The 461,373-nt window shown below is 45.3% G+C and carries 394 protein-coding genes, 16 tRNA genes, 9 rRNA genes, 1 other RNA gene, 30 pseudogenes and 5 riboswitches (2 of these 455 running past the window's edge); of the genes and pseudogenes, 52 read left to right on the top strand and 398 right to left on the bottom strand.

The features are described from left to right. The 6 genes and pseudogenes from OIT45_RS12570 to OIT45_RS09520 form a co-directional block, all read right to left on the bottom strand. On the bottom strand, positions 1-329 hold the 5' portion of the coding sequence (locus OIT45_RS12570) for a gamma-glutamyl-gamma-aminobutyrate hydrolase family protein (RefSeq protein ID WP_319606975.1). It extends 100 nt beyond the left edge of the window; the window shows 329 of its 429 coding nt (coding positions 1-329); its start codon is at positions 327-329; its stop codon lies off the left edge, out of view. A gap of 144 nt (positions 330-473) precedes the next feature. Continuing rightward, positions 474-2,160, bottom strand: a pseudogene (argS, locus tag OIT45_RS09540) (arginine--tRNA ligase). A 3-nt stretch (positions 2,161-2,163) separates the two neighbouring features. Further along, the gene (locus OIT45_RS09535) at positions 2,164-2,508 is read right to left on the bottom strand and encodes a hypothetical protein (RefSeq protein ID WP_071707534.1); all 345 of its coding nucleotides are present in this window, start codon (positions 2,506-2,508) and stop codon (positions 2,164-2,166) included. Positions 2,509-2,625: 117 nt separating this feature from the next. Further along, on the bottom strand, positions 2,626-4,152 hold the full coding sequence (locus OIT45_RS09530; RefSeq protein WP_199403666.1) for a UDP-N-acetylmuramoyl-L-alanyl-D-glutamate--2,6-diaminopimelate ligase: 1,527 nt from the start codon (positions 4,150-4,152) through the stop codon (positions 2,626-2,628). Positions 4,153-4,187: 35 nt separating this feature from the next. Beyond that, positions 4,188-4,793, bottom strand: a complete 606-nt coding sequence (locus OIT45_RS09525; RefSeq protein WP_199403667.1) for a non-canonical purine NTP pyrophosphatase — start codon at positions 4,791-4,793, stop codon at positions 4,188-4,190. A 3-nt stretch (positions 4,794-4,796) separates the two neighbouring features. Beyond that, positions 4,797-6,092, bottom strand: a complete 1,296-nt coding sequence (locus tag OIT45_RS09520; RefSeq protein WP_199403668.1) for a bifunctional folylpolyglutamate synthase/dihydrofolate synthase — start codon at positions 6,090-6,092, stop codon at positions 4,797-4,799. A 322-nt stretch (positions 6,093-6,414) separates the two neighbouring features. On the opposite strand from OIT45_RS09520, the gene OIT45_RS09515 reads away from it, so the two are divergent. From OIT45_RS09515 to OIT45_RS09505, 3 genes are read left to right on the top strand one after another with little or no spacing between them, the layout of a single operon-like run. Further along, on the top strand, positions 6,415-7,164 hold the full coding sequence (locus tag OIT45_RS09515) for a metal ABC transporter ATP-binding protein (RefSeq protein ID WP_264340010.1): 750 nt from the start codon (positions 6,415-6,417) through the stop codon (positions 7,162-7,164). 1 nt (position 7,165) lies between these two features. Further along, positions 7,166-8,014, top strand: a complete 849-nt coding sequence (locus OIT45_RS09510; protein ID WP_199403670.1) for a metal ABC transporter permease — start codon at positions 7,166-7,168, stop codon at positions 8,012-8,014. A gap of 10 nt (positions 8,015-8,024) precedes the next feature. Beyond that, on the top strand, positions 8,025-8,975 hold the full coding sequence (locus OIT45_RS09505; RefSeq protein ID WP_242458242.1) for a metal ABC transporter solute-binding protein, Zn/Mn family: 951 nt from the start codon (positions 8,025-8,027) through the stop codon (positions 8,973-8,975). A 124-nt stretch (positions 8,976-9,099) separates the two neighbouring features. On the opposite strand, the gene OIT45_RS09500 is transcribed toward OIT45_RS09505, so the two are convergent. The 21 genes and pseudogenes from OIT45_RS09500 to OIT45_RS09400 all read right to left on the bottom strand — a co-directional run bounded on the left by OIT45_RS09500 (position 9,100) and on the right by OIT45_RS09400 (position 31,802). Then, a complete protein-coding gene (locus tag OIT45_RS09500) occupies positions 9,100-9,489 on the bottom strand; it encodes an MmcQ/YjbR family DNA-binding protein (protein WP_087045866.1) in 390 nt (129 codons plus the stop codon). A gap of 137 nt (positions 9,490-9,626) precedes the next feature. Beyond that, positions 9,627-10,073, bottom strand: a complete 447-nt coding sequence (locus OIT45_RS09495) for a hypothetical protein (RefSeq protein WP_264330137.1) — start codon at positions 10,071-10,073, stop codon at positions 9,627-9,629. A gap of 49 nt (positions 10,074-10,122) precedes the next feature. Beyond that, on the bottom strand, positions 10,123-11,076 hold the full coding sequence (locus OIT45_RS09490; RefSeq protein WP_135798092.1) for a diacylglycerol kinase: 954 nt from the start codon (positions 11,074-11,076) through the stop codon (positions 10,123-10,125). A 213-nt stretch (positions 11,077-11,289) separates the two neighbouring features. Next, a complete protein-coding gene (gene gatB, locus OIT45_RS09485; protein WP_135798093.1) occupies positions 11,290-12,735 on the bottom strand; it encodes an Asp-tRNA(Asn)/Glu-tRNA(Gln) amidotransferase subunit GatB in 1,446 nt (481 codons plus the stop codon). Further along, positions 12,735-14,192, bottom strand: a complete 1,458-nt coding sequence (gene gatA / locus OIT45_RS09480; RefSeq protein ID WP_199403673.1) for an Asp-tRNA(Asn)/Glu-tRNA(Gln) amidotransferase subunit GatA — start codon at positions 14,190-14,192, stop codon at positions 12,735-12,737. The genes gatB and gatA overlap by 1 nt, the downstream gene beginning before the upstream one ends. Next, positions 14,192-14,503: an Asp-tRNA(Asn)/Glu-tRNA(Gln) amidotransferase subunit GatC gene (gene gatC, locus OIT45_RS09475; protein WP_003609638.1), complete on the bottom strand. Its 312-nt coding sequence runs from the start codon at positions 14,501-14,503 to the stop codon at positions 14,192-14,194. The genes gatA and gatC overlap by 1 nt, the downstream gene beginning before the upstream one ends. Before the next feature lie 51 nt (positions 14,504-14,554). Beyond that, positions 14,555-15,958, bottom strand: a complete 1,404-nt coding sequence (locus OIT45_RS09470) for an RsmF rRNA methyltransferase first C-terminal domain-containing protein (protein WP_199403674.1) — start codon at positions 15,956-15,958, stop codon at positions 14,555-14,557. A 573-nt stretch (positions 15,959-16,531) separates the two neighbouring features. After that, positions 16,532-17,362 carry a Cof-type HAD-IIB family hydrolase gene (locus tag OIT45_RS09465; RefSeq protein WP_003609642.1) on the bottom strand — a complete coding sequence of 277 codons (831 nt, stop codon included), beginning with the start codon at positions 17,360-17,362 and terminating at the stop codon, positions 16,532-16,534. Positions 17,363-17,423: 61 nt separating this feature from the next. Continuing rightward, a complete protein-coding gene (locus OIT45_RS09460) occupies positions 17,424-19,454 on the bottom strand; it encodes a cation:proton antiporter (RefSeq protein ID WP_199403675.1) in 2,031 nt (676 codons plus the stop codon). 62 nt (positions 19,455-19,516) lie between these two features. Beyond that, positions 19,517-21,876 (bottom strand): annotated as a pseudogene (locus tag OIT45_RS09455) (Xaa-Pro dipeptidyl-peptidase). 102 nt (positions 21,877-21,978) lie between these two features. Then, positions 21,979-23,340, bottom strand: coding sequence for a gluconate:H+ symporter (locus OIT45_RS09450; RefSeq protein ID WP_135798098.1), 1,362 nt, complete (start codon positions 23,338-23,340; stop codon positions 21,979-21,981). A 168-nt stretch (positions 23,341-23,508) separates the two neighbouring features. Beyond that, positions 23,509-24,327, bottom strand: a complete 819-nt coding sequence (locus tag OIT45_RS09445) for a DUF4097 family beta strand repeat-containing protein (RefSeq protein WP_199403676.1) — start codon at positions 24,325-24,327, stop codon at positions 23,509-23,511. A 4-nt stretch (positions 24,328-24,331) separates the two neighbouring features. After that, positions 24,332-24,958 (bottom strand): DUF1700 domain-containing protein, encoded by a 627-nt coding sequence (locus OIT45_RS09440; RefSeq protein WP_135798100.1) that lies wholly within the window; start codon positions 24,956-24,958, stop codon positions 24,332-24,334. Further along, positions 24,958-25,266: a PadR family transcriptional regulator gene (locus OIT45_RS09435; RefSeq protein ID WP_004560367.1), complete on the bottom strand. Its 309-nt coding sequence runs from the start codon at positions 25,264-25,266 to the stop codon at positions 24,958-24,960. Before OIT45_RS09435 ends, OIT45_RS09440 begins: the two co-directional genes overlap by 1 nt. Positions 25,267-25,400: 134 nt before the next feature. Continuing rightward, positions 25,401-26,790 (bottom strand): annotated as a pseudogene (locus OIT45_RS09430) (Nramp family divalent metal transporter). Between the two features lie 306 nt (positions 26,791-27,096). Next, positions 27,097-27,582 (bottom strand): GNAT family N-acetyltransferase, encoded by a 486-nt coding sequence (locus tag OIT45_RS09425; RefSeq protein WP_199403678.1) that lies wholly within the window; start codon positions 27,580-27,582, stop codon positions 27,097-27,099. 57 nt (positions 27,583-27,639) lie between these two features. After that, entirely contained in the window at positions 27,640-28,125 is a 486-nt protein-coding gene (locus tag OIT45_RS09420; protein ID WP_004560371.1) for a universal stress protein, read from the bottom strand. Positions 28,126-28,216: 91 nt separating this feature from the next. Continuing rightward, positions 28,217-28,729 (bottom strand): DUF1456 family protein, encoded by a 513-nt coding sequence (locus OIT45_RS09415; protein ID WP_199403679.1) that lies wholly within the window; start codon positions 28,727-28,729, stop codon positions 28,217-28,219. Positions 28,730-28,787: 58 nt separating this feature from the next. After that, on the bottom strand, positions 28,788-29,708 hold the full coding sequence (gene rbsK, locus OIT45_RS09410; RefSeq protein WP_135798105.1) for a ribokinase: 921 nt from the start codon (positions 29,706-29,708) through the stop codon (positions 28,788-28,790). Between the two features lie 83 nt (positions 29,709-29,791). Then, positions 29,792-30,784, bottom strand: coding sequence for an aldo/keto reductase (locus OIT45_RS09405; protein WP_199403680.1), 993 nt, complete (start codon positions 30,782-30,784; stop codon positions 29,792-29,794). Between the two features lie 46 nt (positions 30,785-30,830). Continuing rightward, entirely contained in the window at positions 30,831-31,802 is a 972-nt protein-coding gene (locus OIT45_RS09400) for a ribose-phosphate diphosphokinase (RefSeq protein WP_199403681.1), read from the bottom strand. Positions 31,803-32,021: 219 nt separating this feature from the next. Here OIT45_RS09400 and OIT45_RS09395 point away from each other — a divergent pair, with 219 nt between their 5' ends. The 5 genes and pseudogenes from OIT45_RS09395 to OIT45_RS09375 all read left to right on the top strand — a co-directional run bounded on the left by OIT45_RS09395 (position 32,022) and on the right by OIT45_RS09375 (position 35,817). Continuing rightward, the gene (locus OIT45_RS09395) at positions 32,022-32,957 is read left to right on the top strand and encodes a dihydroorotate oxidase (RefSeq protein ID WP_199403682.1); all 936 of its coding nucleotides are present in this window, start codon (positions 32,022-32,024) and stop codon (positions 32,955-32,957) included. A gap of 23 nt (positions 32,958-32,980) precedes the next feature. Further along, positions 32,981-33,070: riboswitch (TPP riboswitch) on the top strand. A gap of 108 nt (positions 33,071-33,178) precedes the next feature. Beyond that, the gene (locus OIT45_RS09390) at positions 33,179-33,742 is read left to right on the top strand and encodes an ECF transporter S component (protein WP_135798109.1); all 564 of its coding nucleotides are present in this window, start codon (positions 33,179-33,181) and stop codon (positions 33,740-33,742) included. A 2-nt stretch (positions 33,743-33,744) separates the two neighbouring features. Next, positions 33,745-34,199 (top strand): annotated as a pseudogene (locus OIT45_RS09385) (ATP-binding cassette domain-containing protein); the annotation flags it as partial. A 21-nt stretch (positions 34,200-34,220) separates the two neighbouring features. After that, on the top strand, positions 34,221-35,156 hold the full coding sequence (locus OIT45_RS09380) for an ATP-binding cassette domain-containing protein (protein WP_413743296.1): 936 nt from the start codon (positions 34,221-34,223) through the stop codon (positions 35,154-35,156). Beyond that, positions 35,149-35,817, top strand: coding sequence for an energy-coupling factor transporter transmembrane component T family protein (locus OIT45_RS09375; RefSeq protein WP_199403684.1), 669 nt, complete (start codon positions 35,149-35,151; stop codon positions 35,815-35,817). The genes OIT45_RS09380 and OIT45_RS09375 overlap by 8 nt, the downstream gene beginning before the upstream one ends. Positions 35,818-35,912: 95 nt before the next feature. Here OIT45_RS09375 and xylA read toward each other — a convergent pair whose 3' ends face one another. The 12 genes from xylA to OIT45_RS09315 form a co-directional block, all read right to left on the bottom strand. Next, complete coding sequence (xylA, locus tag OIT45_RS09370; protein WP_199403685.1) at positions 35,913-37,298, bottom strand: xylose isomerase; 1,386 nt, start codon at positions 37,296-37,298, stop codon at positions 35,913-35,915. Positions 37,299-37,554: 256 nt separating this feature from the next. Then, complete coding sequence (gene aroD / locus OIT45_RS09365; RefSeq protein WP_199403686.1) at positions 37,555-38,268, bottom strand: type I 3-dehydroquinate dehydratase; 714 nt, start codon at positions 38,266-38,268, stop codon at positions 37,555-37,557. A gap of 1 nt (position 38,269) precedes the next feature. Beyond that, positions 38,270-38,773: a shikimate kinase gene (locus tag OIT45_RS09360; protein WP_199403687.1), complete on the bottom strand. Its 504-nt coding sequence runs from the start codon at positions 38,771-38,773 to the stop codon at positions 38,270-38,272. Beyond that, positions 38,773-40,068, bottom strand: a complete 1,296-nt coding sequence (aroA, locus tag OIT45_RS09355) for a 3-phosphoshikimate 1-carboxyvinyltransferase (protein WP_264340007.1) — start codon at positions 40,066-40,068, stop codon at positions 38,773-38,775. The genes OIT45_RS09360 and aroA overlap by 1 nt, the downstream gene beginning before the upstream one ends. A gap of 21 nt (positions 40,069-40,089) precedes the next feature. Continuing rightward, positions 40,090-41,268 (bottom strand): chorismate synthase, encoded by a 1,179-nt coding sequence (gene aroC, locus OIT45_RS09350; RefSeq protein WP_056973592.1) that lies wholly within the window; start codon positions 41,266-41,268, stop codon positions 40,090-40,092. Then, on the bottom strand, positions 41,268-42,335 hold the full coding sequence (aroB, locus tag OIT45_RS09345) for a 3-dehydroquinate synthase (protein WP_199403689.1): 1,068 nt from the start codon (positions 42,333-42,335) through the stop codon (positions 41,268-41,270). Before aroB ends, aroC begins: the two co-directional genes overlap by 1 nt. 1 nt (position 42,336) lies before the next feature. Then, positions 42,337-43,326, bottom strand: a complete 990-nt coding sequence (gene aroF, locus OIT45_RS09340) for a 3-deoxy-7-phosphoheptulonate synthase (protein WP_199403690.1) — start codon at positions 43,324-43,326, stop codon at positions 42,337-42,339. Between the two features lie 2 nt (positions 43,327-43,328). Then, complete coding sequence (gene aroE / locus OIT45_RS09335) at positions 43,329-44,150, bottom strand: shikimate dehydrogenase (protein ID WP_199403691.1); 822 nt, start codon at positions 44,148-44,150, stop codon at positions 43,329-43,331. A gap of 113 nt (positions 44,151-44,263) precedes the next feature. Further along, positions 44,264-44,950, bottom strand: coding sequence for a VIT family protein (locus OIT45_RS09330; RefSeq protein ID WP_071707569.1), 687 nt, complete (start codon positions 44,948-44,950; stop codon positions 44,264-44,266). 13 nt (positions 44,951-44,963) lie between these two features. Further along, positions 44,964-45,653, bottom strand: coding sequence for a VIT family protein (locus tag OIT45_RS09325; protein WP_199403692.1), 690 nt, complete (start codon positions 45,651-45,653; stop codon positions 44,964-44,966). Positions 45,654-45,790: 137 nt separating this feature from the next. Continuing rightward, positions 45,791-46,726 carry a nitronate monooxygenase gene (locus OIT45_RS09320; protein ID WP_118703976.1) on the bottom strand — a complete coding sequence of 312 codons (936 nt, stop codon included), beginning with the start codon at positions 46,724-46,726 and terminating at the stop codon, positions 45,791-45,793. A 34-nt stretch (positions 46,727-46,760) separates the two neighbouring features. Further along, positions 46,761-48,320: an acyl CoA:acetate/3-ketoacid CoA transferase gene (locus OIT45_RS09315; protein ID WP_199403693.1), complete on the bottom strand. Its 1,560-nt coding sequence runs from the start codon at positions 48,318-48,320 to the stop codon at positions 46,761-46,763. A gap of 159 nt (positions 48,321-48,479) precedes the next feature. On the opposite strand from OIT45_RS09315, the gene OIT45_RS09310 reads away from it, so the two are divergent. Continuing rightward, positions 48,480-49,370 (top strand): LysR family transcriptional regulator, encoded by an 891-nt coding sequence (locus tag OIT45_RS09310; RefSeq protein ID WP_199403694.1) that lies wholly within the window; start codon positions 48,480-48,482, stop codon positions 49,368-49,370. 55 nt (positions 49,371-49,425) lie between these two features. Here OIT45_RS09310 and OIT45_RS09305 read toward each other — a convergent pair whose 3' ends face one another. The 13 genes and pseudogenes from OIT45_RS09305 to OIT45_RS09250 all read right to left on the bottom strand — a co-directional run bounded on the left by OIT45_RS09305 (position 49,426) and on the right by OIT45_RS09250 (position 76,906). Continuing rightward, positions 49,426-49,773, bottom strand: a complete 348-nt coding sequence (locus OIT45_RS09305; RefSeq protein ID WP_199403695.1) for a hypothetical protein — start codon at positions 49,771-49,773, stop codon at positions 49,426-49,428. Between the two features lie 381 nt (positions 49,774-50,154). Next, entirely contained in the window at positions 50,155-50,769 is a 615-nt protein-coding gene (locus OIT45_RS09300) for a hypothetical protein (protein WP_199403696.1), read from the bottom strand. Next, positions 50,750-52,111, bottom strand: coding sequence for a glycosyltransferase (locus tag OIT45_RS09295; protein WP_199403697.1), 1,362 nt, complete (start codon positions 52,109-52,111; stop codon positions 50,750-50,752). Before OIT45_RS09295 ends, OIT45_RS09300 begins: the two co-directional genes overlap by 20 nt. A 118-nt stretch (positions 52,112-52,229) precedes the next feature. Beyond that, positions 52,230-52,685 (bottom strand): LPXTG cell wall anchor domain-containing protein, encoded by a 456-nt coding sequence (locus OIT45_RS12565; RefSeq protein ID WP_319606980.1) that lies wholly within the window; start codon positions 52,683-52,685, stop codon positions 52,230-52,232. Next, positions 52,674-53,720: pseudogene (locus OIT45_RS09290) on the bottom strand (mucin-binding protein); the annotation flags it as partial. The gene OIT45_RS12565 and the pseudogene OIT45_RS09290, both read right to left, overlap by 12 nt. Before the next feature lie 12 nt (positions 53,721-53,732). Continuing rightward, positions 53,733-59,591: a mucin-binding protein gene (locus tag OIT45_RS09285; RefSeq protein ID WP_242458245.1), complete on the bottom strand. Its 5,859-nt coding sequence runs from the start codon at positions 59,589-59,591 to the stop codon at positions 53,733-53,735. Beyond that, positions 59,584-63,777: a mucin-binding protein gene (locus tag OIT45_RS09280; protein WP_264330133.1), complete on the bottom strand. Its 4,194-nt coding sequence runs from the start codon at positions 63,775-63,777 to the stop codon at positions 59,584-59,586. Before OIT45_RS09280 ends, OIT45_RS09285 begins: the two co-directional genes overlap by 8 nt. Then, positions 63,690-69,758: a mucin-binding protein gene (locus OIT45_RS09275; RefSeq protein WP_264340006.1), complete on the bottom strand. Its 6,069-nt coding sequence runs from the start codon at positions 69,756-69,758 to the stop codon at positions 63,690-63,692. The genes OIT45_RS09280 and OIT45_RS09275 overlap by 88 nt, the downstream gene beginning before the upstream one ends. Positions 69,759-70,020: 262 nt before the next feature. Continuing rightward, positions 70,021-70,641: an ECF transporter S component gene (locus OIT45_RS09270; protein WP_199403698.1), complete on the bottom strand. Its 621-nt coding sequence runs from the start codon at positions 70,639-70,641 to the stop codon at positions 70,021-70,023. 166 nt (positions 70,642-70,807) lie between these two features. Further along, entirely contained in the window at positions 70,808-71,479 is a 672-nt protein-coding gene (pgmB, locus tag OIT45_RS09265) for a beta-phosphoglucomutase (protein WP_199403699.1), read from the bottom strand. 1 nt (position 71,480) lies between these two features. Next, positions 71,481-73,742, bottom strand: a complete 2,262-nt coding sequence (locus OIT45_RS09260) for a glycoside hydrolase family 65 protein (protein ID WP_264330131.1) — start codon at positions 73,740-73,742, stop codon at positions 71,481-71,483. 18 nt (positions 73,743-73,760) lie between these two features. Beyond that, on the bottom strand, positions 73,761-75,527 hold the full coding sequence (locus OIT45_RS09255; protein WP_199403701.1) for a glycoside hydrolase family 13 protein: 1,767 nt from the start codon (positions 75,525-75,527) through the stop codon (positions 73,761-73,763). Between the two features lie 20 nt (positions 75,528-75,547). Next, on the bottom strand, positions 75,548-76,906 hold the full coding sequence (locus tag OIT45_RS09250; RefSeq protein WP_199403702.1) for an SLC45 family MFS transporter: 1,359 nt from the start codon (positions 76,904-76,906) through the stop codon (positions 75,548-75,550). A 213-nt stretch (positions 76,907-77,119) separates the two neighbouring features. On the opposite strand from OIT45_RS09250, the gene OIT45_RS09245 reads away from it, so the two are divergent. Next, positions 77,120-78,049: a LacI family DNA-binding transcriptional regulator gene (locus OIT45_RS09245; RefSeq protein WP_199403703.1), complete on the top strand. Its 930-nt coding sequence runs from the start codon at positions 77,120-77,122 to the stop codon at positions 78,047-78,049. A gap of 90 nt (positions 78,050-78,139) precedes the next feature. Here the strand turns inward: OIT45_RS09245 and OIT45_RS09240 are convergent, their stop codons facing one another. The 10 genes from OIT45_RS09240 to OIT45_RS09195 all read right to left on the bottom strand — a co-directional run bounded on the left by OIT45_RS09240 (position 78,140) and on the right by OIT45_RS09195 (position 84,588). Beyond that, positions 78,140-79,336, bottom strand: coding sequence for an ABC transporter permease (locus OIT45_RS09240; RefSeq protein ID WP_199403704.1), 1,197 nt, complete (start codon positions 79,334-79,336; stop codon positions 78,140-78,142). Further along, positions 79,336-80,010, bottom strand: coding sequence for an ABC transporter ATP-binding protein (locus tag OIT45_RS09235; RefSeq protein WP_199403705.1), 675 nt, complete (start codon positions 80,008-80,010; stop codon positions 79,336-79,338). Before OIT45_RS09235 ends, OIT45_RS09240 begins: the two co-directional genes overlap by 1 nt. Beyond that, positions 79,979-80,674 (bottom strand): efflux RND transporter periplasmic adaptor subunit, encoded by a 696-nt coding sequence (locus tag OIT45_RS09230; protein WP_264330129.1) that lies wholly within the window; start codon positions 80,672-80,674, stop codon positions 79,979-79,981. Before OIT45_RS09230 ends, OIT45_RS09235 begins: the two co-directional genes overlap by 32 nt. A gap of 42 nt (positions 80,675-80,716) precedes the next feature. Beyond that, positions 80,717-80,905 carry a biotin/lipoyl-binding protein gene (locus tag OIT45_RS09225; RefSeq protein WP_199403707.1) on the bottom strand — a complete coding sequence of 63 codons (189 nt, stop codon included), beginning with the start codon at positions 80,903-80,905 and terminating at the stop codon, positions 80,717-80,719. Positions 80,906-81,106: 201 nt separating this feature from the next. Next, positions 81,107-81,835: a hypothetical protein gene (locus tag OIT45_RS09220; RefSeq protein ID WP_199403708.1), complete on the bottom strand. Its 729-nt coding sequence runs from the start codon at positions 81,833-81,835 to the stop codon at positions 81,107-81,109. Beyond that, positions 81,832-82,413, bottom strand: a complete 582-nt coding sequence (locus OIT45_RS09215) for an ATP-binding cassette domain-containing protein (protein ID WP_242458247.1) — start codon at positions 82,411-82,413, stop codon at positions 81,832-81,834. The genes OIT45_RS09220 and OIT45_RS09215 overlap by 4 nt, the downstream gene beginning before the upstream one ends. Further along, complete coding sequence (locus OIT45_RS09210; RefSeq protein ID WP_242458248.1) at positions 82,401-82,541, bottom strand: hypothetical protein; 141 nt, start codon at positions 82,539-82,541, stop codon at positions 82,401-82,403. The genes OIT45_RS09215 and OIT45_RS09210 overlap by 13 nt, the downstream gene beginning before the upstream one ends. 6 nt (positions 82,542-82,547) lie before the next feature. Further along, on the bottom strand, positions 82,548-82,913 hold the full coding sequence (locus OIT45_RS09205) for a GntR family transcriptional regulator (protein ID WP_199403709.1): 366 nt from the start codon (positions 82,911-82,913) through the stop codon (positions 82,548-82,550). Between the two features lie 71 nt (positions 82,914-82,984). Beyond that, positions 82,985-83,251: a hypothetical protein gene (locus OIT45_RS09200; RefSeq protein WP_199403710.1), complete on the bottom strand. Its 267-nt coding sequence runs from the start codon at positions 83,249-83,251 to the stop codon at positions 82,985-82,987. Between the two features lie 149 nt (positions 83,252-83,400). Next, positions 83,401-84,588 (bottom strand): aminotransferase class I/II-fold pyridoxal phosphate-dependent enzyme, encoded by a 1,188-nt coding sequence (locus OIT45_RS09195; protein WP_199403711.1) that lies wholly within the window; start codon positions 84,586-84,588, stop codon positions 83,401-83,403. Between the two features lie 127 nt (positions 84,589-84,715). Between OIT45_RS09195 and OIT45_RS09190 the strand changes: the two genes are divergently transcribed. Next, entirely contained in the window at positions 84,716-85,444 is a 729-nt protein-coding gene (locus OIT45_RS09190) for a M15 family metallopeptidase (protein WP_199403712.1), read from the top strand. A gap of 42 nt (positions 85,445-85,486) precedes the next feature. Here OIT45_RS09190 and OIT45_RS09185 read toward each other — a convergent pair whose 3' ends face one another. The 11 genes and pseudogenes from OIT45_RS09185 to alr form a co-directional block, all read right to left on the bottom strand. Continuing rightward, a complete protein-coding gene (locus OIT45_RS09185) occupies positions 85,487-86,404 on the bottom strand; it encodes a proline iminopeptidase-family hydrolase (RefSeq protein ID WP_199403713.1) in 918 nt (305 codons plus the stop codon). Positions 86,405-86,415: 11 nt separating this feature from the next. Continuing rightward, positions 86,416-88,038 carry a peptide ABC transporter substrate-binding protein gene (locus OIT45_RS09180; RefSeq protein WP_161690892.1) on the bottom strand — a complete coding sequence of 541 codons (1,623 nt, stop codon included), beginning with the start codon at positions 88,036-88,038 and terminating at the stop codon, positions 86,416-86,418. Between the two features lie 986 nt (positions 88,039-89,024). Further along, on the bottom strand, positions 89,025-89,402 hold the full coding sequence (locus OIT45_RS09175; protein ID WP_199403714.1) for a hypothetical protein: 378 nt from the start codon (positions 89,400-89,402) through the stop codon (positions 89,025-89,027). Between the two features lie 121 nt (positions 89,403-89,523). Continuing rightward, positions 89,524-90,618: pseudogene (locus OIT45_RS09170) on the bottom strand (aspartate-semialdehyde dehydrogenase). Between the two features lie 108 nt (positions 90,619-90,726). Continuing rightward, the gene (locus OIT45_RS09165; RefSeq protein WP_199403715.1) at positions 90,727-91,908 is read right to left on the bottom strand and encodes an aminotransferase class I/II-fold pyridoxal phosphate-dependent enzyme; all 1,182 of its coding nucleotides are present in this window, start codon (positions 91,906-91,908) and stop codon (positions 90,727-90,729) included. A gap of 63 nt (positions 91,909-91,971) precedes the next feature. Beyond that, a pseudogene (dapB, locus tag OIT45_RS09160) lies at positions 91,972-92,710 on the bottom strand (4-hydroxy-tetrahydrodipicolinate reductase). Between the two features lie 2 nt (positions 92,711-92,712). Continuing rightward, positions 92,713-93,591 (bottom strand): 4-hydroxy-tetrahydrodipicolinate synthase, encoded by an 879-nt coding sequence (dapA, locus tag OIT45_RS09155; RefSeq protein ID WP_199403716.1) that lies wholly within the window; start codon positions 93,589-93,591, stop codon positions 92,713-92,715. Between the two features lie 10 nt (positions 93,592-93,601). Continuing rightward, a complete protein-coding gene (locus OIT45_RS09150) occupies positions 93,602-94,747 on the bottom strand; it encodes an N-acetyldiaminopimelate deacetylase (protein WP_199403717.1) in 1,146 nt (381 codons plus the stop codon). A 17-nt stretch (positions 94,748-94,764) separates the two neighbouring features. Beyond that, positions 94,765-95,478: a 2,3,4,5-tetrahydropyridine-2,6-dicarboxylate N-acetyltransferase gene (gene dapD / locus OIT45_RS09145; RefSeq protein ID WP_199403718.1), complete on the bottom strand. Its 714-nt coding sequence runs from the start codon at positions 95,476-95,478 to the stop codon at positions 94,765-94,767. Between the two features lie 18 nt (positions 95,479-95,496). Beyond that, on the bottom strand, positions 95,497-96,783 hold the full coding sequence (lysA, locus tag OIT45_RS09140) for a diaminopimelate decarboxylase (RefSeq protein WP_199403719.1): 1,287 nt from the start codon (positions 96,781-96,783) through the stop codon (positions 95,497-95,499). Between the two features lie 12 nt (positions 96,784-96,795). Next, positions 96,796-97,911, bottom strand: a complete 1,116-nt coding sequence (gene alr, locus OIT45_RS09135; RefSeq protein WP_199403720.1) for an alanine racemase — start codon at positions 97,909-97,911, stop codon at positions 96,796-96,798. A gap of 106 nt (positions 97,912-98,017) precedes the next feature. Next, positions 98,018-98,187: riboswitch (Lysine riboswitch) on the bottom strand. Positions 98,188-98,295: 108 nt separating this feature from the next. Between alr and OIT45_RS09130 the strand changes: the two genes are divergently transcribed. Next, complete coding sequence (locus tag OIT45_RS09130) at positions 98,296-99,651, top strand: aspartate kinase (protein ID WP_199403721.1); 1,356 nt, start codon at positions 98,296-98,298, stop codon at positions 99,649-99,651. Positions 99,652-99,707: 56 nt separating this feature from the next. On the opposite strand, the gene OIT45_RS09125 is transcribed toward OIT45_RS09130, so the two are convergent. The 3 genes from OIT45_RS09125 to OIT45_RS09115 are packed head-to-tail and all read right to left on the bottom strand — an operon-like array spanning position 99,708 to position 102,620. Then, positions 99,708-100,724: a DUF3114 domain-containing protein gene (locus OIT45_RS09125; protein WP_199403722.1), complete on the bottom strand. Its 1,017-nt coding sequence runs from the start codon at positions 100,722-100,724 to the stop codon at positions 99,708-99,710. A gap of 33 nt (positions 100,725-100,757) precedes the next feature. Further along, positions 100,758-101,750 (bottom strand): ribose utilization transcriptional repressor RbsR, encoded by a 993-nt coding sequence (gene rbsR / locus OIT45_RS09120; RefSeq protein WP_264330128.1) that lies wholly within the window; start codon positions 101,748-101,750, stop codon positions 100,758-100,760. Between the two features lie 15 nt (positions 101,751-101,765). Beyond that, positions 101,766-102,620, bottom strand: coding sequence for a homoserine kinase (locus OIT45_RS09115; protein WP_199403724.1), 855 nt, complete (start codon positions 102,618-102,620; stop codon positions 101,766-101,768). 266 nt (positions 102,621-102,886) lie between these two features. Beyond that, a riboswitch (THF riboswitch) is annotated at positions 102,887-102,985 on the top strand. Between the two features lie 42 nt (positions 102,986-103,027). Here OIT45_RS09115 and OIT45_RS09110 point away from each other — a divergent pair. Then, positions 103,028-103,576: a folate family ECF transporter S component gene (locus OIT45_RS09110; protein WP_199403725.1), complete on the top strand. Its 549-nt coding sequence runs from the start codon at positions 103,028-103,030 to the stop codon at positions 103,574-103,576. Positions 103,577-103,623: 47 nt separating this feature from the next. Here OIT45_RS09110 and OIT45_RS09105 read toward each other — a convergent pair whose 3' ends face one another. Next, a complete protein-coding gene (locus tag OIT45_RS09105) occupies positions 103,624-103,938 on the bottom strand; it encodes a hypothetical protein (protein WP_199403726.1) in 315 nt (104 codons plus the stop codon). 186 nt (positions 103,939-104,124) lie between these two features. On the opposite strand from OIT45_RS09105, the gene OIT45_RS09100 reads away from it, so the two are divergent. Beyond that, complete coding sequence (locus OIT45_RS09100; protein WP_135520002.1) at positions 104,125-104,781, top strand: metal-dependent transcriptional regulator; 657 nt, start codon at positions 104,125-104,127, stop codon at positions 104,779-104,781. Between the two features lie 52 nt (positions 104,782-104,833). Here OIT45_RS09100 and OIT45_RS09095 read toward each other — a convergent pair whose 3' ends face one another. The 14 genes and pseudogenes from OIT45_RS09095 to OIT45_RS09035 all read right to left on the bottom strand — a co-directional run bounded on the left by OIT45_RS09095 (position 104,834) and on the right by OIT45_RS09035 (position 116,881). After that, on the bottom strand, positions 104,834-105,559 hold the full coding sequence (locus tag OIT45_RS09095; protein WP_199403727.1) for a class A sortase: 726 nt from the start codon (positions 105,557-105,559) through the stop codon (positions 104,834-104,836). A gap of 299 nt (positions 105,560-105,858) precedes the next feature. Then, positions 105,859-106,503 carry a redox-sensing transcriptional repressor Rex gene (locus OIT45_RS09090; protein WP_135520006.1) on the bottom strand — a complete coding sequence of 215 codons (645 nt, stop codon included), beginning with the start codon at positions 106,501-106,503 and terminating at the stop codon, positions 105,859-105,861. A gap of 188 nt (positions 106,504-106,691) precedes the next feature. Beyond that, positions 106,692-107,990 carry a DEAD/DEAH box helicase gene (locus tag OIT45_RS09085; protein ID WP_199403728.1) on the bottom strand — a complete coding sequence of 433 codons (1,299 nt, stop codon included), beginning with the start codon at positions 107,988-107,990 and terminating at the stop codon, positions 106,692-106,694. A gap of 90 nt (positions 107,991-108,080) precedes the next feature. Continuing rightward, on the bottom strand, positions 108,081-109,073 hold the full coding sequence (locus OIT45_RS09080) for a Gfo/Idh/MocA family protein (RefSeq protein WP_199403729.1): 993 nt from the start codon (positions 109,071-109,073) through the stop codon (positions 108,081-108,083). A 130-nt stretch (positions 109,074-109,203) separates the two neighbouring features. Then, complete coding sequence (gene rlmD / locus OIT45_RS09075) at positions 109,204-110,571, bottom strand: 23S rRNA (uracil(1939)-C(5))-methyltransferase RlmD (protein ID WP_003609814.1); 1,368 nt, start codon at positions 110,569-110,571, stop codon at positions 109,204-109,206. 145 nt (positions 110,572-110,716) lie between these two features. After that, entirely contained in the window at positions 110,717-111,610 is an 894-nt protein-coding gene (gene htpX / locus OIT45_RS09070; RefSeq protein WP_003609812.1) for a zinc metalloprotease HtpX, read from the bottom strand. Positions 111,611-111,627: 17 nt separating this feature from the next. Further along, positions 111,628-112,196, bottom strand: a pseudogene (locus tag OIT45_RS09065) (LemA family protein). Positions 112,197-112,282: 86 nt separating this feature from the next. Next, entirely contained in the window at positions 112,283-113,317 is a 1,035-nt protein-coding gene (locus OIT45_RS09060) for a serine hydrolase domain-containing protein (protein WP_199403730.1), read from the bottom strand. 13 nt (positions 113,318-113,330) lie between these two features. Beyond that, positions 113,331-113,489: pseudogene (locus OIT45_RS12560) on the bottom strand (type II toxin-antitoxin system YoeB family toxin); the annotation flags it as partial. A 15-nt stretch (positions 113,490-113,504) separates the two neighbouring features. Next, a complete protein-coding gene (locus OIT45_RS12555) occupies positions 113,505-113,651 on the bottom strand; it encodes a type II toxin-antitoxin system YoeB family toxin (protein WP_319606974.1) in 147 nt (48 codons plus the stop codon). Between the two features lie 110 nt (positions 113,652-113,761). Next, positions 113,762-115,486, bottom strand: coding sequence for a phospho-sugar mutase (locus tag OIT45_RS09050; RefSeq protein WP_264340005.1), 1,725 nt, complete (start codon positions 115,484-115,486; stop codon positions 113,762-113,764). Positions 115,487-115,583: 97 nt separating this feature from the next. Next, positions 115,584-116,282 (bottom strand): ribose-5-phosphate isomerase RpiA, encoded by a 699-nt coding sequence (gene rpiA, locus OIT45_RS09045; RefSeq protein ID WP_199403732.1) that lies wholly within the window; start codon positions 116,280-116,282, stop codon positions 115,584-115,586. Between the two features lie 234 nt (positions 116,283-116,516). Beyond that, positions 116,517-116,729 carry a hypothetical protein gene (locus OIT45_RS09040; protein ID WP_264340028.1) on the bottom strand — a complete coding sequence of 71 codons (213 nt, stop codon included), beginning with the start codon at positions 116,727-116,729 and terminating at the stop codon, positions 116,517-116,519. Positions 116,730-116,758: 29 nt separating this feature from the next. Then, complete coding sequence (locus OIT45_RS09035; RefSeq protein WP_264330126.1) at positions 116,759-116,881, bottom strand: hypothetical protein; 123 nt, start codon at positions 116,879-116,881, stop codon at positions 116,759-116,761. A gap of 89 nt (positions 116,882-116,970) precedes the next feature. Here OIT45_RS09035 and OIT45_RS09030 point away from each other — a divergent pair, with 89 nt between their 5' ends. After that, positions 116,971-117,477: a 2'-5' RNA ligase family protein gene (locus tag OIT45_RS09030; protein WP_199403733.1), complete on the top strand. Its 507-nt coding sequence runs from the start codon at positions 116,971-116,973 to the stop codon at positions 117,475-117,477. Between the two features lie 63 nt (positions 117,478-117,540). On the opposite strand, the pseudogene accA reads toward OIT45_RS09030, so the two are convergent. The 15 genes and pseudogenes from accA to OIT45_RS08955 all read right to left on the bottom strand — a co-directional run bounded on the left by accA (position 117,541) and on the right by OIT45_RS08955 (position 131,016). After that, positions 117,541-119,171 (bottom strand): annotated as a pseudogene (gene accA / locus OIT45_RS09025) (carboxyltransferase subunit alpha). An 11-nt stretch (positions 119,172-119,182) separates the two neighbouring features. Beyond that, a pseudogene (accC, locus tag OIT45_RS09020) lies at positions 119,183-120,560 on the bottom strand (acetyl-CoA carboxylase biotin carboxylase subunit). A gap of 1 nt (position 120,561) precedes the next feature. Then, positions 120,562-120,993, bottom strand: coding sequence for a 3-hydroxyacyl-ACP dehydratase FabZ (gene fabZ, locus OIT45_RS09015; protein ID WP_161690619.1), 432 nt, complete (start codon positions 120,991-120,993; stop codon positions 120,562-120,564). 12 nt (positions 120,994-121,005) lie between these two features. Next, positions 121,006-121,476: an acetyl-CoA carboxylase biotin carboxyl carrier protein gene (accB, locus tag OIT45_RS09010; RefSeq protein ID WP_135798168.1), complete on the bottom strand. Its 471-nt coding sequence runs from the start codon at positions 121,474-121,476 to the stop codon at positions 121,006-121,008. Further along, positions 121,476-122,709: pseudogene (gene fabF / locus OIT45_RS09005) on the bottom strand (beta-ketoacyl-ACP synthase II). Before fabF ends, accB begins: the two are co-directional and overlap by 1 nt. A gap of 90 nt (positions 122,710-122,799) precedes the next feature. Then, positions 122,800-123,522 (bottom strand): 3-oxoacyl-ACP reductase FabG, encoded by a 723-nt coding sequence (gene fabG / locus OIT45_RS09000; RefSeq protein WP_199403736.1) that lies wholly within the window; start codon positions 123,520-123,522, stop codon positions 122,800-122,802. Then, positions 123,522-124,466: an ACP S-malonyltransferase gene (locus tag OIT45_RS08995; RefSeq protein WP_199403737.1), complete on the bottom strand. Its 945-nt coding sequence runs from the start codon at positions 124,464-124,466 to the stop codon at positions 123,522-123,524. Before OIT45_RS08995 ends, fabG begins: the two co-directional genes overlap by 1 nt. Positions 124,467-124,487: 21 nt before the next feature. Then, a pseudogene (locus OIT45_RS08990) lies at positions 124,488-125,434 on the bottom strand (nitronate monooxygenase). Positions 125,435-125,467: 33 nt separating this feature from the next. Next, positions 125,468-125,707 (bottom strand): acyl carrier protein, encoded by a 240-nt coding sequence (locus OIT45_RS08985; RefSeq protein WP_003609785.1) that lies wholly within the window; start codon positions 125,705-125,707, stop codon positions 125,468-125,470. Between the two features lie 84 nt (positions 125,708-125,791). Beyond that, positions 125,792-126,763, bottom strand: coding sequence for a beta-ketoacyl-ACP synthase III (locus OIT45_RS08980; RefSeq protein ID WP_264330125.1), 972 nt, complete (start codon positions 126,761-126,763; stop codon positions 125,792-125,794). A gap of 11 nt (positions 126,764-126,774) precedes the next feature. Next, positions 126,775-127,233, bottom strand: a complete 459-nt coding sequence (locus OIT45_RS08975) for a MarR family winged helix-turn-helix transcriptional regulator (protein ID WP_199403740.1) — start codon at positions 127,231-127,233, stop codon at positions 126,775-126,777. A 2-nt stretch (positions 127,234-127,235) separates the two neighbouring features. After that, positions 127,236-127,709 carry a 3-hydroxyacyl-ACP dehydratase FabZ gene (gene fabZ / locus OIT45_RS08970; protein WP_003609779.1) on the bottom strand — a complete coding sequence of 158 codons (474 nt, stop codon included), beginning with the start codon at positions 127,707-127,709 and terminating at the stop codon, positions 127,236-127,238. Between the two features lie 278 nt (positions 127,710-127,987). Continuing rightward, on the bottom strand, positions 127,988-128,206 hold the full coding sequence (locus OIT45_RS08965) for a CsbD family protein (protein ID WP_135798175.1): 219 nt from the start codon (positions 128,204-128,206) through the stop codon (positions 127,988-127,990). A 77-nt stretch (positions 128,207-128,283) separates the two neighbouring features. Further along, positions 128,284-129,582, bottom strand: a complete 1,299-nt coding sequence (gene purB, locus OIT45_RS08960; protein WP_199403741.1) for an adenylosuccinate lyase — start codon at positions 129,580-129,582, stop codon at positions 128,284-128,286. Positions 129,583-130,248: 666 nt separating this feature from the next. Then, a complete protein-coding gene (locus OIT45_RS08955; RefSeq protein ID WP_199403742.1) occupies positions 130,249-131,016 on the bottom strand; it encodes a tyrosine-protein phosphatase in 768 nt (255 codons plus the stop codon). 107 nt (positions 131,017-131,123) lie between these two features. On the opposite strand from OIT45_RS08955, the gene OIT45_RS08950 reads away from it, so the two are divergent. Then, the gene (locus OIT45_RS08950) at positions 131,124-132,011 is read left to right on the top strand and encodes an LCP family protein (protein ID WP_199403782.1); all 888 of its coding nucleotides are present in this window, start codon (positions 131,124-131,126) and stop codon (positions 132,009-132,011) included. A 103-nt stretch (positions 132,012-132,114) separates the two neighbouring features. Here the strand turns inward: OIT45_RS08950 and OIT45_RS08945 are convergent, their stop codons facing one another. The 19 genes from OIT45_RS08945 to OIT45_RS08855 form a co-directional block, all read right to left on the bottom strand. Next, a complete protein-coding gene (locus tag OIT45_RS08945) occupies positions 132,115-133,626 on the bottom strand; it encodes a lipopolysaccharide biosynthesis protein (protein WP_264340004.1) in 1,512 nt (503 codons plus the stop codon). Next, positions 133,619-134,788: a glycosyltransferase gene (locus OIT45_RS08940; RefSeq protein ID WP_199403744.1), complete on the bottom strand. Its 1,170-nt coding sequence runs from the start codon at positions 134,786-134,788 to the stop codon at positions 133,619-133,621. Before OIT45_RS08940 ends, OIT45_RS08945 begins: the two co-directional genes overlap by 8 nt. Next, on the bottom strand, positions 134,778-135,539 hold the full coding sequence (locus OIT45_RS08935; RefSeq protein WP_199403745.1) for a glycosyltransferase family 32 protein: 762 nt from the start codon (positions 135,537-135,539) through the stop codon (positions 134,778-134,780). Before OIT45_RS08935 ends, OIT45_RS08940 begins: the two co-directional genes overlap by 11 nt. Beyond that, positions 135,536-136,291 (bottom strand): glycosyltransferase family 2 protein, encoded by a 756-nt coding sequence (locus tag OIT45_RS08930; protein ID WP_199403746.1) that lies wholly within the window; start codon positions 136,289-136,291, stop codon positions 135,536-135,538. The genes OIT45_RS08935 and OIT45_RS08930 overlap by 4 nt, the downstream gene beginning before the upstream one ends. A 21-nt stretch (positions 136,292-136,312) precedes the next feature. Continuing rightward, positions 136,313-137,284: a glycosyltransferase family 2 protein gene (locus OIT45_RS08925; protein ID WP_264330119.1), complete on the bottom strand. Its 972-nt coding sequence runs from the start codon at positions 137,282-137,284 to the stop codon at positions 136,313-136,315. Beyond that, positions 137,247-138,227, bottom strand: a complete 981-nt coding sequence (locus OIT45_RS08920) for a Stealth CR1 domain-containing protein (RefSeq protein WP_199403783.1) — start codon at positions 138,225-138,227, stop codon at positions 137,247-137,249. Before OIT45_RS08920 ends, OIT45_RS08925 begins: the two co-directional genes overlap by 38 nt. 4 nt (positions 138,228-138,231) lie before the next feature. After that, positions 138,232-139,431: a hypothetical protein gene (locus tag OIT45_RS08915; protein ID WP_199403748.1), complete on the bottom strand. Its 1,200-nt coding sequence runs from the start codon at positions 139,429-139,431 to the stop codon at positions 138,232-138,234. A gap of 60 nt (positions 139,432-139,491) precedes the next feature. Next, a complete protein-coding gene (locus OIT45_RS08910; RefSeq protein ID WP_199403749.1) occupies positions 139,492-140,133 on the bottom strand; it encodes a sugar transferase in 642 nt (213 codons plus the stop codon). A gap of 3 nt (positions 140,134-140,136) precedes the next feature. After that, entirely contained in the window at positions 140,137-141,069 is a 933-nt protein-coding gene (locus OIT45_RS08905) for an NAD-dependent epimerase/dehydratase family protein (RefSeq protein WP_199403784.1), read from the bottom strand. A 19-nt stretch (positions 141,070-141,088) separates the two neighbouring features. Continuing rightward, positions 141,089-141,838: a CpsD/CapB family tyrosine-protein kinase gene (locus OIT45_RS08900; protein WP_199403750.1), complete on the bottom strand. Its 750-nt coding sequence runs from the start codon at positions 141,836-141,838 to the stop codon at positions 141,089-141,091. 13 nt (positions 141,839-141,851) lie between these two features. Further along, positions 141,852-142,742 carry a YveK family protein gene (locus tag OIT45_RS08895; protein ID WP_264340003.1) on the bottom strand — a complete coding sequence of 297 codons (891 nt, stop codon included), beginning with the start codon at positions 142,740-142,742 and terminating at the stop codon, positions 141,852-141,854. A 379-nt stretch (positions 142,743-143,121) separates the two neighbouring features. After that, complete coding sequence (locus OIT45_RS08890) at positions 143,122-143,313, bottom strand: hypothetical protein (protein ID WP_199403752.1); 192 nt, start codon at positions 143,311-143,313, stop codon at positions 143,122-143,124. 221 nt (positions 143,314-143,534) lie between these two features. After that, positions 143,535-144,554 carry a peptidylprolyl isomerase gene (locus tag OIT45_RS08885; protein ID WP_264340002.1) on the bottom strand — a complete coding sequence of 340 codons (1,020 nt, stop codon included), beginning with the start codon at positions 144,552-144,554 and terminating at the stop codon, positions 143,535-143,537. A gap of 66 nt (positions 144,555-144,620) precedes the next feature. After that, complete coding sequence (locus OIT45_RS08880) at positions 144,621-145,976, bottom strand: hypothetical protein (protein ID WP_264340027.1); 1,356 nt, start codon at positions 145,974-145,976, stop codon at positions 144,621-144,623. Beyond that, complete coding sequence (locus OIT45_RS08875) at positions 145,930-147,090, bottom strand: ATP-grasp domain-containing protein (protein ID WP_264340001.1); 1,161 nt, start codon at positions 147,088-147,090, stop codon at positions 145,930-145,932. Before OIT45_RS08875 ends, OIT45_RS08880 begins: the two co-directional genes overlap by 47 nt. Further along, a complete protein-coding gene (locus tag OIT45_RS08870) occupies positions 147,087-148,172 on the bottom strand; it encodes a carbamoyl phosphate synthase small subunit (RefSeq protein WP_135798670.1) in 1,086 nt (361 codons plus the stop codon). Before OIT45_RS08870 ends, OIT45_RS08875 begins: the two co-directional genes overlap by 4 nt. A gap of 59 nt (positions 148,173-148,231) precedes the next feature. Next, a complete protein-coding gene (gene pyrR / locus OIT45_RS08865) occupies positions 148,232-148,741 on the bottom strand; it encodes a bifunctional pyr operon transcriptional regulator/uracil phosphoribosyltransferase PyrR (RefSeq protein WP_161690636.1) in 510 nt (169 codons plus the stop codon). A 158-nt stretch (positions 148,742-148,899) separates the two neighbouring features. After that, positions 148,900-149,817, bottom strand: coding sequence for an RluA family pseudouridine synthase (locus OIT45_RS08860; protein ID WP_003609764.1), 918 nt, complete (start codon positions 149,815-149,817; stop codon positions 148,900-148,902). Positions 149,818-149,826: 9 nt separating this feature from the next. Further along, positions 149,827-150,195, bottom strand: a complete 369-nt coding sequence (locus tag OIT45_RS08855; RefSeq protein WP_135520104.1) for an EbsA family protein — start codon at positions 150,193-150,195, stop codon at positions 149,827-149,829. 62 nt (positions 150,196-150,257) lie between these two features. On the opposite strand from OIT45_RS08855, the gene OIT45_RS08850 reads away from it, so the two are divergent. Further along, entirely contained in the window at positions 150,258-150,641 is a 384-nt protein-coding gene (locus OIT45_RS08850; protein WP_199403755.1) for a ribonuclease HI family protein, read from the top strand. 38 nt (positions 150,642-150,679) lie between these two features. Here OIT45_RS08850 and OIT45_RS08845 read toward each other — a convergent pair whose 3' ends face one another. The 20 genes and pseudogenes from OIT45_RS08845 to OIT45_RS08750 all read right to left on the bottom strand — a co-directional run bounded on the left by OIT45_RS08845 (position 150,680) and on the right by OIT45_RS08750 (position 172,748). Next, entirely contained in the window at positions 150,680-152,032 is a 1,353-nt protein-coding gene (locus OIT45_RS08845; RefSeq protein WP_199403756.1) for a Na+/H+ antiporter NhaC family protein, read from the bottom strand. 378 nt (positions 152,033-152,410) lie between these two features. Continuing rightward, the gene (locus OIT45_RS08840) at positions 152,411-153,097 is read right to left on the bottom strand and encodes a DUF4956 domain-containing protein (RefSeq protein WP_199403757.1); all 687 of its coding nucleotides are present in this window, start codon (positions 153,095-153,097) and stop codon (positions 152,411-152,413) included. Beyond that, positions 153,090-153,836, bottom strand: a complete 747-nt coding sequence (locus tag OIT45_RS08835) for a polyphosphate polymerase domain-containing protein (protein ID WP_199403758.1) — start codon at positions 153,834-153,836, stop codon at positions 153,090-153,092. The genes OIT45_RS08840 and OIT45_RS08835 overlap by 8 nt, the downstream gene beginning before the upstream one ends. Positions 153,837-153,853: 17 nt before the next feature. After that, positions 153,854-155,305: a carbohydrate-binding domain-containing protein gene (locus OIT45_RS08830; protein WP_264330112.1), complete on the bottom strand. Its 1,452-nt coding sequence runs from the start codon at positions 155,303-155,305 to the stop codon at positions 153,854-153,856. A gap of 129 nt (positions 155,306-155,434) precedes the next feature. Beyond that, positions 155,435-155,803, bottom strand: coding sequence for a hypothetical protein (locus OIT45_RS08825; RefSeq protein WP_199403760.1), 369 nt, complete (start codon positions 155,801-155,803; stop codon positions 155,435-155,437). 9 nt (positions 155,804-155,812) lie between these two features. Beyond that, a complete protein-coding gene (locus OIT45_RS08820) occupies positions 155,813-156,706 on the bottom strand; it encodes a phosphodiester glycosidase family protein (protein WP_199403761.1) in 894 nt (297 codons plus the stop codon). Continuing rightward, positions 156,696-157,772, bottom strand: a complete 1,077-nt coding sequence (locus OIT45_RS08815) for a bifunctional glycosyltransferase family 2/GtrA family protein (protein ID WP_264340000.1) — start codon at positions 157,770-157,772, stop codon at positions 156,696-156,698. The genes OIT45_RS08820 and OIT45_RS08815 overlap by 11 nt, the downstream gene beginning before the upstream one ends. Positions 157,773-157,920: 148 nt before the next feature. Further along, complete coding sequence (locus OIT45_RS08810; protein WP_199403763.1) at positions 157,921-159,429, bottom strand: carboxypeptidase M32; 1,509 nt, start codon at positions 159,427-159,429, stop codon at positions 157,921-157,923. Between the two features lie 104 nt (positions 159,430-159,533). Further along, positions 159,534-160,910 (bottom strand): amino acid permease, encoded by a 1,377-nt coding sequence (locus OIT45_RS08805; protein WP_199403764.1) that lies wholly within the window; start codon positions 160,908-160,910, stop codon positions 159,534-159,536. A 280-nt stretch (positions 160,911-161,190) separates the two neighbouring features. Further along, complete coding sequence (locus OIT45_RS08800) at positions 161,191-161,904, bottom strand: SDR family NAD(P)-dependent oxidoreductase (RefSeq protein WP_199403765.1); 714 nt, start codon at positions 161,902-161,904, stop codon at positions 161,191-161,193. A 121-nt stretch (positions 161,905-162,025) separates the two neighbouring features. Next, a complete protein-coding gene (locus tag OIT45_RS08795) occupies positions 162,026-162,559 on the bottom strand; it encodes a hypothetical protein (RefSeq protein ID WP_199403766.1) in 534 nt (177 codons plus the stop codon). A 19-nt stretch (positions 162,560-162,578) separates the two neighbouring features. Further along, positions 162,579-163,067: a prolyl-tRNA synthetase associated domain-containing protein gene (locus OIT45_RS08790; protein ID WP_199403767.1), complete on the bottom strand. Its 489-nt coding sequence runs from the start codon at positions 163,065-163,067 to the stop codon at positions 162,579-162,581. Positions 163,068-163,214: 147 nt separating this feature from the next. Beyond that, positions 163,215-163,457, bottom strand: a complete 243-nt coding sequence (locus OIT45_RS08785) for a type B 50S ribosomal protein L31 (protein ID WP_003610245.1) — start codon at positions 163,455-163,457, stop codon at positions 163,215-163,217. Between the two features lie 125 nt (positions 163,458-163,582). Beyond that, positions 163,583-165,419 (bottom strand): annotated as a pseudogene (lepA, locus tag OIT45_RS08780) (translation elongation factor 4). Between the two features lie 128 nt (positions 165,420-165,547). After that, a complete protein-coding gene (locus OIT45_RS08775; RefSeq protein ID WP_003610241.1) occupies positions 165,548-165,682 on the bottom strand; it encodes a hypothetical protein in 135 nt (44 codons plus the stop codon). 10 nt (positions 165,683-165,692) lie between these two features. Beyond that, positions 165,693-166,547 carry an aldo/keto reductase gene (locus OIT45_RS08770; protein WP_199403768.1) on the bottom strand — a complete coding sequence of 285 codons (855 nt, stop codon included), beginning with the start codon at positions 166,545-166,547 and terminating at the stop codon, positions 165,693-165,695. Between the two features lie 84 nt (positions 166,548-166,631). Then, the gene (gene cls / locus OIT45_RS08765; protein WP_199403769.1) at positions 166,632-168,077 is read right to left on the bottom strand and encodes a cardiolipin synthase; all 1,446 of its coding nucleotides are present in this window, start codon (positions 168,075-168,077) and stop codon (positions 166,632-166,634) included. Positions 168,078-168,195: 118 nt separating this feature from the next. After that, positions 168,196-170,034: pseudogene (locus OIT45_RS08760) on the bottom strand (ABC transporter ATP-binding protein). Beyond that, positions 170,027-171,771: pseudogene (locus OIT45_RS08755) on the bottom strand (ABC transporter ATP-binding protein). Before OIT45_RS08755 ends, OIT45_RS08760 begins: the two co-directional pseudogenes overlap by 8 nt. A 98-nt stretch (positions 171,772-171,869) precedes the next feature. Further along, positions 171,870-172,748 (bottom strand): LysR family transcriptional regulator, encoded by an 879-nt coding sequence (locus tag OIT45_RS08750; protein WP_264339999.1) that lies wholly within the window; start codon positions 172,746-172,748, stop codon positions 171,870-171,872. Between the two features lie 244 nt (positions 172,749-172,992). Here OIT45_RS08750 and OIT45_RS08745 point away from each other — a divergent pair, with 244 nt between their 5' ends. Then, positions 172,993-173,724 (top strand): DUF554 domain-containing protein, encoded by a 732-nt coding sequence (locus tag OIT45_RS08745; protein ID WP_003610226.1) that lies wholly within the window; start codon positions 172,993-172,995, stop codon positions 173,722-173,724. Positions 173,725-173,880: 156 nt separating this feature from the next. On the opposite strand, the gene OIT45_RS08740 is transcribed toward OIT45_RS08745, so the two are convergent. The 7 genes and pseudogenes from OIT45_RS08740 to OIT45_RS08710 form a co-directional block, all read right to left on the bottom strand. Continuing rightward, positions 173,881-175,104: a phosphoglycerate kinase gene (locus OIT45_RS08740; protein WP_071707639.1), complete on the bottom strand. Its 1,224-nt coding sequence runs from the start codon at positions 175,102-175,104 to the stop codon at positions 173,881-173,883. Between the two features lie 126 nt (positions 175,105-175,230). After that, a pseudogene (gap, locus tag OIT45_RS08735) lies at positions 175,231-176,242 on the bottom strand (type I glyceraldehyde-3-phosphate dehydrogenase). Between the two features lie 269 nt (positions 176,243-176,511). After that, positions 176,512-177,243, bottom strand: coding sequence for a hypothetical protein (locus tag OIT45_RS08730; protein ID WP_242458250.1), 732 nt, complete (start codon positions 177,241-177,243; stop codon positions 176,512-176,514). 166 nt (positions 177,244-177,409) lie between these two features. Next, positions 177,410-177,622 (bottom strand): hypothetical protein, encoded by a 213-nt coding sequence (locus tag OIT45_RS08725; RefSeq protein ID WP_135798210.1) that lies wholly within the window; start codon positions 177,620-177,622, stop codon positions 177,410-177,412. Positions 177,623-177,752: 130 nt separating this feature from the next. Continuing rightward, positions 177,753-177,932, bottom strand: coding sequence for a hypothetical protein (locus OIT45_RS08720; protein ID WP_003610218.1), 180 nt, complete (start codon positions 177,930-177,932; stop codon positions 177,753-177,755). Positions 177,933-177,955: 23 nt separating this feature from the next. Continuing rightward, entirely contained in the window at positions 177,956-178,414 is a 459-nt protein-coding gene (locus OIT45_RS08715; protein ID WP_135798212.1) for a hypothetical protein, read from the bottom strand. Beyond that, on the bottom strand, positions 178,404-178,787 hold the full coding sequence (locus OIT45_RS08710; RefSeq protein ID WP_003610213.1) for a helix-turn-helix domain-containing protein: 384 nt from the start codon (positions 178,785-178,787) through the stop codon (positions 178,404-178,406). Before OIT45_RS08710 ends, OIT45_RS08715 begins: the two co-directional genes overlap by 11 nt. Positions 178,788-178,942: 155 nt before the next feature. Here OIT45_RS08710 and OIT45_RS08705 point away from each other — a divergent pair. Next, a tRNA-Arg gene (locus OIT45_RS08705) sits at positions 178,943-179,014 on the top strand. Between the two features lie 53 nt (positions 179,015-179,067). Here the strand turns inward: OIT45_RS08705 and OIT45_RS08700 are convergent. After that, entirely contained in the window at positions 179,068-179,919 is an 852-nt protein-coding gene (locus OIT45_RS08700) for a DNA/RNA non-specific endonuclease (protein WP_264330110.1), read from the bottom strand. A gap of 138 nt (positions 179,920-180,057) precedes the next feature. Here OIT45_RS08700 and OIT45_RS08695 point away from each other — a divergent pair, with 138 nt between their 5' ends. Further along, positions 180,058-180,450, top strand: coding sequence for a hypothetical protein (locus OIT45_RS08695; protein WP_135798214.1), 393 nt, complete (start codon positions 180,058-180,060; stop codon positions 180,448-180,450). A gap of 43 nt (positions 180,451-180,493) precedes the next feature. Here the strand turns inward: OIT45_RS08695 and OIT45_RS08690 are convergent, their stop codons facing one another. The 13 genes and pseudogenes from OIT45_RS08690 to OIT45_RS08630 form a co-directional block, all read right to left on the bottom strand. Then, the gene (locus tag OIT45_RS08690) at positions 180,494-181,336 is read right to left on the bottom strand and encodes an alpha/beta hydrolase (protein WP_135798215.1); all 843 of its coding nucleotides are present in this window, start codon (positions 181,334-181,336) and stop codon (positions 180,494-180,496) included. Next, positions 181,329-182,471 carry a hypothetical protein gene (locus OIT45_RS08685; RefSeq protein WP_199403772.1) on the bottom strand — a complete coding sequence of 381 codons (1,143 nt, stop codon included), beginning with the start codon at positions 182,469-182,471 and terminating at the stop codon, positions 181,329-181,331. Before OIT45_RS08685 ends, OIT45_RS08690 begins: the two co-directional genes overlap by 8 nt. A 112-nt stretch (positions 182,472-182,583) precedes the next feature. Further along, positions 182,584-183,846, bottom strand: a complete 1,263-nt coding sequence (dltD, locus tag OIT45_RS08680) for a D-alanyl-lipoteichoic acid biosynthesis protein DltD (protein WP_199403773.1) — start codon at positions 183,844-183,846, stop codon at positions 182,584-182,586. Further along, positions 183,839-184,078 carry a D-alanine--poly(phosphoribitol) ligase subunit DltC gene (dltC, locus tag OIT45_RS08675; RefSeq protein WP_003610201.1) on the bottom strand — a complete coding sequence of 80 codons (240 nt, stop codon included), beginning with the start codon at positions 184,076-184,078 and terminating at the stop codon, positions 183,839-183,841. The genes dltD and dltC overlap by 8 nt, the downstream gene beginning before the upstream one ends. Positions 184,079-184,112: 34 nt before the next feature. Then, the gene (dltB, locus tag OIT45_RS08670) at positions 184,113-185,339 is read right to left on the bottom strand and encodes a D-alanyl-lipoteichoic acid biosynthesis protein DltB (protein ID WP_135798218.1); all 1,227 of its coding nucleotides are present in this window, start codon (positions 185,337-185,339) and stop codon (positions 184,113-184,115) included. Then, positions 185,336-186,877 (bottom strand): D-alanine--poly(phosphoribitol) ligase subunit DltA, encoded by a 1,542-nt coding sequence (gene dltA / locus OIT45_RS08665; protein WP_199403774.1) that lies wholly within the window; start codon positions 186,875-186,877, stop codon positions 185,336-185,338. The genes dltB and dltA overlap by 4 nt, the downstream gene beginning before the upstream one ends. Positions 186,878-186,907: 30 nt before the next feature. Continuing rightward, positions 186,908-187,057, bottom strand: coding sequence for a teichoic acid D-Ala incorporation-associated protein DltX (locus OIT45_RS08660; RefSeq protein WP_135798220.1), 150 nt, complete (start codon positions 187,055-187,057; stop codon positions 186,908-186,910). A 193-nt stretch (positions 187,058-187,250) separates the two neighbouring features. After that, positions 187,251-187,919: a histidine phosphatase family protein gene (locus tag OIT45_RS08655; RefSeq protein WP_199403775.1), complete on the bottom strand. Its 669-nt coding sequence runs from the start codon at positions 187,917-187,919 to the stop codon at positions 187,251-187,253. Between the two features lie 35 nt (positions 187,920-187,954). Then, positions 187,955-188,299 carry a DUF956 family protein gene (locus OIT45_RS08650; RefSeq protein ID WP_199403776.1) on the bottom strand — a complete coding sequence of 115 codons (345 nt, stop codon included), beginning with the start codon at positions 188,297-188,299 and terminating at the stop codon, positions 187,955-187,957. A 693-nt stretch (positions 188,300-188,992) separates the two neighbouring features. Beyond that, a complete protein-coding gene (locus OIT45_RS08645) occupies positions 188,993-189,940 on the bottom strand; it encodes a PTS system mannose/fructose/sorbose family transporter subunit IID (RefSeq protein WP_135798223.1) in 948 nt (315 codons plus the stop codon). A 19-nt stretch (positions 189,941-189,959) separates the two neighbouring features. Further along, positions 189,960-190,770, bottom strand: a pseudogene (locus tag OIT45_RS08640) (PTS mannose/fructose/sorbose transporter subunit IIC). 49 nt (positions 190,771-190,819) lie between these two features. Beyond that, positions 190,820-191,800, bottom strand: a complete 981-nt coding sequence (locus OIT45_RS08635) for a mannose/fructose/sorbose PTS transporter subunit IIB (protein ID WP_135798224.1) — start codon at positions 191,798-191,800, stop codon at positions 190,820-190,822. A 182-nt stretch (positions 191,801-191,982) separates the two neighbouring features. Further along, positions 191,983-193,413, bottom strand: a complete 1,431-nt coding sequence (locus OIT45_RS08630; RefSeq protein ID WP_199403778.1) for an aspartate ammonia-lyase — start codon at positions 193,411-193,413, stop codon at positions 191,983-191,985. A 169-nt stretch (positions 193,414-193,582) separates the two neighbouring features. Between OIT45_RS08630 and OIT45_RS08625 the strand changes: the two genes are divergently transcribed. Continuing rightward, on the top strand, positions 193,583-196,372 hold the full coding sequence (locus OIT45_RS08625) for a YfhO family protein (RefSeq protein ID WP_264339998.1): 2,790 nt from the start codon (positions 193,583-193,585) through the stop codon (positions 196,370-196,372). A gap of 51 nt (positions 196,373-196,423) precedes the next feature. Here OIT45_RS08625 and OIT45_RS08620 read toward each other — a convergent pair whose 3' ends face one another. From OIT45_RS08620 to OIT45_RS08430, 39 genes and pseudogenes are all read right to left on the bottom strand, one after another. Then, a complete protein-coding gene (locus OIT45_RS08620) occupies positions 196,424-196,693 on the bottom strand; it encodes an ADP-ribosylglycohydrolase family protein (protein ID WP_264330107.1) in 270 nt (89 codons plus the stop codon). Positions 196,694-196,743: 50 nt separating this feature from the next. Further along, the gene (locus tag OIT45_RS08615) at positions 196,744-197,373 is read right to left on the bottom strand and encodes an ADP-ribosylglycohydrolase family protein (RefSeq protein ID WP_264330106.1); all 630 of its coding nucleotides are present in this window, start codon (positions 197,371-197,373) and stop codon (positions 196,744-196,746) included. A gap of 15 nt (positions 197,374-197,388) precedes the next feature. Continuing rightward, positions 197,389-197,691, bottom strand: a complete 303-nt coding sequence (locus OIT45_RS08610) for a hypothetical protein (RefSeq protein WP_135798228.1) — start codon at positions 197,689-197,691, stop codon at positions 197,389-197,391. Positions 197,692-197,792: 101 nt separating this feature from the next. Continuing rightward, positions 197,793-197,866 (bottom strand) — tRNA-Pro (locus OIT45_RS08605). 52 nt (positions 197,867-197,918) lie between these two features. Continuing rightward, positions 197,919-198,002 (bottom strand) — tRNA-Leu (locus OIT45_RS08600). 22 nt (positions 198,003-198,024) lie between these two features. Beyond that, positions 198,025-198,097: transfer RNA gene (locus OIT45_RS08595), tRNA-His, on the bottom strand. 2 nt (positions 198,098-198,099) lie between these two features. After that, a tRNA-Trp gene (locus OIT45_RS08590) sits at positions 198,100-198,173 on the bottom strand. Positions 198,174-198,200: 27 nt separating this feature from the next. Next, positions 198,201-198,274 (bottom strand) — tRNA-Asp (locus tag OIT45_RS08585). 2 nt (positions 198,275-198,276) lie between these two features. Then, positions 198,277-198,349, bottom strand: a tRNA-Val gene (locus tag OIT45_RS08580). A gap of 4 nt (positions 198,350-198,353) precedes the next feature. Beyond that, a 5S ribosomal RNA gene (gene rrf / locus OIT45_RS08575) occupies positions 198,354-198,470 on the bottom strand. Between the two features lie 91 nt (positions 198,471-198,561). Then, positions 198,562-201,475: ribosomal RNA gene (locus tag OIT45_RS08570) — 23S ribosomal RNA — on the bottom strand. Between the two features lie 201 nt (positions 201,476-201,676). Beyond that, positions 201,677-201,749, bottom strand: a tRNA-Ala gene (locus OIT45_RS08565). Positions 201,750-201,828: 79 nt separating this feature from the next. After that, positions 201,829-203,405 (bottom strand): 16S ribosomal RNA (locus OIT45_RS08560). Together the 16S, 23S and 5S rRNA genes with 7 tRNA genes alongside form the textbook arrangement of a ribosomal RNA operon. A gap of 486 nt (positions 203,406-203,891) precedes the next feature. Next, positions 203,892-206,056 (bottom strand): annotated as a pseudogene (locus tag OIT45_RS08555) (LTA synthase family protein). 122 nt (positions 206,057-206,178) lie between these two features. Further along, positions 206,179-206,433, bottom strand: coding sequence for a DUF1797 family protein (locus OIT45_RS08550; RefSeq protein ID WP_135520182.1), 255 nt, complete (start codon positions 206,431-206,433; stop codon positions 206,179-206,181). 2 nt (positions 206,434-206,435) lie between these two features. Beyond that, positions 206,436-207,446 carry a lysylphosphatidylglycerol synthase transmembrane domain-containing protein gene (locus OIT45_RS08545; protein ID WP_199404209.1) on the bottom strand — a complete coding sequence of 337 codons (1,011 nt, stop codon included), beginning with the start codon at positions 207,444-207,446 and terminating at the stop codon, positions 206,436-206,438. A 4-nt stretch (positions 207,447-207,450) separates the two neighbouring features. Next, a complete protein-coding gene (locus OIT45_RS08540; protein WP_199404210.1) occupies positions 207,451-208,482 on the bottom strand; it encodes a glycosyltransferase family 4 protein in 1,032 nt (343 codons plus the stop codon). Further along, the gene (locus OIT45_RS08535) at positions 208,482-209,726 is read right to left on the bottom strand and encodes a glycosyltransferase (RefSeq protein ID WP_199404211.1); all 1,245 of its coding nucleotides are present in this window, start codon (positions 209,724-209,726) and stop codon (positions 208,482-208,484) included. Before OIT45_RS08535 ends, OIT45_RS08540 begins: the two co-directional genes overlap by 1 nt. 1,191 nt (positions 209,727-210,917) lie before the next feature. Further along, positions 210,918-211,559, bottom strand: coding sequence for an orotate phosphoribosyltransferase (gene pyrE, locus OIT45_RS08530; RefSeq protein ID WP_199404212.1), 642 nt, complete (start codon positions 211,557-211,559; stop codon positions 210,918-210,920). Between the two features lie 14 nt (positions 211,560-211,573). Further along, positions 211,574-212,287 carry an orotidine-5'-phosphate decarboxylase gene (gene pyrF, locus OIT45_RS08525; protein WP_199404213.1) on the bottom strand — a complete coding sequence of 238 codons (714 nt, stop codon included), beginning with the start codon at positions 212,285-212,287 and terminating at the stop codon, positions 211,574-211,576. Positions 212,288-212,290: 3 nt separating this feature from the next. Next, positions 212,291-213,262, bottom strand: a complete 972-nt coding sequence (locus tag OIT45_RS08520; RefSeq protein ID WP_199404214.1) for a dihydroorotate dehydrogenase — start codon at positions 213,260-213,262, stop codon at positions 212,291-212,293. Between the two features lie 57 nt (positions 213,263-213,319). Then, positions 213,320-216,499, bottom strand: coding sequence for a carbamoyl-phosphate synthase large subunit (gene carB / locus OIT45_RS08515; protein WP_199404215.1), 3,180 nt, complete (start codon positions 216,497-216,499; stop codon positions 213,320-213,322). Beyond that, complete coding sequence (locus OIT45_RS08510) at positions 216,492-217,574, bottom strand: carbamoyl phosphate synthase small subunit (RefSeq protein WP_199404216.1); 1,083 nt, start codon at positions 217,572-217,574, stop codon at positions 216,492-216,494. Before OIT45_RS08510 ends, carB begins: the two co-directional genes overlap by 8 nt. Before the next feature lie 10 nt (positions 217,575-217,584). Next, entirely contained in the window at positions 217,585-218,862 is a 1,278-nt protein-coding gene (locus OIT45_RS08505; protein WP_264330104.1) for a dihydroorotase, read from the bottom strand. 1 nt (position 218,863) lies between these two features. After that, positions 218,864-219,766: an aspartate carbamoyltransferase catalytic subunit gene (locus OIT45_RS08500; protein WP_199404218.1), complete on the bottom strand. Its 903-nt coding sequence runs from the start codon at positions 219,764-219,766 to the stop codon at positions 218,864-218,866. A 928-nt stretch (positions 219,767-220,694) separates the two neighbouring features. Continuing rightward, positions 220,695-220,997, bottom strand: coding sequence for a hypothetical protein (locus tag OIT45_RS08495; RefSeq protein WP_135798240.1), 303 nt, complete (start codon positions 220,995-220,997; stop codon positions 220,695-220,697). 247 nt (positions 220,998-221,244) lie between these two features. After that, on the bottom strand, positions 221,245-223,107 hold the full coding sequence (locus OIT45_RS08490; RefSeq protein WP_199404219.1) for a helix-turn-helix domain-containing protein: 1,863 nt from the start codon (positions 223,105-223,107) through the stop codon (positions 221,245-221,247). Between the two features lie 289 nt (positions 223,108-223,396). Continuing rightward, entirely contained in the window at positions 223,397-225,220 is a 1,824-nt protein-coding gene (locus OIT45_RS08485) for a hypothetical protein (RefSeq protein ID WP_199404220.1), read from the bottom strand. An 89-nt stretch (positions 225,221-225,309) separates the two neighbouring features. Beyond that, on the bottom strand, positions 225,310-225,624 hold the full coding sequence (locus tag OIT45_RS08480; RefSeq protein WP_135520210.1) for a hypothetical protein: 315 nt from the start codon (positions 225,622-225,624) through the stop codon (positions 225,310-225,312). 2 nt (positions 225,625-225,626) lie between these two features. Beyond that, the gene (glmM, locus tag OIT45_RS08475) at positions 225,627-226,985 is read right to left on the bottom strand and encodes a phosphoglucosamine mutase (protein ID WP_135798243.1); all 1,359 of its coding nucleotides are present in this window, start codon (positions 226,983-226,985) and stop codon (positions 225,627-225,629) included. 3 nt (positions 226,986-226,988) lie between these two features. After that, complete coding sequence (locus OIT45_RS08470; protein ID WP_135798244.1) at positions 226,989-227,969, bottom strand: YbbR-like domain-containing protein; 981 nt, start codon at positions 227,967-227,969, stop codon at positions 226,989-226,991. Between the two features lies 1 nt (position 227,970). Further along, positions 227,971-228,804, bottom strand: coding sequence for a diadenylate cyclase CdaA (gene cdaA, locus OIT45_RS08465; RefSeq protein ID WP_003608049.1), 834 nt, complete (start codon positions 228,802-228,804; stop codon positions 227,971-227,973). Between the two features lie 9 nt (positions 228,805-228,813). Continuing rightward, positions 228,814-230,871, bottom strand: coding sequence for a Na+/H+ antiporter (locus OIT45_RS08460; RefSeq protein ID WP_199404221.1), 2,058 nt, complete (start codon positions 230,869-230,871; stop codon positions 228,814-228,816). A gap of 26 nt (positions 230,872-230,897) precedes the next feature. After that, positions 230,898-231,795 (bottom strand): annotated as a pseudogene (gene murB, locus OIT45_RS08455) (UDP-N-acetylmuramate dehydrogenase). Positions 231,796-231,805: 10 nt separating this feature from the next. Beyond that, positions 231,806-232,339: a 3'-5' exonuclease gene (locus tag OIT45_RS08450; RefSeq protein WP_003608052.1), complete on the bottom strand. Its 534-nt coding sequence runs from the start codon at positions 232,337-232,339 to the stop codon at positions 231,806-231,808. A 19-nt stretch (positions 232,340-232,358) separates the two neighbouring features. Continuing rightward, positions 232,359-232,871, bottom strand: a complete 513-nt coding sequence (locus tag OIT45_RS08445) for a GNAT family N-acetyltransferase (RefSeq protein WP_199404222.1) — start codon at positions 232,869-232,871, stop codon at positions 232,359-232,361. Beyond that, a complete protein-coding gene (gene tsaE / locus OIT45_RS08440) occupies positions 232,871-233,344 on the bottom strand; it encodes a tRNA (adenosine(37)-N6)-threonylcarbamoyltransferase complex ATPase subunit type 1 TsaE (RefSeq protein WP_199404223.1) in 474 nt (157 codons plus the stop codon). The genes OIT45_RS08445 and tsaE overlap by 1 nt, the downstream gene beginning before the upstream one ends. A gap of 155 nt (positions 233,345-233,499) precedes the next feature. Further along, a complete protein-coding gene (pta, locus tag OIT45_RS08435) occupies positions 233,500-234,477 on the bottom strand; it encodes a phosphate acetyltransferase (protein WP_199404224.1) in 978 nt (325 codons plus the stop codon). Positions 234,478-234,587: 110 nt separating this feature from the next. Next, a complete protein-coding gene (locus OIT45_RS08430) occupies positions 234,588-235,253 on the bottom strand; it encodes a uracil-DNA glycosylase (protein WP_199404225.1) in 666 nt (221 codons plus the stop codon). A 58-nt stretch (positions 235,254-235,311) separates the two neighbouring features. Between OIT45_RS08430 and OIT45_RS08425 the strand changes: the two genes are divergently transcribed. From OIT45_RS08425 to OIT45_RS08410, 4 genes are all read left to right on the top strand, one after another. Further along, the gene (locus tag OIT45_RS08425) at positions 235,312-235,587 is read left to right on the top strand and encodes a hypothetical protein (RefSeq protein WP_264339997.1); all 276 of its coding nucleotides are present in this window, start codon (positions 235,312-235,314) and stop codon (positions 235,585-235,587) included. Continuing rightward, complete coding sequence (locus tag OIT45_RS08420) at positions 235,584-235,901, top strand: hypothetical protein (protein ID WP_264339995.1); 318 nt, start codon at positions 235,584-235,586, stop codon at positions 235,899-235,901. The genes OIT45_RS08425 and OIT45_RS08420 overlap by 4 nt, the downstream gene beginning before the upstream one ends. Further along, positions 235,899-235,990: riboswitch (guanidine-I (ykkC/yxkD leader) on the top strand. Its footprint overlaps the gene before it by 3 nt. A 61-nt stretch (positions 235,991-236,051) precedes the next feature. Then, positions 236,052-236,375 carry a DMT family transporter gene (locus OIT45_RS08415; RefSeq protein ID WP_135520234.1) on the top strand — a complete coding sequence of 108 codons (324 nt, stop codon included), beginning with the start codon at positions 236,052-236,054 and terminating at the stop codon, positions 236,373-236,375. Between the two features lies 1 nt (position 236,376). Further along, positions 236,377-236,691, top strand: a complete 315-nt coding sequence (locus OIT45_RS08410; RefSeq protein ID WP_056973223.1) for a DMT family transporter — start codon at positions 236,377-236,379, stop codon at positions 236,689-236,691. 575 nt (positions 236,692-237,266) lie between these two features. Here OIT45_RS08410 and OIT45_RS08405 read toward each other — a convergent pair. The 9 genes and pseudogenes from OIT45_RS08405 to eno all read right to left on the bottom strand — a co-directional run bounded on the left by OIT45_RS08405 (position 237,267) and on the right by eno (position 248,396). Beyond that, a complete protein-coding gene (locus tag OIT45_RS08405; RefSeq protein ID WP_003608062.1) occupies positions 237,267-238,004 on the bottom strand; it encodes an amino acid ABC transporter ATP-binding protein in 738 nt (245 codons plus the stop codon). Continuing rightward, a pseudogene (locus OIT45_RS08400) lies at positions 238,004-239,449 on the bottom strand (ABC transporter substrate-binding protein/permease). The gene OIT45_RS08405 and the pseudogene OIT45_RS08400 overlap by 1 nt, the downstream one beginning before the upstream one ends. Before the next feature lie 90 nt (positions 239,450-239,539). Beyond that, positions 239,540-240,955, bottom strand: coding sequence for an MFS transporter (locus tag OIT45_RS08395; RefSeq protein WP_199404228.1), 1,416 nt, complete (start codon positions 240,953-240,955; stop codon positions 239,540-239,542). Between the two features lie 2 nt (positions 240,956-240,957). After that, positions 240,958-241,749 carry an alpha/beta hydrolase gene (locus tag OIT45_RS08390; RefSeq protein ID WP_199404229.1) on the bottom strand — a complete coding sequence of 264 codons (792 nt, stop codon included), beginning with the start codon at positions 241,747-241,749 and terminating at the stop codon, positions 240,958-240,960. Positions 241,750-241,843: 94 nt separating this feature from the next. After that, the gene (gene smpB / locus OIT45_RS08385; RefSeq protein WP_003608065.1) at positions 241,844-242,311 is read right to left on the bottom strand and encodes an SsrA-binding protein SmpB; all 468 of its coding nucleotides are present in this window, start codon (positions 242,309-242,311) and stop codon (positions 241,844-241,846) included. 188 nt (positions 242,312-242,499) lie between these two features. Beyond that, entirely contained in the window at positions 242,500-244,857 is a 2,358-nt protein-coding gene (gene rnr, locus OIT45_RS08380) for a ribonuclease R (RefSeq protein ID WP_199404230.1), read from the bottom strand. Between the two features lie 73 nt (positions 244,858-244,930). After that, positions 244,931-245,167: a preprotein translocase subunit SecG gene (secG, locus tag OIT45_RS08375; protein ID WP_003608067.1), complete on the bottom strand. Its 237-nt coding sequence runs from the start codon at positions 245,165-245,167 to the stop codon at positions 244,931-244,933. A 144-nt stretch (positions 245,168-245,311) separates the two neighbouring features. Further along, positions 245,312-246,733: pseudogene (locus OIT45_RS08370) on the bottom strand (MFS transporter). A 307-nt stretch (positions 246,734-247,040) separates the two neighbouring features. After that, positions 247,041-248,396, bottom strand: coding sequence for a phosphopyruvate hydratase (eno, locus tag OIT45_RS08365; RefSeq protein ID WP_003608069.1), 1,356 nt, complete (start codon positions 248,394-248,396; stop codon positions 247,041-247,043). A gap of 262 nt (positions 248,397-248,658) precedes the next feature. Between eno and OIT45_RS08360 the strand changes: the two genes are divergently transcribed. After that, positions 248,659-249,354 carry a hypothetical protein gene (locus OIT45_RS08360; RefSeq protein WP_199404231.1) on the top strand — a complete coding sequence of 232 codons (696 nt, stop codon included), beginning with the start codon at positions 248,659-248,661 and terminating at the stop codon, positions 249,352-249,354. Here the strand turns inward: OIT45_RS08360 and OIT45_RS08355 are convergent. From OIT45_RS08355 to OIT45_RS08275, 17 genes are all read right to left on the bottom strand, one after another. Next, a complete protein-coding gene (locus OIT45_RS08355) occupies positions 249,351-249,605 on the bottom strand; it encodes a hypothetical protein (RefSeq protein ID WP_264339993.1) in 255 nt (84 codons plus the stop codon). The genes OIT45_RS08360 and OIT45_RS08355 overlap by 4 nt on opposite strands. 84 nt (positions 249,606-249,689) lie before the next feature. After that, positions 249,690-250,478 (bottom strand): triose-phosphate isomerase, encoded by a 789-nt coding sequence (gene tpiA, locus OIT45_RS08350; RefSeq protein WP_199404232.1) that lies wholly within the window; start codon positions 250,476-250,478, stop codon positions 249,690-249,692. A gap of 68 nt (positions 250,479-250,546) precedes the next feature. Continuing rightward, entirely contained in the window at positions 250,547-252,274 is a 1,728-nt protein-coding gene (ptsP, locus tag OIT45_RS08345) for a phosphoenolpyruvate--protein phosphotransferase (RefSeq protein ID WP_199404233.1), read from the bottom strand. Between the two features lie 51 nt (positions 252,275-252,325). Further along, positions 252,326-252,592 carry a phosphocarrier protein HPr gene (locus tag OIT45_RS08340; protein WP_003608075.1) on the bottom strand — a complete coding sequence of 89 codons (267 nt, stop codon included), beginning with the start codon at positions 252,590-252,592 and terminating at the stop codon, positions 252,326-252,328. Between the two features lie 192 nt (positions 252,593-252,784). Further along, complete coding sequence (locus OIT45_RS08335; protein WP_199404234.1) at positions 252,785-252,967, bottom strand: hypothetical protein; 183 nt, start codon at positions 252,965-252,967, stop codon at positions 252,785-252,787. A 132-nt stretch (positions 252,968-253,099) separates the two neighbouring features. Then, on the bottom strand, positions 253,100-254,077 hold the full coding sequence (locus OIT45_RS08330; protein ID WP_003608077.1) for a beta-ketoacyl-ACP synthase III: 978 nt from the start codon (positions 254,075-254,077) through the stop codon (positions 253,100-253,102). Positions 254,078-254,213: 136 nt separating this feature from the next. Continuing rightward, a complete protein-coding gene (gene trxB / locus OIT45_RS08325) occupies positions 254,214-255,164 on the bottom strand; it encodes a thioredoxin-disulfide reductase (protein WP_199404235.1) in 951 nt (316 codons plus the stop codon). Between the two features lie 151 nt (positions 255,165-255,315). Then, complete coding sequence (locus OIT45_RS08320; protein ID WP_199404236.1) at positions 255,316-259,545, bottom strand: hypothetical protein; 4,230 nt, start codon at positions 259,543-259,545, stop codon at positions 255,316-255,318. A 153-nt stretch (positions 259,546-259,698) separates the two neighbouring features. Continuing rightward, positions 259,699-261,966 carry a KxYKxGKxW signal peptide domain-containing protein gene (locus tag OIT45_RS08315; protein ID WP_199404237.1) on the bottom strand — a complete coding sequence of 756 codons (2,268 nt, stop codon included), beginning with the start codon at positions 261,964-261,966 and terminating at the stop codon, positions 259,699-259,701. 258 nt (positions 261,967-262,224) lie between these two features. Further along, positions 262,225-264,447 (bottom strand): hypothetical protein, encoded by a 2,223-nt coding sequence (locus OIT45_RS08310; protein ID WP_199404238.1) that lies wholly within the window; start codon positions 264,445-264,447, stop codon positions 262,225-262,227. Then, complete coding sequence (locus OIT45_RS08305; RefSeq protein ID WP_264339990.1) at positions 264,440-265,939, bottom strand: hypothetical protein; 1,500 nt, start codon at positions 265,937-265,939, stop codon at positions 264,440-264,442. The genes OIT45_RS08310 and OIT45_RS08305 overlap by 8 nt, the downstream gene beginning before the upstream one ends. Beyond that, positions 265,940-266,674 carry a KxYKxGKxW signal peptide domain-containing protein gene (locus OIT45_RS08300; RefSeq protein ID WP_264330094.1) on the bottom strand — a complete coding sequence of 245 codons (735 nt, stop codon included), beginning with the start codon at positions 266,672-266,674 and terminating at the stop codon, positions 265,940-265,942. Positions 266,675-266,908: 234 nt separating this feature from the next. After that, a complete protein-coding gene (galU, locus tag OIT45_RS08295) occupies positions 266,909-267,784 on the bottom strand; it encodes a UTP--glucose-1-phosphate uridylyltransferase GalU (protein WP_264330093.1) in 876 nt (291 codons plus the stop codon). A gap of 6 nt (positions 267,785-267,790) precedes the next feature. Then, positions 267,791-268,810 carry an NAD(P)H-dependent glycerol-3-phosphate dehydrogenase gene (locus OIT45_RS08290; protein ID WP_135798269.1) on the bottom strand — a complete coding sequence of 340 codons (1,020 nt, stop codon included), beginning with the start codon at positions 268,808-268,810 and terminating at the stop codon, positions 267,791-267,793. Positions 268,811-268,940: 130 nt separating this feature from the next. Continuing rightward, positions 268,941-269,873 carry an HPr(Ser) kinase/phosphatase gene (gene hprK / locus OIT45_RS08285; protein ID WP_199404313.1) on the bottom strand — a complete coding sequence of 311 codons (933 nt, stop codon included), beginning with the start codon at positions 269,871-269,873 and terminating at the stop codon, positions 268,941-268,943. A gap of 4 nt (positions 269,874-269,877) precedes the next feature. Further along, a complete protein-coding gene (locus OIT45_RS08280) occupies positions 269,878-270,273 on the bottom strand; it encodes a phage holin family protein (RefSeq protein WP_003608084.1) in 396 nt (131 codons plus the stop codon). Between the two features lie 113 nt (positions 270,274-270,386). Beyond that, a complete protein-coding gene (locus tag OIT45_RS08275) occupies positions 270,387-270,554 on the bottom strand; it encodes a type II toxin-antitoxin system RelB/DinJ family antitoxin (protein WP_003608085.1) in 168 nt (55 codons plus the stop codon). A gap of 563 nt (positions 270,555-271,117) precedes the next feature. Here OIT45_RS08275 and OIT45_RS08270 point away from each other — a divergent pair. Then, positions 271,118-271,567, top strand: coding sequence for a universal stress protein (locus OIT45_RS08270; protein ID WP_003608086.1), 450 nt, complete (start codon positions 271,118-271,120; stop codon positions 271,565-271,567). A gap of 183 nt (positions 271,568-271,750) precedes the next feature. Next, on the top strand, positions 271,751-272,116 hold the full coding sequence (locus tag OIT45_RS08265; RefSeq protein WP_264339988.1) for a hypothetical protein: 366 nt from the start codon (positions 271,751-271,753) through the stop codon (positions 272,114-272,116). Positions 272,117-272,160: 44 nt separating this feature from the next. Here the strand turns inward: OIT45_RS08265 and OIT45_RS08260 are convergent, their stop codons facing one another. From OIT45_RS08260 to rpsL, 9 genes are all read right to left on the bottom strand, one after another. After that, entirely contained in the window at positions 272,161-272,946 is a 786-nt protein-coding gene (locus OIT45_RS08260; RefSeq protein ID WP_199404314.1) for a peptidylprolyl isomerase, read from the bottom strand. A gap of 132 nt (positions 272,947-273,078) precedes the next feature. After that, positions 273,079-274,164 (bottom strand): ABC transporter substrate-binding protein, encoded by a 1,086-nt coding sequence (locus OIT45_RS08255; RefSeq protein ID WP_199404315.1) that lies wholly within the window; start codon positions 274,162-274,164, stop codon positions 273,079-273,081. Beyond that, positions 274,164-274,937, bottom strand: coding sequence for an ABC transporter permease (locus tag OIT45_RS08250; protein ID WP_199404345.1), 774 nt, complete (start codon positions 274,935-274,937; stop codon positions 274,164-274,166). Before OIT45_RS08250 ends, OIT45_RS08255 begins: the two co-directional genes overlap by 1 nt. 49 nt (positions 274,938-274,986) lie before the next feature. Next, complete coding sequence (locus OIT45_RS08245) at positions 274,987-275,802, bottom strand: ABC transporter permease (protein WP_039968165.1); 816 nt, start codon at positions 275,800-275,802, stop codon at positions 274,987-274,989. Continuing rightward, positions 275,792-276,910 (bottom strand): ABC transporter ATP-binding protein, encoded by a 1,119-nt coding sequence (locus OIT45_RS08240; protein WP_199404316.1) that lies wholly within the window; start codon positions 276,908-276,910, stop codon positions 275,792-275,794. The genes OIT45_RS08245 and OIT45_RS08240 overlap by 11 nt, the downstream gene beginning before the upstream one ends. 138 nt (positions 276,911-277,048) lie before the next feature. After that, the gene (locus tag OIT45_RS08235; RefSeq protein WP_199404317.1) at positions 277,049-277,933 is read right to left on the bottom strand and encodes a hypothetical protein; all 885 of its coding nucleotides are present in this window, start codon (positions 277,931-277,933) and stop codon (positions 277,049-277,051) included. Between the two features lie 132 nt (positions 277,934-278,065). After that, positions 278,066-280,189, bottom strand: coding sequence for an elongation factor G (gene fusA / locus OIT45_RS08230; RefSeq protein WP_199404318.1), 2,124 nt, complete (start codon positions 280,187-280,189; stop codon positions 278,066-278,068). 119 nt (positions 280,190-280,308) lie between these two features. After that, complete coding sequence (gene rpsG / locus OIT45_RS08225) at positions 280,309-280,779, bottom strand: 30S ribosomal protein S7 (protein ID WP_003608096.1); 471 nt, start codon at positions 280,777-280,779, stop codon at positions 280,309-280,311. Between the two features lie 19 nt (positions 280,780-280,798). Further along, positions 280,799-281,215 carry a 30S ribosomal protein S12 gene (gene rpsL, locus OIT45_RS08220; RefSeq protein WP_003608097.1) on the bottom strand — a complete coding sequence of 139 codons (417 nt, stop codon included), beginning with the start codon at positions 281,213-281,215 and terminating at the stop codon, positions 280,799-280,801. A gap of 318 nt (positions 281,216-281,533) precedes the next feature. On the opposite strand from rpsL, the gene OIT45_RS08215 reads away from it, so the two are divergent. Beyond that, complete coding sequence (locus tag OIT45_RS08215; protein WP_199404319.1) at positions 281,534-281,938, top strand: prepilin peptidase; 405 nt, start codon at positions 281,534-281,536, stop codon at positions 281,936-281,938. On the opposite strand, the gene eis is transcribed toward OIT45_RS08215, so the two are convergent. The 24 genes and pseudogenes from eis to OIT45_RS08095 form a co-directional block, all read right to left on the bottom strand. Then, a complete protein-coding gene (gene eis / locus OIT45_RS08210) occupies positions 281,900-283,072 on the bottom strand; it encodes an enhanced intracellular survival protein Eis (protein ID WP_199404320.1) in 1,173 nt (390 codons plus the stop codon). The two genes, OIT45_RS08215 and eis, sit on opposite strands and share 39 nt — an antisense overlap. A gap of 125 nt (positions 283,073-283,197) precedes the next feature. Then, positions 283,198-283,275 (bottom strand): HeH/LEM domain-containing protein, encoded by a 78-nt coding sequence (locus tag OIT45_RS08205; protein WP_223822995.1) that lies wholly within the window; start codon positions 283,273-283,275, stop codon positions 283,198-283,200. Between the two features lie 72 nt (positions 283,276-283,347). Then, positions 283,348-283,761, bottom strand: a pseudogene (rplT, locus tag OIT45_RS08200) (50S ribosomal protein L20); the annotation flags it as partial. A gap of 73 nt (positions 283,762-283,834) precedes the next feature. Continuing rightward, entirely contained in the window at positions 283,835-284,029 is a 195-nt protein-coding gene (gene rpmI, locus OIT45_RS08195; RefSeq protein ID WP_003608101.1) for a 50S ribosomal protein L35, read from the bottom strand. Positions 284,030-284,055: 26 nt separating this feature from the next. Further along, entirely contained in the window at positions 284,056-284,589 is a 534-nt protein-coding gene (gene infC / locus OIT45_RS08190; protein ID WP_050809214.1) for a translation initiation factor IF-3, read from the bottom strand. 176 nt (positions 284,590-284,765) lie between these two features. Then, on the bottom strand, positions 284,766-285,188 hold the full coding sequence (gene nusB, locus OIT45_RS08185) for a transcription antitermination factor NusB (RefSeq protein ID WP_199404321.1): 423 nt from the start codon (positions 285,186-285,188) through the stop codon (positions 284,766-284,768). Continuing rightward, the gene (locus OIT45_RS08180; RefSeq protein ID WP_135520297.1) at positions 285,188-285,625 is read right to left on the bottom strand and encodes an Asp23/Gls24 family envelope stress response protein; all 438 of its coding nucleotides are present in this window, start codon (positions 285,623-285,625) and stop codon (positions 285,188-285,190) included. The genes nusB and OIT45_RS08180 overlap by 1 nt, the downstream gene beginning before the upstream one ends. A gap of 92 nt (positions 285,626-285,717) precedes the next feature. Next, positions 285,718-286,284: an elongation factor P gene (efp, locus tag OIT45_RS08175; RefSeq protein ID WP_003608107.1), complete on the bottom strand. Its 567-nt coding sequence runs from the start codon at positions 286,282-286,284 to the stop codon at positions 285,718-285,720. Positions 286,285-287,004: 720 nt separating this feature from the next. Further along, the gene (locus OIT45_RS08170) at positions 287,005-288,348 is read right to left on the bottom strand and encodes a glucose-6-phosphate isomerase (protein WP_199404322.1); all 1,344 of its coding nucleotides are present in this window, start codon (positions 288,346-288,348) and stop codon (positions 287,005-287,007) included. A 178-nt stretch (positions 288,349-288,526) separates the two neighbouring features. Beyond that, entirely contained in the window at positions 288,527-289,555 is a 1,029-nt protein-coding gene (locus tag OIT45_RS08165; RefSeq protein ID WP_199404323.1) for an aldose epimerase family protein, read from the bottom strand. A 123-nt stretch (positions 289,556-289,678) separates the two neighbouring features. After that, the gene (locus OIT45_RS08160; RefSeq protein ID WP_135798285.1) at positions 289,679-290,584 is read right to left on the bottom strand and encodes an ROK family protein; all 906 of its coding nucleotides are present in this window, start codon (positions 290,582-290,584) and stop codon (positions 289,679-289,681) included. Between the two features lie 128 nt (positions 290,585-290,712). After that, on the bottom strand, positions 290,713-291,666 hold the full coding sequence (locus tag OIT45_RS08155; protein ID WP_003608112.1) for a GRP family sugar transporter: 954 nt from the start codon (positions 291,664-291,666) through the stop codon (positions 290,713-290,715). A gap of 274 nt (positions 291,667-291,940) precedes the next feature. After that, on the bottom strand, positions 291,941-293,389 hold the full coding sequence (locus OIT45_RS08150; RefSeq protein ID WP_199404324.1) for a sensor histidine kinase: 1,449 nt from the start codon (positions 293,387-293,389) through the stop codon (positions 291,941-291,943). Between the two features lie 77 nt (positions 293,390-293,466). Then, entirely contained in the window at positions 293,467-294,219 is a 753-nt protein-coding gene (locus tag OIT45_RS08145) for a response regulator transcription factor (protein ID WP_264330089.1), read from the bottom strand. A 366-nt stretch (positions 294,220-294,585) separates the two neighbouring features. Next, a complete protein-coding gene (locus OIT45_RS08140) occupies positions 294,586-296,304 on the bottom strand; it encodes an ATP-dependent DNA helicase (protein WP_199404326.1) in 1,719 nt (572 codons plus the stop codon). Positions 296,305-296,391: 87 nt separating this feature from the next. Further along, a pseudogene (gene codA, locus OIT45_RS08135) lies at positions 296,392-297,631 on the bottom strand (cytosine deaminase). A 55-nt stretch (positions 297,632-297,686) separates the two neighbouring features. Beyond that, entirely contained in the window at positions 297,687-299,765 is a 2,079-nt protein-coding gene (locus OIT45_RS08130; protein WP_264339986.1) for a DNA topoisomerase, read from the bottom strand. Between the two features lie 407 nt (positions 299,766-300,172). Beyond that, positions 300,173-301,522 (bottom strand): cytosine permease, encoded by a 1,350-nt coding sequence (locus OIT45_RS08125; RefSeq protein WP_199404329.1) that lies wholly within the window; start codon positions 301,520-301,522, stop codon positions 300,173-300,175. Between the two features lie 208 nt (positions 301,523-301,730). Beyond that, positions 301,731-303,065: a dihydrolipoyl dehydrogenase family protein gene (locus tag OIT45_RS08120; protein ID WP_199404330.1), complete on the bottom strand. Its 1,335-nt coding sequence runs from the start codon at positions 303,063-303,065 to the stop codon at positions 301,731-301,733. Between the two features lie 123 nt (positions 303,066-303,188). Continuing rightward, the gene (locus tag OIT45_RS08115) at positions 303,189-303,797 is read right to left on the bottom strand and encodes a hypothetical protein (RefSeq protein WP_199404331.1); all 609 of its coding nucleotides are present in this window, start codon (positions 303,795-303,797) and stop codon (positions 303,189-303,191) included. A 114-nt stretch (positions 303,798-303,911) separates the two neighbouring features. Continuing rightward, complete coding sequence (locus tag OIT45_RS08110) at positions 303,912-304,211, bottom strand: hypothetical protein (protein WP_199404332.1); 300 nt, start codon at positions 304,209-304,211, stop codon at positions 303,912-303,914. Positions 304,212-304,228: 17 nt separating this feature from the next. After that, positions 304,229-305,284, bottom strand: a complete 1,056-nt coding sequence (locus OIT45_RS08105; RefSeq protein ID WP_199404333.1) for a mechanosensitive ion channel family protein — start codon at positions 305,282-305,284, stop codon at positions 304,229-304,231. Between the two features lie 93 nt (positions 305,285-305,377). After that, the gene (locus OIT45_RS08100; protein ID WP_199404334.1) at positions 305,378-306,364 is read right to left on the bottom strand and encodes a GMP reductase; all 987 of its coding nucleotides are present in this window, start codon (positions 306,362-306,364) and stop codon (positions 305,378-305,380) included. 145 nt (positions 306,365-306,509) lie between these two features. Beyond that, positions 306,510-307,885, bottom strand: a pseudogene (locus OIT45_RS08095) (FAD-dependent oxidoreductase). 287 nt (positions 307,886-308,172) lie between these two features. Here OIT45_RS08095 and ssrA point away from each other — a divergent pair. Further along, positions 308,173-308,539: a transfer-messenger RNA gene (gene ssrA, locus OIT45_RS08090) on the top strand. Positions 308,540-308,592: 53 nt separating this feature from the next. Here the strand turns inward: ssrA and OIT45_RS08085 are convergent. The 3 genes and pseudogenes from OIT45_RS08085 to OIT45_RS08075 form a co-directional block, all read right to left on the bottom strand. Continuing rightward, positions 308,593-309,165 carry a hypothetical protein gene (locus OIT45_RS08085; protein WP_135798296.1) on the bottom strand — a complete coding sequence of 191 codons (573 nt, stop codon included), beginning with the start codon at positions 309,163-309,165 and terminating at the stop codon, positions 308,593-308,595. A 275-nt stretch (positions 309,166-309,440) separates the two neighbouring features. Continuing rightward, positions 309,441-310,207 (bottom strand): annotated as a pseudogene (locus OIT45_RS08080) ((S)-acetoin forming diacetyl reductase). 170 nt (positions 310,208-310,377) lie between these two features. Next, a complete protein-coding gene (locus OIT45_RS08075) occupies positions 310,378-311,142 on the bottom strand; it encodes a glucose 1-dehydrogenase (protein WP_056973185.1) in 765 nt (254 codons plus the stop codon). A 230-nt stretch (positions 311,143-311,372) separates the two neighbouring features. Here OIT45_RS08075 and OIT45_RS08070 point away from each other — a divergent pair, with 230 nt between their 5' ends. Next, positions 311,373-311,639, top strand: coding sequence for a type II toxin-antitoxin system RelB/DinJ family antitoxin (locus OIT45_RS08070; protein WP_264339984.1), 267 nt, complete (start codon positions 311,373-311,375; stop codon positions 311,637-311,639). After that, positions 311,626-311,937, top strand: coding sequence for a type II toxin-antitoxin system YafQ family toxin (locus tag OIT45_RS08065; protein WP_199404336.1), 312 nt, complete (start codon positions 311,626-311,628; stop codon positions 311,935-311,937). The genes OIT45_RS08070 and OIT45_RS08065 overlap by 14 nt, the downstream gene beginning before the upstream one ends. Before the next feature lie 114 nt (positions 311,938-312,051). On the opposite strand, the gene ribH is transcribed toward OIT45_RS08065, so the two are convergent. The 10 genes from ribH to OIT45_RS08020 all read right to left on the bottom strand — a co-directional run bounded on the left by ribH (position 312,052) and on the right by OIT45_RS08020 (position 321,602). Beyond that, positions 312,052-312,516: a 6,7-dimethyl-8-ribityllumazine synthase gene (ribH, locus tag OIT45_RS08060; RefSeq protein ID WP_199404337.1), complete on the bottom strand. Its 465-nt coding sequence runs from the start codon at positions 312,514-312,516 to the stop codon at positions 312,052-312,054. Positions 312,517-312,528: 12 nt separating this feature from the next. Further along, positions 312,529-313,722 (bottom strand): GTP cyclohydrolase II, encoded by a 1,194-nt coding sequence (gene ribA, locus OIT45_RS08055; RefSeq protein ID WP_206767448.1) that lies wholly within the window; start codon positions 313,720-313,722, stop codon positions 312,529-312,531. Position 313,723: 1 nt separating this feature from the next. Continuing rightward, complete coding sequence (locus OIT45_RS08050; RefSeq protein WP_199404338.1) at positions 313,724-314,317, bottom strand: riboflavin synthase; 594 nt, start codon at positions 314,315-314,317, stop codon at positions 313,724-313,726. Continuing rightward, positions 314,317-315,342: a bifunctional diaminohydroxyphosphoribosylaminopyrimidine deaminase/5-amino-6-(5-phosphoribosylamino)uracil reductase RibD gene (ribD, locus tag OIT45_RS08045; RefSeq protein ID WP_199404339.1), complete on the bottom strand. Its 1,026-nt coding sequence runs from the start codon at positions 315,340-315,342 to the stop codon at positions 314,317-314,319. The genes OIT45_RS08050 and ribD overlap by 1 nt, the downstream gene beginning before the upstream one ends. A gap of 131 nt (positions 315,343-315,473) precedes the next feature. Further along, a riboswitch (FMN riboswitch) is annotated at positions 315,474-315,617 on the bottom strand. 117 nt (positions 315,618-315,734) lie between these two features. Beyond that, positions 315,735-317,678: an SseB family protein gene (locus tag OIT45_RS08040; RefSeq protein WP_199404340.1), complete on the bottom strand. Its 1,944-nt coding sequence runs from the start codon at positions 317,676-317,678 to the stop codon at positions 315,735-315,737. A gap of 131 nt (positions 317,679-317,809) precedes the next feature. After that, positions 317,810-319,144 carry a C1 family peptidase gene (locus OIT45_RS08035; RefSeq protein ID WP_199404341.1) on the bottom strand — a complete coding sequence of 445 codons (1,335 nt, stop codon included), beginning with the start codon at positions 319,142-319,144 and terminating at the stop codon, positions 317,810-317,812. A 98-nt stretch (positions 319,145-319,242) separates the two neighbouring features. Then, the gene (locus tag OIT45_RS08030) at positions 319,243-319,443 is read right to left on the bottom strand and encodes a hypothetical protein (RefSeq protein WP_135798305.1); all 201 of its coding nucleotides are present in this window, start codon (positions 319,441-319,443) and stop codon (positions 319,243-319,245) included. A 74-nt stretch (positions 319,444-319,517) separates the two neighbouring features. Continuing rightward, complete coding sequence (locus OIT45_RS08025) at positions 319,518-320,471, bottom strand: nucleoside hydrolase (RefSeq protein ID WP_199404342.1); 954 nt, start codon at positions 320,469-320,471, stop codon at positions 319,518-319,520. A gap of 128 nt (positions 320,472-320,599) precedes the next feature. Then, a complete protein-coding gene (locus OIT45_RS12550) occupies positions 320,600-320,911 on the bottom strand; it encodes an NAD(P)-dependent oxidoreductase (RefSeq protein ID WP_319606973.1) in 312 nt (103 codons plus the stop codon). Beyond that, positions 320,853-321,602 carry an NAD(P)-dependent oxidoreductase gene (locus OIT45_RS08020; RefSeq protein WP_319606972.1) on the bottom strand — a complete coding sequence of 250 codons (750 nt, stop codon included), beginning with the start codon at positions 321,600-321,602 and terminating at the stop codon, positions 320,853-320,855. Before OIT45_RS08020 ends, OIT45_RS12550 begins: the two co-directional genes overlap by 59 nt. Positions 321,603-321,764: 162 nt before the next feature. Between OIT45_RS08020 and OIT45_RS08015 the strand changes: the two genes are divergently transcribed. Together OIT45_RS08015 and OIT45_RS08010 are read left to right on the top strand one after the other, a co-directional pair. Further along, a complete protein-coding gene (locus OIT45_RS08015) occupies positions 321,765-322,025 on the top strand; it encodes a transposase (RefSeq protein WP_264329950.1) in 261 nt (86 codons plus the stop codon). 2 nt (positions 322,026-322,027) lie between these two features. Further along, positions 322,028-322,855 (top strand): IS3 family transposase, encoded by an 828-nt coding sequence (locus OIT45_RS08010; protein WP_264330066.1) that lies wholly within the window; start codon positions 322,028-322,030, stop codon positions 322,853-322,855. Positions 322,856-323,173: 318 nt separating this feature from the next. On the opposite strand, the gene OIT45_RS08005 is transcribed toward OIT45_RS08010, so the two are convergent. The 16 genes and pseudogenes from OIT45_RS08005 to OIT45_RS07925 all read right to left on the bottom strand — a co-directional run bounded on the left by OIT45_RS08005 (position 323,174) and on the right by OIT45_RS07925 (position 338,674). Next, on the bottom strand, positions 323,174-324,136 hold the full coding sequence (locus OIT45_RS08005) for a DUF3883 domain-containing protein (protein WP_264330086.1): 963 nt from the start codon (positions 324,134-324,136) through the stop codon (positions 323,174-323,176). Positions 324,137-324,267: 131 nt separating this feature from the next. Next, positions 324,268-325,167, bottom strand: a complete 900-nt coding sequence (locus OIT45_RS08000; protein WP_199405052.1) for a restriction endonuclease — start codon at positions 325,165-325,167, stop codon at positions 324,268-324,270. A 484-nt stretch (positions 325,168-325,651) separates the two neighbouring features. Continuing rightward, a complete protein-coding gene (locus OIT45_RS07995; protein WP_264329899.1) occupies positions 325,652-326,479 on the bottom strand; it encodes an IS3 family transposase in 828 nt (275 codons plus the stop codon). 2 nt (positions 326,480-326,481) lie between these two features. After that, a complete protein-coding gene (locus tag OIT45_RS07990) occupies positions 326,482-326,742 on the bottom strand; it encodes a transposase (RefSeq protein ID WP_199404344.1) in 261 nt (86 codons plus the stop codon). Next, complete coding sequence (locus OIT45_RS07985; protein ID WP_199404378.1) at positions 326,726-328,144, bottom strand: type II restriction enzyme; 1,419 nt, start codon at positions 328,142-328,144, stop codon at positions 326,726-326,728. Before OIT45_RS07985 ends, OIT45_RS07990 begins: the two co-directional genes overlap by 17 nt. 6 nt (positions 328,145-328,150) lie before the next feature. After that, positions 328,151-328,972, bottom strand: a complete 822-nt coding sequence (locus tag OIT45_RS07980) for a DNA adenine methylase (RefSeq protein ID WP_199404381.1) — start codon at positions 328,970-328,972, stop codon at positions 328,151-328,153. A 210-nt stretch (positions 328,973-329,182) separates the two neighbouring features. Beyond that, positions 329,183-330,922 (bottom strand): DUF262 domain-containing protein, encoded by a 1,740-nt coding sequence (locus OIT45_RS07970; RefSeq protein ID WP_199404377.1) that lies wholly within the window; start codon positions 330,920-330,922, stop codon positions 329,183-329,185. A 168-nt stretch (positions 330,923-331,090) separates the two neighbouring features. Continuing rightward, positions 331,091-331,720, bottom strand: coding sequence for a CPBP family intramembrane glutamic endopeptidase (locus OIT45_RS07965; protein ID WP_199404376.1), 630 nt, complete (start codon positions 331,718-331,720; stop codon positions 331,091-331,093). A gap of 293 nt (positions 331,721-332,013) precedes the next feature. Beyond that, positions 332,014-332,184 (bottom strand): hypothetical protein, encoded by a 171-nt coding sequence (locus tag OIT45_RS07960; RefSeq protein ID WP_199404375.1) that lies wholly within the window; start codon positions 332,182-332,184, stop codon positions 332,014-332,016. A gap of 115 nt (positions 332,185-332,299) precedes the next feature. Then, a complete protein-coding gene (locus tag OIT45_RS07955; RefSeq protein WP_199404374.1) occupies positions 332,300-333,466 on the bottom strand; it encodes a metal-dependent hydrolase family protein in 1,167 nt (388 codons plus the stop codon). Positions 333,467-333,483: 17 nt separating this feature from the next. Next, the gene (locus OIT45_RS07950; RefSeq protein ID WP_199404373.1) at positions 333,484-335,103 is read right to left on the bottom strand and encodes a peptide ABC transporter substrate-binding protein; all 1,620 of its coding nucleotides are present in this window, start codon (positions 335,101-335,103) and stop codon (positions 333,484-333,486) included. A gap of 1,131 nt (positions 335,104-336,234) precedes the next feature. Continuing rightward, positions 336,235-336,483 (bottom strand): hypothetical protein, encoded by a 249-nt coding sequence (locus OIT45_RS07945; RefSeq protein WP_135798320.1) that lies wholly within the window; start codon positions 336,481-336,483, stop codon positions 336,235-336,237. A gap of 123 nt (positions 336,484-336,606) precedes the next feature. Beyond that, positions 336,607-336,837, bottom strand: coding sequence for a DUF2922 domain-containing protein (locus OIT45_RS07940; RefSeq protein ID WP_135798321.1), 231 nt, complete (start codon positions 336,835-336,837; stop codon positions 336,607-336,609). Between the two features lie 15 nt (positions 336,838-336,852). Further along, the gene (locus OIT45_RS07935; RefSeq protein ID WP_135798322.1) at positions 336,853-337,059 is read right to left on the bottom strand and encodes a hypothetical protein; all 207 of its coding nucleotides are present in this window, start codon (positions 337,057-337,059) and stop codon (positions 336,853-336,855) included. A 123-nt stretch (positions 337,060-337,182) separates the two neighbouring features. Continuing rightward, positions 337,183-337,995, bottom strand: a pseudogene (locus OIT45_RS07930) (Cof-type HAD-IIB family hydrolase). A gap of 112 nt (positions 337,996-338,107) precedes the next feature. Next, the gene (locus tag OIT45_RS07925; RefSeq protein ID WP_135798324.1) at positions 338,108-338,674 is read right to left on the bottom strand and encodes a hypothetical protein; all 567 of its coding nucleotides are present in this window, start codon (positions 338,672-338,674) and stop codon (positions 338,108-338,110) included. A 137-nt stretch (positions 338,675-338,811) separates the two neighbouring features. Between OIT45_RS07925 and OIT45_RS07920 the strand changes: the two genes are divergently transcribed. Both OIT45_RS07920 and OIT45_RS07915 read left to right on the top strand, forming a co-directional pair. Then, a complete protein-coding gene (locus OIT45_RS07920) occupies positions 338,812-339,081 on the top strand; it encodes a hypothetical protein (RefSeq protein WP_199404372.1) in 270 nt (89 codons plus the stop codon). A gap of 75 nt (positions 339,082-339,156) precedes the next feature. Beyond that, positions 339,157-339,384 carry a hypothetical protein gene (locus OIT45_RS07915; protein ID WP_003608951.1) on the top strand — a complete coding sequence of 76 codons (228 nt, stop codon included), beginning with the start codon at positions 339,157-339,159 and terminating at the stop codon, positions 339,382-339,384. A 38-nt stretch (positions 339,385-339,422) separates the two neighbouring features. Here the strand turns inward: OIT45_RS07915 and OIT45_RS07910 are convergent, their stop codons facing one another. Then, positions 339,423-339,767, bottom strand: a complete 345-nt coding sequence (locus tag OIT45_RS07910) for a hypothetical protein (RefSeq protein ID WP_199404371.1) — start codon at positions 339,765-339,767, stop codon at positions 339,423-339,425. A 153-nt stretch (positions 339,768-339,920) separates the two neighbouring features. Between OIT45_RS07910 and OIT45_RS07905 the strand changes: the two genes are divergently transcribed. Continuing rightward, positions 339,921-340,469 carry a nucleoside 2-deoxyribosyltransferase gene (locus OIT45_RS07905; RefSeq protein WP_199404370.1) on the top strand — a complete coding sequence of 183 codons (549 nt, stop codon included), beginning with the start codon at positions 339,921-339,923 and terminating at the stop codon, positions 340,467-340,469. Positions 340,470-340,505: 36 nt separating this feature from the next. Here the strand turns inward: OIT45_RS07905 and OIT45_RS07900 are convergent, their stop codons facing one another. The 28 genes and pseudogenes from OIT45_RS07900 to OIT45_RS07765 form a co-directional block, all read right to left on the bottom strand. Continuing rightward, entirely contained in the window at positions 340,506-340,703 is a 198-nt protein-coding gene (locus OIT45_RS07900; RefSeq protein ID WP_264330079.1) for an HIRAN domain-containing protein, read from the bottom strand. 78 nt (positions 340,704-340,781) lie between these two features. After that, positions 340,782-341,243 (bottom strand): hypothetical protein, encoded by a 462-nt coding sequence (locus OIT45_RS07895; RefSeq protein WP_199404368.1) that lies wholly within the window; start codon positions 341,241-341,243, stop codon positions 340,782-340,784. Between the two features lie 750 nt (positions 341,244-341,993). Next, positions 341,994-343,781, bottom strand: coding sequence for an FtsX-like permease family protein (locus OIT45_RS07890; RefSeq protein ID WP_199404367.1), 1,788 nt, complete (start codon positions 343,779-343,781; stop codon positions 341,994-341,996). A 14-nt stretch (positions 343,782-343,795) separates the two neighbouring features. Beyond that, a complete protein-coding gene (locus OIT45_RS07885) occupies positions 343,796-344,548 on the bottom strand; it encodes an ABC transporter ATP-binding protein (RefSeq protein ID WP_056973159.1) in 753 nt (250 codons plus the stop codon). Positions 344,549-344,690: 142 nt separating this feature from the next. Continuing rightward, entirely contained in the window at positions 344,691-345,722 is a 1,032-nt protein-coding gene (locus tag OIT45_RS07880; RefSeq protein WP_242458273.1) for a PTS sugar transporter subunit IIC, read from the bottom strand. Between the two features lie 14 nt (positions 345,723-345,736). Continuing rightward, a pseudogene (locus tag OIT45_RS07875) lies at positions 345,737-346,856 on the bottom strand (aminotransferase class I/II-fold pyridoxal phosphate-dependent enzyme). Positions 346,857-347,973: 1,117 nt separating this feature from the next. Next, positions 347,974-348,336: a DUF1304 domain-containing protein gene (locus OIT45_RS07870; RefSeq protein ID WP_199404364.1), complete on the bottom strand. Its 363-nt coding sequence runs from the start codon at positions 348,334-348,336 to the stop codon at positions 347,974-347,976. A gap of 116 nt (positions 348,337-348,452) precedes the next feature. Further along, positions 348,453-349,883, bottom strand: coding sequence for a 6-phospho-beta-glucosidase (gene ascB, locus OIT45_RS07865; protein WP_264339983.1), 1,431 nt, complete (start codon positions 349,881-349,883; stop codon positions 348,453-348,455). Between the two features lie 34 nt (positions 349,884-349,917). Next, a complete protein-coding gene (gene ascF / locus OIT45_RS07860; RefSeq protein WP_199404362.1) occupies positions 349,918-351,846 on the bottom strand; it encodes a PTS cellobiose/arbutin/salicin transporter subunit IIBC in 1,929 nt (642 codons plus the stop codon). Between the two features lie 960 nt (positions 351,847-352,806). Continuing rightward, positions 352,807-353,349 (bottom strand): 6-phospho-3-hexuloisomerase, encoded by a 543-nt coding sequence (gene hxlB / locus OIT45_RS07855; protein ID WP_199404361.1) that lies wholly within the window; start codon positions 353,347-353,349, stop codon positions 352,807-352,809. After that, on the bottom strand, positions 353,349-353,969 hold the full coding sequence (locus OIT45_RS07850) for an orotidine 5'-phosphate decarboxylase / HUMPS family protein (RefSeq protein ID WP_003608978.1): 621 nt from the start codon (positions 353,967-353,969) through the stop codon (positions 353,349-353,351). Before OIT45_RS07850 ends, hxlB begins: the two co-directional genes overlap by 1 nt. Next, entirely contained in the window at positions 353,969-354,934 is a 966-nt protein-coding gene (locus tag OIT45_RS07845; RefSeq protein ID WP_199404360.1) for a sugar kinase, read from the bottom strand. Before OIT45_RS07845 ends, OIT45_RS07850 begins: the two co-directional genes overlap by 1 nt. A gap of 20 nt (positions 354,935-354,954) precedes the next feature. Then, positions 354,955-356,241 carry an SLC13 family permease gene (locus OIT45_RS07840; protein WP_003608982.1) on the bottom strand — a complete coding sequence of 429 codons (1,287 nt, stop codon included), beginning with the start codon at positions 356,239-356,241 and terminating at the stop codon, positions 354,955-354,957. A 2-nt stretch (positions 356,242-356,243) separates the two neighbouring features. Beyond that, positions 356,244-356,990 (bottom strand): sugar phosphate isomerase/epimerase family protein, encoded by a 747-nt coding sequence (locus OIT45_RS07835; protein ID WP_199404359.1) that lies wholly within the window; start codon positions 356,988-356,990, stop codon positions 356,244-356,246. 231 nt (positions 356,991-357,221) lie between these two features. Further along, positions 357,222-358,205: a LacI family DNA-binding transcriptional regulator gene (locus tag OIT45_RS07830; RefSeq protein WP_199404358.1), complete on the bottom strand. Its 984-nt coding sequence runs from the start codon at positions 358,203-358,205 to the stop codon at positions 357,222-357,224. A gap of 109 nt (positions 358,206-358,314) precedes the next feature. Continuing rightward, positions 358,315-359,877 carry a ribonuclease Y gene (gene rny, locus OIT45_RS07825; RefSeq protein WP_003608988.1) on the bottom strand — a complete coding sequence of 521 codons (1,563 nt, stop codon included), beginning with the start codon at positions 359,875-359,877 and terminating at the stop codon, positions 358,315-358,317. A 198-nt stretch (positions 359,878-360,075) separates the two neighbouring features. After that, on the bottom strand, positions 360,076-361,656 hold the full coding sequence (locus OIT45_RS07820) for an ATPase P (protein ID WP_199404357.1): 1,581 nt from the start codon (positions 361,654-361,656) through the stop codon (positions 360,076-360,078). Between the two features lie 66 nt (positions 361,657-361,722). Beyond that, positions 361,723-361,812, bottom strand: a tRNA-Ser gene (locus OIT45_RS07815). A gap of 5 nt (positions 361,813-361,817) precedes the next feature. Beyond that, positions 361,818-361,891: transfer RNA gene (locus OIT45_RS07810), tRNA-Met, on the bottom strand. Between the two features lie 35 nt (positions 361,892-361,926). After that, positions 361,927-362,016 (bottom strand) — tRNA-Ser (locus OIT45_RS07805). A gap of 89 nt (positions 362,017-362,105) precedes the next feature. After that, positions 362,106-363,563: an MDR family MFS transporter gene (locus tag OIT45_RS07800; protein ID WP_199404356.1), complete on the bottom strand. Its 1,458-nt coding sequence runs from the start codon at positions 363,561-363,563 to the stop codon at positions 362,106-362,108. Between the two features lie 550 nt (positions 363,564-364,113). Beyond that, a complete protein-coding gene (locus OIT45_RS07795) occupies positions 364,114-366,222 on the bottom strand; it encodes a copper-translocating P-type ATPase (RefSeq protein WP_413743292.1) in 2,109 nt (702 codons plus the stop codon). Between the two features lie 111 nt (positions 366,223-366,333). Next, positions 366,334-366,855, bottom strand: a complete 522-nt coding sequence (locus OIT45_RS07790) for a hypothetical protein (protein ID WP_135798339.1) — start codon at positions 366,853-366,855, stop codon at positions 366,334-366,336. Positions 366,856-366,929: 74 nt separating this feature from the next. Next, the gene (locus OIT45_RS07785; protein ID WP_199404355.1) at positions 366,930-367,790 is read right to left on the bottom strand and encodes an SHOCT domain-containing protein; all 861 of its coding nucleotides are present in this window, start codon (positions 367,788-367,790) and stop codon (positions 366,930-366,932) included. 36 nt (positions 367,791-367,826) lie between these two features. Continuing rightward, positions 367,827-368,666, bottom strand: a complete 840-nt coding sequence (locus tag OIT45_RS07780; protein WP_199404354.1) for an SHOCT domain-containing protein — start codon at positions 368,664-368,666, stop codon at positions 367,827-367,829. A gap of 260 nt (positions 368,667-368,926) precedes the next feature. After that, positions 368,927-369,535 carry an SHOCT domain-containing protein gene (locus OIT45_RS07775; RefSeq protein ID WP_199404353.1) on the bottom strand — a complete coding sequence of 203 codons (609 nt, stop codon included), beginning with the start codon at positions 369,533-369,535 and terminating at the stop codon, positions 368,927-368,929. 36 nt (positions 369,536-369,571) lie between these two features. Continuing rightward, the gene (locus tag OIT45_RS07770) at positions 369,572-370,144 is read right to left on the bottom strand and encodes an SHOCT domain-containing protein (RefSeq protein ID WP_242458272.1); all 573 of its coding nucleotides are present in this window, start codon (positions 370,142-370,144) and stop codon (positions 369,572-369,574) included. Between the two features lie 145 nt (positions 370,145-370,289). Further along, on the bottom strand, positions 370,290-370,838 hold the full coding sequence (locus OIT45_RS07765; protein WP_003608999.1) for an NADPH-dependent FMN reductase: 549 nt from the start codon (positions 370,836-370,838) through the stop codon (positions 370,290-370,292). A gap of 476 nt (positions 370,839-371,314) precedes the next feature. On the opposite strand from OIT45_RS07765, the gene OIT45_RS07760 reads away from it, so the two are divergent. Further along, the gene (locus OIT45_RS07760) at positions 371,315-371,854 is read left to right on the top strand and encodes a TetR/AcrR family transcriptional regulator (RefSeq protein WP_199404352.1); all 540 of its coding nucleotides are present in this window, start codon (positions 371,315-371,317) and stop codon (positions 371,852-371,854) included. Between the two features lie 42 nt (positions 371,855-371,896). Here OIT45_RS07760 and OIT45_RS07755 read toward each other — a convergent pair whose 3' ends face one another. The 19 genes from OIT45_RS07755 to OIT45_RS07665 all read right to left on the bottom strand — a co-directional run bounded on the left by OIT45_RS07755 (position 371,897) and on the right by OIT45_RS07665 (position 393,235). Continuing rightward, positions 371,897-372,502 (bottom strand): GNAT family N-acetyltransferase, encoded by a 606-nt coding sequence (locus OIT45_RS07755; protein WP_199404351.1) that lies wholly within the window; start codon positions 372,500-372,502, stop codon positions 371,897-371,899. Positions 372,503-372,534: 32 nt separating this feature from the next. Then, positions 372,535-375,708, bottom strand: a complete 3,174-nt coding sequence (locus OIT45_RS07750) for an MMPL family transporter (protein ID WP_242458271.1) — start codon at positions 375,706-375,708, stop codon at positions 372,535-372,537. Between the two features lie 349 nt (positions 375,709-376,057). Next, positions 376,058-376,141, bottom strand: a tRNA-Leu gene (locus OIT45_RS07745). A gap of 64 nt (positions 376,142-376,205) precedes the next feature. After that, positions 376,206-376,553 carry a hypothetical protein gene (locus OIT45_RS07740; protein ID WP_135388661.1) on the bottom strand — a complete coding sequence of 116 codons (348 nt, stop codon included), beginning with the start codon at positions 376,551-376,553 and terminating at the stop codon, positions 376,206-376,208. A gap of 72 nt (positions 376,554-376,625) precedes the next feature. After that, entirely contained in the window at positions 376,626-378,812 is a 2,187-nt protein-coding gene (locus OIT45_RS07735; protein ID WP_199404349.1) for a Tex family protein, read from the bottom strand. After that, a complete protein-coding gene (locus OIT45_RS07730; RefSeq protein WP_199404348.1) occupies positions 378,812-379,255 on the bottom strand; it encodes a hypothetical protein in 444 nt (147 codons plus the stop codon). Before OIT45_RS07730 ends, OIT45_RS07735 begins: the two co-directional genes overlap by 1 nt. 78 nt (positions 379,256-379,333) lie before the next feature. Next, on the bottom strand, positions 379,334-380,626 hold the full coding sequence (locus OIT45_RS07725; RefSeq protein WP_199404347.1) for an O-acetylhomoserine aminocarboxypropyltransferase/cysteine synthase family protein: 1,293 nt from the start codon (positions 380,624-380,626) through the stop codon (positions 379,334-379,336). A gap of 30 nt (positions 380,627-380,656) precedes the next feature. Continuing rightward, positions 380,657-381,649 (bottom strand): IS30 family transposase, encoded by a 993-nt coding sequence (locus OIT45_RS07720; RefSeq protein ID WP_264330354.1) that lies wholly within the window; start codon positions 381,647-381,649, stop codon positions 380,657-380,659. Between the two features lie 563 nt (positions 381,650-382,212). Further along, positions 382,213-382,779: a ribosome hibernation-promoting factor, HPF/YfiA family gene (gene hpf, locus OIT45_RS07715; RefSeq protein ID WP_003609015.1), complete on the bottom strand. Its 567-nt coding sequence runs from the start codon at positions 382,777-382,779 to the stop codon at positions 382,213-382,215. A gap of 158 nt (positions 382,780-382,937) precedes the next feature. Beyond that, the gene (locus tag OIT45_RS07710) at positions 382,938-383,612 is read right to left on the bottom strand and encodes a ComF family protein (protein WP_199404976.1); all 675 of its coding nucleotides are present in this window, start codon (positions 383,610-383,612) and stop codon (positions 382,938-382,940) included. After that, on the bottom strand, positions 383,602-384,678 hold the full coding sequence (locus OIT45_RS07705) for a helicase-related protein (RefSeq protein WP_264339981.1): 1,077 nt from the start codon (positions 384,676-384,678) through the stop codon (positions 383,602-383,604). The genes OIT45_RS07710 and OIT45_RS07705 overlap by 11 nt, the downstream gene beginning before the upstream one ends. A gap of 305 nt (positions 384,679-384,983) precedes the next feature. Further along, positions 384,984-385,856 carry a phosphate ABC transporter substrate-binding protein PstS family protein gene (locus OIT45_RS07700; protein ID WP_264339980.1) on the bottom strand — a complete coding sequence of 291 codons (873 nt, stop codon included), beginning with the start codon at positions 385,854-385,856 and terminating at the stop codon, positions 384,984-384,986. Positions 385,857-386,088: 232 nt separating this feature from the next. Then, complete coding sequence (locus OIT45_RS07695) at positions 386,089-386,337, bottom strand: hypothetical protein (protein ID WP_135520417.1); 249 nt, start codon at positions 386,335-386,337, stop codon at positions 386,089-386,091. A 23-nt stretch (positions 386,338-386,360) separates the two neighbouring features. Next, on the bottom strand, positions 386,361-387,947 hold the full coding sequence (locus OIT45_RS07690; protein ID WP_264339979.1) for an N-acetylmuramoyl-L-alanine amidase family protein: 1,587 nt from the start codon (positions 387,945-387,947) through the stop codon (positions 386,361-386,363). Between the two features lie 147 nt (positions 387,948-388,094). Continuing rightward, positions 388,095-388,211: ribosomal RNA gene (gene rrf, locus OIT45_RS07685) — 5S ribosomal RNA — on the bottom strand. A gap of 91 nt (positions 388,212-388,302) precedes the next feature. Further along, positions 388,303-391,217: ribosomal RNA gene (locus tag OIT45_RS07680) — 23S ribosomal RNA — on the bottom strand. Between the two features lie 201 nt (positions 391,218-391,418). After that, positions 391,419-391,491 (bottom strand) — tRNA-Ala (locus tag OIT45_RS07675). A gap of 5 nt (positions 391,492-391,496) precedes the next feature. After that, a tRNA-Ile gene (locus tag OIT45_RS07670) sits at positions 391,497-391,570 on the bottom strand. 88 nt (positions 391,571-391,658) lie between these two features. Then, positions 391,659-393,235: ribosomal RNA gene (locus OIT45_RS07665) — 16S ribosomal RNA — on the bottom strand. A gap of 475 nt (positions 393,236-393,710) precedes the next feature. On the opposite strand from OIT45_RS07665, the gene OIT45_RS07660 reads away from it, so the two are divergent. The 3 genes from OIT45_RS07660 (at position 393,711) to OIT45_RS07650 (ending at position 395,698) form a co-directional block, all read left to right on the top strand. After that, complete coding sequence (locus tag OIT45_RS07660; RefSeq protein ID WP_199405037.1) at positions 393,711-394,097, top strand: hypothetical protein; 387 nt, start codon at positions 393,711-393,713, stop codon at positions 394,095-394,097. A 106-nt stretch (positions 394,098-394,203) separates the two neighbouring features. Further along, positions 394,204-395,064, top strand: coding sequence for an alpha/beta hydrolase (locus OIT45_RS07655; RefSeq protein WP_199405036.1), 861 nt, complete (start codon positions 394,204-394,206; stop codon positions 395,062-395,064). A 4-nt stretch (positions 395,065-395,068) separates the two neighbouring features. Beyond that, the gene (locus OIT45_RS07650) at positions 395,069-395,698 is read left to right on the top strand and encodes a GyrI-like domain-containing protein (protein ID WP_199405035.1); all 630 of its coding nucleotides are present in this window, start codon (positions 395,069-395,071) and stop codon (positions 395,696-395,698) included. Positions 395,699-395,745: 47 nt separating this feature from the next. Here the strand turns inward: OIT45_RS07650 and OIT45_RS07645 are convergent, their stop codons facing one another. The 12 genes and pseudogenes from OIT45_RS07645 to OIT45_RS07590 all read right to left on the bottom strand — a co-directional run bounded on the left by OIT45_RS07645 (position 395,746) and on the right by OIT45_RS07590 (position 413,095). Continuing rightward, positions 395,746-396,222 (bottom strand): ASCH domain-containing protein, encoded by a 477-nt coding sequence (locus OIT45_RS07645; protein WP_199405034.1) that lies wholly within the window; start codon positions 396,220-396,222, stop codon positions 395,746-395,748. Positions 396,223-396,309: 87 nt separating this feature from the next. Next, positions 396,310-396,915: a TrmH family RNA methyltransferase gene (locus OIT45_RS07640; RefSeq protein WP_199405033.1), complete on the bottom strand. Its 606-nt coding sequence runs from the start codon at positions 396,913-396,915 to the stop codon at positions 396,310-396,312. 92 nt (positions 396,916-397,007) lie between these two features. Next, positions 397,008-397,124 (bottom strand): 5S ribosomal RNA (gene rrf, locus OIT45_RS07635). 91 nt (positions 397,125-397,215) lie between these two features. Then, positions 397,216-400,130 (bottom strand): 23S ribosomal RNA (locus OIT45_RS07630). 201 nt (positions 400,131-400,331) lie between these two features. Then, positions 400,332-400,396: transfer RNA gene (locus OIT45_RS07625), tRNA-Ala, on the bottom strand. Between the two features lie 98 nt (positions 400,397-400,494). Beyond that, a 16S ribosomal RNA gene (locus OIT45_RS07620) occupies positions 400,495-402,071 on the bottom strand. A 392-nt stretch (positions 402,072-402,463) separates the two neighbouring features. After that, positions 402,464-406,785, bottom strand: a pseudogene (locus OIT45_RS07615) (PolC-type DNA polymerase III). Between the two features lie 524 nt (positions 406,786-407,309). Beyond that, the gene (locus tag OIT45_RS07610; protein WP_264339977.1) at positions 407,310-409,028 is read right to left on the bottom strand and encodes a proline--tRNA ligase; all 1,719 of its coding nucleotides are present in this window, start codon (positions 409,026-409,028) and stop codon (positions 407,310-407,312) included. A 143-nt stretch (positions 409,029-409,171) separates the two neighbouring features. Further along, positions 409,172-410,431: an RIP metalloprotease RseP gene (gene rseP, locus OIT45_RS07605; RefSeq protein WP_199404713.1), complete on the bottom strand. Its 1,260-nt coding sequence runs from the start codon at positions 410,429-410,431 to the stop codon at positions 409,172-409,174. 99 nt (positions 410,432-410,530) lie between these two features. Further along, positions 410,531-411,323, bottom strand: a pseudogene (locus OIT45_RS07600) (phosphatidate cytidylyltransferase). A gap of 15 nt (positions 411,324-411,338) precedes the next feature. Then, entirely contained in the window at positions 411,339-412,127 is a 789-nt protein-coding gene (locus tag OIT45_RS07595) for an isoprenyl transferase (RefSeq protein ID WP_199404712.1), read from the bottom strand. Between the two features lie 116 nt (positions 412,128-412,243). After that, a complete protein-coding gene (locus OIT45_RS07590; protein ID WP_135798359.1) occupies positions 412,244-413,095 on the bottom strand; it encodes a Cof-type HAD-IIB family hydrolase in 852 nt (283 codons plus the stop codon). 150 nt (positions 413,096-413,245) lie between these two features. Between OIT45_RS07590 and OIT45_RS07585 the strand changes: the two genes are divergently transcribed. Beyond that, a complete protein-coding gene (locus OIT45_RS07585) occupies positions 413,246-413,638 on the top strand; it encodes a hypothetical protein (protein WP_264339976.1) in 393 nt (130 codons plus the stop codon). 87 nt (positions 413,639-413,725) lie between these two features. Next, positions 413,726-414,088, top strand: a complete 363-nt coding sequence (locus tag OIT45_RS07580; protein ID WP_264339975.1) for a hypothetical protein — start codon at positions 413,726-413,728, stop codon at positions 414,086-414,088. Positions 414,089-414,126: 38 nt separating this feature from the next. Here OIT45_RS07580 and OIT45_RS07575 read toward each other — a convergent pair whose 3' ends face one another. The 7 genes from OIT45_RS07575 to OIT45_RS07545 all read right to left on the bottom strand — a co-directional run bounded on the left by OIT45_RS07575 (position 414,127) and on the right by OIT45_RS07545 (position 417,934). Beyond that, entirely contained in the window at positions 414,127-414,609 is a 483-nt protein-coding gene (locus OIT45_RS07575; RefSeq protein WP_199404710.1) for a hypothetical protein, read from the bottom strand. Between the two features lie 345 nt (positions 414,610-414,954). Continuing rightward, on the bottom strand, positions 414,955-415,323 hold the full coding sequence (locus tag OIT45_RS07570; protein ID WP_199404709.1) for a hypothetical protein: 369 nt from the start codon (positions 415,321-415,323) through the stop codon (positions 414,955-414,957). Positions 415,324-415,336: 13 nt separating this feature from the next. Beyond that, positions 415,337-415,693, bottom strand: a complete 357-nt coding sequence (locus tag OIT45_RS07565; RefSeq protein ID WP_135798362.1) for a hypothetical protein — start codon at positions 415,691-415,693, stop codon at positions 415,337-415,339. A 112-nt stretch (positions 415,694-415,805) separates the two neighbouring features. After that, positions 415,806-416,123 (bottom strand): DUF1810 domain-containing protein, encoded by a 318-nt coding sequence (locus OIT45_RS07560; RefSeq protein ID WP_264339973.1) that lies wholly within the window; start codon positions 416,121-416,123, stop codon positions 415,806-415,808. Next, positions 416,080-416,238, bottom strand: coding sequence for a hypothetical protein (locus OIT45_RS07555; protein ID WP_264339971.1), 159 nt, complete (start codon positions 416,236-416,238; stop codon positions 416,080-416,082). Before OIT45_RS07555 ends, OIT45_RS07560 begins: the two co-directional genes overlap by 44 nt. Before the next feature lie 63 nt (positions 416,239-416,301). Next, on the bottom strand, positions 416,302-417,072 hold the full coding sequence (locus OIT45_RS07550) for a matrixin family metalloprotease (RefSeq protein ID WP_264330070.1): 771 nt from the start codon (positions 417,070-417,072) through the stop codon (positions 416,302-416,304). Positions 417,073-417,151: 79 nt separating this feature from the next. After that, positions 417,152-417,934 carry a 5-bromo-4-chloroindolyl phosphate hydrolysis family protein gene (locus tag OIT45_RS07545; protein WP_199404706.1) on the bottom strand — a complete coding sequence of 261 codons (783 nt, stop codon included), beginning with the start codon at positions 417,932-417,934 and terminating at the stop codon, positions 417,152-417,154. Positions 417,935-418,018: 84 nt separating this feature from the next. On the opposite strand from OIT45_RS07545, the gene OIT45_RS07540 reads away from it, so the two are divergent. After that, positions 418,019-418,750 carry a hypothetical protein gene (locus OIT45_RS07540; protein ID WP_135798366.1) on the top strand — a complete coding sequence of 244 codons (732 nt, stop codon included), beginning with the start codon at positions 418,019-418,021 and terminating at the stop codon, positions 418,748-418,750. Between the two features lie 51 nt (positions 418,751-418,801). Here OIT45_RS07540 and OIT45_RS07535 read toward each other — a convergent pair whose 3' ends face one another. The 4 genes from OIT45_RS07535 to OIT45_RS07520 all read right to left on the bottom strand — a co-directional run bounded on the left by OIT45_RS07535 (position 418,802) and on the right by OIT45_RS07520 (position 422,641). Next, entirely contained in the window at positions 418,802-419,644 is an 843-nt protein-coding gene (locus OIT45_RS07535; protein WP_264339970.1) for an aldo/keto reductase, read from the bottom strand. A 72-nt stretch (positions 419,645-419,716) separates the two neighbouring features. Next, a complete protein-coding gene (locus OIT45_RS07530) occupies positions 419,717-420,457 on the bottom strand; it encodes a DUF4811 domain-containing protein (RefSeq protein ID WP_199404704.1) in 741 nt (246 codons plus the stop codon). Then, entirely contained in the window at positions 420,454-421,980 is a 1,527-nt protein-coding gene (locus OIT45_RS07525; protein WP_135798369.1) for an MDR family MFS transporter, read from the bottom strand. Before OIT45_RS07525 ends, OIT45_RS07530 begins: the two co-directional genes overlap by 4 nt. A gap of 142 nt (positions 421,981-422,122) precedes the next feature. Next, positions 422,123-422,641 carry an IS3 family transposase gene (locus OIT45_RS07520; protein ID WP_264330177.1) on the bottom strand — a complete coding sequence of 173 codons (519 nt, stop codon included), beginning with the start codon at positions 422,639-422,641 and terminating at the stop codon, positions 422,123-422,125. A 19-nt stretch (positions 422,642-422,660) separates the two neighbouring features. Between OIT45_RS07520 and OIT45_RS07515 the strand changes: the two genes are divergently transcribed. Both OIT45_RS07515 and OIT45_RS07510 read left to right on the top strand, forming a co-directional pair. Continuing rightward, entirely contained in the window at positions 422,661-422,921 is a 261-nt protein-coding gene (locus tag OIT45_RS07515; protein WP_199404344.1) for a transposase, read from the top strand. Positions 422,922-422,923: 2 nt separating this feature from the next. After that, positions 422,924-423,751, top strand: a complete 828-nt coding sequence (locus OIT45_RS07510) for an IS3 family transposase (protein WP_264330066.1) — start codon at positions 422,924-422,926, stop codon at positions 423,749-423,751. A gap of 319 nt (positions 423,752-424,070) precedes the next feature. Here the strand turns inward: OIT45_RS07510 and OIT45_RS12630 are convergent, their stop codons facing one another. The 9 genes from OIT45_RS12630 to OIT45_RS07470 form a co-directional block, all read right to left on the bottom strand. Continuing rightward, positions 424,071-424,385 carry an IS3 family transposase gene (locus tag OIT45_RS12630; protein WP_413743291.1) on the bottom strand — a complete coding sequence of 105 codons (315 nt, stop codon included), beginning with the start codon at positions 424,383-424,385 and terminating at the stop codon, positions 424,071-424,073. Between the two features lie 68 nt (positions 424,386-424,453). Then, entirely contained in the window at positions 424,454-424,960 is a 507-nt protein-coding gene (locus OIT45_RS07505) for a helix-turn-helix domain-containing protein (protein ID WP_264339968.1), read from the bottom strand. 71 nt (positions 424,961-425,031) lie between these two features. Then, a complete protein-coding gene (locus OIT45_RS07500; protein WP_199404559.1) occupies positions 425,032-425,718 on the bottom strand; it encodes a hypothetical protein in 687 nt (228 codons plus the stop codon). A 129-nt stretch (positions 425,719-425,847) separates the two neighbouring features. Next, the gene (locus OIT45_RS07495; RefSeq protein ID WP_003609683.1) at positions 425,848-426,387 is read right to left on the bottom strand and encodes a YagU family protein; all 540 of its coding nucleotides are present in this window, start codon (positions 426,385-426,387) and stop codon (positions 425,848-425,850) included. A gap of 143 nt (positions 426,388-426,530) precedes the next feature. Beyond that, complete coding sequence (locus OIT45_RS07490; RefSeq protein WP_199404560.1) at positions 426,531-427,187, bottom strand: TetR/AcrR family transcriptional regulator; 657 nt, start codon at positions 427,185-427,187, stop codon at positions 426,531-426,533. A 126-nt stretch (positions 427,188-427,313) separates the two neighbouring features. Further along, positions 427,314-428,162 (bottom strand): DegV family protein, encoded by an 849-nt coding sequence (locus tag OIT45_RS07485; protein WP_135798372.1) that lies wholly within the window; start codon positions 428,160-428,162, stop codon positions 427,314-427,316. Between the two features lie 170 nt (positions 428,163-428,332). Continuing rightward, positions 428,333-430,069, bottom strand: coding sequence for a hypothetical protein (locus OIT45_RS07480; protein WP_264339967.1), 1,737 nt, complete (start codon positions 430,067-430,069; stop codon positions 428,333-428,335). Beyond that, entirely contained in the window at positions 430,044-430,178 is a 135-nt protein-coding gene (locus OIT45_RS07475; RefSeq protein ID WP_264339966.1) for a hypothetical protein, read from the bottom strand. Before OIT45_RS07475 ends, OIT45_RS07480 begins: the two co-directional genes overlap by 26 nt. Positions 430,179-430,275: 97 nt before the next feature. Next, entirely contained in the window at positions 430,276-431,670 is a 1,395-nt protein-coding gene (locus tag OIT45_RS07470; RefSeq protein WP_199404562.1) for a DHA2 family efflux MFS transporter permease subunit, read from the bottom strand. Between the two features lie 183 nt (positions 431,671-431,853). Between OIT45_RS07470 and OIT45_RS07465 the strand changes: the two genes are divergently transcribed. Further along, the gene (locus OIT45_RS07465; RefSeq protein ID WP_199404563.1) at positions 431,854-432,447 is read left to right on the top strand and encodes a TetR/AcrR family transcriptional regulator; all 594 of its coding nucleotides are present in this window, start codon (positions 431,854-431,856) and stop codon (positions 432,445-432,447) included. 51 nt (positions 432,448-432,498) lie between these two features. Here OIT45_RS07465 and OIT45_RS07460 read toward each other — a convergent pair whose 3' ends face one another. The 7 genes from OIT45_RS07460 to OIT45_RS07430 form a co-directional block, all read right to left on the bottom strand. Then, positions 432,499-433,143 carry a FusB/FusC family EF-G-binding protein gene (locus tag OIT45_RS07460; RefSeq protein WP_199404564.1) on the bottom strand — a complete coding sequence of 215 codons (645 nt, stop codon included), beginning with the start codon at positions 433,141-433,143 and terminating at the stop codon, positions 432,499-432,501. Positions 433,144-433,522: 379 nt separating this feature from the next. Then, positions 433,523-434,113, bottom strand: coding sequence for a DUF1269 domain-containing protein (locus tag OIT45_RS07455; RefSeq protein ID WP_199404565.1), 591 nt, complete (start codon positions 434,111-434,113; stop codon positions 433,523-433,525). A gap of 442 nt (positions 434,114-434,555) precedes the next feature. Continuing rightward, positions 434,556-435,263: a hypothetical protein gene (locus OIT45_RS07450; RefSeq protein ID WP_199404566.1), complete on the bottom strand. Its 708-nt coding sequence runs from the start codon at positions 435,261-435,263 to the stop codon at positions 434,556-434,558. A 427-nt stretch (positions 435,264-435,690) separates the two neighbouring features. Beyond that, positions 435,691-436,269, bottom strand: a complete 579-nt coding sequence (locus tag OIT45_RS07445) for a hypothetical protein (protein ID WP_199404567.1) — start codon at positions 436,267-436,269, stop codon at positions 435,691-435,693. A 239-nt stretch (positions 436,270-436,508) separates the two neighbouring features. Continuing rightward, positions 436,509-437,045, bottom strand: coding sequence for a phosphoribosyltransferase (locus tag OIT45_RS07440; RefSeq protein WP_199404568.1), 537 nt, complete (start codon positions 437,043-437,045; stop codon positions 436,509-436,511). Positions 437,046-437,049: 4 nt separating this feature from the next. Continuing rightward, positions 437,050-438,342 carry an adenylosuccinate synthase gene (locus OIT45_RS07435; RefSeq protein WP_135520489.1) on the bottom strand — a complete coding sequence of 431 codons (1,293 nt, stop codon included), beginning with the start codon at positions 438,340-438,342 and terminating at the stop codon, positions 437,050-437,052. Positions 438,343-438,572: 230 nt separating this feature from the next. Further along, complete coding sequence (locus OIT45_RS07430; RefSeq protein WP_264339965.1) at positions 438,573-441,155, bottom strand: cation-translocating P-type ATPase; 2,583 nt, start codon at positions 441,153-441,155, stop codon at positions 438,573-438,575. 232 nt (positions 441,156-441,387) lie between these two features. Between OIT45_RS07430 and OIT45_RS07425 the strand changes: the two genes are divergently transcribed. After that, entirely contained in the window at positions 441,388-442,695 is a 1,308-nt protein-coding gene (locus OIT45_RS07425; RefSeq protein ID WP_199404570.1) for an NCS2 family permease, read from the top strand. A gap of 67 nt (positions 442,696-442,762) precedes the next feature. On the opposite strand, the gene OIT45_RS07420 is transcribed toward OIT45_RS07425, so the two are convergent. The 12 genes from OIT45_RS07420 to OIT45_RS07365 form a co-directional block, all read right to left on the bottom strand. Next, positions 442,763-443,476, bottom strand: coding sequence for a thiamine phosphate synthase (locus tag OIT45_RS07420; protein WP_199404571.1), 714 nt, complete (start codon positions 443,474-443,476; stop codon positions 442,763-442,765). A gap of 107 nt (positions 443,477-443,583) precedes the next feature. Further along, positions 443,584-444,033, bottom strand: a complete 450-nt coding sequence (locus OIT45_RS07415) for a hypothetical protein (RefSeq protein ID WP_199404572.1) — start codon at positions 444,031-444,033, stop codon at positions 443,584-443,586. A gap of 63 nt (positions 444,034-444,096) precedes the next feature. Beyond that, positions 444,097-445,830: a septation ring formation regulator EzrA gene (locus tag OIT45_RS07410; RefSeq protein WP_199404573.1), complete on the bottom strand. Its 1,734-nt coding sequence runs from the start codon at positions 445,828-445,830 to the stop codon at positions 444,097-444,099. Between the two features lie 483 nt (positions 445,831-446,313). Continuing rightward, the gene (locus OIT45_RS07405; RefSeq protein ID WP_199404574.1) at positions 446,314-447,258 is read right to left on the bottom strand and encodes a Dyp-type peroxidase; all 945 of its coding nucleotides are present in this window, start codon (positions 447,256-447,258) and stop codon (positions 446,314-446,316) included. 138 nt (positions 447,259-447,396) lie between these two features. After that, positions 447,397-448,473 carry an acyltransferase family protein gene (locus tag OIT45_RS07400; RefSeq protein ID WP_199404575.1) on the bottom strand — a complete coding sequence of 359 codons (1,077 nt, stop codon included), beginning with the start codon at positions 448,471-448,473 and terminating at the stop codon, positions 447,397-447,399. A gap of 156 nt (positions 448,474-448,629) precedes the next feature. Next, positions 448,630-449,241, bottom strand: a complete 612-nt coding sequence (rpsD, locus tag OIT45_RS07395) for a 30S ribosomal protein S4 (protein ID WP_003609715.1) — start codon at positions 449,239-449,241, stop codon at positions 448,630-448,632. 235 nt (positions 449,242-449,476) lie between these two features. Beyond that, complete coding sequence (locus tag OIT45_RS07390; protein ID WP_242458285.1) at positions 449,477-449,776, bottom strand: hypothetical protein; 300 nt, start codon at positions 449,774-449,776, stop codon at positions 449,477-449,479. After that, positions 449,773-449,976: a hypothetical protein gene (locus OIT45_RS07385; RefSeq protein WP_242458286.1), complete on the bottom strand. Its 204-nt coding sequence runs from the start codon at positions 449,974-449,976 to the stop codon at positions 449,773-449,775. The genes OIT45_RS07390 and OIT45_RS07385 overlap by 4 nt, the downstream gene beginning before the upstream one ends. A 128-nt stretch (positions 449,977-450,104) precedes the next feature. Then, a complete protein-coding gene (locus tag OIT45_RS07380; RefSeq protein WP_199404576.1) occupies positions 450,105-450,806 on the bottom strand; it encodes a GntR family transcriptional regulator in 702 nt (233 codons plus the stop codon). Position 450,807: 1 nt separating this feature from the next. Further along, positions 450,808-451,983: an N-acetylglucosamine-6-phosphate deacetylase gene (gene nagA, locus OIT45_RS07375; protein WP_199404577.1), complete on the bottom strand. Its 1,176-nt coding sequence runs from the start codon at positions 451,981-451,983 to the stop codon at positions 450,808-450,810. Positions 451,984-452,178: 195 nt separating this feature from the next. Next, positions 452,179-453,060, bottom strand: a complete 882-nt coding sequence (locus OIT45_RS07370; RefSeq protein WP_199404578.1) for a 3-hydroxyacyl-CoA dehydrogenase — start codon at positions 453,058-453,060, stop codon at positions 452,179-452,181. A gap of 126 nt (positions 453,061-453,186) precedes the next feature. Next, on the bottom strand, positions 453,187-455,166 hold the full coding sequence (locus OIT45_RS07365; protein ID WP_199404579.1) for an ABC transporter ATP-binding protein/permease: 1,980 nt from the start codon (positions 455,164-455,166) through the stop codon (positions 453,187-453,189). A 159-nt stretch (positions 455,167-455,325) separates the two neighbouring features. On the opposite strand from OIT45_RS07365, the gene OIT45_RS07360 reads away from it, so the two are divergent. Genes OIT45_RS07360 through OIT45_RS07350 form a run of 3 tightly spaced genes read left to right on the top strand, consistent with a single transcriptional unit; the run spans position 455,326 to position 457,374 of the window. Next, complete coding sequence (locus tag OIT45_RS07360) at positions 455,326-455,973, top strand: TetR/AcrR family transcriptional regulator (RefSeq protein WP_199404580.1); 648 nt, start codon at positions 455,326-455,328, stop codon at positions 455,971-455,973. 49 nt (positions 455,974-456,022) lie between these two features. Next, on the top strand, positions 456,023-456,508 hold the full coding sequence (locus OIT45_RS07355) for a helix-turn-helix domain-containing protein (RefSeq protein ID WP_264329904.1): 486 nt from the start codon (positions 456,023-456,025) through the stop codon (positions 456,506-456,508). A gap of 8 nt (positions 456,509-456,516) precedes the next feature. Continuing rightward, the gene (locus tag OIT45_RS07350; protein WP_264339964.1) at positions 456,517-457,374 is read left to right on the top strand and encodes an IS3 family transposase; all 858 of its coding nucleotides are present in this window, start codon (positions 456,517-456,519) and stop codon (positions 457,372-457,374) included. A 41-nt stretch (positions 457,375-457,415) separates the two neighbouring features. Here the strand turns inward: OIT45_RS07350 and OIT45_RS07345 are convergent, their stop codons facing one another. The 4 genes from OIT45_RS07345 to OIT45_RS07330 all read right to left on the bottom strand — a co-directional run bounded on the left by OIT45_RS07345 (position 457,416) and on the right by OIT45_RS07330 (position 459,846). Then, positions 457,416-458,225 (bottom strand): HAD hydrolase family protein, encoded by an 810-nt coding sequence (locus OIT45_RS07345; protein WP_199404544.1) that lies wholly within the window; start codon positions 458,223-458,225, stop codon positions 457,416-457,418. A 38-nt stretch (positions 458,226-458,263) separates the two neighbouring features. Further along, positions 458,264-458,743 carry a methylated-DNA--[protein]-cysteine S-methyltransferase gene (locus tag OIT45_RS07340; protein ID WP_199404543.1) on the bottom strand — a complete coding sequence of 160 codons (480 nt, stop codon included), beginning with the start codon at positions 458,741-458,743 and terminating at the stop codon, positions 458,264-458,266. Positions 458,744-458,857: 114 nt separating this feature from the next. Then, complete coding sequence (locus OIT45_RS07335) at positions 458,858-459,661, bottom strand: HAD hydrolase family protein (protein ID WP_199404542.1); 804 nt, start codon at positions 459,659-459,661, stop codon at positions 458,858-458,860. Between the two features lie 113 nt (positions 459,662-459,774). After that, positions 459,775-459,846 (bottom strand) — tRNA-Glu (locus OIT45_RS07330). Positions 459,847-459,988: 142 nt separating this feature from the next. Here OIT45_RS07330 and OIT45_RS07325 point away from each other — a divergent pair. Continuing rightward, positions 459,989-460,237, top strand: coding sequence for a hypothetical protein (locus OIT45_RS07325; protein WP_135798394.1), 249 nt, complete (start codon positions 459,989-459,991; stop codon positions 460,235-460,237). Positions 460,238-460,271: 34 nt separating this feature from the next. On the opposite strand, the gene proC is transcribed toward OIT45_RS07325, so the two are convergent. Together proC and OIT45_RS07315 are read right to left on the bottom strand one after the other, a co-directional pair. After that, complete coding sequence (gene proC / locus OIT45_RS07320; RefSeq protein ID WP_199404541.1) at positions 460,272-461,063, bottom strand: pyrroline-5-carboxylate reductase; 792 nt, start codon at positions 461,061-461,063, stop codon at positions 460,272-460,274. Positions 461,064-461,256: 193 nt separating this feature from the next. Next, a protein-coding gene (locus OIT45_RS07315) for an FtsW/RodA/SpoVE family cell cycle protein (RefSeq protein WP_135798396.1) crosses the window boundary here: on the bottom strand, positions 461,257-461,373 show its 3' end. Its footprint extends 1,080 nt past the window's final position; 117 of the gene's 1,197 nt are visible here — the last part of the coding sequence; its start codon lies beyond the right edge, outside the window; it ends in the stop codon at positions 461,257-461,259.

The following is a 461,373-nucleotide window of genomic DNA, read 5'->3' as shown; positions in this document are numbered from 1 at the left end:
CCCATCAACGGCTTTCGTTGTTTACGAGCCTCAGCGATGATGGCCAACTCAAACAAATCACGTTGGCGATCTGTTTCACCCATCTTAGGTGTTGGATCTTCACCGTAAAATAGTGGTCCAATATCTTGCCCACCAATCAACAATACCGCATCGACTGCATTTACATATTCAGCCGCTTCCTCTGGTGTTCCCATTGGAAAGACAATTGGCAAGGCCCCTGCCTCACGCAAAGCTGCCGTGTAATTCTGCTGCGTGTAATCAACGTAATTTGTTCCATGCTTTGGATTTGCATGGTTCAAGTGATTACTTGGAATACCAATAGTTGTCACGTTTCTCCCCCATATTTCATTGACAAAAGATATGTCAGAATATTAAACCCAGATGAGAATTACGTCAATTGATATTGTCATTTACTAAAACCGAATGAAAAAAGGCAGTCGACTTCGTAATGAAATCAACTGCCTTAATCGTAATTACATTTCCTTTGGCGCCTTAACACCCAACAAACGCAATGACTCAGTCAAGACTTGTGAAACAGCCGTAACCAAAGCCAAACGTGCGTTCAATTGACCGTCGTCTGCCAAAATCTTTGAGTTAGCGTAGTACTTGTTGAACGTACGAGCCAAGTTCAAAGCGTACTTTGCGATAACTGATGGTTCGCGATCACGCCATGCGCGACGAACAACATCGTTAAAGTCACCCAACAACTTTTCAGTCTCCCAAACGTTCTCATCAGTGATGACAACATCTGACAAATCAAGTTCAGGGTTACCCGCCTTACGCAAGATTGATTGTGCACGGGCATTTGCGTATTGAACGTATGGACCAGTATCACCTTCGAAACGAACCACTTCTTCCAACTTAAAGTCGAAGTTTCCGATACGTTCGTTCATCAAGTCGTGGAACACAACGGCTCCCGTTCCAACTTCGTGGGCAACCAATTCCTTGTTTGCCAAAGTTGGGTTCTTCTCTTCGATTTGCTCCAAAGCCAATTCAACAGAATCCTTCAAAACATCCTTCAACAAGATGATGCGTCCTGAACGCGTTGAAAGCTTCTTTCCATCGACAGTAATCAAACCAAATGGGATGTGCTCAACATCATCTGACCACTCGGAACCCATTTCCTTCAACACGGCCTTCATTTGCAAGAAGTGCTCACGTTGCTCGCCACCAACGACGTACAATGACTTCACGAAGTTGTAGTTCTTCTTACGGAAGATGGCAGCCGCCAAATCACGCGTCATGTACAAAGTGGCACCGTCAGTACGTTGAATCATGGCAACGTTCAAGTTGTACTTATCCAAGTTAACAACTTGCGCACCTTGAGATTCAACCAACAAGCCTTCTTCCTTCAACGTGTCGATAACGCCGTCCATCTTGTCGTTGTAGAAGGCTTCACCGTTGAATGAGTCAAACTCGATATCCAATGTCTCGTAAAGCTCCATGAATTCCTTCAATGATTTCTTCACGGAACCATTACCACAATTGACGAGCTTCCTCATCACCGTCTTCCAACTTCTTGAACCAAGCGCGACCCTCATCATCCAATGCTGGGTTTTCCTTAGCTTCTTCGTGGAAACGCACGTAGTACTTAACCAACGTGTTGATTGGGTCAGCCTTAACTTCAGCTTCTGATCCCCACATCTTGTAGGCAACCATCAACTTACCGAATTGCGTACCCCAGTCACCCAAGTGGTTAATCTTGATTGGTTGGTAACCGTTGGCCTTTGAAATTTCAGCCAATGAGTTTCCGATAACCGTTGAACGCAAGTGACCCATTGACATTGGCTTAGCAATGTTAGGTGATGACATGTCGATCGTTACGTGCCCTGCTTCACCATCCGTGTTGTGACCGTATTCTTGGTTTTCCAAGATGGCGTGCAACACATCGGCACCAAAGTTTTCTTGGTTTAAGAAGAAGTTAACGTAAGGTCCGGCAGCTTCAACTTGCTTAAAGTTTGACGCATCGATTGCCTCAGCTACTTCAGCCGCAATTTGGTTAGGTGCCATGTGGCGTTCCTTTGCCAACAAGAACGTTGGAAAGGCAAAATCACCCATTGATGAATCCTTAGGCACTTCAACCTTTGACAAAATCGTTGCTTCATCTAGTTCAGGCACAACCGCAGCAACGGCTTGAGCCACTTGATTCTTGTAGTCCATCGGTTACTCCTCTTCTTCCTCTTCTTCAGCATCGTCATCTTCAAGCTTGATGTCTTCAGGAATTTCTTCTTCGTCTTCCTCTTCAGTTTCATCAGCCTTACGTGGTGCTGGGTTGTCCGTCTTCACCAAAATCTTAGTTTCTGACATGCGGACAACGGCGCGGTGGTTGTATTCGTTAACCGTCGCTGTATCTTCTGGGTCATTTTCCGTAATCAAGACCAACAATGAGTGCTCGTAAATCTTTTCAACGATACCCTTAAAGTCGTGTTCGAAGTTGGCAAACTTCTTACCTTCAACGAAGTCACCCAAGTCGAACTCTGACGTATTTTCTGCAGGTTCCTTAGCCATGGCACTATCCCCTTTTAATCTCTGCACATTTAATGCATTTATTCACTGTTTTAAACATAAAAAATCACCGATACTATCGGCAATTCTGTATATTATACCAAATTTTATGATTAAAAACTAGGCTTCCAATTCGTTAACAACACGTTGTGCAACTGCCCAGTCGTTTTCATACGGTGTATCTACGCCACCAATCTTTTGGTATTCGTCCAATCCCTTAGCTGTCAACACAACCACGTCGTTTGGACCTGCTGCCTTAATCGCTTCGGTAATGGCGACTGTACGGTCCATTTCGCGGTTAATCATAACATCCTTGTTAGTGATGGCCGCTTGAATTTCGTCTGCAATTGCATTTGGATCTTCGAATTGCGGATCATCACTGGTTAGGTAGACCATATCGGCTCCTTCACTGACTGCTTGGCCAATACCAGGTCGACGTGACACACCCTTGTTTCCAGGTGCACCAACGACAATCGTCAACTTTTCGACCGTTTCGTTTTGACGAACAAAGTTCAACAAAGCAGCGATTGAGGCATAGTTATGCGCATAATCCACGTAAATGGTTCCGTGGTTAGCTGACGTCAACACTTGCATGCGACCAGGAATCTTAACAACTTCTAGTCCTTCACGCATGGCATCTGGGTCAGCACCCGTCAATCGGGCAGCAATCATCGCTGCGACTGCATTTCCTTGGTTGAAGTCACCCGGCATGTCCAAGTGGTATTCGCCGGCAATGCCTAGACGGTCAGCTTGTTGACCAGCTTGACGGACCGTAAACGTGCTACCTTGCAAGTCAGCTTCGACCGTTTCGTAATAAACGTCAGCCTTTGGTGAATCCTCATCTTCGCGACCGTATAACCAAATACCATCTCGTGGCACAGCCATTTCAGCATGTTCAATCAATTCGCTAAAGTGATCTGAATCGGCATTCAAAATAATCTGTTCTGAGTGATCAAACAACATCATCTTGTGTTCCAAATAATCCTCGAACGTTGGGTGTTCGTTTTCACCAACGTGATCTGGACTAATGTTCAAGAAAATACCCACGTTATAACGCAAACCGTAAACGCGTTCCATCTTGTAGGCTTGTGATGATACTTCCATCACCATGTGCGTCATACCGTTATCAACGGCTTCACGCATCCAACGGAACAGGTCTAATGACTCGGGCGTCGTCAAGTGCGCGCGATAGTGGAACTTTGGGTCTGCCCCTGTAATCACTTGCAACGTTGATGACAACGCAACCTTGTCGTTCGTTGCGACACGTAGCATTTCGTAGGCCATGTACGTTGCAGATGTCTTACCCTTGGTACCTGTGATACCAATCAAGGCAAGGTCGTTTTGTGGATAGCCGTAAAACGCCATACTCAAAATACTCATGGCCGCTGGCACATCATCAACCACCCACGTTGGTAGCGTTGTGTCGTGGACAAAAGTTTCTGGTGCGACCAACGCTTTAACACCCTTTTGGATGGCGTCAGTCAAATATTCAGCCTTAAAACGTCCCTTAATAAAGAGCAACGTTTCAGGTTCAACATCATTTGAATTATAGGCTAAATGCTTGACCTCACCATCAAAGTCCGGCGCTGAAATCAACAAATCTTGATCGGCCAACAACTCAGTAATTTGTTGTGCTGTGAGTTCCATTTATCCTATCTCTCCTCTTCATTATCTATCTATTATTATTGCCATTCACCAGCTGCTTTAAGCTGTTGCAAAATCATGATGGCAGCGCGACCACGGTGTGCATAATGAACACGCTCTGGCATGTCGATTTCTGACAACGTCATACCATTTTCTGTAACTATTAATTCATCCAAGCCGTTGCGACCACCGCGCGGTTCAGTTGCTAACGTGATACCCCCACGTGCTTGACTGAAATACGTCTCGCCTGACGGTGCAATGACGACAAAATCGGCTTGCAAATAAGCCGTTCGGTCAGCATCATCTGGCAACTGCGCTAATACATACGCGTTAATTTCCGCATCCCCACGTAATTGGTGCGCCTGAAACTCGCGCATCGTTGTCACACCAAAATGATCCGGAATCGCTGGTACAAACAACGCTGAATCATCTGCCAAAATGTATTCATCTGGCAAAATCTTATGGATTGTTTGGGCCTTTACGCGTGCGTTTTGAGCCATATCATCAGTGGTCTCATCTGGAAATGTGATTTGCTCATGTAGGTCACGATAATTAATCGCTTCAACACCCAAAACCGCCAGATAATCAACCATTTCTGCTGTCTTATGTGAATTGTTCGAGGCAATTACCAATCGCTTTAACATGTCTTACATCCCTTCAGATTCAATCGCGCGTAGTGTGTAGAATGAACCGGTAACCAGAATCAAGGCTTCTGATGATTCACGAACACGACGCGCCAACGTAATCGCGGCACTTGGATCGTCTGCGATTTCAACGTCAACGTTACTCATCATCACAATCTTAGCGGCCAGTTCATCAGCTGACATGGCACGATCAGAATCAGGCGTAACAGCAATCACCGTATCAACGTGTGGTAATAATTCTTCCAACATATCGTGGTAGTTCTTACCCTTTAGCAAGCCCAAAACAACGACCGGCTTAAATGGCAAGTGCCATGAACGAATTGACGCAACCAAACTGATAATACCGTCTGGGTTGTGCGCACCATCATACAAAATGTTGCGTTCCGCATCAAATTCCATACGGCCTTGAATCTTAACGTGGGCCAAGGCTTCAGCGACGTCCACATCCTTGATTTCAAAGCCACGACTCTTAAGGACCGTGACAATTTGCAAAACCGTACTCAAATTATTCGCTTGGTACGCACCAGTCAATGACAACTTCAAACCTTCGAATTGATCAGCATTCAAGACCAAGCCACTTGGTGACGATTGCACAATCGTAATTACTGGCTTAGGGTTTGGATTCCAAATTGCGCCCACTTCTTCTGCCTTATCGTGCAACAAGTGGTACACTTCAATATCTTGGCCTGGGTAATTGACGATACTTGCACCTGGCTTGATTGCACCAGCTTTGTCTTGCGCAATTTCAAGCAGGTCGTTACCCAACAAACCAACGTGGTCATATGAAATCTTGGTAAAGGCCACGACCAATGGCTTTTCAATCACATTGGTTGCATCACGCGCACCGCCTACGCCAGCTTCAAGAATGACGAAATCCATCTCTTTGCGGGCAAAGTAATCCAAAGCCACGAGTGTCCACCACTCAAACTTTGATAGCGTATCTTCATCCCCACCGTGTGCTGTGACTTCTTCTAGAACGCGCTTGTAGCTGCTGACAAAATCAGCTTCACTAATCATCTCGCCGTTAGTTGTGATGACTTCACGATCATTCAAAATTGCTGGCGTTGAAAAGTGCCCAACCTTGTACCCTGCTGTAACCAAAATTTTGGCCAACATCACACCAGTTGAACCCTTACCATTCGTTCCGACGATGTGAATCACACGCAGCTTGCTTTCAGGATGTCCCATCCAGCGCAAAATTTCTTGTAACATGCCAACACGATTACCCGCTTCTGGTCGAACTCGCCAGGGACCGTCCATCTTCTTTGTAATCTGTTGATAAGTCTCAGCTGTACCCATATTTCCCTGTCCTTACTATATATAGTAGCTTTTGAAGTGTACAAACACACATTACGTGTTGGCTTTCGCTATAATAATGCCAACAAACTCGCTTTTCTAATGGTTAATTCTACCATATAAAGCGACCCTCGGAACAATTGGACGAATCTTTTCTGCGATTGTCCTTTTAAACAAGCAATGTTCGGATATATAAAACATGTTATTTATTTCATATATAATATGATGACTTTTTCATTTGTCATTCCGGACAAAAACTGTTACATTGTTACTCGTTATTCTATTTTTACTTTGAATAAGTAAGTACGCATGAAAGGAATGGCATATGTTAAGCGTTGATCACTTGACGGTTGGCTATGAATATGGACCTGTTTTTACAGATTTGACCCTTTCTTTTAATCCAAATGAGCTCATCGGTATTATCGGTCCTAATGGCGCTGGTAAGTCGACACTCATTAAAGCGATTTTAGGAATTATTCAACCAACCGCCGGCACAATCACTTATGACGACTCGCCCGTTACTGGTCGCACTCGTCGCGATAAGTTTGCCTACGTTCCCCAGCGAAGCGACCTGGACTTAGATTTTCCAGTGAATGTTTTCGATTTGGTGATGATGGGCGTGCTATCGCAAATCTCCCGTTGGCATTCGGTCGGTAAGGCTGAAGAAGCAATTGTTCAAAATGCCCTCGAGAAAATGGATATTGCCCACTTGGCTAATCGTTCGCTAAATGAACTTTCCGGTGGGCAACGTCAACGTGCCTTGGTAGCCCGTGCACTTGTACAAGATGCAGATGTCTACCTATTAGATGAGCCGTTCGTTGGTATCGATGTGGCCTCTGAAGCACAAATTATGGATGCGTTGCGTGATTTACGTGATGCAGGCAAGACAATCATCATTGTGCATCATGACTTGAGTAAGGTTGCAAACTACTTTGATTTAGTCATTCTGCTCAACCACGGTCTGCTCCGTCAAGGAAAGCCCGAAGACGTGATGGATGCCGCCACTTTGTCCGAAGCCTATGGTGATCACTTAATTATCATGGATCGTCATAATCACATCGTACAGGGAGGTTAATATGTCTGCGTTTATGAATTTCTTTCACGCACTCGGCGAATATACCTTTCTCCAAAACGCGCTGATTGCCGGCGCCATGATTGGTCTAATCGCCGGTATTATCGGTGCGTTCAGCATCTTGCAAGGTACTGCTTTGATTGGTGACGCAATGTCCCACGCGGTGTTGCCTGGAATCGCCATTGCAGCATTGATGGGCATTCCCTACTACTGGGGTGCTGGTGTGTTCGGCTTACTAGCCGCATTAGTGATTAACTTCATTTCTGAACACACACCATTGAAAACGGATGCTGCAATTGGTTTAACGTTCAGTACCTTCTTTGCTTTAGGAACCATCATTATGACGGCCGGGCATTCAACAACCAAGCTAACCGATATTCTATTTGGAAATATTTTGGCCGTTTCAAGCGGTGATTTGATTTCTAGTTTGGTCATCGGCTTGATTGTCATTGCGGTTGTGACGACTTTCTATCGCGAATTGTACTTAACAACATTTGATCGTTCATACGCCCAAGCACAAGGGATTCACGCTAATCTATTCCGCAACATCTTAGTGGTCTTGATTACGTTGGTTATCATTGTTGCTTTGCGCGCGGTTGGGGTTATCTTGGTGACAGCTTTGCTCATCACCCCCGCTGCCAGCGCTCGATTGGTGGTTAAGCGATTCCAACCAATGATTTGGCTATCATCATTCTTCGGTTTGATAAGCGCCTTTGTTGGGTTGTTCCTCAGTTATACCTTTGACTGGCCATCTGGTCCAGCCATCGTTGTAACGGGTGCGGTTATTTTTATTATTTCGTTTTTGATTCACTTGGTTACGCGTCGTCGCATGCATGACCAAGCTACTAAATAGGAGTTTTATTATGAAGCGAGTTATTGGGATTATTGTTGCTATCGCTGTTATTGCTGGTGTTGTCTTTGGGTTGACGCACCGCAATTCAGCTTCTGACGGTCGTTCAAGCGACGGTCGTTTGAATGTTGTTTCTTCATTTTCAATCATTAACGAAATTAGCCAAGAAGTTGGTGGTAAGTACGTTAATGCACACACGATTACGGCGATTGGCGCTGATCAACACGATTACGACCCTACGCCTACTGACGTTAAGCGTACGCAAGACGCAGCTGTTGTCTTTGCAAACGGTTTGAACCTTGAAAAAGGTGGTTCAGGTTGGTTTGACAAGTTGATGAAGACAACTGACAAGCACTACGGTAAGCAAATTTTCAACGTGACTGACGGCATCGACACAATCAAGTTGACGACGGCCGGTGTTGCTGGTCAAGATAACCCTCACGCCTGGAACGGTATCTTGGAAGGTAAGACTTACGCTGCTAACATTGCTAAGGTGCTTGAAAAGAAGGATCCTGATCACAAGGCTTACTACGCAAAGCGCGCTGCCGCTTATGAAGCTAAGTTGCAAAAGCTTTACGAGAAGTGGGACGCTAAGTTCTCTGCCCTACCCGCTGATGATAAGAAGTTGGTAACGCAAGAAGGTGCCATGGCATACTTCGCTCGTGACTTTGGTTTGAAGCCATACTTCATTTGGGAAATTGATACCGAATCAAACGGTACGCCTTCACAAATTCGCACGCTAGTTGAGGCGTTGCAAGGTGAAAAGGTACCTGCAACCTTCGTTGAGCAAGGTGAATCAGACAAGCCAATGAAGACGGTTATTTCACAAATCGACTCACACATTGCTGGTGAGTTGTGGACGGACTCAGTTTCAAAGAAGTCTGGTGTTGTGCCAACTTACTACGATTTGTTGAACCACAATGCCGAGACAATCTACAACGGATTGACTGGTAACGATAAGTAAAAAATTAACGCCTTGGATGTCATTTTTCGACGTCCAAGGCGTTTTTAGTTTGTTTGTGGTTTGGATTTTGGGTTTGTGTCGTCGCTTGCGCGCCGAGGCATGTTAGTTTGATAGTCATTCAGGGTTATAGCTGTCCCAGATCAATTCGCAATTGCAATTCAGCCTGTTGCTTTTTGGTCATCTTCTTAACAACCAAATCATAGGAATCATGAATCAGTTTCTTGACCCCTTCATCAGGAAATTCGTTTTTATCGACAACAATACTATTCCAGTGCTGCTTGTTCATGTGGTAACCCGGAATGATGAATGGAAACTGTTCGCGCAACTCGGTATTGATGTACGGATCATTCTTCAGTGTGATGACATTGTCATGCACGATGCCGAACATCTTTCCCATGATATCGAAATAATAAGTTTCCCAGTCTTCCCGCCAATACGCCTTGGCCCCCGGCAATGAATTTGCATACGCAATGGCCATTTCTTGTAACGGTTGGAGTTTATCTGTTTTGTTCATGGCGCTTTCCCTTTCAATTAAAAAACGGCATCCCTGGTGCAGGATGCCGTTTAAGATTACGCTGTATATTTATAATAGTCCAATTCTGTGGAAAAACAACTATTTACGCTCGACGGTTGTATGTTAATTTCATGAATTTAATGCAAATCGTGCCTTGCGATCACATTATGATTTAATAAGGTCTTCAACATATCCGCTAATTTACCGGCTTGTTGCAGCTCACGAAGCTCCGCTACCAACGCTTGATCATGATTGGTTAATGAATCGCTCAATTCCAATGATTCCAGATATTCATCAGCGACTGACAACTGGTCATTCAACTTCTTCTCAAGTAATGGCACCATATCTTCAGCATCAACGTACATGGTGAACGGCGTTACCCCATTCTGTTGCTTGGCATTTGGTTGTTGCACTGAGACGTACAAACTTTGTGGTGTTAAGGCATCATTTGATTGGGCGGCAATTTGGCTAATGGCCACCTGCATATCCCAAGCACGCTTGATATGATGCGCCAACTGTTTATAATACGTTTGCTTTGAATTCGTAGGTTGCTCGACTTTTTTAGTTTTTCCAAACATCATCATCTCTCCAAAAAAAGAGCCTACCAAAATTCGGCAAGCTCTTGTCTACTAATTAATCTTCATGTAAGTACAAAGGCAAATCAATCAGGCTATTATCTGGCATTTCGTCCACATTAGCGACCATCGCAATGTGCGCCTTGTGGTCCTTAAATACAACAGGTGCATCCCCACCATATTCACCATCTAAATTAATCATGACCTTAGCATTCTCATCCAACGGCTTGATTGTGACGTTCTCTGACTTCACGTAAAGCAAGTTTGGATTATCAACGTGCTTTCCAGTCAACACTTCAGAAATCAATTGCAAGATTTCAGCAAACTTTGTCGTCTTAACAACCAATAACGTAAACTTACCATCATCCAATTGTGCATCTGGCACGATTTGTTCGAAACCACCAACTGAGTTCGTCAATGCCAAGAAGAACATTGATGAACGACCTTCAAAGACACCGTTATCGTATTCAACACGCAAGTTCATTGGTGCGACACGCGTCAACATTTCGGCACCCTTAACGACATAGGCCAAGTAACCGTACATTGACTTCAACTTTGATGGCACTGAATAAGTCAATTCTGACAAAGAACCACCAGCTGCAATGTTGATAAAGTAGGTGTCGTTAGCTTGTCCAACGTCCATTTGCGCTGCCTTCCCCTTCAAAATCACCTTAGCGGCTTCCAAAGGATCTTCACGTGGGATACGCAAAGCACGCGCGTAGTCATTAGTTGTACCAGCTGGAATAATGGCCAACATTGGACGCTTCTCCAACGGTGCAATACCGTTCACAACTTCGTTAATCGTACCGTCACCACCGGCTGCAACCAACAACTCAAAACCAGCTTCGGCAGCACGACGCGCCTCATTCAATGCAGAATTTGGTTCAGCAGTCGTCGCAAAAGCACTTGTTTCATAACCTGCCTTTTCATAGACATTCAAAATATCAACCAAGTCGCGACGAATGGCTTCGCGACCAGACGTTGGATTGTAAATGATACGCGCACGCTTCATGGTGTTCTCTCCTCAAGTTTCAATATATGTATTGCAGACACCAAGTATATCGATGTCTGCATTAATTAATCTTATAAACGCCTGGCGCAACTTTGGTCACCACTGCGCTAAGTCAAAAATTTTCCGCACGCTTTCAGCGCACTGAGAAATTTTCGTCTTAGTTCCGGGTAACCAATTTTCTTGTTTCACAAGAAAACCGTTGCTCTATGCTCTTTATTCAGGCTTACGAGCATTCAACCCAGCCATCAACAATTCGTTAACCACGTTAGGGTTGGCGTTACCCTTGGTTTCCTTCATGATCTTTCCAACCAAGAAACCAACAGCACGGTCCTTACCGTTGTGGAAGTCGATGATTGATTGCTCGTTGTCATCCAAAATGCCGTCAATAATTGGCGTCAAAATAGCTGGATCTGACAATTGCTTCAAACCGTTCGCTTCAACGTATTCGACTGGGTCTTCACCTTGCGTAATTGCTGCAAAGACCTTCTTAGCCATCTTCGTTGAGATCGTACCGTCATCAATCAACTTGATCATGCCGGCCAAGTGAGCTGGCGTCAAAGCAGTCTCTTCCAAATCAACTTGCTTCTCGTTCAAGAAGGCGTTAACGTCACCCATCAAGTAGTTAGCTGAACGCTTTGGATCAGCACCCTCAGCAACCGTTGCGTCAAAGAAGTTAGCCATGGCCAACGTTTGCGTCAACACTTCTGAGTCGTACACTTCCAAACCAAGTTCATCAACGTAACGAGCCTTACGTTCAGTTGCTGATTCTGGCAACTTAGCGCGCACTTCTTCAACCCATTCGTCCGTGATGTGAACTGGCGTCAAATCTGGCTCTGGGAAGTAACGGTAATCATCAGCCGTTTCCTTCTCACGCATCAAGACAGTCTCACCCGTTGCTTCATCGAAACGACGGGTTTGTTGCTTGATTGTGCCACCAGCCATGTAAATCTTAGCGTGACGCTCTTCTTCGAACGCCAAAGCCTTACGAACATAGTTGAATGAGTTCAAGTTCTTCAACTCGACCTTAGTTCCGTATTCCTTCGAACCAACTGGACGAATTGAGATGTTGGCGTCAACACGCATTGAACCTTCTTGCATCTTAACGTCTGAGATACCCGTAAATTGGATAGCTTGGCGCAAAGCTTCAAGGTATGCGTAGGCCTCGTCTGGTGATGAAATGTCAGGTGCACCAACGATTTCAATCAATGGCGTTCCCTGACGGTTCAAGTCAACATATGAGTAACCATCCGTCCCGTGAGTGTTCTTACCAGCGTCTTCTTCGACGTGAAGCTCAGTAATACCAACGCGCTTCTTCTCACCCTCAAACTCGATTTCCAACCAACCGTTACGGCCAATTGGCTCTTGTTGTTGCGTGATTTGGTAAGCCTTTGGGTTGTCTGGGTAGAAGTAGTTTTTACGATCCCAGTGCAAATCGCGTGTCACATCGGCATTCAAAGCCAAAGCAGCCATCATACCATATTCCAACGCACCCTTGTTAGCTTGTGGCAAAACACCAGGGTAACCCCAGTCAATAACGTTCGTGTTGGCGTTAGGCTCAGCACCGTATTGGACTGGTGAAGGTGACATTGCCTTTGAGTTGGTCTTCAACTCAACGTGGACTTCAAGTCCGATTGTCGTTTCAAAGTTAGGCACAGCCATTACTTGTTACCTCCTGGTACTTGTTCAAACAAACGTGTTGCTTGCTCGTATGCGTATGCAGCACGGTAAATCGTCTCTTCTTGGAAACGGTTTGCGATAAATTGCATACCAACTGGCAAACCATCAACGAAGCCGGCAGGTACTGACATGCCTGGCAAACCAGCCATGTTAACTGGAATCGTCAATACGTCGTTCATGTAAGTTACTTCTGGATCATCTTCGTTAGCACCGAAGTTGTAAGCAACGTTTGGTGTCGTTGGCGCGATAATCAAATCATACTTAGCAAAGACGTTTTGGAAGTCCTCGTTCATCAACGTACGAACTTGGGCAGCCTTCTTAAAGAATGCATCGTAAGTTCCAGCTGACAATGAGTACGTTCCCAACATGATACGACGCTTAACTTCGTCACCGAAGCCTTGTGAACGTGTTTGAACGTACAAGTCGTCCAAGTTCTTCACACCTTCAGGACGGAAGCCGTAACGAATACCATCGAAACGTTGCAAGTTTGATGAAGCTTCGGCAGAACCCAAGATGTAGTATGCAGCAACACCGTACTTGGTGTGTGGCAATGACACTTCTTCAACTTCAGCACCCAACTCTTCAAGCTTGGCGATACCAGCCTTGATCGTTGCCTTAACATCTTCGTTGATTCCGGCACCAAAGTATTCAGCTGGCACCGCAATCTTCATGCCCTTGATGTCGCCGTTCAAGTTAGCAGCAAAATCAGGAACCGCTTGATCTGAAGACGTTTGGTCCTTCTCATCTTGACCAGCCATAGCTGACAAAACGCGGGCGTTGTCCTTAACCGTACGTGTGAAGACACCAACTTGGTCCAATGATGACGCGAAGGCGATAACACCCCAACGTGATACACGACCGTACGTTGGCTTCATACCAACAATACCGTTGAAGGCTGCTGGTTGACGGATTGAACCACCCGTATCAGTTCCCAATGCAAATGGCACTTGACCAGCTGCAACAGCAACGGCAGATCCACCCGATGAACCACCAGGAACCTTTGTTTGGTCCCAAGCGTTCTTCGTCTTTCGGTAGTATGACGTTTCACTTGTTGAACCCATGGCAAATTCGTCCATGTTCAACTTACCAACGCCGACTGCACCATTGTCACGCAACTTTTCAACAACCGTTGCGTCATAAATTGGCTTGAAGTTTTCCAAAATCTTTGAAGCAGCTGTCGTCGTCACACCCTTGGTTACCAAGTTATCCTTGATACCGTATGGGATACCTGACAAGATGTTGTCTGGGTCGATACCAGCTTCATCAATTGCAGCAGCTTCTGCCAATGCTTCGTCCTTCATCACCGTGATGAAAGCTTCATACGTGTCGTCTGTGGCAGCAATGTTATCCAACGTTGCTTGTGCCAATTCAACAGCCGTAATTTCCTTGTTAACGAGTTGCTCGTGCAAGGTTTCCAAATCTGTGTGCAAGAAATCCATTAGCCCTCTGCTCCTTCATCAAGAATAGCTGGCACCTTAATCAAGGTATCCGTGTGTTCTGGTGCATTTGCCAACAATTCTGCTGATTGGTGTGCGTTAACCGCAACGTCATCGCGCAAAACTGTGTGCATTTCTGTCACTGAATACGTTGGCTTTACGCCCTCCGTATCAACTTCAGCCAAAGTCGTCACCACTTCGAAAATCTTCTCCAAGTGATCTGTAAACATGTCGGCTTCAGCGTCCGTCAAAGTCAACTTTGCCAAGTTAGCAACGTGTTCAACTTCTTCACGTGTAATTTGCTCGTTTGCCATGTGTATTCCTTTCAAGCTGTAATAGGTTTATTTTACCAAAAAACCGCACTATTAGTACATATCGTCAGACAATTCTTCTGTTTTATCTTCACGAACTAAGAAGCGCAATCCCTTTGGATAGAAATTCTTCATTTGGCCATCAACCAACTTACCGAAACCAGTTCCGTTGCCACCGATTTCAAGCAAGTACCAACCGTTCTTGTATTGGTCGCGATTACGGATCATGAACGTATCACCGTGAACGTATTGGGCCCACTCTTCGTCAGTCAATTCGTAACGACGCGTAAATTGGTCTGGGTGAAGTGCCAACGCCAAGGCCAAACTTGGCTCAAAGCGCTTCTTCTTCAAAGTTCCCAAGTGAACCCCAACACGCATCACTTGAAGTCCCGTCAAATCAGGCGTTCCTTCTGGGGCTGCGTAGATTTGGTCACCAAAGGAAATCAACAATTCTGGGTCGTAATCCGGCATGAAGTCTGCACGGAATGCTTGCCACAATTCGCGTTGATCCTTGGTCAAGTTAGACTTAGCCAACTTAGGTTCCTTAGAAACGTAATCTTCATCCGTTTGATTTGAAATCAACTTGGCCATAAAGTGTCCTTCACCATCTGAGTGGTGTGGGAACAAACGCGCCGTCTTCTTCAAATCAGGGTTACCATCGGCCCATTCTGGCTTTCCATCATCCATACCTTCGTACTTGTCGGCATCAACAATTTCCAAGTCAGGGCGCTCGTTAATCAACCAAGCGATGATACGGTCATCTTCTTCTGGTGCGAACGTGCAAGTTGAGTAGACCAATTGGCCCCCCGGCTTCAACATCTTTACGGCTTCTTCCAAAATTTCACGTTGGCGTGCAGCGTTTTCTTCTGGGTAGTGTTCGTGCCAGTACTTGATTGCAGCTGGGTCTTTACGGAACATACCTTCACCAGAACATGGTGCATCCAACACAATCTTGTCGAAGTATTGTGGGAACTTTGGTGACAACTCTTGTGGTGAGTGGTTCGTCACAATCGCATTTTGGATACCAAAGCGCTCCACATTTTCACTCAAAATAGCTGCACGCTTACGGAAGATTTCATTTGAGACCAACAGTCCCTTTTGTTCCATAAATGATGCCAAGTGCGTGGTCTTTCCACCAGGCGCTGCAGCCAAATCTAGCACGCGCTCGCCTGGCTTGGGGTGTGCAAGTTCACCAACCAATTGGGCTGATGGCTCTTGTGAGTAAATGACACCCGTTGTGTGATCAACAGAGTGACCCTTTACAGCACCAAAGTTTCCCCACTTACCCCATGGCACCTTGCCATCGGCCTTGGTATCGTATAGATCCATGCTGGCCTTCAAAGGGTTTTGACGGAACGCCTTCACGACAGGCTTATCGAACGATTCAATAAAAGCATCTGCCTCATCGCCAAGTAATTGACGGTATTTTTCTTCAAATCCTTCTGGTAACTCCGCCATTCGGTATCTCCTTAAATCTAAGTATTCTTATTTATTTTACACGTTTTTCATCTATTTTAAAAACCTGACCTGTTGCGGTATAAGTAGTGAATTTTTAACTCGGTTTCAAAATATTATAAGGGTTGAAAAACAAACTGCATTCCCACATACTAGTGAGTGCAGCAAGGAACGGTTTGGCCACCATTTCTTACTGTGACAGCGTGTTTAGGTTTGCATATTTGTCACTGCCTACCCTTAAATTTTCTGGGAACCGAGGTGGACAAACAAAATGCTTCCCAAGACTATCCCGAAATGGTTTGGCAATGGTTAACTTCGATGTATTCAGTCCCTGGACTGTAGCTGTCGTCGCGATAATCGTTACGCCTCGAATCATTTACATGCTAGCCGTGGCTTACGTCATGGTGAAACGTGTGAACTTCGAGACACGAAAAAAGCGCCCACCGCGTAAGCAGTAGACGCCCCATTGTCCAAACCTAGGAACCTGTCAGCCTAGCGAAGGTGCAACTTCGCTGGGCTTTTTCTATGTCTAAAGTATAACATAGTCCCTTGCATCGTGGAACTTTACTTCAATCATTACAGTGACAACTTCAACAACTTCTCAAGATAACGGGCCAAGCCGTCTTCTTCGTTGGTGTATTCTGTCATATCGTCGGCAATAGCCTTTAGTTCAGGGTTTCCGTTCTTCATCACCACACCGTGAGTTGCGTAGCCAATCATCTCGAAGTCGTTCATCTCATCCCCAAAGGCATAGATATCATCCTTCTTAATGTCGTAGGCCTTACGCAAGATGTCCAAACCGGTATCCTTTGAAACACCAGCTGGCGCCACTTCAAGAACTGGTGACTCACCACCCCACGTCTTCACGTTCACGCGATCAGCACCGTAGCGCTCCGTGACAAAGTGTTGAATTTGTGATTGATGCAAGGCATTTTCGGCGTGAATCAAGATGGCATTCACGTCCGTTTGCAAGTTCAAACGATCCAACATCTTACGGTTCGCTTCGTCTTGTGGGAAGAAAATTGCATCTTCTGTATTACGTTGTGGGCCATTACCGTTTGCCCAAACGTCATTTTTACTTTCCGCAACGACAGTATCAATACCCATCATTTGCGCATTTTCAAGCAGGTCAAACGCAATTTCACGATCGATATTAAATGAATACTCATGTTCCCAGTGTTGGCGTGGCTTGTGACCCAATGACCCGTTGAAGTTAATCATTGGTGACTTCAAGCCCAACGTGTCGTAGATATCCATCGACAAACGTACGGGACGTCCCGTAACGATTGACACAATGTGCCCGTCAGCTTGTGCAGCTTGCAGCGTACGACGGGTACGGTCTGAAACCTCACCTGCGTCATTCAATGTTGTCTTATCCAAATCAATTCCGATTAGTTTGCGTTCCATGCGTTAGACCCCTCTTTTGACTCAATTGGTACTATGTTAGCACATATCTGAATGGGCGTAACTAAAATGCCCGTCTTCCCGCACGTTTTGGATCAATCATGGTTTGTTGTGACTGCCACGCTTGTGCTTCAGCAATTTCCTGGATAAGTCGATCGCCAATTTCTTGTGAAAAACCGCCATCATACAAACGACGTAAGACATACTGCATTTCGGAGTTGAGCGCCTTCATAATGTGTTCTTTCTTAAGTGCCACGTGATTCAGCCCTCGCAACAATGATGCATGCCTAAATCGATAAATATCTAAAATGCGTTCCCACGCATCGTGGGTTTCGACATCCGCCGCTTCATTCCGACGTTCCGTTACCCAAGCCATCATGTACGTTGAATTTTCATTCGAGATACTGCGCCATTGTCGCTGTAACTCAGCAATGTTCACTGACCGTTTCTCTTCACGTTCTTGATTCGTCATGTCAGAGTGAATGCCCCCTTGTTGATAACGTTGGAAGACCCAATTTAACTCACGTCGAGAAAGAGTTGCTTTAAGCGATCGCCATGGTGCAAACGACAATTCTTCAGCTAGCATCAGGTCAATCAGATGCAAATAGGCATGTCTGATTGCCGGGTCGACAGCCGTTATCGTCTGCACATACGTACGTGACGCCTTGGCGGTATCTTGCAACAAACGATTAAACAAGCGTTGATTTTTTGAAAAACGGTTTGGTCGTACCTGTGAACTTAAATATTCCACGATTCCCAAATACAATTCCTCGGGCAACTGCTTCTGTTTGAGTTCTGTTTTAGTGGCTGCAAACATTTCCAAACGTGCCTCTTGCAAGTCGTCAACCGTTACAGACGCTTGCTTAGCCGGCAACCAAAACGGTAGAACCAGGGTTGGCACAATCAGACTCAAACCAATCACAATAGCAGCTGCCAGTATCAAACCAGGCCGAAACGGTACGTTAGTTGGAATTGAAAACGCCAATGCTAGCGTCACTGCCCCGTGAACACCCGACAGTGCAAACGTCACCGCATTATGACGTCGCTCGCTAGAACCAGCCGGACCAATCAACTCAGACCACGTTTCTTCATGCCGGTAATAAGCCAACAAGCCACGCGCGATAAGCATGGCAAAATATGACAAAACGGCCAATGCAGAAGAATGGAGAAGTTCTGATTTTGTCATGTTCTTTATTAAATCAATGACATTGAATATATTCATCCCTAGCAGGACAAAAACCGCATTATTCAACACACTTGATAGCACTTGCCAAAGACTACGACTCGTTAGGCCATCATGCACCAACGACAGACGCGTTCGCATTGTCCGCTGCACCTGGAAAATTGCTGCCACAACAACCGCCAACACACCTGAAACACCAATTGACTCGGCAATAAAGTATGCAATAAATGGTGTCATTACCATCATCGGCACAACGGAACTCATTGAATCACTAGTCTGAGAAGCAATAAAATCAATTAGCAAGTAAATCAGGTAGCCTAGAATCATACCGACCAGGACACCACCACCCGCAACTTTGATTAGTTCCCATACACCTGCTGTCAGCGACAATCGATTTGCTTCAACACCGGTCAATGCAATACTCATCAGCACAAGGCCCGTTGCATCATTAAACAATGACTCATACTCCAAGGCCGTTTTCGTTCCTTCAGGTATCGAAAAATTTTCGGTAATTGAATTGGCAGCTACAGCGTCTGTCGGCGTCACGATTGACGCAATCAGCAAAGACAACGGAATTGAATGCGCCAATCCCACCGGCACACCAATAAACGTTGTCACCAATGCCGTCAAAATCACTAGCGATCCCGCCAAGTAAATAATTGAGCGAAGATGTTTACCGACGCGATACGGATTAAAGCGTTGTGCGTCATAATACAAAATTGGCGCGATGATAAACATCATGAAAAACTCTGACTCTAATGCCACGTGTTCTCTAATATAAGGAACGAATGACAGTGCAAAACCAATCGCAATTGTTATAAATGCTTTTGGCACTTTCTTCAGTCGATTCGCAACAAGACTCGCTAGGATAACACCCAGCAATACAGCAAATATAATGATGATATCCGACATTCTCTCACCTCAAAAAAAACTTTCCGGCACAAGTATACCAAAAAGTCTTTTTTCACATAAATTTATTGTTGGAGAGGTACTAATAACTCGCTATTGACAGTATCAACTGTGTAGCGAATATCTTGATTACCACGCACCGTCATTTCAAAGTCCGTGCCATATAAAATCACACCCAATTGGTGACCCGCCTTCAAACGATAAAGCGTTGGTTGCAACGTCAAGTTAAGCGTCACATACTCATCAGCTACCAAATCATCAACTTGCCATGGCGCAGAGCGGTTTTGCAAGTTCATGTGACCGATACTAATCATCTTTTCTGTTGTTGGCTTTTGCAACTTGAACTCTACCAATGACGTTGGTTGCCATTCCGTACCGCGGTCAATTTGTTGACCAAGTGGCGTTGGCGTCGCACCCAAGCGTTGTGCTTCACCATAATCAACCAACATCGCGCTCACCAAGCCAAAGTTTTCCGATGACTTGATACGCAACTTTACTGTCACTTCACCATCAATCACGACATCGTTTTCGAATGGTGCTTCGGTGAATACCAAACGATTGACTTCAAAACGGTCATTTTCTTGCTTCAACATTTCAGTACGCCAATTATTAAAGTCGCGCTTGTAACTCTCGAAATCAGATTCAATTTGCCAATCTTCGTAGCTCATCTCATCATCCCCAGTCAGTGGCAAAACAACCGGTTCAGTTTGTCCCCAGTTTTGGCGTGTTTCCCACGTTTCAGCTTGGTCATTTGCCTGCCAGGTGACATCCGGCAACTGCGTTTCAGCTTGGTTAGCAACACCATAAAGCTTGTGTGACAACCACAAATTCATTTGATCTGAGAAATCAAGCGAACGATTGTTGTTGATGTAAATGTGTTGTCCTTGGTGCAAGTACAACTTCTTGGCAACGCCACTCGCTTGCAACGCTTGCCACAAGCGGAATACTTGGCGTGGCTTAACGTTCCAATCATTCAAGCCATGCACCATCACCACGTCAGCTTTAATTTCTGAAATATGTGGCAAATAATTGCGGGCATCCCAATATGTATTGTAGTTACCCGACTCACGTTCCATCATCTTGTCAGTTTGGACTTGGAAAGCCGTCCACTGATCCTTCGTGCGGTGCCAGTCAGCTGAATCGTGCATACGTGAATAAACCAATTCCGCCAGCACATCCATATCTTCACCTGGGAAGCCACCTGGTGCAATGACTAGCCCATTGTCACGATAGTATTGGTACCAATCTGAAATAGCTGCTTCAGAAATCACGGTCTCCAAACCAGTAACGCCAGTAGTTGCGACAGCCGTTGCCAAGGTTCCCAAATATGACTTTCCCGTCATCGCAACCTTGCCGTTTGACCAATTAGCCTTAACGGCATAACCCGAAGTACGGTCTGTGAAGGCTACGCGATTGCCAGCCAACCATTCAACAACCGCCTTCATTGAAAGCCCTTGTTCTGGCGAACCAGTATCTTGCATCCCGTCTGAATGCCGCGTACCCACACCTGAAGAGTATGCAACCGCAAAACCACGCGCCAAGAAGTAATTGTTGATGTCGACATGACTCGTTGCCTTGAAACTTTCCGTTGCTTCATCAGCTTCAGCAACAATCTCATGTTGTTCAGCATCCAGTAGCGTCACCCCTGGGAATACAATATCTTCATAGCGCACATTGTTAGGTGTCTTGTGACTTAGTGGCACATCAACCGTGTGCAATTTAGCATCATTCGCCTCGTTGTTCAATCCTTGATAGTAAGGTGACGCTGTGAATAAGACGGGTACATCAACTGACGTATCAGGTCGCAAAATTTCAACGCGAACCAAATCACGAACGCCATCTTCATCCGTATCCACATCCGTTTCGACATACACAACTTCTTTAATTAGCGCACTGGTATCAAAAGTCGCCATTGCTTTCCCGTTGAAAAACAGTGGCAAATTCGTCTTAGCAAAGTAACCACGGCTGGCCAAATCATCGATAAATTGCAACCCACCAGCTGTATGCGTCGTCAGCAAAGCATACCAAGCCGTAAGAACATCATCTACGTCCCACTTGCCAAGCTTCTCGTACAGCGGTAGTCCAATAGCATGAACTGCTTGCATTGGCTGATCAATTTGGAATCAACAGTTTCCGTGAAGCCAAGTAACTGCAATGCAACTGCGTCAAAAATCTCAGTTGTTAGTGGCGATCCACTCTGCAAAAATGTCGCAACATCACGATTGTTATCAACAGCTATCTCTCGCAATTTTGGTGTTGCGTCATGATATTCCGGAAAGGCTTGCAGCAACAATGCTTGCCAAACGGCCATTGCATCAACACCCATTGCATCAGCCACTGTTTCATCGTAAAAGCCAATTTCTGTCAGTTCGTGCACTTGTTGTTCGAACGGGGTCTCGACCACCGCATACTGATTTATTTTCATTAATCTGGACCCCCTATTTGTTACGTCTATTATACCAAAAATGAGATTATCATGAGATAGCAAAAAAGCCCCCATTTAAGAAAAATGAGGACCTTCCAGTAACTACATAAACATATTCAAAATAAGCACGATAATCAAACCAACCACCGCAATCAACGACTCTAGGACCGTCCAAATCTTCAACGTTTGCTTGACGTCCAAGTCGAAATATTCTTTAAACATCCAGAAGCCAGCGTCATTCACGTGCGATGCCGCTAATGACCCAGCCCCAATTGCCAGTACCATCAGCGCTGGATCAACGCCAGCTTGGGTCATCAAAGGTTGTACCAATCCAGCAGCAGTCAAAGCAGCAACTGTCGCTGAACCAAGGGCTACGCGCAAAATGACGGTGATGACCCACGCCAAAATAAGTGGCGAAATATGAACATTCGCAAATAGCGTGGCAACTTGATCAGAAATACCACCATCAATCAAAATCTGCTTGAATGCCGCACCACCACCAATAATCAACAACAACATTGCAATCGACTTAACTGATTCTTCAACAGTATTCGTTAATTCTTTAACCGTCTTACGCTGGTGCCAGCCCATTGACCACAAGGCAAACAATAGTGAAATAATCATTGCCCCCACCGGGTTACCAATCATTGCCACAAAGGCATCGAGTCCCTTTACCTTGGAAGCATCAAACGCCTTACCGTCGTTAACGACAATTGAATAGATAGTTGTAATTCCCATCAAAATAACTGGGAAAAGTGATGTGAGCAACGACAACCCAAATGATGGTGTTTGATTAAGTTCAAACTTCTTCATTTCCCCAAACGCCGTCAATTCAGACTTCACCGTAAATGCTTCAGGCGCATACTTTTTCGCCAATTTGGCAAACACCGGACCGGCGATAATAGCGGCCGGAATGGCAACTACCAAGCCAAGCACCAATACCTTACCAGGGTTGGCACCTAGGGCACCCGCAATTGCAGTTGGCGCTGGGTGCGGTGGCAAGAATCCGTGTGTCACTGACAACGCAGCCGCCATCGGAATTCCCAAGTATAGTAGCGGCACACCAAGTTCAAGCGCAATGGCAAAGACGATTGGAATCAACAACACCATACCAACTTCAAAGAAGAGCGCAATCCCGATAATAAACGCTGCAATCATAACCGCAATTTGCACGCGCTTGCGACCGAATAAATTAATCAGCGTATGCGAGATGCGGTATGCCCCTCCGGCATCAGCCACCAATCGCCCCAGAATGGCCCCAAAACCAAAGACAATTGCTAATTCACCTAACGATCCACCGATTCCATTTTGAATCGAAACTGGAATCTGGGCAAAATTCATCCCCAATCCCAGTCCAACCGCTACTGACGTCAAAATCAGTGCGATAAAAGTATTCATTTTGACCTTAATAATCAAAAACAACAGGAGGAAAATCCCCAACAACAATACGAGTAATGAGCTCATAACGCAAATCTCCCTGCATCTCAAAAATATCTCAAACAATAACGTGCCTTAACACGGTTACTATTATAAAGTTAGTTAAACTAAATGTAAACGCTTTCTTTGTTTAGTTTAACTAAACGGAAAATTGCGTAGTAAAAAAGTCGGGTGCTATACCCGACTTCGTTGTACTTAGTTTTCAATTGAGATGACACCGTTGGTCGTTTGAATCTTCAAAGCCTTCGTTGCATCACCAGTTTGGTAACTCTTGTCATCGTCACCGTTTTGCACATCTTCAACATGCACATAACCATTATGTGTTGATGCATCCAAACCTGGGAAATGGCTATCTTCAAGCTTGATCATGCCGTTTGTTGATGTGATGTCACTCGCATCCGTCAACGTCAAATTTTCAGCCTTGAATGCACTGTTTTGACTCTTTGAATGCACGGCATGCAAGTTCGTATCTTCAAGTGCAATCGCACCATTCGTTGTCGTAATGTTTAGCTGCTCACCTTGCAAGTTTTCAAAGCGGACACCACCGTTTGAGTTGCTTACTGTCGTGTTCTTAACATTTTGTCCTTGTACAATCATGCCACCATTCGTTGTCGTAATCTTCAAATTATCCAAGTTAGCTGAGAACGGCACCGTAACCGTGACCTTTGGATCATAATTACCAAATGAGAAAATCATGTGGTGATTGTCATCCGGTGCATCAATACGCAATGTCTTATCTTGTAAATCAGTTAACACCTTGTTTGATGTGCCAGTCGCCTTCACACCCCATTCTGTACCACGAACGATTTCCACCAGGTTATTGCCGGCATCAACTTCAAGGTTTTGCACTTGGGCATCCTTAAATGTCTTGTGTGTCGTTGAAACATTAACAATCTTCGGACCCTTGTCCCAAGCAATGTTCGTTTCCGCACCAGCACTCAAGCCCCCCACAATCATCACGCCACCAAGCACCATACCAGCAGCGCCAATAATCAAAGTTTTCTTCAAATCCATGCGCTTACACCTCCTGTGCGGGTTCGACACGATTCTTGCGAACCAACTTGCGACCAATCCACTTTGCAAAGACAATGACTTGTTCAAACAACCACTTCGTCGCGCGCCAAACTAACGGTGCGAAGAAAATTGTTGCTGCCGTTGCGACGATTCCAACCCCCATAAAGAAGATTCCCGTTGCAACTGATTGGAATAGCAAAATAATACCTGAAACAAATGCAAAAACACCCACTGCCAATGCAGCAATAATTGTTGCGTAAATCGCAAAGATGACCCCAATGAAGGCCATAAACACGCCAAACAAGACTGCGATTAGCATCAATGCAACCGGAATCAAAACTGGGGATGCAAACAATCCTAGAATGATCAACCAAATCAATGTTGCTCGATTTTTAGTACGCTTACCAGCTGGCATGTCAGTTGCTTCTGGTGCATCGTCCACTTGAATGAAGTACTCCAACTTCAACTTGCGGGCGAATTCCTTTGGCGTGCCATACTTTTCAACGATTTGCTCGGACGTTAACCCCGCGTCCATCATTTGTTCTTCATAAAACTGTAGCAGTTCTTCGCGCTCGTTTTCCGGCACCCCAGCCATATAGCTTCGCACGTCTGCCAAATACTCATTAACCATTATTGTTCCTCCAATAGCGAGTCAACTGCGCCACGGAAAGCGCCCCAACTATCTTTAATTTCTGTCAAATGTGCTTGCCCGTCAGCGGTCATTTTGTAGTAACGTCGAATGCGACCTTCGAATGGTTGGTCATACGTTTCCACATAACCATCTTTCTTCAGGCGGCGTAGCACCGGATACATCGTCGACTCACTAACGTTCAGCAAGTCTTGCATGGTTTTCGTGATGATGTAGCCGTAGGTATCTTCCTTAGCTAAAATCGCGAGAACCGAACCGTCCAATACGGTCGTCGGTACTTGAATATTCATACCCGTCTCCTTCGTGTGATATAACACTATTTGCGATATAGTATATATTATACGAGATATAATGATATGTCAAACATAAGCGCTTGAAAAAAAAGACTTCGCAGCGAACACTGCGAAGTCTTGATAAATATCTATTAGAACATGTTACGAACCGTTTCAACGATCAATTGGATGTTCAATCCAGTCAAAACGATAAATACTAGCCAAGCAATAACCGTCATCCACTTAGGGTTAACGAAGTCTTCGCCCATCACCTTCTTTGATGATGTGAACAAAATCAATGGTGCCATCGCAAATGGCAAGGCAATTGATAGGAAGACCTGTGAGTTAATCAATAGGACGTCCAACTTTGACTCGTCACCACCGTAAATCAATGTAAAGGCGATAACTGGTGCCAAGGCCAATCCACGTGTAATCACACGACGTGCCCACATTGGAATCTTCAAACGCAAGAACCCAGCCATGACAACTTCACCAGTCAACGTTCCTGTAATCGTTGAGTTTTGACCTGACGCCAACAACGCAACGGCGAACAACGTTGACAAGATTGGTGAGGCAATTGCACCAGCAACCTTGCTATCTGACAAAGCTGAGTACATTTGACCAAACGTTCCAACTGAATCAGCGTGACCGAAGAACAATGATGCTCCCAAGATCAACAACATTGAGTTAACAACGAAGGCCAACGTCAATTGAATGTTTGAAATCCCACGTCATGAAGCGAACAGCTTCCTTCAATTCAGCCTTGTTCTCACGATTAATCTTACGCGTTTGTGAAACTGATGAGTGCAAGTACAAGTTGTGCGGCATAACCGTCGCACCAACGATCCCCAACGTCATCAACAATGGTGAATCAACACCCTTTGGTGCGTGCGTGCTTACAGCTTGCAATTGTGGTACGTAGCCACCCAACATCGCAACGATGTCTGGGCTTGATGAAATTACCAAGTAACCGAAGATAACCAAAATAGTCAAAATCAATGTAATAACAATTGCTTCAATCTTACGGAAACCGAAACGCATCAACAACAATAGCAAGAATACGTCAAATGCTGTCGTCAAAACAGACGCAATCATTGACCAACCGAACAGCAAGTGCAACGCAATCGCTCCTCCAATAACTTCGGCAATATCAGTGGCAATCAACGCCAACTCAGTGATAATCCAAAGGACGAAACCACCTGACTTACTCGTACGAGCACGTGTAGCTTGGGCCAAGTCTTCGCGCTTAACCATTCCCAACTTACCAGCCATGTATTGCAACATCATTGCGATCAATGATGAGACCAATACGACTGACAAAAGCGTGTAGTGATAGTTCGCACCACCCGCAACAGACGTTACCCAGTTACCTGGATCCATATAACCCACGGCAACCAAGGCTCCAGGACCTGAAAAGGCCCACAACTTACGCCAGAATGAACCGTTCTTTGGCACCTCCACAGAACCGTTCACATCGCCCAAACTTGCGTCAGCAGTTGCATCGCCGACGAAGCCAGGCTTCTTTGTCATTTCTTCAGACATGACAAACCCTCCTACTATGTTTTAAAAACTCATAGCGAGGTTTTCCCCAGTGTACTATTAACTTTGATATTAGTTCATAGTGCTAAATAAATTTCATAAAGGATTTCGTCCAATCTTTTCAGATTGAAGGCTTATGACTTTCACTTAACCGGGGCTCCTCACCCGCAAGAGTTAGTATACAGGGTGAATGTTTTTTAAGCAATAGTATTTTTTTCACATAAGTCAAAAATTATTCATACGTATGATATTTTTTAGGTTTTCACTTTCTAAAAATAAGAAAAAGCACATGTCGCCATGTGCTTTTCATTAGTCAATGAACCAATCCATTAGATAGTCATCAACAAAATGACCGTTTAAATAAAATTCGTCTTTTAATTCACCAACCTTTTTAAATCCGGCTCGTTCATACAAGTGCATTGCTTTGGTGTTCGTTCCCAACACCCGTAAGGTGATTTTGTGCATTTTCTCTTGGCGTGCTAATTCTTGGAGCCACGTTAGCAATTGACCACCAACACCTTGACCTTGCGCAGCCGGTGCAACACCAAGACCGATGTCCCACTTATACTGATGACTTGGAAAACGTGACGAAAATTCAACGTATCCCAATACAGCATTATTCTCGTCAACCGCAACGCCGTGACGGCGTCCTTCAGCAACCATCGCGGCTTGAAATTCACCGGCATCCAGCCATTTTTGCATGGCAACGGGTGCATTTGTATCATTCCAAACGACCTCATCAATTGCCAAAATACCAGCGTAATCTGCTAATGTCTGTGCTTCTCTAATTTCCATTCTGACTTACCCCCAAATTAAAACCCCATACCAACGTGGCACAGGGCTTCATATCTATTACTTCTTAGGCTCTTCCAAATCGCAACGGGCAATCATTGATGATACCTTGGCGTGACGCGCAACGTAAACAGCTTGAGAACCCAATGATTCCCACCAGCCCTTCTTTGAGTGCGCCCCAACAATAATCATGTCAGCGTTAACACGTGGTGCGATTTCTTCTACCAGCACTTCACCGGCACGTTGACCGCTGTCAAAGACAACTTCAACATCCTTAACACCGTGTGCTTCTGCATATTCCTTGTAACGCGCCAAGTTGGCTTCCAATTGGTCTTCAACCGCTTGAACAGTTGGCAAGCTCAACACATCAACTGCTGACAACTCCCCCAATTCCAAAATTGATGCGATGATCAACTTTGCGTCGTCCTCGACAGCTTGGTGAATCGCGTTCGCCAAAGCCACGTGACCTTGTTGTGATTCATCCACACCTACCAAAATACGTTGAAAATGCATTGGTTCAATTTCCAAATTCAATTCAGCTACCATGTTAATATCCCCCATATCTATATGATGAGGCAAGTATATCAAACCAGCGGTATTTTTTCAGTGCGTAACCTGCGAAATTTATTAGAATTTTCTAATCGACAATTTCAGTCGTCTCGCCATCGCGGAAAGTGATGGCCAACCCACCAAGCAACTTACGCATAAATTGATCACCAGCAACCAAATACTTTGGGTGACCCTTACGACGCAACATGGCCCCAACTTCACCCTTTGACACCTTGAATCCAGCTGCTTCCCAGAACTCAATCAAGTCTTCATTGCTGTATGTCATCGCAATCTTCAACTTCTTAATCACGACATTGTTGATGTCGTTATCACGTTGCATGCTGTAGTCAGGTTCAACTGGTTGCCCATCTTCATCCTTCTTTACACCACGTTGTGAAATGATCAAACCATTCATAAACTTCTCCAAATCGCGACGTGACAACTTTTCATCACGAGATGTATATGGTTCTTGCTTGGTCATAATGTCTTGGTATTGCTCCTTGGTAATCGTCAAACCACCAAGTTCAAAAATCTTAATCATGTCAGCATTCTTAATATTGTAGATAAAACGAATGCGACGCACGATATCATTGTTATTCATTCTTGTTCTCCTGTTAAAAAACGCCGGACAAGCGTCCGACGTTTGCGTTCATTCTTTATTATGCACGTGAAGCGTTAACTTGGTCCAACGTTGGGATTGATGGTTGTGCACCAGCCCCTTGCACCGTAATTGCGGCAGCTGCGTTGGCAAAGCGCACGGCTTCCTCAACGTTACGCATGTCGGCGTCCAACTTAGTCGTCAATGCACCGATAAACGTGTCACCAGCAGCCGTCGTATCAACTGCCTTCACCTTCAAAGCTGGCACGAAACCATTTTCGCCATCAGCCATGTAGAAGTAAGAGCCGCGCTCACCAACTGTGATGATGACGTTCTTAGCACCCATTTCTTGCAAACGCTTGGCAGCACTTTCCATCGACAAATCATCCGTCACTGGAATGCCAGTAATGATTTCAGCTTCCGTTTCGTTTGGTACCACCAAATCAGTCACGGCAAACAACTCGGCTGGAATGTCCTTCGTTGCTGGTGCTGGATTAAGAACCGTCATCACGTCAGCTTCCTTGGCGCTCTTAAAAGCGTTCAAAGTGGCAACCATTGGCGTTTCAAATTGTGCAATCAACACATCTGATGCCTTGATGGTATCCTCAGCAGCTTCAACGTTTGATTCGTTAACTTGGCGGTTAGCCCCACCTAAAATCAAAATTGTGTTGTGTGAGTCAGCTTCCAACATGATGTAAGCTGCACCAGTTGCGACACCTTCAAGTTCAGCAACGTGGGTTGTATCAACACCATCTGCCTTAAGTGCACCCAAAAGCAATTGCCCATTTGCATCTTGGCCAACGGCACCGATAAAGTTAACATCCCCACCCATGCGCTTTGCAGCGACAGCTTGGTTAGCACCCTTACCACCAGGGGCTGTTGAGGCGTCGTCCATCGCCATCGTCTCACCTTGTTGTGGCAAATGTGGAATGTGCAGAATTGTGTCAGCGTTCAAAGAACCCAAAACTGTAATCTTCTTCATGTTGTTCGCTCCCTTACTACTTATCAACTTAGTATAACAGAAAAAGTGCCCCACTACCCGCTTGGATAATAGGACACTTTCAATTAGTTGTTCTTCAAAATTTGATCGATGGTTGCCAACTCTTCAGCTGACAAATCCATGTTATCGCGGACCTTCACGTTGTCCAACAAGTGGTCAACTGATGAAGCGCCGATAACGATTGATGGGACGCGGCGGTCACGAAGCAACCAAGCCATAGCCAATTGCGCCAACGTTTGGCCGCGGTCTGCAGCCACCTTGTTCAACGCGTTCAACTTAGCAACCGTACCTTCTGGATCTTCCTTAATGAAAGCATTCGTACGGTGCAAAGGCATGTCAGCTGGGAAGCCAGATAAGTAGCGGTCCGTCAACAGCCCTTCAGCCAAAGGACCGTAGGCAATCAAACCAGCGTGGTGCTTGTCCAATTCTGCCAACATATCCGTCGTTTCAGCTTCACGGTTAAACATGTTGTATGACATTTGGTTACCAATAAATGGCGTGTGCAATTCATCAAAAATTGCCCCAATTTCAGCAACTTGCTCTGTCGTGTAGTTTGAAACACCCACGTACAACGCCTTACCTTGGCGAACCATCAAGTCCAACGCTTCCGCCGTTTCACGCAAGTTTGTGTTTGGATCCCAACGGTGTGCGTAGAAAATGTCAACATAATCCAAGTGCATACGTTGCAATGACATATCCAATGCGGCTGTCAACGTCTTCTTACCAGAAAACTCCCCTAGTGGACCTGGCCACATGTGGTAACCAGCCTTTGTCGTAATAACCAATTCATTACGGTATGGCTTCAAGTCCTTCTCAAACACTGCACCGAATGTCTCTTCAGCAGAGCCATCTGATGGGCCGTAGTTTGATGCGTTGTCAAATGAAAAAATACCATTGTCAAACGCCTTCAACATCACTTCACGTGAGTTCGCAAGTGGCTTTTGGTCGCCCAAGTTACGCCATAGTCCGAATGACAATGCTGGCAAAATCAAACCAGAATCGGCCACGCGACGGTATGGCATCATATCATAACGATTATCTGCAGCTGCATAAACCATGTGATTACCCCTCAAGTTAATTAAAATTCATATACCTTAGTTAACATTATAACTTAGCTTCTGGATTATTGCGTGACTTCAACAAAACATCCAAAGCACGATTGTCGTGAATACGTTGGACAGCTTCAGCTAGCAACGGTGCCACTGACAACGTTGTGAACTTGGCACTTTGCTTTTCGGCTGGTAGCGTCAGCGTATCCGTGAACACAACACGAGAAATGTTGTCATCCCCGGCCAAACGTTGGGCAGCATCACCAGACAAAACGGCGTGTGTTGCCACAACAAAGACATCGGTTGCCCCGTTAGCACGCAAAGCACGGGCTGTCATTTGGACACGACGACCAGTGTCGACAATATCGTCAACGATAATCGTACGACGACCAGCCACTTCACCAACAATAGCATCAGGTGACTCTGGTGTTGTCATTGCGACGTGATCATTTACCACACCCCATGGTGAGTGCAACAAATCAGCAAACTTACGGGCACGTCCCGCACCGGTGTGGTCAGGTGATACAACTACCAAATCATCCGTCATGTTGCGACTGTAGAAGTAATCTGACAATAGTGGCGCAGCTTGCAAGTGATCAACTGGGATATCGAAGAATCCTTGCAATTGGTCAGCGTGCAAATCGATGGCAACCACGCGGTCAACACCATTCATTTCAAGCATTGAAGCAACCATCTTAGCCGTGATTGGCTCACGTGACTTTGCTTTGCGGTCTTGGCGGGCATAACCCAAATATGGAATCACCACATTAATTTGCCCAGCAGAAGCACGGCGCAACGCATCAATCACAATCATAATTTCCATGAAAGCGTCGTTCACTTCTTCAGCGATGGGTGCCACGATGTAAACATCATCGCCACGAACGCTCTCCAAAACTCGCTCATAAATTTCACCATCAGCAAAACGTTGAATATCAATTTGACTCAACGGTTGGTGCAACTCTTCGGCCACTGCACGCGCCAACTTGTTGTTAGCTGACAGACCGAATAACTTAATTTCACACTCCACGAACGAATTCCTCCATTTTTTTGCGGTAGCTTAAGCAGCTACTTTACGGTTACTTCTATTCTACCAAATATCAGTAATAAATTCGCCTGGTAACTGTATTTGAGAATTAATTCACGAGTAAAACGTTATACCCAAAAAACAGTGTAGTCATGGGCCTTGAAACCTGGTAGACTTAAAAAAATTTAATTTCACAAGAAGACTTTTGGGGGACAAAAAGCCATGACAACTTTGACTGCGAGCATTGCTGGTTTTGATTTTGACAACGTATTATTGAACGCCGCTGGCGTATACTGCCAAACGGCATCTGAATTGGACCAAATTCTAGAAGCCAGTGGCGCTGGTTCATTGGTTACGAAGAGTGCCACGCCTGCTGAACGCGACGGTAATGCCGGTATCCGTTTTGCTGAAATGCCATTGGGTTCAATCAACTCAATGGGCTTGCCAAATCTTGGCTTGGACTACTACTTGGACTACACAATTACGCACCAAGATGAAAAGCCATTGTTCCTTTCAATCGCTGGTCTGACAAAGGCTGATAACTTGGCGATGTTGCGTGACGTTCAAGCTTCTGACTTTAACGGTTTGGTCGAATTGAACTTGTCTTGCCCAAACGTGCCAGGTAAGCCACAAACGGCCTACGACTTCGACACAACGCGCGAGATTTTGACTGAGGTCTTCAGCTTCTACACGAAGCCTTTGGGTGTGAAGTTGCCACCTTACTTCGACATCGCCCACTTTGACATGATTGCTGAAATCTTGAACGACTTCCCATTGGCCTTCGTGAACACGATTAACTCAATCGGTAACGGTTTGGTAGTTGATCCTGAAACGGACACGGTTGTCATCGCGCCTAAGGGTGGCTTCGGTGGCCTTGGTGGTGAAATCGTTAAGCCAACAGCCCTTGCTAACGTGCGTGCCTTGCGTCAACGTTTGCGCCCCGAAATCAAGATTATCGGCACTGGCGGTGTGACGAACGGCCGTGATGTGTACGACCACATCCTTTGCGGCGCTGACTTGGTTTCAGTTGGGACGTCACTTTACTTCGAAGGACCCGCTATCTTCGAACGTTTGAACAACGAATTGATCGCCGTAATGGCCGAAAAAGGTTACAACCACCTCGAAGAATTCCGCGGACAGTTGCAAACCCTCGCCTAACCCCCTATACTTGTGTTAACGAATCAAACAAGCTGGGGTGCCGTTATGGCTGAGATAATACCCATGGAACCTAAGCAGGGTAATGCCTGCCGGGGAGCTTGGTTTGTTTACGATTGAAGTAAACGGACCCCAGTATCGGACTGCGTTTTGCAGTGATGCTGGGGTCCTTTTTTATTTCCATAGCTTTGGGCGATTCGGAATATTATTTGGAGGTTTGCGTCATGCAAACAGTTGTTGAAAACAAGCGTGGTTGGGCGCTTCGAGATGTTATTTTCCTAGCCATTATTGCAATTTTCTTTGGGGTTATCTACCAATTATGGGGGGCCTCATACTACTTCTTGTCAGCAACCCCACTTAAGCCATACGCCAACGATATGACCATCGGCGTTTGGTTGATGGCTGGCCCATTGGCCGGTGTGTTGTTGCAAAAGTTTGGTGCCACAACGATTGGTGAAGTCTTGGCTGCCGTTGTTGAAATGTTGCTTTTCTCAAGCTGGGGTGCCGCAACGTTGATTTACGGTTTCGTACAAGGAATCGGTTCTGAACTTGGTTTTGCCATCACAGGTTACAAGAACTGGAGCAAGCTTGGTTTGAGCCTATCAGTTGTGACGAGCACGATTGTGACATTTGCCTGGGACTTGGTTAACTCAGGTTACATGGCCTACAAGCCCGGCATGTTGATCACGTTGTTCGTGATTCGTTTGATCTCAGTCGCTTTGTTTGCCGGTGTGTTGGTCTACTTGATTAACGCCTTGGTTGCGAAGTCAGGTTTGATGAAGCGTTAATTATGACATCATTACGTGTTGTAGATTTCAGTTTCGCTTATGAAGCTGATCAGCCAAGCATTTTGAATAAGATAAATTTGGATTTGACGCCCGGCAGTTTCAACTTGATGGTTGGCCCTTCTGGCTCAGGTAAGTCAACGTTGCTTAAAGCGATGGCTGGCTTGCTACCGAAATTTGGTGGTATCGTCACGAATGGCGATGTCCTCTTGGAAGGTCAATCAATCGGTCCAATCGCACCATTTGAAAAGGCCAAGCGGGTTGCGATGCTGTTTCAAAACCCAGACCGCCAATTTGCAATGCGCACAGCCCGTGAGCAAATCACGTTGCATTGGAAAACTTGCAGTTACCTGTCGCCGACATCGAACGTCGTGTCACGGATGCGATTACGCGATTGGACTTGGACGCATTAGCTGACCAAGAACTACTAACCCTGTCTGGTGGTGAAAAGCAACGCGTAGCCTTGGCGACAATTTTCGCGATGCAAAGTGACATCATTTTGCTTGATGAACCGTTCGCCAATGTCGATCCTGCTGCCCGCCAATTGTTGTTGCAAGATCTCAAAGATTTACAACAAACAAACGGCACGACGATTTTGATTTCCGACCACGACTTGTCTGGGTATGTCGACCTCGTTGATACCCTTTACCAGCTCGATACAGCAACTGGTACGTTGCATGAAGCGAGCCGTGATATGCTAACTAACATCGCACCTACCCCAACCTTTGGTGGCACGCCAGTTGGTGATGGACCATTGCGTTGGCAAGATTTTGGTGTTGCAGTTGGCGACCGCCAATTGCTGCAAGATGCAACCTTTACCGCACCCGCTGGTCAGATTGGGCTGATTTCAGGTGCTAATGGTATTGGAAAGTCAACGTTCTTTAAGGGACTCACCCATCAACGCGCGTATGATGGCCAAATTCTTTGGGAAACCGTTGATGGTCGCAAAGTAAAACAAAAGCACTGGTCACAACGCCTTGCACTGGTCTTCCAATCAGCCATTGATCAATTCGTGACGATGACCGTTGCGAGTGAAATTGCACTATCGAAAAAGTTCAGTTTGCAAACAACTTACTGGACGGATGACCGTGTTGCGGATGCGCTCGAAAAGTTGCAATTAAGCAACTTGCAAGACCACGTCGTTTATCAACTATCTGGCGGGCAGCAAAAGAAGTTGCAACTACTGACCATGTTAATCATGGGCCAACCTGTTTTGTTGCTCGATGAACCGCTCGCTGGTTTGGATAGTACGTCCGTCAATGTGTTAATGAGCTTGCTACAAGAAACGATTCACCAGACCAATCAAACCGTTTTGATGATTTCACATCAACGCCAAGGTCTGACTGGGTTTGTCGATTATGAACTACATTTTGCCGACCAACACTTAACGCTAATCGGAGGTGCCCAACATGTTTAAGTTGAATCCGACCGTTTTGCTCGTTATCCTGATTGGGATTGGTTTTCAAACCGCCTTTAGTCAATCAATTACGTTGAATATCGTTGTTGCTGTCATCGGTCTACTATACCTACTGCTACAACGCGTTTCCGTTAAAGTCATCGTGATTATGTTGTTAGTTGCCGCCCCACTTGCCTTTGGGACGTGGTGGTCATTCATTGCATTTGGAACTGGTGATACGCATCGCATTGCGTTGGTTTATGCCTCACGTCTCTACGCCTATCTACTGCTTGGTGCGGCGCTGACATTAACCACGCACGTGAAAGATTTGCTCATCAGTTTGCACTTACATGCCAAGTTGTCATCAACCTTTACGTATGGCTTATTGGCAGCCTTCAATTTGTTACCTCGCGTGCGACGCCAAGTCCAAACGATTCGTTACGCCGCCTCATTGCGTGGCATCACCTATCACTTTTGGAACCCACAATTGTATTTCAAAGCGATTGTCAGTGCCCTGCACTGGTCTGATGACTTAGCCATGGCGATGACGTCACACGGGTTCACGGAAGGATTTCCACGAACACAAACCGCGACTGACCCTTTTCCAATCTGGCATTGGGTCGTTGCTGTCATTTTGATTGTTGGCTATGCCATCGTGGCATGGATTATCAAACCATACTAAAACAAAACGTGCCTAGCAGGTTCTCACAGGAGCCCGCTAGGCACGTTTATTTATTTTTTACAGATGATTATTTTTGAGAATGTGAGGTTTAGAAATTACTTGTTGAAAGTCGTACCCAAAACTGAGTAGATGTAGTTATTCAAAGTTGCCTTGATAGCTTCCAAACGACCAGATTGGATCGTTGCGAAGATTTCGTCGTTCGTCTTGTTCAAGATGTAATCTTCAAAGTCCTTGAAGGTTACCTTATCAGCTTCGAAGTCGGCACCGATGCCTGAATCGAATGATGAGTAACGCTCCTTGTAGATGTTCTCCAAGAAGTTATCCTCGACCATCTTCAACGCAACACGCAACCCAGCGGCGTAAACATCCATACCGGCTATGTGAGCGTAGAACAAGTCATCAGGCTTAAATGACGCACGGCGAACCTTTGAGTCAAAGTTCAAACCACCAGTTGGCAAACCACCGTTCTTAACGAACTCGTACATCACCAACGTTGCTTCATAAATGTCATTAGGGAATTCATCGATATCCCAACCGGTTTGCTTGTCACCCATGTTGGCATCCAAAGATCCCAACAAACCAGCTTCACGGGCGAAGCGAGCTTCGTGCTCGTACGTGTGGCCGGCCAAGTAAGCGTGGTTTCCTTCCAAGTTCAACTTGAAGTCGTTTTCCAAACCGTACGTCTTCAAGAAGGCAATTGTCGTTTGGACATCAGTATCATATTGGTGTGCCGTTGGCTCCTTTGGCTTTGGCTCCAACAAGAATTGACCAGTGTAGCCAATTTCATTAGCGTAATCCTTGGCCAACTTGAAGAACTTAGCGATGTGATCCAACTCACGCTTCGTATCCGTGTTCAACAATGACTCGTAACCTTCACGACCACCCCAGAATACGTATGATTCTGAGTTCAAACGCTTAGCGATTTCCAATGAGTGCTTGATTTGAGCAGCAGCATAAGCAAAGACATCAGCAAATGGTGTCGTGGCGCCGCCGGCCAAGAAACGCTTGTTCGTGAACAATGATGACGTATTCCATAGCAACTTCTTGCCAGTTTCGTGCATCTTTTGCTCGATCTTGTCGACAACCTTATCCAAGTTGGCGTTCGTCTCAGCCAATGTGTTGCCTTCTGGTGCTAAGTCACGGTCGTGGAAGGCGAAGTATTCAACGCCCAACTTGTCCATGAACTCAAACATGTAATCAACCTTCTTCAAGGCTTGCTCCATGCTCGTGACATCATCAACACCGTCAACATCCCAAGGACGTACGGCAGTTCCTTCACCAAATGGGTCAACCAAACGTTGGTCCATCGTGTGCCAGTAGGCAACTGAGAACTTCAACCAATCCTTCATTGGCTTCGTTTCTCCGTTGATTGTTACAGGCTCCTCAGGGTTATAGAAGTTATATCCCTTGGCGTCCAAAAAGTTAATCCCCTTCTTTCCGCCAAGGTACTCAACCTTAGGGAAGTCAAACAGTTCTGACATAATGCTTTCCTCCAAAATTAGAACAAAATCTGTGTTGGCAGCTAAAACTTCGTCAGCTTAGTCGGGTTGATTTTTCCGGCCAACCAACTTACAACACCCATTATAGGAGCCTAATTTTCAAATGCAAGCCCTTTCATTATTCAAAAGACAGCTTATTTTGAAACACCACAAATAACTGATAGTTAAATAGTTCTAGTCTGAAAACTTGTACACAAAAAAATAGTGCTGAACGCTTTGCCGTTCAGCACTATAAGATTTATTCAAAATGTGCTTTTAGTTGTGCCACACCAGGTTGGCCTGGCGCTGATGACTCACCAAGGCTCGCGAATGTTAATTGGGAACCATATTGGTACCCCTCAAAACGTAACCTTTGACCAAGTTCACCCATCGCCATTGTGATTAATGGCTTGGTTTGATGAGCCACTTTTGTTGCCTCCAACAATCGTTGCACATCCCCATCGTCATTTGGCATCACAGCCAGTTTCACAACATCAACCGGTGTTGCAACCATGCTTTGTAACTCAGCATCTAAATCAGCGGGCGTCGCGTCAAAATAATGACGTGACCCAATCACAGTAATACCTTGTGACTGCGCATCTTCGACCACATCCCCAACTTCTTCGAGCAGCGCAACTTCGACATCCACCGCCGCAACGCGACTTGCAATCGCCAACTGGTATACCCAGTGATAAGCCACGCTATCAAAGTCTTCTTGCCCGCCCTCAGCTACTGTGCGCCACGTGACGATTAAAGGCTTATCCGCATTAAACGCAATGGTTTGCATTTGGCTAGCCTGCAATTCGCCTGGATCAGTTAAATAATCTACCCGCCATTCGATTACATCGGCCTGACTGTCATTCGCCTGTTCCAACATCACCAGTACGTCATTCACGGTTTCACCCATGACCGGTACTGCAATCAACGGACGCTCGGGCGTCGCAACCGCTGACCCAATTTTCAAATTCGTCATCTTATTCACCTAGTAACTCGCGAATTTCAGTTGCGACTTCAACTGCTGTTTTATTATCTGTCGCAATCACATGACTGGCAGCTGCGTCATATTTCGGCAAGCGATTACGCCACAAGGCAGCTACTTCCATCAAGGTCTTTGAACGTAAAATGGGGCGCGTGTCGTCGTCCGCCAAGCGTTCCATTGTTTGTCCAAATGAACCTGATAGATAAAACACTGGTACATTCGCTTCAGACAAAAGTTGGATATTACCTGGCGTCTCGATAATGCCACCACCTGTTGCAATAATCCCCTCGTTATTAATGACTTCTTGCAACACATCATGCTCCAGCGCTCGAAAGGCTGGCTCACCCTCTGCGGCAAAAATTTCACCTGGTGTTTGTCCCGTCTTACGAATAATCATTTTATCGGTATCGGTTAGTGGCACGGCCAACATTTCAGCCAGCAAACGGCCAACCGTCGTCTTACCGGCCCCCATGAAACCAATCAAAATCGCTGTTTTCATTACGCTTCCACCAATCTTTCTAGGTCCGCAAAGAAACTTGGATATGACACGCTGACTGAATCAGCGTTTGCCAAGGCAACTTCACCTTCCGTCAACAAAGCTGCAATCGCCAACATCATGCCAATGCGGTGATCACCTGATAAATCCACTACCGTTGGCTCGTCAACATGCAACGGCGTCCCTCCGTGCACCAAGAACCCATCTTCACGGGCCTCAATGTTTGCCCCCAACTTGTTGAGTTGCGTGGTCACAGTCGCAATGCGGTCTGTTTCCTTCACGTGAAGTTCCTGGGCACCTGTAATCAAGGTGTCACCAAACGCTTGCGTCGCCGCCAACACTAACATCGGAATTTCGTCGACCGCTGTCGGAATATCTTCTGACGTAACGGCCGTTCCTTGTAAGGCTTGTGTGCGAACAATCAAATCCGCGGTTGGCTCACCTTCTGAAATCACATTATCCATTTCAATCACGGCACCCATCCGACGTAACAAACGCAGAATGCCATCACGCGTTGGGTTAATCCCGACGCCAGTCAAACGCAGTTCACTATTTGGTACCAACAATGCGGCAACAATCCAAAACGCAGCTGACGAAATATCACCAGGCACATTAATTGTTGCGCCAGTCAATGCCGTGTTTGGTGTCACAATAATGTCTTGTCCTTCACGCACAACATCTACCCCAAAATGGTGAAGCATACGTTCCGTGTGATCACGAGTTGCCAGCGGTTCGGTAATCACCGTTTCACCTTCGGCTTGCAAACCAGACAAAATCAGCGCGCTCTTCACTTGCGCAGAGGCCACTGGCAAACGGTAGTGAATCCCATGCAAGCCAAAGCCAGGCATCGTCGTCACCGGCAAACGATGATTCGTCGACACAAACCGGGCCCCCATTTTCGTTAATGGATCAATCACGCGTGCCAATGGACGGGTACTCAAACTAGCATCCCCCACAAATGTCATCGGGAATGGTTGGTTTGCCAACAAACCCATCAGCAAGCGCGTGCTAGTGCCAGAATTTCCCATATCAAGTGGTCCATCAGGCTCTGTTAACGTCGTGAGCGGACGGCCGTGCACAACGACACGGTCATCATACCAGTCGACCGTTACCCCCAACTGTTGCATGGCGCCCAATGTATTGCGGACATCATCCGAATCGAGTAGTCCGTAAATCGTCGTCTCCCCAGTTGCAATACTCCCCAACATAACCGCACGGTGTGAAATACTCTTGTCCCCCGGTACCGTTAACTGGCCATTAATGCCGGTTGCTGCAGTTTTTAATTGTCGGTTTGTCATAATTACTCCTTTCGGGGCGACTTAGAAGTTTTTAATTTCGGCACGGTACGCCGCTAATTGCTCCTTCAAACGATCCATATTATCTGTATCAAATTTATCCAAAATGGCAGTCGCCAATTCAATGGCAACCATGTGCTCCGCAATCACGGCAGCCGCGGTAACAGCCGTCGTATCAGAGCGTTCCACTGACGCACGGTGGTCTTCGTGGGTATCAATATCGACACTTTGCATTGGTCGGTAAAGCGTTGGAATTGGCTTCACAACGCCTTTCACTACCACTGGCTCACCGTTGGTCATGCCACCTTCGAACCCACCAAGGTTGTTAGACCCACGGTAGAAACCGCGTTCTTCACTCCAGTAGATTTCGTCCATCACTTCTGAGCCGAACTTTTCAGCGTTCTCAAAACCGCCACCAAATTCAACGCCCTTGAACGCATTAATGCCAATAATGGCGCGCGCAATCTTGGCATCCAACTTTGTATCAGCGGAAACGTATGAACCCAAGCCAACTGGTACGCCGGTTGCGATAACTTGAACCGTCCCACCAACTGTGTTGTAATCACGCTTCGTGTCATCCAACAACGTGCGCATCTTTTCATCCGTTTCGGCGTCCAACGTACGTGTTGGGAAACTCTCAGTCACGGCACGTAATTCGGCCAACGTCTTATACTGGGCAATTTGACCCGCATCAGCGCGGACTGGCCCGATGTTTAACACGAACCCGTGCACATCAATGCCTAATTCAGCCAACAAACGCTTCGCAACCGCCCCAACCGCAACACGCATGACCGTTTCACGGGCTGATGAACGTTCCAACACATTTCGCAAATCGGCCGAGTGGCGATACTTCATCCCCCCAACCAAATCAGCGTGCCCAGGTCGTGGACGCATCACCTTACGCTTGCTGTTTTCTTCGTCAGCTGGCGTGTTGGGATCCATGATCTTCGTCCAGTGATTATGGTCATCGTTGTGCACGTTCAACGCAATCGGTGAGCCTAATGTCACTTGGTGGCGGACCCCACCCATAATCGTGACCGTATCAGTCTCAATCACTTGGCGTTGCCCACGACCAGCTGCGTGCTGGCGTCGTGCTAGTTCCGTATTAATATCTTCTTGGGTCAAGTGCAAACCAGCTGGAATGCCCTCAATAATTGCCACTTCTTCTGGGCCGTGACTCTCACCCGCCGTCATATAACGCATTATTCTGGGTTTCCTTCCACGAATTCTTTCATTGCTGCTAATTCTTTTTTAACAATCACTGGCTTGCCCGGTGCTGCAATGGCGACCAACTGCAATGTGCCTGATTGATTTTTCTTATCATTCTTCAAATGGTCGTAAAAGTCACCTTTACCAATCAAAGGCGAAAAGACTTGTAGACCAACGGGTGCCAAACGTTCAACCAATGCATCGGTCAAACCTGGTTCTGTAATCCCGTCACGCTCAAAGCGGTCCGAAATTGCGACCATACCAGCAGCAATCGCTTCACCGTGGCGCAATGCACCGTGAGCCATCAACTCGATGGCGTGACCAAAGGTGTGACCGAAGTTCAACACCTTACGCACGCCACCCTCTTTTTCATCGGCCATCACAATATCAGCTTTATATTGCACGGATTGTTCAATCAGCCATTGTGCATTGGCCCGCACGTCGGCGACCGTCTTCATGCGACCAGTCCATTGCCAGAACTCGCCACCAGCCAAAGCTGACGTCTTGACGACTTCGGCATAACCTTCGATTAGGTCACGGTCGTCCAACGTGTCCAAATATTCTGGGTCGATGATTACCAAATCTGGTTGGTAAAAAGTTCCCATAATATTTTTTACATCATCCATGTTAATGGCGTTCTTGCCACCTACACTTGAGTCCACTTGGGCGGTCAGCGACGTTGCCACTTGAATAAAGGCAATACCGCGCATGTAAACTGACGCCACAAAACCAGCCGCGTCACCGATGACACCACCACCGAGCGCAATCACCCCATCTTGACGCGTAAAGCCATTTTCCGCCATCACGCCGACCAGGTAGTTGACCGCCTCCAAGGATTTCGTTTGTTCACCTGCCGGCAAGACCGCTGGTACAACCTCAAATCCATTCAACGTCAAATTTTGCGCCGTCACAGCCAAATAATAGGTTGCGACATTCTCATCTGAAATCAACAGTACCTTGCGTTTTGACCAGACCTTGGCAACTTGTTCGCCAATCGCATGGCGCAAACCAGCTTGAATTTCAATGCGATATTGCTTGTCAGGTAATGTTACTTGAATCATATTATCCCCTTACAATTTCGTGAATCGTGCGCGCCTTGTCGGCCAATTCAGCAAATTGTGCTGGCGTCAAAGCTTGCGCACCATCAACAAACGCTGCTTCTGGGTGATCGTGAATTTCGACCATCAACCCTTGCGCGCCAGCCGCCACCGCTGCCAAGCCAACTGATGTCACGTGATGTGCGACACCGGCTGCGTGTGATGGATCAGCCAAAACAGGATAATGCGTTAATTCTTGCAAAACCGGAATCGCGCTCACGTCCATCGTGTTACGCGTGTATTTGTTATCAAATGTGCGAATACCGCGCTCAATCAAGATAATTTGGTCATTACCTTCTGACGCAATGTATTCAGCCGCACTTAAAAGCTCATCAATCGAGGCGCTCATACCGCGCTTCAATGCGACGGGCTTACTTTGTTGTCCAAGCGCTTTTAGCAAACTGAAATTTTGCATATTGCGCGTGCCGACTTGGAAAATATCAGTGTATTGTCCAACAATTTCAACATCACGCGTATCCATAATTTCAGTAATCATGTCCATTCCCAAGGCATCAGCTGCTTGGCGGTGCATTTGCAACCCGGCCTCACCTAATCCTTGGAAACTATAGGGACTTGTACGTGGCTTGTATGACCCACCACGAAGCAAAGTTGCGCCTGCTTCTTGCACAGCTGCGCCCATCGCCAAAACGTGGTCAGCTGACTCGATCGAATCCGGCCCTGCCATCAAGACAAAGTTGTCCCCACCAATTGTTGCATGTGCTGTCGTAATCACTGTGTCAGATGGGTGGAAAAGGCGTGAACTCTTCAACGCTGCTGGGTGCTTTTCAATCACTTCAGCAACATCACCCTCATTCACAAATGGGACTTCTGCCAACGTTTTAATTGTCGCAAATCCCACGCGTTCCTCGTGTGCGTACACATTTTGCAAGCCGGCTGCTGTCGCTGTTGCGAGAGCCTGTTGCGCAGCTTGCGCATTCTTCATGACTAAAATCATGTCTACTTTTCTCCTTCTTCAGCTGGCATAATCGCCTGCTTCATGACGTTGATATCAGGTAGTTGACCAGTCCATTGCTCAAAACTCAACGCCCCCTGACCAATCAACATGGCAAGACCGTCATCTGCTTGACGTCCAGCTGCACGGGCTGCTGCCATGAATGGCGTTGGCTCTTTCTTATAGATGATATCAACCACTTGGACATCTGGTTGGGTTTCATAGAATTGTTCAGTTGATAGAATCGAGATATCTGACTGCATCCCCACATTCGTCGCATTCACAATCAAATCAGCATATGGCAAATACAACCCAATTTCAGCCAAATCATGCAATTCAACGCCTGCCAAATCATTGACCATCGCGGCTTTTTCCGGGAAACGGTCGCTTTGACGATTGAACACGTGCAACGTTACCGACTTTGGTGCCGTCGCCATAATGGCGCGGGCTGCCCCACCAGTCCCGATCAAAATTACTTGATCAGCTGGCTCACGTAAGGTCCGCCAAAAGCCAGCGCCGTCGGTTGAATCACCAATCGTTTTGCCATCGCGAATCACGACGGTGTTGACTGCTGAAAGGCGCCGAGCCAATGGCGTTAGGTCATCCAAGTACAGCATAATTGCTTCCTTAAACGGCATCGTCACATTGAAGCCCGCCACGCCGGATGCAACCAAGCTTTTAAACGTCGCCGCCAACGCATTTGGTGCGACTTCATAGGCATCGTATTGCGCATCAATGCCCGCCTGTTTAAACGCGGCATTATGCATTGCTGGTGATTTTGAATGACGGGCTGGGTAGCCCAAAAGTCCATATCGTGTCGTTGCCATATCAAGTGCGCTCCTCACTCCTGTTGTTACCTTCCAGCTTACCAAATTAAAGCCAATTAACAAAAAAGACCGAGCCTAAACTCAGTCTTACTTAATGTTTATTTTACCTAACTTTAGAAGAACATGCCAATGCCATAGTGTATAGCAATCGTTAAAAGTCCGATAACGACGTTACGCTTAATCGCTTTGATCGGAAATCCCTTCCCAATCACGGCACTTAGATACCCAGTCAACGCAACGGCAACCACCGTCGCACCAATCGTGGCCAAGAACTCCCAGCGCGGTGTGGCTAAAATCATCGCCAACAATGGGAACGCCCCACCAATGGCCGCACAAATCAAAGATGAAACGGCCGCTGACCATGGACTCACATAGTGGCCCAATTGGACATCGTACTTCGTGGCCAAAATCGTTTCCAACGGTGCCTTGGCCATCAACTCATCCGCAATCTTACCGGCAGTTTCAGTCGTTACCCCACGTGAAACGTAAAACGCGCGAATATCTTCCGCTACCCCAGCTGGGTTCACGCGCAATCGTTGCGTTTCACGATCCACAACCACCTTTTCAGCATCCGCTTGTGATGACACTGACGCATATTCGCCAGACGCCATCGACAACGCACACGCTAACAGGTCAGCCAAACCAGCAATAAAGATTGTAAATTGATTGCTCGTCGCTGCTCCAACCGAGAACAACACGCCAACAACTGTCAAAATACCGTCGTTCGAACCAAGCACACCGGCACGAATCGCATTCAAGCGTTCTTCCATCGTTTGATGGGTTTTTACCTTATTATTCATGATGCAATCCCCCTTAGTGTCCGATTAACGTTCCGATATAGTACGTCACGACCATTGTGAAAATACCCGCCACGATGTTGCGAATCGTCGCCCGCTTTTCGTTGGCCCCAGACAAATGAGCAGCTGAATACCCGGTAATCGCCAACGCAATCAGCACGGCAATACCCGTCGCAATGACACGCTCCTTTACTGGGAATAATGTAATTGCCAACATCGGCAACAACGATCCCAACGGAAAGGCAATCATCGATGCCATTGCCGCCCCAATCGCTGATACTTCATGGTGCAAACTGAAACCATAACGCTCACGCACCGTCGTCCCCAACGCATCGTTGGCCATCATTTCCTTAGTTGCTTGCGTTGCCAACTCATCAGAAATTCCTTGCGCGGCATACTTGTTCTTCACAAACTCAAATTCAGTATCATATTGCGTTTGCAAGGCCACCTCTTGCACCTTTTCGGCCTTCACTTGCGCATCGTTTTGTGAGTGAACTGATGTATATTCTCCCATTGCCATCGACACCGTTCCCGCCAATGCCCCAGCGAAACCGGCAATGAAAATTGCGAATGAATTCGTCGTCGCGCCGGCCACACCAATAACGATTCCTGATACTGACAGAATCCCATCGTTGGCTCCCATCACGGCGGCACGAATCAAATTATTACGCTGCGCCAGCGTTTGCTTATCATGTTCCTTGCTCATGTCTCCAACCCCTTCTACTTTTCACCTTTAATTAGTTTACACCGAAACAAAAGATTTTTATTTATGACTATAAGTAAGTGTGGTGAGCACGAAAAAAGGACCCTCAAGTAAGGACCCTTTTGATAACAATATTTAATTTAGTAAGTAATCTTCAAGTTGTTAACCACTTCTTCAGCTTCGTTGAACAATCCTTCGATGATATCCTTTACTGAACGCTTGCTGTTAACCATACCTGAAATTTCACCGGCCATAACTGAACCGTTTTCAACGTCACCCTCAAAGACAGCCTTTGACAATGATCCCAATGACAACTCTTCCAAGGCGTCACGTGAAGCACCTGAGTACTCAAGCTCAAGGTACTTAGCGATCATAGGGTTCTTGATTGAACGAACTGGGGCACCTGAACGACGACCCGTAACCGTCGTGGCCGTGTCATCGGCGTCCAAAACTGCTTGCTTGAAGGCATCTGGCACTGGCGTTTCGTCAGCCGTCAAGAAAATCGTACCAGCTTGGATACCTTGGGCACCCAAAGCGTAAGCAGCGGCAACACCACGTCCGTCACCGATACCACCAGCAGCAATAACTGGGATGTTAACAGCTGAAGCAACTTGTGGCACCAATGCCATCGTTGTCGTCTCTCCAACGTGACCACCTGATTCCATACCTTCAGCAACCACGGCTACGGCGCCCAAATCTTCCATCTTCTTAGCCAACTTAACTGAAGGGATAACTGGGATAACCTTAATACCAGCTTCAGTCAAAGCAGGCATGTATGGCTTTGGCGTACCCGCACCAGTCATAACGAATGGCACTTCTTCTTCGATGATAACTTCAACCATCTCGGGGATGTTCTTCATCATCAACATCAAGTTAACAGCGAATGGCTTGTCAGTTCCGGCCTTAACCTTGCGGATTTCCTCACGCAAACCTTCCTTGTCAAAACCAGCTGACGTCAAAACACCCAATCCACCGGCGTTTGATACGGCGATAACCAATTCGTGACGTGAGATACGCGCCATTGATCCTTGAATAAGTGGGTACTTCGTTCCTAGAATTTCTGCAACAGTTGCCATAATTAATAGTCCTCTTTTTCTTTCATATTTTTTCTTATTGGTTAACTAGGGCTGACAATCCGCCCCATTCTTCAGCAAACAAACCAGCGGCCATTTGCGTCAAGTTTTCACTGATAAATGGCTTGAAGTCCATGTGTGCCAAGATGTCCTTGTCCAAGTCCATACCTGGTGCAATTTCAGTCAACATCAAACCGTCAGCCGTCAATTCGAAGACGGCACGCTCAGTCACGTAAACAACCGGTTGTTGGTTGGCTGCTGCGTACTTACCTGAGAATGTGATTTGCTCAACATTGGCCACAAACTTAGGGAAACGACCTTCTTCGTCGATGACCAACTTGCCATCTTCAATGTGTTCCTTCAAACCAGCGGCTGTGAACGTTCCAGCAAAGACCAACTTCTTAGCCGTTTGTGAGATGTCGATGAAACCACCAGCACCAGCCACGCGACCGTTGAACTTTGAAACGTTAACGTTACCCGTTGCATCAGTTTGTGCCAAACCAAGTACTGATAGGTCAATTCCGCCACCATCGTAGAAGTCGAATTGGGCATCCATATCAACCGTTGCTTGTGAGTTATAGGCGTGACCAAAGTCCTTCAAACCGGCAGGAACACCACCAACTGAACCAGCTTCAGTTGTCAAAACGAAGTCGTCACTTACACCTTCTTCAGCCGCAACCGCTGACACGTTAACTGGAATACCGACACCCAAGTTTAAGATGGCACCTGAACGCAATTCCATAGCTGCACGACGAGCGATAACCTTCTTTGGATCCAAAGGCAAAGCTGGTACTGACTTCAATGGCACACGTACTTCACCAGAAAATGCTGGGTTGTACAACGTGTTTTCCGTTTGGAATTGGTTTTCAGGTTGGGCTACCACAATGTAGTCAACCAAGATACCAGGCACCTTAACCTTCTTAGGGTGCAACGTGTTGTTTTCCGTTACCGCTTCAACTTGCGCGATAACAATGCCACCTGAGTTGTGAGCTGCTTGGGCAATGGCTTGCACTTCCATGTCCAAACCTTCCTTATCAAGCGTCAAGTTACCGTTTTCGTCGGCGTACGTACCACGAATCAACGCAACATTGATTGGGAACGTTGGGTAACGCAACCACTCGTCGCCGTCCAAAGAAATCTTCTTAACGATATCTTCAGTCGTCTTGGCGTTCATCTTGGCACCTTCAAGGTCTGGATCAACGAACGTTCCCAAACCAATCTTCGTGATGACACCAGGACCCTTCGTCGCAATATCGTGGTACATACGGGTGATGACACCTTGTGGCAAGTTGTAAGCTTCCAACTCATTGTTGTTAATAGCTTCAGCGATGCGTGGAGAAGCCGCAGCAATGCCACCAATCCAACGCTTCAACAAACCAGGGGCTGCCAAGTGGCTCATCCCCTTTTGGTCACGGTTACCAACCGCACTTGAGTGCATTGCCGTCAAACCTTGTGGGTGTGACTCAGTTGCATAACGCTCCTCAAGGGCGATTAAAAGTTCCTCTGCGACACCAGCAAGTCCAAATCCACTTACTGCAAGTGTGTCGTTATCTTTAATCAAGTTTACAGCTTCACTTGCTGAAATAACCTTACTCATGGTTGTTACCTCTTTATTTTCGGTATAAAATAATCTAACTATAAGTTCCGTTTGTTACAAACATCACTTATCAACACAATTAAGTATAGACACTTGTGAATAAATGAACACAGTCAAAAAGTTTGTTATCCCAACCAAAAGTTACCCTAGGAGATTGATATGAGTCTTGAACGCCTTACCTACTTTGTCGATGCCGTTGATCTGGCAAGTTTCACCGCAGCGGCTCAAAAGAATTTCGTGTCGCAAACTGCCATCAGTAAACAAATGAAAAATCTGGAAGACGAAATCGGCACCCCGTTGTTCATCCGTCAAAAAAACCGCGTCACCGTCACGTCAGCAGGCCGTCAGTTTTACAATCACGCCAAGCAACTCGTGAACAACTACGAACAAGCTGTCCAACTCGCTTATGCAATCGGCTCAACCGATAAGCAGACCTTATCGATTGGTTTCACTACTTATTACGAAACGCAACTCATGTCACCGTTGTTGCATAAGTTTATGGCGGAACATCCTGAAATTGATATCACGATTTCGCAAGATAATTTCCGCGATAATAACCAAGCTTTGCTCTCACAGACGATTGATATTCTGTTTTCGCGAAACTACGCGCTCAATTCAATCAGTGACTTCGAGCAAATTGACACAACAACACTTGAAGAAGGCAATATGATGGTCGCTGTTGCCGAAGATGACGACATTAGTCAATATGACGTCGTCCCAAACGACACGCTCGCCAACCGCGACGTCATCTTCGTATCATCCGACGCTGGCATGACCGAGCCCCATGGCTTAACCGATAATGCCCGCCAAGATGGTTATGAATTCAATAGCATCACCCGTATTCAAAGTTTGGAATTATTGCTAATGTTGATTCGCTTGAATAAACTAATCGCCTTCTTCCCTGAAAACTCACTCTTCAGTACCAACGGCGTCGTGTTCAAGCCACTTGAAAACACCTCACACCGCTACGAAATCATGCTGGCCACAAACAACCAAAATCCAAATCCAGCCGTTAAAATTTTCACCGACTTCGTTCGTGACAATAGATAGAAAAAAACGACCACTAGGTGCACACAACTGCGTACACCTAGTGGTCGTTTTGTTTTCATCGACGCCAAACATCCACATAATCTTCTGGATGTTCAACGAGAGCAAAATATTCTTTTGTATTTGGCAAAGCAAATCTGACTTCACCTGCATTAACAGGCTGAATGACACGCATCTTAACCAGGTATTGTTGCACCTCAACGATTTCATTAAATTTCCAGTCCAACGCTTCCTGAATGTCCTTCACGTTTGCAACTTGCCCACCAGATGTCACATCTGCCATAGCTTGCAGAAACCGTACCTGTTCAGTTGTTAATCCCGACGTTACCAATCGATGAATCACCGATAACTCTTCCCCAACAGTTTCAGGTATCTTCCCAAACATCAGCTTAACTGTATTCCCCATAAGTCCCCCGCTTTATTGATTCCATCCCTCTTCATCTATCTTGTTATACTTTCAATTCGAAAGCAAGCTGACAATCATAAACAGACTAGAACATTTTGGTTGCTGGCATGGTGGGTGTGGGCGCGGGGGTTCGGAGCTCCTGCGATATTAGCCGGTGACCAAGCGAGGACAGGAGCACCAATTATCACTTAGTAGCAGTGGATTTCGAGCCGACAGGCGATGAAACACGCTGAGGCTTAGTGAGAATGGGACTCCGTCGCCACCAGCTTATATTGTAGGACGGAGAACCCCCGCACCCACACCCACCATGCCTCGTCACGTCAGTGGCGACACTAACCACAAATAAAAAACGTAGGAAAAAATCTCCCACGCTTTCTCCATCTATTGACCTGTATAACGAATGATCTCGATGTTCTGATCATCAAACACATCTTCGAAGAACGCCGTCAAGCAACTGTTCTCATCGTCAAACAACTTGCCATCATACATGAACGTCATGCTAATCGGCTGTTGGCTGTCACCTTCATAGTTGTATAACTTCTTCAACAACTTGCCGTTCGACAACTGCATGCGAATCATAATCGTGCGTTGCTTATCATCACGAATCCAACGCTTCACCACATCCGCCTTTTCACCAACCAAATCAAACTGCCAATTAACCCCACGTGCAATATACTTCACCGCACGGACGGTTTGCTTTTGCCAGTCCACCAGTTGCAACGTCGCAACTTCATTACCCATGTCAGTCACACTGATTTCACCATACTTGTTGTATGACATCGCATAATCTGGATTAAACGCCAAATCATTCAAATACGTCGCTGGCCGCAATCGAATTCCGGCAATACGATACATCAAATATTCACCCGGAAAACCATTCCGATATGACTCATTCTCCGTCATATTCACTACCTGAACATGATGATAACGACGCTTGAGGTCTTTTAACTTTGTGACGACATCAGTAGTCTTGTCATCAATCAACATGATTTTCATGCGTCGCCTCCAATTTTGTAATCAAATCTAACCACTTCGCCTGAACATGTTCCGCATCGTACTCACGCGCTTGTTCACGGCCAGCTTCACTCGCCTTTTCACGCCAACGTTTATCGGCCAACGCCATCACAATCGCATTAGCCAGTGCGTTCACATCCCCATCTGCAACCAATTTACCAGCTTTGCCAATAATTGCACGCGGACCATAATCAATGTCATATGAAATCACTGGCGTACCAGCTGCTTCGGATTCCAAAATCGTGCGACCAAAACCTTCTGTTCGTGACGTGAAAATTGTAACCTGCCCCGTTGCAAATGTGCCGATTGCATCCGTTGTGGCCCCGTTAAACGTAATATAGCCAGTTGCGTGGGCATCTGCAATTTGTTGTTGCAATTGCGTGTAATAAGCTTGGTCAGAAACCGTACCGTACAGTTGCAAATTAATATCACGATTTTGTTTGTGTGCCTTAACCACTGCTGCAATCATATCTTCTACGCGCTTAATACGGTCAAAACGGGTCACGACGACAACCGACATTGCGCGTCGATCAGCCAAATCAGTCACCGCATCCGGCACCGTCACTGAAGCCGGTGCAATATCAACCGTTTGAGCACCCCACTCTGTTCGCAAATCGATTGCTTGGGTCTGCGTTCCCGTCACAATCCAATCGAACTTCTTAGCCCGTAATAAATTACGGAAGCCAACCAAAATTTGATGATGGGCCACGTGATGATCGGCGTGAATATACGCTACCTTCACTTCGGCATTTTCGACACTACCATACGCCTGCGTCATCGTTTCCTCTAACACATCAGCATACATGATGCTTGGCTCTTCAGCGGTCAACTTATCCAAGAAATATTTCACCATTGCTTCGAACGACAATACATGGAGCATCCCGCCGTCCCACAACAAGACTTGGGTAACCTTGTTTTGAACGTACAGCAAACGCATCCGTTCCGAACCATCCCGGTTATACAAAATGGCACCACGTCGTGAAACACTCTTGTTATCGAGACCATAATAGATTTCACCCACTAGTTCATCATGTTGATTAAAGACCTTATCAACAATCGTCACCTGACGGGCATCATGCAATCGTTCAACACGGACACCGCCTGCAACGGCCTCCACTTCAAAGTAATCCATCATATTAACGTGGTGTGCCATAACATCCGGTGCAGCTTCGCGCCAAATTTCTTCATACTGCGGATTGTAGTCAAATGTGACTAGTTTGACATCTTTGTTTAAGTTCTTAAATAGACGTACACGCTCAGTCACCGCATACGAGCGACCACTCTGGCCACGCCCAAAGAACTCCATTAAAAATAAATGTTGCATTACACTCCCCCTACTAAAGGCTTTGTTTACAGTATACCAAGTAAACATGGGGAATTTTTGAACTAATCATACCATACAAAAACGCCTTCACAGGTCATTTCCCGTGAAGGCGTTTCCGTTACTTATCGTCGTGCTTCTTGCTTGTTTCTTCAGTTTCATCCTCGCGCTTACGACGCTTGAACAAACCAAGGAACAAACCAAACAACATGGCCAAACCAGTTGCCTTAGCACCTTCTTGCTCATCCGAACCAGTGTATGGCAAGACGCCTGAATGTTGGGCCGTTGCCGACTCAGCTGTGTAAGCCAACGAAGCGGCACTTTCAGGTGCAGCCGTTGCTGATTGAACTGCCGTGTAGGCCAATGAATGTGGCGTCAATACCTCAGGTACAATCGCCTGCGTCTCAGGCGTTACTGTTTGAACAGTTTGTGCCGGTCCGCCCGGTTCATTTGGCTCAACTTCAACTGCCGGTTGCTCCGGCACAATCGTGTACGTGACATACTCAGTGAAGTTTGGTGTACCGACCGGAATATCCACTCCTGGCACAACGTTGCGATCAGCCACGTAGCCCGGCATACCCGGTACAGCCACGTCCGGTACATGTGAACCATCTGGCGCCGTCCATGGGCCATACGTCACTTCGCCAGTAACCGTATCGGCCGTCGCCGTACGCGTGTACGTCACAATTTGTGTCTTCGTATCGACGATTGTTCCGTCGCTTGTGCGGAAGATAATCGTACGCGTCGTTGACGTCTTCAAGTGATCTTCATCAACACCGGCTGGCCACTTTGGACCATCTGGGTTGTTTGGATCAATTGGCGTACCTGGCACACCTGGGTTATTTGGATCAACAGTCTCTGTACCGTGCGCCAACGTGACTACAAATGTTTGGTTCAACGTTGAATCCGCATCAAATGTCATGCCACCGGCAGGATAACCATCACGCACAAGGACGTAACCTTGAGCCACGTAGTAAGCGATTTGCTCAGCCGTCGTGTATGACGACTTGCTGTAACTATCGCCAGACAACTGCTCAACATTGAGCACTTGCTTCGTGTTTTGATCAATGAAGTTGACCTTGGCGTGTTGACGATCAACCTTGTAAACAATGGTTGTATCAGTCGTTGGATCACCTGGCACAGCTGGTGGCAAGTAACCCTTGCTTGGGTTCTTTGGATCAACCGGTTGCACTGGCGTACCATCTGGACCTTGTGGCGTAAAGCCAGGTACATATGGGATAACCGGATAACCTGGTGAATTTGGATCAGCCGTCTTCGTTGGGTCATCTGGATCATTTGGATACGTCACTTCGCCTGGTGTCTTAACCCCTGGCACTTGTGGCACACTAGGTACCCAAGAACCAAGTTGACGGTAAACAACTTGTTGGATGTCATCTTCACTAGTTTCATCCATGCCAGCCACTTCTTCGACCACCAAACGGTCAGCTATGTAGCCCGGAATAACTGGTGATGTCTTGGCATCAAACTTATCATCACCGTTCACTGCCTGCCAATCAGAGTAAACAATCGCACTTGACGTTGCGGCACGTGCCAAACGTGCTCGTGGTTGTGCACTCTCTTGGGCAGCGATGACATTAATGGTAATCGTACGCGTAAAGACAACCTAATCGGTAACTGTCTTCGCCGCTGTTGAACCATCCTTCTCATAGATATAAGTGATGGTCTGGTTAACCTCTTCACGCAAGTCTTCCGCCGTTACCCCATCTGGCCAAACCGGTGGTTGTGGCCAAGTTGGTGAATCTGGATCATCCGGATCAACCGGCGTTCCTGGCTCGCCAAGTGGGTCTGGGAAGGTTGGTGAATCCGGATCGTTAGGATCAATCAAATCACCTGGTTGGTAAATCGGATCACCTGGCACCTTTGGATCATCTGACGTAACCGTGATTGTCGCACCCTTGAAGTGAACTTCAAAGGCCTGATCAACCGTTTCGTCACGGTCAAATGTAAAGTGACTTGGGTAACCATTGCTTACCAACATCATACCAGCCAACTTGTAAACCATAATGCGGTTATAAGCGGTGTACGTGCTGGTTTCAGCTGAACCACCAGTAATCGTATCAACTGCTAGAACGCTACCTGTCTCATCATTGATATACGTAATCGTAGCCGTTTGCTTATTGGCCGTGTACGTAATCGTCGTATCTTCAGTCGGCGTCTCACTAGGTGCTGGTGGCCAGTAACCTGAACTTGGGTTATCTGGATCGACTGGATCCAATGGCTCGCCATCTGGGCCTTGTGGCGTAAAGCCTGGTACATATGGCATCGTTGGATTATCAGGTGTTCCCGGTGTGGCTGGATTATCCTTATCCTCTCCCGGTGTATCCGTTGTGGTTGGATCATCTGGATTATTTGGATAATCAATTGGCGTGCTTGGCACATCCGTTACACCGCTTGGGAATGATGGTACGTACTGACCAATTGGTGAGTAAACGACCTTCTCTGTCACATCCGCTGATGTTGCCGTCAAATCATTCAACGCAGCAACCGTTTGACGGTCAGCCACGTAACCAGCAATGACTGGTGAATCAACTGCGTCCATTGACGTTACCGTCGTTGGCACCCACGCACTGTACGTGTAAGTTCCGGTTACCGTATCAAGAGTTGCCGTACGCGTAAAGTGAATGGTTTCCTTAACCGCCGTCGCCATCGTCTTGCCAGCTTGATCCACATACGTAATCGTACGCGTCACCGACTCATTCAAATCAGTTGACTTTAAACCATCTGGATACTTTGGTCCATCTGGATTATCCGGATTATCCGGATTAATTGGCGTTCCTGGCGTCTTTGGATCATTTGGATCAATCGTTTGTGAACCGTGGGTCAAGGTTACCTTATAGGCTTGCGTGACCGTCGTATCACGGTCAAACGTGAAGTCAGTTGGATATTCATCTTCGACCAACACATAACCATTAGCCAAGTAATCAGCCAAACGGTCAGCCGTCGTGTACGTACTTGATTCATCCGAACCACCGGTAATCGTATCGACAACCAAAGTATCGCCCGTCACCTCATCAATATACGTAATCGTGGCTTCTTGTTCATCCGCCTTGTACACAATTGTTGTATCGGTCGTTGGGTCACTTGGCAAGGTTGGTGGCCAGTAACCTGAACTTGGGTTACTTGGATCAACTGGGTCCAATGGCTCGCCATCTGGTCCTTGCGGCGTGAAGCCTGGTACATATGGCAACGTTGGATTGTCTGGGTCACCTGGATCATTTTCATTTTCTGGTCCCGGTGTGAGTGGTTCCGTTGGATCATCTGGATCATTTGGATACGTCATTGGGTCACTCGGAACATTTGTCGTATCGGCTGGGAACGATGGTACCCATTGTCCCATCTTGTTGTACACAACATTAACCGTCGTGTCCGCATCCTTAGCACCGATACCCGTCACCGTAGCGACTGTCTGCTTATCCGCCACGTAACCCGTGATCACTGGTGAGTCCACTGCATCAAAGGTCGTATCGCCATTAGCAGCAACCCAATCATCGTAAGTCACTGCACCCGTTACCGCATCGACAGTGGCCGTACGACTGAACGTGACCGTATCGGTCGCATCATCAGCTGCTGTTTCACCGTTAGCGTACTTGTACGTGATAGTTTGCTTAACTGATTCGTTCAAATCAGCTTCCTCCAAACCACCTGGGTACGTTGGCGTTGGTGTATCACCAGGATTAACTGGATAAGTTGGGCTGTTTGGGTCATCCGGATCAACCGGACCACCTGGCGTGAAGATTGGTGAACTTGGCGTCTTTGGATCGTTTGGATCAACTGTAATCACAGCGTGTTCCAAAACAACCTCGTACGTTTGGTCATAATCATCTTCACGATCGAAGGCAAAGTTGACACCTGGATAACCATCTGTAACCAAGACATAGCCTGCTGCCTCGTAGGCCGCAATCTTGTCAGCCGTTGTGTACGTTGATGTCTCATCAGAGTGTCCCGTAATCGTGTCCATTGCCAATTGCTTGCCAGTCGTCTTATCAATATACGTAATCGTCGCTTGCTGCTCGTTGGCAACATACGTAATCGTCGTATCTTGCGTTGGATCAGTTGGCGTTGCTGGTGGCACGTAACCCTTACTTGGGTCATTTGGATACGTAATCGGATCCGTTGGTACATCAGGCGTACCAGCTGGATATGATGGTACCCATTGTCCCATCGCCGTGTAAGTCACAACTGGGTCAGTGTCAGCATCAGTTGCCTGAATGCCCGTCACTTCAGCGACCGTTTGCTTATCCGCAACATACCCGGTAATCACTGGCGACTCAACCGCATCAAACGTGGTATCACTATTCGCTGCAATCCACTCACCATACGTTACCGCACCTGTGACCGGATCAAGCGTCGCCGTACGGCTAAACGTTACCGTGTCCGTCTTTGGATCACTTGCCTCTTGTCCATCGGCGTATACGTACGTGATGGTTTGCGTGACTGATTCATTCAAATCAGTTTCAGTCAAACCAGCTGGGTACGTAGGCGTTGCTGGCCAAGTTGGGCCACTTGGGTTATCCGGATCAATTGGGTCACCTGGATTGCCTGGTTCTTCTGGATACGTTGGGCTATCTGGGTCACTAGGATCGACCGGATCACCTAGGTTGTAAATCGGCTGACTAGGCGTCTTCGGATCACTTGGCGTAATCGTAATCGTCGAGTGCTTCAAGTGCACTTCAAACGCTTGCGTCTTACTGTCATCACGGTCAAACGTGAAGTCAGTTGGATAACCATCAGAAACGAGCGTGTAACCTTGCGCCAAGTATGCTTGAATGCGCTCAGCCGTGGTATATGGTGACGTTGCATCAGAAACACCCGTGATTGTGTCGACTGCCAAATTCGTCTTCGTTGTGTCATCGATAAACGTAATCGTGGCCGTTTGCTCATTGGCAACGTAATTAATCGTCGTGTCTTCACCAGGGTTGTCCGTCGGCGTTGCCGGTGGCACGTAACCCTTGCTTGGATCAGTCGGATCAACCGGTTGCAATGGGCCATCCGGGCCTTCCGGCGTGAAGCCTGGCACGTATGGCACCACTGGATAATCTGGCGCACCCGGTTCAAGCGGTTGCGTTGGATCATCCGGATCGTTTGGGTACGTGATTGGATCCGTTGGCACACTTAGTGTATTAGCTGGGAACGATGGTACCCATTGTCCCATTTGCTTATACGTGACCTTAACGTTTTCATCCCCACTATCCGCCGTCAAATCAGCCGTTTCATCAACTTGCGTCAAATCAGCATAGTAGCCGGTAATCACTGGTGATTCAACCGCATCAAAGGTTGTATCGCCGTTCGTCGCAACCCAATCACCGTAAGTCACCGTTCCCGTCACCACGTCATATTCGGCGGTGCGTGTGAACTGGACGTTATCCGTCACCGTTTCAGAAGCTTCGTTACCATTCTCGTAAACATACGTAATCGTACGGTCAACCGACTCATTCAAATCAGTCGTCTTCAAACCATCCGGATAAGTTGGTGTCGCTGGCCAAGTTGTGCCACTTGGGTTGTTTGGATCGATTGGCTCGCCTGGCGTACCAGGTTCAACTGGATACGTTGGGCCATCTGGGTCATCGGGATCAACCGGGTCACCTGGCGTGTAAACCGGTGAACTTGGCGTCTTCGGATCATCTGGGTCAATCGTAATCGTTGCGTGCTTCAAGTGAACCTCGAAGGCTTGCGTCGTGTCATCATCCGTGTCGAACACGAAGTCAGCTGGCCAACCATCACTCAATAGGCTGTAACCTTGCGCTTGCAAAGCCGCAATCCGGTCAGCCGTCGTGTGGGTCGTCGTGCCATCAGATTGTCCAGTAATGTCGTCCATGACAATCGTTTGTTGCGTGTTGTCATCAATATACGTAATCGTTGCATGTTGCTCGTTCGCAACGTAACGCACTTCGATTGACGTATCTGCATCTGTCGCCGCAACGCCGGTCGCTTCTGCAACTGACGCACGGTTCGCCGTATAACCAGCGATTGTTGGTGACGTTACCTCATCAAACGTCGTATCACTATCAGCTGCAATCCAATCACCATATGTGATTTCGCCACTGACCGTATCAAGTGTCGCGGTACGGGTAAACGTCAACGTTTCCGTCGCCGTCGTCGCAGCTTCTGAACCATCACGATCGTAAACATAAGTCACTTCACGCGTGACCGTTTGATTCAAATCATCATGCTCCAAACCGGCTGGATACGTCGGTGTGGCTGGCCAAGTTGGGCCACTTGGATTATCTGGATCAATTGGTTCATCTGGCGTACCAGGTTGTTCAGGATACGTTGGGCTCGATGGATCACTTGGGTCCACCGGATCACCCGGCGTAAAGATTGGTGAGCTTGGCGTCTTTGGATCATCTGGCGTAATCGTTTGCGTAATACGCTCAAGTTGTACGATATACGCTTGATCAGTTGCCGTATCACGATCAAACGTGAAGTCCGTACCTGGATAACCATCAGCAACCAAACGATAACCTTGTTGCTCATACATCGCAATGCGTTGTGCTGTGGTGTATGAACTTGTTTCATCAGAATGACCATCGATCGTATCAACCGACAAATCAGTATCAGTCGTCACATCGTGGTACGTAATCGTCGCCTTTTGTTCATCTGCAACATAAGTCACAACCGTATCACCACCTGGGTTATCGGTTGGTGTTGCTGGTGGCCAATAACCACCTTCTGGCGAACCTGGCGTTACTGGTTCAAGTGGCGTGCCATCTGGACCTTGTGGCGTAAAGCCTGGTACATATGGCATGGTTGGATTATCTGGCGTTCCTGGCACATTCGTATTTGAATCACCTGGTTCAAGTGGCGTATCGGCATGATCTGGGTCATTTGAATACGTCGTTGGATCAGATGGCACGTTTTCAGTGCCGGCCGGTAATGATGGTACCCATTGTCCCATTGGCTTGTAGACAACTTGGATGTTTTCATCCCCCGTCGTTGCCGTCAAACCAGTTGTGGCATCGACCACTTCCTTATCAGCGTAGTAGCCAGTCTTAACTGGTGAGTTCACCGCGTCGAACGTTGTGTCATTACCAGTTGCGACCCATTCACCGTACGTCACTTCACCCGTCACCGCATCAACTGTCGCCGTGCGCGTGAAGCTAACTTTGTCCGTCGCGTCATCAAAGACCGGATTACCTGCCTCATCGACATACGTAATCGTACGGTTAACCGTCTCGTTCAAGTCGGTCGTCGTCACCCCAGCTGGATACGTTGGTACCGCTGGCCAAGTTGGCCCACTTGGATTATCCGGATCAATTGGATCGCCAGGCGTACCTGGTTCCGCTGGATACGTCGGACTCGATGGGTCACTTGGATCAACTGGGTCGCCCGGTGTGTAAATTGGCGTTGATGGGTTCTTTGGATCATCTGGCGTCACAGTAATTGCAGCGTGCTTCAAGTGAACCTCGAACGTCTCAATATTGCCGTCGACACGGTCAAACGCAAAGTCGGCTGGATTAGCCATCACTGACCAACGTGTAACCTTGGGCGTAGTAAGCAGCCAAACGGTCCGCCGTCGTATACGTCGACTTCTCATCCGAAACACCATCGATATCATCAGTTGCCAATGTCGTGCCGGTCGTATCATCAATGAAGACAATTCGCGCGGTTTGTTCATTAGCAGTATAGGTAATATCTTGGCTCTGCTTAGGATCATCCGGAATAACCGGTGGCCAGTATCCCTCACTTGGATTGCTTGGGTTAACCGGCTCCAGCGGCTCACCATCCGGTCCTTGTGGCGTAAAGCCAGGCACGTATGGCAAGGTTGGATTGTCCGTCGTTCCAGGGTCGGCCGGATTGTCCGGACCAGGATCCGCTGGATTCGTTGGATCATCTGGGTTGTTTGGATAGTTGATTGGGTCACTTGGGACATCTTCAGTTCCCGGTGGGAAATGTGGTACCCATTGACCAACCGCCGTATACGTCACAACCACTGATGTTGACTCAGTTGCACCAGTGACATCTACAAATTCAACCGAAGCCTTGTCTGCCATGTAGCCGACAATCATTGGTGAATCAATTTGTTGCCAATCGACATCATCGCCGACGGCCGTCCACTCACCATATGTGACCTCACCCGTAACGGCGTTAACCGTAGCGGTACGCTCGAAGACGACATTGTCCGTCACTGTTGTCGCAGCTTCAGTACCATCTTCGTAAACATACGTAATTGTACGTGTGACCGTCTTGTTCAAATCTTCCGTTGTTACCCCAGCTGGATACGTTGGCGTTGCTGGCCACGTTGGTCCACTTGGGTTATTTGGATCAATTGGATCACCCGGCGTACCAGGTTCCTCAGGATACGTTGGGCTTGATGGATCACTTGGGTCCACCGGATCGCCCGGCGTAAAGATTGGGTCACTTGGGTTCTTTGGATCATCCGGCGTCACAACCACCGTGACTTGCTTCAACGTTACCGTGAAATCTTGTGACTTGGCTGTATCACTGTCGAACGTAAAGTCATTTGGATAGCCATCATCTACCAGTACATATCCCATCGCTTCATATTGCTTAATACGATCAGCGGTTGAATATGTGCCCGGTTCATCTGACTTACCAGCCAATGAATCGACTGATAACGTCGTACCAGTTGTCGTATCAACATACGTTACCGAACCAACTTGATCAGCTGGTACGTAGGTAATCACCGTATCCTCACCCGGATTAGTTGGGTTTGGTGGCAAGTAGCCTGAAGATGGGTTGCTTGGATCAGCCGGCGTTAGTGGCTCACCATCCGGTCCTTCTGGTGTGTAACCTGGTACGTAAGGTAACGTTGGGTTCTCTGGCGTACCTGGTTCGCTTGGATTCTCAGCCGGATTCGTTGGTACCGTTGGATCACTTGGATTATTTGGATAATCAATTGGATCCGTCGGTGCACTTGGCGTTGTGGCTGGGAACGATGGTACCCATTGTCCCAACTTCTTGTACGTCACGGTCTCAGTCACATCACCATCCTCGGCTGCAACCGTCACCGCTGTACTGTATGCCTTATCAGCATAGTAACCGTCAATGACTGGTGACTTGTAGGTATCCAACAAATCATCATCGTTAACCGCTACCCAATCTGAGTACGTCACCTCACCCGTCACTGTGTCCAGCGTTGCCGTACGCGTAAAGTGCACCGCATCCGTGTGTGGGTCGTGGGCAACCGTCGTACCATCCTCGTAAACGTAATTAACTGTCAAATTAACCGTTTGATTCAAATCTTCCGTCGTCAATCCCGCTGGGTATGTTGGCGTCTCTGGCCAAGTTGGGCCACTGGGGTTAGCCGGATCAATCGGCTCACCTGGTGTACCTGGTTCGGCTGGATACGTTGGGCTCGATGGATCACTTGGGTCCACCGGCTCACCTGGCGTAAAGATTGGGTCACTTGGCGTGCGTGGGTCATCTGGTGTAATCACCAAAACCGTGCGCTTCAAATGCACCTCAAATTTTTGTTCCGTCGCATCATCACGATCGAATTGGAACTCATCTTCTGGGAAGTCATTTGAAACCAATGTGTAGCCTTGTGCTTCGTAAGACTTGATGCGGTCAGCCGTTGTATACGTTGACGTGTCACTCGACTCACCAGCGATGGTATCAACTGCCAATTCAAGGCCAGTATCATCATCAATATACGTAATGCGAGCTGCTTGATCATTAGCCACATAGTGAATAACCGTGTCATCCCCCGGCTTATCAGTTGGCGTCTCCGGTGGCCAGTAACCCGCGCTTGGATTATCTGGATCAACCGGTGTCAACGGCGTCCCATCTGGGCCTTCTGGTGTATAACCTGGTACATATGGCAACGTTGGGTTAGCCGGCGTACCTGGATCGTTTGGATTATTCACACCCGGCTCCAATGGTTCGGTTGGATCACTTGGGTTGTTTGGATAATCAATTGGATCATCTGGTACATCCTCATCAGCAGCTGATGGTGGGAATGATGGCACCCATTGACCAAGCTTGGTATACGTGATTGCAACAGTCGTATCATCGGCCATCGCATCAACGTTCGCCTCTTCAGCGACTGTTAATTGACTAGCCACATATCCAGAAATCAACGGCGAATCAACCTTATCAAGTGTTGAATCGGTTGTCTGCCAATCCCCGTACGTCACTGCCCCGGTCACCGCATTGACTGTCGCCGTGCGACTGTACGTCAACGTTTCAGTAACCGTTTCAGATGCCTTTTCACCATTACTTGCATACGTGTAAGTAATCGTACGCGTTACCGTCTGGTTCAAATCATCCTTAGTAACACCACTTGGGTACGTGGGCGTTGCTGGCCAAGTTGGCCCACTTGGATTATCCGGATCAACCGGTGCACCTGGGTCACCTGGTGTATCAGGTACCGTTGGTCCATCTGGTTGGTCTGGATAAACTGGGTCACCCGGCGTGTATGGGCTTTCTGGATACGTTGGGCCACCTGGATCACTTGGATCGACCGGATCACCCGGCGTAAAGATATCCACGCCTGGTTCCTTTGGATCATCCGGCTCAACCGTGATTGTGACTTGCTTCAAGTGCACTGTAAATGGTTGGTCCGTATCATCAACACGGTCATAAACCACACCATCCTTTGGATAATCATCGGTAACCAACACATAACCTGCACGTTCGTACGTCGCAATGTCGGTCGCTGTGCGGTAAGCATCGGTTTCATCAGACTTACCCGTCAAATCGATAACCTTCAATGTGTCGCCCGTCGTATCGTCGATGAATGTTACAGTCGCCTTCTGCTCATTCGCCGTGTAGGTAATCGTCGTGTCACCACCCGGATTATCGGTTGGCGTTTCCGGCGGCCAGTAACCCGCACTTGGGTTATCTGGATCAACCGGCGTCAATGGCGTGCCATCTGGTCCTTCTGGTGTGAACCCAGGAACGTATGGCAAGGTTGGATTATCCGTGTCGCCTGGTGTATCCTGCGTTCCCTGACCCGGCTCCAAAGGATCACCAGGATTATCTGGGTCATTTGGATACGTAATTGGGTCACTTGGCACATTTTCAGTACCTTCTGGGAATACTGGTACGTACTGACCCATTGGGTAGTACGTCACCATGTAGCTACGGTCAAAGTCATCAGGCGAAACTGTCACTGCCAAAATATCTGAAATATCGGCGTAGTAACCATCAATCACTGGACTAGGTGTCTCAGGCCAGTCATCATCACCGGCCGTTACTTCCCAGTCCGTCGTTGAGATTTGTTCACCAGTAACGGCGTCCAACGTAATCGAACGCTCAAATGTCACCGTGCGTGTTGCATCCGGTGCTGCTTCTGAACCATTGGCGTATTGGTAATTAATCACACCATTAATCGTTCGCTTCACACCAGTTTCATCAGTGCCTTGTGGCCAAGTTGGCGTATCAGGTACGTCAGGATACATTGGATTACCTGGATCACCCGGGTTGTCCGGCGTGACCACAACTGTACCGTGGTCCAAGTAGACCTTAGCAAATTGGGTCACATTGTCTGCGTCGTCATATGTTCCAGCCGTTGCTGTTGCGTCTTGATTAACTAGGACATAACCACGCGCTGCATAATCTGACAATGTGTTCGTGTAAGCTGCATTGGTTGTTCCCGTCAAAGTTTGTTGTAGCTCAGTAACTTCGACTTCCGTTCCTGATGAAATATCAACGTAGACCACCACCAATGTTTGTGGGTGTGCCACGTAGTAAATTGGCGTATCCCCGGTACGTCTGGTGGGTAGTAGCCCTTCGTCACATCGTTTGGATCAATTTGTTCCAAAGGTGTGCTGCTACCGTCGGTCGTTGGCGTATATCCTGGGATATATGGCACTGGTACTTCAACGTAGTTTGGATCATCACGTGTCCAAACCTTTGAGGCATCGTTTGGATCATTTGGATAGACACGCGTCTTCAATTGCTCATCTTCTGGCAAATCAGGGACGTGTGGAATCCAAGAACCCAACTTCGTGTAAGTGACAGTTTCTTCACGACTTGCATCGTTGTAATCAACCGCGCCACCAGCAACAACGCCTTCACTTGCAAAGTAACCGTCAATTACCGGCGTTTGTACATCTTCAAAGTTTTGTGACTCAGTTGGCCAAACAATTGAAACCACTTCACCAGTTACCGCGTCATAAGTAACTGATGCAGTAAACGTCTTTTCTTGTACGCTATCGGGCTCAGCCGTTGAATTATCAGCTTCATAAACATAGTGAACTGTTGATGTGACGGTCGATGTATAACTGCCGTGATTTGGATCGTCTTCACGGCCACCGTCAACAACCACCGTACCGTGATCCAAATGAACCACATAAATTTGAGTTGCGGTGTCATCGCGGTCGTAAGTTCCGGCAGTTGCACCCGCTTCGGCACTAGCAAACGTATAACCAAGCTTTGCATAATCAGACAATGTGTTCGTATAGGCTTGATCAGTTTCACCCGAGAACGTTTGACGAAGTTCAGTTACTTCCGAACCAGTCGTGTCGTCGATATAACGAACAATGACTTGTTGCGTATTACGCGTGTAATTAATTGTTGTATCGCCCGTTGGATCCGTTGGAGCTGGTGGGATATAACCAGCTGATGGATTTTCTGGGTCGACCGGCTTCAATGGTGTGCCATCTGGTCCTTCCGGCGTGTAACCCGGTACATACGGAATAACCGGATCACCTGGTTCAGCAGGGTCATGTGGCGTTTCATTATCCGTTGGATTATTTGGATCGTTTGGATATTGAATCGGATCACTTGGCACGTTCTGAGTATTTGGTGGGAAGCTTGGCGTCCAACTTCCCATCGGCTTGTACGTGACTTTGTACGTTGTATCCGTATCATTGTGGTCAATTTGGTCCGCATCAACTTGCGTTACATCAGCGACGTAACCTGTAATAACCGGACTCTTAACCGCTTCAAACGTCGCCGAATCGTTAGGCCATTCAACCGAAACCGGCACGTTTAAATCTACCTTGTAGGTAACCGTTGCGATAAAGGTGTGCTTCATCACACTATCTGGGACTGGATTACCGTCCGCATCCACCATTTGCTTACCATCTTGGTCTACATACTGAATTGTGCGCGTAATCGTCTTTGTGTACTGATCCTTATCAGGATCACCGTCTTTACCACCATCATACGATTCCGTTCCGATGGCCAAAATAACGTTGTAGACCTGATCAGTATCGTCGTCAGCATCGAACGTACCGCTCTCAGCACCCGCATCCTTAGATACCAGAACATAAGATTGGTCTGGATTATTTTCATAATCCCACAGTTCGTGTGTATAAGTTGCATTCGATTTACCATCAAATGATTCGGTATGCACAACCGTACGGGTGCCATCATCCGCAACGTAAATGTAGTTAACAGTGACTGTTTGATCATTCGCATGATAAACAATTGTCGTGTCAGTCGTTGGATCTGCCGGCACATTCGGTGGCAAGTATCCACCAGTTGGGTTATCTGGATTAACCGACGTCAACGGCGTACCATCAGGTAATTCTGGCGTATATCCAGGCACATACGGTACAACTGGCACTGATGGATTCGTGCGATCAGGTTGTGTTGGATCCGTTGGGTCGTTTGGATACGTGACATCAGTTGGTGGATTATCTGGCGTCGTATCTGGGAAGCTTGGCGTCCAAGCACCCAGTGCCTTATACGTCACTCGGAATCCCACACTGGCGGAATCATAGCTAACGGTCGCTGCTCCAGCCGCTGACAAATCAGCGATGTACCCCTGAATAACAGGTGAATCAACATCCGTAAATGTGTAGCTATCCGCATCCCACTTCGTCGCTAATTCTTCGCCAGTTACCGCATCATAAGTTATGGTTGCCGTAAAGGTCGTTGAACGAACATTTGCTGTGGCGGCAACTGTTGTGCCATCTTCATAGAAGTATCGCACTGTCGACCTAACTGTCCATGTTGCATTTCCGTCCTTACCACCGACGACATCAGTCGTGTTGTGCTTCAAGTAAACGTAGTAAGTTTGGTCTGTATTGGTATCGTTATCAAAGGTTCCAGAACGCGTTCCGGCATCTTGCGCCACAACAACGTATCCAGTCGTCGACATTCCCCACGGCACATTGGTATACGTCTTACCAGTATCACCAGTGACCGTTTGTACCCAACTAGTGATTTCGGTTCCATCGGCTGCCGTCCAGCCAGTTGTTTTATCTGACGCGTTAACGTCAATATAACGCACCTTAACTGTTTGTGTGTCAGCGACCAAGGTAATCGTCATTGTTTGCAAACTACTATCAGTTGTACTCAAATTGTTATTCGTGGCGTCATACGTACCAGAAACTGTCGTACCAGATAACGTCATGGCTGGTGAGCCAGTGGTTGTCGTCTTACTTGTATCGATGTGGTATCCAGCAGGAATACTACTTGCGATGTCTTGTGACAAGGCTTCACGAGTCTTACCAGTCAAATTGATGTTTGCTGGTGCTGTCGTTCCATCGGCCATCACAAACTTAATTTGAGCTTGTTGGCTATCGATGGCATAGTACAAAACAATCGCATCCGCTGATGAGTCCGTAATCGCACCATTCGAAACGCTTGTACTTGCAGTCGCATTGTATTTCGCATTTGAATTTTCATACGGCATGGCATAAGTACCATCTGTTTTTTGAACCGATTGCAGTGCGCCGCCGTTATACGTATACCCAATGTAGGTATAACCTGGCACCTTGGTATTAATTTTCGCCCAATCATTAGCCGTGCTGCCTGTTCGAGCAACACCAATGACGGCACCCGTCACACCTTGCAAGGCAGAGTCTTTTTGACCAGACGTCTTATTGTTATAGTTTGAAACACCATCCGTATTAGTTCGGGCAGTATCCACCAACTTATACGTGCCATCTGATTGCTTTTCAGCTGTCTTCAACCCAACTGTTGCCATTTGCGGAGCAGCAACATAGTAGAAGTTAACGCCGGAAACGTTAAACTTTCCGATAATCGTGAAACTGTTTTGCTTATCACCATAACCGCCATTCTTAAAGCCGGTGAAACTACCACCATCGATTGATCCGTTGCGATCTTCGTCTAACCAATCAGGTGTTGAAACCACTATGTTAGCGTTACCGAACGCATCAGTCGCAGAAAACGTTAGCGTGCCAGTGGTCGTTTTATAGATATCACCAGTAATCTTGGCAAATGTATAACCGGCTGTTGTCGGTTGTGACGTTGCAGCAACAATTGAAGTCGCACCGGTCGACGTATTTGTTTGCAGGTAGAACGTTAGCGGAGAAGTCGGAATCGTATAGTGCTTAACTGGATTTGTTGCAGCTCCACCGCTGGCACTCGTATCAAATCGAATCGTATTCGAACCAGTATCCCAAATAATCGACGTTTGCCCGGTTTCATTACCATTAGCATCAACCACCGGCCAAGCGATTGTGACCGTATAACCGCCACTACTGTTGACGTACTTGTCGACCACCGCACCGACTGGCACCTTGCTCAGATCAAAGCCATACGCACGAACCAGCGCCAAATTAAATGGGTTGTTTGGATCAAGCACTGTACGATACATATTCGCACCAGACTTGGTCATCTGATCGTACACGTTCGTCATAAACTTTCCACGCACCGTTTGTGTCATTCCTGTGCCTGAACCAGTTGTCGTAGAAGACATTTGGCCTGAAGCATAAGTCAATGATGGCACAAGCTGATACCCGGCCAATACGTCAGACGTGATGATATATTCGTCCGGGTAAGACCCACCAGATCCACCGGTCAACGTATTAACCTTGGCATCGCCAGTTGAGCCAGCACTTGTATTTACTGGAATACGAATATCCGTCTTGGTGTACGTCCCGTCACCATTATCGATGGCATAGTAGTAGTTGGCATCGGCTAAGGTTGACTTTGTCGTGATTCCCTGCATCGTCCATGATTGCAAGCTAGTTCCTGTACTTGTGTAATAGTTACCAATATAGTAATCACCACTTCCTGCTGAGAATCGATTCGTAATCGTTGTTCCATTCAGAGTGATTGATTGTCCATTATTTATATAGTTTCGACCAATGATTGCCGATGAATTGATTTCGACAATATATAGTGTCTCACCAGGCTTGATTGTTTGTCCCCACGGATCAGTCGTACGGCCTTCACGCGCCATAAGGATAACATATTGCTTCTTGTCACTAGCACTCAAGAAGTATTGGATTGGAAAATACGTTCGCAACAAGTTAGCATCATTACGAATAACTACCGGCAAGTCTGTGTTGCTTGTATCCAAAACTTGGTCACCAGTCGGCACTGTTTGTCCCGTATCCATACGGCGCCAAGCCGCTGATGCAACTACCCAATCCAACCCATTTGTTTCAGCCCAAATACGAATGTCATCGTGGTCAACCGAATCAAATGTGGTACTTGCTTCGGTTGAATCAGGCCAGTACACAATAATCGTGCCGTTATCATTCATGACTTCGGTTGCCGACATCAAGTTAAACGAATCGCGATTAAACAAATCAAACGATGCTTGTTGTGCTTCGGTCAGACCAGTTGTTGTGTCCTTCTCTTGTTCACCTTCTTGCAAGAAGGAAATGACCATTCTGTTACGGACAGCGTATGCTTTCAACGCATCCATATCAATGCTGTTGAAGTTGTACGACGCTGGCAAGTTAATCCAGAGATACTTATCAACATACGTCACTGTAACGGTGCTACTTAGGCCATAGTCTGAACCTGTAAAACTGTCCCTATTTGGAATTTCGATTGTTGTGTCAACGGAAACTGTCACACCATCTGCCACGGTTTCTGGGACTGTTTCTTCCTCAGTCGCACTATCATCTGCTCCCAAAACCGTTGCTGATTGTGAGCTCGATGGTGCAACCGATTGCAATGAGTCTGCGCTACTCATTGCTGATTCGGCTGAAGATGACTCGGCTTCATTTTCAGGTGCCACGCTTGTGAGTGTGTCTGATTCGCTTTCAGGTGCAACACTAGTCAACGTGTCGGACTCGCTCTCGGGTGCCACGCTCACCAAACTGTCAGATGCGCTTGACTCCTCATCACTTGTCGCACTGCTTGCTTCGCTTGATGGTGCAACACTCACTAAGCTGTCAGAATCCGTTTGACCTACCTCGCTTGACGCATCAGATGAGCCAGTCGAATCAGCTGAACTTTCAGAAGCTGCAGATGTGGTCGACAAAACCACCGAACTAGCCAATGAACTCTGGCTTGTGACCGGTGATTGGACAACTGATTCACTATCACTAACTTCTGCAGTGCTTGAGGCAACACTTTCTTCAGGCAGACTGCTCGTTTCAGAACTCGCACTCTCCACTACAACTGGATCAACTGGCGTTTCGGCCACCGATTCAGTGACCAATTCTTCAGATGCCGTAGCTTCTGCGCTAGCCACGACTGACTCCGGATCACTTGGATTGGTAGGTACTGGTTCTCCAGTTTCATCGTCCAACCCATCGCCATCCTTATCACGTTCTGCAATATCTTGGTCGTCATCCTTATCAGATGAGCTCACCAAAGAAGCATCAGCATCGTCAATCGTTGGATCTTCCGCCGCTGAAACTTCACCGCCTGTATTGGCCCCCATACCAATGGCAATCAACAATGACGTCGCACCAAAACGAAGCCACTGCTTGTTCTTCTTATTACCGCCACCGGCATCTTCGAGATTAACTTCTCGCTCCTTTACACTTGTGTCTATAGATTTCATGATTTTAACTCCCCTAAAATTCAAGACTGTCAAAGTATAGACTTCGACCATTGTCGATAGTTTAGCTCACAACAGTACTAAAAAGTGGGAACTAATATCGACAAAAACACCCCTATTACATGGTCAAAATCTACTTCTGTACCTAAATTGTAACGAACTGCGGACATTAAAGCTCTTTTGACGTATCGAATTGCGAAACTATGTTTTTTTTATGAAAAACGCGCAAAAAAGGCCCGATAGCATTTGCTACCGAGCCTAAAAATTATCGTGCATTTTGTCGATTAAAGAATGTCAAAACTGGCATGCCAATCAGCGGCACTAAGATTGCCCCAACAATGATTTCAAAAACACCATTGAAGCCGGCAATTGAAACAATCAAGTAATTCGCGAGTCCTGAATCAGGAATACCAAACGCCGTTGTGTGCATGACCGTAAAGCCAATCCATGTGATACTCAACACGAAGAACGTATTCACAAAAGCTGACAAAGCGCCTAGCCCTGCTAACCAAATGGCTTGTTGTCCCATTGGACGGTTCTTAACGAAGCGCCAGTATAAGTACCCGATAATCAAACCGACCAACATACGCGGCACAATCGCTGTGATTGGGTTACGGAAAATCAACGCGCCAATACTTGGTGCTGATGTCCAAGCGTGCCAAAGTGAATAGGCACCCCAAACGAAACCTAGTAACGCACCGGCACGAGGTCCCAAGACCATCGCCCCAATTGCGACAGTAAACGTAATAATCGTTACCGCTGCCCCAATTGCGAACGCCCCAAGTGGTAATGTGCCCAGCCAAGGAACAATTGACTGTAGCAGAATAATTGCAATAAATAATGCCGTCAAAACGAGATGACGACTTGAATTAGGACGTGCTGCCATTCTAGGCCTCCTCTAATAAAAATCCAAACAAAATTATGTTTACTTAATTATAGTTTGGAAAGTACGTAATGTCATTAATTAAAAAAAGCGCCAGTATAAAACTGGCGCCTCCGCGGCAAAACTTTGATTTGAGATATTTTTTGAGATTCGTGAGAGGTTCAAATTGTTAATCGAGTTTTGCCGCGATGTTTGCTAACGTGACATCGGCAGTCGTGTCAAATCGAATATCGGCATCGTGCAAAATGTCGGCGTTACCAATTCCCAATGACACTTCACCGGCCCCATTAATTGCTTGAATACCTGACGCAGCATCTTCCAAACCGATGACTTGCTCTGGTGGCAAGTTCAATAGCTCGGCGGCACGCACATAAATTTCAGGATCCGGCTTGTTAGCAGTCAACGTACTTGGGTCAACAATACCCACAAATGAATCCGTCAATTGCAAACGGTCAAGAATAAATGGCGCGTTCTTTGAAGCTGACGCAACAATAGCCTTGTAGCCCTTCTCATTCAATTCCTTGATAAAATCTGCCATCCCCGGCAAAATATCATCCGGCGTCAAACCAGAAATCAATTCAACATAATGGTTATTCTTCCAAGATGCCAACGCCACCTTTTCGTCGTGCGTGTAGTCAGCTTGCTTGTCGCCAGCCTTCAAAATCATTTCAAGGCTGCCCATGCGGTCGATTCCCTTCAATGACTCTTGCAATTCTGGTGTCCAAGTCACATTCACTTGTTCAGCGAGTGCATGCCAAGCTTGCGTGTGAAACTTAGCAGTGTCTGTGATGACACCATCCAAGTCAAAGGCAAATCCCTTAATGTCTGAAAATTTTGTCATCTTAGGCCTCCAACGTTAGCTTCTCGCCAGCCAAATCAATCGTCAGTGGTTCACCAGACAACAATTCGACGTGTGAACCGTTTTGATCAACAGCGACTGACAACAAGCGACCGCGGAATAGGAAGCGGAAGCTGTAGCCCTGCCACTTATCAGGCAAGAATGGCTCGAAGTGCAATTGGTCATCGCGGACACGCATGCCAGCAAATCCTTGCACGATTGATAGCCAGGCACCAGTCATTGACGTGATGTGCAACCCGTCTGATGTGTCGTTGTTGTAGTTGTCCAAATCAAGACGTGCGGTACGCTCGTAGAACTCGACACTCTTATCGGCCATCTTCAAATCAGCGGCGATAATTGAGTGAACAGATGGTGACAATGATGATTCGTGCACCGTGAATGGCTCGTAGTACTCATAGTTGTCACGCTTTTGTTGTTCCGTAAAGGCATCTGGGAAGTAGTACATCGCGTGCAATGTATCTGATTGCTTGATGTATGGTGAACGCAAGATACGGTCCCATGACCAGTGTTGGTTAATTGGCAAGTTCTTTGGATCCAAATCACGGACTGGCACCAATTCCTTGTCCAAGAATGTGTCGTGCGCGACAAAGACGTGGCGTGGCACACCGTTGACGTCAGTAACATCCGCTTCAGGCAAGTACATCTTGTCGACAATTTCTTGCCAGTGCTTGCGTTCTTCAGCTGTGACGTTCAACTTCGTTTGGAACTCTGGCGCAACCGTGTCGATGTTTTCCAAAGCGTATGACAAGACCCACTTGGCCATCCAGTTGGTGTAGTAGTTGTTGTTGATGTTGTTCTCGTACTCATTTGGTCCAGTCACACCATGAATCATGTACGCATCGTTGCGTGCTGAATAGTGCACACGGTCAGCCCAGAAGCGCGCAATACCAATCAGCACTTCACTACCCTCGTTTTCAAGCCATGAACGGTCACCCGTCAAGTGCGTGTAGTTGTAGATGGCGTAGGCAATTGTTGAGTTACGGTGAATTTCTTCAAACGTAATTTCCCATTCGTTGTGTAATTCGATACCATCGAAGGTCACCATTGGGTACAATGCCCCAGCCAAACCTTGTTGCTTAGCATTGTGGTAAGCCCCTTCGATTTGTTGGTAGCGGTACTTCAACAATGACTTCACGACAGCTGGATCAGTAACCCCTAGGTAAACTGGAATGGCAAATGCTTCCGTATCCCAGTATGTGGCACCACCATACTTCTCACCGGTGAAGCCCTTTGGTCCGATGTTCAAACGGGCATCGTTACCGTAATAAGTAGCAAACAAGTGGAACAAGTTAAAGCGAATACCTTGTTGCGCTTCTGCATCCCCTTCGATTTGTACGTCTGCCTTCTCCCAACGCTTAGCCCAACCAGTTGTGTGGTCGATGACCAAATCGTTGTAAGTATTTGATGCAATGTCAGCGAACAAATCATCCGTGGCAGCCTTAACGGCATCATTCGACTCATAGTCACGTGAGGTTGTCACAATGACACGCTTTTCGATTTGCACAGGCGTTTCGGTCACGATACCAGCAAAGACGTTTCCGACTTGCTTTTCATCGTCGACTGACCCAACGGCTGGCAAATCTGAGACGAAACGTTGACGGGCAGCCACTGTAAATTGTGGCACACCAAATGGGTTGGCAATTGTGCGTGTCATGATAAAGGCTGACTCGTCATCAGCTTCCTTATCCAAGACATCCCAGAATTTCTCGTCGTAGTTTGAATCTTCATTCATGACATCGGCGTCAATCAAAGCCGTCAATTCCAATTGGTGCGTGGCCTTGTCGACTGATACAAAGGTCCAACGCAAATCCGCCAATTCCTTCTTGGCAACTGAGATAAAGCGATCAACGCTAATCTTAACGCCCTTTACGATGAATGAACGGTGCAAAATACCACCCTTCATATCCAATGACAACTCAAAATCATCAAATGGCGTCTTGGCCAAATCGATCAAGTCACCGTCAATACGGATTTCAGCCTTCACAAAATTCAAAGCGTTAATAGCCTTACCAAAATACTCTGGGTAACCATTCTTCCACCAACCAACACGGGTCTTATCTGGAAACCAGACGCCACCAATGTAGACACCTTGCAATGAGTCACCAGTATACGTTTCTTCAAACATACCGCGCATACCCATGTACTCATTTCCAAGTGATGTGATTGATTCTTGCAAACGCTTGTCAGCAGGATTCAACTCGTGCGTTGTAATCGTCCAAGGACTAACTTCAAAAATTCGTTTCATGTTACTATTCCCTCATAATTAGCGCACTGGCTCGGTCCAAATCATAAAGTCGTTTGGTGCCAGTTGCGTCTCAGATTGATTTGTTTTTAGCAAAATACTTGTTGGCTGCTCAACTGTTAAGTCGGTCGTGCCATTGTTGAATACCCCAACGATGCGCGTTTGATTGTCTTCGCGCGTCAATCGGATTTGACGTTCCCCAATCACGTCGAAGATAATTTTGTCGTCAGATAGCTTAGCAATAACTTGGCGCCTGACTTGTACTAATTTTTGCATAAAGTCATACAAATCATGGTCTTGTAACTCTGGTTGCCAAACCATCGGCTTGCGATCGTCTGGATCGTTCTCCCCGGTCATACCGTATTCTGTTCCATAGTAGATTGATGGGACACCTGGTTGCATGAAGGTAAATGCAAGGATGCTTTTCGCTAGTTGCTTATCTTCATGCGCCAAGGTCATCAAACGTGGCGTATCGTGTGAATCCAACGTGTTAAACATCATGCGATTCGTCGCATCACGGTACAACATCAATTGATAGCTCATCTTTTGAACTAATGCGTCTGCTGACTCATTTTCCAAGAAATATTGGAGAATGGCGCCGGTGTAGCTGTAGTTCATAACGGCTGTAAATTCATCGCCGACCAACCAGCTCTGCGATGTGTGCCAAATCTCACCTAGAATGTAAAAATCAGGTTTCAATGCCATCATCGCATCGTGGAATTTACGCCAGAAATGATGATCAATTTCATTGGCAACATCTAGACGCCAGGCATCGATATCAAATCCTTTGACCCAATACGTTGCAATGTTCAACAAATAATCAACCACTTCCGGATTACTTGTATTCAGCTTTGGCATGTGTGGCGTGTAGTCAAACGTGTCATACGTTGCATCAGCTGCAAATTCAAAGTTGTCGGTTGGTGTGTACGTTACTGGGAACTGATGAATGTGGAACCAGTCCGCATATGGTGATGCTTGCCCGTTCTTTAACACATCCTGCCACTGCACTGACTTGTCACCAATGTGATTGAAGACCGCATCCAACATGACGCGAATGCCACGTTCATGCGCTGCTTGAACCAGTTGCTTAAACAACTTGGCATCCCCGAAATGTGGGTCCACCGTCATATAATCTTGCGTGTCATATTTGTGATTCGATGGCGCTTGGAAGATTGGATTCAAATAGATACCTGAAACCCCAAGGTCTTGCAAGTGATCCAAATGGTCCAAAATACCCTGTAAATCACCACCGTAAAAGTCTTCACGACCAGGATGATCAGTTGAACGCCAAGGCTTCGTGCCTACCGGATCATTTGATACATCCCCATTCGCAAACCGCTCTGGAAAGATTTGATACCAAACCGTATCGGTCACCCATTCCGGGGCGTTGTACTGATCAATCGTTTGAAAAAATGGCATGCGAAAGTAAAAGTTCATATCCATTAAATCGGCATCAGCTACTTTAAAGAAGCCTTTGTCACTATAAATTTTCTGGATACCGACCATATCAGTCACTAGGAAGGCATATGCTAACCGCCGCTTCGGCTCGGTCACCGTCACCTGCCAGAAATCAGAAATCCCATCTGACATAATCTTGGTCATCTGCTTTGGCACTTGGTAGAACTTTTCATCAGTCGGCCAGCTCCGCAAACTGTAAGGATCACCTGCTAATAATTCAACGCTAACGATATCGTCTTTGGCAGTCCGCAGGCGAATATTAACGGTTTGCTCGTTCACGACGTACGCCATCTCACTGTCGGGACGGTGCATAATACCTGCTAGGTTCATAATGCTTCCCTCTCTCGTGATTAGCGCACGCTGTCGCCGTGTTCGACAGAAGTTTCCTTCACGGCCCAAACACTAATACCACCCAAAACAAACAAGACTGCTGATACCAAAATCATGTGTGGCATGTGGTTACCCAATAGTGGGTAAAGGGCGAATGATGCTACTGAGGCAACAATTTGTGGGAAGCAAATCCATGAGTTGAACAAGCCCATGTAAGTTCCGTCGTGTTGTCCGTCCAAAGCGTTCGTCAAAATCGTGAATGGTATGGCGTTCATCGTAACCCAAGCCATACCCAACATCACAAATGCAACTGCTGACATGGTCTTTGATCCAGTCGTAGCCAACAAAGCAAATCCAGCAGCCCCAACAATCAAACCAAATGTGTAAGCTGGCTTACGTGTCTTGTTGTTCAAACGTGAAATAATCAATCCCCAAACAATGGCCGTAACAGTTTCGATGGCTGACAAGACACCGAACCAGTTACCAGCAGCTTGGAAGGCTCCTGAAGCAGCGTTTGTCGTGTGCCAGATGTTACTTGCGACCGTACCCGTTCCGTACGTCCATAGGTATTGGAAACCGGCCCAGCTAAAGAATTCAACCAATCCAAGTGTCCAGAAGACCTTTGGCGCGTGCTTTAGGATTTCAAAGACGTTTTGCTTCTCGCCCTTTTGCTCATCAAGGCCGTGGTAGTTTGCGTACGTTTCAGTATCGTATTCATCAACCTTCCATACTGTGAAAGCGGCTGAAATAGCCAAAATAATTGCTCCAACATAGAATGACCACTTAACTGATGCTGGCAATTGTCCTTGAGCGGCAACGTTGGCAACACCAATTGCAGTAAAGAAGTATGGGAACAAGTTAGCGATAACACCACCAATGTTTCCCCAGATGGTTTGCCATGACCAAGCCATATCCTCTTGGCTATCGTTGACCATGTCTGAAATCATCATCTTAAATGGTTGCATTGACATGTTTGATGACAAGTCCATGAATAGAATGGCGATGGCACCAAACCACAAAGCAGTTGATGTCTTAAAACCAAATGAACCTGCGTTTGTCAACAACGCCATGACGACGATGGCAACCAAAGCTCCCAAAATCAAATATGGCAAACGACGACCAATCTTAGGCAACCAAGTACGGTCTGAGAAGTAACCGACCAATGGTTGGACAACCATTCCAGCCAATGGGGGCAAAATAAAGAAGAACCCTAGCTTCGTAGGATCAGCACCAAGCGTTTGGAAGATACGTCCCATGTTGGCACTTTGCAATGAGAACGCCATGGAAGTACCCAAATTTCCAAACGTTATCAACATCAATGTCGCGATTGTTAGCGTTGGTAGATGCTTCTTACCAACCTTGTTTTGCGATTCTGTCATGATTCAACCTCGTAATTTCAAAATAACCTATCTGTGAACTGCAAATGAGAGCGCTTTATTTACAAATTCCACTATAGTTCTCTTGATTACAAAATGAAAGCGTTTTCAGAATGTTACCGGTAACATAAAATTACATTCTTACGGCATTTGAAAGTATGCTACACTTAATATATGTTAGGCGTGTTAGCGCTTTCATCGATTAGGAGGTTTATTATGGTCTCACTTAACGACGTTGCGAAGACGGCTCATGTCTCAAAAATGACTGTTTCTCGTGTCTTAACCCATCCCGAACTCGTGTCACTAGAAATTCAGAAAGACGTGCAACAGGCGATTCTGGAACTCGGTTATGTGCAAAACCGAGCTGGCCGCGCCTTGGCAAACAAACGACATTACAATATCGCCTTTGTTCTACTAGATGATATTGCAGAAATTGAGCCGTACTATGCGCATTTATTGATACATTTAACCGATGCATTACGCCACCACGGCTATACATTAGAAGTACGTCACGACCGTGAGTTTGATTTAACGAATGTGGATGCTTTCTTAGTCAGTGGTGCACGTCGGACAGATGTTGAAGCGTTGCACCTTCCCGTTCCGGTTGTGATTTATGGCATGGAACCCGGGTTGATTTCCGTTGACAGCGACAATGCCGTCGGTACTGCAATGGCCACGGAGTATCTCATTAATCACGGCTTTGAACACATACTCTATCTTGGTTTGGCGATCAACGAACCGTTTGCGTTAAATCGCGAAACTGGTTATCGACAAACAATGTTGAGGTACGGGTTGCCAATTGAAGCTTACGAATTACCAAACAATGAAGCTGCTGCCACTGAATTAATCGGCTTAATCGCACCTAATCCGGGCACTGGGATTGTAACGGCGACCGACCGTTTAGCCCTTGGTGCACTTAGGGCCAGTCAGGCTCTTGGCCTAACATTTCCAAATGAGATTGGGATTATTGGCTTTGATGGGATTTACATCCACAAGCTATCCTCACCTACCTTGACCACCGTTCAGCAACCATTAGGCGTGATTGCGAACACCATGGTCAAGTTATTAATGGCGCAACTGAACGGCGAAACTGTTTCATCTAAACTTATTACACCAACCTTGGTGATTGGGAATTCAACGCCATAGAAAAAAGCTTCCGAAAGTAACGCTCTCGGAAGCTTTTCATTTTCTATCACAGCAGCTATTTGTCAGAAAACTCCGACATTCTCAGTCTGCTTATCTCAAAATTTCAATCAAATTCTTACGTGATGCTTGGCGCGCTGGCAACCAACCAAAGATAATTCCAATGGCGGTTGTGACACCAAAGACCATCAAGACGTTGTTCATCGTGACAACAGCGGTAATGTTTGGATTGTTCATTACAACCGTAATCAACTTACCCAAACCAGCTCCCAGGGCCAACCCGATAACACCACCTGACAAGGTCAACATGACCGCTTCAATCAAGAATTGCAGCAAAACGTGGCGTTCCGTGGCACCGACAGCCAAACGAATACCAATTTCTTGCGTACGCTCTGAAACTGAAATGTACATCATGTTCATGACACCAATACCGGCGATGAACAATGAAATACCAGCCACCGCTGACACAAACAAGGCAATCACAGACACATATTTTTGCAATGATGCCATGGTTGCGCCTTCATCTTCGAATTGATACTTACCAGAAGATGCCTGGCTACCATTCTTTTGCAAGTAGTCTGTCACCTTCTGGGCCACCTTACCTGGCTTATTCTTAGTGGCAATCGTCAGTTGCACCATTGGATAAGAAGCTGTTTGTGTGCCTAAGAAGGTATTGTACGGCAACCAGACTTCTGCTGGCATTTCCATTTGTGAATCCGCCCCCATCTTCACGACACCAACAACCGTATAGCTCAAACCACCCAGTTCGATGGATTGATTAACCGCCGCTTGTGCTGAGCCATAATACTTTTTCGCAAAATCGGATGCAAGCGTGACGTTACGTTGCGCCAGTGCATTATCTGACTTGTTTAATTTACGACCAGCAACCAACTCGACATCACCACTGCCCTTTACAACTTTGGCATTCAAGTTAGTTGCCTTTTGTTCACCAATGTAAGCATCAAAGGTCGTTGACTCGTTTTCAAGACGCTTCAACTTGATGTTCGCAATCTTGTCAGCATAAGGACTGTTCTTGATGGTATTCACATCAGATTGGTCCAACCCGTTTGAATAGTAATCATCTTGCGTGTAGTAAATGGTTTCCTTAATCATCCCCGACTTATCAGCTGAAACAAACTTGGCCATTTGCTTGTTCACTCCATTACCAATCGACAAAATCGTGATAACGGATGCGATACCAATAATAATACCTAACATCGTCAAAATTGAACGGCGCTTGTTAGAGATGAGTGACTGCCATGACGACTTAATAATTCCCCAAAGATCCATCACATACCCCCTACAATTTGACCGTCAGCCAAGCGAATCGTCCGTTGGGCCTGTTCGGCAACATGCGCATCGTGCGTCACCATCAAGATAGTGGTCCCTTCATGATTCAATGCAATAAACAAATCCAAAATTTCTTGGGCAGTGTGACTGTCCAACCCACCGGTTGGCTCGTCAGCTAGCAAGAACTTAGGCTTGGCCACGAGTGCACGGGCAATTGCCACACGCTGTTGTTGTCCTCCAGACAATTCAGACGGCTTCTTCTCGCCTTTATCACCAATACCCAATCGATCGAGCGTTTGTTGCACAGCAACCTTAATATCTGAACGACGACGGCCAGCGTAAACCAACGGCAATGCAACATTGTCAAAGACAGACATTTGTTGAATCAACTTAAAATTTTGGAAAACCCAACCAATATTGCGGTTGCGGAAGGCTGCGAAATCACGACGACTTAATGCCGTTGTGTCATCATTCGCAAAGACATACTCACCTTCAAATTCACGGTCTAGCATCCCCACGATATTGATAAAAGTTGATTTACCAGAACCTGAGGGACCCATGACCGCCACAAATTCACCATCTGAAATTTCAAGTGAGATGTCACGTAAGACGTGCAACTTCGATTCACCATTTTGGTAGGTCTTATTGATATTCGATAACTGAATTAGCACCATCAATTGCCTCCCCGTCCTTAGCTAAATCATAGTCGGTTACAACACGATCATTTTCAGCTAAGTTGGCCGTGACAATCACATTGTTATTACCAACGTGACTATCAACGACAGTCTTCACCGCCTTACCATTGACCACACGGTAAACAACTGTTTGACCATTAATCGTCTTCACGGCTGACTTAGGCACAACAATCCCTGGTTGGGCTAGTGACACCGTGACCGGTTGACCATAGCGGAAGGTATCATCAAGGCTAACCGTGAATTCATACTTTGCCAGCTTACGGTTACTATCCTTTGTTGGCACAGCACTCACTTCTAGCACACGTTGAGCTGTCTTCTTATCATGATCAGATACACCATTTACCGTCACTTTGGCATCTGGCTTCACCTTGTCGTAATCACCGTCGCTAACCGTTGTCACAACATGTTTCGTTTGTGAAAGTACTTGTAACTTTGGTGCGTCAGGATTTGTTTGGTCCAAATCAACGACACCATCAAACTTCGCAGTAACTGTCTTGGCAACCTTGCCTTGGATGTTAGTCACCTTTGCTTGCGCAGCTTGCAAATCATTTTGAGCGTCCGATAAAGCCATCTTGGCTTGCGTCACAGCATCTTGATTTAATGCTTCTTGTTGAATACCAACCTGCGCTTGTAGCTTAGTCACTTCGGCCTGGGCCTCGCTAACATCAGAATTTGCGTCCTCAGCTTACAATGTCATCAACGCATCACCGGCCTTAACAGTTTGTCCGTTTTTCACCAAGATTTGCACCGGCTTCATGCTGCCTAGTGCAACCTCTTGAATCTGCATTGGTTGCACCACACCAGACTCCTTCAAAGATGGTTGTTCCTGCACCTTGGTTGTCGCAATCACATGTTTTTCAGATGATCCACCCATTTGACTGACATTACGCCACCAACAACTAGTACTCCCACAGCACTCCCAATGACAATCTTTGTTCGCTTCTTCATTCTTCTCCCCTAACCAATTGTGTCAATTACATTTCTAAAATATTACTTATTTATCCTACATGAAAACCACTTACGATTTAATAATTCAGTGAAGTTTCTTAAACTTTTCTTGTTGCCTGTCTGTTTTTTAGTACGCGTCATTGTAATGGGCGTAGAGCCAGTAGATACCGTACACAAATAACCCAGCCGTTACGACATCAAGAGCGTGCATCATAAAATCACCTAGGCCAATGAAATCTAGCAAATACGTCTCACCTAACGAGATTGCAATAAAGACTGTCAAAAAGGCAATCATAAACACCAGCACCTTGGCGTGCTTTAGTTTTGGCATTAGGTGCGCAATACCTAGGTTAACGGCTAATCCAATCAAGTTAACAAACAGAAAGACCAAAATAATGGCACTCGATGACTCCCACAAGTTACCTAGTTGCCAGTCCATGTGTAGTGGATTTTCTGTTTTCCCCACCGATAACCAACTTCTAATCGCCAAATCAATGCCTTTATAAATTAATGAAGTGACCGCCAAATTGACGAGAATCGCAAGCAATCGCACCACCAAATTTGTCAGTACAAACCGCCACTTGGTTGTTGGCAAAAGCACCAACTTTGCATTCTGCCACGATTCAACTGACTTGGCATAGGCTAGAATGACGTAAAGCACCATGCCGAAAATTACTGGTATCCCAATGGCAATAGACAGCGAACGATATAGTTGAGTACCACCCGCGTGCCAACTATCCTTAAACGCAATTGCCAAAGCAAAAACTAATACAGCAGCCACGGTCATCAAAAATGTTTGAAAGCCAACATAACTATCCTTAGCAACTAATTTAATGAGTTTACTCATCTTCATCATAATTCAACGCCCTCCCGATTTTCTGTGACCACTTGGACGAAGTATTGTTCCAGACTCATTTGTTCAGTCGTGCGAATATCATCAATCCCGCGATTCACAATAATACGACCGTCTTGAATAACAATGGCACGATCAGTCACTGATTCAATTTCATTAATTTCATGCGTTGACATCAGTACAATGGCTTCTTCTGGAATCCAACGTAGCAAACTTTGCAGCACGCGACGTCTAGTCATCACATCAACACCTCCGAACGGCTCATCCAGCAGAATGACCGACGCCTCACGTGAAACTGTCAACGCGAAAATGACACGTTCTAGTTGTCCCTTTGACAACTTACCAATTTTAGCCTGACTATCAATCTTAAGTTCCTTGCGCAACGCTTCCCAACGTGCCGTATCAAAATCCGCATAAGCATCTTGATAAAAGGCCGCCACCGAACTAACCGTTTCACTCTTAGTTGCCCAATTCAAATTAGGAATAAACGATACCAATGCCTTCAACACATCACCTAATTGATTATCAATGCTAATTTTAGCGTCTCGATTCGGCTGAATCAGACCAGCTAATGCACGCATAAACGTTGTTTTACCAGCACCATTTTCACCAAAACGCCGACAATTTCACCGTCTTCGACTTGCAACGTCATCTCTTTTAAAATTTGACGTCGGCCGGTTCGGTAACTTAAATTATCTACTTCCAACATCCCTACTTACCCCTTCTTATATTGCGAAACCACTTGCATCAAAATATCCTGTAACTCAGCAATTGAAACAAATGCCAAACTATTTTTAACAAACGTTTCGGTCATTGCGGTGATTTTGTCGCATCGGATACGCTGTATTTTTTCTTGATCAGTTGTCACAAAATTTCCCAATCCGCGTCGTGTTTCCACTAGACCCGATTCTACAAGTCGCGTAATGGCGTTTTGAACCGTTCGACCATTAATAACGAGATCAGCTGCTAATTCACGCACGCTAGGAACTTTGCTTCCCATCTCGTACTTACCATCGAGAATTTCACTTTCCAAATAATCCGCGACCTGAATATATAAGGGTTCATTATCATTAAACTCCATTATCAGCCCTCCTGTTACAGTGTAGTATAACAGTGCAACACCTAAGATACAAGAAAATCGCAAACGATTTGTTAGTGGTTACCAGTTCGACGAGATTTCGAAACCAAACCCCTCAGCAACAAAAGTCCTGCCAAAACAATGACAACAACCGTCCCCATAACCTTATTTTGCGCGTCATTATTCGACCAAATCATGCCATTCCCGATGACTAGCGTTACCATTGGCAAAATAAAAATTGGCCAACGACCCTTCACCATTGGTAGCAAGATTGATTGTAATCCAACCAAGATAATTGATAACACCGTTGTATGCGATAAAACCTCTTTTATAACAGTCATATAAACTCCTAACAATAAACTCTAATACATAATCAATATATCTTTTTATCAAATGTTATTTATAATCATTTTTTCAAGCGAGTTAAAAATACAAAAACAACCCCAACCAAGGCATAACCTTAGCTGGGGTTCGATTTTATTTATGAAAATTAATTTTGACCACGACGCTCTGCAAAGTAAGCCTTCATGCGCTTCATTGCTTCAGCCAAATCTTCGTCTGATGCCGCATATGAAATACGGACGAATTCAGGTGTATATTCTGAGAATGCATCCCCAGGAATAATGGCAACCTTAGCCTTTTCTGCCAAATCAACGGCGAAATCAAAACCACTATTACCCATGTCTTCAGGAATCTTAGCAAAGATGTAGAAGGCCCCTTCTGGGTTAACCATTTCGAAGCCAAGTTCCTCAAGTTGCGGACGCAACCAGTCACGACGGCGCTTGTAAATGTCACGCATCTCATCAGCGACTTCAGCAGCAGTTGTCACAGCAACCAATGCTCCATCTTGCAAAACCTTTGGCAATGAGAACGTCAACGCACCGTGCACCTTTTGGGCGTAGTCGATGAAGCTCTTCTCACCAAGGATAAAGCCGATACGGTATCCCGTCATGGCGTGTGACTTCGACAATCCCGTAATCAAAATCGTTTGATCAGGAATCAACTTTGCCAAAGAAACGTGTTGTTGATCATATGTTAATTGTGAGTAGATTTCGTCTGAAATGACCCATAGGCGGTGCTTCTTGAACACTTCGGCCAAGGCAATCAATTCATCTTCTGAATACGTCACGCCCGTTGGGTTTGATGGGTAGTTAAACAAGATAGCCTTCACTGGCACCTTGGCATTCGCCATCGCTTCATCAACTTGTTCAGGCGTCAACTTGAACTTCGTTGGACGTGTGTTGATTGAAATCTTTGTACCGTGGGCCAAGTCCAATGATGCAAAGTATGGTGGGTATGCCGGTTCTGGCACGATTACACCTTCGTTGTCATTCAACAATGTCAAGAAGACAACGTTAATTGCTTCAGACACACCAATCGTCACAATCATGTTGTCTTCGCCATCGTAGTTCAAGTCGTACTTCTTGTTGAAGTATTCAACCGCTGCATTACGCAACTCACGCTCACCTTGTGACTCAGCATAGTGAGAATTATCGTCTCGAACTGATTCGATAATACGTTCCTTGATTGCATCATCAACATTAAAACCAGGCTCTCCAAACGTCAAACGAACCAAGTCTGGAATATCACGCACTGCTTTTTGAAAGTCCAACAACCCATCTGGCGCCAAATTAGTTACAATTGGGTTAAGGGGTTGGATGAAATCTTTTTTAATCATATTAATTTTTCTCACATTCTTCCCAAGTAGTAATTATTATAACAATAATCACTTACTTTTCTATCTGAATTTTTGTGAAGAAAATATGAATGTCAAATAATATCACTCACAGAGGGGGGCTGAGCTGATGCTTGAATTTACTGGAAATCCAATTGAACCGCAACGTGACACGTGGGACTGGGGCGAAATCCGGGCCATACCGCTTGACTTGTCGGATGAAAAACTAGTTTCGGTGAGCTATTTGCCTGAAAAAATGGTCGTTAGCCCACAATACTTTATCCAACAACTACCGGGTGCGAAGGCTGATATTTTTGTGCGTGAAACGATTCAACAAAAATTGAACGATGCCGCGGATATGTTGCCCTACGGCTACAAGCTGGTTATCTTTGATGCTTGGCGTGATATCGATACGCAGCAAGCCCTATTCGATCGCATGCAAAGTTTTGTGCAACGTGACCATCCCGAGTTCAATGCCGACCAAACACTGGCTGCGACATTGCGAATTGTGGCCTTGCCATCATCGAACGCGAACCGCCCTTCACCACACAATACCGGTGGTTCAGTGGACGTTTCGATTGTTGACGAACGTGGTCGCCTTTTGGAAATGGGCAGTCCATTTGATGACATTAGCGCACGCGCTAAGACAACTTATTATGAATTTGAACCGGACTCTGAAACGGTCGTGAAAATTCGTGAAAATCGCCGTTTGCTTTACCACGTGATGACGAATGCTGGTTTCACCAACTATCTCGAAGAATGGTGGCATTACGACTACGGTAATCAAAACTGGGCCTTCATGAGTGGCCACGACACTGCGTTTTACGGCGCCACGAAACCTGATTTTCCTTGGATATAGCAAAAGCGACCTCACATTTTTGGTGCGAGGTCGCTTTTTTCATTATTCTGGGACAAATTCGTCCGCTTCAACGTCTTGAATGAAATGTTTTAAGTTATAAAAGAAAATCTCTGGGTCATCCACCATGTGAACGTGCCCGGCGTTTGGCGTCACACGCAAACGAGCATTCGGCATTTTGTCCCGCATCGCACGAGCCACGTCTAATGGCATTGACTCATGCCCACCGAAAGTCAACAATGTCGGCGTCTCAATCTCATGCAAGCGATCCGCGACTGACCAGTGCGCCAACTTGCCAGTAATCACAAATTCATTGTCACCTTGGAAATGGTTGTACACCGCTGTCCCCATCGTACTAATTTGATGGTGCGGTGCATTCGGGTGACGTGTGATGTATTCACGGTCCAAATGCTCTGCATACTTCTGATACGTTGGGGTATCCCATTCGCCACGTTCTTCCACTTCGCGCATGAACGCGACGACATCGGCATCAAATTCTTTCTCGCGGATTGCATTGATGTTCGTGACATAATCGTCAATGTTATCAATCATTGAGATGATGATGAGTCCCTTCAGCACACCCGGATGACGGAGCGCATATTCTTGGGCCAATAAACCACCCCACGAGTGCCCAGCAAGATAGAATTCACCATCTTCATAACCCAACTTTTGGCGAACTTCTTCCACTTCGTTTAGGTAGTAATCGTAATTCAAATACTTCTCAACGTTGGCCGGATCATCAAAATCCGGTTGATCTGAATACCAAGCCCCAAGTTGATCATATTGCGTCACTTCAACCCCAATTGGATTCAAGAACTCTGGAAAACGTTCATACGGCTCGTGACCAGCGCCCGGACCACCATGCAACGTCAATAACTTGATTGGCTTGCCCGTTCCGTCAGTGCGTGACCACAAATGGTAGCCATTATCCAAACTCAAAATATGGGTTCCGTCTTTTGTCATACTGTTTTCTCCTAGTTCTTAACTGCGTTCTTCCAATCAAATGTGCCACCAACCGGGTTTACGAAGACGCCCTTCACCTTTGGATTCATCAAAGCGGTCATCTTTGAGTATGTCAATGGCGCTACAGCACCTTGCTTTTGCGCATACTCTTCAGCGGCTGCCAAGTCCTTAAAGCGTGCCTTCTCGTCGTTTGCATCGGTCGTCGTTGCCTTCTCATAGAGCGCATCGTACTTCTTGTCTGACCAACCAGTTAGGTTCCAAGATGCCCCCGTTACCAATGTTTGCAACATATCAACCGGATCAGTGTAATCCGCGTTCCATGTTGCCAATGACAAGTCAAACTTGCCGGCCTTTTGCAGTGAACTCGTTTGCTTAGCTGGCACTGACTTCACTGACACCGTCAAGCCCTTCAAGTTCGTTTCCAATTGTGATTGCAAGTATTGGCCAGTTTGCTTAGCTGCATCGGTATCGTTTGTTAACAACGTCAACTTCACTTGCTTTTGACCAACCTGCTTCAACCCTTGTTGCCACAACTTGGCAGCTTGTGCCTTGTCATAACTGACGTACTTCGTGTGCGCACCAACTGTGAAGTCCTTGCCCGTGTTTGGATCCTTTGCCAACCCCTTGGCGGTAAAGGTCTTAGCTGGTTCAGCCGCACCAGTCAACACATTCTTCGCTAGCTTCTCACGGTTAACCGCAAATGATAGTGCCTGACGAACCTTCACGTTTTGCAACGCCTTATTCTTTTGGTTCATCGTCATGTAGGTTGTTGCAGCGGTATCAACCACCGTGTATCCGGCCTTGTTCTTTGAGTTACGGGCTTGCGTGGCATTCAACAATGCAAAGTCCGTCTTGCCTGAGTTATATAGGTTGAAACTCGTCGTTGCATCGGCTGTTGTCGTCACATTAACCGCTGGCGTCTTAACATTGGCTGCGTCCCAGTAATTTGGGTTCTTTTCATACGTATATGATGAACTTGAACCATCCCACTTCTTTAAGACGTATGGACCACTTGAAAGAGAATCAACAGCGGTTGTGCCAAACTTTTGACCCGTTTGCTCCACGAAACTTTGCTTTTCAGGGAAGAAGTACATCATCGCCAACTCAGCCTTAAACTGTGGCAATGGACGTTCCAAAGTCACTTGCAACGTTGTATCATCGAGGGCCTTAGCACCCAATTCATTTAAATCCGTGACCTTCCCAGCTTGGATGGCATCAGCGTTCTTCACCCCACTGAAGAACATCGCTCCGATAGCCGCCGTCTTAGGATCATTCGTACGTTGCCAACTGTAGACGAAATCTTGGGCTGTTAACTTTGAACCGTCTGACCACTTCAAGTTGTCACGCAACTTAAACGTCCAAGTCAAACCATCTTGTGACACATCGGCTGACTGAGCAGCGGCCAATTCCGGTTGACCACTCTTACCAACACGGTACAAACCTTCACCAGTTGCCATAACGGCATCTTGCGATGGGATATCCGCAACATTTGAAGGGTCGGTCGTCTTTAGATCACCAGTAAGCGTCCAATTGATGGCCTTGCCTTCACTTGCTGAAACAACCGGCACCCCAGTCCCTGCGACCATAACCAATGTTGCTGACATCAAAACTGAATTCTTAACAAACTTATTCATAACCATATCTCCTAATATTCCTGTATGACCTACGAGTAAAAGTTTGAGCTCAAAAAATTTATATAAAAAAACGGCTAGTATTCTGCGCAAAATACTAGCCGTTACTCGTTTACAAAGTAATTAAATTTGGCTAGCCATGATAATCTTCCTTGGGAAGCAGTCATGGCTAGCGTTAGCATCTCAAAAAGCCAACCATCACTGCGAAATAATAATAATAATCGCAATGATAATTGGGGCAACCAACGTCATAACATTCAACTTTTCTACTGACACGTACTTCATGACGTTGTCCTCCTCTTTTCTTGATGTTCTTAAGTATACGAGGTTAATTATAAAAGTCAACACTTTTCTCTAATTTAATTTTAATCAAATGTTTTGATGTTGGGTTGTAGGTTGGTTAGTGGTGTGTGTCCGACCTCCGGTCGGAGTGCTTGGCCCCTTCTTTTGGCACGCTAACACGTACTGACCATGACCTGCAGGGAGCGCGAACCACAGCAAGCTGCGTTTCCCTTTAACTCCCGTGGCTCTAAGCGGGAAACCCGCTAAGAACCCACACCTGCGGGTCAAGGTCTGCACGTGTCTATACGCGTGGCGGGGCCAAACACAGCAACCAAGAAATACTCTATTTGTTTGATTTTCATCCACTTCGAAACTATTGGGTGAACTGTTCACTCATTTCTTTTACGGTAGATGATTATCTCAGACAGACTAGAACATCTTGGCTGCTGGCATGAGGGCTGGGGACTATCGGAGCGTTCAAAGTGGGGCAACATGCCGCATGGCCAGCGCTATTCAGATAAGCCCACACAGGACTAAAAAGGATTAGGGGGAGTTATTTGTCCCGCTGAATGGCGTCTGCGCCATTCGGTTGCCCCAGTTTGAACTTTGCCGGAGATAGTCCCCAGCCCCCATGCCTCGACGCAACGCGTCGACACTCACCACAAACAAAAAACACCCAGAATAAATCTGAGTGCTTCTTGTGTTGATTATTCAACTGTTGTGCTGATTTCGTTGATCCACTCAGTCATAACTGGGTAGTCATTGCCTTCACCTTCTGCAATACGGGCTGGCAATACTGAACCTAGATAGTGCTTTGCCAATAATTGTGACAACACCAAACCACCAATCACATCAAGAATGTACGTGTCATTCAATGTGCGGAACGTCAAAACGTTGTCCGTGTTGCGCGCAATGTGGAAACGATCAATGGCAAAATTGATTGTCTTGGCAACATCCCCAATTCCACTAACCGTTGAGCTAGCGGTATCGAAGGCGTTTAGTTCGGCTTGCAACACATCTTGCCAGTTAGCCAATGGCACTTGGCGTGGTTGCTCGCGTTGAATATCTGCTAGTGATAATGACATGTTCAGTTCCACCTAAATTTAATAATTACTACTCATTATAGCCTAGGCACTAACATTTCGTCATTAATATCCCTTATCACGGTAGCTGTTGGTCTAAAACCTCCAACATTCTCAGTCTGCTTTATGCGAACTTTTCGGCCGACCCTTCTGGCACGCGTACCAAATTCAAAGCAACCAATCGTTCCGCGATTTGCACTGCGTTCCAAGCCGCCCCCTTCAACAAGTTGTCCGAAACAACCCACATGTGGTAGCTACCATCATTTTCAAGGTCTGGACGCACGCGACCAACAAAGGTATCGCGCTTACCCTCAGCATTGATTGGTTGTGGGTAAATTTGGTTGGCTGGATCATCTTCCAACACCACCCCTGGCGCTTCTGACAAGGCTTGTTGAATCTTTGGTGTTGAAGCGCCGTCTGCGTCAGCAACTTCAAAGTAAACCGTCTCACCGTGACCAACTGGAACTGGCACACGCACTGCCGTTGCCGTCACCTTGATGTCCTTGGCGTTCTTGTCGCCCAACATAATCTTCTTCGTTTCGTGAATCATCTTGTACTCTTCGTGCGTGTATCCTTCATCTTCAAACACGTCGATTTGTGGCAACAAGTTGAAAGCCAATGGATAGTGCTTCTTGTCACCCTTTACTGGCAAGATTTCAGCGGTTTCTGGTTCACCGTTCAAGTGTTGTTGCGCTTGATCGAGCAACTCTTACCAAGCTGATTGACCAGCACCGGAAGCAGCTTGATACGTTGAGACAATGACTTGCTTCAAACCAAATTGTTGGCGAATTGGTTCAAGGGCCACTACCATTTGAATCGTTGAGCAATTTGGGTTAGCGATAATGCCGTTGTGTTCGTACAATGCTTGTTCATTCACTTCAGGAACAACCAACGGTACATTGTCGTTCATGCGCCAAAATGACGTATTGTCGACGGCAACGGCCCCACGCTTTACTGCTTCTGGCAACAAGCGAGCTGATACGGAACCACCAGCTGAGGCCAGTACCAAGTCCACCCCTTCAAATGACTCCGGTTGCGCCTCTTCAATCGTGATTGTTTCACCACGAAACTCGCGTGTTTGACCGGCTGAACGGGCTGATGCCAATAGCTTTAGTGACGCTACTGGAATTGATGACTGGGCCAATTGTTCAATTAAGCGCGACCCCACTGCGCCGGTAGCTCCCAAGATAGCAACTGTATATGATCGTTCTTCACTCATGTGTTTACTCCTCAAATTTTAATAAAACCCCGAATTTTGGGTACATTAAAAGCACAAGCCGAAATTGACCGGTTGTGCTTCCAAAAATTAAATTGTTCTCATTTTATGTTAGCCCTTCAAAGCAACGTATTGCTTCAAACGGTTAACGGCTTCCGTTAGGTCTTCAGTTGAGGCTGCGTATGACAAACGTACGTAGCCTTCGCCACCGGCACCAAAAATTGAACCTGGTGCGATACCTAGCTTCACCGTTTCTGCCAAATCAATGACAAATTCCATGTCGTTCGTGTTCAACGTCGCTGGAATCTTGGCAAAGATATAGAAGGCACCACCTGGTTGTGCGGCCGTAAAGCCAGCTTCCGCCAAGCCAGCCATGACCAAATCACGGCGTTGCTTATACGTATCACGCATATCAATGGCGTCTTGACGACCATTACGCAACGCCTCTTCAGCAGCTGCCATCATTGGACCAGGTGCCGTCGTGACCAAGAATTGGTGCATCTTGCCGACGTGAGCCATCAACGTAGCTGGACCAGCCACATACCCAATACGGTAGCCTGTCATAGCGTGAGACTTTGACAATCCGCTAATCAAAATCGTTTGATCTGGTAGCAATGATGCCATTGAAACGTGCTCACCATCGTAAACCAACTCAGCGTAAATCTCATCTGAGAAGACCAACATGTTGTGAGCCTTTAGAATTGCGGCGATTGCCTCAATTTGATCAGCTGAGTACGTCACGCCAGTTGGGTTTGATGGGTAGTTGAACAAGATAGCCGTGGCATCTGGGTTTTCAGCCAGCGTTGCTTCCAACTTTTCTGGCGTCAACACAAAATCAGGTGCCGTGTTAATGCCCACAACATCAAGACCGATAATGTCAGCAATCGCTTCATACATTGGGAATGTTGGCGTTGGGATAATAATCTTCTCCCCCGCGTTCAACAAGCCATTCATCGTTGCAAACAATGCTTCTGAGGCACCAACCGTCACGACAACTTCACCATTTGGGTTGTAGCGTGGTGCATCAAAACGCTCCACCAAGTAATCAGAAATTGCTTCACGCAAGCTCAAGTGACCATGTGGTGCGGCGTAGTGTGAATCATCAGCATCAATAGCGGCCTTCGTAGCCGCCTTAATGTGCTCAGGCACCGCAAAATCAGGCTCACCTAGCGTCAACTTGATGATGCCATCAATGGCTGAAAACTTTTGATCAATCACACGGATTGGTGATGGCAAAATCTTGGCAAGCTCCTTGTTATAACGGTTTGCAAGGGCTGGATTTACTTCTGGCATTTCAGTCTCCTTTGGCTCTCCGGCCATTCTTTTTTCTTAAGCCTCGCTGGACTTGGGCAACAATTACAATAGGTGTTCTAGACCGACTACCAGCCCATCGATTTGATGAACCTGACGAATAGCTAACGCAACGCCCCCCATAAATGATGTGCGTGTAAATGATGTGCTTCAAACGTAGCGTTTCACCTGGCGCACCAAAGATGACTTCTTCTTCGGCAACGTAGCCTGGCAAACGAACGGCGTGCACGGGCACATTATCAATGACTTCACCACGGGCCGCATCATGTTGGCGTTGTGCCACTGGTTAAGCTTCACGGGCTGCCGCAATTTTTGCAGCCGTCGCTTTGGCCGTGCCAGATGGTGCATCCAACTTATGCGGATTGTGAATTTCGATAATTTCAGCATCCGACATATACTTGGCTGCCTGCTCAGCAAATTGCATCAGCAAAACAGCCGACAATGAGAAGTTTGGCACAATAATCGCATGACGATTATACTTCTGTGCCAGGTGTCCCAATTGCGTCACGTCTTCAGCGGACAACCCACTGGTACCAACAACCAAATCATAACCATGAGACAACGCATAAGTCGCATTATCAAAGGCTGATTCAGGTTGCGTCACATCCACCCAAACATCGGCTGGCGTGTCGATCTCGTCCAGTTCAGTATACACGGAAATGGGACTTTCATGAAGCGTTGCTGAAAGAATTCCCACTAATTCTAAATCTGGTTGTTCAGCAATGAGCGACTGGATTTCCAGCCCCATTTTACCAAAGCCACCGGCTAATAAAACCGTTGTCATGTTTAATCGTCCTTTTCATTGAGTGTCGCTTGCACATCCGCCAATTCAGCGTCCGTTAATGGCAAAATTGGCAAACGTGTCGTGTTTTCGATTTCGCCACGTTGTGCCAATACTGCTTTGACTGGCGCTGGGGATGGGTAGCGGAAGAACGCGTTCATTCGTGGCGTTAACCAATGTTGCAAGCGTCCTGCTGTTTCGATATTACCGTCCGCAACCGCCACAAACAAGTCCGCCATTTCGCGACTATATACGTGAGCAGCCACTGAAATCGTTCCCGTTGCGCCGACCGCCTTGGCCGCCAACGTTTGGGCATCCTCCCCAGTGTAAACTGCAAAATCAGCTGGTGTGTGACCAACCAAGAATGCCAAATCATCAATCGTAGTTACTTGCTTAACCGCATTAATCATTGGATGTTGGGCCAACGTTACGACAGAGTCATTCGTTAGTCCCACCGCTGAGCGCCCCGGAATGTTATACAGCATTACCGGCACGCTTGATGCGTCAGCAATCGCCGTAAAGTGGGCAATCATCCCCGCCTGACTTGGCTTATTGTAATAAGGCGTCACCGCCAACAAGCCATCGACACAAGGAATGGCACTCACTTCCTTAGCCAACACCACAGAATGTGCCGTGTTGTTGTCACCAACATTAGCAACAACTACACCGCGGTCGCCGATGTGCGCTGCGAAATGCGTATACAACGCAATTTTTTCGTCATGCGTTACCGTTGGTGATTCACCAGTCGTGCCCCCAATGACAAATCCTTGGGTTCCATCATGCATCAACCGATCTGCTAGTCGGTCTAATGCCACATAATCAATTTGGTCATTCGCCGTAAATGGCGTAATAATTGCGGTAATTAATTCAATATTTTCGTACATCACTCTTCCCCTATTGCGCCATGCGCCATGTTAAGTAACCCGTTATTGCATCCACGCCCGGCTGAATTGCCGCTTCATTTGGTGATAACCCCGCTTCATGTAAACTATGCGATACATCATCGACACCAAGCCAGAACATCGTCCCTGGAATTTGGTGTAACAAATAACCAAAATCTTCTCCGGTCATAGCTGGGGCAATGTCCGTGTAATCAACGTCAGGTGCGTTGGCCATATAATCAATGAATAATTGTGTTGTGGTCGGATCATTTTCAACCGGTAGATAGCCACCTTGGATTAAGGACAAATCCGCAGTCACACCATACGTCGTTTCGATGCCGGCAACGATGTCGCGCACGCGTTGTTGCATCATTTCAATGTCTGTTTGGCGGAACGCTCTAATTGTGCCATCCAAGTGCGCCGTTTCAGCAATCACGTTACCAATCGTCCCGGCATGGAACGTCCCTATCGTCACGACGCCACCGCGAACTGGATCAACATTACGTGACACAATTGTCTGAATCGCCGATACAAACGCTGCCCCTGCCACAATCGCGTCGGTCGCTTGATGTGGAAATGCGGCGTGCCCGCCACGACCAGTAAACGTGACGTGAATTTCCGTTGTCCCAGCAAACAGCGTGCCCATGTGACTCGCAATTTGACCAGCTGGTAGGCCGGGATGATCATGCAAGCCGTAGAATTCATCAGGGCGCCAGTCTCCCGTAAAGGCACCTGTTTCATAGACTCGTCGTCCACCATAATCTGACTCTTCAGCCGGTTGGAAGAAGAAAAGTAAATTATCTTTCGGTTGATGCGTGGCAAAGTATGCCAGCACACCAAGCCCAACCGTCATATGCATATCGTGTCCGCAGGCATGCATCACACCGTCATTTGTCGAAGCGAACGGCAATCCGGTTGCTTCAGTAATTGGCAAGGCGTCGATATCGGCGCGATACCCAATGGTGCGAGTCGGATTCGTACCAGCTAAGCGCACCAACAAAGCCGTTGGTACCTCAGGTATCTCACGAATCGTCATGAAATCCGTTTTGAATGTTTCGATAACGGTTTTCAAATACGCATGCGTTGGCGTTTCGTGTAAGGCTAGTTCGGGGATTTGATGCAAATCACGTCGAATTTTGATTAAATCTAGTGTCGCCATATGCTTCCCCTGTTTCATTAATCCAAATTACGCAACGCATCAACGATCGCTGTCTTCGCACTCGTTTGGGCGTCAATTTCCTTGATGACGCGCGCTGGCACCCCAGCTACCACTGTGTTCGCAGGGACGTCCTTCGTGACAATCGCACCAGCCGCAACCACCGCGTTGTCACCTACTTGAACCCCTTCAATCACAACCGCATTCGCACCAATCAACACGTTATCGCCAATACGCACCGGTTGTGCTGAAGCTGGTTCAACCACCCCAGCCAGTACGGCACCTGCACCAACGTGACTGTGCGCCCCAACAATGGCACGGCCGCCGAGTACAGCACCCATATCAATCATCGTACCAGGTCCAATCTCAGCGCCGATGTTAATAATGGCTCCCATCATAATGACGGCGTTCGCGCCAATTTCGACTTGATCACGAATAACGGCACCCGGTTCAATACGGGCTGGCACACCATCGTAATTAAGCAACGGCACACCAGAGTTGCGAGCCAACAATTCCACGTGTTGGTTAGTGATTTGGCCGGCATGTTCCACCAATACTGGCGCAATTTCGTTATAGTCACCAATAACAGTTCCCGTGCGCGTTTCAATAAATGCTTGGACCGTTTCTGGCCAAACGATATCGGCCAAGTCGCCCGCTAACGTCACCCGCGCTGGTGTTTGCTTGGGTGCAGTTGCAATGAAATTAATGATTGATTGTGCGTCTAATTCTGCCATGCTATGACCTCTTTCTTCCTATAAGTAGTGGCGATCTAGTCGCACGATATCTTGGTAGCTTTCACGTTCAACAACCACCTTTGCTTCACCGTTTTCAACAAAGACAACAGCGGCACGTGGGTTGCGGTTATAGTTGGATGCCATCGAGTAACCATATGCCCCGGTTGCCAGAACGGCGAGGACATCCCCAGCCTTCGTCTTTGGCAACGCCTGCTCCCAAACCAGCACATCCCCTGATTCACAGTACTTACCAGCAACACGAACGACTTCTTCAGTTGGTGCATCTGGTTGGTTAACCAACACCGCTTCGTACTTGGCTTGGTACAAAGCAGGACGAATATTATCACCCATTCCACCATCAACAGACAGGTATGAACGAATGCCTGGCACATCTTTACGTGAGCCAATCGTGTACAAACTCACACCTGCTGGACCAACAATTGAACGACCTGGTTCAATCCAAACGGCTGGCATTGGCATCCCATATTCAGTCGTCTTTTCAGCAATCGTATCGATAATTGCTGCTACGAAATCAGATGCTGGAATCGGTTCGTCATCTTCGGTATAGCGAATGCCGAAACCACCACCGGTGTTAATAACCTGCGGATTGAAGCCCCATTCATGGACCAGATCAACCAACTTTGTGGCTGCCATTTGGAAACCAGTCACATCGAAGATTTGTGACCCGATGTGTGCGTGAACACCCAACACATTGAAGTGCGGATCAGCTAATGCTTCTTGCAATGCTGCTTGCGCTTGGCCACTATTCACATCAAAGCCAAACTTACTATCCGTTTGACCCGTTGAAATGTAATCGTGCGTGTGCGCCTCAACACCTGGCGTAATACGCAATAGGATGTTTTGCACACGGTCACGTTCAGCCAACAAATCATGAAGCAAATGCAGTTCAAAGAAGTTATCAACAATAATCGTGCCCAGGTTGTTTTCGATTGCCATCACAAGTTCTTCTTCAGACTTGTTATTACCATTAAAAGAAACATCGCTCATTGGAAAGTTCGCTTCGAGCGCCGTGTAAATCTCACCACCCGACACAACATCAATGTGCATCCCTTCTTGGGCAGCGACCTCATACATTGCAACTGTTGCGAAAGCCTTTGATGCGTATGAGACGGCGTAATCGACCTGGCGCTCTGTAAAGACGCGCTTGAAGTCACGCATCTGTTGGCGCATTGCTGACACATCGTAGGCATACAAAGGTGTGCCAAATCGTTCTGCTAATTCGTTTGCTTCTACACCGCCAACCGTCAAATGGCCGGCAGCATTCGTTTCATATGGTGTTGTCATCTTTTTCCCCTACTAATCTGTAATTTGACGATAAATGCGTTCTTGTAAGCCAGTTGAAATTTCCCAAGGTGCCAATCCCACATAATCAGCGACATCTTCAAGGCGGTTTTCAACATCACCTTGGCGACCGATAATCGTAACGGTCGTCCCAATTGGTAATTCACCAGGCAATGAAATCATCATCTGATCCATGGCTAGCTTCCCAACAATTGGACGATGCTCGCCATTCACAATCACTTCAAATCCTTGCATCTTACGTGGTAGACCGTCACCGTAACCAACCGGCACTGTGCCAATCCACTCGCCTTCTTCGGTGTAGTACGTGTGACCGTAGCTCACACCTTCGCCCTTGTGGCAACGCTTGACGAAGACCAACTCCGTTTCAAGTGTCATCACCGGCTCCAAATAATCATCATCACGAAGTTCACCAAGCGATGGTTCAACGCCGTACACCACCGTACCAGCCCGAATGACATCCGTGGGCATTTCGTCAGCGTGATACATGGCGGCTCCTGAGTTAGCGAGATGAACCAAAGGTGGCATTGGCAGGCCATCCGTCAACTCATGCCAGCAGTGCAATTGTTGATGGAAGTAATCTTCCTCTGTCGAATCTGCTTCAGAGAAATGCGTCATGATGCTTTGATAATCAAAAATGTCATCATGGGCCTTCAAATAGGTAATTGCCGTTTCCAACGTCGCCCGTTCACGGAAGCCGATGCGCCCCATACCGGTATCTACCGCCAAATTTACTTGCAGGCGTGGACCATCCGGACTCAAGTATTCGGCTGCCGTTTCTAACCAAGCAAGCGAACCGACCGTTGCCATCACTTGGTTATCGGCCAACAACTTCGCATATTGTGGCAACGTAATCCCCAACACCAAGATTGGTGCGGTGATACCTGCTTGGCGTAATGCCAATCCTTCATCCAAAACTGCGACAGCCAATCCATCAACGCCACCCGCTAAGGCCGCTTGACTCATGGGTACCAACCCAAAACCATAAGCATTGGCCTTCACTGCCAAAAAAACGAAACTTGCGTGGGCACTTTCACGAACCTGTTGAACATTGTGCGTGACTGCTGCTTGCGAAATATTAAGACGTGTCGGACGTGTGACTGCTACTACCATGATGCCTTCCTCTTTTTTCTTTAGTGTCCGTCGGGCAAACAAAAACGATCAACCGACGGCACTATCGCACTGTCAGTTGATCGCTCGAAAAAGCATTCAAATAGACTGTTACGATAGCTCTCCGCTGATTTCCAGCGACAGTCCAACAGCTCTTAACTGTTGTCCCAACAAATTAGTTGCGCTAATTCATTTCGGCGACCGCCCCTTTCACTTAACGTCCTTGCCGGTGCCGGCTCGGTTAAGTTACTCTTGTTGGTCGCAACCTCTATCAATAATTAAGATACGATTAGAATACTCCTTAGGATTAGGAGTGTTAAGGGTTGACTTTTGAGAACTTTTCTTTTTAAATTATCGTCAATTAGCCATTATTTGAAGGAGTTCATCATGAAAGTTGTAAAATTTGGCGGGTCCTCCCTTGCGAACGGACCCCAACTTGAAAAAGTTTTAAATATTATGCTGGCCGATACAGACCGTAAAATCCTTGTTGTATCAGCGCCAGGTAAGCGTTTCAAAGAAGACATTAAAGTCACTGATTTATTAAAGACCTACGCGCAACTGACAATTGTTGGCGAAGACACGACCGATATTCAAACGCAGATTTTACAACGTTACCGTGACATCGTTACTTATTTTGAATTAGAAGAAAATGAGATTCTATCATCCTTATCTGATCAACTTGCGCAATTGAGTCGCATTCACTACCCGTCATTTGATTACTTATATGCAGCTTTCATGGGGCATGGTGAATATTTGAATGCACAATTGGTCGCATATGTTCTCCGCGAGCTCGGTCATCCGGCGCAATTTGTGTCACCGCATGACCTTGGCTTAACCGTCTCAGGCTCACCTATGGCGGCACGTGTGAACGAAGATAGCTATGACCGCATCGCTGCGTTCACACTCCCTAGTGAAGGCTTGATTGTTGTCCCTGGTTTCCTTGCCTATACCACTGATGGTTTAATGGCGACATTCAGTCGCGGTGGTTCTGATATTACTGGTGCCATTTTGGCCCGTGGATTCCACGCAGATATGTACGAAAACTTCACTGATGTTTCAGCTATCTATGCCGTTGATCCACACATCATCAAAGCACCCGCTGCGATTGAAACCATGACCTACCGCGAGATGCGAGAACTCGCCTACGCCGGTTTCGCCGTTTTCCACGATGAAGCGATTATTCCAGTTATCGAGGCGGATATACCAATTAACGTGAAGAACACGAACGAGCCAGATGCACCTGGCACGATGATTGTGCCGGTAGATCAAGTTTCTAATCCAGCGAAAGTCACTGGCATTGCCAGCGACGACCGTTTCGCTGCTTTGTACCTTCACCGCTACTTGCTTAACAAGGAAGTTGGTTTCACGCTTCGAATTCTGCAAATCTTGGCACGCCACGGTGTAAGTTATGAGCACATGCCATCAGGTATCGATGACATGACGATTATCTTTGATAAGACCCAGCTCACCCAACCAATTCAGGATGCCATTTGCGCTGAAATTCAAGCCGAAATCGCACCGGACCATCTAGAATGGATTGATGATTTTGCGATTATCATGGTGGTTGGCGAAGGTATGCAAAACCGTGTTGGAGCTTTCTCGGAAATCGCAACACCCTTGTCTGAAGCCGGCATTACGTTGCCGATGATCAACCAGGGTGCCTCACAAATTTCATTGATGCTTGGTGTGAAAGCCAGCCAAGTCAACGACGCCGTCCGCGTTATCTACGACGCCGTCTTCTAAATAACAACAAAAAGCCGAGAACCTGTTTAAAACAGATTCTCGGCTTTTATTTGTGATTAAAATTGATTCTTCGCGTAATTACGCAACGTTGCTTCTAGACCTGCGTTGCGGGCAGCTGGGCGAACATCCAACGCTTGGTGGATTTCACCACCTTGGCCAGCATAGTTAGCTGACTCGGTGTTGGCAATCATCTGCAACTCATCAAGTGAGTAAACAGTATGATCTTGCACGAAACGTACTGACCCATCTGCAACAATCACTTGATGCGCTTCAAGTGGTTGCCACAATGACACAACCTGATCAGCTGAATCGAAGATCAATTCAACGTGATAATCAGGTGTGACCACCTTCACATTTGATTGGTCCGCTACGCCACGATTGTGCAGACTAACACCAGGGTGTAGCACCTCGTGACCCATCTCTTCAAGGACCTTTGCCTCATACATCGCACGCGTCCAGCCTTGGGCACGCACAAAATCAGACACTGGCTTGCCAAGATAGTAACGCAGTTGGTTGTCAAACGTCGCCGTCAACAATCGACTGGTTGCATAACGTGAGCGAATACCGTTCCAAGCACGGTACTTCAATCGCATCAAGTAGGCAACACGGTTAACAAACTGCCAATAGGCTTGTAGTTCATCTTCATCGTTAATTTGTAGGTAGTATAAGTTAGGCGTTGCTTCACGATCATCCCAAAGACCCAAATGTGTCATTTGCACAAAGTTGGTTTCATCTAGATATAACCCCAAAACATTGTACAACATCCCCAAACGGTCAGTTGCTGGCGCGCTACCACGGTGGAAACCGGCTACTAACATTTCTGTAAAGAGCGCTGATCCCACTCTGTGTGCTTCAAACCACTTGGCTTCCAATACGTCCATCATCGTCGCATCGTTTAGCTCAGGTGCCTTCGCAACGGCCTCAACATATGCTGCCAAAGACTTAGGTAACCAACCATCAGCCATCAATGTCTCAACTTGCCCTATCAAAGCTGCTGACATTGCTGCCTTATGGTCGGTTACTCCGGTCGGATTCGCTATTAAATCGCGTGTTCGCTTAAACAAAATTGTCATGGCGCACCTCCTCAAGGTACTAGCTTACCATAATTAAGCTAATGGTGCAGTCGACTCGCGCACAACTAAGTTTGCATCGAACGCTGAAACTTGGCGTGGTGCGTCCGATTCTGCAATCCGCTTAAGCACTAAATCCAAGGCGGCCTTGGCGATATCCCAGACCGGTTGCTCAATCGTCGTCAACGCTGGACGGAAGAACTCCGCATAATCAGTGTCGTCATAACCGATGACTGACATTTGTTCTGGCACCTTAATTCCGATTGCATTCAATCCCGAAATCACACCAATTGCTAGCTCATCATTCAACGCAAAAGCAGCTGTCGCATGCGTGACTGAGACTGCCATCGCGGCCGCACGACCAGCGTGCTTCGTCAAATTACGTGTGGCCACTTCGCTAACCTTCACACCAGCTTCGGCCATCGTTTCCTTGAAACTAGCGGTACGGTATTGCAAGTTATCCGTATAAACCTGATTACCCAACAACACCACGTGCTTGTGGCCCAATGCAATCAAGTGTTCTGCTGCCTTACGACCACCTTGCGTATCTGATGCATAAACAGCATCCGCATCTTCCAATTCATCGTGGTTTTCAAGCACGACCATGGCAATGCCACGGCGACGCAAGCTACGCGCAACGGCTGGTGGATTAGACAATTGACTTGCTACAACCAAGCCTTGTGCTCCCGCAGCTACCAATGTTTCAACTGTTTGATCAGCCGTGCTGGTTTCTGCCGTCATGATTTGCAATGACACATTTTCTGGCAACACCTCTTGCATACGTTGCACAATGTCACCAAAATATGGATTGCGCAAACTTGGCACAATCACGCCAATCATCGTCGTTGTCCCACGCTTCAAGCTACGGGCACTGGCGTTTGGCACGTAACCAACCTCGTCACGTGCAGCCAACACCTTTTGTTTCGTGGCGTCTGAGAATCGTTCTCCCTTGCCATTCAGTACTTGTGACACAGTTGCAATTGAAACCCCCGCCAAATTAGCAACGTCACGGATTGAAGCCTTCCCCATTATTCCTTCTCCTTCTTAAAACACTGTTAACCCAGTTCCTGCAATATCAACCACTTTAAATTCACCTGGCAAATCCAAATAAGCCAGCACATCTAACAAATCTTGGGTTTGGTTTGGTGCAACCAACGTCACCACCGCTGGTCCATCACCTGCAACCACTGATCCGTAGACATCAAGTGCATGTGATGCTTGGCGAATCGCGCCCAACTCTGGCACGTCATTAATCACTGCCCGTTGGATATTATCGGTTTCCAACAATTGCCCAGCCAATACCAATTGTTGTGACTGCCAGGCTGCCAACAACATATTACCGGCAGCTGCCGTTCCGGTTGCATCTGCTAGCGTGATTTCGGTTGGCTTGTCAGCCTTGTCTGTGCGTTGATAATCAGGTAAATATATTACCGCTTGATATTCAGGCGCGACCACCCCACTAGCGAAAACGTTACCGTCGTTTAAGTAGCTAGCTGTCACACCACCAAGCAACGCCGCAGTGACATTCGCTGGTTGTCCTTCCGTACGAGCGGCCAACGTCAGCTTTGTGTAGTCATCTAGACCGAGTTCGCCCAGTTGGTTCGCCAACTCGATCGCTGCCAAAAGTGCCGCCGTCGATGACCCCAAGCCTTGGCGCAACGGAATATCTGACGTCACGCGTAGTACATGTGGCGTAATATTCGGATACAACTTCTTGGCAACCGCCACAATGTAATTCGTCTCATCATAAGGAATCGTATCCCCTAGATTGTGTTCAACCACCCAAACATTGCTTGCTTCAATGATTTCGACCGTTAATGAAAGGTCTAGCGCCATGCCTAGCGACGCGACCCCAGGTCCAAAATTGCCTAATGTTGCAGGTACCTTAATTGTTATCATGATTAATCTCTTTCCGGGTTAAATACTATGTAAACATTTTACCAACTTTTGAAAGGTTTTACAGCCCCTTTTCGCGACTTATGTTCACAAATTAGCCCACAATTCGCAAATCAGTTGCCTCTATCAACTAATATTGTTCGTATTTTCCGAACGATAAAACGTTTTATCATTTTTCTTTCGTTGTTAAACATTTTACTTTGGTCGATTTAATAACTTTTTATATCCCTTTCGGCCAAGTTGTTCTACAATAGAACTCGTAACAGAAATGCAGGGTAGATTTTGATGCGTTAAGTGCTGTGGAAACGGAATGTGGGCCACAGACGAAGGACTGGTACGTTCGCGATATCATTATCACATTCACTGTAATAGGTGAAACCCTCCAAATAAAATTAGGAGGTGTTTTCGATATGAAGACATTAAGTTACGCATTGCCACGTTTGCGCACGACGCAGTTGGCATTACTAGGAATTTTGATGGCGTTGGAAATCGTCATCGGCCGTTTTACGTTTGGACCAGCTTCCGTTAAGGTTGGTTTCACGTTCATCGTTGTTGGGTTGATTGCCAAGTGGTACGGCCCTTACTGGGGAATGATTGTTGCATTCTTCAACGATTTTATTTCAACGATGATTAATGGTTACAGCTATTTCTGGGGATTCGCCCTGTCAGCTTTAGTTGGGGCTGCCATCTACGGCTTCTCATTCTATAACCGCGAGCACATCAGCTGGGCCCGCGTTATCATCACGGTTGTTCTAGTTTTGGTTATTGTAAATGCTATTATGAACACGCTATGGATTGTAATTATGGGTGGTATGGCTGATCCACACGCAATCACATCACTCCTTTGGGTACGTGGTGTGAAGCAAATCATCTTCCTACCAATTCAAGCGATTATCCTTTATTTCTTCTTGAACCACCCCGTTCTTGAGCAAATGAAGTCACGCCTAATGATGAAGTAATTAAATAAAGAGGATTCGACACCAGTCGGATCCTCTTTTTGTGTGACTTAAAAACTTTGATGAACAGCTAGCCCGTGTTCGACACAAGCTGCCTCAAATGAGTTGGCGAACTTATTGCGCTCATCAGGTGTACTGAACTTTAGCTTGAACGCGTTTTCGATTGTGTCACAACCAATATGATAGACACAACTGTCATAAACGCGTCCAACGAATACTTGTCGCTTACCGTAGCCAGATTGCTTAACGGCTGAATAAACGAATAATGCGGTTTGCTGCGGGATTTCGCGAGCACTATCTAATAGTGCCCACAGCTTTTGTTCCCCGTGTAGCTTGTTTTTTTGGTGAAACTCCTGTCCGTGCATGTCTGCCTCCAAAACTTCAAACCTGGCGGCGATACCACCAGTGCGCTATCAACAAACTAAGCATATCCTGAATTTTATTTTTCGGCAAATCACCTTTATGTTTTTTAAAGGACTTAACTTTTATATCCACGACATCATGTTATAATTAATGCACTAAACAAATTAATCGTAAAAAGGAATTTCATTATGAGCGAATCCGTATCAAAGACGCAGTATCTGCAAACGATTTTAGAGCTAAGCGGTGGTGATGACGACAGCAAGATTTCAAACAATCAAATCGCTGATCACTTGAACGTCACGCCTTCTTCAGTTTCAAACATGTTAGCGAAATTGCAAGAAGCCGGCGAAGTTGATGTGGTGCCTTATTACGGCGTTACGCTGACGGAACCTGGTCGTCAAACTGCCCTTCGTTTGATTCGTTCACACCGTTTGATTGAAACATTCGGGGCAACTAAGCTTGGCCTTTCAATTTCTGAAGCACACTTTAACGCTGACAACTTGGATCACGATGCCGACGATGAATTTGTTAACGCCCTTGAGAAGTTTTTGGATTATCCAAAATATTCACCTCATGGTTTGCTCATTCCGGACGCAAATTACAATTACGAACCAGATAAGTTGCGCACGTTACGTGAAGCAAATGATGGCGAAACCGTCACGCTTAATAGCTTTACGGAAGACTTAGAGTTGCTCCAATATGTAGAGACAGTTGGTGTAACCCTTGGTAGCACGTGGACAATCAAGGAGCGTTTGCCATTCGATGGACCGCTTGTTTTGACGGACGGACGAAACGAAATCCAGATTACCCAACACGCTGCTGATTTTATCTACATTAACAACTAACAACAAAAGCCATTGGCCCCACGGATGCGGGCCAATGGCTTTTTGCATGTCTTTACTTAATCCAACGGTTATCCGTCGTGAACGCCTTCTGGATGTGCTTTGGCGTGTCAGCCCAGCTCTTCACATCTTGCAGCTCACCACGCATCATAATACGCCCACGTTCCGCCGTGTAATCACACGTAATCAGCGTGACCAACTTCTTACCTTCAACTGGGTATACCCAATCGACATCGGTTGGCTGAATCACCTTGAAATCGACTGCTTTATAACGATAAACGGTGTTCATATCAGTCAGATAAATGGCCTGGCCCACTTTCCCCTTGTAGTAAAGTGGTGAGAACAACAAATCACGACCTGAGTCACCCGGAATAAAGTGGGATGCCAACGCGTAATTGCCTTCTCCCATCACTTCATCAGGAAACATCGTCCCGGCACCTAGTGACAAGTTCAAATCAGTTGTGCCGTTTGAAATTGGCACTGAAATGCCCACCTCAGGCACGGCGACAAACCCGATAAAATTAATCTTATCTGAATTCAAGCGTGCTTGTAGGACCTGCTGTGCGGTCAAAGCACCCACCTTCTGCCAATTGTAGTTTGCTCGCTTCTTCTCCTTCTCGCCTGCCTTGATCGACTGCTTTGTCACTTGTGGTTCGAATGACTTCAAACTGTAGTTGGCAATCTCATTATGAAAAATCAAACCTAGCGAAATTAGCAAAATCAAAAGTACAACTAGCCATTTGAACCAAGCAAATTTTTTCTTCTTTTTCTTTTCACCCATATCAACGTCACCCCTGTTAATTTACTGATATCGTACCACCAAATTAATAAAAAAATAGGCCTCCGATATGAATATATCGAGGCCCATTTTACAAACAGCCGTGGTGGTTAAGCACGCCCATTTGCGGCGTTATCATTTTAGAGGTCTTAGACAATAATAACGTTTATAACATATGAGAAACGTTAAGCATGAACTACTTAACATGTATTATTCTACCAAAACAACTTCCACAAAGTAAGCGTTATCATGTTTCAAAATGAAATAAAAAGCCACCCAATATTGGGTAGCTTATCATGTCATTATTCAGCCTCTGAAGCGCCAAAATTGTTGATAAAGTACAACAACGTTTGCAATTCGTTCGTCAAATCAACGTTTTGCACGCGGACATCACTTGGCACATCCAAACGCAATGGCGTGAAGTTCAAGATTCCGTGGACACCAGCCTTGGCCAAACGGTTAGCCAATTCTTGGGCAACTGGTGCTGGCACCGTCAAAATCGCTACGTCGATACGTTGATCAGAAATTTGCTTCTCCAAATCATCCATGCCGTATACAGGAACACCAGCTTGGATCGTGTTCACGATGTCTTCGTTGATATCAAAAGCTGCAGAGATGCGGGCGTTTGAGCTTTGGTGGAAGTTAAAGTTCAACAAAGCTTGTCCCAAGTTACCAACCCCGACAAGGGCAACTGATGCCAATGTATCTTGGTTCAAGATTTCACCGAAGAACGTCATCAATGCCTTAACGTCGTAACCGTAACCACGCTTTCCCAATGCACCAAAGTATGAGAAATCACGACGAATCGTCGCAGCGTCAAACTTTACGGCATCAGACAATTCGTTTGATGAAACGCGAGTCGTACCCGCATCCAACAAAAGCTTCAAGTAACGGTAATAAATTGGCAAACGCTTAGCGGTCGCGCGGGGGATGTCATGTTCTGCCATGTCAACCTACCTCATTTTCTAAAAAGTTTTATTTTCATGCTATTTCACAAACAAAAAACCGTTTGTGAACTCTCTATCCTTATTTATAGTAACACATACCCCGCTCTATGTGAACTAAATAACAATTTATTTTCACAAACTAAGTGCAAAAAGAAAGACCGCTATTTCCGGAATAGCGGTCTAAATGCCTAGTTTTCGCCGTTTTTACGCTTTGGCTTACCCTTGTTTTTGCTGTGCTTACGCTTAGCTTTTTTCTCTTTTGCGAAGCGATCTGTACGAGCAACGACTTCTTCAGTCTTCTTCTTTTGCACCTTACGAACCTTGGCAACTGGACGTGGCTTGTCAGCTACTTCTTTGTTTGCCCCTGGTTCTACTGTGTGACCAGCTGAACCTGAGAATGAAGTTGGCTTCGTTGCTTGACTGGCACCGTTGACCAATTGAATATCAACGGCCACCAATCGGCGCAAATCACGCAAGTCGTGATCATTTCCAAATGAAATCACCAATCCATGCTTCCCCATACGACCGGTGCGACCGGCACGGTGCGTATAAGTTTCACCATTGCGTGGCAAATCAAAGTTAATCACAGCTGGCAAGTCAGGAATATCCAAGCCGCGCGCAGCCACATCCGTCGTCAACAAGAACTTAGCCGTTCCCTTACGGAAGTTTTCCAATGACTTGGCACGGGTTGAACTTGAGTCACCACGGACCAATGTTGCCATCGCCACGTGTTCGTGCGCCAAGAAACTAGCCATCACCTTCAATTGCTTGGTTGTGTTAAAGAACACAATAGCTTGGAAGTTCTTGCGGGCTGCTAATTGACGCAAACGCTTGTTACGTTGCTCGCGGGCTGTTGGCCAAAATTCGTGGGCAATTGCCGTTGGGATTGGCACATTACGTTGATCAATACGCGTAAAGTCACGATCGAACAAACAAGCTGCAATTGTCGTGTCAACTTCAGTTGCGCCAAACAAGGCAACTTGTACGTCAGGGTCGTCAATCGCGTCCCAAACACCGTCAATTTGCTTAGCAGTGTCTTCCGTCAACAATTCGTCCGCTTCGTCCAATAGCAACGTGCGCAAACGCTTCAACTTCAACTTACCGTTGTCGACCAATTCAGCGACACGACCTGGCGTTCCCACAATCACTTCTGGGTGCTTCTTCAAGGTGTCTAGTTGGCGCTTCACGTTCGCACCACCTGTCAAAGCCAAAACCTTCAAGTCCACCAAAGTTGCCCATTCACGTACAACACGTGTCGTTTGCATGGCCAATTCTTGTGATGGTGCCAAGATTAGCAATTGCTCACCATCCCCCGGTACCAACGTTGGCAACAATGGCCACGTAAAGGCCAATGTCTTTCCAGTTCCAGTTGGTGCCAAGGCGTCGATTGATTCACCGGCAGCCAACGGTTCAGCTACGGCTTCTTGAATTGGCGTTAGCGTGGTAAACCCAACGCTCGCCAATCGTTCTTCAAAACGAGTATCCATTTTCTATCCTCATTCAATTTCTTTCATTGTCTTTCTAATTGTAACAGAAAAGCGCCCCACAAAACGTGCGACGCTTATCATTCGTTCATTTTACTTGTCGGCTGGGAAAACAATGCCGGCATCGTGACGCAAATTCGTCATCACGATGTTGACGCGTTGGCTCAACGTCAACAATTGACGGTATTCTGCATCATTATCAACTGGATCATTGATAATCTTCGCAAAGACGTTCATTTCAGCAACCATTGGGTTACCAGGAACATCCGTTGTCAAATCAGTGTCATTGCCACGACCGTCCCTGTAAGTCACCTCATGCAACTCAGCAATACTATCGATGACGATTGTATCGCGCATTCCCAAAATTTCTGATTGTAGGTAGCTGTTGGCACCCTTTCCAAATTGGACAGTCACATCAAAGTCGGCATAACGCAAAATGGCAATACCACGACCATCGGCCCCATTACGCAATGGTGTTGCATAATAGTGGCTTTCCTTTGGCATACCAAACAACGCGATTGCTGCATAAAGCGGATAAACAGCCAAGTCGGTCAACGCACCGGCACTAAACTCGCGCGTCAACACATTAGGCTCCTTTCCTGCTAGATAGTCATCAAATCGTGATGAGTACTTTTCATAAACCAACGTCGCACCAGAAATGTGGTCCATTTCTGAGACCTTCTTGGCAATCGCCTTAAAAGTTGGTTGGTGAATGTGGCGTGCTGCCTCAAACAAGCGCACATTCGGATGTTCACGAAGCAATGAGTATACCGCTTCATATTCCTTCGTGTTTGAGAAGGCTGACTTTTCAACAATCACGTGTAACTCATGCTCAATTGCTTGTACAACTTGGTCATAGTGCAAGCTGTTTGGTGAAGCAATGTAAACAACTTCAATCCCACTGTTGTAAAAATCAGCCAAGTCAGTAAACACAGGGACATCCCCGAAATCAGCGGCAAAAGCTGCCCCCGTTTCAGCACGGCGTGAGTATACGGCTGCTAGTTCATATTCATTACATTCATGTGCGGCCTCAACCAGCATCTTGGTAATCCAATTTGTACCGATTACACCTAACTTTAGTGTCATTTCCATATCCCTCGTTTCCTTAAAGCGCTTTCAATAATACATTCATTATACATTGCGCTACCAAAAAAGCCCACCAAACAGTTAGACTGTCGGTGAGCTTCTTCGGGTTATCGATTTGCTTTTTTAAATATTAGTCCTTAACGAACACAGTGATTGACTCAATGTGCGTCGTTTGTGGGAATTGGTCGATTGGTTGAACAGGTCCCTCAATGTGGTAACCGTTCTCCAAAATTTGAACCGTGTCACGTGCCAACGTTGCAGGGTTGCAGCTAATGTACACGAACTTTTCTGGTTCCATGCCAGTTGCGGCGTCGATCAATTCTGGCGTCAATCCCTTACGAGGAGGATCAACGAAGATAACGTCTGGGCGCATACCAGCATCGTGCCATTCAACCATCTTCTCTTCGGCCTTACCCAATTCGAACTTGGCATTCGTCACACCGTTGATGTCGGCGTTACGCTTAGCGTCGTCAACGGCACCTGGCACGATTTCGACACCCAAAACTGACTTAACACGGTCAGCAATCGTCAATGAAATCGTTCCGATACCTGAGTAAGCGTCGATAACTTCTTCATCACCGTTCAAGCCAGCCTTGTCAGCAGCCAATTGGTACAACGTTTCCGTCGTTTGTGGGTTAACTTGGTAGAATGAGTTTGGTCCGATGGCAAACTTCTTACCGAACAACGTGTCAGTGATGACATTCTTTCCCCAAAGGGTGTTGTTCTTCTCGCCCAAGATAACGTTTGTCTTTTCTTGGTTAACGTTTTGGATGATTGACTTCACTTCAGGCAAAGCTTCGCGAATTTCTTCAACAATCATCTCTGCACCTGGCAACTTCTTTGAACGCGTTACCAAAACAACCATCATTTCGTGGCTGTAGTAACCGCGACGCACCATGATGTTACGGATAACACCAGTGTGCTCAAATTCGTTGTAGGCTGGAATGTGGTACTTACGCAAAATATCACGAATAACCACGATAGCCTTGTCAATTTCAGGATCCTGAATGTAGAAATCCTCAATTGGCATCAAGTTGTGTGAACCACGACGGAAGAATCCAGTCGTCAATTCACCACGCAATTCACGCGTAGGAATTTGCGCCTTGTTACGGTACCCAGTTGGGTTCTCCATACCAAGTGTCTCAGAAACTTCAACATCAACGTGTTGCTTCTTGAACAATTCTTGGATTTGGTTTTGCTTGAAACGCAATTGTGCATCGTACTTCAAGTGAGCCAAAGGGGCAATTCCTGTCGTCAACGTTGCTACGTCAACATCCTTGTTGCGGTCCTCTGATTCCTTCAACGTCTTCACAACACGTCCGAATGCGTACGTTCCAGCAACCTTCGTAATGCCGACACGGATTTCTTCACCCGGAACAGCATTTGGGACGAAAATTGGGAAATCATCAACCTTAACGACTCCGTTACCTTCGTACGTTAGATCGATGACCGTTGCGTCAAATTCTTGGTTCTTCACCACTGGCGCTTTCTTTTTCATCTTAATCTCCTTTTGTTGGCCTTTTCGACGACCATGTTACTTGTCCATTGTAACACATGTAAATTGTAAGTTTCATGAGATGCCCGTGAGAGTTTTAACGAAAACACCCGCGCCATGCAGTTTTGCACGACGTGGGTGTTGTGTTTTACATATTGCGTAAAGCTTCGATACGCTTTTCCATTGGTGGGTGCGTAGCAAACAAGTTTGCCATCTTATCTCCCTTTAATGGGTTCGCGATATACAATGCTGAACTTTCTGGTGAAACGTTGGCTTCTGACATCGGTTCACTTTGTGAAATCTTCGTTAAGGCGTTAATTAGCCCTTGTGGATTACGCGTCAATTCAACTGCGCCAGCGTCGGCTAAATACTCACGGTTACGTGAAATCGCCAATTGCACCAACGTGGCTGCCAACGGCGCCAACATCAACACAAGCAATGACACAATCATGCCGATTGCGTTACCGCCACCTTCGCGATCACGACTACGGTTACCACCGAAGTACCAGAAGTGCGTTCCTAGGTTCGCCAACAACGCAATCGCTGACGTCATCGCTACAGCAATCGTTTGCAAACGGATGTCGTAGTTACGTACGTGGGTCATCTCGTGGGCCATAACACCCTCAAGTTCTTCACGGTTCAAACGTTGCAAGATACCCGTAGTGGCTGCAACCGCTGCGTGTTCTGGATTGTTTCCCGTCGCAAACGCATTCGGACTCGGATCATTGATGATAAAGACACGTGGCATCGGCACTTGCGCCACCATCGCCATGTCTTCAACGATGTGCCACAAATCAGGCGCCTCATCAGCGCTCTTGATTTCACGTGCATGGTTCATTGACATGACAACGTCGGTCGATTGTCCAACCATATAAACCGTATAAACCAATCCGACCACGAAGGCAATCACGATTCCTTGTTGCCAGTGACCATTCATCAAGAAAGTTCCCAATGCTGCACCGACAACCCCCATGAATAGGAAGAATCCAAAGAAAAGCATCACTGTTTTACGCTTGTTTTTGGCAATTTGGTCAAATAACATCTGCGTTTAAACCTCGATTACATTCCTTGATCGTCAAATGATACCTTAACAACCTGCTTCTCTTCTTCAGGTGTCTCCAAGAATTCGCTTGGTTGGAAGTGGTGAATCCCAGCGATGATGTTCGTTGGGAAAGTTTGCAACTTGGCGTTGTAGTTCGCCGTCGTTGTGTTGAACAATTGACGTGAGTATGCAATCTTGTTTTCCGTGTTCGTCAACTCATCCATCAACTTGTTGTATTGGGCTGATGCCTTCAAGTCTGGGTAAGCTTCCGCAACGGCAAAGACTGACTTCAAGCTCGTCGTCAATTGGTCAGAAATTTCCATGGCTTGTTGGTGGTACCAGATGGCACCTGCGTCAAAGCATTACGCAATGACACAACCTTCTCCAGCGTACCTTGTTCGAACTTGGCATAACCCTTAACCGTTTCCAACAAGTTCGGAATCAAATCGTTACGACGCTTCAATTGCACATCAATTTGGCTCCAAGCCTCTTGTGTGTGCATACGCGCCTTAACCAAGCCGTTGTAGATGCTGATCCAAATCAAACCAATCACGACTACAACTGCGATAATAATGATAATTGTCATGTATGTTGCCCCCTATTAATTTGTTTTAATAACATATTTTAATGCTAATTTCATTTTACCAGAAATAAGTTGGTATATCAGGTAAATCAAATTTGGGCAAAAAAAGTTTGGGTAAATTCGTAGCGGTCTTTTAGCCAGCTCGTGTTATTACGCGTTGGGTGCACACGGTTCGTCAAAACGACCATCCCCTGCATTGTGCGGTAATTCACCGCCATAATCGTGCCAGTGAAACCCGTTTGGTACAACCAATCCGTGACCACAACCGGATTATCTTCACCACCGTATGTCCAGTAGTGCCAACCAAACGTGCGAATTCCGGCTTGGTTGTCCTTCAGATAAGCGTGCATATCAGCCGGCAAATCTTCATCCGGCATCAACCACTCGTGTACGAATGACAAGGCATCTTCAGCTGTCGCAAACATGCCGGCGTGTCCACCAGCACCGCCCAGCAAGTGCGCCTTGAAATCATCGACCTCACCTTGCAAGACACCCCCACGGAATGGCACGTCCTCGGTTGGTACGAAACGATCAAGTGGCGCATCAAAACGGCCCTTGTCAGCCACGCGATAGCCCGAGTTAGCCAAATTCTTAGGTGCCAACACATTCGCCGTCACATCCAACGCCAGCGGCATGTCATCAAGCGCTTCCAATACCTTACCCAACACCATGAAGCCGACATCAGAATACTTCGTCACTGTACCAGGTTCGTTGATTGTGTCGCCAATCATCAAATCTTCTTCGAGCATCTCACGCGTCAATTTAGACACCTTGCGCACGCTACTTGGCAAACCAGAATTGTGCCAAAGCAATTGACCAAGCGTAATCTCAGCGTTGCCAAAAGCCGGCAAAATTGATTGTACCGTCGTTTCGGGCGTTACCGTCCCTGCCTTGAATAATTGCAAATAACGCATTGTCGTATAGAGCTTGGTCAAACTCGCTAAGTCATAAATGTGGTTCACTGACAAAATATCGTCTGCAAATTCACCCGTGCCGACTTGTCCAACTGAGGCGATTTCTTTTTGGTTCTTGAAATTCACCACGCCAACTGTCGCCCCGAACAAACGACCATCATCGACCATCTTTTGGGCGATATTTTCTAGGCGTTCAATTAATTCTTCCATTTTCAATATCTCCTCAAGACGTCATTGACTTCATGTAGTGGTAGCGAAGTTGGGCAATCGTCACATCCCCATTACTTTCAGGGAAATAAATCATGCGGTTCGCGCTATCAATGCGTCGTGACCAACCACCATCAAGGCCTGCTTGCAGTTCAGGCTTACCTGTCCCTTCAAACGGCGTGCGGAAGACTTACTTTAGAAGCTTGTTTATCTTTTTCGTTGTCTTTGGATCTTGCGTCAAAAAATATTGATAGTCATCGAATGCTTGTTCAGTGAAAATTAGTTTTTTACCACCGCGCATACCGTCGGCTAACTTCTTAGCTGCTTTCATCGTCATCAGCCGTCACCTCATCTCTTATATATACCGTTATCATATCATGATGAAATAACGGTCACTATGAAAAAGACCGCCACAACCCGATGAGTTGTAGCGGTCAATCATTATTATTAGTCTACATAAGTTGCAATCGTTGCTTGGATAGCAGCCAACTCTTCGTCAGCAGCTTGCGCCGTAGCACCCTTTGTTCCAACGTAGAACTTAATCTTTGGCTCAGTTCCTGAAGGGCGAACGGCTACCCATGAACCGTCAGCCAACCAGTACTTCACCACGTTTGCCTTTGGCAACGTCATTGACGTTACGGCACCCGTAGCTGTGTCCGTCTCAGTTTGCAATGAGAAGTCTTCAACCTTGGCAACCTTAACACCACCAAATTCAGCAGGCGTCTCAGCACGGAACTTGTTCATCAATGATGCAATCTTGTCGGCACCATCGATACCAGCAAACGTCAATGACTTCGTGTTTTCAACGAAGTAACCGTATTGCTCGAACAATTCTTGCAAACCGTCGTACAACGTCTTACCCAATGACTTGTAGTATGCTGCCACTTCGGCCAACAAAACAGTTGCTTGAACTGAGTCCTTGTCGCGGGCAAATGACTTTACCAAGTAACCGTATGACTCTTCAAATCCAAACAAGAATGTGTGCTCGTTCGTGTCTTCGAAGTGTTGGATTTGCTCGGCAATGTACTTGAATCCAGTCAAAACGTTAATCGTCTCAACACCGAAGCTCTTAGCGATATCAGCTGCGAATTCTGATGACACGATTGACTTAACCAAAGCACCGTTAGCTGGCAAAGTACCAGCAGCCTTCTTGGCCGTCAACAAGTAGTTCAACAAAACGGCACCGATTTGGTTACCCGTCAACAATTGGTACTCACCTGATGGTTGGCGAACCGCCGTTCCCATACGGTCAGCATCTGGGTCAACCGCGATAACGACGTCAGCACCTTGTTCCTTAGCAAAAGCAATTCCCATTGCCAAAGCTTCTGGATCTTCAGGGTTTGGCAACTTAACCGTTGGGAAGTCACCATTTGGCTCAGCTTGTTCAGGCACAATCGTCACGTTTTCAAAACCAGCGTTCTTCAATGCTTGGCCAGCAATCAAAGCACCCGTTCCGTGCAATGGTGAGTACACCAACTTCATGTCCTTACCAACCGTGTCGATCAACTCTTGGTTAACCGTCACCGTCTTCACTTCAGCCAAGTATGCGTCGTCGACATCCTTGCCAATCTTAACCAACAAACCAGCTTCGACCAACTCAGCTTCATCCTTAACTGGCACTTCAAACATGTCAGCTTCACGAATTGAGGCCGTGATGATGTCTGATTCCTTAGGCGGCATTTGACCACCATCTTCACCGTAAATCTTGTAACCGTTGTATTCCTTAGGGTTGTGTGACGCCGTAATCATGATACCTGCGTAGGCGTTCAAGTGGCGAACCGTGAATGACAACTCAGGCGTTGGACGCAACGTCTCGAAGACATAAGCCTTGATGCCGTGCGCTCCCAAAACCTTAGCAGATTCGATAGCGAATTCTGATGAGAAGTGACGTAAATCGTAAGAAATCGCAACACCTCGTCCCTTAACAGCGTCGTCCAATAAATCCATCAAACGTGCCAAACCTTCAGTCGCTTGACGAACCGTAAAGATATTCATACGGTTGATTCCAGCACCCAAAAGACCACGCATACCAGCCGTTCCAAATGAAAGTGGTTGGTAGAATGCATCTTCAGCAGCCTTTTCATCAGCTGCCAACTTCTTCATATCATCTTGCAAGTTTTGTGGCAAATCAGTACGGTCTGCCCAAATTTGGTAATTTTCTTGCCAAGTCATAAGTTTTAATTCTCCTTTTAATAAGTCCCCGAACTTACTACTATTGCTCATTATTATACCATACGCTATTTTGTGAATTTGAAAATTATGTGGATAATCAGTGATTTTCAATGTTTTCACGTTCGATGACCACTAACTTTTCACCACCAATAATCACTGCATCCGCCACATTCAAAAATAGGCCGTGTTCTACGACACCAATAGTCTGTTCCAGATAATAAGCCAGCGCTTGTGGGTGCTCAATGACTGCTAAATGTAAATCGATGATGTAATTGCCGGCGTCCGTTGTCAAACGTTGCCCATCTGGCAAACGACGGAATGTTGGCGCCATATCAGCCGCTTCAAAGCGCTTCAAGAGTTGGTGACTACCGTATGGCACCACTTCAACCGGTAATGGGAATTGACCTAATTTGTCGTGATACTTACTTTGATCAACAATCCAGATATTGCGCTTGGAATTTAGCGCAACAATCTTTTCAAAGAGCAATGCGGCGCCACCACCTTTGATACCATCCAGATTGGTGTCAACCTCATCAGCCCCGTCGATGGTTAAATCGATTGCTGGCACCTCGTCAACTGACTTAAGTTTGATTCCCCAACCTTTGGCCAATGATGACGTTTGACGTGATGTTGTCACTCCAACAATATCCAATCCTTCCCGATTGATACGCTCCGCTAATTTTTCAATGAAGAACTTAACGGTCGAGCCAGTCCCCAGACCAACTATCATGCCATCCGTGATTAACGAAGCTGCATATTCGCCAGCTTGTCGCTTTTGTTCTGTAATTCGATCCATGATTCATCCCCCATCTATCCAATTTCATTTTACGCAACCGCACAAAAAAACGCCAGATAGTAACTATCTGGCGTGGCAGCCATTAATGGGCTGATTTTCGTTAAAATGGCGCTTCTTCTTGACTTAACACATCCCAATAATCGAACCTGGTCTCTTTAGTTGAAAACACCCCATTTTTTAGATATTCAACCGCTTGCACAACAATCGGTGATGAATTTAAGTTTGAAACAGCGTCTACGCTAATAAGTTCAGCACCGAATAAATCTTGACCGGAAAATTGGGGAACTTCTCAGACAATTCACCTTCAAACGTCGTAACCTCATAAAGAACGACGATATGCTGATTCCAGTCAAAATCCTCAAATATCCAAGGATACGTAAAGCTGGTAACTCCAACCTGCGAAGCATCGCGCACATGCAGTCCAGTTTCCTCCGCTACTTCTCGTATAAGTGCATTCTGAAGAAACTCTCCAGGTTCTAAGCTTCCCCAGGTAAATCATAGCGATATTTGTATGGTCCGTCTTTCTTTTTTACGACAACCAGTTGTTGTTGCATAATCAATATGCCATATACACCAAAAGCCCGATGAAATTTTGCCATTCGTGTCCCCCTTTTTTGTCATTCTGGCGTTACAATTAATATCTAATTAAATTATCATTTGATTCTAACTCTAAAAAGGAGAATACCAGATGAATATTTCAATTATGCTTACCTTTCATGACGACCAAGCTCTGAATCAATTGAGGAAGCAATTCGATCCTCTATATAGCAAAGTTCCTCCGCACGTAACACTGGTTTTTCCGCAACATATTACGTCCGACACTATCGATGCGATTATTTCTGAAATCAACAAATATGGAACTTACCTAGAAAATTTCACACCCATCGTTTCCCATTTTCAAGGTGATTTAGAGTATCACAACATACTCGCCATTTTAAAAAACGATAACTCCGCCATTAAAGCCTTACATGACAAGTTATATGAAATCCCCGAATTCGCCGATAAACAACGTCTAGACATCCCTTACACACCACATGTGACTATCGGTAGAGACCTAAGCGCTGATGAAATAAGACAAATTGTCTTTAATTTATCAGATACTTGGCAGCCGTTTGCTTTAAGCGTCAAAAGCATTGTTTTTGAAGAAATATTACCCGACGACAGTTCAAAAATTATTTACCAATACACTTTTTAAGACATATCAAAAAAACGCCAGATAGTAACTATCTGGCGTTCGATATTGAATAATTGCAAATGTTTAAAATGCTCGGAAACGTGCGCGACGTTGCTTAACAAGTTCATCAGGTGCAAGTGATTGCAACTTCGAAATCTCATCTTGTAACTTGGCACGAACCAAATTGAAGACACGTGCATGTGAGCGACTCTCTGGGACGATATAGTCAATAATCTCGTTCGCTAAGAGATCATTAGGCGTCAATCCCATCAATTCTGCTGCTTCTGCACTACGCTTAGCATCCTTCCACAAAATAGCTGCAAATCCTTCCGGAGAGAGAATCGAATACGTTGAATTTTGGAACATCCAAACTTGGTCAGATGTCGCTAGGGCCAACGCGCCCCCTGACCCACCTTCACCGTACACAATGGCAATCATTGGTACTGGGTACGTCATACTTTGCAGAATACTTTGGGCGATTGCCTCACCTTGTCCTTGGTCTTCAGCTGACTTACCAGGAAAAGCGCCTGGCGTGTTAATAAAAGTGATGATAGGGCGACCAAACTTAGCCGCTTGGTCCATCAAACGGGTAGCCTTACGATAACCGTATGGCTCAGGAGACCCGTTACGCTTTGCCAACTTATCTTTGATGTCGGTTCCCTTGTCGATGGCAATAACCGTAACTGGCTTACCATCAAGGTTTGCTAGGCCACCGATGACACTTGCGTCATCACCAGCAAACCGGTCACCATGCAATTCAAAGAAATCAGTGAAGATACCGTCAATAATTTCGCGTGCTGAGAATCGATCCTCACGCGACTTTTTCACCACCTGAACAGGGGTTAATTCACGACGAAATAGGGCTGCCATTTACTTAACCTCCGTTGTTTGGTGAAAACGCACAAGTTGTGCAAGAATTGTTGCCATCTGCGGACGTTGCACAATCGCATCGATAAAGCCATTTTCCATGACTGTCTCGGCACGTTGGAACTCCTTCGGCAACTTTTCGTGAATCGTTTGCTCGATGACACGCTTACCAGCAAAACCAACCAATGCGTGTGGCTCTGCCAATGTAATGTCACCTTGCATGGCGAATGATGCGGTTACCCCACCCATTGTAGGGTCCGTTAGAACCACAATGTATGGTAAACCGGCATCTTGGTGCGCCGCAACTGCGCCTGACACCTTTGCCATTTGCATCAATGAGTGAATACCCTCTTGCATACGCGCACCACCTGATGCGGTAAACAAGATGACTGGCAACTTAGCTGCCGTTGCGTGCTCAAATAAGCGCGTGATTTTTTCACCTGTGATTGATCCCAATGATCCCATGATAAAGTAAGAATCCATGATACCGATAGCAACGCGCTGGTCTTCAAGGGTCGCTACTCCCGTCAAGACCGAGTCACCCAATTTCGTTTGTTGTTGGGCACGTTCCAACTTCGCCGCATACCCTGGGAAGTCTAATCTGCCAACTTCAAATCAGCATCTAGTTCTTCAAAATCATTTGTCATCAAGGCCATGCGTTCACGGGCTTGCAAACGGAAACCGTAACCACAATTTGGGCAGACACGGTGATCACCCAATTGCTTTGAATAGAGTTGTGCGCCACAGTATGGGCATGCCAAGAACAAGCCATCTGGAATACGATCATTTAGGTTCGCATCTCGCTTAATCTTGGGAGTTGAAACCGTGGTGTTATTAAATAAATCCATGCCTCTTCTCCTTAATCCGCCTTAGGCAGACTGGCTTGCCATCGTGGCAAGAACTCCTTCTCCAAGTAACGTGTGTCGAACATCCCACTGGCCACCGTTGGATCATGCAACAACGCCTTTTGGAATTCAGCGTTCGTGCTGACCCCGTGAACAACCAATTCATCCAAGATGCGATCCATCTTTGTGACTGCATCACCGCGGTTGTCAGCATGTACCAACAACTTGCCAATCATTGAATCATAGAATGGTTGAATCTTATCACCCGCATAAATGGCAGAATCGATACGAATACCAGGTCCACCAGTTGGCAAAAAGGCAAAATCAATTGTACCGGCACTTGGTGCAAAGTTCTTTGCTGGTTGTTCCGCGTTCAAACGAACTTCCAAAGCATGTCCCTTCAAGGCAATATCTGCTTGTGACACAGACAACGGCTCACCAGCGGCCACTTCAATTTGCATACGAATCAAGTCAACACCGGTCACCATTTCAGTAACTGGGTGCTCAACCTGAATACGCGTGTTCATTTCCATAAAGTAGAAATTGCCGTCGTGGTCTTGCAAGAATTCCAACGTTCCAGTGTTCTCGTACTGCAAAGCGTTAACCGCCTTCGTTGCGATTTCACCAAGGTTGTCACGCATTTCTTGTGTGACACCAAGCGCAGGGCTTTCTTCCATTACCTTTTGATTGTTACGTTGCAATGAGCAGTTACGCTCAGGGAAGTACAACACATTGCCGAAACGATCACGCATCACCTGCATCTCAATGTGACGCACGTTCTCCATAACCTTTTCAACGTACATGTGTTCATCCCCAAACGCAGCCTTCGCTTCACGTTGGGCATCATCGAACTTGTCTGCCAACTCATCAGCTGAGTATACAAAACGCATTCCCTTACCACCACCACCAGCCGCAGCCTTTAGCAATAGTGGATAACCCACGCGATCAGCCACTGCCTTGGCTTCTGTAGCATCACGAATGAAGCCTTCAGAACCAGGAATAACTGGTACACCAGCAGCTCGCATTGATTTCACGGGCGTTGGCCTTGTTACCCATCAGCTCAATCACCTTAGGCCTCGGACCAATCCACTTCAAACCAACCGCTTCTGCCATTTCAACGAACAACTCATTTTCAGATAAGAAACCATAACCTGGGTGAATCGCTTCAGCACCCGTCAACAACGCGGCACTCAAGATATTCTTCATGTTTAGGTAACTATCTTTTGACTTTGGTCCTCCAACTGAAATTGCTTCATCAGCCAACTTCACATGGAGGCTATCCGCATCAGCTGAAGAGTAAATTGCGACAGATTTAATGCCCATTTCCTTCAGTGTACGGATGACACGAACGGCGATTTCACCGCGGTTCGCGACTAACACTTTCTTGAACATTTTAGTCTCCAATAATAAACGTCAAATCAGCTGTTGTAGCCTTCTTACCGTTAACGTAAGCAACACCCTTACCTTCACCGATTGGTCCGCGCAAACGATCTAACGTCACTTCAAGACGCATTTGATCACCAGGCTTTACCATCTTACGGAAGCGTGCCTTCTTGATACCACCAAAGTAAGCCGTCTTACCCTTGAACTCAGGCATTGACAACAACGCCACTGCACCAGCTTGGGCAAGGGCCTCAATCGTCAAAGCGCCTGGGAACGTTGGGTTACCAGGGAAGTGGCCTTGGAAGACCTCTTCGTTGATTGTGATGTTCTTAATCGCAACCGTCTTCTCACCAGGCACCAATTCCTCAACCGTATCCAACATCAACATTGGGTAACGGTGTGGCAAGATCTCTTGAATTTCTTGTGTGTTTAATACTGACATGTCGAGACCTCCTTAGGCATCCAATTCGACACGGAATAGTGCGTGACCGTAGTCCACAACATCTTCTTCCTCAACCAAAATTTCAGTAATGATACCAGCAACTTCACTCTTTACCGGTGTCATCAACTTCATTGCTTCAACAATCGCAACTTGCTCACCAACGGCAACGTGGTCACCCACTTGCTTAAATGGTGCTGCATCTGGATTTGGCTTCAAGTAAACCGTACCAACCAACGGTGCGTCGATTGTTACGCCTTGCTTTTCTTCCTTATCCAATGGATGATGCTCAGCAGTTGCTACAGGCGCCTCTGCTGTCGCGACACTCGCAACAGCTGGCTGTGCAGGCGTCGTGACAACAGGTTGCGCGATTTCGTTCTTGCTCAAGTGCAAGCTGAAATCATCTGATTGCAATGAAAACTCACGCAATGAACTGTTTTCCAAATCTTGCATCAAAGCTCGAATGTCATCTAATTGCAAACCCATTAATTCTCACTCCACTTCTTGAAAATGATTGCGGCGTTGTGACCACCAATCCGTAGTTAGCTGACAAAACGTAGTTAGGGGCAACAAACTTGTTGTATCAGTAACCAACGTTACACCAGCAGTTTCAGGATCTTGTTCCGTCACACCAACGTTAACTGGCAATTGTTCACGAACCAAAGCACCAATTGCAGCGATTGCTTCAATGGCACCAGCGGCTCCCAACAAGTGACCTGTCATACCCTTAGTTGATGAAACAAGCACACCGTTCTTTCCGAATACCAACTCCATTGCCTTTGATTCGGCAGCATCGTTAGCACCAGTAGCTGTTCCGTGTGCGTTGACATAGTCAATGTCGCTAGCTTCAATACCAGCGTCTTGCAAAGCCAACTTCACTGAACCAGCAGGTCCTGATCCGTCAGGTGTTGGACTCGTCAAGTGGTAGGCATCTGAGTTAGCCCCATAACCAACCACTTCGGCGATAATCTTGGCACCGCGAGCTTGCGCATGTTCCAAAGATTCCAAAACCAAAATTCCTGACCCTTCACCCATGACGAAACCGTGACGGTTAACATCAAATGGCTTTGAAGCTTCAAGTGGGTTTGGCTCAGTTGACAAAGCAGTCAACGCAGCAAATCCTGAGATTCCCATTTCGTTAACCGTTGCTTCTGAACCACCCGTAACCATCACATCATACTTACCAGATTGGATACGCCAGAAGGCTTCACCAATCGCGTTAGTCGCACTAGCGCACGCCGTTGACAATGTGTAGTTAATTCCCTTGGCACCGTAACGCATTGACACGTTACCTGACACCATGTTTGGGATAGCGTTTGGCACGAACATTGGGCTCACACGTTGTGGTCCCTTGTCGTGCATCTTGATAACTTGTTCTTCGATTGTTGTCAAACCACCGATTCCGTTACCCATGATAACGCCGAAACGATCCGGGTTATCAACACCATCTGCCAAACCAGCGTTTTCCAAAGCTTCACCAGCTGCGTGAACAGCATATTGTGAGAACAAATCCATCTTGCGAGCTTCGCGCTTTCCAACGCGTTCTGCAGGATCGAAGCCCTTCACTTCACCGGCAACTGTGACACCCGTTTCCGTGGCGTCAAACTTTGTAATTGGGGCAATACCAACTTGACTGTTAAAGATTCCATCCAAAAAGTCATTTGCTGTATTACCAACGGGTGTAACTGCACCCAAACCTGTTACGACAACTCGTGTCATGTTGTTCTCCTCTACTTTCCTAAAGCATTAGATACGACTTATTTAAATAAGTTACGAAAGAATAAGTGCATCAAGTCGTATCTGGTTTCCTTAGATGTACAATCCACCATCGACCGTAATTGTTTGGCCAGTGATGTAATCGTTTTGAGCCAAGAACAAGGCAGTTTGTGCGATTTCAGCCGCGTTTCCAAAACGCTTCAAAGGCACAGCCTCTAGGACTTGTTCCTTAACCTTGTCAGACAAAGCATCCGTCATGTCAGAAACGATCATGCCGGGCGCGATTGCGTTAACACGAATGCCACGCATTGCACCTTCCTTTGCCAACGTCTTCGTCAAGCCGACGATTCCGGCCTTTGACGCAGCGTAGTTAGCTTGTCCAACATTACCCATCAATCCCACCACTGATGCGATGTTAATGATGTTTCCTGAACGGGCGCGCAACATCTTCTTGAAGAGTGGTTGCGTCACGTTAAACGTTCCGTTCAAGTTTGTGTTCACAACATTGGCGAATTCGCTCGGCTTCATCCCCATTGCCAACTTGTCGTCAACGATTCCAGCGTTGTTAATCAAAATGTCGATACCGTCTACTTCTTCAAGCAAACCAGTCAACGCGTCGTTAACACTGTTTTCATCAGCGATATCAGCCGTAATTGCCAATGTGTCTTCACTGAATTCAGCCATGACTTCAGGCTTTACAGCTGAACGCCCGTGCAAAATCACACGTGCGCCAGCTTCATCAAAAGCCTTAGCAATAGCCAATCCAATACCGCGTGTTGATCCTGTAATCAACACATTCTTTTCTGCAAGATCCATTATTGTACTGTCTCCTGTTCTGCAATCAACATGTCGCGAACTTCATTAAATGAAGCAAGGTCCTTTACGCAGTAGCGCTTAACGTCCTTACCAACAATCTTCTTGGCAAACTTCATCAAAGTGTCGCTTGGACCAAACTCAATCAACGTATCAACACCATCATCAACCATGGCTTGCAACGCTTGGGCAAAGTATGTTGGTGACGTGATTTGTTGCAACAAAGTTGCCTTCACATCCACAAACTTTTGACCCGTCGTGTTTGAATATACAGCGAATTCAGGCGTGTTAAACGTTTCGTCAGTTAGGCGAACTGCCAATTGATCAGCAGCCGTTTGCAACAATGGTGTGTGGAAAGCCCCTGAAACTGGCAATTCAACCATACGTGAGACACCAGCTTCAGTTAGTGCTGCCATGGCATCATTAACATCTGCTTCAATACCACCGATGACCAATTGGTTAAATGTGTTGAAGTTGGCTGGATAAACGCGCTTGCCAGCTGCTTGTAGCTTCTCAAGCGTGGCAACTACCATATCTTGTTCATCCTTCATAACGGCAACCATCTTACCTGGGTTTGCATCACCAGCCGCTTGCATGTAAGCACCGCGATCCTTGATAATGCGCATTGCTTGTTCAAACATCATTGCACCCGCAGCAGTCAAAGCACTATATTCGCCCAAACTTAGGCCCAATGCAGCGGCTGGCTTTGGCATAACGTCTGACAAAGCATTGTAGATACCCATGCTCATTGCCAAAATAGCAGGTTGTGTGTACTTCGTTTGCTTGATGTTGTCTTCACTATTTACAATAGTGGCCATAACATCGTAGCCAAGCAACTCACTCGCACGGTCAATTGTTTCTTGATATTCAGGTAAGTTCGCATACAAGTCAGCTCCCATGCCAACTTGTTGTGCGCCTTGACCACTCATCAATAGTCCTAGTTTCATGTTCTCTCCCCTGTTGTTTGGTTAGTTGAACAAGTCTTCAGCTTGTGACCAAACATCTTCTAGAATTTGTGCCACTGGCTTAATCTCAGTAATCATTCCTGAAATTGACCAGCCATGAAGGCACCGTTTTCCTTATCACCATCAAGCACAGCTCGGCGAAGTGAACCATTTTCAAGTTCTTCAATCGCATCTGCATCTGGCTTAGGCTTCGTGATTTCAATACGTTCTTGCTTAACAAAGTTCTTTGACATCTTTGTCTTCAAAACACGAGCGCGGTTACCCATCAATTCACCGGTAACCAACGTATCGATGTCCTTTGCTTTGACAACAGCGTTCTTGAAGTTTTCGTGAACTTCAGATTCTTCTGAAGCCAAGAAGCGCGTTCCCATTTGCACACCTGAGGCACCTAGCATGAAGGCCGCAGCAACGCCGCGACCATCTGCAATACCACCAGCTGCGATAACCGGAATCTTCAATGCGTCAACCACTTGTGGTACCAACGTCATCGTCGTCAACATACCAATGTGACCACCTGACTCCATACCTTCAGCGACAACCGCATCGACGCCCTTCTTTTCCATCATCTTAGCAAGTCCAACTGATGGTACAACTGGAATTACCAAAATGTCGTGGCTGTGCAATTCTTCGATAAATGGTGATGGATCACCAGCACCGGTTGCGACAACCTTAACACCTTCTTCAATGATGACATCGAAAACTTCGCGAATGTGACGTGACAACAACATCACGTTGACACCGAATGGCTTATCAGTAACTTCACGGGCACGGCGAATTTCTTCTCGCACCTTATCAGCCTTCCAATAACCCGTTCCGATGATACCCAAACCACCTGCCTCAGAGACAGCACCTGCAAGATGACCAGTCCCTGCCCAGGCCATACCACCTTGGATGATAGGGTACTTCATGCCTAACTTTTCAAATAATGGATTATTTAGCTTGACGCTCATTTTGCGGTTCCCTTTCTCTTTGGGTTTGTGTGATTAGGCGTTTACTTGCTCAGAAACCTTGTTTACCAAGTCTTGAACAGTTTGAATTTCTTCAGCCACGGCCAACTTGATGTCGAAGTCGTCTTCGATACGGTTCAACACTTCAAACAAATCCAATGAATCTGCGTCGATGTCTTCAGTCAAGTTCGTTTCAGGCTTAACTTCGCCCTCTTCCAAATCAAATTGGTCTACCAAAATTTCAGTTACCTTGTTCAAAATTTCTGCTTCAGTCATGTTAATACCCTCTGTTTTCTTTAAAATTTAAAATTAGTTTGAAAATTAAAATGTATACGTCATATACAATTTTAGAAAAATAAATTACACCTTGATAATCAAGGCGCCAACCGTCAATCCGCCACCAAATCCGGCGATTGCGATTGTTTGTCCTGCATGTACCGTCCCTGCTTCACGAAGTTCGTCGAGCAAGATGCCGATACTTGCAGCACTTGTGTTACCATATGAAGCCATGTTCATTGGAAACTTTTCAATTGGTTGGCCAAAACGCTTTGCAATGCTGCTGATAATGCGTCCGTTTGCTTGGTGCAATAGGTAAACATCAATATCATCAGGTGTTAAGTCGGCTTTAGCCAACGCTTCATTCAAGACATTTGGTACTTCGCGGGTTGCAAAGCTATAAACCTCACGTCCGTCCATTTTGAAATATGGATCAGCCGTCTTCAACGTGCCAGCAAAATGATTTGCATTTTGTTGTTGACCAGCCGTTAGGAACTGTGAACGTTCACCAAACGTTTTCAATGATTTAGCTAGCAAACCAGTTGCTGCTGTTGTGCGTTCTAGCAAGACGCCCGCTGCGCCATCTCCGAAGAGCACGGCCGTTGAACGGTCTTCCCAGTTCACAAGTTTGCTCAACACTTCCGCCCCGATAACTAAGCCCCGTTCATAACGCGTTGTAAGCAATGAACTTGCCATACTCAACGTATAAACGAAACCTGAACAAGCAGCGCTTAGGTCCCAAGCGAAAGCATTGTGCGCACCGATTTCCCCCTGCACAATTTGTGCAACACTCGGTGACAATGTATCCGGTGACATCGTGCCAACTAAGATGAAATCTAGTTGATCCGCTGTCAAACCAGCTTGATGGAGGAGTTTTTCTGCGACCGTCACAGCCAAATCACTGGTATCTTCAGTGTCGACGATGTGACGTTGCCGAAGTCCAGTACGTGAACTAATCCATTCATCCGACGTGTCCATAAATGATGCTAAATCATCATTTGTAACAACTCGTGACGGGATTGCTCGCGCTGACTGGACGATGGTAAATTTTTCCATGTCGCCCTCTCTTAGAACTGGATCAACTCGTGAAGATATTCTTGCAAATTAATCACTGCTTTACGTACGGCAGCCGCTTCATCGTCGGATAGAGAGTCAAACAATGAGTGGGCCATACCGCGGTGGAAAGCCTCGTGTGCACGGAAAACCGTACGTCCCGAGTGCGTTAGTACAAGATGGACAACACGTCGATCTTCGTCATCACGACGACGCTCAACGTATCCCTTATTCACTAGCTTATCGATTACGCTCGTCATCGCACTAGGCGTCAAGTGCACCATTTCGGCGACTTGTGACGCTGTACGTGTCTCATACATCGAGATGGCTGCAATCGTGTGCATATCCTTAATCGTGATGTCATTAAACTTTGATTCACGCAATGAGGCTTCCTCAATCCAGACAACGTTGTTAAAAACGTTAACTAGGGCCTCATTAATCTGTTCGAACGATGCTTCTTCACTAGCTGCCATACTTACTTCTCCGTCTCACTCTTGGCGTCAGCCGCCTTTTTCTCGTCAGGTGAAACAACAAACATCAATTCGGCGCTAGTTGCTAACTTGCCATCAACCATAGCTTTGACGTTTACTGTTCCCATGTTCTCTCTCAGATTACCGAATTCTACGTGTAACTTCAAGACGTCGCCTGGCTTTACCATGCGCTTGAACTTGGCATTGTCAATACCCGTCATATAAGCCGTCTTACCAACAAATTGTGGTGATGACAAAATCAAGATTGATGCCGCTTGTGCAAGTGATTCAATAATCAACACACCAGGCATAACTGGGTTCCCTGGGAAGTGACCTTGGAAGAATTGTTCATTGATTGTTACGTTCTTCGTTGCGATCAATGATTCTCCTGGTGTCATCTCGTCCACGTAATCCATATAAAGAATTGGATAACGGTTGGGAATCAAATCCATGATTTCAGTCGTCGTTAAAACTGCCATAGTCTCACTCCTTCCAAAAAGTATTTCGAACATCAAACTATTCGATATTCAAATCATATTTTGTTTTAAGCGAAATGTCAACACACTTTCGCAATAAATATACGTATACCCCATTTACTATCTAGGCTTCATTTGAAGAAAACGCCTAAATTCAGGCATTTTAACAAGTTATATCTTATTCATTTAATTCATAAAAATAGTAAATTTATGCAATAACTTACTTTTTGTATACAAAAAACAGGGATGATGTTCGCTGCCATCATCCCTGTTTGATTAGTCTACTTATCAGAATCCTTGTGCATCTTGTCCTTCAAGTCTTCAACTGCGTCGGCAGCCTTTTCCTTAATATCACCCATTGCATCACGGGCCTTACCAGCAAGGTTTTGTGTCTTGCCTTCAGCTTCAACGCGCTCGTTTCCAGTCGCTGATCCAACTACTTCCTTTGTCTTCCCAGCTGCTTCGTCGTACTTTCCCTTAACGTGATCTGACATTGCCATATAAATCGTCCCCCTTTGTTTGATTGCTTTAATCATAACAAGGAACATGTGGCTTGCCATCTGCCAAACGGGCAAGCTTAGTAAGCTAGTCCGACACGCTTAAAGATATCATCGACGTGCTTCAAGTGCCAATTGTAGTCAAAGGCGTCGTCGATCTCAGTCTTCGTTAGCTTCTCGGTGATTGTTGCGTCAGCATCTACCAAATCACGGAATTGGAGTTGCTCATCCCATGAACGTGCCGTCAACGGTTGAACCGTATCGTAAGCTGCTTCACGAGACATTCCGGCATCCACCAACTTCAACAGCAAACGTTGTGAGTAAATCAAGCCATACGTACGCTTCATGTTAGCCAACATTGTTTCTGGGAAGACTTGCAAGTTCTCCAAAATTGCCGTCAAACGGTGCAACATGTAATCCAAAACTGTCGTTGCATCAGGCAAAATAATACGTTCAGCACTTGAGTGTGAGATATCACGCTCATGCCACAAAGCAACATCTTCCATAGAAGTAACTGCATAACCGCGCAAAACGCGTGACAAGCCAACGATGTTCTCTGAACCAATTGGGTTACGCTTGTGTGGCATTGCTGATGATCCCTTTTGACCACCCTTAAAGCCTTCTTCAACCTCATGAATTTCTGAACGTTGCAAACCGCGAATCTCAGTGGCAACTTCTTCCAACGTCGTTCCGATAACCGCAATCGTCGTCACGTAGTCAGCGTGCAAGTCACGTGGCAACACTTGTGAGCCAATTGCTTGTGGCGTTAGGCCAAGTTCAGCCATGGCTGCCTCTTCAACAGTTGGTGGCACATTGGCGAATGTACCAACTGCCCCTGACAACTTTCCCGTTTCAACGGCCGCTGCGACGCGTTCAAAACGCTCAAGGTCGCGGACAGCTGCTTGGTAAAAGCGCGCCATCTTCAACCCAAACGTCGTTGGTTCCGCGTGAACACCGTGTGTACGGCCCATCATCACGGTGTGCTTGTACTTACGGGCCAACGTTGCCAAGACATCCTTGTAGGCTGCCAAATCGGCCTTAATAACGTTGTTTGCTTGGCGTAGACGTAATGCTTGGGCAGTGTCTACGACGTCAGTTGACGTCAAACCATAGTGAATCCACTTACGCTCATCCCCCAATGACTCTGACACATTGCGCGTAAAGGCAACCATGTCGTGACGCGTCGTCTCTTCAATCTCTGCAATGCGATCAACATCGAATTTTGCATTTGCACGGATTGCTGCCAAATCCTCCGCCGGTACGTGCCCCTCAGCTACCCAGCCGGCTGTGACAGCAATTTCTACATCTAGCCAAGATTGGTATTGGTTCTCCAATGACCAAATATGGCGCATTTCAGGTCGTGCATAGCGATCAATCATGTTTATCCCCTTATTAAATCGTCTTAAAATACGAACAAAACTTTAATTACGTTTATTATTGTACATTATTCACGAATGTTTTTGCACTATTTATCTGAATTTTGACCAAAATAAAAGGAACAAGCGGTTATCGCTTGTTCCTTAGTTCGTAATATTTACTTTTCAGATTGGGCACCAACTGCCATAATCGCCATTCCAATGGCTCCTACAGCACAACCCAGTACAAAAGCTACAATCATGCCATTATCCTTAGCTAATCATTCAAATTATTAGTTCTTACGTCCAGCAACGACTAGGAAAGCCATTCCCATAATGCCAATAAATCCGCCGGCCATAAATGAAAGCAACATCATCATCTTGCTTCCTCCTCTTTTTCTCTATGTACTAATAGTAACCGGACTTTATGAACGGTTTATGAACATTGTTTGGATGAAAATAACATGCGCGAAAGTTGCATTTACCAGGTTTTCCAGCTAAACTCAAGTCTTAACGGGGGTATCGAAATGTATATACTTGGCTTGCTAATCGCCTTCATTTTAGGTGGTTGCGTTGGGGTTGTGGGCATGGCACTTTTTGTTGCTGGTGCTAACGCTGATCGACGAGATTCAAACAAATAATAATAACAATGGGCAACGATTCTATCACGCTAGAGTCGTTGCCCATTTTTTAATATGCTGAAAAGAAACGTTTTTTCTTAATTGGTGTTTGGTGCTGACGAGATAAACGATCACCGTTGACCAACGCCTTGGCGTTATCATCAAATTGCTTTGCTAAATCAGAGCCATATGCTGCTTTTAGTTTATCGAATGCAGCTGTCATTTCATATTTGCGACCTGGAATATGGTGTGCATCTGATGCAAACAAGTGTGCCAACCCATTAGCGATAATATCGTCACTAAAGGCCGTCACCGCTTTACCAAATGTACCAACATATGAACTAGCGGTCACTTGTGCATATGCCCCGCGTGACACCATGTCATACAACAATTGTGGTTCCTTCATTAGACGCGTGTTACGTTCTGGGTGCACAATGATTGGCACCAAACCGCGTTGTTGGATTTGGAACAACATATCCATCGTAAATGCTGGTACATCATCTGATGGGAATTCGATCAAGATGTAAGTTCCCTGCTCATCTGTTGTGAGAATGTCACCGTCATCCAACGCTGACAACAAGCCACCATTGATGCGGACCTCTTGAGATGGGAAAACCGTCAATGGAATATCCGCATTGTTCAATTCAGCTTGAAAATCAGCCGTTAGTTTGATTACATCTGATGCATGATTCACATAGCGTCCATTCATGTGGTGTGGTGTCATAAGTGCGTGCGTCACCCCATCCGCAACCGCATCACGTGCCATCTGCAACGAAACGTCAAGGTTTTCTGAACCGTCGTCAATGCCTGGTAATAAGTGACTGTGAATATCAATCATGTTCGTCTCCTTAAACCTTTTCTCTTTCTTTAACTATACCCTAATTATTCACGGATTGTTATATAATTATTCATGTTTTGAATACATTTTAAGGAGTTTTTCCCATGATTAAAAAGGTGTTACTTTGGATTTTGGGTATCGCTGTTACCCTGATTGTGATTGGTGGTGGCGTCGCTGCATTCGCGCTACACAACACGACTTCGAAGATTCACTCAATGGATAGCTCATTGAGCAAGGCATCAGATACAAAGACTTCCGCTGGCAAGCCAGTTTCCTACCTCTTGTTGGGAACTGACACCGGTGCATTGGGTCGCACGGAAAAGGGTCGTACAGATACCATGATGGTGATGACGGTTAACCCTAATACGAAGACGACGACAAAGGTTTCTTTGCAACGTGATACTAAGATTACTATTGATGGTATGACTGAAAAGCTGAACGCTGCTTATGCACTTGGGGACGCCAAACAAGCCATGACGACCGTTGAGCAATTGCTTGATATTAAGCTCGATGGGTATTTGTTGGTTAATATGAAGGGGATGGAGCAATTAGTTGATGCCGTTGGTGGCGTGACTGTTAAGTCTCCCCTCACTTTCTCATATGAAGGATACTCATTTACTGAAAACCAAGATGTCACAATGAACGGCGCGGAAGCATTGGCATTCTCTCGCATGCGTTATGATGATCCACGTGGTGACTACGGTCGTCAAATTCGTCAACAATTGGTCATCGAAGCAGTTATGAACAAGTTGAAGGCCGATCCTAAGTCAGCGCTGAACAATGACTTCCTTGATGCTGTTTCAGATAACGTTCGTTCAAACATTTCACTGACTTCAATGCGTAACTTGGCTACTAAGTACCGCGATGCAGGTGAAACAATCAACCGTGACCAAATGACTGGTACTGGTGTGATGATTGATGGCGTTTCTTACCAAGAAATGTCTCAAGATGAGATTACTCGTGTTCACAATGAAATTATAGATGCAACCAACTAATTTACCAACAATAAAAAGGCATCGCACAAGCTAACCCAAAAGTCGGCTTGTGCGATGCCTTTTTTATGTTCGTACTCAATCCGTACCCTAAAAAGTATTACGTTTAATTGAACAGACGCTTTTTTATTACCAAAAAATAGTTGCTTCGACCGAACATTATGATAATCATTGTAGCGCTTACCAAAAGCATCGTGACAACTTTTCCGATTATTGTAATTAAAGAATTACCACCCAAGTAAGTCTCGCCTAAATAACCAAGGAAAGTCTGAATACCGAAAAGCAATCCAAACTTACACAATAGTTCTGACACGCCTTGAAAATTCCCTTTCAAAGGATACTTGTAAATAACGAAGGGTTCTATCCATGATACGGTCATTGCTGTGGACAGTATCGTTCCAAGCAATACCCCATTCACCCCCAGCTTAAATGGACCAACGAACAGCAACGTTAAGAAGAGATTTACAAAAGCCTCTATGATCGACTTCCACCTCTGAACCCATTGCAAGCCAAAGGCATCAATGTATATCCAAAATGGCACACGAACTAACTGCAAAATAAGTACAATAGAAATCAAAGTTTCCGTTTGAACAGCAAATACAGATTTTTCTCCTACCCACATGCGCATAAATGGCGAAAGTACAACTAAATAAATTGCATATCCACCCGCGATTAATGTATACAAAATAAAAATTATTTCTGTTAATACAATTCTATTTTTTTCAAAATCTCTTTCAACACCTAAATGTCCAACACTCGGGGTTAATGCGCTGGAAACTTTTTGCAGAATTGTCTGTATCGCATTCGTTATTACTGAATAATTTGAATAGATACCAACAGTGGCCAGATTAGTAAATAGCGACAAAATAATATTGTCACTACCAAAAACGATTAAACTCCCTATTTTACTTGAAAACCCACCAACCGCATTTTTAAAAATTTTGGATTTTTCTGCAGAATCAAGAAGAATTCGGTCAGTATCTTTCAAAAAAGGAAACTCATGCCGCGCAATTACAGTAATAATTACATTCAAAATAATAGTTCCAATTAGTTGTATAGACACATACAAAACCGGATTTTTAAAAATCATTAAGCTAATCAGCTGAGCCAGATTTACAACTATAAAGCTAAGCGAAGTTACTCCGTTCACAATATACCCTTGCTGGTTTGCATTTAATACAGATCGATTATAACCAAGCAAATAACTTGAAACTGTATTCGCTAGAAATAAAAAGTAAATGGTATAAACATCCGGTAATTTCATGCCTGCATTCCCTATTATTTCTGGCAAGAACGCTACTAAAATTACTCCTAAAACAGATACAATAATTGCAATCCATCTAAAAGTATTCCTGTATAGTCGCATGACCGCTGTGATTTTTTTTGTATCTTTTTCTTTTAATGGCTGAAAAAGAGTGTACACAAAGACAGAATCCAATCCTAAATCAACTAGCGACAACATTGACAAAGTGCTTGTTAATACGCCATTTAATCCTAGGTAATCGTTACCTAACTTTTGAATGAACACCACACGTACAATCATCGAAAGAAACAACTGCACAAAATAAGTTATTAACGTAACCATTACATTTAATTTTGCACGTTTAGTTCTATTCATTTTTTAACGTATTCCTCTCTGCCGAAACTTTATCAATTAATAGAGTATATTCACTCAAAACTTTCGCCATTGAAAAATGACTCTGTGCGGATAGTGCTTTACTTTTTAAATCTTCTACGTTGTTTACAGCATCCAATATATTAGCAGACAACGTAGACACATCCGACGTATTTTCAATCAATTCACCGAAACGACCATCTTCCAAAATCTCTTCCGAACCGCCATTCTTTGTTGCCAAGACAGGCACACCAAGGACCAACGCCTCTCCGATTACCGTTGGATAACTCTCAACTCGAGATGAATTAACAAACAAATCCGATGACTTTACATAAGGCATTGGATTAGACTTCATCCCCAGCAGAAACACGTTACGCAAATTGTTCTTATCAACAATATTTTCCAAGGTATTGAAAAATGATCCATCCCCAATAATTGTCAAAGAAAGCGGCATCGGCGTTGATTCTGCTGCATTCTTGAAAGCTTCTATCAACAGATCAAATCTTTTTACTGGGTCTGCTCTTCCTACAGAGATAACTCTGAATGTATTATCAGTGAGTTGCAACCATTCTGAATAGTTATCGTCGGCAGTCAAACTTTTAGTTTGTATTTCCCGTGAATCAATCACATTGTGGATTATCGTCTTGTCAGTATTCACTTGTGGAAATTTAGACATAAATCCATTTTTACCACCTTCAGATACAAACACAATTTTGTCGTAACCGTTATAGATACGTTCTTGCTGAGCTATTGATCTATAGCTGGAGTCAGCCCAGGGATTAGTGCTTACATCAGTATGAATCCAAGCAATTTTGGGATTCTTCTTGTATATCGAGGCAATGTGGGTAGAGATTCCCTCCATAAAACTTATGACAACTGTTGAACGGTCAACTCGATTTGTAATCTCCAATAGCTTCGGCACATAAAATAAAATCCGCTTAAACGTTGCTCTATATATTTTCGAAAACAGACCATTCTCTTTTGGTACTAATCCTTTAATGACTACGTCACTTGGAACGTCCTTAACTAATTCACCCTCCACCGTGTGCAGAATCAAACTTACATCGTACATTTCACGATCGAAGTTTTTCAAAAAGCTGATTAGGACTTTCTCAGCCCCGCCCATCTTTAAGTTCCGCATCAAAATAACAACTTTACGCTTCATTTTCTATCTCCTTGAAGATGTTTTGAATATCTTTTTCAGTGACTTTTCTGCCATTTTCAGAGGATAAACTAGTCCAAAGAGTAGGGAAATAATTACGTAACACACTTTTTATACCGTTTCTAAATGACTGCTTATTGGCTCTCCCCCATGAATTCATAAACAAATGTTCCGCAAAATTTGCTTCTCTGTTTCTAGAAAAATATGAAAAATAATCCAACGGCAATATCAAGATTCCATCCTGGATTTCTTGTCGGACACCAGTGTTACTAAATTCAGGATATAAAGCAGAGAACAAGACCGTCATAATTGGGTTGTTTGTATATTCAAGCAACAATGGCTGCATCTTAGTAAAAGCACGATTTTCGTACACTTGTAGCATGTTATTAATAAATTCATGATTGGGTTCCGCCAGAATAATTCCGGTTGCAAGACTATTTTTGTACAAATAACCCATCACAAGCCGCTTTGCCAAAAACGGAGAAAGGCTTTTCTTCAGTTCCATATCAGTATCCAAATAAACTCCACCGTACTTGTTCAAAACGTCTAGTCTCAACACATCAGTCAAATATGCCCAGTTTTTGGTTTCATACATCTGCTTTGAAAACGAATACTGTGAGAAATCCCAATTTTCTTCATTCCAAAGCTTAAACTCCCAATCTGGTAATATTTGCTTCCAGCGTTGTACTCTCTCTTCAACCTCGATCGGAATTTTTCGTCCAAACCAAGCATAATGCACAATTTTAGGAATCATACAAGTTCCTCCGACTCTCTACCTAAAACCCTTAAAATATAGTTTGAAAATCCAATCATTAAGGACAACCCATGTAAACCACCGAAGTTTCTCAACACATTGAACGTCCAAAACATAGATTTAATTTTATTAGAAGAAAGCGAATTATGAATCCTGTATTTAGCATGCGATTCCTCAAACAAAAAGGCATATTTCACTTTTCTAATTAACATAATCCAGGCTGCGTAGTCCTCATGATGTGCATCCGGGAAAAGATTATCAGGAATCACGCTTCTTTTCACAACAACGGTCAGCAACCCTGCGGGGTTTCCCTTCAAAAAATCCTCCAAAGAGTATCTACCCGCAGGTAATTTTCTTGCCTTAAGAGGTGTTCCCTCATGATCCATCGTCTCATAGTTAGTGAACGAAAAAGCGATGCCTCTATCCATCATTTTCGAAACCTGCATTTTCAATTTATCTGGTAGCCATATATCGTCCGAGTCTAAAAAGGCGACATATTCACCGCGAGACATTGATATTCCAACATTTCTAGTCATTGCAACGCCTACGTTCTTCGAATTAAATGCGGTCCTTACTGTTCGATTACTATATTCTTTGAATTTATTGATTAATCGAACAGTATCATCGGAACTTGAATCGTCCACAATAATTATTTCTAAATCATCCAAAGTTTGATTTTCTACTGACAAAAGCGTCTCCCATAAAGTGTCAGCGCTATTGTAGGTCGGGATAATTACGGATACCAAAGTCACAACCACTCTCCCCGCTTTCTTCTAGAATGTTCGATAGTAGACGAATTTGACAAAATTTTTAAATCCCTTAAAGAGTTCGAAATATTTGCCCCGATTAGAATGTAGAGCATTATGAACACGTTTGCTTACCAAAGCAGAAGAAACATCTTTATTTAACTTAGCAATCCATAGATAGCCTACGAAGTATGTTTTAAACGCTTCGTTCACTATTCTCGAGTTGCCGGATATTTCAAACACAGCATTAAGCATTAAATCTAACGAGGTCATCTTATCCATAAGTTTAGTTTCACTGAATTGCCGTGTTATGCTGCCAGATCTACGGTAATACTTATACAAAGGCAAGTTGATAAATCTATACTTATCTGAAGCGTTTTGTCTTAGAAAATCCATAAAAAAAGCCAAATCTTCGTAGTACATCTCCCTAAAAGATAGTTCTTTTATTGCTTCGGTTCGAAAAATTTTAGTAGGTGCATATCCTGGAATAAATCCCTGTTTAATACCTAAGAGCTCAGTTAGAATATCATCCTTTCGAAGTGTAAATTCATCCATTTTCGGCTGATCTTTGCTCGTAACTGTATTTATATTGCCATCTTCAAGAATTTCATCGTAGCCAAACATAATTAAATCATCAGAACTACCATTAATCGCATTTAGTAATATTTGAGCCGCTCCTTCACCCAAAGCATCATCTAAATCAAAAAAATAAACATATCGGCCATTGGCTAAAGAATACCCAAAATTTCGAGCTGATGATAAACCACCATTTTCTTTGTGATAGACAATTACGTTGTCATAAGTCTTTTCAATGTTTTTGGCGACACTTAGACTGCCGTCAGTGGATCCATCGTCAATAATTAATATTTCAACCGCTTTATTATTTAACCAAACGCCCAACGATTCCACGCTTCGTACCACATAATCTATTACGTTATACATTGGGATAACTACCGTTAAGTCATAATTCATATTTTGACTTTTCAAAGAACTTATCATTTAAGATTTTCTCCAAATTATGTAATATTTCTTCATCTCTGACACCATCGTCGTTTATTACCAGCATCTTTACTTTTGGTCCTACTTTAACCGTTTTTTTAAAGTCGCCGACCGTCAAATAAAGCCCATTCAATTTACCAGGTACAAAATCTCCTTTTACATTTCTGTAATATCTTACGGCCCAATCGTTAATATCTGACGGTTCTCTAAAACGATTAGACCATGTATTTCTTAGTTCAAGCATTCCGATTTTCTCAAAATTTTTAAAATCAGATTTACGGTACGCGAGCGCTAGATGGGGATTGTAAAATCCAACAAATCCACCGTATGGAATCGACAATAATGTTCTCACCTGATTAAATCCATATTTGAGATTAAAAAATTTACGGAAATTATTTTTCATCACTTCTCGTTTATTAAAAATTTTATTTACAAGTGCTGTACCATTTTGAGAAATATGAAAAAAACCATCTTGGAATGGAACTACTGAATTTTCTACCAAAACATCAACAGGCAGTTCATTAATAAAATAATCCTCTGGCAAATTTCTGTTCCACAATACGAGGTCATCATTCATTAATATGAAGTTTTCAGATAGTTCGGAAATCTTATATACGCTGGTAACAATTACATTCGAATTAAATGTTGGCAATTCTCCATCAATAAATTCAGTGTGATCTACAACTTTCACTCTAGCAACATCTAACCATTTCGGAACCTGGTGATCCGTTACCAAAAAAACGTTATTAACCCAGGGCATATACATTTCAATTGATCTAAATAAATATTTAAGAGTACCATAGTCATCAAATCTGTTATTAGACTTCATTTCGTCCACAGATTCATCATTACCAGATAAATATTCATTTTTCTTTTTGTTCCAAATAGGGTCTGAACCGTCAACCCACGGAATAACCACATCAATTTTTTCTTCAATATTCATTTTCTCATCTCCAAATCGGCATAACCAACATTTTCCCGTAAGCCAACAAATCTGTAGGTGGCAAAAAGTTACCAGGGGCTGTCCAATAATACGTGAATCCAATTACCAAAGTTAAAAACACCACAGCCAAATCAATGTAGGTGAATTTATTTGTCTTCACAACACTAAATATCCAAAATACCGTCAACATGACCCATGCAAATGGATATATTCTTTGGAACAAAAAGAACGGCAGGCTTAGGCCAGTTAAAAGATAATTGAACTCGACGTTGTACAGATTAGCTTTTGAAACGTTCTGACGAATTAAATAAAATCTAGAAAACATCAACGTAACTATGATGAACCATCCTACATAAAATTTTCTCATCCATTCAAACGTCCCAGAAAAACTATCATCACTGACATAAGCAGCAAACTGATTCAAAACGTTGCCAACCAAGCTACTATGGAAAACAACTACAACACCCAAAGCCATTACTGCTAAAAACGGTAACGAACGCTTGACAAAACTATTGTTTCTAGAAGATACGATAGTGGCAAATACCTTTATTCCGAGGTAAATCCATGCCGCTGGGTGAAACAATCCAGCCACCACAGACCAGAATAATTTAGGAATGGTAATTAATTCTCTATTTAAGGCATCACTCGCCATAAGCAAAATAACAATATCGGTTGCCACATACCATCTAAAGCCACTAACAGGCAACTTCAGTGTCATCATAAAAATTAATGAAAAATAACCAAACGCTCTGATGAATATTGTTAAAGCATCTACTTTATCCGTTTCACTAACTTTAGCAATCGCAAACAATCTAACAAAAATAGAAAATACTACAGTAATGGCTGATAATAACCGGTAATCTGCCGTTTTAGAAATAATAAATAAAAGTACCGCAGACAAAGGCCAAGTTTGCCCGTTAAGCCCATACTCAGACACGGGCGTTGTACTGTATAGTTGTGATACAAAATCAGATATACCGTTAACAGATTGAATCGAGTTCATATAGGCAACGTATCTGAACATGTCGTCTGTCGGTAGATATGTATAATGCATCGCAAATCCTACAAAGCCCAGGGCTGTGCCCAGGATTGCTAGAATATTAGTTTTTTTCTCAAAGATAATCACTGCAGCACCAAAAATAATACCACCCATTGGAAATACTATACTGAGAAATATCGCCGTCAGTCCTAAAATCACACCCAAGGGATCACTCTCCATTCAAAAAAATTATGAAAAATGCGATGCATTCTCGCATCGCATTTCTTAATGCGCTCCGTGTCCAGTCACTACCACAGAAAGAGTGTGCAGAACTATGAGCAAGTCTTCTTTAAAGCTAATGTTTTCAATATACTCCAAATCATCAGCCAATTTTTCACTAGGCGTGGCATCATATCCTCCACGAATTTGCGCCAAACCACTAAGTCCCGGTGTTACTCGTAATCTTTTTTCAAATCCCGGAACTTCTTCAGAAAATTGACTCGTAAATGATGGTCGCTCTGGTCGTGGCCCAATAAAACTCATTTCACCAGAAATAACACTAAATATCTGGGGTAATTCATCAATTCTTGTCATGCGCACGAAATGTCCCATCTTTGTGATTCTAGAATCATTCTTTTTTGCCCAAACAGCGCCAGACTTTGCTTCTGCATCTGTATACATCGATCGAAGCTTAGTAACATATATGACGGAACCCATTTTACCAACACGTTCCTGTTTATAAAACATTGGCCCTGGAGTGTCTATTTTAATTAATACACCAAAAATTAAAATCACTACCGACGCAGGAATTGCAAATAGAATGGCAAAAATCAAGTCAAACACTCGCTTAACAATTAAATATCCATTCCTGACTGGTTGAACATTTTCAAGTTTTGCGAGGTAAACCTCTGAACTATTATCTTTCATATTTTACAAACTCTCCCAATATTCTGCCGCACCTGCATTGAAATCGTACATCGGAGTGTAACCCATAGAAGTTAGCTTCGAAATATCAGCTTCAGAATATTTAATATCGCCCAGACGCTCTGGTTCCTTCTTTAACGTCAGTTTCTTACCAGACGCACTCTCTAATCCCTTAATTGCATCAAGCAATGTTCTAGAGGTTCCTGTTGCAACATTGAACACTTCACCAACCATTTGATCATTTTCTTCAGCTAGCTTCAAAGCGGCAACTACATCTTTAACATACACAAAATCTCGTGTCTGAAGCCCGTCACCGAACAATCGGAAAACAGAATTTTCTTGCAACGCACTTGTAATAATACTTAGCACCCCTGAATATGGTGACTTAGGATTTTGTCGTGGTCCATAAACATTAAAGAAGCGAACCGCTACAGCTGGCAAATCATATAACGCAGAATACGTTAGAACAAAGCGTTCAGTAGCATATTTATCAATAGCATACGCAGTTGCTGGACGCACTGGCCCATCTTCTCTCTTTGGCAAGTCAGGCAAAGTACCATATGTTGCGGCAGATGAAGAAAATAGAATTCTCTGTGGTCGCAAATTGTTGATTCTCAAAGACTCCAAAATAGCGATATTTGCTTCTTGATTAACTTGATGAGATTCATACGGACGCTCAATAGTGTCGGCAACAGATGCAATTGCTGCAAGTAAGTAAATATAGTCAAAGTTGTACTTAACAAGCAAGTCATTCATAAACGTCGTGTCTGTTATGCTTTTTTCAAAAAAAGTTAAATTGTCATTTTCAGGGAGATTTGCCAACAACCCCATAGATAAATCATCAACTACAACAACGGTATTCCCTTCATTCAGATGACGTTCTACTACGTGTGATCCAATAAATCCTGCTCCACCTGTAACCAATACAGTTTTATTCATTTTGTTATCTCCATTCAAATTATTCATTTCCGTAGCCATATCCATATCCGTAGCCGTATCCATAACCATATCCTGCATCGTTTTTACCGCCACGAACACGTTGCACAATTCCCAAAATTTTCGTATCTGTTAATCGTAGCGTTTCTACTGTTCGTTCAAGATTGACTTTAAGCGTTTTACCAAAAATAGTTACCAAGATTGCACCATCCACAAGTGGCATCAATACGTGCGCGTCTGTGACTGCCATCACTGGTGGAACATCAAGTACCACAACGTCGTAGTTATTACGCATCCACTCAACCAAAGAAGCCATACGCGTTGAACTCAATAGTTCGGCTGGATTAGGTGGAACGGGGCCAGACGTAAGAACCTCTAAATTATCGACAAATGTCTTTTGAACTGTATCTTTTGGTTGTGCATTACCAGCTAAAATCGTCGTTAAGCCACGCGTGTTCAACAAATCGAACGTTGAATGTGCCGTTGGACGGCGCAAGTCTGCATCAACATAAAGCACACTTTTTCCAGCTTGCGCCCATGTAACAGCGACATTAGAAGAAACCGTTGTCTTTCCATCCGACATTTCAGCAGACGTAAACATCACAACTTGCAATTTATCCAAAGCTGCACCAGCAAATTCGATATTCGTACGCAATGTACGGAATTGCTCCGAAATAACATGCTTCGGTTCAACGAAAGTCACCAAACGCGCGCCATTATCTTGTGTCTCAGTATCTTCAACGTGCTTTTTCTTCAAAAAATTAAAACTCATATCTTATCTCCCGTTAAATGCGTTGACCCAAACGTGATGTACGCGTCTCATTATTTGCGTGCTTCTTTTCATTAGCTGCAATAACATCCTTAAAATCTCGAATTCTACCGATGTAACCTATTACACCTAAATTAGTCAGCTTCAAGTCGTTCGTTAGGAACTCCAAATCCTTAACAGTGCGATCTGTTACTTCCTTGATAAATCCCCATGCAAAACCAGCGAATACGCCAAGGATAAGTCCGGCCAAAGTAATCAGCTTAACGTTTGGTGCAACAGGCGTTGAATTTGTCGTTGCTTTTGAGACGATTGAGACATTCGAGACAGACATAATTGACGCAACTTTATCCTTGAATACTTCAGCAATCGTATTGGCGATATCCTTAGACATCGTGGCGTCTCCAGACTTAACATTCACTGAGAACACTTGTGAATTTGTTTGATTAGAAATGCTAATCATCTTAGCAACTGAATCGGAGTTCAAATCAGTATTATCGTACTTTGCAGCAACTAACTTGTACTTAGCTGGTTGTGCTGGCACCGTTTGAACTTTCTCTCCAAATTCATCCGTAGTATATTGGGCCGGAACGGCGGCTTGAATTTGCTCTTTATGTGGCTTTGTCAAATCATTCACGACCGTGTTTAAAATAATTGGTCGTGTAATAATATCCTTATATGTATTGATAATTTGTACATCAGCTTGTTGATCTGCGTACTGCACCCCTGCTTGAGCGTTGTCTTGCTTGCGGTTAACAAGCAAGGCTGCTGAAGAACTGTACTGCGGGTGAATTAAAAATTTAGACACCCCAAAAGCAACACCACCAGCAATCACCCCAAGTGCTAGCATAAACGTCCAGTTGCGACGAACAATCAACCATAGTCGACCAAGATCGATTACGTTATCCATATAAATAAACCCACCTATTCTATATTGGTAATGATACCTTCAAAAAAATTTCGTTTTTAGCAAAAGAATTGCACATAAAAAAGACACATTTAAGTCTATCACTTTTTAAGGGGGGTTATGTTAAGACATAATTGCATAAAATATCATTTTTACAGTTGTTTATCACATTCTAAGATGCGTTTTGTCTTGAAATCAGGACTTAAATTGTGTTTTTCCTTTGCAATTCTCATATTCCGGCAATAAATTACAATAATGTCAATCACATATTACGAATGATTATCAACAACGATTTTCATTTTTTGAAAATTTCGTATTTTGTAACGAACTCTAACATCAAAAAAAGGCATCGCAATAATGCAATGCCTCCATGTCATAAAATTTACAAATACTGTTCAACATCTACAATCATCAATCGTGATCCAAAGTCCGTAGACTCTTCAACAATCTCCGCAACTCGACCAGTTGTTGCCTTATATTTTTCCACCACTGTATTCACTATACCTGAATGGCGAAAATTATCTGGCACTCTAACATATCCATTATCAACCAAATCATTTAACAAAAAATCCATGCTACGCTCTCCCTAAGAATAATGCATACACTACATAAAATGTTTTTAACCCACTCTCAAAAAACAAATCTAAGTTTACCACTTTTTATATGTCACTTTTGTTAAGAACTCATTTTCGGGTGTGTAGGCCCCACTGTTATCTCGAAAATTGGTCACACAAAAAAATCCCCACAAATCAAGCCTAATTTGCGGGGACTTTTACTATTAACTATATTTATTATTCAGCTGATGAGCTCTCTTCTGATGAAGAAGATTGATGATGAGCTTGACTCAGAAGAACTTGATGACTCTGATGAGCTAGCTTCTGAAGATGAAGACTTTGATGATGACTTATCAGACTTGTTTGTCTTTTCCATCGCAGCGGCTTGCGTGTACGTTGACAAAACGTTCTTCAAGTCTGAATCCTTGATGTTAACGTCGGCCTTAGCCAATTCGTTTCCGATTACAGCTTGAACCTTCGTTGAATCTGACATTTCTTGTTCAACCAGGATATCAGTCATCTTTGACTTCATGTCCTTGAATGGCTTCTTTTCATCACGTGAATCCATCTTGATGACGAAGTAGCCTGAGTAGGTTGATGACTTAACTGGGTTCTTCGTGTATTCACCCTTCTTCAAACCAAACGCAGCCGTCTTGAAGTCATCTTCAAGCGTTGTGTTAGTTGAGTCGAAGGCTTCCATCTTTCCACCCTTGTCCTTAGTAGAAGAATCCGTTGACTTCTCCTTGGCCAAGTCCGCGAACTTCTTACCTTCATCCAATTGCTTGATGATGTCCTTGGCTTCATCTTCTGAAGAAACCAAGATAACTGATACGTTCACGTCAGGTGTGTAGCTGTCATAAGCAGCCTTCAATTCCTTGTTAGAGAACTTTGAGTTTGACTTAACGGCTTGCTTCTCCAAAGCTTGTAGGCGCAATGAGTCGCGGAACGTATCTTCCGTTATACCATTGTTAGCCAAAGCTGAGGCGAATTGTGCACCGTATTGCTTCTTAACTGAGTTGAATTGTGAGTTAACTGACTTCTCAGAAACCTTGTCACCGTAGTTCTTTTCCAAAACCTTCTCGATGATCATGTTGGCCAATTGTTGTTGACCAGCACTCGTGTTCTTCAACTTCTTGTAATAATCAGCTTGTGAGATGTTACCGTCATTAGTTGTGGCGATTGACTTAGGACCAACGCCCCAGGCTGCCAATCCCAAAGCTGCCGCAACGACAACCAAAATAGCTACTACTTTCTTCCACATGGAAAAATGCCCTCTTTCAATATTTATATATGTGTTTTAAGTTTACCATACGAAGCTTTAACTTGCTTAAAGCACTTGGTAAGTCGCACCCATCGCAAAGCGTCCGTTATCAAGCGTTTGCTGAATATTCATATGTTCCGCAAAGTCCGCATCACGATAACGCAGACGTGATGTCTTGATACGCCATGGTAGATCCTTCAAATTATCAACCATTTCTTCGTCAGCCGTCGTTTGTTTATTCAACATGTAACGAACAATCAAGCGAAGCCATGAAACGCCCGTCACCTTATCAAGGAAGGCAATATGCGTAAATGGCATTGGTCGAATATCATCAGCCGTGACTTCACGGTCTAATGGCAAGCGATCCGTCACCAACTGGTACAAGCCAGCCGTATCCAGCGTCATCTCAGGTCGTGGCAATGATTCCCACAATGAATCCGTCATAGCCGATTGATCGAAGAAAATGCCACCGTTATCTTGATGACCAACCCCAATCACGTGCAATTCAAGCCCGTCATAGAAGTAATTCACGATGGTTTGTTGACCGTCACTTAGCATACTACTTGGTAGGTACTTTTCTTTGGCGATTACTTGAACATTTACACCCATCTTACGCAAACTTGTAATCAACTTAATGCGATTACCTGGCACAAACACACGCGTTGGTTGTTCAATTTCAATGACGTTCATCACATCAGAAATTTCCAACGGCTCATAATACTGCTTGTGCGCCAGTTGCGGAATGAATGTTAGATCCGTCGGATTGTTATTCATCAAAACCGTCTTGATACCTTGGCGTGACAATTCATCGGCCACCATCGCCATTGTGTATGATGCTGCGGCACCATCCCCAAGACGAAAGGCCCCCGTTCCAATCACCAAGGCTGAATCATCCCCAAGTCGCTCACTCTCATTCTCCGTTTCAAACGTTGAATAGAATTGTGAAACTGACTCTTCGAATTCACCAGCTGACGGCTCGAACGCCTTATACGTTGGCAAAATACCGTTATCCCAACGATAACGTCGCACCGCCTCGTACTTTTCATCCCATAACTTAGCTACCAAACCATCAGACAACCCGTAATACTTGGCTTGTTGCAAGGTATCGGTATCCCATGGATGATCCTTAACGGCGCTTTCCAAATTATTAATGCGCTCTAGTTTATAGAAGTAAAACGCATTAATCTTAGTCAACTCAGCCAATTCATCAACGGTATAACCACGACGGATTGCCTCAAGCAAAACTAGAATTCGGTTATCGCGTGGGTGAATCAATTGCTCAATAATTTCATTATCAGTCAACGCGTTCATCACAGTCGGTGAGAAGTTACGGTTGTTAAAGTGGGCGGCACGAATGGCCTTTTCCAACGCCTCTTCAACACTGCGTCCCACACCAATTGTCGCCCCAACTGACTTTTGCACGGTGTCCAAACGATTTCTCGGTTTGAATACCGACTGACTCTAGTTCACCAAAGGCAAACACTGGGAAACGAATAACAATGTGATCCATTGTTGGCTCTAACAAAGCTGTGTGCTCGGCATAAATTGATGGCACGCGCACCTTATCAAGGGTCTCACCCATCATCAAGCCAGCGATAACCGGCACCAACGGATAGCCCGTAGCGGCCACTAGCATGGCAGAGGTACGGTCAAAGTATGGCGTCAAACGTGTGATGACATACTCTTCTGTGGTCGGATTAACGGCGAAGCGTACTTCCAGCAAGCCAACGACGTTAAAGCCACGTGCAACTGTAAAGGCCGCGTTACGCAATTGCTGGAACACGGGGTCCGGCAACGTTTGCACCGGCGTAATCGCAATCGAATCAGCCGAGTGAATACCAACCGGATCCATATCCTCAACACCACCAATCAACACGGTCGTATCGCGCTTATCACGCACAACCACCATGGCAATTTCTTGGTAACCGCGAATACTCTTGTCCACGTTGACTTGGTGGGTCAACGAACGGTTCAACGCCGTTTCGGCTGCCCCTTCCAGTTCTTCCACATCTTCAACTTGGAGACGAATCGTTTGTCCAACTGGTGCCACCGAACGGACAACCACTGGGAAATCAAACTCACGCGCTGCATCGAAAACTTCACTGACATTGCTTGCCAAACGCGTTTGAATGGCTGGCAACTTCAACTTGGTGAGGCGCTCTTGCAGGTACTTGGTATTTTGTGTGGCTTGCATCACTGGCAATGTCATCCCCAAAACCTTGGGCGCATTATCACCAAGCAATTCAACAATTTCCGCTGACAAACGAACGGCTGTTGAGCCACCAACACTCGCGACCATCGCCGTAATGCCTTGTTCAACAATTACCTTAACCAAATTAGGTGCAGTCAACGCGGTTTCAATCACCGTCACATCATCGCGTTCAGTCGTAAAGCCAAATGGGTTATCATCGACAATCACGATTTCATGACCACGACGACGAAGCCCCTTCACCACTTGATAGCTTGCAGCATCACTTTCAGTTTCACGACCAAAATCATTGGCAGATCCACCGATAATTAAGATTCGTTCACTCATGATAGCCACCCTCCTCGACGTGCAGTCACCATTTCCATAAATTCATCAAAGGCCTGTGTTGCCTCAATTGGTCCTGGCGCTGTATCTGGGAAAAATTGCACACTAAACGCTGGGTAATCTCGGTGACGCAATCCTTGAATAATCCCGTCCGTCATATCGATATGTGTAACAAACATATCAGTGTCACGCACAGAATCTGGATCAACACTGAACCCTTGCCCCTGTGTCGCAAACATAATGCGATTCGTGATTTGCTCACGGATTGGGTGATTCATCCCATGGTGTTCAACTGGCATTTGTTGTAGTTTGGCACCATTGGCGAGCGCAAATAATTCATGTCCCAACCCAATACCAAACATTGGCACACGTTGCTCAAATTGACGAATAATATCAAACGTTTCATCTGGGATTTGACGTGGGTCACCCGGTCCTGATGACAACACAATACCATCGGGGTCCAAGTTAGCAACTTCATCCGATGTGGCGTTGTATGGCAACACCGTAACATTGGCATCAAAGTCACTTAGCATGCGCAAAATACCATTTTTCAAACCGAAATCTAGTACCACCACGTTCGCCCCACGCCCTGGGTTAGCATAAGCCTTTGGTGTTGAAACTTGTGGCACCTGACGCGTCGTCAAAACCATCGCACGCAATTGATCGAACGCGTGGTCATCTGGCGCATCAACAATTGAGGCCTTTTGCGTTCCCGTCTTACGCAAATGACGAGCCAAAGCGCGCGTATCAATTTGTGAAATGCCGGGTACATTGTGACGCTTCAAATAGTCGTGCAAACTCATTGATTGCAAACGATTGGTTGAGATATCGGCGACTTCACGTACTACCACACCTTTAACCGTTGGCACAATTGATTCATCGGCGCGGTGATTAATCCCAGCCGCCCCAATCGTTGGTGAGGTGAACATCACAATCTGATTGTGATAAATCGGGTTGGTAATAACTTCTTGATACCCCGTCATCCCCGTGTGAAAAACAATTTCCCCAAAATTCGTCGCAGGTGATCCAAACGCTTCGCCGGCAAAAATCGTGCCATCTTGCAAAATTAAATAACGTTTTGTCATGACGTCGTGCTTACCATGCATCAAACATGGCAAGTCCTCCTTTCCGTCCTGCGTTTTAATTAACGAATTTCAACTGAATCAACACCGTCAACTTCTTCAACATTGACGTTGATGCGCTCGGCGGCCGCCGTTGGAATGTTCTTCCCAACAAAATCGGCACGGATTGGCAACTCACGGTGACCACGGTCAACCAAAACGGCCAAGTTAACTACTGCTGGGCGGCCGTTATCCATCAAGGCGTCCAAAGCCGCACGAATCGTACGACCTGTGTAAAGCACATCGTCGACCAAGATAACACGCTTGCCGTCGATATTCGTATCCAACACAGCCTTCGTACCACGATCCGTTGCATCATCACGATAAGTTGAAATATCTAGCTCAGCAACTGGGATTTCTGCATTTTCCAATTGTTGCAAACGTTCTGCAATACGTTGGGCAATATAAACACCGCGCGTCTTAATTCCCACAATCACGAGGTTATTAATACCCTTGTTCTTTTCGATAATTTCGTACGTAATACGTGTCAAAGCACGTTGCATTGCCATTGCATCTACAATTTCTTTAGCCATAATCGAATCCCTTATCTGTTTATGTATACAAAAAGGCGTCACCTAAAAAATTAGGTAACGCCAAGTTTAAAATCAACATGTCTCGTTACCTCTTGCATCTCTCTGGATAGCATTAAGAAGTAACTTCATTTTAGCACGAAAACCGCGTCGTTTGGGACTTAGTTTGCGTCAATTTCTGCATATGGGTCTAATTGATCCAACATTTCCGTAAAGTACGCTGGTAATGGCGCTTCAAACGTCATTTCTTCACCAGTCGTTGGTTGCGTCAAACCAAGCGTTGCCGCGTGCAAGTATTGACCATTACCTGGCAACGTCTTCTTTGGTCCGTACAATGGATCACCAGCCACTGGGTGACCGATATAAGCCATGTGCACACGGATTTGGTGCGTACGTCCCGTTTCAAGCGTTACTTGCAATAGCGTGTAACCAACAAAACGCTTCACGACCTTGAAGTGGGTCACTGCGTCACGACCACCGGCCACAACTGCTTGCTTCTTACGGTCAGCAGATGAACGACCCAAAGGTGCCTTGATGGTTCCTTCGTTTTCAATGAATTCACCGTGAACAAGTGCGTAGTATTGACGCAAGTTCTTCTTGTCCTTCAATTGCGCTGACAATGCTTCGTGGGCCTTGTCATTCTTGGCAACCATCAACAAACCTGACGTGTCCTTGTCGATACGGTGCACGATACCAGGACGAACCACCCCGTTAATCGTTGAAAGTGGCGTGTGGAACATCAACGCGTTAACCAACGTGCCTGATTCGTGACCCAACGCTGGGTGCACAACCATCCCTTGTGGCTTGTTGACAACCAATAGGTCATCATCTTCATACACGATGTCCAATGGGATATCTTCCGGCTTCAAATCAATCTCAACTGGTTCAGGAACCGTAAAGGTAATTTCATCCCCTGGCTTCACGCTGTACTTAGCCTTCTTCTCGGCACCATTTACCTTCAAAACGCCGTCGTTAATCCAGCCTGTCACTTGGGTACGTGTATAATCTTCAAACGCATCAGCAACGACCTTATCAAGACGGCCAGTTTGGTCCGTGATTACCAATGTCTCTTCTGTCATAAAAATTCTCTATCCTTCAATCTTCTCTTGTAGAGCTTGCAACATGCGCTGCCCCATCAAAAAGCTGTATTGCTCACCGTCATGGCTAAACATTACCGTGTGCTTGTTAAATTGTACAAATTCCATATCCTTAAAGTGGATCTTCTCGGTGTGCATCCCAATAATGTGTGGGAAACGCAACGCATCATCTTCCAATGTCACACGTCGACGCAGAATGGTTGCAGCTGCTACGACGACAAACACGAAGAATGACACATATGTCCAAACGTTAAGTGTTGTCACCTCAAGCCACATAATCATGCCGAACAAGGCAATCATTAAAATCCACGTCCACGATACCCAGCCTACTAAACCGGCGGGTTGGTAAAAACCTTTCATGTCTACGCTCCTTTCGGGAGTTCATGCTATTTTCTAGTATAATGAAGTTAGAGGTTTTTGTCATGTTAATCAAGTTATATGCTGATGCTGCGACCCAAGGAAATCCCGGTCCAAGCGGTGCCGGCGTTGTTATCTCCGCCAACGGCAAGCAAACACAACTTCACCACGCACTGGGTGAAATGAGTAATCACGAAGCTGAATTCCGGGCCGCTATTTTTGCCTTTGAGCAATTACTACCCATCGCCTCACCCGACGATACAGTCATGTTTTACATCGATTCAAAATTAGTCGCGGATAGCATTGGTAAATCCTATGCCAAGCATTATCCAGAACTAATTGACACCCTAATGGCGCTGATTGATCGGTACAAGATTGTCTTAACAACCTGGATTCCCGATCGTGAAAATCAAGGCGCTCACAAGCTGGCTTTGCAAGCCATTCATTAATAGTAAAAGCGCGCACCCTCGGATGCGCGCTTTTTGCTTTATGATGCTTTCTTAATACCAATGCCTGTCCAAGCTGACAACAATGAGAACACTGGTGACAACAAGGCAAAGACGACAAATGGTGCGAAGTTGTGAACCGGTACGCCCAATGTTTGCGCGGCAAAGCTCCCCGCCACACCCCAAGGAACCAAGTAATTCACGACCGTTCCTGAGTCTTCCAATGAACGTCCCAAGGCCAAACGCGACAAGCCAACGCGATCAAACGCTGACTTCCAAAGTTGACCTGGCAAAATCGTTGACAGGTATTGCTCACCAATCATGAAGTTGGCTGCAATTCCGGTAAAGACGGTACCGGTAATGACACCAGCCCCACTCTTAATGCGGTTTGCAATTGGTGCCATAACGGCTTGCAAAATACGTTGTTCCGTTAGTAACCCACCAAGGGCCAAGGCCAACATAATGATAATCACCGTTGGCATCATGGCTAACATACCACCACGGTTCAACAACGCTTGTAGCATGTCATTCTTAGCTGTGGTCTTGAACCCATTCAACAAAATATCGGCCAACATTGCTGGTGTGTGGTTAAGCAAGAAGAATGCACCCGTCACTGCAACGTTGATTAGTAGCGTTGGAATAGCTGGCACTTTTGCCCATGCCATCCCCACCAACAAAACTAGCGGTACAATCGTCCACCAAGTTGGTGACAACAAGTCGGCCAAGCTAGCTAATTTTGCAGTCGATGCACCAGCATGACCTCCACCGATAATGAAGAAAATAATGAAAGATACAACCAACGCTGGCACTGTCGTCCACATTAAGTTTTTGATGTGCGCGAACAAATCAGTTTCTGAAATTGATGATGCCAAATTCGTTGAGTCTGACAACGGTGAACTCTTGTCTCCAAAAATCGCACCTGACAGCACAGCTCCGGCAACCAATGCTGGTTCGAATCCCATCGCTGTACCAACACCCATCAAGGCCACCCCGACCGTTGCAAGCGTGGTGAACGCTGATCCAATCATTGAACCGACGATGGCCGTTACCAAGACAGCACTTGGCAAGAACCACGCCGCGTTCGCAATTTTAAAGCCAATCCAGAGCATCGTTGGAATCACGTTCGTCCCCATCCACAATGCAATCAGCATCCCAATCAATAGGAACAAAAACAATGGTGCCAAAGCCGTTTGCAAACCACTCAACATATCACGTTGAATATCTTCCCACGTTGCGCGGTGTAGCTTGGCAAAAACCATCGTTACCAACAAACTTAGCGTCAATGGGATGTATGGCGATAATCCAAGGCCAATAATGCTACCGGCGAAAATAATAATCAAAATAACAATAAGTGCTAACGCTTGTCCAAAGCGTGGTGTTGCTTGCTTTTCCATATGTATCTCCTCGTTCGTTACAATCTAATCAGTTCAAATTTCAGTTATAGCTGCTGTGATAACGAACAAGTCCGCCAACGCCACGTGTTACATCAAATACCCCATGGTGTAAATCCTCCAAACAAAATAAAAAAGTCCCAGTAATCTGCAAAAACAGATTACTGGGACGAATTAGCAAAAATCCGCGGTACCACCCAAATTAGTCGCATACAATCGCATGCCACTCTCTTTCAGACTATTCCGTTGTAAATAGTTCAGTCAAAACACCTGCGCCACTCACAGCAACCGTGGCTTCTCTTACGTACAATGTTATGTCCTACTGATGTGTCTCAGTTTACGGAATAGATGAGTGCTTGTCAACACTAAAATGAGGTTTTTTTAATATTCGTCGGCGATTAGGTTATATTGCATCGCAATCCCGAGATTACCATTCGCTGTACGTAGCGCATCAATAAAGGCTTTGTCGTCCATCCCCTGCTTCATGCTTAGCAAGTACTGCAACTCGAACAATGACCCTAGTTCAGTGGTTTTAATACGCTTCAGAATGAATTTTTCGGTGTATTCGGTCAAAATTGCTTCAACCTCTTGTTTGTCGTACAAATCTTCAGGCACCGTTAGCTTGAGCAATTGATCAGTTGTAGCGTGACCACCAAAGTCCACCATATTCATCAGCAACATTGCCAGTAGCAATAATGTGGCGGCAATCACAGCGTACGCAATATATCCCAGTCCTGACGCCAAACCAATCGCCATCGTAAGGAGGACATACGTAATTTCAGCTGGATCCCCCGGCGCTGAACGGAATCGGATAATTGAGAACGCACCGGCCAATGAGAAGGCACGGGCGACGTTATTACCGACCAGCATAATAATGACCGCAATCACGACTGGCAATAAGACCAATGTAAATGAGAATTTTTGCGGTGACACTCTTGAATTATAGGTTTTTAAATAAACCAACGCCGTCACGAGTCCTAGCAGCATGGCGGTTACCATTGCAATGATAAATGTTGGCAATGTGATAGCAGTGCCAGAACTACTCGTTGTAAAAATTGAATTAAGCATGTGCAATTTCCTTTTGTAAAATATCTGTGTAAGTCTCGTCGCTAGCTTGGAAGCTACGTTTTAGACCACGTTCAAATTTTGAAAAATTCGTTGGACGCAACTGGTAATCGGCAACTATTCGGCGGAGAAATGTTGGCATCCCCAACTCGGTTTTAATCTCCATTAATACCATACCAGCAGGCAACAAGGTCGCACCGATTGTTTGGTTTGAAATACTCAAATCGCGTGTCGACGTCCTAATATTGGTGTCGAATGATATCCGTAAATCGCTATCGCATGACGTCGCATGAAGCGCAACTCGTTCGTACGCTACCTTAATCACCGGTTGCAATTGTTTGCGAGCTAGCGATAGGACTTCCCGACCAATTTGGTTATCTGGTAATTCACCGGCAGTCAGGAAGCGATTCGCCGTTTCATAATCGACCGTGATGCGTCGCTTATAGGTTTTCTTCAAAAACTTCTTTTTAATCTCCAACAAAACCGGCTTTTCGGCATTCGCCGGTCCATAAGATCGCATGCGGAGTCGCTGTTTAAATTCATTGGGTTCCAATCGCAACGCCTGCTGTGAGACGGCATCCGTTACTGATGCATAATAAAGCGATTGAATGGGATATGATTCTCCCGTTTGGTTGTAACAATCTAGGCGCATCTGTTCAGCTGCAAGCAACGCCTGCAAAATGCTCTCGTACTGCGCTTGGGTAATAATATATTTCACTTCATATCGATTGAAAACTTGCATATTTTCACCAATCAGTCCTAACGCATGCCACCGGCCGGCCCACCACCAGCCATTCCTTCAGTCAAACCAGTACCAGCCGTCACTTCAGTCGTCGTCCCGTTCACCGTTACCTTGTAGGTAGAACCTGACTTAATGTCGGTTGACGCGACAGCAACCGTGTCACCATCAGCGTTAACGGTGTAGCTTGCAATCGTCTTGTTTGCATCGTCAACCACGGTTACCTTGTCACCCTGCTTAACGCCGCTTGGCAACTTCACATAGGCATTGTCAAAGGTTGCTCCAGTGCCAGTTCCACCGTATAGTATAGTTCCGCCGTTGAAGGTCAACGTGCCATCCAAATCGACTGCCTCGTTGTCTGGGGATGAGCTAATCATCGCCTCGACCGTACCGCCTGACATTGTGATGTCCCCGTTTAAATCAAGGCCGTCACCACCAGCTAGGAAGGCAAGCTTACCAGCCGTGATATTCAAGATTGGCGTCTTGTAACTACCTGATGCATTCACTGCGTCATCCGTACTGCTAATCGTCGTTTCACCACCATCGATATCAATTTCATTGGCTTGCATACCTTCATATGAACTTGTGACCACAACCTTACCGCCTGAAATCACCAGCTTACGTTCGGCAGAAATACCGTGATTACCATCTTCCGTACCCGTGGCGACTGTAACGTCTCCACCGGTAATTTCAACCAATCCCTTGTTTTCGTCATTGTCTTGATTTGATTCAATCGCATCATCACCTGCCGATACATTAACCGTACCGTCGGTAATGTGCACTAAATCGTGACCAACTAAGCCGTCTTTAATTGCCTTGGCGAACACCGTACCTGACTTGATTTTCAAATCATCCTTGGTATAAACCGCATCCTTTGAATCACCGTTAATCGCGACCACACCATCCCCCTTAAAGGTTAAGTCGTGCGTTGCATAAACCGCTGCTTTCTCCTCGTCGGTATCAGTGATTGTGCCACCGTCAATCAAATTAATTGAATTGGTTGCTGATGAAATAATGGTCTTGTCCGCGTTCTTCTCATAGATAGCTGGACCAGTCGTCGATGTTAGATTCACGCCGTTCATAATGATTGTGACTTCATCCTTGTCACCGGCATCAACGACAATTTGTGCATCACTCGCTGATCCTGTCACGTAATACGTACCACCCTTAGAAATCGTGATAGTTTTATCGGACACCTTTACACCAGATCCAGTTGCCTTCGTCTTAGACAAATCCACCGTACCATCGGCCGTCACCTTGCCAGATGCATCACCGGTTTGCGCTGCGGTTGGATAAGCTGTTACAGCGAGCTTTTTCGTGGTGGTCGTCGATGAGCTTTTGGCACTAGCCGTTTTTGCTACTTCGGTATTCGTGTCGTCAGTATCTGATTGCATCACCGCATAACTAGCACCACCTAGCGCCATTACGCCTAGCACACCAATCGTGGCGACTGCTTTTTTATTTTTCATCATTTTCTTTCACCTCGATAATTTGTACTATTACTATGCCGGTTGAACCTTAAAGCATCACTCAAGGGAGCTAATGTCAAACTTAAATTTTGTGAATAAAAAAAGACCAGCCATTTGACTGATCTATCCACGTTAGGCCGATTTAATTGTTTGAAATACGCCACCAATTAATAGCAAGGCTGAAATAACATAGTACCCAACAATATAGGTCGAGCCCGTCCCTGCAATTTCTAAGATACCAGCAACGATCAAGGCAATGATGACCGACCAAGTGGCCAAATTGCCCCACGCCCAGAACGTTTTGTATTTTGGGGATTGGGCAATTGCTGGCTTAATGGTTACCACCAATACTTGCCAAATCAACACCGCTGCAGGTACTAACCATGCCCAATTCATTTTTGGCGACTGTACCCCGTGACCGAAATAGTTGTAAATCAGGTGGAAAACAAAGATAAATCCTGTCACACCCAACCACTTAAACGCCGTTTGATATTTTGCCATGTTCCCTCCTTACTCACTGTAGCCGAAGTACAACATATCTGACACCGCCCGTTCACTAGACTGGCCAGATCCACCAACTGGATTGTTAATCACCTTGCCATTGAGCACCATGGTTGATGATCCCCCGCCGTCCAAATTGTAGGCGTAGGTTGCCCCATGACTTTTCATGACATTTGCTAATTGATACAAAGACAGACCTGTCGATTCAGACGTTCGACCATCAGAAACCACCACCACGTAATGATTTTTACCAACCTGTCCAATTGCGGTACGTGGATTAGACGCCTGTGATTGACCAACTTCAGCGTCTTCAGAGACTGTCACTTTGCCGTTTTCAACCAGCGTTGGGCCAAAACTTAGCACCTGCTGGGCACCATTTTTAAGTAGTTCACTCGCCGTTTCATCGCTCTGATTAACTGACTTCATATTGCCGTCGCTATCAATAACTAACGCATCCGTATCAGTTGCCACAGTGTCGCGATACAATGTGCCATTACGCACAACATAACCAGTATCGCGGAAACCATAATAATCACCATTAATCGCAAAAATCGCATTATGCTCGCTTGCCATCGATGACGTTTTTTCAGTGTAGTTACGACCATATGTATTATTAGCCAAGGCCGTTTGTAACAAGCTCGGATCATCGACTGTTATGTCAGCCACATAGACCGTTGTGCCATCAACCCGTTCAGTTGTGACGTTAATATTCATGTGACTATCCTCATAGGACGTGGCCGTCTTTTTGACCGTACTTGAATCTTTCTTCGCGGTTGTCTTGACGGTTTGCGTGCTCGTCGCAATTGCTGTACCACTGTGCTGTAGCATAAACGTATCGACCAGTGTAAAACTCGTATAAACCGTCAAAATTGCGGATGTCACTAACGTTAACTTACGCTTCATGCGTTCTCTCCATTCGTGATTTGAAAACCAATTTCTTTTGTACTAAATAGCTACCAACAAATATTAAGGTGTCTACCATTATTTTCACCGGCACTGGATGCGGAATAAACGTATCCACCAGCTGTAATAAACCCGCTGATAAGACCATTTGAAAGGTGAATAGTGCGACATAGCGGCGACGATCACCAGTCGTATTTTGTGACTTAAACACCCATCGTTGATTTAGGATAAAGTTAAAAATACCAGAAATGAATTGGGCTAGCACTGACGCCCCTAACAAACTCATTGCGGAAGCCCCTTTAAACAAGGTCAGTAGCAAAACTGCAAACAGCGCAATATCAACCATCGCCGAACTCACTGATGAGAAGGCAAATTTCAAGAAGCGTTTGTATACCAATAAGGAATCACGAATTGGGTGAAAATGAGTGCCTTCATTGTTGCCTTCATAAATGGTTTGAATTGGCACCAGCGCTAAGCCGATGCTCCGTTCTTTTAACTCCAGCAACATGTTCATTTCATATTCAAACCGGTCACCGCTAATCTCACTCATCGCTGACAATGTGTTGCGGGGCAATCCACGTAAGCCAGTTTGGGTATCTGGTATGACTAGCCCCGTTGCAAATTGCGTCATCTTACTCGTTAATTTGTTACCCCAGTAAGATTTGGGCGGTACAGCACCCTTTTCAAAATTACGGACACCCAGAATCAAGTCATCTGTTCCCGATTCCAACTTTTCTGCAATCCGCATGATGTCAGAAATAGCATGCTGACCATCTGAATCGGCTGTCACAATGCCGGCTGTGTTGGGAAATGCTGTTTGGACGTACTTAATACCTGTTTTAAGTGCCACACCTTTCCCGCGATTCTGGTCATGTACTAGCACAGTGGCACCTAACTCTTCGATTTGCGCAAAAATCGTTTGGTAGTGGATGCCTGATCCATCGTCCACCACCACAACCGGACGATTAGTCGCTACCTGCAGACTCATCATCACGGTAATGAAATTTTCTGTTGGTTCATAGGCCGGAATGAGAATCACGGCCGCCGAATTATTAGTCTTTGTCATAAGGATTGCCTCTCTTTCGATTGTTTGCAATCATAATGAACCGACCAAAAGCCAAACTTCAGCGAAGCACAAACTAAACATAAAAGGCCGTGAATCTCTTGAATCTGTCTCAAGAAATTCACGGCCTTAAAATATAACCTTCAGTTGTTTACTTAACGTTGTAAGCTTGCAAATAACGGTGCGTTTGCAAGTCCAACCAGTATTGTGGGTTCAGGTCTTCACCGGTAGCATCACGCAATACTTGTGATGGGGTCTTTGATGCCCCGTATTGCCAAACATGTTCCTTTCGCCAGTCGAACAACGGTTGAATATCACCGGCCTCAAGCAAGGCATCAATATCCAACGTCTTCGCCATCTCGTGACGGAATTGGGCAGCATACAAGTGCCCCAATGCATATGATGGGAAGTAACCAAAGTCGCCCCCAGCCCAGTGAATATCTTGTAGGATTCCTGTCAAATCTGACGGTGGACGAATGCCAAGATACTCTTCATACTTTGCATTCCACAACTCAGGCAACGTTTCGACACCAATGTCATCATTGAAGATGGCCTTCTCAATCTCATAACGAATAATGATGTGCAATGGATACGTCAGTGGATCAGCTTCCGTACGAATCAAACTGGCTTGTGTCTTCATCCAGCCCTTGTAGAACGTTTCAAAATCTACATCATCTAGGACACCGTGGAAGGCTGCTTGCATAATTGGGTAATCATGGCGCAAAAAGGCTTCTGAACGGCCAATGACCACTTCATTAAAGAGTGACTGTGACTCATGAATACTCATCGCAATGGCTTTGTTAAATGGTGTGTAATCCCACTTTGGCGCCACGTTTTGCGCAAACAAACCGTGCCCCGCTTCGTGCAAAATACCCAGCACTGCCATTTGGAAATCATCGGTTGCCCAACGCGTTGTAATACGAGCATCATTGCGGTTCAAGTCTTGCATAAATGGGTGAATCGTATCGTCCAAGCGTCCCTTGTTTGGATCGTACCCCAAGCGAACCGCAGCATCCCAAACATACTCACGTTGATCAGCAATCGCCACATCACGGTGAAGGAAACTGTCATCTGGCTCAGTTCCTTCAGTTGCCAAACGATCGCGCAAGGCCACTACGCCCGCCTTCACTTCGTTAAAGACTGCGTCCAACTTTTCAACCGTCAAGCCAGGCTCAAATTGATTCAGCAACACATCATATGGTGTGGCCTCATCCTTGCGCCAGTACGTGATAAACTTGCGCTTCAAAGCAATCAATTGTTGGAGGTATGGCGCGTAGATGCTGTAATCATCTTGCTCACGAGCCTCTGACCACGCGTCTTGCGCTGATGAGCTCAACTTGTTAAAGGCAATATACTCGTCAGCCGGCACAACCGCATCGCGCTCATAATCTTCCTTGAACTTCGCAAACAAAGCTTGTTCATCATCAGAAATTTCTGAAGCATGTTCGTCAAAGTAAGCCACCAACGCTTTGGCTTGGTCACCAGTTGATACGCCCAAATATTTCTCTGTTAAATAACTTTGGAGTTCCGCACGGAATTCACCTGAATCCTTAGGCATCCCCGTTAGTTGATCCCAGCTGGCCAAAGCCATGGTTTCTTCCAGCAAGGCCTGTTCTTTCAATAGCGCACGTAAATCCGCACCTGTGTATGAGTCCGTCATCTCATAACCTCCGTTTTTAGTCGTGTCTTTATTCTAATTGAATTTTAATATAAAAACAAACCAGAAAAAAACTCACCAACCAAAGTCAGTGAGTTCAATCGATTTTAAAATTTCATGCCGTACTTCTTGTGGCTGTACCAACCGTAACCAATCGTCCAGGCGATACCACCAAAGGCCGCAATCATATCTGTCTTGTCCAAGAACAATGTTCCGAAGATGAACAAGAAGAACGCGAGCGTCAACGGACTAGCAATCTTGTAGAATGGCATCTTGAAGCCGTCTTCAATGTAGTCTACACTGGCGCGGTACTTGCGGTGGGCCAACATAATCAAACTATAGATAACCAACGTAATTGCCGCTGTAGCTGATGCGAAGAAGTTAAATGCTGATTCAAAGATTGGCAATGCGTTAATAATTGGCGTCAGCATAATCAAGATTGCTGAGAATAATACCGCACGTGATGGGATTGCCTTCATTGATAGCACCTTGAAGTATGATTGCCACTTCCCTGTGTTTTCCAAAGCCAAAGCGTAAACATCTCGCCCAGCTGAGTAAATCAACGTATTCAAGGCTGACATCGCTGCTGTCAAAACCACGAAGTTCAACAACGCTGCTGCCCAGTGAATACCGATCAACTTAAAGATAAACACGAATGGGCTTTGGTTTGATGGCAAGTAATGCCAATCATAAATTGACATGATAATTGCCAAGGCACCCACGTAAAAAATCAGGATACGGAATAGCACCGTGTTGATGACCTTTGGCATCACCTCGCGTGGGTTCTTTGTTTCCGCTGACATCAAACCAACGAATTCAATTCCAACGAACGCGAAGAAAACCATTGGGAATGCTTGCATGAAACTCATCCCCCCATTTGGGAAGAACTTGAAGTTATGCGTGATGTTCGCAAATGAAACTGGGCCACCATGTGCACCTGGTGCATTGAAACCAGTTAGCATCATGATAATTCCCGTTGCGATAATGCCTAGGATGGCAATAATCTTGATTGATGAGAACCAAAACTCTGCCTCACCGAAGAAATTAACGGCGAATAGGTTAACCCCCACCAGCAATATCATGACGACAATTTCGATTAACCATGCTGGTACATTTGGTAACCAGTATTGCACGTATAACCCAATGGCCGTCAACTCCGCCATGGCTGGCAAAATCAACGTAATCCAGTATGACCACCCCACAAAGTGCCCGGCACCTGGACCTAAGTACTTTGACACAAAGGCCACGAATGAATTGTTGTCGGGATCGGCGTAAAGCAACTCACCGATCGCACGCATCATAATATATAGGAAAATTCCTGTTAGTAAGTAAACAAATAGGATTGATGGTCCTGTCAGACTGATTGAGTCTCCGGCTCCCAAGAACAATCCTGTTCCAATTGTTCCACCAATCGCGATCATCGTCACGTGACGCTTTGATAACCCGCGATTTAGCGAATCAGGCGCGGCGTTTGTGTCTGCCATGCGCTGCCCCTCCTCTGAATAAATTCGCTATGATATACAAATTTATTTTCTCTTTTATTCTCTTTTTATTCATCAGCCAAAAGGCAAACCCTTTTGGCAACGAATAATATCATAGCACACCAGTGTATTTTTTTGCACTCTTTTTTGAATATTAGTGCATGTTTTTGCGTTATATGCATTCCGTGTTGTATATATTCAGAAGAAGCATTCTCAGCTTGATTTGTTCTACAGAAAAAACATCCAACCATGCGGTGTACCCACAAAGTTGGATGTTTTCTTTTTAATGTTGTGGATTGTAATTAACAATTGAACCATCTTCATTGATAACTTGACCATTGTGGTTTTGATCATCAAAGAAGAATGACAAAATCAGTTCAGCGGCATTTTCTGTCGTCCGAACGAAGTCACCTTGGATGTGGCCGTTCAAGTCAGTAGAAACAGCACCTGGCATCACGGCAAAAATCTCAACAGGCATGCCTTGTTGCTCGAACTCAAGACCGAAGTCCTTCGTCATCACATTAAGCGGTGCCTTAGCAGCCATATAACCAAGTGGGTGCCACCACTTACCTGGCTCAATTGGTGTTGAAACGTTAATAATCGTACCATTGTTCTTTTGTAGTACTGGCAAAAGTCCCTTCGTCAACTCGTATGGTCCGATGAAATCGACCTTATAGATATCAAGCAACTCTTGTGCTTCGAACTCCCACGCCGTACGTTCCATATCACCTGAAATACCGGCATTGTTGATTAACAAATCCAATCCGTCATAGTTCACGTTGATGTTTGCTACTGCTTCATGGATGCTATCCAAGCTAGCAACATCAATCAACAACAATTCTGCATTACCAAATGCTTGCAACTCGCTCACGGCAGCCGCACCACGCTCAGCATCACGTGCGCCGATCAATACGGTGTAGCCCTTTTGTAGCAATTGCGTTGCAATCGCATAACCGATTCCCTTGTTTGCACCAGTAACCAAAGCTGTCTTAGCCATTAATAATTTTCCTTCTTTCTTTAAAGCTCCATTATTATATAGCTATCACTAACGAAAAGTAAGGTCTTGAAATTATTAAAAAACCTGCTCTGACTAGCCTATTTATTCGTCGACTAGCCCCTTAACGTCGCCCGATTTGTCCTCGCACTAGCGCGTCATCGTATGACTTTGCCAAGTTCATTGGAATCGTCATTAGGAATTCGGCCATATCAGATAGATTAACCCCTACCATGACAACACGACGCTTGCGACTTTGCAAACGGTGCTCAACAACCGTGTACAACATTTGTTCGTCATGTGTGCGTGGTGCAAGTTGGATTGCTGATGTGGTTGGAATTGATGCAATGCGTTCGTCGCCATCATCTAGTTCGTTAAAGTAGCTCGCTGTTTCAGTCAGAGCGACCGGCACCTTGAAACGCAATTCCAACTCATCCCCATTGTACGAGACTTGCACCGTGTGCAACTCAAACACCCCAGTGCCGTCTAAATCATCATTTAATTCGTCGACCAGCGGACGAATCTCAGTCATCAATTCACGATTGAAAAACTTCTCAGCGCTTTCAGTCGTCCCTTGTCCACTCATTTGGTAGCCCACATATGGATCTTCGTGCTCTGTCAAAATGTTATCGACGACGTGATTAATTTCAAACTTCATATTTCTTCTCTTTCTTAAGTTATAAAGCAACAATGCTTGGTTCAAAGCCCATTTCTTGTACGAATTTCATAGCATCGCCAGTATTGATAAACCACGTTTGTGTGTTGTCATTAGGGTGAAAAACGAGCGTTTCCGTCGACATTATTTGCTTATCAAAATAGACATGAACATCATGATCAACATTATTCAGTAACCCAAAGATAGATACACTCCCAGGTGTCACACCAAGTTTGAGCTTTAGTCGTTCTGGTGACGCCATGCTAAGTCGTGTCGACTGGACTGTTGATTGGAATTTCTTCAAATCCAGTCGCGCACTATCAGACATAACGACTAAGTAATACTCGGTTTTATTACTGTTATTAAGGAGCAACGTCTTTGTTCGCGTTCCCGCATATCCGGCAATCAATTTATCAGCTTCTTCAGTGGTGAAAACTGGCGGATGTTCAACGCTAGTGTAATCAATACCTAACGATTTAAGCTTCTGAGCAACTTGTTCAATTGGCGTCATATTGGATTCCTTTAGTTTTTGCTTGAGATGATTAGTTAGTTGGATTTTTAAATTATCCCTATTATACAGTTCTCAGTCATTAAGTAGTAAATACAAAAAAACACCCAACCAAGGTTGAGTGTTTTTTCAGTATTGAATTGCTTAAAATTAAGCCAAACCGTACTTCTTGTTGAACTTGTCGACCGCACCATCGGCAGTAGTAAACTTTTGCTTACCAGTGTAGAATGGGTGTGAATCTGACGTAACTTCAACACGGATCATTGGGTACGTAGCACCTTCGAACTCGATCGTCTCGTTTGAAGTACGAGTTGAACCAGTCAAAAGCTTGTAACCAGTAGTTGAATCAACGAAAACCACTTGGTGGTAATCTGGGTGAATATCAGCCTTCATCGTGTTTCTCCTTATCGCCCTAGTACATTGCGTACCAGAGTCAGTTTATTTAACCTGAATATAATACCATAACTTCGAAGAGAATGGTAGTCTCTCAACCAAAGAAATTTGCAGAATATTCACAATTAGTGATTAGCACCCTTTGCGAATTCTGTATCATCTTCAGCCTTAAGCACCGCCATAAAGGCTTCTTGTGGCACATCAACCGTACCGACCGCCTTCATGCGCTTCTTTCCACGCTTTTGCTTATCCAACAACTTGGCACGACGATCAGGGTCACCCGTGTGAAATCTTTGAGGTAACGTCCTTACGGTACGCCTTAATCGTTGAACGTGAGACAATCTTTGAACCGATTGCAGCTTGCACTGGAATTTCAAAGTTACGACGTGGGATGATTTGCTTCAACTTAGCCGTAATAATACGTGATCGCTCTTGGGCGAAGTCCTTGTGCACGATAAAGCTCAAGGCATCGACCTTATCACCGTTCAACAAGATATCAATCTTAACCAAGTCAGACTTGCGGTATCCTGAAATCTCGTAATCCAATGAAGCGTAACCACGTGTGTTTGACTTCAACTTATCGAAGAAGTCAAAGATGATTTCTGACAACGGAATGTAGTACTTCACATTAACACGGTTTTGGTCCAAGTAATCCATTGTATCGAATTCACCACGCTTTTGTTGTGCCAATTCCATAACAGCCCCAACGTATTCGTTAGGCACCATGATTTGTGCATGTACGTATGGCTCTTCAATCCACTTGATGGCACTAGCTTCAGGCAACTCTGATGGGTTGGCCACTTCAACCATTTCACCGTCCGTCGTGTACGCATGGTACGTTACAGATGGCGCCGTCGTGATCAGTTCCATATCGAATTCACGTTCAAGACGCTCTTGCACAACGTCCATGTGCAACAAACCTAAGAATCCAGTACGGAAACCGAATCCCAATGCTTGTGACGTTTCAGGCTCAAATTCCAATGACGCATCGTTCAATTGCAACTTTTCAAGCGCTTCACGCAAGTCGTTGTACTTTGAGTTGTCCGTTGGGTACAAACCTGAGTACACCATTGGCGTCATTGGTTGGTAACCTGGCAACGCTTCAGCCGCTGGGTTCTTAACTGACGTAATCGTATCACCAGGGCGTGCGTCACGAATGTTCTTAATTGAGGCAGCGACATAACCAATATCACCAGCCATCAAGAAGTCACGCTTCACAGGGTGTGGTGAGTTCACACCAACTTCTGTGATTTCGTATTCTGCACCTGAATTCATGAAGCGAATCTTATCACCCGGCTTCATAACCCCTTCCTTCACACGAACGGTCAAAATAACACCCTTGTATAAATCGTAGGCTGAGTCAAAAATCAACGCTTGCAATGGCGCTTCCAAGTCACCCTCTGGTGCAGGAATCTTCGCCACGATTTGCTCAAGCAATTCTGGAATACCAATTCCTTGCTTAGCTGATGCCAAAACAGCTTCAGATGCATCAATACCGATAACATCTTCAATTTCAGCACGGACAGCCTCAGGATCAGCAGCTGGCAAGTCAATCTTGTTGATCAATGGCAAGATTTCCAAGTCGTTTTCCAACGCCAAGTAAACGTTTGCCAACGTTTGGGCTTCAACACCTTGGGCGGCGTCAACAACCAAAATGGCACCATCGGCCGCAGCCAATGAACGAGACACTTCATAAGAGAAGTCCACGTGACCTGGCGTATCAACCAAGTGGAAGATGTACGTCTCGCCGTCGTTTGCCTTGTAGTGAACTTCGACCGCGTTCATCTTAATCGTGATACCACGCTCACGTTCCAAATCCATCGTGTCGAGCAATTGATTTTGCATCTCACGCTCAGTAACCGTGTGCGTCGCTTCCAAAATACGGTCTGAAATCGTCGACTTACCATGGTCAATGTGAGCCACAATACTAAAGTTACGAATGTGAGATTGGCGCGCCTTCATTTCTTGAATGTCCATTATTTATCGCGCTCCTATTCTGTCTAATTTTTCTGTCCCTACCATTATACAGGGTATTTCGGTGCCTGACGATAGTAAAAAGAGACCAATCCGCCTAGATTAGCCCTTTCGCTTTACTTCTTGGTCACGTCCTTGAATTCGCCTTCCAGGACTTGTGCCTTGTTGCGCATTTCATGGTCGTGACGTGCTTTACGTGATTGTGTGTAAACAAACAATCCGACCAGAATCAAAATAATCAAAAACCACATACTTGTTCTCCTAGTGTGTTACGGTCCAATTCAACATTTTTTGAACATGGGCAACATCAGGATCATCTGAGCCCCCAAACAATGTTTCACCCGTATTCATGGTAGCAATTTGCGCCATTTCATCAGTCGTTAGTTCAAAATCAAATACATCCAAATTAGATGCCATTCGTGCCGGCTTCATTGACTTTGGAATCGTGCTGATACCTCGTTGTAGTAGCCAACGCAAAATAACGTGGCCAACTTCTTTGCCGTGGTTCTCAGCAATCTTAGTCAAAATTGGTGAATGGAACACATCATGCATTCCTTCCGCAAACGGTGCCCACGCTTCAACCAAGATACCTTGTTCTTGGAAGTATGCCACCTTCTCCGCTTGTTGGTGGAAAGGATGGTTTTCAATTTGGTTCACCATCGGCGCGATATCGTTCAATGCCACAAATTGCGTCATCAACGCCGGTGAGAAGTTCGACACACCAATTGCACGAATACGACCGGCTTTATAATCTTCTTCTAGCGCACGCCAAGCACCCCAGATATCACCAATTGGGTGGTGCAACAACACCAAATCCAAGTAATCAGTTCCTAGCAATTCCAATGAACGTGCGACAGAAGCCTTTGCTCCCTCGTAGCTCATGTCTTGCACCCAAACCTTGGTTGTCAAAAACAAGTCACGACGGTCAACGTCACTTTCAGCAATTGCGCGACCAATATCGCCTTCATTGTCATAAATCACAGCTGTATCAATCATGCGATAACCGGCCACAATGGCATCCTTTACTGCTTGGGTAGCGTCAGCGCCTTGCACTTGCGCAACACCGTACCCAAGTACCGGCATCTTTACCCCATTTGCTAATGTTCGAAACTCCATTTTTAATTGCCTTCTTACTCTGTTAATACCCTGTATTATACGCTTCTAAAATGAAAAAACACGGCAAAATCGCCGTGCTTTTGTTTACAAAATTGGCGTCAGCAAACGTGAGAACATTTGCTTAAACTTACGCCATCTTGATTGGTTATCGAAGTATTGACGGGTCAAACGGGTTGAAACGCGCAAATCCTTTTCGAAAATCTGATTCATTTCAGCAGCCAATCGACGACTGTACATGAAGGCGTTCACTTCAAAGTTCAAAGCGAACGACCGAATATCCATGTTGGCACTACCGACCGACACAATCTTATCGTCAATCACCAATGTCTTAGCGTGCAAGAAGCCCTTGTCATACGCATAGACTTCGGCACCTGCTCGCACCATTGCTCGTGCATAATATTCCGTCGCGCGATAAACAAACGGGTGATCCGGCATGCTAGGAATCATAATTCGCACCTTCACCCCTGAACGTGCGGCCACAGACAACACATCCATAATCGCTTGGTTCGGAATAAAGTACGGTGATTGAATCGTGATACTTTCACGGGCAATTGCCAGCATGTGCAAATACCCTTGATAAATTTGCTTTGAATCCGACTCTGGCCCGGATGACACAATCTGCATCGCAACATCCCCAGCTTGCGTACTGTCTGGGAAATAATCATTACTGAACTGCAACTTTTCTTCAGTTGTCGTCGCATTCCAGTCCATGAAGAAGCGACTTTGCATCGCTAATACCGCGTCACCTTCGACACGCAAATGCGTATCACGCCAGTAACCGAACTTCTTTTTCTTGCCCAGATATTGGTCTCCCACGTTAAAGCCACCGATGTAGCCGATATTACCGTCGATAATTACCAGCTTGCGGTGATCGTGATTGTTCACGCGGAATGAAAAAGGCTGCCAATCATGAATCAAAAACGTTTCAATTTGGCCACCAGCGTCATGCAAGCGCTGGAACATCTTCTTGTGGCGACCACCTGATCCCCACATGTCATAAATGACACGAACACGCACGCCTTCAGATGCTTTCTTCGTCAACAAATCAACCAACTGATTACCGATTTCATCGTCATAAATCGTGTAGTATTCAACATTCACGTGATGCTTGGCTTGTTCGATATCTGCAAACAATTGGGCAAACTTCTCTTTACCATCCGTAATGACCGATACGTGATTTTCATTTGTGAAAATCGCTTGCTCATTATTCAGGAACAACCGAACAAACGCCTGTTCCTCTTGATAATCAGCCGTGGCAATGTGTGCCATTTGTTTCTTTTGCTTCTTAGCAATGCGGTCAATACCCATGACGCGTTGCGTTCGAATATCAAAAATGCGCTTATTTGATAACTTACGTCCAAAGAAAAAGTAAAATGCGAACCCAAAAACTGGGAACAACAACAGCACCAGCATCCAAGCCCATACCGTCGTGATATCACGATTTTTATCGCGGAAAACCGTGACAATCGCTCCTAACGTATTCGCAATCAACAAGACGATTAGCGCAATATTTATCCAATGTTCTATCATTGCTAATCCCCACTTTCCTACCTACTCACAATCGTACGTCTATTGTAGCAGTACAATCGATAAAAAAACCAGTGCAGTCACGCACTGGTTACATTTTCATCTAAATCTTAATAAGAAGTTAGCCAACATTTTCAGCAAATTGCGAATTATACAACTTTGCATAAGCACCGTTTGCAGCTAACAACTCATCGTGCTTCCCACGTTCAACGATATTACCGTGTTCCATCACCAAAATTTGGTCGGCATAACGAATCGTTGATAGACGGTGAGCAACAACGAAACTGGTACGGCCAGCCATCAAACGGGCCATCGCGTCTTGAATCATCCGTTCCGTACGCGTATCAACTGAACTCGTCGCTTCATCCAAAATCAAAATTTCCGGATCAGCAACGAATGCACGCGCGATCGTTAGCAATTGACGCTGACCTTGTGAAATGTTGGTTGCTTCTTCATTCAGCACCGTATCATAACCATCGGGTAGCGTCTTAATGAAATCGTCTGCGTGGGCCATCTTGGCTGCTTCGTAGATAAAGTCATCCGTCGCATCCAAACGACCATAACGCAAATTGTCCATAATTGTGCCTGAGAACAACCACGTTTCCTGGAGCACCATCGCAAAGTGATGACGCAAAGATTGGCGACTCATCGACTTCGTATCTAAGCCGCGCAGACGAATTGTCCCTGACGTCGTGTCATAAAAACGCTCCAACAGGTTAATCATCGTCGACTTACCTGCCCCGGTCGGCCCAACAATCGCAACCATCTCACCCGGCTTCACCGACATATTATAATCGGTCATCAGTGGCTGATCAGGCACATAACTAAAGGCCACGTTTTCAAAGGTCACCAAGTCATCCGTTTCAATCGGTTCGACTGGTTCTGGATTATCCATCTCTGGCTCATCCAGCACTTCAAAAATACGCTCAGCTGAGGCCACAGTCGCTTGAATAGTATTCGTTAAGTTAGCAATCTGGGTGATTGGCTGACTAAACTGATTCGTGTACTGCAACATCGCTTGGACATCACCCAAGCTGACCGTTCCTGACGCCACCTTAATACCACCAATTACAGCCATCGCGAGGTAATCCAAGTTATTGACGAAACGCATTGATGGGAAAATCAATGTTGAAACGAACTGGGCCTTCCAAGCTGACTTGTAATACGTCTCGTTTTGCGCATCAAAATCAACCATGACGTTCTTCTCTTGGTTAAACGTCTTCACGACGGTGTGTCCGGCAAAGGTTTCTTCAACTTGGTCATTCAGTAGACCAAGCGACGCCTGCTGACGGGCAAAGAAGCGCTGTGACAACGGCGCAATTGTTCGCACAATCAACAATGAAATTGGGACTGTCGCAAAGGCAACCAATGACAATTGCCAGCTAATTGTCAGCATAAAGTAGATAACCCCAACGAACGTTAAGGCTGATGTCACCAACTAAATCAGTGACTGATTTAGCGTTCCTGAGATATTATCCATGTCGTTAACAACACGTGACATGATGTCCCCGTTTTGGTGGGTATCATAATACGACACCGGTAACTTCGTCATTTTCACTTTGAAATCTTGACGCAATTGATAGACCGTGCGTTGCGCAATCCGGGTCATAATCCATTGCTGCGTGATTGAGAAAATCGCACTCAGTACATACAAAATCGACACGAACACCAAGATTTGGAAAACCTTATCCATGTTAATGTGAATGCCGGTATGCATTTTCACTGAGCGTGTCACGTCATTAAAGATAACGGTTGTCGCTTCACCCAAAACCTTTGGGGCACGGACTGACAACACAACTGATACCGCTGCGATAATCAACGAGAAGATAACGCCGGCACGATCCTTGCGCAAGTACTTAAACAAGCGAATGACTGTTGGCCAGAAATTAACGGCTTTTTCAACAGGTCGTCCCATGCCGCCACGGCCACCACCGCGGCCGCCACTAGTATAACTACGCATGCATCCCAACCTCCTTCAAATCCGCTTCAGACAATTGGCTCCGCATAATTTCTTGATATGCTGGGCAAGTCTTGGCTAACTCTTCGTGCGAGCCAACGCCAGCCAATTCACCATTATCTAGCACCACGATGACGTCGGCATTCATAACCGTCGCAATTCGTTGGGCAACAATTACCTTGATTGCCGGTGCCAAACGTTCGTCCGCATTAATAGCAGCCCGCAAACGGGCATCCGTGGCAAAGTCTAGCGCTGAGAACGAATCATCAAACACATAAACCTTCGCGTCTTTAATCAAAGTACGGGCAATCGCCAAACGTTGACGCTGACCTCCTGAGAAGTTAGCCCCGCCCTGCTCAACCGTCATATCCAAGCCACCTTGTTCTTGAATAAAATCATCCGCTTGCGCAATTTTCAAGGCATCCCAGATTTGTTCGTCCGTCGCATATGGCATCCCGAACGTCATGTTTGAGCGGACCGTTCCAGTGAACAATGTCGCTTTCTGTTGGGTAATTGATACCGCCTCGTGCAAATCGTGTTGGGAAAGCTTTTTGACATCAACCCCTGATAGTTCAACGTGACCACTGGTTGCATCAAGCAAACGCGGAATCAAGTTAACCAGCGTCGACTTACCTGAGCCGGTTCCACCGATAATCGCCATCGTTTGCCCCGCTGTTGCTTGCGCAGTAATATGACTCAATGCTGGTCGCTCAGCACCTTCAAATCGATATGACACATCTTCAAACGCCAACGATGCTGGCCCCTCAGGCAATGCCACCGTTTTATCAGCATCCGTAATCGTGTCAGCTGAGTCCAAGACTTCATTAATACGGTCTGCTGACGCTTGGGCACGTGGCACCATAACAATCACCATTGATAGTTGCATAAAACTCATCAAAATTTGGGTCGCGTACGTCAAAAATGCCACCAAGTTTCCCATTGGCATCAGGTCAGCACCAATCAACTTGGCCCCCAACCAGACAATCCCAACGTTAGTGAATGACAAAATAATCGTCATCACTGGCATCATCATCGCAACTGTTGTAAAGACAACACGTGCTGTGTGCGTCAAATCATAGTTGGCCTCTTTAAATTTATCAACCTCGTAGTCATCACGATCAAACGCACGGATAACGCGCACACCAGTCAGTCCCTGCTGGAAAATCAGATTGATTTTATCAACCTTCTTTTGCATCGTCTTAAAACGCGGTACCGAGATGCGCATATTGATAAACACAGCGAGGGCCAAAACTGGCAACGCCACTGCGAAAACCATCGTTAAACGATGATCCAAACGCCATGCCATGATGGAAGCACCCACAAACAAAAGTGGTGACATCAACATCATACGCAAGACCGTTTGGAACACGTTTTGAATTTGTGTGACGTCATTCGTCGTTCGCGTAATCAACGTTGCGTTTCCAAACTTATCGACGTTTTTCGCATCCATAAACGTGACCTTGCGGAATAACGCACTACGCAACTTCATCCCCAAACGTTGACTCTGAGTCGCCGCAAAGAACACATTCAACGCAGCCCCGACCATCCGGCAATGGCAATCAGCAACATGATGCCACCCATACGCCAGATGTAGTCGATATCGTTTTGGGCAATTCCTTTATTAATAATGTTCGACGTAATTGTCGGCAATGACAAATCCGCTGATACTTGAACCATTAAAAACAACACCGCCAGTATGACCGGAATGGGTTGTAAATATCGTTTTCCTATTCGAAACATAATCATTCCTCACGTTCTGTTTGACAACGTTAGTTTACTCGCCTTTTTCGGATAATAAAAGAAAAAGCTCATGGCCGCACCATGAGCTTTGATTATGTTTACTTGTTCTGACCAACAAACTCCCAGAAGAGTTCGCTCGCCTTTGAATGTTGCGCTGTATTCTTACGCATAAAGGCTAATTGACTCACATCATTGAGGTTAATCGGACGCTTGATGATATCAGGGTTAGCTGACATATCAACGCTCTTTTCCATCATGATTGAGACGCCCATGCCGTTAGCAATCATGTTCAAAATGATATCAATACGTTGCCCTTCGTAGGCCACTTTCGGCTCGAAGCCAGCCGTACGGGCCATCGTCATTACGCGGTTATAAATCGTTGTTTCACGCCCTAGCAACAAGAATTCTTCATCTTGCAAATCGCTGATTTTAACCTGGGTCGCGTCAGCCAACGGATGGTCTTTTGGTACAACGCAAACGAACTGATCCTTATCCGTCACGATTGTTTCGTACTTCTCATTAATATCCCCAAAATCACGACCAAATACGACATCCGCTTTCCCATTGTCCAATGACTGAGTAATAACGCCGTGATCAACTTCAGATAGGTGCAGTGATATTTCGGGATACTTATGATGAAATGCTGCGATTAACTCAAACCCACGATAATTGGAAACTGATGGAATCGCATAAATCGTTAGGGTATTCTCCGATTCCGCCGCGTGCTGATTAAGCGTGCGCAACATCGCATCATATTCGGACATAATTTTAGCTGCATAAATAGCAGTAATGCCCCCGGCCTCAGTTAACTTGATGGTCCGGTGGCTACGCTCAAACAGCTTTGTATCCAATTCTTTTTCTAGCGCCAAGATTTGTTTTGAGATGTTACCTTGCGTTGTAAATAAACGCTCGGCAGTCTCGGTATAACTTAGCGTTTTCGCCAAATCTAAAAATACCTCAAACTTATGGATATCCATAATACGTCCTCTTAAATATTACTCTTTGGAATAGTTTATCACATTTTTGGATTTGTTGCGTTTACTTATCAAGCGTAAGATAGAAATATCGCGTTTTATCACGGCTGCTATTGGTCTAAAACCCATGGCTTTAGCCATGAGTAAAGACCAAGGACGCCCCTGATAAGGGCGACTTGGTCACATCGGAGGTTTAAAACCTCCGATATTTCCAGTCTACTTTATGGAGGTAATAGAAAATATGAATATGCCTACTGGTATTATTATTAATGCTTTGTCCGTTTTAGCGGGCGGTATCGTCGGTGGCCTTTTCGGCAACCGTATTTCGGACAAGTTTAAAAATGAAATTAACATGATTTTCGGTGTCGCCTCAATGACAATGGGTGTCATCGCCATTGCGCCAACTAAGAACATGGCGCCAGTCATCTTTGCTTTGATTCTTGGGACATCACTTGGTTTGATTTTCCACGTTGGTCAACTGGTTAACCGTGGTGCTGGCTTTATGCAACGCCAAATCGCTCGCGTTATCCCAATGAAATCAAGTATGCCTGAAGATGAATTCATGGCAACCTTGTTGACGGTCATCGTCCTATTCACTGCCTCAGGAACTGGTATCTATGGTTCTTTGGTTAACGGTATGACGGGTGACGCGACAATTTTGATTTCTAAGTCAATTTTGGACTTCTTCACGGCTACGATTTTTGCAGCTAACCTTGGCTTTGTGGTTTCAGTAATCGCCGTACCACAATTTATTTTCTTCTTTATTCTATTCTTGCTAGCTGGGTTCATTTACCCACTGACAAACCCAGCCATGATTACAGACTTCAAAGCTGTTGGTGGTGTGCTGATGCTAGCCACTGGATTCCGCATGATTAAGGTTAAGATGTTCCCCACTGCAGATATGATTCCTTCAATGATCATCGTCATGCCACTTAGCTGGCTTTGGATGACCTACATTCTACCTGTATTAACCCACTAAACACAAAAAACCGCTTAATTCACAATGTGAATTAAGCGGTTTTATTTATTCAACTAATTAGCTGATTTGTAATCGAAGCGAGCTTCGATTACTTTTCACGCAACACCCGATTGATTCAAAGGTGGTTGCCTGATTTGTAATTTTGTCGAGACAAAATTACTTTTCAGAAATAGCTGCGATACCTGGCAAAGTCTTACCTTCCAAGTACTCCAATGAAGCACCACCACCAGTTGAGATGTGGCTCAATTGGTCAGCAACACCAAGTTGTTGAACAGCGGCAGTTGAGTCACCACCACCAACGATAGTCGTTGCACCGTTCTCCTTAGTTACCTTAACCAATTCTTCACCGATAGCCAAAGTTCCCTTAGCAAAGTTAGGCATTTCGAACACACCCATAGGTCCGTTCCAAACAACCGTCTTTGCGTCTGACAAAACTGACTTGAACAATTCGATTGACTTAGGACCAGCATCAAGACCCATGTAACCGTCCTTGATACCATCTTCAGCAATGTACGTGTCAGCATCGTTAGCAAACTTGTCAGCTGCTACGGCGTCAACAGGCAATACCAACTTGTCGCCAGCTTCTTCAATCAATTGCTTAGCCAAGGCAACCTTGTCTTCTTCAAACAATGAGTTACCGATAGCCTTACCGTTAGCTGCGTCGAACGTAAATGCCATTCCACCACCAACGATAACCTTGTCAGCCTTCTTCAACAAGTTCTCGATAATCGTGATCTTGTCTGAAACCTTAGCACCACCGATGATAGCAACGAATGGACGCTCTGGGTTTTCAACGGCACCACCCAAGAACTTGATTTCCTTTTCCATCAAGAATCCTGCAGCAGTTTGTGCGATGTTTGAAGCAATACCAACGTTTGAAGCGTGGGCACGGTGAGCCGTACCAAAGGCATCGTTAACAAAGACATCACCCAATGAAGCCCAGTACTTACCAAGCTCAGGATCGTTCTTTGACTCACGCTTAACTTCTTCACCGTTAACAACGTCTTCGAAACGCGTGTTCTCGAAGATCAAAACTTGACCATCTTCCAAACCAGCGATTGCGTCTTCCAATTCCTTACCTTCAGTAGCAGGAACAAAAGTAACAGGTTGACCCAACAAGTCAGCCAAACGTTGTGCAACAGGCTTCATTGACAAGCCCTTCTTGTCATCTTCACTCTTGATACGTCCCAAGTGTGAGAACAAGATAGCGCGTCCGCCGTTATCCAAAACGTACTTAATAGTTGGCAATGCAGCTACGATACGGTTGTCGTTTGAGACAACAACTTCACCGTTCTCTTCCTTCAAAGGAACGTTAAAGTCAACACGCATCAAAACCTTCTTACCCTTCAATTCCAAGTCTTCAACAGTCAACTTAGCCATTGCAAAAGTCCTTCTTTCTGTGTGTGATTGCTTTTAATAAAAATCAATACCTATATTATATCAAAAAACAGGTGGTTCAGAATGTCTAAACCACCTGTTTTTACTCTATCTACTAGAAACTAGCAATTAGAGAGTTGCCAAGTGCAACAACGTACGGATCATGTTTGAAGTGAAACCGTATTCGTTGTCGTACCATGCAGCAGTTTGAACCAATTGCTTGTCACCAACAGTGATGACCTTAGTCAAAGTTGGGTCAAATACAGCACCGTGCGTGTCGCCGATGATGTCTGATGAAACGATTTCGTCTTCGTTTACACCAAATGAAATCGTTGACATACTTCTTAACAGCGTTGTTAACTTCTTCGGCAGTTACAGTCTTTGACAATACAGTCGTCAACTCAGTAACAGAACCGTCAACAACACCAACACGTTGTGCGTGACCGTCCAACTTACCAGCAACAGAAGGAACAACCAAACCGATAGCCTTAGCGGCACCAGTTGAGTGAGGAATCGTGTTTGCTGAAGCAGTACGGTTTGAACGGAACTTTGATCCCTTAGGACCGTCCAAGATCATTTGCGTTGAAGTGAAGGCGTGAACCGTCGTCATCAAACCGATCTCGATACCAAATTCCTTGTCCAATGCGTTAGCCAATGGAGCCAATGATTGCGTCGTGCATGAACCAGCTGATACGATGTGATCATCTGAAGTCAAAGTGTCTTGGTTAACTCCGTAAACAACCGTTGGGATGTTTCCAGCTGGAGCTGAGATCAAGACCTTCTTTGCACCTGCATCCAAGTGAGCTTGTGACTTTTCTGCTGAAGTGTAGAATCCAGTAGACTCCAAAACGATTTCAACACCATCGTTTGCAACCCACTTCAAGTCAGCTGCGTTACGCTCAGCGTAAACGCGGATCTTCTTACCATCAACGATGATTCCTTCTTCGTCAGCTGAAACTTCAGCGTTCAAAGTACCGTGCGTTGAGTCATACTTCAACAAGTATGCCAACATAGCAGGGTTAGTCAAATCGTTAATTGCAACAACTTCGATGTCGTCCGCAGTATCCTTTAACTCAAGGATGCGACGGAAGGCCAAACGACCAATACGGCCGAAACCGTTGATACCAATCTTAACAGTCATTATTAAGATTCCTCCCAGAAATTCTTTGTAAACGTTTTTACGTTGTCTATTATACGACTTTGTATAAAGTTTCGCAAACAGTTGTAACAACGCGCTTTCAACATCGCAACAAATATGAAATTTGTTACGAACCGAGCCGATCTTTCGTCCTGAAATAAATCAGTACTCCTAACCAACCGATATATTTATTATACGCCACTAGCTTAAAAAAAGCTCACTTTTGCTTTGATTAAGAACAAAAATGCCCAGGATTCGTTCCTGGGCACTTGTTACTTTTTCATAGAATTTACAAGACGACGCTTTGTACGGCGGAATGTCGTTGACATGAAGCTCGTGTGCAATTCGATTAACGTCAAAATCACAAGTAATGTCACTGTTCCAATAACCGAGAACCAAGTCCCTGTCATATCAATCAATGAACGTTCGTCACGGCTAGCCAATGAAATTGAAGAAGCCTTAACGACTTCCTCCTCTGACAAAGCTTCGCTAATTAAATCGAAGTCTGCCATACCGATCATTTGCTGCAACGTAAATGGATCGTTCAAAGACTGGAACTCGTGTAGGTTTTCTTGTAGTTGATCTTCTTCACTCTTCAAACGATCTTCCCAACCATCGCGGTCGTTATCAAAAATCGTTAGCAAACGAATTTCGTGAATCAAGAAGATGTAGTCGGCGACGTATTGGTAAGCAGCTTGTTCTAGAGATAACAAGCCTTGCTCCATTTGTCCTTGGTGGTCGCTCAATTGATGGGTTGCCTTCTTCAAAGCATCTACGACATCAGCTTGCGCTTTAAAGCGATCACGCATACTATCGACCTTCCCCAAGGCCGTCGTATATGCCGTATACATTTCTTCATTATCGGGCGTATCCGCCATCGGCACAGCAGACGTCTGTGCTGTTGTATCAAACACTTTCGTCTCTTCCCCGTATGCTGTTACTTGCATGCCTAGTGCGACAATAAATGTCACAACTGCCATACCAACCTTTTGCCACTTTTTCATAACATTCATGCCTTCCATTTCTCTCTTGTAAAAGAATAGCAAGACATTTTAGATTTATTTGGCGTAATTTATGACGAAATTCCAGAAAATGTGAATTTTTAACGTATCGGGTCCCAAAACAAAAACGCACCTGGCCTCACTGAACCAGATGCGTTAGAAAAGTTGATTATTTTTGCAAAACAATACGGTGAGCTTGACTAGCGTTGGCACCGCTCATACGAGCTAGTGCATAACGTGCTACACGGCCTAATCCGCGCAGGACGTGCACACCTCGCAAATCCCAAATGAAATCAATCGCAGTTGCTAACGTCACTAAGCTCAACCATGCAATTGCCATCAAAAGCCCCAAAACAAATACTCCATTCCATGCTGCAATCATAACATTACCTCCCACGATTAATTTAAACCTAACTAATAGTGTTAATTAAAGTCCTAAACGTCTATCGCTTAGGACATAATTTATTATATATTAGGTTTTAACTAATTTCAATCCTAAAGTTAGGTTTTATTTAACGGTAGCTAATACGGTCCATTGGGTGGGCTGCATTAAAGGCATTAATGATTTCAAGCATGTCGCGACGGGTTGCCCCTTTTTGCGCGTACTTAACCGCTTTTTGCTTGTCCTTTGAAACATTGGAAAGCGTTGATTGAAAATGCATACCGTTACGTTGGTTAGATGGTAAAGCCATAATTGTTTCCTTCTTTCAACATGTTAGCCAGGTAATAATCCGCGACGCTGATAATAGTTAACCGTCTCATCAGCGAAGTCGCTCGGGTAACCCAAATGCTCTTCCAACATCCAAGCTGCAAAAGGTTCATCTGAGTGTTGGCGGGCAATACGCATTAACTCTTCCTCTGAAGTCATGTAGGCAATCACTTCTTCACGCGCGTTAACTTCATTATTATGGGCACGGACAGCATCATAGTCCAAGTGGTCCCCTAAATCAGAAATAGCGTGATGATACTCTTCAACTAACGTACGTGCCTTATCGAAAGTATCTAGCTCACGATCAATGAAGATGTATGCTTTGTCACCTTTCAAATAAGCAACCCCGTCTAATCCCGAATTTTCTTTTAATGGCATCGTATCTAGAATAATAGGTTCTAACCCGTGTTGTGTTAGATCATCCTCTACGCGCATTAATAGATCATCGTAATCATTACTTCGCATTGCGGTCCTCGTAGTCAGCAATCAATCCTTCAATATATGCCTTAGCACGGTCGATAACACGATGACGATCTTCGTCAGGCAAACCTGAGATATCCAAGCCCCAGTGTGCAGCCATCAAGACCGGTTCATCAGTTGCAACGGCCGTTGAGACTTTATCTGGATCTTCAACTAGGTCTGACTTTGACACGCCAAAGTATTCAGCCATTGCTTCAATCTTATCAATACGTGGATATGTCTTACCGTTTGACCAATCAGAAATTGTTGCCGTTGACACACCAACGATTTCAGCCAAACGGGCCGCTGTAATTTCTCGTTGCTTGATTAGGCGCTTAATGTTTCGCCCCATAATCTCCTTACCTTCTGATGATGCCATAATTTTCACCTTTTTCTTGTTTATGCTTTTAATGTTTATTTCAGTCTTATAGGTATTATATTAAAGGTAAACTTAACAAAATGCAAGGTTAAACCTAATCTTTTTTTATGCTATTGCACACCATAAAACAATTGGGCTATACTAAACAACGTATTGGACTTGTAGTGTAATGGATATCACGTCGGATTCCGGTTCCGGAGATGAGGGTTCGATTCCCTCCAAGTTCATCATTAATACTAAAAGGCCGAGATTTAACATCTCGGCCTTTTTTCTCTACATGTTACTTAGCTACCTTAGCATAGCCAGTGCTGTAATCAATGACAACACCTGGCTCTACGTTAGGCACGAACACATTAAACTCAATTGATCCATCCGATGACTTAGCTTCAAGGTGTGAACCAGATGGTACCAAATTATCACCGTCATAAACAGGCGTTACACGGTAGCGCACCGTTTTACGGTTATCTTGGGCGCGTCGAACTTGTGTCTCATAATAGTTTTGACCAGTGTTACTGTCATTACCATTTGACGCTTGGTTCGCCCATGCCGTTTGCGCTGTAATGTTTTGTGGGTTAGCTTCAGAAGCGTCAAAGCCGCGTACACTACCAGCCAAGGCATAACCAATTGAGTGGCCTCGGTTATAAAGCATCTTGTAGTTGCCACCAATTGACAGTTGATGCCAGCCAACCGGTTGCATTTGGCGACTATTCCCGGTTTCATCACGTGACTGATATTGGCGACTAGCCTTTGTTAGTAACGCATTGGCAACCCCGGCACGCCCTAATAAATCTTGCTTAGCTAATTGTACATATGGCGCTGAACTAACCTTGGCATTCAAATCAGTTTTATTATTGTTAAGAATGAAGGCACCGTTGCCATTAAAACGAACACTATTTGTACCCAATTGTTTAACAACATTGGCAGTCAAAACTGATGATGCCAACGACTCGTTTGGGTGTTCATCTGCTGTACTACCATAATTAACTTTTTCATCAGACTTAACACTTGATTGTGCATAATTTGTCTTCGTTACTTGCGTACCATTATTATCTTTTAGTACGGTTTGTTGTAGTGCAAAAACACCTAATGCAATCACAACACCCGCCACGGATACTTGTCGCTTGCGTCCCATGCGAATCTCCTTCTCTTCATATACCTGATGTCTTATTATATCATTAAGTTGTACCTAACATTGTCTTTGAACTGTCAAAATTAGCATGTTATCTGGTATTATTAGGTCATTCAATAAATAAAAAACGAGGATGTCATTATGACGAACACGAACTTGATTGCCAAGCAAGAATTGTCACACCCTGCCGACTGGAAGCCTGAAGCTGCCCACGCCGACGTACGTGCACAAATCGAGGATGCTATCGCTAAGCGTTTGACGGAAATCATCGCAACGGTTGCCGACTTTGGTTTCGAATCAGCAACGGTTAATCTACACGACTTGCAAGACTTCGTACGTGATGTCGTAATTGGTCACTACCAATTCCACTTCCGTAAGAACCCTGCTTTGCGTGAACAACTTGTTTTGGCAAACGAAATGCCAATTTCAGTTTTTAACACGCTCGTTCAAAGCGGTGTCGCTGACATTTTGGACAACTCAGATTTCGAATATTCATTCCACACTGACGGTGAAGTTCAAATTTTCTGGAACTAAACACACAAGGCGTGAACAAACAGTTCGTTTGTTCACGCCTTTTCTATTTCCGATTACCTGGAACGCCTTGACTCTTAGGCAAGACATACTGCTGAATCAGATCGACAATTTGTTGATTTTGCGGCAAATCAGAGTGCTGGGCGTCATCCCCAGTCACCGTAATTTCAGTAAAATGCGCCACTTGCTTTTGAAACACAAACTTTCCGGTCTGTACCGACTGCTCTGGCACAATACCATCATCGTCATAAGTTTCAGTTCCCATAATTGAATAAACCGTTAAATCACTTGGTAAGTTATCACGATCTCTTATAAAATCCTGCAACATTTGGGTTCGATTATTCGGGTTTGTTTCTTCAAAGTTGTACGGTGTCCCAATCGTCATCAAGACATTCACCTGTTGACTATCGCTGTCATAATACTTTTCCAAAAAGCGAGTCCATATCAAGCCACCATTTGAGTGGCCGATTGCTTGAAATTGACGGAAGCGATATTTCTTCTGTAGCATCTGCAAGGCCTCATTAAACCAGCTTGCCTGCTTTTTAATATTAGCATAACCATCATGATTGTTCTCAAACGCGACCACAAAATACGGTGCCAAATCACCATTGCGTACTTTACCAGTCGTAACCATAGAACTATCAGTCTTAACCGTCACCTTTACTAAACTGTGTTTGTTATTACCTTTATTAAGCTGAGCAATCAACTGATCGAATCGATTCTGTGATGCGGACGATCCTGGTATCAAGATTGTAGGTGTCATACGTGAGTTATAAATTCGTTGATTCGTCGTCGTTTTGCTTTGACTCCAACGGAGACCAAGAACAGCCATCGTAAGCAAAAGTACGCCGAGCAAACCTAAAATTAATATTAACCAGCGTTTACGCATAGGCGACCTCCCCACTCTTATGCAGTTCTTGCACAACGCGCCAGAAAATGACAACATCCAACGCTAACAAAACAACTGTCACAAGAATGTACAACCACATGCTATGCGATGCCAAACCACCAAATAGAATTGTTGGCGTTCCTGACGGCACCCAATAGACGGCTGGCGCCAGATGCATAGCTAGTAATAGTGCGCCAACGCCTAAATTAACGGTCGACGCCATTATCATCGTTCGTAAGACATGCCAATTCCACATTACCGGCAATGCGAATGCAAGTGCCCACCATTGATCAAAAAAGGTTGGAATAATCGTTAGGATTAGTAACAGTGGCAACGGCTTGTTGCGGGCTTGAATCAAGTAGGTGATTAACAATGCCAACATTAGGCCGGCACCACCAAACCAAACAAATGCAGACAGCGGATACAACGAGAACGTATGTGGAATCGTTTGATGCTGTAATGCAGCTACCAAATTTTCATTCGCTGCTGTGGATGAAATATCAGGTCGAATAACGCCAGCGACCGCATTTAACCCTAGCCAATTACCAAGCACGGCCGTTAGTAGCCATAACCAAGTTTGCCACAGGTCGGTTGATCCATCCCCAATTAACGTTACTAGCCCTTGCTGCATCAAACCAAACAAAGACATCTTTAGCCAACTATGCAACGTCACTGCATAAGCACCAATTAATAATGTTGCTAAAATTGCGACTGCATACTGATGCCTAGGCTTAACTAATTGCACTGGTGTCATAATGGCCAAGACCATTAATGGCAAAACAACTAGGTTCATGAGACTCGCAGTCGTATTCAACATTTGCCAACTCACCAATGTCACCAGCGTTAGTAAAACCGTCTGCTGGTGGCCTTGGAATTGATCATGTAAACGTTTCTGAATTGCGAGCACAATGACTAGCACCCCCATAATTTGAAAGCCTTTATCTAAAAACAATGTCACAACACGATTGACGTCACCAAAAGATGACATGATACTCCGGCCATAGCCAAGCGTGACCGCAAAATAACCATCTGGCCGTAAAAATAATTGTTGCAATATATAAAGCCACGTCAATGCCAAAACAAGCGGTAACATTTGCTGCATCGAACGCCGGACAGCTTGCATATTTTCTTTCATGCTACTCTATCCCTTCCATTCAAAAGAATGTGCCAGCAGTGGTCAAAAAATGGCGATTAGACATCATATCTAATCGCCATTATTCTACCACTACGGCTGTTAATTATGCTGATTACTTGAAATCAGCAACGTTTTTCGCCGTGGTCCAGGCATCATCAAAGAATTGATCATTCATATTGTACGTTGGCGTCTTACTTGGTGTTGTTAGGAAGTGATTAACTTTCTTATCCATCGCCAACCAACCACGCCAGCCAAGGTGAATCGTATCTTGCATGAAGTGTTCCTTCCCACCATCACGTGAGAAGTCCGCAATATTCGTAAACCCTTGTGAGGTCAACTGATAACGGATTTTAGCAACTGCATCTTGATACATGTTCATATCAAGCCCTGTATACTTAGCCCACTTTTCATTAACCGGTGGAATCACAAACAAGACATTTGTCTTCGTCTTGGCAAATTGTTGCAATGCCAATTCAAAATCACCATATTCAGGTGAACTTGTGTAATCAAATGACTTTTGTGAACCGGCCAACTGCTTCACATGCTTGGCAACACGTTGCTTGTAGAACGCGTTATCAATGCCAAATGGGTTATTCGTTGTCTGCTTCGTTGCCAACTTATCAGCTAATGAGTCAAGTTTTTGTTCATTATATGGTTGTGGCAAAATCTTCGTCTTAGGTAAAATCTTTTTTTCGTAGTTATTACCCAGTTGGAAGTCCGCAAACAAAGCATCTTGATGATTAATGAAATCCAGTCGAAGGGCAATCATGTTTCGATCCCCATCAGATAACTTTTCACCCTTTGAAATCTTCTTCAAGTAACCCGTCAATGCGCTTGAAACGTTCATTTGGAGCAAACGCTTCGCTGCATAGCGGTCAGTTGGTGTATTTCCAGCCGTTTGCAACCACGTCAACGCCTGGGCTTGACTGAAGTAATACTTGAACGCAGCCGAGTCCTCACCTTGCTTTACAAACCATTGTGGTGAAATTACATAAACAGCTTGCTTACCTTGCATTTGCTGGCTAATTTGTTGCATACCGAAGTATTGCGTCAAAGACTGCGCCCCACGCTGTCCAAGCAAAAATGGTCGATATGAACGATCATATGCTTGTGCCAAGACTGATGGGTGCAACGAATCCATACGGCTCCATTCACTTGAACCAAAAAAAGGTACGAAGCGGTGTTTTGAATCCGTTAAGGCACGTTGCTTCAACGTTTGATTTTTAAAAACCGTCGGCGTCAAGGCATTAGCAGCACGCTGCTCATCTTGAAAATTGTGCTTGTTAGTTGACACAGGTGCCAACTCAATCACCGCAACGACAAGTGCAAAAGCTAAGATGACAGGACCAAAGATTAGTCCCAATCGCTTAAGCATTACGCAACTCCTCGATACCTTCGATAATCTTGTTAGCGGTGTTCCAATCGTCACGGCCCATTTCTGATACTGGCACCTTAATGTTAAACTTCGACTCGATTTCTAGCACAAGTTCTACCGTTCCCATTGAATCCATGATACCGGCATCGAACAAATCTTCATCCATCATGTCGGAAACATCTTCCAAGAACAAGTCGTTAATCATAGCAATCAATTCTGCTTTTACATCCATTTTTATTTACCCCATTTATAAACTGTAACTGCTGTTAGTGTTGGTGGAACCAAAGTTGGTTCAAGAAACCAGAGAACAACAAGAAACTCAACATCACGACGTTGAACGTGAAGAAGATGGCAAAGGCCTCAGTAAACTTGTTGTGTGGTACCTGTCCCTTGTGACGCTTCTTGTAGCGAAGCCACCAGTCATTGATGACCAATGCAACACCGTGGAAGACACCGTATGAAATGTAGTACCAAGTCACCCCGTGCCAGAACCCCATAATCGTCATATTGATGATGTAGGCCACACCTGATGTCACATTACGGTTCTTAAATACTTTGTTACGCATCAGAACCATGACCAAACGCATGAAGATGTAGTCACGGAACCAAAAACTCAATGACATGTGCCAACGATTCCAGAAGTCCTTCAAATTCTTTGCCATAAACGGCTTATCAAAGTTAATCGGTGTCTCAATTCCCATCATGTATGAGATAGCCACGGCAAACAATGAATACCCAGCAAAATCAAAGAACAAGTCAAAGCCGTAAGCGTACATGACCCCTAGCGTTGGTAGATTAAACAATCCACCTGCTCGTAAAGCCGCGTGTTCCAATGATGGCAACAACAACGATCCGAAAACGTAGGCCAAAACGAACTTGTAAAAGAATCCTAGGAACAAGTACTTCACTGCTTTTTCAAGCATGCCTAGATACTTATCTCGGTCCGGCACGTTTTCATAATCTTCGTTAAAGCGACGGTAACGATCAATCGGTCCTGATGACAACGTTGGCATGAACAACATAAATCGCATGAACTGTGGCAATGTAAATTCTTTCAACACGCCATCACGGATTTCCATAATCATGCCGACTGAACGGAACATCAAGTATGAAATTCCCAAAAATCCCAACAAAGAATTGTGTCCGTTGTCGATAGCTGGTGTGATTTTCACAATCGCCAAGGGCAAGATATCCAACAAGACGGTACCGTAGAACACCCACTTGTTATCAGCTCGCTTACGATAAGCCGCATAACCAAACACCATAATCATCTGCCAAATAATGTAGCCAATCAGCGCGATAAACTGTTGCCAGTGTGTCCCAGCAAACATCAACACAATGAATGCCAATGACACAAGACCTTCGTACCACTTAATTCGCTTACCATACAACATGGCAATCACAATTGGCACTAACGCCAAAATTAAGTACCCAAAGTATTGTGGATCACCATATGGCTGCCAATTTGGCAATGCTTTAAGCCAATCCATCATCGATTGTTGACCTCAGCAATCAAAGCCTTGATGTTAATCTTACCGTTTGGCGTAATTGGCAAGTCATCACGGTACAAGAAGCGTGATGGCATCATGTAAGGCATCATATCGTCCTTCAAGTCTTCCTTGATAGCCTTTGTCAATTGCAAGTCCTTTTCGAATTGCTCACGGACACCTGGCTTTACAACAACGTATGCCAACAAGTTCTGAACCTTGTGTTGGTCATTGTAACGTGGCACAGCCACTGCTGACTCAACGTATTGTGACAAGTTCAAGACATGAGATACTTCTTCCAATTCAATACGGTAACCGTTGAACTTGATTTGGAAGTCCAAACGACCGCCGTAGTGCAACATGCCATCTTCATCAAAGAATCCAAGGTCACCAGTGTGATAAGCTGGTTGACCGTCCAAGTCAAAGAAGGCAGCCGCCGTCTTTTCAGGATTGTTCAAGTATCCCTTTGACACAGCTGGACCTGAGACGATGATTTCTCCTTGCTCACCAACTGGCAACTTGTTCCCCTCTTCATCCATCACAAAGGTTGGTGAATCAGGCTTTGGAAAACCGATTGGCAAACGCTCAGCTTTTTCAATCATCGCTGGCGTAATTGCAACCGCTGACAAGGCAACCGTTGCTTCCGTTGGTCCATAAGCATTCACGATGCGAGCTTCTGGGAAGCGTTCGTGCAACTTAGCCGCTGTGCTTACTGTTAGCTCTTCACCATCGAAGTAGAAGTACTTGATTTGTGGCATCTTTTCAGCCGTAAAGTCTTCAGACAACATGGCCATATCGGCAAATGATGGTGTTGATGTCCAAACTTGAATTGGCAAATCTGGCAAAACAGCAAACAACTCCTTAAAGTTCTCAGTTACGTGCTTTGGTAGCGCGTATAACGTACCACCCATTGCTAACGTTGGTGCCCAATACATCACTGACAAATCAAATGAGTATGGTGGTTGCGCCAACATTTGTGGTTGCTCTGGCACTGAGAAATCATCCGTGTTTAGCATCCAGTTCGTGTATGACAACAAGTTGTTGTGTGAAATTTGTACACCCTTTGGCAATCCAGTCGTTCCTGAAGTAAAGATGATGTAGTAATTATCATCTCCTTCAACAGCGTGTGTCATTTCGTATGAAGCGCCTGACTTGAAGGCCGTTTGTAGTTGATAGATATCAATAACTGGTACATCTGTAATCTCGATTGGCAACGGATCAACTGCAATGACCAAACTTGGCTTACCAATTGACAAAATGTTTAGCAAACGCTCATTAGCTGAGTTAACATCAACTGGCGCATAAGCGTGGCCTGACTTACTCAAACCAACAAAAGTTGCCAACATCTCATATTCTTGACCACCAAACACCATAACCAATGACTTGTCTGGTAAATCAAGTGAATCAACATAAGCCGCCAATCCATCTGAGTCGCGCTTCAAATCAGCGTATGAGTGCGTCTCACCTAGCACATTGTAGACAGCCATATCTGGTTGTGTTTGTGCGTATCCATCAATCGTCTTCAACATGTTCGTAACTTGCATGTTACTAAGCCCCCAATAAATCTCTTATCTCTAGAATTCGTTATAAATAAAGTGTCCTTGGCCTAAACCTGAATAGCCGTATAAGTAGAACAAAATCATCAATACAACTGCGTAAAACAGCGTTTGCAAAACAAATTTCACAACTGGCTGCTGACCCATTGCCACCAGCTTTTCAATCATATCTAAACCTCTCACACATATTTTTGTCTTTTTCGCAACACAAATGTCACAAAAGTTTCATTTGTTATTCTATCACGTATCCATAAACGAACCATAAAATTAACCTTTTTCCGGAGTTTAATTTTTTACCGTTTTCGGAAATTTACTAAAAAAGGACCGAAATCCTAAATTAAAGATTGTTCGGTCCCGAAGATTAATTTACTTTTTTGTTGTTATATTGCGTGATTTCAATACCAGCCTCGGACAAAGTCATGTGCGCAATCGACCCATTTTCAGGTCGTTCGTGGACTTGAATCTTCCCTTGTCCATAACGGTCGGCTAGCGAAATCAGTGTATTCCCGTGACTGATTAACAATACTGTATCACCATCTTGCAGGCGGTCGTCAGCTAAGATTTGCGCAAACCCGTCATTAACGCGTTGCCAATACTCACTTGCATTCTCAGCATCATGCCAAGGATCCGCATCTTTCAGCAAATCCTTGGTCTTATCTACTCCGTATGCGTCAACAATTTGGGCATACGTCGTCAGCCCCACTGATGCGCCGGCAGCCGTCCAGGCGACATCCATATTGCTACCCTCAAAGCTACCATAGAACTCTTCGCGGAAATGCCAAGAAGTCGTTAACGTGACATTCCCTGATACTTTGTTGGCTGCCAAAATATACTTGGCTGTATCCATAGCACGGGTGGTATCCGAACTATAAGCGGCTTTGAATGAAACATCCGCCAGAGCATCACCGACGCGTTGTGCATCAGCAATTCCAGCCTCAGTCAATGGTGAGTTCCCCCATCCTTGCAACTTGTTGTAGCAATTAAAGTACGTCTTACCATGACGCACAACGATCAAATTAATTGTCTTCATGCTAACCCCGTCCTTTCAACGCTATTATAACAAACTTACTTTTTACGTTCCAAAACACCTTTACGGCGACGGATTTGGTCAGGCTTAAGGTGATTACGGAAAATTTCAACCGCTTGCTTGGCCTTAGCACCAACGAATTCAAACTCTTGACCAGCAGTCGTCTTAACGAAGAAGCCACGGTAATAGAAGTTCAAAAAGATTTCCATACTAACTGATTCAACGGTATCCCAAGGAATTTGGATATAACCACCCCCGGCGTTAGCACGGAACTCCATGCCACGGTCACCATAGAACATACGTCCTTGTTTGATATTAACCGGTGACATCATCGCATTTGCATTACCTTCTAGATCAATTTTTGTATTAAGTGCTTGTACCATAACTTTTTCCTCTACTTATTGATATGTATCCCCGTTGTCGGGGGATTTTTTGTTTAAATTAATTGGTGGTTAGTGTCCGCCCTTACGGTCGGAGTGCTTGGCCCCTTCTTTTGGCACGCTAACACGTCCAGACCATGACCTGCAGGGAGCGGAGTCCACGCCGTTGGCGCGTACACCTTTACCTCCCGTGGCTCTAAGCGGTAAAACCGCTAAGAACCCACACCTGCGGGTCAAGTTCTGCATGTGTCTATACGCGTGGCGGGGCCAAGCACGGCAGCCAAGAGAAACTCTATTAGTTTGATTGTCATCCACCACAAAACTATAGGGTACACAATTCACCCATTTATTTCCTGGTAGATGATTATCTCAAACAGATTAGCATATCTCGTCTGCTGGCAAGGAAGTTCGGGGGTATCGGAGCGTTCAAATTGGGGCAACATGCCGCATGGCCGGCGCTATTCAGATAAGCCCACACAGGACTAAACGGATTAGGGGGAATTATTTGCCCCGCTGAATGGCGTCCGCGCCATTCGGTTGCCCCAATTTGAACTTTGCCGGAGATAGCCCCGGGCTTCCTTGCCTCGGCGCGATAGCGACGACACACATAACTACCTATCTTTCTAACACAACTAAAAATGGTAGCAGACGTTTCCGCCTCCTACCATTTTAGCAAACATTATATCGTTCGAATGATTATCCCATGATACCAAGTGCGTAAGCCAAGATACCAACGGCGAACAATCCGAAGATGATTGTGATAGCTGATACGCGCTTACGTAGCAACCACAATACCAAGAACAACAATAGCAATGGTGCCAAACCAGGAATCAATTGGTTCAACGTGTCTTGCAACGTCGTAATCTTGTAGGCACCCAAAGTTTGACCACCTTGGATTTGTTGTACGATTTCGATCAACTTTGATACTGAAACGTGACCGTCGTTGATTTGTGAAGCCAAGCTTCCCATATCAACACCAGCACCGTCTTGTACCTTAACCTTTGAAACAACCAATGGGAAGTTCATCGTTGTCCAACGAGGAACCAGCACACCCATGATAAACATACCAAGGATTGAGGCACCCATCGTAATCTTTTGCATGGCACCACCGGCCAAGTTTTGTGTGATGTTAGTTCCTTGCTTGTAACCAAGGTCTTGTGTGTACCACAAGAATCCCATACGCAAGATGTTCCAAACAACGAAGAAGATGATTGGTCCCATGATTGAGCCACCTTGTGCCATACCGGCAGCAAAGGCTCCAAGCACTGGACGAACAGTTCCCCACCAGATTGGGTCACCGACACCGGCCAAAGGTCCCATCATTCCGACCTTAACACCTTGAATCGTTTCGTCATCGATATCAGCACCGTTTGCACGTTGCTCTTCCAAAGCCATTTCAACACCCAAGATTGGTGAAGCCACGTATGGGTGTGTGTTAAAGAATTCCAAGTGACGCTTCAAAGCTGCGGCACGATCTTCCTTTGATGAGTACAACTTCTTGATTGCAGGAATCATGGCGAATGCCCAACCAACGTTTTGCATACGCTCGTAGTTCCATGAACCTTGCAAGAAGAATGAACGCCACCAAGTTGCACGAAGTTCCTTCTTAGTCAAGTGAACTTCATTCTTTACTAATTCAGACATGATGTTATTCCCCCTGCTCCTAGTAGTTGTTCAAAATGGCATCGACTGGGTCGCCACCACTTCCGCCGGCAGAACCGCCGCCGTTTGATCCACCACCATTACCGCCGTTAAACTTTGGTGACAATTGTAGGTAAATCAATGCAAGTACCAATCCGATGATACCCATAGCAATCAAGTTCAATTCAGTCACGGCTGATAGGGCGAATCCCAAGAAGAAGAATGGCCACAACTCAGCAGTTGCCATCATGTTAATAACCATGGCGTAACCAACAACCACGATAAATCCACCGGCAACAGCCAATCCCTTAGTAATCACTTCTGGGATAGCGTTCAAAGCGGCATTAACAGGTCCGGCACCAACGGCCATAACAATCGCCGTTGGAATAGCAATACGCAATCCTTGGAAGACCAAAGCCAACCAGTGAACACGCTCAACACCAGCAATATTACCCTTTTCAGCTTCACGGTCAGCGACGTGAGCCAAGGCAACGGTAATCGTACGAACACCGATCGTCAAGATTTGTCCGGCAACGGCCAAAGGAATAGCGATAGCCATACCAGTCTTGATATCAACTTGTGCAGGTCCAGTAACCAAGTAAGCTGAAACAACTGATGCCAAAGCGGCATCGGGTGATAGCGGCTCCGATGTTCATCCATCCCAAAGCCAACATTTGCAACGTTCCACCAAGGATAACACCTTCCATTAGGTGACCAGTTGCCAATCCAATCAACGTTGCAGCGACCAGTGGTTGGTGGAATTGGAACTCGTCCAAAATTCCTTCCACACCGGCCAAGAATGCGATTAGAATTACGAAAAACGCTGAAATCATGCGTTCATCCTCCCAAATAATTTCTTAGCAATAAATAGTAGTTATTCAATTATGACTTCTTCAACAAGTCGAAGATGTCCTTGCTTTGATCACTTGGCACCTTTCGAACATCGAAAGAGATACCTTGGTCACGCAAGTACTCCAACGTCTTCACGTCTTCGTCATCAACGGCAACGGCATTCGTCACCATGCGCTTACCTTCTGAGTGAGACATTGAACCGATATTAATCTTGTCCAACTTAACCCCACCCTTAACAGCTTCGGCAACATCTTGTGGTGTTTCGAACAACAACAAGGCCTTAACTGAGGCGAAACGTGGGTCATCCCAAACATCAACCAACTTTTGAATAGGTACAACGTTAACCTTTACACCAACTGGTGCGGCTTGTACCAACAACGTCTTACGCAACTCATCCTTAGCAACACCGTCAGAAACAACGATGATACGGTTTGGTTGTACTGACTTCGTCCAGGCCGTTGCAACTTGTCCGTGCAACAAACGTGAGTCAATACGAGCCAATCGAACGTCGATTTGGCGCTCACCTGAGTGCTTTACTTCATTAATATCCCCCGCAGCTACTGCTGGTACTGCTTCGTCTGATGAAGTAGCTTCAGTAGCTGGTGCCGCCTCTTCCGTTTCTGGAATTGACTTCACACCTTCCTTGGCAACTGGTACCAAGTAGTGTGCAATTTCGGCAGCCGTTTCCATTGAGAAACGAGCACCATATGCTTCTACCAACATTGGTAGGTTCAAGCCTGACACAATCGCCATGCGATCTTCGTGTTGTGCTTGAATACGAGTTGCCGCGTTAAACGGTGACCCGCCCCACAAATCCACAAGGAACAAAACTTGTCCCTCTGGCTCAAACGTTGCCAATGCATCGTCGTACTTCTTCATCAAGTCTTCTGGACCCTCGTTTGGCATAAACGTTACAACTTGTACGTTCTCTTGCTCCCCGAAGATCATTTGACCTGATTGACGGATGCCGGCAGCGAACTCGCCGTGACTAGCAATAATGAAATTCACCATAATTGCCACGCTCCTTAAATTTATTAATCCCTTAGGTACAAGACAAATTGTACCCTACATGCGTTCATATGTAAACGCTTTCAGGGAAATGCGTTACAATTTTATGAATTTTCCTGTAAAACGCATAATATCGATATTAAATATTTACTGTGTTTTATTTATGAAAAAAGTCTTGTTTTTGTTTAGCTTGTGTATCCAGCACGCTTTAGAACCAATCCATGCTCAGGTGTACGGGCATTCACGACAATTTCTTCAACCGCAAAGATGTGTGCCAATTGTTCGTCGGTAAAAATGCCAGATGCAATCGCACACTCACGCAATGGCCTGTTCGTCTTAAGTGATTCCTTTGCCAATTCTGCCGCTTTCTTGTAACCAACCATGTTCGCCATTGCCGTTGCAAATGAGGCCGACAAATCAATGTCTTTAGCAAGGCGTTCTTCATTGTGAGTAATACCAGCAATGGCATGTTCTCGGAACGTCTTCATGGCCGACGTCAAATGCGTGATTGATGCAAACATACGATAGAACAAAACTGGCTCAAAGGCGTTTAATTCAAGTTGCCCCGCTTCAACAGCGGCCGTAATCGTGGCATCGTTTCCAATTACCTCGAATGCTACCTGATTAACAACTTCCGGAATAACTGGGTTAACCTTCCCTGGCATGATTGAACTTCCCGCTTGACGCGCAGGCAAGTTGATTTCGCTTAATCCTGATCTTGGACCAGAGCTTAGCAAACGCAAGTCATTGCTCATCTTTGATAGGTTCACTGCCAATGTCTTCAAAGCACCTGATAACGTTGTAAAGACATCCAAATTTTGCGTGGCATCAAACAAGTCGACGGCTTGGAACAATTCCAGCCCGGTCACAGTTTCCAACTTTGGAATAACGTGAACCTGATAGTGGTAAGAAACGTTAATCCCAGATCCAATCGCTGACCCGCCTAGGTTTAAGGTATGCAGGGCTGCTTCGGCATCTTGCAAGCGACGCAAATCACGACGCAATGGCTTCAAATAGGCGTGGAATGAATTTCCAAGCGTCATTGGCACTGCGTCCTGCAATTGTGTACGCCCCATTTTGTACACGCGTGCGAATTCGTCAGCCTTTGACCCTAGCGTTGAAATCAATGCTTCCAACTCATCAAAAAGTGGCGCCATCAAGCGAATCATCGCCAGCTTACCTGCTGATGGGTAAACATCATTTGTACTCTGCCCACGGTTAACGTGATCATTGGGATTGATACGGGCGTAATTTCCCTTTTCATCCCCCAACAATTCTAAAGCCAGATTGGCCACAACTTCATTCACATTCATGTTCATACTTGTGCCAGCCCCACCTTGAATTGGATCAAGCGGGAACATCGTGTAATCGATTGGTTGCTGCAAAAGTTGCTTAGTTGCCGCCACAATGGCATCAGCAGTTTCGGTTGGTAAGTCGCCAGCAGCCGCATTGACTAGCGCTGCAGCTTCTTTAATTTCAACCAGTCCGCGAATTAACTCCGGGTTAACCAGTTCACCGGTAATCGGAAAATTCTCGACGGCTCGTTGGGTGTGCACCCCGTAATATGCCGTTGCTGGTACTGAAACTGTTCCTAAAGAATCGCTCTCGTGTCTCATCTTATTTAGTCACCTCTTTAATAAATTTTGACTAGTGTACCGTGTATTTATGCCTAAAGTGTGTCTTTTTGTAAGGCTTCCTAACATCTTGTAACCGTTAAACGTTTTACGAAAGCGTGCTTTTATGATGATGATATAATGAAGAGACTTCTTTACGAGGAGATTTAATATGAAACAAACCTTTCGGTGGTGGCAAAATATTTTTGTCGAATACACACTACTATTTGTATTAACCGCTGGGGCTATTTTTTTGCCCTATTATTTAACCGGAACGTCACTTATCTGGCAATCAGATGGGATTGCGCAACACTTTCCAGCGTTGGTGCAATGGCAAGCTGATTTAAAAAACTTGCTATTCAACCATGAATGGCCGAACGCCTGGCAATGGCAAATCGGTCTTGGAGCAGATTATCTCCAAACGTTCGCTTATTACACGATGGGTGATATTTTCACATACGGGGTTGCCCTGGTGAGCAAAGCACATGTGCTGGCCTATTACAACTTGAGTATTATCGTCCGTCTCTTTTTGGCAGGCTTAAGTTTTATCATCACAGCACGCCATTTCGTGCCTAAACAGCAAAATTGGCAATATTTAATCGGTACTTTCGGTTATACCTTTTTTGGATATACCGCATTCGCTGCATTTGAACATCCGTTCTTTTTAAACCCGTTAATTATTTTCCCACTGCTGATTTTGACGTTGCATCGTGCATTGATCAAACATCGCTATGCCTGGTTCACTGTATTGGTTACTTGGACCCTATGGAATAATTTTTATTTCGCCTTTATGATGGCCATCGGTGCTGTCGTCTTTTGGTTGGGCTATCAATGGTTTAATCAGAATTGGTTTAATTGGCGCCAACATTTAGCTTTGTTGGCCAATGCCATCATCGGTGCATTGTTACCCATGATTTTATTCTTTCCAAGCATCATGGCAGTCTTACAGTCCGCCCGTTCTGGTAAGTCATTAGCTAACGGTCTAATTGTCTACCCCGCTTATTACTACTTAGGCTTACCAGGTAACTTAATCGGTAATTTAACAACACCCGACTTTTGGCTGACCGGTGGCTTTAGCGCCCTCAGTGTCATGGCCATTATTTTTAGCGTTCGTCGGTGGCGAACATACAAGCCATATGCTTTAATTTGGCTAATCAGTTTCATCGGTGTTTTACTACCCGTTTTCGCTGGTCTTTTGAATGGTGGTTCGTCCCCTTCCAACCGTTGGATTTTCATGTTGGCATTACCAATTGGCTTGGTGACCATCGTCATGCTTGGACAATTAAACCAACTAACCGCTCGTGATTATCTAACATTTTCACTAGTTGGACTCTTGTCGACCGCTTCGCTGTTTATCATGAGTAGTTTCAATCTGAACATGCGCTTTGGTTTAGTCATCGCTTGGTTCTTTGGCACAGTCGCTGTATTGTGGTTCACGCAGCATCACCTGTCACGTCCAAGACTCGCCTGGTTGTTAGTTGGGATAACATTATTCAACGTGGTGTTAATTACAAGTCGCAACCACACTGATAATACCAACCCAAATCAGAGTGACATGTTATCTACTGAGTCCGTTAAAAAGTTGTTGGCTAATCAAAAAAACTACGATTTAACCTCAAATAAGTTCGAACGTAGTTTTGTCGATAACCAACTTAGCAATGCAACGGGTATTGCGCCGGCAACTAATCTGCCAATCCTAAGTCACGTTAATAACGTTGAAAGTTACTGGTCACTCCAAAATGGCGCCGTTGGTAACCTGATGACGGCTTTAGAAATTGCACCATCAAACCCCAACGATGTGACGGGTAATCTCGACAATCGTGACGTCCTAAATAACATTTTGGGTATTAAACAACGTTTTCAAAATCCTGACACACTGACACCTGCTTCATATGGGGAACAGTCAGATGTCATGGTCAATGGCCAAAATGTCCTAACATCAAGGAATGCATATCCGTTGGTATATTTGCCAAAATATACCATTGCGCAACGTGACTTTAACCAACTATCTGCAACAAGAAAGGAAGCTACATTAGCTGATAGTGTCGTTGTTCCAAGTGTGACATCCGGTGAAACTTCAGCCTTTGCTCAAAAAGTGATAACAACTAAGGTTCGTACAGACCAGACGAAACCAGCAAAGAACAGCGTGCACTTCCGTTATACGACCCATGCTTCATTGTTGCCTGAGGGTATCTTCTTACCGGCCGATAAGGCACTTAAGGGAACGGAATTGCACTTAACCTTGTCAAATATCACATTCCACCCTGCGTCGTTAGCAGAGCAACATAATCAAGCTTTGGCGCAGTATGAGTATGATTACGAGCAATCGAGTCGCAACCCACAAAATGAACCTGATTTGCGCCATAATACCGCCGCTTATTCATGGAATTGGTATCAACACAATGTAAAAAACGCGGGTAATGAAATCGGCGGTTATACGATTACGGCTGGTTATGCGAATCGAGAAATCAGTACAACGCAAACTGGTCAAACAAACCTGTCATTTTACAACCCTCGTCAAAGCGTTACGTTAAATCTTGGCCAGGCAACGAAAATCAGTCAGGAACAATTCATTCCGCTCACTTTCTCACGTCCTGGAACGTATGAATTCGACGCCTCAATTGAAGCTATTCCAACTGATAAACGATTTACCAAGGTTGCTGAGGCGACACAATCGACCGCACCTCGTGTCCAGCTGACTGATGACGCCGTGAAGACTACGGTGTCAGTTAAAACACCTCGCGTATTGGCAACAACTATTCCTTACAGTTCTGGTTGGTCGGCTAAGGGTTACGACCTTCAGAAAATCAATAATGGTTTCATTGGCATTCCCCTACACAGTGGTCAGAATACTATTCATTTAACTTACGAGACCCCAGGTTTGGCCATTGGTCGTTGGCTAAGTCTGACTGGTATAACGCTATTTGTCCTAGCGACATTAATACGCCATTATCGAAAATAAAAAAAGAGATTAACACCTCGTCTTAAATACGTAACGTGTTAATCTCTTTTTTTAGGCAAATTTTCCTGACTCATCAGCCAGCAACAATTCGCGTTCAATTTTTTCTTTAGCACCCAAATCAGCCATCCATTCGGTTGGGAAATCTGGATCGGCAAACGTCATGATAACTGCGACTAAGGCCGCAATTGTATCTGTGTCATCACCTAGTGCAGCCGCCGTCTGAACAGCCTCTGCAAAGCTTGTTGTGTGCAGCAACGTCCATAGAACCGCTTGCAACGTGTCGACAACGTAACCTGAACTAGGCACCTCATCACGCGTCATAGTCTTAAGATGATTGATAATATCAACTGATGATTGCTCGTCAGTAATCGCTAACCAAGTTCTTCTGTTTCAAGCGCGGCCGTTTCCATAGCTGTACGATTAGAACGACGAATGGCCATATCTAATGCACGTTCTACATTTTGTACACGTGGCATCATACGTAAGAAATAGATAAAGAAACGGGATGCTAGTCGTGAACGACGGTGTCCATGAGTTAGACCAGTTAGTTCGTCACTAATCTCTTCAATCGTGCGATCAGAATCAAACTCGTAAAAAGCAATCGGCCAAACACGCATCAAGGCACCATTACCGTTGTTTAGTTCATCGTCTGGTCGGAAGTAACTGGTATCACCCGTTTCCTCGTATGACTTAATTGCAGCTGCTGTACCGTTGCCAACGTCGAACACTTCACCGTATGGTGTGAAAGCCCCATTCTCTAGATAATCAACAAAATTGCCCATCACTGTCTTTAAATCAAACGGCTCAAACAAAGCATTGATTGTTGCGAGCGTTAGGCTGGTATCATCACTCCACGTTCCCTTAGGTTGTGCATGTGTTTGATAGCCAACCATTTCTGGTACGACTTCATAAGTATCACGTCCCTTAAATTCGTATGGCACACCAAACGCATCACCCATGGCGAAAGCATACATGGCTTGTCTTAAATACGTTGCTTTCATATGCTGCTCCTCTAATTAAACACGATCCATTGCAAACCAGTCAGCGATGCTCATCCATTCGCCTGTAGATTTGGCTTGAATTTGGTAGCCGGTAATATCATATAAGGTTTTACGATCCCCCTTTAGCGGTGACCAGTACGTTTCGTCAGCACGGCGAATGACATCCCAATAGTTATACACATCTTCAGCCCCGGCTTCATCACGAACATGGAAGCCCTCAGCTAAATTGAAACTCTTCTCACCGACTTGGGGACCGCCGACACCTAAATCAACTAGTAGTTGCTGATATGATTCGTTTGTAATTGGTTCGTTAGCCATATCTTATCCCTCACTTGTTCTATGCTAAATTTATTTTACAACAGAATTTACGTACTGACAGTACAAAAAAAGAGGCTTAGGAGAACCTAAACCTCTAATGATCGGGACGACAGGATTCGAACCTGCGACCCCCTGGTCCCAAACCAGGTGCTCTACCAAGCTGAGCTACGTCCCGATATTGATTTGTTCAAAATAAAAAGCCCGTTTCCGGACGTTTCATTTTGAAATGCCGTCGGTGGGGGTCGAACCCACACTCCCTTGCGGGAACTGGATTTTGAGTCCAGCGCGTCTGCCTATTCCGCCACAACGGCAATTTATTAAACATTACGTCAGGGCGGTAGATGGGAATCGAACCCACGCATGTCGGTACCACAAACCGATGTGTTAACCACTTCACCACTACCGCCATGGCAGGGGTAGAGGGAATCGAACCCCCACCAACGGTTTTGGAGACCGTCGTTCTACCGTTAAACTATACCCCTAAAATGGAGACGTAATATTTAATTATACGGTCACAACGGGATTCGAACCCGTGATCTTTCGCGTGACAGGCGAACGTCCTAACCAACTAGACCATGCGACCAATGGACGTTACAGGGATCGAACCTGTGACCCCCTGCTTGTAAGGCAGGTGCTCTCCCAGCTGAGCTAAACGTCCATGTGCATCGCGACGTCCTATCCTCGCAGGAAGCGATCCTCCAACTACTTTCGGCGCTATTGAGCTTAACTTCTGTGTTCGGTATGGGAACAGGTGTGACCTCAATGCCATCATCACGACACGCTATTTAATTGAGAAAATTTTAGCTCTCTCAAAACTGAATCATAATCTGTAAATCAAACTTCGTTTGAGCCTTACACCACGTTTTCAACTTGGTTAAGTCCTCGAACCATTAGTACTAGTCCGCTCCATGCGTCGCCGCACTTCCACTTCTAGCCTATCTACCTCATCATCTCTGAGGGGTCTTACTTCATAAAGAATGGGAAATCTCATCTCGAGGCGAGTTTCACACTTAGATGCTTTCAGCGTTTATCTCATCCGTACATAGCTACTCAGCGATGCTCCTGGCGGAACAACTGATACACCAGAGGTACGTCCACCCCGGTCCTCTCGTACTAAGGGCAGCTCCTCTCAAATTTCCTACGCCCGCGACGGATAGGGACCGAACTGTCTCACGACGTTCTGAACCCAGCTCGCGTACCGCTTTAATGGGCGAACAGCCCAACCCTTGGGACCGACTACAGCCCCAGGATGCGATGAGCCGACATCGAGGTGCCAAACCTCCCCGTCGATGTGGACTCTTGGGGGAGATAAGCCTGTTATCCCCAGGGTAGCTTTTGTCCGTTGAGCGATGGCCCTTCCATGCGGAACCACCGGATCACTAAGCCCTACTTTCGTACCTGCTCGACTGGTAAGTCTCACAGTCAAGCTCCCTTGTGCCTTTACACTCTGCGAATGATTTCCAACCATTCTGAGGGAACCTTTGGGCGCCTCCGTTACCTTTTAGGAGGCGACCGCCCCAGTCAAACTGCCTGCCAGACACTGTCTTCCACCACGCTTAGTGGTGCGAGTTAGAGTGGTCATACAACGAGGGTAGTATCCCAATGACGCCTCCACCGAAACTAGCGTCCCGGTATCTACGGCTCCTACCTATGCTGTACAAGCTGCACAAACACTCAATATCAAGCTACAGTAAAGCTCCATGGGGTCTTTCCGTCCTGTCGCGGGTAACCCGCATCTTCACGGGTATTTAAATTTCACCGAGTCTCTCGTTGAGACAGTGCCCAGATCGTTACGCCTTTCGTGCGGGTCGGAACTTACCCGACAAGGAATTTCGCTACCTTAGGACCGTTATAGTTACGGCCGCCGTTTACTGGGGCTTCAATTCGTACCTTCGCCGAAGCTAAGCACTCCTTTTAACCTTCCAGCACCGGGCAGGCGTCAGCCCCTATACGTCATCTTACGATTTTGCAGAAACCTGTGTTTTTGATAAACAGTCGCCTGGGCCTATTCACTGCGGCTCAGCTTTCGCTGAGCACCCCTTCTCCCGAAGTTACGGGGTCATTTTGCCGAGTTCCTTAACGAGAGTTCACTCGCTCACCTTAGGATGCTCTCCTCGACTACCTGTGTCGGTTTGCGGTACGGGCAGGTAAACACTAACTAGAAGCTTTTCTCGGCAGCGTGACATCACGGACTTCCCTACTTTATTTCGGTCCTCATCATAACTTGTCCTTAAAAGATAAAGCATTTAACTCGATCTAAGACTTATTATTTAACCCAGCATATCCAGCAGCTGGGATCCGTTAGCCTTCTGCGTCCCTCCATCGTTCAAACATGTTCACCTGGTACAGGAATCTCAACCTGTTATCCATCGACTACGCCTCTCGGCCTCGCCTTAGGTCCCGACTAACCCTGGGAGGACGAGCCTTCCCCAGGAAACCTTAGTCATACGGTGGACAGGATTCTCACCTGTCTTTCGCTACTCATACCGGCATTCTCACTTCTAAGCGCTCCACCAGTCCTCACGGTCTGACTTCATCGCCCTTAGAACGCTCTCCTATCGCGCCACTTACGTGGCACCCGTAGTTTCGGTGGTGTGTTTAGCCCCGGTACATTTTCGGCGCAAATCACTCGACTAGTGAGCTATTACGCACTCTTTAAATGGTGGCTGCTTCTAAGCCAACATCCTAGTTGTCTATGCAACTCCACATCCTTTTCCACTTAACACACACTTAGGGACCTTAACTGACGATCTGGGCTGTTCCCCTTTCGACAATGGATCTTATCACTCACTGTCTGACTCCCGGACATACGTGATTGGCATTCGGAGTTTATCTTAATTTGGTAACCCGAGATGGGCCCCGCACCAAAACAGTGCTCTACCTCCAACACGCTACATTCCGAGGCTAGCCCTAAAGCTATTTCGGAGAGAACCAGCTATCTCCAAGTTCGATTGGAATTTCACCGCTACCCACACCTCATCCCAGCATTTTTCAACATGCACGGGTTCGGGCCTCCAGTGCGTTTTACCGCACCTTCACCCTGGACATGGGTAGGTCACCTGGTTTCGGGTCTACAACAACATACTAATTCGCCCATTTCAGACTCGCTTTCGCTACGGCTCCGGTCTTTCCACCTTAACCTTGCATGGTATCGTAACTCGCCGGTTCATTCTACAAAAGGCACGCTATCACCCATTAACGGGCTCTAACTTCTTGTAGGCACATGGTTTCAGGAACTTTTTCACTCCCCTTCCGGGGTGCTTTTCACCTTTCCCTCACGGTACTGGTTCACTATCGGTCACTAGGGAGTATTTAGCCTTGCGAGATGGTCCTCGCGGATTCCGACCGGATTTCACGTGTCCGGCCGTACTCAGGATCCTGACGGGAGGTCAACACTTTTCGCATACGGGGCTATCACCCTGTCTCGCTCAGCTTCCCAGCTGATTCTGCTAAATGTTAACTTTGTAACTCCACAATGTCAGTCCTACAACCCCAAAGTGCAAGCACTTTGGTTTGGGCTCTACCGATTTCGCTCGCCGCTACTGACGGTATCGATTTTTCTTTCTATTCCTGTTGCTAATGAGATGTTTCAGTTCACAACGTCTACCTTCAACCTAACTATATATTCATTAGGTGATAACTTGCATAACAAGTTGGGTTCCCCCATTCGGAAATCTCCGGATCAAAGCTTACTTACAGCTCCCCGAAGCATATCGGTGTTAGTCCCGTCCTTCATCGGCTCCTAGTGCCAAGGCATCCACCATGCGCCCTTAATAACTTAACCTATCAACTGACGTTGATGATATAAGTTTGAGTATGTGGCTCAAGGCCACAAGCGATTTTAAACTAATTTAAAAAACTCAAAAAATTACGCGGTGTATTTTTTCGGCTCAATTTATATTGATTAACAATATTAAATGAATTTAAAAATTTACAATTATGATTCAGTTTTCAAAGAACTAATGTTGCAACCCACAGGTTGCAATGGAGAATATCGGGATCGAACCGATGACCCCCTGCTTGCAAAGCAGGTGCTCTCCCAGCTGAGCTAATTCCCCATGATGTATTTAATTGAGTGTAAGTCACTCAAAACTGAATATCGTTTCAACGAATGTGTAGGTTTCCGATTTTCCTTAGAAAGGAGGTGATCCAGCCGCAGGTTCTCCTACGGCTACCTTGTTACGACTTCACCCTAATCATCTGTCCCACCTTAGACGGCTGGCTCCCGAAGGTTACCCCACCGGCTTTGGGTGTTACAAACTCTCATGGTGTGACGGGCGGTGTGTACAAGACCCGGGAACGTATTCACCGCGGCGTGCTGATCCGCGATTACTAGCGATTCCGACTTCATGTAGGCGAGTTGCAGCCTACAATCCGAACTGAGACGTACTTTAAGAGATTAGCTCACCCTCGCGGGTTGGCAACTCGTTGTATACGCCATTGTAGCACGTGTGTAGCCCAGGTCATAAGGGGCATGATGATTTGACGTCATCCCCACCTTCCTCCGGTTTGTCACCGGCAGTCTCACTAGAGTGCCCAACTGAATGCTGGCAACTAGTAATAAGGGTTGCGCTCGTTGCGGGACTTAACCCAACATCTCACGACACGAGCTGACGACAACCATGCACCACCTGTCACCTTGTCCCCGAAGGGAACGCTCCATCTCTGGAGTTGTCAAGGGATGTCAAGACCTGGTAAGGTTCTTCGCGTTGCTTCGAATTAAACCACATGCTCCACCGCTTGTGCGGGTCCCCGTCAATTCCTTTGAGTTTCAACCTTGCGGTCGTACTCCCCAGGCGGAGTGCTTAATGCGTTAGCTGCGGCACTTAAGGGCGGAAACCCTCAAACACCTAGCACTCATCGTTTACGGTGTGGACTACCAGGGTATCTAATCCTGTTTGCTACCCACACTTTCGAGCCTCAACGTCAGTTACAGTCCAGAAAGCCGCCTTCGCCACTGGTGTTCTTCCATATATCTACGCATTTCACCGCTACACATGGAGTTCCACTTTCCTCTACTGCACTCAAGTCATCCAGTTTCCAAAGCAATTCCTCAGTTGAGCTGAGGGCTTTCACTTCAGACTTAAATAACCGTCTGCGCTCGCTTTACGCCCAATAAATCCGGATAACGCTTGGAACATACGTATTACCGCGGCTGCTGGCACGTATTTAGCCGTTCCTTTCTGGTAAGATACCGTCACACATTGAACAGTTACTCTCAATGTCATTCTTCTCTTACAACAGTGTTTTACGAGCCGAAACCCTTCATCACACACGCGGCGTTGCTCCATCAGGCTTTCGCCCATTGTGGAAGATTCCCTACTGCTGCCTCCCGTAGGAGTATGGGCCGTGTCTCAGTCCCATTGTGGCCGATCAGTCTCTCAACTCGGCTATGCATCATCGCCTTGGTAAGCCATTACCTTACCAACTAGCTAATGCACCGCGGGACCATCTCTTAGTGATAGCAGAACCATCTTTTAAATAACAACCATGCGGTTGTCATTGTTATACGGTATTAGCATCTGTTTCCAAATGTTATCCCCTGCTAAGAGGTAGGTTTCCCACGTGTTACTCACCCGTTCGCCACTCTTTGCAATGTCCATCGTCATATCTGAGCAAGCTCTTCAAATCAGTTGAACCACAAAGCGTTCGACTTGCATGTATTAGGCACGCCGCCAGCGTTCATCCTGAGCCAGGATCAAACTCTCAATTTGAAGTTTGAGTATAACTCAATTTTTGTTGTTTAACAGAAGTTAAACGAATTTACTAGCGAATTGACTTCGCAAATGTTTTTGCATCAAGCTTAGCTTGATGACCCTACACATTTGTTTCATCGAAACGATATTCAGTTTTCAATGACCTACGTCGTCGCCTTGACGACTTAATCTATACTACAGAAGAAAGAATGAAATGTCAACAACTAATTTCAATCAATTTTCATACGTCGTTCATAAGTATCAAATACCACGAAGCGACTTAACATATATTACAGAAGACTCAACCGATTGTCAACAACCAATTTCAACTTCTTTTTATGAATCACAACTCGTTGATTAAATACATTTTGTACCGCTCATTTGAGTGCTTAAATAATATACCCCATCCACGAACGTTCGTCAACTACTTTGTTATATCGCATTTTTCCGAACAATCCAGAGATGCAAAAAAGCACCTCAGCAATTGCTGAAGTGCTTTCATACTTATTGTTGTGCTGCGTCATCAGTTGGCGTTTCTTCACTTGAAGATTCACTGCTTGAAACAGCTTGTTGAATTGTTTGTGGTTGTCCACCTAATTCAGGCGCATCAGTCACATAGTCACTCATCGTAGACGTGTGATTGTGCTGATCAATCAAAGTCGTATCACTTTGCTTATCCATCTTCTCAAGAGAGCAAGTCCGTCGGCCTTCTTATATGAGTAGTCCTTCTTATTAACCTTCTTGAAACCTTCTGGTGTGTAGAAGCGTAGCAAATCGCCAGTTTGCACATCATCTGAGTACGTTAGCATCTTATTAACGTATGCTTGTGTCTCATCAATAATTTGCTTAGCTCGCGGATCTTCCTTTGGCTTGATCTTTGTACCTGTCGTTGTGACGTAGTAGTTTCCACCATACTTCATGTATTCGGCCGATACCCAGTCACCGTTACGGAATGGTACAACCTGCTTGCGGTTTGGCGCTAGCAAGTCTTGACCGAATTGCACGTTATTTGATGTTGAAACACCGAGCAAGTGCAAAATCGTTGGCATCACATCAATTTCACCACCATAAGTGTGGTTAATACCACCTTGCAAACCAGGTGCGTGCACAATGAATGGTACCTTTTGCCAGTTAGCCAAGTCATATGAGTTAACTGAACTCTTGCCCATCAACTTCGCAATTGCCGCTGGGTGGTTCTCTGAAATACCATAGTGATCACCGTACAAAACAATCATTGAGTTGTCATACAAACCTGACTTCTTCATCCAAGTTAGGAACTCACCAAATGCTTGATCAAGGTAGCGTGCTGTTTGTACGTAACCATCAACCGTCTTATCACCAGTGGTCGTCTTCTCAATCGAAATGTTTTGCTTATCCAGGTCATATGGATAGTGGTTCGTCACCGTAATAATCTTTGAATAGAATGGTTGTGGTAATTGTTCAAGATATTTAGCAGAGTCCTGCAAGAAAATCTTATCCTTCATACCATAACCAATGTTGTAATTTGCGTTATCCGCGTCCTTGAAATATGGCTTACTAAAGAAGTAGTCATAGCCCCATGACTTATACGTGTTGTCACGGTTCCAGAACGAAGCAACGTCACCGTGGAAAGCAGCTGTCGTATAACCTTGTTGGTCCAAGATAGCTGGCACGGCTTGGTACGTATTTGACGTACCGTAGTTAACCATGGCTGAACCAGAAGCCGTACCGAACAATCCCGTCTCCAGCATTGTTTCAGCATCGGCCGTCTTACCTTGACCGACTTCATTATAGAAGTTATCAAACGCCAACGTATTTTGATCGTGATAGAACGCATTCAAATTTGGCGTTACTTCAACGTCATTTACCTTGTAATCAATCAAGAATTGTTGGAATGACTCCAAGTGGAACATGATGACATTCTTGCCCTTCTCTTTACCGAAGTAAACAGAGTTCTCCAACGTCTTTTTACCATCAACAAACTTCTTAATCTTATCTAGGTCTGAGGCCTTAGCTTCTTTCTTAACATCCGCAGTCTGCTTCGTCTTGAAGATGTTATAGGCTGCGTACTCATTCAAACCAAGATACTTAACGATGTAGTTGTTATCAAACGTACGCGTCAAAAGACCAGAACGATCCTTAGAAGCGATACCATAACCAACAAACATCAACAGAACACCGAATACGGTTACCAAAGCAGCAAAGCGCTTTTGGACCGCCGTCTTATCAACCTTAATCACCTTCACTAGCAAAAGGACAATCAAGACAATAATATCAACAAAGACTAGGAAGTCAGATACGTGAATGATTCCCGCAATTGACTTACCTAAATTATTTTCAACTGACCCACCAGACCCCATGATGTTCAATGACAAGAAATCAGAGAACTCACGGTAGTACAACATATTGGCGAACAACCAAATTGATTGCACAAGGTTAATTAGCAACATCAACCAGTAAGCGATGCGTCCACGGAAGTACAACGCAATTCCGAGCAAAATAATTGCCGTTGGAATTGGGTTCAAGAACAACAAGAACTCTTGAAGTGTTCCTTGTACACCCAATGAAAAGTTTGTCTTATATGCCCAATACGTCTTCAACCATACCAAGAAGACCGATAGCATAAAGAAGCCTACAGTTGAGTTGAAGTCTGGCCACCATTTCTTGATGACTGAAACTACTCGTTGCATTTTATTACGCTCCATTTTCTCTCTAGGTCCATCCGACCTTAAAAATTACAATATTCAGTATACCGCTCTTCCATTAAAGAAACATAAAATCGTCTTAAATACTTGTGCGTATCTGCAACTATTTAAAAGGTTTCCTTAAAGTCTTGGAGCGCTTCGTAAATATCAATCGCGACTAAATCGGCATCATCAAATGCAAAACGTCGATTATTATCACGTAGACCTTCAACCGCAAATACCTTTGATGGTCGGTCATAGACTACTGTCACGACCGTCACCCCAAACGCGTCAAAATGACGGGTTTGGATTTCTTCACGATCATCAATCATCATGGCACGAATGCGCTGTGCAATCTGTACCAAATCACTTTCTCGACTCATGTTTATTTCCTTCTCTTCGCTGCATTCAGATTAAAGGCAACGATACCTGCAAACATCCCCAGGTAGTAGGTAATCAAACGCCAAATCATCATGGCGAATAGCAATACAGATGCAGATGGCAAGAATTGGGAGAATAAAACCGCAAATCCCGCTTCCGCTCCCCCAGTTCCGCCTGGGATTGGGAACAACGAAATCACCATCACAATCAGCACGTGTAAGGCTGTCACCAAAATAACATTAATTGGCGATACGCCTAATCCCAACAAGATAAAGTATGGAATGAGGTAGTACACCGCCATTTGGAAAAATGTGACCACAATTGCTTTGACTAACGCCGGCCAATCATGACTCATGCGGACACTTTCGCGATGAAAATTATCAATTTTCTCATCGACAACATCTTTCCACTTCTCAACAATCGCTGGTCGGAACCAGCTTATTGGTTTAAACACCAATAGGACCATTGTACGGGTCAACATTGGCCAGTACATAACCAACAAGAGCCCTACAATCACCGCTAAGTGAATCACAAAACCAAACAATACTAAGATAGCCCACGCATGTAGCTTATCAGCTATGTAGTGGTACCCAATTGTTAACGCCATCAAAAAATTAACAACAATCATGCCTTGGTAAACCACAAACTTCATCAACAAAATCGAACCCGCACGGCCAGGATCGATGCCAGCCTGTGCAAGGGTAATCATTTGCATAGGTTGTCCACCAGTAGCGAATGGCGTAATACCATTCCCTAATTGTTCAACCAGCGGCACTCGGATAGCATCACGCCAACTCAGCTTTTCATGGGCATCATCAACAAAAATCTTAACAACAACTGCCTCTAATAGTAGATAGACCACCATCGCGCCAACCGCGACAATCAACCACCACCAATTCGCGTTTTTAACCTCCGATGCAAATTGTGTCCAACTAATCTTACGGAAAGACCAGTAAAAAATCCCCAAACCAATTAGCATCATGATGGTAAAAACAATGCCATTCCGTCTCGTCATTGACTTACCCCTTGTTTTTCAAGCCCGCTTGTTCGGTATAGAATTTCTCCCAAATATCTGCCACGTAATCAGCAGAATAACGTTCAGACGCAGCTAAGGCCTGCTTTGACAATTTAGCACGCAGTTCAGGTTGATCGTGCAAAGCTGTTAATTGTGCTTGCATCGCTTCACGGTCTGAACCAGCGAGATAATAACCATCGATAATGGCACGGTACAAATCCAAATCACGCAAGACTGTTGGTGTCCCCGTGCTAAATGCCTCCAAAGCAGACATTGGGAACAACTCCGTATAACTTGGTAACAGGAAAACATCCGCCACATTGTAATAACCATTAATAACTGCACGGTCAACAATCCCTGGGAATTTTAGGTTGGCCGGTGGGTTTTTCAAAACCTTTTTTAACTCATCGTAACCAGCTGTAATTGACCCAAATGAGAATCCACCAACCCAAACAAACGTCCAATCTGGATTATCTTTTGCCATGGCAATAAAATCCCAGATACCTTTGCGTTCTTGAATTTGGCCAACGCCCAAGACGACAAAAGCATCTTGATCAATACCAAATTGCTTTCGCAACGCCATTTTTTGGTCATCTGGTAACGGATGGAATTGCGTCTTCGTGACAAAGTTTGGAATATACGTCACCTTTTCACGCTTAACCCCTAACGCCACCAGTTTATCGATGAACGTTGGGTTAACAACAACAATGTGGTCCATACGCTTATAAAACGCCATCACATACCAATAAAAAATATTCTTAACTGGCCAGTGGAGGTTAATTGACCCCTCTAGTGTCTCAGGTAAAAAGTGAACATACCCAATGCGACGACCACGGCCAGGCAAGAATGTGTTCAAATAAAACCAAAAATCAATGGTGTGGTAGTGACTAATGTCAGCTGGTGCCAAACTATTGATACGGACTTGAAACTTATCTTTAAACTGTGCCGTCAACAAATTTATCAACTCACGATATGCTGATCCGACGCCTTGACCAGGTACCGTTTCAGCTGAAGAAAACATCGTAATTCTAATCATTAATCATCTCGTCGGAATGGATTCCGAAGCAGGAATGTCTTTGAGTACTCCACATCGTTTGCTTCGGCAGCTTCCGTATCCTCCTCTTCATGATAAACAGCCAACGCTTCTGCATAGAAATCAATGACGTGTTTACCAAATGTTCGTTCGTCAATCTCATGCAACACAGCTGCCCGTGTTTCAGGATTGCCAATCATTTCACCCGTTGACTTGGCCTTCAGATACATAACCATCGGCTCAAGTAATCCAAAACTATCGTCGACCAATGTACCGATGTTTTCATCAGTAACAATGGTGTCAAGATATGGACTGTGAATAGCAACAACTGGTGTGTCGGCGGTCATTGCTTCGATGAAGGTTAGCCCTTGCGTTTCAGAAACCGAGGCCGAAACAAAGACATCGCCCATCTTGTAGTAACCGTAAACATCGTTGTGATTGACCTCTCCAGTAAAAATAACATGGTCGTCAATCTCTAGTGCTGACACGTGCTCTTGCAAAGCTGCCATTGCTGGACCACCCCCAACGATGATAAACATCGCATCTGGAACCTCTTCTAAGGCTTCAGCGAATACTGATAGCGCATCATCAAGGTTCTTTTCAAAAGCAACGCGTCCCAATGATAATACCACTGGCGTTTCTGGCTTAAGGCCTAATTTTTCACGTAGGACAACACTAGTATCTTCTGCAGGTGAATGAAGCACATTAACACCGGTTGGTATAATCTCAATCGGTGCCTTCACCTTATACTTCATCAACGTATCGTAGGTCTGACGTGATGGTGAAATAATGCCGGTCATGCCCGCCATATAGTTGCGAGCAATCACAGCCACACTACCTGGGCGAATAATCTTACCGTTGGCAATGTAGTGCAAGTAGTCTTCATAATTCGTGTGGAACGTATGTACAACCGGAATCTTCAATTGACGTGCAACAAACTTCCCCATTACGCCGAGCGAAAACTCAGTTTGTGTGTGTACGATATCAAGTTGTAGTTTTTTAGCTAATTGAACAGCCTGAATTGCACCACGATATGTAATGCGCCGATCCTTAAATCCAACGAATGGCAAACTTGCAAAACGATAGATATTTGGTTCAAGCGTCCCCTTTTTTACCTTCGGATCGGTAGACGTAAAAATATAAACCTTATGTCCGTTAGCTTCCAATTGACGTCGCAACGTTTGAATCGATGTTGCAACCCCGGAAACCTGCGGGAAATAGGTATCCGTGAATAGTCCGATATTCATGATTTGTCACCTTTCACAATTTGTCTCATGTTACATGATACCAACAATCGTCCGCTTTTGGGATAGGTAGTCGTGACAGCTTTGTGAATTTTTATCTTCTTATTGTGTGCGCAAAAAAACCGCCGGCACGTTGGCCCGCGGTCACTTCAGCTATGATTTGCGACACATAGCTAGGGAAGCGCTACTCCGCCACCCTGTATTCAATTGTAAAAGGACCACCTTAGAGAACTAATCTGCAGCTTTAGTTGTCTGTCGCTAAGGTATGGTCACAACCAAATCTATAGTCTCATCTCTACCGCATCCAAGCTATTTGAAATTTTCATCAAACCGTGTCGGGAGCAGCCTCCAATCTCTGAACAAGCTTACATCCATCACTGGATTATCGTCCGTCGTCGAAGTAACCGATGCTAATGATCGCAAGAGATGTCAAATCATGACTAATGTGTTTATCTCTTAAAAATGATACGTGTTGTTATCTTGCGTCATTACTGTGACACGCCCGCATGGATTGCGGTAGATGATGGCACTACTGTGGTTGAAATAATTGTTTCTTCCAAAGTTATCATCTACCTTTCTTCCTTTGGTACATGTTTATAATAACGCACCTTGTAAGCGGTTACAAATATAAACACTCGGAATTTCGAAAAAGGTTTGGTGTTTGTGTCCGCCCTTACGGTCGGAGTGACCTGTCCCTTCTTTAGGCTCGCTAACCCAAGTAGACCATGACCTGTGGGGAGCGGAGTCCACGCCGATGGCGCGTACACCTTTACCTCCTCGTGGCTCTAAGCGGGAAACCCGCTAAGAACCCACACCCACGGGTCAAGGTCCACTTGGGTCTATACGCTCGGCGGGGCAGGTCACGGCGGCCGAGAAATACTATAATTGTTCGATTTTCATCCACCAAAATACATCAAGGTAAACCGTTCACCCATTTGGTTTCCGGTAGATGTAAATCTCAAACAGACTAGAATATCTTGGCTGCCGTGGCTGGGGGCGCCCCGCGTATAGAACGAGGAGTGGCTAAATATGTGGCAGTAGCACTTAGCGGTTTTACCGCTTAGTGCTACAAGGGGTAAAGGTGCACCGAGCTTGCTCGGGACTCCGCCCGCCACTATTTTGACACTCCTCGTTTAGCGGGCCAAAAGAAGCCCCCAGCCACTCGACGCAACGCGTCGACACACACCGCAAACTTTATCCGCGTGCTTCACCCCACGCCTTTGGATCCTGACGCCAAGCTTGTAGCGTCTCTAAGTCAGTATCATCTACTTGGCCTGATGCAATCGCTGCATCAATCAAAGCTGAGTAAGTCGTCAACGAAGCAAATGGTGTCTCAGCTGCTGCGAAGTTTTCATCAGCCGCTGGTAGTTCGTATGAAAAGATTGAGACAACGCCTAATACATCCCCGCCTTCACGACGTGTTGCTTCAACGGCACCCAAAACTGAGCCGCCCGTTGAAATCAAATCATCGATAAGGACAACCTTTTGACCAGCCGTTAACTCACCTTCGATTTGCTTACCAGCGCCGTGATCCTTTGGCTTTGAGCGCACGTAAATCATTGGCAATTCAAGTTCAGCTGCCACCCAGGCTGCGTGTGGAATGCCGGCTGTGGCCACGCCACCGATAACTTCGACTTCTGGGTACTCGTGCTTAATCAAATTCGCCAAACCCTTTGCAATCAACTTGCGGACCTTTGGGAAAGCAATCGTCTTACGGTTATCCGTATAAATTGGGCTCTTCAAACCTGACGCCCATGTGAATGGATCGTTTGGTTGTAGCTTAATGGCCTCGATATCCAACAAGGATTGGGCAACTGATGCTTTGTAATCTGTCATAAGTTTTCTCCGTTTTAAGCGTTAAATTCTGTTTCAATAAGTTGATATGCAGCAACTGGATCCGTTGCCTGCGTAATCGAACGGCCAACCACAATACCGTCGGCGCCCATTTCGGCTGCCCGTGCTGGTGTGACAACACGGCTTTGATCACCAACCGCATCCCCAACAAGGCGGATACCAGGCGTAATTGATAAGAAGCCAGCTGGCGTGTTCGCATGAATATCTGATGATTCGAACGCTGATGAAATCGTTCCTGCTACACCAGCTTCGGCCGCTAGTTGCGCCAAGTGGATAACTGATTCACGCATTGGAACCGTCACGAGTTGAGTTGTCTGCATTTCTTCCTCAGAAAATGAAGTCAGTTGTGTGATGGCCAACAACTTTGGTGCCGTTACACCGGCCGCGTCGGCCCCTTCTTGCGCACCATTTTTAGCCGCTTGTAGCATACGCACACCACCGGCTGCGTGAACCGTCAAATAATCCACACCCAGGCGGGCAACATTTTCCGTTGCCTGTTGCACCGTATTTGGAATGTCGTAAAGCTTCAAATCCAGAAAAACGGTAAAGCCTTGCTCCTTCAAAGCGGTAACTAAGGCTGGTCCTTCACGGTAGAACAACTCCATTCCCACTTTAACCGCTGGACGGACATCCGCCGGGAATTGATCCAAAAACGTCCACATCGTTTGGGCGTCTGGGAAATCTAAGGCAATAAATACTGGCTTTGTCATCGGTTAATTGTCTCCTGGGTGATTAGCTTCCCACGCCGTTAAAGGTGCTGGGAACTTCTGTAGTGCTGTCGGAATCTCACGAACCGACGCAAAATTATATTTGTCTAAAGCCGCTGGCAGTTCATCTACTAGCTTGCTGATGAAGAGTGGGTCCTCAGCATTCATTGCGCCGATTTGCACAGCAGATGCGCCGGCCAACATCAATTCCAGGGCATCATCCATTGAGCGGACACCGCCAACCCCAATGATTGGAATATCAACAACTGACGCCGCTTCCCACACCATGCGGACGGCAATTGGATGAACTGATGCGCCCGAGATGCCACCCGTACCACGGTAAAGACGGACTTGGCGTGATGCAATGTCCAAACTCATTCCCACCACCGTGTTAATCAACACTAACCCGTCGGCACCAGCGGTTTCAACCGCCTTGGCAATTGGCTTAATGTCAGTAACGTTTGGTGATAGCTTGGCATAGAGTGGTTTATTCGTGACTTCACGAACTGCAGCCACAACTTCAGCCGCGCTATCTGGATCAACGCCAAATTCCATACCACCCTTATCAACATTTGGGCAAGACAAGTTAAGCTCCAACGCCTTAATATAATCGAATTTATCAAAGACCTTTGCCAAGGTACGATACTCGGCCACCGACTCACCGGCGATTGAAATCATCACTGGCAAGTCTGGCAATTGCGTTTCCAACTCAGGCAGAATCTCAGTTGCTACCTTATCCATCCCCGGATTAGCCAACCCAACCGAATTCATAATGCCGGCTTGGGTATTGATAATCCAAGGTTGTGGGTTACCACGACGTTCATCAACCGTTGTGGTCTTCAACACCAACGCACCCATCTTGTTCAAATCAAAATCCATCATGTGGTCAAGCCCGTAATAAAAGGAACCTGATGACGGCATGAATGGGTTCTTCAAATCCAAACCTGGTAGTTGTACTGCAAATCGATCTTCAGTCATGATAAATTCTCCCTCTTTCTATATGTATCCCAGCCGTAGCCGGGTATTTTTTATCTGTTAGTCCATTGGCGTAACAGCGAATGATTGTGATTCCAAAACGCTCAACAAGGCCGCCACCGTATCGAATGCCGTAAACAATGGCACTGCATTTTCAATGGCTGCGTTACGAATCAAACGACCATCTGACATCGTCGTTCCGTCTTGACGTGTGGTGTTCACAACGATTTGTAGCTTACCTTCACGCATCGCCGTAACGGCATTGTTATCAGTTTCGCTAATCTTATCTAACACCTCAACACGCAAACCGTTCTGCGCGAAGAAAGCGCCCGTTCCAGCCGTGGCAACCAGTTGGAACCCAAGGTCATCGAAGCGACGTGCCAAGGACAAGGCTTCACCCTTGTCTTCGTCAGCAACAGTGAACAGCACGTTACCAAACGTTGGCACCTTCACGTTTGACGCCACAAACGCCTTGTACAATGCCTTTTCAAACGTTGAATCTGATCCCATCACTTCACCAGTTGACTTCATTTCTGGTCCAAGCAATGAGTCAACATCTGGCAACTTCGTGAATGAGAAGATTGGTGCCTTTACGTGAACTGTCTTCGGCTCAGGCACGACACCCGTTTCAAAGCCCATGTCGGCCAATCGCTCACCTAACATGACGCGCGTTGCCAATTGTGCTAACTTCAAGTGCGTCACCTTTGAAATGAACGGCACTGTACGTGAGGCACGTGGATTAACTTCGATAACGTATGCTGTATCCTCGTGAATAACGAATTGGACGTTCATCAAGCCGACCGTGTTCATCGCCTTTGCCAAGTCGATTGACGCAGCCACCATTTCATCCTTCACCTTTTGTGAAAGCGTTTGGGCTGGATAAACTGACATTGAGTCACCTGAGTGCACCCCGGCACGCTCAATGTGTTCCATGACACCAGGAATAATCACCGTTTCACCATCTGACAAAACATCGACTTCCGCTTCTGAACCCATCAAATATGAGTCAATCAAAACCGGATGATCATTTGAGACTTGCACCGCACGTCCCATGTAATCCGTCAATTCGTCTGGGTTCGTCACAATTTCCATGGCGCGACCACCCAAAACGTATGATGGACGCACTAGGACTGGATAACCAACTTCATCCGCCGCAGCCAATGCGCCAGCCACAGTCGTTGCTGTCTTACCAACTGGTTGTGGCAAACCAAGTTGCTTAATAACTTGGTCAAACTCTTCACGATCTTCAGCTCGGTCTAGGTCCGCAACCGTCGTTCCCAAAATTTGCACGCCATGTTCAGCAAGTGGTGCAGCCAGGTTAATCGCCGTTTGACCACCGAATTGCACGACAACACCCTTTGGTTGTTCCAAATCAATCACGTTCATCACATCTTCCAACGTCAAAGGTTCGAAGTACAACTTATCTGAAACTGAGAAGTCAGTTGAAACCGTTTCTGGATTTGAATTCATGATAATAGCTTCGTAGCCTGCCGCTTGAATCGCCTTTACCGCGTGCACCGTCGCATAATCAAATTCAACACCTTGTCCGATACGGATTGGGCCTGATCCCAGCACGAGGACGCTTTCCTTATCCGTTACAACTGATTCATTTTGTTGTTCATAAGTTGAGTAGTAGTACGGCGTTTGTGATTCAAACTCAGCCGCCACCGTATCAACCATCTTGTAGACTGGCTGGAGTCCCATCGCTTGGCGCATTGCGCGCACTTCAGCGACTGTCTTGCCCCAGAAACCAGCAATCGTCTTATCTGCGAACCCGTTACGCTTGGCCAATTCAAGCGTGTCAGCATCCCCAACGTTTTGCTTCAACGCTTGTTCTAGCTCGACCAAGTGCAATACCTTATCCAAGAAGAAATAATCAATCTTCGTGCGGTTGTGGACATCATCAATTGACACACCGCGGCGGAACAAATCTGCAATCATGAACAAACGATCATCACGCGCTGGCATCAACGCATCTAGCAAATCCGCATCCGTCGTGTTATCAAACGTGATGTCGTTCAAGCCCGTTGCACCAATTTCTAGTGAACGAACGGCCTTGTTCATGGCTTCCTCGATGTTACGACCGATGGCCATAACTTCACCAGTTGCCTTCATTTGCGTTCCCAAACGACGGTCAGCTGTTGCAAACTTGTCGAATGGCCAGCGTGGAATCTTAACGATAACGTAGTCCAAAGCTGGTTCGAACTCAGCCATTGTCGTACCCGTTACTGGGTTAATAATTTCATCCAACGTCAATCCCACCGCAATCTTGGCTGCCATCTTGGCAATTGGATAACCCGTTGCCTTTGACGCCAAAGCAGATGAACGAGATACACGTGGGTTAACTTCGATAATGTAGTACTTAAACGATTCAGGATCCAAGGCCATTTGGATGTTAACGCCACCCTCGATTTTCAAGGCGCGGATAATCTTCAAGGCCGCATCACGCATCATTTGTAACTCGCGGTCAGCCAACGTCTGTACCGGCGCAACCACGATTGAATCACCTGTGTGAATCCCAACTGGGTCAAAGTTTTCCATCGAAGCCACAATCAAGGCGTTGTCAGCGGCATCACGCATCACCTCGAATTCAATTTCCTTGAAGCCGGCGATTGAACGTTCAATCAACACTTGCGTAACCGGTGACAATTCCAATCCATTTGCTGAAATTTCAACCAATTGTGCGTGGTCATTGGCAATACCACCACCAGTTCCACCTAGCGTGTAGGCTGGACGGACAATCACTGGGTACCCGTGCTCGTCGGCAAACGCCACGGCTTCTTCAACTGTCGTCGCAATCGTTGACTCGGGCACTGGCTCATTCAAGCGATCCATCAAGTCCTTAAACTCTTCACGATCTTCAGCTTCTTGAATGGCTGATAACTTCGTTCCCAAAAGTTCGATGTTCAACTCGTCCAAGATGCCTGCTTCAGACAAATCCTTGGCCATGTTCAAACCGGTTTGACCACCCAGCGTTGGCACGATTGCGTCAGGGCGTTCCTTGCGCAAAATACGTTCCAAGAATTCCAATGACAATGGCTCGATGTAAACCTTATCTGCCATCTCAGTGTCCGTCATGATTGTCGCTGGGTTTGAGTTAACCAAAACGACTTCATAACCTTCTTCTTTCAATGACATCGCTGCTTGCGTGCCTGAGTAGTCAAATTCAGCCGCTTGTCCAATGACAATTGGTCCTGAACCGATAACCAAAACCTTCTTAATGTCCTCGCGCTTAGGCATGTGCCGCCCCCTTCTTCTCTTCAGCAATCATATCCAAAAATTGGTCAAACAAGTATTCAGCATCGTGTGGTCCAGGCGCAGCATCTGGGTGGAATTGCACTGAGAATGCTGGGCGGTTCTTCAAACGAACGCCTTCAACGGTGTGGTCGTTAATTTCTTCGTGTGTGATTTCAAGGTTCGTCCCAACGATTGATTCAGCTGAAACAGCGTATCCGTGGTTTTGTGACGTGAAGTCAACACGACCGTTCGTGAAGTTGCGCACCGCGTGGTTAAAGCCACGGTGACCAAACTTCAACTTGTACGTTTCTGCCCCGTTAGCGAGTGAGAATAGTTGGTGACCCAAGCAAATTCCCATCAATGGCAAACGGTCTTGCAACGTACGAATGACATCTAAGACGCCTTCAACTGATTCAGGATCACCAGGTCCATTTGAAAGCAACACGCCATCTGGATTCGTATCCAAGATTGTCTTTGCGTCAACGTCAGCTGGGAATACCATGACGTTCACACCGCGCTTAGACAAAGCACGAAGAATTGAATTCTTCAAGCCAAAATCAATCATCGCAATTGAGACACCTTCAGTTGGATTCACATAAGTCGTCTTTGTCGTTACTTCGGCAACTTGTTGATTTGAAAGTTGCGTTGCTTGCAAGTCAGCAACCGTTGTCTCTGTTACTTCGTCAACGATTGTCGCCTTCATAACACCGTAATCACGAAGTTCCTTCGTCAAAGCACGCGTATCAATGCCCGTCAAACCAGGCAAATCCATTGCTTCGGCCCATTCCGCAATTGACATTTGTGATCGCCAGTTCGATGGGCGACGCGCAATTTCGTGTGTAACAATCGCCGATGCGGCGGGCTTCAATGATTCGAAATCATCACGGTTAATCCCGTAGTTACCAATCAACGGGTACGTAAACGTCAAAATTTGACCGTGATAAGACAAGTCCGTAATTGATTCTTGGTAGCCTGACATACCTGTGTTAAAAACCAATTCTCCAACAACCGGATTCAATGATCCGAACCCCTCGCCGGCATACACTGAACCATTTTCCAAAACCAGATAGCGCTTCATGTTCTTCCCCTTATGCTTCATAAACAACGTCGCCGGCAACTACCGTCAATACTGTTTGTCCGTAAATTGTTTCCCCGATAAATGGTGTGTTCACACCCTTTGATACAAATTCATCTGCCGTAATCGTGTGGGCTGTCTCTAAATCAAACAGTGCCAAGTCTGCGATTTCACCGACGGCAAGTGTCGTTGGCGCCGGCAAATTAAACGCCTTGGCTGGTTGCGTAACCATCCAGTTTAGTAACTGTTCCAAGCTCGCAATGCCCGGCTTAACCAAGTGCGTGTATAGCAATTGGAAACTCGTTTCAATGCCAGTAATACCAAACGCAGCCCCAACAAATGAACGTTCCTTCTCTTCAACGCTGTGTGGCGCGTGGTCAGTTGCAACCATATCAATCGTGCCGTCTAGCAATCCCGCGATTACAGCAGCGCGATCTTCTGGCGCACGTAGCGGTGGGTTCATCTTAAACAAGGCGTTATCACCGTCAATGTCATTTTCATCCAACAACAAGTGGTGTGGTGAAACTTCCGCTGTCACCTTCACACCCATTTGCTTACCCATTCGCACTAAGGCAACTGATTCCTTTGTTGACAAATGAGCGACGTGGTAATGCACACCAGCAGCCTTAGCCAATACCAAATCACGCGCTAGTTGTGAAGATTTAGCCAATGGGTCGATCCCAGGTAGACCAAGTTCTTCAGAACGCTTACCGAGGTTCATCACCCCACCGTTCATCAATGATTCATCTTCCAGGTGTGCCACCAATGGACGGTCAACTGATGCAGCCGCCTTCATTGCTGTTAGCATCGTTGCTGCCGTTTGAACACCCTTACCATCATTCGTGAAGGCGATTGCACCAGCATCAGCCAACGCTTGGATGTCGCTCACATCATCTGATGTCAAACCTTCTGAAATCGCAGCGTATTGTTCGATGTGTACGACACCATCACTCGCATTTTTAGCTTGGATTTGTTGGAACGCTGAAACCGTTGCTGGTACTGGATTCAAGTTTGGCATTGCTGCTACTGTCGTAAATCCGCCACGTGCTGAGGCTTTTGACCCAGTTGCGATTGTTTCCTTATATTCAAATCCCGGCTCACGGAAGTGTACGTGAATATCAACCAAACCAGGCGTTAGCAAAGCACCCTTTGCATCAATTACGCGGTCAGCTTGTGCTTCCAAAACCACATCAATTGCTGCAATTTTGCCATCTTCAACCAATACATCTTGGTTAATCAATTCATCATCATGTGACACAACTTGTGCGTTCTTAATTAGCAAACTTGCCATTTTAATTCTCCTCAGTTAAAGCGTTCAATATCGCCATGCGGGCATATACGCCGTTCGTCATTTGTTGGAAGATACGTGACTTGCTAGCCTCAACCAATTGATCCGCAATTTCTACCCCGCGGTTAACCGGTGCTGGGTGCATCACGATTGCCGAATCCTTCAAAGCGTTATAGCGTTCCTCTGTCAAACCGTATTCAAAGTGATATGTAATTGGTGAAAAGTCGGCATTTTCAACAGTCGCAATGCGTTCGTGTTGCACACGTAGTAACATCACCACGTCCAAGTCAGCTAAATCATCATCAAATGTTGTGTACGAGCCGAACTGGTCAAAATCTGCTGGATACCAGTCTTCCGGACCAGCAAATGAAACCGTCGCGCCTAGTCGTTGCAAAATTTCGGCATTTGAACGTGCCACGCGTGAGTGTGATAAGTCCCCAACAATGCGGACCTTCAATCCGTCGAACTTGCCAAACTCTTCATAGATAGTGACCAAGTCCAACAAACTTTGCGATGGGTGTTGACCATTACCGTCGCCAGCATTAACAAGCTGTGGCATGTAAGGTGTTGCTTCCTTAATCAATGGCGCATACCAGTCATTAATCTTGTGGCGCAGGACCACAACACTTACCCCAATTGCCCCCAACGTCTTAAGCGTATCGCTCAGGCTCTCACCTTTTTGTGTCGAGCTAGTTTGTGGGTCAATCATGACCTGATGCCACCCCAGGTTCGTTTCTGCTACCTGGAAGCTCGAATGCGTGCGTGTTGAGTTCTCAAAAAATAGATTGGCGACCAATCGATTTGACTGTTCAACTTCCTTTGATCCGTTCTTATAAGCCAACGCATCTTCAATCAAAGCCATAATCGTTTCGGTTGGTAAATCGTTCAAGTTAACAAAATGCCGCATGTGCCACTCCTTTTTCTGCAATAAAAAAGCCTCGTGAATCCAGTGATTCACGAGGCTGTGCTTCTGATTAGTCTGGTGGTAGTCCTTCCCCATGCGAGTGTTGAAATTCCCCTGTACCCCTAATCAACGCAACCCTTTGTAGCCTCACGGGACTAAAAATTTAAAAGGTTATTTGTTGTTGAAAATACTATAGCACGGGCATTTCATGACGTAAATATGACTTTTTACCAATCAAAATTTCATAAAACGTTTAACGTGTTGCTATGATAGCGCTCTTGCTTTTATTACAGTTTAATTACATTTTACTAATTGAGTTAAACGCTTCTTTTTGTTTAGTTAAATGGAGATGGTTGTGTGTGTCCGTCCTAACGGCCGGAGTGCTTGGCCCCTTCTAGGGCACGCTAACACGTACCGACCATGACCTGCAGGGAGCGGAGTCCACGCCGTTGGCGCGTACACCTTTACCTCCCGTGGCTCTAAGCGGGAAACCCGCTAAGATCCCACACCTGCGGGTCAAGGTCAGTACGTGTCTATACGCGTGGCGGGGCCAAGCACAGCAGCCGAGCAATACTCTGATTGTTTGATTTTCATCTACTACAAAATAATAGGTTGAACTGTTCACCCATTGGTTTTCCAGTAGATGTAAATCCATAACAGACTATCACATCTCGGCTGCTGTGGCTGGGGGCGCCCCGCGTATAGAACGAGGAGTGGCTAAATATGTGGCAGTAGCACTTAGCGGTTTTACCGCTTAGTGCTACAAGGGGTAAAGGTGTACGCGGCAAAGCCGTGGACTCCGCCCGCCACTATTTTGACACTCCTCGTTTAGCGGGCCAAAAGAAGCCCCCAGCCACTCCGGCCGACAGGACGGACACAAACCACCCACCAACGAAAAAACACCACAATCCGAAGATTGCAGTGCTTGTGATTAGCTAATTTGTGCTTCTTGTTCACGGGCCATAAAGACGTCGTCGTTGACGCGAATCATGTGTCCACGCAATTGGAACTCTTCAGCGCCCTTTGAGATAAACTTGGTCAATTGCATCTTACCAACGTGGAGGTACGCAGCTAGTTCTGCTTGCGTGCGGAAACGGTGTTCACCGTCGACTTCATAACGCCACTCGTTGGCTGCATTTTGCCATTGCTCATGTGCCCAGGCCACAACTTCAGGGTGATCCAAATCACCACCGTACTTGGCTGCGCGCTTCATCATCTCAGGAATCCAGTTCATGTCTCCACCTCTCACTTTCTATCTCTTCTTTTCTCACAGTAGCTGTTGGTCTAAAACCCATGACCTCAGTCAGGCGTAAGACCAACGACGCACCTGATAAACGCTACTTGATCACGTCGGGAGTCAAAAACCTCCGACATTCTCAGTCTGCTTTATCGTTTGCCCCTTGGCTATGATGTAAGATTAAGACATAAGTGCAGGTATCAACCCAAAAGTGCCAGAATTGACACAAATATCGCAACTTTTTTTATTCGTCAAGCGAATCGTTTTGTGTTTGATCAATTCCGTTAACCAAATTGAAGTGATGACGAAGCGTATCAGCAATGAAATTTCGTTCGTTTTTAAATAATTGATTCCCTGTTAAACGCTGATAGTCGCAGACGAAATCCTCAAAGGCTGCTAAACCAACCTCAGGATAATCGAAGAACATTTGATAAACCCGATAAACATCCAGACGCCAACGCCAGGTTGCAAACGCGAAAATGCGTGGGTCACGTTGGACTTCGCCTTCTGCGATTTTTAGAATGCGGTCAAATGCTTCGCGATTGTCTTCAAGCAAATACTTCAACAACACAAACTCAGCATTATTTAAGATTGAACTAATTGGTGCACGGAATACCTGACGATTATGCATATACTCATCTGCAATCCCGAGTCGCTTTATGATTAACTCAACATCATCTAAATCAACAAACGAATAAGTCACCAGGCGGTGTTCTGCTTCGTGCCATTCATCCAAATGTAATAAGTAGTCTGTAATGGTTTTTGCTAAATCGATTTGGATAATGCTCGTTGGATCAAAATCCGACAGTTGCTGATTCACATAGATTTGGAATTCCAACGCCGTTTCGTAATCAGCATGATTACCGGTGCGACCGTACTCAGCCAGGGCTTGTTCGGCCACAGTTTGATAGTCATACGGATTAACATCAAAGGCTGCAAAACGATTTTTCGCCTTCGAGTTCGGATTCACTTGGAAAAACACCGTTAAGTCTGCTGGTAATAATCGCAGGTACTTCATCATATCGAAAAGGTCTTCCAACCGAATCGCCACTTCCTGATGCATAATGCGGTATAACTTCGAACGCGTCACCCCGTACTGTGTTAGCTCGCTACTATTGATGTGCTTGCCTTTAATTAAGTACCGTAAGGCAACCCCGAAACTAGCAGCCATTTCAGCCTTAGGTAATTCGTCATAGGTTGTCGAAAACATGCTTGGTGCATCGTGCTTCATGTGGTGTCGCTTCATTGTGAGCGCTTGCCAAAGTCCTGGAAATGACATCGTATCATATGTCATTTTAACTTCCTGACTTCCTCGCTTAACGGCCACCGCAACCCACTCTGCAAATTGACGCTCAGCAGCTGGACTGTTTTCAATATAATAAGACTTCAGCATCTTCGCGAATTGGCGTAGCATAAACAACTCAACATTTGATGGTCGCGCTGGCTGGTTTATAATTGCATCCAACACAAACAACATCGTCGGTAACGACTTCAGCGTTGGGCGCATCAAATGTACGAGCGCGTAATAATGAATACGCAAAATGGTTAGATAAATCGGCATCGGCATGTACCCAGCGAATATCCCAATACTCTTAGTGAAAATCTCGTACATTCGATAGAATCGCTTTAGGGTCAGCTTATCCGCAATAATTGAAAACAACTGAATTTCAAAAAACGTAAATAGTTGATAATCTTTCAGCTCTTCATAGATAGCTGTCACGAACGGTTTGCAGTCTACTTCCTGTTTGTGCGCAATCAGATATTGAAACGCCAGATTGTATTGGTAATACGCCACCAGCTGCGTTCGCTGATATTTTTCCCACAAGGCTTTTTGGTAAACCTCTAGTTCAGTTAACGTCAAATCACGGGCGCGCAGTAAATTCAACGTGAACGGCGCCTGCACAACATCAGTATCTACAACTAATTCGGCAAATGAAATCGTTAGCACATCCATCAAAATCTGCAGATCACTGATTGCCAAATCACGTTCGCCACGAATAAAAGCAAAATATTTACTTTTCGAAATGCCGTTATCCACAATCGTTTGGACAGAAACATTCTTGTTCTTACGAATTTCATTAATCCGTTCGGCAATCATCTGCGTCATGGTGGCCACTCCTTTCATCATTTCCTTCATGATACCCACAAACTATGAAAAAAGCGGGCGATTTTGTCTCATTTTTGACACTTTCCGTTAAATAGGACTTTTAGCTAGCTATACTAATAGCATCAAAAGAAAAGAGATGAGGATTTTCATGAAGAATTTGATGCCAAACTGGATGTTGACACAAATGCCCGCCACTACGCGCGCAACATACGAAGCACACGTTGAGACGACTAAGAAAGCCTTGAAGAAGTAGCAAAAACGACCCACACAAATCTGTGCGGGTCGTTTTTTAGGCTAGGCCATATATGTCATTAATGTCGTTAAGCAATACTTGGTATCGAGACGTGATGAACGACTTGCCTGTTAGCATCTGGTAATCCGTAAAGAAACGTTCTAACTGTCGCATCGCTTCAACGGGATCATCAAAAAATGTCGCATACAAATTATTCACCGCCATACGCGTGCGCCAATTTGCCCACTGCATAATTTTACTGTCGCCAGCAGCAGCACGGTTCATAACGGTCAAAATCTTCTCAAAACGTGTTTGATCTCGCTTGAGTAGTGCCTGAATCAAGACCGGCTCCAAATCATGGAGCACCACATTAAGCGGCGTACGGAAGATATCGCGATTTTCCACGTGACGACTTAAAAACAGCGCCCGGTAAATAACATCTTCAATATCCTCGCAATCCAGCATTGCCCAACGCGCAACACGGTGATCAGCTTCCTGCCAAACTTGTAGACTATCAAGATAGCCTTGCACGTCGCGTGCCAGCTGGCTGGCTTCATCAGACAGTAACCATTTATCTACTAAATGTTGCCCTGCTAAGCCACGATAGGTAAAACTATTCAGCAAGTGACGCGGATTTTCAGTACGTTCATACGCATCTTCTTCTGTTTGAATCATCGTTTTAAAATCATCAGCCGTGCAAGCGGCAAACGAGTCATTCCAGTCCACGCCAGGGGTCCGAACGGTTAGCTTGGCATATACCGTGATATCAGTTGGCTCAACCCGTAAGATATGCATCATCTTAAGCATTTCCGTCAACGTCATTAATTCCGGTTGGTCAACAATCGTATCCAATCGTTGCTTAGAAATACCGAAACCCAGTAACTCATCTTTGGAAATCCCTTTCACAGCACAAATATGAGCCACGCTATCACGGATATTTTCATTCAACGAGACAAACGTTTGGTCTTCATACGACTTTGTAAACAAACTCTTGCCATCATTCTTCAAGTGACGACGCTTAGATGTGACCACTTGCCAAATGCCAGCCAAATCAAATGTCATCTCACCAAATGACATTAACGCAACCTGTCGGCGTTGTGCCGCTTCAATGAATATCCGGAACTCATTTTCCGCATGAACAGGATTGCCAAAGAAATATTCTTCTAGGAGTTCGGCATAATGAGCCAGCATGCGCAATTCCAAGTTACCTGCGTTATTCGGTTGCTTTGAAATGGCATGCAAAACAAAACGCATTGTCTCAACCGAATTCACTGAGTCATGAATCAACAACACCAAGGCACGATAATGAACGCGCAGCACAAGCTCACCGACCCGTTGTGGAATGTAACTCGTGAATTCCGGGACGCTGCGAATAAAAATTTCATACAGCGGGTAGAATTCAGACGCCCGCAACACTGGTGCGAGCTGTGAAAATACCTGCATTTCAAAATGAGTAAACATCTGATAGCGCGAAAGCTCAGCCAAAATAGCATCTAGCGGCTCACGATATGCCGCCTGCACACGTCGCTTATGCAAAACATCGAACGTCAAAGCGATTAGATGAAAGCCCTTGTAACCAGTATCACGATACTCTTGTTCTGTCTTATCCCGCTTCTGTGCCAGTTCTTCCGCCGACATTGTTTGCGCGCCATCTAGCTGTACACCGTGGGTATCATCCCATTCATCCGTGTTGATCCACAACTCCGCAAATGACATCGTCAACAAATCAAGCATCGTTGTGATTTCCCCAAGCGTAATGTTGTCATTACTATGCACAAACTGGCGATAGCGATCAGCCGAAATACCATTTAGGGCAACAGTTTCAAGCGAAACGTGCTTGGCATTTCGAACCGTATTTAATTTTTCAACAATTGTAGCCAAGTTACACCCCTCCCCAAGGTTTAAGTTCTTTAAGGATATTGTAACTATACAAAAAAAGCAACAATCGCACCGGATTGTTGCTTAGATGGTTAACTAACCTGATTTTCAGTGAGGATTTTCTGAATGACCTCATCCATCTCTGGTGTTTTCGTCCATTCAGTGTATTCCTTGATGGCTACCATCTCTGGAATTTCAAAATTCTCATTTACATACTTTTCATACTTTTCAACGTTACCTGAGTGCGGAATATTAATCTTAAGAATGCGGACACTCTTAATCATCCCCTGCTCAGCCGCGTACTCAGCTTGACCATTATGCAATAGATTTCCAATTTCTTTGTAGGTCGAGCCATCATTACGCGTAATTTCTTCGATGATATCAAGCGTTTGATACTCTGCAGCCATTATTAGTCTACCCCAACTTCTTTACGAACAACCGCAACAATACGGTCAACGTATTCACTGACAAGTTCTTCAGTTTGTGCTTCGGCCATGACACGCAACAAGTCTTGTGTACCTGAAGGACGAACTAGGACACGACCATTGTCACCCATCTCAGCTTCGACTTCGGCAATCACTTGCTTGATGGCTTCGTTTTCCAACGCGGCCTTCTTGTCTTGTACCTTAACGTTAACCAACTTTTGTGGGTAAACCGTCATCTCAGCCGCAAGCTCTGACAACTTCTTACCCGTTGACTTCATCACATGCAACAATTGCAACGCCGTCAACATACCGTCACCCGTCGTTGACCAATCCAAGAAGACCACGTGACCAGATTGCTCACCACCAAGGTTGTAACCTGACTTCAACATCTCTTCAACAACGTAACGATCACCAACGGCCGTCTTAACAGATGAGATATTGTTCTCAGCCATTGCCTTGTACATTCCGATGTTTGACATAACTGTCGTTACAATCGTGTCTTGCTTCAAGCGCCCGTGCTCTGACAAGTACTTACCAGTGATAAACATGACCTTATCACCATCAACAATGTCACCGTTTTCGTCTACGGCAATCAAACGGTCACCGTCACCGTCGAAGGCCAACCCAACTTGGGCACCATTTTCAACCGTAAACTTAGCGATTGCCTCTGGGTGCGTTGACCCCACCCCCTTGTTGATGTTCAAACCATCAGGTGATGTCGCCATCGTAACGAAGTCAGCCCCCATATCAGCAAACAAGTTTGCGACAAGGCCTGACGTTGCACCGTTGGCAGCATCAATGGCAATGTTCATACCATCCAAGTTATCAGGAATCGTCGTTTGCAAGTACTCAAGGTACTTAGCAGCACCTTCTGGGAAGTCAGAAACAGTTCCCAAACCTTCAGCAGCTGGGCGAGGCAACGTATCTTCTGGCGCGTCCAACAACGCTTCAATTTCAGCTTCCAATTCGTCTGACAACTTGAAACCATCAGCCCCGAAGAACTTGATACCATTGTCTTCAGCCGGGTTGTGTGATGCTGTGATTTGTGCACCAGCATCAGCCTTTTGTGCACGAACTAGGTACGCAACACCTGGCGTTGAAATAACGTTCAAACGCAAGATTTCAATACCAACAGAAAGCAAACCAGCAATCAAAGCATGTTCAAGCATTTGACCAGACATACGTGTATCACGTCCTACCAACACACGTGGGCGACGTCCTTCAGCGTGACGCGTCAATACCGCACCACCCATTCGTCCTAGTCGAAAAGCCAACTCAGGTGTTAGCTCCTTGTTCGCAATACCGCGAACCCCATCTGTTCCAAAGTAATGTAATTCAACCATGTCTTAATTTTGCTCCTTCGGCGTAATTGTAATTGTTACTGTCGTTGGATCAACGCTGTCTGTACCTTCTGGCGTGTTAACAGTAATGGTCTGAGATGACGCACTTGTTACGCCAGACAAATCAACAGTAACTGGAATTTCCTTTAATTTATTTAATACGTCAATCTTACCACGAACTGTGATTTCATTCACAGACCCCGTAAGATCGAAATCATCGGCATTGCCGTTCTTTGTTTTAATTGCAATCGGCACTTGCTTCGTGCCTGTTCCAGCAGAAACTGGAATCTTCACCGTCGTCACTTGTGGTGAAATCGCCACGTCAACCACGTGCCCATTCACATCAAGTGCTTGCAGATTAACTTCCTGTGAAACAGATTTCTTCGTATCACGTTGCAAATTAACCGCAGCGACAACGCTTGCAACTGAATCAATCGCACTTTGACGTCCCATCAATTGCACGTTATTCACTGAAGATGTCACCGTACCAACTGTGTAACCATCAGCAATCGCATCCTTATTGTAGTCCGTGTGGACCGTGTAATAAGCAGACGTACGCTTGTAAATGGTAATCGTTAATTTCTGCTTCGCTAGCTTATAAGTCAAATCGCGATTTAACCCTGACACTTTCAAAGCAACTGTGTGCTCACCATCAGTCAACTTCTTCAAATCAGCATAGACTTGGAAGTTCTTAGTGTTCTTAGCGGCCGTTACTAACGCTGATGAACCTGTTAGCGTCACATCAACCGTATCCGGCACCCCGTTAATGTAATAGTCATCTGTATCAATCCCCGTCAATTGCACAGGTACTGCGACAGTTTCCGTTTTAGAGGATACCATCCCCTTGAGCAACCCCGTGGTAGACTCGCTCGTCGCAGTCTTCGTACGCGTTGTCCCATTAGATTGGCCGTCCGCGTAGGCTGACATTAAGATGGCAACAAGCAAAGTCGCAACAACATAGACAATTTTGTCATATCCTTTTTTCATGTTACTTCTCACCTCGCTTACCAAATGGCATCACGCGTGACCACCATGTCTGCTTGACATCCCCATCAGCTGGCACCAACTGACGTGTTAAGTACTTGCGATAGTCTTCGCGAGACAGTGATTGCATCAATTCCGCATTACGCGTGATTGAGACATCCCCTGTTTCTTCCGACACAACAATCGTTAGGGCATCCGTTACTTCCGAAATTCCAACTGACGCACGGTGACGAGTTCCCAGTTCCTTTGGAATCGTTGGGTTATCGGACAACGGTAGATAAGCCGCTGCTGCTGCTAATCGTGCGTCCTTAATGATAACCGCACCATCGTGCAACGGTGTATTCGGAATAAACGTATTAATCAATAATTGACTTGAAACTTCAGCGTCAATTTTAATCCCAGTTTCAATGTACTCTTCCAAACCCGTTTCCATTTCAATCGAAATTAGGGCACCAATATGACGCTTTGACATGTATTGAATGGCATCATCCAATTCATTAATCAAACGTGTTTCCTGCTGGTAGGCTTGCTTTTGCTTAAACAAAGCTGAGCGCCCCAAGTGCTCCAAACCACGACGAATTTCTGGCTGGAACACAACTACCAATGCAATAACTCCCCAATTAATGATTTGATCAGTCAACCAAGAAATGGTCGTCAAACCAACGTACCAACTGATTAGCTTAACCGCGATAACGATACCAACACCACGTAGCAACGTGACGGCTTTCGTTCCGCGAATCAACATCATCAAGCGGTACAACAGCCACCAAACTATGACAATATCGATAATACGGACGACGCTAATAGTTTTTATGAGTGATTCAAAATCAATGTTCATAACGTCCCCCTATTCTTCTTCATCAGTTAACATCCCTGCCTCAGCAAAGTTAATCATTTGTCGAATCTTCAACCCCGTCTCAGCTGAGATAAAGTGCGCATCGTACAAATGTTGCGTCGCTTCACGTTGGGCATTTAATCCAGCAACTTCAAGATCCATACGGACCAACGCTTCTTGTTGTGGACCACCATGATCATGCTTCTCATGCTCAAGGCGTGAACGGTACGTAATAATCAAATTGTAAGCTGCCGTTTGATCAGTCTTCGAAGCCTGACCAGCTTCACTTTCAAGATACGCAGAAATCGCAGAAATCGCTTCCTTAGCTGCTTCGTGACGTGCAACCTTGTACTCGGCAATCAAACGATCAGATGAATCATCACTCAACCAAACACGGATTGAGCGACGCGTCATCACAACGAAACGCTTAAGCTGGCGCCATGTGCGCTTACGCTTGTCGTGCGTCACCAAATCATCCAGATCAGCTTCCATACGATCGATACGACGGTTTTCACTGGCAAAGACCAGTGGCGTAATGCGTTCTTCCACTAATAGCTTTCGCAATGCACTACGCTCAGCATCCAACGCAATTTCACGTAGGTTGATTTCAGCCTTCAAAATTGGGCTTAACTTGTCGGCCTTCATAAAGCGCATCTGCAACTGACGAATTTGCATTTGGTAACGCAAAATAATTTCGTAGGCAATTGCTTGATTTGATTCACGACGACGCGTCTCAATTTCACGAACCGCTGACTGCAAGACATAGACACGCGCACGCGCTTCAGACATGTGTTGAGCAACGACCGGATGTGCCTCTGTATCACCAGGTGGCACCTGTGTCTTTGGCTTTTCAGCCAACAATGGCAAAAAGATAACCGCGGCCAACAACGAGATGATAATCGCAATCGCTGCAATAAATAGCATCAATGAACGTTGCGGGAATGGCACACCTGAGTCTGTCATCAATGGCACAGACAACACACCGGCCATCGTCACGGCACCACGGACACCTGATAGTCCTGACAATAACGCCACACGCCAGGAAGCGGTTTCGTTCTTGTGGTTCTTCAAGCGAACCCATTGGTTAATGTACGTCCAAATCACACGCATGCCGAAGATGACCAGCCACGTAATGACAGCATATAGCAACGCCATTGGTAGTGAAACTGAATTTCCAAGGTTCGTCGCCAATGGCAATTCAATTCCTAGGATAACGAAAATATAGCCGTTCAAAAGATAACCAAATACGTTCCAGGTATTGATACCTACCACGTGCAACTCACCTGAGTAATCCGCATCATTCTGCGTATGCAAATTCTGAACAATGGCAGCCACCACGACCGCGATAACTCCTGACGTATGAAGCTCTTCCGCCAATAGGTAGACCAAGAACGGTGTGAACAGTTGTAACACCACGCGGAAAACAACATCAGTATTACCGTGAGCTGATAACCAGTCGCCCAAGGTATTCAATGCAAATCCCAATACTAATCCAACAACCGTTCCCATCAAAGAAATGTATAGGAAATTAGATGTTGCGGCAAATAGTGAGAACGTTCCCGCTGAAGCAGCTGCGACAGCAAATTTGAATCCCACCAAACCACTGGCATCGTTAATCAAACTTTCACCAGCAACCAAGTGCATGATTGATGGTGGCAATTTCGCTTGCTTAGCAATCGCTGCCACGGCCACCGGATCAGTTGGTGACAAGATAGCTGCGATGGCCAAAGCTACCGGTAATGGTAATTCCGGTACCAAAGCATAAATAATAAATCCACCTAAGATTGTGGTAATAAATACCAATAAAATGGCATTTCCGAAAATGGCTCCGCGAAGCTCCCAAAGTTCTTTCTTTGGAAAGCGCCAAGCATCGGAATACAAAAGTGGTGCTATAAACAGCAACAAGAACCATTCTGTCTCTAACTCAACGTGTAGATTAAAAAACAAAGCGGCCAGCAGACCCAAAGCGATTTGGATCAAGCTGACCGGCACACGTTTGAGGAAGTGAGACAAAATATTACTAATGACCACTAATGACGTTAACGCCACTATGGTTTGTAATAACTCCATAAATCCTCCCCTAATTCAATTACAAATTACAATCCCAAAATACGCACTTCAGTTTCCAAATCAACGCCAAACTTTTCCTTGACGACTGATTGAACGTGCTTGATTACGTTGATGTAATCTGAACCGGTTGCATCGCCACGATTAACAATGAAATCCTGCGTGTTTTGTTGATACTTGTGCACCACCGATTTGGAAGCCTTGCAAGCCAGCATCCATAATCAATTTTCCAGCAAAGTAACCTTCTGGACGCTTGAACACAGAACCGCAAGATGGGAACTCCAAAGGTTGCTTACTTGCACGCTTTTGGTTGAAATCTTCCATCTTGGCTTCAATTTCAGCACCATCTCCTGGTTCCAACTTAAACGTTGCGGCCAAGATGACATCGCCGGTTTCTTGTACCAAACTGTGACGGTAGGCAAACGCCAATTCTTCGTTTGTGTACGTCTTAATTTCACCAGTTGGTGTCATAACGTCAGCTGATTTAAGCCATTCGTCAACCTGACCACCATAAGCACCCGCGTTCATGTAAACGGCACCCCCAACAGAACCTGGGATACCTGCGGCCCATTCGATACCTGACAAGTCATGTTCACGAGCTACTTGGGTCACATCAATAATGGCAGCACCAGCATGGGCTTTAATGCGCGTACCAGATACTGCGATGTCAGTCATCTTAGTTAAGAAGATAACCAAGCCTACTAGACCAGCATCCGTAATAATCAAGTTAGACGCATTTCCAAGGACCGTCACTGGCATGTCATTGTCATTAGCGTACAACAAAACATCACGTAATTCTTCATCATCATGTGGCCAGAACGCCCATTCGGCATTTCCACCAACTCGTGTGTTTGTGTATGCTGACAAATCAACGTTTTGTTGAATTTCTAGCCCTGGAAAGGCTGTCTTTAGTTGTGTTGTCATCACTCTTTCTCCGCTAAATAACCTTTACTAATTGTTTCAATGGGTCAACCCCGAATTGTTCAGCTTGTGTCACCAAGATGCGTGCTGCTGCAACCGTATCATCCAAAGCGTTGTGGTGGTGTTCCAAATCAATATTCAACGCAGCCGCAACTGTGTTCAACTTGTGATTTGGCAGTTGTGGATACAACTTACGCGAGGTACGAACAGTATCTAATGACAAATAATGTGGTGCCGAAATACCGTAGTGTCCTAATGTCTCACGCAAAACCCCATTATCAAATGGTGCATTATGCGCAATCACCAATTGATTTGGTGTATAAAATTGCTTGATGTGATCCCATACTGCCGGAAACTTCGGTGCATCAGCAACATCCGCCTCAGTAATACCGTGTATTTTGGTGTTGCGAGCATCAAAATATGATTCCGGCTTAATTAACGTATAAAATTCATCAACGAGTACATTGTCGCGCACCACCACAAGTGCCATTGAAACGGCACTATGACGCTGTGCACTCGCTGTTTCAAAGTCCATTGCGACAAAATTCATGTTATCTATTCCTCAATTGTTAGTTTCTAATATCGAGCATCATATCAAAGGCTGCAACCGGCTGGCCTGCACCGTCAAGAACGATAGCATCAGAACCAGTCACGCGCTCAAAACCAAACTTCTCATAAATATGAATAGCTGGCGCATTATGTGCTTGCACCGTTAAGCGGATAACATCGACTGAACTGTAATCGGTTGCCCAATCCAACATTTCAGCAATCAACGCCTGGGCCAAACCAAATCCTTGATAAGCTTCAAGTACTGCGACGCCCACTTCCACTTCGCGTGGTTGGTTTGGTAACGCAGCCGCTGAAATAATGCCAAACAAGTCACCTTCGTCACTAGCTGCCAACAAAATAATATTGTTGGTTGTTGATTGCAAGTAACTGATATTATCAGACTCGGTTACATCATCAACTTTGCCCAAGTCCTGAGCCACCATGAAGGTCGTTGATTCTGATTGCAACTGATGCAACAACGCCAACATTGGCTTAGCATCTTGACCTTCAGCTGGTCTAATCATGACATCCATTACGCTTCTCCTTCGATAGCTGCTAATAGTGCCTGGCTACGAGGGCCTTTTGCACTAACCGTGATTGTGCGTTGGTTGCCTGTCGTATCCGATGAGACACGATCCAAGTAAATCGTTAACACATCCGTTGGCAATTCAGATTGGATAAACTCTGACCATTCAATCAAAGCAACACCCTCACCGCCAAAATATTCAGCTAGGCCTAATTCTTCAGCCCCACCTTCTTCACCCAAACGATAAACGTCCAAGTGGTATAGTGGGAAATTTTCTGTTTGATATTCACGTACCAATGTAAATGTCGGACTCTTCAAAGGACGCTTAATGCCAAGTGCCCTGGCAAATCCTTGGGTAAAGGTTGTTTTTCCGGCACCAAGGTCACCGTTCAATAAGATGGTGTCCCCTGGTTGAACATTGGCCGCTAGTTTAGCAGCCAATGCTTGTGTTTCTTCTACTGTATTCACTGCTAATCTCATAGGTATAAGTATACCATTTTTGACAGATAGATTACAGACGAAAAAGGAAGCCGTTTCCCATTAGTGGGACTACGTGTTTAGGCGTTTCTCTCGCCAATTTGGAAACAAAAAAACTCACGGACCAATCGATCCATGAGTTTATTTTCAATCTTTAATTAGGCCATTGCTTGTGCTGCCGTGATGATGGCTACCTTGTAGACATCTTCTTCGTTAGCACCACGTGACAAGTCTGAGATTGGCTTTGCCAAACCTTGCAAAACAGGTCCGATAGCTTCGAATCCACCCAAACGTTGTGCAATCTTGTAACCGATGTTACCTGATTGCAAGTCAGGGAATACGAAGACGTTAGCGTGACCAGCAACCTCTGATTCTGGAGCCTTAGCGGCTGCAACTGACTCAACAAAGGCGGCGTCGAATTGCAATTCACCATCAATGGCCAACTCAGGTGCAGCTGTCTTAGCCAACAACGTAGCTTCGGCAACCTTATCAACTTGTGGTGCCTTAGCTGATCCCTTCGTTGAGAAGCTCAACATTGCAACCTTAGGATCGATACCAAATACCTTAGCCGTGTTAGCTGATTGGATAGCAATTTCAGCCATCGTTTGTGCGTCAATGTCGATGTTAATAGCGGCATCGGCAAAGATGTAACGCTCGTCATCGCGTTGCATGACGAATGCACCTGAGATACGTGATGAACCTGGTGCTGTCTTAATGATTTGCAAAGCAGGGCGTACAGTATCACCAGTTGGGTGAGTTGCACCTGAAATCATACCGTCAGCAACACCAAGGTATACCAACATCGTTCCGAAGTAGTTTACGTCTTCCAACCACTTTGAAGCAGTAGCTGCGTCTGTCTTACCGTTGCGACGCTCAACCAGTGCATCAACCATCTTCTCACGGGCATCAGCTGGATACTCAGCTGGGTCCACGATTTGAACACCTGACAAGTCGAAGTTGTTTGCTGCTGCAGTTGCTTCGATTTCAGCCTTGTTACCCAACAAGATTGGCTTTACCAATTCTTCGGCAGCCAAACGAATAGCTGCGCCTTGGATACGTACGTCTTCCCCTTCAGGGAATACCAAAGTCTTACCTTGACCCTTAATTTGTGATGACAATTGTTCAAAGAGTTCCATGATGGAAAACCTCCACTTTTAAAATCGTTATTTATCTTACAAAACCTATTATTACAAATAATCAGCCCATTTACTAGTGAAAAGGGGGAAATATTGTGATTTTTTTCACATCAAACCCAATTAATTGGTTGAACGCCATTTTCACGCAGAAAATCATTCGTTTGACTAAATGGCTTTGACCCGAAAAAGCCACGATAAGCTGACAACGGACTTGGATGCGGCGCTTCTAAAATCAAATTGTGTTCACCGACAATTAGCTTGCGCTTTGCCTGCGCCTGCTTGCCCCAAAGAATAAAGACGGTCGGCTGTTTTTGCTCAGCCACCAGTGAAATGATGGCATCAGTTAGTGGTTCCCAAATTTGGCCAGCGTGCCCACCTGCTTGATGTGCCGGCACAGTGAGCACAGTATTCAACAATAAGACACCTTGTTCTGCCCAACGATGCAAATCACCATCAGCTGGCACCGCACCTTGCAGATCATCCGCCAGTTCTCGATAAATATTGATTAAGGATTTAGGCAAGGCCATTTCAGCCGGTACAGAAAAACTTAGTCCTTGCGCTTGACCCGGATTTGGATAAGGATCTTGACCAAGAATCACCACTTTTACATCAGCCAAGGGTGTCGCAACAAGTGCTGCAAAAACATTTGGCAAAGCTGGATAAACTTCACCGTGTGCATAAACATCCTTCAGAAAAATTGCGACACGCTCCCAATAGTCAGGCCCCATAGCATTTTGCAAAGGTGCCCACCAATCTGTTTTTGATAATTTCTCCATGTTAATCACCACTTTTCTTCTGTAAATTCTATATAATAGTTATAAGGAGGACTTTGGGATGCGTCAATTACGTTTAACACAGGTTACCCACGCGGCAACCGGTATGAGTCTTGTAACAGACGCTACCGGAGCCATCGCTTATTATATTACCGGAGAAATGGGTCAAAAAGGTAATACCCTTAAAATACTTAATCAAAGCGCAACGGTCTTAGCCGTGCTTGAACAAGCTTCACTGGGCTTTCTCCCCCGTTTCACAATGACAGTCAACGGGCAGCAGGTGGGTTCAATCGGCCTATCACTACAGCTACATGAAATATCATTTGGAGTGGTTTGAATTGGTTAATCCTAGGTAATCTGGATAAACAAAAATTCCAAATCACCCACCTACACCACCAATTGGCCATCATACAGCCCAATAATGACGGCCGATTAGCCATCACCATTTATGATGAACCAAATGAGCCGCAACTTGTTCTAATCGCCGCCTTCTTGGATCGTTGGCAATTCATCGCCAGCGGTCGCACAGCACCTTGGCTATCATTTTTCGCAACCCCCCAGCGGATGCTCGGGTCATCTTACGAATTACATGCCGATTTGCCAGGTCAACCCCAGTCTGATAGACTGGAGTCATCAATTAAATCGCATTAAAAAGTTTGCTAGGGTTCCGCACACGGTGGTCTGGTCCAAGAGCAAACGCGTGCTTTGCACGTACACGGAAGGACAAAAGCCTGGGAGTTAACGACAAATGTGCCGCTAACTCCCAGGCTTTTCTTATTTTAATGCGTCAAGGAGATTTATATGAAACTATCAAACCCGTGGTTAAAGGTTGCCGCAGCGGTTGTCTTGGAACCAATGTGGGTGCTTGGTATGAAGCACTCTGAGACCTGGCCAATGTACCTGCTAACGGCAGCGTCGCTAATTCTGTCATTCTTTATGATTTTGAAGGCCAGTGATGAATTGCCAGTTGGTACTGTTTACGCCATCTTCGTTGGCTTAGGGACAGCTGCCACGATTGTCGCGAATTGGATGTTCTACGGTGAAGCCATGAACGCTATTCAACTATCATTGATTGCCGTTTTGCTTTTCGGTGTTATCGGCTTGAAGCTTATGGAGGATGCCTAATATGTCTTGGTTATTTATTATTATCGCTGGACTTGGTGAAACGAGTGGTGTTGTGATGATGAACGAATGGCACCGTCGCCGTCACTGGGGCGCTATTGTGGGCTTGCTACTTAGCTTCGGCTTCAGTTTGTCATTCCTATCACTTGGAATTCGTGATATTCCCCTGGGAACTGCTTATGCTGTCTGGACAGGTATCGGAACCGTTGGTGGTACCCTAGTCGGTATGCTCTTCTACGGTGAGTCCCGCGACTGGAAGCGCATCTTGTTTATCGCTTTGATTCTAGCAGCTGCCGTTGGGTTGAAGTTGACGGAGTAAAATAAGTTAGTTTGTGGTCAGTGTCGACGCGTTGCGTCGAGTGGCTGGGGGCTTCTTTTGGCCCGCTAAACCGGACATGTCAAAACCGTGGGAGGCCTCCAGCCACAGCAGCCAAGATGTTCTAGTCTGTTGTGGATTTACATCTACCGGAAAATGAATGGGTGAACAGTTCAACCCGATGTATTGCGGTGGATGATTATCAAACAATCAGAGTATCGCTTGGTTGCTGTGACCTGCCCCGCCGAGCGTATAGACCCAAGTGGACCTTGACCCGTGGGTGTGGGTTCTTAGCGGTTTTCCCGCTTAGAGCCACGAGGAGGTAAAGGTGTACGCGCCATTGGCGTGGACTCCGCTCCCCACAGGTCATGGTCCGCTTGGGTTAGCGAAAAGGCTTGACCGGAGCGTGTCTCGACACGCGTTGGAAATCAGGCGGCTTCCTGTGAAGGAATAAGAGCCGCGTGAAAAGAAGGGGCAGGTCACTCCGGCCGTAAGGACGGACACAAACCACTTTCCCTTTTCAAAACTAAAAACCGCGTATCCACCAAAATCAGTGGATACGCGGTTTTCATTTGCACTTAAACATTCAAAACCTTGTCCAAGAATTCCTTCGTGCGGTCATCTTGTGGGTTGTTGAATACTTCCTCAGGTGTTCCTTCTTCGCGAATGTAACCATCCGCAAAGAATACAACACGATCCGCAACTTGCTTGGCAAAGCCCATTTCGTGGGTTACAACGATCATCGTCATCCCCTCTTCGGCAAGCTCCTTCATAACCCCCAAGACATCCCCAACCATTTCTGGGTCAAGGGCTGACGTTGGTTCGTCAAACAACATAATCTTAGGATTCATTGCCAACGCACGCGCAATAGCGACACGTTGCTTTTGTCCACCTGACAAAGTATTTGGCTTAACATCTGCCTTGTCTGCCAAGCCAACGCGGGCCAACAACGCACGCGCTGTTTCTTCTGCTTCAGCCTTCGTTTGACCAGCCACTTCGACCGGTGCCAACATCATGTTTTGCAAAACCGTCAAGTGTGGGAATAGGTTAAAGTGTTGGAACACCATCCCAATCGTTTCGCGGGTCTTATCAATATTGTTCTTTGGATCAACCAAGTCCCAACCATTAATCTTGATTTGACCAGAATTAATTTCTTCTAGCTTGTTTAGTGAACGCAAGAAAGTTGACTTACCTGAACCAGAAGGCCCAATCATAACGACAACTTCGCCTTCTTCAACGTCCAAACTAATGCCCTTTAGGACTTCGTTTTTGCCGTAACTCTTGTGGACATCTTTAACTTCAACAATCGCTGCCATTAGTTAATCCTCTTTTCTACCCAGTTAGATAACCACGTCAACAACGTGATGACAATCAAGTACAAAACGGCAATCATCAACCAAACCTTGAACCCTTGCAAGTTACGCGCAATGATCAATGTTCCTGTTTGCGTCAATTCGATAATACCGATTGCTGACAAGATTGACGTATCCTTCAACGTAATGATGAATTGGTTAATGAAACTTGGAATCGTCAAGCGAATTCCTTGTGGCATCACAACCTTACGCATCGCCTTACCGTATGGCATTCCCAATGAACGTGCGGCCTCCAATTGCCCAGGGTCAACTGACTTAAAGCCACCGCGTACGAACGCACCGATGTAGGCACCTTCATTCAAAATCAGCGTGATAACACCAGCCGTAAATGCTGGAATCTTTTGACCCGTCAAGTTAGGAATTCCGATGTAAATAAAGAACGCCAATACTAGCATTGGTAGACCACGGAAAATGTAAATAATCGTTGATGAGATACCACGAACCAACTTACTTGGCGCAACACCCATCACACCCAACAAAACACCCCAGATAGCAGCCAAAACGATACCAACAACTGTTAGTTGCAACGTCTTAATCAAACCATCCAACAAGGCAGCCTTGTTTTCTTGAAATCATGACCAAATTGATTGGTCGGCAGCTGACTTAGCAGCTGCGTTTTCCTTGTAGTTGTAACCACCTTCACCAAGGTAACGGTTAACAATCTTATCGTAGGTTCCGTCCTTAACAATCTTGGCATAACCTTCGTTGAACTTCTTCAACAACTCAGCGTTATCACCCTTCTTAACACCAAAACCGTACCAGTTTCCATCAGCCGGATCCGTCACGATTTTCATCTTCGTGCCTTGTTGAATGGCATAGGCCATAACCGGTTGATCTTCAAACGCCGCCACTGTGTTACCAATGATAACGTCATTGTACATCGTGTTTGAGTCATTGAAGTACGTAATCTTAAAGTCGTACTTCTTAGCCATGCGTTGCGCATACATCGCACCGGAACTACCCGTCTTAGCCGCAACCGTCTTTCCCTTCAAGTCATCCAATGAATCGACCTTAGACTTGTTAGCAACAGCCATGACAATACCACTCTTGTAGTATGGCGTTCCGAAATCAAACGTTTGCTTACGTTCATCAGTAATTGACATACCGGCCAAGATACCATCAACTTGACCAGCTTGCACCGCCTGCACACCAGCGTTGAAACTCATTGGCTTCAATGTGTAAGTGAAGTCCTCGCGCTTCGCAATTTCCTTCAGCATATCCATATCGATACCACGGTAGTCACCACCTTGAGTTTGGAACTCAAATGGCGGGAATGTCGTATCAGTTGTAATGGTGTAGTGTGATGCAGCCTGTGCGTTTGGTACCCCAGCTACTAACCCCATGATTGTCGCAGCTAGTACTACCAAACCTGTCAACCATTTATGCATGACGTATTCCTCCTAAATCACCCTAGTTCTTCTATATGCTAGTATCTTACTATCATTCCCCAAAAAGATGTTGTGTGATGTCATGTTTCCTCACATTTCCGATTTACTGGTCACTGTTCGCCATACATTTACGATAAGTGCGACAAGTGATGCAAACACTGCCACATAAAAGACAACGCGACTCGCATGCAAATAGGTTGTTCCTAATCCGCGCGTAATGTGCTTTACACCAGGAAGTTGCGCATATAAGAAATTCGTTGCAAAACTAATTCCAACAGCCATCCCGATTGTGCGGAACAAAGAATTCATTGACCCAGCAACACCGGCCAGTTTTGGCGAAACTAATCCCATTGTGATTGAATTATTCGGCGTCAATGTAAATGCCATCCCAATTCCATTCACAATAATGGGCCATAGGATGTACCCTAACCCAACTTGGCCACCGTAAAAAGCATAACCAATTTGCGACACTAGCAGCATAATCAAGCCAATCGTAACCAAATTTAGGCGCCTTGCGGGATTTGCAGCCAAGCGACCAACAAACGGTGACAGCATGAGCATTACCACTGATTGGACAGCGACAATAAGACCACTTTGGCCAGGTGAAAATGGTAAATAGTCTTGTAGGTAGAACGGCAATAAAATATTTGAAAACGAATTAACAAACATCGCTAAGAACAGCACACTAGTCGACGTTAAGAAAGTCACGTTTCGTAGCACCTGCGGAGCAATCCATGGCGATGGTGCAAAGTCATCCTGTAGGAACGACAACGCTGTGACGATACCACCACCAATGAGGAAGACCATTAGATTTGTAAATTGATCCAAGCCTGGAATTTTAATCCAGCTACTACTAAACATGAGTACAATACCGATTGAAAAAATCACTTGGCCAACCCAGTTCACGTGCGACGCTTGTTCACGAATCGCAGCAATCGATAACTTGGGGCGTGGAAAAGCATTCTTTGCCCACACCATAATCAATATGGCTACAGGAACGTTCAGCAAAAATATCCAACGCCACGACAATATCGACGTAATTAACCCACCAACGGCTGGTCCAGAAATTGATCCAACCGAAATAAACATCGAGTTATACGCGAGAGCTTTTGAACGTTCCTTATCTGAAAAATGTTCGTTAATGATACCCATTGCATTCGCCATAACCATTGCCGAGCCAATCGCTTGAACAAAACGACCAACTAACACACCCATAAAACTAGGCGCTAATCCCGTTAGTAGCGAACCGATAATAAACACCCATCCCCCGGCACGATAAACGGCATTTTTAGAAAACACGTCGCCCGCATGACCAAACATAACCAGGAAGATGACCGTCGTAATCAGCCCCACCTGCACAACTTGCGTACTCAATGTCGCACTGACATCAAACGCTTGCGCCATTCTGGGCAACGCTAGCGTAACACTGGCACCAGATAAAGCCGTCACGAAGGAAAACGCCCCTAAAGAAACCGTAATTGATTGTGTCTTTTGTCCATCTGCCATCACTAATTACCTACTTCTAGAACGCGGGTGACAAAGGCAATCGAAGCTGACAAGGCATCATCCATATAGCCTTCACCATGACGACTACCAGGTAGTACCATTGTTTCGACGCCCACTCCTAAAGTAATCAGGCGATTCATCAACGTCGCCACTTCTCCAACTGGTACAAGCTCATTCATCGAATTCGCAATAAAGACCGGCTTTGTTGCCGTCGTTAGCCGGTCATAAATTGTCGCATCGGCATATGCTACTTGACCATTCGCTGTTAAATTATCGACCAACCACTTGTAATAAGCCTGATTGTCGCCATCTTGATCAATGTCTTTTGACTTCACGTCCGCACCGATAATCAGCTGCTTGCCAACAACGTTAGGATGGTTCGCCATAAAGCCGGCCAAATCATTGAGACCAGACCAAGACACAGTCGGTACATCTAAGATTTGTGCTGCTTCAAGTGCAATATTCCCGCCTGAAGAAGCGCCCCACATGACCAATTTATCGAGTCGGAATCCAGCATTCTTAACCAACCAATTAACTGCCATCACTGCATCTTCACGTTGCGTTGGAAAAATATTCTCGGCCTTCTCACCATCCGCCAAGCGGTAGTTAATGGCCGCGACGCGAAAATTAGCTGCAACCAATCTTCCAGCTAATTCCTCTTCTTTGCGCTTATCACCTTGCCACCAGCCACCGCCGTGCACGAGCACGATATCCGCAACCGCATTATCAGGCGCATAAATATCGAGCTGTTGCATAGCGTCTGTACCATAACTCAAGTCCTTCTGAATTTTCATAATCATTTACCCCCAGATATACAGTCATTATATCCCTTCGAATACCGATTACATGCAAAAACGAGCCGATATTTGTCATATCAGCTCGTTTTCATTATCGGACCTTTAGGCTGCGACGCAAATCGCGGTCTTGATCACGCTTTTTAATTGTTTCACGCTTATCGTAGTTGTGCTTACCAGTCGCAACGCCAATCAATACCTTGGCGAAACCGTGCTTCAAGTAAACGCGCAATGGCACAATTGTTTTACCTTGTTGTGCCGTTGCTTCACCTAGCGCTTTGATTTCTTTTTTGTGCAACAACAATCGACGACTACGCAAGGGTTCGTGATTGAAACGGTTACCTTGCTCAAATGGACTAATGTGAACATTGTCCAACCAAGCTTGGCCGTCACGAATTTGAATGAACCCATCCGCAATTGTAATCTTGCTGGCACGAACTGACTTGATTTCTGTTCCTGTCAGTTCAATCCCGGCTTCATACGTTTCGCCGATAAAGTAGTTGTACTTTGCTTTATTGTTTGTTGCCAATGCACCATCTGCATTTGACTTCTTCTTGGCCATCTTTAACGACCTCCTAAAGCTTTCTTGTTGCTCTACGCTCTGTTATTAAACGCCTGGCGCAACTTCAGGCATCTCTACGATAAGCCAACAAATTTTGGCACGCTTGCAGCGCACCAAGAATTTCTTTGCTTATCTCCGGATACCTGATTTTTGGCTTTCAGCCAAAAAACGTTGCTCTATGCTCTGTTTTAATGACGTCCCTTGCGGTTAGTATTCTGGTGCTTTGATTCAGGCTTGCGGTCTGACTTTGCACCGAATGGCTTTCCACCATTGTGGGTCTTACCACCCTTGCTTGAGCGGTTGTTCTTGTCGTTGCTACGACGCTCACCACGGTTGCGACCACCAAAGGCACCGCGACGGTCCTCTGGCACCTTGATGTCAGTGATTGGGGCAGCATCTGGATCAACCAAAACGAAGTCCAAAGCTGATTGTTCCTTATCAACACGAATCAAACGTACCTTAACCGGTTGTCCGATTTGGTAGATGTGGTGGAAACGACGGCCAATCAAAGCCATGTGTGCTTCATCGTAGACATATTGGTCATCTGTAAAGTTTGATGTGTGAATCAAACCTTCAACCGTGTTCTCCAATGAAACGAACATACCGAACTTCAAGACACCGTTTACCACTGCCTCGAATTCGTCGCCAACCTTGTCCTCCATGAACTCGGCCTTCTTCATGGCATCCGTATCACGTTCAGTATCAACGGCACGACGCTCACGAACTGACGTATCCTCACCAATTTGAGCCAACTTATCACGGTACTTAGCTTGTGCCTCATCACCCAAACCGTTCTTCTCGTACCACTTAATCAAACGGTGCACCGTCAAATCAGGGTAACGACGAATTGGTGACGTAAAGTGTGTGTAGTATTCAGCACCAATACCAAAGTGTCCCAATGGTTGGTCTGAGTACTTGGCTTGCTTCATCGTGCGCAACATCATGGTTGAAACCATTTGTTCTTCTGGACGATCCAAGAAGAAGTTGTGGATGGCTTGCAAGTCAGTTGACTTGATGTTTTCTGGATCAATCTTAACCGGTGCACCAAGGGCCTTCACAAAGTCCACGAAGTTTTGAACACGGTCAGCATCTGGCGACTCGTGAATACGGTACAAGAATGGCACGTTTGCTTGATCAAAGTGCATAGCAACCGTTTCGTTGGCTGCTAACATGAATGACTCGATCATACGTTCTGACAAACCACGCTCACGCAATTCGATGTCCGTTGGCTTACCCGTCTCATCAACGATAATCTTTGCCTCAGGTGCATCAAATTCGATTGCACCACGCTCCGTACGCTTAGCGGCCAATGCGTTGTGCAATTGTTCCATTTCCTCGAACATTGGCACAAGGTCGCTGTACTCTGAACGCGTCTCTTCATCGCCGGCCAAGATAGCGTTAACTGCCTTGTACGTCATACGAGCATGTGAACGCATAACTGATGTGTGCAAACGGTGGTTTACCAAATCACCAGCTGGTGTGAATTCCATTTCGGCAGACATGGCCAAACGGTCAACGCCAGGGTTCAATGATGCGATTCCGTTAGAGATGTTACGAGGCAACATTGGAATAACACGGTCCGTCAAGTAAACTGACGTACCACGGTTATAAGCTTCCTCATCCAATGGTGTGCCTTCGACAACGTAGTGTGACACGTCGGCAATGTGAACACCCAAGTGGAAGTTTCCGTTTGGCAACTTCCAAACGACAACCGCGTCATCCAAGTCCTTAGACTCAATGGCGTCAATCGTTACAAGTGGTTGGTCCGTGATATCTTCACGACCCTCGCGCTCGAAGTCTTGCACCTCATCAGGAATCTTGTTAGCTTGTTCCAACACAGCTTCTGGAAAGACGTGTGGCACATCGTGGTTGTACACGATTTGTAGAATGTCGACACCAGGATCATCCTTGTATCCGACCTTCTCCGTAATCGCACCCGTGAAACGCTTTGGTGCAACGGCTGAAGGGTATTGGTCAATTGAGGCCACAACCACTTCGCCGTCGGTAGCTGAAACGCCACCTTCCTTAACCAAGAATTCGAATGACGCAAACTTCTTATCCGTCAAACGAATGCTTCCAACATAACCCTTGTATTCTGAACCAAGTGTAAATTCACCAACCACGTGTTCACGAGCATGGGTAATGATTTCAGCAACCTTACCTTCAGGCCCACGACCAGTGTTTGCATCACCCTTCGTCAACAACTTCACACGAACTTCGTCACCTTGAACGGCAAACATCGTGTTATCGGGATTGATAAAAACATCTTCTTCCTTGTCGTCATAGTGAACAAAGCCGAAGCCCTTGTCATTAGACTTGAAGACACCAATAATCCCTTCCTTTTCGGCGTCATATTGGAATGCGCCTTCATCATTAACCTTTACCTTACCACCGCGTTCCAAAGCAGCTAGTGCTTGAACGACCTTCGTAAAGGCGTTGGCATCATCCAAGCGCAAACCGTCAGCCAGCGTTTGTGCTGGATAAGCTTGCGTTGGATTTGCCTTCAAGAACCCAAATAATTGGTCCTGCAAATTTTGTGCGTCCATTTAAATCTCACTCTTCTTAAATAATCAAAGACCCCTCGTAACAAGTCACGAGAGGTCATAGCGCTGTTAGTGTTTAGTGTGAAGAAAGGTAAACTAGTGCCAATCCCAAAATAAACCAGATAGCTCCAAGAATAGCCGTGATTCGTTGCATCACTGCCTCGAACCCACGTGCCTTTTGCGTTGCGAACAAATCTCCGCCGCCACCTGACAAGGCTGACAAAGCATCTTGTTGCTTCGATGGTTGCATCAACACTGCCAAAATAATCAACACACCAACGACAATCATCGCTGTCAACAATACGTTGTACATGTGGGCGCCCTCCTCTTCATTTTCGTTTAAACGAATTACCCCAGCCCTGGGGTTTTATACCTAACTAGCATACCATAGGAACCGGCCACTCTCAACAAAAAACGAGATATTCGAATATCGAACATCTCGTGAATTTTTTAAAAATTACTTCGTTGCACGACGCATCAAGACACGATAGAACGTAATGATGAATGCGATGACCAACAAAACACCAGCAACTGCAAAGGCAACGTGCATTCCGAAGACAAAGACTTCAGGGTTGTGCGTTGGATACGTTGTGATTGACTTACCCAACTTCGCGCTCATGGCTGCGTACAAAACTGACGTAACCAATGTCGTACCAGTAATCATACCCAAGTTACGTGACAAAGCGTTCAATGATCCCGCCTCACCCAACTTATCTTGTGGGGCGTTTGACATAATCAACGCATTATTTGGTGATTGGAAGAAGGCCATTCCAAATCCAGAACCGGCCAATAACAAACCAATCAACAACATTGGTGACTCACCATCAACGAAGAACCAGGTGAACATCACAATCGCCAACACCGTCAAGCCAAACAAAGTCACGTACTCACGATCCATCTTGTCGGCCAACGTACCTGACAAAGCGGAGAAGACCAACATGGCAACTGGCCATAGCAACATGTACATTCCTGATGTACCAGTGCTCAAGCCACGCAAATTCTCAAGGTAGAATGGCATCAAAACATTAATAAAGAAGTTTGTGACGAACACTAGGAACGCCGTAATCAAACTGATTGTGAATAGCTTTGATGAGAAAATCGTCAAATCAAGCAACGGCTTTTCGGCATGCAATTCGTGACGAATAAACAAGACAAACAAAATGATGGCGATGACAATCAAAGCCAATGGCCAAGCTGCCAAGAATCCTTGCACCTGCGCCACGTTTAGTCCAAGGAACAAAACAGCAACAAACAAGAACAATGACACGGCACCAAACCAATCAATTTGAGGCGTTACACCCTTCTTTGATGACTTTGGTAGCAAGAACGCACCCGCCACGATAGCAATGATACCGATTGGCACGTTAATCCAGAAAATGTATGACCATGACAAGTGTTGTAGCAACAAACCACCAAGTGCTGGTCCAAGGATTGAACCAAGTGATACCCAAGCTGCGATGAATGACATCGCGCGACCACGTAGGTTTTGTGGTGCAAGTGTCGTCGTAATTCCAAATGAATTACTCATCGTCATTGATGCACCAACGGCTTGTACAAAACGGGCAAATAACAAAAATGGCAAACCTAAATCAATTCCCGCCAATACAGAACCGAGTGTGAACACAATCGTTCCAATTCTAAAAATCTTAATCTTACCGAGTTAATCACCCAAGTTACCAAACAAAGCCAACAATCCAGAAATAACAATCAAATAAATTGAGACTGTCCACGTTGCTTGATTCATTGGGATATTCATCTCTTTTGACATAACAGGCAATGCAATATTAACAATTGACGCATCCAAAGTGCTCATAAATGTGAACAAGCCGACTGCTGTCATTGATAACCATAGCTTCAAACCGTTTTGACTCTCTTGCATGACATCCTTACTTCCTTATCTTTTATCAAAAGTTAGTATAGCACCCTGACAAATCAATGGCAGAATTTAGGACTGTAAGTTTGGTGATTTGTGTCCGTCCTATCGGCCGGAGTGCTTGGCCCCTTCTAGGGCACGCTAACACGTCCAGACCATGACCTGCAGGGAGCGGAGTCCTGTGCCCTCATGCCTCGACGCAACGCGTCGACACTAACCACAAAACAAACTTCAAAACAAAAAAAAGACGAAACCAAATCTTGCGAATTGGTTTCGTCTTTAATTAATCTATCAAATTGACAGATGCTAGTGATTAGCGCACGTAGTTAACGATTGCTTCACGAGCTGACTTGTCAATGTTGTAGAAGCTGTTGATACCCTTGTATTCAGCAACCTTTTCAGTCAACAAGTCTTCGATACGCATCAATTGGTTGTACTTTGCAATACGGTCAGTACGTGACATTGAACCAGTCTTGATTTGACCTGCGTTCGTAGCAACAACCAAGTCAGCGATCGTCGTGTCTTCAGTTTCACCTGAACGGTGTGAAACGATAGCCGTGTAACCAGCTTCCTTAGCCATTTCGATAGCTTCCATCGTCTCAGTCAAAGTACCGATTTGGTTAACCTTGATCAAGATTGAGTTAGCGGCACCCTTTTCGATACCCTTAGCCAAGAACTTCGTGTTCGTAACGAAGAAGTCGTCACCAACCAATTGAACCTTCTTGCCCAAACGGTCAGTCAACTTTACCCAGTTATCCCATTGCTCTTCATCGTTCAAGTCCTCAGCTTCTGCTAGAGGGTCTTCGATTGATACAACAGGGTACTTGTTTACCAAGTTCTCCAAGTAGTCGATGAACTCGTCAGTCGTGTATTCCTTCTTATCAGGCTCACCTGCCAACGTGTAGATCTTCTTCTCGTGGTCGTAGAATTCTGATGAGGCAACGTCAAAGGCAATTGCGATGTCCTTACCAGGCTTGTAACCAGCGCGCTCGATAGCGTTCAACAAGAACTCGAATGGCTCTGCGTTTGAAGCGAAGTTAGGTGCAAATCCACCTTCGTCACCAACAGCAGTTGAGTGACCTGACTCCTTCAACAATGCTTGCAATGCGTGGAAGGTTTCTGAACCCATACGGATAGCTTCAGCAACAGTCTTTGCACCAACTGGCATAATCATGAACTCTTGGAAGTCAACAGAGTTGTCCGCGTGGGCACCACCGTTAACGACGTTCATCATTGGCGTAGGCAAAACCTTTGAGTTGAAACCACCAAGGTAGTTGTACAAAGGCGTTCCCAACTCGTCAGCAGCTGCACGAGCAGCGGCGATTGAAACACCAAGGATAGCGTTGGCACCCAACTTACCCTTGTTTGGCGTTCCGTCCAATTCGATCATCGTACGGTCCAACAAAACTTGGTCAGTTACATCCATACCAACCAACTTGTCCTTGATAACCTTGTTAACGTTTTCAACGGCCTTCAAAGTTCCCTTACCCAAGAAACGACCCTTGTCACCGTCACGCAATTCAACGGCTTCGTTAACACCAGTAGAAGCTCCTGAAGGAACAATTCCGCGACCGAAACCACCCAATTCAGTGTAAACTTCAACTTCAACAGTTGGGTTACCACGTGAGTCCAAGACTTCGCGTGCGTAAATATCAGTAATTGCAGACATGTTGTCTTCTCCTTACTTGTTTTAAAAGTATAGTTATCTGGGAATATCCCTTGTCATATATTGTAACATAATTCACACGTTATGTTGCATTTAATCGGCTTTCTCACGAATTGTTTGAACCGTCTGTGAAACGCTTACCGTTACTCAGAAGCAACTATTCCGTTTTACGTTTGTTACATGCTCGACTGTTATGTCATGCAATGTTGTGTAGACTTATATATATAAGCAACATAAGCAGGCCAACGAGGAGGAGGTTGCGTTTATGAAGAAACTAAAATTTTCAATATTAGGACTGGTCAGTTTAATCATTGCAGTGCCGATTTATCTATTTGGCGCCTCTTACGCAATGAGCTGGTTTTCGCCAGATGACAGGCCACAAAATCCAGTTCGTCAGTCCGAACGCGTTTCGGCATCATTGGCTAGCATTCAATCTTTTAACGATAAATTAATTGCTGCCGGTATTAGTCCGGTTGAGCCAGCTAGTTACATTGAAGCGATGCCAAACACAGACAACCAAACAAGCAGTCCTACAACGGCTAGAACAAGTCAGTTTGTCCGCGCGGAATCCAATGAAGAATCAAGCCTGGCGCAATCAGAAGACAGCACACCTGTTTTCGAATCTACTAGCACACCTAGCAACATCATTTCAGCGGCATCAAGCTCACAGCCAACAATTAGCTCAGGTGCAGCACAAGAACCTTCGCTAAGTTCCTCAGAACTTAGCTCAACATCAACTAGTAGCACCGATTCTGTCACAACGACAACTAGTACGTCTTCTTCAGATTCATCAGAAGTATCTTCTAGCTTATCTAGCGTAACGACTTCTGAAAGCTCAAACACTGAAGACAGTTCTGGTACGGCCAACGATTTAACGAGTTCTGAAGTTACCCCTGACACTGGAAATATCAGTATCGATTCGACCCCAGATACCGATATTTCAGTAGTCAAAAATTCCTAATCTAGTAAAAACATAAAAGCACGTCTCATTGTACCGAGACGTGCTTTTATGTTTACCAGTGTTCGCGAACAGCTGCGATTTCTGAATTCGTTCACCGCATAGCGGACCTTGCGACCACCTGCATTGTGTGATCCCAAAATCATGCCTTCTGCTTCACCGTTAATTTCATTCAAAATGAATGATTCCCCTGACGTTAGGTAAACCTTTACAAAACTACCGTCAGACAAAATCTTTTCCATGAACTTAAACATATGTCGTAATCCCCCTATTACATATACTATTATCAACTCTACACTGATAGTATATCGGGCAACTTCGACAAAACTGCGATGCTTTTATGCGTCTTTTCGCAACGTTCTTTTTGCTTGTTCGGCCAGGCTAACTAACTCAATAAACGTTGAAGCATCCAAAGCTGCATCCCCAACCAGAACGCCATCGATATCTGGTTGTGACAAAATATCGTACACATTTGTTGGTTTCACAGATCCACCGTACAAAATACGTAGATTATCCGCCACGGCTTGATTAAACATGTCTGCGACCGTTTGACGAATAATCCACAAACTCTTTTGAGCAATTTCTGGACTCATCGCCTGCCCTGACCCAATTGCAGCCGTTGGTTCATAAGCCAACATAACGTTTGCCATATCGGCTTCCGTCACACCCTTTAATGACTCAACCACTTGATTGACAATCCAATGAGCATGGTCGTTACTTGATTCCAACTGCACTGCTTCATCAATCGCAACAATTGGCATTAAGCCGTTTCGCAACACTGCCAACGTCTTCAAATTAACCATTTCATCAGTTTCTCGGAAATAGTTACGTCGCTCAGAATGGCCGATGATGACCATTTTGATACCCAAATCAGCCAACGCTGCTGGGCTGGTTTCGCCAGTATAGGCACCCCGATCTTCCCAGTACACATTTTCAGCACCAATACAGATTGGCGTGTTTCTGGCCGCGTAAACCATCGCATCCAACAAAACATCTTGTCCAGCTAGAACAGTATCAACCCCCTCGTACTGCACTAACATTGGGCCAACTTCCTTAATGTACGCTGCTGCTTCACTGGGTAATTTATTCATTTTCCAGTTTCCAACTACAATTGGTCGTCTGCTCATAGCTTCCCCCAAAAAAATTTTAATTACAAAAGGCGTGCCACCGAGCGGTCGCACGCCTTACTTATTCATTACTCAGCTGGAACAGCTTCTTGAACCAACTTGATAACTTCTTCGTTCGTCTCAGCATCCAAGGCCTTGTCAGCCAATTCAGCCATCTTCGTCGTATCCAAACGCTTCATCAATGAACGTGTTTGCAAAACTGACGTTGCAGACATTGAGAATTCATCCAATCCCATACCGACCAAAACTGGTACGGCAATAGGATCACCCGCCATTTCACCACACATCGCAGCAAACTTGCCGTACTTGTGCGCTGAATCAATCACGTTCTTGATCAAACGCAAAATTGATGGGTTGTATGGTTGGTACAAGTATGAAATCTTATCGTTTCCACGGTCAGCAGCCATTGAGTAACCAATCAAGTCGTTCGTTCCGATTGAGAAGAAGTCAACTTCTTGTGCAAACTTATCAGCCAATACAGCTGCAGCTGGCACTTCAATCATGATTCCCAACTTAATATCATCAGCTACCGGCACACCAGCTTCTTGCAACTTAGCCTTCTCTTCATTGAAGATATCGCGCGCTGCACGGAATTCTGGCAACGTTGCCACCATTGGGAACATAATCCACAAATCACCGTAAACTGATGCACGCAACAAGGCACGCAACTGTGTACGGAAGATGTCGTCACGATCCAATGAGATACGGATGGCACGGTAACCCAAGAATGGGTTTTCCTCTTCAGGAAGTGGCAAGTAAGGCAAGTACTTGTCACCACCGATATCCATCGTACGAACCGTAACTGGCTTACCATTCATACCCTCAAGGACCTTCTTGTAGGCTTCAAATTGCTCGTCTTCAGTAGGCAATTCCTTTGAATCCATGTACAAGAATTCCGTACGGTACAAACCAATTCCTTCTGAACCGTTATCAACAACACCTTCCAAGTCCTTAGGTGTACCAATGTTGGCCCCAACCAAGAACTCCTTACCGTCAGCAGATACAGACTTTTCGTTCTTCAACGTTGCCCATTCTGCCTTTTGAGCGGCATACTTGTCACCCTTAGCACGGTATGTTGTGATTTGGTCTTCAGATGGGTCAACAATTGCAACACCATCAAGACCATCCAAGATAACCATGTCACCATCTTGAATTTCTTCAGTGGCAACCTTTGAACCTACGATAGCTGGGATTTCCAACGTACGAGCCATGATAGCTGCGTGCGCTGTGCGTCCACCAACGTTGGTGATGAATCCCTTAACGTATTGACGATCCAATTGCGCTGTATCTGAAGGTGTCATGTCCTTCGCAACAATCACAACTTCTTCCTTGATCAATGCTGGGTTTGGCAATTCCTTACCCAACAAGTGACTCAAGACACGCTTCGTCACGTCACGAATATCCGCTGCACGCTCTGCCATGTATGGGTTGTCATCAGCCATTGCCTCAAACATACCAATGTACATGTCCGTCGTTTCCTTCAAGGCGGCTTCTGCGTTTACGCTATCACTGTCAATCTTGCCAGTAATACCACCCAAAAGTTCTGGATCCTCCAAAACCATGATGTGTGCTGTAAACACTTCAGCTTCTTCTTTCCCCATTGAAGTAGCTGCTTTGTCTCGAATTTGTTCCAAATCTGTCTTAGATGCTAAAAAGGCCGCTTCTACGCGGTCTTTCTCAGCTTGAACATCGTCTACTGTACGAGTATCAAAAGACAAATCAGGATCAACGAGCTTGTATGCTTTTGCAATTGCAACACCGTTTGATGCCGCAATTCCCTTAATTTCTTTTGCCATCGCCGTCTTATCCCTCAAAGTAAATGTTCAAATATTAATTATTGACTAAAATTAGTCAGTCAAACCTTCAGCTGACATCGTGTCTGCAATAGCAGCCAATGCTTCAGCTTCGTCATCACCTTCAGCTGAAATCTTAACGTCGGCGTTTTGACCAACACCCAATGACATAACACCCATGATTGACTTCAAGTTAACGTCCTTGCCTTGGTATGACAAAGTTACGTTTGATGAAAACTTTGAAGCTGCTTGTACCAACAAAGTTGCTGGACGTGCGTGGATACCAGTTTCTGCTACAATGTGAAATTCGCGTGATTCCATGGTGATAATCTCCTCTAGATTAAATAATTTCTTTAATACGGAATAGCTGAGTTAAAAACGCTTTCAAAACATCTTTCAACTAACCTTATGTAGTTAATTCTAGCAGGTATAACAAATATAAGCAAGCGCTTACATTACCTTTTTCATAAGCCTTTTGTGAACAAAATGTGAACGTTCGATTCGATGAAGAATCTACTCATTTGTGTTCTTTGCCGTGTAGGTAACAACGCCTCCACGGTCTGCAATGCCACGAATGGCGTTCTGATAAGGGTAATTGCGCCAAACTTCGTAGAACTCCTTAAAATCCTTTGCTTCAAGAACGAATTGGTCAAGCTCACCCGTACGTAACTGCTCTAGTAATTCTTCATAGTTCATGTTTGTACCCTCCTGTTCTAAATCAACTGTTACTATTTTAACAAACTTTCATGCAAACGGTGACATTTTTCAAAAACAAAAAAGAACATGTGTGTTTCACCAACGCACATGTTCCATCAATTTATATGCAAACTAGAATTCCAGCAACAGACTTCCGTATGTAAATCCGGCACCGAAGCCCGTCAACAAGACGCGCTTACCAGTCAAATCAGTTGCCTTATTCAATTCATCCAACCCGATACCAATACCAGCTGAAGACGTGTTACCGTACTTTGTAATATTCGTTGCAAACTTATCCATTGGTTGATCAATTGCCTCAGCAATCGCCTCGATAATGCGTAAGTTTGCTTGGTGGGTGATGAAGTAATCAACATCATTTGGTGTCAAATCACGATCAGCCAAGAAGTTAGTAATGTGATCCGGAATCAAGCGAACAACTTCTTCAAAGACTTGGCGCCCTTCTTGGTGGAAGGCATCTGTCTTTGGATAATTGTCAGCAGCAATGCGTGACAACGGTTGAATGCGTCCTGAATGAACGACTTCTGCATCACCAATCGTGTGCATTTCTTCGCCCTTCACGATGCCTTCGTCCTCCTCAGTCGCAACAAGGACCATTGCGGCCGCTCCGTCACCAAAGAATACGGTTGATGTACGATCCGTGAAGTCCATCATCTTAGAGTTAACTTCAGCTGAAATAACCAAAGCATTCTTATAAACCCCTGAACGAATAAACTTGTCGGCTGTACTCATACCAAAGACAAATCCTGAGCACGCAGTTGAGATGTCGTATGCCCAAGCCCCTTCGGCCTTCAAATTACGTTGCACCAACGCTGCCGTTGATGGTGCAAGACCATCTGGCGTAAACGTCGTCACAATAATCAATTCAATATCTTCAGGGTTCAAGTCGGTTTGCGCCAACGCCATGCGAGCTGCTTGCGTGGCCAAATCAGACGTATTCTCACCTTGCAATGAGATGCGTCGTTCCTTGATACCCGTGTGTGCTTGAATCCACTCGTCGTTCGTATCCATGATTGCCGCCAAGTCATCGTTCGTGATGATATCACTTGGAACGTAGTGAGATGAGGCAATAATCTTAGTTCCTTGCGTCATGTGTGGACCCCTTTCTTTCGTATCAGCAAAAACGCTCTTGTATATTTTACGCTATCTTCACGCATTTTGGTAATAAATTAGGAATTACTAATAAAGAGCCAATCACATACCGGATTGACTCTTTATAGTTATCATCTTATTCAGTTACTTCAGATGCACGCATCTTAAAGTTTTCGTTGTATGAGAAAGCGTTTTGTCCTGCAACAGCTGCATCCCCAACCGCCGTTGTGATTTGGCGTAGTTCCTTTTCACGAACATCCCCAATCGCAAAGATACCAGGTTGTGATGTTTCCATGCGGTCATTCGTCATAATCCAGCCATTGGCGTCCGTAATCCCCAAATCTTGCACTGGCTCAGAAACTGGCAATAACCCAACATAGATGAACACCCCAGCCGCATCAATCTCTGATGTTTCGTCAGTTTGATTATTACGCACACGAACACCGGTCACCTTCTTGTCGTCACCCAAAATTTCTTCGACCTCTGAGTTCCAAACAAATGAAATCTTTTCATTTGCGAAAGCACGATCTTGCAAAATTTGTTGGGCACGCAACTTGTCACGACGGTGAACAATTGTCACATGTTCAGCCAAGCCAGCCAAATATGTTGCTTCTTCAACAGCTGAGTCACCACCACCGACAACAATCACGTGTTGACCACGGAAGAACGCCCCATCACATACCGCACAGTAAGAAACACCACGACCTGCAAATGATTCTTCACCTGGTACATCGAGCTTCTTGTAGGCTGCTCCAGTCGCGACAATAACCGTGTTCGCAATGTATTCATCCATGTCCGTCACAACACGCCAGCTACCATCAGCTTGCGCTTCAACGTGGAGGACTGTTCCAAATGCGTATTCAGCACCAAATTGCGTTGATGACGCGTACATCTTCTCCGCCAGCTCTGGCCCGAGGATTGTTGGAAATCCTGGATAATTTTCAATTTCAGCCGTATTGTTCATTTGACCACCGTAAATCCCACGATCAATCATCAATACTGACATGTTCGCACGTGAAGCATACGTCGCAGCCGTCATACCACCTGGTCCGGCTCCTAAAATAATTGTGTCATATTGTTGTCCCATGATATTCCCCCCGGTCACTTTTCATCAATTTCTAATCTAACTCGTTCTTATATTTTAACTGCTTTGCGGTCGAAATAAAAGGCCACCTGGACAACTCAATACAGGATTAAGTGCCTAGATGGCCAGCAGGCTTAGAGGCGCCTACCTTTATTTACTTTTTCTTATCGTCTTGCCAATCTGACTTCAACTTTTCAACCTCGTCAAACAATTGATCGTCAGATGTCGTCGACCTTGTTGCATCTTCTTGTTCCTTACGGCGACGCGTGAACAGTGCGGCAAACAATCCCATAATAGCTGCCCCAATCGAGGCCATTACGGACGCTATCCATGACTGGTTCTCACCTGTCACCTGCTTCTGCGCAGCTGACGTTGTTTCGGCATTACCATCAGCCATATCTTGAATTTGTGCACTAGCCGCCGTGCGTTCATTGTCTTCACCACTAGTTGCTTCTGCTGTTACCGTTTCTGGTTGTACGGTAGTTGATGTCGATGCAGCTTCAACATTACCAGTGTTGGTAGCTTGGTCTTCGCCAAGTGAAACAGCACCTGTCGTTGTTTGGATTGCCTCAGCAAAGTTGCTTGACGTTCCATTCAACGTCTCCGGTACTGACAAAGATTCGCTGCCCTCCGAACCAGCACTTTGTTCCGGTGCCACAGAAGCCGTCATCGTCGAATCACTAGTTTCGCTTGAGACATTGCTATCTGATGTCTCAGCCGGCGTCATTAACGCTGGTGAACTATCAGTCGTTGTTTCATTTGACATTGTAGGCGTTTCGCCGGCCTCGCTTGATGCGCTGCCATCTGTAGCGTCAGTTGGTACCGACACATCACTTGGCGTTGTCTCGTCTGACGGCGCCGGCACTTCATTCGGCGTTACGTTAGAGGAACCACTATCAGCAGGCATCTCTGATGGCGTCGCTACTCCACCGCTTTGATCCGGTACCACAGTAGGTGTTGCCGATGATTCACCCGTCTCGCTAGACGAAACACTGTCCGATGGTTCAGACGGTGCGACTGAGGCCGTTGATTCATTTGCCGTTGTGCTGTCAGGCGTCGTAGTCGCTTCACTTGATGCTTCTGAAGAGTTGGACACACTTCCCTCTGAAGTACTATCCGAGGCTGCTGGTGCTTCACTCGGTGCTGACGGCTCTACTGAAGAATCCGGTGTTTCTGAATCAGTGCTTTGTTCTGGTACCTCTGATGGTGCAACTGACGCTTCTGAAGACGATGTCTCATCCGATGTCACTGGTGCTTCACTTGGCGCAGGCGCTTCTGAAGACACACTTCCCTCTGAAGTACTATCTGAGCTTGCTGGCGCTTCACTCGGGGCCGGTGTTTCTGATGGTGCAACTGACGCTTCTGAAGACGGTGTCTCATCCGATGTCACTGGTGCTTCACTTGGCGCAGGCGCTTCTGACGGTGCAACTGAAGAATCCGGTGTCTCTACAGGTGCATTTTCGCCTGAAGTATCAGATGCTTCTGAACCAACGCTTTGTTCTGGTGCCTCTGATGGTGAAGATGATGCTTCTGAAGACGTCGTCTCATTCGACGTCACCGGCGCTTCGCTTGGGGCCTCCGAAGCATTTGAAGACACACTTTCTTCTGAAGTACTATCTGATGTGGCGTCAGAATGCTCAGGGGCCATGCTATCTGACGGCACTGCTGATTCAACTGAGGATGAGCTTTGAGCTGCGCTTGATTGAGATGCCAAAATCGAACTGATAATACTACTCTTAATCGATACAGCAACACTCGCTTGAGACTCTGCGACAACCACCGCAGAGGATGCTTGCTTAAAGTAACTATCTGCTGCTACTGCATCTGAATTTGCCCCATTGGCCGCTGACGTCATCTGACTGCGTGCAATCGATGCAACACTCGATGTATTCAATGTCGTACCGTTTCCAAGCACCATATCTACGTAGCTCAATCCAGCATTACCCGTTGCGCTTGCCAAACTTTTGACACCATCAGCAGCTGACTTTGTTTGTTCGGTGTAACTTTGTGCAATTGAGGCAGCTTCATTTGCCTTTGCCACCGCACTCGCCAAAAATGAAGCCGCACTAGAATCAAGCATCGACGCCAAGCTACTGTTAATTTCACCAGTTTCATTCAATAGCGACTTAACCGATGTTACTAAACTCGATGCTGTAGCTGCTGAACTTTGTGCCGTTTTAGCATTACTATTCACAAATGAAATTGTATCCGCATCACTGACCATCGTTGATCCAACCGCCGCTGCACTGGCTGCGTTGCTTAATTGGGCATCTGCCGTCGATTGCGCATTGCCAGCTGACTTAATGAAATTAGCTGCCGAACTATACAAATTATCTGCGGACTCAAATAGTTCGTTTGCTGATGATAAGTTACCCGCAGCCGCATATGAATTCCCAGCTGATAATGCAGAAGAAGCCAAATCCATGTTGCTCTGCGCATTAGATAGGTAACTTGCCGCACTTGAAGCCCCACGATCAGCTAACGCTGAAGTCGTTGCCGCGGTATCCGCTTGGTAATCTGCACTTGGATCATTTGCTGCAATTGATGATGCCGCCTTTGCAGCACTCGATGCAACTGACAAGATACTTGAAAGTGCCGAACTGTATGAGCCAAAGTTCAATCCAGAATGTAGCGAACTTAGCTCGGCCGCAATTGATGCACCCTTTTTAGTAGTGGCATCCAATTCCGATTGGGCTGCTGCCGAATCTGCATCACTAGCTGCCGCACTGCCATTTGGGACAGACTCTTTTTCAGTATTATCTACCGCCTGATTATCTTCAGTAACGGTTTGTAGTGCCGTTTGCAATTTGCCACGTACTAAGTCCATTGCTGATTTCGCTTGGAAAATGGTCGAATAGTTATCCGCGTGACTTACTAACGTTGCCATGTTTGGTAGCATCTGCCATAACTGTTGTAATGACACGATGTCCGTGGCGTACTTCTGTGCCAACTTTTGGTCATCAACATTATCGGATTTGGCTAATTCAACAACTGCATCAGCAAGTTTGGTTAATTGCGCCTCAACACCTGTCTTCAGTGACGAATATTCATCCTGTAAACTCTGGGCAGTCTTTGTGACATATGCCGCACCTTCTTGACCAACAATAACGACGTCCTGGCCTCCTTCACCGATATACGATGCTCGGCCACTATTCATTGTTAAGACAAAATCAGGGTTGTCAGTCATAATTTTGTTCAACCAACTCATTTGATTATCTGATAGCGGATTATTGTCTAAATTCAACGACTGCAGTTGGTAAAACACGCTTTGCACGCCAGATGTCAAAAAGTTAATTTTGTTGTCAGCCAGATTCAAATTCAGCAAATTAGGCAAATTCGAAAGTGAACCCGATCCCAATCCTGAAATGTTGTTGTTTGCTAAATTAAGGGTCGTCAATGATGATGAACTGATATTTAACGAATTAACGTCAATTGCGCCTCCGTTATTTGATAAATCAAGAGTCGTAAGCTTCGTTAACTTCGGCAAATTCACAGCTTGCATAAACGCTGTGATAACTGACATATCTGTCACACCAGACATTAAACCGGACATGTTAAGTGACGTAATACCAGTCATTACGCTAAACAGATTTTGGAAATTGCGTAGTTCGGCCCCACTTGTTTTTCCTGGATTGTAAGTTGCGGTACCGATGTTTTGACGCATCCATTGGTTGAGCGTTTCATTACCTGCCAAATTTAAATTCGTGATGTTCTTAAGTGATGCAATCGTGACTTTACTGTAGTCATCCGGCGACGTGACATTTAATAGTTCTGCCAATGTTTGTCCGCTTGCCGTTGTCGATTGTAGAAGCGCTTCAACTAGGCCGGCTGGCAAGTCAATGTCAGTAATCGATGTCGTTAACGGCAATGAACTAGTGGTCGGATTACCATACGTTGTGCCATTGTTTGTAAAATGTGTTACGACTGGTGATGCCGTGATAACTGCCTTATATCCCGATGATTGAATATAATTTAAAACACCCAAAACCGCCGCTGTGGACGTTCCTTCGGCAATCGAAACTGCTAATTGACCATTCACCAACGCAATACCAGTTACAGCCGGATTTTCACCAAAGATAAACTCAGCGGCCGCTAAATCAGAGCGGGTTGCGCTTAGTCCGCCGGTTGTCGCTGAAACTTGATTTCCCGTCACCACTTGGGCGTACTTGCTTGCAAGTGAATTCTTATCTTGAAGCGCTTGTGTCAGCGCTAAATTCGCGGTTGATTGATTTGTATCGTCTGCTAAGACGCTACCTGTCATCTGAATAATTGGCATGATAGGCGATGAAGCCGCCAAGACCGTCGACAAAATTGCAGCGCCCTGCGTGACCCACTTCGTACTTGATTTCTTTTCGCGGGCCTTATATATTTCATTTTCTACCATAATTATCGTCCCCCATAGTTATCCCTAATTATAGCGGTTTGTCCGATTTTTCACTCTCAAGAACACTTTTGAAATTTGAAAAAAATAACAAAAACAAAGAGGCCACCTGTATATCACAGATAGCCTCTTTGTATATTATTTAAATATGTGACCTTACTTCCAAGAATCCTTCAACTTATCAACTTCACTTAGCAAAGCATCATCGTTGTTCAATCCAAGGCGCTCATTCATTTCTTCTTCCGTCTCCTTGCGACGACGCCAGAATACTAGGAACAAAGCAATCAAGGCTGCAACAAGAGATGACAAGATTGAAGCAATCAAGCCACCCTTATCTGACTTAAATTGCGTATCGTGAAGTGATGACTTCGCGTGGTTCAAGCCAAACTCACTGTCTTGAATTTGTGCAACACCGGCAGATACCGGCGTTGCAACGACCGTTCCTGATACTGGTGCAGTTGCATTACCAGCTACAGCTGTACCGGTTACCGTAGTTGCAGCATTCGTTACAGGCGCAGCAACTTGTACTCCGTTACTTCCGGTTGTACCGGTTACAACTGCATTGTTGCCAGTTACGACACCAACGTTTCCTTGGTTAGTGTTGTCGTTACCATTTGACGCATTGTCACCAGTGTTCTCCTGATCTCCATCACCTGGTATTGCAGGTACTTCTGGTGTTGCTTCGCCGTTGTTATCTCCATTATCATCGTTGTCTCCAGGTACTGTTGGTGTCTCTGGGTCTACTGGCGTTGTTGGGTTACTTGGCGTCTCGTTCTCGCCATTACCGTTATCACCGGGTTCTGATGGCGTTGCTGGCTCGCTTGGATTCGTCTCCTCGCCATTACCATTATCACCAGGCTCTGATGGCGTCACGCTTGGCGTCTCTGGCTCACTTGGGTTCGTCTCTTCACCATTCCCGTTGTCGCCAGGTACCGTTGGGTTTGATGGTTCCGCCGGTGTAGTTGGGTTACTTGGCGTTTCCGTCTCACCGTTACCGTTATCACCGGGTTCTGACGGCGTCACGCTTGGTGTCTCTGGCTCACTTGGGTTCGTCTCTTCACCATTCCCGTTATCACCAGGCTCTGATGGTGTCACACTTGGCGTCTCTGGGTCACTTGGATTCGTTTCTTCACCATTACCATTGTCACCAGGTACCGTTGGGTTTGATGGTTCCGCCGGTGTGGTTGGGTTACTTGGCGTTTCCGTCTCACCGTTACCGTTGTCGCCAGGTTCTGATGGCGTCACGCTTGGTGTCTCTGGCTCACTTGGGTTCGTTTCCTCACCATTGCCGTTATCACCAGGCTCTGATGGCGTCACGCTTGGCGTCTCTGGCTCACTTGGGTTCGTCTCTTCACCATTCCCGTTGTCACCAGGCTCTGATGGCGTCACGCTTGGTGTCTCTGGCTCGCTTGGGTTCGTCTCCTCACCATTTCCGTTGTCGCCAGGTTCTGATGGTGTCACACTTGGCGTCTCCGGGTCACTTGGATTCGTTTCTTCACCATTACCATTATCACCAGGAACCGTTGGGTTTGATGGTGCTGGTGCGGTTGGGTTACTTGGTGTTTCCGTCTCACCGTTATCACCTGGCTCTGACGGCGTCACGCTTGGTGTCTCTGGCTCACTTGGGTTCGTCTCTTCACCATTCCCGTTGTCACCTGGAACTGTTGGCGTCTCTGGTTCTGCAGGGGTACTTGGCGTCTCGTTTTCGCCATTATCAGAACCATCAGTGTTCGTAGCATTTACGAAAATACCACCCACACCATATCCTGTTTCATTGGCAGAATTGCTTTGACCATTAGTTTGAATCTTTGAAATCATCTCAGGATCATTCCCAGTAAGATTCATATTCTTAACAGTCTCATTAATCTTTCCTTGAGAAATCCACATTGTGTAGATCAAATTTGAGTCAAAGTTGTTATTTGAAATGTCCAAGTTTTCAAACGTTGATGTTGAAATACTTGAAAGGTTCATACGCCAGAACAACTCTGCGCCGTTTGATGAGTTAAGTGCATTGGCTGCTACGAACGCACCGCTCAAATTCACGGTCGTCAAGTTAGCATTGGCCGCTAGTACTGCGCCTAATTCACCTAACGCCTTAAACGCAGCTTGTTGGTAGGCATAGTTATTCCAGTTACGAACGACTGAAGCTAGCCAGTCTGAAAATTCTTGATTGTTTGATAGATCAACTACCGCATTGTCCTTGGCAGCGTCAAGAACACTCTGTGGAACACTATTAAATTGACTTGCCTCTTCAGCATGAGCCATTTCAATCGTCGCCAATTGCACACCAGTCGTCATCACTGGCGCCCCAACAATCAACGTAACCCCCATGATTGCCAATCCGCGGGTTACCCACTTCTTACCATCCTTATACATCTTGAATCGAACTGTACGTTCCGTTTCATTTTGCGTCTTCTTGAACATAAGAAAACACCCCTTTTCTCTTAAACAATTCCCTTTTAGCAAATACTGAACATCAGGCATTTCAGTAACAAGTCTATCCCTGTCCGATATTTACTAATTTATTGTAAGCCCTCCGCGAAGCTTTTGCACGTTTTTTGGGAATATGTAAAAAAACTGATAATTTTAGTTAATATATCGGATATAAAAAAACAACCACCCTTGATATTTCAAGAGTGGTCGTTAACTTCAAAATATTTAAATATCACAGAAGTCTAGTGATTATTTCCAAGAATCCTTAGTGTTTTGAACATCCTTCAACAATGCTTCATCAGCATTAGCTGCGGCATTCTCTTCATCTTGTTGCTTACGACGCTTCCAGATGAAGAGGAAGAACAAAGCTAAGACTGCAGCAACCAGTGCTGAAATCAATGACGTTAGAAGACCAGTGTGCTTGTTATTCATTTGCGTATCGTGCAATGACTTGCTTCCTTCAGCAACTGCCTTTCGATCATGAATGGCAACCTTCTTTGGTTGGCGACCATTGTCTGAATTTGCAGCTTGAGTAGCAGCGCCGTTGTTTACACTAGCAGTCGCAACTGCCGCATTTGCAATCGGCGCAACCGCACCAGCAGTTGTGTTAGCAACCGGTGCTGGCGTCCCTGCTGTTGCATTCGCACTTGCTTGGTTGCCAGCGTTAGCCACGCCACCATTTACACCACTAACTGCAGTGTTGCTTACCCCGTTCGTGTTAACTACACGAGGGGCAGTAACATTACGTGATGCTGCATTTGCAATTGCGATAGCAGCCTTATCAACTGCATCCGTCAATGAGTCCGCATCCGTTGCATTCTTAATGTTGTTGATAGCATCAACAACATTTTGATCATTAGCAACATGTTGTGCGTTGGCTTCATTGTTAGCCTCAGCAACTGCGGCTGACTTTTGGTTGTTGAAGTCGGCTACGTTTTGGTTATTCGTAGCTGCCTCTGATGCTACTGATGTAGCATAGTGTTGACCTTGCTTAGCTTCGTCGGCTGCAACTGATGAAGCAAGGGCTGAGTTAGCCAATGATTGTTCCATCGCTGCGTTTGACTCACGTCCGGCCGCATTAGCCAATGATGCAGCTTGTGATGCTGATGCACTGTTGGCCAATGATTGCTCCATCGCCGCGTTTGACTGACGAGCACTCTCGTTCGCGAATGAAGTTGCTTGTGACACTGCCGCGCTGGCTGCCAATGATGACTCCATTGCCGCATTTGAATCACGACCTGCGTTAATCATTGATTGTGCTTCTGAGTTCGCTGCTACTGAAGCTGCGACCGAAGCGCTTGATGCCTTTGCTTCATTTGCTGAAGCGTCTGAAGCCGTTGAATCCGCATTGTGTTGTCCAGCTGCCGCTGCATTTGAAACTGCGGCTGACTTCGCTGCTGATGTGGCCAATGATTGCTCCATTGCTGCATCTGACTCACGACCGGCTGCGTTTGACATCGATGCAGCTTGTGATGCTGATGCACTGGCAACCAATGATGCATTTGCTGAGGCTTCAGCTGCTACTGAATCTGCGTAGTGTTGTCCAGCTGCGTTTTCGCTTGCGATAGCGTGTTCTGCTGCTTGTGATGCTGCAATTGCTTCTGAGCGTGCTGCATCATTTGCTGCTTCCGCCTTCCCAGCGTTAATTGCATCAATCAACTTCTGCAACAAATCACCCAATTTTACCAACTCGTTACCAGCATTCTTTTCTGATGGATTTTGAGCTTCCTTAACAATATCCATGTATGGTGCCTTCTTCACTGAAGCAGGTACACCATCCTTGATTGCTTGATCATAAACTGCATCAGCCTTCTTCATGAATGATGCAATCTTATCATCGTAATTCTTCTTTGCTTCATTACGGATTTGATCTGCGTAATCATTCAACTTGTTTGCTGTTTCGCGAACATTCGTTGAGCTTGGCTTTTGTGCTTCAGCCATGGCGTGGTTGTACAAGTCATTAATCGTTGCATCACGAACACCATCTTGTACTGCCCCGTCCAATGCGTTTTGCACGTTTTGAGCGGCTGCATCAATTTGGCTTGCCTTATCAGCATTGATTGCATCGACCATCTTTTGCAACATGTCGTTCAACTTAGCAACTTCCAAACCGGCATTCTTTTCTGATGGGTTTTGTGCTTCAGCTACGATATCCATGTATGGTTGCTTCTTTACATCAGCTCGAACACCATCCTTGCGTGCTTGATCGTAAACTGCATCGACATTCTTCATAACTGCCGCAATTTTATCATCGTAATTCTTCTTTGCTTCATTACGGATTTGATCTGCATAATCATTCAACTTGTTTGCCGTTTCACGCACATTCGTTGAACTTGGCTTTTGCGCTTCAGCCATGGCGTGGTTGTACAAGTCGTTAATCGTTGCATCACGAACGCCGTCTTGTACGGCCCCATCCAATGCGTTTTGCACGTTTTGAGCGGCTGCATCAATTTGGCTTGTCTTATCAGACATTGATTGCATCGACCATCTTTTGCAACATGTCGTTCAACTTAGCAACTTCCAAACCGGCATTCTTTTCTGATGGGTTTTGTGCTTCAGCTACGATATCCATATATGGCTTCTTCTTCACATCAGCATGAACACCGTCCTTACGCGCTTGATCGTAAATTGCATCAACATTCTTCATAACTGCCGCAATCTTATCATCGTAATTCTTCTTTGCTTCATTACGGATTTGATCTGCATCGTTGTTCAACGTCTTTGCCGTTTCATGAGCGTCTGATGAAGTTTGCTTTTGTGCTTCAGCCATTGCGTGGTTGTACAAATCATTAATCTTTGAATCGCGTACACCATCTTGAACAACATCGTTCAAAGCATTTTGAACATTTTCAGCTGCGCTTGAAATCAATGCACTATCTGCCAATGAGTTATTCGTAGCTGCTTCCGCTGCTACTGATGAGGCGTAGTGATTACCTTGCTTGGCTTCCTCAGCTGCTGCTGATGATGCAATTGATGATTGTACTGCTGCATCATTCGATGCTAAATCAGCTGCTACTGATGACAAGTAGTGGTCACCTTGCTTGGCTTCCTCAGCTACTGCTGATGACGCAATTAATGATTGTACTGCTGCATCATTCGATGCTGAATCAGCTGCTACTGATGACAAATAGTGGTCACCTTGCTTGGCTTCCTCAGCTACTGCTGATGACGCAATTGATGATTGTACTGCTGCATCATTCGATGCTGAATCAGCTGCTACTGATGACAAGTAGTGGTCACCTTGCTTGGCTTCCTCAGCTACTGCTGATGACGCAATTGATGATTGTACTGCTGCATCATTCGATGCTGAATCAGCTGCTACTGATGACAAGTAGTGGTCACCTTGCTTGGCTTCCTCAGCTACTGCTGATGACGCAATTGATGATTGTACTGCTGCATCATTCGATGCTGAATCAGCTGCTACTGATGACAAGTAGTGGTCACCTTGCTTGGCTTCTTCTGCTACTGCTGATGATGCAATTGATGATTGTACTGCTGCATCATTCGATGCTGAATCAGCTGCTACTGATGACAAGTAGTGGTCACCTTGCTTGGCCTCTTCTGCCACTGCTGATGATGCAATCACATTTTGGTTGTTCTTATCAGCGTCAGCTGCTACTGACGCAGCATAGTGACTACCTTGCTTTGCTTCTTCTGCTATTACAGAAGCAGCCATTGATGCTTGCGCTGCTGAGTCAGCAGCCGCACTTTGGGCCATTGCGTTTTCTACCGCACCTTCATTTTCGGCACGTGTCTTTCCCAAATCAGACGTCGTATCAGCATCGTGTGCACTCTTTTGTTGGACCTTAGAAACTTCTGCTTGCAAAGCAGCGTCAGCCCCAAGCATATCCAACGCATCTGATGAATTGTCTTTTGATACATTATTCGCGTTGTCAATTGCCTTCGTTAAATCAGCCGTTGAACTATCTTGGTTGCTTTTCGCAACTTCGATTTCTTGGTCCAATTAATTCTTAGCAACTTGGCGTAGACCGGCCAATGCATCGCGCAACTTTAATTCTGCGTCGTTAACCTTGTCATAGTCACCAGGGTTCATTTGTTGTGTAGCAGAAAATGTCCCGTTACCAGCAGTGACAGTCTTGGTAATTTGATCCATGTTTTGCGTAAACTTGCCGGAATTAATTGCATCTTGTGCCAGCTTCAAGTCAGCTTGCAATCCCAAACGAACAGCAGTCTTGTTATCAGCTACCAAGGCATCCAAATTCGTACCGTTCAAGTCGGCCGTTACCTTAGCCAAAGCTTGGGTCAACGCAGCATCTTGTGTGTATCCCGTGTATTGCTTAACAACATCATAACCATTTTGAGCTGCGACGATTACGTTAACCAATTGTTGATTAGCGTTAGCAACTTCTCTTTCGTTCCAAAGGATTCCCAGGAAGTAGCTTGGCTTGACAGCCTTCGCATTAGCAATTGCGTTTTTAATAATCGCGTAGTTTGTTAGGTAACTATACTCACCATCCAAAGCACTCAGGTTATTTTTAATCGTCTCGTAAGCATCCCCTGTCGCCTGTCCGACCTGAACTTCACTGGCTTCAACGTTAGCTACATTCGCCACAGTCCCCAAAACAGGCCCACCGACCATCAATGAAACGGCAAACAAAGCCAACCCACGGGTTACCCATCGCTTACCGTCTTTATACATCTTAAAGTGAACCTTGGTCTGATTCTCGTTCTCTGACATCCCTTTTACCACTCTTTCTTTCCACGGCTCCCTACAAACCGATCTAAAGCACCCGAACCACCGGAATACTCCCTTATATAAAACATACTTTGTAAGTCTATCACCATATTTTTAAAATAGATAAAATATAGTGTAATTAGGAAAGGTTACAAAAAGGAAGTGTGAAAAAACGGACTTACCAGCTACAAAAAAGCGCTCTGATTGAACAATCAGAGCGCTTTTGTTTAATAGTTATTAATCCAACGTAGCTGCCAAATCCTTGATGTATTGCTTCAAGGCATCTGCAGTTTGTGGGTGTGTCAAACCGTATTCGATGTTAGTCGTCAAGAAACCAATCTTTGAACCAATGTCAAAACGCTTACCCTTAAATTCGTGGGCATAAACGTGTTGGCGCTTGTTCAATGAATCGATGGCGTCCGTCAATTGGATTTCGTTACCCTTACCAGGCTTCGTGTTCTCCAACTCTTCGAAGATTTCTGGCGTCAACAAGTAACGACCGATGATTGCCAAGTCTGAAGGTGCATCTTCTGGCTTTGGCTTCTCAACGAATGAGTTAACTTGGTGCAAACCGTCTTCAACTTCCTTTTCAGGTGCAATCACACCGTATTCAGAAACTTGCTCGTGAGGAACCTTCATAACAGCAAGCGTTGACTCACCCGTCGTGTTGTAACGGTCAATCAATTGCTTAGTCAAAGGCGTCTCGTCGGCCATCAAGTCATCACCCAACATAACAACGAATGGTTCGTCACCGATAAATGACTTAGCTGTCAAAACGGCATCACCCAATCCACGTGGGTGTGATTGACGGATGAAGTACAAGTTGATGTCAGTCGTCTCTTCAACCAACTTCAACAATTCGTCCTTACCCTTTTCCTTCAAGTTGTTTTCCAACTCAGGGTTTAAATCGAAGTGATCTTCGATTGAACGCTTTGACTTTCCATCAACGATAACGATGTCTTCGATACCTGATGCCAAAGCTTCTTCGATGATAAATTGAATCGTTGGCTTATCAACGATTGGCAACATTTCCTTGGCCAAGGCCTTAGTTGCTGGCAAAAAACGAGTTCCCAAACCTGCTGCTGGGATAATAGCCTTACGTACTGGCTTCATAGTGTGTTACTTCCCTTCTTGTGAAACTGGACGGCCCATCAATTCGTTGATGGCCTCCTTGATATCTTGACCTTCGTACAAGACACGATAAATTGTAGATGTAATTGGCATTTCAACGTGCTTCTTAAGCGCAAGTTCATGAGCAACCTTAGTTGTTGAAATTCCTTCGATGACCATCCCCATGTTTTCGACGATGTCATCAAGCTTCTTGCCTTCTCCAAGTTGTACACCTGCACGGTAATTACGTGAGTGTACTGAAGTGGCTGTGACAAACAAGTCACCGACACCAGACAAGCCCATGAAAGTTAGTGGGTTTGCACCGAATGCTTGCCCGAGGCGGCTGATTTCAGCCAAACCACGCGTAAACAATCCTGCCTTAGCGTTTGCATCGAATCCCAAGCTTTCAAGTGCACCTGCACCAATTGCAATGACGTTCTTCAACGCAGCACCAAATTCAGCACCAATCAAATCTGTATTTGTGTAAACACGGAATACGTTATTTGTAAACGCAGCTTGCACACGCTCAGCCGTAGCCAAGTTTTCGCTGACTGCAGTTACTAGCGTAGGGTCGTGCTTGATAACCCCTTCTGCGTGAGATGGACCAGAGATAATTCCCAAGCCCAAACGCTGTGAGTCAGCCACTTCTTCAGCAAGCATCTCTGATGCACGCTTGTAAGTGCCAGGCTCCAAGCCTTTCGTTGCAGCGACCAAAACAACTTGTTGGTCCAACGCTGACAACACGTCTGACAATTGATGTGCAACCTCGCGTGTCGCCTTCGTAGGCACCACACTCAAGACGATTGTCGCATCGCGTACCGCTTCGGTCATATCGGCCGTAGCAACGACACCTTCATGCAAAGGGTTATCGCCAAGATACTGACTGTTTCGGTGTTGTTCATTGATTTCTGCTACTTGAGCGGGCTTGTATGTCCAAAGACGAACATCATGTCCATTCTCAGCAGCAACATTTGCTAAGGCGGTTCCCCAAGATCCAGCACCTAGCACTGCAATTACTTCATTGCTCACAATGTTCCTCCTTGCGTTAGCTTTAGTCTCAAGCCAAAACTAACATACTCAATAATACCATATTCCCGAACTTTGAAAATGGCAAAAAGTGAAAAAGCCCAATAGGTAGGGCTCTTTCTTAATAAATTCATTAATTCTCCGAATTTTCGGCAATTAATCTATTCAAATTGTCGTTAAACGTTTCAGTAGCATCAAATCCCATCTTCTTGGCACGGAAATTCTTAGCGGCCGTTTCAATCAAAACAGCCAAGTTTCGTCCAGTTTGAACTGGCAAAACGAAACGTGGTAAATCAACACCTTGAATTTGAATCGTTTCTTCACCATTTCCCAAACGGTCAACCTTTTGGTCATCCGTCCACTTGGCCAAGTGTAAGTTAAAGGCGATTGTTGCGTGTGAACGCACGGCACCCGCACCATACAAATTCATAACGTCGATGATTCCCACACCACGTAGCTCCATCAAATTACGCAAAATGGCAGGTGGCTCACCCACCAAACGTTCTTCGTCTTGTGCATAAACATCAACACGATCATCCGCAATCAAACGGTGGCCACGTTGCACAAGTTCAAGCGCTGTTTCTGACTTACCAACACCAGAATCACCAGTAATCAAGACACCCAATCCAAAGATGTCGACCAAAACACCGTGCACAGATTGACGTTCTGCCAAACCACCACTCAAGAAGAAAGTCATGTTTGACAAGATTCGTGATGATGTTAGCTCAGTAGCCAACACTGGAATTTGTGCTTCAACGGCTGCCTGCATAAATTCTTGTGGTAATTGGCGCCCCGTTGAAACCACGAACGCTGGTGTATTAGGTTGCATCATCTTACGAGCAACCATCAACAATTCATCATGGTTCATGCGGTGGGCAAATGACGTTTCCGTAATTTCCATCAATTGCACACGTTCTGGTGCGTAGTAATTAAAGTATCCCGTCATTTCCAAACCAGGACGAGAAATATCAGCGGTCGTGATTTCACGATCGAGATATTCTTCACCGGCAACTAAGTTCAAGTGCGTGTTATCAAGCAAATCCTTGACTGTAATTTTCTTTGCCATATCGTTAATCTTCCTTATTGATGTCACTATCTCGTCGGCTGAAGTAACTTGAAATAATCAAGTTCACCAGCGACATGATGATAGCGATAAAGACTGCCCAACCAAAACTTGCAAAACGGAAGCCGTCTCCCACAATTGCTGACGCCATCCACAAAACGATGCCGTTAACGATGAGGCCAAAAATACCAAATGTTAACACCGTAAATGGCAATGCCAAAATTTGAAGTACCGGCTTCACCAAAGCATTTAGGACACCTAGAATAAGTGCCGCCAAAACTGCCGTGAACAAGTTACTGATATAGAGCCCTTGCTTAAATAAACCAGCGAGGGCTAACAACATAATGGTGTTAATCAGCAGTCGCTGCAAAAAAGAGAAACGTCGAAATGTTATTGTTTGCATATTCATCCCCCTAGTTTCTTCTGTTTTATTATAGCAAACCTATTGTACTCGCGGTATGAAGAAAAAATAAACGTCCCACGCTTTTTTGCTGGGACGTTCACTGAATTACTAAGTTATGCTTTTGGTTTAAATAGATCATGAAATGGTGACTCACCATTATTTGCGACTTGTGTTAAAAACATTTTGACCGCTTGTTGCGTGGTCAAACCTTCTTGACGAAAAACTTCGTCGGCGCCATTACGGATTTCTTCTTCAACTCGAATTTGTATCAGCTTTTCCATAATCGATATCCCCTTTTATCGAATATTAACAACATACTTATTATAGTACATCATATGTTCGTTGCGTAATATTATGTTCTGAAGATGCAAAAAACGCCGGTCCGAAGACCGACGTTTTCCGCTTGGCAATGCTAGAATTGACGTGCTCTAGCTCACGTGATGGTTACCCATCAGTCAACGTACACCAACGAGCGAACTCGAAGTTAGTCATGTGCAGAGAAGCGAGTTCCACAACTCCCTATCTCACCCTCCAGCAATGCGGCTGTTAATGAGGGCCGTTTATCAAAGATCTAACGTGATCTTCTCGACTCATCGCATAACAAGTATTATACATGGCTATCATTTGGGAAGCAAGTTAAGAGCTTGTTTTTTCACCGTTGACATAATTTAGTAACATTCAAAACAAAAACGTCATAAACTGCGGTTCGACGCTCATTATTTTCTCGATTAATCGTCTAACAGAAACCGCTTACATTCTTGTATCATTGGGTATATAATAATTTATATCAAAAGGACACATACAAATGTTGTCTAAATCGATTAAAAAAGGATGGTAAATCGCCATGGCTGCAGAAAGCATTAACTACAAGAACATTTTGGCCCCTGTCGACGGATCAAAGATTTCAGAGAAGTTGGTTGAAAAGGCCGCTGCCGTTGCCGTACGTAACGAGACTTCATTGGACTTGTTGTACGTAATCGACACAAACTCATTGTCTGGTTTGGCTGGTATGTCAATTTCTGGTGACGTTGTCTACCAATTGGTGCAAGATGCCGAAGAGAAGTTGGCTAAGTACCAAGAGCTTGCTCAAAACGAAGGTGCTAAGGATGTTAACATCCACGTCCGTTTCGGTTCACCTAAGACGGTTATCGCGCGCGATTTCCCTGCTGATCACGGTAACGAATTGATTATGCTTGGTAAGTCAGGTTTGAACACTTTGGAGCGTTTGTTGGTTGGTTCAGTTGCCTCATTCGTTGTTCAAAACGCTAAGACTGACGTTTTGATCATTCAATAATTCGATATTGCCACCAACCAAACTCGCAGGTTGGTGGCTTTCATTTTTAATACACAAAACCATCTAGTCGTATTCGATATATGGTGGTATTATAATGCTTATCAACGTTTTATTAAAATGTTATTAGAAAAGAGTAATTTTTATCATTCTAATTTATTATTCGATAAAGTCGAGGAACTCGCTATGAAGATTATTGGTAACACGTTGGAGACGATTTACAAGTTTCGTCACGAGAACGTTAGTCAACGTTTCGTTTCAGACCCATTCCTAGCTGCGAAGGCCGCCCTAGGTGCCAACCGTAACATCAAGTTGCAGTTGTTGTACCTAGATACAAATGAGACCTTCTATCTAGTTGAGAACACATCATCAATTGCGCGCAGTTTGCAATACAATGATGGTGCCATTGTTGTCAGTGAGTGGTCTACTGTTGACTTCATTGCTTTGATGCAAAGTTATGACAAGCCTGGATTTGATAACTACTTCCAATTGCTTGTTAACAACACTGCGCAAGCACATGAAGTACAAGAGGAAGAAGAAACAGCGCACTAACAAAAAGCACACGCTCATTCGGGCGTGTGCTTTTCTTTTTGGGTTTACTTGCTTGAAGCATCCTTAACCACTTCGACTGACGTTACCGTCACTGTCTCAGTTGGCTTATCGCTGTCATCAGTAGAAACTGACGCAATCTTATCGACAACGTCCATGCCTGAAATAACTTGACCAAAGACCGTGTATGAACCATCCAAAGTTGGATTTCCACCCTTCTTGTATGCTTCATAAATCTTTTCTGGGTAACGCTTAGCGCTAATCTTATTGGTTACATCATCTGAATTTTGGTTAATAAAGAATTGTGAACCATTTGTGTCAGGCCCTGCGTTAGCCATTGAAAGCGCCCCACGAATGTTGTACAAAGACGGGCTGATTTCGTTTTCGAAACCATTTCCGCTATCAATCTTAGAATCCTTACCATTCCAGATTGACTCACCACCAGTACCATCACCCTTAGGATCACCACCTTGAATCATGAAGTCCTTAATAACACGGTGGAATGTCGTGTTGTTGTAGTAACCATCCTTGGCGTGCGTCACAAAGTTCTCAACTGCCAATGGTGCGTACTTGTTGAACAACTTCATCGTGATGTCACCCATTGAGGTGTGCATCACGACTTCACTTTCGTTCTTAGCAACCTTGTCTGACAATTGTGGTAACGTCAACTTATCCAACTTTGCCTTGGGCAACGTTGAAGATGACGATGCATTTGACGAAGAGCTTGTTTGCGCATCCCCTGACTTAGCGGACATCGTTGCAAATACCATTGCCCCCGCGACGACCACCACCGCAATGACAGCAATCAACACTTCTGGTCGAAACTTTTTCATTAGACTAACTTCTCCCCTGATTTATAAATCAACTTAACTGTTCCATTATACGTGTCTTTCCTTAGAATAACTGTAAATATTTTGTGACTGCATACAAAAAGGCTGGCGCACTACTGCACCAGCCTGTACCGCTTAACGATTCGTCATCTTGAATTCCAAGAAGTAATCGTTGTATTGACCAACCCAGTATGGGCCAAGGTCTTGGTAAACTTCCAAATGTGATAGCGTCTTCGCATCTGGATACCATTGCTTATCGTTACGAAGTGACTTTGGCAACAAAGCCTTTGCCTTCTTGTTAGGCGTTGCATAACCAACATATTCAGCATTCTTTGCTGCATTTTCTGGCTTGCTCATGAAGTTAATGAACGCATAAGCTGCTTTCTTATTCTTCACTGTCTTAGGCATAACGATATTATCAAACCACATGTTTCCACCATCAGATGGCACCACATAGTGCAAGTGACTGTTTTCAGAAATCATTTCCGCCGCATCACCTGAGTAATCAACTGCCAAGGCAGCCTCATCTTGAGCCATGTACATCTTGATTTCGTCGGCAACAATCGCCTTTACGTTTGGCATCAATGTTTCAAGCTTTCCCTTAGCTGCAGCCAATTCTGGGATGCTCTTTGTGTTAACTGAATTACCACTTGAAGCCAACGTCATCCCCATGATGTCACGAGAAGAATCAATCAACATGATTGAGTTCTTAAAACGTGGGTTCCATAGGTCATTCCAGGTCTTAATTTCACCTGGCTTTACGTACTTGTCGTTGTAAACAATTCCCAATGTTCCCCAGAAGTAAGGTACCGAGTACTTGTTACCACGATCAAATGGTTGATTCATAAAGCGCGCGTCATAGTTGTTCAAACCAGTCAATTTGCTGTGATCAAGCTTGACCAACATATTGGCCTTCTTCATCTTCTGAATCATGTAATCTGACGGAACCGCCAAATCATAATGCGTTCCACCTTGCTGAATCTTCGTAAACATCGCTTCGTTTGAGTCAAATGTCTCATAGTCCACTTTGTAACCAGTTTCGTTTTGGAACTTCTTAATCAACGTTGGGTCGATGTAATCTCCCCAGTTATAAATCGTTAGGGTCTTATTAGCGCCTGACTTCAAGCCAGACTCGGCCGACTTTTGCAATGCTAGGTTGATACCAAATAACAAAGCGACTGCGGCCAGAATAATCCCGGTTAACCATGCTAATCTCTTCATTATTGATGTACCACCATTCCCGATGCACCGCCACGCTTCTTCTTACTTGACTTCATACTGTAGTTAGAAATGAAGTAGTAAATCGTGACCAAAAGCAAAGACAACAAGAACATCAAGGCTGACAAGGCATTAATTGACAAGTCAATTCCTTGACGTGCACGTGAGTAAATTTCAACTGACAACGTTGAAAAACCATTTCCAGTAACGAAGAACGTTACCGCGAAATCATCAAGTGAGTACGTGATGGCCATGAAGAACCCAGCCAAAATACCAGGCCAAGCATATGGCAAGACAACACGTGACAACACTTGATAGTTAGACGCACCCAAGTCGCGAGCAGCGTCAATCAACGCTGGGTTCATTTCGTTCAAACGTGGCAAGACCATCAACACAACAATCGGAATCGAGAATGCGATGTGTGACAACACAACTGACCCAAATCCGAGGCTCATGCCAATCATCGTGAAGAAAATCAAGAAGCTGGCACCAATGATAACGTCAGGTGAAACCATCAACACGTTATTCAATGATAGCAATAAGTTCTTTGTGCCACGGTGCTTCATGTTGTAAACACCTAAGGCACCAAACGTCCCAATTAGCGTTGCAATCACAGATGAAAGCAATGCCACGATGAACGTGTTCACCAAGATTTCCATCAAGCGAGTATCAGCGAACATGTCGCCATAGTGACGCAATGAGAAACCTTCAAAGCCACTCATGTAATCACCCTTGTTGAATGAATAGAAAATCAAATAGAAGATTGGTGCATACATCAAGATGAAGACAAACACCAAGTAAATGTATGACCACTTTTTTGGCTTATTATCCACGACGGCCTCCCTTCTTCTTACGATCACGCGTAAAGAACATCGTTGCAGCCATGGCGATAATTAAAATCACACCAATCGTTGAACCCATTCCCCAGTTTTGTGTCACCAAGAAGTGCTCTTCAATGGCAGTACCAAGCGTAATAACGCGGTTTCCACCAATCAAACGGGTAATCATGAATAGTGATAGCGTTGGAATGAAGACGGCTTGAATACCGGCCTTTACACCACCCATTGACATTGGAATAATGACCTTCGTCAACGTTTGCCATGGTGTCGCACCCAAATCACGTGCCGCGTTAATCAAACTACGATCCAACTCAACCAATGAGTTGAAAATTGGCATAATCATGAATGGAATTTCAATGTACGCCGCAACAATCATAAATGAGGCATCCGTAAACATGATTTGGTGTGGGCCGATACCAATAAAGCTTAGGAAGTTATTAACCGTTCCTGTCTTAGAAAATAGCCCAATAAATGCATATGCCTTAAGCAATAGGTTGACCCATGTAGGCAAAATTACAAGCAACAGCCACAATTGTGCGTTCTTCAAACGACTCATAATGTAAGCCATTGGGTATGAAATTAACAAGGTAATCGCCGTCACAACGAAGGCAAAGAATACCGAGTTGAACGTCATGCGAAGATACGTTCCTGAACTAAAGTAGGTCGCATAATTGTCGAACGTGAAGTGTCCATAAATGTTTCCAAATGATTGGATAACCAATAGGACAACTGGCGCAATGACAAAGAGAACGAGCCACAAGTAGTATGGAACCGTGTAGCTAATCGTTCCCTTATTCTTCATTTGCAGCCCCTTCTTCCTCTTCAGCGTCCTCGTATTGTTCCAAACGGGCATCGAAGTCTTCTTCAGATTCGTTCAAACGCATAATGTGAATATCTTCTGGGTCGAAGTACAAACCACGTCGTTCACCAATAACAGCTGGGTTTGTTGCTTGAATTTGCCATTCGTTTTGATCATCGTCGAAAGCTGTAATTTCGTAGTAGTCACCACGGAATGATTGGTCGTCAATCGTTACGACCAACTTACCTTCTTCTTCAGACACCAAGTCCAAATCTTCTGGACGCAAGACCACTTCGACTTGTTCGTTAGGACGCATACCACCGTCGACGTTTTCAAATTCCTTACCGGCAAATGAAACCAAGTAGTCTTCACGCATCACACCAGGCACGATGTTTGATTCACCAATAAAGTCCGCAACGAAGTGGTTAATTGGTTCATCGTAGATATCTACCGGCGTACCGTTTTGAACGATTTCTCCCTCATTCGTAACGAAAATCCAGTCAGACATCGCCAATGCTTCTTCTTGATCGTGGGTAACGAAGATAAACGTAATGCCCAAACGCTTTTGGATTTCACGCAATTCGTATTGCATATCCTTACGCAACTTGTAGTCCAATGCTGACAATGGCTCGTCTAGCAACAAGACTTCTGGGTCATTAGCCAACGCGCGCGCAATCGCAACACGTTGTTGTTGACCACCAGAAAGCTCTGAAATTTCACGGTCCTCGTAGCCACCCAACTTGACCATTTCAAGCATTTCAGCGACCTTCGCCTTAATTTCATTCTTTGGTTTTCCCTTAATAGACATTCCAAAGGCGACGTTCTCAAATACGTTCATATTTGGGAACAATGCGTAGTTCTGGAAAACCGTGTTTACACGGCGCTTTTCAGCTGGAACATCGTTAATACGTTCCCCTTCAAACAGGATGTCACCTGATGAGGCCTCCAAGAAGCCGGCAATCAAACGCAAAATCGTTGTCTTACCTGATCCTGAAGGGCCCAACAAGGTATAGAACTTCCCTGCTTCGATTTCTAAATCGACAGACTTCAATACGACTGTATCATCGTATTGCTTAGCCACATGCTTAAATTCAATAATGGGTTGTGCCAATTACTGAGTACCACCTTTCTTTACATAAGCTTAATTTTACCAAAAATAAGTAACTTTGTATCAATTTTCCATTCCGTTTAACCGTTCTGTAAACCCCCTGAATTAAAAAACACCAGCACAGTGCCGGTGTTTTTTTGGTTAATAATCGGAGTCAGAACCCATCTGTTGGAAAGCATATTGCATAATCACCGCAGTGATAATGTTAGTGAATTCTTTCTGGGTCTTAATTTCTTCAGAGGTTGGCATTTTGACCGTTTGATCATCCTTACGTGTCGTGGTCAATTGCGTGTTAAACGCGGCCTTTTTACCTTCAACTACCGCTTCCGATGCTACTTTGACTTGATGACCCTTATCAGCCATAGTGACCGTCAACTTAGGATTTTCCATGTCATCAATCGATGCCGTGATGTCTTCCCAAGTATCCGCTTTAACATTCATCGTCTGGGCAGTTTCCGTTTTCTTTAGCGCTCCCACAAAGCTCTTATAGTCAGCTTTGTTCAAAGTCACCTGATACCCACCATCCACCTTCTTGAACTTTTTACCATCCAAGTCCGTGAACCACTTAGTCATCGTCTGGGCATCCTTTTTGACGTCTTCAGGATTAATCTTACTATATGACTTGTTGTCCGTTTCTAGCCAGGTGTTCTCAAGCACCTTGGCCAAATCAGGAATGTCAGATGCCCCATCCATCTTCATGATATCGCCTAAGAACCCTGCCGAAACGTATGTGTGCTTGGCATTCTTCTTTAAATCATACGTCGCAGTCTGCCCATCTGAAGTCACATCTGCAGTTAATGCAATGTTGCTTGCTTTCTTAGCATCTTGCAAAACTTTACCAGAGACCCGCATGTCAGATTTATCAGCTGAATTAAGGCTGAACTTATAAACGTTATCGTCTGACTTAAACATGCTCATCATGTGCGATGCAAATTGTGATTTCGCAGTATGAGTCACACCATAACCAATTCCGCCGGCCACGGCGGCAACAGCAATGACACTTCCAACTACAATTTTCTTATTCATAGACTATGCCCCCTCATTCTTATGCTCATAGTTTACCAGCACAAAACAAAAAAGGATGAAGATAACTCTTGCGAATTATCTTCATCCTTAATTTTCATCTTAATATTGTAAGCAGTCGCTTGTAATTAAAAATTACTCTGCGTCTGAACCCTTACCGTACTTTGAGATGATGTCGTCTTGCACGTTCTTAGGAACAGCTTCGTAGTGATCGAATGCCATTTGGAACGTTCCACGTCCTTGCGTAGCTGAACGCAAAGTCGTTGCATATCCGAACATTTCTGATAGAGGAACCTTAGCGTGGATCATCATTGAGTTACCACGTTGCTCTTGTCCTTCCAACAAACCACGACGGGCTGAAACGTGACCCATTGCATCTCCCAAGTTATCCTCAGGAACAACGATGTCAACCTTCATGATTGGCTCCAAGATAACGGCACCAGCAGTCTTTGCAGCTTCCTTCAAAGCCAATGATGCAGCAATCTTAAAGGCAGCTTCTGATGAGTCGACATCGTGGTATGAACCATCGTACAACTTAGCCTTCAAGTCAACCAATGGGAATCCAGCCAAAGGACCATTGTTCAATGAGTCCTTCAAACCAGCTTCAACTGAAGGGATGTATTCACGAGGAACCACACCACCAACGATGGCATCTTCGAACTCGAATCCAGCACCTTCTTCGTTTGGTGAGAATTCAATCCAAACGTCACCGTATTGTCCCTTACCACCTGATTGGCGCTTAAAGTAACCACGGGCTTGAACAGTTTGCGTAAATGCTTCACGGTAAGCAACTTGTGGCGCACCAACAGTAGCTTCAACGTTAAATTCACGACGCAAACGGTCAACGATGATGTCCAAGTGCAACTCACCCATTCCTGAGATCAACGTGTCACCAGTTTCTGGGTTCGTCTCAGCACGGAATGATGGGTCTTCTTCAGCCAACTTTTGCAAAGCAGTCGACATCTTGTCTTGGTCAGCCTTCGTCTTTGGCTCGATAGCCAATTGGATAACTGGGTCAGGGAACTCCATTGACTCCAAGATCAATGGGTGATCCGTAGCAGTCAATGAGTCACCAGTAGTCGTATCCTTCAAACCGATCAAAGCAGCGATATCACCTGAGAACACTTCTTCGATTTCAGTACGGTTCGTAGCGTGCATTTGTAGCAAACGACCAACACGCTCACGCTTTCCCTTAGACGTGTTCAAAACGTATGAACCTGACTCCAAAGTACCAGTGTAAACACGAACGAAAGTCAAACGACCAACGAATGGGTCCGTCATAACCTTAAATGCCAAAGCCGCAAATGGCTTGTCATCGTCGGCAATCAAGTCAACTTCTTCGTCAGTATCTGGGTCCGTAGCAACATAAGGCTTAACATCCAATGGTGATGGCAAGTAGTCAACAACCGCGTCAAGCATCATTTGCACACCCTTATCCTTGTAGGCAGAACCTGCAAGAACTGGGTAGAATTGCAATGAAATCGTTGCACGACGGATAGCAGCCTTCAATTCAGCTTCAGAAATCTCTTCTCCGCCCAAGTACTTGTCCATGATGTCGTCATCAACATCAGCGATGGCTTCAACCAATTCGTTGTACTTCTCTTCTGCCAATTCAGCGTAGTCGGCAGGGATTTCGCGCTTCTCCCACTTCTCACCCAAATCGTCGATTGGGTACAAAGCAACCTTTTCGATCAAGTCGATGATGGCCTCAAAGTCATCTTCGGCACCGATTGGCCATTGAACAGCCTTTGCGTTAGCGTCCAAACGTGACTTCAATGAGTCAACTGACATTTGGAAGTCAGCACCCATCTTGTCCATCTTGTTAACAAAGACGATACGAGGTACTTCGTACGTCTCGGCTTGACGCCAAACAGTTTCAGTTTGTGGCTCAACACCGGCAGCACCGTCAAGAACGGCTACGGCTCCGTCAAGAACACGCAATGAACGCTCAACTTCGATAGTGAAGTCCACGTGTCCTGGAGTGTCGATGATGTTAACACGGAATGGTTCCTTGTCATATTGGTCGTGGAATCCACGCCAAACGGCAGTCGTGGCAGCAGATTGGATCGTGATTCCACGTTCCTTTTCTTGGTCCATGAAGTCCATTTGTGAAGCTCCGTCGTGAGTCTCACCAATCTTGTGGATCTTACCAGTGTAGTACAAAATACGCTCAGTCGTCGTCGTCTTACCGGCGTCGATGTGCGCCATGATACCAATGTTACGAGTACGTAGCAATGGGTATTCACGCTTGTTAGCCATGAGTATTTCTCCTTGAAATTCTATTACATCCAACACAATGTTAATGCGTTAGTTCTATTATACCGTAAATTCGCAAAAAATGGCTATAGTCTTCACAGACTGTAGCCATCAATTGGTTATTACCAACGGTAGTGTGCGAAGGCACGGTTGGCTTCAGCCATCTTGTGCGTGTCTTCACGCTTCTTAACAGATGCACCAGTGTTGTTGGCAGCATCCATGATTTCCTTAGCCAAACGCTCATCCATCGTGTGCTCACCGCGAGCGCGTGAGTATTGCACCAACCAGCGCAATCCCAACGTTACACGACGTTCTGGACGAACTTCGACAGGAACTTGGTAGTTAGATCCACCGATACGGCGAGCCTTAACTTCCAATACAGGCATGATGTTGTTCAAAGCTTCTTCGAACACAGCCAATGGCTCTTGACCAGTAGCTTCCTTGATACGATCAAAAGCTTCGTACAAGATAGTTGAAGCAGTTCCGCGCTTTCCATCAAGCATCAAGCGGTTGATCAAACGTGAAACAAGCTTTGAGTTGTAAATTGGATCAGGCAGAACTTCAGCCTGCTTAGTGTAACCCTTACGTGGCATTATTAATGTCCTCCCTTAATTACTTCTTCTTAGGACGCTTTGCGCCGTACTTTGAACGTGATTGCATACGACCGTCAACACCGGCAGTATCCAAAGCACCACGGATGATGTGGTAACGAACTCCAGGCAAGTCCTTTACACGTCCACCACGGATCAAAACAACTGAGTGTTCTTGCAAGTTGTGGCCGATTCCAGGAATGTATGCCGTAACTTCGATCAAGTTTGAAAGACGCACACGGGCGTACTTACGCAAAGCTGAGTTAGGCTTCTTAGGAGTCATCGTTCCGACACGAGTTGCAACACCGCGCTTTTGTGGTGAAGAAACGTTAGTCGTCTTCTTTGATTGTGAGTTGTAACCGAAGTTCAAAGCTGGTGACTTTGACTTCGTGCTCTTTGACTTACGAGGCTTACGAACCAATTGGTTAATAGTAGGCATGTCTAAGAGTCCCCTTTCAATTTTCTATATAGTGTGTAGTCCACATTTCCAGGCGTGTCATTTAATAACAAGTCTAAAAATGTAGCTGAATGGTACTTCTCGTTCACGAGTTCAGCACGTCGCGTAACACGCAAACACCCTGCTCACTAAAAGCACAAGTAATAATATAACACTGCATTGTGGATTATGCAACCCTTTTTACCAATTAAAAATGCCTATATATAGGCATTCAGTTTGCAAACAATTCCGGGCGTGTCATTTTTGGAAAATCCACTGTTTTCGCACTCTTTCTTACTATAAAACAATGGAGGTTTTCTGATGTCTATATTCGACCTGCCCTTTATTATCGCATTTTGTTCACTAACTGTTCAAGATTTAAAGCAACATCTAATTGATTCTCGCTTATTAGTTCCCGCCTTCATATTGGGTGTTACACATCATGACTCACATTCAATCGTTGCATTCTCTATCTACATTTGCGCCCTAATAATAAATCACCATTACCATGAAAAATTCATTGGCAATGGTGATTTAGATGTTATTTTTGTGGGCGCACTGTATCTATCACCCGATCAGTTACCTTTGTGGTTAACACTTAGTTGTGGCTTTCAGTTACCTTTCAGCCTTCGTTGCTCACCCAAACCAGTGCCTTTTCTCCCGGCTTTAACGGTTGGTTTTCTAAGCCTAGAAGTAATCAGCCAATACGGGGCTTTGCTGCGCTAACAGAGCATCCACCGGCTCAAAATCTTCCGGTGCATTAGTCTGTAAGTCACCCGTTAACAAGAGACTAGACAAGCGCTTATAGCCCAGCAACCATTGCGTAAATGCGTGAATGCTACCAGACAATTGCGGTGCTTCAGTTTGAACAACCCGTTCCAAAGTACCTCCACGCAGTTCAAAACGACCACCATTCCATGGTGCGGTCTCATCTTGAACGTCGAACGCAACCGTCTCCGGCACGTCCAGCTGCATCACTTTAAATAAAGCCACTAAATTCACGATACGAGCTTGCATATACGGCTTAATAACCGCTTCATATTTTGGCTCTAGCATCATTTGAACAACTGGCACTGCCGTTATATCTGCCGTGGGCGCCTCGTACGTAAATATGTCGAATGCTCCAGCGTGGCTACCAATGAAACGAGTCAGTCCTTGTAACGCTTCTGTGTTTAGCGTCACCCATTCACGAATCATAAATATCATATCGTGGAACTCATACATAACATAACCTTGGGCAACGCCTTCCGCATCCCGGTATACTGCAAACTTGGTGTCAGGTGTTTTCGTATTGAAATAATAACGCCACCACCAATCCTCACGGTCAACCGCTCCATGTTCGAAAACATTAGCTTCACGATACACAAGCTTCATTGACTCGATTGATCGGTCGAATGGCAGGCGTTCAACTGTTCCTGATGTGCGCTTACCTTGTGGAAAATCAGCAGCTTGCCACTTAATATCAGCATGATCAAATACTTGTGCATACCCGAAACGACCATAAAATCCGTAAGAAAAAGGCGCCAAGTAGCTAATAACTTCACCTGCATCATAAGCATCTTGTAATGACTGCATCATCAAGCGGGAAGCAGCCCCATTACCACGATACTCCGGATAACTCGCCACATTGCCGATACCATTGCTTGCAATGAGTTGATGACCCATTCGGGTGTTAAACGGGATACGCGTCACCTGACTAGTCAGTTGATTGTTATCATCAAACTCACCGTAAACTGTTGTTTGTTTAAAAAATTCGGCTAAGGCATCACGTCCCCCACGTGGCTCCTTATGAAATGCATATCGATAAAGCTCATAAACAGCATCAAAATACGCTGCTTCTAGAATCACTGGTTGTCCCATAAAGTATTCCCCCTATACATATTCGCCATTATCGTATCATATTCACGCGTTCAAATCTTGATTCATCCATGCAAACGAAAAAACGCACCTCGAACCCTAAAGTTCAAAGTGCGTTTTACTAAGCATTAAACCAATGCCAACAACTCAGCCTTCTTTGCAGAAGCTGGGAAGTCGATACCGTTAGCTGACAAGTAAGCCTTGATTTCAGCAACAGTGTTCTTGTCTGAAGGCTTTTCTGATGAAACAACCTTCTTAGCAGCCTTAGGAGCAGCGGCGTTAATCTTAACACCCTTTTCTGAAGTAGCTGCTGAAGCTTCGCGAACAACTTGACCGTTGTCTGCCAAAGCCTTCTTAGCTGCATCTGCCAAAGCTGAGAAAGCTTCGAAGTCAGAAACAGCCAAGTCTGCCAACATCTTACGGTTCAAAGTTGAACCCATCAATGACAAACCGTTCATGAAACGTGAGTATGACAAACCGTTCATACGTGCTGCAGCGTTAATACGTGCAATCCACAACTTACGGAAGTTGCGCTTCGTTTGCTTACGGTCACGGAATGCATAGAACCATGACTTCCAAACTTGTTGCTTAGCAACCTTGTAGTTGATGTGACGTTGACCACGGTAACCCTTGGCCAACTTGATCATCTTCTTGCGACGTGCGCGCGTAACAGTACCACCCTTAACTCGCATGGGTATTTCCTCCAGTAATTTCTATAAATTTCTAATTCAGAACCGATAAATAATTTAAAGTTAAAACTTCAAATTAACGGCTCAACATGTGAACGTAAGTCTTCAACGTCGTGTTGTTCATCATTGAAGTTCCACGTAGTTGACGGCGTTGCTTCTTAGTCTTACCGTGGAAACGGTGTGACGTAAAGGCGTTACCTGACTTCAAACCACCGTTAGCAGTCTTCTTGAAACGCTTTGCTGAAGCGCGGTGTGTCTTAAACTTAGGCATTGATATGTCCTCCAAACTTGGTTTAATTACTTAGTTTCCTTGGGTGCAAGCACCATAAACATGCTGCGCCCTTCCATCTTTGCTCTAGATTCAACTTTTGCAATCTCCTCTAGATCAGTTGCAAATCGGTCCATCACTTCACGCCCGATTTCCTTGTGCGTGATAGCACGACCACGGAAACGGATTGAAACCTTGACCTTGTTACCCTTCTCCAAGAACTTAACAGCGTTCTTCTTCTTGGTGTTAAAGTCGTTGTCATCAATCGTTGGGCTCAAGCGAACTTCCTTGATGCTGACGATTTTTTGGTTCTTACGTTGTTCGCGTTGCTTCTTTTGACTATCGAAACGGAACTTTCCGTAATCCATAATCTTAGCAACTGGTGGCTTGGCATTAGCTTGAACCAATACCAAATCCAACTCTTGCTCGTCGGCGATTGCTTGTGCTTCCGCCTTAGGCATAATTCCTTGGTCACCGTCGTCGGTGATCAAGCGAACTTCACGAGCTCGAATGCGATCATTAATTAAATCTTGTTGTTGTTGTGGTTGGCGCGCGTTTGCTATGGTCCTTACCTCCGAAAAAACTTGAAATAAAGTAAAAGCGGATTATCGCGACACACGATAACCCGCCATTCATCATCAATCAATAATGAGTGATTTACCCGATGAGGTAGACTCATCAAGGTGAACAACGGGGTCGCTGTTACTTTATTTCTCTAACAGTTAAATAGTATATAGCCTTATTCTCCAAGAGTCAAGGCTTTGTTCAAAATTCCGTTAATAAACTTTCGTGATGAATCATCCGTAAAGTCGTGAGCCAATTGTAGGGCTTCGTTAACGGCAATCTTGGCTGGCGTTTCAGTGTACTTTACTTCATACAATGCCAAACGCATCAATACGATGTCGGCCAAGTTTAGACGATCAAGCGTCCAACCATCAGCCAAGTGTTCTGAAATCGTCAAGTCGAACTCGTCTTGGTGGTCAATGATGCCATTAACCATATCCAACAAGTCCGTTGGTAGTTCATCTTCCCAAGTAATTTCTGGATCACCATCAAGTACTTGTTGGACAACTGCCTCGACTTCCGCATCAGGATTCATTGCCAATCCGAATACAGATTGAAATGTGGCTTGTCGCAATTGGTGTCGGTTCAATGTTGCCATTATGCTTCAGTTCCTTCCGTCTCGTTGTCATCACCAAACAAGTTGTTTGGATCAACAGTCAACGTTGGCTTCGTTGAAACAACACCTTGGATGTGCACGTTTACCTTTGTCACTTGCAATTCAGTCATTGCAGCAACTTGTGTCGTAACACGTTCTTGGATTGCGTGGGCAACCTTAGGTACGCTAACACCATAGTTCAAGTAAACGTAAACGTCTACTTCCAATCCATCTTCGCCTTGCTTCAATTCAACACCCTTACCGTGAACACGGCGACCGAATGCTTCTTGAGCACGCTCTGAGAATGAACCACGCAAGCGAGCAACACCCTCAACTTCTTGTGCTGCAAGCCCAGCGATGATTTCAAGAACGCGAACGTTAACACGTGTCTCGCCTGAAATATCGCTTGGGTGCGTCAATACAATGGTTTCTTCTGCCATGGAACTTTCCTCCTTCAAAATGAAAGCGCCGGCCGGCTGCCGGTCGGCGCTTTCAACAGTATATTTATTATACCTGATTTTACTTGTAAAAACTAGGCACGTGACGTGTATGATCCACCGTTGTCAGTGTTAACAACCAACTTGTCACCTTCGTTGATGAAGTCAGGAACAGTGATAACCAATCCAGTTTCCATCGTTGCAGGCTTACCACCACCGTTAGCAGTAGCACCCTTGATACCTGGTTGCGTTTCCTTAACAGTCAACTCAACAGTCTTTGGCAATTCAACGTCCAAGATTTCACCCTCGTAAGTAGTGATCTTAACGTTCATGTTTTCCAACAAGAACTTCAAAGCGTCTTGGATCTTGTCATCAGGAATTGAAACTTGTTCGTAAGTTTCGTTATCCATGAAGACGTGTTGGTCACCTTCAGCATACAAGTATTGCATTTCAGTCGTCTCGATGTTTGCAGTTTCAAACTTGTCACCAGGACGGAAAGTGATTTCGTTAACAGCACCCGTACGCAAGTTCTTCAACTTTGAACGCACAAAGGCTGCTCCCTTACCAGGCTTAACGTGTTGGAACTCCAACACACGCCAGATTGATTGGTTGTACTCGATCGTCAAACCAGTCTTCAAGTCATTCATACCAATAGTTGCCATGATTGAATTCTCCTAGATTTATGTCTTTCTGAATTATATTAGCAGAGTTTTTGTCTAAAAACTAGTATTGCGTGCTTTTTTGTTCGGAAAAATGTTGGTTTGTGGTGTGTGTCCGCCCTTACGGTCGGAGTGCTTGGCCCCTTCTTTAGGCACGCTAACACGTCCAGACCATGACCTGCAGGGAGCGCGAACCACAGCAAGCTGCGTTTCCCTTTACCTCCCGTGGCTCTAAGCGGGAAACCCGCTAAGAACCCACACCTGCGGGTCAAGGTCAGCACGTGTCTATACGCGTGGCGGGGCCAAGCACAGCAGCCGAGCAATTCTCTGATGGTTTGATTTTCATACATCATGATACTTTTGAGTGAACTATTCACCTATTTATTTTGCGGTGGATGACCATCTCAGACAGACTAGTGCATCTGGGCTGCTGGCGCGGGATTTGGTTGGGGTGGTGGTGCGGAGCTCCTGCGATATTAGCCGGTGACCAAGCAAGGACAGGAGCACCAATTATCACTTAGCAGCAGTGGATTTCAAGCCGAAAGGCGCGGAAATACGCTGAGGCTTAGGGAGAATGGGACTCCGTTGCCACCAGCTTATATTGTAGGACGGAGCGCCACCACCCCAACCAAATCCCGCGCCTCGACGCAACGCGTCGACACCCACCACCAACTAAAAAACGAAGAACCACCAAAGCAGTTCTCCGTCATTAACTTCTATATCTTACAAACGAGCCTTCAATTCAGCCGTCAACTCTTCGTATCCTGGCTTGCCCAACAAACCAAACATGTTGCGCTTGTAGGCCTCAACACCTGGTTGGTCGAATGGGTTGATACCGTTCAAGTAACCAGCAATCGCAACCGCTACCTCAAAGAAGTAGATAGCTTGTCCCAACGCGAATTCGTTTTGCTTGTCCAACTCAACAATCATGTTAGGTACACCACCGTCAACGTGGGCCAACAACGTTCCTTCTGAAGCCGTACGGTTAACGTAGCTCATCTTCTCACCTTGCAAGTAACCCAAACCGTCATCAGCGTCCATTTCTGGAATCACAACGTCCGTTACTGGCTCAGTCACGCGGAACAACGTCTCAAACAAGTTGCGACGTCCGTCTTGGATGTATTGTCCGAAACTGTGCAAGTCCGTTGAGAAGTTTCCGGTAGCTGGGAAGATACCCTTGCCGTCCTTACCTTCTGACTCACCTTGCAATTGCTTCCACCATTCACCAAATTGTACCAACGTTGGATCGTAGTTAATCAACAATTCTGTCGTATAACCCTTACGGTACAAGATGTTACGGTAAGCTGCATACTGGTAAGCTGGGTTCTTTGCCAAATCGGCATCTGCGTACTCGGCCTCACCAGCTGCTGCTCCAGCCATCAATTGCTCAATGTCGCCACCAGCAGTTGCAATTGGCAACAAACCAACGGCCGTCAAAACTGAGAATCGTCCACCAACACCATCCGGCACAACGAATTCTTCGTAGCCTTCTGTGTCAGCCAATGTCTTCAAAGCACCACGCTTTGCGTCAGTCGTTGCATAGATGCGCTCACGAGCGCCTTCAACACCATACTTTTCTTCCAACATTTGCTTGAACACACGGAATGCAATCGCAGGCTCAGTCGTCGTTCCTGACTTTGAAATCACGTTAACTGAGAAGTCGCGGTCGCCAATTACCTTAATCAAGCTATTCAAGTAAGCTGGTGCAATTGAGTTTCCAGCAAACAAAACTTGTGGGAAGTCACGTTGCTCATCAGGCAAGTAGTTGTTGAAGTACTCGTTCAAGAAATCAATTGCCGCACGAGCACCCAAGTATGAGCCCCCGATTCCAATAACAACCAAAACCTTTGAGTCTGATTGGATTTTCTTTGCTGCTGCTTGAATACGCGCAAATTCATCCTTGTCGTATTCAGTTGGCAAGTGAAGCCAGTCAGTGTAGGCTGATCCAGCCCCAGTTCCCTTACGTAGCATTTCATCCGCAACCGTAACCATTGGTTGCATCATGGCCAACTCTTGTTCCCCAACGAATTGGGCTAGCTTTGATGTATCAAACTTCAATGTCGTCATTGTAAATTACCTCATTCCCCATTAATAACTTTTGGTATAGACCAATTATACCACTTCCGAAAAAATCTTGAAAGCGGTTTCGGCAATTGTTGCCTGTTTGTTTTTGAACGATTCCCCAAATAATCGTTAGACGTAAAAAAATAACGAGCACCCGTCAAACGAATGCCCGTTATTTGGATTACAAATTCTTAAATGCGTATGTCGTTGTGTATGAACGCTTCTCGCCAGCTGGCAAGACAATGTCACCAAACTCTGGGTGGTGAATAGCGTCTGACAACGTTTGCGCTTCCAAAGCAACTGCATTGTATGGGTTAGCTTCGAACCAATCCAAATCACCTTCGTGGTCAGCCACGGCTGGGTTCGTGATGAAGAAGATAACCGCATTACGGTCAGTCGTCATTTCGATTGAACGACCTGACTTCTCGTCCGTCACGATTGCTGATGGCGTTCCTGCTGGGTAAACCAACTCGAAGGCGTCGTCAAACTTGGCATCGTATGCACCGTTCATTTCAGCAATCTTATCACCAATCTTGGCTGGTGTTTGGAAGTCGAATGGCGTACCAGCCGTCTCCAACAACTTACCCGTAGGAATTTGATCCTCACGGAATTCCAAGTGACGTGGTGACTTCAATTGCAACGTCAACTCACGTGCATCTGTATCAATCCCGGCTGGGTTGAAGTATGCGTGGCTCGTTGGGTTGTACAACGTGTCTTCGTCAGACTCGGCTGAAAAGTCCAAACGTACTTCATCGTTGTCTGTGAACGTGTACGTCAATGATGTTGGCATTGTGCCTGGGAAGTTGTCATCAGCTTCCGTCATCGTTGTCGTGAACGTTACTGAACCAGCGGCCTCATCAACTGTGAAGTCCCAGTTACGCGTAGCAAAGTTGTCTTCCCCACCGTGCAAGGCGTTCTTACCTTCGTTAGCTTTCAAGTTAACCGTCTTACCGTTCAACTCAAATGAAGCACCATCAATACGACCAGCCACACGGCCGATTGCGTTACCCAAGAAGTAAGCGTGGTCCCAGTATCCTTGTGCATCCTTGTATGCCAATACTAGTTCGTCACCAGCCTTTGTTTGCAAGAATTGCCATGAGGCCCCCCAAGAAACCAAACCAAGCTTGTGGCCGTTAGCGTTCTCAATAACCACTTGCTTTACAACTTCACCATTAGGCATTGTGCCCAAATCATTTACTGTAATTGTCATTTTACTGTTGTCCTTTTCATGATGTCGGCTCACAGTCTCAAAAACTTATCTCGTGAATATTTTAGCATACTGAACACCGACATTCCGATTAATTTTCTAATTCAAGGTCTATACCAACTGGCATTAATCCTCATGATTAACGCGCATCAACAAGTGATACAACGCACCAAACAAATTGGCATCATTACCAAATCGTGCTGGTAAAATTTCTGGCGTCGTGAAACCATCACGAACTTGTGGACGTCGCGCGACCAATTCTTCGTATGATTCACGAATAGTTTGGACCACAATTGGTTGCGCTGTAATACCGCCACCAATCACGAAACGCTCTAAGTCCACGACTGCTTGAATGTTAAGCAACATCAACGCAATGTCATCTGTATAACGTTTAAAGACATCCCACGCTGGACCGTCGTGCTTGTTAATCAACTCGAATACTGCACGACCATCCTTCTTGTCTGGCAAATTATAGATTGTTGCGATTGTTGAAACCATTTGAACCGCAGATCCAACAACACCGTATGAATCAGTGTCAAAACGGGCTTCCCCACGATGCATAAAGCTTAGTTCACCAGCTTGGAAATGCGTACCAGTGTGCAAACGACCGTTCAAAATCAAGCCACCGCCAACACCAGTCCCCAAAACAACCGCTGCCCCGTTATCAATACCATTCAAGTTACCTAACCAAAGCTCAGCAAGCGCAGCCGCCTTACCATCGTTTTCAACCGCTACTGGCATATCAAGATTAAGTTCATCAACCAAGTTCACCTTATCTAAGAATGGCAAGGCACCACCAGCATAAATCGTCTCATCTGTATGCTCCACCTTACCTGGCGCGCTGATCGCAACCCCCTTAATACGGTAACGGTACAAATCAACAATTGAGTGAACCGCGGCGACAAACTCAGCCAAACTTTCATTTGGTGTTGCCACATCGTCTTTTTCAATCAAATTTCCTGCGTGATCTAGTACGGCATACTTGATGCGCGTACCCCCAATATCAATTGCCAAATAATCATTAGCTTCCATGTTTTATTCCCCCGAATACATGTTTGCTCTAAGCATACCTGCTAGATATGGTAGAAACCGGACAAAATTGCGAAAAAAGAACCCGTCGAACGCTATGTCCGACGGGTTCTGTTACGCTTAATTTCTTATTACAAAGTCTTCAACTTGGCAATCATGATTGCACCGATGACAACCAAGATAGCTCCGATAACAACGAAGACCATTTGACGCTTTGACTTCTTCTCACCCAATAGGTAGATGGCACCGAACGTACCAACGATGATACCCGTTTGTGACAAAGTTGAAGCCGTTGCTTGACCGATGTTAGGGTTAGCCGTTGAGATAAACATGAAGACGTTACCCAAAGCCCAAACCAAACCAGTCACAATGTTCATCCAAGTTCCCTTTTGGAACATCGTCTTACCTTCCTTCATAAAGAAGATAACAATGATGAAGGCACCCAAGACTTGACCAATCGATTGAGGTCCAACGATGGCCGTCATGTAGTCCAAACCGTCGTGACGGTTGTGAACGGCGTTTGAGATGTAACCAATCTTGTTCAACAAGTTAGGGAACACGAAGTACATCATGTAACCAATCGTTGAAATCAAAACAGCAACCAAACCACCCTTAAAGTCGTGTTGTGGGTTAACTTCGGCTGGTGCCTTTGAATCTGGCAAAGCAGTGAAGATGGCACCAATCACAACAGCGGCGATGGCCAACAAACCAAACGTCCACATGCGACCAGTCGTCCACTCACCCAAGACAGCCGCAGCCATCAAAGCGTTTGAAACAATTTGTCCAGCCGTTGAAAGTGGGTTACCAACTGACACACCCAACTTCTTGAAACCAACGAATTGACCGGCCGTACCAACTGCCCAGAACAAACCTGAAACAAATCCGACAATCCAGATACGTGGGTTAAAGGCAAATTCCATACCAGCTTGTGGGACAACAAACAATCCCAACGTCAACATTCCAAAGACGAAGGCACCAAACGTCATTCCCAAAGTTCCTTGTGCGGCAGTACCACCCATCTTAGTCGTAACAAGTCCCGTTGACCCCCAGGCCAACGCAGGAATAAGTGCAATCAAAATAGACATAGCAAAATTTCCTTCACAATCTTAAATATTTTTAGCTTATTTATCAACGAGATTTAGAATAACATAATGAAAACGTTTACACAATACTTTTTACTAACTTTTTTGAAACGCTTTCAAAAAATGTAACCGCTACCATCTAAACTATAGCTAGATTCCAGTCTCCGAGAGACTTCACAGCTATCTCGCTATCAACCTAACAAATTATAAGACAATCGTTTTGAAGTACAACAAAAAAGTCCCCGTTACCGGAGACTTTTAGACTTAATCATGAAGATTAGTCGGTTTTCTTTTGCTCATCTGGAATGATGACGTGGAATGATGTGCCAACACCTGGTTGTGATTCAACCGAAATTTGACCATCGTGCACTTCGATCAATTGACGAATAATCGCCATTCCCAAACCTGACTCACCCTTCTTCGTACGTGAAGGATCAGCCTTGTAGTAACGCTCCCAAATCTTGTTGACTTGTTCCTCAGTCATTCCGATACCCGTATCAGAAATCTTGAAGTGCGCTTCACCGGCTTCACGCCAAGCATCAATTGTAATCAAACCATTCTCAGTAAACTGGATGGCATTGTTTACAATATTAAAGATGATTTGAATAAAGCGGTCTTGATCAGCGAATACTGGCACTGCTGTCTTAGCGTGCAACTTAATTTCATCCCCGGCCAAATCAGACTTACCAGACAACTGGTCAATCAAGTTTGAAATGACAGGCACTGAATCAAATTCCTTCTTCTTCAAGACAACCTTGTTCTGACGCAAACGCTCATAGTCCAAGTTATCCTTAACCAAACGCGTCAAACGGTCAGCTTCGGCCTTAATCAAGTCATATGAATGCATCTTCTCATCTTCAGGAATAACCCCATACTGCAATCCTTCGACGATACCTGAAATGGTCGTCAACGGCGTACGCATCTCGTGAGATGCGTTGGCCATGAATTCCTTACGGCGTTCTTCTTGCTCTTCAATTTCCCGCTCTTGTTCAGCCAATGACTTGGTCATGACGTTAACGTCTTCGGCCAAGGCGCCGATTTCATCGTGACGATGCATGTTAACGGCAGCCGTATAATCACCACCCGCGACACGACGCGTTACCAATTGAATCAAACGAAGACGGTTAACAATCAATTGCGACAAAATGAAACTCAACATAACTGCGACGACAACTGATACCAAGAAGGCAATCAGCAAGTTCTTGCGCAGCATGTCCATATTGTCTGCCACAGTCGAGACATTCGCACGGGTAACCACCACCGCAATCAGCTTATTCTGATTATCGAAGAACGGCTTCATCACATCCATCGTATTCGCAGCTGAGTTATCAGCCGGGTTAGCTTGTTTGGCCCCACGCTTTTGAATGATTTTGTGTTGCTTCAATTGTGCCCACTCTGCGTCGGTAACGTTAGCGGTCTCCTTGGCTTGCGTCTCGGGATAGACCAACTTACGGTCATCGTTGTAAAGCGTAAAACTAATATTTTGTTGTTCTAGCAATGACGCATCTGTTTCCAGCCCCTTCGTATCAAAGTAAGCAAAGGAACCGTCGTCAGCTTTGAAGCGCATTGCCTCTTCAGCCACGGCAACCGCATAACGATTTAATTGATGATAGGTATTATCCTCAATCATCTTCGTCGTAAACTGCGTAAACAAAATGCCGACAATTACCAGAGTAGCCATGATGACCGTAAAGAAGGCCAACATTTGCTGGTACATCATTTTCATGTTGTTTTACCAAAAAACCACGCCGGGATGACGTGGTGATCTTTCGTTAATCTCTCTTTTATTCTCTTCAAACTAGCTTAGGCCTTAGCAGAAGCTTCTGCCTCTTCATCAGCCGCAACGTTTAAATCGTCGAACTTGTATCCAACACCCCAAACGGTTTGGATAACTTGAGGACCAACCTTTTCGATCTTTTGACGCAACTTCTTAACGTGCGCATCAACCGTACGCTCATCACCGAAGTACTCGTAGTCCCATACCAATTGCAACAATTGCTCACGTGAGAATACTTGACGTTGCTTCTTAGCCAAGACACGCAACAAGTCGAATTCCTTTGGCGTCAAATCTTGAATCAAGTGACCGTTCAAGTAAGCTTCACGCGTGTTTGAGTTCAACTTGAACGTACGTGTTTGTACGTCAAAGTCTTCGTGAACAGCTGGTTCTGAAGACGTTGGTTGACCTGCCGTCTCTGAACGACGGTGCAAAGCCTTGATACGCGCAATCAAAGTGATTGGGCTGAATGGCTTCGTTACGTAGTCGTCAGCTCCCATTTCCAAACCAAGCACTTGGTCTGATTCTGAGTCACGCGCCGTCAACATAATGATTGGCACATACTTTGACACTTCACGAATATTAACTGCAACTTGCATACCGTCCAAACCAGGCAAGTTCAAATCCAAGATAACCATGTCCCATGACTCTGGATCTTCATTGAACATTGTCACAGCATCGTTACCATCGTATGCGTAGTGAACGTCCCAGTTTTCCTTCTTAAAGAACATGCCCATCATTTCTGAAACGGACGTGTTATCCTCGACCATCAAAAGTTTCATATTCTTATTCCCCGTCTTAATAGTTTTTACAAAATCAATTCTTTATTTGTACACCTAACACAATAACAAAAGAAAAGCGATTATTGGGCGTTTTTCACAGAACGTCTACAAAATCTGGCGACTATTCTAAAAAACTTCACATCTTTTAAACCACTTCTGCGCGGATAGCTATTTTTTCATCACAGCCGTCCACAATCCTTTATACCGTATATTATACAACGTAAATACGGAATGCTTCACTCTTACTTAAAAAAAGCGGTGCAAATACGGTACGCTCCGATGTTTCGGATATACAATTCACATTAACTGAAGAAAGGGCGTGTTTTCTATGATGAACACGCCCTTTCAATGAATGTTGTTATTTAACTATGATAATTGTGCCTGAGATGTTTCTGCTATCAATTTTTGAACACGGCGCATTGCTTGCCGGTCATGGCCAACATGATTATCCAATGTTTGCTGTAATTCGTTCGCAAACGCCACAATTGCCAAGTGATTTGCGGCGCGCGTGACAGCTGAATAAATCAAATTCGTCGTAATGAATTTTGAAATCATCGGCAAGACAACAATCACATTGTCGAGCGTAAAGCCTTGAATTTTATGAATCGTCGTCGCGTACCCGAGGTCTAAGTTTTCACGGACACTGACTAACTTAGGCCCATACGAGAATGGATTAAACCCGGTCTGACTGGTTTCATTTAAATCCACCAAAATCGGATCAGCCGTATCAACAGTCTGGACCAACACCATGTCATAATCCGGCATCACATCAACCACCGTAATCCGGTCACCACCACGCATGCGTACTTTTTCATGTGCGCCACTCGCTTGGTTCGTGACATAAACCGTTTGCATCACTTGCACACGGTCACCTGGGTACAATGTCAAATCATCGCGTACCCACAACCCAACTTCCGTACGTAATACAGGCGTCTCCACCAAAGCATTTTGCACCGCCGCATTAATCAAACGACGTAGCTCATTTGTCGGCACCAGGACAACCGTTTCGTTTTCCGGTTCGGCAATCAACGCCCGTTTTACCGTCTCAACCACCTGCAGCAACGCTGTTTCGCTCATTGGTGCAAACGTATAAGGTCGCGTCAAAAAGACATCTGGCAATACCTCAGCAGGCATCAACTCATCCGGTGCAACAATCGTACTTGAATCACCATCCAGAATGGCATTGGCGACCGTTGCAATAATCGGCGAATTGGCACGCTTGATTTGTTGTAGGACGGGTGTGCGGTTAGCCATTCCAGCCAGCACTAGCGCATTCAGCATCGGTACCGGATCATTTTCGACAGATGGCAACTGATTCGGGTCACCCACCAATAAAATTTGTGAACCAGTTGCTAGGCCGTACAAAATCGCATCAATCAGCGCTCGAACATTCGATGCAAAGGCTTCATCCACAATCATTAAATCGTACGTTGGATAACGAGCCGCCCGTTCCGGGTCATCGAAAAAATGCCCCAAGCGCGCAATTTCCGTCATTGCCTCATGATTGCGGTATGTAAAACTGGTGGCCGTCGCAATTGTCACGTGATCAACCGGCTTCAACAGATATTCCGGTTCATGTTCGTCCAGCAGATCACCAATCGCGTGCTCAACTAGCCCACGCGCATTCGTCGCAGCCGCGTGGGTTGGTGTAATCAGGATGGTATTCACATCCCCTTGTTGCGCCAAACGAATCAAACGGGCCATCATGTACGACTTACCTGCCCCAGCGCGACCAGTCACAATTTGAATCGGTGTCGGGGTATCCGCAATATTCTGCCAAACGTCATGTTGTCCTGCCGTCAACGTTTCATCAGCCAGCATTCCTGCAATCAATTGTTGCATCACTGCAGGAACATCATGCGGTTGTTGCAACATTTCAAGTAACGCTAACAGCCATTGATCATAATCTTGTTGATTTTGTAACTCAGGTGGCAACTTCTCGAATATCTCGTGGGCGAACGCCTTCATCTCTGATTCTGGGGTGTGCGCCATCAAATTCGCAAAACTATTTTTCTCATAAATTTGTTCCGGTAACTTATGTCGCCAGAAATACATTTCCGTTTGTTCTTCTGGAAAACGTGCCATGACCCACACCCCTTTCGTCTTCATTCTTACTAATTATACGCAAATGCACAAAAAAGCGAGTGAAACAAGTTCACTCGCTTTTCCATATTATTCTGGTAAATTAATCGTTGCTTCCGCTGGCTTCGTCTCAACCAAGACCTCACCATTGTGAATTGAGTACAACATTTCGGCACGTTCATTCAACGCGTCAAACCAGTTCGTCGCATTGAAAATCAAGAAGTTCGCTGGCTTGCCAACTTCAATGCCGTATGAATCTTGTACGTACATCGTACGGGCACCGTTCTTCGTAATGAAACGGTATGAATTCATGATTTCTGAATAGCCCATAATTTGCGTCGCGTGCAAGCCCATGTGCAAGGCATCAACCATGTTTCCATTTCCCATTGGGTACCATGGATCCTTGATGTCATCTTCACCGAACGCCACATTGATACCTTCAGCGTCCAATTCCTTCACACGTGTCAAACCACGGCGCTTTGGATACGTATCAAAACGACCACCCAAGTACATGTTAATCAATGGGTTAGCCACAAAGTTAATGTCTGACATCTTTAGCAAACGCATCAACTTGTAAACATAGGCATCATTGTATGACCCCATCGCCGTCGTGTGTGAAGCGGTAACCTTTTCCTTCAACCCTGTTTCAAGGGCCAACGTTGCCATTGTCTCCAACCCGCGTGAGGCTGGATCATCAATTTCATCCGTGTGGGCATCAATCAACAAGTTGTACTTTTGTGCGACTTCAAAGGCAAAGTGCAATGACTCAACTGAGTACTCACGTGTGAACTCAAAGTGCGGAATTGCGCCAATCGCATCAACGCCAAGTTCGGCGGCCTTGATCATCAATTCCTTACCACCTGGGAATGACAAGATTCCCTCTTGTGGAAAGGCAACCAATTGGAGCGTCATCCAAGGCTTAACTTCTTCACGCACCTCAATCAGTGCCTTCAAAGCAACCAAATCAGGGTCCGTAATATCCACGTGTGAACGAACGAACTGTAAACCGTGAGTAGCTTGAATCTTCAACGCTTGAATGGCACGTTGCTTCACATCTTCATGAGACAACGTCTTCTTGCGCTCTGACCAAATACGGATACCGTCAAACAACGTTCCCGTTTCGTTCCACTCCGGATCACCAGCCGTCATCGTCGAGTCCAAGTGAACGTGAGGATCCACGAATGGTGGAATCATCAACTTGTTAGTGGCGTCGATAACTTGTTCACCTGCCTCGGGTGCCAAGTTATCTGCAATTTCTGCAAACTTGCCATCAACGACGAACATCCTTTGGCTCAGTTGCATTTTCAATTAACACTTGCTTGATTAGCATTTCTTTCTCTCCCTGGAAAAAATTAATGTTGTGAACTGTTAATCGAGTATACCACTTATTTCCTGTCTTTTGGATTTAATTTAAAGCCGTAGAAAGTACTCCCCTTGAAGGTTTGTTTAGCCATTTTACCAACTGCGGTGTAGTCTTTACCGCGCTTTGACTTGGCTGGGAAACTGATTTCTTCGCCTGCCAACAGCTTGGTGATTTCCTCGTCCGTAAATTTGTGCCCACTCCATTCTTTAGCAAAGGTAATCTCTTCACCCTTGAATGTCCCAGTCGTTTTCTCACTCACCTTACGAACCGGCTTAGGCTTGGGTGCACCCAATGTTGCCTGTAGCGCTTCAGCATTCGCGACCATGATTGGCATGTCATGTTCAACCACTTGCGTCACGGATTCAAGCAACTTCGGCACCGTCATCTTAAACTCACCGACTTCATCCATCATTTCAAATAGACGCTTAGTGATCTTCGGCGAGGCAATCCACGTGCCCTTTACCATCACCGCTGAGACATTACCGGTTTCCGTCAACGTTAGCTTACCCTTCGCCTCACGTAGCATCGCCTTTTGGCCTTTGCCCATCTCAGACAAGGTAGAAACACGCGTTGCACCAGTCCCAACATTATGCTTTTCCAAATAAGCCATAATCCACTTCGTTGACGGATGTTGTGGCTTCTTATTCGCACCTTCATGCAAATAAGGGTCAGCCATTGGTCCAAGCGCACCTGCTTGGCCATCCTCATCATCGTCATCCACACGCGTTGCCGCATATAAATCGTAGACCAACTTAAAGTTCAATTTAATAGGTAGATTGAAGGCCGTTTTAAAGTTGGGGTAATCCTGCAATTCAGCTGTGACGTGGTCATACACGTAATCTTCCGCCAACATAGCCAAATAGTTCTTTGCCAACACTTCGTAAATCGCCATGGCACTGTCGCCGTACTTCTTTAGACTCTGCACATCAGCTGGCACGTTGGTACCCGGACGGTTCGCACCGTGGGCACCTTGCGCCTTAACGTGGGTTGGTCGTGGTTGACGATGCGTTAATAAGCTCTTATCCACACCAACCAAATCAGCGATGCGATCAACCAATGGTAACAACTCATTGAATTGTTCCGGCGTCACCGTCTTGTCTTCCGTACGTGGGTATGACACCACTTGCGCTTCATACATCTTTTGATACGTGGCCAAGACTTCTTTTGACGCATACCCGCGCGGTGCCAACACAGCCGCCAAACCAGCCAAATCAAGCAATCGACCAGGGGCTTGTGTACGCGTCTGGTGCTTTTCGTTCACCACCGCACTGCTGTGATATTGTGCCATATCAGCTTGTCCTTCATCCTTGGTCGCAAAGCGCCACGGAATCACATCACCGTCCTTGGTCACGCGGCCAAACACATGCCCAGCTGGGTCCTTAAACTTCACTTCATAGTAAGGTGTGCGGACGTAGTTTTTAATCGCTTCAAGTTGCTCATAAATCTTCCAAACAATCACTGACTTCAAACGGCCTTCACGCGCCACCACCTTGTAGCCCGCTTTCTTCGCTGAAGTCGTCGCAATACGAGTTAATTGCATTGACGCGCAATCCCAACGATTACGGCTTTCACCCTTCAGGTAGGCACCGTGTTGATTTTTATCCGTGACATCAGTCAGATCACGCATGGCTGCCTTGATACTCTTCGGTGATTCATCCATGAAATTAGCGCGTAGCACTTGGCCTTTCCAGCCAATCGCATCAATCGCTTCCCATGCCAACAAATCTCCTTCACCAGACGGATCCGTATCAGTCGCGATGACCAACGCATCGTAGCCTTTCTTACTTTCTGCTTTTAGTTCATCAAGTAATTTCTTTGAGGATTCAGACTTACCGGTGCGCAGATTACGACTACGAATATAAGTTCGTTGCCACTTAAAATCGGCCAAGTTCCATGGCATATACTTCAGCGTCCATGACTTGTAGGCCTTCTGCAAATCCGGCGCCACCATTTCTTCCGGCTCCTTGAGCGTCATCACGTGACCACGTAGGTTCGTGATGTTGAAGTTATTGCCTTCAAAGCTACCAACTTTACCACCCAACGCTTTCACGAAGTTCTGCGCCGCTGATGGCTTTTCCGTAATAATCAAATAATTCGCCATACCGACCTCCTCTTGTTTTGCATGAGTTCTATTATACGTGATAAAAAGTTAGTTTTAAATTAATTTTGTAGTTTGTGGTCGTCACTTGCGTGCCGAGGCATGGTGGGTGATCAACCAAAACAGACTAGAAACGCTCGGCTGCTGCAAATGGGGCGGGTCGCTTCCGGAGCGTTCAGAAAAGGGCAACATGCCGCATGGCCGGCGCTATTCAGATAAGCCCATTCAGGACTAGAAGGATTAGGGAGAATTATTTGTCCCGCTGAATGGCGTCCGCGCCATTCGGTTTCCCTTTTCTGAACTTTGTCGGAGGAAGCGACCCGCCCCATTTGCTTCGTACGCCAGTACGAACATTCACCACAAACTAAAAAGCACCAGAACCCAAATACGAGTTCCAGTGCTCAAAATTTTTACTTCTTAATTAGCTTAGTTGCAACGTAGTAAATCAATCCCGTCAATGCCATCGCTACGAAAGTTACACCAATCGTTTGGCTGATAATGTTCACTGACTTCAAACCGAAGTACAATCCAATTCCAACTGCCCATGAGGCAATCGCAATCCAGTTCAAACCACCGTTGTACCAGTACTTACCATCCACCTTCGTGAATTGGTCAAGTGCGTATTGCCCCTTGCGGATGAAGAAGAAATCAACCAAGAAGACGGCGATTTCTGGTCCCAGGAACATCCCGATGTAGTCCAAGAACAAGATGAAGGCATCCAAGAATGTAGCGAACCACAATGGAATGAATGACACAAGCGTTGCGGCAATCGTTACGATCCACAAGGCTGGCGTTAGCTTTACCTTGTGCCACATGTTTGTCAAAGCAGATCCGGCGGCCATCAAGTTAACCGCGTTGGCCGTCGTTGATGTAATCACGATAACCAACAAAGCGATGATTCCCAAGCCCAACTTTGAGGCAATCGTTGATGGGTCTGAGTCGTTTGGATCAAAGGCATTATTCATCAATGCCGTGGCAATCGTGGCAGTCAAACCGATGAAGGCGAACCAGAACAATCCGATGTTCGCACCCAAGAATGACCAACCAGTTGCACCTGACTTACGCTTCGTGAAACGTGAGAAGTCTGATGAGGCCGTTACCCAGGCCAAGTTGAAGGCGGCCAAGATATCAACGGCTGCACCTGATGAGATGCGGACCTTTGCTGGTGGGTTCCAAGCGAAAATGTCAGCCAATGAAACGTGTTGGAACACCACGATTGATTCCCAAAGCACGAAGATGAAAACCAACACGATTCCGATACGCTCAATCATACGAACTGAACGCTCACCCAATGAGATTGATGCCAAGTGCAACAATGACATGATGATGATTCCGATAACCAAACCAGCCTTACCACCGGCTGTGTAGGCTTGCCAACCGAACAAGTCCTTGAAGATAACCGAAATCGAAATCGCGGCGATAAATGTGTTTGCGGCGGCCCAACCAATAAATTGCACAATGTTAATGATTGATGGAATAAATGAACCACGCAAACCAAATGACGCACGCGTTAATGCCATCATTGGCAATCCCGTCTTGTAACCCATGAATGATGCCAATGCCAACAAGGCATATGAGACCAAACCAGAAATAATCAATGTCGTTGACGCTGTGTACATACCTGCGGCGGCAATCACACCACCGATGTACCACGTTCCGTTATTGGCATTTGCGCCCACCCATGTGGCAAACATATCCCAATTTGACATCGTACGCTTGTCGGCTGAAATCACTTCAACGCGACCGAACTGCTTTTCCATATTCCCCTCCTTGCACCTTGGTTAACCGTTTTATTAAAAAAGGGCCACTCCGTAACAAAAAATGTACAGAGCGGCCCGTTAAAGTCTACAGTTATCCTTAGTGACGCGCTCTTTGGCCAGCTCTCGGCTGACAGTTAAAAGAACTATTCAAAATTTTCAACTTCGTCTACTATACGGGGTCATATAGGCCATGTCAACAGGTCATCTATTAGATTTGTTCCCAAGTGATTGACTCCAACGATGGGAAAATGTGAATCATGCGTTCAACTTGTTCTGAATCCAATCCAAGTTCAATCGCCGGTAGCAATGTGCCGATTACTTGCTCAGCATAGTCGCTCATTTCCGTTGCACCGACCAAATAATGCTGATCATCAAAAATCAATTCGTTTTCACCAAATTGCTCATTCATAACATTGCGGTACCAGTTCTTTAAGACATCATGAGTTTCAATCTGATACTTATCCGGAGCTGTAATTTGATCTGCTTGCAAGCCTACTTTCGCGATTCGTGGTGACGTGAAAACGACCGACGGAATAACCGGATAATCTATTGGCGCCGTTGTATCGCCCGCAAACAAGTGCATCAAATACTTCGATTCAAAAATAGCGGTTGGCGTGAGCTTAGGTTGCGTCTTATCAATCACATCCCCCGCCGCATAAATATTATCGACCGTCGTTTGCAAATGGTCATTCACCACAATTCCGTTTTTGTTGTATGCGACTCCGACCACGTCGAGCCCAAATCCTTCAACGTTTGGAATACGCCCTGTCGCGTCCAACACCCAGTCAGCCGTAACCTGAACATCAGCGACATCAGTGACGACAACTTGATTACCAATCTTTTCAGCCTTCTTCAAGCTAACGTTGCGCAAGAACGTCACCCCACGCTTGGTTAAATCAGCGATGATTTGCTCAACATATGATTGCTTAAAGCCTTTCAACGCTTGGTCACCATGCATAATCACTGTCACCTTGGCACCAGCTGCATTTGCTTGCGTCGCAAATTCCATGCCGATGTAACCCGCACCAATCACAATGACTGATGCCGGCATTTCTTCTAACGCCAAGAAGTCTTTTGAGACATGGAATAACTCCGTCCCCTCGATTGGTAAGTGATGCGAACGCAAACCGGTCGCCACCACAATCTTGTCCGTTGATAGCTGGCGATCACCCACTCGCACTGTATGGCGATCTTGCAAGATACCATAACCATTAATAATCTCAATTCCGACAGCCTCCATGCGACTAACCTTCAAGTCTGGAATACCGCCAATCACCGCCTGCTTATGCTTTTGGTTAGCTGCCCAATTAATGTGCGCATCTTTCACTGGCAATACATCCCGCATATTCTCCAATGAGCGGAGCATTGCGACTGGTGCATCTAATGTAATCTTCGGATTGCACCCATAGTTTGAACACGTCCCCCCGATGGTGCCATCCTCAATCACCGCAATGCGCTTGCCTCGCTTGGCTAGTGGTATCACGCCATCAAATGTCCCGTGACCAGTCCCCAAATACACAACGTCATAATCGTATTCTGCCATTTAATCGTCCCCCAAATTAAACAATTAGCATCTCTTAAACGACTACATCGTACCGCGTTTAACCCCTAAATACCAACAAAAGGCCAAGCACGCAAAACGTACTTAGCCTTTGTCATATTTTTATTAATCCACAACCGGACGCCATTGGTGATCAATTGGCATTTCAGTTGACCAACCAATGTATTCAACATCACCACTACCTCGTAGCCATGCCAAAATTTCATCAACAGAATGGAACGTGATGGTGCCATTGCCAGCCCCAGTTGAAAGGAATTCTTTCTTGTAACCGTCCCAAATCACAACGTGACCAACGCTGCCGTGTGCTTGATCTGCAAAATGGAAGAACACTGGCACGTAGACGTTTTCTGGGAAATCTTGATTGTTGTACATTACGGGCGCATCGTCAGCGGCCATTGCAGCCGTTTCATAACCCGAGGCGCCACCAAAAGCACCTGCAACGTATGCTAAGCACATCCAAGCTTCAGCCGGCGCATCAAGATTTGGCTGAATAACCTGCTTGTATGTCTTTGTCGTCTGTTGGCTTGGTGCCGTGGTACCAGGCACGTAGTTAATCTGCTTAATCTTCATGGTCTTACCCCCGACCGAAGCAGCTACCGCCTTATTTACTGCTGCTGATGAGACAGCATTTGTTTTTGCGTCAGATGCCGTGACCGTCACGCCACCCAACGAACTTAAAGTTGCAACTAAAAGCGCAACCGCAACCTGATTCATCCTTAATCCCTGTTTACTCATAGTACTTACTATACGTCATTCACAGTTCAATACAATATCAATCAGATTTTAAGTTTTTTACAAATTTACAACAAAGTAAATCGAAGTGGTTGACTAAATGCCACCTTTCAAAATACCCATCACCGCCAACAACATCACAACAAAGGTTGCGACTGAGCCAAGTAATGCCAACCAGGTAATGACACGGGCCACCGTCCAAACACGGTACCCTTCATAGCCGGATGTTTCCTTACGACCTTGGTACGTAAAGAACACAATCACAGCAAAGATCGACAACACCGCTTGTCCAATGACGCTCAACCATTGAACAAAGCCTTGTGGCAATACGGAAAACAGCATGTAGTTACCCAAGGCTGCTAGCCCAACTACGATTGCTAAAAGTACAGATGCCATAACACTTTCTCTCTTTCTTAAGAATTAGCCGTTGGCGTATCCACGCCAGCTGATAGTTGAATATCGTGTTCTGCTAAGATACGAATAATCTTCATATTGATGTCAGCACGTGTACCAGCCCAGTCTGCACCGTCAACCATCTTAAATTGGGCCGTAGCCATAAATTCGTGACCACGTGTCGTCACTTGATTGATATACGCCTTTTCACTACCCGTTTCAAAGCGATCATCTTCGGCCAACATAGCTTCAACATCCGTCATTGCTGCCATCATGTCCTTCGTCTTAGTCGTAATGTCCAAGTAGAATGTCAACGCTAGCTTACGTGTATCCATGCGTGACCAATTTGTAATTGGTTCGTTTGACAACGTGGCATTTGGCACAATCACCAAGGCCCCATCAAACGTACGGACCAACGTTGAACGGAACGTAATGTCCTCAGCGATTCCTTCAACAGATGGTGACTTAATCCAATCACCAATTTGAAATGGCTTCTCGGTAATGATAATGATACCGCCAAGCAAGTTCTTAATTGGATCTTGGGCCGCCATTGAAATAGCCAATCCAGCCAACCCCAGTCCGGCGAATACACCGTTCACGTTAATGCCCCAGTCAGACAAAATCATCGTAACCGTTAATGCCATCACAACGAATTGCAAACTACGCGTCAAGAATGGCATCACAATTGAATCGAGTTCAAAATTAATACGTGATCCCAAGTGGCCCAAAAGCACCGTCAATGAGCCCATCAACTTGTACAAACCATAGCCAATACTGAACATCAGCACTGAACGGTAAATGGCGTGCGCAAAATGCGTTACCAATTGTGGGGCGTGCGCTGTGTGCAAAGCAATGAGCAACCCCGTAAACAAAACAATCACACGAGCCGGATTTTCAAATGCCATCAAAACATCTGTCCAACCAGCAAAACGGTCAGGAATGCGCTTCTCAATTTGGTGGAAAATTCCGCGCACAATACCGTTAACCAAAATAATTGAAATCACAACAATCAACAAGGCCAATCCCAGTGATTGCCAGTCAAAGCTATACTGTAGCCAATGGTCAAATAATTTCACGATAATCTCCTAAAAATATCTATCATTATCTCTCATTTACAAAAAACAAGTATATCAAAAAAGCCGGCACAGTGCCGGCTTTCTGGACAAATATTAATATGAATCACCGTTAACAATTGAGTTCTTAACGATTACGTAGTCAACGTAACGCAAGTCCATCAACTCACGACCACCAGCGTAAGAAATCGCTGATTGCAAATCTTGTTCCATTTCATTCAACGTATCGTCGATGTAGCCACGGTATGGTACTAATAGCTTCTTACCTTCAACGTTCTTGTATTCACCCTTTTGGAATTGAGAGGCTGAACCGAAGTAGGTCTTGTACTTTGCGCCGTCCATCTCAATGATTTCACCCGGCGTTTCCGCGTGACCGGCAAACAATGAGCCGACCATCACCATCGTTGCCCCAAAGCGAATCGACTTGGCAATATCCCCGTTATAACGGATACCACCGTCAGCGATGATTGGCTTCTTAGCAGCCTTCGCGCACAAACGCAATGCAGCCAGTTGCCATCCCCCAGTTCCAAAGCCCGTCTTCAACTTTGTAATGCAGGCCTTACCTGGCCCAACGCCCAACTTAGTCGCATCGGCACCAGCGTTTTCCAAATCACGCACAGCTTCCGGTGTCGCAACGTTACCCGCAATCACAAAGGCAGCTGGCAAGTTTAACTTGATGTATTGAATCATCTTAATCACGGCATCTGAGTGCCCGTGCGCAATATCAATTGTGATGTATTCAGGCGTCAAACCTTCTGCCTGCAATTGATCAATAAAATCGTACTCTTCTTGCTTAATACCAACTGAAATTGATGCAAATGCACCAGCAGCTTGAAAACGGCGAACAAAATCCAAGCGCGTTTCCGGTGCAAAACGGTGCATCACATAAAAGTAGCCTTCCTTAGCCAACTTCATGGCCAAGTCATCATTGATAACCGTGGCCATATTTGCAGGCACTACCGGAATCTTAAACCGACGCCCACCAAGTTCAACCGAAGTATCCGCTTCTGAGCGGCTTTCGATGATGCACTTGTTTGGAATGAGCTGAATATCCTCGTAATCAAATACAGTTGAAAAGTCCATTTTATTATCCCCTCGATAAAACAATGTTCGGAATTTGGTTTATTTACCGGTAGTTTCCTTACCCAAGAAATAATTATAACCGAACTTATTCGTAAATCAAGTTGATAATTGTTAACGTTTTATGACTTAGTTCGGCTTTAGCAGCCTACTTGGTAAATTCACCGTACCCAAGGGCCTTTTGGGCAGCCAAATTCAATGATGACCATTGACGATCAAAGCCCGGTTGGAAGAAGAAATCAGCTTCCGCCAAATCAGTCAGTGTCAAACGTTGGGCAATTGCCAAGGCCAACGTATTACCATGTGCCGTCACATCGTAATGCTTTGCCATCACCGCCCCACCAACAATCGTTTGCGTTTCTGGTGTGTAAGCCAAGCGCACAATAATCTCACCATTCCCGCTTACGTCAGGTACAAATGCCGGACGACGAGTATCAACAAGGGTAACGGATGCAATCTCAACGCCAGACCGTTGGGCAGTAACCTCATTCAACCCTGCACTAGCAAAGCTGTACTCAAATACTGATAACGCTGAAGCTCCAACCACACCTTTGAATGGTGCCTTGGCTTCGCCGTTAATAATGGTGTGCGCAACATATTGGGCTTCACGGCGCGCTGTTGATGCCATCGCCACGGGTTGTTGCTTACCAGTTGGAATATAAAACGGCTTAATTGCATCCCCAATCGCATAAACGTTTGGTAAATTCGTGCGCAGGTAACGGTCAGTTTCAATCCAGCCACGTTGATCAAGTTGCAAAACATCCGCAAACTCGCTTGTATTGGCCTTTACCCCGATTCCTTCAATCACAACATCGGCTGGATATTCACCAGCATCCGTCACGACAGCAGTTACACGCCCGTTTTCATCGCCCTTGTAACTCTTAATGGCTTCACCGACGTGCACAGCGACACCATGTTCAATCAATGTGTCAGTGATGCGCGTCGTCATGTCGGCATCGAGATAGGCCCCTAATACTCGTGGCAACAAATCCAATACCGTTACATGCTTACCAGCCTCAACCATCGCTTCAACCGCTTCAATACCGATGTAACCTGCCCCAATCACCGCAATATTTTCCACACTATCATCATCGATGTAGGCTTTCAGTTGCTTTGCTGATTCATAACCACGCATCGGCACAATATTGGCGTTTTCTGATCCTGGCAGCGCCAAACGGGCCGGAGTCACCCCGACACTCAAAATCAATTTATCGTAAGCAAATTGCGTCTTAGAATCCCCGTTTAATGTCAGCATTTGCTTATCCGCATCAATTCCCGTCACCTTCGTGTTATTTAAAACGTGCCACCAAGCGATTCAATATCAGCTGACTTAAAGTTTCGAACTGCCTCAGCTTCCGGCACCCGACCCGTTAAATATAACGTCATCCCACATGACATAAATGACACGAAGTCCCCCGCCTCAAAAATCGTCACTTCAAAGTTATCCGATTGTGTCAGCAACTCCAACGCAGCTTCGTGACCACCGTGTGATGCCCCAATAATCGCTACTTTTTCCTTCGTCATAATATCCCCCTTCTGTGTCCTTATACGGTAGGACACGCTCACCAACAGTTTCAGACCCCATGTTCGTGTTGTTTTTCACTCAAAAAAGTCACAGTAAACACTGTGTTTCTTTTATCGGAAACACGATATATGTGAAGTCCGTAATTTAACCCTACCATTTATGAAATGTCCTTAACTATTCATCTTTTGAAATGATTTCAAATATCATTAGCGTTGCTCTTTAGCCCCCTGATGGATTGTGCATCGCCCTTGTTATTGCTATACTAAACACTGTTAGTAAAACTTTCGGGGTCGTTACGGAATCGACTGGCATTGTTCGTGCTAGCACTGCGTTTAGGGGTTGTGGCCCTATAATCCACTCAGAAGAATTAACTGCAAACAATTCACAAAACACTTACGCAGTAGCTGCCTAAAAACCAGCCTGCGTTGCCTATGCACAGCTTTGATTACGGGTTGCGCTAGGTTTTAAAACTAAGTAATCTGCGCCAACTGTTCGCCACCTGAGGGTAGTTGGAAGAGGATAATCAGGCTGGTCTAGTTGATCGCCGCGCGGAATGGCGTGCACTAGATGAGACTCAAATTATTCAGCTATGAACGTAGACGTGTTAGTAACGAGATGGTAGGACAGGGGTTCAACTCCCCTCGGCTCCATAGAAAAAACGCATGACATCAAGCAGTCGCTTGGTATCATGCGTTTTCTTTTTGCTTTACAAAGCTGCCATCATTTCGCGCAACATTGATTGGCGGTAGATTGGGCGGTTGTTGAACTTGCGACGTTCTACTTCTACTTCCTTCTCCGCACGGTCAGAAGCCGCCTTGGCAATGGCTTGTGTTTCAGTTGGGCCAACTTCACCTTGCGCTTGTTGCATTTGCGTGAACAACGCAATAAAGGCGTAGTAAGCACCCAAGAACCAACCATTGAAGTATGGCATCACCACATTGGCTTGACCAATCTTGTCGTGATTGTGGTGCGTAATCTCGTGATATTCTTCAGACAACATGCTCTTAATTTGCGCATACAAATCAGAACTGTTCTTGCGAGCCACCTTGTCCAAGGTACCAAAGTTGTCCAATGCAAACTTCTCCGCACGGTCAACCCATTCTGCCGTTTGCTCTTCTGGATTGATGTTCTCAACTTCAGCAAACACTTCCAAGTGAGCATCCACATACCCGCGCTTCATGCCGGCCAACAAAACCGGCTTCAAGATGTCATCAACCTTGGCCAAATTCAAGTTGTCATTCAACTTAGCAACCGCTTGCTCAAAATCTTCTTCAATCATATCTCGGCATCTCCCAAAACTTAAAAATCATGTACCCAACTATACCATAGAAAATTAAAACGCTGCTACGAACAAACGTAACAGCGTTTCTTGTTATTCATGGCTTGGCGGTCCGCCTCTCCAGGCGATCGCGATTATATGAGATAGGTGTGTGAGTATTATATTGTGAGAGATGCCAAACCACGCGCCGAACTTACTATTCATAAGTTCGTGATAACTGTATTTTAGACTAAAACTACCCCATTTTCAATGTGATGGTTTTAACAAGTGTTCTACTAGTGGAACACAATTCCTCCGTCGACTACCAACGTTTGACCCGTCATGTAGTTTGAGTCCTTACCAGCCAAGAAGGCAACCGCTGATGCGACTTCTTCTGGCTCTGACAAACGACCCAAAGCGATACCGTTTGTGCCATTCCCCAATCGTCATCCTTACCAGCATTTTGACCAACTTCGTGAGCAATATCAAACATCATTGGCGTCTTAACAATTCCAGGTGCAAAGGCGTTAACCGTGATGCCCAATGGTGCCAACTCCTTGGCTGTCGTTTGCGTAATACCACGGATCGCAAACTTTGAAGCGCCATAAACCGTCAAATCTGGATTTCCTTCCACACCAGCTTGTGATGTGGCGTTAATAATCTTACCCCCGTGGCCAGCCTTCTTAAAGGCTTCCACCGCAGCTTGCGTTCCCCACACTGTACCGTTGATGTTCGTATCAAATGTCCAGCGCATTGTCTCTTCGTCAACTTCCATGATTGGCGTTGTTGGTGCAACACCTGCGTTGTTAATCACAACTGTTAAGTCCCCAAAATGATCAACCGTCTTTTGTACACCAGCAAATACGTCATCGCGCTTTGCGACATCTGCAGCGACTGCCAACGCAGCATCAGGGTGAACAGCGTTAATCTCATTCGCAACACGTTCTACCTTTGACAAAGTGCGACCCACTACCGCAACCTTGAAACCATCATCTGCCAAACGCTTAGCAATTGCCTCGCCGATTCCTTGTCCTGCTCCCGTGATAAATGCAACATCAGCCATGATATTTACCTCTCAATTAATTTTATTTATTATCTCTTGCTCACTTCTACACAAATTAGTTTACTTCTTTTTCGAAAGTTTGTAAATGTGATTTTATTCACATTTAGTTCTATGAGCGAAACAAAAGACGAGACGACCCTAATTTAAGTCATCTCGTCCTTGTCATAAAATTATTGAGCTGTGTATCCACCGTCGATGACGAACTCTGCACCAGTGGCGAACTTTGATTCGTCTGATGCCAAGTATACGCAGATCCAAGCGATGTCATCAGGCTCACCCATGCGTCCCATTGGCGTCTTCAAACGTTGCGTAACGTATGGTGCCACTGAGTCACCCTCACCTGATCCATCAGTCATTGGCGTTGCGATGTAACCAGGGTGCACTGTGTTAACACGAATGTTCAAGTCGTTTTGTGCTGCATAAACAGCAGCTGACTTTGAGAACAAACGCACGGCACCCTTTGAGGCGTTGTATGAAGCCGTCATCGTATCACCAACCAAGCCAAGGATTGATGACATGTTGATGATTGAGCCACCGCCGTGCTCCTTCATAGCACGGAAGCCGTATTGCGTACCCAAGTACATACCATCAGCGTTGATGCTCATCAACTTGCGGTATGCTTCGAACGTGTCGTGCTCAATATCATTCGTTGCACCAATTCCGGCGTTGTTTACCAACACATTTAGTGGTCCAAATGCTTCTTCAGTATAAGCAATCAAGTCCTTCCAACCTTGCTCATCAGCTGAGTCATGTTGTTGGAAACGAATCACATCGTCCCCACCAAGCTCAGCAGCTGTTGCTTCACCGACGTTTGCGCGACGTCCAGTAATGACAACCTTTGCGCCTTCATCAATAAAGCGTTGTGCAATAGCCTTTCCCAAACCAGTAGTTCCACCAGTAACGATAGCAACCTTGCCCTTCAAACGATCTACCATGATAAGTAATACCTCACTATTATTTTTTCTTTGATTACTTAGGATGGTACGTATCAAATATGAAGATTTTTAACATGAGCACTTGGATTCAGAATTGTTCGATTTTCGGTCATAATTGCAATCATAAAATACAAGTCATTAGCCATCGTACAGAAAAAGCTGTATAATGCTGGTATAGATTGGAGGTGTTAGTATGAGCTCAACAAAGAAAAATATCACTATCAAAGTCGATGAAATCATTGAAGCATGAAGCTGAAGACATTCTTGATGATATGGGCCTCAACATGACTACCCTATTCACAATGACCTTAAAAAGAGTTGTTCATGATCGTCAACTTCCGTTCACACCATCAGCACAACCCGCCCCACTAGATGAAGTAACAAAGCGAGCTGTAATAGAAAGTTACGCTAAAGAAATCGGTTTAATCCCCGATGATGATATCACTATGACACCTGAGGAATTCCGAAAGCGTTATACAGACAATGTACGAGATTAAATTTTCAAAGCGTTTTTTAAAAGATATTGATAACTTACAGTTCGATTTCAATCTATCCAAGCAAGAAATCAGAATGGCTAAAAACGAAATATTTGATGCAGTAGACATGCTAGCAGAAAATGGCACGTTGCCCGCAGAATATTTTGACCACGAATTAAAGGAACGGCCATGGGTCGGATTCAATGAATTCCACGTATTCTCTGATTTACTAGTTGTCTATTTTCGAATCGATGCCAAGCAGCGAATTCGAATGGTTCGCATTCGAAACCACTCTAATCTCCGTCAAGGAGAAGAATAACGACTACCTAAATTTGTATACTTAGCAACAAGGCTACTGTGTTTCTACAACGAAACACAGTAGCCTCTTTTTAGCTTATCCGTTTACATTCAACACTTAACGTTAAACATGCAGCTAAATGACATCCACCACACTCAATAATTCCAGCAACGCGGTAGCTACTTCGCCACCCTTGTTTCCTGCTTTTCCACCAGCACGGTGTTGGGCTTGTTCCAAAGAATCGGCCGTCAACACACCGAATACGGTCGGTACGCCAGTTTTCAAACCAACTTGTGCAATCCCAGACATTGACCCATTAATCACTAAATCATAGTGGTCAGTCTCGCCACGAATCACTGCACCCAAAGTAACAATGCCATCATACTTTTGCGTCAAGGCAACCTTTTCAGCTACCAATGGGATTTCAAACGCACCTGGCACGTAATAAACATCAATATTAGTCTCTACGACGCCATGCATCATTAAAGCTTCCTTTGCACCGGCTAGCAAAGCATCCGTAATCAACGTATTGAAACGACTCATCACAATTGCAATGTGACGTTGCTCATGGTTGGTCAATGTTCCTGCATAAATTGTCATGTTATTCTCCTTTTAAATCATGTGTGCAAACTTATCGCGCTTTGTGTCCATGTACCCTTGATTCACGTTATTCACACCCGTAATGAGTGGCACCCGTTCGACAACTTCAATGCCGTGGGCCTCGAGTTGGGCAATCTTGGCTGGATTATTTGTCAACAAACGTACCTTATCGTATCCCGCGTCCTTCAGAATTTGGGCAGCATGCGCGTAATCGCGTTCATCAGGTTGGTGTCCCAGGTGAACATTAGCCTGGTACGTATCGTACCCATTTTCTTGCAACACGTAGGTACGGAGCTTTTCAGCCAGTCCGATGCCGCGACCTTCTTGACGTAGATAAACTACTGCCCCACCTTGGGCATCAATTTGACGCAATGCCTCGTGAAGCTGTGGTCCACACTCACAACGAAATGACCCCAGTACTTCACCGGTCAGACATTCCGAATGCAAGCGAACCAATGGTACCGTTCCTCCAGACGTGGCTTTTTCAACCAGCAAATCCGGTTCGCGATTTTCCGACAGATAATCCGTTACCGCAAACGTCCCATATGCACTTGGCAATTTAATAGTTGGACCCACTGTGTAATCACGCGCCATTTGCGTCTCACGATACGCGATTAACTCCGCAATCGTTAACGTCGCTAACCCTTCACGTTCAGCAATCTCAGCCAACGCCGTTTCGCGCGCCATTCGGCCATCTTCTGCCAAAATCTCGATAATGTAAGCCACCGGTGACACGCCCGCCAGCTTCGCTAAATCAACCGCTGCTTCTGTGTGACCTGGTCGTGCCAACACGCCATCGGCTTCAGCGACTAATGGGAAAATATGCCCTGGTCGATCAAAATCAGTTGCGTCTGCGGACAAATTCGCTAGTTCTCGAATGGTGAATGCCCGTTCCACGGCTGATACTCCCGTGGTATTCTCACGGTGATCAACACTAACCGTGAACTTGGTACCAAATTTTTCAGTATTATGCGCAACCATTTGGGTTAAGGACAACGCCTCTGCCCGTTCAGCGGCCATTGGTGCACACAACACACCGCGACCAATTCGCAACGCAGCATTCACGCTTGCCGTTGTCGCAAACGAAGCCAAGCCAACCAAGTCACCTTCATGCTCGCGTTGGCTGTCATCACTCAAAATGATAAGTTCACCTCGCTTCAAGGCTTGTAGCGCCTTTTCAACACGTTCTCGAATTTCCTGGTTCATCTTATGCACGCTCCTTTGCTAAATACTTGGCCAGAATGTCGGTCTCTAAATTAACGTCATCCCCAACTTGCACATCCTGCAACATCGTATGCGTCAATGTATGTGGAATCAGTCCCACTGTGAACGTCGTGGCTGTCGTTTCAATCACCGTCAGACTCACGCCATTCATTGCAATCGAACCCTTCGGTACAATTTGTTTCATCAAGGCTTGGTTCTTTGGTTGCACCGTAAAGTAGACCGTTTCGTCAACCAGATGTCCGTCTGTTACCTGCCCCGTTCCATCCACATGCCCTAAAACAAAGTGACCATCAAACCGATCAGTGGCCAGCATGGCTTTCTCCAAATTGACGCGAGTGCCCGATTGATACTGACCTATTTTCGTCGTCATCACAGTTGGCACCATCACATCAAACGTCGCCTCCGTGGCAGTCTTCGTGGTAATTGTTAAGCACACCCCATCAATCATGATGCTGTCGCCTAACTTGGCATCTGCGAAATAATTTGTTGGCGTCGTAACTGTCAGACGACGCTCTTGTTCATGTCGTTGGGCAAGCTCAGTCACTTGCCCAACAGTCGATACAATTCCTGTAAACATTATTTTCTCTCCCGGTAATAAATATGATGCATCGCGTTACCGATACGCTCTGAAACGGTCGCCCTGGTTGTTGGCACCTGAATACCAGCCACCCCCGTCCCAAAGACCGTTGTGGTTTGGTAAATATCCAACCGCTGCCACAAATCCGCGGCTAAGAACGCCCGTAGCACAGCCCCACCGCCTTCAACTAGAACTGATTGCACACCTCGCTGGCCAAGGTCATTCAGCACCGACTGCAAACGACCATCAAATAAAATGGCCTGTTCGGCCGTCGCTGCAAACGCCTCATTCATGGTGTAAATTAATGTGCGGTCATCGACGAATTGGGATTCGCTTTGCAGTCGTCCACGTCGGTCAAGGATCACACGCAATGGCTGGGGATGTGTTATCGATGTATGGCGCACCGTCAAACTTGGCGTGTCCGTTAATGCTGTTTCACTACCAACAATAATCGCGCCAACTTCTGCACGTTGTTCATGCGTTACAACATCCGTACTGGCATCCGTAATTTTCGTCGATTGCCCCACCGCCTTGGTGATGAACCCATCCGCGCTCTGCGCCACTTTCAACATGACGTATGGTTGCCCAGTTTCGAAAAAGTGATGAAAACCAGGGTTCAACTTCTCGCTCACCGGTTGGTTTAGCACATCAACGATAATGCCAGCCGCGCGCAACTTGCGAATGCCTTGACCATGCACCAACGGATTCGGATCACCTTGGCCAACGACAACCCGACCAATCCCAGCAGCCACTATCGCATCAGCACATGCACCAACTTTGCCAACGTGAGCACATGGTTCGAGCGTGACGTACATCGTGGCGTTATTTAAATCAGCTGGGTTATCCACCTGTTGCATGGCATCCACTTCTGCATGCGCTTGACCAAATTGGTGATGATAGCCTGTCGCTAACACCGCACCATTTTTGACAATCACCGCGCCAACCCGCGGATTGGTCCAGGTCTCCTTTGGGGCAGCTTTTTCAGCTGCTGCTACCGCCACTTGCATCATTGTTAAATCATCCATATCTTCCCCTAACTACTCCGGGAATAAAAAAACGGCATGATGTTGACCATCATACCGGAGCGTAGTTATTGTTTGAGGTATCGCAAAAAACGTACTAGGCCACTGAAAAAAGCGTGCACTAATACAAAGATTGATATCTTCTCCCATCCAGACTTTACTGTCGGTTGCAGATTCACACTGCATCAACCGCATCGCTAAACTAGCTTTGCGGGTCACGGACTGAGGCATACGCCATCACCGTCGGTCGGGAATTTCACCCTGCCCCGAAGATTTATTCATGATTTATTTAACAAGGTCAGTCTAACGTTATGTCGTCAGCTTTGTAAATCTCAATTCTTTAACAAACCGGCAAAAAATAAAAACATCTCAGTTTTGCACCGAGATGTTTCGTTCTAGTATTTATTGTATTTTTGCACGTGGAAAGTCCCAATGATAATCAAGACAAATGCCATAACCGCAACGGCTACCATTTCATACATGTAAGTTTCTAAGCCGATTTTATTCGGTGAAATCATGTAATTAATTGGCACATAATAGTTGACTGCTAATGCAATAAATAACAACCATTGCCAAGCCGGCAAATGAATATTGACTCGTGGCGCATTTTTAAACAAATGCTTCTTGCGGTAGTTGTTGATATCAATTGCGTATAGGCCATAGAAACCTGCCGCGCCAAGCAAATAATACGACAACTGTTGACCTGGATGATAGGCATTAGCGTACATTAGCCATGCATCAATGGCAAATGCCACCAACATCAGTAATGAATACCCAAACCAATCAACGTTAACCTTTGCTAGTCCAGCAATTCGCTTAGGCTTTTTTACTGGCTTCATCGGTTGATTCCTAGTAGTTGCTGCTGGGCGTTTGTCTCTTGGTGTGGTAACCTGTGGCTTTTTGTTCACCAATTTTTGTGCCACCGGTTCTTCATCTACCATCAGATAGTTTGTTGGCACCTTACGCAGATATTCAGTTTCCAAGTACAACTTATCGAATTCAGTGCGCTTAATCGCGATTCTTTTTATCGACGTATCGAACACGATACCTTTTAGGTCTGAAAACTGACTGAACATGTTATTGATATAATCCAATCGCTTAATCATTAGCAATGGATGCTGATCTTTAATCGCATCCCTGGTTCGCAGGTATATATGCAAATATTCTTGGCCTTTGTAGGGGATTGTTTCACTCACACGTGTATTGTCATCAGCCAGATATGGTCGTCCAACGATATCTCGGGCAACTTGGTGGTCGGTCGTGAAAATGGGTTGGACGTATAATGCCGTTTCGAACAATGGCGATAACGTCTCAATTATCCTCATACGATCTGCCGGTTTCGTAACATAAGTTAACTGGTTCAGTCCTTGAATAAGTTCTTCGTTAAGTACATCCTGATTCACATAAAACAAATCAGCATTATCATCCCCAACGTCACCTAGTTTGTTGTCAGACGCCTTTTCGTCAAATGATATGCGATAAATATCATCCTCCACCGCAATCATACGAACCAAGGCACGTTCCTTTTCATAAACACGGACCTTTGCTCGTTGACGGTTAGTGGCACTGACGGGGATGATGCGACCGATTATAATCGCCAGCAAAATCAGAATTGCGGTCGGCAACAAGCCTCGTCGACCAAGCACTGGCACCGCCATGAGTGCCAAAATAACTAGCGTAATAACGGCCACGAAATTCCAAGTTTGTCGGGCATACCGATCAATCCGTCGGTCGTTCTTTGTCCGCATCGTTTCTAGGTTTTCATGGAGCCGATTAAGTTCATTCAAACGTAGCTCAATCGCGACAACACCGACCGGCGCTGCCACCTGTTCTGGCGCCTGAATTGGCAAATCATCTGCAACCGTACCTGTAACGGCACCGATATCACGGCCATCCAATTCGTCCAATAACAATGACTTAGGTAACGTCACATCATCCGTGCCTGGATTCAGAATAATCCCATCAATACGTTCATCAGTCGCCAACCGGTTTAACAAATATGGCATCTGTACCTGCATCGTATCCGGTTCGCGTTGACCGGCACGGCTCTTAGCCAAGTCAGTATAGGTGACTAAATATGTGCGTTCATCACGGATCGTATAGCTTAATTTCGAATGGACATCCGGTTCGCCAACGACGTAACTGTACCCCGATACTGATGTGTGGCGCATTTTCGCATCAACTAACACCGGTACCAACAACGTCACATCCGTTAATGCACGGGCTAGCACGCGTAAATCACGCACCTGTCCACGAACTGTTTGCTGCTTCAGATACCGCCTAATTTTGTGATTTAATTCTCGATTCGTCTGGTTAATATTTAAAAAGACGCGTTCCATACTGCTCCCTCTTTTGCATTCTCTTCATTCCATAATAGGCCGAATACAAAATCGGTGCTTTGTTTTGGTTTTGGAATCACTGACAAATGAAAAACGATACCCATCACAGGTACCGTTCCTATCGTTATTGATTATGCCAAGGCACCCATTGGATCCCATGGTGCCAATTCATATGGCGTTGTGTTCTCGTAAATATCGCGCAACTCAGCTGGCAAGTGCTCCTTCTTAATCACAACTTGGTACGTAAATTCGTCGAACCATTCGTCTGACATCGTGAAGTAACCCTTGTGGCCGTTCTTGTCGCCCCATGAGTTTTCGACCTTCCACTTCGTTGGCTTACCATCAACCAAATCTACACCCGTCAAAACCATGGCGTGGGTCATCAATGAATCACCGAACTCCAAACGCTCAGCCTTCGTCATGCTGAAATCAACATCGAACAAGTCATCTTCGTTGTACAACTTCGTATCCATCAAACCAGCCGTGCGGTCCAACTTAGGTCCCATGTCGACACCAAACCAAACGTTTTCACCGGCCAACAATTGCTTAACGGCCAAATCCTTGAACGTTGGCAAATCCAAGTTCAAGTGCTTCACTTCGCGTCCGCCGACAACTGAACCAAGCATCTTCACACCGTAAGTTTGGTTGAATGGCTTGTCAGCTGTTGGAGCGTTAATGATTGAAACATATTCGCTCAAATCCCAACCAATGTACTTCGCATAGAAATCCTTTGGTGAAATGTTGGCATCACTGTGGAAGTTGTTGTCCTTGTCACGGTATGAGAAGTTGAACGTTACTGGTGGCTCACCGAACGTCAATGACAAGATGTGGTAGTTCTCACGACCAAGTTGGGCAACTTGTTGTTCGATTTGCTCTTCAGTTGCGTGCTCCGTTACCATGCGACGCAACGTGATGGCGTCCTTACGCAACTTTGCGTTGTACAAACGGTTGAAGTCGGCTGAGTGTGATGATGCTTGTGATTCTGGGTAAGCTGATTGTGGTACGACACCGTACTTTTCAATCAAGCCGACCATCATATCCCATTGCCCACCATCTTGCTGTGGCATTTGTAACAGGAAGGCGACTTCACGATCAGTCGTTGGTTGCTCAGCCGTAGCCACGATGTTGTTGTAGAAGTAGTTTGCCTTCTCCAACTTGTCCCAGAAGAACGTGTAGCTTTGTGACAACTCAAAGTCCCCAGGCAAACCGTACAACGCCTTCATATCGTGACGCATCGTGTTCAATGCCGCGAACATCCAGCAACGACCAGATTGTAATTGGTTCGCAACTGGTGAGTTCTCTAGGTCAACGCTGAAGACGGGCGTCAATTCACCGGCACGACGGTTATCGCGCGCCGCTTGCAAAATACCGTTCGTCGTTACCGCGTTACGAAGTGCGTCAGCCTTTGGACTAACCGCCACGGCTTCTTTGAAATACGCCAATTGTTCTTGTGTGATTTCACTCATATCATTTTCACCTTTTTCTAATTTAAGTCTAGTTTAGCCTTTTAGATAGCGGTTTACAATGGTAAAAAATAAGCACCCAGCAGATGCTAGATGCTCTTCTAATCCTTATCAATATCAATGTATCGTCGCATGATTGTTACGCCAATCAACGTTACTACCCCAAGAAACAATCCAATACCGCCCCAAACAAAGCGGGCTGTTTGATTATCAATGAACATCAAGAATACTATTGTCGTCACAAATATCAACCAAGGCAATGCCACTAAATCACGTGGTCGTAGAAAAACTGGCACATACATATCGCTGCCCTCCACATTTTTATTGCCCCCATACTAACACAAAAAGCCGAGTCGGTTGACTCGGCGGTTACAGATTAGTAGTGCTTCATTGCCATCATCGTCTCTTCAAAGAACGTGAAGAAAGCGTCATGGTTAACGTGGTACACAAATTCAATTTCGCGACCTTCTGGTGTTTCGAACGTACGGCCACGGCTTTGGCCAGTTGGAATCACGTCGACGTTCATCATTTTCGTTTCCACCAACTCAGGCTTTTGTGAATAAGCTGTCGTCAAAACATCCCACAAGAAGTACGTTGAGTTCGTCTCAAAGTGCGTCAATACTGGCACCGTCGCGTAGGCTTGGCCGACGAAGTCCATCACTGGGTGTGAACGCAACTTTGCCCAACGCAAACGGTCAGCTGGTGTCAAAGGTACTTCGTGCGTACTCTCCAACCCAACCATTTGAATCTTGATGTCTGAATCAAAGACAATCTTGAAGGCTTGTGGATCCCAGAAGACGTTCCATTCGGCCGTACCGTCCTGCTCCGGTTCAGCAATGTTACCAATACCAAACGTACCAGCCATCACTACCAAACGATCAATCTTCGTTGACAAACTTGGGTCGCGTTGGAGGACAGTTCCCAAGTCACTCACTGGACCGGTAAAGACCAACGTGATTGGTTCTGTTGCTTCCGCCAAGATTGATGCCAAATCATCGGCAGCTGTGTTATATGACAACTCAGTGTCCCCTTCACCAAATTCATTCAAGATTGGCAATGCGTCAACCGTAAATGAATCCATGCGCCACTCCTTTGGGAATGGATCGCTCGACTTGGCATCAGATGCACTCACCAACAAATCATGGTGCGTTGAGAAACGGTTGATAATCTTGCGTGTCGCTGCAACAGCAGGTTCCAAGTATGAATCAGCTGGCACAACCCCCACACCTACTAGTTCAATCAAGCCTTGCTCCTCGTATGACAACAGCATCAACAAAGATGCCAAATCATCAACACCACCATCATGGCTAAAGTACACTTTTTCAGTCATTTCATTCTCCCCTCAACAAATAACGTTCGTCTTTTAATTCGTTTTGTCTATATTAACATAGCTAAACTATGATTAAAACGAACAAAAAGTAAAAGCAGGCCCAAAACGGAACCTGCTTTCTGTCGTTATTAAACTTCAACCAAATTTCGCGACGTACCAGTTGTTAGGACATCGTTAAAGTTCTCGAAGCTAATGGCAATCATGTCCATCAATGCTCCTTCTGTATATGAGCCCATGTGTGGTGTCACGATGACTTGCGGGTATAAAGCCATCATCTTATCAACCGTCGCATTGCCGGTTGATTCACCATGGAAGTCTTTACCAAAGTAGTGACGCTCATCCGCAATTACGTCAGTCGCAAAGCCACGCAACTTGCCAGCTTCAACGGCAGCCAGGATTGCATCCTGATTGGTGATTTCTGCACGCGCCGTGTTGACCAACACAGCGCCGTCCTTCATCTTCGCAACGTATGCTGCGTTGAAGTATGAAATCGTTCTTACCTGGGAAATGTGGCACGTGAAGTGAGACAATGTCGGACTTCACTAATAGCTCATCCTCAGACACATACGTTAGCAACTCCTTGGCCTTGTCGTTTTGATAAACATCATAGCCAAGTACTGTTGCGCCAACCCCACGCCACAATTCAGCTTCAGCTTGCCCGATACGGCCAGTACCGATAATACCAACCGTCAAGTTGTGTAGCTCTGTCGCAAACATTTGTGGCAGCACTTGGAATTGCCCCTTGGCTGCATTTGCAACAGCTAATGTGGTTTGACGTTGTTGCATCAAAGCTAACGTAAATGCCAACTCAGCCACCGCATATGGTGAGTAGCTAGGCACGTACGCCACCGTCAGGCCGTATTCCTTAGCGAAATGTAAATCAATGTGACTGTGTCCGACTGTTCGTGTGAAGACATACTTGATGCCGTGCGCTGACAGCTTTTGCAACATGTCAGCATGCAACGCACAGTTTGCACGCGCTAACACAGCATCATGCCCGTCCACCTTATCCACGTTAGCCAAAGACAGATTCTCCGGCACCAACGTTAGGTCATAGTTGTACTTGTTTAAGTCATGGAAGTACGGCACCTCATTGTCGCGCACCCCAAATACGGCAATCTTAAAAGCCATGCTAGCTCCCCCGAGTTAGTTTTCTTGATACCGCAGTATACAGAAGGTGGTCGGGGTGGTCAATGTTGGAAAGTAAGTGAACCCTATTTGATGCTCTTATGATGAGATTCCGGACTAGTTTTTCTAGTTTGGTAAAATATCATCATAGGAGTATTTTTATTTATGGTTACACGTTATGAAGAGGACTTTAAAAAGTCCATCGTGGAGATGGTTAAAGCGGGCCGTCGGCCCGATGAATTATCCAAGGAATACGGTCCTTCAGCCGATTTAATTCGGAATTGGGTCAAAAAATATGCGCCTGTAGAAGTGAATGGCGAATCAATATCAGCTGATGAATTGAAGAAGTTGCGTAAGGAAAACGCAATTTTGAAAGAAGAGCTCGAAATTTTAAAACGTGCGGCGGTGTTGCTGGCAAAACATTAGTTTTGCGCGGTAGAAGTGTTGTTTTACCAATTATCCACAAAAATTTGGTACAGGGGCACCGCATCACACGCGTTCTGAGTGCTTTGAAAATTCCAATGTCCACTTACTCTGACTGGATCCATTGGGAGCCGAGCGCACAAGAAATACAACACAACAAATTGAGAATTGCCGTCGAATCAATTTACACAGCCAATAAAGGCATTTATGGTTATCGACGAATTGCTAAAACCATGCGCGACTTATTCAAACTAGCAATCAGCGACCGCTTTGTATGGCAATTGATGAGTGAAGCTGGCTTGAAATCGCGTATGCAAAAGCGATATAACAAGCCTACAACAGTCAATGACAAAGATCAGATGCCAAATCTCATTATCAATCTGGATGACCTAAGTGGCGTAATTACAACTGACATTACGTATATCCAGTTGACCGATAAGACATGGGTTTACATGGCTAGTGCATATGATCCGGAAGACCGTAAGGTGCTGTCGTATCGAATTGCAGATACGATGACAGCTCAACTAGCAACCTCAGTAATCGTTAAGGCGCTAAGACGAGGTGAAAAAACACTGTATGTGCATAGCGATATGGGAAGCCAGTATACCAGCGAATTGTTTGAAAATACACTGGAGTCCATAGGTATTAGGCACTCTTACTCCCGTAAAGGGCACCCTTACGATAATGCCCGCATCGAAAGTTTTCACTCGTTACTCAAGAGGGAGCTGATCTACCAACAGGATTTCGAGAGTATCGCTGATGTGCAAGCCGCTGTTGGATGGTACGTCAACTGGTATAACAACAATCGTATATCACTCCGTGATGCCGCCTAGACCAATTTCTAGATGACATAAACGCGATTATACAAATTTGCCTATACACCGGCGTTTACAAGCACTGACTTTGTGAAGTCCAAAAATCACTCTGACAAGTGCTTATTTGCTATACCCTCAGACTTGTGAAATTCAACAAAATCCAAACTAGACCACCGTAACTCCATAGCCTCCGGCAGGCACAGGGGCAAAACCCCTGGACCCCATTAAAAAATGACCCAAAATCTGTACGAAATCAGGTCATTTTGAAAAATTTTCGTGGTACGAGCCCTAGCGGGCTCTAAAAAGAGGTCCGGAGTCTTGACATCAGAGCCTGATTTAGTTAATAAACGCTTTGTAAGAATTCACTTCTAATCTCAAATCGTTTACGCTTAACTTTTGGACATCCCCTGAAAGAGTATCTTTGTTTAATTTTGAAATTCGCAGAATAAAGTAGTTTTGCTTCTCTTCATTTTCCAATTTCAAAGCAGTTTTATATTCATTTTCAGACAGATAGAACATATCCGACTTACCTGTAGTAGTCTTTACATCAATAAACCATTTCTCTTGATTATTAAATCTAACCTCAATGTCATAGCCCAAAGAATCATCACCGTTTTTACTATCAAGATTCAGCGAACGCCCTTTAACCTTTGCATCAGGGTATTTTGCCTTTAAGTATTTCACAGCGGCATGTTCGCCAATAAACCCAATGATAGCTTTAGCATCGTTGTTATAATCAGGCAAATCATTAGCGGATAATTCATCTACATCAAAGCTCGCTTGTTCATTTAGCGAGAAATCAGTCTCCTTCAGTTCCCGCCACGAGCCTCTTTCTTCTACTTCCTGATTATCCAAAACACGTTTTAATTGAGGAATTTTTTGCTTGAAAAAATCAAGCAAGCCTTCCCCAACTACACTTAGATACCGTTGATTCAATTGACCGTTCTTTTGAAATACTTGGCTGTCATCTTTACCATAATAATCTCGATCGTTTCGAAGTGAAAAATCAACCGGAATCATCGACACATCCACACGCCAACCATCAGGATTCCATTTTTCATCTAAATCAAACCCTAAAAAATCAGGTCGGTCGGCAGAGTAAACATCGTCCACAGCAACACTTACTCCCTTTATCGCCTGATCAAAGGAGTGCAAAATCACATCTCCTTTTCTGACTTGCTTCATATTTTCATATCCCAGGTTACGTCCACCGGTCTTGTTAAACTTTGGTGACCACAAAAAGTTGTACTCATTTTCAATTTCATGACTAGAATTCTGCGCAACTAGATATACGTTCATTTATAATTCTCCCCAAATAAAAATGTTAACACCGTTAATATAACACCACTATATACAATTAACGTATCAAACCTTTTATTAGAGCATGAAAAAACAGCGAACCAAACAGGTCCGCTGTCATTAAAGTTGAACTACACCTCCATAAAGAACGATTCGTCTAAACTAACCTTTTCCACTCTGATAACTTCTGTTGAAACTCCCAATTGATATTCTTTCAATAATCCAACTAGTTCTTCACCATCAATTAACTGTATCGCATTTTCTTCCTGACTAGCCGCCCTTATAGCTTCAGCAGAAAAAGTAGCTGTTGTTACAAAAATACCTCTAGGAATTCTTGCAGTGCGCAATGCGCCTAAAAATGATTGAATTTCAGGTCGTCCAACCTTGCGTTCCAGAGCATATCGTTTTGCTTGGAATGCTATCTTTTCTTTTAAAACACCACCGATAGAAAAAGAACCAATCCCATCAAGTCCATAATCATTACTGGCCTGGGTTTTCTGCATATCAACAGACATTTTCCGTAATAAAGCTGTTACTATACGCTCAAATTTATCATCCAATGCCCTATTATAAGTTGCGTCATCAGTCCTAGTAGTCAACAGCTTTAGCAGCTTAGCTTCCCATTTATCAAGAGAAGCTTCATCATTTTCATCTACACCACTAACTACTGATTCTATACGTGGTTCAATTAGATCATTCGGTCCCACATTGTCTACTGCAATACCTTTACGCAAAATATGACTCGATAACTTTGTAATATCCAGTCTTTTCCCTAACTCTGTTAATTCCCAAAGTCCCTTTGGAGAGTCATCTTTTACCAAATGATTTTTCACAAGAATTAGTCTAGCAAAACGAATCCTATTCTTATACAAAAGTTCGCCACTTTTAGTAGTTTCCGCTAAGGATTCATCATCCAACTTCATCAAGTCAACCACTTGCCCGTAAATTGCTGATAATTTAGCAGATCCGCCCATGTCTCTAAGAGCCTGCAATGTTGGTATAAAAAAATTATCTGCTCCAGGTAACGACATAACTAAACCAGCCTTCTAGTGTTTTCTTAAATTAGATCACACTTAGATCCAGCGGTCAATTTATATATAGTATGTCCTTAACTAGTGTTCTATTCGTGTAATAAACCAATTCATAATCGAGTTTACAGAACTAGCTCGACGTGGAACTGTGCTACCGCCAATGTCAGGTCGGCTCTGATGTCAAGACTCCGGACCTCTTTTTAGAGCCCGCTAGGGCTCGTACCACGAAAATTTTTCAAAATGACCTGATTTCGTACAGATTTTGGGTCATTTTTTAATGGGGTCCAGGGGTTTTGCCCCTGTGCCTGCCGGAGGCTATGGAGTTACGGTGGTCTAGTTTGGATTTTGTTGAATTTCACAAGTCTGAGGGTATAGCAAATAAGCACTTGTCAGAGTGATTTTTGGACTTCACAAAGTCAGTGCTTGTAAACGCCGGTGTATAGGCAAATTTGTATAATCGCGTTTATGTCATCTAGAAATTGGTCTAGGCGGCATCACGGAGTGATATACGATTGTTGTTATACCAGTTGACGTACCATCCAACAGCGGCTTGCACATCAGCGATACTCTCGAAATCCTGTTGGTAGATCAGCTCCCTCTTGAGTAACGAGTGAAAACTTTCGATGCGGGCATTATCGTAAGGGTGCCCTTTACGGGAGTAAGAGTGCCTAATACCTATGGACTCCAGTGTATTTTCAAACAATTCGCTGGTATACTGGCTTCCCATATCGCTATGCACATACAGTGGTTTTTCACCTCGTCTTAGCGCCTTAACGATTACTGAGGTTGCTAGTTGAGCTGTCATCGTATCTGCGATTCGATACGACAGCACCTTACGGTCTTCCGGATCATATGCACTAGCCATGTAAACCCATGTCTTATCGGTCAACTGGATATACGTAATGTCAGTTGTAATTACGCCACTTAGGTCATCCAGATTGATAATGAGATTTGGCATCTGATCTTTGTCATTGACTGTTGTAGGCTTGTTATATCGCTTTTGCATACGCGATTTCAAGCCAGCTTCACTCATCAATTGCCATACAAAGCGGTCGCTGATTGCTAGTTTGAATAAGTCGCGCATGGTTTTAGCAATTCGTCGATAACCATAAATGCCTTTATTGGCTGTGTAAATTGATTCGACGGCAATTCTCAATTTGTTGTGTTGTATTTCTTGTGCGCTCGGCTCCCAATGGATCCAGTCAGAGTAAGTGGACATTGGAATTTTCAAAGCACTCAGAACGCGTGTGATGCGGTGCCCCTGTACCAAATTTTTGTGGATAATTGGTAAAACAACACTTCTACCGCGCAAAACTAATGTTTTGCCAGCAACACCGCCGCACGTTTTAAAATTTCGAGCTCTTCTTTCAAAATTGCGTTTTCCTTACGCAACTTCTTCAATTCATCAGCTGATATTGATTCGCCATTCACTTCTACAGGCGCATATTTTTTGACCCAATTCCGAATTGAATCGGCTGAAGGACCGTATTCCTTGGATAATTCATCGGGCCGACGGCCCGCTTTAACCATCTCCACGATGGACTTTTTAAAGTCCTCTTCATAACGTGTAACCATAAATAAAAATACTCCTATGATGATATTTTACCAAACTAGAAAAACTAGTCCGGAATCTCATCATAAGAGCAGGTCGATGTAATCGGATCAAATCTTCAACAATATTCTTTTCAGGCAAGCGTCCTGTTGCAATCCACACTTCAATCATCGCCCGGAATATTGGTCGCTGAATCAATTGCTTTGCAAACAACCCCAGCTTTGTATTGTAATCGCACTTGATAAACATGGTACCCAATTCAGAAACTTTGAAATAGCCATCTTTCTTCTGCGCCAATCCGAAGTACTCCGCTGCGTTGGCATAATAATCAGACTGCCGAATATCGAACTTAAACGATTCTGCCAAATACTCTTTCGTTCCAACAGAAAAGACATCGCCTTGCTCGCTTTGAATCGACTTGCCACTCAATACAACCGGGATTTCAAATATCTTTTCCGGATCGTTAGCCTGAATGAAAGGCACTAACTCACCGTCTTCTCGCCTTGGTTCCTTCGAATTAGGCTCCTGTGCTAATAACATTTTCAACGTTTCGCGCGTAACTGGCTTCGATTCTTCCTCAAACACAAATTCATATTCTCGAATTTTCTTAAGTGAGTTGAAGTCGTTGATATCAGAAAATTGATAAACGTGGAACGAAAACACATCATCTGTGTAAGTGAAATATGCCGAATATATCTCCTTCGGGAACTTCATTTGATCATGATAAATCCGAGTCGGAATATACAACTGACGAATATTGAAATCCTCTGGTCGCTTCTTCTTCGATTCGATAATCAACACTCGACTGGGCGATTCATACACGCCATCGATCTCAGATTGCCAGCCATCGATCACAAATTTAGTTTTCCCATCCCTAAAATGACTAATCTGGAAGTCGATCAATCCGGTTCCCTTTTTACCACTAAGTGTTGCAACAACATCAGCATCCAAATCATTCATGACATACTTCAACATGCCACTCATTTCAGCAACTGATTGTGCAACCGCCTCACCATTTATTGTTTCTGGACTCTCTGGACGAATGCCAGAAATCCATTTAGGAAATGTCATGCGCACTGGTTCGAGCACTTCATATTTCAAATTTTCAAAAGTCTTGAAGTCTGAAATCTCATAACGATCCTTCCCCATAGGCATCAATGAGAATTGAGCTTTCTTACCAAACACTTCCTTATTAACCGACTCTTTAAACACCTCTGGTAAATCGCTGCTGAAGTCAAACTTCAACAAATTCCGTGCATCCGGCGCGTTATCAGGCCGATTGGCGTAATACTCTCGCACGTACTTATTGATATCGCTACTCGTAATTTCAAATCCGCCATTTTTTTCAATTTTGTCAGGAATGTCAAAACGGTCAAATAAATATTGCCATGCGATATCTTGCTTTCTACTTCTTACTTTGGCCATGATCGTTTACCCCCAACTACGTACCAGCACCTCAGAAACTTTTGCACGACTACTTGCTTTCGCGGCCACAAATCGGTGCGCTTCAACGGTTTCAATTACGCCGACTCCTTCATAAAGTTCATGAAGTAATGGCACGTCATTGTTAGACAGCAGCACGTACACGCCACGATCCTTCAATTCCTTAAACAAGTCACGTAGACGCACCTGTTCGTTGTAACCAAATTCACTTGAGTAACTTGTAAAACTAGCCGTATCGCTTGCTGGGATATATGGCGGATCAAAGTACACAAAATCCCCAGTCTGCGCTTTTTCAACTGCCTTCTCAAAATCTCCCGTCAAAATATCGATATCTGCATTATTCAAATATTCCGAAACACGGTGAATTGTCGCCTCGTCAGCGATCTTCGGATTCTTATATTTACCGTATGGGACGTTGTTTTGCCCCTTACTGTTAACACGCCACAAGCCGTTGAACCCGACCTTAATCATGTAGATGAAACGCGCTGCTCGCTCGATTTCCGTCATCTTTTCCAAACGGCCATCACGATCCGTTAGTCGCAAATCAAGATAATATTCCTTAGAATTGTTAGCTTGATGTTCAACTAGCTTAGTTAACAATTCCTCCGGTTGATCACGCACCACACGCCATACGTTCGCCAATTCAGGATTAAAATCATTAACAACCGCTTTATTTGGTTCTAAAGACAGCAAAAAGGCACCCCCACCCAGAAACGGCTCAAAGTATGTTCCAAAATTTTTGGGAACATACTTGGCCAATTCCGGAAGGAGCTGCCTTTTTCCACCGACCCACTTAATAAATGGGCGGATCTCACCTAGTTGGTTGGTTGGTTGGTTGGTTGGTTGGTTGGTTGGTTGGTTGGTTGGTTGGTTGGTTGGTTGGTTGGTTAAGCATGATCTAGATCCATTTCCGTCAAATACAATTTTGGATCTTAATTGTTGATCAAGTTACCTTATAGATCAAACGAATTAAATTTTAGATTCTACTATTCCAATTATCTCTCTGCCAACCTTTACCACTTACTGCCAAATCACAACAACATTGTCGCTCATTTTGTTCTGTCGAGCGTCCACAGCATCATTATTCCAGCCTTGTTTAACTTGCTCAGCTAAGACGTCGTTACCTGGGAACAGTGAGCCGTGTAATGCCTGGTACTTTCCATCTGCATCACGCTCGTCAAACTTATACGCTTTCTCGATAAGCGTCCAATTTCCAATTCGAGATTCATGATCTGTATCTACGTCATCAGTCATATCGTTTAACTCAGCGATACGGACTAGTTCATACTTATCTTCTCGGAATACATCTTCATAGTAATCTTCTTCGTTATCGGCATATGCGAGCTCGCTCAACAAATAAGTAAGTGCCCATTTTTTCTGTCCGCGCTGTCCGCCGTCCTTTGAGAGAACAGAAAAGGCAGCGAGTACATCTGCATCAGAATGAAGCATAACAGGCCGCTTCAAATCCGTGTTGATATCATTAACACTTGTTAACTCACCTCGATAAATCTTATTCGCAGTTGTTGCGAATCCGCTTTCCAAAGTGTTGGTTCCATTGTTCAAAATGGTGCGGTGTCGTACAAAGATCGAAATTACCTGATGAAGCACTTGGGCAATTTGTTGTTCATCAAAACGTTGCTTCCGCATTGATAAGAATATTGGATAGTACAACTTTACACTCATCTTGTCCAAAATATCTATTTCAGCGTGCAACATACGATTCTTAAATAGATCTCGGTTTGCAACTGGACTCCACGGGTTTTCTAGCACATCATACGCATGTACAAGTTCAACCAAGTCATCCAAAAAGTCCTTGCCTTCTGACTTAGAATTCAACTCTTGGCTTAAAGAGCGATACAATGCGCCTTCTGTTACTAACCTGCGCGTAGCCGTCCAATAAGAACGAATATACGAAGTAATTCGATCACTATCTGCGTTCAACTGATCAGAAACCTTTGCCCAAAGCAAATTAGTATTTTCCAAATCATCTTCCAACAAGAACATAATGTGATTCTTGATAATATCAGATGGCTTTAGGTCTGCACCACGACTATTTAGTGTTTCAAAAATAATGAATGCATCCCTTTGCGTTGGTGCTGAGATCATGACAACGTAGAATTTTTCAATGAACGTTCTCAAAGTTCGGTCAAGCAAGTTGATACGTTCACCCAATGTCTTCTTCTGCGAAAGCGACTTATCAATTCCCCGCTGAAATTCCAAGTACGCTGCATCCATGTTTTTCATGGGTTCAGTCTTTTGACTATTATCCAAATAATTCACGTCTTGTGAATGTGTCCGCTTGTAAAAATAATCTTGCAACTCTCTATCAGATTCAGAGGATACTTGTAACTTCAACGTAGCCTGCTCTCCATTTTCACCACGAATCAATCGTTGGTTGATATCTCGCATGATATCACGGAGCGTATCTCTTGAATCTTGAGTTAGTTGATCTGCTTCATCCGTCAGCATCTTCTGAGCTGTGTCTCGAATAACTGCCAAAAAAATCGTACTAGTAGTCATTCGTTGTTGTCCATCAATTAAATCTTGAATATTGTCATGATTAAATGTAACCACCTGACCAAAAAAGTGGTTATTGCGTCGTTCTTCGATTAGATCTTCTAAATCTCTCCAGAAATCCAAAACTTCATTTTGTTTCCATGAATAATTTCGTTGATATACCGGAACAGAAAAAACGTTTTGTTGAAAAAGCATCTCCATCGTTAGTCCAGCCGGCTGTGGAATTTTAATTGGAACACCCATAATTACATATACCCCCATCACTGTTAACTATAATAATTAGATCATTATTTAGATCTAGAGGCAAACAAATTCTCCGTTTTCTCACTCACTAGATAAAGTACATTCAAACTTTCTTTCAACACAAAAACACCACCAATCAAGACGATCAGTGGCGTTTCAAAAATAATATTAAAGAATAATAGCGTATGCGTTGTTCAAGATATGCAGGGCAATTGAGTCACCCAAATTATTGCGACGTCTGTAGACATATGCAAGTACGGCCCCAATTACAAAATATACTAGTGTCACGACATTCAAATCAGTTGAATGAACTACCATGAACAAAATACCATTCAGGATAATGCCAACCCATTTACTCATGAACTCACCAAAGTACTCAAAAAACTTAAATCGAAAAATAATTTCTTCCATTATTGGTGCCATCACAATATCAATAAAAGCCGCCAAATAATATGTTTTACGAAGTTCATCCATGATTAACTTTTGATTCTCATTCGTTGGGATATGCCATAGATCAGCCAATACTCCAAATAAAACTTGAAAAGCCAGAATAATCAGAAATGCAACGCCCACTGCTTTCCAATCAATATTCTTTAATGACGGCCACAATTGTTTTGGCCACGAATAATGAATAAATAAAGCACTAAATAATATCGTGAGACCAACTCCAATTAGAATACCGGTCATTGTTTTGGCTTCATCAGACGCAATAAACGATGGTATCGTGGCTAATTGTTCTAACAAGAATATCCCAAACAACAATAGCAATCGCTTAACTATCTTACTAACACTTCTCATAAATACCTCCTCATATATAATCAGTCTACTATTCAAAAAAACGACATTCATATTTATTTTTCATTCAAAACAAAAACACCACCAATCAAAATGATTAGTGGTGTCTTCGGATCAAGCCGGCTGGGTTACCGGCGATCTACATTTTAAGGAGTAGAGTGTTTGAGTTGGGAGTCTCAAACGGGAATATGAGTCATTCTTTGGGATTGTCTTTAGGGGTTATCCCCCTTTCGACATGATTAATAATAAGGTTGCTACCTTAACGCACCAATAACCAGGGCTGAAAGTTACCTTAATTAGTACGCACTGACGATGTTCATCACGCCGTAGTACCCATTCATGTTGGCATAATTTTGAGCATCCCATTCACTGTAAAACTGACGGGCACCGAACTTGCCAAAGACAAATCGTGGCATGCCGTTACTGATGTCTTGTACGTACTGACCATTAATTTCAATGATATACATCACCGTCCACCTCTTCATTCATTCTCACATTAATTTTACGCGTAATCCCCAAAACATGCTGATTTCCAGCTCACACAAAAACGCCGCTAGTCCCCTAACCAGCGGCGTTTCTTGTTTAATTCAAACTGCCAGTCACAACCTGACCACGCTTGATAACACGTGGCGCGTCCGTCAACACGGCCAAATCTTCCAATGGATTACGGTCCAAAATCAACATGTCCGCATCCTTGCCTGGCGCCAATTCACCAACACGGTCAGCAACGCCCAACAATTCTGCCCCACGAACTGTTGATGCGAGCAACACTTGTTCCGGTGTCATCCCCACGCTCGCCAACAAGCGAATTTCCACACCAGGTCCAGACTTGAAATCGTTATAACTTGTACCAGCATCTGTCCCCATCACAACATTCACACCAGCGGCAGCTGCATCACGAATACTTTGTTGGTGCGCCTCCCACAACGCTGAAGCCTTATCGTACATATAAGCTGGAATATCATCCTTGTGTTGCAACATCTGCCAAGGTGCCGCCATTGTTGGCACAATCGCCGTATTTGTATCCAATAACATTTGGATGGTTTCGTCATCCAAATACACCGCGTGTTCAACTGAATCAACACCGGCCAAGATGGCATTCTTAATGCCCTGCGTTCCTTGTGCGTGAGCCATCGCTGGCTTGCCCTTGTGGTGTGCTTCAAGCACTGCTGCCGTCAACTCTTCCACTGATAGTTGCTCATCCGTTGGTTGCTCACCATCCAAGCTCACGCCACCGGTTGCCATCAGCTTAATTGTTTGCGCTCCGTGCTTAAGATTCCAACGGGCTGCCTTGCGCACTTCGTCAACACCATCGACTTCCATACCAATTTTTGACCCGTGACCACCCGTCATCGTCAACGCTGCGCCACTACCGATGATGTCTGGCAATTGTAGACGTTGTTGGCGAATCTTGCTTGCCAACTTCAAATCGATATTATCCGTTGAACCAGCGTCACGAATTGTCGTTACCCCACTCGCAATCGCATCCTGCAAATTCTGCAACGCAACCAATGTATCCAACGTCACGTCCTGACCGGCACGTTCACGGCCGTCAGCTGCCATCACAATGTGCGTATGGGCATTAATCAGCCCTGGCACTAGATACTTGCCTTGCACATCAACCGTTTGATCAGCCTCGCGGACGGTCTCAACCACCTGACCAGATTCCGTATCAACTGACACTGTTTGTGACATGAACCCCTCGTTTGTCACATACACATTTCCACCAACATAATTAACAATTGTCATATCATTTTCCCCACGTATTATTTCTTAACCGCTTTTGTAAAGTCGAATGTTGCACCGACTGTATTAATTTGAACCCCAGTTACCTTAGGGTTAATCATCACTGAATTTGTCACATCGAATAGCGTCGTTGCTGGCACCTGCGTTTGATAAATCTTCTCGGCGCGTCCCAAGTCGGCCATGCGAGCTTCATTATCCATCGCGTCTATTGTTTGGGCTGCGGTCAACGCAGCGTCATAGTTCTCATCAGTCCAGTTACCAAAGTTGGCTGTTGCACCCGTTTGCCAGTTCGCCAAGAATGCTAGTGGATCGGCGTAATCACCATTCCAGCCCACCAAAACCATCTCGAATTGTGATGACAACATCGCCTTCACACGGGCTGTTTTGGGTTGCGTCTTCACTGTCACTTGCAAGCCTGGCAAATGGCTTTCGAGTTGTGACTGCAAGAATTGGGCTTGGTTCTTAGATGAATCATCATTGTCAGCCAACAAAGTTAGTGACGTCTTTTTAAGTCCTTCTTGCTTCATCGCTTTTTGCCAAAGGCGCTTAGCTTCCTTAGTGCTGTAACCTGTGTTCTTAACTGCATTCACCTTCGCGAAATCGCTCTTCGTCTTCGGATCCGTCACAATGCCAACTGGCGTAAACGTCTTGCTCATCGTGGCTGAATCAGACATGACGTTCTTCACCATCGCCGCCTTGTTGATGGCCCGTTGAATCGCTTGGCGGGCCGTTTGGTTAGACAAAATGCCCGTCTTCACGTTGAAGGCCAAGTATTGCGTACGCGCTTGCTTGATTTGGTGATAACCTGGCTTACTCTTCACACCCTTGATTTGGGTTGCTGACAACTCGGTGTAATCGACCTTGTTTGATTGGTACAAGTTGTAACCCGTTGATGAGTCCGTCACCGTTTGGAAGTGAACTTCCTTAGGCTTCACCTGCTTGGCATCGATGTAGTATTTGTTCTTCACCAAGCGGTATGACTTGTTTGACCCATTCCAACCCACGACCTTGAACGGACCGTTATAGAGCGTGTCTTTTGCCGTTGACCCGTACTTGTCACCCACCTTGTTTTCGAAAGCTTGGTTTTGTGGATAAAAGCCCTTTTCCGTTAGAATCTTGGCCATCATCGGTTCAGGTGCAATCAGCGAAATCTGCAACGTCTTATCATCAAGGGCCTTGATACCTAGCGCTGACAAATCAGTTTGTTCGCCGGTATTGAGTGCCTTGGCGTTTTTGATGTTGTACATCAAGTTAGCTGATGTTGAAGCGTTCTTGGGGTCGATTGTCCGTTGCCAACCGTAAACGTAATCTTGCGCCGTCACAGGGTCACCGTTCGACCACTTCAAGTTGTCGCGCAAGGTAATCGTCCAAGTCTTACCATCTTCAGATACGTCGACCTTCTCGGCATCCGCCAACTTTGGTTCGTTGTTCTTGCCAGATCGATACAAGCCTTGCCCCGACTGGTCAATAATTTGTGATGAGGCTACATCTGGCGCACGAGATGGATCAAGTGTGCTCAAATCAGCCGATTGCGTCCAATTAATAATCTTGTCTGATGCTGCAACCTCCCCCGCTGGTGTAACCATACATCCAAGCGTTGCCGTTGCAAGTGTCATCAATGCTAGTGTCTTCGTGTTCATGTCGTAACTCCTCATGGTTTGGCGAGTTACTAAAGCGCTTTAGTCAAAATAAAAAACGACCAGTATCCATCCGGAAGATACTAGTCGTTACTCGTGTGTAATATCGAATAATCCACTAGCCTTCACCCATCGCGGTGAAAGCTAGCTTGCTTAAAAGCCATCATTCACCGCTTCTTAAAAAAGAAAAACGCGAATGACGTAAAGGCATTAACTGAATATGCTGTTGTGTGACCTGAATTGTTCATGATAATGCCTCATGCTTTATTTGATGTGTTAAGAATAGCGGACCTAAATGATAATGTCAACACCGTTTTCTAATTTAATTTTAATTAAACGTTTTACGGAAAACAAAAATGCCACTAGGTGGGAAATCTAGTGGCATTTTCGGATCAAGCCGATTGGGATGTCGGCGATCTATTTGTTATTTTTAAGGAGTAGGATTGTCTGCGATGGGATTCACAGACAAGGGAGTATGAGATATGTTGATTGCTATGGGTTTCACGTCTTAAGGGTTATCCCCTTTCGACATGATTAATAATAAAGCCGAAACCTTAACTCAGAAATAACTGTGGCTGAAAGTTAGCTTAATTTTGGGTATTGTCCGTACGCAAAGTGCTTCTCAACTTGGTTGCAAACAAAAACACCACTAGCTGGGATACTAGTGGCGTTTTCGGATCGAGCTGATTGGGCAATCAGCGATCTGTTCGTTATTTTAAGGAGTAGGAGTTCAAGATGTCATACTTGAACAGGAGTATGTTTTCATTGCTATGGGTTTCGCGTCGTAAGGGTTATCCCCTTTCGACATGATTAATAATATAGCCGGAACCTTAAAGAATTAATAACGTTGCCTGAACTGAGACTTAAATTTCGATTCTCCGTTTTGCCCAACAGAAAACGCCACCGGACGGGCAGTCCAGTGGCGTTTGACATCAGCAGATGGGCGTCTGCTAATTGTTTAAGGAGTAGGGTTTGTTCAAGGTGGGGCCTTGAACAGCATGAGTAGTTATTTGCTATGGGTTCGTTGAGGAGGTTCCCCCTCTCAACACCTGCCATATTAAGGCGTCAAACTTAAACGAGGTATAAGATTAGTCGCTTTTGTCGCCAAAAATTTTCATTCATTCAAATCACGCGTTAAGCAGTCGCTGCACCAACTTGCTCTGGGTAGACACCACCGTTTTCATCACGCCGTTCAAACAGTGCTGTCAGCGCTGTCTTAAGATAGGTTTCATCCCCATCATTCACCGCACGCCAAGTTGCCATACCACCATTCGACTTCATGACAATGTGGCCAGTATCTTCGTAAACGTCATGGTGGGCTTCGATGAAATAATCAAACGCCATCACTTCTGCGTCTTCATAACGCTTAATTACAGTTACCATCTTGAGCCCCTCTCGTAAGTTTTACTTTCATAAAGTAAATTATACCGTTTTTAACCCGCCTCTGCCTAGTTTTACACCCTATACGAAAAGAGCCGGTCTATTCAAACCGGCCCCTTTTAACAATTATGCAACTAATTCTTCCGTCGTGGTTTCAATCACATTAGCACCCAATGGCTTGCCGTAGATTGGCACACCATTAGTATCAACCAAGAAATCAAATGATGCCAACTCCGCCATCGCCGCCTTAACGCGGTCCGGCGTCAAATCCGGATCAAGGTTCACCATCTTCAAATGCACCTTCGCACCAGCAACCTTTGCAAACTTCCCCTCAAATACCAAATCCAACTTCTTCATGTTCACTACCTCCGATTACTCTGCCAAACCTGCATCATACGCATTCACTTCCGTTGCCGAAATTGACACGATTTCCGTTTCAACACCAAGGTTCACGATAACCTGACCAAGTTGACGCAGTTGTTCGTCCGTCGTGCCAACCTTTACATTGAACGTGCGGACGTATTCAGCTCCCGTCTCCGTTGCCTTCGTCACATATCGTACCTTCATTTGTCCCGTCATTTCGTCATTCCTCCAAATTCATTTAGGTGGCCACCTGTTTTTGTCGACACCTATACTAACGAAATGAGTGAGCCGTTTTGTCGCAAGAAAAAAGGACGACTTTTTCAAGCCGTCCAATTATGGTTATTGCCATGTCCCGATTGTGTCCAAAACACCATCATGATTATTATCTGAAACCGTTGGTGGGAACTCATCCAACAACGGCTGCGCTGCGTTGGTCATCGCAAATGGGTGGCCAACAAGGCGTAGCATCTCGATGTCATTACCACCATCCCCAAACGCTGCCATCTCTGCTGGTTCGATACCATAATAGGCACCAAGTTCCTGCAGGCCAACTGCCTTGTTGATGTTTGGCGCCACGATATCAATCATGCCGAAGCCTGACGTAGTCACGTGCGCGGTTCCAGCTAGCTCACGGTTCAGCTGAGCCATAAAGGCTTCCGCGTGTTCTTCTGGCCAGTTCACAATGATTTTCAAAACCGGTTCGGTAATTTCATCCAAACTGTCGATGAACATCAAATTAGGAAATTCGATCTCCATGTAGTGATAAAGCTCACCTTGTCCCTTATCAGAACGCATCATGTAGCCGTTGTTTGCGGTACTATAAACGTTTCCGTGGCCTGGTGATAATGGCGACTCAGCCACCGCTTTCATCGCGATTTCCATGTGTTCACGTGACAAACTGTGCAACGCCAGTTCCTTGTTATCCTTCGTGACAACTTGGCCCCCGTTTTACACGACGTAATCAAAGCGGCCTACGAACGGCGCCAAAAAATTATCCACCGTTGTACGACCATTACCCGTCGCTGCTACAAAATGATAATCGCGTTCATCCAAGTAATCCAGTAGCTTCGTAAATTTGTGTGCATTCACTTGTTGGTGCTTATCAAAGAAAGTGCCATCCAAGTCAACTGCAATTAGTTTTGGAAATGCCATCAAAAGTCCCCCAGTCTTTCTATGCTTTCCTCCGCTCCCTCAGTACTAGTATGACAAGAATGTTTGAATGATACAAGAAAGGGATACGCCGATTTGGCATATCCCTCAATCATTAACCCACGAAGACGTTCTTTCCCAAACTCAACATGTGTAGGTATTCTTCTGATTCACTTCCGATAATGAACGCTGCGTTACCTGACAAGATGGTCAACTTGCCTTCTTCTGAACGTTGGTAAACGCGATCAAAGATTTCTTCTTGTAGCTTAGGCTTATCACCAGCCAATTGCTCAAGGTTTTCAATAACCAATACTTCGTAACCGTCGTATGTGTCCTTGAACTTTTGCGTACCAACTTGACCACCACGCAAACCAGCCTCGTAGTCTTCTACAAATTGTTCAACGCCAGTCACATGAACTTGTGCATCCAACGCTTCCTTAATCATGCGCTCACGCATCTCGTAGCTTTCACCACGGACCAAAATCATGTTCAAGTGATCAGTGCCAGCAACCGCTGCCGCTGCGCGCTTGATTTGACCTGGCACATCGTGGATATCAACATCTTCTGTCTTCATTTCAAGCAAGTTAGACAAGGCTTCAATTTGTTGGTTCAAACCAGCCACCTGGGCCTTCAAATTCAAAATAACTTGCTCAATCGCTTCTTGGTGTGCAACATCAACCATAATTATTTCCTCCGTAGTCACGTTCTTTTGTACTTACATTTTACCATGCAAGCGCTTAATCTCTGAAGATTTAGCTCCTTTGTACAAAGTGGGCTATAATAACGTTACTAACTAAAAATCAGACGGATGGTAACCGCATGACTTATACCTACCTTTATGAACGTGAGCCCTTGTTCACCGATAATGATATCGATGGTTTCCTTGGCGCTGTCGAGTTGGATGCTGATATTCGCGACATCCCCTTCGACTTGGAGAAAACGCAACAATTAATTCGTGACCTGACCGCCCAATTGTCAGATGACACGCCAACTGCAATTGGGTTCTTTGCCACCTACCCAACTTATGGCCACTATGATGCCTTGGGTCGTGAAATTGACGTCACACTAGAAATCGCAGTTTCACGCTAAGACACCAGCCACCCTTTTTGTCACCGGAATTTGTATAATGAAGGCAACAATTAGGAAGAAAGGTGGTCCACGACTATGGGACTTTTCGGAAACAAAGATTTTTCATTGCCAATGACAGTCGGCGATATTCCAGCCGGGTTTGAAGCAATTCAAATCGTCACATCAATCGCTATGTCACCCACTGGCGCATTAGCTGATTTGGCCAAGGAAGCTGACAAGCTTGGCGCTGATGAAGTATTGAACGTTCGCTTGATGGGCGATGAAAATTACACCGCTTACGGCGATGCAGTTAAGAAAAATTAGTGATTTGTACACCTCAATCTTGGGGTGTATTTTTTTATTTACACGTACATACGATTGTCACGCGCGCGCCAGTTACCATTGGCAGCACTCACCCCGATTTTCTTAGCTAATCCCGCCCAGAAACGGATATCCGACAATGACGCAGCCCCCAGCACACTAGCCTCCGCATCATAAAAATCACTCATATCCAGTCCGTGATCACGAATAATCGGCAACACAAAATCACGTTGCATCGTCTTAAACGCCAACACTAGAATCAATCCGCTTGCAACTTTGGCATCAAATTCATTAAACGCGTCATATCTAATATCTTCAATTTCCCCTTCTAACATAGATGACAATCGTCCGTGCCAAATACGATATTCAGTCTGCTTATCTGCCATATGCATCTACCTCTTGGTGATTAAGTTAAACTTAATATAACACGGTTAGACTTAACTTTCAAACATGACATAATGCATCATTCTACATTTTCATAAAATCGTCACGGAAATTTGGTATCCTGGTTACAAACGAAGAAACACGGGGAATTTCTAATGCTTACTGAACACCAATTGATTGCTGAGCTTGCTCAAATTGCTGAAGCTAGTGAAAAGGTTGGCCAACGCACGCGCAACATTTACTTGGGTGCTGGTTGGTTCAATGAAGAACAACAAAACATCTTGATGCAAGGATACCAAGCATTGAAGGCTAACCCTACGATTAACGATATCTACGTGCCATTGTTGAACCAATACGGTGGTCAAGTTATCGAAGCGGATGGTGATTTCGAGCCGGACTTCGAATGGGGAACGATGACGTACAAGGCTGACATCACGGCAATGAACAACGCTGACTTGATTGTTGCCTTCATCGACGCTGCCGACCCTGATTCAGGTACGGCCTTCGAAATCGGCTACATGACGGCGTCAAACAAGCCTGCTATCTTGGTAACAGTTGGCGATCGCAACGAACACCCAGTTAACTTGATGTTGTCATACGGTGCCGTTTCAAACGTTGATTTGGAAACTGAAGGCTTTGAAGCTTTGGAAAAGTTCGACTTCACTAACATCTCAATGAAGAAGTGGGTTGGATCAATCTTGTAAGAACACGAAAACCAGAGGACCGCAATCCTCTGGTTTTTACTTTGCCAACGCAATTGAGACCCAAACTTTTTCGTCATCAATATTTGGCTTCACTTCTGCTTGTAATTTAACGCCACCGTCCATCAAGCGTGCCAAAATTTTGTTGTTATTCTTAGGCAAGTACCCTAGCTTTGTACCTTTATACAAAACCAAAATGGCATTTTCATCGTACACATTCGTTGGCTCACGAACCAAATCAACTTGGGGCGCTGCATCATCAACAATGCCATCTACAACGAGGCCATCGTAAATTGTCCGCTCTTTGTAGTTTAGTTATGCATAGCCAACAACCGGTAGCGTACGCAAATGAACTGTGTCTTCATAGATAACATCAATTGGCTTGTAGACAACATCCCCTAGCTCAATGCCAAATCCTGCCAACCACAGTTCCAACCACTTTTTAAAGTGGGCATACCCTTCCTGTTTTTCACCGCCACGCATATTTTGACTCTTGTCACCATCGTGAATCATCACGCGCCACCAAACATCGGCGTCGAATGCCCACGGCACTGATTGCCACTCAGCAACATTAGCCGGCAAATACACGTAGTTAATAAAATCTAGATACTGTTCTTCGGTCAAAACAACCGTACGCTCACTATACGGCCCGACAAAGCGTAGTAGCCCCTCACCAAGCACCGTTCTGAACAAACTAATTGTCGTTTCATCCCCATACTCACTGAACGTAATATCAATACCCTGAATCGTCGCATCAATTTCTGTCTCAAGTCTCATCTAAACACCCCCGAACACTACTGTTTTCGCAATCATACCATGGAACGCCCCTTTGCTGTAGTGCTTTACTTGCGTCATGAAAAAAACGCATGGGTTTTTATTTGCACTTTAATTGCTAAAAAAAAGCCCGCACGTTATAATAACCGTACAAGGCACATCCTAACCAGGAGGCCGGCATAATGAGTAAACTAGTCACCCGTGGATTTCCGGCAAGAAACTAACACGGGTTTTAGTTTACGCTATTTTCTGTCGTTGTGGTTTTGGTCGTAGAACCATAACGCAATAGTCCATGCTATTGCGAAAACTTGTAACCACTCAGAAACAGTCAAACTTCGGCGCCTCCTTTCTCACTGGATAAATTGTACGTCGCCATACGCATCACCACCTCTCGATCAAAGTCGCCGACCGTGCCCCAATTAAGTTAAAATTATTGTACCAACCGAAATCTAACTTTTATACACGGTTAAACATTTCTCATCATACAGATAAAACCTAGGCGTGACATAATCCCGCATTGCGAATGACATTCACTATTTTTTAAATTCAAGATCACTTAAATCACCAGACAAGTTCTGGTGATTTTTTACTTTTTTGCACAGAAAAAGGCGGCTACCTTGCGCGTTTAGGTAGCCGCCTTTTAGGTGTCGTAGATGTCTCAATAAAATGTTTTTATTGTCATTTACTCCACAGCATTTTGAATACTTATATTATACCTTATCCACCGTCAAAATAACATGAACATTTTTAGAACTAGGCCTTAATCAAGCGACGATAAATCACAACCGTCAAGAAATAATACGCTAAGTACAAGGCCAAAATGCCAATTAATGATGGCACGAAGCCAACGTATGGATCACTCAAAATTGCCTTGAACATATTCAATCCAAATACAACGTCGAGCAGTCCAATGATTAATGGAATAAAGAACAAGGTTCCCAAGTCCTTCGCAACCGTCATTGTCACTTGACGTTCGCTCGTTCCAATCATCGTTAGAATACGGTAACGACGCTTATCATCAGCAACACCAGACAACACCTTGAACATCAAAGTTGATGCCAACATTGCTAAGAAACCAATTCCCAAGAAAATTCCCATAAACTCAAAGCCGCCAAAGTAACTCTTTGCCAATGCGTAGAAACCGTATGATCCTGACAACTTTTGTACCGTTGAACCCAACGCCTTCGCTTCACGTTCAGCGTTCTTGACCAACACCGTTTCATTCTCGTGCAAGTCAGCGACCTTAACCAGTTCAGCCGACTTAACCGTTCCCTTCTCTGCTAACTCAGCCGCATTCGCAAGGACCACAGCCTTTGAATCGAATTGCACACCGTTGATTTGGTTTGCCAAGCCAATCAAGGTATCCGTCGTTGTGTCAGGGTTTTGAATCATCGCATCCCCAGACATCCACTTAACCTTTGGTGTGCTGTTCGGTACATTGTCATAAATCATCGTTGGGATGTGGTGCGCATTAATCTCATCCCCATCAAAATAAACAACTTTGTCAGCGCCCTTAACGTAGTGATAAGTTGCTTGCCACTTGACGTTCTTCAAATTCTTCACATCAGCGTTCGTTGTATAAGCTGCTGTGTAAGGCTGGCTAGATTGTGCTTGCTCTGGCAATGCACGATAGAAGCCTTGACCAACTGACATTGCCCCAAGTGCCAAACCGAAGATAACTGACAACACAGTCAACAAGCGTTGGTAATCAGGCAAGCGGAACATCAATTGCCCATTCAAGAATGAGCGCAACCCGCGACTGTTAAAGCGTGAGCCACGCAAGGCGTACGTCAACATCTTCAATGAACGACTCACAAAGAAGAACGTTCCCAAGACATTGATAATCAAAATCAAGATAAAGCCTGTGATACCCAAGCTCAACACATTTGGCATCATGGCATAACCGCCAATCAACAAGGCCAAACCAATTAAACCAAATAGCGGATCCAAAATCTTGCGACGCTTTGGTTGCTTAACCTGCTTGTCAGCCGTCAACAACGTCAACGTATCTTGGCGACTCAAACGGGCACTGTTGTAAAGGCCGTTCAAGAAGAACAAAGCCACAAAGAATGCTAACGTCACCAAGATGGCATGGAATGAGAAGCCTGTCCAGTGAGCAAGTTGCAAGCCCAACAAATCCATCAAGAATTGACCGCTGAATGATGTCAAACCGATTCCAGCCACAATTCCAATTACCGTTGAAATAATTCCTAATGCCAGTGTTTCTTGCATCAACATCATGCCAATTTGCTTACGCTTTGCCCCAAGCATTGACATCAACCCGTATTCAGCCTGACGCAGACGAAGCAAGAAGCCATTCGCAAAATTCAAATAGACAAACGTAATCAGTCCGAGTAAAAATTCACCAATCGTAAACACAAGGACGATAATGCCGGTTGTTGAGTTAGCTAGCAAAAATTCCTTGTTCAACGCAATCGCACTAAACATGTAGAAGATGGCTGCTGACACCATTAGGCCGACAAATAGTACGAGATAGTCACGCCACTTTGAGCGGAGTGACTTCATTGCAATAGAAAACATGGTTGTCCGCCCCCTTATTCAAAGTTACCTAGTTCAGACAACACGTAGTTGTAGAAGTCTTCGCGTGAACGATCATCGCGCGTCAACGTCTTGGTGATTTGTCCATCAGTCAAGAATAGAATGCGTGATGCGAATGATGCTGAGAACGGATCGTGCGTTACCATCACGATTGAAATATCACGTTCGTCATTAATCTTTGTTAGGTAGTTCATCATTTCGCGGGCATTTTCAGAATCAAGTGCGCCAGTTGGCTCGTCTCCAAAAATCAAGGCTGGCTCGTGAACCAAGGCACGGGCCGCCCCAACACGTTGTTGTTGTCCACCTGACAACTCAGCTGGGTACTTATTCAAGTACTCGCTGATGTGAAGCAAATCGGCCACCTTTTGGACCGCTGCCTTGATTTGGGCAGGCTTCGTCTTTTGCAAAGTTAGTGGTAACGCAATGTTTTCGCTGACCGTCAAACTTTCAATCAAGTTATAGCTTTGGAAAATGAATCCCATATCGCGCCCACGGAAGTTTGCGATTTCATCATCTGTCATGTGCAAAATATCTTTGTTGTTAATCATGACTTCACCAGTGGTTGGCTTCATCAAAGTAGAAAGCACGTTTAGCAACGTTGACTTTCCTGATCCTGAAGGTCCCATAATAGCCACGAATTCCCCCTGTGGCACCGTAAGTGACAAATCCTTAAGGACGTGCTGATCGACACCAGCCGCACTGGTATAAGTCTTGTTCAACTTGTTTGCAATTAATACCGGTTCTGTCATGTTATTAGCTCCCAATCTCATGTTTCATTCATGTTACAAACAATACTATACAACGTACAATATAAGATGTCAAAACAATATGTCAATTTCGATAAATTTCTCCAGTAAAAAAGACGTCGATCACTCGACGTCTCCTTGGTTTTTAGACTTCTGGCAACTTCAATTCTTCTGCCTTAATCAATTGCGTCTTTTGGATAAAGATCAACTTCATCAAGAAGGCAGCTGCTAGTGGTACTACAACAAAGGCAACTAACACGCGAACTGCCAAGGCACTACCAGTTGACTCTGTCATCGCTGTCAAAGGTCCGATAAAACCAGCCATACCAAATCCGGCTGAGAATGCCGTTCCTTCGACCATCATCAATGAAGCTACCCCACCTGAGATGGCTGCAGCAATCACGACTGGCAAGAAAAGCTTTGGTCGTGACAACAAGTTGGCCATTTGAATCTTAGGTGATCCCATGAAGTGCGCGATTGTCGCACCCCATGAGTTAACTGAGGCACCCATGACCGCCAACGTCAAACCAGCTGCTACGATACCAGCGTTGGCAGCGCCTGAACCGATACCAACCAAGCCGATGGCCGTTGCGATACCAACTGAAGACATTGGTGACACAATCAACAAGGCAAAGATGACCCCGAGCAAGATACCCATCACCAATGGCGCAGCGGCTGTCGCTGAGGCAACAACTTGACCAACGGCTGCTTGGACAGCAACCATGCCTGGCAACGTCATCAATCCAATCCCACCAGCAACAACCAAGACAATCAACGGCTCAAACACAACTCGCAATTGGCCAAGGACCTTGGTTGCCCCCATCGCAACCAAACCAGCCACCGCCGTTGTTAGCATCACGTTCAAGATAACACCTGATCCAGCCAAAGTGAAGGCACCGTCCTTAAACGTCGTGACCCCTGATCCAGCCAACGTAGCCAAGGCCATTGATGCCGTCTCCATCATCCCCAACTTCAACATCGTTCCTACGGCAAACGCCGCAATTAACGGCAATGCACTTTGCGCCAACGTGACCATCATCGCCAATGATGTGACTACCCCATTTTGTGGCAAGGCACCCAACAATTGGTTCACCAACGCAGCTGGTACCAAGGCAACCATAATTGCCAACGCATTACCGTTCAAAACGGCAAGCATGTATTGTTTCACATTATTCATAAGCATCCCCATCCTTATTCACTGACTTCTTGCACTTGTTGCATGTAATTCTGAATACGCGTCATCGCTTCTTGCAACTGCGCGTCGCTCGTTGCATAGCTCAAACGAATGTAGCCTTCCCCACCAGGTCCAAAGATAGAACCGGGAATCACCGCTACTGCTGCGTTTTCAGCCAAAGCCAACGCAAATTCACGGTCGTTTGTGTTATGCGTTGTTGGAATACCAGCGTAGACATAGAAGGCCCCATCTGGAACCGCCACATTAAAGCCGGCACGACGCATTTCGGCAACCACGTAATCACGACGCTTGCGATAAACTGACTTCATTTCCAATGTTGCGCGACGGCCAGCCTCGGTACCCAACGCCACCGTAGCAGCGGCCATTGCCGGGTTAGATGGTGTCGTCACCGTCATTTGGTGCACCATACCTACCGTACGCATTAACTCAGCTGGTCCAGCAATAAAGCCGATACGGTAACCCGTCATTGCGTGTGACTTTGATACCCCATTCAAGACCAACGTTTGTTCTGGCAAGTACGTGGCGATTGAGCGGTGCTCACTGTCATAAGCCAACTCTGAATAAATTTCATCAGCAATCACAATAATGTCGGTGTCAGCCAAAACGGCAGCCAACTCAAGCAATTGCTTAGATGAGTAGGCCACCCCAGTTGGATTACCAGGGTAGTTTAGGATAATCGCCTTAATCGCATCACCGTGCTCGGCAATCGCAGCTGACAACATCTCTGGTGTCAAAACGAAGTCCGTGGCACTTGTATCCAAGTGGACCGGCTCACCACCGTTCATCAATGTGATGGGGTCATACAATGGGAACGTTGGTGTTGGAATCAAAACCTTATCACCCGGGTTCAAGACGGCCGTCAATGAAGCATAGATGGCTTCCGTTGCCCCAACCGTCACGGCAATTTCTGTCATCGCATCGTATTGCAAGTCATATCGATCTGACAAGAAATGCGCTGCTGCTTGGCGTACGGCCACTGTCCCATTACCCGGTGCGTAGTGTGAAATCATTGTTGGCGATACTATCAATCGCTGCTTGCTTCACAACTTCAGGTGTATCAAAATCAGGCTCCCCCAACGTCAACTTGATGATGTCAGGAATTTGACTAACTTGCATATCAAATGCACGAATTTCATTTGGTTAAATCTTCTTCAAATCTTGATTCAAGCGATTAGCTAGTGTTGCTTTCATGTTTGGCATACCGAACTCCTTAAAATAAAAAACTGGGCGATTTCATTTCGAAACCACCCAGTAACCTCATAACCGATTGTTGTCCTAACAATTCAGGTTGTGTATTTGGTCCTGGGAAGTTTACCGCTATCCGAGAACCATGCAAAAATGCTTTTGGTTTGATTCGGATAGCTATCCAAAAAACCAAAAGTAATATGAGTTTGCAATTGTTGTCTTTGCACTAATCATCATTTTTGCTTCCCCTTACTTGTTATTGTTTATTATTCTAATGTATTTCTAATCTAAGTCAATAAAGAATTTAATTTAAGATGTGAACGGTGTGTGAAGAACGATGTTAGTGGTGTGTGTCGTCGCTATCGCGCCGAGTGCTTGGCCCCTTCTAGGGCACGCTAACACGCACTGACCATGACCAGCAGGGAGCGGAGTCCACGCCGTTGGCGCGTGCTCCTTTACCTCCCGTGGCTCTAAGCGGCAAACCCGCTAAGAGCCACACCTGCGGGTCAAGGTCAGTACGTGTCTATACGCGTGGCGGGGCCAAGCACAGCAGCCAAGCAATACTCTAATTGTTTGATTCTCATCCACCTTGAAACCACTGGGTCAACTGTTCACCCATTTATTTTGCGGTGGATGATTATCTCAGATAGACTAGAACATCTCGGTTGCTGGCATGAGGGCTGGGGACTATCGGAGCGTTCAAAATGGGGCAACATGCCGCATGGCCAGCGCTATTCAGATAAGCCCACACAGGACTAAAAGGATTAGGGGGAATTATTTGCCCCGCTGAATGGCGTCTGCGCCATTCGGTTGCCCCAGTTTGAACTTTGCCGGAGATAGTCCCCAGCCCTCATGACTCGACGCAACGCGTCGACACAAACCAAAAACTAAAATAACTGCATTAAAAAACGCGCCGTATATCTACGGCGCGCTGTACAACTGGTTGTACAAGATAGTCATTAGCGTAACTACCACGGGGAATAACTATAGTATATAGACACCCTTTTTATTTTGCTAATAATATGTCTCGAAACCAGGATTTAATTTTCTAGATGTTCAATGCCAAGGCAATCAAGGCCAACAATGCTGGCAATCCCTGTACAAAAATAATCTTGCGTGCTGCCGTCAAACTACCATACGCGGCCACAATCACAATGTACATCATCTCCAACTTCAACATGATGTCTTGTGCTGATCCGTGAATGACTACCAACGTCAACAAAATCAACACACCAAACATCCCGTTGTAAATTCCTTGGTTACCCAACAATGAGCGTACTTCAGGCATCTTCGTGATGTTTTCGTCTAGTTCAAATGTCTCGGCTTGCTTTGCTGGCTTACCAAACATTTCCAATCCCATAATGTACAAGGCTTCAAGAGCGACAAGTACCGTCAAAATCGTTCCTACCATCGTATAAATCTCCCAATAAATCTATTCCATATAATCTCACTAGTTCAATAGTCTATCATGTTGTGTCGCAAATGAAAAACGCAGTGCCCCATATGTGAGACACTGCGTTCAGTTTATTAAAGATTTACACCGTTAGATGCGATAACTTGCTTGTACCAGTCGAATGACTTCTTCTTTGAACGGTTAAACGTTCCTGATCCATCGTTGTTCTTATCAACGTAAATCATACCGTAACGCTTCGTCATTTGACCCGTTGAAGCGGCAACCAAGTCGATAACACCCCAGGCAATGAAGCCCATTAGTGGCACACCGTCAGCGATTTCGTCGGCCATTGCGTTGATGTGGTCACGGAAATAGTCGATGCGGTAATCGTCATTGATTGACCCGTCAGCTTCAACAATGTCTTCAGCACCCAAACCGTTTTCAACCAAGAACAACGGCTTTTGGTAGCGGTCATACAATTGGTTCATCGTGATACGCAAACCAAGTGGGTCGATTACCCAACCCCACTTGCTTGTTGGCAAGTATGGGTTCTTGGCTGACTTAACCACGTTTCCTTCGTTTGCCACCAACTCATCCAAGTTGTGAGCTGATGTACGTGATGCGTAGTAACTGAATGACACGAAATCAACCGTGTTCTTCAAGATTTCTTCGTCACCCTCAGCCATTTCGATTGCGTCAACGCCCTTAGACTTCAACAAGCTCTTCATGTATGAAGGGTAGTAACCACGCGCTTGCACGTCGATGAAGAACGTGTTGTCGTGATCATCAAGCATTGATTGCCAAACATCTTCTGGCTTACTTGTGTATGGGTAGAAGCTTCCGCCGGCAATCATGCAACCAACTTGTGCTTCAGGCAACATTTCGTGAATCATCTTAACCGTCAATGCGCTGGCAACCAACACGTGGTGGGCAGCTTGGTACGTCACTTGCTTTTGGTTTTCACCCTCTTGGAAGGCCAACCCAGCACCAGAGAATGGGCTGTGCAAGATGATGTTGATTTCGTTAAATGTAATCCAGTACTTAACCAAGTCACCGAACTCTTCGAAACATGTCTTGGCATAACGCGTGAAGAACGTAATCATGTCGCGGCTGCGCCATGAACCGTAGCCTTCCACCAAGCCCATTGGCACATCGAAGTGCGCCAACGTTACCAAGACTTCCATTCCGTGCTCACGGCAAGTTTCAAACAATGAACGGTAGAATGCAATTCCTTCAGCGTTAGGTGTCGTTTCGTCACCATTTGGATACAAACGGCTCCATGAAATTGAAGTACGGAAGACCTTCAATCCCATCTCGGCCAACATGGCGATGTCTTCCTTGTAGCGGTGGTAAAAATCGATACCGGTGTGACTTGGGTAGTAAAGCGTGTCATCCAATTCAGGATGCGCAACTTGTCCCAACTTTACTGGCATACGCTTTTCGCCGATTGGCAACATGTCAATGTTACTTGTGCCACGGCCACCTTCGTGCCAAGCACCTTCAGTTTGGTTGGCTGCAATTGCGCCACCCCACAAAAAGTTTTCTGGAAATACATTCTTAGTCATCTAACCAGTTCCCCTTAATTCTCTTAATCTCTCTTTATGCCAATGATGCGTCAGCTGCAACAGCAGTTTGTGCATCGTCTTCCTTCTCGTGGTGGAAGACTTCCATGACATGATCCTTGAATGAAACGTTACCAGGTTCTACTGGTGTAACATCCTTAAATTCGTCTGTGTTCGTAATAACAACAACCGTCGTCGTAGGCATACCGGCAGCCTTGATAGCGTCCAAGTCAGCTTGCAACAATTCAGTTCCAACTTCAACACGGTCACCAGCTGCAACCAATGCTTCAAATGGCTCACCGTTTAGTGAAACCGTATCCAAACCAACGTGAATCAAAACTTCCATACCGTGATCATCAGTCAAACCGATAGCGTGCTTCGTTGGGAAGACCGTCGTAACCGTTCCAGCAATTGGTGAAACAACCTTACCGTCAACTGGCTCGATTGCCATACCCTTACCTAGCAAGCCCTTTGAGAAGACCTCATCAGCAACATCATGCAAGCCCATAACAGCACCCTTCATAGGAGCCATCAACTTAACGCTAGCTGGCGTAACCATATCAGCTTCATCATCCTCAACTGGGATATCTTCGAAGCCAAGAATCAACGTCAATGCGAATGACACAACAACTGAGATTGCCATAACTGCTGCAATCCACAAAATGCTTGTTGGGTTGTCCTTATCAATAAATTGAACTGACGTGAACAAACCAGGTGCAGCCATTGAGTGTGATGCCAAGCCGGCCAAGCCAGCCACGGCACCTGCGATAAATCCAGTAATAACTGAAGCAATCATTGGTCGCTTCAAACGAATTGCCACACCGTACAAAGCTGGCTCAGTGATACCAGCAATCAAAGCTGATGAAGCAGCTGCCAAGGCAGTTTGACGCAATTCGCGGTTCTTTGTCTTAAAGGCAACGGCCAATGAGACACCACCAAGTGACATGTTGGCACCGATTTCAGAAGGCATAACCATGGCTTCTGAACCAGTCTCAGCAATCGTCGTCACAATCGTTGGCGTGAACACACGGTGCATTCCCGTCATAACCAACAAAGGCCAGATAGCACCAACAATCGCAACAGCCAACCAACCTAGCTTACCGTGGATACCGTAAACAACAGCTGAGATACCGTTACCAAGCCAAACACCAGCAGGTCCGACGATTGAGATTGCGATGACCGCACCAACCAACAAGATCAACATTGGCTTCAAGAAGTTCTTCGTTACAAGTGGTGTGATGCGATCAACACCAGCTTCGATGTAACGTAGCAACCATGACATAACGATGGCTGGAATAATCGTGTACGTGTACTTAACTGACGTGATTGGCAACATTGCCAACGTTACGGCTTGCCCTTCAGCAGCCTTAGCCATCAAGTCCATGAACACTGGGTGCACCATCAAACCAGCGATGGCAACAGCCAAGTACGTGTTCGTACCAAACTTCTTTGATGCTGAAACAGCAACCAAGATTGGCAAGAAGAAGAATGCCGCATCACCAATCGTGTTCAACAAAACGTACGTTGAGTTCGTTTCACCAACAACACCCGTCATTAGCAACAACATTGCCAACAACTTAACCATTGATCCACCGATGATGGCTGGAATCAAAGGCGTCATTGTTCCGATAATGGCATCCAAAATCGTCATACCGACGCGCTTCAACGTCCACTTTTGCTTTGGTTGTTCGCTGGCATCGACCGTAGCCCCACCATCAACACCAAGTGCCAAAATCTCCTTGTAAGCAGCAGCCACGTTGTTACCAATAATGATTTGGTATTGACCACCTTGCTTAACCAATCCCATAACACCTGGGATGTTCTTTACAGTTTCATCACTAGCCTTTGCTTCATCTTTCAAAATAAAGCGCAAACGCGTCATGCAGTGCGTTAGATTAGTAACGTTTCCTACGCCGCCGACAGCATCAACCACGCTGCTAGCAAGCTTCTTAAAATCTTGAGCCATTAGCTTTCACCTCAAATATATCCTTAAACATCTTTATTACTTAACTAATGTTAGCGTTTACATTTAGTCAAATTTAGGGCTAAATATGACCAAAATATGAAACCGCTTACTATTGACTAGGATTTATTTCTGTGCTTTCAATGAACTTGCAGGTTTGTGTTATGTAACTGTCATGAAAAGGTTGGTAGTGGTTAGTGTCTGGTAGATAATCATCTTAGGCAGGCTAGAACATCTCGACTGCTGGCATGAGGACTGGGGACTATCGGAGCGTTCAAACTGGGGCAACATGCCGCATGGCCGGCGCTATTCAGACAAGCCCTCACAGAATCAGAAGGATTAGGGGGAATTATTTGCCCCGCTGAATGGCGTCCGCGCCATTCGGTTGCCCCAGTTTGAACTTTGACGGAGATAGTCCCCAGTCCCCAGTCCTCATGCCTCGACGCAACGCGTCGACACTAACCACAAACTAATTAACGACATAAATAAAAGCCATACTGCGTATCCGCAATATGGCTTTAGGTTATGGTTGACGACCCACAAAATATTTTTGATTGTGAAAGCGTTGATGTTGATAAAGAGTCGTCGCATCACCCTCTTGCTGCTCGAAGTTTCTGAAGAGAAATTATATCGTTCTAGTGTTTTCTGAAGGAGAAGAGTTTTCAGCTAGTTTTAGATATTGAACGATGTTTTCAAGCAGCAAGAGTGAGATATGACGGCGTGATACCAACTAGGGCCCCATCCCTACTTCGCTTTTAAATTAATGTCTACCAAATGTTACGTTCCCCCGTGTCTTTAACACATTTATTATTGTAAGCGGTTTCAAAGCAAATGTAAACCCTTTCATTAGATTTAATTTTTCAATTCACGACAAAAAAACAGCAAATCTCGTAAAAACGAGACTTGCTGTTTAAGATGATTATTTCAGTGAGATTTGATTTGAAAGTCTAATTTAATGGTGTACTATTCCATGTTAGAGTGCGTTGACTTGGCCGTATCGTTTGAGACGTGGTCGCGGCGGCTAATCATCAACGTCAAAATATCCAACGTTACGTGAACACTTTGATCAAACAACGTGCTCAACAATTGGATTGACTTCACACCGTCCCCAGCCTTGGTTGCACCAGGGACGATGATTGCGGCTTCACCCAACGTAGCCAATGGTGACGTTGGGTTAGACGTTACACCGATAACGTGAACGCCGTTGTCGGCTGCCTTTTGGGCAGGGCCAACAACTGAACCCGTCGTTCCTGAACCAGAAACGGCAACCAAGACATCCCCTTCAGCGATTGATGGCGTAATCGTTTCACCGATGACGAACACCGTGTAACCGATGTGCATCAAGCGCATTGCGAATCCCTTCGCCATCAAGCCTGAACGGCCGGCACCCAAAACAAAGATACGCTTGTCCTTCGTGACAATCTTTTCAGCCGCAACCAATTGGCTTTCGTCAACTTGCGTCATCACTTCTTGAATTTCTGACAATACTTCATTTACCAAAGACATTATAGAGCCTCCTTAAATTCACGACCGGCTGCAACTGGATCAGCTGCACCGGCAATCTTACCCCCAACGATTGCAATTTCTGCAATACCGTCAGCTGACAACTTCTTCACTTGATCCAAGTCAATCCCACCGGCAACCGCAATGCGCTTAGCAGCTGGGAATTGCTCGTGGAAGTGCTTAACTGAACCAGCAGCATCAAAGTTTGATGCGTTATCGTGTGAGTGGTGCAAGCCAAAGATAGCGTGTTCGAACGTCATCAATGGGGCGATTTCTTCGTCCGTCATGTTCAACAAATCGATTAACATCGTCTTGCCAGCCTTTTCAGTGACGTCATAAACAGCACTGATTGTAGACAAGTCAGCTGAACCCATAACCGTCAAAATGTCGGCATTGGCTTCAAAGCCCTTGTTAAACTCGTAAACACCTTCGTCGATGGCCTTCAAGTCCATCAACAATTCTGATTGCTTAATTTCTGCCTTGATATCTGACAAAGCAATCAAACCGTAGTCCTTTACCAAAGACGTTCCCAACTCAATCACATCAGCAATGCCATCCAGGTCCTTTGCCAACGTGATAGCGTGTGCCAATGACACACGATCAATTGCGACTTGTAACTTCATTAGTCTTCACTCACTCCTTCTGCTTCATAAAACGCCTTAAGTTGCTCAGGCGTTGGGTAACCATCATTGTCACCTGGTGTTTGCACTTGCAATGCACCAACGGCGTTACCGCGCATCGCTGCTGAACGCAATGACTTGTCTTCCAACAAAGCCGTAATAACACCGAGTGCGAACCCGTCACCAGCACCCACTGTATCAACAACATTGTTGACCTTAAAACCAGGTACCATGAAGCCTTCTGCATCACGCGTTTGAACATATGCACCAGCAGGCCCAACCTTCACGATGACAACCTTCGTACGGTCGCTTTGGTTCAAGTAGAAGTCCGCAATATCCTTAGGGTCTTCACTACCCATTAAGATCTTACCTTCATTCATACCTGGCAAAATAATGTCGGCTGACTTAGCAAACTCGTTGATTTCACGAATCATGCGGGCATCGTCATTCCATAGGGCTGGACGCAAATTAGGATCAAACGTAATCAACTTGTCAGCCGCTACCAAACGGTCCATCAAATGACGGAAAGCTTGGTTTGATGTTTCTGACAAAGCTGGGAAGATACCTGACATGTGGGCAATTTTCACATCGTCCAACTTAACGTCATCCAACACATCAGCTGACAAATGAGCAGCGGCTGAACCCGTTCGGTAGTTAAACGTTTGTGGGTCACCAGTCGTCACCATTTGCTTCAATTGGAAACCGGTCCAGTTGTCAGCGTCTTCTGTAACGAACGTCGTCCCAACACCGTGTTCCAAGATTTGCTTCTTGGCGTAACCACCTAGTGGATCGGCACCCAAACGGCTCACGTATTCCGTCGTGTGGCCCAAACGTTGCACACCGATGGCAACATTAAGTTCTGCTCCACCCAACAACTTAAAGTAGTTAATTGTGTCAACCAAGCTGGCGTCCGCGTCCTTAGACATGAACGTTACCACTGGCTCACCAATCGTTAGAAATTCACTCATGATTATAATCCCTTATTTTCTTACTTAATGATCAAAACGGCCAAAATAACGTTAATGATTGAAACAATCCACATTACTGGTACACCTTGCTTCAACAATTCACGGCTGTCGACCTTCATGTACTTCAAGGCCCAAACGTTCCATGATTGCGTCAAGTCAGTAGACACAGCCATCAAACTTGGCACGTACATCAAAGGCAACAACAATGAATCTGGGAAAATGTGGGCACCTGCCAAAACGGCAGCTGTCGCAGCACCGGCACCCCAAACGTGCAAAGGTCCACGGAACAATGCCAATGGTGCGGCAATTCCCAAAGCCAAGGCCAACACCCAAATGTTAGAAGGCAAAATTGACGTCAACAACGTTTGGAAACGAGCAGCGTTAATTTGCGCAGCACCTGAGAACATGATCAAGGCCATCAAGAACATGATCAAACCGGCAATATCAGAAATAGCGGTTTGAATCGTATCGTTCAAGAAATCAATAAATGACTTCCAGTGACGCATCTTTCCCGTCAACAACATGGCAAGCAACGTTGCCAAAATCAATGATGGTACCGCATCCCACTTGAAGGCCAAGTTCATAAACACTGGCACAACCGGTACGATAAAGGCAATCCATGGAATCTTAACTTCTTCAGTTGATTCCTCGGCACCCACCAATTCCAAGTTTTCGTTAGCCTTGGCTGGGTCAAATGACTTACGGTGCAAGAAAAGGTAAATGATAACGGCCAACAATTGCACGGCCATCGCAGCAATACCGAAAACCAAGTACTTACCACCATATTCAGCCTTTGGGAAGAATGCCTTAATTTGGTTAAATAACACCAAGTTTAAGTACATTGGCGCACCAACTGACATCAAGAATGCTGGCAACGCAATCTTACGTGGAATACCAAGTGACAACATAATTGGCAACAAGATAACTCCGATGGCGATAACTGACCCAACACCGTAAGCACTGATGAAAATCAAGGCCGTGACCAAGACCACCAAAATGGCTGCCAACATCACGTTCTTTTTACCAGCCTTCGCGGTGCGTTGTGAAATGGCTGGCGCAATGCCTGAATCAACCAAGACACGACCGAACCAAGATCCAAACGCAATGTAGATAATCGTTGGTCCGTAATTCAAAGCTGGTTCAGCAAAGACCTTCTTGATTGCCACATCAAATGGTACCAATCCAATCACGGCCCACAAGATGGCCATCACGAAGAAACCAACCATCAAGTTTCCACCCTTAAAGATGTAGAAGATGAAACCGACGAACGTCAACAACAATAGAATTGCAATAATCGTATTAACCATGATTAGCGTACCTCCATTGCGCGACGAAGCATCGTGACTTGCGCGGCGATTTGCTCATCCGTCATCATTGGGAATTCAAGTGCGACATCAACGTCAGCGTTGAACGCTTGGTAAATCTTTTCCCAATCAAATAGCCCCTCAGCCAAATCATCAGTGACAACCAGACCGTTATCAGTTTCGGCCGCGTTTTTGAAGTGAACGTAATCTGTGTAAGGTGCCAACATTTCAGCACTCTTAACCGCATCACCCTTTGTAAATGCCCAGTTACCAAGGTCGTAAACGTAACCAATGTTTACACCCGCATCTTTGGCATCACGCAAGAATTCGTGAATTGGCTCTAGGTGACCGCTTAGTTCAGTTTGATCATTTTCAATATTGATTTGAATATCAGCAGGCCATGCTTGAAAAGCTGCTACCAAATCACCATCGAAATGTGCGTAATCACCTAGATTAAACTTTGCTTTTTGCGCTCCTAGTGCTTGAAGCTCCGCAATATATTGCGGTAACTTCTCGTTTACCGCCCCATTTACAAACAGTTCATCTGGAATACTCAACGCTAATGTTAACTTGCTAGCTTCCGCCGCATCACGTACAGCCGTTAGCTCAGTTGCCAAATCCTTGAAGTACTCACGACGAACTTCAATACCGTCCGCACCTAGACGTGCAGCTTGCGCGACAAGGTCAGCTTGTGGTCGCCCTTGCTTGACCGCATCCTCAAAAATCCATGTGTTCAAAAATAGTTTTGCCATGTCATTCCCCTGTGAACAATCGCACCATTTCGTCAAATCGTTTAATTGATCAGCTCATCCATCAATATCATGTGTCTTTTTTAGGTTAAGCGCTTAACCAATGTCTAAAAATATATGGGCGTAATGCCCACCGGTTCAAGTCACTCCCTAATCTAACCCGTGGGTAAAAGTTAGGTAAGCGCTTAACCTTACGTGAAAAGAATAACACCCATTACAGGTGTTGTAAACCACTTATTCATACGTCGCTGCAATCACCACTTTTTCAGTGTGTTGCATTATCGTCTTTTTATCGAGTCGGCGTAGCAGCAACTCAGCCGCCGTAGCCCCCATCAGAAAGGGATTTTGCTGGATTAACTTCACGTTCGGGTTCAAGTCACGTGCTAGCTTCGTGTCTGAAAAACCGGTCACTTGGCGTTGTTCATTTAACACATTTTCACGAATCATGTGTGGTAATATTTCGAGCATCAAGCGTTCCTTGAAGAAGAAAATAACCGTTGGTTCATCCCCTTGCAACTGGTGCATCATTTCGTTTAATACTTCTTCACCAACAATGCCTGAACGTGGCACCTCTACCATTGTTGCATTTGGATATACAGCTTGTACGCCACGCCAACGCGCAGTACGAGTTGAGACACTAGCGATTGGTTCAGTCACAACAATCAAACGTGTAAAGCCAGCATCATGATAGTGCTGCGCTGCACGCTTAGCTGCTTGTTCATTATCCGTCACCACCATGTCGTAGTTACCACCCATCGTTTCACGGTCAACAAGCACAACTGGCAGTCCTTTCTTGATGTGCTTTTCCAGCAAACTATCATCATCTGAAATCGGCTGAATAATCACACCGTCAAAGTTTTGCTGGCTCACACGATCAAGTAGAGATGCTTCCCGGGCCACTGATGAATTCGTATCAAATAGTACGCCCGTGTATTGTTCTGCTTCAAGGATTGAAGATGCACCCTTAAAAAATTCCGTTGAAAAATAGTCGTCAACATCTGCAGCCACAACTGCAATCAAACCGCTACGTTGCGTCATCAATTGAACAGCCGACGCATTAGGCACATAGCCCGTCTCTTCGATAATTTGCTTAATCCGATTCGCTGTTTTGTCGGACATTTTTTCTAATCGACCATGCAAATATCTGGACACAGTCGCAATACTGACACCATCGCGTTCTGCAATGTCATTGATATTTAATTTCTCTTCATTTGCCATTGAAGAACTCTCCATTTCAGATTGTGTTATTCAAAGTATAGCATTTTATAGATATGTGGCAAAATACACAAAAACAGCGAACCGCCGAGGCAGTTCGCTGTTTTCGTTATTATTTCGCATATTCCACTGAACGTGATTCGCGGATAACCGTAACCTTGATGTGGCCTGGGTAATCCAAATCGTGTTCAATTTGGTTCTTGATGTCGCGGGCCAAAACCGTTGCTTCCAAATCAGAAACAGCAGCTGGCTCAACGATAACACGAACCTCACGACCCGCTTGGATCGCGAATGACTTTTCAACACCGCTGAAGTCATTTGCAATGGCTTCAAGTTGTTGTAGTCGTTGAACGTAGTTTTCAAGTGACTCTGAACGCGCTCCTGGTCGTGCAGCTGAAATCGAATCAGCGGCTGCAACCAAGACGGCGATAACAGACTCAGCTTCCACGTCACCGTGGTGTGAGGCAATGGCATTAATCACAACTGGACGTTCCTTGTACTTCTTGGCCAACTCTGCACCAAGCTCTACGTGAGAACCGTCAACTTCATGATCGATTGCCTTACCAATATCGTGTAATAATCCTGCGCGCTTGGCAAGCGTAACGTCTTCACCTAACTCAGCAGCCAACATGCCCGTTAGTTTAGCGACTTCAATTGAGTGTACGAGCACGTTTTGTCCATAACTCGTACGGTAGTTCATGCGACCGATTGTCTTAATCAAATCAGGGTGCATGTTGTGAATGCCCAAATCAAAGATTGTTTGTTCACCAACTTCACGGATGTGCTCATCCATTTCCTTACGGGCCTTTTCAACCATCTCTTCAATGCGAGCTGGGTGAATGCGACCGTCGGCAATCAACTTCTCCAAAGCATTCTTCGCAATTTCACGACGAACCGGATCAAATCCACTCAATACGACTGCTTCTGGCGTATCATCGATAATCAAATCAATACCAGTAACCGTCTCGATGGCACGAATGTTTCGACCTTCACGACCGATAATTCGTCCCTTCATGTCATCGTTAGGCAACGTCACAACTGATACCGTTGTTTCGGCAACCATGTCTGCAGCAGAACGTTGAATGGCGCTAACCACCAAGTTCTTAGCCCGCTTTTCAGCTTCGGCTGCAGCTTGCTCTTCGCTTTCCTTAATCATAACGGCACGTTCAGAAACCAAGGCATCCTTCGTCTCTGACAAGATTTGCTCACGAGCGTCATCGCGACTCAAGTTTGCAATCTCAACCAACTTTGCTTCACGTTCTGTAATCAATTCTTCAGCACGCTTTTGCTTATCGTTGACACTTTGTCGTTGGTGATCAAGTTTCGTTTCCTTTTCCGAAATGACTTCTTCACGCTTTTGCAATGAAGCATCCTTTCGGTCCAATACAGATTCACGACTTACCAAACGCTCTTCTTGTGACTTCACTTCCGCACGGCGGTCTTGAAGTTCACGTTCAATGCGTTCTTGGTAACGTTGGCTTTCATCTCGCGCTTCGACGATGGCAGTCTTTTTCATCTGCTCAGCATCGTTAGCGGCTTGACTCGTAATATCTGATGCGGTTTGGCGTGCAATGGTTAGCGAGTGATTAATGCGAGTCTTCGCAACTTGATAACCAATCGCAACGCCAATTACGATTGCGACAAGCGACAGCAGGATGATCATTGCAATGTTCATCTTGTATCTCCTGTCTATAGAGTTGACTTTCATGTCAAATCAATAGTGTTTTTTTGCGCTTTATTAACACATGTTTCATTTTAGGCTTTTCCACAACATAAGTCAATTTATATCGGAATTGCTGTAGGTTACAAAAAGCCCGTCATATCAACCTTTCGGGGACATGACGGGCCATATGTTTCACGTTGTAATCGTTTCTTAATTTTCGGGTGCAACCACGGCACGCAAAGTGAATGACAAGACCAAACGAATGATTGTGGCGACGATTGGTGCCACGAACAACCAAGGTGTGATAAAGATGCCAAGGCCAGCAGCAATCAACACAATTAGCAAAACAACCACACTAGTCCAGAGCAAAACCTTCGTGTCAGCCCCCAACAAAGCGTCGGTTGTATCCCACAACTTTGGCAAGTCAGTCATCGTTTCAACGTGGACGTCAGCAATCATATCTTCCTTGTCAACGGCCACCGTCAACAATGGCGTCACATTTTCTGGGACAACTTGGTTCGTAATCAACATTGATTCACCATCGTTCACCCATTCGGCTTGCTTGGCCGCCTTTTCATCAGGCGTCAAGTCAGTCGCTGGTTCCGATAACGTCCCCATTAGCTTCGTCAATTGTTGGACTGATCCAGATGTATCAGCCGTTGCAATGTATGTTGTGATGCCACGTTCACGGAAGAAACGGTCAATTGGCAAGACCGCCTTACTCATTGACGTCCCAAACGTCATGACACCGACAACTTGCATGCTATCAACAACGTAGCTGACCGAATTGCCAAGCTCCTTATACGTTGCCAAAACGTCTTGATCTACCGTGTAATCATTTGCTAAGACGAACGCTGCTGAGACAATCGCAAAGTGTTCATTCAAAATCACACCTTGGATACCAGCATTCGGAATAAGTTCCACCTCACTGGCGCTTGAAGGATAAACACCATGTTCTTCAGCAAACGCCAAAATATTCTTAGAAAGCACCCCGTTAACTGGTTCAACCAAGCCAGTCACAATGCCTAGGATGTCAAAATCACTGTAACGATCATCCAAAGACATCACAGAAGTCACCGTCACGTCGTCGCCGGTCAACAAACCAGTCTTTTCAACAACGGCATGGTTCACATCACGTACTTCATCAAGTGCGTGTGGATTTTGGAAGGTCACCCCTTCCTTAGCTAGCGCACGCAAAATGCGGAAGCGACGCCACCCCGCCCAGAAAGCTGGCCAACGTGGATCAACGACTAGCAAGACTGACGTTGCGACCGTCAAACCAGATTGCCAGTTCAACGTTAGGCCAAAGAAGATTAAGGCGTAGATGGCCAATACGACAACTACCCACGTCAAACGGCGTGTTGCCTGCTTCATGACATCATCTAGCGGAATCGCACGTTCACGACGTTGCAACAAACCAAACGTTAGTAGCAAAATTGTCAATCCGCCTAGCATGACTGGCAACGTCATCGTCTTCAAGAAGTCACCGTCAATCGGTTGCTTGTAAATCCAAGCCGTCGTCGCCAACCAAAGTGTTTGACCAATAATCGGCACCCACAAAGTCGTTAGTCCCTCTTCTTGGCGTTGGCGCCACGCTTGCATCCCCATGCGCACGTCAACCACAATCACAAACACAGTCGCGATTGCAAAGGCTGCCATCATCCGGTGTGGGACTGACAAATCCAAAAACGGACTCATGCCTAGTAACACTGGCATTATCAGCGCCGTCAAAACTGTCAAAGCCACCCCAACAATTGCATATCTGAGATAACGAAGCTGTAATGTTAACATAAATTCATACCCCTCAATATTTTAGAATAAAAAAATAACCGCGCCCAATGGACACGGTTATCAGTAAGGAGAATGTGGGATTCGAACCCACGCGCCGCTTTCACGACCTGACGGTTTTCAAGACCGTTCCCTTCAGCCAGACTTGGGTAATTCTCCATAAATTGCGGGAGCAGGATTTGAACCTACGACCTTCGGGTTATGGGCCCGACGAGCTACCAGACTGCTCCATCCCGCGATAATAAAATTAAATTGTGACACCAGAGATGCCAAAGGAGGATGTGGGATTCGAACCCACGCGCCGCTTTCACGACCTGACGGTTTTCAAGACCGTTCCCTTCAGCCAGACTTGGGTAATCCTCCAAAACATGTAAGTTACTTATCGCAACCACATGTAATATAATAGGCATTTGCCTATTAAATGTCAACACTTTTGTTGAAGCAATTTAATTTTACTTTTTCAACTGACGCGTTGCCCAGACATTCGTCAAGACAGCCCCCAACATCAACAAGGCACCAACCCAGTAAATGTTGTGCAAACCAAACGTCATAATGTCGCGCAATGGCGCAATGTGACTAGCTGGCAAGTTCTTTGCTGTGTTTGGATCAATTAATTGATTCAACTCGGCGAAGTGCAAGTTGTGGTGTGACTGCAAAGCAATCGACATTGACACATTAAGGACAACACCATAAACAGTTGTCATCATCGTTTGAACCATAGCACGGGCCAAGTTGTTAAATGATGTGGCCATACCAATTTGGCTTGGCTCAACTGTTTGTTGGGCCATCACCGTTGAGGCCGTAATCGTTGATCCCATCGTCAAACCGAAAATCAATCCAGTAGCTAGGAACAAAACGAATGGCGCATCCCCTGGCATCACAGCCAACATGATGGCATAAAGCATACCAACAAACAAACTAAACTTAAAGAGGTATTGGGCACTGTGCTTAGCCAAAACGCGACCAGCAATCACGGCACCAAACATCCAAACAACAGAACTTGGCGTCACAACAAATCCAGCGACTGATGGCTTCATACCACCAAGTGCTTGCATCCACGTTGGCAAGTAAATGTTGTAAGCGATGATGAATCCAGCAGTCAAACCAGCGATTGTATTGGCAGCTGTGAAGTCAACTGACTTAAACATCTTCAAATCAATCAATGGCTCTGGCGCCTTGCGCTCACGCTTGATGAACAAAATCAAACCAAGTACTGAGGCGACGAAGAAAATTACCATCAACAACCAGTTTGCTTCTGAAATCATTTGCAAACCAAGCAACAAACCAACGATAAATACTGACATCCAAAGGACACCTGGATAGTCAATAATGGCTTGGCGCTTTTCGAAGGTATCTTTATAGAAGAAAATTAAAATAGCAATCGTGATAATACCAATTGGCAAATTAATAAAGAATACCCAGTGCCATGACAAGTTTTGAACCAAATAACCACCAACTAGTGGTCCAACCATCGAGGCGACACCCCACGCAGTTGAATTCAAGCCCATGATTGAGGCACGCTTTTCGATTGGATAAAGGTCAGCCAAAATCGTAAAGGCAACTGGCATAATACCACCGGCACCAATACCTTGAATAGCACGCCAGAAAATCAACGTCGCCATGCTATCAGAAACACCACTCATCATTGAGCCAATCAAGAAAATGATTAATCCAGACAGCATCGCCGGCTTGCGGCCAATTAAATCTGATAACTTACCGTAGATTGGTGTTGCCACGGCAGTCATCAACATGTAAATACTGAATACCCAGCTCATCAACTTGATGCCGTGCAACGATCCAATGATTGTTGGCATAGCTGTTGAGATAACAGTTCCCTCAATAGCTGACATAAAGGTTGATAGCAGGATGGCCGCTGTAATCAATCCGACGTACTTTGGCTTTGCTTCCATCTTGTTCACCTGCTTTCGTTTTGTTCGACTTATTATTCTAACATTTTGTAAGCCGATTAGCGGATTTTAGGTCCTTATGTAAAAAATCACGTTAATTTGACTCATATTTGGCACTTTTTAGTTAGAGCCTCAAATTTGCAGCATACTATAATCATTCAGAAGCGCAGATATGCGCCCTGACTTATCCCTAGCATAATTGAAGATCGCTGACTAGCTGGTTTCCCCCTCCCCCCTTAGATTCTTTTGCCAACTAGCCAAATCTTCTTAAAAAACACGCGCACCCCCTGGCGCGTGTTTTTTGTTATCCAAACCCATTAAAATGATTGAAAACATCAAAATCTTCCCACCTCAGGCACTTTTCTGCCGTAGCGCCCCATTACCTGGCATAATAAATCACGTGCTAACCCGTCACTAATGTCTACCATCTCTCTTTCCCTTTCTCAGTAGATGTTAGTCGACTTTGCACCACGGCCTTTTAGAGAGAGCCGCGTGGGGGTTAAAAACAACTTCATCAAAAAACGGCGGAGCAGATATGCTTCGCCGTTTTTGTTTACTTCTTTAGTTTTAACGTCATGGCATTAATCGCCACTATGATGGTTGAAAGTGACATCAAAATGGCACCAACCATCGGATCAAGTTTAAACCCGACTGGAATAAGAATGCCAGCCGCTAATGGAATCGCAATCAGGTTATACCCCGCTCCCCACCATAGGTTCTGGATCATCTTTCGCTTAGCTTGACGTGCCAATTCAAGCAACGTCGTCACATCAGCGAGCTTTGAATCAACCAGCACCACATCCGATGCATTAATCGCGACATCAGTTCCGGCACCAATCGCCACACCCAAGTCAGCTTGGGCCAATGCAGGTGAGTCATTAACCCCGTCACCAATCATCATCACCGCACCGTTTGCTTGGTACGTCTTGACCAACTCAATCTTGTCGGCCGGCTTCAAATCAGCACGGACTTCGTGAATACCTAAAGCTGCCGCCACGCGTTGCGCCGCTTTTTCATTATCGCCAGTCAACATTACCGGTGTGATGTTTTGTTGATGCAAGCTTTCAATAAAGGCTTGCGCATCCGGCTTAATGGCATCTGACAAGCCAATAATCCCAAGTGGCTCATCATGCTTCAACAAGACGCTGACCGTCTCGCCGGTTGTCGTCGCTGTCGTAATTAGGTCACGAACTTGTGAATTGATGTTTGCCGGCAACGTTGTTGGTGACACCAAGCGGTAGTGGTCATCGCCAATCATACCGGAAACTCCCTCACCAGCCGTCGCCGTTTGATGCATCACCATTGGCACGTCCAAATCGTGGGCTGCTTTTAAGATGCCAGTCGCCAACGGGTGTGAACTACCTTGTTCAAGGGCTGCTGCATAACGCAACACATCATCTGACGTCCACCCCTCAGCCAAAGCGTTAACGGTTTGCACCTTAAAGTTGCCTTCCGTCAGCGTTCCTGTCTTATCCATCAACACGTAACGCAACTCGTTCACGCGTTCCAAAGCGGCACGGTTTTGGATAAGCAATCCGTTTTGAGCAGCCAAACCAGTTAAACGTGCAACAACTAGTGGAATGGCCAACCCGAGGGCGTGTGGACAGGCAATAATGAAGACTGTAACCGCAATTGGCAAAGCATATGCAAAACCATGGATGGCTGTCCAAATCACAAATGCTAAAATACCAACAATCATCGCGGCGTAGAACAACCAGCCAGCCACGCGGTCGACTAACGTCTCGGCGTGTGATTGATTTTGTTGCGCATTAGCAACCAAGTGTTGAACTTGCGCCAAGAAGCCATCGTCCGAACGGTGCGCCACCGTCATCGTAAATGAGGCGCCACCATTAAGCGAGCCGCCAACAACGTGGTCGCCCTCATGCTTCATGACGCCAGTTGATTCACCAGTTAGCAGTGATTTATCCAACGTTGGCATACCGGTTAGGACACGACCATCAACTGGCACGCGTTCGTTTTCTTTAACCAGCAAGACGTCGCCCAATGCCAAATCTGAAATCGCGACATCCATGAAGTGGTCACCATGATGACGGCGGTGGGCCATCTTAGGTACCAAGGCCGCCAAACCATCCACGGCAGAACCAGCCTTCATCACTGCATTCATCTCGATAATGTGGCCAATCAACATAATGTCGATTAACGTTGCCAACTCCCAGAAGAAATCCATTACCATGACTTCGGGATGCAAGGCATTCATAATCGTGGCGTACAAACTGTAAACGTAAGCCACCACGATGCCCATTGTAATCAGCGTCATCATTGCCGGCTTGCGACTCTGTAATTCGCCACGAGCACCGCTAAAGAATGGCGTGCCACCATAGAAAAACAGAATTGAACCTAGCAACAATACCAACCAATTTTGACCCGGAATGCCGGTAATCGTAAACGGCATCTTCATCCCCATCATTGGTGACAGCAGGATAATCGGTATCGTCAAGATTAATGAGACAATCAACTTTCGCTTCATATTTCCCATATGCATCATGTGCCCACCGTGCATCATCATGTCATCATGATTCATGTGGTCCATGTCATGATGCGCCATTGGCATATCCATGTCCATATGTTTTTCATTCATATTCATCTGATGTTCGCTATGCTCGTGCATGCTCATATCATGATGATGATCATGTTTTGTCATTATTTCCCTCCGTGTGTACAACTTCACAATTCATTCTACCGCCAAACTTTAAATAAGCAAAATGATATTAAAAAACGTTCCGGCTGATTTTGCCAGAACGTTTCTCTTTCTCTAGTTAGCCGCAAGCACTGCCTGTTGCCGCTCAACCAGCTTTGGATAGTGCACCTTGATACGCGCCGGCATCCGGACTGGCTGGAGATTAACTACTAATTTATTCGCTGATTCCAACTGCAATAACGCATCCTTTTGCGCCTGAGTTAATTCGTCAGCATATTGTTGTACATTATTGTGTAGCATGACGGCACCTGTAATTTTCATTGCATAAGCCGTCATTGCGGTATAACAAACCTTGGGTACTGACTTCATGTAATTCTCAATTGTCGTATCAAGCGCCTGTGCTGCAAGCACATTCATCATCATACTGTGAGAACCACGTAAGTCGTAATACAAGCCGTTTGGTAGCAAAATGCCTTCCAACCCCGTTTCAGGCTTATTAGAACAGTCATTTGTCGCCAAAAAGCGACTGACTGACATTGGTGGATTAGCTGCCATGTACTCTGAGACTGCGACTTGCACAGACCCATTTTCTTTTAACCAATTTTCGATCCGTTGTGACTTCTCCATTGCGTCCATAAGTGCACTTCCTTTCGTAGCCGGTGGATACGTTAAGCGTACGCCTATTTCAGTCAAATGTTAAATGATAACCCTTATTGGATTGCAGATTGCCACGCGCCTTCGATTTGTTCATTTTGTGTGACAGTAAAGACGCTATCATCAGTGTATGGGTAATCAGTTACATAGGCATTTCCGTCATCAGCAAAGTAGTACAAATAGGCTTCATCATCATTTGAAAATAGCCAAATGTATTTAACACCATATAATCCATTACCTTCACCGGTTTTTCCAGGCACCAACGTCTCGCCTGTATCTGTGTAGCCTGTATCTCCACGATAATCAGACATATTAAGTCGCTCAGCCGTCTGACCCAAATCACTGGCAATACTGTCTAATTGATTACTTAAGCTTGTGACATCTACCTTTGTCTCAGAATTTGCTGCAGCTTGGCTAGATTCGCTTGCCGCCTTTCTAGACTCCGCTTTCTCTTTAGCAACGGATTCGCTACTTGCTTTAGACGCTTCCTTCATTGATGACATTTTCGCTGACATACTTTTAGCCTTGGCCTGTTGCTTTTCCGTCTTATTTTGCGTAGCTTCATTCTGTTGATGAATATGCGCTGCCCCAACGCCTAGAACAACCAGCAATAGAATCACCAAGCCAATAATGATACCGCCCTTTTTACCTGTTTTGGTGGCACTGTCCTTCGCATCCACTCGTCGAGAGGTTACTGGTTGATTGGACGTCTTCACTCCTTGTCCTTGTTGTATTGGTGTAGCTTCTTGCTTCCCAGCTTCTGGCGCAGGTTGCGAAGCCGTTTGAACAGTCCCACTAGCTTTGCTATCATCAGACAACAGTTTTTCTTTAAGCTGATTAAACTCTTCCTGAGTAAGCGCACCTGCATCTAACATCGCCTTGTATTCTTTTAATTTCCTAACAACTTCAGGATTCATATAATTCCTCCCATTTCATTAATCATGACAATATACTTAGTCGAACGTGACCGGATCGTTATTTAATCGACCAGTTCCCCTAATCCATGAATCATCACCTACCTGTGTACCGTCTTTATCATAAGTATCGAACATCCAGAATCCTGGGAATATGCCGTTAGATTTAATATCAGATGTAGATACCTTCTCATCCATCGCCGATTTAACATCCGTTGAGGTCGTATCAACACTATCAGCATTCAATCTAAATGTGTCGTGATCATAAGAACTAGCAAAATTAACCTTCACGGGCGTTGTGCTTAGATAATACTTATCGAAAAACAACCACACTTTTTTGTGTCGAACCTCGATACGAACCGGCACTTGATCATCATCATAGTCAATGACGTCCTCCCCTCGAGCCAAGGTATCAACGATACTATCCGGGTTCTGAACAACACTCCAGTCATTTATCAATTGTTGTGTACCAGGCAATGCCCAAACCGCATTCTGGGACGTTTCGTCAAACTGCTTTAACAATTCATCCGGCGCATTATTTCGAACTGCGTTCCCCACTTTGAGTGACAAATCTGCCTTCGTTTCCCGCGTGACCATTCCACCAATAATAAATCCAACAATTAATACAGCAAGTGTCACAATTATCCCGATAGGTCGCTTGGAAGTAGGTGCAGCGATTGGCTTTTGTGGATTTTGTGGCTTTTGTTCGCCAGCAACCACAGAAACTTGATTGTCTGTCGACTTTCCAGCGGCCTGCTTATAATTGTCGATATCGCTCATTTCGCCATTAATAGCATCCTGCTTCAGTTTATCAAATTCTTCTTGTGTAATAGCTCCAGCGTCTAACAAATCTTTTAGCGCTTTAATTTCTTCTAGCATAACTATCCTTCCGTAATAATTTCTCGACAAAAAATGGCCAGTACAATAACTGACCACACTGTTAACGACGACCTCTTAACAACACAATGACAATCCATATGACAATAAACAAAATGATTATTTTCGTCATTGATAATGCAACTGCCAATAGAATCATGCCTATAAAAATTAGTATCACCCACAACCACATCTTAAGCGCTACCATTTTTGGTAGGCATATCGTAGCTATTATTAATGCGACTAAAATCCAAAGCATGTTATTAACCTAGAATTTCATCTTTCTTCTTGTCGAATTCTTCTTGTGTCAAAACACCCATATCCAAAAGCTCTTTGAGTTCCTTAATCTTCTCTACGTCAGTCTTTTCGGCTGTCGCTGACGCAGCCGATGCTGACCCAGCTTGAACATTTGTTGCTTGGGGCGCTGCTTGAGTTGTTTGTTGAACAACGACTCTAGGTTGGACAGGTTGCCCATCTTCTTTAACGACAAACGGCACGACAATCAACGCAAGAGAGGCAAGCATCAAAATCCAAAGTCCCCAGGTTGGATCTGCACTACCGTAAATTCCTGCGTCGGCTCCACCATTCGTCAATTCATAGAATCCAATAATCAGATTAATAGCTCCGGCTACAACAGCCGCATAACGGAAAAATCCTTGTAGTGGCTTATCACGACCACCGACTGCCACTGCTACTACACCTGCCGCCAAGAAAACAATCAAGGTAATCCACCTATCTCCAGCCGTTCCCTTAACAGATTCCTTGGCGAGCGATGCAAGACCGCTAATTTTGAACCATGGCAAAAACGTTGTGAGCATTCCCACAACAGCAACCACTACAATTGCAAATCGTTGTTTCGTCATTCCTAACATAATTAATTCCCCCTATTTGATAACATCGATTTAAAACTACAACCCCAAAATTTCTTTCTTCTTTTTATCAAATTCTTCTTGCGTGATAATTTCCATATCCAGCAATTCCTTCAGTTCCTTAACCTTTTCTACCGGTGACTTCTCAACTGGGGCCGCTGCTGCATGTTGCACGACTACAGTTGGTTGACTAACACTTCGCAAGCCTCGTTGCCCGTCTGACTTCACGTATTCATCGATGAATTCGAAGATTTCTGCTGCCAGATTCTTTTGCTGATACGCCCCCACACCGGCAGTGACCAGCAATGGGGCGAAGACGATGGCACCGGCCGCTGCCGCCACTCCCTTATCAGTCCAGTCACCGCTTCCAATCTCTACCGTAATAATTTCATCCGTAATGACTTCAATCTTCACCTTAGTGGCTTTTGAAACGCCCATGAACTTCTTCCATGAATTAGCTTCACGTTCTTTGGCTTGGATAATAAAGCCATCATCGATAGGAAGCACTTCGGAATGCATGCCCTTTTCTAGGTCGAAAAACTTTTCAAGTCCTTCAGCCACATCTTGTGCATTCAGCTTTCCTTGTAGCTTAAAAACTTTAGATGTATCCATGACATTATCTCCTTAATATTTATTTAAGTTATCGTTAACCTTACCTAAAGAATACGAAATGAAAGCGCTAACTTCAAATAATACGCCTTAAGGCACAAAAAAGACGGCCAGCCGTTAAGCTAGTCGTCTTTTTCATAGTTATCAATTATCCCAAGTGCTTCAAAACAAACGTGTTGTATTGGTCAGCTACACCAGCAAGGAATGACTTCGTTCCTTCGTTAGTAATCTTTCCACCTTCGTTTGCCAATTCGGCCGTGTTACCAATGTAAAGCTCTGGTTGGTGCATGATTGCCATGTCCAAGAAGTCCAAAGAGTTACGTAACACGTGGTGTGCAACAACACCACCAAGACCGGCGATTGATTGTGAGGCAGGCAAAACTGGCTTTCCAGCCCATACGTTTTGTCCCCATGGACGTGAAGCAATGTCCAAAGCGTTCTTCAATGCAGCTGGCACTGAACGGTTGTGTTCAGGCGTTACCATGATAAAGGCATCTTGTGCAGAAACCCACGCACGGAAGTCTTCGTATTCCTTAGGAGAGTTAGCATCAAGGTCTTGGTTGTACAAAGGCAACGTTGCGATGTCGAAGTATGAAACTTCTGCATCAGCTGGCAAACCAGCAACAAGGGCCTCCGCTACACCAAGTGAGTATGAGTTCTTACGAGTTGATCCTACAATTACACCGTACTTTGTCATGATTAAAATCTCCTAACTGATTTGTACTACATTTCACTTACAATTTATAAGTCTATATTGCGTAGCACGAAAAAGCAAGGTGTCAAATGAAAAGGAACGTCCCATTTACGGTCCATTTTGACCCGCAAATGTAGGCGTGTTCTGACTTGGTGGCACAATTATCTAACTTTTTGAGAAAACCGCAAAAACTTTCACTTTTCTTTGATGACAAAACAAAGTAATAGCAATATGCTTACAGACATCTCGAAATTGTTCGTTTCTGTCATTCGGTTAGATAAGACCAGCTTAAATTTATTACTCCGCCCCACAAAACCACGAATCCTTTGGCTACATCTAACTCTTGTCGTCGCCTGATATTTACTTCCCTGTCGAAAAAATCTTTCTCAATTATTGTTATGTTAAGGAACGTTCCGTCCACGCATGATACAATCGTCTAATAGTGTACATGTGTCTATTTTATGAAAAGAGGTTTATATATGACCATCGATCGTCGAATAAAAAAAACACAAGTCGCCCTGTCAGACGCCCTGCTTTCACTGTTACCAACAACACCACTAAACAAAATTACAATCAAATCAATTGTGGACATTGCTAATGTCTCTAGAAGCACCTTTTACGTCCATTTTGATGACGTATTCGATTTATACGACCAAACCGTCAATGAGTTACTAGTCGGCTTGGTAAATCAAATAACTGCAGATTATCCCGATTTGTCCGAAGACAGTTTTTCTCTGTTGGTAAGCAACTTAGTTAGTTACATAGATGATCACAAACACGCATTTGTTGTTTTAACGCAATCACAAAACACTGATTTATTCGGTCGAATGATACCTATCTTCATTGAAGAAATTTTGTTACTAGAACACCTTGATCGTAATAACCCGACTGATTACTACGGTGTGACCTACTCCGTAACAGGCACAATTGGGGTGGTTAATCAATGGTTGCAGGATGGTGCCCAAACAGATAAGCAAGTCATCATTTCAATCTTGACGACAATCTTTGAAGAATACTAAAACAAGGCTGGGACAGATACGTTTGTCCCAGCCTTGTTTTTATCAGTATTGTTTTGCGTACAACATCGCCGTTAAGGCAACATCTTCGCCGTTAACCGGTAGCGAAATTTGTTTTTCTCCTACCCGTTCAAAGCCACGCTTGTCATAGAATTGGTAAGTTGAACCATCATCCGTGAATAAATAGATGTGTTTGTTCTCCAAATCTTTTTCTGCCGCAATTAGCAATTGTGTTCCGATTCCTCGGCCAACAATCTCTGTATTGACCAAAAAGAAATTCAACTCGCCATCAACATGTTGCCTTTGCTTATAGTTTGCTAACATTTCATCATTAGCACTACCGTACTGGTCAGATGTATCCGCATATCCGCGTTGCATGAGCCACTCCATCAACGCAACGAATTTTTGCGCCCACCAACTACGATACGCTTTCTGTTCCCCATCAATATCTAACAGAAGTACGCCAGCAAACTCATCCCCTTCATAAGCTGCGTAGATTCGCGTGGCACGTAGCAACTCTAAATACCAAAAATATTTGGCGTAAAAATATAACTCGAAACGATTTGATGTGTACCGTGATAAATGCATCCCCGTAATCGCAAATCGTTGAATCTTCCCAAAGTCTTTTCGCTGCAATGGCTTAATTTCCATGATTATCCCCCCATTCCAATTTTTAAAAACACTTATTCCGCTGTGTCAGCTTGCGTCAAACTAATAACCGCTGGCAACACCAAAGGAATTAAAATAACTAGCAATACCAAGCCAACAATCACAACAAGGGCAACTTGAATTAGCGTTAGAACACCTGACGGAATCAACGCGGCAAAAGTTCCACCCAAAATAACTGCGGCAGATAAAACAACCGTCCCAATCATCGCAACCGACTTGATTAGACTAGCCTTTATCCCTACGCGGGCATCCTTATGAGCCGCTAATTCGTCGCGGTACTTCAGCATCAAGAAAATGGTGTAATCAACACCCAATGCTATTAACATGATGAATGAGAAGAAGGGTGTATTCCAAGTCAAACTATCTTGGCCTAACAAAGACGATGTCACCCAGTGTACGATGTTCAGTGCGGCATAGTACGCCAACAGTAGCGTCCCTTCAATAGCAATTGACTGCCAGAACGAGCGTGTGACGAACAACAACGCAATTAAGATTCCCATCAACATGATGGCCGCTGTTTTAACAAAGTCTTTCGTCGCTAAATCATTCAAATCCTTGGTTGAGGATGTCGTACCACCAATTGCGAAGGTAGCATCTTTCAAAGCCGTACCAGCCAAAGTGGCCGTTAATACAGCTTTGATATTATCAATTTGCTTTGTCGCATGTACCGTACTTGGATCACCCTTCAAGTACACTGTAATTGACGTCATCTTACGATTATCCGATAGGTATGTGTCCAATGACGACTTAAAGTTCTCACCATGAATCATATCATTTGGTACGTAAAAAACATCTGATGATGATGCTTGCTTGAGTCCCTTCACGTACTTGTTCACGTCATTCGTGCCGGCACTAACTTCACCTAGGCCACCATCAGCGCTAGCCAATCCCTCTGACAATGTCTTCATTTGACCAGCAAGGCCGGTAAACCCAGCCGCAAATTGCGAGTTGCCGTTAGCAACTTGTTGTGCCCCGGCCGTCAATTGTCCAGTTTGCGAATCAACTTCATTCAACGCTGTGGTCAATTGTGTTGTCCCAGACTTAAGTTGATCCATTCCCTCTGATAATTGTTGAATCACACTCGCCGACGTTGGCAACAGCTGATTTGAGGCTTGCGTCAATTGGGCAACCGCTGTTTGTAGTTGGCTAGTTGTTTCATTTAATGATGTTAGCTGACTTGCCAATGCTTGATCCGCATCGCCAATTTGCTGTGCCTGTTCACCAATAGCCGTCAAAGATGCTGTCACTTGTTTCTGCACAGCAGCCATTTCAGCTTGCTGCTTTGCCAGTTTGTCATCAATCGATTGCTTAACAGCAGCCTGTTGTTCGGCCGTCATTTCAATGCCTGCTTGCTTCATTTCATCAAGCAGTGACTGCGCGTCAAAGTCGCCGTCTTCACTCACGTTTTGCAACGCCTCGTTAACGCTACCGAGTTGATTGCCAATCTCGTTTGCAGCTGAACCAATCTTCGTTAGGTGATCAGTCACATCTGCGTCCTGTTGATTATTGGTCAGATTAACTTGTTCATTTAATTGGTTAATCGCCTGGTTTAATTCAGGCAAAGCCGCTGCTAACTGTGCAATCTGTTCCTTATCGGCCGTCCCTGCTGTCAACTGACTCTGCAATTGATTAATGCCCGTTGTAATCTGGCCAATACCTGATTGCAAAGTTGCTGCACCAGCAGCCACTTCCTTTGACCCATCTGACAACTCTGTGGCTGATTTCACAGTACCACTCATGTCAGAACCATCAATTTCCGTCTTCGCTGAATGCAAACCAGACTTAATTTGTGATAAGCCATTTGTGGCCGACCCAAGTCCAGAAGTCACGTCTGATAATTGTTGCTTAACGTATAGCGCTTTGATTTTTTCACCAACTGGTTGGGTTACGGACATTACTTTTTCTACGCTCTTAATTGACTTAAGGTTTTGCGTAACTTGATCAATTACCCGAAGATCATCTTGATTATCTAATGTTGTATTTGACTTTAAGTAAATCGTTGTCGATGCCGCCATCCCCTTCGAGAAATGAGACTGAATCAAATTATATCCTTGTTTCGATGGCGTCTTGTCACTCACCTCAACCGCACTATCGTAATTTAGATCACCGTGACTTTGTAATGCAATCGGCACCAAGATGATTATGATTGTCCCGAGTGCAATTACTGGACGCGCTAAAGCCGTTTTGGTAAGGAATTGCCAGAAGCGACTTTCACCTTCAACTTTAAACGACTTGGTTGGCCAGAACATAAACGGTCCAAACGTCGTCATAAAGAATGGGTTTAATGTTAACAGCACCAACAACAAGACTGCCACACTGATAGCAATACCAAATGCCGACTTATAAAGGTAAAAGTCAGCAAAATAGAGCGTTCCCATACCAATCAACACCGATACGCCGGCGTACAAAATGATGCGGCCACCAACTCGAATGGCCTCTTTTGATGCCGCAAACTTGTCCAGTCCACGCACGAGGCCTGAGCGAAACTCATTATATAACAAAATATTATAATCGGTTCCAATCCCAAAAAGGACAATAATAATAAACGCTTCCGTTAAATCCGAGTATGACAATCCCCAATATTTAACCATGTTATACACGATACTAATGCCAACTACCGCTGACACGCCAACCGTAGCTAATGACAAAATCGGTGTGATTGGTGACTTAAAGACAAAAATCAGCACAACAAAAATAAAAATAACAGCGATTAATTCTGTTTTGGCGATTCCCTTACCGGTAGCATCACCGAAATCTTGGTCCAAGATATCACTACCTGTAATGTAAGACCTGACTTGTTTTGTAGCAGTTGCCGCCGTCAGTTCCTTTTTCATTTTCGTAATATCGTTTGACTTCACTGTTAGCTGTACCAGTCGTGTCGTTTTATCCTTCGAAACGACCTGTGACTTCACCTCGGAACTATCTCCCGCATCCGTCACACCAGTAATTTTATATTCGGTCGCATTATCTCGTAGCTTTTTGACAGTTTGATCAATTGCTTGATTTTGAACATCGGTCAACGGTTGATTACCATTTGTGTATACGGCAATGACCGTTTTCGCACCCTTATCTTTTACACTAAATTGATTGGCCAATTTGTCTGCCTGTACACTCTGATAAGAGTCCGGCACTGATTGGTCAGATTTCAGACTGGACTCGTCCGGAAAGAAAACTACTGCTAGTGTCAAAATTACAGCCCAAAAAACAAACCAAAGACTGTTCCTATTCTTGAAAAATGTCATATCATCGCCTACCATTCCAGGTCTAAAAAGGCCTCTATTCATTGGCTTTATTATGTAAGATGATGGATTTCAATCAAAACACTATTTTTAATCAAATGTCCGTTATCGGACAAAAATACAATAAACGTCCAAAAATGGACTTATATCAATTTTTGCAACAAATTTATACAACTGCCCTGCTGGACAGGTTGTTCATTGGTTTTTTGTTAACTTAAACAGATTTATCAGCTTGCAGATTAAAAACAAAAAAGCCTCGAGATACATCAACGTATCTCGAGGCTTTCTCAACTATTTATGCGATCGGCGGGGGTCGAACCCGCACGGTATCTCTACCACAGGATCCTTAATCCTGCGCGTCTGCCAATTCCGCCACGACCGCATGTCTGTACCGAAAGTATCAGCACAGATTATATTATCAGATATAGCGCTTATATGCAAGCTGACTATATCTCGTCATCATTGTTATGACGGGGTTGCAAGACCTCTACCTTAACGTCTTCAGCTGGTTCGTCTTCTGGATAATTAATAATAATATCCTCATCAGCTGGCGTTACATCCTTGCGCACCCCAGGTTCCGCTTCAGCTTCGGTTTGTTGTGACTTGTCTTTCTTGGTGATGTCATTAAACACATTAACAACCGCGTCCTTGAATTCACCAACCTTGTCATTAATCTTGGCTTGGTTTTCTGGATCAGCCAAATAGTCGCCACCCTTTTGTGCTTGCTCGCCCAATACAGTCACGACATCGCCAGTCTTCTTAACGACCTTACTTACTACGTCTAAAAATGCCATGGCACTTTCCCCCTTTTCTTTCTATTATACCTGGTTACCAAAAAAGAGTGGACTTTCATCCACTCTCCTCGTTTACTTTTCTGTTGGTTCAATCATCGTCAAACCGATTCGTTCACGCTTTACGTCAACGTCAACCACCCAAACCGTGATGATGTCACCAACGGCAACAATCTCATGTGGATTAGTAACGCGACGCTTCTTAGCCATGCGTGAAATGTGAACCAGACCGTCTTCGTGCACACCCAAATCAACGAATGCCCCGAAGTCGACCACATTACGTACTGTTCCTTGCAATTGCATCCCCGGCTTCAAGTCCTTCAATGACAACACATCCGAACGCAACACAGCACCTGGCGCGTCATCACGCAAATCACGACCTGTGTTACCCAATGAGGCAATGATGTCTTGCAACGTTGCGAGACCGATGCCAAAACGATCAGCTGTCGCTTGATTGTTCAAACGAGCCAATGGCTTTTGCGCGGCTTCACCTAGTGCCGTGACACCTGCCTCAGCCAGCAAAGCCTCCGCAATTTTGTATGACTCTGGGTGAATGTCAGTGTTATCCAACGCATTCTTTCCATCTGGCAAACGCAAGAATCCCGCAGCTTGCTCAAATGCCTTAGGGCCAAGCTTTGGTACCTTCTTCAATTGCGCACGTGACGTAAATTGACCGTTCTCATCACGATAAGCCACGATGTTTGCGGCCGTCGTCTTTGTCAAACCAGCAATGTGTGTTAGCAATTGTGGTGACGCCGTATTCAAGTTAACACCAACTTGGTTAACAGCTGTTTCCAATACTGCATCCAACTCCGTTTCAAGTTCCTTCGTTGGCAAGTCGTGTTGGTATTGCCCAACGCCAACCGCTTGTGGGTCAATCTTAATCAACTCAGCCATTGGATCTTGCAAACGACGGGCAATTGAAATGGCTGAACGTTGCTCAACTTGCAAGTCAGGGAATTCAGCACGCGCCATATCACTGGCTGAGTACACTGAAGCACCTGATTCGTTAACCACGACATATTGCAAGTCAGGCAAATCTGACTTGATGATGTCAGCTACAAAGCTTTGTGATTCACGAGAAGCTGTTCCGTTTCCGATGGCAACCAATGACACCCCATACTTCTTCACCAAGTTAATAATGGTTTGCTTAGCACCCTTAGGATCGTACTGCATACCACGCAATGGGTAAATGTGCGCCTTCTCCAAGAACTTACCATTCTCGTCGACAACCGCTAACTTAGAACCTGTGCGGACACCTGGATCGTACCCCAATACCACACGGCCACGTAGAGGCGCTGCCATTAGCAAGTGGTACAAGTTTGTTCCAAAGACCTTGATGGCATCCCCAGCTGCGCGATCGAACAATTCCTTGCGCAATTCGCGTTCGATAGCTGGTCCAATGAAACGCTTGTAAGCGTCATTGGCAGCTGCTGTCAAAACGTCGGCTGATTCGCCAGACTTTGACCCAACCAAGCGGAACTTTAAGTAACGCTCAATAGCGGCCACGTCAACATCGATGCTGCCTGACAACACGCCTTCATTTTCACCACGGTTAATTGCCAAAATTTGGTGGTTCGCCACCTTATTCATTGGCATACTAAAGTCGTAGTAAAGTTGGAAAATGCCTTGTTCGTCCTTGTCACCAGCGCCACGCTTTTGCTTAGAAACCAAACGACCGTGGTCACGGGTGTACTTACGAACCCAGTCACGCAAACCAGCGTTTTCACCGATAACTTCGGCAAAGATTTCGTGTACTCCCGCCATAACGGCTGCCACGTCTGGCAAGTCCTTGTCAGCATCAACAAACTTCGCTGCTTCTGCTTGTAAGCCTCCCGCTGGGAACTTTTGCACGAACTGCGCCATTGGCATCAAGCCCGCTTCCTTGGCAATTGTGGCCTTTGTACGACGCTTTTGCTTGTATGGGAGATACAAATCCTCCACCGCTTGCATCGTATCGGCTGCCACCAAAGCCTTCATCAAGTTTGGCGTCATCGCCTTTTGCTCAGTGATGGCCTTCTCGACCGTCGCCTTGCGTGCTTGCAAATCTTCCAAACGCTTTGTGGCTGCTTGGATGTCACGGATTTGGACTTCATCCAAGTTTCCCGTGACATCCTTACGGTAACGCGCGATAAATGGCACCGTGTTACCATCAGCCAACAAATCAGCCGTGGCTGTCACTTTCTTAAGTGGCAAGGCTAATTCCTTTGCTACTTCCCCAACGATATCAATCTTTAGGGCATCATCTACCGCCGTCGTCATTACATTACCGTGTTCATGATGCGACGAACTTCCACCAAGAACTTCTCCATCAACGTATCTTGATCCGTTTCTGATTGCTTAAAGTCATCCATGTTAATCGTTTGGTTTTCAACGTCCAATGACTTAGCCATCATTTCAGTGGCATCAGCATATTCACCAAACGTCTTCTTCATTGATTGGTGCACGCCCATCAAACGAACCGGCGCAGCAATGGCGTTGATCTTAGCTGAAGCGTCCTTGTAAACGGCAACCGCTTCGTCAAATTCCATTGCAATTTCTTGGAATTCAGCCTTTGGCATCTCGGCTACCTTGTCAGCCTTGATAGCATCGTCCAACTTCTCAAAGAAAGGTGCCACCTTATTACCAGCATCCTCAGTTGCTTGGATAACCGCCCCCAAGTTTGCTGCGTATTGTTGTGGTGAAACGAACTTCGTCTTAGCCATGAATAGAATCTCCTTCTTGCCTTTAACGGCACTGATAATTAACAATAATGATTCTATTATAACAGGTTTCAGAGTGGCTTAATCGCCAGTTGCAAAACGCAAAGCTTGATCCAAGTCAGCCAACAAATCACTAATATCTTCAATGCCGACAGACAAACGTAGCGTCTCCGGACGGGTACCGGAAGCAATCAACTCTTCCTCTGAAAGTTGCGCATGTGAGGTTGAAGCAGGGTGCAAGATGGATGACTTTCCTTCACCGGACGAAGCAAAATGCGTGAATACTTTGACACTGTCCAACACCTTTTTCCCAGCTTCAGCACCCCCGACAACCCCGAATGTGAAGATTGATCCAGGTCCCTTTGGCAGATATTGTTGGGCGCGCTCGTAGTAACGGTTGTCAGTCAAGCCGGCATAATTGACCCATGCAACTGCTGGGTGCTGTGACAAGAACTGAGCAACGCGCTTGGCATTATCCACGTGACGTTGAACACGTAGAGACAGCGTTTCAAGGCCTAACAAAATGATCCAGGCATTGAATGGCGACAAGGTTGCGCCGGAGTCACGCAGCAAGTTATAGCGAATGCGGTTAATGTAGGCCGCATCCCCAAACTTTTCCGTGTAAACTAGCCCGTGGTAACTTTCGTCTGGCGTGGTCAAACCAGGGAACTTATCATTTTGCGTCCAATTAAAGTGACCGCTATCAACAATCACGCCACCTAGTGCTGCGCCGTGGCCTGATAAGAACTTAGTTGCCGAGTAAACTACGATGTCAGCACCGAAGTCGAAAACGCGTGATAGGTACGCCGTTGCGAAAGTGTTATCAACAATCAACGGGATGCCAGCCTCATGCGCTATGTCAGCTAACACTGTTAAGTCAGCAATATTCGAATTTGGATTACCAATCAATTCAACGTACAGAGCCTTCGTGTTTGCTTGAATGGCATTCGTGACCGCCACCCAGTCATCGATGTCGACAAATGTTGTCGTTACTCCGCGACGTGGATAGGCCGTTGCAAGCAAGTTGTGCGTGCCACCGTAAAGCGTATTGGCCGCCACGATGTGATCACCAGCGACCGTTAAATTTTCCAATGCGTAATTAATGGCCGCCATTCCCGATGAAACTGCCACTGCGCCCACGCCACCTTCCAACAGGGCGAGTCGATCTTCGAGGACCGCTGTTGTCGGATTCGTGAATCGCGTATAAAGTTGGCCCGGCTTTTCAAGGGCAAATTGTGACGCCGCATCATCCGCGCTGTCATAAACATATGATGTTGTTTGATAGATTGGCACACTCGTCGCGTGTGCCTCTGCATCAGGTGTATACCCACCATGTAAAGCAAGGGTGTCGAAATTCAAGTCTGGTTCTGTCATGTTATTATGCCTCATTTCTAAGGTGAATTGTCAATTCAACCGGAACACTTGAGATAAATAATATTCTTTAGCCGATCTCCAGCCGAAAAGCTTTCGAGGTCGGCTATTAATTTGCTCAACCATTTGTTCAATGTATTCGTCTGAATAATCTTCGATTGCAGTCCCTTTAGGGACGTACTCACGGATTAGCCCATTTGTATTTTCGTTGGTCCCACGTTGCCATGGAGCGTGGGGATCAGGAAAGTAAAACTGGACATCGAATTTCTTTGTTATCTCATCTTGCGCACTGAATTCATTTCCGCGGTCTGGAGTTAAAGTCTGTATCTGACTAGTTGGAAGGGAATCTAGCATTGAACCTATGATTCTCATAACATCGACGGTTTTCTTTGATGCCGCTCGTTTTGAAAGTAATATTCTGGTCTTCCTATCAACCATTGTGACCAATACTTGACCGACTTTACGGCCAATAACAGTGTCCAGTTCCCAATCTCCAATTCGAGAGCGACAACCTGCTTCTGCAGGTCGCTCGTCAATCGTATTTGGAATTCTAATCTTACCTCGACGCTCGACATGACCTTTAGTATGTCGAGTTTTTCCTCTATGCCGAAGCGCACGAGCAATGCCCCGAGCTTTGTGACTTTTCACCGGCTGGCCCAAGTTATCTCTATAAATCGCTCGGTAGATTGTATTTGCGCTAATAATCGTATGACCTTTTGATATCTTTAGTCGACCAGCTATCTGTTCAGGCGACCAATGTTTTTGATTGATTCCATATATAACTAGTTCTCGCAGTTCAGTGTTATCTAACTTTCGGTGTTTATGCGACTTCGTTCGAGCAAGCATGTGCTTTTGATCGGCATCCTCAGCTTCATAAGTTGAGCCAACACAGCGGGCAATCTCACGAGAGATTGTCGAAGCGCTTCTACCAATTTCTTTTGCAATGCTACGCATTGACAACCCTTCTCTGAGTAAAACTTCTATACGTCCGCGATCAAATGCGGTAAGCTGATGATAATGACTCATAATGTTTCCTCGCGTTCTGTATGTTCTAGACAAACTACATTTTACGCTGGTTCATTATGAGTCAGTTTTTATTTAGCTTAGTGTTGCACTTGAATTGTAAATTCAAGAAAATAAAAAGCCCGTTCCTACTCCAGATAAATTCTGGAATAGAAACGAGCTTGTCGTGTTACCATTCTATCTTCATTGGCCAGTTACCCGGCGCAATCTTCATAACGTACGGTCAGGGTGCGACATGATGCATTGACGATACGCGTGTCGTTGTAACGGCGACCAACCCGTTATGCGATCATGAACTCGTCACTCACGCATACCAATCACAGGCCATTTTCATCAGCTGGTTAATCACTGTCTCACATCACCCGACAGTTTTCTGTGCATTATCCAACGCCAACTACTTTCCTGCTCAAATTGTTTCTCATTATTTTTTAACAATACCGATTGTATACTCTAATTTTTAGTAAGTCAACAACATGAAAAAACACCGGTTCGAGATGCCCTATCATCTCATACCGGTGTTTGTTTTTATTATAGGTTTTATGCGTAACGCCTTAATCTAACGAAAATTATGCTTCCGTATCCAACAAAGCATACTTGCCATCGCGACGCTTGTAGACAACAGCTGGTGTATTCGTCTCAGCATCTTGGAAGATGAAGAACTCGTGGCCCAACAATTCCATTTGCAAAACGGCTTCTTCAGCATCCATTGGCTTCAAAGCAACATGCTTTGTGCGGACAATGTCCAAACCTGCTGCTTCTTCAGCTTCAGCTTCTTCAACTTGCTCTTCAACAGCAAAGTCCAATTGCTCGATGCCCTTGTATCCCTTTTCACGAGACTTGCGGTTAACCTTAGTCTTGTACTTACGGATTTGGCGCTCCAACTTCTCTGACACGAAGTCGACCGTTTGATACATGTCTGATTGCGTATCTTCTGCACGCAACAACAAGTATGGCAATTGGATCGTTACTTCAGTCTTGAAAGTTCCTTCCTTGTAAGAACGAACATTTACGTGTGCTACATACTTAGCATCATCATTCAAGTAACGCTCCAAACGTGACAAACGCTTCTCGATGTACTCAGTCATCGCGTCTGTGACCTCAATGTTTTCACCACGTACCTTAAATTCTAGCATAATTCTGTCTCCTATCTGACTGATTTTGCGTGGGCCTAGTCCCCTAATAATGGCTTCACGCATCTCCCAAAGTATTCTTGAGATGTCCTTTCGGTAACTATATTGTAACACTCAGATGACAAGAGAGAAAGCGTTTTCATAAACTGTTCATAGCTCCGTCACCTAGCTAAGGTAATCGTGCATATCTGTTTCGCACCACATTCATATAAACACGTTGCAGCATGTCGCAGGGTTCTCCCTGTCGTATAAACATCATCAACTAAGCAAATTCTCTGACCAGTTAAATCAAGATTACCCATTTGGCACATAAATGGCTGTACCGTATTTAGACGATCCTGACGTGTTTTCAATGATTGTACACTCTTGTTATGGGATATACAACATAGAATATCATTTGTTTCACATATTTCTAATAGACCATTAACTTGATTGAAGCCGCGCATCGCTAACGTGTCGGGACTAACTGGGATTGGCACAATCATATCCGCTGAAACTTCAGCCAACCTTTTTTGCAAAGCACTTTGGAAAACGGTCCGTAAATGATATCCACCGCGAAACTTATACTGCTGAAAATAATCATGCATCATATCATCGTATTTAAACAGCGCTTGATTATTAAGTGGCGGGTAGCCATCCCCTAACCAAATCTGGCAATCCTCACATAAATCTTGTTGCGAGGCGCGCCCGCATTCTTGGCAGGTTGGACCAATAATTGGTGTGAACTTTCCCCAACATTCCTGACAAATCGGTTGCTGGCTTTTTGGTTTGAATTGCCAAAAATCTGTTAATTGCCACGTTTGTGTGACACCTTTTCCGCAAAACTCACACTTCATAAGTTTGCCCCATTTGATTCAAATAATTAATTTCACTACGCGCTGCTAATAGCGTTTGCGTTCTTTCTTGCACGAATGCCGTCACAATACCGGATGGTCGGCTACTACTTCGACCACACCGCCCAGCAATCTGAATAAGCGCTGCCTGACTAAATACTGCGTCGTCAGCTCCTAAAATAATCACGTCTATTCCTGGGAAGGTTACCCCACGTTCCAAGATAGTCGTCGTAATCAAAGCTTGTAGTTTTTCGTCACGCATCGCCTGCACCTTCACTTGCCGTTCTGAATCTGACGCGTGTGTAGCCGCAATGGCGATTTCAGATGCGACATGTCGAACCATCGTCAGTACAGCATCTAAATCAGCAACCGACGGTACGAACAGTAAAAATCTTTGTCCGCTCTGCTGATACATCTTCAGCAATGTTTGTAATCGCCCAGGCACCTTTTTACGCCAATCACCAATCCGGCGAATCGTAAAATTCGGTAGTGGATTGCCATGGAACCGACGTGGCAATAAGCTAATCGCTATTTTATTTCGGCGTACCTCACGCAATAACCGCGAACTAGGTGTCGCCGTTAGATAGAAATGGGAGCCATGTACGGCGGTGGCCTTTTGTAAGGCGCCAATCAATTGCGCATTTTCTGCATATGGAAACGCATCAACTTCATCAATCACAATGACGTCAAAGGCCTGTTTAAACCGTAGCAATTGGTGCGTTGAAGCTAGTACCAACTGGGTGTAGCGGTATTCGTCTGGCGAATCGCCATAAAGAGTCACGAAATCCGTCACGAATGCAGCCCGAATACGAGGTGCCAATTCGACAATGACATCTACCCGTGGTGACACAATCGCGACACGTTTCCCCGCTTGCAACGCATGCGCCAACATCGGAAATAACATTTCTGTTTTACCTGCACCAGTCACTGCATATGTAAGATGAGAGTTGCCATTCTCCAAAGCTTTAATTTGCTCATCGGCCACTCGTTGTTGGGCCGGGGTTAACGTCCCCGTCCATACACATGGCTCTGGGTCAATTTCAAATACATGCGGCTCTGCTATCGTCACCAAAACATCTCGAGCTGATAGGCGTCCTAAGTTAGCACATGCCCAACAATAACTAGTGCCATCTACCAAATGCCAATCTGGCTGAATTGCCGTTGCACACCGCTGACAAGTATTGTGTTCAATTGCCGATGTCGCCACCACATGCTCTGGCAGTATGGTCGTATCCGTGCCCGGAACTAGTCGTCCATAAAACAAACTTCGATCAATATCCATAACATCCCCCCTTACTAATAAAGAGGGTGCTTGACCGTTTTTGTCCAAAAAAAGAGCACATTGACTCTCTGTTCAACGTGCTCATCTAATTTTTAATTCTTTTTGACGTCACCGTCAGCATTCTTAGTAACCTTCATATCAGAAACCGGAATGTATCCCAACTTCTTGATAGTTGATTTCATGGCTGATTGCACAAACTTGATGTAAGACTTTGTGTTCTTATCAGTCTTCTTTGTTGTGTACATGTGCTCATAGGCCCAGATTTGCCACTTGTTTGACGCAACGTTTTTATCTGTTGGCTTCACATTATCAATGGCAACCGTCTTAATTCCCTTGGCATTCGGTCCTGTCGTGTATGAGAAAGCCAAATATGAAATAGCGCCTGGTGTCGTTGACACAATCTTTTGAACGGCGCCATTATCATCTTGCTCTTGTGACGTCTTGGCACTTTCGCCGTCCAAAACATCATGTTCAAACGTGAAACGTGTACCAGAACCTTGGGCACGGTTAACTAGGACGATATCTTCATCCTTGCCACCAACGTCCTTCCAGTTAGTAATCTTACCCGTGAAGATGTCTCGCAGTTCAGCCTTGGTCAAAGACTTTACTGGCACATCCTTGTTCACAACCGGCGTGATACCAACAACGGCTACTTTGTGATCGGTTAACTTTTTGGCATCGACGCCATCCTTCTGACTCGCGAAAATATCAGAATTTCCAATGGTCACACCACCCTTACCAACTTGGCTTAGGCCAGCACCAGATCCACCACCTTGTACGACAACTGACACGCCGGGATGCTTCTCTCCATACATCTCAGCGGCTTGTGACGCTAGTGGTTGTAAAGCAGTTGACCCCACAGCCAACACTTGCTTCTTTTTTGCGGCATTTGCATCATGCCCAACCAATCCCCCGGCTAATACGAGAACAACAGTACTTCCCACAACAAACTGCTTCTTATTCATCACTGACTCCTTCTCTGGTCATGTATTATTCGAGTTAGGTCGCAAGCGGTAAGCCACAGTTAGTAGTAGCAGATTGAAGTGAGGCGCTTACCCCTTACGACACTTTTAAGTATAGTGAGCCTTTGTATGTGTTTAGTCAGTGTTGTGTCATGATTTCATTGTGTTTTTGTAAATGGTGGCTTTACAAAAGCAGAACGCCACCTGTTTTTTCAAGTGGCGTTCCTGCTAAAAGCTATACAATTGTGAGGTTCATGCGTGATGGAGTTGCCCAACCGACAGCGTTTGTACCGGCATTAACTGACTCCCATTGCCCCATATTTAACCAATACTCACGTGGACTTGTTGCATATGGATCAGAAATTAAGAATTGCCCATTACGGTAACCAACGATGGTCATCACGTGGAAAGCCTTTTGATTTGCCAAATTCCAATTATAGTTTCCCCAGGTTACCACGGCGCGACCATTGCGCAATTCACTCATAACAGTCCCAATACCAGCCCCGGTTAAATCTTGAATCCCTTAACCATCGGCTTTAAACGGTCCGTCATCGCCGTAGCAAATATGGTTTCAACCTTGGCAGCCCCAGCACTATATGGATCACCGTAGAACCCTTGCCAAGGGGCGACGTTCCATCCGTAACCCATCTGTCGGTACAATGCATTAATGTCGTAATAACGCCCCTTTACAGACGCCGCAATCTGAAGCGATGCTCCTTCACAGCCTTGTGGCATACCAGCATTCAGTTGCGAGAACCATTGGTGATTCAAAGTAATCGCATCCATGGCTCCACCACCATTAAAGTGCGCAATCCCGTAATCAACATTTCGAGAAGAATTAGTGGCTTTTAAATACGTCCCCTTATCAAAGTAATAAGTGTCCCCGCACCAATCCTTAACACCCGTTACGATACGGCCGTTATCACCGAACATGTACCATAGTCCCCAGTTTGATTGGAGATAGTTATTGTCTTGGCGCAAGTACGTGTTGTGGTCAAAGTAGTAATAACTCCCTGCCCACTGTTGCACATCAGTCTTGATACGCCCATCGTTACCGAATAGATACCAATCACCCCAACGTGACTGCAAATAGTTGTTATCCCGTCGCAAGAAGGTGTTGTGATCGAAGTAATAGTAACTACCAGCCCAACGCTGTACGTCCGTCTGAATACGTCCATCCGCGCCGAACAAGTACCACAGTCCCCATCGAGACTGCAAATAGGCATTATTTACTCTCTTGTACGTATCGTGGTTAAAGTAATAATAGGTGCCATTCCAATGCTGCACGTCGGTCGTTGCCTTACCGTCTTTGCCAAATAGATAACTGGCTCCATTCTGAGTCACATACTTGTTCTTCACCATTTCGCCGGTCTTAGGGTTAAAGTAATACAGTCCGTTCTGGTAACGTTGCACACCAACTTGTTTAATCCCATTCTTGAATAAGACATAATGTTTACCATCATACACGTAGCCATTCACACGCTGATTATGACGATAGAATACCCCATCAACGTAACCATTCTTTTCGGCTGGTTCTGTCGTTGATGCATGACTTGTTGCTTCTTTAGCTGGTGTTTTAGCAACAGATTCCTGTTTTGTGGCTGCACTTGAAACCAGCGCCTTACCAATCAATATTGACGGCTTTTGAATATCAGATGACGCTGAGCTAGTAGCACTCTTAGACTTGTCAGTTGATGCTACTGAAGAACTATTACTTACCGACGCCTGTGAGTCTGCAGATGGCATTGCTGCAGAACTGTTAGCAACGCTATCCGCCTCTGAACTTGCGACGGAACTGTCTGCAACTGAATCAGATATGACATTCTCATCCGTGTTCACTGATGCAGCGGATGATTCTGCAACGCTTTCTGATTGCGCTACTTCACTATCGTTGCCCACGCCTGCCTCACTGGTAGCATTACTTTCTTCGTCTGACACAACTACAACTGCGTCATCAATCGGCGCAGTTTCCGTTACCGTTTGTTGTGGTTGATCCTGTTGTTCCTTTTCCTGTTCGTCCGCTAAGACGGTACCGTTCACACCTAGTACGGCCACAACCGCCGCACCAATCCCAGTCATTATCTTTCGATTCATACCCATGAGCCTCCGTACTTTTTTGCAAAGGATAGCACAAAAATTATGAATTTTTCTTCACCCGACTTTGGTTCGGACACATTCGTAATGCTGTAAAGGTTTATAAGCGCATAAAAAAACCGCACCATCTCTGGTACGGTTCATGTTGCATCGCGACGTCCTATCCTCGCAGGAAGCGATCCTCCAACTACTTTCGGCGCTATTGAGCTTAACTTCTGTGTTCGGTATGGGAACAGGTGTGACCTCAATGCCATCATCACGACACGCTATTTAATTGAGAAAATTTTAGCTCTCTCAAAACTGAATCATAATCTGTAAATCAAACTTCGTTTGAGCCTTACACCACGTTTTCAACTTGGTTAAGTCCTCGAACCATTAGTACTAGTCCGCTCCATGCGTCGCCGCACTTCCACTTCTAGCCTATCTACCTCATCATCTCTGAGGGGTCTTACTTCATAAAGAATGGGAAATCTCATCTCGAGGCGAGTTTCACACTTAGATGCTTTCAGCGTTTATCTCATCCGTACATAGCTACTCAGCGATGCTCCTGGCGGAACAACTGATACACCAGAGGTACGTCCACCCCGGTCCTCTCGTACTAAGGGCAGCTCCTCTCAAATTTCCTACGCCCGCGACGGATAGGGACCGAACTGTCTCACGACGTTCTGAACCCAGCTCGCGTACCGCTTTAATGGGCGAACAGCCCAACCCTTGGGACCGACTACAGCCCCAGGATGCGATGAGCCGACATCGAGGTGCCAAACCTCCCCGTCGATGTGGACTCTTGGGGGAGATAAGCCTGTTATCCCCAGGGTAGCTTTTGTCCGTTGAGCGATGGCCCTTCCATGCGGAACCACCGGATCACTAAGCCCTACTTTCGTACCTGCTCGACTGGTAAGTCTCACAGTCAAGCTCCCTTGTGCCTTTACACTCTGCGAATGATTTCCAACCATTCTGAGGGAACCTTTGGGCGCCTCCGTTACCTTTTAGGAGGCGACCGCCCCAGTCAAACTGCCTGCCAGACACTGTCTTCCACCACGCTTAGTGGTGCGAGTTAGAGTGGTCATACAACGAGGGTAGTATCCCAATGACGCCTCCACCGAAACTAGCGTCCCGGTATCTACGGCTCCTACCTATGCTGTACAAGCTGCACAAACACTCAATATCAAGCTACAGTAAAGCTCCATGGGGTCTTTCCGTCCTGTCGCGGGTAACCCGCATCTTCACGGGTATTTAAATTTCACCGAGTCTCTCGTTGAGACAGTGCCCAGATCGTTACGCCTTTCGTGCGGGTCGGAACTTACCCGACAAGGAATTTCGCTACCTTAGGACCGTTATAGTTACGGCCGCCGTTTACTGGGGCTTCAATTCGTACCTTCGCCAAAGCTAAGCACTCCTTTTAACCTTCCAGCACCGGGCAGGCGTCAGCCCCTATACGTCATCTTACGATTTTGCAGAAACCTGTGTTTTTGATAAACAGTCGCCTGGGCCTATTCACTGCGGCTCAGCTTTCGCTGAGCACCCCTTCTCCCGAAGTTACGGGGTCATTTTGCCGAGTTCCTTAACGAGAGTTCACTCGCTCACCTTAGGATGCTCTCCTCGACTACCTGTGTCGGTTTGCGGTACGGGCAGGTAAACACTAACTAGAAGCTTTTCTCGGCAGCGTGACATCACGGACTTCCCTACTTTATTTCGGTCCTCATCATAACTTGTCCTTAAAAGATAAAGCATTTAACTCGATCTAAGACTTATTATTTAACCCAGCATATCCAGCAGCTGGGATCCGTTAGCCTTCTGCGTCCCTCCATCGTTCAAACATGTTCACCTGGTACAGGAATCTCAACCTGTTATCCATCGACTACGCCTCTCGGCCTCGCCTTAGGTCCCGACTAACCCTGGGAGGACGAGCCTTCCCCAGGAAACCTTAGTCATACGGTGGACAGGATTCTCACCTGTCTTTCGCTACTCATACCGGCATTCTCACTTCTAAGCGCTCCACCAGTCCTCACGGTCTGACTTCATCGCCCTTAGAACGCTCTCCTATCGCGCCACTTACGTGGCACCCGTAGTTTCGGTGGTGTGTTTAGCCCCGGTACATTTTCGGCGCAGAATCACTCGACTAGTGAGCTATTACGCACTCTTTAAATGGTGGCTGCTTCTAAGCCAACATCCTAGTTGTCTATGCAACTCCACATCCTTTTCCACTTAACACACACTTAGGGACCTTAACTGACGATCTGGGCTGTTCCCCTTTCGACAATGGATCTTATCACTCACTGTCTGACTCCCGGACATACGTGATTGGCATTCGGAGTTTATCTTAATTTGGTAACCCGAGATGGGCCCCGCACCAAAACAGTGCTCTACCTCCAACACGCTACATTCCGAGGCTAGCCCTAAAGCTATTTCGGAGAGAACCAGCTATCTCCAAGTTCGATTGGAATTTCACCGCTACCCACACCTCATCCCAGCATTTTTCAACATGCACGGGTTCGGGCCTCCAGTGCGTTTTACCGCACCTTCACCCTGGACATGGGTAGGTCACCTGGTTTCGGGTCTACAACAACATACTAATTCGCCCATTTCAGACTCGCTTTCGCTACGGCTCCGGTCTTTCCACCTTAACCTTGCATGGTATCGTAACTCGCCGGTTCATTCTACAAAAGGCACGCTATCACCCATTAACGGGCTCTAACTTCTTGTAGGCACATGGTTTCAGGAACTTTTTCACTCCCCTTCCGGGGTGCTTTTCACCTTTCCCTCACGGTACTGGTTCACTATCGGTCACTAGGGAGTATTTAGCCTTGCGAGATGGTCCTCGCGGATTCCGACCGGATTTCACGTGTCCGGCCGTACTCAGGATCCTGACGGGAGGTCAACACTTTTCGCATACGGGGCTATCACCCTGTCTCGCTCAGCTTCCCAGCTGATTCTGCTAAATGTTAACTTTGTAACTCCACAATGTCAGTCCTACAACCCCAAAGTGCAAGCACTTTGGTTTGGGCTCTACCGATTTCGCTCGCCGCTACTGACGGTATCGATTTTTCTTTCTATTCCTGTTGCTAATGAGATGTTTCAGTTCACAACGTCTACCTTCAACCTAACTATATATTCATTAGGTGATAACTTGCATAACAAGTTGGGTTCCCCCATTCGGAAATCTCCGGATCAAAGCTTACTTACAGCTCCCCGAAGCATATCGGTGTTAGTCCCGTCCTTCATCGGCTCCTAGTGCCAAGGCATCCACCATGCGCCCTTAATAACTTAACCTATCAACTGACGTTGATGATATAAGTTTGAGTATGTGGCTCAAGGCCACAAGCGATTTTAAACTAATTTAAAAAACTCAAAAAATTACGCGGTGTATTTTTTCGGCTCAATTTATATTGATTAACAATATTAAATGAATTTAAAAATTTACAATTATGATTCAGTTTTCAAAGAACTAATATTGCAACCCGAAGGTTGCAATGGAGAATATCGGGATCGAACCGATGACCCCCTGCTTGCAAAGCAGGTGCTCTCCCAGCTGAGCTAATTCCCCATATATGGGACTGAGAGGACTCGAACCTCCGACCTCACCCTTATCAGGGGTGCGCTCTAACCAGCTGAGCTACAGTCCCATGGATATATGGTATGTATATGTTTGAGTGTAAGTCACTCAAAACTGAATATCGTTTCGTGAATGTGTAGGTTTCCGATTTTCCTTAGAAAGGAGGTGATCCAGCCGCAGGTTCTCCTACGGCTACCTTGTTACGACTTCACCCTAATCATCTGTCCCACCTTAGACGGCTGGCTCCCGAAGGTTACCCCACCGGCTTTGGGTGTTACAAACTCTCATGGTGTGACGGGCGGTGTGTACAAGACCCGGGAACGTATTCACCGCGGCGTGCTGATCCGCGATTACTAGCGATTCCGACTTCATGTAGGCGAGTTGCAGCCTACAATCCGAACTGAGACGTACTTTAAGAGATTAGCTCACCCTCGCGGGTTGGCAACTCGTTGTATACGCCATTGTAGCACGTGTGTAGCCCAGGTCATAAGGGGCATGATGATTTGACGTCATCCCCACCTTCCTCCGGTTTGTCACCGGCAGTCTCACTAGAGTGCCCAACTAAATGCTGGCAACTAGTAATAAGGGTTGCGCTCGTTGCGGGACTTAACCCAACATCTCACGACACGAGCTGACGACAACCATGCACCACCTGTCACCTTGTCCCCGAAGGGAACGCTCCATCTCTGGAGTTGTCAAGGGATGTCAAGACCTGGTAAGGTTCTTCGCGTTGCTTCGAATTAAACCACATGCTCCACCGCTTGTGCGGGTCCCCGTCAATTCCTTTGAGTTTCAACCTTGCGGTCGTACTCCCCAGGCGGAGTGCTTAATGCGTTAGCTGCGGCACTTAAGGGCGGAAACCCTCAAACACCTAGCACTCATCGTTTACGGTGTGGACTACCAGGGTATCTAATCCTGTTTGCTACCCACACTTTCGAGCCTCAACGTCAGTTACAGTCCAGAAAGCCGCCTTCGCCACTGGTGTTCTTCCATATATCTACGCATTTCACCGCTACACATGGAGTTCCACTTTCCTCTACTGCACTCAAGTCATCCAGTTTCCAAAGCAATTCCTCAGTTGAGCTGAGGGCTTTCACTTCAGACTTAAATAACCGTCTGCGCTCGCTTTACGCCCAATAAATCCGGATAACGCTTGGAACATACGTATTACCGCGGCTGCTGGCACGTATTTAGCCGTTCCTTTCTGGTAAGATACCGTCACACATTGAACAGTTACTCTCAATGTCATTCTTCTCTTACAACAGTGTTTTACGAGCCGAAACCCTTCATCACACACGCGGCGTTGCTCCATCAGGCTTTCGCCCATTGTGGAAGATTCCCTACTGCTGCCTCCCGTAGGAGTATGGGCCGTGTCTCAGTCCCATTGTGGCCGATCAGTCTCTCAACTCGGCTATGCATCATCGCCTTGGTAAGCCATTACCTTACCAACTAGCTAATGCACCGCGGGACCATCTCTTAGTGATAGCAGAACCATCTTTTAAATAACAACCATGCGGTTGTCATTGTTATACGGTATTAGCATCTGTTTCCAAATGTTATCCCCTGCTAAGAGGTAGGTTTCCCACGTGTTACTCACCCGTTCGCCACTCTTTGCAATGTCCATCGTCATATCTGAGCAAGCTCTTCAAATCAGTTGAACCACAAAGCGTTCGACTTGCATGTATTAGGCACGCCGCCAGCGTTCATCCTGAGCCAGGATCAAACTCTCAATTTGAAGTTTGAGTATAACTCAATTTTTGTTGTTTAACAGAAGTTAAACGAATTTACTAGCGAATTGACTTCGCAAATGTTTTTGCATCAAGCTTAGCTTGATGACCCTACACATTTGTTTCATCGAAACGATATTCAGTTTTCAATGACCTACGTCGTCGCCTTGACGACTTAATCTATATTACAGAAGAAAGAATGAAATGTCAACAACTAATTTCAATCAATTTTCATACATCGTTCATAAATAATTCATATCTCTGAGACGACTTAATATATAATACAGAACCTTTTGCTGAATGTCAACAACTTTGTTGAACATCTTTTTGAGCGTTGCTTTCTTCAAAAGACAACTTGAATATATTACCCCTTTCCAAAGAACAATGCAACCCCCTTGTTCAACAGAAACATTTTCTCAGGTCAAACTTAACTCGTGCTATACTAGTAGACAGTAATAAAACAGATTAAGGAATTAATAATACATGGCAAACAAACCAGAAAAGGTGGATGCTGCTGAATTTCTAGCAATGTTGCTACAATACAGTCGTGACTTCCACTACAACCATATTAACGTTAGTGTCCGTTTGAACCGCAACCCTGCCTACACACGTCAAGTGATGAACGTGATGTTGAAGCGTAACTCAAAGAAGTACGGTAATGATGAACGCCTATACGCATCAATGACCGCCGACGAAGCAACCAAGTTCCTATCACTAGTGAACCAACTTAAGGAAGAGATGTTTGCGACGTTCGCCGACAAGATTACTTGGCACACCGATCTGCTCGTTCGTGAAGAACAAGAATTTGGTTACCGCCAAATCCGCGAACGTGACCAATACAATAACCTTGAATTCGAATTACTACTATAGCCTTCTACCCCAGTATTCACTTACTGGGGTATTTTTTTACGCAATTTCATCACGTCCGGTTGCTACAATGGCGATACTGAGAACTCACCCGAAACGAGGAAAGTCTATGTATCGTCAACTTTTTATATTTGGTAGCCGTGTTCTTGGGCTTAATCACGTCTGGCAACTTTCTGGCAAGGAGCTATGGGAAGAGTTAGCAAGTAAGCCTGCCACAGCTGCTGAGCCTAGCGCTAAATTACGACACGAATTCGAACTTGTGTCTGAAGAGTACATGGAGATTCTAGTACCCAGGGACTTTAATCTACGCAAGCCTACTACCGTTATGTTGTACTTACATGGCGGTGGCTTTATTGAGCCAATAACTGCCTATCATTGGCATTTCATTGGTGATTTAGTACGTAATACAAATATCCCATGTGCTGTGTTGGATTACCCACTAGTACCGCATGCGACACTGGATGAAATTTACGAACGCGTGCATCAAGCCATTTGGCGTTTACGTCACACCTATGATGATTGTGAAATTGTCTTAGTTGGTGATTCCGCCGGCGCTCAGATTGCGCTTGGTTATGTTCAGCTAATGGAGGCCTTTCCTATCAAACGAATTGTCGCAATTAGTCCAATGGTTGATATGACACTGACTAATCCTGATATTAAAGCTGCCGCAAAGCACGATCCTGTTTTGTCATTAAACGCCATTCCGGATTTGATAGAAGCCATTCGCGGGTCGCATGATATCACCGATCCGATCGTCTCTCCAATTAACGGCAACTTTAATCACCAAACAATTCTTCTAATCAGTGGTACACGCGATTTAACAAATCCAGACAACCGAATTTTCGCCAAAAAATTTGCCGATAACGTGACGTACATTGAAGGTAGTGGCTTGCCACACGCCTATCCAATTTGGCCACTTACACGTAACTTGGCAGCTAAGAATCAGATTTACGATTTTATTGTGGGTTAACTTTATGAAATATGATTTTAAGAAAATGGCCACGGTTGAGTTCAATTCAACTAAGCGTCCTAAGCAAGTTGTGATTCCTCGTCATGCATACTTTGAAATCCACGGTGAAGGCAATCCCAACGATGCTTTATTCCCAGATTACATAGCCGCTTTATACAGTGTTGCATACCCAACTAAGATGGCCTTCAAAAAAGCTGATCCATCTGTTCATGGCATCTATACTGATTACACAGTACCACCGCTACTAGGTGATTGGACGATCAGTCGCGTCGCTGTTGATCGAGGAGCCTGGACCAAAGATGATTTCGTATTCAGACTACGTATGCTGATTCCAGACTTTGTGCCCATCGGACTTGCTGAAAAAACACTGTCGGACGCTAAAGCAGCAGGCAAATCTAAGTTAATCGATAAAGTTAACATTGTCACGTTACCTGAAAAACGCGTGGTTCAAATGTTGCACGTTGGCCCTTATGATGACGAGCAAATATCATTTGACCACATTGATATGTTTTTAAACGAGCATCAACTGACCCGTACTTCTCAGAACCATACTGAATATTATCTAAACGACGCCCGACGCATTTCACCGGACCGATTAAAGACGGTGTTGGAGGTCGAAGTAACGCCAAAATAAAAAGTGATCACAGCATTGCGCTTGTGATCACTTTTTTCATTACATAGTTAAGCAGCTAAAGGTAGTGCATAAACAACTTCAAATTTTTCTAATACAACGTTCAAACGACTGAAGTCAACAATTTCACCAACTTCCGCAAATTCGCGTTGGAAAAATTCTTCGTGCGTCCGGCGCCAAGTTTCAAGTGACTTATCGCCTTCCCCTTCTGCATAGGCATGAGCGCTATCGACTTGATGATAAGGCACCACAGATACTTCCTTTGTGCATAACACCGCTACCGGATTGCCACTACCATCCAATAGAATATCGTAACAAGAGTTAGCCGTTGGTAATGGTTCCCCCTCCAATTGATACAACTCATACGCACTCGCCGTTGCAGTTTTTTCTCCGGTAAGAGTTAGTTGCGCAAGTTCATCCGCTTGACTTGCTGACGCCCCAAACGCCCAAGCACTACCAAATACTGCATTTGGTAGGTTGTGTTCTTCCTTGAATTGTTTCCAATACGCTTCTTCTGCTGGTTTCATAACGTCCCCCATATTTAGTATCTAAGAACAAGTCTACCAGAGATACTAAAAAAGTGCCTACTTCGACAATCGACACTTTAACACAGATTAGTTTTCAGGTACTGGGTGTTGTGCAGTATAAAGCGCAGCGATGATACCGTGTGCGACTGACACATTCAGTGAACGAACCGAGCCGGTCTGGGGGATATAAATCATCTTATCCGCCGCTTGAATCAATTCATCAGCCAATCCAATTTGTTCCTCACCAAACAAGAAGACACTCTTCTCAGGAAATTCTGTCTCAAAGACATTGTGTAGTTCATAACCTGGCGTGTTATCAACAGCATAAATCGTATATCCCTCAGCGTGCCATTCATCAAATAAGGCTTGATAGTCCGTAATTTTACGATGCTTAATGTGCTCGTAGTGTTGCGCACCAACTGCCCCCGTCTTATTCCACTTCTTTGCACCCTCTTCATTCTCAGGATCCATTGGATTTTCTGGATTCAAAAAGACGATTTCACGACCAGAAAATGCATTGTGGTTACGTACTGCTGTCGCTTTGTTAAAATCGTGGGTCAAGTTTTGAAGTGCAGTAATCATATAACCACGATGTTGATCCAAGGCCTGCATAATATCATCGTTGGTCATGCCTTTAAAATCATCACCCAAGTTACGATAATCGATGGCATTTTTCAAATCAATCTTACTCATGTTTTTCTTCTCTTCTTAATTTATATGTAAAACTAGCTTATCATTTTTATGTACAAAAAGAAAACCGCACCATCTCTGGTACGGTTCACGTTGCATCGCGACGTCCTATCCTCGCAGGAAGCGATCCTCCAACTACTTTCGGCGCTATTGAGCTTAACTTCTGTGTTCGGTATGGGAACAGGTGTGACCTCAATGCCATCATCACGACACGCTATTTAATTGAGAAAATTTTAGCTCTCTCAAAACTGAATCATAATCTGTAAATCAAACTTCGTTTGAGCCTTACACCACGTTTTCAACTTGGTTAAGTCCTCGAACCATTAGTACTAGTCCGCTCCATGCGTCGCCGCACTTCCACTTCTAGCCTATCTACCTCATCATCTCTGAGGGGTCTTACTTCATAAAGAATGGGAAATCTCATCTCGAGGCGAGTTTCACACTTAGATGCTTTCAGCGTTTATCTCATCCGTACATAGCTACTCAGCGATGCTCCTGGCGGAACAACTGATACACCAGAGGTACGTCCACCCCGGTCCTCTCGTACTAAGGGCAGCTCCTCTCAAATTTCCTACGCCCGCGACGGATAGGGACCGAACTGTCTCACGACGTTCTGAACCCAGCTCGCGTACCGCTTTAATGGGCGAACAGCCCAACCCTTGGGACCGACTACAGCCCCAGGATGCGATGAGCCGACATCGAGGTGCCAAACCTCCCCGTCGATGTGGACTCTTGGGGGAGATAAGCCTGTTATCCCCAGGGTAGCTTTTGTCCGTTGAGCGATGGCCCTTCCATGCGGAACCACCGGATCACTAAGCCCTACTTTCGTACCTGCTCGACTGGTAAGTCTCACAGTCAAGCTCCCTTGTGCCTTTACACTCTGCGAATGATTTCCAACCATTCTGAGGGAACCTTTGGGCGCCTCCGTTACCTTTTAGGAGGCGACCGCCCCAGTCAAACTGCCTGCCAGACACTGTCTTCCACCACGCTTAGTGGTGCGAGTTAGAGTGGTCATACAACGAGGGTAGTATCCCAATGACGCCTCCACCGAAACTAGCGTCCCGGTATCTACGGCTCCTACCTATGCTGTACAAGCTGCACAAACACTCAATATCAAGCTACAGTAAAGCTCCATGGGGTCTTTCCGTCCTGTCGCGGGTAACCCGCATCTTCACGGGTATTTAAATTTCACCGAGTCTCTCGTTGAGACAGTGCCCAGATCGTTACGCCTTTCGTGCGGGTCGGAACTTACCCGACAAGGAATTTCGCTACCTTAGGACCGTTATAGTTACGGCCGCCGTTTACTGGGGCTTCAATTCGTACCTTCGCCAAAGCTAAGCACTCCTTTTAACCTTCCAGCACCGGGCAGGCGTCAGCCCCTATACGTCATCTTACGATTTTGCAGAAACCTGTGTTTTTGATAAACAGTCGCCTGGGCCTATTCACTGCGGCTCAGCTTTCGCTGAGCACCCCTTCTCCCGAAGTTACGGGGTCATTTTGCCGAGTTCCTTAACGAGAGTTCACTCGCTCACCTTAGGATGCTCTCCTCGACTACCTGTGTCGGTTTGCGGTACGGGCAGGTAAACACTAACTAGAAGCTTTTCTCGGCAGCGTGACATCACGGACTTCCCTACTTTATTTCGGTCCTCATCATAACTTGTCCTTAAAAGATAAAGCATTTAACTCGATCTAAGACTTATTATTTAACCCAGCATATCCAGCAGCTGGGATCCGTTAGCCTTCTGCGTCCCTCCATCGTTCAAACATGTTCACCTGGTACAGGAATCTCAACCTGTTATCCATCGACTACGCCTCTCGGCCTCGCCTTAGGTCCCGACTAACCCTGGGAGGACGAGCCTTCCCCAGGAAACCTTAGTCATACGGTGGACAGGATTCTCACCTGTCTTTCGCTACTCATACCGGCATTCTCACTTCTAAGCGCTCCACCAGTCCTCACGGTCTGACTTCATCGCCCTTAGAACGCTCTCCTATCGCGCCACTTACGTGGCACCCGTAGTTTCGGTGGTGTGTTTAGCCCCGGTACATTTTCGGCGCAGAATCACTCGACTAGTGAGCTATTACGCACTCTTTAAATGGTGGCTGCTTCTAAGCCAACATCCTAGTTGTCTATGCAACTCCACATCCTTTTCCACTTAACACACACTTAGGGACCTTAACTGACGATCTGGGCTGTTCCCCTTTCGACAATGGATCTTATCACTCACTGTCTGACTCCCGGACATACGTGATTGGCATTCGGAGTTTATCTTAATTTGGTAACCCGAGATGGGCCCCGCACCAAAACAGTGCTCTACCTCCAACACGCTACATTCCGAGGCTAGCCCTAAAGCTATTTCGGAGAGAACCAGCTATCTCCAAGTTCGATTGGAATTTCACCGCTACCCACACCTCATCCCAGCATTTTTCAACATGCACGGGTTCGGGCCTCCAGTGCGTTTTACCGCACCTTCACCCTGGACATGGGTAGGTCACCTGGTTTCGGGTCTACAACAACATACTAATTCGCCCATTTCAGACTCGCTTTCGCTACGGCTCCGGTCTTTCCACCTTAACCTTGCATGGTATCGTAACTCGCCGGTTCATTCTACAAAAGGCACGCTATCACCCATTAACGGGCTCTAACTTCTTGTAGGCACATGGTTTCAGGAACTTTTTCACTCCCCTTCCGGGGTGCTTTTCACCTTTCCCTCACGGTACTGGTTCACTATCGGTCACTAGGGAGTATTTAGCCTTGCGAGATGGTCCTCGCGGATTCCGACCGGATTTCACGTGTCCGGCCGTACTCAGGATCCTGACGGGAGGTCAACACTTTTCGCATACGGGGCTATCACCCTGTCTCGCTCAGCTTCCCAGCTGATTCTGCTAAATGTTAACTTTGTAACTCCACAATGTCAGTCCTACAACCCCAAAGTGCAAGCACTTTGGTTTGGGCTCTACCGATTTCGCTCGCCGCTACTGACGGTATCGATTTTTCTTTCTATTCCTGTTGCTAATGAGATGTTTCAGTTCACAACGTCTACCTTCAACCTAACTATATATTCATTAGGTGATAACTTGCATAACAAGTTGGGTTCCCCCATTCGGAAATCTCCGGATCAAAGCTTACTTACAGCTCCCCGAAGCATATCGGTGTTAGTCCCGTCCTTCATCGGCTCCTAGTGCCAAGGCATCCACCATGCGCCCTTAATAACTTAACCTATCAACTGACGTTGATGATATAAGTTTGAGTATGTGGCTCAAGGCCACAAGCGATTTTAAACTAATTTAAAAAACTCAAAAAATTACGCGGTGTATTTTTTCGGCTCAATTTATATTGATTAACAATATTAAATGAATTTAAAAATTTACAATTATGATTCAGTTTTCAAAGAACTAATATTGCAACCCGAAGGTTGCAATGGAGAATATCGGGATCGAACCGATGACCCCCTGCTTGCAAAGCAGGTGCTCTCCCAGCTGAGCTACAGTCCCATGGTCATATATGGTATGTATATGTTTGAGTGTAAGTCACTCAAAACTGAATATCGTTTCGTGAATGTGTAGGTTTCCGATTTTCCTTAGAAAGGAGGTGATCCAGCCGCAGGTTCTCCTACGGCTACCTTGTTACGACTTCACCCTAATCATCTGTCCCACCTTAGACGGCTGGCTCCCGAAGGTTACCCCACCGGCTTTGGGTGTTACAAACTCTCATGGTGTGACGGGCGGTGTGTACAAGACCCGGGAACGTATTCACCGCGGCGTGCTGATCCGCGATTACTAGCGATTCCGACTTCATGTAGGCGAGTTGCAGCCTACAATCCGAACTGAGACGTACTTTAAGAGATTAGCTCACCCTCGCGGGTTGGCAACTCGTTGTATACGCCATTGTAGCACGTGTGTAGCCCAGGTCATAAGGGGCATGATGATTTGACGTCATCCCCACCTTCCTCCGGTTTGTCACCGGCAGTCTCACTAGAGTGCCCAACTAAATGCTGGCAACTAGTAATAAGGGTTGCGCTCGTTGCGGGACTTAACCCAACATCTCACGACACGAGCTGACGACAACCATGCACCACCTGTCACCTTGTCCCCGAAGGGAACGCTCCATCTCTGGAGTTGTCAAGGGATGTCAAGACCTGGTAAGGTTCTTCGCGTTGCTTCGAATTAAACCACATGCTCCACCGCTTGTGCGGGTCCCCGTCAATTCCTTTGAGTTTCAACCTTGCGGTCGTACTCCCCAGGCGGAGTGCTTAATGCGTTAGCTGCGGCACTTAAGGGCGGAAACCCTCAAACACCTAGCACTCATCGTTTACGGTGTGGACTACCAGGGTATCTAATCCTGTTTGCTACCCACACTTTCGAGCCTCAACGTCAGTTACAGTCCAGAAAGCCGCCTTCGCCACTGGTGTTCTTCCATATATCTACGCATTTCACCGCTACACATGGAGTTCCACTTTCCTCTACTGCACTCAAGTCATCCAGTTTCCAAAGCAATTCCTCAGTTGAGCTGAGGGCTTTCACTTCAGACTTAAATAACCGTCTGCGCTCGCTTTACGCCCAATAAATCCGGATAACGCTTGGAACATACGTATTACCGCGGCTGCTGGCACGTATTTAGCCGTTCCTTTCTGGTAAGATACCGTCACACATTGAACAGTTACTCTCAATGTCATTCTTCTCTTACAACAGTGTTTTACGAGCCGAAACCCTTCATCACACACGCGGCGTTGCTCCATCAGGCTTTCGCCCATTGTGGAAGATTCCCTACTGCTGCCTCCCGTAGGAGTATGGGCCGTGTCTCAGTCCCATTGTGGCCGATCAGTCTCTCAACTCGGCTATGCATCATCGCCTTGGTAAGCCATTACCTTACCAACTAGCTAATGCACCGCGGGACCATCTCTTAGTGATAGCAGAACCATCTTTTAAATAACAACCATGCGGTTGTCATTGTTATACGGTATTAGCATCTGTTTCCAAATGTTATCCCCTGCTAAGAGGTAGGTTTCCCACGTGTTACTCACCCGTTCGCCACTCTTTGCAATGTCCATCGTCATATCTGAGCAAGCTCTTCAAATCAGTTGAACCACAAAGCGTTCGACTTGCATGTATTAGGCACGCCGCCAGCGTTCATCCTGAGCCAGGATCAAACTCTCAATTTGAAGTTTGAGTATAACTCAATTTTTGTTGTTTAACAGAAGTTAAACGAATTTACTAGCGAATTGACTTCGCAAATGTTTTTGCATCAAGCTTAGCTTGATGACCCTACACATTTGTTTCATCGAAACGATATTCAGTTTTCAATGACCTACGTCGTCGCCTTGACGACTTAATCTACAATACAGAAGTCATAATCAATTGTCAACAACTAATTTCACTTTCTGTTCACATGTTGTTCACATGCGTCGTACCTGTTATTTGGTACTTGAATAATATACCCCTAAATGGAATGTTCGTCAACTGCTAAGATTTACAAATATTTTCCGAACAATACAAAAAGGCCTCCCATTACTGAGAGTCCCTTGATTTCTATCTATTATATAGTAACTTCTATCTAGAACAAAGCCAATTGGTTTTCATCCGGCATCCCCGCAAGCACGCCGTTTTCATCAAGATAATCCATCAACGTCTTAGATACACCACCACGTTGGGCAAGGTCTTCCTTGACAAGAATTCACGTTCTGCACGCGCAGCAATGATGCGCTTGGCAACGTTATCTCCCAAACCAGGCACAGCGTTAAATGGTGCAATCAATGTATCACCATCCAACAACCACTGTTCAGAATCAGACTTATAAAGATCAACCATGCTGAACTTGATGCCACGTTCCAGAGCTTCATTTGCCAACTCTAGTACAGTCATCAAATCCTTGTCCTTGGCAGACGCTTCATTTCCCATCTTACGAATCTCTTGGATACGGGCCTTTGTCGTGTTCAAACCACGTGACATTGCCACAATATCAAAGTTACTTGCACGCACTGAGAAGTACGCTGCGTAGTACAACGTTGGGAAGTATACCTTAAAGTAGGCAATGCGCAACGCCATCAAGACATAGGCCGCCGCGTGGGCACGCGGGAACATATACTTAATCTTCAAACCAGATTCGATATACCATTCCGGCACACCCGCAGCACGCATTTCGGCTTGGTACTCATCCGAGATACCCTTACCCTTACGCACCTTTTCCATGATTTGGAATGATGATTCGGGTTGGACCCCATAGTTAATCAAGTCGGTCATGATCTTGTCACGCGTTCCGATAACCGTACCGATTGTCGCCACACCACGTTGAATCAACTCATCAGCGTTACCACGCCACACGTCAGTACCGTGAGACAGACCAGAAATCTGTAGCAGTTCTGAGTAATTCTTTGGGTGCGTCTCTTCCAACATACCGCGAACGAAGGCCGTACCAAATTCCGGCACACCCAGCGTTCCCGTCTTAGAGAAGATTTGTTCTTCTTCAACACCCAATGACTCTGGTGACGAGAACAAACTCATCACGCCTGGGTCATTCATCGGAATCGTTTGTGGATCAATACCTGACATATCCTGTAGGGCACGAATCATCGTGGGATCATCGTGTCCCAGAATATCCATCTTCAGGATATTATCGTGGATTGAGTGGAAATCAAAGTGGGTCGTACGCCAAGTAGCCGACAAATCATCAGCTGGGAACTGAATTGGCGTAAAGTCATAGATTTCCATATCATCAGGCACAATCAAGATACCAGCAGGGTGCTGACCAGTTGTACGCTTAACCCCGGTTGCACCCATCGCCAAACGTTCAACCTCCGCACCACGGAAACTAATGTCGTGGTCACGCTCATATGCCTTCACATACCCAAACGCTGTCTTATCGGCAACGGTGGCAATCGTTCCAGCACGGAACACATTGTTCTCACCAAACAGCGACTTCATGTAGTTGTGGGCAAATGGCTGATAGTCACCCGAGAAATTCAAATCGATATCGGGAACCTTGTTTCCCTTAAATCCCAAGAAAGTCTCAAACGGAATGTTGTGGCCATCCCCAATCAACTTCGTCCCATCAATTGGGCTGAGCTTTTCAGGCAAGTCATAACCAGATTCATATTCACGTGGGTCAACGAATTCAACATAGTCACCACTCTCACTACGATAGTGCGGTGGTAACGCGTTAACTTCCGTAATACCCGCTAGCAAGGCAATCAATGATGATCCAACAGAACCACGTGATCCAACCAAGTACCCATCCTTATTAGACTTCGCCACCAAACGTTGGGCAACCAAGTAAATAACCGAGAATCCATTGGAAATAATTGAACGTAGCTCCTGCTCAATACGTGCCTCAATAATTTCAGGTAGTGGATTACCATACATACGATAAGCCGTTGCATATGACTTCTCACGAATTTCATCGTCGGCAGTTGGCATGTTAGGTGGATAGTTTCCACCCTTAATTGCCTCAACTTCATCAATCATGTCAGCAACAACGTGCGTATTATCAATGACCAACTTCTTAGCTAGGTCTTCACCCATCCAAGCAAAGTCATCCAACAATTCTTGCGTCGTACGGAAATGCATATCCGGCAAACTATAGCGGTTCAACGGATTAGCACCACCTTGTGAGCTGATCAAAATCTTACGATAGATAGCATCCTCAGGGTTGAGATAGTGCACATCCCCAGTGACAACAACTGGCTTACCCAATTCATCACCAATCTTCACCGCTTGCATCATCAAATCACGCAAACGGGCTTCGTCTTGAATCAATTCACCTTCCAAAGCTGGCACGTAATTAGCTGAAGGTTGAATTTCGATGTAATCGTAGTATTCTGCCTTAGCCTTAGCTGCAGCATATCCCTTTTGCATCAATGCTTCCCAGAATTCACCAGTACTATCACCGGTTCCAAGTAGCAATCCTTCACGGTACTTATTCAACAAAGAACGCGGTACACGTGGTACACGCTGCAAGTACTTCGTGTTTGACTCAGAAATCATCTTATAAAGGTTCTTAACACCTTCTTGCTTTTGCACCAACACAACCGCGTGATTAGGACGTCCGTGCTTCCATGCATCGTTGTCCATCATGTGGTCATTCAATTGGTCAGCATACTCGATACCATACTCTTCACGCGCTTGCTCCAAGAACACACGGTTCAAATGACCAGTCGTCTCAGAGTCAAAGATGGCACGGTGGTGTTGCTCCAACACAATACCAAAGTGCTTAGCCAACGTGTTCAAACGGTATGAACGCATATTTGGGTATAGGAAGCGGGCCAAAATCAACGTATCGATAACTGGGTTCGAGATTGGGTCTAACCCGTGACGGGCATAACCTTCTTGCATGAACCCCATGTCAAATGTCACGTTGTGTCCAACTAGAATGGCATCGCCGTAGAACTCACGGAATTCTTCAAAGACCTGCTTTTCTGATTTAGAACCACGCACCATGTCATCCGTGATTGATGTCAAATCAACCGTGGTTTGACTTAGCGGGAAGCCAGGGTCGATAAACTCAGAGAATTCAGCAACCACATTTCCCTTAACCATACGGACGGCTGACAATTCAATCACCCGATCATAGGCAGCTGAAAGACCAGTCGTCTCAACGTCGAAAACCACGAATTCGGCTTCATCAAGCTTGGTGTGATCCGGATGGAAGATAATCGGCTCACCATCTTCAACCAGGTTAACCTCAACACCGTAAATCATCTTGATGTCATTCTTAGCAGCTGATGACGCTGCTTCAGGGAATCCTTGAGCACCGGCTGTATCCGTAACGGCAATTGCATCCATGCCCCACTTGGCAGCTTGCTTTACATAGTCACCAATACCGTTAGTGGCATCCATCGTCGACATAACGGAGTGCGTGTGTAATTCAATACGCTTCTTCTCGCCTTCATAAGGATCGATACGTGGTGCGTGCTTAATCACTTCGATATCGTAGGCCGTCATCGTCAAATCACGCACAAAGTCGTCTTGTTGAATTGGACCGCGCGCACGAATCCATGTACCTGGCTTTAAATCAGCAAAGAATGCTTCATCGTTTTCATCGCGTGAGAACTTCTTCAAGATAAATGAACTCGTGTAGTCCGTCACCTTCATCGTCAACAATTGACGTTCAGACTTCAAAACACGGACTTCGGCATCAAAGACATACCCTTCGACGATAACAGAACGTTCTTCAGTCTCGATATCAGCCATCTTGGTGATTTCAGCATCAGCAGCAATCTTGCGACCAAGAGTACCTGGTGCACCATTTCCACCACCACCATTACGCGGCGCAGATTGACGTTGCTTGGCTGCTTGTTCGATTTGTACCTTGGCCATTTCAGCCAGTTGCTGATCCTGCGCAGCACGTTGTGCCATAACTTGCGCATGTGACTCAGCAGCCAATTGTTCATCGACTTGAATATTAAATGGCAGTTGATATCCAACACCGAGTTTCTTATAAGTGTTTTCAATAATTGGCAACCCAGTTTGACGGGCATAGTTTGCCCAAACTGCTGTATCAAACGTCAAACGCAATTGGTTGTCAGCGATTTGTGGCAACACATGGGCAAACGCCTGACGGAAGGCACCTGGTTCATTTTGATGTTGTTGCAGTACCCACGTCCAATAATCAACAATTTGTTGGGCATCTGGCTGAGTTGTCAAATGCAATTGGTAAGTGGTTTGCGCAATATTGGCAAAAGCCGTTTGCATGCGTGCTACCAAAGCGGCCATATCTTGCACTGGTGGTAGCGCAGGCATTTCTAGGTGGAATTGCCAGACCTTAGACTGTTTGTGCACAGCTAGCTTAGTCAACGCCGTTTGTTGCAAACTAGCAGGGACTTCCTCATATTGCAATTGTTGCAATAGTGTTTGGAATTGTTCTTGTGCGGTCAACGCCATGTTAAGGGCTCCCTTCTCTCATTTTTCAATATGCGTTTAATTATACCTTGTTCTAGTTACAACGACGTATCGAATTAACATACAAACAAAAAACGCCATCCAACTTAATGGATAGCGTTTAGCGGATCAAGCCGAACGGGCAATTCGGCGATCTATTCTTATGACATGTCTCAGCACATCATAAATTTTAAGGAGTAGGTTTCAGGTTGGTTAGACCTGTAGGTTATGAGTAGTATTTATGGGTTGTTGAATGAATATCTCTGTATTCCTTATCAACATCCTTAATATTACGCACGCAAACTTAAACTAACAATAAATACCCATTAAAAATGCGTAAATGCCAATACAGTTAGCACAGCAATGACGGCCCACAAGAACTTGCGCATACGGTCGCCCTCCTTCACTTATCTTTGATACTTACTAGTATTGCACAAAAATGTGTCTATTTTATGAAAGCGTTATCAATCACAACCAACAAAAAAGCCACCTGGCATAAAACCAGGTAGCTTTCTAGTTATCTTTAATTAAGCTTGTGCATCAACTTCAGGGTGCAACAAGATTTGTAGCGTTGCAACCAATTCTTCAGCACGGACTTCGATCGCTTCATCAGCCTTACGCAACTTAACTTCAACGATACCTTCACCGGCCTTCTTACCAACCGTGACACGGACTGGCAACCCAATCAAGTCTAAATCGTTAAACTTAACACCAGCACGTTCGTTTCGGTCATCAACCAAAACTTCGTAACCAGCTGCAACCAACGTATCATTCAAGTCATCAGTCAATGCCTTTTGCGTTTCATCTGAGTACTTCATTGGTACCAAATGAACATCCCAAGGCGCAACTGATGTTGGCCATGCCAAACCATTTTCGTCAGCGTTTTGCTCAGCAATCGCTGCCAACAAACGTGACACACCGATACCGTATGAACCCATGATGACATCAGCTTGACGACCGTTAGCATCCAAAACTTGTGCGCCCATTGTCTTTGAGTAACGCGTACCCAACTTGAAGATGTGACCGATTTCGATACCCTTAGTAAATTGCAAGTGACCCTTACCGTCAATTGCCAAATCACCTTCACGAGCCGTACGAACATCAGCCACTTCGTCGATACGGAAGTCGCGATCAACGTTAGCGTTCAAGTAGTGGAAGCCAGCTTCGTTACCACCAACCGTCACGTTAACCATGTCAGTTACCCATTCGTCGGCGATAATCTTAACGTCTTCACCAACACCAACTGGTCCCAATGAACCAAATGGTGCGCCCAAGATTTCTTGTGCTTCTTCAGTTGCCATACGCAACTCGTCAGCGTGCAAGAAGTTTTGAACCTTCACTTCGTTCACTTCGAAGTCACCACGAACCAAAACCAAAACAGGTTGGTCATCAGCGTACATGAACAACGTCTTAACCAATTGGTCAGGTGTTGTTTGCAAGTATTCAGCCAATTCTTCAATCGTCTTAACTTCAGGCGTGGCAATCTTTTCCAAATCAGCCATTTGCGCGTGTGACTTGTTAGGCGTGTACAAATCCTTCGCCATTTCCAAGTTAGCTGCGTAGTCTGACTCATCTGAGTAAGCGATGATATCTTCACCAGCTTCAGCAGGAGCTGAGAACTCCTTTGAGTCTGAACCACCCATGGCACCAGCGTCACCAACGATGACACGGTAGTCCAAGCCAATACGATCAAAAATGTTGATGTAGGCTGATTCCATGTTCTTGTATGACTCATCCAAACCTTCTTGGTCAACTGAGAATGAGTAGGCGTCCTTCATAATGAATTCGCGACCACGCAAAACACCGAAGCGTGGACGGTTTTCATCACGGAACTTTGTTTGGATTTGGTAAACCGTCAATGGCAAACGCTTGTATGACTTAATGTCATCGCGAATCAACGTCGTCATCGTTTCTTCGTGAGTAGGTCCCAAAATCATGTCGCGGTCGTGACGGTTCTTCAACTTAAACAAGTTGGGACCATACGTGTCATAACGACCTGACTCTTGCCACATTTCAGCTGGCAAAAGCATTGGTGCTGACATTTCAATCGCGTCAATCTTCTCCATCTCTTCACGAATAATCGTGTTGATCTTGTTCAAAACGCGTTGTGCCAATGGCAAGTAGGCGTAAACACCGGCTGAAACCGGACGCATGTAACCGGCACGCAACATCATTTGGTGCGAGATAACTTCAGCATCGGCTGGAGTTTCACGCAAAGTTGGAATAAAAACCTTTGATTGTTTCATGGAAAACTTCCCTCATCCCTAATCTTGACGACATAACGTCACTAAAAATTCTTTTACTAGTTTACCACAGTTAACCAAGAACTACCCTACTCATTCGCACAAAGTATACAAAAAGGGATGCCGAATCGGCATCCCTTCCTCACTTACTTAAAAAAATAACGCAAAATATCATTTCCGGTAACCGCCACCATCAGCAGTACCAAGAACAAAACACCAGCCAACGTGACCGTTGTTTCAATCTTTTCAGGTACCGGACGACGAATGACTGCCTCAACTGCATTCAGCAACAACTTACCACCATCCAAACCAGGGATTGGTAACAAGTTCATCATACCCAAGTTAACTGACAACCATGCTGCAAACGACACAATCGCCAAGAAGCCATACGAACTAACTTGTTCCGTATTCTTGTAAATGGCAACTGGTCCACCTAACTTATTAAGTGAGAAGCCTTGGACCAAATTTTGAATCGCGCGGAAAATCTGTGTCATCGCTTGCCCCGTAGCACGGAAAGCATACGCCACACGTGGGCCGGCTGCCTTCGTTGTCGTTGGTGTCACCCCAATTTGTCCAATCGTCATGCCACCATTCTTAACCGACTTAGGCGTCACCTTAGTGGTTAATTGCTTACCATCACGTTCGTACACCACCGTCGTCTTCTTGCCAGGCAACGCTTGAAACGTATCTTGCATCTTTTGCCAAGATGTCATTTTAACGCCGTCGATTTTTTCAATCGTATCGCCCTTCTTCAATCCAGCGCTCGCTGCTGGAGAATCTTGTGCAATTGATTGCAACGTTGTCGTTGTCACCCCAGGCATTGCAAATGCCAAGCCAAGGAACAACATCAACGTCAAAATGAAATTATTCATCGGACCAGCGAAGTTAATCAAGGCGCGTTGCCACAACTTAGCTGATTCAATGTGTGTGTCACGTGGTGCAACTAAGACTTCGGTACCATCAGCTTCAATCACTGACGCATCATGATCAACAGCGAGCTTAACCAGCGTTGACTCGTCTCCATCCCAGTAACCTTCAATGAACATGTCATCAACCAAGTCAATACGATTAACCGTTAAAGCACGGCCACCTACCAACTCAGTTTGCTCTGACAGATTCAAACGCGTCACAACACCATCTGTCTCGACGACGACGACCGTCATACCGGGGCGAATGCTTTCTTCTTCTGCCTCCGCGCGTCCTGCCATACGAACATAACCACCAACCGGCAAAATGCGAATCGTGTAAGTCGTGCCGTTTCGTCGTGTCTGTAGCAACTTAGGCCCCATCCCAATTGCAAACTCACGGACACGAACACCGGACTTCTTTGCAAAGTAAAAATGTCCAAATTCGTGTACGACCACCAACAGGCCGAACACCAAAATAAACGTAATAATCGTTGTCATTAGTTAAATTCTCCACGTGCTCCCAATATACTAGGCCCTAGTATACAACAAAAGCCTGAAGGAAACGTTAATATCCTTCAGGCTTAAAAATCTTTTAGTTTAGTGGAACAAACCAATCAAGTACATCAATGGCAAAACAATCAACATTGAGTCGAAACGATCTAAGATACCACCATGACCAGGCAAAACATTTCCTGAAATCCTTCACCTTGTAAAAACGCTTCAAACCAGATTCAATCAAATCACCAAATTGACCGGCTACTGAAAGCACGATACTAATAATGATCATCACTGGCCAGCTGTACGTTTGTGGGAAGAAGTATGTGTAGACTGCTGCCGCAATCACTGCAACAACCGTTCCACCGATCGAACCTTCCCAAGTCTTGTTTGGTGAAATCTTCGTCAACTTGTGCTTACCAATCTTTCGACCAATCATGTAAGCGCCTGAATCAGTCAACCAAACAATCAAGAAGGCAAACATCAACGTATCCAACCCAGTGTTACGTGCGGCAACCATCATGCCGAATCCCATTCCAACGTACATCATCGTCAACGTAAATACACCGGCATCCTCAAAGCTAAACTTATTCTTAGCAATTACCGTGTGCAACAACATCAAGATAACAAAAATGTACAACAATGATGAGCGGTGCAAGACAACTGGCGTTTGAATGTTGTCCCACAAATTGGCAGGCAACGTCATCACCAAAGCACCAACCATCGTCAAAATTGCTCCAAAATCAACCAACAACGTCTTGCGCATCAAGACGACTTCGGCAGCCGCAATTACTGCGAGTACTGATGCTGCCACTTGAATCCAAATACCGCCAGCGTACAAGATTGGCAAGAAAATTGCCAATGCGACAATGGCCGTAATGACACGTGTCTTCATAGTCCTAAACTTCCTCTATTTTTTATCACTCTTATTTTCTGCAATCCCACCAAAACGACGATCACGTGCTTGGTAAGTTGCAATGGCCCCTTCGAAAACAGATTGTGTCATCTCAGGCCAGTGTTCATCGACAAAGACGAATTCTGCGTATGCCAATTGCCACAACAAGAAATTAGACAAACGCATTTCACCACTGGTACGAATTAGCAAATCAGGATCTGCATATTCACCAAGTGGCGCTGTCATCATAGCGCCACTAATTGTCGCTTCATCGATTTCTTCAGGCTTAAGCTCGCCAGCCGTAACTTGTTGAGCTAACGTTTGTACACCTGTTACGATTTCAGCGCGCCCACCATAATTCAAGGCAAAGTTCAAAACCATCCCCGTATTATTAGCAGTTTGGGCAATCGCATCATTGACGGCACGTTGCGTATCAGCGGGCAGTTGATCAACATATCCCATCACGTTGACGCGAACATTATTTTCAATCAACTCAGGCACGAAGGTATCAAAAAACTTACCAGGCAACTTCATCAAGAACCCGACTTCAGTCTCAGGACGCTTCCAATTTTCAGTTGAAAATGCGTACAATGTTAGCACCTTAACACCTAAATCACTAGCTGCCTTGGTAATATCCTTAACCACTTCCATACCACGTTGGTGTCCGGCCACACGGGGTAAGTTTTGTCGCTTAGCCCAGCGCCCGTTTCCATCCATAATAACTGCAATATGGTTAGGAATGCGCGTCTTATCTAATTGTGTCGTTGTTTCTGAATCGATGACTCGTCGCTTTTTGAAAAACACAACGTTTCCTCCGCCTCTATAAATCTAAAATGCGCAACCAATAGTTACGCATGTCAATCTTACCCATTATAGCAGTTTCTCACACCGCGTATAGGCTTTTAGTTCAACGATAACGCTTACTTAGTAAAAACTGACTCATCGTCATCGTCAAACGCACCACCCAGCAGAGCTTCAATTGTATCCAAAACCCCGTTGTGGTTATTATCATTAACGGCCAAATTATTAATACGGACCTTCATAAAATCCTCGGCATTTGGCATCACAAATGGGTACTTCACGTAGCGAAGCATTTCCAAATCATTACCGTTATCACCAAACGCTGCCATTTCTTCGGGCTTAATGTCCCACTTAGCAGCAAGTTGTTCCAGACCAGTGCGCTTGTTGACCCCCGGTGCCAAAATATCAACGGATCCGAATCCTGAACCCGTAGTGTGCAATTCTTCACCGAAGACATCGCGCAATTGTTGCACGTGATGATGCACATCAACATCTTGGTCCCAAACTAATGAAAAACGGAAAATGCTATCTTCGACATCCATAAACTTTTCAACTTGGTGAACCGTTGGATAGAACGTTTTTACGGCCGCAATCATTTCAGGTGTCGCATGATTTGAAACATACGCTCCGTTCGTTCCTGACAAAATAATCAAATTATCCATGTGTGCATGTGTCTCAGCATTCCATTGCAACACGCGTGCAATTTGATCAGGTGACAATGCGGATTCAGCCAACACCGTATTCTCATGGGTAATCAATGCACCATTATCTGACACATATGTAATGCGGTCAGGGTTAACCGGTTCAAAATAAGAACGCAGTTGCTTATATTGGTTACCACTCGCTGCGACAAAGCGGATACCACGTTCGTCCATTTGATCTAACAATGCCTCCATTCGTGCATAGTCAAATGTGCGATCATCACGTAGCAATGTACCGTCCATATCGGTTGCAATTAACTTAATCGTCATTGTTCTGCTTCCCTTTCACAATTAATTCACTCTTTTACCTAAAAGTCATTATAACAAACTGTCCGAGACTGCGCCGAATTTGCTACAATTATAAGGTTAGTTTAGTTAATTACATGTAAATGAAAAATATCATTAAAAAGGAGGCTATCCATGAATGACGATTATCAAGCCAGCTTAAATCGGCTCAACCAATTAGATGGTCCCCAAGCAACGGCTTCATCAACCGAGCCACTTCACCGTGGACCTCAGCGTCGACAACAACACATCGACAACCGACCACAGTGGCAACAAATTCAGTGGTTCTCAATTTTGTTTGCCGTCACGTCACAATTGGCCATTTGGTGGATTTACCCGCTGATTTATTCAAAAAACTTAACCAGTGGGCAATGGCAACACAATCCGCTTTTGATGACCTACAGCCTTATCTTGGCACTAGCAATCTTCTTAACCTTTAACCGTGGCTTCTCACGTTGGTTGAATTTCGCTGTCATCTTGATTCCAATCATCTTCTTATACTTCCTGTATAAGCAAGTCACGATTTAACAAATTATCTTGCTGGGTTTGTTACCCCTCGCCTTATTATTGATTAACGTTAAGTGGTTAAACCTGCAAAACATTCTTGGTTTAATTATGTATTCCGGCATCGCCACGCTAGCCATGCCGGTTGTCATTTTCTATCAGCAAAACACTTATCTAACGCTACCGTTTATTCTAAGCTTGTTGCCTTTGCTATTCAGTTATCTGTACTACATGAGTAGCATTTTCGTACCAACTGGTCGCAACAAGCGCGCCACGTCTTTGGCATTTGGCATCATCCTTTTGTTAGATGTCTTAACGTTGCCATGGAATTTATGGACACTATTAGCGATTGTCATTATTGTCTTTACGTGGATGGTTCTAATTAATCTCGACTTGAAGCCTAAGTACCGTATGGGTATTTTCTCCCTATTACAAGCAATCACTGTGTTGGTTATTTTCCTACAACAGAAATAGCAAAACGCCCCCGCACTAATTTTGTGCGAGGGCGTTTTTTAGATTTCTGTTGTAACTGGGCGGCGCTTAACACGATAAACAAACACGGCTGATGCATTACCAACGACTAGCATCGCTAGCAAAAAGACAATTGGGTGGTTCTTTGCCATACGAACCGGCCAAACGCCTTCTTCCGTACGACCAGCATTCACATCACGAGCCCAACGGCGATTTTCTAAGTCTGGCGTATCAACCGCCCCGACAATAACGGGTTCTGACTTTGCATTTTCTGAAACCGAAATATCAGTCACCTGTGTTGGCTTCATTTCGCCATCTGGTGATTCAATAATCGGCTCGTTATAGTCAGATTCTGTGTGTCCACTAAGCTTGTCTTTAACACCTTGAATCATCTCGTCAAATTGCTCGATCAAAGATGATTGTGCAACTGCCGGGCGGACAGCATCTGCGCTTACTGTTCCCAACGTTGCCACATTCATTACCATAAAGGTGACAAAACATAAAATTGCTGATTGTTTTTTCATCGTTTTACTCCTCTAAAAAGAAAGTGCCCTTTCTCCGTCCAATACCCTGAAAAAACTTTTCATGAGCCACCACAGTTCACAATGTCGTTCCAAGTTATTTACAGTCTACCCTATATAATCTTCTAATTTTGGGCGATTATTTGAATAAGCCGTGTCCTTGAAATCGCATTCATTGTTTTATTCATGTCCTTTTTGTGGGCTTTTTATGTGTCATCCATAATTTTGGACGCTCCGGAAACCAAAAGTCCCACGGATTGATAATTTTCGGCACAAAAAAGACCTGTACAAATTTTACAGGTCTCCTATCATTTAAGCCTTAAATTGTAGCTTAGCATCCGCCACTGCCTACCAGTCCTTTACACGATCAGCTACCTGACCATCAGGGAAGTAAGTTGGGTACCAATAGTCGATGAAATTCAACTCATCAACATGCGTTTGCTCATCATTACGCCAAGCATCACGGACTGTCGTATCACCAGTCTCTAGGTTCACCTTGAAGCGAACGACAAATTGTTGTCCATCAATGTGAACATACAATTGGCGCAGACCCGCCTCGCCTGGGAATGGTTCTGATGTAATCTCTGCATTCGTCTCAGACAACACGTCGACGGCGTGTTGTCCCATGTATCCGTTATCAGCCATCATGCGCAAAACCATGGCGACTGTGTAATCACGCATTGTACGTTCCTTGAAATATGCCTTGTAGTCAAACATTTGTTATAGCCCCCTAAAACGTTGCCGCTAGCAACTTTACCTGTTCCAAAATACCTAGTAACTCTTGGTGCGCCTCATCATAAGCAGCCATTTGATCCCCAAATTGCTCATTGAAGCCTTCCAAACCGCCTGCGATAAACGCGTACTCAAACGCCGTCACCTTTTCAAAAGCGTCCGTAAACGTTTGCCAAATGTCATCATCACTTTCTTGCGTTTCCAAGAAGAATTGAATGAAACGGGCATCCGAATACCCCATTTCGAATTGCACCGCTAGTTGGCGCTTGAACTCGTGTTGATTCTTAATATGCAAGAAGTGGTGTTCTGTGTTCCAAGTCACACGTTCTACTGCTTTTAATACTGTTTGATTCATCACTAATAAGCCTCGTTTCTTTTCGACACCTAAATGTTAACACTTTGAATTCCTGCGAGCACAAAAAAGGCACCCGAAATTTCGAGTGCCCATCATTGATTACCAGTCTATTTTACAATTCGGCCAACGTTGCTGAATGACGTTCCCCGTTAAAGTAGAAATCTAGTCCTTCTGCAAATGGCACTTTGTTATCTGCGACTGATTCAAATAGCGTCCATGATGCTTGCAACTTACGCGCATCAACATCCCCAAAGACATCAACAATGTTAGCTGCCTTCAAGTCCAAAACAATCTTCGTGACATGTAATAAGCGCTCAGCTAGCGTCTCATTTGCCAAATAAGCACGGGCTTCATCCGCATCTGCTACGCCATAATAAACCGCACGTTCACTTGAACCCAGTGAACGCAACTGTGGGAATACCCACCACATCCAGTGTGAAATCCTTCTTACCAGCCGTTAATTCATCAACTGCCGTTTGAAAGCTGTTTGCGTTTTCTTGTGCCAAAACAAATCGTTGCACATCATTTGCCAATGCTTCATCCATAACCTATCACCTCATTCATATTGATAAATTAATTCTAGCATGCACTGTCGTTTTCGCCTTGCTTTAACGTTCAGATTGGAACGTCTCAATGTGTGTTAGTTGATTCGTTGAAACCTCATCCGCTTTCGGCGATAGCATCGCACTCATGATGTTGTGGCCATCAGTTTTATGACCCAGCCCCAGGGCATGCCCAAGTTCGTGCGCCAGCGTTTTCGTTAACGTGTTTTGATTCGACAACGACAATACGTCCCCAGAAACACGCAGCTCACCGGTTGACGGATTCATCCAGGCCAAGGCATGCGTCCCTGCGTCAGTCCCCTCATCCCCCATCGTACCCGCTCGCACGAGCACATCCGGACTTTGACGTCGTTGAACTTCCTTGATAATAATTTTGCCCTGTGATTTCTCCCGCCAAAATTTAATCGCCTCTTTTAAGGCACGTTGTACATTCGGGGTTGTTGTTTGGAAATCTGATTGCACAATTGCAACGGTTAACTCGCCGTTTTTACCAGTGTACATTCCCAATGAATCACGTGTCGGACCGAAACCACCATTTCGCAGTAATTTTTCATTGCCCGTCTCGGCCTGTTTAATCGTCAAATTATTTAATTGGCGCCGTTGCGAACTGTAGTTAATGGCACTCATAATCGGCTCAAAGCTACTGCCAACTGATCCAAACACCAGCAGCAAGATAATGCTGGTGTAAATAATTCTGCGCTGGTGGCGTGGTTTACGAGGTGCCAGCTTGGTTTCATCTGGTTCCGACTCAACGATGCCGTACGTATCATAAATCAATCGATCCAGCTCTTTATCTTTTTCATCCAAATCCGTCACCCCCTTCGCCTATATCATACCGGGTCAATTTGAATTTTTGCAGAAAAAAAGAGCTGGCGAACCAGCTCACAATCATTATTTAATTTCGGTTGTACATCGTTTGTTGCGCAATCGCAATTTGCTCTGAAAGTGCTTGCGAATCGACTTGCGTCAGGACGTGGTAATCCACTTTTATTTCTTTAAACAAGGCAACTAGCGTATTTTGCGCCTGAACTAGTTGTTCATCAGCGACTTGTGACACCGATGTCTGCTTTTGCACAGTCATGTACATGCGGACGATTTTCAAAATATTCGGCACGTGGTTATAGAGGAACTCATCCGCTAGCACAAGGCGCTCCGGCTTCTCAGCTAACGTTGCCATGATGTTATCCGTGAATAATTCGAATTGGTATTTATCAGCAATCGTCTCCAACTGCCCATCATCCTTAACCGCAGCATTGATAGCTTGAATCTCTTCATAGCCCGTAGCGAAGGCCGTTTGGAAAGCTTGCTTGTCTTTGCGCGACAACCCAGTTAGGTCATACGTGTACTTTTTCGGCAACGTTGCTTCCTGGACAATCGGCTTATCTTGTACCAGGCCAAACCTTACGAGCAACACAGCGATGGCTAAAGCAAGCTTCATTTGCCAAATGGGCTGCGTTAGAAAGAAGTCACCCACTAATAAAGTTGCAGGCATCAACCACAACACCGCGACCTTATCATTCGGCAAAACACCAGCTATAACAGCGCCGATTAAAATCACAACGCTAGCTCGTGGATCAAGGGTCGTCAATTCCAGGCCGAGCGCACCCATCAAAAAGACCGCAATCAATTTATTGCGACGCAACTCAACTGCCGTTAGCGTTCTAAGATTTAACAACATCCGTTTTCCCTCGTTTTCTACGACAGTCACTAGTCGTCCCTTTTACACTGGGTGTATACTGTTTAAAAAAACAGGAGCCGAACCATGACCAAATTAACCCGCCAAATCTTAATACTCGTGATTTTCAGCGGATTATTACTTGGCTTCTATGTTATCGCTATTTACGGACCAAAAGCAACTAGATATACCGTTCACGATTTTAATGACACTTCTGCGCCCTTGACCGCCCAAACTTCAAGCACCTCAAGTACCTCTAACACCTCGAGTGCCGCAAGTTCATCGGCCATCGATTACTCACGCGCACCAGCTAACAATCATCAAGACTATCAATCAACGTTCATGGATAAAGATATTGGCATGAACACCACGGCTAACGGCTTACAGTTCTCCATTTCACATATCAACATTTTGGATACGACGAATTTAGAATCACTTTTCTCACCAGCTGAAAAGGAATTTGTGAGGGCCGACGTGTCATTGCCATACGAATTTTATCGTGTCACACTCCGCGTTACCATCACCAATAACACTAACCAAGCCATCAATTTATTGAACACCAACGTTGCTGGTTGGACACTAGTTGATGGGAACGGCCAAACCTTTACGCATTCTGACATGCGTGTCGGTCACTACATGTACGACCAATTTAATACTGGAATCCTTGAACCCGGTGATTCAAAGTCTGGTAATTTCATTGTGCTGACTGACTCGAATGACTTTGACTATCAACAGATGCAGTTTACAGCAGCCCGTATTACACCCGCGCAAGGCACAAATGATTATCCAGTTACATTCAATGTTTCAACCGTTCAGTAATACAAAACGCTCTTACCACTTCGTTGCGGTAAGAGCGTTTTTTGTTTGATATTAATATGGCATCTTAATGGCATCCAAAAGTTGCATATCAGCCGGGCTGATTTCAAAATCAACATCCGCATTTTGAGCAACATACTCTGGGTGGTTAGCCTTTGGTAATGGCAAGGTACCCTTAGCCAACGCATAACGGATGGCTAATTGGGCAACTGAACGATCGTAATGTGCTGCAATTTCTTGCAACTCTGGCATACGCAACAAACGGCCCGTTCCAATTGGGCTGTACGCCTCAACTAGCAAACCATTTGCTTCATCAAACGGTTGGTTCACATCTTGCGTCATCCCGATGTGATAAATAATTTGGTTAACCGCTGGTGTAATTGACCCATTATCCAAAATGTTTTTCACATCTTCATTGTTGAAGTTTGATACGCCGATACTCTTTACCTTACCTGCTTGAACCGCTTCCTCCATCGCTTGCCAAACTGCCAAGTTTTCGTCGTAGTAGTTATTACCACGACTTGGACGCACGTTTGGCACTTCCATTTGGTTCCATGGACGCGGTGCGTGAATCAACAGCAAATCAATGTAGTCCATGTTCAACGCCGCCAAAGAGTCATCAATTGACTCAGCTGCATGCCGATAATCCTTGATGCTGGCGTCAATCTTAGTTGAAATCGTCAATGTGTCGCGATCGATGCCAGATTCTGCAATCGCAGCCCCAACCGCATCTTCGTTTTGATACATCTGCGCCGTATCAACATACAAGTAGCCTGCCGCCAAAGCAGCCGCAACTAAATCATGAGCTTGTTGCTTGGTTTGTTGCCAAGTTCCCAAGCCAATCTTTGGCATCAACATGCCGTTATTTAGTGTGTATGTTTCGTGTAAAAATGACATCGTCCAGACCTCTTTTCAACTTCATACGCAATATGATACGACCACTTCGCCAAGGTGGTCAGAAAAAGGGCATTAGTTTTCGGCCAACATCTTTTTGACCACTGCCAGCGTTGTTTCAGTCGTCACCTTTTGTTCAACTTTGGCTAGCTGTGCTGGTGTCGCCGCTGGATTTGCTTCTCGGTAAGCTATAACTTGCTCAGCTACCGCTTGCTGCAAAGCCTGTTGTTGTGTTGCGTCTTGGTTACCTTGCAACTTCGTCAAACGCTTAGCCTGTGATTCAGTTACCGCCAACCAACTTGACTTTGGAATCGTGACAACTGAACTTTGCTTGGCAATTGTGCCACCTTCACCACCAAAACCAAGGAGAAATTTAAAGACCTCATTTCGCCACTCCCAACGCGTCGTTGTTGTTTTAACGGTTGCTTTGGGAACATCGGCTTCTCGATAAGTCGCACTCTTTTTTACCGCTTGGACCATATGTTTGGTGTCGGGCACAAAATGTGGGGTCGCTTTGTCCTCTGCCTTATTGGCATACACCAACACATAGTTATCAGCCTTAGTCCCAAGTTCTTTGGTCACGAGTATGCCAATCGGCAGCTTATCGCCAACGGCCGAATAAATCTGTTGCGTCTCAGACCTTGTTACTTTTTTCATGCCGTAATGCCGATCAAAATTAACTAGTAATAACATCACTAAGGCCACGAAGACCGTCCCGCTAATCACACCCAACGGAATACGCCATGCCAACGGTTCAATCCGAATCCATGCCAGGTAAGTCAGAATCGCGACAACTGCTAAAATCGGAATAATCATTCTGCTACCTCCTCATTCGATGCTGCCACTGGCACAATCTTGCCACCCTTCAAGAACAGCGCGACGATAATCCCAATAATTGCGAAACTCAAGCCGATTGCAAAGGATACATGGAACCCTTTCATCGAGGCTTCCAAATAATCCGCCCCATATTGGAGCGGGTTTGTCGTTTCCAAATGCTTAGCTGGCTCGTGGTTAGCAATGACGTTTTGCGTCACTGATGATAGCAAAGCGACAACGATTGCTGACGCTACCTGACGGGCCGTGTTGTTTGCTGCGGTTGCGTGTGGCGCTTCGTTCTTTGGGAGCACCGCCATGGCCATCGCCGTCAACGGTACCAATGCCGTTGCAATTCCAAACATACGCACCGCGTACAGGGTCGTGATGAAATGCGTCGGCGTTGTTGGTGATAAGAACAAGAATGGTAACGTCCCAATTGCCACGAATGTGAAGCCAGTAATCGTCAAACGCTTAGCCCCAATGCGATCGTAATCACGTCCTGCCAACACTGCCATGACACCAATCATCAGCGCCCCTGGCATTAGCGTTAGTCCTGACTGCAATGGCGTTAACAGGTGTACGTTCTGCAAGTATGTTGGGAGCATCATTTCGACGCCCATCATGGCACTCATCGACATCATCACGCAGATGGTCGTCAGCGTGAATTGCTTGTTCTTAAACACACGCACGTCCACAAACGGCTCATCCAAACGAAGCTGACGTAGCACGAATAGCACAATGATTAACGCCCCCATAATCATTGGTACGATAACCGTTTTGACGTTGCCCCATCCATCGGTTGCGACGTTGGTAAATGCCCACAAGAATGACCCGAATCCAACCGTTGAGATAACAAGTGATGGTAAATCAAGTTTCATCCGTTCGTTCTTAATGACGTTTTTAATAAAGAACGGCGCAGCGATGATAACAAGCGCCAGCACCGCCATTGGCAAATGAAAAATCAACCGCCATGAACCGTTCAAGTTCAAACCCATTACTGTCCCGTGCTTTTGTAGCAGCCAGCCAGATAACGTTGGTCCAATCGCCGGCGCTAATCCGATGACGATTCCGTTCAACCCCATAGCTGTTCCACGTGCTTCAGCTGGGAAAATATTCACCATGACCACTTGCATCAACGGCATTGAAATACCAACGGCAATCGCAGCGATAATTCGTCCAGCCAGGAACATCCACCACATATCATGATGAGCTGGTGTTAATGACGTAATCGTCATACCGGTAAACAACAGCAGATAGGCTGTGATATACAACACTTTCGTCGGTATACGGGTTGATAAGAATGCCGAAACTGGCATCATAATTCCGTTCGCCAGCATAAACCACGTCGTTGCCTGTTGTGCGGTCGCTAACGTAATATCGAAATCACGCATCAGCGTTGGAATGGCTGTCCCGAGTGATGTCTGCATCAATGCTCCGGCAAACGTTCCAATCAACAGCACCGCAACCATCGCATTACGATTAAACGGTTTGCCGTTGATATCTGTAAATTGTTGTTTTGCCATAGATACCCCCTCAATAGCTTTATTCACCTATCTTACGGAGTGAATTTGAATATTGTGGGGATGAGCTCCTGGCTTTCATACAAAAAACACTGAACAGTTGCTGCGGTGTACCCAAAAAGTTAGAGTAAAATATTTTAGCTGATTAAGCGGCCATTTGTCGGTATTCTACCGGTGAGTGGCCGTTTAATTTTGCTTGAATTCGTGTGTTGTTGTAATACAGTATCCAATTGTTAATTGCATCAATCAACTCTTTTGCTGAAGAATAATTGTTCAATGGGCCGATTTCGACTTTCAACTTATTAAAGAAACTTTCCATAACCGCATTGTCTAGAGCGGTCGCACGACGCGACATGCTTTGGATGATGCGGTTTTGCTTTAGTTTCTTACGCCATACTCTGTGACGATATTGCCAGCCTTGATCGGTGTGAATGGTTGTTCGATAAGTAAGTTCTGGCAGTTGCTCTACGAGCTGATTAAGTGGTTGTAAGGTAAATTCAAGATTTGGACGGGTGCTAATTGAATGTGTAAGAATTTCGTTATTGTACATTTCAAGAATTGGCTCTAAATAAACTTTTTCTCCGGTGGCCGGAATTTTGAATTCCGTAACATTGCTCTTATGATGAGATTCCGGACTAGTTTTTCTAGTTTGGTAAAATATCATCATAGGAGTATTTTTATTTATGGTTACACGTTATGAAGAGGACTTTAAAAAGTCCATCGTGGAGATGGTTAAAGCGGGCCGTCGGCCCGATGAATTATCCAAGGAATACGGTCCTTCAGCCGATTCAATTCGGAATTGGGTCAAAAAATATGCGCCTGTAGAAGTGAATGGCGAATCAATATCAGCTGATGAATTGAAGAAGTTGCGTAAGGAAAACGCAATTTTGAAAGAAGAGCTCGAAATTTTAAAACGTGCGGCGGTGTTGCTGGCAAAACATTAGTTTTGCGCGGTAGAAGTGTTGTTTTACCAATTATCCACAAAAATTTGGTACAGGGGCACCGCATCACACGCGTTCTGAGTGCTTTGAAAATTCCAATGTCCACTTACTCTGACTGGATCCATTGGGAGCCGAGCGCACAAGAAATACAACACAACAAATTGAGAATTGCCGTCGAATCAATTTACACAGCCAATAAAGGCATTTATGGTTATCGACGAATTGCTAAAACCATGCGCGACTTATTCAAACTAGCAATCAGCGACCGCTTTGTATGGCAATTGATGAGTGAAGCTGGCTTGAAATCGCGTATGCAAAAGCGATATAACAAGCCTACAACAGTCAATGACAAAGATCAGATGCCAAATCTCATTATCAATCTGGATGACCTAAGTGGCGTAATTACAACTGACATTACGTATATCCAGTTGACCGATAAGACATGGGTTTACATGGCTAGTGCATATGATCCGGAAGACCGTAAGGTGCTGTCGTATCGAATCGCAGATACGATGACAGCTCAACTAGCAACCTCAGTAATCGTTAAGGCGCTAAGACGAGGTGAAAAAACACTGTATGTGCATAGCGATATGGGAAGCCAGTATACCAGCGAATTGTTTGAAAATACACTGGAGTCCATAGGTATTAGGCACTCTTACTCCCGTAAAGGGCACCCTTACGATAATGCCCGCATCGAAAGTTTTCACTCGTTACTCAAGAGGGAGCTGATCTACCAACAGGATTTCGAGAGTATCGCTGATGTGCAAGCCGCTGTTGGATGGTACGTCAACTGGTATAACAACAATCGTATATCACTCCGTGATGCCGCCTAGACCAATTTCTAGATGACATAAACGCGATTATACAAATTTGCCTATACACCGGCGTTTACAAGCACTGACTTTGTGAAGTCCAAAAATCACTCTGACAAGTGCTTATTTGCTATACCCTCAGACTTGTGAAATTCAACAAAATCCAAACTAGACCACCGTAACTCCATAGCCTCCGGCAGGCACAGGGGCAAAACCCCTGGACCCCATTAAAAAATGACCCAAAATCTGTACGAAATCAGGTCATTTTGAAAAATTTTCGTGGTACGAGCCCTAGCGGGCTCTAAAAAGAGGTCCGGAGTCTTGACATCAGAGCCCATCGCTAGATAGTTTTTGTAATGGTCGATCGGTCTTGAAACGACGGTGAAATCTTATTCTTCACGCGCTTTCCTTCAGGCCCCTTAGATGAATCATACTTGCGCGATTGTTTGTTATATCCAACGCCTTTTAATCCCATCTCATGCATCAGCCGTTGAACTTTCTTGTGATTTACCTCTGCGAACTCAGGCTGCTTCCGCAACTCTAAATACACTCGACGCACACCATAGTGATTATCAGCTTCCCAAATTGTCCTGATGGCCACTCTAAGTGGCTCATCGGAATCGTCCTTTTGAAACTTTCGTTTCCAGTAATGCACTGTACTTTCTGCGATTGGAAGAACCTTTAGTATATCTACTAGTTTAAATTGTGCCTCGAGTCGGCAAACTACTTCTGCGAGTTGTCGGTTCGTTGCTGAATCGAGGCTAATAATTTTAACGCTTCATTTTCAATCTTTAGTCGAAGAACTTCATCTTCGAGTTGAGAAAGTCGATTTTCTTGCTCTGTTAATTTTTTGACTGACTTAGGCTTCTTGTTTGGCATCTCAGGTTTTCGTCCTTTTTGAATAGACAATAACCCATTTGGGCCTAGTTTGGAATAAATTTCTTTCCATGCACGCATTTGTGCAGTGCCGGTATAACCGAACTTAGCCGCTATTTCAGTATATGAAGCGTTATTTTTGATTGCCCAAGAAGCCAATGCAATTCTAAATTCCGTAGTAACTTTTGGCGGATTGAACAACACATCTGGCCCATGTGTTTCGTAGGCTGCAATGAGGACTAAAAATGCCGTTGAGTCCAGACCATAACGTCTCGCTATCGACCTTTTGCTGTCGACTCCTAGAAAATATTCCTGGATAGCTTTAAATTTTGTTTGTTTTGAGATTCTAGTCATAAAGAAAACCCCGAAAGTTACTTTAACTTTCGGGGTACACCACATGCCCTGCTCAGTGTTTTCAAAAATACTTATACTTGTGATGCCGGATAGACAATCCAAGCGTAGTGTTGCGTGGTATCAAATAAGGTTGGTAACGTGAATTTCTCATTTTGAATGAAAGCCGTCGTGTCACCATACGGACCACCAGTTCCTAACCACATACGGTACGTAGCATCATTCCGATCAACTTCCTGACCAGGTAAATAAATCGTGATGGCATCATTTAGGCCAATACCGTACGGTTCGGCTGTGATTTCACGTACGCCATCAACAATCGTTGTCACATTCGCCGGATTATAATCAAGTTGCGACACCGTCATTGTGTAGGCGGTAGCCGATACCTTTTGCACATTGTCTAAGCGTCCCGTGAATTCAGATATCTTCATGCTTCCCTTGGGATAATCAGTCCCTGAGTCACCCATATCTGAATCCGTAAACTTACCAGAAAATGTCCCGTCTTCATTAATGGTCATGACAGTGCGCCAACCGCCTGCACCGGATGTGAACCAAAAGTCACGACCAGCAATCTGTTGAAAAATCGTTTTCTGTTGCTTGGGTTTGTTAGTCTGCTGTTCACTTGATGCCTGTTGCTTAGCGTTCGTGGTGACCTTATCTGTTGAATGGGCATCACTAATCAGCCCCATACCTATATAGCCGATTCCGACAGCTGCAGCAACACCCAAAATGCCAATTCCCCACTGCATTATTTTTTTCATGTGGCCCCTCCAATAGAATTGCATGGCGTTCTATGACTTCAGCATACCAGAATTATTCGGATTGACCCTCTCAAAAGCTCAACGGGTAATAAAAAAGGATTCCGTCCCACGGAATCCTTTTCAATACATTTAAATATTAACCAACTTACCCTTTTTGTCCTTCGCAATCATAAAGAATACAACTGCCGCAATCGACCATGCCCACACAATGTGGCCGAAGAACTCTGAGAAGTGCTCATCAAATGGTTGGTTCCAAGGAGCTGGCACAGTTCCCATTGCTGGCATCAAAACGATGTGCCAAGCGAACCAAAGGAAGATACCGTAAGCAGCACCTTGCCACAACCCAACCTTTGACCAGTATTGTGAAATAAACACATAGGCCATGGCAAAGAATACAGAAAATGAAAAGTGCAAAATCAATGTAAACCAAAAGACCTTTTGATCATGTGAATAATAAACGTAGGCGTGTGTCAAACTGTGTGGCACCCCAAATTGTTCCATCATTGTTTGTGGCGGATTCGTCAAATTACGCGCAATTGTACGCGGTGGCAACAAATTCTCCCAACCAATCTTAACCATGCCGGAAATCATTCCAGCAACAAAGCCATACCACACACTCTTAAGGATAATTTCCTTCAAGCTAGCGACTGGCTTATCCAACTTAAACATCTCTATACCTCCATAAGTCGTCTTACGCACTTTTCCTATACGCATACCAACTAATTAACATTGATAAATTTATCACAAGACACTTACAATGTCAAAGCAATTAAAAAATACCGTTTGGCATATCAACCAAACGGTATTTCATATTATTTTTCTTCAATTATGGTCGTAACCCGGTCACGTGCTCGCTTAATCGCTTGTTCGGATAAGCAATATTGTTGCATCGTGGCATCGATTGTTGCGTCATCATAGCCAGAATTCGTAGCCACTAACTTCACCAACTTAGCAACACCCACCGGAATATCAATCTCACGTTGGTATAACAGGCCATGGTACATCACTTCAGTAAACCCACCCCACGCATCAATCAAATGAATGTCCAGCATCGCCGGTTCAACAACCTTGTGCGCAGACAGCAATTCCAACGACCAATTGATTTGTTGGAACATGGCAGCATCAGCTAAACGTCGATTTTCAAGAATATCGAGATTGAATTGACGCATCTCTTTTGAATGGAAAAATGTGTAAAAATAAATCTGGATGGCCAAATAATAGCGCGACAACTTATCCACGTCAGGATACAGATTATCAACCACCGCCATAATCGTTTCTGAGACTTGCGAATTAACAATCGTGGCGAAATCTGCCTTCTTCGAGAAGTAGTACTGCACAATTGATCGTTGAAGTCCCGCACGTTGAGCAACCGCCGAAAAACTCGTTTTTGCATATCCTTGTTCAACAAACAATCCCCAAATCGCGCGGCGAATATCAGTAATTGTTTGTTCATTACGTTGTCGTCCCATGTAAGCCCAGCCTCCTAAAAAGAACTTCATCCATTTTCGCCCATATTCAACAGAATAACAAGCAACTGCTGTATTAAAAAATGCCGATGGCTTAACAACCATCGGCATTTAACTTTATTCAATTAATTAAGCGTAGTTCTTCAAATAAGAAATACCCATGGCACCTGGGCCAGCATGTGTTGACTCGATTGGCGTTGTTTCAGCAATATCCACAATTGCATCTGGGAACAATTCACGAGCACGTGCTGCCAAGTTTTCGGCATCTTCAGCTGCGTCAGCGTGTGAAATACCGATAACCGCAATACCATTTTCTTCCGCTTGCATACGCTCAAAAATCAAGTCTTGGTAGGCCTTAATTGTCTTCTTACCACGACCCTTAACTTCCATCGTGATTTGACCAAGTGGCACGTGCGCCCCAACCTTGATATCCAACAATGAACCAATCAAGCCGGCTGTCTTTGACAAACGACCACCTGCGACCAAGTTCTTCAACGTGCTAACAGTTAGGTACAATTCCGTGTTATCTTCGACGCGTTGCAATTCTGCCAAAATTTCATCACGTGTTGCACCGGCTTCGGCCATGCGACCAGCGACCAACACTTGCATCGCCAAGGCACGATCAATGTAGTTTGAATCACGCACAACGACATCTTGTGGCACCATGCGTGATGCTTGTTCAGCTGCTTGTACCGTCCCTGACAGGTTATGCGTCAAATGCAATGACAAGATTTCAACATCTTCAGGTAGTGTTTCATAAACTTCTGTAAACGCGCCTAATGATGGTTGCGATGTTGTTGGCAACGCCTTAGCTTCCGCCATCTTCTCAATAAATTCGCTTGGTGTAATTGATACCCCATCGTGGTACACCACGCCATCAATCATCACCGTTAGAGGTACAACCGCAATATCATATGCAGCCACTTCTTCCGGCGTCAAACGCGCTGTTGAGTCAGTTACAATTTTTACTTTAGCCATTTCAAATTCCCCTCGACCTTCTGGTTGAAATACTTATGTTTAATAACTAAACCATCTAGTATCTAAAACTATATCATATATAGGACGATTTTAAAATACGGGTCAGTGTTGCAATAGCGCAAAAAAATACTCCCAACTAGCATGGCGCTAATCAGGAGTTTCATTATCAATTAAATTGGCATTTCAAGTGTCATTCGTTCAGCGATATCCAACAAGTATTGTGACACTTGTTGGTCTTGCATTGTCTTAATGAGGCGGACAAATTCATCGAAGCGTGGCTTGGTTAATTCTGCTAAAGCGCGGGAGTTATCCAAGAAAGCAATAATGATTTGTAACCCGAAATAGGCTTGGCGCATACTCAACACGCCAAACAATTCGCTAGCCAACAACTTCGTGAAGTTCTCATCTGATAGCGCTTGTAGTGGCATTTGCCATTGCCCACCAGCCGTCTCCGTGAGATTATCAAGGATTTCTTCAGCCAAACGAATTTGATCAGCTTCCAACACATCCCCCAATTGAATTTGCAACTTCTCAATAAAGATATCAACTTGGTTATGATTGTCTTCACGCAACTCAGCTGGCGTTGTCGCCATCAATACTGGCAGCTTCGCCAATTCAGTTTGGTGTAATTCCTTCTGAACCGCTTGCAATAAACGTTCTTTATCATCAAAGACCACTTGACCACGGTCATTCAGTTGCACAACCGGTCCCAGCAAATCATTAATTTGTTGCACCCAAACCTGCACTTGATGGTGGGTCTCATCCGCTGATTGGTGGCCGAACGCCATCGCAATGTGTTTAATCATCTCAACCTTTGTTCGACCATACAGTGCATCCAGCACCGCCAACTGCGTATTGTGGGCAATCGTTTTTTGCCAACGTTCAAAATCATAATCTGCTTCCCAATCTGGATCCAAACTTTGAATGTAGAATGGTTCCATGTATTGGTAGAACAAGCGCGCGTCTTGGTTCTTCAACTTAATATCTTGGAACAAACGTTCATTTTCCAAGTAATCCCATAGGCCACCAAAACCTCGACCAATTGCGCCAAACTTCTCTTGGCCCGCCTTGCTAGCCCAATAGTCATCCGCGAATTCATCCAACGCTTGTTGATCATTCAAACTGATGCCGGCCTCAGCGGCAACCGTTGCCACGCGCTTATCAGCCGAATAGTAACCTGGGTATGATGCCTCATGTTCAAACTGCCAAGCAAGTTGTTGAGCAGTCGCCATAACCGTTGGCGCATCAACAGCCACGGCCGGATTGGCATCAATAAACATCGCAATCACATCGGGTAAGTTTTGCTGTTGCTCAACCGTCAAAACCACCGTTGGCACAAAGTAATTAAACAAAATGCGCTTTAAGCCGTTCGTCGTCCACTTACCGAGTGGTTCATGGGCAATTTCACGCATCATATCAGCGAACAGTGGCAACATTGTCGTCACCATCGACTCTTGTACGGCACTGTCCAGTGCCACAAATTGTGATTGTGTGGCCAGCTTAGCCAACAACGGCTTAATCGTATCGGTCGTTTGTGACTCCTCGTCCGCCAGTGAGTCGTTAGCCAAGTTTTCGCGATAAGCTGCTAATTCATCAATCACCCATTGTTCGGCAAGGTTCGACGCCAAATCAACTTGTGCCATCCCATTCAAAGCCAAGAATTGTAGCAAATCTGTCGTGAACGCAATAATCGTTTCATCATCCAATGCTTGAAATTGATCATGCGACCCAATCGTAAAGGTCAATCCCAACAACACATCTTCAACATCCCATGCAATCGTTGGCTTGTTTGTCACCAAATACACATCATCCAAAATCGCTGCACTCATTTGTTGGGCATTCACCCACTCCGTTTGCTTGGCGAACGATGCCGTTAAGTCTCTAAACTGTTGACGGTTGCGCTTCAACGTCCTTGTTAATTGGTCCCAATGCCGTCCCAGCCGTTGATAATCCAGCTCGCACATCGTCCACCAATGCTTCATCAATAAAACCATCTTGATCTAATTTGAGTTGCATGATTTTATCCCTCTCAACTACTTTAATTAAGAGTAGTATACAGCAAACGCCCCCGACTAACAGTTCGCTAGTCAGGGGCGTTTTCGTTTTTTTGGAATTACTTTTTACTTAGCTTATTTGTCAGGAACATTGCTGGAATCAAAATCAACAATGACAAACCTGCTGACCAGGCAAAGCCGGTTTGGTAACCAACGGCAATGCTGGTGTGCGTTGTCATATAGCCGGCGACCACCGTTGCAATGACAGCTGAACCAAAGGCACCACCAATATTTTGGAAGGTACGTGAGGCAACTGAGATTGACCCAGAATCCCGTTGGCTACCACCAACAAAGGCATCCGTCATCAAAGGTGACAAGATACCACCAGCTCCGATTCCGCGAACCAACAACACGAGACCAACTAGCCAGTAGGCAGTGTGGCCATCGAAGTACACAAATGGCACCGTACCGACTAATGTAATGAATAGACTCACAATCGTGACATAACGTGCGCCAATGCGATCAATTAACTTACCAACAATTGGTCGTGCCAACAACATGCCGACACCTTGTGGGATGAGTGACAACCCAGCCACAATCACTGAATCACCACGCAAGTTTTGGAAGAACAAAGGCAACAAGAGCATTGCACCGTTCGTTGCCACACCACCAACGACCATCCCCACCATCGCAGCAGAGAAATTTTTGCGCGTAAACAAGCGAATTGGCAAAATCGCTTTATCACCCATGAAGTGTGCGTAGATACCATAAACCGCCATCAACACAACGCCTGCACCGACATAAGCAAGCGTCGTGTGGTTGGTGAAATCACCCTTGGTACTAGCTTGGACAATACCGTAAATGATTGTTGATGAGACACCAGCCAGTAGCGCCACTCCAATGACATCAAACTTCGCGTGACGATCTTTCGCTTCAAAGTTTGGCAACTTTAGCGCAATTAGGAATGAGGCCAAAATCACAATTGGCACATTGATATAGAAAATCCAGCGCCATGACGCATATTGCAACACAATACCACCGACAACCGGTCCCAAGATAGGTCCAAGCATAATTGGCAAACCAACAACTGCCATCAAGCGTCCCATCGCATCACTACCAGCTAGGTCCACTAGCAAAGTTGTTAGCAACGGCGTTAACATCCCCGCCGCCGCACCTTGGAAAAGTCGGAAAACAATCAGACTGTCGATATTCCAAGCCAGTGCTGACGCTAGCGAGAAGACCCCAAATGCGATTTCCGCTGCCAAGAACACCCACTTACCACTAAAGCGATTAACTAACCAACCCGCGAATGGCACCGCGACGGCCGTTGCTAACACGTAACCTGTAATGACCCATTGAATCGTCGACAACGTTGCACCAAAATCGCGTGCTAAATCATTAACCGCGATATTAACCATTGTTGCATCGAGCATCGGTGCAATTGCGCCTAACACCAAAATCCACGCCATGTTAATCACATGCTTTGGCAAGGCATCTGTCTTTTTCTCTGCCATCTCTTCTACCTTCTTTTACACTTCGTTTCTTTTTAAGGTACACTGTGTATCTTTTGAACAAAAGCTATTATAGACACAACTTTTTTTAAAACGCAAGCATTTTAGATACATTGTGTATCTTGTTTTCGAAAACTCAGGTACAATGGAGGTACAGATATTAATTGAAAGGTTGGTCGTAACGCTATGGCTACTCGAAAAACTGGGGACGATCTCACGAACGCTATTTTTAGCGTCACCCGTGACATCATGGCCCGAGAAGGTTATCAAGCCGTTAATTTCGCTCGCATCGCTCGTGAATCTGGTACTTCCCGAACGGTACTGTACCGTCGTTGGCCCTCACCATTCGCTTTAATGACCGAGGCAATTCAAGACGAAGCCCATCAAGTACAAGGTAAGTTAGTCGATGCCGACTTCAGCACCGGTTCACTACGCGGTGATTTGTTAGAAATGTTGACCCGATACAAGCATTCAGCAGATATTATGGGGCGCACCTACAACCGTGCTATTTTGGGTGAAGTCAGCAAAGACGACAACACTGACGTACTCACTTTCTTGAACCAAATTAAGCAATCCAACTTGTTCATCATGGAGCGCATTTTATCTAAGGCGCAGCTCAATGGTGAAATCAATAACACCACCACCGACATGGTGAAATTATTGCCATTCGAACTGCTTCGTTATCACTTCTTAATGAGTGATGAACCCATTACCGATGATTTTGTCGCTGAATTGGTAGATGAAGTGATTTTGCCAGCCATTATGAATCAACAACGCTAAAAAACGCCCTGACCGAATTTGAACCGGTCAGGGCGTTTTTTAGCGTTGTCTTTACTTAACAAGCGTCGTTTCGACAAAGCTTGCAAGGTAGTCAAGGCTGCTCAATTGCGCATTGCAAAGTGAGCTATCACGGCAAATAAGATTACCGCGCTTCGTATAATTACCGTCAGCACCTCGTGACTTCACCTTTGATAGGAACATTGAAACCGTTCCTAGTTGATGACAGATGGCACACAATCCGTTCAACGGCTTTGGATCGAAATCACCATAGATGCCCACCAACTTACCATCGCGTGGTGCGACGATGTACTTCTTTTGGCTACCATTGTCATTCCAACCCAAGTAAGTCATTTCATGACGATTCATGTTTTCCCACTTAGGTTCAGGTAGCTTCTTAACCTTTTTGAACAACTTACCAAGTTGATTTGCGCTCAACTCAGGGAACGGCGTCACCAATTCTGAAAGTTGCTTAAATGCATGCTCAGCACGTTGCTTTGACATTGCAATTTCAGGTAATTGCGCCAAGAACTCATTGGCGACATCCGTGTCTGGCAAAATGTTCTTAACTGTTTCAATAACATCGGCCTGAACGACAGACTTAACGTTCTTATCGTTAACTGAGTTAAACGCCTTGTTCAAGATGATGACTTGTTCTTTGATTGCAACGAATTCGTGCGGTTGTAGTTGTTTGTCCATGTTTACGCTCCATTACTAGATACACATCGCACAGACTACGCCGGCGATGAAAATTACTTTGACTTAACCTTCATGCGGCGTAGAGATAAAGCAGACTGAGAATGTCGGAGGTTTTATACCTCCGACATGACCAAGTCGCCCTTAACAGGTGCGTCTTTGGTCTAAAACACCTGACTGAAGTCAGGTGTTTTAGACCAACAGCTGCTGTGATAATGATCCAAATACTGGCATCTTCATCATCTCCATTCGTTTTTGATAGTTCAATCATTATATAGAAATGTGTAAAAGTAAGCAATAAAGCGACCTGACTAGTTAATTACCAGCCAGGTCGCTTTGCTATACTTTGCGTTAGTTTTAAAACGCTAATTTTTTATTGCTTCTAATCCAGATTGAAACGCGCCTTTAATTCCGCAACTTTTTCATTAATTTTCTTTTCACGCGCTAACTTGTTTTCAGCTTTTTCTGTTTCACGTACAAGATTTGCCACATCACCTGCAATCATTTCAGCACGTGCCACTTCTTTTATCAATGTGTCGAGGCTCTGACGAGCAATCGGGTCTGCACCTGCTGCGATTAACTCACGGTCCAACGCCCATTCGTCATCCTCTTCAACAACAATTAGTACTGCCGTATCTCCCTCAGAAAGGCGCGTTGCCATGAACGCCAGCAACACCTGATCAGATGCCACTTGCGCAACATCCGAATCAGCCCCCACTAAAGCGCCCAACGTACCGCCGAACAATACACCCAACGGGCCACCAATTAAGCCAATTGCTGAACCAAACACTGACCCAGTCAACCAGCCAGAATCGTCGCGTGTCGTAAATGAATCCTTTAATTTAAAGTCGTGTTCTCCTTGAAGCGTCACAAGGCCAGCCGAAATAATCCGCTCGTTTTCTTTTAAATCCATAAACGCTTTGTAAGCTTGCTCATCTTTCGGAAACACAGCAATAACAGCATTCTTTTCCATAATTCAGTCCCCCGATTATTTGATACCGCAAATATATCTTGGGGCTAAATCAGCGTCAAACCGTTTCGTTTTATCATCAAAAAAATTCAGCGGACACCTTATTACGCTTATGGACAAAAACAACCCTAGCCAGTCATTACAACCAGCTAGGGTGAGAAATATCAGGTGATGTTATTTTTCTAATGATAGCACCGCCACATATGGCAAGTTTTGGTAGTGGTTGTTATAGTCCATGCCATGGAATAAAAGTTGATGTAAGTACAATCCGCAAAGATTGGTGTAGCGACCTTTATGCGACCTGCCCGTTTTCTAAATATACTTTTTTGTGCAACAATTCTGCCGCTAAACGCCACTAAATGGGCGTAACTACAGTAATTCAGGCGAATTTACAAACATTTTCACTTTATGAATATGCTATTCACGTCACAAAATTTGCTTTTGTTCAATCAAAAAATTCCCTAAAAAAACGTGCAATTGGTTTGTCTTTAGAGTCGTTACCAGAGTTTAGGACGATGGGAAGTGCCACTATGAGAGCAGAAACGGTACCAAGAGCCATTATCACACTAAAAACGACTGATACGCTTTGCTTATCTGAAAGGATTCTTTCAATAGTGATGCTAAAAACTCTAGAAAAATCGGCATTTGCAAAATGACCAATTATAAAAATTGGCAAAGCCGCTACCGCGAATATGAAATATGGTATCAAAAAGGACGTATACCAGCCTCCAACTTTTTTGTTTCTCGTCAAAACCATGTGTTCTTCCGTATAATTCGACTCAGTACTGAATTGATTGTTGTAATCATGTTGGAGCAAATCATTCAAACTCCTGACAGCCTCTAATTTTTCATTTTTTTGTTCGCTGGATAATATTTCGAGTTCGTAAATTTTAACAAATAAATCATTAATTAGTTGTCGATTTTCAAGCATTTTCGCCATATCAACATCAAACTTCCTGGATATCGACTCTCGTATTGCCTCGATTTCAAAACCACCAATTTCCATACCCGACAAAATCATCGATTGAATTGTATCCAAATATTTAGAATTCGCTTTTTTCAATTCAGCAGGTTTTCTAATTTTTCTCCAAAGCCACGCCACAATTGTACCGACAATTCCAGGTATAAACCCTAAAACTAGGTTGATTACCATCTAAAACTACCCCTATAGAACAATTTTTACTACTTCCGCTTTCCGTCATTCAAATATAAAGCAACAAACTAATTCTACTTTTGAAATTCAGGTCACATAGAAATTTTTAAAACTCTCGTCTGCATCGCTATATGCTAAAACAATCATCGTCTTAATTCTCATCAGCATAGGTCTATTTTTTAGTAGTGATTTGAAAACATATAACCAATTCATTATTTGGTATTAATTTCAATTTCTTTCATTCTTTGTTGTTTATATTTATCACATACAATTTTAACGTTGTTTCTCACTAAATGAAAGTCACTTTAGCAAATGAATTCCGATTATCATTTCGGCACGATTCAATAACTCTGCTGCTAGTGACACTAGTACCCTTATTTCCATCAGCTTACGAAAAAAACAGCGGGTATTCTCACTGTCATTCTGACTACTGAATTGGATGATAATCCACATCAGTCTCCAAGATCGAATAATCAACTTGCCTTACAGCCCTTTGAGTTGGCGAAGCTGGCAATTGTGACGTCGGAGCAACAATCCATTCAACCACATCACTTTTACCTTCTTCTTCTATCTCATTAAGAATTGCAGTAACACGTTCCTCACCAACAACGTATCGACGTGACAAAACGCCTGTTGCCATGATGATTTTATCGACATTAGGTAACACTTCTTGTAATGCCAATCGAACACGACTCTCCTCCCCACCATGTGTATGTAACGAGTCATTCGTAATTCTGACCGGTTGTTGGCTGAACGCATGAAACTGAAGCACTTCGGCAGCTCTCAAATCCATGTGGCGGATATTCGTATCAATCAACAGGTCAGACAACGCACCTTCAATCACATCACGTGCTGTTACAGCGCTATAAGAATCAATCACTAGATATCGTGTTCCTTCTTGCGACCAAACCCGTCGCCTGTAAAAACCATCGCCCCCATCACGTGCGACCGAGAACTCGACCGTTTGCTGCTCAATTGTCGCAGCTACACTCTTCTTTCGTGCCATTTCTGTTTTCCTCAAGTATTTTTCTTTTGTTATCCAATCATGTGCACGTATTCTGCCTGTAAATGGCCTGTCGCAACAGGTAAATAAGCGACCAGTTAGCAACAACTGCCTCACCACTAATTTCCGTGATTACGAAAAATAACCCTAACCAGTCGATCTGACCAATTAGGGTTATCCCTTGAAACTGCATGATACCACGGTTTCTTTCACTTAATATACTTCTCTAAAATCTTAGCCGCTTAATCTTCGACTTCAAGCACCGCAACGTAAGGTAGATTACGGTGATGATTATTGAAGTCCATGCCATAACCAACCAAGAATTCATTTGGTACTTTTGCTCCCACAAAGTCAGGTGTAATCCCCCCGGCGGACACATCATCACGCTTGTCGACCGCTACAGCCACCAACACTTGATCAGCCCCTCGCTTCTCAAAGTCAGCCTTTAGATAACGCAGCGTCAATCCTGTATCTATCACTTCATCCAGAATAATAACAGTACGGCCAGCTAGGTCAACCTTCAAATCACGTTGAATCGTAATGTGTCCAGTTGACGAATCCCCCACGTAACTCGACACATCAATATAATCCGTTTCAACGTCACGGCCAACCGCACGTAGCAAATCAGCCATCCAAATGTAGGCACCCTTCATGACTCCCACAAAAACAGGTCGGTCAACATGTGCCGTTGCATCGTTGATTTCAGCTGCGACGCGTTCAACCATCGCAGCGATTTCTTCAGTTCCCAAAACAGTCCGTTGCAACGTCATTGTTTCCATGGTTTTACCCCTCATTCCAGATATCAAATAGAATAATCGTTTGCTCGTTTGAAGGACCAACTGCGAATGTGTACAATGGCACACCAATCAATTCTTCAACGCGCTTCAAGTACGCTTCTGCATTAGCTGGCAATTCTTCACGTGACTTTACCCCAGTAATGTCATCATCCCAACCTGGCAACTCTTCATAGATTGGCGTTACGCGACGCACATCTCCCAAGCTTGCTGGGTAATGCTCAATGCGTTGACCGTCCAACTCATAAGCCACCGCAATCTTCAACGTCTTCAAACCTGACAACACATCAAGCGAGTTCAATGACAAGTGTGTGAAACCACCGATGCGGGCAGCGTGGCGCAAAACCACCGTATCCAACCAACCAATACGACGTGGGCGCTTCGTCACAACCCCGTATTCGTGACCGATTTCGCGAATGCGATCACCAACTTCATCGAACAATTCCGTTGGGAAAGGTCCATCCCCAACTCGTGACGTGTAGGCCTTAGCAACACCCACAACACGATCAATCTTTGTTGGGCCGATACCGGCACCAATCGTTGCCCCACCACCAACTGGTGAAGATGATGTCACGTATGGGTACGTGCCGTGGTCGATATCCAACATGGCACCTTGCGCACCTTCAAGCAAGACACGCTTGTTGCTATCTAGGTATTCGTTAACAATCACCGTCGTATCCGTGATATATGGCTTCAATTGTTGACCGTAATCGGTAAATTCGGCAACCAATTCGTCCAAATCAAGTGGCTCATGGTTATAAATCTTTTCCAACAACTCGTTCTTTTCAGCCAAAACCGTTGTCAAACGCTCACGCAAAACAGCTTCGTCCAACAAGTCCACAACACGAATACCAGTACGCGCAGCCTTATCCATATAAGTAGGTCCGATACCACGTCCAGTCGTCCCAATCTTGCCATCACCCTTACGTGCATCAGCCAATTGGTCAATCAAAATGTGGTAAGGGAAAATAACGTGCGCACGATCTGAGATACGCAAATTGTCAGTCGTTACACCCTTTTCTTGAATACCGTGCAACTCTTCCAACAATGCCTTCGGGTTAACCACTGACCCATTACCAATCACTGCCAAACGGTTAGGGTTGAAAATCCCTGAAGGAATAGCTGACAACTCAAATTTCTGTCCGTCAACATAAATCGTGTGGCCGGCGTTGTTACCACCTTGGTAACGCACTACCATATCCGAGTTCTGTGCGATGAAGTTTGTAATCTTTCCCTTTCCTTCATCTCCCCATTGACTACCAACAACTACGATTCCTGCCATGATGGCCCCCTTAATTTACTGGAACATCCGTAAAACACGAACATTTCAAAACGTTTTATCACAAAATCTATTTTATCAACAAACATTTGAAGTTTCAACACTAATCGGCGATAAAGTTCGATTTTTGACGACTACTTTTAATTAACACTGTTGATTATTCGTGTTTTCATAACGTTTATTACATTTTGTGCATAATAAAAAGCGATACACCGAAGTATATCGCTTGTACATTAGTGATTATTGCGGTTGACAATCTTAATGATTTCCCATGCAATATTCGGAATCACTGACAAGATTGCGGTGATAATCCATTGCCCAGTCGTCAAGGCGTGGAAGTGGAAAATCTCTTGCGTCACTGGTACTGTCACAACCAACAAACTCAAGACCGCCGCCAAGATGGCCATCATCACCAAACTACGATTTGCTGAAAACTTGATGCGGAACATCGACTTTTCACTACGAATGTTGAAGACGTGTAAGATTGATGTCATCGACAAGACAACGAACGCCATCGTGTGACCGGCTTCAACATTGCCCGTCCAGACACCGTACCCTTGAGCTAACAGCGTAATCACGGCGAACAAGATGGCATTAAAGGCAATGCGAATACCTAATCCGTGGGCAAATACGCTGGCCTTTGGATTAATTGGCTTCTCGTTCATCACGTCACCGTGCGCTGGCTCCTTAGCCAAGGCGAATCCTGGCAACCCATCAGATACCAAGTTAATGAACAACAACTGGGCTGCCATAAACGGACTACCCCAGCCGAAGATCATCGCCATGACAATCACGATAATTTCTGACATGTTGGCACTCATCAGGAAGTTAATCGTCTTTCGGATGTTAGCGTAAATGCCACGGCCTTCCTCAACTGCATGCACGATTGTTGCGAAGTTATCGTCAGTCAAAACAATGTCAGCTGCCTCACGGGCAACATCAGTTCCGGTTTGTCCCATGGCAATCCCGGCATTAGCAGCGTTCAAGGCTGGCGCATCATTTACACCGTCACCTGTCATTGCCACCACATCACCGCGCTTCTGCCAGGCCTTAACAATACGAATCTTATCCTCTGGCGTAACACGAGCGTACACGGCATAGTCTTGAACCGTTGCATCTAACTGTTCATCTGACATGGCGTGCAATTCAGCACCCGTTAACGCCTTATCAGTTGGCAACAAAATCCCAATTTCACGGGCAATCGCACTTGCTGTCGCTACGTGGTCACCGGTGATCATTACCGTCTTAATACCGGCCGCACGGGCTTCCGCAACGGCTTGCGCAGACTCTGGACGTGGCGGATCGATAATCCCAACCAATCCAAGCAACTGTATGTTTTGCTCCAACTCTTCGGCTGTCGGTTCTGCCGAAATCGTCGCCAACTTAGTCATCGCAACCGTAATCACACGCAATGCTTGATTACCAAATTGTTGGTTGATTTCGGTTGCACGACTTTGAACATCCGCTGGTAACTTTGGCAACAAGACATCGAATGCCCCCTTGGTAATCGCCAAGTAGCCATCCGCTACCTTATGCACCGTGGTAATGCGCTGTCGAGTTGAGTTGAATGGAATTTCATAAACCTTCGGATACTCAGTTTGCAAAGCACGATAATCATCTACGCCACCGATACTAGCTACCAGGGCAATCTCTGTTGGCAAACCACTTAATTGCCCATCTTGCACTGTCACATTAGTTGATAATGCACCAAAACGAAGTGCGTCCGGTACGGTATCAACTTGATCGACTGGCACAACTTCATCCTTTGTTGCATCCCAAACTTGACGCGCCGTCATCTTGTTTTGCGTCAACGTCCCCGTCTTATCTGATGCAATCACGCTCGCTGATCCCAACGTTTCAACCGCTGGCAAACGACGCACAATTGCGTGGCGGGCAGCCATTCGTTGCACACCCAGCGCCAATGTAATTGTCACGATAACCATCAACGTCTCAGGAACCACCGCAACGGCCAATGACACAGCTGTCATGAACAGCTCCATGATTGGGTCACCTTGCATGATACCCAGTACCAAGACAATCAATGCTGCGACAATGGCCACAACCGTCAATTGACGACCCAATTGAGCCAAACGCTTTTGCATCGGTGTCATTTCACGCTCTTCAGCACCAAGCAAACCAGCAATCTTACCCATTTCGGTTTCCATACCAGTTGCCACAACAACTGCTTCGGCACGCCCATTAACAATGGTTGTCCCGCGGTAAACCATGTTTAAGCGATCACCCAACGGCACGCTCTCACCGGTAATAAAATCTTCGTCCTTTTCAATTGGTTGGCTTTCACCAGTCAGCGCAGATTCTTCCACACGTAAATCCGATGTCTTCAGTAACCGCGCATCGGCTGGAATCTTCACCCCATTTTCAAGAACCAAAATATCCCCAACAACCACATCAGTCATTGGTACGAACACTACTTCACCATTACGGCGGACCTTTGCTTCTTCGCGCTCTAAGCCCTTCAATGAATCCAAGGCCTTTTCGGCACGTCCCTCTTGCACAATCGACAAGACAGAATTAATAACAACAATGGCAATAATCAAGAAACTTTCAAAGTAATCGCCGTGCCCTTGAATCACAGTTGTCACCAATGAAATGACGGCTGCGATAATCAAAATGATTGTTGTAATATCACTCAAACTCCGAATAACCTTCTTGAATAGCCCTTCCTTTGGCGGTTCTACAAACCGGTTATCCCCATACTTTTGACGCACCTCTTGAACCTGAGCGTCGGTTAACCCCGCATCGGGTTGAACACGCATCTTTTCAATGACTTGCGTTAACATTTCCTGGTATATCATATGTCGGCCCTCCTCTTCGTCGGCATATCTCTTCTCAGTTACATTTTAACAATTTCCGTTACTTAGGCCTAATAATGTGCTCAAAATTTGAAAACGTTCGTATTTTACCCAACTTCACACTTACCTTTCGTCATTTGTTCGTGATTTTCGTTGACAACGAACGTTTCATCGCCTAAACTATGAAATTGTTACGAAAGAACTTATTTTATTCTATCTATTTGAGGAGATACAGATGAACTCTGTTGCAAAATATTTCCGTTTTGGCGAACTCGGAACAAACTTCCGTACTGAGCTAATTGCCGGATTGACGACTTTTGTCTCGATGGCCTACATTTTGTTCGTTAACCCAACGGTTTTGGGAGCCGCTGGAATGGACAAGGGTGCTGTCTTCACCGCTACTGGTGTTGCTGCCGCTATCGCCACAATCTTCATGGGATTGGTTGCTCGTTACCCAATCGCCATTGCACCAGGACTTGGTGTGAATGCCTTCTTCGCTTACTCTGTTGTAATCGGTATGAAGGTGCCGTGGCAAACCGCAATGGCCGGTGTTTTGGTCGCTGCCATTATCTTCTTGTTGCTAACGTTCTTCAAAGTTCGTGAAACCATCATCAACATGATTCCACAAGACTTGAAGGTTGCCATCGCAGCTGGTATCGGTTTGTTCATTGCTTTCATCGGATTGGCTAACGCTGGTTTGATTGTTTCAAACGAATCGACGATGGTATCACTTGGTCACTTGACGTCTGGTACATCATTGCTTTCAATTTTCGGCATTATCGTGACGTTCATTTTAATCGCAACACGCGTGCCAGCCGCTATCTTCATTGGCATGGTCCTAACCGCAATCGTTGGAATCATCTCAGGTTTGATTGATTTACCAACGCACTTGGTTTCAGCTGCACCTTCATTGGCACCAACGTTCGGTGAATCAATCTCACACATCACGGACATCAACACATTCCAATTGTGGACAGTTGTTTTGACGTTCTTGATTGTGACATTCTTTGATACTGCTGGTACGATGATCGGTTTGGCAACCCAAGCCGGTTTCATGAAGGACGGCAAGATGCCACGTGCTGGTCGCGCTTTGATGGCCGATGCCGTTGGTATGACAGCAGGTGCCATTCTTGGAACGTCACCAACTTCAGCCTACGTTGAGTCTTCATCAGGTATGGCCGTTGGTGGTCGTTCAGGTTTGACATCAATCACAACAGGTATCTTGTTCATCTTCGCTTTGATGTTCTCACCACTTTTGACGGTGGTAACCTCACAAGTAACAGCCCCAGCTTTGGTTGTTGTTGGTGTGTTGATGGCCGAAAACTTGCGTAACATCGATTGGGATGATTTCGCAATCGCAGCCCCTTCATTCTTGATTGTCATTGGTATGCCATTGACGTACTCAATTTCTGACGGTATTGCATTGGGATTCATCTTGTACCCAATCATGATGATCGCAACAAAGCACGCTGGTAAGGTTCACCCACTGATGTATGCCTTAGCATTCATCTTCATGTTGTTCCTATTCATCGTTGCACACTAAACATTATAAAAATAACGCCCCCAGATGAGTTCAGTTCTCATCTGGGGGCGTTTTAGTATATCAGTTATTAGTGTAGTTCACCTTGAACGGCGTTGGTGTGCTTGCCTGGGATTGCCAAACCATAGCGTGTGTTACCCAACGCTTGGTCCACTGTCATCCCCGCAAACGTATCGTTAAATGCGGCAACCGCTGCAACCAAATCATCTGCATCAACGAATGCGTCGATAGCTGCAGCACCGTAAACACCCATGCGGACAATATCCTTCAAGCGAGCAACCGTGATGCCACCCATCGCAACGACTGGCAAATCACTGTTTTGAACAACCGTTGTCAAACCAGCCAAGTGCTCAATTGGTGCTTCTTCCGTCACGTGACGGCTTGGGTAAACTGGGCTAACGCTGTAAAAGGCCAAACCAGCTGGCTCTTCTTCCAACAACTCCGTACGGTTGTTAATTGAAACACCCGTGTACAAACCAGCCGCTTGTGCTTGAGCTGTCAAATCATTTACTTGGTGACGGTCACTCACGTAAACACCATCAGCCTCAACCGCAGCCGCAAGGGCAACATCGTCAGCGATCATGAAGGCAACATCTGCAGCACGCGTTACATCACGAATGTACTCAGCCAAGTTTTGCTTTTCCACCCCAGTCAATTGCGCTTCGTTCAAAATTACCATTGAAACGCCAGCCCTAACTGCTTGCGCAACGAAGCCAGCAACATCGTCCACATATTGTGATCCAATCACCAATGTACTTGCTAATTGTTCTGCCTTAAATGTCATGATACACCTCCGAAAATCCGTTATTCTTTACTTTTGTAAGTATAAAGTTTTTGCAGAAACGCGACAAAGAAAAAGGACCGTTTTATAACGATCCATTTCTGATTACTTCACTTTTTAGCACTTGCTCGCCACCCAGTTAGCTTCGTTTGTACAATCGCTGCCAGCGCTAGGTACAACAACGAAAACGCACCGCTGTGAGCAACTAGTTGATCACTCTCAACGTTTAACAAAATTGACGCCACCCAAAACACTACCGTACCAACTGTTGCGTGATGCGCAACCTCACCATCATCAGTCACCCACATTTCCTCAGATAACGTTCGTGCAATCGATAATAGCCCAACGGATACCACCGCTATCAAACCCACGATTAGCCATCCGGCAGCGTTCGGATTCACCCAATCGTTTTGAACAGCCGTTCCAGCAATTATTAAGCCAAGTGCTAAAGCGAATACATCTACCTTATATGTCGTTGTCACCAGACGTGGTTGCCATTGGCGCCAGACGGTATATCCCACATACACAATTGGCAACACCCAATTCAAAATCATAATCATCTCACACCTCTTTTTTCAAAAAACGGCCACCCGATAACACATCAGATGACCGTTTAGATTTGACTATTGTTGTTCTGCAAATTCCGCTTGCAAGGTTGCTTGCTCTTGGCGGTATGCATTTACAAGGCGAGCCGTCGCACCTTGCTCTTGTTGATCAATGACTGCACCCAACGTGTTCATCGCACGTGTGTAATCAAAGTCAGTTTCATAGTAGTAACGAGCTTGTTGCGTCGCTTGAACGACATCTGCATTATCACGGTATGCCAACGCCTTACGTACCAAGCGTTCCGTCACTGAGGCAGCCTCAATCAACGCATCTGTGTTTTCCTGCAATGTATCCAAGTCAGCCGTCACGATACTTAGTTGACGCAAAACGTCATCAACGTTGATACGTGATAAACCAAGTTGTTGCTTCAAACGACCCAATTCATCATTCACGGCGTAGAAGAAACTCATATACGTGTCTGGCAAGCCCGGCAAACCTTGACGCTCCACAGCGCGTTGAATTTGGCGTAGCTTGTCTGACAACAACGTCACACGATTACGTGATTGTTGGACAAGCTGTGGTAGCTCCTTCAAGCCTTCCCACATTGAAACTTGCTCCTTTTCGATACGCTCAAGTTCTTCACGCAAACCATGTTGCGTTTCAAGCAAGCTTGAGAAGACAACTTCGTGTTGTGAAATTGACGCCTTCAAATCTTCCAAGCTAACCGAAACATTTGATAATTGGATTTCCCAACTGCGTACTTGGCCAACTTCATCCTTGGTAAAGACAAAGTCTTGATTTAAGCGATCCAACTCGATATACAGCTCGTGGTTTTGTCGCTTGTTGTGAACAACGTACGCCGTCAACTGCTCGTTGTTCTCCCAAACTTCTTGGGCTGAACCAGCTTCCTTTTCAAACGTTTCGTACAACACTTCTGTACGAGCTTCCATTTGCGCAATTGTCTCAGATACTTGCTTCAACGTTAAGTCAGCCAACAAGTCCAACGCGTTTGTGCGTTGTGTTTCAAGTTCTTCAAGCTCTTCCGGAATATCCGTTTCGAACTTGAACCCTTCAGCGGCCATCTTGTCATATGCATCATGCAATTCTGCTAATTGCCCTGGCAACGTATCATCCAATGACTTAAATAGGCCTGGAATTTGTTCAATGCGTTGTTCAAGTTGGTTCGTTTCCATCCCCAACGTCTCGTAAATACCAGCGGCCGTTGCGTGGTCACCAGCTTCCGTCAAACGGGCAAACTCAGCAAAGTCATCTTCCAATGACCCCAAAATTTCTTCCAACTTATCAATTGCTGGTCCGAAGCTGAAGTTTTGTGACAGCAACGTCTTACGTAGGTCTTGATACTTAACTTCAAGTTCCTTAACGGCTGCCTTGTGCGCCTCGTCTAACTTTTCCAAATCAGACAAACCTTGATTAACAACATCAATCGTCATTTCAGCATCACGAATCAATTGTTGCAATTGCTTCAATTCTTGTGCCGTCTTAACGAAGTTCAAACCTTGTGATTCGAATAGAACACTGTTGGCTTGGTTTTCAATTTCATTGAAGCCTTGCGTTTCAAGTGTGCCGTACTTGTTCTCCAACAATTGGAATTGCTTGAGTGATTGACCTGTCAAACTCAATTGACGTCCTTTCACTAAGCGATCACGCATTGGAATTTCAGCTAACTGCTCCTTCTTCTGAAGTAACTTAGCTACCTTGCGTGCAGTCAATCGTTGAGAGACAAAGATAATCAAGTAAATGGCCGCTACGACAACTATCAAGCCAATTACGATATGTCCAATCTGTGTCATACTCTACCTACCTTTGGCGACGCCTAATCGTCACCAAGCTCCTTACTATTCGGGAATTATCTACATATTAGAGTAGCACGCCAGCAGTTTTACAACCGCTTTTTTTGCCCTGACTTAGGTTTTACTTGGCGTTCTTTAACCTTTTTTAAACGCGTTTACAGATTATTTGCGGGCAATTATATATCTCATGACATTTTCCACAAAATAGACATCTTTTTGCATTAAAAGTTTTCCACATTATCCACAGTCACCAAATTAAAAGGCCGTCAAATTGTGGATAACCTGTGGATAGCTTTGTTAAAAAATGAGAATTCAATGATAACGGTTAGAATAGTTTTCCATAGCCTTTCCACAACACGTCCACAAACTTATCCACAATTTATCCACAGCTGTTAATTTCAGTGGGGAACAAAAGGTCAGTATTCTTTAAAAGAGTTGGTAAAAAATAAAGCACTGACCGTAGTCAGTGCTTTGGTTTAACGCCTAAAACAGTGTCCCATCAGCAATTTCGCCTAGGGTATCACGCGACGGAATAAAGAACAATTGACCCGATTGGATGGTCGAGAACGTCAGCAAGAAGTCTGACATATCCACCATTTGTTGCAACATCGCCTTTGTGACTGACCAGTAACGTGAATAACCAATAAAATACGTTCCTGTTTTGCCGGTTGCCGGATCAGAAAACGGCACGTTCATGCGGACAATCTTTTGCTCCTCACCATCAACCTCAATCTTAGCCGCAACATTGTGCGCGTTATGGAATTTTTCCCCGTCATCCAATTCCAAGTCATCAAACTTATGACGGCCTACTGCCTTTTCTTGTTCTTCTGTTTTCATCTTGCCCCAGAAGTCCATGTCATGCAGCCACTTTTGGGCAAAGGCGTACGATCCGTTAATATACTCCAGGTCTTCCTCCCCTACCAACGCATAGTCAGCTGCTTCAAATTCAGCCGGTGCTTCGGTACCGTCAATAAAGCCAATAATGGCGCGACCTTCGAAATAACGGAACCCCTTCGTCTCATCGATCACCGTAGCAATTGGATCGAGGAAAACCATGAACTGACGGACAATTTCGTACACGACCGCTTCATCACCCGCGCGTACGTGCAAGAAGATATCACCTTCTGATGCTGGCATGCTATATTCCGGTCCGGTCAATGTTGTGTAGGTTTCTAGTTGCTTAGGTACCGTGGCATTTGGAAACAGATAATCCCACGCCGTTCGACTGAAACCAATCGAAACCTTCAAATTTGCATCGGCGGCCCGAATCATCATCGATCGTTCAATTGCTTGTGACCGATCCGCAAATTCAGCAATCGCTTCTTGATCAGTTGCCAAGTTCTCGCGCTTTAATTTCAATACAACGAAAGAAACATTCTTCCCCACGTCTTTCCATACATCTTGTGCCTTAGTTGGTGTTACTGGCATGATATTATCCCCCAAAATCATATCGTTTTGATTTATTATAGCCTGCCACTAAGCGAATTACCGTTCCAAACACTTCATGCCGCAAACAAAAATGGACCCGGCAATCTCATGAATTACCAAGTCCATTTTAATCAGTTGTTATTCTGCAGAGAAGCGACGCTTAATCATTGCCAACATATTTAACCCCATTCCTGTTGGAAGGAAACGTGTTGGATAAAAGATGAAGGCCACTAGCTTTAGCTTCTTTGATAACCACTCACCAAACAAGCTAACTGCCATCGCAACCACAAAGACAAGTACCAAGTCAATCAACAGATTGTTACCTAGCACCTTCATCACGACAATACGGGCAATTGATACAACCGGTGGGTGAATCAAGTAAATGACGAGCGAAATCTTACCAAAGTACCGCACCACGTTTGAAACTTTATCCGTCATTTCTCCAAGCCACATAAAGATTGCGAAGAAGACTGGAATCGTCAAAAGCTTCATCGCAAAATTAGCCGGCGTAATGAAGTTCGTATCATAAAACCAAGTTGACGCCCCTTGCAAAATCCACAAAGCGATAATTAGTAGTAATGACACACCACCCAGCACAGCCATCTGGCCACGCTGCAACTTTGAACGTAGTAAGTAACCAACTAAGAACGTTGCGCCCCAAAGAACTGTTTGGTTAATCGCATAAAGCGTTGGCAAGAATCCCATAATTGCCAATGCAAACAGCACCGCATAAACACCTAGTAGCGTGCCCTTATGCTTAATAACCAACGTCAGCGCACCGAACAGTACCAAAATAAAGAAGTACACATATAAGTACCACAAATACCCAACTGGATTTACCCCAATATACAACAAATCACTGATTGCATAACGATCATGAACTGTAGCCGACGACAGGTTTTGTAGGATAACGTAGATAACCGAAAAGACAATATACGGCACGCCCAACATCACTAACTTCTTCCCCAGCCCCATTAGATATTGGCGCCAGTCAGTTGAAGGCTTAAACAAGTACCCAGAAATAGCAAAGAACACTGGCATAACAAACATAAATAGTATGCGTTGTGCCATCTCCAACCCCATCATTGCTGCTGGAAATTGACCTGTTTTATATAGAGAGCCAACCGTGTGAACTAGCACGACACTCAAAATCAGAATGCCCTTCCCGTAATCTAGCCAACCAACACGCTTCTTTTTCGCGACAGATTTTTCCATAATTTTACTCCCAAAGAATTATTGGATAAGCCTAATTGTACCATCTGGCGCAATTCAAGTTGTTTCCTTTTTTTGAACCTTGAGAATTCCACAAAAAAAGCACGAAACATAGGCGTTTCGTGCTTCTTTGTTGTACAACAAGTACGAATAATAAAATTATCCCAACTTGTTGTAGTATTCAACGATAAGGTTTTCGTTGTAATCGTGGTCCAATTCTGAACGCTCTGGCAAGCGAACCAATGAACCCTTCATCTCGTCCTTGTTGAACTCAACGAATGGCAACGTTCCAGCCGTAGCTTCCAAAGAAGCTTGGATGTAAACGTTCTTTTGTGACTTCTCACGAACTGAGATCTCTTGACCTACAGTAACTTCGTATGAAGGAATGTCAACACGCTTACCATCAACCAAGATGTGGCCGTGGTTAACCAATTGACGTGCTTGTTGACGCGTTGAAGCCAAGCCCAAACGGTAAACAATGTTGTCCAAACGACGCTCCAACAATACGATGAAGTTTTCACCGTGCGTACCCTTACGGATCTTACCAGCCTTGTTAAACAAGTTGTGGAATTGACGCTCAGTCAAACCGTACGTGAAACGTACCTTTTGCTTTTCAGCCAATTGCATACCGTAATCAGAAATCTTTGCGCGGCGGCCGGCACCGTGATCTCCAGGGGCGTAGTTACGACGAGCAATTTCCTTACCAGTACCTGACAAAGAAACACCCAAACGACGTGAAACACGGAACTTAGGTCCAGTATAACGTGACATATTAAATGTCCTCCAGAATTTATTTTTGTTGAATTCTAGAGAATTGCCTCACATTCGTGCAATTCACCCAAACTTTCACCGCTGCAGCGCGGGTACTGGTGTGTTCTCCGCCATAATTGAAACGGGTCGGTGAATTGTTGACGAGCTTGCGGACAATCCGCTGCAGTTTTCAACACTTCAATTAGTTTAACAAAAAGGAAGAACAACTACAAGCGTTCTTCCTAACTTTATCTCTTTAGTTTTGCTTTGAAAGCGCATCGACGACGATACGTCCCAAAACACCAACAATGAAAATACCAGCCAACATCGCACCGGCAATTTGCAATGGCATCGTACCAAACTTAGCAGGTCCACCATTCAAACTCAAAATGATGATTGAGATTGCCCAGCCAGTCAACCAAGCTGCTGTATCAACCCAGTTACGAATACCAGGCATGCCAGAAATCAAAACAGCTAATGCGCCTAGGACGAACAATGTCACAAATAGCGTTGTCTTAGGCCATCCCGTCAATCCCGGGAATGTTACGGCCATCATCCCCCAAGGAATTCCAGCCACATTCCAAATAGCTCACGCCACTTATTCTTAGAATCGTTACCTGACGCCACAAAGAAACCACCCGTAATCAAGGCAGCTGCTCCAACCGTCACGCCAACAAACGGTGCCGCAACCGCCCAAAGTGATGGAATGGTTGCCACAAACAACGCCAAAGCAATTGTTGGATTTAACTTATGCATTTCTCTTTCTCCTACGCAAACAATGAATAATAATTACTAACGGTAAGTAATTATACACGCTTTCAGAGATTGTGCACAAAAAACGGTTTTAGCTAAAAAACGCCTACATGTAGGCGTTTTGCTTGTGATTATTTTTCCAAAAAGAATTCGAAACGAGACCCAACATATTGGGTACGAACGTACTCGAACGGGCGATCGTTTGTGTCAAACGTAATTTGTCGCATGACCAAGACTGGATCACCACGCTTAATGCCTAAATATTCAGAAATGCGTTCGGTAACCGCAGCCGCCGTCACCGTTTGTTGCGCACGGCCAATCTTTAGACCACGTTCTTCAGAAAGCGTTCGATACAGTGAGTTTGTTAGGCTTTCACGCGCTAACCCGTCAACTAGGGTTGCTGGAATTGAGGCAACTTCAAACGCAATCGGCTCATCATTACCGTAACGAACACGTTCCATGCGAAGCACCTGGCCATCCGCACCTAGTTGTAACTGCTCTTGTTCAGAGTTTGATGCCTTTCCAATATGGAAAGAAATCGTGCGTGATGTTGCAACTTTACCAGCTGCCGCCATCATTTCAGTGAATGACGTAACGCCGTTCAATTGTTCTTGAACTTTGCGTTCAGCAACATAAGTTCCTGACCCAACTCGACGTTCCAAAACACCTTCGTCTACTAGCATCATCACCGCTTGACGCAAAGTCATGCGTGAGACCCCAAATTGTTCAGCCAGTTCACGTTCTGCCGGAATCTTGTCCCCCGGCACCCAACGGCCAGCTTCAATAGCTTCACTGATTTCATCGTGAATTTGAATATATACGGGTGCGCCCATATTAATCCTCCGCTGTCGGAGCGTCAGCCTTTGAGAAGTGACGACCCAAACTATAAGTTGCTTCCAAAGATGTCAAATCTGCACTAAACACATTCAAATCCGCATCCTTGCCAATCGTCAATGTTCCCTTGTTTGTCAAACCAAACTCAATCGCTTGGTTAACTGATGCCATTTGAATTGCCTCTTCAATTGATGCACCTGTAAAGGCCATCACATTGCGGAATGCATCGTCAAACTCAAGTACTGAACCGGCCAAAGTACCATCTTCAAGGCGGGCTTGCTTATCCTTAACCCAAACCTTTTGACCGCCTAGCTCTGACTCGCCGTCCCCAAGTCCCTTGGCACGCATTGAATCCGTAATCAAATCAATGCGGTTAGCCGTCTTCAACTTGTAGGCCATGTTAACCATATCAGGGTATACGTGGAAACCATCCACAATCAACTCTGTACGGATGTTATCTTCCAACATGGCGTGTCCCGTTACACCAGGTTCACGATGTGACATTGGACGTTGCGCGTTATATAGGTGTGTAATGTGGCTTGCCTTAGAATTGTGTTGCAAGAAATCACGTGTGGCGTTTGAGTGACCAATTGAACCGATAATGTTGTTATCCGCTAGGTAGTCCTCAAATGCACGTACATCTTCAGCTTGCTCGGGTGCGTACGTAATCAAACGCACACGGTTACCTGACAATTCGTTCCACTTCTTTACCAAATCAATACTTGGCGCAATAATGTGCTCCTCTGGTTGCGCACCCTTGAAGTGTGGATTGATAAATGGCCCTTCCAAGTGCACACCAACGATTGCTGGTTCTTGCTTGGCGGCTTCATTTACCGCCTCCATTGACTTCGAGATATTGTCCACAGCTTGCGTCATTGTCGTTGGGAAGACCGACGTAATTCCTTCTGAAATTTGGCCGTGAACCATCTTAATGATATCTTCCGTGACACCATCCATCATATCAAAGCCGTAAGCACCATGTGTGTGTACGTCGATGAAGCCAGGAACAATTACCTTACGATCCGTACGTACGACATTATCGGCTGATGTCACTACCAATTCGCTCATTGGTCCCATCGCTTCAATTTGCTTGTCGAAACGGATGTAAGCATCCTTGATTACTGGCACTTCTTGTTCGCCGGTATAGATAGTTGCGTGCGTCAAAACTGTACTCATGATGAACTCCCCTTGTTTATAGAAAAACTAAATTGGTACAGGCGGTTAACCACCGTCTCTATCATGTTCTAATCGCTTACAAGTTTACACGGTCTAGGTGATTTTTAAAAGTCAAAACTCGAAATACATGCAACCCTTTTCCTGCATAACAAAAAACAACCATCTCCTACAAAGGCAGATGGTTGTATCCACATTTTACTTCAAGAAATCTGGTGCTAGGTATGCTGGGTTAGGATACTTATAGAATCCCTCACCTGATTCAACACCAATGTGACCGGCATCAATCATTGCCTTCACCTTCTTGGCAATTTCTTGATGTGATGGTTCTGGGTTCATGATATTAATCGCATAAACCGTATTCAAACCAACCGTGTCCATAATGGCAAATGGTCCAGCTGGAGCACCAGTCGCAATCATCCATGTCTTATCGATTGTCTCCGGATCCGCAATTTCATTTGCCCAAAGTTGCGAACCAGCATCAAGCAATGGCACAAGCAGTGAATTCAACACATAACCTGGTTGTTCCTTCTTAACCATAATTGGCACCATGCCAATTTCACGTGAGTATTCTTCAAACGTGGCCGGTAATTCAGGTGCAGTTCCTGGGTGAGGCATGATTTCAGCTGTGTTGTTCTTCCAAATTTCGTTAGCAAAGTGATAAGCCAAGAACTTTGCTGGTCGACCAGTCGCCTCAGCAAAGGCCGATGGCAACAACGTTGAAGAATTCGTGGCCACCACCGTTTGTGGCTCAGCTAACTTAGCAAACTTTTCGTAGAACTCAGTCTTGGTGGCTGGTGCTTCTGGCAACGCTTCAATCACCAAGTCAGCCCCAGCAAGTGCCTCGCCCAAATCAGTGACGTACGTTAAATGATCGCGGGCAGCTTCGATTTGTTCGTCGGTTGCTTGCAAGTCGCGACGCACACCGTCTTCCCAACGTGCAACACGCGCTTGTGCCTTTTCTAGTGAAGTGTCAGAACGGCCCCACACCGTGACATCCTTACCGTGGAACGCTGATACGTAGGCAATTTGTGAGCCTAGTGTTCCGCCACCAACGATTGTTACTTTTTGATATGACATGTGATAATCCCTTATTTTTGATTAACTACACCATATCATGTAAGCGGTTTCTTATGCCAAAGAAAACTATTGAAAACAGAAAAAGCATCCCCACAAATTGTGAGAATGCTTCTGAAAATCTATCTATTAGTCTGCAGACAATGCATCGATTGGGTTCAACTTTGCTGCGCGACGAGCTGGCAACAAAGCGGCCAAGAATGAGATGACCAATGCCAAAATCAACGTCATAACAACATTACCAACTGAAATTTGAATCATGTCAAACTTCGCAATGCTGTACAATGCTGAGTTCAACAATGCACCAATTCCAAAGGCTAAAATAAGCGCCAAAACGAAACTTGCCAAACCGATCAGCAAAGACTCTGAGGTAAACAAGTTACGAACATCCTTCTTGCTTTCACCCAAGGCACGGAGAATTCCGATTTCCTTCGTTCGTTCTGAAACTGACATGAACATTGTTACGATAATCATCAAAGCTGATACAACCAATGAGATACCAGCAATGGCAGCCAACACATTCGTTGCCAATGAGACGATTGTGTTGATGGTATCCAAGATTGAACCAACCGTTACGGCTTGGAACAAACGCTTACCATCATCGCCCTTCATCTTGTTGATGTCCTTTTGGAAGGCCTTAACGTCGTCAGTGTTCTTAACACGAACCGTTACGAACAACGCACGGGTATCTGCACCTGCTTCCTTGTACGCGTCTTCAATCGTGCTTGCCGTCGTCACGTTCGCCGTTCCGGCTTGACCAGCATCGATAACACCAGCAATCTTGAACGTCTTGTTAATTTCAACTGGCGTCATACCATCAGACTTGACCGTCATCCACTTAACCGTCATTGTCTTACCAACAACTGACTTCCAGTCCTTTGTGTCAAACTTCTTTGCGACAGTCTTCTTGTCAACCAAGATTTCATTCTTACCAGGCACGTGACCCGCCTTGATCAACTTCTTTTGATAAGTTGCTGACCAAGTTTGTACGGTTCCAAGTGAGTAATCCTTGCCTTCAAGGTTCGCTTGCACGTTACCGGCTTGGTAACCCTTTTGCAAAGTCTTCACGTACTTGTTAGCTTTGATTTTCTTGATTTGATCATCTGAAATCGTTGTCTTGTCCATATCGACGCCGGCCGTTGCACCAGACGTTTGACCGACACCACCGTTTTCGCCTTGGTGACGAGCAACCGTAACCGCCGTTGGGTTAGCCAATGAGTTAACTTGGTCGTTAATGTAGGCCTTAACCCCATTCCCCAATCCAGTGAACAACATCACGGCAAACAAACCGATGGCCGTTCCAATCATAATCAATGAATTACGCCAGAAGTTATACGTCAAATGCTTGAACGCATTTCGGAATGATGCAGCTGCTGGCAATGGACGATCTGCCAAACGCGTATCATCAGCTGGCAACGCATATGCTGGCTTCAAACGTGTGTCGGCATCAATTTGACCATCAGCCAAGTGCACAATACGCGTTCCGTGGTCAGCCACTTCTTGTGAGTGGGTAACCGCAATAACCAACTTACCTTCTTGGGCAATTTCGTCCAAGATTTCCAACACTTCAGCCGTGTTCTTTGAATCCAACGCACCGGTTGGCTCATCGGCAATGATAATCTTTGGGTCAGAAGCCAACGCACGCGCGATTGCGACACGTTGCTTTTGTCCACCAGACAATTGGTTTGGGTGCTTCTTAATTTGGTCCTTAAGGCCGACCTTCTCTAACAATTCCGTGGCACGTGTAATCTTGTCCTTTTGGCTCAACGTCGTCATTTCCAAAGAAACCAAGACGTTTTCCAAAACCGTCAAGTGACTAATCAAGTTGTAGGCTTGGTAAATGTAGCCAATCGTACCACGACGGTAAGCATCCAGTTGCTTTTCCTTCTTGTGGTCCAATACTTGTCCGTCAATCGTAACCTTACCTTCGAACTCACGGTCCAAGCCACCGATGATGTTCATCAACGTTGACTTACCACCACCAGATTCTCCAAGGATTGAAACAAACTCACCCAATTCGAAATCCAAGTCAATGCCCTTCAAAACAGGGAACTCTTCCTTACCCAGGAAGTATGACTTGCGAATATCTTTTAACTCTAAAAATGCCATTGTCTCTCCTCCGGCTCTCTACGCTTTTTTGTCATAATTATTGTAACTAAGTGTACCGCCGTATTTAAACGGCGTCAAGAAAAGTTTAATCAAAGTGTATTCGATTAAACTTTTTGTGTTATAGTAAATCTACAACAACTCACAGAAAGGTGACCCATTATGAATCGCGAAGAAAAAAAGGCGCTCACTCGTCGACAACTTATCGACGTCGCCACACGCTTATTCCAACAGCACGGTATCCATAATACTGATTTAAAAACAATTGCTGCCGAAGCCGGCGTGTCTGTGGTCACCTTTTACAAGTACTTCGACAGCAAGGAAACATTGATTGGCACAATCGCCGCCGAGCAACTTAATGAATTGTTCGATGAAATTATGGCGATTACAAACCAAACTGATTTACGCTTCATTGAAAAAATCAAAGCCTTCGCCACGTTATCCCAACAAAAACAGCAAGAAATTGCGACGACGTTCGGGGACGAAATGATGCAACTGCTCGAAAAAGACGATTCGGCTGTTCGCGCAGTTGCTGAATCCCGCCGCGACGAATTTTTCGAAGCTATCATCAACCAAGGTCGTGATGAAGGTTTCTTTACCACCAACGTTAGCACAATCGCCATTCGCGTGTACATTGATATGTTTGTGACCTACCCAAATGTCCAAGCAAGTTTGACATCGGGCAGTGGCCTCACTCGCCGAGAATTAGACACACAACTTGAAGAACTTTTCTTCTTTGGCCTAATGGGATCAGTTGACGCTGCCCACCGCGACCAATTAAACGAAATCCGTAAACAACAAAAGGGATGATGAACTGAACCCCGTAAGTTGGAGTAAATCTAACTTACGGGGTTTTGTTATGTTTTCAAAGGAAGTACAACTTGAAGCAGTTAGTATGTATCTGAAAGGCGTGCCACCTAAGCAGATACGGAAGAAGTTTGGAATCAAAGGTGACGCCACCATTCTTAATTGGCTAACCAACATTAAGATGCTTGGGATCGAAGGTCTTAATAATCCAAGTCGAAGCAAGACAAACTATTCATACTCCTTTAAAATCAAGGTTATAAGATGGCGATTAGAACATCACGCTTCTCTACCTGTAGCAGCGAAGAAGTTCCGTATACGGACTCCTGCTCAAATTTGGCAGTGGGAACGCGCGTTGGAATCCGGTCGTCTAAAACCTGATAAACGAAGGCGGAACCAAACCATGAATAAGCAAGAACACGACAAGATTAAGAAGCTTGAAGAAGAGAACGAACTACTTCGCATCAAGGTGGCCTATCTGGAAAAACTAGAGGCCTTAGCACAGGAAAAGAAAAAATTACAAACCAAGACAAAGCGGTAGTAATCACTGTGCTAAGGCAAGAATTGAAGTGCAAATTAAAGTTGCTTCTTCAAGTAGCTGAGATGTCTAGCAGTAGTTATCACGATTCGTGCAAGCGTGCGTACAAGGAGTATCCACGTGAGTTGATCGATGCGATTACATCAATTCGTGACGATAACCCCGACTACGGTTATCGTCGTGTCACACAAGAACTTAGTAATCGTGGCTTCAATACCAACCATAAGGTTGTGCTGAAAATCATGAAGATCAATGGGCTTCTCTGTACTGCTTTCAAACGTTTAACACGGAAGTACAATTCTTACGCTGGCACTGTTGGTCACATATCACCAAATCGTGTTAACCGTCGGTTCACAACGGACCGTCCATATCAGAAGGTTCTCACTGACGTCACGGAAGTTCGCTGGGGATCAGGCACAATGGCAGAACGTGCTTATTTCACTGCATATATCGACGTTTATAGTGGTGAAATTCTCACTTGGAATATCGATTTAAATCCAACCGTCGAGTTTGTCACACAGCCGTTAGATGAGCTGCTAGAAAACAGACCAGAGTTGAATTATCTGACAATTCACTCTGACCAAGGTTTCCAGTATCAAAATTATGAGTATGTATCACGGTTAAAGACTAACCGTGTGTTCCAAAGCATGAGTCGCAAAGCGACATGCCTAGATAACGCAATGGCTGAGAGTATCTTCCACATCTTGAAGGTAGGAACGGTACATAACAACCACTATCAAAGCTATGACGAATTAAAGTCCGCCATAACTAACTATGTCTATTACTACAACAACAAGCGGATAAAAACAAAACTGGCCGGAAAAACTCCGGTTCAATACCGAAATCTTTCCGACCAGTTATCTGCTTAAACTTCACTCCAATTTTTGGGGTTCAGTTCATGAGCAGTTGCTCATCCCTTTTTTGCGATTGTCTTTAGTACGCCATCGTGATTGTTATCCGCAATCGCTACGGCATACCCATACTCAAACAGGCGCTTATCTGCATTCGGCATAATCACCGGTTGCCCAGCCAATGTCAACATTTCTTGGTCGTTCATGCCATCTCCAAAGGCCATTAATTCATTTGGTTCACCACCCAAATGTACCAACATCCGTTCCAAACTCACCGCCTTGTTAACACCAGTTGCCATCACATCCACCACCCCATTACCGGGAGTCGTCGCGTGAACGTCAATGTCACTCTGCTTCACTTGATCAACAAATGTTTCACTTTCAACCAACGTCCAAAAGACCGTCACTTTAACAACAGGTACGTCAACATCACGTAATGACGCGACTTCACGTGGTTGCCCATATAGTTCAGCCATCATTGTCACAAAGGCTGGTGGTACTTGCCCATAACCGCGCACGACCAATAATTCGTCAGGGCTAAAAATCATCACCCCACCGTGTGGCTTACCAGGCATTAAGTCAATTTGATCCTGCAAATCCGCCAATTGTTCAGGTGTCATCGTCAAACGGTCCGATAGCTGTTGGTCAGCCGAGAGTAGAGTCGCACCGTTATCAGCCACGATGTTGACCTTATCCAAAAAGCCACCAAACAGCATCTGAACATGACGCAAATCACGACCACTGGCCACAATAAATTGACCACCATTCGCTGTATATGCATTGATGACCTGTGCAAACAAATCACGATTATATTGTTTTTTATCGTTTAGAAACGTGCCGTCTAAGTCTGTCGCTACAAATCTTGCCATTATGCCACCTCACTTCATGTCATCTAGCTTAATCCTATTTATTGAAGATTACGTTCGAAATCTATCACCTTTTGTTTCCAATTCTGACCAGCTCGATACTGCCCCAGTGTCCCATCGCTGCGAATAACACGATGACACCCCACAAATACCAGCAATGGATTTTTACCCACCGCTGATGCAACCGCACGTACGGCAGTTGGACGACCAATCCGCTTCGCTAACGCCGCATATGTCAGCGTCTCACCAAAATCGGTATCGGCTAAGGCGCTCCAAACTTCACGCTGTAATGCTGTTCCTTGTCCCTGCCAATCAGGTGTGATATCAACCCCGCGACCAGCTAAATAATCAGTCACCACCGTCGCATAGCGTTGCTCCTCACTAGGGGCAACCTGCGTTTTACCAAACCATGATTGATAGTCAGCCACAGGATCATCGGCCAATGACACGAACGCCATCCCCGCCTCCGAATAAAAGATGGTCAACTGCCCATTTAAAAAGTCGTACGTTTCATATTGCATGTCATCATCCCTTTCAAATGAAAAAAGCTACTCGTATTCTTGTTTACGAGTAGCTTACCAAATTTACCACAGCAGCTGTTGGTCTAAATCCCTGGCCTTCCCAGTCTGCTTTATTTAGATAATTTCTTCCAGCTTAGCCAACACACCATCATGTTCGTTGTCCAAGTCAGCCATGCCGAACCCACGATTGAACAGACGCTCATCAGCATTTGGCATCACATAAACTTGCCCGGCCAATTCCATCATTTCCAAATCGTTCATTCCATCGCCAAAGACAGTCAATTGCTCTGGTTCAAGCGCTAACTTGTTAATTAGCGCTGACAAACTAGTAGCCTTATTCACACCTTCAGCCAAGATATCGACTGCCCCGTAACCAGAGGTCGTTGGGTGCAACGGCATACCTGATGCATTTATGCGACGAATAGCTTCATTCGAACTCGGCACATCAAAGATAGCCGTCACACTAGCCAACGGCTGTGGAATATCCGTTAGATGATCAACCAAGTGGATTGTGCCGTACACATGCGTCATGTAATCTTGTAAGTCTGCTCGCAATTCACCATAACCAGACAAGCGGTACATACTGTCTTCGGAGAAGGCGATAATACCATCTTTTGGTGAAACATCCACCAAGATGCTTTCCAATTCAGTCAACGTTGAAGCATCAAGCGTACGTAAATCCGTTTCCGCAGTACCCCGGACATGCCATGCGGCACCATTATTTGTTACCAAGTGAACGCGGTCAGCTAATGCGCCAAACTTGCTACGTACCCACTTTGCTTCTCGACCGGTTGCAATAGCAAACTGATCACCATTTTCGTCGAGTTGATCCAAAACCTTAGCAAATCGCTCTGCATCAAAGGTCTTATCCTCGTGCAAAAAGGTTTGGTCCAAATCCGTTACAAACAAGCGTGTCATGATAACCGCCTCCACTTTCCTTATGTCAGTAATAAGTGTATCAAATCGTCCGGCTTTGTAGATACCTAAAAGGAACAAAAAAGGCGATTGCTTTCGCAATCGCCTTTCGCGTATAGCCCATCAGGGAGTCGAACCCTGGATGCCGGTGTGAAAAACCGGAGTCTTAACCGCTTGACCAATGGGCCATGATGTTTTAACAACCTGTCTCAACAACAAAATTAATATTACCAGAATAAATTAACCAATGCAACCCCTAATTTTAAAACTCGTAAACTTTCTTTTATCCAGCTTCTGCCATACGGTATAATGTTCTCAGAGGATATTAAGATGACGGACAAACAACTTGCCCACCCAAAGTGGTTACTCTTTTTTGAGACATTAACAGCCATCGGGGTTATCGTGGCTTTGTTGCGTTTCTTCGCAACAATTATCAACAGCATTTATCATCACTTTACTGGTCATACATTCGCATTCGTCGAGGCAGTTAGCCAAAACACGTGGCAAAATTATTTGACCCTCGCGATATTGATTATTGGTATTTTAGGTACCCGCTATTTAAAGACAAAGTTTAAGTAAAAGGACGACCATTACGGTCGTCCTTTTATTTTAGTTATTCAAATTCAGCATTCTTCTTCATTGTGGCATTAATTGTATCGGCCACCAATTGGTTAAGGTTTCCATCTTCTAACACTTGCCATCCAGCAGCCGTTGATCCACCTGGCGTCATGACTTCATTTGCCAACGTCATCGGATCCTTCTTGAACTCTTCCATGTGGCGAGCCGTACCAATAACGGTTTGTTGTGACAAACGCTCTGCTGTCTCTGGATCAATACCAGCTTGCACGCCAGCTTGAATCATCGCCTCGGCAAACGCTGCGACAAACGCTGGACCGGATCCCGCTAAGGCACTCACGGCACCAAATTGTTCTTCAGGCAATTCATCTGTGCGGCCAAAGTCCAAGAACAAAGCAGCAATAGCCCCCTTGATATCAGCATCCATCGTTTCGTCAAACGCCAATGCTGTATAACCATACTTAAGCGCAACATTCACGTTTGGCAACGTACGCGCAATCAAAACATTTGGCCCCAAAGCAGCGTGCAATTGTGCCAATGACACACCACCAAGCACTGAAGCTACGATAACGCCTGGCTTCATCATCAATCCAAGTTGTAGTTCCTTAGCAACATCAGCCAATTGTGCTGGTGGCATCGCCAAAACAACCATGTCAGATTCAGCCCAAACATCCAAAGCCGATTGCTTTGCTTCTAAGCCTAGTTCAGCCGCAACCCTTTCACCTGAATGTGGTGAAAAAAGCACTTGGCGAATTTCGGCGTTTCCTTGCCAGCCTTGCATCATCGCTTTAGCCATATTACCAGCACCGATAAATCCAATTGTTAACATCTCACACCTCGTTCATCTCGTTTGTAATGACCTAATCATATCATACCTAGATAAGATAAGAAGCGACCCACCGTTTTGTTTTTCAGTTGCCGTGCAAAATAAAAAGGCCTCGAACAAATTCGAGGCCTTTGTTCATTATCAGGTGCGTCTTGGTCACGTCGGAGGTTCAAATCTCCGACATTCTCAGTCTGCTTTATGAGAACCCTTGGCGTTCAGATAATGAGAAAGCTTTATTGTGATAGCGCATCGACATAATCAAACCGATACCCAACATATTTCCAACCAAGGCAGAACCACCCTGTGAAATAAA

The sequence above is a fragment of the Weissella sp. LMG 11983 genome (assembly GCF_025908495.1).
Lineage (GTDB): Bacteria > Bacillota > Bacilli > Lactobacillales > Lactobacillaceae > Weissella > Weissella fermenti.
The sequence above is the reverse complement of the archived record's forward strand: the minus strand, read 5'-3'. Positions and strand labels throughout refer to the sequence as shown.

Coding starts and splice junctions, on each gene's coding strand:
- OIT45_RS09535 (WP_071707534.1), bottom strand. CDS start 2,508: ATGGCTAAGGAACCTGCAGAAAATACGTCAGAGTTCGACTTGGGTGAC.
- OIT45_RS09530 (WP_199403666.1), bottom strand. CDS start 4,152: ATGGAACTCACAGCACAACAAATTACTGAGTTGTTGGCCGATCAAGAT.
- OIT45_RS09525 (WP_199403667.1), bottom strand. CDS start 4,793: ATGTTAAAGCGATTGGTAATTGCCTCGAACAATTCACATAAGACAGCA.
- OIT45_RS09520 (WP_199403668.1), bottom strand. CDS start 6,092: ATGGGTACAGCTGAGACTTATCAACAGATTACAAAGAAGATGGACGGT.
- OIT45_RS09515 (WP_264340010.1), top strand. CDS start 6,415: ATGTTAAGCGTTGATCACTTGACGGTTGGCTATGAATATGGACCTGTT.
- OIT45_RS09510 (WP_199403670.1), top strand. CDS start 7,166: ATGTCTGCGTTTATGAATTTCTTTCACGCACTCGGCGAATATACCTTT.
- OIT45_RS09505 (WP_242458242.1), top strand. CDS start 8,025: ATGAAGCGAGTTATTGGGATTATTGTTGCTATCGCTGTTATTGCTGGT.
- OIT45_RS09500 (WP_087045866.1), bottom strand. CDS start 9,489: ATGAACAAAACAGATAAACTCCAACCGTTACAAGAAATGGCCATTGCG.
- OIT45_RS09495 (WP_264330137.1), bottom strand. CDS start 10,073: ATGATGATGTTTGGAAAAACTAAAAAAGTCGAGCAACCTACGAATTCA.
- OIT45_RS09490 (WP_135798092.1), bottom strand. CDS start 11,076: ATGAAGCGTGCGCGTATCATTTACAATCCAACGTCTGGTCGCGAAGCC.
- gatB (WP_135798093.1), bottom strand. CDS start 12,735: ATGGCTGTGCCTAACTTTGAAACGACAATCGGACTTGAAGTCCACGTT.
- gatA (WP_199403673.1), bottom strand. CDS start 14,192: ATGGATTTCTTGCACACAGATTTGGAAACCTTGCACGAGCAACTCGTT.
- gatC (WP_003609638.1), bottom strand. CDS start 14,503: ATGGCAAACGAGCAAATTACACGTGAAGAAGTTGAACACGTTGCTAAC.
- OIT45_RS09470 (WP_199403674.1), bottom strand. CDS start 15,958: ATGGCGGAGTTACCAGAAGGATTTGAAGAAAAATACCGTCAATTACTT.
- OIT45_RS09465 (WP_003609642.1), bottom strand. CDS start 17,362: ATGGAACGCAAACTAATCGGAATTGATTTGGATAAGACAACATTGAAT.
- OIT45_RS09460 (WP_199403675.1), bottom strand. CDS start 19,454: ATGTCGGATATCATCATTATATTTGCTGTATTGCTGGGTGTTATCCTA.
- OIT45_RS09450 (WP_135798098.1), bottom strand. CDS start 23,340: ATGAGCTCATTACTCGTATTGTTGTTGGGGATTTTCCTCCTGTTGTTT.
- OIT45_RS09445 (WP_199403676.1), bottom strand. CDS start 24,327: ATGGATTTGAAGAAAACTTTGATTATTGGCGCTGCTGGTATGGTGCTT.
- OIT45_RS09440 (WP_135798100.1), bottom strand. CDS start 24,958: ATGGTTAATGAGTATTTGGCAGACGTGCGAAGCTATATGGCTGGGGTG.
- OIT45_RS09435 (WP_004560367.1), bottom strand. CDS start 25,266: ATGAATATTCAAGTACCGACGACCGTATTGGACGGTTCGGTTCTCGCG.
- OIT45_RS09425 (WP_199403678.1), bottom strand. CDS start 27,582: ATGGAAATTAGAGAAGCACAGACATTAGCAGATTACGCTGGTATTTTG.
- OIT45_RS09420 (WP_004560371.1), bottom strand. CDS start 28,125: ATGGTAGCTGAATTGAATTTGGAAATTGAACCAATGCATTTTCAACGT.
- OIT45_RS09415 (WP_199403679.1), bottom strand. CDS start 28,729: ATGAATAACAATGATATCGTGCGTCGCATTCGTTTTATCTACAATATT.
- rbsK (WP_135798105.1), bottom strand. CDS start 29,708: ATGAAGAAGATTACAGTTTTGGGTTCTTTGAACGCTGACACAATTCTG.
- OIT45_RS09405 (WP_199403680.1), bottom strand. CDS start 30,784: ATGGTTTATGCAGCTGCAGATAATCGTTATGATATGATGCCATACCGT.
- OIT45_RS09395 (WP_199403682.1), top strand. CDS start 32,022: ATGACAACTTTGACTGCGAGCATTGCTGGTTTTGATTTTGACAACGTA.
- OIT45_RS09390 (WP_135798109.1), top strand. CDS start 33,179: ATGCAAACAGTTGTTGAAAACAAGCGTGGTTGGGCGCTTCGAGATGTT.
- OIT45_RS09380 (WP_413743296.1), top strand. CDS start 34,221: ATGCAAAGTGACATCATTTTGCTTGATGAACCGTTCGCCAATGTCGAT.
- OIT45_RS09375 (WP_199403684.1), top strand. CDS start 35,149: ATGTTTAAGTTGAATCCGACCGTTTTGCTCGTTATCCTGATTGGGATT.
- xylA (WP_199403685.1), bottom strand. CDS start 37,298: ATGTCAGAACTGTTTGACTTCCCTAAGGTTGAGTACCTTGGCGGAAAG.
- aroD (WP_199403686.1), bottom strand. CDS start 38,268: ATGACGAATTTGAAAATTGGGTCAGCGGTTGCGACGCCCGAGCGTCCG.
- OIT45_RS09360 (WP_199403687.1), bottom strand. CDS start 38,773: ATGAAAACAGCGATTTTGATTGGTTTCATGGGGGCCGGTAAGACGACG.
- aroA (WP_264340007.1), bottom strand. CDS start 40,068: ATGACAAACCGACAATTAAAAACTGCAGCAACCGGCATTAATGGCCAG.
- aroC (WP_056973592.1), bottom strand. CDS start 41,268: ATGCGTTATATGACGGCGGGTGAGAGTCACGGCCCAGAAGAAGTGGCA.
- aroB (WP_199403689.1), bottom strand. CDS start 42,335: ATGATTCAAGTAACATTACCTGACAAGCAATATCGCATTGAAATTCAA.
- aroF (WP_199403690.1), bottom strand. CDS start 43,326: ATGATTTTAGTCATGAAGAATGCGCAAGCTGCGCAACAGGCTCTCGCA.
- aroE (WP_199403691.1), bottom strand. CDS start 44,150: ATGGCAACGACACGATATGGACTTTTGGGCTACCCAGCCCGTCATTCA.
- OIT45_RS09330 (WP_071707569.1), bottom strand. CDS start 44,950: ATGAATAATAAGGTAAAAACCCATCAAACGATGGAAGAACGCTTGAAT.
- OIT45_RS09325 (WP_199403692.1), bottom strand. CDS start 45,653: ATGAGCAAGGAACATGATAAGCAAACGCTGGCGCAGCGTAATAATTTG.
- OIT45_RS09320 (WP_118703976.1), bottom strand. CDS start 46,726: ATGGCAACTGTTGCAGAAATTCTAGGAACGAAGTACCCACTTATTCAA.
- OIT45_RS09315 (WP_199403693.1), bottom strand. CDS start 48,320: ATGAGTAAGGTTATTTCAGCAAGTGAAGCTGTAAACTTGATTAAAGAT.
- OIT45_RS09310 (WP_199403694.1), top strand. CDS start 48,480: ATGAGTCTTGAACGCCTTACCTACTTTGTCGATGCCGTTGATCTGGCA.
- OIT45_RS09305 (WP_199403695.1), bottom strand. CDS start 49,773: ATGGGGAATACAGTTAAGCTGATGTTTGGGAAGATACCTGAAACTGTT.
- OIT45_RS09300 (WP_199403696.1), bottom strand. CDS start 50,769: ATGAAAATCATGTTGATTGATGACAAGACTACTGATGTCGTCACAAAG.
- OIT45_RS09295 (WP_199403697.1), bottom strand. CDS start 52,111: ATGCAACATTTATTTTTAATGGAGTTCTTTGGGCGTGGCCAGAGTGGT.
- OIT45_RS12565 (WP_319606980.1), bottom strand. CDS start 52,685: ATGCCGGGCTACGTGGCTGATCGCAACGTTGTGCCAGGAGTGGATATT.
- OIT45_RS09285 (WP_242458245.1), bottom strand. CDS start 59,591: ATGGCTAATCCAGCCGACTTTGCGTTTGACCGTGTCGACGGCAATATT.
- OIT45_RS09275 (WP_264340006.1), bottom strand. CDS start 69,758: ATGAAATCTATAGACACAAGTGTAAAGGAGCGAGAAGTTAATCTCGAA.
- OIT45_RS09270 (WP_199403698.1), bottom strand. CDS start 70,641: ATGGCAGCACGTCCTAATTCAAGTCGTCATCTCGTTTTGACGGCATTA.
- pgmB (WP_199403699.1), bottom strand. CDS start 71,479: ATGACAAAATTTTCAGACATTAAGGGATTTGCCTTTGACTTGGATGGT.
- OIT45_RS09260 (WP_264330131.1), bottom strand. CDS start 73,742: ATGAAACGAATTTTTGAAGTTAGTCCTTGGACGATTACAACGCACGAG.
- OIT45_RS09255 (WP_199403701.1), bottom strand. CDS start 75,527: ATGAACCTAGCAGGTATTATGCACCGTCCCGACAGTGAGATGGCGTAC.
- OIT45_RS09250 (WP_199403702.1), bottom strand. CDS start 76,906: ATGACAGAATCGCAAAACAAGGTTGGTAAGAAGCATCTACCAACGCTA.
- OIT45_RS09245 (WP_199403703.1), top strand. CDS start 77,120: ATGGTCTCACTTAACGACGTTGCGAAGACGGCTCATGTCTCAAAAATG.
- OIT45_RS09240 (WP_199403704.1), bottom strand. CDS start 79,336: ATGGATCTTTGGGGAATTATTAAGTCGTCATGGCAGTCACTCATCTCT.
- OIT45_RS09235 (WP_199403705.1), bottom strand. CDS start 80,010: ATGGTGCTAATTCAGTTATCGAATATCAATAAGACCTACCAAAATGGT.
- OIT45_RS09225 (WP_199403707.1), bottom strand. CDS start 80,905: ATGGGTGGATCATCTGAAAAACATGTGATTGCGACAACCAAGGTGCAG.
- OIT45_RS09220 (WP_199403708.1), bottom strand. CDS start 81,835: ATGATGAAGATGAGTAAACTCATTAAATTAGTTGCTAAGGATAGTTAT.
- OIT45_RS09215 (WP_242458247.1), bottom strand. CDS start 82,413: ATGCGTGCATTAGCTGGTCTGATTCAGCCGAATCGAGACGCTAAAATT.
- OIT45_RS09210 (WP_242458248.1), bottom strand. CDS start 82,541: ATGTTGGAAGTAGATAATTTAAGTTACCGAACCGGCCGACGTCAAATT.
- OIT45_RS09205 (WP_199403709.1), bottom strand. CDS start 82,913: ATGGAGTTTAATGATAATGAACCCTTATATATTCAGGTCGCGGATTAT.
- OIT45_RS09200 (WP_199403710.1), bottom strand. CDS start 83,251: ATGACTGTTATAAAAGAGGTTTTATCGCATACAACGGTGTTATCAATT.
- OIT45_RS09195 (WP_199403711.1), bottom strand. CDS start 84,588: ATGATTAAAAAAGATTTCATCCAACCCCTTAACCCAATTGTAACTAAT.
- OIT45_RS09190 (WP_199403712.1), top strand. CDS start 84,716: ATGCTTGAATTTACTGGAAATCCAATTGAACCGCAACGTGACACGTGG.
- OIT45_RS09185 (WP_199403713.1), bottom strand. CDS start 86,404: ATGACAAAAGACGGAACCCATATTTTGAGTTTGGATAATGGCTACCAT.
- OIT45_RS09180 (WP_161690892.1), bottom strand. CDS start 88,038: ATGAATAAGTTTGTTAAGAATTCAGTTTTGATGTCAGCAACATTGGTT.
- OIT45_RS09175 (WP_199403714.1), bottom strand. CDS start 89,402: ATGTCATTATCACTAGCAGATATTCAACGCGAGCAACCACGCCAAGTG.
- OIT45_RS09165 (WP_199403715.1), bottom strand. CDS start 91,908: ATGCCAGAAGTAAATCCAGCCCTTGCAAACCGTTATAACAAGGAGCTT.
- dapA (WP_199403716.1), bottom strand. CDS start 93,591: ATGTACGAAAATATTGAATTAATTACCGCAATTATTACGCCATTTACG.
- OIT45_RS09150 (WP_199403717.1), bottom strand. CDS start 94,747: ATGGCGACACTAGATTTAATCAAAATTCGACGTGATTTGCATCAAATC.
- dapD (WP_199403718.1), bottom strand. CDS start 95,478: ATGGCAGAATTAGACGCACAATCAATCATTAATTTCATTGCAACTGCA.
- lysA (WP_199403719.1), bottom strand. CDS start 96,783: ATGACAACACCATATGAAACGAATGCTGCCGGCCATTTGACGGTTGGC.
- alr (WP_199403720.1), bottom strand. CDS start 97,911: ATGGTAGTAGCAGTCACACGTCCGACACGTCTTAATATTTCGCAAGCA.
- OIT45_RS09130 (WP_199403721.1), top strand. CDS start 98,296: ATGAAAGTTGTAAAATTTGGCGGGTCCTCCCTTGCGAACGGACCCCAA.
- OIT45_RS09125 (WP_199403722.1), bottom strand. CDS start 100,724: ATGACAATTTTGTTTAAGCGAACACGCGATTTAATAGCGAATCCGACC.
- rbsR (WP_264330128.1), bottom strand. CDS start 101,750: ATGGGGAAGGCTTCAATCCGTGACGTTGCTAATTTGGCGGGGGTTTCA.
- OIT45_RS09115 (WP_199403724.1), bottom strand. CDS start 102,620: ATGATAACAATTAAGGTACCTGCAACATTAGGCAATTTTGGACCTGGG.
- OIT45_RS09110 (WP_199403725.1), top strand. CDS start 103,028: ATGAAGACATTAAGTTACGCATTGCCACGTTTGCGCACGACGCAGTTG.
- OIT45_RS09105 (WP_199403726.1), bottom strand. CDS start 103,938: ATGCACGGACAGGAGTTTCACCAAAAAAACAAGCTACACGGGGAACAA.
- OIT45_RS09100 (WP_135520002.1), top strand. CDS start 104,125: ATGAGCGAATCCGTATCAAAGACGCAGTATCTGCAAACGATTTTAGAG.
- OIT45_RS09095 (WP_199403727.1), bottom strand. CDS start 105,559: ATGGGTGAAAAGAAAAAGAAGAAAAAATTTGCTTGGTTCAAATGGCTA.
- OIT45_RS09090 (WP_135520006.1), bottom strand. CDS start 106,503: ATGGCAGAACATGACATCCCCCGCGCGACCGCTAAGCGTTTGCCAATT.
- OIT45_RS09085 (WP_199403728.1), bottom strand. CDS start 107,990: ATGGATACTCGTTTTGAAGAACGATTGGCGAGCGTTGGGTTTACCACG.
- OIT45_RS09080 (WP_199403729.1), bottom strand. CDS start 109,073: ATGACACTAAAGTTAGGTGTAATCGGTACAAATTGGATTACCAAGATG.
- rlmD (WP_003609814.1), bottom strand. CDS start 110,571: ATGAAAAAGAAAGCGCCAGTGGTGAAGAACCAAGAATTTGACGCAACG.
- htpX (WP_003609812.1), bottom strand. CDS start 111,610: ATGTTATTTGACCAAATTGCCAAAAACAAGCGTAAAACAGTGATGCTT.
- OIT45_RS09060 (WP_199403730.1), bottom strand. CDS start 113,317: ATGGAAGAATTAATTGAACGCCTAGAAAATATCGCCCAAAAGATGGTC.
- OIT45_RS12555 (WP_319606974.1), bottom strand. CDS start 113,651: ATGACGATGAAAGCAGCTAAGAAGTTAGCCGACGGTATGCGCGGTGGT.
- OIT45_RS09050 (WP_264340005.1), bottom strand. CDS start 115,486: ATGACTTGGCAAGAAAATTACCAAATTTGGGCAGACCGTACTGATTTG.
- rpiA (WP_199403732.1), bottom strand. CDS start 116,282: ATGGATCGAATTACAGAACAAAAGCGACAAGCTGGCGAATATGCAGCT.
- OIT45_RS09035 (WP_264330126.1), bottom strand. CDS start 116,881: ATGGCAAAATTTCATCGGGCTTTTGGTGTATATGGCATATTGATTATG.
- OIT45_RS09030 (WP_199403733.1), top strand. CDS start 116,971: ATGAATATTTCAATTATGCTTACCTTTCATGACGACCAAGCTCTGAAT.
- fabZ (WP_161690619.1), bottom strand. CDS start 120,993: ATGTCAGTATTAAACACACAAGAAATTCAAGAGATCTTGCCACACCGT.
- accB (WP_135798168.1), bottom strand. CDS start 121,476: ATGGGTTTGCAATTAGATGACATTCGAGCTTTGATGCAAGATTTGGAA.
- fabG (WP_199403736.1), bottom strand. CDS start 123,522: ATGGATCTTGCAGAAAAGAATGTGTTGATTACAGGATCAACACGCGGT.
- OIT45_RS08995 (WP_199403737.1), bottom strand. CDS start 124,466: ATGAAACTAGGACTATTGATGAGTGGTCAAGGCGCACAACAAGTTGGC.
- OIT45_RS08985 (WP_003609785.1), bottom strand. CDS start 125,707: ATGACTGAAGCAGAAATTTTGAACAAGGTAACTGAAATTTTGGTAGAC.
- OIT45_RS08980 (WP_264330125.1), bottom strand. CDS start 126,763: ATGGAAAAATTTACCATCGTCCAGTCAGCGCGAGCAATCCCGTCACGA.
- OIT45_RS08975 (WP_199403740.1), bottom strand. CDS start 127,233: ATGGCAGCTAGTGAAGAAGCATCGTTCGAACAGATTAATGAGGCCCTA.
- fabZ (WP_003609779.1), bottom strand. CDS start 127,709: ATGGCAGTTTTAACGACGACTGAAATCATGGATTTGATTCCCAACCGT.
- OIT45_RS08965 (WP_135798175.1), bottom strand. CDS start 128,206: ATGGCAATGTCAGATCACGTTAAGGGAAAGTACGACGAAGCAGCTGGG.
- purB (WP_199403741.1), bottom strand. CDS start 129,582: ATGATTGATCGCTATGCACGACCTGAAATGCGCCATATTTGGTCATTG.
- OIT45_RS08955 (WP_199403742.1), bottom strand. CDS start 131,016: ATGATTGATATTCACAGTCACTTATTACCAGGCATTGACGACGGTTCA.
- OIT45_RS08945 (WP_264340004.1), bottom strand. CDS start 133,626: ATGAATAGAACTAAACGTGCAAAATTAAATGTAATGGTTACGTTAATA.
- OIT45_RS08940 (WP_199403744.1), bottom strand. CDS start 134,788: ATGAAGCGTAAAGTTGTTATTTTGATGCGGAACTTAAAGATGGGCGGG.
- OIT45_RS08935 (WP_199403745.1), bottom strand. CDS start 135,539: ATGATTCCTAAAATTGTGCATTATGCTTGGTTTGGACGAAAAATTCCG.
- OIT45_RS08925 (WP_264330119.1), bottom strand. CDS start 137,284: ATGATAAGTTCTTTGAAAAGTCAAAATATGAATTATGACTTAACGGTA.
- OIT45_RS08920 (WP_199403783.1), bottom strand. CDS start 138,227: ATGAATATTGAAGAAAAAATTGATGTGGTTATTCCGTGGGTTGACGGT.
- OIT45_RS08910 (WP_199403749.1), bottom strand. CDS start 140,133: ATGAAAGATAATAGTTCAGAGGTTTACCTCGCAAAACTTGAAAATGTT.
- OIT45_RS08905 (WP_199403784.1), bottom strand. CDS start 141,069: ATGAATAAAACTGTATTGGTTACAGGTGGAGCAGGATTTATTGGATCA.
- OIT45_RS08900 (WP_199403750.1), bottom strand. CDS start 141,838: ATGAGTTTTAATTTTTTGAAGAAAAAGCACGTTGAAGATACTGAGACA.
- OIT45_RS08895 (WP_264340003.1), bottom strand. CDS start 142,742: ATGGATAACGTAATCGATCTTGGTCGACTATGGTTGATTGTTCGTCGC.
- OIT45_RS08890 (WP_199403752.1), bottom strand. CDS start 143,313: ATGGATTTTTTGTTAAATGATTTGGTTGATAATGGATATGTTAGAGTG.
- OIT45_RS08885 (WP_264340002.1), bottom strand. CDS start 144,554: ATGTGGAAGAAAGTAGTAGCTATTTTGGTTGTCGTTGCGGCAGCTTTG.
- OIT45_RS08875 (WP_264340001.1), bottom strand. CDS start 147,090: ATGAGTGAACGAATCTTAATTATCGGTGGATCTGCCAATGATTTTGGT.
- OIT45_RS08870 (WP_135798670.1), bottom strand. CDS start 148,172: ATGACAAAACGTTATTTAATTTTGCAAGATGGCACGATTTTTGCCGGC.
- pyrR (WP_161690636.1), bottom strand. CDS start 148,741: ATGGCTAAAGAAATTGTAGATGCAATGGCAATGCAACGTGCTTTGACA.
- OIT45_RS08860 (WP_003609764.1), bottom strand. CDS start 149,817: ATGACAGAAGAGACATTGGTAATCACGGACCAAACTGGCCGTCTTGAT.
- OIT45_RS08855 (WP_135520104.1), bottom strand. CDS start 150,195: ATGAAAGGTTTTTACCAACCCGCCGGTTTAGTAGGCTGGGTATCGTGG.
- OIT45_RS08850 (WP_199403755.1), top strand. CDS start 150,258: ATGTTAATCAAGTTATATGCTGATGCTGCGACCCAAGGAAATCCCGGT.
- OIT45_RS08845 (WP_199403756.1), bottom strand. CDS start 152,032: ATGGAAAAGCAAGCAACACCACGCTTTGGACAAGCGTTAGCACTTATT.
- OIT45_RS08840 (WP_199403757.1), bottom strand. CDS start 153,097: ATGCTTAATTCAATTTTTACAACGAGTAGTTCTGGCACTGCTATCACA.
- OIT45_RS08835 (WP_199403758.1), bottom strand. CDS start 153,836: ATGCAAGTTTTCAATCGATATGAAGTGAAATATATTATTACCCAAGCG.
- OIT45_RS08830 (WP_264330112.1), bottom strand. CDS start 155,305: ATGATGAAAAATAAAAAAGCAGTCGCCACGATTGGTGTGCTAGGCGTA.
- OIT45_RS08825 (WP_199403760.1), bottom strand. CDS start 155,803: ATGGCAAAATATCAAACGGCGTTTAAGTGGTTGGGTGTGACAGGATTT.
- OIT45_RS08820 (WP_199403761.1), bottom strand. CDS start 156,706: ATGAAGCGTAAGTTAACGTTAGTGACATCCGCAATTTTGACGGTTTAT.
- OIT45_RS08815 (WP_264340000.1), bottom strand. CDS start 157,772: ATGACAAAGACTAATAATTCGGCGGCCGTGATTCTCATTCCGGCCTAT.
- OIT45_RS08810 (WP_199403763.1), bottom strand. CDS start 159,429: ATGACGGACTCATACACAGGTGCGGATTTACGTGCGCTATTGAAAGAA.
- OIT45_RS08805 (WP_199403764.1), bottom strand. CDS start 160,910: ATGGCAGACACAAACGCCGCGCCTGATTCGCTAAATCGCGGGTTATCA.
- OIT45_RS08800 (WP_199403765.1), bottom strand. CDS start 161,904: ATGGCTAAGACAGCTTTGGTTACTGGTGCAAACAAGGGAATCGGTTAT.
- OIT45_RS08795 (WP_199403766.1), bottom strand. CDS start 162,559: ATGAAGTTTGAAATTAATCACGTCGTCGATAACATTTTGACAGAGCAC.
- OIT45_RS08790 (WP_199403767.1), bottom strand. CDS start 163,067: ATGACGCCAATTGAACAAGTTGCTCAGAAGCTTAAATCGTTAGGTATT.
- OIT45_RS08785 (WP_003610245.1), bottom strand. CDS start 163,457: ATGAAGGCTGATATTCACCCAGATTACCACCAAGTGGTTTTCGTTGAT.
- OIT45_RS08775 (WP_003610241.1), bottom strand. CDS start 165,682: ATGTGGTTTTTGATTATTTTGATTCTGGTCGGATTGTTTGTTTACACA.
- OIT45_RS08770 (WP_199403768.1), bottom strand. CDS start 166,547: ATGGAGTTTCGAACATTAGCAAATGGGGTAAAGATGCCGGTACTTGGG.
- cls (WP_199403769.1), bottom strand. CDS start 168,077: ATGATAGAACATTGGATAAATATTGCGCTAATCGTCTTGTTGATTGCG.
- OIT45_RS08750 (WP_264339999.1), bottom strand. CDS start 172,748: ATGGATATCCATAAGTTTGAGGTATTTTTAGATTTGGCGAAAACGCTA.
- OIT45_RS08745 (WP_003610226.1), top strand. CDS start 172,993: ATGCCTACTGGTATTATTATTAATGCTTTGTCCGTTTTAGCGGGCGGT.
- OIT45_RS08740 (WP_071707639.1), bottom strand. CDS start 175,104: ATGGCTAAGTTGACTGTTGAAGACTTGGAATTGAAGGGTAAGAAGGTT.
- OIT45_RS08730 (WP_242458250.1), bottom strand. CDS start 177,243: ATGAAAAAGTGGCAAAAGGTTGGTATGGCAGTTGTGACATTTATTGTC.
- OIT45_RS08725 (WP_135798210.1), bottom strand. CDS start 177,622: ATGATTGCAGCATGGAATGGAGTATTTGTTTTGGGGCTTTTGATGGCA.
- OIT45_RS08720 (WP_003610218.1), bottom strand. CDS start 177,932: ATGGCTTTACCATCTAACCAACGTAACGGTATGCATTTTCAATCAACG.
- OIT45_RS08715 (WP_135798212.1), bottom strand. CDS start 178,414: ATGCGAAGTAATGATTACGATGATCTATTAATGCGCGTAGAGGATGAT.
- OIT45_RS08710 (WP_003610213.1), bottom strand. CDS start 178,787: ATGGCATCATCAGAAGGTAAGGAGATTATGGGGCGAAACATTAAGCGC.
- OIT45_RS08700 (WP_264330110.1), bottom strand. CDS start 179,919: ATGGGACGCAAGCGACAAGTATCCGTGGCGGGTGTTGTGATTGCATTA.
- OIT45_RS08695 (WP_135798214.1), top strand. CDS start 180,058: ATGACGAACACGAACTTGATTGCCAAGCAAGAATTGTCACACCCTGCC.
- OIT45_RS08690 (WP_135798215.1), bottom strand. CDS start 181,336: ATGCGTAAACGCTGGTTAATATTAATTTTAGGTTTGCTCGGCGTACTT.
- OIT45_RS08685 (WP_199403772.1), bottom strand. CDS start 182,471: ATGAAAGAAAATATGCAAGCTGTCCGGCGTTCGATGCAGCAAATGTTA.
- dltD (WP_199403773.1), bottom strand. CDS start 183,846: ATGCTTAAGCGATTGGGACTAATCTTTGGTCCTGTCATCTTAGCTTTT.
- dltC (WP_003610201.1), bottom strand. CDS start 184,078: ATGGATGTAAAAGCAGAATTGATTGCTATGATTAACGACTTGTTCTTG.
- dltB (WP_135798218.1), bottom strand. CDS start 185,339: ATGATGGATTGGCTTAAAGCATTGCCAAATTGGCAGCCATATGGTGAT.
- dltA (WP_199403774.1), bottom strand. CDS start 186,877: ATGCAAGTTACGAACATGTTGAAGACGATTGATGGATACGCACAAACA.
- OIT45_RS08660 (WP_135798220.1), bottom strand. CDS start 187,057: ATGATTGAAAAGCTGGTGGCAATGGGTCAGCAGCCAGTTGTGAAATTT.
- OIT45_RS08655 (WP_199403775.1), bottom strand. CDS start 187,919: ATGAAGACAATTAATTTGATCGTTGTGCGTCATGGTAAGACGTACTTT.
- OIT45_RS08650 (WP_199403776.1), bottom strand. CDS start 188,299: ATGGTACAAGCACTTAATACAAAAATTGATCTAGAAGGTAATGCAAAT.
- OIT45_RS08645 (WP_135798223.1), bottom strand. CDS start 189,940: ATGTCTGAATTAGTAAAGAATGAAGTTCACTTGACTAAGAAGGAACTT.
- OIT45_RS08635 (WP_135798224.1), bottom strand. CDS start 191,800: ATGGTGAATTTCATTATTGCTAGTCACGGCGAGTTCGCTGCCGGCATC.
- OIT45_RS08630 (WP_199403778.1), bottom strand. CDS start 193,413: ATGAGACACGAGAGCGATTCTTTAGGAACAGTTTCAGTACCAGCAACG.
- OIT45_RS08625 (WP_264339998.1), top strand. CDS start 193,583: ATGAAACAAACCTTTCGGTGGTGGCAAAATATTTTTGTCGAATACACA.
- OIT45_RS08620 (WP_264330107.1), bottom strand. CDS start 196,693: ATGACGCGTGATGAGGTGCCTAGTTCAGGTTACGTTGTCGACACGTTG.
- OIT45_RS08615 (WP_264330106.1), bottom strand. CDS start 197,373: ATGAAAGCAACGTATTTAAGACAAGCCATGTATGCTTTCGCCATGGGT.
- OIT45_RS08610 (WP_135798228.1), bottom strand. CDS start 197,691: ATGGCTAACGAACCAATTACAAACGAATCATATCAGCAACTACTAGTT.
- OIT45_RS08550 (WP_135520182.1), bottom strand. CDS start 206,433: ATGAGTCGAGAAAGTGATTTGGTACAGATTGCACAGCGCATTCGTGCC.
- OIT45_RS08545 (WP_199404209.1), bottom strand. CDS start 207,446: ATGACGAGACGGAATGGCATTGTTTTTACCATCATGATGCTAATTGGT.
- OIT45_RS08540 (WP_199404210.1), bottom strand. CDS start 208,482: ATGATTAGAATTACGATGTTTTCTTCAGCTGAAACGGTACCTGGTCAA.
- OIT45_RS08535 (WP_199404211.1), bottom strand. CDS start 209,726: ATGAATATCGGACTATTCACGGATACCTATTTCCCGCAGGTTTCCGGG.
- pyrE (WP_199404212.1), bottom strand. CDS start 211,559: ATGACAGATTACAAAGCATCAGTTGCCCAATCCTTGTTGGATATCGAG.
- pyrF (WP_199404213.1), bottom strand. CDS start 212,287: ATGACAAAGCCAGTATTTATTGCCTTAGATTTCCCAGACGCCCAAACG.
- OIT45_RS08520 (WP_199404214.1), bottom strand. CDS start 213,262: ATGACTGAAGATCGATTTGCAGTACAACTACCAGGTTTGGATTTGAAG.
- carB (WP_199404215.1), bottom strand. CDS start 216,499: ATGCCTAAGCGCGAGGACATTAAGAAGGTTTTGGTTATCGGTTCAGGA.
- OIT45_RS08510 (WP_199404216.1), bottom strand. CDS start 217,574: ATGAAGCGCTATCTGGTTTTGGAAAATGGTTCAGTGTATGCCGGCGAG.
- OIT45_RS08505 (WP_264330104.1), bottom strand. CDS start 218,862: ATGGCAAGTTTGCTAATTAAGAACGCACAAGTTGTGTCACATGATGAT.
- OIT45_RS08500 (WP_199404218.1), bottom strand. CDS start 219,766: ATGCGGCATTTTGTTAACTTGAACGATTTACCAACCGAAACGATTATG.
- OIT45_RS08495 (WP_135798240.1), bottom strand. CDS start 220,997: ATGAACTGGATTCCTGAGATGATGAAGCGCGCAGCCAAGTACGGTGGT.
- OIT45_RS08490 (WP_199404219.1), bottom strand. CDS start 223,107: ATGACGCAGATGATTGCCGAACGGATTAATGAAATTCGTAAGAACAAG.
- OIT45_RS08480 (WP_135520210.1), bottom strand. CDS start 225,624: ATGGCTGCAGAGTATCAAACGCTTGATATCATCGAAGAAATTACGCGT.
- glmM (WP_135798243.1), bottom strand. CDS start 226,985: ATGGTTGAATTACATTACTTTGGAACAGATGGGGTTCGCGGTATTGCG.
- OIT45_RS08470 (WP_135798244.1), bottom strand. CDS start 227,969: ATGAAAAAAGGATATGACAAAATTGTCTATGTTGTTGCGACTTTGCTT.
- cdaA (WP_003608049.1), bottom strand. CDS start 228,804: ATGAACATTGATTTTGAATCACTCATAAAAACTATTAGCGTCGTCCGT.
- OIT45_RS08460 (WP_199404221.1), bottom strand. CDS start 230,871: ATGGAGTTATTACAAACCATAGTGGCGTTAACGTCATTAGTGGTCATT.
- OIT45_RS08450 (WP_003608052.1), bottom strand. CDS start 232,339: ATGAATTTTGTCGCAATGGACTTTGAAACAGCGAGTGCACAGCGTCAT.
- OIT45_RS08445 (WP_199404222.1), bottom strand. CDS start 232,871: ATGGATGTCATGATTAGACCAGCTGAAGGTCAAGATGCTAAGCCAATG.
- tsaE (WP_199404223.1), bottom strand. CDS start 233,344: ATGAGATTAGCAGTGAATACAGTAGAAGAAACACAAGCATTGGCTGCT.
- pta (WP_199404224.1), bottom strand. CDS start 234,477: ATGGAACTCTTTGAACAATTGTCATCACAAATTAAGGGTCAAGGTAAG.
- OIT45_RS08430 (WP_199404225.1), bottom strand. CDS start 235,253: ATGGAGAAATTATCAAAAACAGATTGGTGGGCACCTTTGCAAAATGCT.
- OIT45_RS08425 (WP_264339997.1), top strand. CDS start 235,312: ATGCGTCAATTACGTTTAACACAGGTTACCCACGCGGCAACCGGTATG.
- OIT45_RS08415 (WP_135520234.1), top strand. CDS start 236,052: ATGAAACTATCAAACCCGTGGTTAAAGGTTGCCGCAGCGGTTGTCTTG.
- OIT45_RS08410 (WP_056973223.1), top strand. CDS start 236,377: ATGTCTTGGTTATTTATTATTATCGCTGGACTTGGTGAAACGAGTGGT.
- OIT45_RS08405 (WP_003608062.1), bottom strand. CDS start 238,004: ATGGCAGCGATTGTTGAAGTTAAAGATGTCCACAAGAGTTACGGCAAA.
- OIT45_RS08395 (WP_199404228.1), bottom strand. CDS start 240,955: ATGGCAGATGGACAAAAGACACAATCAATTACGGTTTCTTTAGGGGCG.
- OIT45_RS08390 (WP_199404229.1), bottom strand. CDS start 241,749: ATGAAAATTCAGAAGGACTTGAGTTATGGTACAGACGCTATGCAACAG.
- smpB (WP_003608065.1), bottom strand. CDS start 242,311: ATGGCCAAGAAGAAGTCAAATGCAGATGGTGCATTGGCAACAAACAAT.
- rnr (WP_199404230.1), bottom strand. CDS start 244,857: ATGGACGCACAAAATTTGCAGGACCAATTATTTGGGTTCTTGAAGGCA.
- secG (WP_003608067.1), bottom strand. CDS start 245,167: ATGTACAACGTATTGTTGACAGCGATGATTGTCGTTGGTGTGTTGATT.
- eno (WP_003608069.1), bottom strand. CDS start 248,396: ATGTCTGCAATTACTGATATTTACGCACGCGAAGTCTTGGACTCACGT.
- OIT45_RS08360 (WP_199404231.1), top strand. CDS start 248,659: ATGAAGAAACTAAAATTTTCAATATTAGGACTGGTCAGTTTAATCATT.
- OIT45_RS08355 (WP_264339993.1), bottom strand. CDS start 249,605: ATGTTTAAGTTCATGGAAAAGATTTTGTCTGACGGTAGTTTTGTAAAG.
- tpiA (WP_199404232.1), bottom strand. CDS start 250,478: ATGAGCAGACGACCAATTGTAGTTGGAAACTGGAAAATGAATAAATTA.
- ptsP (WP_199404233.1), bottom strand. CDS start 252,274: ATGGCAAAAGAAATTAAGGGAATTGCGGCATCAAACGGTGTTGCAATT.
- OIT45_RS08340 (WP_003608075.1), bottom strand. CDS start 252,592: ATGGAATCACGCGAATTTCACATTGTAGCAGAAACTGGTATCCACGCA.
- OIT45_RS08335 (WP_199404234.1), bottom strand. CDS start 252,967: ATGAACTATGAAGAATTACTAGAGCAGTTACGTACGGGTGAGCTTGAC.
- OIT45_RS08330 (WP_003608077.1), bottom strand. CDS start 254,077: ATGACGCAAGGAACTAAGATTATTGCCTCATCTCACTACGTTCCAAGT.
- trxB (WP_199404235.1), bottom strand. CDS start 255,164: ATGGGACAACAATATGACACAATTATTTTAGGAGCCGGACCAGGTGGT.
- OIT45_RS08320 (WP_199404236.1), bottom strand. CDS start 259,545: ATGGTAGAAAATGAAATATATAAGGCCCGCGAAAAGAAATCAAGTACG.
- OIT45_RS08315 (WP_199404237.1), bottom strand. CDS start 261,966: ATGTTCAAGAAGACGCAAAATGAAACGGAACGTACAGTTCGATTCAAG.
- OIT45_RS08310 (WP_199404238.1), bottom strand. CDS start 264,447: ATGTCTGATAAGACAAGCCAAATTGATGCAGCCGCTCAAAACGTGCAA.
- OIT45_RS08300 (WP_264330094.1), bottom strand. CDS start 266,674: ATGTCAGAGAACGAGAATCAGACCAAGGTTCACTTTAAGATGTATAAA.
- galU (WP_264330093.1), bottom strand. CDS start 267,784: ATGAAGCCAGTACGTAAGGCTATTATCCCAGCAGCAGGTTTGGGAACT.
- hprK (WP_199404313.1), bottom strand. CDS start 269,873: ATGGCAAAGAAAATTACAGTCAAGGATTTGCTTGATAACACGCACTTG.
- OIT45_RS08280 (WP_003608084.1), bottom strand. CDS start 270,273: ATGCAAACAATAACATTTCGACGTTTCTCTTTTTTGCAGCGACTGCTG.
- OIT45_RS08275 (WP_003608085.1), bottom strand. CDS start 270,554: ATGGAAAAGCTGATACAAATTCGAGTTGAAGAAGAAATCCGTAATGGC.
- OIT45_RS08270 (WP_003608086.1), top strand. CDS start 271,118: ATGGCTGCAGAAAGCATTAACTACAAGAACATTTTGGCCCCTGTCGAC.
- OIT45_RS08265 (WP_264339988.1), top strand. CDS start 271,751: ATGAAGATTATTGGTAACACGTTGGAGACGATTTACAAGTTTCGTCAC.
- OIT45_RS08260 (WP_199404314.1), bottom strand. CDS start 272,946: ATGAAAAAGTTTCGACCAGAAGTGTTGATTGCTGTCATTGCGGTGGTG.
- OIT45_RS08255 (WP_199404315.1), bottom strand. CDS start 274,164: ATGAAGAGATTAGCATGGTTAACCGGGATTATTCTGGCCGCAGTCGCT.
- OIT45_RS08250 (WP_199404345.1), bottom strand. CDS start 274,937: ATGTATGCACCAATCTTCTATTTGATTTTCTATTCATTCAACAAGGGT.
- OIT45_RS08245 (WP_039968165.1), bottom strand. CDS start 275,802: ATGAAGAATAAGGGAACGATTAGCTACACGGTTCCATACTACTTGTGG.
- OIT45_RS08235 (WP_199404317.1), bottom strand. CDS start 277,933: ATGAATAAGAAAATTGTAGTTGGAAGTGTCATTGCTGTTGCCGCCGTG.
- fusA (WP_199404318.1), bottom strand. CDS start 280,189: ATGGCTAACAAGCGTGAATACCCATTGCTACGTACTCGTAACATTGGT.
- rpsG (WP_003608096.1), bottom strand. CDS start 280,779: ATGCCACGTAAGGGTTACACTAAGCAGGCTGAAGTTCTGCCTGATCCA.
- rpsL (WP_003608097.1), bottom strand. CDS start 281,215: ATGCCTACTATTAACCAATTGGTTCGTAAGCCTCGTAAGTCAAAGAGC.
- OIT45_RS08215 (WP_199404319.1), top strand. CDS start 281,534: ATGTCTATATTCGACCTGCCCTTTATTATCGCATTTTGTTCACTAACT.
- eis (WP_199404320.1), bottom strand. CDS start 283,072: ATGGGACAACCAGTGATTCTAGAAGCAGCGTATTTTGATGCTGTTTAT.
- rpmI (WP_003608101.1), bottom strand. CDS start 284,029: ATGCCTAAGTTTAAGACACACCGCGCTTCAGCAAAGCGTTTCAAGAAG.
- nusB (WP_199404321.1), bottom strand. CDS start 285,188: ATGGCAACATTGAACCGACACCAATTGCGACAAGCCACATTTCAATCT.
- OIT45_RS08180 (WP_135520297.1), bottom strand. CDS start 285,625: ATGGCAGAAGAAACCATTGTATTGACGCACCCAAGCGATATTTCAGGC.
- efp (WP_003608107.1), bottom strand. CDS start 286,284: ATGGCAACTATTGGTATGAATGACTTGAAGACTGGTTTGACGATCGAG.
- OIT45_RS08170 (WP_199404322.1), bottom strand. CDS start 288,348: ATGACGACATTGAAGTTTGATACATCAAAGCTAGCCCAATTCGTTGGG.
- OIT45_RS08165 (WP_199404323.1), bottom strand. CDS start 289,555: ATGACAATTACAGTAAATGATTTGGGCACAATGCCTAATGGTGAAGTT.
- OIT45_RS08160 (WP_135798285.1), bottom strand. CDS start 290,584: ATGGAAGCTAATGATTATTTGGCAATTGATATTGGGGGTACGCGCATC.
- OIT45_RS08155 (WP_003608112.1), bottom strand. CDS start 291,666: ATGTCTATTTTGATTGCACTTATTCCTGCGTTGGCCTGGGGGTCAACG.
- OIT45_RS08150 (WP_199404324.1), bottom strand. CDS start 293,389: ATGAAAATGATGTACCAGCAAATGTTGGCCTTCTTTACGGTCATCATG.
- OIT45_RS08145 (WP_264330089.1), bottom strand. CDS start 294,219: ATGAAACTTTTGATGGTCGAGGATAACACGTCCGTTTCAGAAATGATG.
- OIT45_RS08140 (WP_199404326.1), bottom strand. CDS start 296,304: ATGGCACGTTTTCCAGAAGAACAAACGGAAATGTATTTCTGGCGACAT.
- OIT45_RS08130 (WP_264339986.1), bottom strand. CDS start 299,765: ATGGCGAATTATTTGATTATTACGGAAAAGCCATCAGCGGCGCAGAAC.
- OIT45_RS08125 (WP_199404329.1), bottom strand. CDS start 301,522: ATGGAAAAGCAGTTCGGTCGCGTTGAAGTGATTTCAGCCGACAAGCGT.
- OIT45_RS08120 (WP_199404330.1), bottom strand. CDS start 303,065: ATGGCAGAATACGATTATGACGTTGTGTATTTGGGGACTGGTCACGGG.
- OIT45_RS08115 (WP_199404331.1), bottom strand. CDS start 303,797: ATGAATCAGGTTGCGGTTGCGCTTTTAGTTGCAACTTTAAGTTCGTTG.
- OIT45_RS08110 (WP_199404332.1), bottom strand. CDS start 304,211: ATGGCATCTGTACTTTTAGCAATCGTAGTTGGGCTAGCAGCCTTGGGT.
- OIT45_RS08100 (WP_199404334.1), bottom strand. CDS start 306,364: ATGGACTTTTCAACTGTATTTGATTACGAGGATATTCAGCTCATTCCA.
- OIT45_RS08085 (WP_135798296.1), bottom strand. CDS start 309,165: ATGATTGAAGAAGATTTTGAGCAAGCGGTTGCTAAGTTGAATGACAAC.
- OIT45_RS08075 (WP_056973185.1), bottom strand. CDS start 311,142: ATGGTAGATCGTTTGAAGGGCAAGGTTGCTATCGTTACTGGTGGAACT.
- OIT45_RS08070 (WP_264339984.1), top strand. CDS start 311,373: ATGAAATCATTGAAGCATGAAGCTGAAGACATTCTTGATGATATGGGC.
- OIT45_RS08065 (WP_199404336.1), top strand. CDS start 311,626: ATGTACGAGATTAAATTTTCAAAGCGTTTTTTAAAAGATATTGATAAC.
- ribH (WP_199404337.1), bottom strand. CDS start 312,516: ATGACAATTTATGCAGGAACATTGACCAACCATGAGCAACGTCACATT.
- ribA (WP_206767448.1), bottom strand. CDS start 313,722: ATGAACCAGGAAATTCGAGAACGTGTTGAAAAGGCGCTACAAGCCTTG.
- OIT45_RS08050 (WP_199404338.1), bottom strand. CDS start 314,317: ATGTTTACAGGAATTGTATCGACTGTTGGGCAAGTGACTGAGCTTGCC.
- ribD (WP_199404339.1), bottom strand. CDS start 315,342: ATGGATGATTTAACAATGATGCAAGTGGCGGTAGCAGCAGCTGAAAAA.
- OIT45_RS08040 (WP_199404340.1), bottom strand. CDS start 317,678: ATGGAACGCGTCTTTTTAAATATTAACCAGACGAATCGAGAATTAAAT.
- OIT45_RS08035 (WP_199404341.1), bottom strand. CDS start 319,144: ATGAGTGAAATCACACAAGAACAATTGGCGTATTTCAAAGAAGCCGTG.
- OIT45_RS08030 (WP_135798305.1), bottom strand. CDS start 319,443: ATGTATGTGCCAGTTTTTCTACGACCACGTGATTTAGTGGCATTGCCT.
- OIT45_RS08025 (WP_199404342.1), bottom strand. CDS start 320,471: ATGACTGAAAAAGTGTACTTTAGCCATGATGGTGGTGTTGATGATTTG.
- OIT45_RS08020 (WP_319606972.1), bottom strand. CDS start 321,602: ATGGCTTTTAAGATTGCCGTATTTGGGGTGCGCGACAATGAGGTGCCG.
- OIT45_RS08015 (WP_264329950.1), top strand. CDS start 321,765: ATGGTTACACGTTATGAAGAGGACTTTAAAAAGTCCATCGTGGAGATG.
- OIT45_RS08005 (WP_264330086.1), bottom strand. CDS start 324,136: ATGAACGTATATCTAGTTGCGCAGAATTCTAGTCATGAAATTGAAAAT.
- OIT45_RS08000 (WP_199405052.1), bottom strand. CDS start 325,167: ATGTCGTTACCTGGAGCAGATAATTTTTTTATACCAACATTGCAGGCT.
- OIT45_RS07990 (WP_199404344.1), bottom strand. CDS start 326,742: ATGGTTACACGTTATGAAGAGGACTTTAAAAAGTCCATCGTGGAGATG.
- OIT45_RS07985 (WP_199404378.1), bottom strand. CDS start 328,144: ATGGCCAAAGTAAGAAGTAGAAAGCAAGATATCGCATGGCAATATTTA.
- OIT45_RS07970 (WP_199404377.1), bottom strand. CDS start 330,922: ATGGGTGTTCCAATTAAAATTCCACAGCCGGCTGGACTAACGATGGAG.
- OIT45_RS07965 (WP_199404376.1), bottom strand. CDS start 331,720: ATGAGAAGTGTTAGTAAGATAGTTAAGCGATTGCTATTGTTGTTTGGG.
- OIT45_RS07960 (WP_199404375.1), bottom strand. CDS start 332,184: ATGTATATCATTGAAATTAATGGTCAGTACGTACAAGACATCAGTAAC.
- OIT45_RS07955 (WP_199404374.1), bottom strand. CDS start 333,466: ATGACAATTGTTAATTATGTTGGTGGAAATGTGTATGTGACAAACGAG.
- OIT45_RS07950 (WP_199404373.1), bottom strand. CDS start 335,103: ATGAACACGAAGACACTAGCATTGATGACACTTGCAACGGCAACGCTT.
- OIT45_RS07945 (WP_135798320.1), bottom strand. CDS start 336,483: ATGGTAACTGTAATTAAGCGTTATGAAGACGCAGAAGTGATGGCGTTT.
- OIT45_RS07940 (WP_135798321.1), bottom strand. CDS start 336,837: ATGAAGAAGTTGGATTTGGTATTTGAGGGGAAGTTTGCAAAGGTTGCT.
- OIT45_RS07935 (WP_135798322.1), bottom strand. CDS start 337,059: ATGACGGGACAAATGAAGGTACGATATGTGACGAAGGCAACGGAGACG.
- OIT45_RS07925 (WP_135798324.1), bottom strand. CDS start 338,674: ATGGTTGATGTTGCACACCAAGAAGCGATTGAGCAAGTTATTTTGAAT.
- OIT45_RS07920 (WP_199404372.1), top strand. CDS start 338,812: ATGACTTATACCTACCTTTATGAACGTGAGCCCTTGTTCACCGATAAT.
- OIT45_RS07915 (WP_003608951.1), top strand. CDS start 339,157: ATGGGACTTTTCGGAAACAAAGATTTTTCATTGCCAATGACAGTCGGC.
- OIT45_RS07910 (WP_199404371.1), bottom strand. CDS start 339,767: ATGGCAGATAAGCAGACTGAATATCGTATTTGGCACGGACGATTGTCA.
- OIT45_RS07905 (WP_199404370.1), top strand. CDS start 339,921: ATGCTTACTGAACACCAATTGATTGCTGAGCTTGCTCAAATTGCTGAA.
- OIT45_RS07895 (WP_199404368.1), bottom strand. CDS start 341,243: ATGAGACTTGAGACAGAAATTGATGCGACGATTCAGGGTATTGATATT.
- OIT45_RS07890 (WP_199404367.1), bottom strand. CDS start 343,781: ATGTTTTCTATTGCAATGAAGTCACTCCGCTCAAAGTGGCGTGACTAT.
- OIT45_RS07885 (WP_056973159.1), bottom strand. CDS start 344,548: ATGACAGAACCGGTATTAATTGCAAACAAGTTGAACAAGACTTATACC.
- OIT45_RS07880 (WP_242458273.1), bottom strand. CDS start 345,722: ATGAATAATGTGAAACAATACATGCTTGCCGTTTTGAACGGTAATGCG.
- OIT45_RS07870 (WP_199404364.1), bottom strand. CDS start 348,336: ATGGTAGGAACGATTTTGACGGTACTTGTCGCTCTTGAAGCCTTGTAC.
- ascB (WP_264339983.1), bottom strand. CDS start 349,883: ATGACTAAGAATGTATTTCCAGAAAACTTTTTGTGGGGTGGCGCAATT.
- ascF (WP_199404362.1), bottom strand. CDS start 351,846: ATGGCTCAAGATTTTAAGAAGCTTGCTAGCAGCGTGGTTGATGCTGTC.
- hxlB (WP_199404361.1), bottom strand. CDS start 353,349: ATGTCTTTGGTAAATGAAGTATTGTCAGAAATTCAAGAAGTGATGACG.
- OIT45_RS07850 (WP_003608978.1), bottom strand. CDS start 353,969: ATGAAGTTACAAGTCGCAATTGATCGTGTGTCATTGGCACACGCTATC.
- OIT45_RS07845 (WP_199404360.1), bottom strand. CDS start 354,934: ATGAGTGAATTTCTAACGATTGGTGAGCCAGTGGTAACGTTCATGTCT.
- OIT45_RS07840 (WP_003608982.1), bottom strand. CDS start 356,241: ATGGTTAATACGATTATTGCAATTCTATTGTTGTTGACGTTCGTCGGT.
- OIT45_RS07835 (WP_199404359.1), bottom strand. CDS start 356,990: ATGGCAAAACTATTTTTGAACACATGGATTTTTGAGGATGCGGTCAAG.
- OIT45_RS07830 (WP_199404358.1), bottom strand. CDS start 358,205: ATGGCAAATGAAGAGAAATTAAATATCAATGACATTGCAGAACGCGAT.
- rny (WP_003608988.1), bottom strand. CDS start 359,877: ATGAACATTGCAATGATCATCCTGCTGTCGCTTGTCGCAATCGTAATT.
- OIT45_RS07820 (WP_199404357.1), bottom strand. CDS start 361,656: ATGTTAACATTACAGCTTCGTTATCTCAGATATGCAATTGTTGGGGTG.
- OIT45_RS07800 (WP_199404356.1), bottom strand. CDS start 363,563: ATGGAAGCAAAGCCAAAGTACGTCGGATTGATTACAGCGGCCATCCTG.
- OIT45_RS07795 (WP_413743292.1), bottom strand. CDS start 366,222: ATGACAAAACATGATCATCATCATGATATGAGCATGCACGAGCATAGC.
- OIT45_RS07790 (WP_135798339.1), bottom strand. CDS start 366,855: ATGGACGCAATGGAGAAGTCACAACGGATCGAAAATTGGTTAAAAGAA.
- OIT45_RS07785 (WP_199404355.1), bottom strand. CDS start 367,790: ATGAATCCTGAAGTTGTTAGGAAATTAAAAGAATACAAGGCGATGTTA.
- OIT45_RS07780 (WP_199404354.1), bottom strand. CDS start 368,666: ATGCTAGAAGAAATTAAAGCGCTAAAAGATTTGTTAGACGCTGGAGCT.
- OIT45_RS07775 (WP_199404353.1), bottom strand. CDS start 369,535: ATGTTAGGAATGACGAAACAACGATTTGCAATTGTAGTGGTTGCTGTT.
- OIT45_RS07770 (WP_242458272.1), bottom strand. CDS start 370,144: ATGGATACATCTAAAGTTTTTAAGCTACAAGGAAAGCTGAATGCACAA.
- OIT45_RS07765 (WP_003608999.1), bottom strand. CDS start 370,838: ATGACAAAGTACGGTGTAATTGTAGGATCAACTCGTAAGAACTCATAC.
- OIT45_RS07760 (WP_199404352.1), top strand. CDS start 371,315: ATGACCATCGATCGTCGAATAAAAAAAACACAAGTCGCCCTGTCAGAC.
- OIT45_RS07755 (WP_199404351.1), bottom strand. CDS start 372,502: ATGGAAATTAAGCCATTGCAGCGAAAAGACTTTGGGAAGATTCAACGA.
- OIT45_RS07740 (WP_135388661.1), bottom strand. CDS start 376,553: ATGGCATTTTTAGACGTAGTAAGTAAGGTCGTTAAGAAGACTGGCGAT.
- OIT45_RS07735 (WP_199404349.1), bottom strand. CDS start 378,812: ATGACGACGGCGGTAGATGATGCCCTAAAGATTGATATCGTTGGGGAA.
- OIT45_RS07730 (WP_199404348.1), bottom strand. CDS start 379,255: ATGGCTAAGACGAAGTTCGTTTCACCACAACAATACGCAGCAAACTTG.
- OIT45_RS07725 (WP_199404347.1), bottom strand. CDS start 380,626: ATGACAGAACCAGACTTGAATTTCGACACCCTTGCTTTACATGGTGGG.
- OIT45_RS07720 (WP_264330354.1), bottom strand. CDS start 381,649: ATGAGTCATTATCATCAGCTTACCGCATTTGATCGCGGACGTATAGAA.
- hpf (WP_003609015.1), bottom strand. CDS start 382,779: ATGCTAGAATTTAAGGTACGTGGTGAAAACATTGAGGTCACAGACGCG.
- OIT45_RS07710 (WP_199404976.1), bottom strand. CDS start 383,612: ATGAAGTGTGAGTTTTGCGGAAAAGGTGTCACACAAACGTGGCAATTA.
- OIT45_RS07700 (WP_264339980.1), bottom strand. CDS start 385,856: ATGAATAAGAAGCAGTTTGTTGTGGGAAGTACTGTTGTTCTCGTATTA.
- OIT45_RS07695 (WP_135520417.1), bottom strand. CDS start 386,337: ATGAGTGAATTGCGCAATGGTCGCGCCGTGGTAACCTGGGGAAACTAT.
- OIT45_RS07690 (WP_264339979.1), bottom strand. CDS start 387,947: ATGAATCGAAAGATAATGACTGGGATTGGTGCGGCGGTTGTGGCCGTA.
- OIT45_RS07660 (WP_199405037.1), top strand. CDS start 393,711: ATGGCAAACAAACCAGAAAAGGTGGATGCTGCTGAATTTCTAGCAATG.
- OIT45_RS07655 (WP_199405036.1), top strand. CDS start 394,204: ATGTATCGTCAACTTTTTATATTTGGTAGCCGTGTTCTTGGGCTTAAT.
- OIT45_RS07650 (WP_199405035.1), top strand. CDS start 395,069: ATGAAATATGATTTTAAGAAAATGGCCACGGTTGAGTTCAATTCAACT.
- OIT45_RS07645 (WP_199405034.1), bottom strand. CDS start 396,222: ATGAAACCAGCAGAAGAAGCGTATTGGAAACAATTCAAGGAAGAACAC.
- OIT45_RS07640 (WP_199405033.1), bottom strand. CDS start 396,915: ATGAGTAAGATTGATTTGAAAAATGCCATCGATTATCGTAACTTGGGT.
- OIT45_RS07610 (WP_264339977.1), bottom strand. CDS start 409,028: ATGAAACAATCAAAGGTTTTTATTCCAACTTTGCGTGAAACTCCAGCC.
- rseP (WP_199404713.1), bottom strand. CDS start 410,431: ATGACAACGATTATTACGTTTATTTTGGTGTTCGGCCTGTTGGTGGTC.
- OIT45_RS07590 (WP_135798359.1), bottom strand. CDS start 413,095: ATGACGATTAAGTTAATTGCAACCGATATGGACGGTACATTGCTACGT.
- OIT45_RS07585 (WP_264339976.1), top strand. CDS start 413,246: ATGAATGACGATTATCAAGCCAGCTTAAATCGGCTCAACCAATTAGAT.
- OIT45_RS07580 (WP_264339975.1), top strand. CDS start 413,726: ATGTATTCCGGCATCGCCACGCTAGCCATGCCGGTTGTCATTTTCTAT.
- OIT45_RS07575 (WP_199404710.1), bottom strand. CDS start 414,609: ATGAAAAAACAATCAGCAATTTTATGTTTTGTCACCTTTATGGTAATG.
- OIT45_RS07570 (WP_199404709.1), bottom strand. CDS start 415,323: ATGTTTGACTACAAGGCATATTTCAAGGAACGTACAATGCGTGATTAC.
- OIT45_RS07565 (WP_135798362.1), bottom strand. CDS start 415,693: ATGAATCAAACAGTATTAAAAGCAGTAGAACGTGTGACTTGGAACACA.
- OIT45_RS07560 (WP_264339973.1), bottom strand. CDS start 416,123: ATGTGGTGGGTATTCCCACAGTTGCGTTCACTGGGTTCAAGTGAACGT.
- OIT45_RS07555 (WP_264339971.1), bottom strand. CDS start 416,238: ATGGATGAAGCATTGGCAAATGATGTGCAACGATTTGTTTTGGCACAA.
- OIT45_RS07545 (WP_199404706.1), bottom strand. CDS start 417,934: ATGTTGTTAAATCTTAGAACGCTAACGGCAGTTGAGTTGCGTCGCAAT.
- OIT45_RS07540 (WP_135798366.1), top strand. CDS start 418,019: ATGACCAAATTAACCCGCCAAATCTTAATACTCGTGATTTTCAGCGGA.
- OIT45_RS07535 (WP_264339970.1), bottom strand. CDS start 419,644: ATGTCATTTTTACACGAAACATACACACTAAATAACGGCATGTTGATG.
- OIT45_RS07530 (WP_199404704.1), bottom strand. CDS start 420,457: ATGATTATTCCGATTTTAGCAGTTGTCGCGATTCTGACTTACCTGGCA.
- OIT45_RS07525 (WP_135798369.1), bottom strand. CDS start 421,980: ATGGCAAAACAACAATTTACAGATATCAACGGCAAACCGTTTAATCGT.
- OIT45_RS07520 (WP_264330177.1), bottom strand. CDS start 422,641: ATGATATTTTACCAAACTAGAAAAACTAGTCCGGAATCTCATCATAAG.
- OIT45_RS07515 (WP_199404344.1), top strand. CDS start 422,661: ATGGTTACACGTTATGAAGAGGACTTTAAAAAGTCCATCGTGGAGATG.
- OIT45_RS07505 (WP_264339968.1), bottom strand. CDS start 424,960: ATGACTAGAATCTCAAAACAAACAAAATTTAAAGCTATCCAGGAATAT.
- OIT45_RS07500 (WP_199404559.1), bottom strand. CDS start 425,718: ATGAAAAAAATAATGCAGTGGGGAATTGGCATTTTGGGTGTTGCTGCA.
- OIT45_RS07495 (WP_003609683.1), bottom strand. CDS start 426,387: ATGTTTAAGTTGGATAAGCCAGTCGCTAGCTTGAAGGAAATTATCCTT.
- OIT45_RS07490 (WP_199404560.1), bottom strand. CDS start 427,187: ATGGGACGACAACGTAATGAACAAACAATTACTGATATTCGCCGCGCG.
- OIT45_RS07485 (WP_135798372.1), bottom strand. CDS start 428,162: ATGGCTAAAGTAAAAATTGTAACTGACTCAACAGCGCGTTTGACGCCG.
- OIT45_RS07475 (WP_264339966.1), bottom strand. CDS start 430,178: ATGCAACTCAAATTAGATCAAGATGGTTTTATTGATGAAGCATTGGTG.
- OIT45_RS07470 (WP_199404562.1), bottom strand. CDS start 431,670: ATGGCAGAGAAAAAGACAGATGCCTTGCCAAAGCATGTGATTAACATG.
- OIT45_RS07465 (WP_199404563.1), top strand. CDS start 431,854: ATGGCTACTCGAAAAACTGGGGACGATCTCACGAACGCTATTTTTAGC.
- OIT45_RS07460 (WP_199404564.1), bottom strand. CDS start 433,143: ATGGACAAACAACTACAACCGCACGAATTCGTTGCAATCAAAGAACAA.
- OIT45_RS07455 (WP_199404565.1), bottom strand. CDS start 434,113: ATGGAAAAGAATGCTGTTATTGCTGTGTTTCCGAAAGATGAGCAAGCT.
- OIT45_RS07450 (WP_199404566.1), bottom strand. CDS start 435,263: ATGGTAATCAACCTAGTTTTAGGGTTTATACCTGGAATTGTCGGTACA.
- OIT45_RS07445 (WP_199404567.1), bottom strand. CDS start 436,269: ATGGCACGAAAGAAGAGTGTAGCTGCGACAATTGAGCAGCAAACGGTC.
- OIT45_RS07440 (WP_199404568.1), bottom strand. CDS start 437,045: ATGGAAACAATGACGTTGCAACGGACTGTTTTGGGAACTGAAGAAATC.
- OIT45_RS07435 (WP_135520489.1), bottom strand. CDS start 438,342: ATGGCAGGAATCGTAGTTGTTGGTAGTCAATGGGGAGATGAAGGAAAG.
- OIT45_RS07430 (WP_264339965.1), bottom strand. CDS start 441,155: ATGATATACCAGGAAATGTTAACGCAAGTCATTGAAAAGATGCGTGTT.
- OIT45_RS07425 (WP_199404570.1), top strand. CDS start 441,388: ATGAACTCTGTTGCAAAATATTTCCGTTTTGGCGAACTCGGAACAAAC.
- OIT45_RS07420 (WP_199404571.1), bottom strand. CDS start 443,476: ATGACATTTAAGGCAGAACAATTAGCAAGTACATTGGTGATTGGATCA.
- OIT45_RS07415 (WP_199404572.1), bottom strand. CDS start 444,033: ATGATTATGATTTTGAATTGGGTGTTGCCAATTGTGTATGTGGGATAT.
- OIT45_RS07410 (WP_199404573.1), bottom strand. CDS start 445,830: ATGACACAGATTGGACATATCGTAATTGGCTTGATAGTTGTCGTAGCG.
- OIT45_RS07405 (WP_199404574.1), bottom strand. CDS start 447,258: ATGCCAGTAACACCAACTAAGGCACAAGATGTATGGAAAGACGTGGGG.
- OIT45_RS07400 (WP_199404575.1), bottom strand. CDS start 448,473: ATGGAAAAATCTGTCGCGAAAAAGAAGCGTGTTGGTTGGCTAGATTAC.
- rpsD (WP_003609715.1), bottom strand. CDS start 449,241: ATGTCACGTTATACTGGACCTAAGTTCCGTGTTTCACGTCGTTTGGGT.
- OIT45_RS07390 (WP_242458285.1), bottom strand. CDS start 449,776: ATGATGGCCGTAACATTCCCGGGATTGACGGGATGGCCTAAGACAACG.
- OIT45_RS07385 (WP_242458286.1), bottom strand. CDS start 449,976: ATGCATAAGTTAAATCCAACAATTGCTTTGGCGTTGTTTGTGGCAACC.
- OIT45_RS07380 (WP_199404576.1), bottom strand. CDS start 450,806: ATGGGCGCACCCGTATATATTCAAATTCACGATGAAATCAGTGAAGCT.
- nagA (WP_199404577.1), bottom strand. CDS start 451,983: ATGAGTACAGTTTTGACGCACGCAACTATCTATACCGGCGAACAAGAA.
- OIT45_RS07370 (WP_199404578.1), bottom strand. CDS start 453,060: ATGTCATATCAAAAAGTAACAATCGTTGGTGGCGGAACACTAGGCTCA.
- OIT45_RS07365 (WP_199404579.1), bottom strand. CDS start 455,166: ATGGCATTTTTAGAGTTAAAAGATATTCGCAAGTCATACTTCCTGGGT.
- OIT45_RS07360 (WP_199404580.1), top strand. CDS start 455,326: ATGAATCGCGAAGAAAAAAAGGCGCTCACTCGTCGACAACTTATCGAC.
- OIT45_RS07355 (WP_264329904.1), top strand. CDS start 456,023: ATGTTTTCAAAGGAAGTACAACTTGAAGCAGTTAGTATGTATCTGAAA.
- OIT45_RS07345 (WP_199404544.1), bottom strand. CDS start 458,225: ATGGCAAGATTTGTAGCGACAGACTTAGACGGCACGTTTCTAAACGAT.
- OIT45_RS07340 (WP_199404543.1), bottom strand. CDS start 458,743: ATGCAATATGAAACGTACGACTTTTTAAATGGGCAGTTGACCATCTTT.
- OIT45_RS07335 (WP_199404542.1), bottom strand. CDS start 459,661: ATGACACGCTTGTTTGTAACGGATTTGGACCAAACCTTTTTGCACGAG.
- OIT45_RS07325 (WP_135798394.1), top strand. CDS start 459,989: ATGACGGACAAACAACTTGCCCACCCAAAGTGGTTACTCTTTTTTGAG.
- proC (WP_199404541.1), bottom strand. CDS start 461,063: ATGTTAACAATTGGATTTATCGGTGCTGGTAATATGGCTAAAGCGATG.